Genomic DNA, 448820 nt, shown 5'->3' on the forward strand with positions numbered 1-448820 from the left:
GCGCGACCCGCGCGAGCTTCCCGCAGGTAGTTACACGGTCCACACGACGGAAGACATCTACCAGGGTGCCTTCGATCGGGTGGTGGTAGCTGTGAGCGTGGACTTCATGGTGGAAATTACCGGCGGGTCAACGTGCCGGATCGTCAAGCCTGCGGACTTGCGCGCGGCGCTTGAACGGGACGCACAGCATCCGGATGAAGCCAGCGAGAATCCTGACCGTGGCTACTCTGATGGCACGCGCAGTCACGTTCACATCTAGACCCGCAACGAGTACGTCGAGCGCGCCAGCCGCTGCCCAAGGAGGCGACCATGAGCTTATCCAAGACGGTGAAGCACTTTCTTCGGCGGGCTGATTCGGAGAACACGCTCCGGGATACTGCTGGTGATCGGAACGCGGCGCACGCTCATGGCAGCATGGCCGCCCTGTACCAACGGCTCGCGGGTCGGGCACAAGTGGCGGACGAGAACGCTTCGGATCGCGCGCGTAGCGACGATTGGGAGTCCGAGGGCGGGTCGGTCGCACCATCGCCCCGTCCAGGAGCCGAGACGTGAGTCCGCATCGTCGCTGGACCCAAACCGACATCACCGATTTGCGGGACCGAGCACGCATCGCAATCTCCTGTGGCAGCCTGGCCGATGACGTCGGCCGGTCGCCTGACGACGTGGCAAGAATGATGGCCAGATTGCGGGTGGTTCTTGCCCGAGTGGACGTGCGCTCGCCGATTGGGTTCGAGCCGACGTCCTGACCCCGCCTTGGTGCGAACTTCTCTCCAGGGCATCCTCGGTGGGATTCAGTACCAGCACGGCGCACCACTATCTTTGCAACCGCCACGAACGCCTCAAGATCGACGGTTCACGCCTCGCCGAGCGCGCGGCGCACCTGCTGTTCCTCCAGGTCAAGCTCCTGTACGAGTTCCCGATGCGCATCGCGGTCGATCCGGTCGACCTGCTTTGCAAGCGCGTCGCGCGCCGCCGAGATCGCGAGCAGGCGCAGGCGCTGTTGCGCTTCCAGCTGACCGGTGCGCGTTTCGATGTCCTGACCACGGATGCTCGCCCGCTCCGCGCGGACCTTGTACTCCTCCAGAAGCTCGGCTGCGGCAACCGAATGTTCTGTCCCCGGCTGTTCTAGCCGGTCGCGTATGGCGCTGAGTGCCGCCGCCGCCAGATGCGCTCTAGCCCATGCCGTTTCCGGTTCGTGCGCAGGCGCCTCCGTTTCCTCCAGCCCTAAACGGCGAATGACCCAGCCGAGCGTCGTGCCCTGGACCACCAGGGTCGCAACGATGGCGCAGAATGCGAGGAATACGATAAGGTCGCGCTCGGGAAAGCGGAACGGCAGGGCCAGCGCCGCGGCCAGGCTCACCACGCCACGCATCCCTGCCCAGGACAGCACGACCGGATAGCTCCAGGGCGGCATGGGATCGAGTTCACGCAGCCGGTGCGAGAGGATGCGGGGCAGCCACACCGCCGGAAACACCCACAGGAACCGGCCGATGATCAGCGTCAGGGACACCGCAAGACCGAGCAGCGCGAGGCTCCAGCCGTCATATCGATCCAGCCGCTCGATGATGCCGCGCAGCTGCAGACCGATCAGCATGAACACGAGCGCGGTCAGCAGGAACTCGACGAAGCCCCAGACGGTCGCCTGATCCAGTCGGCTCTCGCCACTGAACTCCGCGTGCTGGCGCCGGGCGAGTACGAGCCCGCAGGCAACGGCCGCCAGCACGCCAGATGCATGAAACCGCTCCGCCAGGAGATAGGCCGCGAAACCGGCCAGCAATCTGACCGTGATGTCCAGAAGCGTGTCCTCCAGCAGCGCGAAGATCCAGATGGCGGTCCGCCCGACGACCCATCCGGCCAGCAATCCACCCAGCGCCGCGCCGAGAAACTGAAGCACGCCCTCGCCGACGCTGAAGGTGCCGGCCAGCGTTGCCGCCACAGCGAAACGGTAGAGCACCAGTGAGGAGGCGTCGTTGATGAGGCTCTCGCCCTTGAGCACCGTCACGATACGGCGCGGCAGTCTGAGCTGTTTCAGGACCGCCGAGGCCGCGACGGCGTCGGGCGGTGCCACGATCGCTCCCAGCGTCACCGCCGCCCACCAGGGCAGGCCCGGGACCAGCAGGCGTGCCACGACCGCCACCGCGGCGGCCGTGAAGAAAACGGCACCGACCGCCAACAGCAGTATAGGTCGCAGGTTGGAACGGAAGGCCGGCCAGTCCGTCCGATAAGCACTTGCCTGGAGCAGGGGCGGCAGGAACAGCGCCAGCGCCAGTTCCGGATCGAGCTCGATCGCGCTGACGCCGGGTACGAACGCCAAGGCGATGCCGCCCAGGACAAGCGACACGGCCAGGGGCACCCGTACCACCTGCGCCAGGTAGGCGAGACCGGCTGCCGCTGCGACCAGCACAAGCAAGAGTTGGAGCGTGTGCATCGTCGTCTATGAAGAGGGGCTCAATAGTCCGCGTCTGGAGCGGAAGGGGGCTTGGCTCGCCCAATGTGCCCATCGATGCTTGCTGCGGGTCCCTAGTCGTCAGCGCGAGGATGGCTGCGGACCGGCTCCGCCAGCGCTGCCTCGATCACGGCGTTCCAGAAGCTTCGATGGGCGTGCCACGACGTCTGGTCCCTGACTTGGATCGCGCGTCCAAGCTCCGCGTCCGTGGGATCACGGAGCGCCGAGAGGATGGCGCGGGCATCGTTGCGGTAATCCGCCCAGGCAGCGTTGGAAAAGCTGGTCGATGTAGGCCCATCCTTTCCGCAATGCTGCGCGACCTGAATGGCGACGAGGCGGGCCACACGCTCCAGCATGGATTCAGACATCTGCTATTCCTCCCGATCCGGATTGTACGCCCGGATCATGCCTCGTCCCAAGCCACAGGATGTGAGGTTGGCTTCCCCCCTCCCCCGGCACTTCCACCTGTCTGACATCGAACCCGCTCGTGCGCAGGAGGCGGGCGAAGGCTGCGTCCGGATACGCGCGGGTCGGCCAGCGACGGACCATGCACATGCGACAGGACGCCGCCCGCCCAACCGACGACACCGGGCACCAGCTCGGCCACCGTCACCCTCGCCGACGCCGGCAGGGCCGCCAGGGCGGCAACGAGCGTGAACCCCATTCCAAGCCCGCCGATCAGGACGTGACGCGCGCCGGGCCCGGCTTGCGCACAGGCCAGCGTCGCCAGCGCCTCTTCGGATCGACTGCACCAGCTGCCCATGAGCTGCTCGCCGTCCAGCAGTATCTCGAAATCCTGCCCCGCGCGCACGAGGTGGAGCAGTCCCCCGCCCGGCACCTCGGCCACGTCGATCAGATCATACTCTGGCGCCCGTGCCTCGCCGACGTCGGTCAGGACGGACGTCCGATGCGCAGGCGCTCAGACTTCTCGGCACGTACCGTCAGCGCGTCCCACGCCGATGCCGCCCGCTCACAGCGATCCCGCACGAGTGCTAGAGCGGAGGAAGTCGCCTGCTCGCGCTGTACCGCTGCCTGACGGCGGAAGAATGGTGAGTCGTCCATGCGTGATGTTTCCTGAACTGGGGTGTTTCAGCGAACGGGTAGCGGCCGTCTGACACGATGCGTCTGCGCTCATGTCCGATCGGCCGCGGATGGGTGAACGCCTCGCCGACGCTCGCGGCAGTGGGGCTAGGCGAGCAAGAGCTGACGCATATGGAGGGATTGAGACCACGTGCGCCTCCCAGCATGTAAGCGGGAGCACGAGGTCTCTCAGTCGCTTCCGCTCACGGTCAGGATGGCAGCGATGGTCCCAGTTAGCGGCCCCGCCCCCAAACAGCCATACCAAACCTAAGCTAGGCTGTATCGCCGCCGGACGGAGTGCAGCCTACTGGTCTGCCGCGTAAACGGAACCCGGCCGCCAACAAGTGAAGAAACGTCGTTCGGCCGACCTGCCCTGCGACATGAACGAAGGCCTGGTTACGCTGAGTGTCTCTCAAAAGCGGACAGGCCGCTTTCCACCCACAAGCGGACGTTCACGGCGGAGGTACCCTCCGCCGTGCCCTCTTCAGCGCGGCAGAAAAGCGTCCTTTTTGCCGTCGTGCAAGACGGTAGTACCCGCGTGATACCCGCCGGCACAGTTGTCCTGACTGTCCGCTTCCGCCCACAAGCGGACATAACAGCTTCCTTTGCGAGTCGGCATCCAAGCTTCTGCACCAAATCTCCATTTGCGAGCCCTGACCGGCCATCGCACGGTCGATGTACGATTATGAAACCGGTAAATGGCGCTGATGGCTTGGCTCTTCCTATTTCTCGTTCTGCTGCCCGGAGCTGTTACGCTTCTTTTGCCTAAGCGGTGGCTCCCGTTCTGGCTCGGTCCGCTTGCCTTGTTCTTTGTTTGGGTGTGGACCCAACCTCTTGACGGACCAAGCGCGGGATTGGCTTACTTTACCATCATCATCATGAGCGCGCTTCATATGCTTTTCTTCATGGCAAGGGCGATCAAAATTGCCTTTGACAATGATCGCGAACAATAACCGCTCCCCCCCCAAAAGCAGACATGCGCGGCGGAGATTCCCTCCGCCGCGCCGCCTGCTCACTAGAGCCGTGAACGTCGATCCCGGCTTCCGATACCCACTATGTACCCCGCGCGGTTCCGCTTTTAGGTAGATACGTGCCGCTCGGCGCTCCAGGGGCGATCCCGACGTTGCTTCGTCACGCCCCCTCCCACCACTCAGGTAGTACCAAGCGGACAATGCAATTGATCGCTTGCGCAATCGTGGCTCGACCGTAAGCGTGATGATATTCAACGCGGGGGCGAACAGATGTCGAAATTGGCAATGGTGAGTGGGCTGATCATCGCGGCTTCCGCGGCCGGCTGCGACAACTTCAAGTCAGAACCCATCAACGCGAGCAACGTCGAAGGGAAGGTTCGCAGCCAACGATCTGGTGGTGAAGAGGTTCGTGTCTGGCGTGATCCGCAAACTCGCTGCCAGTATCTGCTCTGGGAGGGTCGGCGAAAAGGGGCAATGACACCCCGCCTTGCACCCGATGGTCGCCCCATTTGCAGCTGACGGCCTGATGCCTGAAGCTGATCGCTCGCTGCTCGTGCAGACGCGCATTACCAGGCAAAATCGACTATTAGATGGCGGAGACACCCTCCGCCGCGACCTCTTCAGTGCCGCAGAAAAGCGTCGTTTATGACGTCGCGTAAGACGATAGTACCCGCGCGATACCCACCGCCACAGCCGTGGCTCACTGTTCGCTTTCGCCCATAGCGGATGCTCGCGGTTTAGCTTGTAACGAGCTACGCAGACCGGATGGTTGGCTCGCCCTAATCGTCCCGCCGCTATTATGAGCAAAGGCGGCTTGGCTCTCGCCGTTCCTGCGGATACACCGGCATGGCTTGTCGGCGGCGCCATCACTTATCGGGCGAACCGCATAAACGTCGCCTGACCCCAACATCGATCTAGGCCCGCAGGGACCATCTCGCGGGTGGAGCCATCACGCCATATCAAACAGCACCTTACATCGCTCGCTTGCCAGCGGGCGCGCTGTCCCACACGTTGATGCGATGAAACGTAAAACCGGCACCGAAATCCTCGGCTCGCGCTTGTTCGCGAATAGGCGCGCCTATGACGACCTCATTCGCAAACTGCGCAGTGACGTCATTACGCATCTCCATCAGCTTCGCCGCGCAAGGCCAGACGTCGATATAGATCATCTCAAGAACACAGTGCGAGCAGGCTTCGAGATTCACCCCCTCGTCATCCACGACTTGGCCGCCATCCGAATCGAGACACTGCAGCGTGACTTCCTCAACGATTATGACTGCTGGATGTCCGGCCACCTTCATGAGGCGCACGTTCCCTACACGGGTGACCAAGTGTTCTGGCGGATGCAGCATTTGAACCGGGTTGATTTTCCCTTCCGCGGCAAGTTCGGACCACACGCAATGCGCCTGCGAATTTTTGTCGATGGAGAGGACTACGACGGTTTCAAGGCAGATGTCGAAAAAGCGTTGCGCACCGCGCGTGAGATGCTCCGCATGACCGAGCGGAGTCAACTACTCCTCGCCGAACAGGCACGCGAGATTGTGGAAGACGCCTTAACGCATCAGCTACCGGCTTAGACGTCATTGACGTATATGCTATTGACGTCTAAGCAGGCGTCATATGGATGACGCTGCTTTCCTCGCCGCCTATGACCCAGCCGCCTTTCCGCCGCTGGCGGTAGCGGTCGACGTCGTTCCCCTCACCTTTGCCCGTGGCATGCTCGAGGTGCTGCTTACTCGGCGGTCCGAGCAGCCTGCGCGCGGGCGGCTTGCGCTCCCCGGCGCGTTCGTTCGCGCTGACGAGGAGCTTGGCCACGCAGCGCGCCGCGCCTTGCGCGACAAAGCCGGTCTTGATGCGCCGGTGCGCCAGTTCCACGCCTTTGGCGCTGTCGGCCGCGACCCGCGTATGCGCATCATCAGTATCGGCTACATGGCGCTGGTGGATGCCGATACGATGGAGGCGGCCTGCCTCGCCGTGTCAGGCTGCGAGCGGCTTACCATCAGCAATGGCGTCCTACGAAGTCCATCAGGCAGGCGCGCTTCGCTGCCCTTCGACCATGATGCCATCCTGGAGCGCGCGCTTGCCGATCTGCGCCGCGATCTCGACCGGGATGACTGGGCCTTTGGCCTGCTGCCGGAAACCTTCTCGCTGCGCGAGTTGCAGGCCCTGCACGAGGCTATCCGCGGCGAGACCCTGAACAAGCCGGCCTTCCGCAAACGGCTGGTTGAGAGCGGGCGGCTGGAAGCAACGGGCGAAATGGAAACCGGCAAGGGCTTCCGCCCTGCCGAACTGTACCGGGCAAGGAGGAGCGAGCATGCGGCAGACTGACAGCGCCAGGACTGCGGTGGCAGGCGCCCGCACCAGCATCACGCATCCCTTGCATATTGCAGCGGTTCACGCCGGCAATGGACGTGGCCGCGTCGGGATCACCTTTTGCCCTGGCAAATGCCAGCCTCAGGCTGCAACCGGCGCCTGGCAGCGCGATCTCGAGCTCGACATCGCTGCCATCGCCGATTGGGGCGCGGCAAGTGTCGTCACGCTGGTCGAGCCACACGAGCTGATAGCGCTGGGCGTGTCACACCTGGGCGAGGCGGTGCGCGCGGCACAGATGGAATGGCATCACCTTCCCATCCGTGACGTGTCCGTGCCCGATGCAGGGTTCGAAGCCGCCTGGCAGCAGATCGGACCGGCACTGCATGCACAGCTGCGTTGCGGCTTTGACGTCCTTGTTCACTGCAAGGGAGGGCTTGGCCGGGCCGGCATGGTCGCTGCGCGGCTGCTGGTGGAGACAGGCTGGGAGCCAGCCGCAGCGCTGGAGGCCGTGCGCGGCGTCCGCCCCGGCGCGGTCGAGACGGTGGCGCAGGAACATTATGTGCGGGCGCTGAACCCGACAGCAGCAACACCGACGCAGCGCTCTGCCCATGCAGGCCGCGACCGCGCCCGCGGCACGCTGCTTGGCTTGGCGGTGGGCGATGCGATTGGCACCACGCTGGAGTTCAGCCGGCGCGACAGCAGCCATGTCGACGATATGGTCGGCGGTGGTCCGTTCCGGCTCCAGCCGGGCCAATGGACCGATGACACCGCCATGGCACTGGCGCTCGCCGACAGCCTGGCAGCCGACCCAGCGCTTGATGCCGCTGACCTCATGCGCCGCTTTGTCGCCTGGTGGCAGCATGGCGACTATAGCTGCACGGGCACGTGCTTCGACATTGGCGTGACAACGCGCCAGGCGCTTGCCCGCTTCGAGCGCGATGGTGACCCTTATGCGGGCAGCACCGACCCGATGAGCGCAGGCAATGGCTCGCTGATGCGCCTTGCACCGGTGGCGATCCGCCATGGGCACGACCGGGAAGCACTCGCTGATGTTGCCGCCCGGCAGAGCCGTACCACCCATGCCGCGCCCGAGGCCGTTGCTGCCTGTATCGCTTACGCTGACCTCCTCGCCGATGCGATGGCGGGCATGGCAAAGCCTGCGCTGCTCACGCGGTCGCGCAGCAGCACTGCACCGGGCATCGAGACCATCCTTGCCGGCAGCTGGCGCGGCAAACGCCGCGGTGACATCCGCTCGTCGGGCTATGTCGCGCATTCACTGGAAGCGGCACTCTGGTGTGTCGGGCGGACCAGCAGCTTTGCCTCTGCTGTTCTCCTGGCGGCCAACCTCGGCGATGACGCCGACACGACCGCTGCCATCACCGGCCAACTGGCTGGCGCGATCTATGGCGCAAGCGGCATTCCTTTAGCCTGGCTGGAGCGGCTGGCCTGGCACGACCGCCTGGTTGCTGCGGCAGACGCGCTCATTCCCGCTGGCGGCAACGCATGAATCGCGCTGCCCGCGTTGCCCGCGTCGCCCCGCCATCATCCGATGTTGCCGACGCGGCGGATGATGCGAGCCGTTGGGACGCATTGTTCGGCGGCCCTGCCCCGCAGCGGCTGGCGAGCCTCGTTGCGCAGGCAGTCGCCTGGCGCGAGCAGATGCTGCTGCATGGCGACGTGGCACCCGCTATCGCGCACGACCTGCAACTTGCTGCCGAACATGCCGCGACGCGGCGTGGGCTGGGCCAAGCAGGGCGTGCAGAAGAGGGGGCAGGATCAGCAAATCCTCAACCGACGACCAGCAGCGCTGCCGTGGCGGATCCGGCGCTGGCGACGCCAGTCAGCGCTGCGCCTGCGATCCGCGCTGCTCGCAAGGTTGCCCCCGGGCCTGCGGCCCTGCCGCCGGCTGCAAGCCAGCTGCTGCCCGGCAGTCAGCTCATCAAGGCTTATGGCGGGCGCAACCATGTCGTGGCGGTGGAGGACAATGGCTTTCGCTATGAGGACCAGCTGTTCACCTCATTGTCCGCTATCGCCAAGCATATCACCGGCACGCATTGGAACGGCCTCTTGTTCTTTGGCCTGAGAAAGCGCCGCAGCTATCCGCCCAAGCCCCGCCGCCATGACTGAGCGCCGCATCGTCCGCTGTGCGGTCTATACACGCAAGTCGAGCGAGGAGGGCCTGGAGCAATCCTTCAACTCGCTTCACGCCCAGCGTGAGGCATGCGAGGCCTACATCGCCAGCCAGAAGCACGAAGGCTGGCAGCTCATCCCCACCGCCTATGACGATGGCGGCTTCTCGGGCGGCAGCATGGAGCGGCCTGGCCTCAAGGCGCTGCTTGCCGATGTCGAGGCCGGGCTCATCGACACGGTGGTCGTCTACAAGGTCGACCGGCTGACCCGGGCGCTTGCCGACTTTGCCCGCATGGTCGACCGGTTCGATGTCCGCGCTGTATCGTTTGTCAGCGTGACCCAGGCGTTCAACACCACGACCAGTATGGGGCGCCTGACCCTCAACGTGCTCTTGAGCTTTGCCCAGTTCGAGCGCGAGGTGACTGGCGAGCGCATCCGCGACAAGATCGCGGCATCCAAGGCCAAGGGCATGTGGATGGGCGGAGCGGTGCCGCTCGGCTATGACGTCGTTGACCGCCTGCTCGTCATCAACGAGCCCGAAGCCGTCAAGGTGCGCACGCTCTTTGCGCTCTACCTCAAGCACAGAAGCGTCGATGCCCTGGTCACCGCCGCTGACCAGGCGGGGATCCGCTCCAAGCGACGCAGCGCTGCCGATGGCAAGACGACCGGCGGCACGCCGCTTGGCCGCGGCTCGCTCTACAGCATCCTGGCCAATCCCATCTATGCCGGTGAGATCGGCCACAAGGGCAAGCGTTATCCCGGGCAGCACCAGCGCATCGTGCCTGCCGACCTCTTTGACCCTGTGCAACGCCTGCTGGAGGCCAATCGCCGCAAGGCGCGGGGCACGCGCTCGGCCGGGTCAGGCCTCATCCTTTCCGGGCTCGTCCATGATGCTGCCGGCCAACGGATGACGGCAACCCACACCGGCAAGGCCAACCGGCGCTATTGCTATTATGCCTCGAGTGCGACCCGCGTGCCCGCGGCCGACCTCGACCGGCTTGTCCTGTCCGCGCTCGAGCAGACGCTTGCTACGCCTGCGAGGCTCGCTTCTGCCCTCCCCCACCTCGACCTTGTCTCGCCCGCCGTTCTTGCCGCCGGGGCGAAGCTCGCAAGTACGCTTGCCTCAGGCAACGCCGAAGCCAGCCAGGCCTGCATTCAGAACCTCGTCAGCCGTGTCACCGTCAGCGATGCCGGTGTCACCACCATCGTCCGCCTCGACCAGCTCGGCCTTGCCGGCGAACTCGGTTGCATCGTCACACCTGCCAGCCTTGGCCGCACCAAGGCCCGGCTGACTCTGGTCGTACCCGGCCATGCTGCGACTCACCCCGACAGCAGCCTCATCGCCGTGGTTGCGCAGGCGCGGCAATGGTTGGGCGAGCTCACCAGTGGCACGCATCGGACCATCCAAAGCGTGGCCGCTGCCAGTGCCGTGACCCCGGCCTATATCCGTCAGCACATTGGCGCAGCCTTCCTCGCGCCCGATCTGGTGACGCGCATCGTTGAAGGTCGCCAGCCACATTGGCTGACGCTCAGCCGCCTCACCGACATGCTGCCGCTGCCGAGCGACTGGGCCGACCAGCGCCTCCTCTTCGCCCAGCAAAACTGACGCATCTCCGTCGTTTTTGCTTGCGTCACTCACGACGTCAGACGATCACGTCCGCGCTCCCGAGATACGCGGGAGCGGGGCGTCGAAACCTCACCAAGGAGTCAGCCGGTCACCGATAGGGGGCCGGGTGGCATGCGCGCATGTCCAACCGGCTTGCCGGTAAAGGCGCATGCGCCTGTTGGACTCCTGCAGGTTTCGAACATCCGGCTTCGGCCGTCGCCCCGAGAGGAACATAGGGGCGACCAACGGCGAAGCTGCACGGCGCCCCTCAAAAAGGGGAGCCGATCATCACCAAGCTTGTCAAAGCCGCAGCATTCATGCTGCCCATAGCGCTCAGCGCTTGCGCATCCCCTTCGATCAAGGGGCTTCAGAAGCGTTCGCCAGTTCTCATAGTGGAGAGCACGCGCGACATTCCTGCAATCATGAGCTGCGTTTCCGCCAAATGGATCGCCATTGGCGCAACGCCCCAGCAGATTCCGACCAGGAACGGCGCCATGCTCGCCTTGGGTGGCGCTACGCCCACGCTGTTGGTCGATGCTACACCTACCCCGACCGGCAGCCATGTCGTCATGCAGCAATATAAGTCGATCTGGTCCGCAGCGAACCGGCGTCGTGTCGAGGAGGTGCGTGCATGTCTGTGACACAAGGCGGACGCCGGCTGCCTCGCCCACGCCAGTTCTTCAATCCGCGGCAAACCGCGGCGATCTACGAAGACCCTGCGACAGGCTGGCGCGAGGGCGTACCGCATCTCGCCTGGCTCTGGCTCTTGCTCTTTGGCGGCTTCTATCTTGCCGCACGCATGGTGTGGCGCCCCATGATATTCATGGCCATCGTGATTTTGATTTCTTTGTTGATCTTTGGCCTGTTTGCACTCGTGGTAATGATTGGATTTTGGATCCTGGCGTCCACACAGGCTCAGCGGATCTTCCGCGAGCACTATTTACGCAAAGGCTGGTATGAGATCGACCCGTGGGAGCAGGATGAGCATGGCACGCACGGCTTGATGTAAACCGCCAAAGCAACCGACACGAGCGTGACGAAGCTGCCTGCCCCGCGTCACGCCGGCGTCGTTCAAACCCGCTCAGCCGATGGTAGCTTGCCTCTGCCTTCGGCGCTGCCTTACAGCTCTCTGGGCTGTTTTTGAACGCCCGGCGTTGAACGCATCCACCAATGTCCGAACATCAGCCAATCGCGTCTCGATTATGGCCGCAGCCGCTTTGATGTCCCTGAGCGCGTCCGAACGTCCCTCGGCTGGCAAGCGAGCACACAGCTGCACGCGATGATCGTCAAGGATGGCGCGTAGTGGCTGTGTCGCTGCCGTTGTGGCAGCGCTAAACTTCCACAACAGGGGATCACCATCGTAGCGAGCAAAGCTCGTACTTTCTGCGCGATCTTCCCGGGTGTAGCGATCATCGAGCTCGCTCCACCCACTCGTCAACATCAGCGGCCGGAGCAACAACCGGTCAGCTACCACCGCGGATAATGCCTCAGCCGTCGGCTTTGGCAAAAGCAAGCTGCCCTTGGCGATACCCTGCTCGACCGCCGCCAGCGTGTCTTGGACATGCTGCTCGAAGAACGATTGCACAGGTCGATCAAGGATGAGTGAGCCGATCAGCTCACAGGGTACGATGCCTGAGGCCTCGTCATCAGGCCGCCGAAAATAGGCCAATCCGCGTGAGTAGGGAGAAGGAGCATCACTTGCATCGCGCGCCCCTACAGGCACGGGCATCTCACCCCGATTCAGCCAGCGACAGGTCGTCCGATAGCACAGCTCCTCTGGTAGAGCAGTAAAGCCGCCTTGCACTAGCTCCAGACTGATCCTGTCAGCATGGCGTTGTTGATTATGGAGGGCCCGCGTCGCACGTCCACTCTCCTTTTGCTTGGCAAGTTCAGCAAACAACTTATCTTTATGCAGAATTTTCTTGTTTACATCACCCAGCCTTTGCTTTAAATAAACAAGATTATGGCATGTCCTGCACGCCCAGGTTCCGGTTACGAAATAGAGCAGTTGGACACGACGTTCGCAGACTGGACAATGAAGGTTTTTCCGAACCACATGAGGATTGCGCCGCGTACCGCTGACCGCGACCTTCAGCACCCCATTGGCCGCTGCGATATTAGCCGAGCCGATGAAGGTGTATTCCAGCGTCATGCTTGTCGCATCGAGCGATAGAAGGCTGCCCCGTCCCACCAGACCGGCTTGCTCATCACGCCATTCGCAGCGGTCGCTGCCTGAGCGCAGGCTGCGCTCCGCCTCCAGGATATCGATTGCTGGAAACGCTTCGCAATGCGGTTTGCCGCGGCCGGTCATGCCCTGCCTCATCCTGCGCTCCTGCGACCTTCCTCTTTTTTATAGTCCGATAGTTTCGAGGCGGGGAATCTAAATCCTATTGCAGCCAACAAGCCGTGCCCCTGACACGCTTGCCGCCGCAGAAGGGGCAAATTGCGTGTTCGCGCGGTACGCCAAACTGCTTCTAAGAGACGCATGGTGAAAGATTCAGGCGGTTTAGCAGCACCCGAGGCGTCTATAGACGCCCGCATTGCCTCGCAGAGCACTGAGAAGATGATGAAATTTGCCGCGTAGCGCGGATGTCTGTCGACGAAGTGGCGGAGCGGGAGGGATTCGAACCCTCGATACGGTTTTGCCGTATACTCACTTTCCAGGCGAGCGCCTTCGACCACTCGGCCACCGCTCCGCATGTCCTGGAGCAGCGCGCCTAGCCGGTCCGGGGTCGCCCTGCAAGTGATTGCGCGCGGGTGCCGGCTGCGCCACTCTGCTGCGTCATGCTGAGCCTGCTCCTGTTCGCCGCCGCGCCGCTGCAAGCTGCGCCGCCACCCTCGCCTGCCGATCCCATCGAGGCGGATTGGCGTGCCATTCCCGATGACGAACTGCTGGTGATGACGCTGGCAAACGGGCGGCAGGTGGTGATCCGTCTTGCCGCGGGCATGGCGCCGCAGCATGTCGGCAATGTGCGCACGCTCGCTCGTGCGCATTGGTGGGACGGCGAAAGCGTGTACCGCGTGCAGGAGAACTGGGTCGCGCAATGGGGCGATGCGACGGAGAAGAAGCCGCTGCCCGCCGGCGTCACCGATCGTCCCGCCGCCGAGTTCGAGATCGCGGCGTTCCGGCCGGCGGTGCGACTGGCAAAGGCCGACAGCTATTCCACCGCGTCGGGGATCACCGCCGACGGCTGGCCGGTGGCGAGCAACGGGCGGCAGGCGTGGCTGACGCATTGCTACGGCATGGTCGGGGTCGCGCGCGATGCGCTGCCGAGCACCGGGTCGGGCGCCGAACTGTTCACGCCCATCGGCCAGTCCGCGCGGCGGCTCGACCGCAATTACACGGTGGTCGGGCGGATCGTCGAGGGCATGCCATATCTCTCCGCCCTGCCGCGCAGCGATGCGGCGATGGGCATGTATGCGACCGCCGCGGAACGCACGCCGATCGTCAGCGTGCGGCTGGCGAGCGACATGCCGGCCGCCGAACGCCCGCATTTCCAATATCGCCGCGCCGACAATCCACGCTTCGCCGCCGCCGTCGCACGGCGCGAACATCCCGAGGCGCCGATGGTGTCGCTGGGCGGTGCGGCGGTGTGCGACGTGCTGCCCGGGGTGCGCCGGGCGCCCTGACGCTCGGGGGCGTTGCGCTCAGCTCGCCGCGACCCAGGCGGCGACCTCGACGGCGACCTGGTTGGCGGCCTGGTTGAGCGCGGTGCCGGCGCTGGTGGCGTCGATGGTCGCGACCGGCACGCGCGCTTCGAACCGGCGCTTCTCCACCGTATCCTTGCCGGCGCGGGTCAGCGCCGCGTCATAGGTCACGACCGCCTGGCGACTGGCGGCATCGAGCCCGAAATTGCGCAGCGATCCCGCCAGCGTCGCGCTGGGATCGCCGATCGACTGGATGCTGGACAGCACCACCATGTTGCTGCGCGCCGAGACGGTGTCCGACAGCAGCCGCGCAAAGAGGCGCGCCGGCGGTTCGGACCATTGCGCGTCCTTCACATAGGCGATCGACGTCGGCGTTTCCTGCACCGGCACGCGTGCGACGGCGATCTCGGCCGGGGTGGTCGGCACCTGGATGGTGATCGACCGCGTACCCGCCGAATTCTGCTCCGTCCCCACCGCGGGTGCGGCGGTCGATTGCAGGGTGAGCAGCGAGGGCGGCGGCTTGGCGCCGAAGCTGATGCAGCCGGCCAGCGGCAGGGCCGCGGCGAGGATGAGGAGCCTGGTCTTCATGATCTCACTTGCCCTTGTAGTCGGGGAGCTTCTGCTGGCCGATCAGCGAGCTGGCGCCGCCCTGGTCGACCTTGTCGGCGATCGACGACAATGCCGTCGCGGTGACGCGCAGGTCGCGCACCAGCCGGTTCGCCTCCGGAATCGTCTGTTTGGAGAAGGTCTGCAGGCCCGGCCGCGCATCCTGGATGGCGCTGTTCAGCGTTTCGGCGCTCTGCTGGGCCGCGGCGATCGCCTTGTTGAGGTTCTGCATCGTCGGCTTGACGTCCTCGGCCAGCACACCGTTGGTGGTCTGCGCGAGCTGGCCGATCGATTGCGCGGCATCGCCCGCCTGCTGGATGGCGACACGGGTCTGCGCCAGCGTCGCCGCGATCTCCGGCCCGCGATCGGCGAGCGCGTCGGTCAGGCGGTTGGTGTTGTCGAGGATGCCGGCGATCGACGCCTGGTTGCGATCGGTGAGCAGGCCGGTCAGCCGCTCGGTCAGCGTCGACAGCCGCTCCAGCAGCTGCGGCGCCGAATTCAGGATCGCACCGATGCCGCCCTGCTTGGTGGCGATCACGGGGACGCCATAGGGACATTGCTGCGCATCGGGATGATCGGGGCAGACGATCGGCGGCGCGCCCTTGCGCGCGCCATCCAGCGCCACCGTGCTGGTGCCGGTGAAGCTGCCCTGGATGGTCGCGGTGGTGCCTTGCAGGATCGGCGTATCGTCGTTCACCGTCACGCGCACGCGGACGAACTGCGGATCGGGCTTCCACAGCGCGATCGTCTTCACCTGCCCCGTCGGCACGCCCGAATAGGTGACCGTCGACCCCTTGGCGAGGCCGTCGACGGACTGTTTGAAGAAGATGTCATATTCCTTCTCCTGCGTGCCGCCGAGGCGCGCGATCCAGACGGTGAAGATCGCAAGGACGGCGAGCAGGATCAGCACGACCGCGCCGACGATCACGTGGTTGGAACGGGTTTCCATCAGTCGGTCCCCATGGGTCGGTCTCGTGCCGGTTCGGTGGCGGCGGCAGTCGGATTGGCCGCGATTGCGTTGGTCTTCACTTCGGTCGGATGAGCGGCGGCATTCGCCTCCTGCGTCGCCACCGCGGCGCGGCCGCGCGGCCCCTTGAAATATTCCTGGATCCAGGGGTGATCGAGCGCGAGCAGTTCGTCGATCGTGCCGACCGCGATCACGCGTCTGTCCGCCAGTACCGCCACCCGGTCGCAGATCGCATACAGGGTGTCGAGGTCGTGGGTGATGAGGAAGACGGTGAGGCCCAGCGTCTTCTGAAGCGATTTGGTGAGATCGTCGAACGCCGCGGCACCGATCGGATCGAGACCGGCGGTGGGTTCGTCGAGAAACAGCAGTTCGGGATCGAGCGCGAGCGCCCGGGCAAGGCCGGCGCGCTTCTTCATGCCGCCCGACAGTTCGGCCGGGTATTTGGGGCCGGCATCGGGCTTGAGGCCGGTCATCACCACCTTGTAGGCCGCGATTTCCGCCATCAGCGCCGGGTTCAGGTCGCGATAGAATTCGCGCAACGGGACCTGCACGTTCTCGGCGACGGTCAACGTGGAGAACAGCGCACCGCCCTGGAACAGCACGCCCCAGCGCTTGCGGATGTTGGTCGCCTCCGTCTCCTCGCGGCCGATCGTCGGTTCGCCGAACACGGTGATCTCGCCGGCGACGGGCGTCTGGAGGCCGATGATCGAGCGCATCAGCACCGACTTGCCGGTGCCCGATCCGCCGACCACGCCCAGGATCTCGCCGCGCCGGACATCGAGGTCGAGCCCTTCATGGACCACCTGATCGCCGAACGCATTCTTGAGGCCGCGGACCTGGATGATGTGTTCGCCGGCGTCGCGATCGGTATTGGTCGCGGCCATCAGTTCCACCCCACCCAGGTGAAGAACACCGCGAAGAAGGCATCGAGCACGATGACGAGGAAGATCGCCTGCACGACGGCGGACGTGGTGCGCAGGCCGACCTGCTCCGCGTCCGATTCGACCAGCATGCCCTGGAAGCAGCCGGCGATGGCGATGATCGCGCCGAACACCGGTGCCTTGATGAGGCCGATGTAGAGGTCGGTGATCGGCACCACTTCGCGGATGCGCTGGATGAAGGTCACGGGCGGGATGTCGAGCGACACCCAGGCGAGCAGGCCGCCGCCAATGATCGCGATCAGCGACGAATAGAAGCCGAGCAGCGGCATCAGCAGCACCGCCGCGATCGTGCGCGGCAGCACCAGCGCCTCCATCGGCGACACGCCGATGGTGCGCATCGCGTCGATCTCTTCGGTCAGCTTCATCGTGCCGAGCTGCGCCGCGAACGCCGATCCGGAACGCCCGGCGACCATGATCGCGGTCATCAGCACGCCCAGCTCCCGCAGGGTCAGCCGGCCGACGAGGTTGATCGTGAACACCTCCGCGCCGAACTGGCGCAGCTGCACCGCGCCCTGCTGGGCGATGACGATGCCGATCAGGAAGCTCATCAGCCCGACGATCGCCAGCGCCTGCACGCCCACCACCTCAAACCGGTGGACGGTGGCATTGAAGCGGAAGCGGCTGGGATGGCGGATGACGTTGACCAGGGCGATCGTCGTCGCGCCGAGGAACCCGAGCAGGCCATACAGCGTGCGGAATGTGACGACGACCGCATCGCCGATCTCGCCGAGCAGGCGGGTGAAGGCATTCGACGGCCGATCCGGCAGCGCGACCGGCTGATCGGCGGCGACCACCTGATCGAGCAGGTAGCGGCCGTCCTCGTCCAGCCCGTCGATCGCGGCATCGTGGCGCGCGGCGAGCCGGTGGACGACCCAGGCGCCGACGGTGTCGATCCGCCCGACGGCGCTGAGGTCGATTCGCTCGACCGGCCCGGACAGCGAATCGAGCCGGTCCGGCAGCTTGCCCAGCGTCCGCAACAGCAGGTCGCCGGAAAAGCGGACGGTGCCGCCGCTGTCCTGCTCGAATTCGGCTGTGGCGCTCATCGCCTGCGCTTGTGCGGCAAGACGATCGAGACGGCAAGGCGTTTGCGGTATGCGACGGATGGCGAGAGCGTACAGCCCTGCTTCACAACAGGACATCCACCGCATGGATGGCGAGGCCGACGAGGCCGCCGACCAGCGTGCCGTTGATGCGGATATATTGCAGATCGCGCCCGACCGCGTTCTCCAGCCGCGTCGTGATCGTGCGGGCGTCCCAGCCACGCACGGTTTCGGATACCAGGCGGACGATGCCGTCGCCATAATCCGCAGCGATGCCGACCACCGCCCGCCGCACGAAGCGGTTGATGGTGCGGGCAAGGCGCGGATCGCCGGTCAGCGTGCCCCCCAGCTGGCGCAGCACGTCCCCCAACTGGCCCTGCATCGCACCCTCGGGATCGCGGGCGATACGCAGCAGCCCGGCACGCGCCGCCTCCCACAAACCGTCGAGCCAGCGCTGCATCGCCGGATTGGCGATCAGTTCGACCTTCATCGCCTCCACCCGTTCGCGGGTGCGGGGATCGAATTGCAGGTCCCAAGCGAGGCGATCCAGCCCCTCCTCCGCCTTGAGGCGCAACGGGTGCTGCGGATCCTCCGCCATGTCGGCGATCAGCCGGTCGAGGCCGCCGATCAGCTTGTCCGCCACCGTTTCGTCGAGCCCGGTCCAGCGCAGGATCGACCCGGCGCGTTCATGCACCATCTGGCGGATCAGGTGATCGTTGGCGGCGAGCGCCTTGGCGGCCCAGCGGATCGCGCCGTCGAGCAGCGGCGCGTGGCGCTGTTCGGCGATGGCGGCCTTCATCACGCGCCCCAGCATCGGCGCGACCTCCGCCTCGCGCAGGCGTGCGGCGATGCCGGCCTTGACCATGCCACCGAGCCGCTGGGGATCGAGCCCTTCGAGCACCTGCGCGACCAGTTTGGAGGCGCCCTGGCGGAAGCGGCCGCCGGCGCCCTCCTCGGGATCGGTCAGCCAATGGGCAAGCGCGCCGGCGACATCCAGGCGCCGCATGCGGCGGCTGATGACCGTGGGTTGCAGGAAGTTGGCGCGCAGGAACTGCGCCAGCGTATCGCCGATGCGATCCTTGTTGCGCGGCACGATCGCGGTGTGCGGGATCGGCAGGCCGAGCGGATGGCGGAACAGCGCGGTGACCGCGAACCAGTCGGCGAGGCCGCCGACCATCGCCGCCTCGCTGAACGCCTGCACGAAGCCCCACGCCGGCTGCGTCGCGGCGAGATGTCGGCTGACGAGGAACAGCGCCGCCATGGCGAGCAGCAGCCCGCCGGCGAGCCTGCGCATCCGCACCAGTGCAGGCGGCGTCGCCTCCAGTCTGGTCGTGGTGCGGGGGAAAGGGGTCATCGGTGAAACAATCCCCGAAGCGCTGGTAAGTTCAAGTGGCCGTGGCGGGGCGACCGGTAAGCGGCTGCCCATCGGCCCACTCGACGAAAAAGGGCGGCGGTGCCTTCGCACCCCCGCCCCCGTCCGTCGGCCCTCAGCGGGCGGCGATCAATGCTTCACGTCGCGCCAGACGTTCTGATACGCGCCCCAGGCGAGGAAGCAGAACGCGATCAGGAACAGCGCCGCCGCAAGCCCCGCGCCGTGGCGCGTGTTGAGGTTCGGCTCCGCGGTCCAGGTCAGGAAGGCGGCGACGTCGCGCGCCATCTGGTCCTTGGTCGCCTTGGTCCCGTCCGAATAGGTGACCTGCCCGTCGGAGGTCAGCGGCGGCGGCATGGCGATGTTGAGGTTGGCGAAATACGGGTTGTAGTGCAGCCCCTTGGGCGTCTTCGCATCCGGGAACTCCTTCAGCAGCGCCGCAGGCTGCGGGCGATAGCCGGTGAGGAGCGCATGGATGTAGTTCGACCCGTCATGCCGCGCCTTGGCCATCAGCGACAGGTCGGGCGGCAGCGCGTTGTTGTTGGCGGCGCGCGCGGCGACCTCGTTGGCGAACGGCGACGGGAAGCGATCCGACGGCACGTTCTTGCGGGTCGAGGCTTCGCCGGTGTCCGGGTTCACCGTCGGCTGTTCGATCACCCACTGGTTGGCGATCGCCTTCACCTCAGGCTCCGAATAGCCGATCTTGGTGAGGTCGCGGAACGACACGAACTTCAGGCTGTGGCAGGCCGAGCAGACCTCCTTGTAGACCTGGAAGCCGCGCTGCAGCTGCCGGTTGTCGTATTTGCCGAAGAAGCCGTTCGACGACAGGTGGATGTCCTCGGGGTGCAGGTGGAACACCTGCTCGGCGGTTTCCTTCGCGGGATCCTCGATCGCGGTCTTGGCGGTGCCGAAGAGCGCGAGCGCGAGCACGAAGATGAAGGCGGCGCCGATCAGGGAGGCGATGATGCGAGGCATGGTTTTCTGATATCCCCCAGTCGGTTCAGGCTTGCGCCGCGCTGTGCGTGACGCTGGTCCCGCCCTGCTTGGCCAGCACCGCTTCCGTGATCGAATTGGGCAGCGGGCGCGGACGCTCCGAGCGGGCGACCCACGGCAGGATGATGAGGAAGTGCGCGAAATAATAGGCCGAGGCGATCTGCCCCAGGATCACGTTGCGCGCATTCGCCTCCGCCCCGCCGACATAGCCGAGCACCAGCACGTCGAGCAGCAGCACGCCGAGGAAGATGCGATACTTCGGCCGGTAGTTCGCCGAGCGCACCGGCGACGTGTCGAGCCAGGGCAGGAAGAACAGCAGCAGGATCGACCCGAACATCGCGAGCACGCCCCACAGCTTGGCATCGAGGATGAAGTTCGCGGTGAAGCTCTTGAGGATCGCGTAGAACGGCAGGAAGTACCATTCGGGCACGATGTGCGCCGGCGTCGAGAGCGGGTTCGCCTCGATGTAATTGTCCGGATGGCCGAGCAGGTTGGGGCTGAAGAAGATCAGCAGCGCGAAGACGAGCATGAACACGCCGACGCCGACGCCGTCCTTCGCCGTATAATAGGGGTGGAACGGCACCGTGTCCTGCTCGCCCTTCACCTCGACGCCGGTCGGGTTGTTCGATCCCGGGATGTGCAGCGCCCAGATGTGCAGGATGATGACGCCCGCGATCACGAACGGCAGCAGATAGTGCAGCGAGAAGAAGCGGTTGAGCGTCGCATTGTCCGGCGCGTAGCCGCCGAGCAGCCAGATGCGGATCGTGTCGCCGACCAGCGGTATCGCCGAGAAGAAGCCGGTGATGACCTGCGCACCCCAGAAGCTCATCTGCCCCCAGGGGAGCACATAGCCCATGAAGGCGGTCGCCATCATCAGCAGGAAGATGACGACGCCGAGCAGCCACACCATCTCGCGCGGCGCCTTGTACGACCCGTAATAGAGGCCGCGGCCGATGTGGATGTAGACGACGAGCAGGAACATCGACGCGCCGTTGGCGTGCGCATAGCGCAGGAACCAGCCGGCGTTGACGTCGCGCATGATGCTTTCGACCGAGCCGAAGGCGACGCCGGCATTGGCGGCGTAGTGCATCGCCAGCACGATGCCGGTGATGATCTGGATCGCCAGCGCGGCCCCGGCGAGCACGCCGAAGTTCCAGAAATAGTTGAGGTTGCGCGGCACCGGATAGCCGGCACCGACGGCATTGTAGACGAGGCGCGGCAGCGGCAGCTTCTCGTCCAGCCAGCGCATCAGCGGCTGCTTGGGTTCGTAATGCTTGGCCCAGGGAAAGCTCATGTCTTCTACCTCTCCCTTAGCCGACCGTGACGACGGTGTCGGAATTGAACGTATATTCGGGGACGAACAGGTTCTTGGGCGCCGGCCCCTGCCGGATGCGCGCCGCCGTGTCGTAGGCCGAGCCATGGCACGGGCAGAAATAGCCGCCGAACGGCCCCTTGTTCTCGCCCTCGCCCGCACCGAGCGGCACGCAGCCGAGGTGCGTGCAGACGCCGAGCGTAATCAGCCAGTTCTCCTTGCCGGGCTTGGTCCGCTCGGCCAGCGTCTGGGGATCGCGCAACGAGGCGATCGGCACGGCATTCGCCTCCGCGATCTCCTTGGGCGTCAGGTTGCGCACGAACAGCGGCTGCTTGCGGAACTGCGCCTTGATCGCCTGTCCCGGCTGGATCTTGGACAGGTCGACCTCGGTGGTCGACAGCGCGAGCACGTCCGCCGACGGGTTCATCTGGTTGATGAGCGGCAGCACGATCGCGAGCGCGCCGACGCCGGCAAAGGATACGGCGGCGATGTTGATGAAATCGCGGCGGCGGGGATCGTGGACTTCCTCGTGGAACGGCTCCGGCGATTCACCGGGAGGTACCATGCTGTCAGTCGCCATTCGTCTCTGCCCTTGTCTCTTTTTCTTGCGGGGGAACGGGAAACCCTGGCCCACCGAACCCTGCCATCCCCAAGGCGGGCTGCTGCCTGATAGACGGCAGGGCCTCGCTTTGCCAACAGCATTTTACCGCGGGTTAGCCGGACGCTAGGGAGGACCCACGATGACCAGCCGCCTGCGCCTCGCCCTCTACCAGCCCGATATCGCCGGCAACGTCGGCGCGGTGATGCGCACCTGCGCCTGCCTCGGCACGCCGCTCGACCTGATCGAGCCGATGGGTTTCCAGTGGGACGACAAGCGCGTCGCGCGGGCGGCTATGGATTATATCGAGCATGTGTCGGTGACCCGGCATGCCGATTGGCCGACGTTCGAGCAGCAGGCGCCGGGTCGCCTGGTGCTGCTGACGACGCGCGGTGCGACGCCGCTCCACGACTTCGCCTTCGCCGCCGACGACGTGCTGCTGTTCGGCCGCGAGAGCGCCGGCGTGCCCGAGGAGGTCCATGCCCGCGTCGACGCCCGTGTCGTCATCCCGATGGCGCCGCCGCTGCGCTCGCTCAACCTGTCGGTATCCGCCGCGATCGTGCTGGCCGAGGCGCTCAGGCAGACGGGCGGCTGGCCGGGCCACTGATCGCATCCAGCACATGGGCGAGCAGCCCGGCTTCGTCATGGTGGATATTGTGGCCGCCCGGCATCCCGACGATCCGCGCGCCCGGCACCTTGAGCAGCGGGCAGAGGCTGTCGTCTTCCTCGACACCGTAGATGCAGGTGAGCGGCGCCCAGGTGAGCGTGTCGGCGGTGGTGACGGCGACGCTGTCCGGCGTACCGCGATAGGCCCAGCCGGTGGGGTCGGCACGGAAGTAGACCGAATCGCCCGGCAGCACGAGGATGATCCCCGCCACGCGCGATCGCAGGTCAGCGGGCAGGCGCGCAAGGCCGGTCTGCACGATGTCGGCGCCATAGGACTGGCCCATCACCACGATCCGCCGCGCCCCGGTGCGGGCCAGGCCGGTCCGCACCACGTCGGCCATGAAGGCGTCAACCTCCGCCCAGCTCCGTCGCCGCCGGAAGACCGCCGGCGAGGAGATGCCGACCACCGTCACATGGTGTTCGGTCAGCCCGCGCGACGTGGAGGCGCCGAGCAGGAAGCGCAGGCCCATGTCGCCCGAGACGTTGACCAGCGCGACGCCGCTCGCCGGCGGTCGCGCCGGATAGAGGTGGACGGGATCGCGATCGAAATAGCCCGCCGCCGCGACGCATGCGCAGACGAAGGCCGAACTGACCGCGGCGACGCGCAGGCCGCGGAACAGCGATCGTCGTGCCGAACGGGTCATCCGCCGTCCCTGCCAGCCTGCGTGACGGATGACCAGCGCCGCGACAGGCGCTAGAGGGTCGCTCCATGCTGACCCTCGATGCCGAACAGACCGCCGCCCGCCATTGGTTCGAATCGCTGCGCACCCGCATCTGCACCGCGTTCGAGGCGATCGAGCGCGAGGCGGGATCGGACGCGGTGTTCGACTATACGCCATGGGACCGCACCGATCCCTCGGGCGAACCGGGCGGAGGGGGCGTGCGCGGGGTGATGAAGGGCCGCGTGTTCGAAAAGGTCGGCGTCAACGTCTCCACCGTCGGCGGCGCGTTCGAAGGCGAATTCGGCAAGACGATCCACGGCGCCGGCGACGATCCGCGCTTCTTCGCGACCGGCATCAGCCTGGTCGCGCACATGGCCAATCCGCACGTGCCCGCGGTGCACATGAACACCCGCTTCCTCGTCACCACCAAGCGCTGGTTCGGCGGCGGTGCCGACCTCAACCCGCCGCTGCCGGTGGCGGAGGATACCGCCGATTTCCACGCCGCGCTCGCCGCCGCCTGCGATGCCCACGATCCGGCGCACTATCCGCGGTTCAAGGCATGGGCGGACGAGTATTTCTACATTCCCCATCGCAAGGTGCATCGCGGCGTCGGCGGCATCTTCTACGATCACCTGGAGGGTGATTTCGACGCCAATTTCGCCTTCACCCGCGCCGTCGGCGAAGCGTTCCTCGCGATCTACCCGAACATCGTCCGCCGCCGCATGAACCAGCCGTTCGACGAGTCCGATCTGGCGCAGCAGCGCGCCTGGCGCGGCCGCTATGCCGAATTCAACCTGGTCTACGACCGCGGCACCCTGTTCGGCCTGAAGACCGGCGGCAATATCGATGCGATCCTGATGAGCCTGCCGCCGCTCGCGACGTGGGAATAGCGCCGTGGCGCTGATCGCGGTCGATCCGCGCGAGCTGGCGACGATCGTCACCACGCTGGAGATGACGCGCCGACCGCCGCTGCGGCCGCTGCCCGCCTCACCGTTGCGGCTGGTGCGCTGGGCGCGGCCCGAATCGGCCAAGTACCGGATGCTCTTCGCGCGCGTCGGCGGGCCATGGCTGTGGTATTCGCGCCTCGCGATGGACGATGCCGCGCTGACCGCGATCGTGCACGATGCGCGGGTGCAGGTCTTCGCCGCGGTCGATCCCGCCGGCGTCGAGGTCGGGCTGCTCGAACTGGATTTCCGGCATGAGGGCGCCTGCGAATTGTCCTATTTCGGCTTGGTTCCGGAACTCGCCGGCAAGGGGCATGGCCGCTGGCTGATGGCGGAGGCGATGGCGCGCGCGTGGGTACCGGGTGTCCGGCGGGTGTGGGTGCATACCTGCACGCTCGATCACCCTTCCGCGCTCAATTTCTACCGCGCACAGGGGTTCGTCGCGGTCAGGCGGACGATCGAAACCTTCCCCGATCCGCGCGCGCTCGGCCTGCTGCCGCCCGACATGGGGCGGCATGTTCCCTATCTGGCGGACGGCTCCGACAATCGGCGATAGGCGGCGACGGCGATCAGGCCGCCGGCGACCTGCGTCAGCATCGCGACGCCCGCGGCACAGGCATCGGCGATCGCCACGCCGAGCGGATTGCCGCCACCCTCCCCGCCCAGCCAGCGCGCGAACAGCATGAACGGCTGCCCCGCCAGCAACGCGGCGAGATAGACGGTGACGATCGCGCCGAGCAGCGACAGCTGCGCCTTGCGCGTCGCCCGCCACGACCGGCCGATCGCGGCGATGGCACCGATCCGTGGCGTGCCAGCGCCTGCTGCGAAGAGAATCGGGCCAGCGAGCATGAAGCGGCTCATCAGCCACAGTCCGGGGAGCAGCAGCAGGTACATACCCGCGCCGGACGGGATCGACACGACCACCATCGCCAGGATGAAACGCGGGAATAGGCGCGCGGCGCGCCCCATCGCCTCCCGCAGCGTCGGGCGGACGGGATCGAGCAACAGGCAGAACAGCAGGGCCAAGCCGAAATAGGTGACGGCGTAAGCGACGACCGATCCCAGGCCGTAATCGCCGACCCAGGTGTCGAGCGCATTCATCCAGGCCTGCGCGCGCGCCTGCGTGTCCGCGATCTCCGGGTCGGGCAGCGGCAATGGCCCGACGAGCAGCAGCAGCGCGTAGGTCGGCAGGAAGAAGAACAGGCCGGCGACGCGCAGCAGCAGGTCGGCATCGCGCCGGAACAGCGCCCAGGCATCGGCGAGCAGCGCGGCGAGCGTGACCTTCACGCCGCCGCCTGGCCCGCGCGGTCGCGCAGCAGCTGTTCGCGGGCGACCAGCGACAGGTAGAGCTGCGCCGAGAAGACGATCGCGACCAGCGTCAGCGCGGTGGACGCCGCCTGCCCGGCCAGCGTGGCGAGGAAGGCGACGGTGGCGCGCGCATCGGCGCCGAGGATCAGGCGCAGGATCAGGCCGACGGCGAACTGCGCGGCAGTGGTCGCGAACAGCAGCACCACCATGAACAGCAGCACGACGCCGACGATCCGCCAGGTGTGGCGGCGGCTGAGCTGCCAGCTGCGCTTGATCGCGGCGAGGCCCAGCCGCTCGCGCAGCACCACCGCATAGAGCGGCAGCATGCGGGCGCCGACGAACAGGATCGCTACCAGCAGCACGATCACATAGAGGCTGGCGAGCAGCGTCGAGCCGGTTACGGTGACGGTCGGTGCCGTGCCCGCGCTCATCGCCGCGACGTTGACGCCGGATACGGCCATCAGCGCCACCGCCGGCAGCATCGCCACGATCAGCGCGAAGCCCAGCACCAGCGCGACGAGCAACGCCGGCAGCAGCCGCGCATTCGCCTGCCGCCGCGCCGCCTCGCGATCGGTCGCCGGATCGATCGAGGCGGCGATGATCCACAGCTGCCCCCACAGCGCGACCAGTGTCGTCGCGAGGGCGAGCAGCAGCGCGCCTGCCGAGCGGGCCATGCCCGGCGCGACATAGGCGCCGAACGCCGAGGCGAGCGCCGGCGGTATGAACAGCGTCAGGATGGCGACGCCCGCCAGCATACCGCCGCGTCCGTTCAGCACCTCGACGGTGCGATCCCACACATTGCCCATCCTGACCATCCGGCATCGCCCCATCTTGCGGTGATGCCGTCCGGTTAGCCCAAGCGCCGCGGCTTGGCCACTCGCCAACTTGCAAGCACCCGCGCGCTCGCACACATGGACCGGCATGACCGAGATCGACGGGATCGAATGGCGGGTGTCGCCGGGCCTCACCCCCTATGACGAAGCGCTGGCGACGATGGAGGCGCGCGCCGCCGCCGTGCTGGCGGGCGAGGCGCCCGAATTGCTCTGGCTGCTCGAACATCCGCCGGTCTACACCGCCGGCACCAGCGCGGTGGCGGGCGACCTGATCGACCCGCGCTTTCCGGTGATCGCCACCGGGCGGGGCGGCAAATACACCTATCATGGCCCCGGCCAGCGTATCGTCTACATGGTCCTCGACCTAGGCAGGCGCGGGCGCGACGTGCGCTGCTTCGTCCACGGCGTGGAAGGCTGGGTGATCGCCGCCCTCGAACGGCTGGGCGTCTCGGCGTTCCGGGCGGAGGGGCGCGTCGGCATCTGGACGCGCGATGGCGGCCCGGAAGCGAAGATCGGCGCGATCGGCGTGCGCGTGCGGCGGTGGATCACGCTGCACGGCCTCGCCGTGAACGTCGCGCCGGACCTCACCCACTTCACCGGCATCGTGCCGTGCGGCCTGCCGGACTATCCGGTCACCAGCCTCGCCGCGCTGGGCCGCGACGCCGACCTCGCAACCTTTGACGCCGCCCTGGCGTTGACCGCGCCGGTGTTCCTCTCGTCGCTTTCCTGTCCTGCCGAGGCGTAGGCGCAGAAAACGAGGCTTGAGGGCCGGGCATTATGCGATTAATGTCCACCGCGATTTGGGTATTAAAGGGCCAGCAAGCCGTCCAAATCCTTATCTAGGGAGCTTCCAATGCGTGCAATCATCTCCAAGGTCCTGACCGGCTCGCTGATCGCCGGCGCCGCGCTCGCCGTGTCGGCTTGTGGCCCGAAGACCGAGACCACCACCGACAACACGATGGTCACCGACCTGAACACCACCGACGACATGGGCACCATGAGCGACAACATGACCGCCGTCGACGGCGCGTCGAACGGTGGCATGATGGCCAACGACACCATGATGTCGAACGACACCATGATGTCGAACGACACGATGACCACCAACGCGATGTAATAACCCGCAAGGGTTTTACCGTAAGGTCATTACGACATCGAAACGGCCGTCCGGGCAACCGGGCGGCCTTTTCTATTATGTTCCAACGCTTGGCCGCATTTCGTCTGATTTTGCCGCGGATATGCTTAATCGGGGATTGGGTCGGGGGGCAAAACCATCTAGAATTCGCCGATAACGATCCTTCGGGAGGATAGGTGAAATGACCCTGTTGCGTACCGCGCTGGCGCTTGGCGGCGTGGCGATCGGCCTGACGGCGGCGGCTGCGCCCGCCTCGGCCCAATTCTACCTGCGCTCGCACGATTTCCGCGGCGAAACGGTCAAGGGGACCGAAGCGGGCCTCGGCCAGGTGCTGCCCGGTGCCACCGATACCGAGATTCGCGCGGCGATGGCGTGGAACCTGCGCGCGGCGCTCAACGTCGCGGCGCTGCAATGCCAGTTCGAACCGACGCTGCTCACCGTCACCAACTACAATGCCATCCTGACCGACCACCAGGCCGAGTTGAAGGCATCGTTCGACGCGCTGAACAAATATTTCACCCGCACCGCCAAGTCGGCCAAAGAGGGGCAGACTGCGCTCGATCAGTTCGGCACGCGGCTGTATTCCAGCTTCGCGGCGGTCGCAGCCCAGCTCAACTTCTGCCAGACGGCGAGCGAGATCGGTCGCGAGGCGGTGTTCACGCCGCGTGGCCAGTTCGGGGATCTTGCCCTGACCCGCATCCGCGAATTGCGCAACAGCCTGACGCCCTATGGCGAACAGCATTTCTCACGCGCGCTCGGCCGCGACTATGCCTCGCAGCCGCGCATCGACCCTGTCTGCTACGACAAGAAGGGACGCTGGGTCGTCAAAAAGTGCGGTGCCTTCGTCTGGCCGCCGGCCCCGGTGGCCACTGCGGCTGCGGCGCCGACCGCCGCCACGCAGACCGCGGCACGCTGACGCCCGGTGGAGCCGATCGCTTGCCCTGCGACAGGCAGGTGCGATCGGCTCTACCGCAGGCCCAGCATCTTGTGCGTCTGCAGCGACAGGCGCCATTGCGGCCGCTCCATCACCAGCGCAATCGCCGCCTCGACGTTCGCCGCCCCCCGCGCATCGTCCATCGGCTGGAGCAGCCGGTTGGCGAATGCCCAGCTCTCGACCGTCTCCAGGTCGATTCCCGGCTGCGGCCACACCAGCTTCAACTCGTCGCCGGACTGCTGCACCACCGTGCTGCCCGCTTTGGGGCTGACGCACACCCAGTCGATACCGGGGTGGACCGGCAGGGTGCCGTTCGTCTCGATCGCGATGCGAAAGCCCGCATGGTGCAGGGCGTCGACCAACGCATCGTCGACCTGCAGCATCGGTTCGCCGCCGGTGACTACCACGAAGCGTTCGTCCACCCCTTCGCCCCAGAAGCCCGCTACCGCGGCGACCAGCGCCGCCGCGTCGGCGAACTTGCCGCCGCCCAGGCCATCGGTGCCGACGAAATCGGTGTCGCAGAAGCGGCAGACCGCCGTGGCGCGATCCTGCTCGCGGCCGCTCCACAGGTTGCAACCGGCAAAGCGCACGAACACCGCGCGCCGTCCGGCGTTCACCCCCTCGCCCTGCAGGGTGAGGAACATCTCCTTGACCGCATAGCTCATGCGCGCCTCACGGCTGGACGGCGTAGACCGTCGGATCGGCGATGCCGGCCTCCTGGAACCCCTTGGAGCGCAGGCGACAGCTGTCGCAGGTGCCGCAATGCACGCCGCCGGGTGCCGGATCGTAGCACGACCAGCTGATCCCCATGTCGAGGCCCAGCCGCGTGCCCTCCCGTACGATATCCGCCTTGGTCATATGCTGGAGCGGTGCGTGGATGCGGAACGGCTGCCCTTCGACGCCCGCCTTGGTGGCGATCTCCGCCAGCCCCTCGAACGCGCTGATGAATTCGGGCCGGCAATCGGGATAGCCCGAATAGTCCAGCGCGTTGACGCCGATGAACAGGTCGCGTGCGCCGGCCGCCTCCGCCCAGCCCAGGGCGAGGCTGAGGAAGATGGTGTTGCGCGCCGGTACGTAGGTGACGGGAATGCCCTCGCCCACGCCCTCCTTCGGTACGGCGATATCGTCGGTCAGCGCCGAGCCGCCGAACGCGGAGAGGTCGAGCGGCAGCACGATGTGGCGCTCGGCACCGAGCGCCGTCGCCACACGACGGGCAGCGGCGAGTTCGACGCGGTGGCGCTGGTTGTAGTCGACGGACAGCGCGAGCAGGCGATAGCCCGCCTCGCGCGCGCTCGCAGCGGAGATCATCGAGTCGAGTCCGCCGGACACGAGCACGACGGCCAACGGCGCGGCCTGGGATGCAATGGTCATGATCCGCGCCGCGCTAGGCCAACGGTGCGCAAAAGAAAAGGGCCGCGGGTGAGGCGGCCCTTTTAAGGGTAAGAGCGCGTCAACGCTCTTAGGGAGAAAAGCGTGCGACATTCGAAAACATGCACGCCCTTTCCGATAAGGGGAGCCGGTTAAAATCGGCTTAAAGCGTTGCGTTCCGTGGACTTATTGTGTGCACGACGAAGCGGCGCACCGGCACGGCGAAGCGGGTCAGGCGACCGGATCGAGCTCCGCGGGAACCGGGAACTTGGTCGCGCAAAAGGCGCAGTCGACCTGGATGAAGCCGCTGTCGTCGGCCATCTCGCGCCGTTCCTCGACGGAGAATTTGGACAGCACGCTGGCGATATATTCGCCCGTGCAACGGCAGCCCCGCGACAGCGGCGTCGAGGCCAGCACCCGCACATCGGCCTCCTCGTTGAACAGCCGCCATACCAGCGTCTCCAGCGACACGGCGGGATCGGCGAGCTCGTCGACGCCCATCGTCTGGCCGAGCGCCTGGACATGCTCCCATTCGGGATGATCGAGCCGGGTATGCAGGCGCTCGCGACCCACTTCGCCCTCCGGCAGGTGCTGGAGGAACAGGCCGCCGGCGACCCGCCGCCCCGCCGCGTCGCGCGTGATGCCGACGCGCACCAGGCTGGGGATCTGCTCCGACTGGACGAAATAGGTCTGCGCCGCCTCCGACAGGGTTTCGCCGTCGAGCGGCACGATGCCCTGGTAGCGTTCGCCGCTGGTCGCGAGGTCGAAGGTGATGGCGAGGTAGCCCTGACCGAACAGCGCGAACAGCGTCGGCTGCTCGGGCGCCGTGGCCAGCTTCTCGGCGTCGTAGTCGACATAGCCGCGCACCTCGCCGCCGCGATAATCGCAGACGAGCAGGCGGATCACGCCATTCTCCGTCCGCGTCTGCATGGTCAGCTGGCCCGTCGGGTCCTTCAGCGTCGAACCGATCAGTGCGGCGAGCGTCAGCGCCTCGGCGAGCAGCGCCTCGATCGCCGGCGGATAGGCATGCGCGGCGAGCACCGCGTCGAGCGCTGGCCCCAGGCGCACCACCCGGCCGCGCGCCGAGCGGGAGGGGATCGCGAAGCCGAGCGCGCGATCGAGATCGGTCATGGTCTGTTGCATGGCGGCGAGATGGGGCGCGGGGCTGCAGGGGTCAAGTTTGGCGCCTCATTCGTCATCCCGGCCTACGCCGGGATGACGAACCGCCTTACCCGATCTGGCCGAACACCCAGCGCAGCACCGCCTTTTGCGCATGCAGGCGGTTCTCCGCCTCCGCCCAGATCAGCGATTGCGGGCCGTCGATCACCGCATCCACCACCTCCTCACCGCGGTGCGCGGGAAGGCAGTGGAGGAACCGGGCATCGGGCCTGGCATGCGCCATCAACGCTTCATCGACCTGATAGGGCATCATCGCCGCAAGCTTGGTGTCGGCCTGCGCCTGTCCCATCGAGATCCAGGTGTCGGTGACGATCACGTCCGCCCCTGCCACCGCCTCCTGCGGGCTGGCGACGACACGCGCATGGCCCTGGCCGAGCGCCACGTCCTCCTCCGGCGGCATGAAGCCCTGCGGGCAGGCGGCGACCACCTCGAACCGCATCAGGCCGGCTGCCTCCATCAGCGAGGCGAGCACGTTGTTGCCGTCGCCCAGCCACGCGACCTTGAGGCCCGGCAGCGCCTTGCCATCCTCCAGTATGGTCTGCAGGTCCGCCATGATCTGGCAGGGGTGCGACGCGTCGGTCAGGCCGTTGATGACGGGCACGCCGGCATGGCGCGCCATGTCCTCGACCTTGGCATGATCGTCGGTGCGGATCATGATCGCATCGACGTAACCCGACAGCACGCGGGCGGTATCGGCGATGCTCTCGCCGCGTCCCAGCTGCATCGAGCCTGCGTCCATGACGATCGAGGTGCCGCCCAGCTGACGGATCGCCATGTCGAAGCTGACGCGGGTGCGCGTCGAATTCTTTTCGAAGATCATCGCCAGCACATGGCCGGCGAGCGGCGCATCGGCGTCGACGCGCCCCTTGGGCCAGCCGGCACGGGCCGCCTTGCGATCCATCGCATCGGCGAGCATCGCGGCGACGCCATCGGCGCCGGCATCGGTCAGGTTCAGGAAATGCCGCATCGTAAAATTCCTCCCCGGAACGGGGAGGGGGACCAGCCGCAGGCTGGTGGAGGGGCAGCCAAGCCATGCTGCCGCTCGTGTCTGCCCCTCCACCATTCGCTTCGCGAACGGTCCCCCTCCCCGTTCCGGGGAGGACGATGATCCTCAATCGTCGCTTGCGCCCGCGAACACCCGCGCCGCCGTGCCGAGCTTCTCGAGGCATTCGGCGACATGCGCCTCCTCGATCACCAGCGGCGGCAGGATGCGCACGACATTCTCGCCCGCCGCGACCAACAGCAGCCCGTGATTGTCGCGCGCATGCGCCACGAATTCGCGCGGCTCGACGCCCGCCTTCAGCTTCAGGCCGAGCATCAGCCCCTTGCCCCGCACGCCCTCGAACACATGGTCGTGGTTGGGGATCAGCTGTTCGAGGCCGCCGCGCAGTCGCTCGCCCATCGCCTCGACCTGCTCCAGGAAGCCGTCGGCGAGCAGCACGTCGAGCACCGCCTGCCCGGCGGCCATCGCCAGCGGGTTGCCGCCATAGGTGGAGCCGTGGGTCCCGATCACCATGCCCGATGCCGCCCGCTCGGTGGCAAGGCACGCGCCGAGCGGGAAGCCGGCACCGATGCCCTTGGCGACCGACATGATGTCGGGCTCGATGCCGTAATGCTCGTACGCCCACATCTTGCCGGTGCGTCCGTAGCCGCACTGCACCTCGTCCAGGATCAGCAGCAGGCCGTGGTCGTCGCATGCCTTGCGCAGGCCGGTGATGAATTCGGGCGTGCCGACCGACACGCCGCCCTCGCCCTGGATCGTCTCCACCATGAAGCCGGCGGTCTGATCGTCGATCAGCGCCAGCGCGGCGTCGAGGTCGTTGAACGGCGCATAGGCGAAACCGGGCAGCAGCGGCTCGAAGCCGTCGCGCATCTTGGGCTGGTTGGTCGCCGAGATCGCCCCCATCGTCCGCCCGTGGAAGGCGTTGTTGAAGGTGATGATCTTGGTCCGCTCCGGCGCGCCATTGGCGTAATGGAAGCGGCGCGCGGTCTTGATCGCGCATTCCACCGCTTCGGTACCCGAATTGGTGAAGAACACCGTGTCGGCGAAGCTATGCGCGCAGATGCGTTCCGCCAAAGCCTCACCCTGTGGGCTGCCGTAGAGGTTGCTGACGTGCATCAGCGTCGCCGCCTGATCGGCGATCGCCTTGACGAGGTGCGGATGACCATGGCCGAGCGCGTTGACCGCGATGCCCGCCGCCATGTCAAGATAGCGGCTGCCGTCCTCGGAGATCAGATGGCACCCCTCCCCTCGGACCGGACGCACCCCGCACCGCGGATAGACGGGCATGAGTGGCGTAATGGTCACGGGAGGTCTCCTCTTCTCCAAACGAGAAAGGGCGACCCGACGGCCGCCCATTCCTTCTTTACGGGGTGGCGAGGCGGCGGGTCAACCTCACGCGTCGATCGCTTCCTCGTCCATCCGCGCCGCGTTCTTCTGGATGAAGGCGAAGCGATGGGCAGGATTGTTGCCCATCAATTGGTCGACCAATTCCTTCACGCCTGCGCGTTCTTCATATTCCTGGGGCAGCGTCACGCGGATCAGGCCGCGCGTCTTCGGGTCCATGGTGGTTTCGCGGAGCTGGCCGGGGTTCATCTCACCCAGCCCCTTGAAGCGCGCGACCTCCGGCTTCTTGCCCTTGAACGCGGTGCGTTCGAGTTTGGCACGATGGGCATCGTCGCGGGCATAGAGCGACTTGGCGCCCACAGTCAGTCGGTAGAGCGGCGGCTGCGCCAGGTAGAGGTGGCCGCGGCGCACGAGGTCGGGCATCTCCTGGAAGAAGAAGGTCATCAGCAGCGTCGCGATGTGCGCGCCATCGACGTCGGCGTCGGTCATGATGACGATGCGTTCGTAGCGCAGCTGCGTCGGGTCGCACTCCTTGCGCGTACCGCAGCCCAGCGCCTGGATCAGGTCGGCGATCTCCTGGTTGGCGACGATCTTGGCACTGGTGGCGGAAGCGACGTTGAGGATCTTGCCGCGGATCGGCAGGATCGCCTGCGTCTTGCGATCACGCGCCTGTTTCGCCGAGCCGCCGGCCGAATCGCCTTCGACGATGAACAATTCGGTGCCTTCGGGGCTGTCGGCGGCGCAATCGGTCAGCTTGCCGGGAAGGCGCAGCTTGCGTGCCGACGTGGCGGTCTTGCGCTTGACCTCGCGCTCCGCCTTGCGGCGCAGGCGCTCGTCCATCCGGTCGAGCACGTAGCCGAGCAAGGCCTTGCCGCGGTCCATGTTGTGGCCGAGCCAATGGTCGAAATGGTCGCGCACCGCCTTTTCGACGAGGCCGGCCGCTTCCGGGCTGGTCAGGCGATCCTTGGTCTGGCTCTGGAACTGGGGCTCGCGGATGAAGACGCTGAGCATCAGCTCGCTGCCGACCATCACGTCGTCGGCGGTGATGTCCTTCGCCTTCTTCTGGTGGACCAGTTCGCCGAAGGCGCGCAGGCCGCGGACCAAAGCCTGGCGCAAGCCCTGTTCGTGGGTACCGCCGTCGGGGGTCGGGATGGTGTTGCAATACCAGCTGTAGCTGCCGTCGCTCCACAGCGGCCAGGCGACCGCCCATTCGACCCGCCCCTGCTCGGCCGGAAAGTCCTGCCGCCCGGCGAAGAAATCGGCAGTGGCGCATTCGCGGCCGCCGATCTGCTCCTTCAGGTGATCGGCGAGGCCGCCGGGGAATTGGAACACCGCCTCGGGCGGCGTGTCGGTCCCCTCGACCAGTTCGGGCGCGCACCGCCAGCGGATCTCGACCCCGGCGAACAGATACGCCTTGGAGCGGACGAGCTGGTAGAGCCGCTTGGGCTTGAAGCCCAGTTCGGGGCCGAAGATCTCCGTGTCGGGAGTGAACGCCACCGACGTGCCGCGGCGGTTGGGTGCCGCGCCGACATGCTCCAGCGGCCCCAGCGTCTGCCCGCGGCTGAAACGCTGGCGGTAGAGCTGACGGTCGCGCGCGACCTCCACGGTCGTGTCGGACGACAGCGCATTGACCACCGACACGCCGACGCCGTGCAGGCCGCCGCTGGTCGCATAGGCTTTACCGGCGAACTTGCCGCCGGAATGGAGCATGGAGAGGATCACCTCCAGCGCCGACTTGTCGGGAAATTTCGGATGCGGGTCGACCGGCATGCCGCGGCCGTTGTCGACAATGGTCAGCCGGTTGCCGACCTCCAGCGTCACCTCGATGCGGGTGGCGTGCCCCGCCACCGCCTCGTCCATCGCATTGTCGAGCACCTCGGCGGCGAGATGATGGAGCGCGCGTTCGTCGGTGCCGCCGACATACATGCCGGGGCGGCGGCGCACGGGCTCCAGCCCCTCCAGCACCTCGATCGAGGAGGCATCGTAATCAGTGGCGGGCGCCGCGGAGGACGCGAACAGATCTTGGGCCATCGCACGGAACCATAAGGGAACATCGACGCCGATACCAGCATCGCGGCAGCATCTGTGTTGCTGAGGTGTTTCCCGACTGGTGCATCAAAGCCACAGGTGCATCATTTCACCCACGTCTTGCATATTACCCCCGCCGCGGACGTTCCTCGCACGACTGTAACCGCCCGTTGGGAGACACCATGCGCAACACCCTGATCCTCGGCGCACTCGCCGCCGCCAGCTTCGCCACCGCCGCCCAGGCGCAGGAGATGACCGAGGATGCGCCGTTCAACGGCATCTACGTCGGCGCCGCCGGCGGCTATGACGTGCAGCCCAACGATGTCGGCTCGCGCATCCTGTTCGACCGCGGCTCGAACGGCAGCTTCGGCGACACGGTGACCACGGCCGCGGGCGCCAACGCCTTTTCGCCCGGCTTCTGCAACGGCCGCGCCGTGGCGGCGACGCCGCTGCCCGCAAGCTGCCGCAACGACCGTGACGGCTGGTCCTATTACGCCCGCGTCGGCATGGATTCGCAGGCGGGCAACATCGTGATCGGTGCGCTCGGCGAGTTCGGCAAGACCGAGATCACCGACAGCGTCAGCGGCTTTTCGACCACGCCGGCGAACTATGTGATGACCCGCGATGTGAAGTGGGAAGCGAGCATCCGCGGCCGCATCGGCTATGCGCCGGGCACGACGCTGTTCTACGGCACCTTCGGCCCCGGCTATGCCGATATCGATCGCAACTTCACCTCGACCAACACCGCAAACGCCTTCGCCCAGTCGGGCAAGCGCCGCCAGTTCGGCATCGTCGGCGGTGGCGGCATCGAGCAGAAGATCGGCCGCAACTTCTCGATCGGCATGGAATATACCTACCACCAGTATCAGGACGACGATTATCGCGTGCGCGTGACGCAGGGCACCGCGCCGGCGACCAATCCGTTCGTGCTGGCATCGGGCGGCACCTCGACCGACTTCCGCCGCTCCGACGAGAAGTTCCGCTGGCACTCGCTGCGCGCGACCGCGGCGTTCCGGTTCTAAGGCGCCGGGCGGCCGCCGCTACGCAGCGCGTAGCGGCGGACTCGCCCCAGCCCGGCCAGCGTCGCGGCAACGCGACAACTGACGACGTGGCCTTGCCGCGGCGGGACTAAATACGGAAAGCCCTCCCCCGCCAGGGGAGGTGGCAGCGCGGGAGCGCTGACGAAGGGGGAAGTAGACGACGAACGTCGTACTCGCGGAGAAGCCCCCTCCACCACGGCCTGCGGCCGCGGTCCCCCTCCCCCGCTTCGCGAGGGAGGAATTTTGCATTCCATGCCGTCGGGCGCGGTAACAGCCGCGCCGGCCGGGCGGCCCTGCGCCGGCTTGCCGGCTCAGCGGACCCGCGGGCCGCCGAACGGCAGCGGTGGCGGGGGGCGGCGATCGCGGCGGGGCAACTGCGCCTGATAGGCGTGGCCGCAATGCTGCACACAATAGGGGAAGCCCGGATTCACCTTGTCGCCGCAGAAGTGGAAGTCCGGTTCGCCAGGGTGGCCGAGCGGCCATTTGCAGATACGGTCGTTAAGATCGAGCAACGTCGTCTTGCCGGCGATCTCCGGCGAGGGCTTGGCCGGCACCAGGCGGCGCGGCGGCGCCGGCGTCGCGGGCGGCTGCTGCTCGCCGGGCGACTGGCGCACGAAGCCGCCGGGACCGACGGAGCGCAGGATCGGCTGCGGCTCGCGCGCCGGCTCCGGGCGGGCGGGCGCTGCGGCGACCGCTTCCTCTTCCTCGTCCTCCTCCGGCGCGTCGTCCATCTCGACCGCGACCGGCTCGGGCTCCGGCGCAGGTGCCGGGCGCGGCGCAGCGACGGGCGGCGGAGGCGCGGCCTCGACCGGTGCCGGTTCCGGCTCGACGGCGACCGGTGCGGCGGCGGCAGGCTCGTTGGGCTTTACCGGCGACGGGCGCGACTGCAGGCCCAGGCGATGCGCCTTGCCGATCACGGCATTGCGGCTGACTCCGCCGAGCGCCTCGGCGATCTGGCTGGCGGTCTGCCCGGCCTCCCACATCGTCTTGAGCGTGTCGATCCGCTCGTCGGTCCAGGACATTCGTGTTTCCTTACTCTTGCGCCGGGTTGCGGGAGGCTGCGGCTGCGGTTACCCGCTTGGCCCATGAGCAGCCAGCCCCCAATCGGCGAAATCCAATCGGCGATCCGGTCCGCGCCCGGCGTTCCGGTGATCCGGAACGTCAACTGGGGCGGCCTGAAGACCCTCTATGTGAAGGAGGTGCGCCGGTTCTTCAAGGTCCACCTCCAGACCGTATGGGCGCCGGCGATCACGACGCTGCTGTTCCTGATCGTCTTCACCATCGCGACCGGCGCGAAAAGCCCGGTCCACGTCGGCGGCGTGGTGATCCCGTTCGCCGACTTCATCGCGCCGGGCCTCATCATCAGCCAGGGGATGATGGGCCCCGCCTTCGCCAATGCCAGCTTCTCGCTGCTGGTCGGCAAGATCCAGGGCACGATCGTCGATTACCTGCAACCGCCGCTGTCCACCGCCGAGCTGCTTGCCGCGCTGGTCGGCGGCGCGATGACGCGGGCGTTCATCGTCGGCTTCATCTGCTGGTGCGCGATGGCGCTCTATCCGGGCGTGCACGTGACGCCGGTGCATCCGCTCGCCATCCTGTGGTTCGGGTTCCTGGGCGCGGCGTTCCTGTCGTTCCTGGGCGTGCTCACCTCGATCTGGGCGGAGAAGTTCGATCATGCCGCGGCGGTGACCAACTTCGTCATCGCGCCGCTGTCGCTGCTGTCGGGCACCTTCTATTCGGTCGACCGGCTGGCGCCCGCCTTCCGCGCGTTCAGCCACGCCAATCCGTTCTTCTACATCATCTCGGGCTTCCGATACGGCTTCCTCGGCACCGCCGATTCGCCCATCATCGTCGGCAGCATCGCGATCCTCGCGGTGGACATCGTGCTGGGGGTCGCATGCTACGTGCTGTTGCGAAAGGGCTGGAAGCTCAAGAACTGATCCTCGCGAGCCTGGCGCTGGCCGCGGCCACGCCGCTCGCTGCCAACGCGCAGACGCTGCCCCCCGCCATCGCGACCGATCCCGCGGTGCGCGTCCGCGCCGAGGCGCTGATCCCGGTGCTTGCCGGCAGGCCCGGCTACGACACATTATTCGCTCCCGCCTTTCGCCAGGCGGTGCCCGCCCCGCGCTTCGCATCCCTGACCCAGAGCCTGCGCGCGACGCTCGGCGCCCCGCGGGAGATCGCGCAGATCCAGCCGATCGGGCGCTGGGCGGCGACGGTGGTGCTGCGCTACGAACGCGGCAGCGCGACGATGCGGCTGGTGCTCGATCCCGCCGCACCGCATGCGATCACCGGGCTGCTCATCACCGGCACCGCGCTGGCGGGCGACACGGCGGCCAGGATCCAGACCGATCTGGCCGCCCTGCCGGGCACCGCCCAACTCGGGCTCTATGCGCTGGATGGCGACACGCCCGCCCCCGTCTTCGCGACCGGCGGCGATAGGCCGGCACCGCTCGGTTCGGCATTCAAGCTGTGGGTGCTGGCCGAAACCGCGCGGCTGGTCGCCGCCGGCGCCCGCCATTGGGACGAGGTGGTGCCGGTCGGCCCGCGCTCGCTGCCCTCGGGTATCCTGCAAGGCTGGCCGGCGGGGGCGCCGGTGACGGTGCAGACGCTGGCGACGCTGATGATTTCGATCAGCGACAATACCGCGACCGATACGCTGCTCACCCTGCTCGGCCGCGACCGGGTGGATGCGATGGCGGCGCGATACGGCGGCGCAACGCCAGTGCTGACCACGCGCGAGGCGTTCGCGATCAAGGCCGATCGCGCGCTCACCGCCGCCTGGATCGCGGCCGATCCGGCGCAGCGCCGCGCCATGCTCGCCGCGCAGGCACAAAGGATCGCCGGCGCGCCGATCGACCCACTGCTGTTCTCGTCGGGGCCGGTAGCGAGCGAAGGGGTGGAGTGGTTCGCCGCCCCGCGCGACATGGCCCGGCTGCTCGCCAGCCTGCGCGATGCCGGGCCGGTGGTGCGCGACATCCTGTCGATCAACCACGGCATCGCGCCTGCGACCGCCGGCCGGTTCGCGTATGTCGGCTTCAAGGGCGGGTCGGAGCCGGGCGTGATCGCGCTCAACGTGCTGGTGCAGGCCAAGGACGGCCGCTGGTATGCCGTCACCGGCAGCTGGCACCGCCCGGACGCGGCGGTGGAGGAAGCGCCGTTCCTGGCACTGGTCACGCGCGCGCTCGATCTGATCGGCAGTTAGGGCTGATCGACATTCAAGATGAGGGCTCCTCTTCATCCTCCCCCGCCAGGGCTATCGCATATAAACTGTCTGATCCGGGGGGGTGTTCTTTAATCCTCCGTCATGCCGAACTTGGTCCGGCATCCACCGTGCCGCACACCAATACGCTCTTGATTTTGCGGCACGGTGGACCCCGGAACGAGTCCGGGGTGACGAAGGATGCCGCGATGGCATGCTCCTTCACCCGCAGCCGGCAGCCATCATCGCCATATGCGATGGCCCTGCCCTGGCGGGGGAGGATCGAATGTCGATTGGTCCTCGGCTCTTCGACCGCTGAGTGCCCGGGCCATGATGTTCACCGGCACGAGGCTCAGGCGGTGAGTGCATCCACGAGCGTGCGGACCTTGGCTTGGCGCCATTGCGGCAGCGGCGCGACCAGCCAATAGCCCATGCGGGAGGGCTGCGGATCGCCGATCACCGACACCGCGCCGCTGGAAATCGCGCGGGCGGCGAGCAGTTCGGACACCGTCGTCCGGCCAAGGCCCGCCACCGCGGCATCGATGGCGAGACCTGCGTCGGCGACGCGGACCAGTGCCGGACCATCGCCACCGGGGCCGCCCGGCCAGCCGATCACCGCATCGCCGGCACCGGCGGCGGCGATCGTCACCATGCCTTCCGATTCCAGCGCCTCGCCCTCATGCTCGCCCGGCCCTTCGCCCCAGCGGATCGCGAGGTCGAGATTGGCCTCGGTGAAATCCACCGCATCGTCCGCCGCCAGCAGCACGAAGCGCAATTCGCCATCGGCCCTGGCGATCTCGGCCAGCCGCGGCATCAGCCATTTCTCGGTCAGGTCGCGCGGCGCGGCGATGGTCAGCGACTTGGACGATTGCCCCGCCTGCATCGCGCGCACCGCTTCCTCGAACTGGAGGAAGCCGTTGCGCAGCGGCGCCAGCCCCGCCTCCGCCTCCGGCGTCAGCTCCAGGCCGCGGGTGGTGCGGCGGAACAGCACCACGCCCAGCGTATCCTCCAGTGCGCGGATCTGCTGGCCGACCGCCGCCGGCGTCACCGCCAGCTCGTCCGCCGCGCGGGTGAAGCTGAGGTGCCGCGCCGCGGCGTCCAGCACGCGCAGACCGTTCAGCGGCAGGTGCGTCCGCTTCATGATTCCACCGCCGGCGCGGTCAACACGAAGCGGGGGATGGCGGCGTCGAATTCGGCGCCATCCTCGGCGATCATCCGGTAGCTGCCCTGCATCGCGCCGTTCGGCGTCTGGAGCGGACAGCCGGACACGTAATCGTAGCTTGCACCCGGCGCGAGCAGCGGCTGTTCGCCGACGACGCCCTCCCCCTCCACCGAATGGCGCGCGCCGCGGCCGTCGGTGATGATCCAGTGGCGGGTCAGCAATTGCACGGCCCGGTCGGAACCGTTCTCCAGCCGGATGTGATAGGCCCAGAACCAGCGGCCGCGCCGCGGCTCGGACTGTTCGGGCAGGTAGCTTACCGCCACGCGCACGGTCACCCCATCGGTGGTCGCGGCGTGCGGAAAGAATTCCTTCACGGCCGCTTCCTCACAGCCCGACCTGGCGCAGCGCCTGATCGAGGTCGTCGATCACGTCCTGCGGGTCTTCGAGGCCGACGTTGAGGCGCAGCATGCCTTCGCCGATCCCCATCTCCAGCCGTTTGTCCTCCGCGACGCCGGCATGGGTGGTCGAGGCCGGATGGGTCATCAGCGACCGCGAATCGCCGATATTGTTGGAAATATCGACCAGCGTCAGCGCATCGAGCAGGCCGTGCGCCTGCGCGCGGTCGGCGACCTCGAAGGCGAAGATCGGGCCGGCGGCGCGCATCTGCCGCATCGCCAGATCGTGCTGCGGATGGCTGGCGAGGCCGGGATGCAGGATCCTGGGCACGCGTCCTTCCAGGAAGCGGCCGACCTTCAGCGCATTCTCCGACTGGCGGTGGATGCGCAGGTCGAGCGTCTCCAGCCCCTTCAGCACCACCCAGGCGTTGAACGGCGACAGCGTCGGGCCGGTGTTGCGCGTGAAGGGCAGCAGCGTGTTGGTGATGAAATCCTCGCTGCCGCACACCGCGCCGGCCAGCACGCGACCCTGCCCGTCCATCATCTTGGTCGCGGAATAAGCGGTGACGTCGGCACCCAAGTCCATCGGCCGCTGCAGGGCAGGCGTCGCGAAGGCATTGTCGACGACGCTGGTGATGCCGCGTTCGCGCGCGATGGCGCAGACGGCGGCGAGGTCGACCACGTCCATCGTCGGGTTGGCGGGCGTTTCGAAGAAGAAGACCTTGGTTTCCGGCCGCACCGCGTCGAGGAACTGCTGCGGATCGCGCGCATCGACGATGGTGGTGGCGATGCCGAACTTGGGCAGCAGCGTGTCGGTGAGCCAGCGGCACGATCCGAAGGCGGCACGCCCGCCGACCAGGTGATCGCCGGCCTGCAACTGGCATAGCAGCACCGCGGTCATCGCCGCCATGCCGCTCGCCATCGTCCGGCACGCTTCCGCGCCCTCCAGCAGCGCGATGCGCTTTTCCAGCATCTCGACGGTCGGGTTCTGGAGGCGGGAATAGGTCATCCCCTCCTGCTCGCCGGCGAAGCGCGCGGCGGCATCGCCCGCCTTGTCGTAGCAATAGCCCGAGGTGAGGAACAGCGCCTCGCTGGTTTCGCCATATTCGCTGCGCGCGGTGCCGCCGCGCACCGCCAGCGTCGCGGGGCGCCATTGCGCGGTGATCGAGGGGTCCTGGCCGGCCTTGCGCTTCATGCGCGCCGCTTTGCCGGACCGGCGGCGGGGGTGCAAGTATGCATACTTGCCAAGCCGGCCGCCCCCGCAGACAAGACCCGTCGTGCGTCTGCCCACTCGCCCCCTGCCCGCCGCGCTGCTCATCGGCCTCTTTGCGCAGATCCTGTTCTGCTGGCGGCTGACCACGCCGCACGTGCTGGTGTTCGACGAGGTGCACTACGTCCCCGCCGCGCGGCTGCTGGCGAGCTTCGCCCGGCCGGCTAATATCGAGCATCCGCTGGTCGGCAAGACGCTGATCGCGCTCGGCATGGCGGTGTTCGGCGATAATCCGCTCGGCTGGCGCGCACTGTCGACGCTTGCGGCGAGCGCGGTGGTGATGGGGGTGTTCGCCATCCTGTGGCTGCTGTTCGGGCGGCTGCGCACGGCCGGCGTCGGGGCGATCCTCAGCCTCCTGAACTTCACCGTCTTCGTCCAGGCGCGCACCGCGATGCTCGACGGCTTCATGGCGGCGTTCGTTGTGACTGGCTTGGCCGCGCTGCTGTGGGCGATGCGGGCGCGCGGCGGCGCGGTGTGGTGGCGCTGGCTGCTCGGCGCGGTGCTGCTCGGGCTGGCGATCGGCACCAAATGGACGGCGCTGCCCTATCTCGGGTTCGCCGGCCTTGCCTATTGCGTGGCGCGCTGGCGGCGGCCGGCATTATGGCCGGGTCTGCATCCGCTGCTCGCGCTGGCCCTGCTGGGCCTGGTCAGCGGCGCCACCTATCTCCTCACCTTCTGGCCGGCCTTCCTCTACGCGCAGGAGCCGCTGACGCTCGCGCGGCTGCTGCCGTTCCAGATCGACATGTACCGCCAGCAGACGCAGGTGCTGCCGCCGCACACCTATCAGTCGAGCTGGTGGACCTGGCCGATGGACTGGCGGCCGGTCTGGTATTTCTACGAACCCGCGGACGGCGCGCAACGCGGGGTGCTGATGCTGGGCAATCCGGTGGTGATGTGGGGCGGCCTGGTGGCGGTGCTCGCCTGCCTCTTCGCCTGGCTGCGGGGGCGGGACGGCAAGGCGGGCGGCGTCGCGCTGCTCTGGATCGGCAGCGTCGCGATGTGGGCGATCATCCCCAAATCCTTGGGCTTCTATTATTATTACTATCTGTCGAGCATCTGGCTCGCCATCGTCATCGCCGCCGCCCTCGATCACTGGCGCGTCCGGCTGCGCTATTGGGACGAGGCGATCCTGATGGCCGCCGCCGTCCTGTTCGTCCACTTCTATCCCATCCTGTCCGCTGCGGCACTGCGCGGGCCGGGATCGTTCCACCGCTGGATGTGGCTGAAAAGCTGGGTCTAATAGCGGCCCCAGACGAACTTGGACGACAAAGCGTAATTCCACACCGCACCGACGAGGATGCCGATCAGCGCCGAGGCGGCGGCACCGCCGTTGCGGAAGTCGTGGACGAAGGCGGCGATGCCGACATTGGCCACCAGCCCGACCGAGCAGACGACGCAGAACGACACCCAGCCATCGAGCAGCTGCCGCAGACCCTTCAGGCGACGGTCGCGATAGGTCAGCGCGTTGTTGAGCAGGAAGTTGAACGTCATCGCCGCCAACGCGCCGAGGATCTGCGCGAACAGGAAGCCCGCGCCCGCCAGCATGGCAAGACCCAGCACGCCCATATGCACGCCGACGCCGAGCACCCCGATGCCGGAGAACATCGCGAAGCGCACCGGCACGAACCGCCCGAACATCCGATCGTAGAGCGCGATCAAATATTCCATCGCGACGACGTGGTCGAGCTTGCTCTCCCCCTCCGTCCGCACCCGGAAGGTGTAGGGGAGTTCGGCAAAGCGCAGCGGCACCGCGCTGGTCGTCATCAGGTCGAGCAGGATCTTGAAGCCGATCGCCGACAGGTCGGGCGCCAGCCGCCGCACGTGGGCGGTGCGGATGGCGAAGAAGCCGCTCATCGGATCGCTGAGGTCGCCCTTCAGCACCCGGCGCGACAGCTTGGTGGCGAAGGCCGATTTGGCGACGCGGTCACGATCCCAGTCGCCGGTCCCGCCGCCGTCGACGAAGCGCGATCCGACCACCACGTCGAGGTCGGCATCGTGCTGCAACAGGTCGAGCATCGCCGGCAGCAGCGTCTCGTCATGCTGCAGGTCGCCATCGATCACCGCCACCACCGGCGCCGCGGTCGCGCACATCCCCTCGATGCAGGCCGACGACAGGCCGCGCCGGCCGATGCGATGGATCACGCGCACCCGCGCATCCAGCCGGCCGAGTTCGCGCGCCGCGTCGGCGGTGCCGTCGGGGCTGTCGTCGTCGACGAAGATCGCCTCCCAACGCCGTCCCGCCAGCGCCTGGTCGAGCTTGGCGACCAAGGTCGGCACGTTCGCCCGCTCGTTGAAGGTCGGGATGACGACCGCGATCTCGAGCAGGGTGCTCACGCGGGGACGCTCACAGGGCGGCGCGGACCGCGTCGCCCATCGCGGCCGTGCTCATCGCGCCGCCGAGGTCCGCGGTGCGGGCGCCGCCGCGGATCGCCTGCGCCACCGCCGCCTCGATCCGGTCCGCCGCCGCCGGTGCGCCGAGCGAATGGCGCAGCATCATCGCCGCCGAGAGGATCGCGGCGCACGGGTTCGCCTTGCCCTGCCCGGCGATATCGGGCGCGGACCCGTGGATCGGCTCGTAGAGCCCCTTCCCCGCGTCATCCAGGCTGGCAGACGGCAGCATGCCGATCGATCCCGCGCACATCGACGCCTGGTCGGACAGGATGTCGCCGAACAGGTTGCCGGTGACGATCACGTCGAACTGCCCCGGATTGCGCACCAACTGCATCGCGGCATTGTCGACGTACATGTGGCTGAGCGTCACGTCGGGATACTCCGCCGCCACCTCGATCACCACGTCGCGCCACAGCTGCGAGGTTTCCAGCACGTTCGCCTTGTCGACCGAGCAGAGCTGCCCGCGACGGCGACGTGCCGTCTCGAAGCCGACGCGGGCGATGCGGCGCACTTCGTGCTCGTCATAGCTCATGATGTCATAACCTTCGCGCGCACCGGCGGCGGTGGTGCGGCGGCCCTTCTCGCCGAAATAGACGTCGCCGTTCAATTCGCGGACGATGACGAGGTCGATCGCCCGCGCCACCTCCGGCTTCAGGGCGGAGGCATCCTCCAGCCCCTCGAACAGCGTCGCCGGCCGCAGGTTGGAGAACAGGCCGAGATGCTTGCGCAGGCCCAGGATCGCCTGCTCGGGCCGCAACGCCCGCTCCAGATTGTCGCAGGTCGGATCGCCGACCGCCCCGAACAGCAAGGCATCGGCACGGCGCGCGACGTCGAGCGTGCTGTCGGGCAGCGGATGGCCGAGCGTGTGATAGGCGACGCCGCCGACCGGCGCCTCTTCATAGGCGAGGTCGAGATCGAGCGCGTCGAGCACGGCGCGCGCCTCTGCGATGACTTCGGGGCCGATGCCGTCGCCCGGCAGGAGTGCGATCAATGCCATGCGCGCTGACTAGCCGCGCGTCGCCCCGTTACGCAACGGCCCTTTTCAATGCCGCGACCAGTCGTTCGCGCGCGACCAGCGGCTCGGCCCGGCGATCGGTCAACAGGTCGCGGGCGAGGAAATGCCCGGTGATGGCGAGGCCGGCGAGGATGTCGGGCCAGTCCGCCGCGCCGCCTTCGGTCAGGAACCGCGGCAGCGCAAACAGCCTCGCCTCATAGCCATGCGCCGCGCCGCGGCTGACCGCGCCGCCGCTGCGCGGGGATACGAAGGCGAGGTCGTCATCGCCCCCCGTCACCACGCAGGCGCTGAGATCGAGGCCGAAGCCGAGTTCGGCGAGCAGCAGCAGTTCGTAGCGGGCGAGTGCGCTCGCCCAGCCGCGGGCGGTGGGCGCCGCCTCGATCGCGTCGAGCACTGCGCCCAGCGCATCGTAGAGCCGCGGATAAGGCTGCGCCTCCGGCAGTGCCGCCGCAGTGAGCGCGGTCAACCAGGCGAAGGCGGCGGCCGGCAGCGGCTCGCCGTGCAGCGCGGCGCGGCTGTGCAGCGGCTCGATGGTCAGTGCCGCCAGCTGTTCGCCGGTGCGCGCCCGCCATTCGCCGAGGATCGCGTTGGCGGGTTGCAGCACCGGCCGCATCTGTCGCGAGCGCCCGCCGCGCACATAGCCCGGTTGCACCCCGCTCGCCCGCGTCAACGCCCGCACCACCGCACCATGTTCGCCATGCGCACGGATGGCGAGAACGATGGCTTCGGTACGCAGGTGCATGATGAGGGATATAGCGCGCCGCACACCCTGCGTCAGGGGGATGGGTCAGCGGCGCACCAGCTTCGTCAGCGCCGCGAGCCGGGGATGCCGCGTCGCCTGCTTGGCAAGCGCCATGGCACCGTCGAAGGCGCCGAGGGCCGCCAGCGTCGCGCGATTCGACAGCGTCGGGCGAAGCAGCAGCAGATCGACGCAGGCTATGCTGCCGGTCGCGAACAGCCGCTTGTGCTGGCCTTCGCCCTCGGTGAAGTCGAAGCGGGCGAAGCGATCGGCGAACAGGTCCGCGATCGCATGCGCCTGCAGCACCGTGCCGGGGGACATATCGGCATAGGCCGGGTCGTGACCGACATGATCGTAGCGCAGCGCGCTGCCTTGCGCCGTACAGCACAGATAGGCGACCGGCCGATCCCCGGCGAGCAGCAGCCAGGCGCGCAGCCCGTCCGCGGCGGCGAGCGCATGCAGGTGACGCACCGCGGCCGCATCCTCCGGCAGGCCGGCGTCGAGCAATCGTTCCTGATAGGTGCGTGCCGACACCGCGCGGGCGAGCGGATGGAAGGCGGCGAGTTCGTCGGACGTGCGATAGCGGCGCACCTCCAGCCCGGCGGCCTCCGCCTTGCGCAGCTTGCGCTTGAGCGTCGATCGCGCGGCGCCGGACAGGCCGGCGTGCCATGCCGCGCGGCCGATCGTCAGGTCGGTGTAGAAGCGCAGGTAACGCTGCCGCACCGCCAGCCGATAACCGCCGGGGCGGATCCGATTGACGAGCGCCGCCGGCAGCGAGGTAATCAGATAGCCGTCACCATCGCTGGCCGGCAGTTGCGGCACCGCGCCAGCCAGCGCCGCGTCGAGCGACAGGGCGAGGCGCACCAGCCGCCGCCGGACGCTCGCCAGCGTTCGCGCGCCGACCTGGAACTTCAAGGCGACGATGGTCACGCCGCGCGTTCCGCGACCCAGTTCGACCATAATTGCTCCGCCTGCCGCAACCGCCGGCGCAGTGCATTGGCGGCGAGCGGGGCGTCGTCGCGATCGAGCGGCATCGGCGGACGATCGGCGAAATGTACCGTCGGCAGCTCGTCCGCCCGCGCCGCGAGCAGCCGGCACAATGTCTCGAAGCGGCGGACGTGGACGGCATTGGCACGGGTGCCCAGCCGGTTGGCCAGTTCGAAGCCGTGGCTGACGATCGTCACCGCGGCGTGTCCCCGTGCCGCAGCATGCTCCAGCGCCGCGGCCGTTTCCATTGCCGACAGGGCGCACAGCTGGAACGTCCGGAACAGCCCCGGCGCGTCCTCGATCACCGTCACCGGCACCTCCACCACCCCCCGGTGCAGCGGCGCGATGCACGAGGGGGCGAGGCCGATGCGGCTTTCCGCCGGCTCGGCGCCATTGTGGCTGCTGTCATAGGCGAAACCCAGCGCCGCCAGCGCCCGCAAGGTATCGGCATTCGCCGCATAGCCACCGGCGCGAAAGGCGATCGGCCGCGGCGCGCCGGCTGCCACCAGCAGGTCGACCGCACCCGCGATCAGCCCGGTCTGCTCGGCCAGCGTATATTCGTGCATCTGGAAGCGGCCGTAGCGGGCACCGCGATCCCCCGCCTGCGCCCCCGCCCAGTTCGGGTGCAGGTGAAGCTGAACCTCCTGCCCCGCAGCCAGGATCGTCTCCACCATGCGCGCGACCGGGGCGAGGCCGAACACCAGCGCCGGCATCGGATCGACGAAGAAGCACGCCTTCAGGCCATGGTCCGCCAGCCGATCGAGCTGATAGGTCAGGCCGACATCGGCCGGCTCCAGCGACCGCGCATAGATCGTCACGGCATCCAGCCCGGCGGCATGATGCCGCCAGGCGAACTCGGTATCGACGGTCAGGAACACGGGGGTCGCCATGCCCCGCCTTACCGCGTGCGGAGTGAACAAACAGCTAGGATGCGGCGTGGCGCAGCGTCAGGGCGTGATGCCGTAGCGCTTGTAATCCTCATCGATGCGCGGGCGGATGGTGCGCGCGGCGGCGAGGTCGGCCTTGCCCTCCGCCTTGCCCTGCCGCGACAGGATCAGTCCGCGCATATAGAGGCTGGCCGGCTGATCGGGCGCCGTGTCCAGCGCCGCGGTGAGATCGGCCAGCGCATCCTCCATCCGGTTCATGCGAAAGAACACCATCGCGCGGCTGTCGAGCGCCGCCACCGTCGAATCGGACAGTTCGATCGACCGCGTGCAATCCTTCAGCGCCGTGTCCAGCGCGACGTTCAGCGTTCCCTTGATCCAGCAGCGGCTGTTGAGCAGTTGCGGGTTGCCGGGGCTCGCCGCAATCGCCTGGTCGATGGCGGTGATCGCGCCGTCCTTGTCGCCGGTCCGTGCCAGCACCTCCGCCTTCATCGCGATCATCGCCGCCTTGCTCTTGCCGCCCGCGTCGATCCGCTGCTGCACCAGGTCCAGCGCCGCATCCTTTTCCCCGCGATCGGCGCGCAGCAACGCCAGCTGCCCGACGGTGTCGTCCGCCGACGGATCGAGCTTCTGCGCGGCGAGCAGGTCGGCCAGCGCCTTATCCCGGTCGCCGGACTCCTGGTACAGCCGCGCGCGCCAGGTATAGCTGTCCGCGGCCGGCGTGATCGCGATCGCGCGGCCGATATCGGCGATCGCCTTGGGGCGATCGTAGATCTGTTCCCAGAACCAGGCGCGGTTGGTGTAGGACATCGCCTCATCGGGTGCATCGGCGACGCCACGGTCGTAGAGCGCGGCGATCCTGGCAAAGCCACCCGCCCGCTTCGTCGCATCGACCCGGGCATATTGGCTGGGCAGATCGGCGGGCGCGACGACGCTCAGCAACCGGTTCTTCGCCGCTGCGATCGTCGCGCGGTTGGCCGCGATCTCCGCCGCCGGCACCTCGGCGCCCGTCATCACCGTGCGATCGTCGAGCGTCACGATACCGCCCTCGTTGCGCACCGTGCGGATGACCGTGACGCCGGCCATCGGCTTGGGCAGGATCTGGTCGCCATCCAGCGTATAGCCCTTGCCGCCGGCGGGCAGGCGGATGCGGGTGACGGCGCGATACGAGGCGCTGTCGCCGGTCGCGACCGGCAGCGCCGCCCAGGCGGTGCGCGTGCGGTCGGGTTCGAACTTGAGGTCGGCGATCGTCCGATCGATCGTGCTGCGGTAACGCTGGTCGGTCCGCGTCCAGTCGGGATAGGCGACGCCCGTCACCGTCACCGTCGCGGTGCCGGCGACGGGATCGAAGCCGAGCTTGCGGTCCATGATCGTCGACGATCCGACGATGCTCTCGGTCATCCGCGTCGCCATCGTCTTGATGTCGTCCTTGCTCGCCTGCGCCTGTGCCGCCTGGAGCATCTGCGCAAGGCGGCCACGCACGGTGATCGCCGCGGTCAACGGCGCCGGCATGCCGACGCCTGCGCTCTCGTCGATGTCGATCGCCGCCTCGATATCCGGCCGAGCATGGGCGCGCAGCGGCACCGCGACGAGGGCGGCGCCGCTCGCCCGCACCGGCAGCACCCAGCCGAAATTCGGCGCATCGTGCAGGTCGGCCAGCCGCGCGCCCGCATCGGTGCCGTCGAGCCACAGCGTCTCGCCACCCACGTTCGCCTTCACCAGGATATGGTCGAAGGCACCCGGGGTCGGCAGGCGGCTGGGCAGCAGGTCACCGAGCTTGCTGTTGGCGAGCACCGGTTCCGCCTCGATGCCCAGGCCGTGCAGCAATGCCAGCAGCATCAGCGTCTTGGCCTTGCAGTCGCCGTAACGGACCGTCCAGGTCTGTGCCGGGCTTTGCGGCCGGTAGTTGCCCTGGTCCATGCCGTTGAACAGGTAGCGCACCTGTTCCTGCACCAGTTGCAACGCCGCGGCGGTGCGCATCATCGGATCGGTGCTCGCCGCCTTGATCCGGGCCAGCTCCGCATCGAGCGGGCTGCCCGCCGCGATCAGCCCGTCCGTCGCGTAGAGCGGCGCCATCACCCCCGCGACCGCCGCCCAGTCGGGAAAGCTGCTCGCCTCCAGCACGTTCAGCTTGCGGAAGCGCGCGGGCACGTCGCCGGGCAGTTCGGGCTGCTTGGCGAGCGGCAATGGCAAGGTGATCTCGCGATACGCCCCGGCGGTCGCCTCGGCAGGCTTGGGCGCATCCATGTAGATCCGCCACTGGACCGTGTCGGCCGCCGGCCACAGCAGCCGTGCGCGGGCGTAACCGATCTTCAGCGGCGCCGCGGGCAGGCTCTGGAAGCCCTGCACCTGTCCCTTCAGAACGGCATCCTTGCGGGTGATCGAGGCGACGACGTGCAGGATATCGCCGACCCGCAATCCCTCCACCGCCATGGTCGCGGTCAGCATCCCGTCGAGCTGCCGCTGTTCGAGCTGCTGCTCGCGGCGCAGCACGTCGAAGGCCTTTCCGGCCTTCAGCAGATCGATATGCTCCGGCCCGCGGATGATCTCGGCACGGTGGACGATCAGGTCGCCCGCCGCCGGCTGCCATTGCAGGTTCACGGTGCCGGCCTGGCCCAGCATCTCGGTGGTGGCGATGCGGGTGGCGGTGTCGGTATATTGCCACACCTCGCCGCCCTCCAGCCGCTGCTGGCTGTCGAGCAGCAGCAGCACCGGCGAATCGGCGGTGATCGTCGCCGGATCGATCGCCGGTGCCGGCTTCACCCAGGCGGGCACCGGCTGATAGACCACCTTGTCAGCAGCTTGCGCCGCCCAGCTCGTGGACCCGAACAGCGCCATCAGCGCCAGCCGCCGCATCGTCATCGTCTCAGCAATCCCCCTGTACGCCGTCCAGTCTAGCGGGGCGCCGTGCAGCGGCAATGGAGAAACGATGCGCGTTCAGCGCGCGTGGTAGAAGTCGTACACCTGCTGCGCGACGCCGGCGGACACGCCTGGCGCCTTCTTGAGGTCTTCCAGGCTCGCATTGCGCACCGCGCGGCCGGTGCCGAAGTGCATCAGCAGCGCCTTCTTGCGCGCCGGGCCGATGCCGGGGACCTCGTCCAACGGGCTGGCGCCGATCGCCTTCGACCGCTTGTCGCGGTGCGCACCGATGACGAAGCGGTGCACCTCGTCACGGAGCCGTTGCAGGTAGAACAGCACCGGCGCGTTCACCGGCAACTGGAATTCGCGCCCGTCGAGCAGGTGGAACACCTCGCGGCCCTCGCGGCCGTGATGCGGGCCCTTGGCGATGCCGACCAGGCAGACGTCCTCGATACCGAGATCCTCCAGCACCGCCTTGGCCGCGCCCAGCTGCGGCTTGCCGCCGTCGATCAGCACGAGATCCGGCCACGTCCCGTCGTCGCGATCGGGCGTTTCCTCCAGCTGGCGGGCGAAGCGGCGGCGGAACACCTCGCGCATCATGCCGACGTCGCTGTCGGTGGCGGCTTCGTTGCCCTTGATGTTCCACTTGCGATACTGGCCCTTGCGAAACCCTTCCGGCCCCGCGACCACCATCGCGCCCAGTGCGTTGCTGCCTTGGATGTGGCTGTTGTCGTAAATCTCGATCCGCTGCGGCGGCTCGGCGAGATCGAACAATTCGGCGACCTCGCGCAGCAATCTGGCCTGCGTCGTGCTCTCGGCGAGCCGCCGCTCCAGCGCCTCGATCGCGTTGCGCCTGGCCTGGTCCATCAGCCGGCGGCGGTCGCCGCGCTGCGGCACCGACAGCGCCACCTTGTAGCCGGCGCGCTCGCCCAGCGCCTCGGCCAGCAACGCGCCTTCGCCCAGTTCGCGGTCGAGCAGGATCGTCTTCGGCGGCGGCACCTCCTCGTAGAATTGGGTGAGGAAGCTGGTCATCACCTCCTCCTCCGGCACGTCGTTGGTATGCTGCGGGAAGAAGCTGCGGTGCCCCCAATTCTGGCCGCCGCGGATGAAGAAGGCCTGGATGCCGATCACCCCGTCCTTGCAGGCGAGCGCGAACACATCGGCATCGCCGACGCCCTCCGCGTTGATCGCCTGCGTACCCTGGACGAAGGTGAGCGCCTTCAGCCGGTCGCGCAGCAGCGCGGCCAGTTCGAAGTCCATGTTCTCCGCCGCGGCCTGCATCTGCACGCCCAGCTTCGCCTGCACCTTGGTCGACTTGCCCGCCAGGAAGTCGCGGCAGTCGTCGACCAGTTCCTTGTAGCCGGCGGCATCAATCCGCCCGACGCATGGCGCCGAGCAGCGCTTGATCTGGTAGAGCAGGCACGGCCGGTCGCGCGTCTTGAAGAAGCCGTCGGTGCAGCTGCGCAGCAGGAACAGCTTCTGGAGCGCATTCAGCGTGTTGTTGACGCTGCCGGCGCTGGCGAAGGGACCATAGTAATTGCCCGGCGCCCGCCGTGCGCCGCGGTGCTTCTGCACGCGCGGGAAATCATGGTCGCCGCGCAGCAGGATGAAGGGAAAGCTTTTGTCGTCGCGCAGCAGCACGTTGTAGGCGGGGCGATACCGCTTGATGAGCTGCGCCTCGAGCAGCAGCGCCTCCGCCTCGTTGTTGGTGGTGACGATGGTCATCGACCGGGTCTGCGCGATCATCCGCTGCAACCGCTTGGTCAGCCCCTTCACCTGCGTGTAATTGGCGACGCGCTGCTTCAGCGAACGCGCCTTGCCGACATACAGCACATCGCCCTTGGCATCCTGCATGCGATAGACGCCCGAGCGATTGGGCAAAGTCTTCAGCACGTTGCGGATCGCGGCGACGCCTGCCTCGATGTCGGGCGCATCGCTGCCGCGGACGGTGTAGGTGGCGCGTTCTTCGTTGAATCGATCGGGGGGACCGTAACCGGACATGGTCGCCCATGTAGGAGTCGCACGCCTGCGGGGCTAGGCCCGGATGGCGTACCGGGAACAATCGCGTGGCCGGCGACGGCAGACGCGCGATCAGCGACCCGAAGGCAGGCCGCGGCGGCTTTCGACCGGCTTGACCGGCGGCGGCGCACTGCCGCCCAAGGCGGCCAGGTCGCCGCCGACCTTGGCCAGCAAGGCCGGCGTCATCTGGCCACCGCTCAGCGGCGCGAGCTTGCGCAGCGACAGCGCCTTGAACTTGGGCAGGTTCTCATCATCGCTGAGGCCGGGGAGATCGCGGTCGAGGATCGCCTTCGCCTTGGGATCGGCGATGAGATCGGCGATCGGCGTGTCGAGCGAAAAGGCGCCGCCCTCCACGGGCGCCGTCGCGGCCGGATCGGGCGCGGCGGCCGCAGCGTCGCTTGCGGGCAGATCCAGCGCAAAGCGATCGGCGGCGGCGGCCGCGCGCGTCGGCTCCTGCGCAACGACCAACAGCATCGGCAGCAACAACGACACCATGCGCTTCATCCCGGCAACCACGGACCTGCCCTGTGTAGCAGGTTCGCGGCCGGGCGGAAGATCAGGCCTGCGCGAACATCTTGGTGCCGACGATGCCGATCACGGTCAGCGCCATGAAGGCGGCCTGTGCCGGCCCCACGCGATCCCCGAACAACAGCACGCCGCCGATGATGACACCGACCGCGCCACAGCCCGTCCAAACCGCATAGGCCGTGCCCGCGGGCAGGCCGCGCATCGCCCATGCGAGCAGCGCCATGTTGACGAAGGAGAGGATGACCGGGATGGCCGAGGCCTGCCAGGTCGCGACGGTCGCCGCCCATTTCAGGCTCAGCGCCCAGCAGATTTCGGTGAATACGGCGACGGCAAGGATGAGCCACGACATGGGATTGCTCCTGTGCGGGCTCTGATGATGCGACCGCGCCGGAAACCCGTGAAGAGACGCGATCGGAAAAGGTAAATCCTCCCCGATACGGGGAGGTGGCAGCGCGGCAGCGCTGACGGAGGGGCAGACGCGGGCGATCCCGCTTGGGGCTGCCCCTCCCCCACCGCCTTCGGCGGCGTGGCGGGTCGGATCATCCCCCCGGGATGATCCTCGAATGCGCGGGGCGCATTCGACCCGACACGCCCCCTCCCCGTTGCGGGGAGGAGTGCAATGGTCAGTTGGGCCGGCCCAATCCCGCGATCGCGCGATCGATCATCGAGCGGTCGGCGCCGGCATCGTGATGCTCGGCGACCAGGATCGCAGCGGCCTTGGCGGCCGTTTCCGCGGCGAGCGCACGGACTTCGGCGATCGCACTGCGCTCGGCGGCGGCGATCTTGTCCTCGGCGCGCTTGGTGCGGCGGGCCATCAGCTCCTCCGCATCGCGCTTCGCCTTGGCGATGATCTGGTGCGCTTCCTGCTGGGCATGCGCCCGCATCGTCGCGGCATCGGCCTCGGCCGCCTTGGCCTTGGCTTCATATTCGCTGCGCAGCGCTTCGGCTTCGGCGCGCAGCTTCGCCGCTTCGTCGAGCTGCGCCCGTACGCCGGCGATCTGCTTGTCGAGCGCCGCACCGATCTTCGCCGGCACCTTGACGATCAGCATGCCGACCAGCACGACCAGCGCGGCGATGCCGACCCAGCCGGTGGTGTTGAAGCCGAGCGCGGTCGCCTCGGCGACATGCTCCGCACCGGGTTCGGAGACGTTGGCGGTCAGTTCGCTGCCGTCACGCACGTCGCGTGGCCGCAGGCCCTGTGCCGAAGCGGCGTCGGACAGGTTGGCGGCGACGGCGGCATCGCCGGCATCGCCCTGAGGTACGGAACCCTGTGCGGGATTAGCCATGCGCGTTGCTCCTGCGCACCGCATCCGCGGCGGCATCGATGCTGACGGTCAGGCCCGACACCTTGGCGACCAGATCCTGCGCCACCTCGGCAGCGACGGTCTGGAGATTCAGCATGGCGCTGGCCTTGGCGTTGCCGACGGCGAGGTCGTGATGCGCCAGCCGTTCGGCCAGTTCGGCATCGGCCGACTTCACCTGGCTCTCGGCCGCCTTGGCGGCCTGCGCCTTGGCGGCGCTGGTCTCGGCGAGCGCCGCGGCGCGCGCCTCGTCCATCTTCACGCGCCACGCCTCTTCCACCGTGTCGGCGGCGAGACGGGCCTGTTCGGCCGCGGCGAGGTCGCCCGCGATCCGGCCTTCACGCGCATCCACGGTCGCGATGACCCTGGGCACCATCATCTTGCCGATCCCGAAATACAGGATACCGAAGGTGACGAGCAGCCAGAAGATCTGCGAAGCGTAAGTGGCGGCGATCTGCGAAATCTGGGGCATTGAAGACCTTTGACGCGGGTCCGCAGCCGGATCGCCGGGCAGGTGCGCCCGGCGGCCCGACCACAGGTTAGGCGACGAACAGCAGGATGATCATCGTCACGAAGGCGAGCAGGCCGAGCAGCTCGGCGCCCGCGAAACCGATGAACAGACGGCCCTGCTGGCTGTCCGCCGCACCCGGATTGCGCAGCGCGCCTTCGAGGAACTTGGCGAACACGTTGCCCACGCCGAGCGAGGCGAGGCCCATGCCGATCGCGGCCAGGCCGGCACCGATCATCTTGGCGGCTTCTGCGTCCATGTCAAAACTCCGTATCAAACAAGTGGGTTGAAGAGAAAACTCAGTGCAGGTTGACGGCGTCGTTCAGGTAGACGCTCGTCAGCAGCGCAAACACATAGGCCTGGATGGCGGCGACCAGCAGCTCGAGCAGCGTGATGCCGATCATCAGCAGGAAGCTGGGCAGCGAGATCAGCAGGCCGTAGCCCGGCCCGAGGTTGATGCCGCTGATGACGAACGCCGCCAGCACCTTGAGCAGGATATGCCCCGCGGTCATCGCGACGAACAGTCGCAGGCCGAGGCTGAACGGCCGCACCAGGAAGCTCATCAGCTCGACGACGAAGATCAGCGGGATCATCAGCTTGGGCGTGCCGTGCGGCACGAACAGCGCGAAGAAGTGGAAGCCGTGCTTGCCGAAGCCGACGATCAGCACGATCGCGAAGCTGATGATCGCCAGCACGCCGGTGACGGTCAGGTGGCTGGTGATGGTGAACGGATGCCATCCGGGCACGACGCCGACCGGGGTCAGGCCCCAGATGTTGGCGAAGAGGATGAACATGAAGAGCGAGAAGACGTAGGGGACGAACCGCTTGCCGGCAGGGCCGATGTTGGACGTCAGCATGTTCGAGACGAAGCCGGTGAAGCCTTCCACCGCCGCCTGCCAGCGACCCGGCACCAGTTCGCGCTTCATCCCGCCCAGCATGAACAGCCACAGGCTGGCGAGCGTGATGACCATCCACAACGCGGAGTTGGTGAACGAGATGTCGTAGCCCGCGACGACCCAATGCCGACCGAACAGGGGTTCGATCAGGAACTGGTGCATCGGATCGATCTTGCTGCCCGATTCTGCCGCCACTTGCTCTACCGCCACTGGGGCCTTCGCTCCCTGATACGACAAACGCCCGGTTATGCCGGGCGTTCGCCTGCTATTCGAATGATCTGCCTGAACGCGACGGCTATTCCGAGGAACAGCATCACGATCAGCGCCCATGGACCCGTGCCGAACCAGTGGTCGATACACCAGCCGATCAGCGCGCTGCCGACGAGGCTTCCGATCAGGGCGGCGAGCACGCGATTGCCGAGCGAATATCCCGCATCGGCGTTCGGCGCCCCCTGCCCCGTCCGCAACGCTTCCTGATGCCGGGCTTCCTTCAGCCGCTCATCGAGCGCGGAAAGCCGCGGATCCTCCGCGCTGGTGAAGTCTCGTCCGGTATCGTCTTCCGCCACGCGCGCACCCTCGCCTGTATGTTTCAGCCGGGGGAGAAAGCGCGCAGGGCGACCGATCCCGCCAAGGCGTGGCCCGTTTAGGTGTGGGGTGCCGGGGTGTCAACCGCCCTTGATTCCTCCCCCGCCAGGGGGAGGTGGCAGCGAAGCTGACGGAGGGGGAGGCAAGCAACCGCGTCGCGCTTGCGGAGACGCCCCCTCCACCACGCCCTGCGGGCGCGGTCGCCCTCCCCCGCTAAAGCGAGGGAGGAATTACTGCGCTACTTGCATCGGCCGTCGAGTTCCGGCGTGCCGGTGTTTTCCTTCCACTGGCCCGACGGCGTCTTGTACATTTCCCCGACCGGCACGCGGGCGACGAGGTTGCACCCGGTGGTGAAGGCGAACTGCTCCACGGTAGAGCCGCTCGCCTGCGCACTGGCGGTATAGGCCGCCTTGCGCTTGATGTTGATGTCGCGGACCAGCGCCTGCACCGCAGCGCCGCCGCTCACCACGCCAAGATAGCCGTCGGGTTGTTCGCCGACCTGCTTCGCCTCGCGCGCCGCCGCATAGGCGGGATCGCGCTGCGCCATGGCCGCCGCGGACAGGCCGGTGAGAGCCACCACGCCGGCAACCGTCAAAAGACCTGTCTTCATATCAGAATATCCCCGGATTCTCTTTGATGAGCGACTTCGCCTCGCCATCGAGGCGATAGACCACTTCCTGCGTCACGCTGATGTTCAGGTTGATCTGGATCGGCTTGTCGGGTGCCGACACGTTGATGCACCCCGCCGACGCCGCCGCCAATCCCATCCCGATCGTAGCCTGCAACAGCCGCAATGTCGTGATTCGCTCCACCATCTTCAATCCTGTTTCGCTCATGGCACGGTTCCGCTTGCGGGAGGCTGAATAGGCGGCGTCGCCGGCACGGCCTGCCGTTGCTGCTGCTGCTGTCGTTCGAGCAGGGCGGGCAGGTTGCGCTGGATCAGCCGCCGCGGGTCGTAGAAGGACTGCGCCGAATCGAGCAGCCCGCGGAAGGGCGCCTCTATCCGCACGTTGAAGACGAACGGCAGCCTCTGCAGGCGGCGGACGAGGAAGTTGCTCTTGGCGCCCTGCCCCTGCGTCACGCCGGCGAAGCGCACCTGCGTCACCATCTCCCCCGACAGCGGGCCGTTCATCGCGATGGTGAGGTTGCGGTAGCGCAGGGATTTCAGTGCCTGGAAGGCGATGTTACCCCACAGGCCAAGGTCCTTCTGCGTCAGGTCGCCGACATAGGCGATCGAGCCGCCGCCGGGCCGCACCGTCAGCGATCCGTTCTCGATCCGGCCGCCCGCGATGTCGAACACCATCGGCAGCTCGCCGTCGAAGACGCCGGTGGCATCGAGGTTCTTGAAGTCGAACTGGGCGAGGAAGCGATCCGCCTGCACCCCTTCGAGGCGGAAGGTCATGCGCCGCGATCCGGCCTGGGCGAAGTCGAGCGTGGTCGGCAGCAGCGTCATCTTGCCGCCGGCGAACGGCCACACGCCGCTGTCGATCTGCACGCGCGTATCGGGCAGCAGCTGATAGACGATCGTGCCGTCGTTGACCGCGATACCGGGATTGACCGTCTTGATCGTCGCCACCTGCTGCGGCGCACTGGCGAGGCTGAGCAGATCGGTGAAACGGATCGTGGTGGTGATGCCGCTGACCGGACCGAAGGCGGCAGCGAGCGCGGCGTCCCGGGTGGCGAAGGTGCCGGTGGAGGTGACGCCCTCCGGTTGCCAGGCGATATGCCCCTCTCCGGTTACCCGGGCGCGCACATCGGCGACGACGCCATAGGTCAGGCGGGTGAGCAGGTCGGGCTGGAAATCCTTGGCGAAGGTGATGCCCGGTACGGCGATATCCGCCGTGCCGCTGCCCGCCGCCAGCGCATGCGCGATGGTGACGTCGGCGACCTTCACGCTTTTGGTCGGTTCGTAGAGCGTGCCGGTGGCGTGGATCGCCCCGTCGGCGAGATCGAGCGCCACTGCCCGCGCCTCCATCGGGTTGAAGCGCGGCGCGGACGCGGCATCGCTGACCGTCATCGCGCCCGTGAGGTGCAGCGCGCCGCCGCGCAGCGACCAGTCGCCCGCCGCCGCACCGAGCAACAGCGGCACGTTGGCGATCTGCCCGCTACCGCCGGTGAAGGTGCCCGCCACGGCCGCGCCCGCCAGCCGGCCGGTCAACTGACCGAGATCGATCCGCGTCACCCGCTCCGCGCTGCCCAGCCGGGTGGCGACGCCGTCGACGACGAAGCCGCGATCGGCCAGCCGCAGCTGCGCACCGCTCGCCGCCACGGTCAGCGGCGTCTGCCCCAGGCGGCCGGCGAGCTGCACGGCCGGCAGCCGCACGCCGCCGGTCGCCCGCCCATCGGCGAACGTCACCATCGCCCCCGACAGCGGGCAGAGCGTCGTGCGCAGCGGATCGAGCACCAGCCCCGCCACCGCCAGCCGCCGGATCCCCAGCGCCCCGCAGGAGGAGTTGATCGCCACCCGGCGTCGCCCGTCCCAACGCAGGTCGAGCGGCAGCGACAGCCCGTCGACACGGCCATCGCCAAGCGGCCCGGACAGCGTCGCGCGCGTCGTCACCCGCGTCGCGCCGCCCGGCGTGGCGGTGAATTCGACCGGCGTCAGCGCCAGTGTCGCGCCGCCGGCCGCATATGGCGCCACGGTCCCCCGCCCGCGGATCGGCGCACCCGCCGCGGATTGCGCCAGCGTCACCCGCGCATCGGGCAGGCCGCCGCCGCCCATCGCCAATGCCGTGTCGAGGCGTACCCGCGCCTGCGGCCAGTCGATCGTCACCCCCGTGCCGCCGGAAAGGCGCAGGCGGGCGCCGCTGTCCGAGGCCAGTGCGACCTGCGCGATCCGCGCCTCGCCGGCGCCACCGGCCATCTGCACCGCGAGCTTCGCCTCACCGTCGAAATGCTCCGCCGCGCGTCGCGCCGCGTGCGTCGCCGCCGTGACGAGCGGAGCGAGCGGCGTGCCCGCTCCGGCGGCCTCCGCGTCGAGCGTTCGCGCCGCCGCCAAACGCATTCCGCGCCCGCTGACGGTTCCGGCGAAGCGCTGCCCTTCGCCGATACGATAATCGCCGCGGATCGCCAGCGCCTCCGCCTGGCCGGCCGCGATGGCGGCGCGGGCGGCGGCCAGGTCCAGGGTACCGGACGTCGATCGGGCGGTGCCGTCGAAGGCGACCGTTCCCGCCAGCGCCGCCGCACGCGCGCCGCTGCCCGCCACCACGCCGGTGGCGAGCCGCGCCCGGCCGTTCCAGCCGTCCAGAGCCGGCGCCAGCGTCAGGTTGAGATCGGCGCGGGCTTGCTGCACGCTGGCGCCGCCGCAGTTTGCCTGCGCGATGCGTACCGGCCCGCGGACCGTGGGCGCGCCGCGCGCCACATCGAGGTGGAATGCGGCGCCCAGTCCCCGCAGGCTGCAACCGTCCTGCGCCAGCCGCTCGGCGGCCAGCGCCAGCGTGCCGCTGAACCCGTCGTCGAGCCGCCCGTTGCCGGACAGCCGTACACCGACCACCCCCGCCGGTGTCTCCAGCCGCATCCGTCCGTCCGCGACGTTCAGGTCGAGCGCCGGCAGGGCGAACGGCTTGCCCGAAGGCGGCGGCATCAGCCGGTCGAGCGCGCCGAGCGACAATCGCCCGTCGACCACGCGCCCCCGCACCCGCACATGGCCGGCACGCACGCCGACCAGCCGCGCGCCATCCAGCCCGACATGCGTCTCCGCCTCCAGCCAGTCGGCGACGAGATCGGGATGCGCAGGATCGCCGATCACCACATCGGTCAGCCGCTGCCGACCGAGGCCGAGATCCCGGATACCGTAGCGGGCGGCGACACCGCGCTTCGCCAGTTCGCGATCGATGACGCGCGCGGCGATCGGCTTGCGGGCCATCCACAAGGCGATGCATGCCAGCAGCAGGATCAGGCCGATCGCGATGCCGACCCATTGCCGCCGGGCAAGGCGGGGGCGGCGGGGCGTATCGTTCAACTCATCCGCGCCCTCGACCATCGCCGGGCACCATAAGCGCTGTCGTGACCACGGCGCAATTGCGGGCGGCCCGTATCGGTCCTTTGCGGGACCGGCGGTTCAGGGCGCCCTGAACACCGGCGCTTTCACGCGGAGGCGCGGAGGCGCGGAGGCGCGGAGATGTCGCACTTGGCCGAGGATGCGGCGCGCGATCATCGCCGGCTCGAGATTCCATAGCGCTGCCGCGCGCAATATCTCCGCGCCTCCGCGCCTCCGCGTGAACAAATGTCTGCTTTCCCGATGCTTGGCGCGTACATGCGGCGCCATGCAGCTCTTCTTCGGATCGCAGCATTGTCGCCGCACCGTTCCCGCCCTACCCTCGACCGGCAATGGCCGCCGATCCCCCTCCCGACGACAATGCCGGCCATCGCGAGCGGCTGCGTGGGCGGTTGCTGACCGGGGGCGGCGAGACGCTGCTCGATCACGAGTTGATCGAATATCTGCTGACGCTGGTCATTCCGCGCCGGGATACCAAGCCGACCGCCAAGGCGCTGCTGCGCGAGTTCGGCGGGATCGGCGGCATGCTGACCGCGGACGCCGAGGCGCTGATGCGGGTGGCGGGGGTGAGCGAAAAATCGGCGGCGGCGATCAAGATCGCGCATGCGATCGCCATCCGGCTGCTCAAGGCGACCGTGGCCGAGCAGCCGATCCTCGCCAACTGGCAGGCGCTGCTCGATTACCTGCGCGCCGACATGGCGCATCACACGATCGAGCGCTTTCGCGTGCTCCACCTCAACACCCGCAACATGCTGATCCGCGACGAGGTGATGAGCGAAGGGTCGATCGACCAGGCCGCCGTTCACATCCGCGAAGTGATCCGGCGGGCCATCGACCTGGGTTCGGCGGCGATCATCCTCGTCCACAACCATCCCTCGGGCGACCCCTCCCCCAGCCGCGCCGACATCACGGTCACCCGTGCCATCGCCAGCGCCGGCGAACCGTTGGGCATCGTCGTGCACGACCATATCATCATGGGCCGCAACGGGCATGTCAGCCTGAAGGCGCAAGGACTGATCTGACGATCTTTCCCGATATGCCGTAGATGGGAAAAAGGCCGCCGGATCGCTCCGGCGGCCTCTTCGTCATCGGTTATCCGAGGATCAGGACTTGGCCTGGCTCAGGAAACCGACCAGTTCGGGCTGCGACACGGACTTGTTCTTGTCCTTGTCGGCCTGGGCGAAGGCGGCATTGACCCACGACTTGGTTTCGGCGCTGGTCGCGCTCGCCTTGGGATCGCTCGCCTGCTTCAGCTTGACCATCCAGCTGGCGAACTCGGTCTTTTCGAGCTTGCCGTCCTTGTTCGCGTCATAGGTCGGGAACTCGGTCTGGACGACGCTTGCCACCTGATCGCCACCGGCGGCCGGTTCGGCCGTCGCCGTCTGGGTTTCTGGCGTACCGGGGGTTGCCTGCTGGTCGGCCGCGGCGGTTGAATCCATCGGCGTGGCCGGCGACGCCTGCGGGTCGGCGACCGGGGCGCCCTGCGGTACGTTGGCCGGAGCCGCCTGCGTCGGCGCCGTCTGCGCAGGTGCGGCTTGCGCCGGTGCAGTATTGGTTTGCGTCTGCGCCAGTGCCGGCGCAGCAATCGTCATCACTCCGGCGAGAAGAGCATATTTCAGCATTATCTGTCTCCCATTGTTCAACATGAACTCTGCACGGGATCGATTGCCCGACCCGGCGTGCAGATTTCAAAATGGGGATCGCTGCATTGATTGCAATGGTTCCGGCCCGGCCGAGATTGTCGCCTCCGTCGCGCGCTGCTAGTGCGCCGCAGAAATCCGCGAGTCGCGCGGACATGGCCACGACGAGCCGTGGCCCGAGCAGGACGAAGGAACACCATGGTCCCCCGTTATTCCCGCCCCGAGATGACCGCGATCTGGACCCCGGAGGCGCGCTTTCGCATCTGGTTCGAGATCGAGGCGCATGCCACCGACGCGCTGGCCGAGCTGGGCGTCGTCCCCCGCGAGGCGGCCGACGCGCTGTGGGCGTGGTGGCGCACCGAACCGGCGATCGACGTCGCGGCGATCGACGCCATCGAGGCGGTGACCAAGCACGACGTCATCGCCTTCCTCACCTGGGTGGCGGAGAATGTCGGCGAGCAGGCGCGCTTCATGCACCAGGGCATGACCTCGTCCGACGTGCTCGACACCTGCTTTGCGGTGCAGCTGTCGCGCGCCGCCGACATCCTGCTCGCCGACCTCGACCGGCTGCTGGAGGTGCTGGAGCGGCGCGCGGTGGAGCACAAGCTCACGCCCACGATCGGCCGCAGCCACGGCATCCATGCCGAACCGGTCACCTTCGGCCTGAAGCTCGCGCAGGCCTATGCCGAGTTCGACCGGTGCCGCACGCGCCTCATCGCCGCGCGCGCCGATATCGCCACCTGCGCGATCTCGGGCGCGGTCGGCACCTTCGCCAACATCGATCCCGCGGTCGAGGCGCATGTCGCCGCCAAGCTCGGCCTGTCGGTCGAGCCCGTCTCGACGCAGGTCATCCCGCGCGACCGGCATGCGATGTTCTTCGCGACGCTGGGCGTCATCGCCTCGTCGATCGAACGGCTGGCGACCGAGGTCCGCCACCTCCAGCGCACCGAGGTGCTGGAGGCGGAGGAATATTTCAGCCCCGGCCAGAAAGGCTCGTCGGCGATGCCGCACAAGCGCAATCCGGTGCTGACCGAGAACCTGACCGGGCTGGCCCGCATGGTCCGCGGCTATGTGACCCCGGCGCTGGAGAATGTCGCGCTGTGGCACGAACGCGACATCTCGCATTCGTCGGTGGAACGCTACATCGGGCCGGATGCGACGATCACCCTCGACTTCGCGCTGGCGCGGCTGACCGGGGTGATCGACAAGCTGCTCGTCTACCCCGAGCGGATGGACAAGAACCTCAACAAGATGGGCGGCCTCGTCCATTCGCAGCGCGTGCTTCTGGCGCTGACCCAGGCGGGGGTGAGCCGCGAGGATGCCTATCGCCTGGTGCAGCGCAACGCGATGAAGGTGTGGGAATCGGACGGCGCGCTGTCGCTGCTCGACCTGCTGAAGGCCGATGCGGAGGTGACCGTGGCGCTGTCGCCCGCCGAGTTGGAGGAGAAGTTCGACCTCGGCTACCACCTGCGCCACGTCGACACGATCTTCGCCCGGGTGTTCGGCAAGTAACCGGATCCTCCCCGGCACGGGGAGGGGGCCTCCACCGACGACACGCTATGTGGAGAGCCCCCTCCACCATTCGGCTGCGCCGAACGGTCCCCCTCCCCGTGCCGGGGAGGATTGGAGTCGCGTCACACCCAGCGGGCGAGCCAGTCGGCGAGGCCCTGCGGCGATAGCGAGCGCGCATCCGCCAGTGCCGTCTCGCGGCCGGCGTTGACCACGCGGTCGGTCTTGGGATCGACGATCAGCAGCGCGGGCACGCCGGCCAGCCGGCCCTTGATCCCGTAGCGCGCCGGGATGTCGAGGTTCTTGTCGAAGCGGCCGATGTCCACCGCCACCACCTCGTAATGCTTCGCCATGAAGCCGTGCATGGCAGGCAGGTGCATCACCCCGGCGAGCAGGCGGCAGTCGAGGCACCAATTGCCGCCGAGGTCGATCAGCAGCTTCTTGTTGCCCTTCAGCGCCCGCGCCTTGGCCGCGGCGACGGCCGCCCTGGCATCGGCATTGGCATCGTAGGGCAAGGGCAGCGGCTGTGGCAGCTGGTTGAACGTCGCGACCGGCACGCGCGGCGCGGTGGCGGCGGCGAGCGGCAGGGCGGGCAACGTCAGCGCCGCGGCGGCGAACGTCAGCGTCAGGGCACGGAACATCGGCATCTCCAACAATGATGACCGATCTGACCCGCTTTGCCCAGACATGGCAAGCAAGCTGCTGTTTCCCGCCCCGTGGCCCCATTTATGTCCGGAACGGTTGCACGGAACGCACGCTTGCGTGCAGGCAACAATGTTGCGCCATAGCGTAACGAATTTAAAGCAGCGCTTACCGGATATTCTTCCGGTCAGGAGATGTCATCCATGCGTATGTTCGAAACCGCGGCCAGCAGCGCGCTGGCGATCGCGGCTCAGGCGCTGGTGATCGGGGTCATCGTTTCGACCCTGTGAACCAAGCGGCCTGGCTGCCCGTCTTCGCCGCCCGCTCCGTCGGGCGCCAAACGGGGCAGCCGGCAGGATCACTCCGCAGCGATCCGCTGGGTGAGGTTGGCGAGCACGGTCAGCGCCGCGACATGGGCTGCGAAGGCCTTGCGTCCGCCACGCGTCGCAGCCGCCCAAGTCCGCGAGCGGCCATCGCTCGGCCCCTTGCGCAGGGCGACATAGCCGGCCTCGACCAGCGCGCCGAGATGCTTGGACAGCACCGAATCGCTGACCCCCGTGGTCGTGCGCAGCAGGGCGAATTCGGCATCCTGCACCTCGGTCAGCACCGCCATGATCTGAAGGCGGGCCGGCGGATGGATGACCGGATCGAAGCCGGTCATGCGATGCCGTCCAGCATCTCGCGCCGGAACACGCGGCACCACCAGATGCTGCCGCCGTAAGCGATTGCGGCGGCCACCACCCCCAGCGGCAGCGGCGCCCAGCCGATCCCGCGGTCGAGCGCCAGCCACAGGCCGAGCATGTGCAGCGGCAGGATCACCAGCAGCAAGGCGCCCGTCACCCAGCGAGTGCGGCCGGCACGATAGCCGTTGATGAACATGCCCATCCGCTTGCGATCCCAGCGGATGATCCACGCGATCGCCGCGAAGATGCCGACCAGCACGACGAACCGGAAGGGCAAGGGCACCGCAGGGCTGGCGACCAGCACCCCCATCAGCGCGGCAAAGGCGAGATGGCGCAGCGGCGGGGTGTCCGATGCCGCCGCCAGCTTCACGCGGGATTGTTCGATGAATGCCAGCGCCTGGGCTGCGGCTTCGCTATTGGGTTCCACGACGTCACTCCCTTTCCGATATGGAAAGAGAGTGACGCCGACTTTCCAATTCGTCAAGTGATAACTTTCCGCTGTGGAAAGTCTTCACTCGCCGGCGAATACGCCCTTCAGCTTGGCGAAGAAGCCCTGGCTCGCCGGGCATTCGTCGCCCGTCTCGGTCTCGCGGAACAGTTCGAGCAATTCGCGCTGGCGCGTCGTCAGCCTGGTCGGCGTCTCGACGTCGATCTGGATGACGAGATCGCCCTGCCCGCGCCCTTGCAGCACCGGCATGCCGGCGCCGCGCTGGCGCAGCTGCTTGCCCGACTGGATGCCGGCCGGGATCTTGATCTCATGCGTGCGGCCGTCGAGGCCCGGGATCGACAGCGCCCCGCCCAAGGCGGCGGTGGTGAAGCTGATCGGCGCCCGCGCGAACAGCGTGGTGCCTTCGCGTTCGAAGATCGCGTGCCGTTTGACGTGGAGGAAGATGTAGAGGTCGCCCGGCGGTGCGCCACGCGGCCCCGCCTCGCCCTCACCCGACAGGCGGATGCGCGTGCCCTCGTCGACGCCGGGCGGCACGTTGACGGCCAACGTCTTGGTCTTGTCGACCCGGCCGTCGCCGCGGCAATCGGGACACGGATCGGCGATGATCTCGCCCGACCCCTGACACACCGGACAGGCGCGCTCGACGACGAAGAACCCCTGCTGCGCGCGCACCTTGCCGTGGCCGTTGCACTGGCGGCAGGTCGAGGCATGCGTGCCGGGCTTCGCGCCCGAACCGTGGCAGGTGTCGCATTGCGCGGAGACGTCGACGGTGATCTCGGTCTGCTTGCCATGGAACGCCTCTTCCAGGCTGACCTCCATGTCGTAGCGCAGATCGGCACCGCGCCGCTGCGGCTGGCGCCCGCCGCCGCGGCCGCCCATGAATTCGCCGAACACCGATTCGAAGATATCGGAAAAGCCGCTGAAATCCTGCGCGCCGCCACCGCCGCCGCCGCCATTCTGGAAGGCGGCATGGCCGTAGCGATCATAGGCCGCGCGCTTCTGCGGGTCCTTCAGGACCTCATAGGCTTCGCTAACCGCCTTGAACTTGGCTTCGCTGTCCTTGCACCCGGCATTCTTGTCGGGGTGATACTTCATCGCAAGCTTGCGGTACGACGATTTCAGCGTCGCGCCGTCCGCATCACGCTCGCATTCGAGCAGTTCGTAATAGTCGACTGTGGTGCTCATGCCCGTCCTCTAGCGCGAGACGATTCAGGTCCGTCCAACTGCTCGCCGTTCGTGCTGAGCCTGTCGAAGCACGGTGAGTCTCACCTGCCCTTCGACAGGCTCAGGGCGAACGGATCGGGGGTGGGGTGCCCTTGCATCATCCCCACGTTCCATCCCGAAGTCCCCCTGCCGGAAAGTCACAAAAGTCACGCCGAAGCATGTGTTGTGCGGCAGGGGGACGGAGTCGTCCTTACGCCTTGTGGTCGTCGACTTCCGAGAATTCGGCGTCGACCACGTCGTCCTTCGGCGCTTCGCCCGCCGCATCACCCTGGGGTGAGGCTTCGGCAGCCTGCGTCTTTTCATAGATCGCCTGGCCGAGCTTCATCGCGACCTGCGCCAGCGCCTGGCTCTTTTCGGTCATCTGGTCGGCATCGCCGCCTTCGACCGCCTTCTTGGCTTCATCGATCGCCGCCTGGATTTCAGACTTGAGCGACTCGTCCACCTTGTCGCCATTGTCGGCAAGCTGGCGCTCGGTGGTGTGGATCAGCGATTCGGCGTTGTTCTTCGCCTCGGCACCGGCACGACGCTTCTTGTCCTCTTCCGCGAACTTCTCCGCGTCGCGGACCATCTGGTCGATGTCGGCATCCGACAGGCCACCGGAGGCCTGGATGCGGATCTGCTGTTCCTTGCCGGTGCCCTTGTCCTTGGCGGACACGTTGACGATGCCGTTGGCGTCGATGTCGAACGTCACCTCGATCTGCGGCACGCCGCGCGGCGCCGGCGGAATGCCGACCAGGTCGAACTGGCCGAGCAGCTTGTTGTCCGCCGCCATCTCGCGCTCGCCCTGGAACACGCGGATCGTCACCGCGCCCTGGTTGTCGTCGGCGGTCGAATAGGTCTGCGACTTCTTGGTCGGGATCGTCGTGTTGCGGTCGATCATGCGGGTGAACACGCCACCCAGCGTCTCGATGCCGAGCGACAGCGGCGTCACGTCGAGCAGCAGCACGTCCTTGACGTCGCCCTGCAGCACGCCCGCCTGGATCGCGGCGCCCATCGCGACGACCTCATCCGGGTTGACGCCGGTGTGCGGGTCCTTGCCGAAGAAGTTCTTCACCGCTTCGCGGACCTTGGGCATGCGGGTCATGCCGCCGACGAGGACCACTTCGCTGATGTCGCCGGTCTTGACGCCGGCATCGGCCAGCGCCTTCTTCATCGGCTCGATCGTGCGCTGGATCAGGCTGTCGACCAGACGCTCCAGATCGGCGCGGCTGATCGTCTTGACGAGATGCTTCGGACCGTTCTGGTCGGCGGTGATGAAGGGCAGGTTGACCTCGGTCGAGGCGGCCGACGACAACTCGATCTTCGCCTTTTCCGCGGCTTCCTTCAGGCGCTGGAGCGCGAGCTTGTCCTTGGCGAGGTCGATGCCCTCGTCCTTCTTGAAGCCTTCGGCGAGATATTCGACCAGCTTGTTGTCGAAGTCTTCGCCGCCCAGGAAGGTATCGCCGTTGGTCGCCTTCACCTCGAACACGCCGTCGCCGATCTCGAGGATCGAGACGTCGAACGTGCCGCCGCCGAGATCGTAGACCGCGATCGTCTTGCCGTCCTGCTTTTCGAGGCCATAGGCGAGCGCCGCCGCCGTCGGCTCGTTGATGATGCGCAGCACTTCGAGGCCGGCGATCTGGCCGGCGTCCTTGGTCGCCTGGCGCTGCGCGTCGTTGAAGTACGCCGGCACGGTGATGACCGCCTGCGTGACCGTCTCGCCGAGATACGATTCGGCGGTTTCCTTCATCTTCTGGAGCGTGAAGGCGCTGATCTGCGACGGGCTGTAATCCTTGCCGCCCGCCTGCACCCATGCATCGCCGTTACCGCCGCGCACGATGTGGTACGGGACCAGCTCGGTGTCCTTCTTGGTGATCGGATCGTCGAAGCGGCGGCCGATCAGGCGCTTCACCGCGAAGATCGTGTTGTCACCGTTGGTGACGGCCTGGCGCTTCGCCGGCTGGCCGACCAGGCGCTCGCCATCCTTGGCGAAGGCGACGATCGACGGCGTGGTACGCGCGCCTTCCGCATTCTCGATCACCTTGGGCTTGCCGCCCTCCATCACCGCGACGCAGCTGTTGGTGGTGCCGAGGTCGATACCGATTACTTTAGCCATGTGTGCTTGCTGAGCCCCTCACGTACGAAAAACGAATAGCAAAAAAAGCCATGGAACCTTTGCCCCGTTACGGCAGCGAAAGTTCCCGTGCATGGCGGCGATATAGGAGGGGTTCCGCTTGCCGCAAGACGGCGAGGCCCATAGGGCTGATGCGAGAAGGATCCCGTTTCGGGAAGGAGAGCGGCGATGCGGGAGACGGGGCGGGTGACGGTGCGGGTGACGGGGCGGATAACGGGGCGGGTACTGGCGCTGGGACTGGCGGCGACGCTGTCGGCATGCAGCAAACCCGACCGGGTGACGGTGGACGATGCGTGGATCCGCCTGCCCGCCGTCGCCGGGCGTCCGGGCGCAGCCTATTTCACCCTGCACGGCGGCCCCTCCAACGCGACGCTGATCGACGTCGGCGCCGACATCGCGATCCGCGCCGAAATGCACGAGAGCACGACCGGGGCCGGCGGCATGGCGGCGATGAAGCCGCTCGCCAGCGTCGCCGTGCCGGCACGTTCCGACGTCGTCTTCGCCCCCGGCGGACGCCATGTCATGCTGTTCGACATCAACCCCAAGGCGAAGGCCGGGCGCATCTACAACCTGACGCTGAACTTCGCCAACGGCGGCCGTATCTATGCGCCGGTGACGCTGGTGGGGCCGAACGACCCCGCGCCGGATTTCTGATGCCCCCGCCCCCGCCGCGCGGCCTGACCGAGGGCGAGCGCGCGCTCGCCGCGAGCGTCTTCCACGATGCGATCGATTATGACGCGGTGCGTATCGCGCGCCGGAAGTGGGCGTTCTTCCAGCCGCGCGACACGGTGATGGCGCCGACCGGCTGCATCCATTTTCACCCCAAGGGCCAGGGCTATCGCGAGGATTTCGCCGCCGCGGCGCTCGCCGACCAGGGGCTCTTCATCCACGAAATGGTGCGTCTATCATAAAGTAGCGCACCCCGCCGATAGCGCGACCTCTATCCGGGGTGAAACGGCAAGATGCTTTCCATCGTCGGCAAGGGTGGTGCACCGGGCACGACGACGCCGTGACACATTAGAAAGGTATGCCGAACGATCTCGGCTTGCTGCTCCAGGCCGTAGCGATCGAGCTTCCATCCGGGTTTAATCGTATAGTGATAACGGCAGAATGGGTGCCGACGAAGAACGAGATTGATCCCACGCTGATATTGCCAGACGTGAACCAGTTCGTGGATTAGGTGCCCCTGCCAACCGATTGAACTGCTGGCGAAGCAATCGCGGTAGCTGTCGCCTTTCGGATGAAAATGTATGTTGCCGCATGGGGCCATGGTCACATTGCGCGGTTGAAAGAAGGCCCATTTGCGCCGAACGATCCGCACATCACCATAGTCGATGGAGGTGCCGAAGATCGATTTTGCCAATTCAACCTCGGCGGCAGTTAGCGAACGTGAATGGCACGGGTCGGGGACAAACATGCTGCGAATATAGGCTCCCGCCGCCAGATCGGGGAGGCTGTCTGTTTAACAGACCGCGAAAAGCCGTTGCCCCGCTACCGGCCGACCCCTATTTTACCGCCTGCGACGTGATCGCGACGTTGAGGTTTTTCTCAAGACGACGATCATGGGGGTGCCCGTTCTGCTGATGCCGCAGGAGGGGATGCCGAACTGGCGGGCACGGCAAGGCCCGGTGGTGGTTTGGCGGCGACGGGGAACCCGGCGTCAACGGCATAGTCCGGCCTTCAAGGGTCAAACCCTCTTCAGCGGCGCGCAGCCGCACCCAGAAGCCGAAAGGTTGGCGGGTGTGCTGTGTGGATTTCGCGGCCCCACCCATGCCTTTCGGCTTCAAAGCCAAAGAGGCGTATATGGTCAGGAAGAATATCGCGCAGCCCGCGGCAAGCGAGCCGGTCGATGAACCTGTGCTCGAAAGCAACATGTCCACCGCCGAAGCGAAGCTCGACGAAGACGGCAAGGAGGGATGGCGGGAGCAAACCCGCGAAGGCATCGGCACCGTTATGGTCAATCGCGACAAGGTGCTGATCCGGGTCGTGGTCAGGGCCTCCATCGACTACATGCGAAACGGCGGAGCCGGGTCGAATAGCTATTTCGAACCTCGGTTGAGGGCCGTCGGCCTGCGGACAAGCGGCAGCAAGATCACGATGGCGGCGGCGACACTCGCCACCCGTCTCGATCGCCTCGATCCAAAAGATGGAAAAGATGCAGGCAAACTGCTGGACGCGATCGCCAGTGGCATGGAGGGGCTGGTGATCGCGGCCGGCTCGGGCTTTCCATGGGCCTATAGCGACGATTGCGTGGCGAAGCTGACCGCCAAGGTCGACGAAATAGGCGGCCTCCGCAAGCTGGCTGATCTGGCACGGAACGAAAACATTGATGGCAATCTGCGCGGCGTCATCCGCCTCGACGGCAAGAAGGTCCGAGACATCGTTCAAGGCCGCATCGCCGATCTGCTTGGCAATATTTCGGCATCGAGCTTTGCGTTGGCGGTGGTGAAGGACGGCGAGACGGCGGCTGTGCCAAACGTCTCCCTCGATGTGCAGGACGTGACGGCGGCACTGGCGAACCGGGATATCGGCGAGGGTCGCGCGCAGGTTCTCCACGAACTGACGCTTGCGACTATTGCGATCACGCTGGACGATACCGGCTTGGTCAAGGTTCACGACGACGATCCCAAGGACAAGAAGTCGCCCAAGCGACAGACCGAGCCGCACATCGTTTTTCGCCCGGATCACTCGGTGATCGTGTCGGCCCATCTCGCGTCGGGCGCCAGCAATATGGTCAGGATCACGGACATCGCCAGCCCATTCGATGAGTGGCCCGGCTATGACGTGATGCTGCCGCCGCAGGTTCACCGCAAGCTCGGGCTGAACCTCGACAAACCGGCCCAGCGCAATGCGGTTGAAATCACCGAGGAAGCGCCGGAGCCAGGCCGCATCTTGATCGACCGGACGTGGCATGTCCGCAGCGAAGCCGCGCTCCACCCGAAGTACCAGCTCGGCGGACGTGGCCTGATGTTCAGCCCGAGGATACCGACCTACGGCCGGCAGGGCGAGCCGCGCGACACGGTTCATGTCATTCGCGATGATCGCCATTTCGACGAGGTCACGCAATTCCTCTGCGATCTCGCCCCGACCGGCTTCCTGATGAGCATCATCGCCGCCCACGAACGGATCAAGCGCGCGGCGAGCACCCGCAAGGCCATATCGCTTTCATTGAAAGATGGGTTGTTCGGCGTGACGATCAGCAAGGAGAATGTGCTGGTCGCCAAGGCAGAAGGAGACATGGAAGCCGTTCATGTCTCCGCCGCCGATTTTCGGAACATGCTTCTCCTGCTGGAAGCGTTGAAGCCGGGGGAAGTCAGTCTTGCACTGGACGAGCAGAAGGCCGCGCTACGCTGGCAGTTCCGCTCGTCGCGGGCACACTATGACCTGTTCATGCCCGCTGCGACGTCGGCCGGCACACGCCTAACCACGGCCTTCAAGCCGATCTCGCTTGTCGCTCGCCCTTCCGCCTGATCTTCCACCGCGCCCCGCGAGGATCGCGGGGCGTTCAGGGATACATCCGATGACCATCGACCTGACGGCTGCCATGGCCGACTACGCCCTTCCGCTGCCCGCGCTCGGGCAGAACTATAGCAATTTCGTTGTGCGTGCCACGCCGCCGCGCAAAATCGGCGTCACGCCCCGGCGGCTGGATTTCCTAAGCCGTCCGAGCCGGCCATTGTTCCACTATGGTCATGCCCTATACAGCGCAGACTTCGCCCGCCGCGACGGCGTAAGGGAGACCATGGTGTCGCAGCGCGACCGCGCGGACAGCACCATCTTTGTGGACAGTGGCGGCTTCGGCTTCATCCACGGAGCCATCCCGATCCACGATATTGAGGACCTTCGCAGGGAGGCTTTGAGCGCGCAGGAGCGCCTTGGCGATGCTGGCGTCATCGTGGACGTGCCCACCGCCTGCATCGGGCAAGGGGTGTCCGGCGCGATAACATTCCGACAATGCCTCGACCACACAATGACCTCGATCGAATATGCGCTGGCCTATCGCGATCCCGGTAACGGGATGCGCCTGCTTAACATGATACAGGGCACATCTAACGCAGAGTGTCGGCGCTGGTACGAGGCTGTCGCCGATGCTCCGTTGGACGGGTTCGGTTTTGCGGGAGCGCGCCGCAAGGATATCTCGCTGGTGCTGGAACTGCTGGTCGAGATGATCCGGGACGGCCGGATCGCCGGCAATTCTTGGTTCCATGTGTTTGGAACAGATCACCCCGGTATCGCAATCTACCTGACCGTCATACAGCGCCAGCTTCGTGCCCTGCTGGGGACTGGGGTCAGGATCAGCTTCGATAGCTCGACCAGCTTCCGATACACACAGTCACTCGGGCAGATCATTACGGGCCTTCTCGCCGATGGTCAGAACATCCGCCTCACGAACTACCGTGTCGCCGCAGAGGCTCATGGCATCTCGGGCAACGATCCATGGCCCTTCGACAGCCCGATCGGGCGAGGTCGGCGGATCGGCGATTTCCTCAACATGACAGGCGCAACCGGTGCCGATCGCCAGAAGCGGTTCGACACGACCGGCGCGATGATGCTGACGCACCATAGTCTCTATGTCGAACTGGCCGCGCTTGTGCAGGCGAACCGCTGGTTCGACATGGAGCATGGCGACGATTGGAAGAACCGGGCAAAGCTCGCAATCCCGTTCGCTGTCCACAAGGGCGTCGATCGCATCATCGAGGTGTTCGAGCGGGTGCAGGCAGGCGACTTCGATGGCGCTGTCCGCCACGCCAAGGCTGGTAAGCATAGCCTCGCCATGTTCGGTAGTGGACCCGAAGAAGACGAAGATCTTCGGTAGCGTCCGTTAAACAGACGGGTTTGGCATCAAGCGATAGATGCTGGCGCGACCGACACCCATTTCACGGGCGATGGCGGCGGGGGCCATCCCTGCCGCCATCAACGTCTGGATCCGGGCGGTATCGATGCTCGGCTTGCGCCCGCGATACACGCCCTTCGCCTTGGCGCGCTCGATCCCGTCGCGCTGGCGGTCACGGCGAATATCAGCCTCGAACTCCGCCACCGCACCGAGAATAGACAGGGTGAGCCTCCCAGTGCTGGTGGTCGTGTCGATACCCGATTGCTGGAGGACGCGGAAGCCGCAGCCCTTGGCCGTCAGCCGCTCGATCAGCCGGTGCAGGTCTACCACTGACCGCGCGAGCCGGTCGAGCCGGGTTACGGCCAGAACGTCGAACTCCCGCACGAAGTCGATTGCGTCCGCCAGCGCGTCGCGGCCTTCGGTCGTTCGGCCGCTGCGCTTTTCGGCGAACACCTTTTCGCAGCCAGCCGCCTCGAGCTGCTCGTGCTGGACCTCGAGGCTCTGGCTGCTGGAACTGACGCGCGCGTAGCCGACGATCATGGCATCTCCTGTCTCGGATGGGTTTAAGCCCTCATCGCCAAGTGTCTCGGAAGCCCTGCGTCAACCGAAACAAGACGCACGCCAGCGTCTCGCCGCGGTGTCTCGGGCGAGTAAACCGTAAGGAGACGGCCCGAAAACGGGCAGCAACGCTATACGGACTTCAACCCTGATCGAGCATGTCGGCTTGGGCAGTCTTGTATCGCTCGGGATGTTGCTGACATTCTTCCCGCACGCGGTTTAGCCAAGTATCATACCAGCACCATTGATTGCCGACGGCGATCGCGCCGTAACCCTTCGCCGGGTCTTTTGCGCCAAGACGCTTCCAAAGCCGGGTATGGCTATCCATCGTAAAGGCGTCGAAGTCCTCTTCCTTCATCGCCCTCACGATGGCGGCGGGAAGATACTTCTTCTTCTCCACCTCTTTCAGGGCCATATTGAATTTCTGGTCAACGTCCGATCCGGGCGGCACGATCTCCACGGCAAGATCAGCGCCGGGCGCACGGTTGGCAGTCTTGTGAACCATGAAGACGCGAAACGCGAACCGTGGGTCGGCCTGCTGCTCCGGTGTCAACTTCTGCTCGAAATTGTCCATGGTGGTTTCGACGTGACGCGGCAGCGTGCCTGCCTTTTTCAGGATCGCGCGCTGATCCGGGCTGAAGGTCACGAATTGAAGCGCGATGGGAAGGCGGCGTTCCAGCGCATATTGCGCACCGAACATGCTCTTGATGGCGTCGTTGAAGTTGATGCAGCAGGCTTGCAGCTTCGCGCTCAGCGCATCATCAATGCGGCTGGTCGAGCGATGTTCGATTTCGTGCCGGATTTCCAGCAGCAGGTTCAGGTTGTCCTTCGCCCCTTGCTCGATTGGTGAGCGGGCATGTTTTAGGCACTGGCCCAGTTCCCAATATTTCTCGGCACCGCTCGGTGTTTTTGCCGCGACTTTTTCGCCATCCACATTCTTGGTGTGGCGATAGTCGATCCCTTCGCGCTTGAACCAAGCGTGCATCAGGTAGGTCCACGCGATCACAGAAGTGACGATGAACAGTTCGGCACGGAAGGTCAGGCCCGCGCTGTTGAAGGTGTGAACGGCGCTGATCATCGCCTCCCGCGCCTTAATCAGCAGTTCGTCGCCGCGCAGGCTGAGGCCTGTTTCCGGGTCCACCTCCGGCCACGATGCGATGAACGCTTCAAGCTCGTCGGCAGTCGTAGCCTTTATGGCCGCGTGCTTGGCATTGCTGCGGATTTCACTGATAGCGCGGTGATTGATCGAGCGCGTCGGCCGCGTGAAATAGGCGAGAATGTCCTGATCGTTCGGCCATCGGCCGTCCGCTACCATGGCCTTGATCAGGGCGATTTCCCAGCGTTCAAGTTTGTTGCCACGGCGGCGGACTGGCATAGTCAGGCAGGCTCCAAGGCGTTGTGAAGAACGGCTTCCAGCAAGCGGGAGCGGGTGTGTTCGCCCGTGGTGATGCTGGCTTCGAGCCCATCGCACAGGGCCATCAGCTCGTCGACCTTGGCGACGATGCGATGCTGCTCGGCAAGGGGGGGAAGTGGAATGATCAGGGTTTCCACCCCGCCAACGCGAAGGTGCTGAACCGTCATGCCGATCGGCTTGTCCTGAACCCGGTCCATCAAATCAGGGTCCATGAGCGAATACAGCATGAAGCGTGAGCTGATCGTATCGGGCACAAGCCGCGCAAGCATCATCCTCTGTCCCAGGCAAATCATGGTGTTGGCGGGGATCAAGCAAACTTCGCCCATGGGCGCTTCGCGAGTGATGAGGATGTCGCCGGGTTCTGGCTTGGCCCGCGCGCTCCAGACGTCATAAGTCTCCGGGCTCACATACCGCTGATCAATCGCGTTGAGCTTGCCATCGCGGACATTCGTGGTGCGTATAAGCCGCACACCATTTGGGGTATAGGGCGCCGTCTTGTTCTTGCAGTCAATTACCATAAGCGAGCATTGCTGTAGCGTCGCATATTCCCAGCCATGGGGCAGCGTCAGAAGCCCGTCCGGCAACGATTGCTCCGTCACTTTTCGCTGCTGGGTGCGGGCCTCTGTTGAATTGGGATAGCCTGCGTTCAACAAGGCTGATCGACGCTCTTCAATTGTCGAAAGCAGTGTCGACGCGGGATCATCGGCGGGATCCTGCTCTGTCATCCTCCCTGCCAACGCCAGCCGCAGTATTGTTTGGCGCAGTTGCTTGATCTGGTCGGGGCGGGTGGTGAGTGGGGCGAGGTTGGCCAATGCGAAGCGGGCGTCTTGGCCGAATGTTTCGGGATCGGGAGTGTTGAGCGCGGCTAAGGTGGACAGCGTGAACGTGTCACGCGCCGCCTCGCGCTCTGCCCGCGCCGCCTCAAGCTGATCGCACAGGGCCATCAGCTCATCTGCCTTACGCTGAACTGTCGGGCAAATTAGCGGAATAGGCACTTCCGCGATCCTGCCGACGCTGAGCGTGACGTTGGCCGTCCCTGTCATGCGCGAAACAAGCAGTTCGTCCTTAAAGGTCGAAAGGTACTCGAATATGAAGCGCGCAGAAATCAGGTCTGGCTCATAAGGGAAAATTGCTGCCAAGATGGTGCCCAGAGCAAACCGGCCTTCCTGATAGTGCAGCCGATTGATGCTGGCATTGCCATGCCCCGTCGATGATACCAGAGGCACAATCGTCGCCGCGCCGTCGAAATCGAAATGGTCACAGGAGCCGCGCTCAGCTGCTGTGACTACGAGCGGAAAGCTACCGCTTTTGGCGCCTTGGATACCAGTCAATCCCTTTTCGATGCGAGCGACGGCTCCAAGTGGTGCGAATGCTGCTGGGTCGGCAAAGCCTTCTGGAAGCTGCTCGTCAATGACGGGCGGGAAACGTTTTGGCTTCGGAATTTCGCCGTCCCGGAGAAGCCTGATCTTTTCGCTCTCTATCTGATCGAGCATTTCCGCAGGCGACCGCCGCTGACCTTCTCCTGCCAGCTTTCCGGCAATGGCCAAGCCGATGACCACCTTCCGAAACCGGCCAATACCTTCTGGATCGTCGCTAAAACGCGACACGGCATCATGCACGAAATCGGCGTTCATCGGGTCAGCGCCTCGGCCAGAATAGCTTGCAGGCGCGCGCGCAGGTCGGATGTTTTGGCCTCGGCCTCATCCAGCTTTTCCAACAAATCCGCCGGATCACCGTGATCGGCTTCCTCGCTATGCGGGTTCTTAAAATCGAGGTTGTAGCCGCGCGCCTTCACCTCGCTGGCGCTGACCTTCCACGCCTGCGGGCCTTCCTCGCGGCCGTTGCGCTCCGCGCCGCCCCACCATTCCACGCAGGAGGCGAAGTGCTCCACGCGGATCGGCTTGGTCATCGAATAGGCCTTCTGCCCCGCTGGAACCTGATGTTCGTAGAACCAGATGTCTTTGGTCGGCTCGCCCTTTTCGAAGAACAGCAGGTTGGTGCCGATGGAGGCATAGGGCTTGAACACAGAGTTGGGCAGGCGAACGATGGTGTGGAGGTTGCACTCTTCGAGGAGCGCCTCTTTCAGCCGGGTCTTCACACCTTCGCCGAACAGGCTGCCATCTGGTAGGACGATAGCGGCGACCCCGTCCTTTCGCAGCAGGCGGATGAACAGGGCCAGGAACAGGTCCGCCGTCTCACGCGTGCGGAAATGCTGGGGGAAGTTGCTTTCGATGCCGTCCTCTTCCTTACCGCCGAAGGGCGGGTTGGTGAGGATCACATCGACGCGGTCCTTCTGCTCCCACGAGATGTAGGGCCGGGCCAGCGTATTGTCGTGGCGGACGAAGCTCGGGTCTTCCACGCCATGCAGCAGCATATTGGTGACGCAGAGCATGTGCGGCAGCGGTTTTTTTTCAACGGCTCGCAGTGATTGCTGCATCAGCGCCTCATCCTCGGGCCGCTTCACGTAGCGGTCGCGCATGTGCTTCATTGCGCAGGTGAGGAAGCCGCCCGTGCCGCAGGAGGGGTCGAAGATGATCTCTCCCGGCTTGGGGTCAATGCGATCCACCATGAAGGCTGTGACGGCGCGGGGGGTGTAGTATTCGCCGGCGTTGCCGGCGGATTGCAGGTCGTTGAGAAGCTGCTCGTAAACGTCGCCGAAGTGCTGGCGCTCGGACAGATTATTGAAGTCAATGTCGTTGATCTTGTTGGCCACCTGCCGCAGCAACTGGCCGGATTTCATGTAGTTGTAGGCGTCCTCGAACACGTCACGTACGACGCGGCGACGGTCGCCGGGCTGGCCGGTGGGCTTCAAGCCTTTCATCGCCGGGAACAGTTCCTCGTTGACGAAGGCGAGCAACGCCTCGCCGGTCAGCCCTTCGGGATTGGCCGCCCAATTGCGCCACTGGAACTGCTCGGGAACCGGCGACTGATAGCCGTCGCGCATCAATTCCAATTCCTGATCCTGATCGTCGATGATCTTCAGGAAGAAAAGCCAGCAGAGCTGACTGATGCGCTGGGCGTCGCCATCGACGCCACTGTCCTTGCGCATAATGTCTTGGATGGATTTGACGAGAGTGCGAACCGACATTGATTAAGCAACTTCCTGATAAAGTTCATTTTGCAGGGCGTGGACGGCATCTTCAAAGCCGGCCTTGCCGCCGAAAGCCTTGATGAGTTGGACCGGGGTGCCGAGAGTGTTTAGCGGCGGGATGCGCAGCACGTTGGTATCGTCAAGATTGAGCACCCCCTCGTCGGCATACTTGTCGAGCAGAGCGCGCAACACGGCGCGGGCCTGCTCGCCATATTTGGCGAAAACATCGCGTTTCTGCACATTTTCCGCTCGCTCGCGCCGGGTCAGCGGCTTGCGATCAAAGGCGATGTGGCAAATTAGATCGAACGGATCGAGGTCTTTTCCGAGTTCATCCGCGATAAAATCGAGCGCGAGGCCTTCCGCTGATATTTCATCGACCAGCGCCTGTTTGCGTTCAGTACCATTCCACCGGGTAAGGAAATCGTCCAAGCTGGCGAAGTGCTTGCGCAGGGCTTTTTTCGTGAAGTCTCGCAGGCTTTCGGTAACGAGCTTTCCGCTTTCGTCCAGATATTCTACGCGCTCGGCCACGATGACGACGGGCACGCCATCGACATAGACTTTGCCACGCCTGCTACCGTCATCTGTGATAGTTATGTCCGGCGTTTCGCCATCGTCGATGATGGTTTCGTCCTCGCCCGCCTCGTCGCTCTGATCGTCGCCGGGGTCGCCGACAATGCTGTCGTCATCGGGTGGCGTAACAGGATCATCCTCGCCCGGCTCATAAATTTGAACGGGTTCGCCATCAAAGTCCGGGTCGGCGAAGTGGTTAGTTGCCCCTCGGAAATCCATCAGCGTGAAGAAGAATTTGCGGGTGTCCTCGTGGACGCGGGTGCCACGCCCGACAATTTGCTTGAACTCGGTCATCGACCCAACGTCTCGGTCAAGGACGATCAGGCGGCAGGTCTGGGCATCGACGCCGGTGGAAAGCAGCCGTGACGTTGTGACCAGCACTGGATAGCGGCTCTCGGGGTCGATGAAATTCCCGAGTTGCGCCTGACCCTCGGGATCGTTGCCCGTGATCCGCATGACATAGCGGGAACTCTCCGCCACAAGGTCGGCGTTCTCATTGATCAACGCCTGTCGCATACGCGCCGCGTGTTCTTGATCGACGCAGAACACGATCGTTTTTTGGTAACGGTCGCCGCTTTCCTTCAAGAATTCCGTTACCTTACGCGCCACGAGCTTGGTCCGGTCATCCAGTACCAACGTCCGGTCAAAATCGCGCGTATTGTAGATGCGGTCCTCGACCTCGTTGCCGTTGCGATCGAGCTGCCCCTTCTCAGGGCGGTAGCCCTGAATGTCGCGATCCACATGGACCTTGATGACCTTATAGGGCGCTAGGAAGCCATCGCGGATACCTTGCTTCAGGGTGTAACTGTACGCCGGTTCGCCAAAATAGTGGATGTTGGACGCATAGCGGGTTTCTTTCGGCGTGGCCGTCAAACCGATCTGCGTGGCACCAGAAAAATGCTCAAGAATTTCGCGCCATGCGCTGTCCTCCGCCGCGCTACCACGGTGGCATTCGTCGATCACGATGAGGTCGAAAAAGCCGGGTGAGAACTCCTTGAAAAGCTTCTGCCGTTCCTCCGGCCCGGTAATGGCCTGATAGAGCCCGAGATAAATCTCGTATGCCGTATCGACGCGCCGCTTCTTATCCATGGCGATCGGCAGGTCGATGTTCGTGCCGTCATCACGTTCGATCGTTTTTGCGTTGGCGGAAAGCTTCGCCATCGCTGGGCCAAAAGGCCGGAAATCGTTGACCATCGTCTGATCGACCAGCACGTTCCGGTCAGCGAGAAACAGGATGCGTTTTTTGCGCCCGCCCTTCCACAACCGCCAGATGATCTGGAACGCGGTATAGGTCTTCCCGGTGCCGGTCGCCATGACGAGCAGAATGCGGTTCTGCCCGGTCGCGATGGCTTCCATGGCCGCGTTGACGGCGTTGACTTGATAATATCGCGGCTGCTTGCCGCTGCCGTCGTCATAATAATCTTGGAGGACAATCTCCTCGCCCTCGGCCGTCAGGCCCTTCCACGCGGCATATCGCTGCCATAGCTCACCCGGTGATGGAAAGGCATCAAGGGGCAGCGTGACTTCGCGTGCATCGCCAGTGCCCGTGCGGTCATGCAACACGAACCCGTCGCCATTCGACGCGAACACGAAGGGAATATCGAGGGTTTCGGCATACTCCAACGCTTGCTGCATCCCCGCACCCATGGGCTGGGTGTTGTCCTTGGCCTCAATCAGCGCCAGCGGGATGTTGGGCTTGTAGTAAAGCACATAGTCGGCACGCTTGCCTTGACCGCGACTGACCATCTTGCCGCGAACAATGATGCGGCCTTTTGTGAAGCTGACTTCTTCTCTGATCTGCGTCAGCTCATCCCATCCCGCCATTTTTAGGGCGGGCGTGATAAACTTGGTGCAGATGTCGCGTTCACTTAAGGATCGTTTGTTGAGCATGCCTTCACCCCGTTAAGGGTGATCCTACGGTCAAGGGCATCATCTCGCCAGAGAATGTTCGAAATTTTCCGCAGCGATCGGCAGGAGGCACAGGGGCGGCAAATTGTTCTCACGGCTCGCAAAAATTGGGGGCTGACACGGCCCAACTACCGTCATTGGCACCGCGTCAGCGCCCGTGTCATAACCCTGTGAGACAGCAGAGCAGCCGTTTTCCGCGCGGCTGCGCACGGGACCGCTTGGGCGAGATCGTGAAGGCACATCGCAACTTTGAGTAGCGACCGCAGGCTGGGTGCCGCCCCCGAGCACCGGAGATAATCATAATAGCGCGCCGAGTGTCCAAGATAATCGGTTGAAAAGGTGGCGTGGGTAGGCGCGTGGCCAGCATTCTTCAGGAACAGATAGACTTCATCAAGGATCATGGGGCGGGCCTCCATTACAAGAGTTCCTGTATTTATTGCGGGCGCCTAGATCAGGACGGCGGTGCCGGATGATAAATAAAAAATATACGGGCTCTCTAACATCCCCGGCCGCAAGGAGAACAAGATGGCACAAGCCACATCAATACCCCTTACAAGGGCAGAAAAATACCGGGCGGAATGTGTCCGATGGATGAGCGATTTCGAGCCGATCCTGTTCGTCACCTTCGCGATCAATCGTTGGGTCAGCATGGACGAGGCGCAACGAACGTTCGAGGAATTTCACCAGCGGCTCGATCGCAAGCTGCTTGGCCGTTCATATTTCGACCGTCCAGGCGACCGCACCGTCTATATCGCCGCCATCGAGAAGCCCGACACAAACATTCACATCCACGCGCTATTCCGCATGACAACGGAGCAGGCTGCGCGTTTCGGAGATATCGCACCCGGCATCTGGACGAAACTGGTAGCGGCCGGAAACCTCGACATTCAGCCGGTCCGTCATGCCGAAGGGGCGGCGCGCTACGTCACGAAGGCGTTGCGCCCTGAAACCAGCGACCGCTTGCTGACCCCACCGCACATGGAGACGACGACAAAGATTGCTGCATAACGGGAGGACTGCCGCAACGCGAGGTCCACGGCTGACGAAGCCATCCTGTTCAAGCGGGTGCCGGTGACGGACCCGCAGTGATACCTATCATCAGATGGCAGTGAAGATGAAGAAGATCAAGGAGCGATTGAAGGCCAATAACACCGAAGATAGTTAGGTTAGAAGAGCGATTAGGCCGCAACAGATATTCCGTGACCAGCCCCAACGGCTCAAGAACCGTGGCGATGGTGACGGAATTATTTTTGACTGAATTTCTGCGTCAGACATCCAATCATCGGTCGCTCTTTTGATCCTCGACATTACGGCTCGATCTGTCCGAAACCAGATAGGAGCCGTCCATGTCGATCCTCAAGTCTTTGAAGCTGGCCGCCGCTGCGCCGGCTATTCCCTCCAACACCGAATATGGCTTTCGCAGCAAGCTGTTGGGCTGGCTCGCCGAGCAGCAGGCGATGGCGGAGGCGGAAATCACCGGCAAGCCGTTCACCGCGACGCGGCGCGTAACGCGCACCAATGACGCCGGCGAAAAGGTTCGTGTCGACGCGGCGCGCCATGTCCGCAAGGGATGGTTTACCGACACCACGGGCAAGATGTTCCTGCAGGTCCGCTACGGTGCGAAGCCGATCGAACTCGCGAAGGGCATGAACGCGGTTGAGGTCCAGAACCTGGCGGCGCTGCCCGCCGTAATCGGGTCGATCATCGATGCGGTGAATGCAGGTGAGCTGGATACCCAACTTCAGGCGGCCATCAGCGATCGGAAGGCAAACTTTAAACCACGCGCAAAGAAGGCTGCTGCCTGATGGCGACAATCATGAGGCGGGCGGAGATCGCCCGCCTCAACGATCACTTTCGCGGCACCGGGGAGGACGGATGGACCTTCCTGTCTGCCGGCGTCGCCGCCCTTCCGATTTCAGCCAAGGATGCGATCATCCGCGCGGTGCGGCTGTTTCGCGATTTTACGCCGGATAACGATCCTTACGGCGAACATGATTGTGCGATCCTAACCGTTGGGAAGCATCGGATCACCTGGAAGATCGACTATCGCCCTCGGGCTGGGTGCCACGGCGTCGATCCAGATGTTGCCGATCCGCGCACCGTGCGGCGGATCATGACGATCATGCTGGCGGAGGAATATTGATGCGGCGCTACAACATCGCCGACCTGACCGATGACGACCTCCGCCGACTACGGATGCTGGTTCGAATGGAGCGCGCAGCGGCGCACATCGTCGTCAGAACGGATTATGCTTGGCCGATCCCGATCCAAACCCGACCACGCCAGTGGCAAGAACCGGCGATTGGCGACGCGATCAATTGATCTACCGAGAGATCGGTCGATCGCGTTGACGGTAGCGCCTATGGTCAACGCTATGGCGAGCATCGACATTCACTCCACGCATTCCACGCTCCGCGAGCGGATCGTCGAGCATGTCTTCGTAGGCGAAGCCCTTCGCGCGCTTTGGCGGCGCGGCATCACCGATGTCGAAGTTCTGCGGTCGGAGTTTGATGCTCACGGCTACGACTTGGTCATGGGTCGCGGGCAGATCGTCAGACATATCCAGTTCAAGACCGGCGTGCGGAACAAGCCGTCGCCCGTATCAGTCGGCAGCGCGCTTGCGGAAAAGCCGAGCGGTTGCGTGATCTGGATCTCCGTGACGCTCGGACTGCATATGGGACCGTTCTGGTGGTTTGGCGGCGAGCCAGGTGACCCACTTCCTGATCTTTCCGATTTTGCCAGTCCCAAGCGCATCGGCAGAAACAAGGAAGGTGAGCGGCCCCTACGGGCAAACCATCGGAAGGTGCCTTCTCGATACTTCCGACGCATCGACACTATCGACGCCATGCTGGAAACGCTGTTCGGGCCGCTACCGACTGGGCCGGCGCCAGTCGTTGTCGAAAACGGCTAAGGCAGGATCAACGCGGACAACAGGTTGCCGCGTCCCACTATGCGCCCAAGCCGATCGCGGGTTTGATCCTCGCGAGAGCTATACCACCCGACAAGGCGTCCCAGCCGATCGCGACCTTCGATCCTGTCCCCGCGATTATCCAGCCAGCCCAGCGGGCGGCCAAGCCGATCTCGTAATTCCTGTCGCATATGGTGCCTCCCTATGTTGAGGCTTTCCGATCGAACGCCAGGCTGGCGAAAGGTCAAGCTCCCCGACGGCGGGGCCAATGCGCCCCGCTGAGGGGCGAACGGCGCTATGGGGCACATGGGCGCCCCGCCGCGCAAATGGTCCTGCGTGACCCCTCGCAGGGGCTATGCGGGGCGACGGGAGCGCCCACGCTTCAATGCGGTGTCGAGCCGGGCGGCGGCGTCCCGCTTTTCAGTCGCGGCGGCATCGGCTTCCTCTTCCGAGGCCGATAGGCACACAGGTCGGTTCAGCAGCGCATCTCGCAACGCATTTGCGTTCGTGCTGACTGTCGTGCCGTCCCGCAGGGTGTAGGATGCGCCGCCCGCCGCCAATTCGGGAAGAAAATTGAAAGTCCCGATCGTGTTGCCTTGATTGTCGAACTTGATGCCGGCGGCATTGCCCGCCATCAGCAAGGTCAGGGTCCGGGTCGGAACGCCACCGATCATTTCGACAGGATCGCACCACACGACATCCACCACATTGCGGATCGCCTCCCGCACTTTCAACCGAGCGTCGCGCATCGCCTCGGGATCACTCGGGTCGTTGATCGCTTCGCGGACTTCCAGAACGCGCTGAAGGTGGACGTTCGGCGGCAGATGGCCGCGTGCGGCCTGAAGCTCCTCCGCGACCTTAGCGCATTCTGCTTCCAATACGCGCTGCTCCTGCTTCACGGCACGAAGCACATCGTCAAACTCGTCGCGGTCTTCGTCATCGAACTGCGCCATTTTCCGCACGAGCCGCTTCGCCTCGGCCTTCTTGTTCTCGATAGCCCGTTCGATCTCCGCCAGCCGGATCGCCAACGGGCCGGACAGATCATCGCGTTGGAAGAAGCGACCATCGAGCGCGAGGTGGAGCATCGCATCGAGCGCCGCTTTCTCGAAAAAGCGGTGGTTGAAAAACTCGCGCCGATCACAGCCGGTATGCCGGGCGGCGCTGTCGCATTGCAGGTAGCGATAGCGGGCATCGACTTCGGCACGCCCACGCATCGTCATCAGTCCACCGCAATGCCGGCACCGCGCGAGGGTCGAGAACAGGTTGCGGGCATAAGCTGCATAGCGGCCAGACCGGGTCTGCCAGCGTTTAGACGCGCTGGCTCTGGCTCGTGCGACGAGGTCGGCGTCAACGGCGCGCGGGAAAACATTCTCGATCCGCTCGCCGGTTTTCTTGCGTTTGCCGCTCTCCGTCAAACCGGCGGGATGATATTCGCCGTCGATAGCCGGATGCTTCAGCAGGATACCGACATAGCTCCAGCCCCAGCCTTTGTTGGTCGTGGTGTTACGCGCCTTACCCCAGCTCGGCACGCCTTGTTCATTCAGGCGCTTCGCGATGCCCCAATAGCCAATGCCGTCCGCCGCCCATTCGTAAATTTGCTTCAGCACCGCCACGCGCTCGGGGACCAATTCGTATCGGCGGTAATCCTGATCCTTGTCGATCCGCTCGCCCACCACCCGCAGCCATGCCGGCGGCTTGGCCGACAGGACTTTGCCCTGCCGGGTAAGCTGCTGCTTGCGACGCCAGGCATCGGCAACCAGTTCGCTCTTCTTTTCGCTTTCAGCGTGGCTGACTGTGGCGTGCATCACGATCTCCATGATGCCCATCAGCGCCGATGGTCCTTTCAGATAAGCATCATCGAACAGCCGGTCGCCGTCGACGGTCGCGATCCTGATGCCCTTGTCGCATAGGTCTTCCATCCATCGCTGCGTGACACGCGGCTCGAGACGGCTCAGCCTGTCGAGCTTGTGAATGACGAGTGTAGTGCCGGGCGCGACATCGCCGGCATCGACGCGCTTGCGCCATTTGCCGAGATTGCCGATGCTGAGGTGATGGCCTTTCCACGCCGATCGTCCAAGGTCTTCCACCACCTCGACCACGTTCCACCCCTTGCGGCGGCAAAATGCCTCGCACTCTTCAAGCTGCCGCTCTTTCGAGAAGCCCTTTTCCTGCCTCTTGGTCGAGAAGCGAATATAGATAACGGCGTCGGGCAAGCCTATCCTCCGGCGGTGACGCCTTTGTTTCGGCTTTCTGTGTTACTTTTGGCTAAACGGTGCATATCTGGCAGCATCAGCGCGGCATATGCCTGCCGCTCGCCCGCCACCCCTTCTGCCGCTACACCTATGCGTTGAAGCCGGGCCAGTCGCTCAACCGCTACGGCATCGAGCAGCAGGGCGAGATCGTGCGCCACGCCTTCCTGCTCCGCCACGGCGCGCGGGTGCCGGGCGCGCCGCCGGTGGCGCAATATGAGACGCTGCTGCCGTTCGGCTAGAGCGCGGCGAAATCGATCGGGGCGTGGCGGTCGAGCGTCTGCGGGGCGGGCGGCATCGGGTATTTGAGGCCGGTGGCGCAGTTGAACAGCACGACGCGCTCGTCCTCGTCGACCTCGCCGGTGCGCAGCGCCTCGCGATAGGCGGCGAGCGTCGCACCGCCTTCCGGGCAGAGCAGCAGGCCGTCCTTGCGCGCGGCATCGTCCACCGCCTGCAGGATGGCGGGATCGCCGACGCCCAGCGCCTTGCCGCCGCTCTCGCGCACCGCGCGCAGGATTAGGAAGTCGCCCACGGCCCTCGGCACGCGGATGCCGGCGGCGACGGTGTGCGCGTCTTCCCAGCGCTCGGCATGCTCCACCCCCGCCTCGAACGCGCGCACGATCGGCGCGCAGCCCGACGCCTGCACCGCATACATGCGCGGCCGCTTCGCACCGATCCAGCCGAGCCGCTCCAGCTCGTCGAACGCCTTCCACATGCCGATCAAGCCGGTGCCGCCGCCGGTCGGGTAGAAGATCGCTTGCGGCAGTTCCCAGCCGAGCTGCGCGGCGAGTTCGAGGCCCATCGTCTTCTTGCCCTCGATCCGATAGGGCTCCTTCAGCGTCGAGAAGTCGAACCAGCGCCCCTCGGCGGCCCCCTTGCCCACGATCGCGCCGCAATCGTCGATCAGGCCGTTGACCCGCCACACCCGCGCGCCCTGCATCGCGATCTCGCGGACGTTCACCTCCGGCGTATCCTCGGGGCAGAACACGATCGTCTCGATGCCGACGCGGGTCGCATAGGCGGCAAGCGCGGCGCCGGCATTGCCGTTGGTCGGCATGGCGATGGTGCGCACGCCCAGCTCCTTGGCCATCGCCACCGCCATCACCAGCCCGCGCGCCTTGAAGCTGCCGGTCGGCAGGCGTCCTTCGTCCTTGACCAGCACCCGGTCGCTGCCGGCGCTTTTGGGGATGGGGATCAGCGGCGTCTCGATCTCGCCCAAGCTGACGACATTGTTCGTGTCCCGCACCGGCAGCAGTTCGCGCCAGCGCCACAGGTCGGTCGGCCGCGTCTCGAGCAGGCGCTTGGGCAGGTTGGCGGCGACCGCATCGAGATCGTAGCGCACCAGCAGCGGCCGTCCGGCACGCGACAGCCCATGCAGCCGGTCCGCCTCGTAACGCTCGCCGGTCAGCGAGCATTCGAGGTGCGTGACGAAGGTCGGGCGATCGGTGGTGAGATTGGGGTTCATGGCCGCATGTGTAGCGTTTACAGCTAGATGCCGTCTACTTGAATGGATGGCTGATCGTAGTTACAATCAGCCATGCGGATCGTGTTCGACCCGGTGAAGGATGCGGCCAATCTCGCCAAGCACGGGCTGTCGCTGAGCGATTTTCGTGGCTTCGACGAAGAGCCGATGACGGTCGTCGATGACCGTGTCGATTACGGAGAACAGCGGTTCCAGGCGCGTGGCCGCATAGACGGAAAAGGCTTTTGTCTCGTCTACACCGAAACCGCCGACGGCATCCGCCTCATCAGTTTGCGCCGCGCCCATGCGAAGGAGATGCGTCGACATGAATAAGCCGTTCACGCCATCGATCGACGTCAATGACGCCGAATATGACGAAAATCCCGAATGGACCGAAGAGGATTTTGCCCGCGCGAAGCCGGCGAATGAGGTGCACCCTCCTCATGTCGTGCGTGCGCTCGTTCGCGGGCCTCAGCACGCGCCCACCAAGAAGCAGGTGACGCTGCGCCTCGATCCGGAGGTCCTCGACAAGTTCCGGGCGACCGGTCGCGGCTGGCAGGCTCGGATGAACGACGTGCTGAAGGCGGCCAAGGTCTAGCCGCGGCGAGCGAGGGGAGCCGAGCGGCTCCCCTTGCAGCATCAATCCGGCTTTTTCGCCACGCCGACCAGCGCAGGGCGGAGCAGGCGGTCCTTGATCATGTAGCCTGCCTGCATTTCCTGCACGATGGTGCCGGGCTCGGCATCGCTCGGCACTTCCATCATCGCCTGGTGCTTGTTGGGGTCGAGCGCCTGGCCCATCGCCTCGATGCGGGTGATGCCGTTGCGGGCGAAGACGCTGTCGAGCTCGCGGCCGGTCGCCTCGAGGCCGGTGACGAGGCCCTTGAGCTTCTCGTCGCCGCGCAGATCCGCCGGGATCGCCGACAGGCCGCGCGACAGGTTGTCGGCGACCGACAGGATGTCGCGCGCGAACGAGGTGGTGGAGTAGTTGCGTGCGTCGGCCACTTCCTTTTCGGCACGGCGGCGGACGTTCTGGATCTCTGCCTGCGCGTAGAGCGTCTGCTGCTTCGCGTCGGCCAACTGGTTTTCCAGCTCGGCGACGCGATCGTGCTCGGCCACCTCGGGCGCAGCCTCCGCCGTCTCGTGACGCAGGTCGTCCGCGCCGGTCTTCGTCTCTTCGGTCATTCGATTCCCTGTGTTTCAGCCCATCAGTCGGGCGAGCGTTGCCGCCGTGAAATCCACCATGGGCACGACGCGCGCATAGTTCAACCGCGTCGGGCCGATCACGCCGACGACGCCGACCACCCTGCCGCCCGGCCCGCGGAACGGCCGCGCGATCACCGACGAGCCGGACAGCGCGAACAATTTATTCTCGGCGCCGATGAAGATGCGGGTCGCGTCCCCGGCCCGCGCGCTGTCGAGCAGCTCGGCGATCTCCTGCTTGCCTTCGAGGTCGTCGAGCAGGTCGCGCACCCGGTCGAGGTCGGCGGCCGCCGCCGCATCGATCAGCCGCCCCTGCCCGCGCACGATCAGCACCGGGCGGCGCGTGCCGTCCTCGCTCCACACGGCGAGCCCCGCCTCGACCAGCGCGCGGGCGACGCCGTCGATCGCCGCCTCGCCCTCCGCCAGTTGCCGGCCGATCCGCGCCCGCGCCTCGGCAAGGGTCAGGCCGGAGAGGGTCGCGGTCATGTAATTGCCCGCCTCCACCAGGGCGGACGGCGTCATGCCGGCGGGCAGGTCGATCACCCGGTTCTCGACCGAACCATCTTCGCTCACCAGCACCGCCAGCGCCTGCACCGCCGACAGCGGCACGAAACCGATCGAGCGCAGCGCCAGTTCGCGCTTGGGCACCATCACGAGTCCCGCGCAGGCGGACAGGCCGGACAGCGCCGCGGTGGTCGCCGCCAGCGCCTCCTCGACCGGGCCGTGGCGGCCGGCGCGCGCCTCGATCGCGGCGCGTTCCTCGGGCGAGGGCTCCAGCGCCTGCATCATGCCGTCGACGAACAGGCGCAGGCCGCGCTCGGTCGGCACCCGCCCGGCGCTGGTGTGCGGGCTGGCGAGCAGGCCCAGTTCCTCCAGCTCCTGCATCACGCCGCGGATCGAGGCGGGCGACAGCCGCAGGCCGGCGGCGGCGGCGATCGTCTTCGATCCCACCGGCATGCCGCTTTCGACATAGCCATCGACCACGGCGCGAAAGATATCGCGCGCGCGGTCGGTCAGTTCGGTGACGGGCGGTCCCATGATGCCGATTATCTAGGGCGTTGGGGATCGCCGATAAAGGCCGCGATCGGCAGCGCGTCCGGTGCGGATCGCAGCGCATCGCGCATCGCTTGCGGGCCGCAGCCGTAATAGAGGTTGAGGTGCTGGCTGGCGCCGCTCGCCTCGCTCCAGACGACATCGACGCTGGGCATGTCCGACACCATCGGGCCGCCGCACAGCGCCGTGCCCATCTGGTAGAGCTTCTCGCCCTCGGCAGGCCGGTACGGCGCCAGCCTGGCAGCGAAGCTGTGATAGGCGGCAGGCGTCGCCTGGAACCGCTTGATCCCGGTCACCGCCGTGAACCTCTTGCCCTCGAACGTCCCGCTGCCGTCCGGCGCGATCGTGACGGCATAGACCGGGCAGGTGCCGAAGCAGGGCGCGGTTTCGTAGCGGATCGTTTCGCTTTCCAGCGCCACCGGGCGGCCGTTGCGCGATGCATCCACCACCACGCAGCCGGACAGCGTGCCGGCCAATGCCACGGCCGCCAACCCCACGATTACGCTCTTCATGTGCCCGTCCCCTTTGCTGAACACTGGCGCGCGCCAGCGGTGCCGTCTAGGGCTTGGGCTATCGAACCTTGAGGAGAGTTGAATGCGCCCCAGCGGCCGCGCCCCCGACCAGATGCGCACCATCACGATCGAACCGAACTTCACGCGCCATGCCGAAGGATCGGTGCTGGTCGGCTTCGGCGATACCAAGGTGCTGGTGACCGCCAGCCTGGAAGAGCGCGTGCCGCCGTTCCTGCGCGGCAAGGGCGAGGGCTGGGTGACCGCCGAATACGGCATGCTCCCCCGCGCGACGCACACGCGCGGCAGCCGCGAAGCCGCCAAGGGCAAGCAATCGGGCCGCACGCAGGAAATCCAGCGCCTGATCGGCCGCTCGCTGCGCTCGGTGGTCGACATGAAGCTGCTCGGCGAGCGCCAGATCACGCTCGACTGCGACGTCATCCAGGCGGACGGCGGCACCCGTACCGCTGCCATCTCCGGCGCCTGGGTCGCACTGCGGCTGGCGGTGAACACGCTGCTGGCGAACGGCAAGCTGACCGTCGACCCGATCCGGCAGAAGGTCGCCGCCGTCAGCTGCGGCATCTACCAGGGTACGCCGGTCCTCGACCTCGATTACCTCGAGGATTCGGGCGCGGATGCCGACGGCAACTTCGTCCTGCTCGAAAACGGCAACATCGCCGAGGCGCAGGCCACCGCCGAGCACGCGACCTATGACGAGGAAGCGCTGCTGCGCCTGCTGCGCCTCGCCCGCATCGGCTGCGGCGACATCTTCGCCGCACAGGATCGCGCGGTCCGATGAGCGGCCAGGACGAACGCGGAGAAGGCCGCCAGGCGATCCGCAAGCTCGCCCCCGGCCGGATCGTCATCGCCAGCCACAACGCCGGCAAGGTGCGCGAGATCGCCGAACTGCTCGGGCCGTACGGCATCGAACCCGTCTCGGCGGGCGAGCTCGACCTGCCCGAGCCCGAGGAGACCGGCACCACCTTCGTCGCCAATGCCGAGTTGAAGGCGTTGCAAGCGGCGGACCTGTCCGGCCTGCCCGCGCTCGCCGACGACAGCGGGCTGTGCGTCGATGCGCTGGGCGGCGACCCCGGCATCTTCTCGGCGCGCTGGGCGGGCGAAGCCAAGGACTTCGACCTCGCCATGCGGCTGGTCGAGGATCGGCTGGGCGAGGAACCCGGCAGTCCGCGCGATGCGCATTTCGTCTGCGCGCTGGCGCTGGCCTGGCCCGACGGCCATGTCGAATGGTTCGAGGGGCGGGTCGACGGCACGCTCGTCTGGCCGCCGCGCGGCGCCAACGGTTTCGGCTATGACGCGATGTTCCTGCCCATCGACGGCACGGAGACGTTCGGCGAGATGGAGCCCGCCGCCAAGCATGCGGTGAGCCATCGCGCCGACGCCTTTCGCCAGCTGGTGGACGCCGTCCTCTGATCGAACCGGCCGCGCGGATCGACGCCGGCCTGGTGCGCGGCTGGCTGGCCGCGCGCTCGCTGTCGCGCGGCCTGCCGATGCCGGTCGCCGACAGCGGCGGCTGGCGGGTGGATACCGGCAGCGAGGCGGAACGCCGCCGCTACGTCTTCGCCGACGCCGGGCCGGGACTGACGCGCCTGCTCGCTACGATCACCGAACCGCGCGTGTTCGTGAAGCTGTGCGCCGATGCCGCCACCTACGGCGCGCTGCTGCCCGCCGGCTGGGCGATCACCGATGCCAATGGCATGATGGTGACCGATGCGGTCGTCGGCGCCCAGCCGCTGCCCGCCGGCTATCGGCTGACGGTGGATAGCGCGGGCGACGTCACCCATGCCGTCATCACCGCGCCCGACGGCGGGCAGGCGGCGAGCGGCTATGCCGCCGCGCTCGACGGTATCTTCGTCTACGACCGGATCGTCACCGACGAAGCGCACCGCCGCCGCGGCCTGGGGCGGGCGCTGATGGCGACGCTCGGCGCACGACGCCCGGCGCATGCCCGCCAGGTGCTGACCGCGACGGCCATGGGCGAGGCGCTGTACGCGACGCTCGGCTGGCGCCGCTACACGGCCTATACCACCGCGACGCTGGCCTGAGCGATCAATAGACCTTGACGCCGAACAGGTTGCCGGGCGGCGCATAGCGGCAGACCAGATAATCGTCGGTGGCGCTGCTCGCCAGCGCGCAGCCGACCTCCGTCGTGCGGCGCGAGACGATCTGGCCATAATGGCTGACGTCCTGCCAGCGGCCGGTGCGGCTGAACTGCGGCACCGGCAGGTTGACGAAATCGGGCCGTTCCCCCAGCCAATGGGCGACCATCTCGTCATAGCGATAGGCGCCGCGGGTGCCCGTCCACAGATTTTCACCCTCGCGATCGAGGCCCATCGACTGCGGCGCATGTTCGAAGCGGCCGGTGCGCGCCATCGTCTCGGCATAGCTGCGCGCCGACGCGGCGAGGCGATCGCTCCACGCCAGCGGCGCCAGCCCGCGGTCGGCGCGCTCGCGGTTCTGCGCCGAGAGCATCGCGGTGCGCAGCAGCACCGATCCGCGCGGCGCCGGTTCCGCGCTCGTCCGCGCCTCCACGACCCGCTCCGGACCCTGCGTGCAGGCGGCGAACGACAGCAGGAGGGCAAGCCAGCGGTGGCGTTTCGGGATCATCGCCGCCATATCGGCCACATCATGATCCCCGACAAGTCGCCGCTCGCCCTGTACGTCCATTGGCCGTTCTGCGTCTCCAAATGCCCATACTGCGACTTCAACAGCCACGTGCGCGACCATGTCGACCAGCAGCAATGGCGCGACGCGCTGCTCGCCGACCTGGCGCACGAAGCGAGAGCGCTGCCGGGTCGCACGCTGGGATCGATCTTCTTCGGCGGCGGCACGCCGTCGCTGATGCCGCCCGCCACCGTCGCGGCGATCCTGGAGGCGGCGCAGCGCCACTGGACGCCGGCGCCGGACATCGAGATCACGCTGGAGGCGAACCCGTCGTCCGTCGAGGCGGCGCGGTTCGCCGATCTGGCCGCGGCGGGGGTCAACCGTGTGTCGCTAGGCCTGCAGGCGCTGGACGATGCCAGCCTGCGCTTCCTCGATCGCGCGCATGACGTGCATGAGGGGCTCGGCGCGCTGGCGGTGGCGCAGCGCCATTTCGCTCGGGTCAGCTTCGACCTGATCTACGCACTGCCTGCGCAGAGCCTTGCCGCGTGGGAGGCGGAGCTGGCGCGGGCGCTGGCGCTCGGCACCGAGCATCTGTCGCTTTACCAGCTGACCATCGAGCCCGGCACCCGCTTTGCCACCGAAGCGGCCAGGGGGCGCCTGACCATCCCCGACGAGGATGCCGCCGCCGACCTGTTCGAGGCGACGCGGGCGATGACCGCGGCGGCGGGGCTGCCGGCCTATGAAACCTCCAACCACGCCCGGCGCGGCGCGGAGAGCCGGCATAACCTCACCTATTGGCGCTATGGCGATTATGCCGGCGTCGGGCCGGGGGCGCATGGCCGCCGCGACGGGCTGGCCACGCAGCGCCACCGGAAGCCCGAGAACTGGCTCGCCGCGGTGGCGCGCAACGGCCACGGGTTGCAGGTGGAGGAGCCGCTCGCCGCGCATGACCGGGGATCCGAGGCGCTGGTGATGGGGCTGCGGCTGGCGGAGGGCGTCGACCTTGCCCATGTCGCGGCGGTGGCCGGCGGCAGCGCGCCGATCGACTGGGCGGCGGTGGCGCGGCTGGAGGCGCAGGGGCTGGTCGCGCACGCGGGCGAGCGGCTGCGCGTCACCGAAGCGGGCGCGCTGCTGCTCGATGCGATCCTGCCGATGGTGGTGCGCGATGCCCCCGCCCCTGCCGTCACGCCGCAGGTGGCGTGACGGAGGAAGGCTTCTTTACCCGCCGAAGCCGGTCGGGGCCGGCGACACGGTGACGATCGTGCCGTTCTGGATCTCCTGCACCTCCAGCGCGCGTTCGGCGACGCCGTCGCGGCCGAAGCGGAAGGCGCCGTCGATGCCGGCGAAACCGTCCGCATCGCGCAGCCGGTTTTCGGGGAAGCGCCGCCCCACCGGCCAGTCGCGCGCGATCCGCACCGTCAGCAGCACCGCGTCATAGCCCAGGCTGGACAACCGGTAGGGCGCGGCATTGTAGCGCGACCGGTATTTGGCGGCATATTGGCGGTAGAGCGTGTTGCCGACGCTGGCGAACCAGGCGCCGTTGAGCGCCGGCTTGGCCGCGAGGTTGCTTTCGGAATTCCACAATTCGGTGCCGAGAATGTGCGTCGAGGCGCCGCTGCCGCGCTTGATGAGCGGTGCCGCGACCGCGGCCGGGGTGCCGGCATCCGCGACCAGCACCGCGCCATAGGGCGCCTTGGCGTTGAGCCGCGTCACCGCGCCGGTGATGCCGCCCGCGGTGCGACCATAGGTCTGCAGCGAAACCACCGAACCGCCCGTGCCCTCCACCGAGCGCAGGAAGGCGGTGGAGGCGCGTTCGCCGTACAGGCCGTTGGGGATGAGCCCGGCGAAGCTGGTGACGCCGCGGCTGCTGGCGTAGCGCACGACGCGGTCGATCGACTGCGCCGGCGCATAACCCATCAGATAGACGCCATTGCCGGCGACCGAGGCGTCGTTGGAAAAGGCCAGCACCGGCACGCCCGCCGCCCGCGCGATCGGCGCGACCGTACGCACGTCCTCCGACAGGAGCGGCCCGAGGATCAGCTGCGCGCCCTCCGCGATGGCGCGCTGCGCGGCGGCGGCGGCACCGGTGGCGGTATCGTAATTGGTGATCCGCACCTTGTCGGTGCCGGTGTCGAGCACCGCCAGCATCGTCGCATTGGCGATCGAGCGGCCGACCCCAGCATTGCTGCCCGACAGGGGTACCAGCAGGGCGACGCGGTTGCGCTGGGTATCGCGCGGCAGGCCGGTCTCGACCGGTTCGGGCCGTTCGGCCTGCGGACGCTGCGGGCGCGCCGGCGCCTCGACCGGGCCGCGCGGCACGACGGTGGAACAGGCGGCGAGCATCGCCGCGGCGGCCAGCGCGGCCCAGCGCCGCACGCCGGCCCACGACCGCCCCGTCCACGGCTGTCCAAATGTTGCTGCCTCTGCCATGACGTCCCCCGTGGCCATTACCGAACCTCTCGCACCCGGACTCTATATCGTCGCGACGCCGATCGGCAATCTTGCTGACCTATCGCCGCGCGCCGCCGACATCCTCGGCCGCGCCGACGTGATAGCGGTGGAGGACAGCCGCGTCACCGCCGGACTGCTGCGGCATATCGGCGTCAAGCGCCCGATGCTGCCCTATCACGACCATAACGCCGAGGGGGTGCGGCCGGGGTTGATCGCCCGTATGGCGGGCGAGGCCGTCGCGCTCGTCTCCGACGCGGGCACGCCGCTGATCTCCGACCCCGGCTACAAGCTGGTCCGCGACGCGCGCGCCGCCGGCCATGCGGTGGTGACGATCCCCGGCCCGTGCGCCGCGGTCGCCGCGCTGACGCTGGCGGGGCTGCCGACCGACCGCTTCCTCTTCTGCGGCTTCCTGCCGAGCAAGGCGCATGCGCGCAGCGCCGCCATCGCCGAAATCGCCGCGATCCGGGCGACGCTGGTCCTGTACGAATCCGGTCCGCGCCTCGCCGCCTGCCTGGCGGCGCTCGCCGAAGGCCTCGGCGACCGCGAGGCGGCGGTGACGCGCGAGATCACCAAGCGGTTCGAGGAGGCGGTCACCGGCACATTGTCCGCCCTCGCCGCCCGCTACGCCGACGCTGCCCCCAAGGGCGAGATCGCCATCGTCGTCGCCCCCCCCGGCGAGGCGCCGCCGCCGGCGATCGAGGATGCCGACGCCGCCCTTGCCGAGGCGCTCACCCGCCTGCCGGTCGCCAAGGCGGCGGGCGAGGTGGCGAAGGCGTTCGGGCTCGACCGCAAGACGCTGTATGCGCGGGCGCTGGCTATGAAGGGCGAGGGGTGATCGTCCTACGTTAGAATTAGCTTAGCTATAACTGGTGAAGTTGACGCCGACGAACATCGCCACCACCAACGAAATGCCTGTCAACGTCAGCGCTATGAAGCAACGCCGATCCCAACCGACATTGGCCACGATGCCGCAGAGCGCAGGCAGTCCCAGTAGCCATATCGAATTGAATAACGATCGAAAATTAACAGCGTCAGTTATCAGTTCGCACATCGTGGTCGTTGAGGCAATCAAACAAGCCTGAAACAGGTAACGATGCTCTTTAAGCGCGCGCATTACTGCCATACAGCTGGTTATACCCATAACGATAGGTCGCAACAGGGTTCCTATAGCACTTGCTTCAACAAACCCAGCAACGCACACTCGACCCATGCCCCGCCCGCCCCGCCGCCCGACCAGTCACGCCCGCCAGACTGCCGATGCCGCCGGGCGTCGGGGCGAGCGGCTGGCGGGGTGGTGGTTGCGGTTGAAGGGGTGGAGCATCCTCGATCGGCGGGTGCGCACGCCGGCGGGAGAGGTCGATCTCGTCGCGCGGCGCGGCAGCCTGATCGCCTTCGTCGAGGTGAAGACGCGGGCGCGGGCGGGGGATCTCGACTTCGCGATCGACGAGCGGCGGCTTGCCCGCGTCGCGGCGGCGGCGGAGATGCTGATGCCGCGCTATGCCGGGCCGGGCGACGATATCCGGATCGACGTGATCCTGCTCGCCCCCGGCACCCGGCCACGGCACATCGAGAATGCGTGGATAGGGTGACTTTGCGGCGGTCACGCCCTACGTCCCGCCGCACCTTGCCAATCGGAGCGCGCCCATGTCCCTCACCGTCGCCGTCCAGATGGACCCGCTCGAGAGCATCGCCATCGCCGGCGATTCCACCTTTGCGCTGATGCTGAGCGCGCAGGCACGCGGGCACCGGCTGTTCCACTATCTTGCCGAAGACCTCAACTATCGCGACGGCCGCGTCTGGGCGCAGGCCCGCCCCGTGACCGTGCAGCGGGTCGCGGGCGATCACTTCCGCACCGAAGCGCCGGTCAGCCTCGATCTGGGCACGGAGGCGGACGTGGTGCTGATGCGGCAGGATCCGCCGTTCGACCTCGGCTATATCACCGCGACGCACCTGCTCGAACGGATCGCCGAACAGACCCTGGTGGTGAACAACCCGCGCAGCGTGCGCAACGCGCCCGAAAAGGTGTTCGTGCTCGACTATGCGCAGTTCATGCCGCCGACGCTGGTGACGCGCAGCCTGGACGAGGCGCGCGCCTTTTTGGCGGAGCATGGCGAGATCGTGGTGAAGCCGCTGCACGGCAACGGCGGCAAGGCGATCTTCCGCGTCGGCAGCGACGGCGCCAACCTGTCGGCGCTGATCGAGGTGTTCAACCAGACCTGGCGCGAACCGCACATGATCCAGGCATTCCTGCCTGCCGTGGCGGAGGGCGACAAGCGCATCGTGCTGGTCGACGGGGAGGTCGCGGGCGCGATCAACCGCCTGCCCGGCGCGGGCGAGATCCGGTCCAACCTGGCGGTCGGCGGATCGGCGGTGAAGACCGAACTGACGGCGCGGGAACGCGAGATCTGCGCCGCGCTGGGGCCGGAGCTGAAGCGCCGCGGGCTGCTGTTCGTCGGTATCGACGTGATCGGCGGCGAGTGGCTGACCGAGATCAACGTCACCTCCCCCACCGGCATCGTCGCGATCGAGCGGTTCGACGGCACCGATGTCGCCGGCCTCATCTGGGACGCGATCGAGCGGCGGGTCGGGGAGCGGCAATCCGAAGACGCGGCGGAACGGGACTGAGGCCCCCGCCGTTACCAATCCCGCATGACCGACTTCATCCTCAACGGGATCGCCTGGGGCGGCTATGTCGGCATCTTCCTGCTGATGGCGCTGGAGAATATCGTTCCGCCGATCCCGTCGGAGGTCATCATGGGCCTGGGCGGGATGGCGGTGGCGCGCGGCGACATGGCGATGGTGCCGCTGGTGCTGTGGGGCACCGCGGGCACCACCGCGGGCAATTACTTCTGGTATTGGGTCGGCCGGCACCTCGGCTACCAGCGGTTCCGCCCCTTCGTCGAGCGGCACGGGCGCTGGCTGACGATGGAGTGGGAGGATGTCGAGAGGCTGCACCGCTTCTTCGTCCATCACGGCGGCTGGGTGGTGTTCGTGTTCCGCTTCATGCCGACCTTTCGCACGATCATCTCGCTGCCCGCCGGCATCACCTGCATGCCCCTGTGGCGATTCCTCGTCTGGACGTTCGCGGGCAGCCTGATCTGGAACACGATCCTCGCCGCCGCCGGCCTGTATCTGGGTTCGCGCTTCGGCGAACTCGACCGTTATGTCGGACCGCTGGCGGTGGCGATCACGGTGCTGATCGTGCTCGGCTATCTGTGGCGGGTCGTCACCTGGAAGCCGCGCGCCCGCTGATTCACGCCCGCGGGTGCGCGTTGCGATAGACGTCGAGCAGATGCGCGGCGTCCACCGCGGTATAGACCTGCGTCGAACTGAGGCTGGCGTGGCCGAGCAGCTCCTGCAAGGCGCGCAGGTCGGCACCGCGGCCGAGCAGATGCGTCGCGAAACTGTGGCGCAGCGCATGCGGAGTGGTGCGTTCGCCGAGGCCCAGTCGCCCGCGCGCGCCCTGCACCGCGCGGCGGATCATGCCCGGCGCGAGCGGCCCACCCTTCGCGCCGCGAAACAGCGGCGCCGCCGGATCGAGCGTCCAGGGTACGGCGCGCGCATAGGCCTCGATCGCGGCGCGCACCTGCGGCAGCAGCGGCACGATGCGCGTCTTGTCGCGCTTGCCCGTCACCACCAGCGTTTCGCCGAGCGGCAGGATGCGGGCGGGGAGCGCGATCGCCTCGCCGATGCGCAGGCCCGCACCGTAGAGCAGCAGCAGCACCGCCCAGTCGCGTGCGCCGATCCACGGCTCCGCTGCCTCGTCCGCCACCTCCTGCGCCAGCGCCACCGCCTCGGCCGGGGCGATCGGTCGCGGCACGCCGGTCTTCACCCGCGGACCGCGCAGTCGCGGGCGATCCGCATCCGGCGCGGCGAAGGCGAGGAAACCGCGCACCGCGGACAATTCCCGCGCCGCCGAGACGTTGGTCAGCCCCTCCGCCCGGCGAACCGCCAGGAATGCCCTGAGGTCGGCCGCGGTGACGCGCGCCAGCGCCGCGGCATCGGCCGGGCCGCCCCAATGGCCCTGCAGGAAAGCGGTCAACCGCTCCGCCGTCGCCTGATAGGCGCGCACGGTGTGCGGCGAGCGCCGCCGGTCGCGTGCCAGATGCGCGGCCCATTGCATCGATAGCGGGGGGGGGGCGTCGCTCATTCCATCGCATCTGTGCACCTGCCCGTCGGTACGGAAAAGCCAATTTTAACGTCTTTTCCGGCATGAGGGCGCCGCCATGAGTGATCCTGCGTCCCCTGCCGGCCTGCCCTATGACGAGACGAGCCGGCTTGCCGCGCTGCATGCGCTGGCCCTGCTCGACAGCGAACCGGAACGCGAATTCGACGCGGTCGTCGCGCTCGCCGCGGACCTGCTCGGCTGTCCGACGGCGATGCTGACGCTGATCGACCGCGACCGGCTGTGGATCAAGGCGAGCACCACGTCCGGCGCGCGCGAACTCGATCGCGACATCGCCTTTTGCGACCGGACGATCCGCCAGCAGACGCCGCTGATCGTCGACGACCTAAGCGACGATCCGCGCTTCCGCGACAATCCGCTGGTGACGGACACCGGGCTGCGCTTCTACGCCGGCACCGCCATCCATGTCGCCGATGGCGCAGGCGTGCGCCAGCCGATCGGCACCCTGTGCGTGCTCGATTCGCGCCCGCGCTCGCTCAACGCCGCCGGGGATGCCGCATTGAAGCACCTCGCCAGCCTCGCCGAGGCGCTGATCGCCGCGCGGCGCACGGCGCTGGAGGCGATCCGCATCGCCACCGCGGGCGAGGAACTGGTCGGGCAGCTCGCCCGCAAGGATCGCATCTTCCGCCAGGCGGAACGGATCGCGATGATCGGATCGTGGCGCGTGTCGCTCGATGGGCCGACGCTGGAATGGTCGGACAACGTGTTCCGCATCCACGGCCTGCCGGTCGGCGAGGTGCCGCCGCTGGAGCGCGCGCTCGATTACTACCCGCCGCATGCGCGCGACATGGTGTCGGAAACGATCGCCCGCACGATCAGGACCGGCGCCCCGTTCGAATTCGAGACCGACCTCGTCACCGCCGATGGCCGCCACCGCCGCGTGCGCGCCGCCGCCGAGGCGGAGATGGTCGACGGCCGCGTCCAAGCGCTGGTCGGCGTGTTCCAGGACATCACCGAACGCCATGGGCTGGAGACGCAGCTGCGTCGCTCGGCGGATACCGATGCGTTGACCGGCATCGCCAACCGCGCCGCCTTCGACCGCGAACTGGACATGGCGATGCGCCGCGCCCGCAGCGAGGGCACGCCGCTGATGCTGGTGCTGATCGACCTCGACGGGTTCAAGGGGATCAACGATTCGCTCGGCCACGATGCCGGCGACGAGGTGCTGCGCCTGACCGGCGCGGCACTGACCCAGCCCTGGCTGCGCGAGTGCTTCGCCGCCCGGATCGGCGGCGACGAATTCGCGATCATCGTCACCGATCCCGCCACGATCGCCCGTGGCGAACAGTTGCGCTGCGATATCGAGGCGGTGCTGCGCGTGCCGGTGGAGGCGGGCGGCATCACCATGACCAGCGCCGGCTCGGTCGGCATGGCGCTGTTCGACGCGAGCTACCGGTCGCTGCGCGATTTCGCGCGGGCCGCCGATTCGGTGCTCTATGCCGCCAAGCGCGCCCGCGTCGGCATCCGACGGCCCGAGGCGTCGCGCAAAGCGGCATAACGCTTCACGCCGAGTCGCCGAGCCCCCATATGGGGCGTGTCATGTCTTCGCGCGCCCGCGTCCTCGTCCTCAATTCCGCGCTCGGCCCGCTCGACTATCGCGTGCCGGCGGGCATGCACGTCGAGCCCGGATCGATCGTCATCGCGCCCTTGGGGCCGCGCCAGCTGCTCGGCGTCGTCTGGGAGCCCGAGCGCCTGCCGTCGGATGCCGAGGTCGGCGACAACCGGCTGCGCCCGCTGCTCGGCACGGTGGACGTGCCGCCGCTCGCCGCCCCCTTGCGCCGGCTGGTGGAATGGACCGCCGATTACTACCTGGCGCCGCCCGCCGCGGTCGTGCGGATGGCGCTCGCCTCCACATCGGCGCTGGAGGGAGCGCGCACCGCGACCGAATATCGCGCCACCGGCACCGTGCCGCCCCGGCTCACCCCGCAGCGCGAACAGGCGCTGGAGCGGATCGGCGACCGGCAGGGGCTGATCCGCGAACTCGCCGGCATCGCCGACGTCTCCGACGCGGTCATCCGCGGCCTCGTCAAGAGCGGCGCGATCGAGGCGGTGGAGGTGGATATCGACAGCCCCTATCCCCATCCCGATCCCGCCTTCGGCGCGCCGACGCTGGCCGGCGAACAGCAGGCCGCCGCCGACACTTTGGTCGCGCACGTCGCCGCCCGCGCCTTCCACCCGACGCTGCTCGACGGAGTCACCGGATCGGGCAAGACCGAGGTCTATTTCGAGGCGGTGGCGGAGGCGATCCGCGAGGGGCGACAGTGCCTGGTGCTGCTGCCCGAAATCGCGCTGACCGAACCGTTCCTGAAGCGGTTCCACGATCGCTTCGGCTGCGAACCCGTCGCATGGCATTCGGGCCTGCGCTCGACGCAGCGCCGCCGGGCGTGGCGGGCGATCGCGAGCGGCGAGGCGCTGGTGACGGTCGGCGCGCGCTCGGCCTTGTTCCTGCCCTATCGCAACCTCGGCCTGATCGTCGTCGACGAGGCGCACGAGACGAGCTTCAAGCAGGAAGAGGGCGTCCACTACCACGCCCGCGACGTCGCCGTCATGCGCGGCAAGTTCGAGGGCTGCCCGGTGATCCTCGCCAGCGCCACCCCGGCGATCGAGACGCGCCAGCAGGTGGCGCTGGGCCGCTACGAGGAATTGAAGCTGCCCGGCCGCTACGGACCGGCCGAGATGCCGACGATCGAGGCGATCGACCTGATCCAGGCGCCGCCCGAGCGCGGGCGCTGGATCGCACCCGCGCTGGTCGCCGCGCTGGAGGAAGCGCTGGCGAGGGGCGAACAGTCGCTGCTGTTCCTCAACCGTCGCGGTTATGCGCCGCTGACGCTGTGCCGCACCTGCGGGCATCGCTTCCAATGCCCCAATTGCACGGCCTGGATGGTCGAGCACCGGCTGACCCGGCGGCTCGCCTGCCACCATTGCGGCCATGTCATGCCGACGCCGCGCGCCTGCCCGGAGTGCAAGGAAGAGGACAGCCTGGTCGCCTGCGGCCCCGGTGTCGAGCGGATCGCCGACGAGGTGACGGCGCTGTTTCCGAACGCCCGGGTCGCCATCGTCACCTCCGACACGATCTGGTCGCCGGCCAAGGCGGCGGAGTTCGTCGGGCGGATGGAGGCGGGCGACATCGACATCGTCGTCGGTACGCAATTGGTCACCAAGGGCTATCACTTTCCCAACCTCACCCTGGTCGGCGTGGTCGATGCCGATCTGGGGCTGGAGGGCGGCGACCTGCGGGCGGCGGAGCGCACCTTCCAGCAGATCCGCCAGGTGTCGGGACGGGCGGGGCGCGGGAGCAAGCCGGGCCACGTCTTCATCCAGACGCACAGCCCCAAGGCGCAGGTGATGCAGGCGCTGGTGACCGGCGATGCCGACGCCTTCTACGAAGCGGAGACGGAGGCACGGCGCGATGCCGGCGCGCCGCCGTTCGGCCGCTATGCCGCGATCGTCGTGTCGTCGGAGGAGCAGGCCTGCGCCCATGAGGTCGCGCGGCTGGTCGCCCGCACCGCGCCGCAGGTGGAGGGCATGGCGGTCTATGGCCCCGCCCCTGCCCCGCTCGCGATGCTGCGCGGGCGCCATCGCTATCGGCTGCTCGTCCATGCCCGCCGGGCGCTGGACGTGCAGGACGTGATTCGCGACTGGCTGGGCGATCTCGACTGGCCGGCAAAAGCGCGCGTGACGGTGGACGTGGATCCCTATAACTTCCTGTAGCAGACCAATTCAGGTCCAGGAGGGTTCGGACATGACGACGCGGCGCGGCTTTCTGGGGGGCATGGCGGCGGCCGGCGGGGTGGCGACGGTAGCCGGCGCGGCGGCGCCCGTACGCGATCCGGCGATGATCGTCTCGACCTGGGATTTCGGCGCCGCCGCCAACGCCGCCGCGTTCGCGAAGCTGAAGGCGGGCGGCAGCCTGATCGATGCGGTCGAGGCGGGCGGCATGGTGCCGGAGGCGGACCCGACCAACCATTCGGTCGGCTATGGCGGCTATCCCGACCGCGACGGGCATGTGACGCTGGACGCGGTCATCATGGACGATCGCGGCGGCGTCGGCGCGGTGGCGGCGCTGGAGGATACGGTGCACGCGATCTCGGTCGCGAGGGCCGTCATGGAAAAGACGCCGCACACCTTCATCGTCGGCGAAGGCGCGACGCGGTTCGCGCGCGATCAGGGCTTTCCCAAGGTCGATCTGCTGACCCCGGAGGCGGAGAAGGCGTGGCGCGACTGGCTGAAGACGGCGCAGTACAAGCCAGAAGCCAATATCGAGAACCGCCGCATGCCGAGGGGCGGCGCGCTCGACCACGATACGATCGGCCTGCTGGCGCGTGATGCCTCCGGGCGGATGGCGGGAGCGTGCACCACGTCGGGCATGGCATTCAAGATGCGCGGCCGGGTCGGCGATTCGCCGCAGGTCGGCAGCGGGCTGTATGTCGAGGCGGGGGTCGGCGGCGCGACCTCGACCGGGCTCGGCGAGGAGGTGACGCGGATCGCCGGCACGGCGCGCGTCGTCGCCTCGATGCGGGCCGGCCTGTCGCCGCAGGCGGCGTGCGAGGAGGTGGTGCGGCATATCGCCCGGCTGCGCGGGGACGCGATCAAGGGCGTGCAGGTCGGCTTCCTGGCGCTGTCGCCGCAGGGCGAGGTCGGCGCCTTCTGCCTGCTGCCGGGGTTCACCTATGCGGTGACCGATATGGCGGGGCGGACGGTGGTGAAGAAGGGGGCGTCGCTGTTCGCGGCGTGAGTGGGTTATCTGGCCCCGTTCGTGCTGAGCGTGTCGAAGCACAGGTGAGACGCATGCCCTTCGACAGGCTCAGGGCTAACGGCGACGCTGCGTCGAGCTGACGTCAGCAGGAATGAGAAAGAGCCGGATGGCTCCGGCTCTTTGCTCGTTTCGGCGGATGTAGGACAGACCGGCGCGATTTCCCCGGCCTGCTCAACCCGTTACCGGGCTGACGATCCAATCGGCGTCAGGCGGCGCGTTCCGCCAATACGGTCAGGCCCTTGGCGTTGACCTCCGCGAAGCCGCCCTGGATCGCGATCGTTTCCGGCTGCGCGCCCTGCGTGCGGTAGACCGACAGCGCGCCGTCGCGCACCGTCGACATCAGCGGCGCATGGCCCTCCAGCACGCCGAAGTCGCCTTCGGTGCCGGGAACGACGACCATATAGACCTCCTCCGAGCGGACGAGCTTTTCGGGCGTGACGAGTTCGAAGTGGAGCATGTCTCTTCTCTTCAAAGCCCCTCCCCTTCAGGGGAGGGGTTGGGGTGGGGGTTACGGGCTCAGGTCTCGGTGAGACACCCACCACCCCCAACCCCTCCTCTGAAGAGGAGGGGCTTTACCCTGTTCTTACGCCTCTGCGGCCAGCTTCTCGGCCTTGGCGACGACTTCGTCGATGCCGCCGACCATGTAGAAGGCCGCTTCGGGCAGGTGATCGTATTCGCCGTCGACCACCGCCTTGAACGAGCGGACGGTGTCCTCGATCTGCACGAACTTGCCGCTGATGCCGGTGAAGACCTCGGCGACGTGGAACGGCTGGCTGAGGAACTTCTGGATCTTGCGCGCCCGCGTGACCGTCAGCTTATCCTCTTCCGACAGTTCGTCCATGCCGAGGATCGCGATGATGTCCTGCAACGACTTGTAGCGCTGGAGCAGCGACTGGACCGCGCGGGCGGTGTCGTAATGCTCCTGGCCGACGACGCGCGGTTCGAGCACGCGGCTGGTCGAATCGAGCGGATCGACCGCCGGATAGATGCCGAGTTCCGAGATCGCGCGGTTGAGCACGGTCGTCGCGTCGAGGTGGGCGAACGACGTCGCCGGCGCCGGATCGGTAAGATCGTCCGCGGGGACGTACACCGCCTGCACCGAGGTGATCGAGCCCTTGTTGGTCGAGGTGATGCGCTCCTGCAGCGCGCCCATGTCGGTGGACAGCGTCGGCTGATAGCCCACCGCCGACGGGATGCGGCCGAGCAGTGCCGACACTTCCGCGCCCGCCTGGGTGAAGCGGAAGATGTTGTCGACGAAGAACAGCACGTCCTGCCCTTCCTGATCGCGGAAATATTCGGCGATGGTCAGGCCCGACAGTGCGACGCGGGCGCGGGCGCCCGGCGGCTCGTTCATCTGGCCGAATACCAGCGCGACCTTCGATCCTTCGCTGATCGGATTGCCCTCGGCATCCTTGGCGATGACGCCGGCGTCGAGGAATTCGTGATAGAGGTCGTTGCCCTCGCGGGTGCGCTCGCCGACGCCCGCGAACACCGAGGTGCCGCCGTGGCCCTTGGCGATGTTGTTGATGAGTTCCTGGATCAGCACGGTCTTGCCGACGCCGGCGCCGCCGAACAGGCCGATCTTGCCGCCCTTGGCATAGGGCGCGAGCAGGTCGATCACCTTGATGCCGGTGACCAGGATGGCGCTTTCGGTCGACTGGTCGACGAACAGCGGGGCGGAGGCGTGGATCGGCGCGCGCAGGTCGGTCTGCACGGGGCCACGCTCGTCGATCGGCTCGCCGACGACGTTGAGGATGCGGCCGAGCGTCGCCGGGCCGACGGGCACGGAGATCTGCGTGCCGGTATCGCGCACGGTCTGGCCGCGGGTCAGGCCCTCGGTCGCGTCCATGGCGATGGTGCGCACGGTGTTCTCACCGAGGTGCTGCGCGACCTCGAGCACCAGGCGGTTGCCGTTGTTGTCCGTTTCCAGCGCTGACAGGATGGCGGGCAGGTTGTCGGGGAAATGCACGTCGACGACCGCGCCGATGACCTGCGCGATGGTGCCGGTGGTGTTGCTGCTGCCCGTCGACTGGGTCGGGCGGATGTCGTCTGCGGCGGTTGCCATGGTCTGCTTCCTTGCCTTCTAACTCGTCATCCCAGCGTAGGCTGGGATCTCCCTCCACGGGAGTATCGCTTGCGGCACGAGACCCCAGCTTGCGCTGGGGTGACGCGAAAAACTAGAGCGCCTCCGCACCCGAAATGATCTCGACCAACTCGGTCGTGATCGCGGCCTGGCGGGTGCGGTTGTACTGGATCGACAGGCGGTTGATCATGTCGCCCGCGTTGCGCGTCGCATTGTCCATCGCGTTCATGCGGCTGCCCTGTTCGGACGCGCCGTTTTCCAGCATCGCGCGGAAGATCTGGATCGCGACGTTGCGGGGCAACAGGTCGGCGAGGATCGATTCCTCGTCGGGCTCGTATTCGACCACCGCGCCCGCGCCGGAGCCTGCGGAAGTTGGCGAAGTTGCCACTACGTCCCCCTTGGAATCGCCCACCGCGACCGGGATGATCTGCTGGCCGACGGGCTCCTGCACCAGGGCCGAGACGAACTTGGCGTAGAACAGGTGCGCGACGTCGAACTCGCCGGCGGCATAGCGGGCGAGCAGGTCGTCGGCGACCTCGCGGGCCTGGGTGAAGCCCAGCGCCTTGTGGCCGCCCAGCTCATGGTCGGCGAGGATCGCGTTCGGGTAGAAGCGCTTGAGCACGCGCCCCTTCTTGCCGGCGAGATAGAAGCGCACCGTCTTGCCCTGCGCCTCCAGCTCCTCGGCCTTGCGGCGGGCGGCGCGGACGATGTTGGTGTTGAACGCGCCGGCGAGGCCGCGCTCCGAGGTCGCGACGACGAGCAGATGCACCTGGTCCTTGCCGGTGCCCGACAGCAAAGGCGAGACGTTGGCGCCGCCGGCGAGCTGACGCGACAGGCTGGCGACGACCGCCTCCAGCCGCTCGGCATAGGGACGGCCGGCCTGCGCCGCCTCCTGCGCGCGGCGCAGCTTGGCGGCGGCGACCATCTTCATCGCCTTGGTGATCTTCTGGGTCGACTTGACCGAGTTGATCCGAACTTTGAGGGCCTTCAACGACGCCATTGTGGTCCTTCATGTGTCCCCGCGAAGGCGGGGACCCAGTACTGGGCTCCCGCCTTCGCGGGAGCACATTGCACGGTTACGCGAACGTCTTCGCGAATTGGTCGAGCGCGGCCTTCAGGCCTGCCTTCGCCTCGTCGCCGAGATCGCGCGTCTCGCGGATCTTGGTGAGCACGCCGGCATGGTTCGCGCGCAGGTCGGCGAGCATCGCCGCCTCGTAGCGCACCACGTCCTGCACCGCGACGGTATCGAGATAGCCGTTGGTGCCGGCGAAGATCGACGCGGCCTGCTCCTCGAAGGGCATCGGGTTGAACTGCGCCTGCTTCAGGAGCTCGGTGAGGCGCGCGCCGCGGTTCAGCAGCTTCTGCGTCGAGGCATCGAGGTCCGAGCCGAACTGCGCGAACGCCGCCATCTCGCGATACTGGGCGAGCTCGAGCTTGATCGAGCCCGACACCTTCTTCATCGCCTTGGTCTGCGCGGCGGAGCCGACGCGGCTGACCGACAGGCCGACGTTGATCGCCGGGCGGATGCCCGCGAAGAACAGGTCGGTTTCGAGGAAGATCTGGCCGTCGGTGATCGAGATCACGTTGGTCGGGATGTAGGCCGACACGTCGCCCGCCTGCGTTTCGATGATCGGCAGCGCGGTGAGGCTGCCCGAGCCGTTCGCCTCGTTCATCTTCGCCGCACGCTCGAGCAGGCGGCTGTGCAGGTAGAAGACGTCGCCCGGATAGGCTTCGCGGCCCGGCGGACGGCGCAGCAGCAGCGACATCTGGCGATAGGCGACCGCCTGCTTCGACAGATCGTCATAGACGATCAGCGCATGCATGCCGTTGTCGCGGAAATATTCGCCCATCGCGCAGCCGGTGTAGGGCGCGAGGAACTGGAGCGGCGCGGGGTCCGACGCGGTCGCGGCGACGACGATGGAATAGTCCATCGCGCCATTCTCTTCGAGCGTGCGGACGAGCTGCGCCACCGTGGAACGCTTCTGGCCGACCGCGACGTAGACGCAGTAGAGCTTCTTCGATTCGTCGGCGCCGGCGTTGACGCCCTTCTGGTTGATGAAGGTGTCGATGGCGACGGCGGACTTGCCGGTCTGGCGATCGCCGATGATGAGCTCGCGCTGGCCGCGGCCGACGGGAACGAGCGCGTCGATCGCCTTGAGGCCCGACTGCATCGGCTCGTGCACCGACTGGCGCGGGATGATGCCCGGCGCCTTCACCTCGACGCGGCTGCGCTGGTCGCTGACGATCGGCCCCTTGCCGTCGATCGGGTTGCCGAGGCCGTCGACGACGCGGCCGAGCAGGCCCTTGCCGACCGGCACGTCGACGATGGTGCCGGTGCGCTTGACGGTGTCGCCCTCGCGGATCTCGGCGTCCGAGCCGAAGATCACGACGCCGACGTTGTCGGCTTCGAGGTTGAGCGCCATGCCCTGCACGCCGTTGGCGAATTCGACCATCTCGCCCGCCTGGACGTTGTCGAGGCCGTAGATGCGCGCGATGCCGTCACCGACCGACAGCACCTGGCCGGTTTCCGAAACCTGGGCCTCGGTGCCGAAGTTGCTGATCTGGTCCTTGATGACCTTTGAGATTTCTGCGGCGCGGATATCCATGGATTAGCCTTTCATCGCGCTGGCAAGCGCATTCAAGCGGGTGCGGATCGAGGAATCGATCATCTGGGAACCGATGCGGACGACGAGCCCGCCGAGCAGCGAGGGATCGACGGTGAGGTCGACCGACACGTCGCGGCCGACGCGCTGGCGCAGCTGCTGCTTCAGCTCGGTCACCTGATCGTCGGTCAGCGGATGGGCGCTGGCGACCTCTGCGGTGGTTTCGCCACGATGCCGGGCGGCAAGCTGGCGGAAGGCGCGGATGATCGCGGGCAGCTGGCCAAGGCGGCGATTCTCGGCGAGGACGCCGAGGAAATTGCGGGTGGTGGCGTCGAGCCCGAGCGTATCGGCGGTGGCGAGCACCGCCTTCACCGCGGCGCCGCGCGCGACCAGCGGGCTGACCGTCAGCTCGCGGAAGTCGGCGCTGCCGGCGAGCGCATCGCGGACCTGCGCCAGGCTCGCCTCGACCGTGTCGATGCTGCGGGCGTCGCGCGCCAGCTCGAACAGGGCGAGCGCATAGCGTCCGCCCAGGCTCGCCTGGATACCGCCGCTCAAATTACCGGTGGATGTCTCCACGGAGTCGAAGTCCTCGTGCCGAATGTTGGCCCATGGGGAAGAGGGCGCGCAAACGCGCACCGCTTATGGGTGGCGGGCGGCTAGCATGGGGGGGGCGGGAAGGCAAGTCGAGCGAGTCGAGGGGACGCACGACAGTTTGCGCAGGACCCGTTCAGGATCGGGGGCGTAACGATGATGGCGGCACGAGGAGAGGCGATCATGCGGTGGTGGCTGGCGTTGGGGATCGGTGCGATGCTGTCCGGCCCGGCGACGGGCGAGACGCTGCGGGTCGAGGGTGTGTTCGCGGCGCAGGCGCGCGAGGCGAGCTTCCTGCCGACGATCGCGGTCGGCCCGATCGGCGGGCGCGAGGGGGAGGCGCTGGGCGAGGCGATCGAACGGCAACTCGCCAAACTGGGGGCGGACGGCCTGCCGCATGTGCAGCTGGTCCCGCCGTCGCTGCGCCCCGACGGGCTGCTGACCGGCGATACGGGGATCGACGTCGACGACAGCGACTATACCGAGGCCCGCGAACGCTGCACCGAGAAGAAGGACGGCAAGTGCGTGGCGAAGCAGAAGTATCGCGTCGCCTGCGTACGGCGGACGATCGCGTTGCGCGCCGACCTGCGCATCGCGCGGACCGGCGGCCCCTCCCCCTACAGCACCACCAAGACGCGCGAGGACCGGTCCGACTGGTGCGAGGATCGCGGCGTCGCCACCGATGTCGGCTTCACCGCGGGATCGATGGCCGAATCGATCGCGGCGGAGGTGCGGCTGGACCTCGCACCGCACGCCGAACGCTATACGATCCGCGTGCAGGAATCGCGCGACGGCCTGCCGCCCGATGCGGCGGCGCGGTTCCGCGAGGCGGTGCGGCTGACCAAGCACGATCCGCAGGCGGCCTGCGCCGCCTTTGCCGAGGTGGACCGGATGGCGCCCGACCATGGATCGACGATGTTCAACCTGGCGCTCTGCGCCGAAGCGGCGGGCCGCTATGCGGAGGCCGGTGACCGCTACGCCCGCGCCCGGCTGTTCGCACCCAAGGCGGGCAGCGAGGTGAGCAAGGGGCTGGGCCGCGTCGGGGCGCTGGCCGCGGGGGCGGAGGATGTCGCCGCCCTGCGCAGGCGGCCGCCGGTGCGCGGCACCGGTTTTTGAGCCGCCGGCGCGGGGGGAAAGCTTTTGAACGCAAGACGCGGGATGAGGCGGCCGCGGCGGCCTGCTAATCACGGGGCATGAGCGAGATCGATCAGGATGCGGCCTGGGCCGCCTTCGCCCGGCGCGACCGGGAACGCGACGGCAGCTTCGTCGCCGCGGTGCGGACCACCGGCATCTATTGCAAGCCGAGCTGCCCCGCCCGCCATCCGCGGCGCGAGAACGTGCATTTCCTCGCCGATGGCGCGGCGGCGCGGGCGGCGGGCTATCGCGCCTGCCTGCGCTGCCAGCCCGATGCGGTGGCGCGCGACAGTGCGGCGGTGGCGCGCGCGGTGGCGCTGATCGAGGCGGCGGACGGCGGCGTCGCGCTCGCCGACCTGGCGGCGGCGGTCGGCTATGCACCGCATCATTTCAGCCGGCTGTTCAAGCGCGCGACCGGCGTGACGCCGGCCGCCTATGCACGCGGCCAGCGGGCGGCACGGGTGGCCGATGCCCTGGGACAGGAGGGAAGCGTGACCGATGCGATCTACGCCGCAGGCTATGGCGCGGCGAGCCGCTTCTATGCCGATGGCGCGCGGCGGCTGGGGATGAGCCCGAGTGCCTGGGCAGGCGGCGGCGCCGGCGTGACGATCCGCTGGACGATCGCCGCCACCAGCCTCGGCCCGCTGCTGGTCGCGGCGACGGACAAGGGGCTGTGCCGCGTCGCCTTCGACGAGGATGCCGCCGCGCTGGCGGCGCGATTCCCCCGCGCGACGATCGTGGCGGGCGATCCGGCACTGGAGGCTTGGGCCGCGGCGGTGGTGGCGCTGGTCGAGACGCCCGGCCGCGATGCCGCGCTGCCCCTCGACGTGCGCGGCACCGCCTTTCAGGAGGCGGTATGGCAGGCGTTGAAGACGATCCCCGCGGGCGAGACGCTGAGCTATGCCGAGCTTGCCGCCGCCGCCGGCCGCCCGGGGGCGGTGCGCGCGGCAGGGACGGCGTGCGGCGGCAATCCGCTGGCGGTGGTGGTGCCGTGCCACCGGGTGACGCGCGGCGACGGCGCGGTCGGCGGCTATGCCTGGGGGCCGGCGCGCAAGCAGGCGCTGCTGGAGCGGGAGCGGACGCGGGGGTAGCGCACCGGCGCTGACGGATGGAGAGGCGCCGTCAGTCCCCCGCGTCGGTCGGCCGTTTCATGCCCGCCGCGCTCATCGCGGCGGTGCCCGACTTGCCGGCATCCAGTTGCTTCAACAGCCTGACCGCAGGATTGTCGGCGCCGCTGTGCGCCGAATAGGCGAGCGGACGCAGCGCGGTGCGCGCATCTTCGGTCTTGCCGTCGACGAGCGATTGCATGGCATAGGCGTAGCCGACGCTTTCATCCTGCGGCACCAGTTCGTGCGCGCGGGCGAGCGCGTTCTTGGCATTGTCGGTCGGCACCACGCCGGCCATGCCGAAACTGGAGTAATAGAGCAGCAGCGCATAGGCGTCGTCGGTGTCGAGCTTGTTCGCCTTCAGCAGCCAGCTGCGCGCTTCGCGCCAGACCTCCGGGTCCTTCGCCTTGGCCGCGCGGGCGCGGCGCAGGTGCGCCTGCGCCTTGTAGACCAGGGCCTGCGCCGATTTGGGATCGAGCGCCAGCGCCCGGTCGGCGGCAGCCTCGGCCAGGTCGTTGCGCCCCGCGTCCAGCGCCATCTCGGCGAGCCAGCCCTGCACCACCGGATCGTCGGGATAATGGTCGCCGATCGGGATCGCCTTGGCGAGGATCGGCTGCGCCGTCTCGCGATTGACGCCGCGATCGGAGCGCATGCGCAGGCCGATCATTTCCTTCTCGCCCGGCCGCAGCGGGCGCATCGTCACCTGCGGCGCGGGCAGGCGTTCCAGCGAGATCTTGTAGGCGGGCAGCGTCGACTTGCCGAGATAGCCGTCGAGCGCCTTGTTCAGCGCGCGCAGGTCGCCGAACGCGGCGGTGGCCGCCTCGGCGCCGGGTTTCCCCTGGTTGAGCGCCTTGAGGTACGTCATGAATTGGGCGCGCCGCTCGGGGTTGAGCGTGATGTAGTGGGTGAGAAGCCAGCCGCGTGCGTAGAGCGACGAAACCTGATCCTCCGACATCTTCGCCCGGTCCATCGCGAACAGCTGCTGCGCGGAAAGGCCCCTTTGCTGGAGCAGGCTGTAGGCGCGATGCTGCGCGGCGGCGCCGACCCAGACGACGTCCTTGTCGAAGCGCGCCGTCGACAGGAACTCGGCATAGCCCTCCGCATACCAGGCGGGCAGCGCGGTGTTGCTGTTCCCGAGCAGGATGTGATGGGTATATTCGTGGAACAGCACGATCTGCGGCTTGAGATCGTCGTCGCCGCCGCGCGCCGGCGTAAAGGCGACCGAGCCGCTGGCGCGGCCATCGTAGAAGCCGGCGATGTTCTGCCCCCCTGCCCCGAACAGGCGCTGCACCGCCGCGTCGTTGCCGACGACATAGACGGTCAGCTTGTTCGAGCCGTCCTCCTCCCGATCGGGCATGGCGTGGAAATAGCGGATCAGGCTGTCGAACCGCTCCAGCTGCTCGGCCTGGCGACGGACGGAGCCGGCATCGCCGTTGGCATAGAGGACGAAATGCTTCGACGATGCTTCATACCATTCCGCATGCCCCGGCGCCGCCATGGCGAGCGCCGACGCCGCACCCGCGATCCGCCACCCGTTGATCCCCATGCGACCCCTCCCCCCATTTCGGACAGGTTAGCCGCAGGCGCGGAGGCTGTCAGCCCGCCGGGCGGCAGGCGTAGACGAGTTTTTCGTTGGGCAGCGGCGGCAGGGCGGCGCGGATCGCCGCCTGGCCTTGCGCGAGCCGGTCGATCGTGGCGGGATCGATGCTGCAGCGGTCGGCGGCGGGCTTGCCGGCGAGGTCGCGCAGCTGCCGCATCGCCTGCGCGCCGAGCATGTAGCGCGTGTCGGTGTAGCGGCGCGTGACCGGATCGAAGACCTTTACCGACACCGTCTGTTCGTCCTGCGGCACGCTGATCCGTTCCCACGTCTCGCCGGCGGGGCGATATTGCACCCGGCCGTCCGCGCAGCCGCTGCGCCCCCAGCGCAGCGGCACGTCGCCGGTCGACGAGACGGTGACGCGGCTGCTGTCGGGCTGGAACACGCAGACCAGCTTGCCGAGCGGGGCGTTGGGCACCGCCTGGCGGGTGACGGAGGCGGCGGGCGGCAGTTCGGGCTCGCCCGAGGGGCGCAGCACGAACACGATCACCGCCACGACCATGCCGAGCCCGCCGGCGCTCGCCGCCCACAGCGCATGGCGGCGGCGGCCGCGCGATTCGAGCAGGCCCGCGCCGCCGACGCCGAGCGCACCCAGCACCAGCAGCACGCCGGCGATCGCCATCACGTTCTCCCGCCGGGTCTGCGCCGCATCGCGGGCGCGCGACAGCGCGGCGTCGCGCAGCGCGGTCGCCTGCGCTGCGGCATCGCGCTGGCGGCCGAGGGCATCGGCGCGCGCCCGCGCCTCCGCCTCGCCATCCTCGCGCAGCCGCTCCTCGATCGAGGTGCAGGGGGTGCCGACCGTGCCGAAGGGCTGCCTGGCCTCCCGCAGGAAGGCGGCGAGCTGGGTGTCGGCGATGGCGAAGCCGAACGGGCTGTCGCCGTCCTCGCCGCGGGTGATCGCCGAGTTGATGCCGATCACCCGGCCGCAGCGGTCGAGCAGCGGTCCGCCCGAATTGCCGCGCGCGATATTGGCGGTGTGCAGCAGCACCTCCACCCCGGTCAGGCTGCGCCGGCCGGAGAAGACGCCCTCCGAGCGCACCGGCGAGGTCGGGCGGATGTAATCCGCGGCCGATCGGGCGGTGGCGAGGTCGACGTTGCCCGGATAGCCGAGCGCCACCACCGGATCGCCCTCGCTCACCGGGCCGGTGTAGAGCGTCGCGGGCGGCAGCGTCGCGCCGGTGAATTCGATGAGGGCGAGGTCCGCATGCGAATCATAGGCGATGACGCGCCCCTGGTAGCTCTTGTCGCCTTCCGACGGCACGACGCCGACGACGACATTGTCCGGATAGCGTTCGGCGAGGTCGACGACATGCGCATTGGTGACGATGCGGTTGGGCGCGATCGCGACGCCGCTGCCGTGGCCGAAGCCCACCACCTGCCCGTCGACCACCGCGATGGTGACGACACGCACCACGCCGCGCGCCGTCGCGCCGATATCGTCGGCGAGTGCGGGACCGGCCCAGCACAAGGCGAGAAGGAGAAGCAGGAGCCGCCGCATGGCGCGCCCTCCGAACGGCAGCGCGCCGCCGCTGTCAAGCCGGGCCGCGCCGGCCGCGGGCGGGTTTGGTTAGGAAAATGTCAAACTCTGCCCCGTACCCCTCCGCTCAAGGTTTGCGAGGTAAGGCATGAGCGCGTTCGGACGCCGCAGCAACATGGGCAGCAATATCGGCGGCGCGCAGCCCGCGCGTCCGGCGTTCGGCGTCGCACGCCCGATGCAGGGCGGCGGCATCCAGCGCGCCGACGAGCCGGCGCCCGGCAGCCAGTTCCCGCCGATCGAGGCGCTGCCGCTGCCCGGCGAGGACATGCTGCCCGGCACGATGCCCGCCGGCACGCTGGACGCGATGCAGCGCCTGACCGACCGCCAGAACGCCAGCGGCGAGGCGGGCAACAGCCGCGGCGAGGGCTTCGAGGCATCGATCCACAAGATCAAGGAACAGGTGCTGCCGCGCCTGCTCGAACGCGTCGACCCGGAAGCGGCGGCCACGCTGGGCAAGGACGAGCTGGCCGAGGAATTCCGGCCGATCATCGGCGAGGTGCTCGCCGAGCTGAAGCTGACGCTCAACCGGCGCGAACAGTTCGCGCTGGAAAAGGTGCTGGTCGACGAACTGCTCGGCCTGGGCCCGCTTGAGGAGCTGCTCGCCGATCCGGCGGTCAGCGACATCATGGTCAACGGCCCCGACCAGACCTATGTCGAACGCAAGGGCAAGCTGGAGCTCGCGCAGATCCAGTTCCGCGACGAGGAGCATCTGTTCCAGATCGCGCAGCGCATCGTCAATTCGGTCGGCCGCCGCGTCGACCAGACGACGCCGCTCGCCGACGCGCGCCTGAAGGACGGGTCCCGCGTCAACGTGATCGTGCCGCCGCTGTCGCTCAAGGGCACGGCGATCTCGATCCGTAAGTTCTCGGCCAAGCCGATCACGCTCGACATGATGGCGGGTTTCGGCAGCATGTCGCCCAAGATGGCGACCGCGCTGAAGATCGCGGGCGCCAGCCGGTTCAACGTCGTCATTTCGGGCGGCACCGGCTCGGGCAAGACGACGATGCTCAACGCCCTGTCCAAGATGATCGACCCGGGCGAGCGCGTGCTGACGATCGAGGACGCGGCCGAACTCCGCCTGCAGCAGCCGCACTGGCTGCCGCTGGAAACCCGGCCCGCCAACCTCGAAGGACAAGGCGAGATCAGCATCCGCGACCTCGTCAAGAACGCGCTGCGTATGCGCCCGGATCGCATCATCCTGGGCGAAATCCGCGGCAGCGAATGTTTCGACATGCTCGCCGCGATGAACACCGGCCACGACGGATCGATGTGCACGCTGCACGCCAACTCCCCGCGCGAGGCATTGGCCCGCATGGAGAACATGGTGATGATGAGCGACATCAAGGTGCCCAAGGAGGCGATCAGCCGCCAGATCGCCGATTCGGTCGAGCTCATCATCCAGGTGAAGCGCCTGCGCGACGGATCGCGCCGCGTTACCAACGTCACCGAGGTGATCGGCATGGAAGGGCCGGTGATCGTGACGCAGGAACTCTTCAAGTTCGAATATCTCGACGAAAGCGCCGACGGCAAGATCATCGGCGAATACCGCTCGATGGGCCTGCGCCCCTATACGCTGGACAAGGCGAAGCAGTTCGGGTTCGACCAGGCGTTTCTGGAGGCGTGCCTGTAGGGCGGCGCACGCGCCCTCTCCCATGCCGGCCGCCGGGATGGCCCTGCGGCCGTGAACCGGTCTAGGATGGACGCGATGCGTTTCCTCCTGCCGCTCGCCCTGTTCGCCAGCCTTGCCGCCCCCGCCGTCGCGCAGGGGCAGCGCGAGGGCGTCGTCACGCTGTCGGCCGACAGCGAGGCACGCTGGGTGCCGTTCGACCTGACGCCGGGCAACCAGATCCGCTTCGCCGCGACGCTGGATGGCCGGCCCGTCACCGCGATCCTCGATACCGGCGTCAGCTATTCGGTGCTCGCCAAGGGTTCCGCCGCCGCCGATGCCGCGCGCACTACCGCCAATGGCCAGGCGACCGCGATCGGCGGGGCCGGTAACGGTGCCGTGGCGATCGGCTGGCAGGCGACGCGCACGCTCGGCATCGGCGGGCTGACGCGGACCGGCGGCGGGGTGACCGTCGCCGACCTGCCGGCGCTTGCCACGGGCAGCGCGCGGGCGGTCGACCTGCTGGTCGGGCGCGACGTCACCGGCGGCCAGGCGCTCGACATCGATTATGCCAACCGCCGGTTCCGGCTGATCCCGTCCGGCCGGCTGCCGTTCGTCGGTGCGCTGGCGCCGCTGTCGGTGTCGGCGGGGCGGCGCGTGTACGAAAGCGCGGTGTCGATCGGCGGCAGCCGGGTGGCGCCGGTGATCGTCGACACCGGCGACGGTTCCGCGCTCACCCTGTCGGCAGCGGCCGCGAAGATCGCGGGCGTCGACCGGCTGCCGACCACCACCACGGTGTCCTTCGGGCTCGCCGGCGAGACGGTGAGCACGCTCGCCATCCTGCCGGCGGTGACGATCGGCCAGCAGACGATCCGCAACGTCGAGACGCGCGTCGAGCCGGCGGGTGGATTTTCGGAAACGATCGGCGTCGCGGGACGGATCGGGTCGGGACTGTTGCAGAATTATCGGGTGCTGCTCGATCCCGCGGCCGGACGCATGGTGCTGCAACCCGGCCCCAAGGCGGACGAGGCGCCGCTGCGTTCGACCAGCGGCCTGCTCGTCGGGCTGGAGCGCGATCGGCTGAAGGTGCTGCACGTCATGCGCGGCGGGCCGGCCGCGGCGGCGGGCTGGCGGCCGGGCGACCTCATCTGTCGCATCGATGGCCAGCCGATCGGCGCAGACTATCCGACCAGCGCGCTCGCCAAATGGTCGATCGGCGCGCCGGGGACGGTGGTGCGGCTGGGCCTGTGCGACGGATCGACGCGGCCGTTGACGCTGGCGCGGTTTTACTGAGGAAGCTTGGTTCACGCGGAGACGCTGGGGCGCGAAAGCTGCTCGTCCACCTCTTCGGTTGACGAGGCGCTTCGCGCAGCAAAACCTCTTCGCGCCTTCGTGCGATCTCGAAGCTACCGCGTATGCAGCCCTATGCTCACCAGCAGGATCGTCGCGAGCAGCGCCGCCATCTGCACGGTGCGCCAGTCGACCCAGCCGACGCGGTCGGGATCGTGCCGCAACCGGCGGCGGCGATCGGCAAGGGCGGCGACGACCGCCAGCAGCAGCGCCGCGCCGGCGCTCCAGAACATCACCGGCATCGGGTGGTGCTCAGCCGAGCTTCTCGACCTTGTCCTGCAACCGCGTCAGCTCGGCCTTCAGCGCGGCGATCTCGTCGTCCTTGCTGGCGGCGGGTTGCGGCGCAGCAGGCGCGGCCGGCACGGTCGGAGTCTGGAAGGCATGCGCCGCCGCCTCGAACATCTGCATGTTGCGCTTGGCGATCTCGGCGAAGGGGGAATGGGCGAAGGCACCCTCGACCGCGGACTTGAACTGTTCCTGGTTGCGGCGAAAACTGTCCATCGACGCTTCGAGATAGCCCGGTACCATCGCCTGCATCGAATCGCCGTACATCGCGATCAGCTGGCGAAGGAAGCTGACCGGCAGCATCGTCTGGCCGCGGCTTTCCTCTTCCATGATGATCTGGGTGAGCACGTTGTGGGTTATGTCGTCGTCGGTCTTGGCATCTACGACCTTGAAGTCGCGGCCTTCGCGGGTCATCGTCGCGAGATGCTCGAGCGTGATGTAGGACGAGGTTTCGGTATTGTAGAGGCGCCGGTTGGCGTATTTCTTGATGATGACGACGCCGTCGCTCGGCTGCTGCTTCTTCATACGGCTCCCCTACCCGTAACGGTGTGCGGTTCATGACCGATCCCGATGCTACGCCTCAATTTTCTGCACCGCAACACGGGCCGCGGCCGCTGCCCCTGTTCCTCGACATGCTGCGCAGCGAAACCGCAGCAGAACCCGACCGGATGAGCGCGGCGATGGCAGGGCTGCGGGCGTATCAGAACGCCCCCCGCCCCGCCCCGCCGGCACCGATGCCGGCGCTCGCCACCGCGGGCCGTGCGACCTTGCGCTATTATGGCGGGCGCGGGCGGATGGTGGTGTTCGTGCCCTCGCTCATCAACCCGCCCGCGATCCTCGACCTGGGCGAGGCATCGCTGGTGCGGTGGATGGCGGCGCAGGGTTTCCGCGTCGCGCTGGTCGACTGGGGCGCACCGGGCGCCGCCGATCGCGACATGGACATGACGGCGCATATCGAGGCGCTGCTGGCGCCGTTGATCGAGCAGCTGGACGCACCGCCGGTGCTGGTCGGCTATTGCCTGGGCGGCACGATGGCGCTGGCGGCGGCCGCGACGACGCCCGTCGCGGGGCTCGCGACGCTCGCCGCGCCGTGGCACTTTGCCGGCTATGGCGCGGCCAGCGGCGCGATGCTGGAGATGTGGGAGGCGGCACGACCGACCGCAGAGGCGTTGGGCGTGCTGCCGATGGAGGTGTTGCAGGCCGGCTTCTGGCGACTCGACCCGGCGCGGACCGTGGCCAAGTACGAATCCTTCGGCCGACTCGATCCCGACGGTGCGGCGGCGCATGCCTTCGTCCGGCTGGAGGATTGGGCCAATGCCGGCGAGCCGCTGCCGCTGGGTGCGGCGCGCGACCTGTTCGACCGCTTCGTCGCCGGCGACGCGCCGGGGAAGGGCGCCTGGACGGTGCGCGGAACGGCGGTGTCGCCGTACGCGCTCGCCTGCCCCGCGGTGGAGTTCGTCTCCGCCACCGACCGGATTGTTCCGGCGGCCACCGCCGCCGGCCTCGCCGACCGCCGCGACCTGGCGCTCGGCCATGTCGGCATGATCGTCGGCGGCCGGGCACGGGCGATGCTGTGGGAGCCGCTGGCGCACTGGATCGCGAGCCTGCCCGCGGCTAGGGTCTGATCCACTGACGTGGAAGCGGTGCCAGCCCGCACCCCCTCCCGGCCGCCCACAGCGTATCCTGGATGGGTGGCCGGGAGGGGGTGCGGGCTGGCACCGCTCCGATCCAGCTGAGCTGGATCGGACCTACGAATCGCCCTGCACAAGGAGAGCATCATGACCGAGATCGTCGTCACCGCCGCCAAGCGTACCCCTGTCGGCAGCTTCCTGGGCGCCTTTGCCGCGACGCCGGCGCACGAGCTGGGCCGGATCGCGATCCAGGCGGCGCTGGAGCAGGCGGGCGTCGCCGGCGAGGACGTGTCGGAGGTGATCCTGGGCCAGGTGCTCACCGCGGCGCAGGGGCAGAACCCGGCGCGCCAGGCATCGATGGCGGCGGGCATCCCCAAGGAGGTGCCGGCCTGGGGCGTCAACCAGGTGTGCGGGTCGGGCCTGCGCGCGGTCGCCCTCGCCTGCCAGGCGATCCAGACCGGCGATGCCACCATCGTCGTCGCCGGCGGGCAGGAGAGCATGTCGCTGTCGCCCCACGCGCAGACGATGCGCGGCGGCACCAAGATGGGCAACGTCAGCCTGGTCGACACCATGGTCAACGACGGCCTGACCGACGTCTTCAACGGCTATCACATGGGCATCACCGCGGAGAACCTCGCCGAGCAATATCAGGTGACGCGCGGCGAGCAGGACAGCTTCTCGGTCGCCAGCCAGAACCGCGCCGAGGCGGCCCGCGCCGCCGGCCGCTTCAAGGACGAGATCGCGCCGGTCACGATCAAGGGCCGCAAGGGCGACACGATCGTCGCCGATGACGAATATATCCGCGCCGGTGCGACGCTGGACAGCGTCAGCGGCGTGCGGCCCGCCTTCAAGAAGGACGGCACCGTCACCGCCGCCAACGCCAGCGGCCTCAACGACGGCGCCGCGGCGCTGGTGCTGATGAGCCGCGAGGAGGCCGAGGCACGCGGCGCCCCCGTGCTCGCCACGATCCGCAGCTGGGCGAGCGCCGGCGTCGACCCGTCGGTGATGGGCATCGGCCCCGTGCCCGCCAGCAGGAAGGCGCTGGAAAAGGCGGGCTGGAGCGTCGCCGACCTCGACCTGATCGAGGCCAACGAAGCCTTTGCCGCGCAGGCGCTGTCGGTGTGCAAGGAACTGGGCCTCGACCCCGACAAGACCAACGTCAACGGCGGCGCCATCGCCATCGGCCACCCGATCGGCGCGAGCGGCGCACGCGTGCTGACCACGCTGATCTACGAAATGCAGAAGCGCGATGCCAAGAAGGGCCTGGCGACGCTGTGCATCGGCGGCGGCATGGGCATCGCGATGTGCGTGGAGCGTTGAGAGCACAAACCGACTTAGGTAAAGCATGCATACGTAATTTTGTGTCTTTTTGGCGACACCTACGTACAAACACATGGTTGTTTCTACGTAGGTAGCCAATCAGACTTGTCCTGCGGTGGTGGATTAGGTCAGCATGTACCCCTGACAAGGCGAAAAGCCTGAAACAGGGGACTAAAATGAAGAATTGGTTACTCTCCGCGAGCGCGCTCGCGGGCGGGATGCTGCTTGCTCCGGCGGGATATGCTCAAACGACGACGCTTCCTCCCTGCTCCGATACCGTGACGACCGAATGTTCGCCGCAAGCGGCCGCCGATACGTCGAGCACTGATACGACCACGAACGAGTCGGCTCGTCCGAACGAAGACATCGTTATCACCGGTTCGCGCATTCGCAGCCCGAATCTCGTCTCGGACGTTCCCATCACATCGGTGAGCGGCGATGCCTTGCTGGCGCAGGGCCAGACCAACGTCGGCTCCGTACTGAACGACTTGCCGCAACTCGCCAGCACTTTTTCGCAGCAGAACCCCGGCTCGGGCATCGGCATCGCCGGCCTGAACCTGCTCGATCTGCGCGGCCTGGGCACCGTGCGCACCCTGGTTCTCGTCAACAGTCGCCGCCACGTTGGGTCCGACATCCTGAACAATGCCGTGTCGGTCGACGTCAACTCGATCCCGAACAATCTGATCGATCGCATCGACATCGTGACCGGCGGTAACTCGGCCGTATACGGTTCGGATGCCATCGCCGGCGTCGTCAACTTCGTTCTGAAGCGCGACTTTAATGGGGTGGAGCTTCGTGGCTCGACAGGGATCAACGAACCCGGCTTTGGTGGCAACCAGCTGATTTCGATCCTTGCTGGCAAAAACTTTAATGATGGCCGCGGCAACATTACCGTTAGCGGCCAATTCACGCATCAGGATCGCGTGTTCGCATCGAACGTCCCGTACTTCCGGACGGTTAATGGCATCGTGACTGTTGATACCGATCCAGCCGGCCTGCCCAACGGCAGCGACGGGTTTCCGGACGCCATTTTCCTGCGGGATATTCGCAGCGCGACCAACAATCCGTATGGTTTGATCCCGATCCAGCAGACGCCTAACGCTGCGACCTGCGGCACGGGAACGCTGCCTACTGCGGGCGGTCCGAACAACCTCGGCACGCCGTATAACTGCTCCTATATTTTCACACAGGACGGTCGCCTGACCCCTCAGACCGGCACACGGTATGGATCAGGGCCGTTCGGAGGAATTATCGGCGGCAACGGGGCAACCGGCCGCGAGGGGCAGAGCGTGTCAATCCTGCCGTTCCTCGAGCGGGCCAACTTCAACTTGCTGTCGCATTATGAATTTGCGCCAGCGTTGGAAGTATTCATCGAGGCGAAGTATGATCGAGTACGGGCGCTCGGCAACAACGCCGGGCCGTCGTTCATCCAGACCGGTTCGGGCAATCAGGGCAATATCGGCGACGCGCGCGAGCGGCCGCGTCTCGACAACCCGTTCCTTGCGGCCGCGGACCGGACCACGCTAGCGAACCTCATCCTCGCATCGAACTGCAACACAAGCCTTACCGCGTCTTGCCCGAACCAGACGAATATCGGCACGGCCGCGGCACCAGTTTTCATCCCGGGCAACCTGACCGCCGCTAACCGCGCGGCGATCGCCGATGGCTCGTATCGTTTCCAGCTTGCGCGCAACCTGCTCGACGTCGGACTGCGTGACGAGAAGTTCACCCGCGAAACCTACCGTTTTGTCGGCGGCCTTCGTGGCACGTTCAACGGCGACTGGTCGTACGAAATCTCGGGCAACTACGGCGAGTTCAACCAGACGACGAATACCGACGGCTTCATCGATCGCCAGCGCTTCTCGCTTGCCATGGACGCCGGCCGCAACCCGGCGACTGGGCAGATTCAGTGCCGGTCGCAGTACGATCCGACTGCGGCGATCGCGATCCAGCGGACAGGGTCCGGCGACGCGGCGGTCAATGCAGCCCGTCTGGCGGCAGACATCGCAGCCTGTCGGCCGTACAATCCGTTCGGCAGTTCGGACAACACTGCGGCCGTCAACTACTTCTCGCGTGCCTTCGATGCGAAAGCGAAGCTGACGCAGCTGGACATCCAGGCGTTCGTCGGCGGAGATTCGAGCCAGTTGTTCGAACTGCCGGGCGGCCCCATCCGCTTCTCGCTGGGTGGCGAATATCGCCGTGAAACCGCCTATTATCGGCAGGATCCGTTCGTGACCGATGGCTACACCAACGGCGTGTCGATCCCCTTGTTCACGCCGCCCGCCTTCAAGGTGAAGGAAGGCTTCGGCGAACTCCAGGTGCCGCTGCTCAAGGATCTGCCGTTCGTCAAAGAACTGACCCTGACCGGCGCTGGTCGTTACTCGGATTACGGCCAGCGCATCGGCACGACCTGGACGTACAACGGCGGTGTGCAGTGGTCGCCGATCAGCGACGTCCGCTTGCGGGCCAATTATGGCCGTGCGGTCCGTGCGCCGAACGTGTCGGAAACCGGCTTCCCACTCGTTCCGAACTTCGCGAACAACTTCCAGGATCCCTGCCAGGCGAACAATATTGGCCTGAATGGCCCCAACCGTAACACCAACTGTACGGCCGCACTGACGGCTGCGCAGCGGGCCAATCTGGTCAACGGCGTCGCCCTGCCGATCGTGAGCGGCAGCAACCCGAACCTGGCGCCCGAAACGTCGGATTCGTGGACGTTCGGAGGTGTTATCCAGCCGCGCTTCATTCCGGGCCTGTCGGTGACAGTGGATTACTACAACATCCGGGTGAAGGGCATCATCACGTCGGTCGCCGCTCAGACGATCGTCAATCAATGCTATGACTCGGCAAGCCTGAACAACGTGTTCTGCTCGGCGTTCCAGCGTTACACCGGCACCGGTACGGGTCCTGCCGGCGAACTGCCGGGGCAGATCCTTGCCAATTCGCTGATCCAGGCGCCGCTCAACTTCGCGAAGCGCGAGCGCAAGGGCATCGACTTCAACGTCTCGTACCGTAAGAATCTTTCGGAAGACGTGAACGTCAACACGAACATGGTCTATGTTCACACGCTGCGGAACAGCGACTTCCAGGATCCGACCAATCCGAATTTCGAAACCCACAATCTGGAAAACGTTGGCTTCCCGAAGGACGAGTTCCAGTGGGACACGGATTTAGGCATCGGGCCGGTCGTCTTCGGCTACCGCCTCCACCTGATCGGCACGCAGTACATCACCGCGTACAACAACTTCAACTCGGTGAATGGCTTGCCCCCGGCCAATATCGATGCCTCCTCGCCCATCAAGTATCCGGTGATCACCTATTCGGATCTGCAGATGACATGGACCATCGAAAACAACGGCAAGAAGGACGCATTCCAGCTCTACGCTGGTGTCGACAACGTGTTCAATCAGATCCCGCCGTACGGCATCCTTGCCAATGGCGCTGGCTCGGCGATCTACCGGTTTACCGGTCGCGCCTATCACGCCGGCTTCCGCGCCCGGTTCTAATCGGCGCGACTGCATTCAGAGGGGCGAGAGAAATCTCGCCCCTTTTTTTGACGCTTTGACGCACGACAAGCCGAGATCAACATTTCACTTCGCGCATGGTGTCATAACGTGCTGACGTGGTCGGTAAGTTTAATGATCGTGTGACGGTCTAACCGTTGCCCGAGGGCCAGCGGTATGCCTTAGTTCAGCATCACACCCACTGCCGATCGTACCTGCACCCCATTCCGGTCAGCAGTTCATATTGTGATATACCTGCACGCGCCTCCGCTATTGGCAGAGCGAAATTGATCGATAGCCAGCTTCCCTCCTGCACACTGGGAGAAGAAGACACGTCCAGCGCGACGAGGTCCATGGACACCCGGCCAAGTACCGGCAGCATGCTGCCATCGGCTTCCGCCTCGCCTCTGTCCGAAAACGCACGATAATAGCCGTCGGCATAGCCCAGGTTGATGATCGCTACCTCAGTCGCCTTCGAGGCGGTCCAAGTTGCATTATAACCGACGGTTTCTCCCGCGCGCACCCTCCGCCGCTGTAACACCTGGGCCTCCGGAAAGACCACTTGCTGGATTGCGCCTGCGAATTCAACACGCGGCACGCCGCCGTACAGGGCGAGGCCCGGACGGGTGAGATCGAAGGCATAATCGGGGCCGAGCGCGATGCCGGCGGAATTGGCGAGGCTCATCCGCTGCGCACGCGTGACGCCAGCGAGGCTGGCGAAGGCGGCGCGCTGGGCCGCGTTCATCGGGCTGTCCTCGTCGGCGCAGGCGAGGTGGCTGAGCAGCGTATGCACCGCCAATCCGTCGAGCAGGCCGGCGCGCACGCCGTCGGGCGACACGCCCAGCCGGTTCATGCCGGTATCGACCATCACGTCGCAGGCCCCGCCGCCCGCCGCGCGCCAGCGCGCGACCTGCGCGTCGGTGTTGAGCACCGGGCGGGCGATGCCGGCGAGCGCGAGCGGCATGTCTTCCGCGCGGACGCCGTGGAGCACCGACAGCGGCAGGCGCAGCGGCGCGAGCCGCTCAGCCTCGGCCCAGGTGGCGACGAAGAAGTCGCGGCAGCCGGCGGTGGCGAGGTGCTGCGCGACCTCGGTGGCGCCGAGGCCATAGCCATTGGCCTTGATCGCCGCGCCGCAGGCGGCCGGCCCGCTCATCCGGTCGAGGGTGCGCCAATTGTCGGCAAGCGCGGCGGCGTCGAGGCGGAGGCGAAGAGGTGCGGTCACGCCCCCGCGCATAATCGCGCCGACGCTGCACGTCGATGCTTGGCGGGATCAGTCGATCCTGGCGTTCAGTCCGATCCACAGGGTGCGCGGGCTGGCGCGCTCGACGATGCCGTTGCCGCTGATCCCCGCCTCGATCCGGGTATCGGTGACGTTCTCGGCGCGGGCCTCCAGCGTCAGCCGGCGGGTGAGCGGCAGGGCGGCAAAGCCGTCGAGCGTCGTTGCAGGGGCGAGGCTGCGGCTGTTCTGGTCGTCGTCGAACTGGCGGGCGACGTGGCGCAGCGTCGCCGACAGGGCCGCCCGGTCGCGGCGCCAGCCGAGCGTCGCCGATACGCTGTCGCGCGGGCTCTGCGCCGGGCGGAGGCCGTCGAGCGCCGCGGCCGCGCCGCTTGCCCGCACCCGCGCATCGACGTGGCTCCACGAGGCGAGCGCCTCGATCGCACCGAGCGTGTAACGCGCATCCACCTCCAGCCCGGTCGAGCGGATCGCATCCAGGTTGCGCCGCACGCGCGAGGCGCTGGTCGGGGTGGTCGAGAGGGTGACGTTGGCGATGCCATCCTCCAGCCGGTCGTGGAACACGGTGGCGGCCAGGCTGACGCGTGCGGCGGGCGCCAGCGTCACGCCGCCTTCGATGCCGGTCAGCCGCTCGGGCGCGAGCGCGGCATTGGCGGCGGTGACGTCGTTGCCGACGCGGAACGGGCGGTAGAGTTCGTTGAGCGTCGGCAGCCGCCAGCCGCGGTAGCCGGCGGTGCGCAGCGTCACGCCGGGCGTCACCCGCCATGCCGCGCCGATCCGGCCGGTGAAGGCGCTGCCGTCGCGGTTCGCGAAGCGGGTATCGGTCAGCGCCGCCCCGCCGGCGATCGGCGTTTCGCGCAGGAAGCCGTTATCGATCCGCCACCGGTCGACGCGCGCGGCACCGGTGAGCAGCAGGTCGCCGATCGCGACGCTGCCGTCGGCGAACAGGCCCTGCGTCAGCGTCTCGCCACCCGCGATACGCCGCCGGGTCGGGGTGCCGGCGACGAAGGTGAAGCGCTCCTGCGTCCGCCCCAACACCGCGCGCGTATCCGCACCCAGCCGCAGGTCGACCCCGCTGCCGACCGGCGGGCGCAGTTCCAGCCGGGCGCCCGATCCGGTCGCCGGGGTATTATACTGGTCGAGCGACTGGCTGACGGTGGTCCGGCTCGCGTTGACGCTGGCGAAGCTGGAGGCAAAGGCGCGGGTCTGGAGATAGGCGAGCGCCGACCAGCCCCAGCGGCCACGCCCGACGAGGCGCAGGCTGGCATCGGCGCCCTCCGACCGGTTTTGCGTAAAGGCGGTGCCACGTTCGCGATTGTCGGTGAAGCCGCTGACATTGGCCTGCAATTCGGTGGCGGGGGCGATCGTCACCACCGTGCGCAGCGCGGCAGACGCCTGTTCGTAGGGTGCGCGCCGGTCCACCGGGCCGCGGCTCTCGGCCACCGTCGGCACGAAGCCGTCGCCGCGGGCGTAGGCCGCCGACAGCGTCGCGAAGCCGGCATCGCGGACCAGCGCGGCGGAGCCCTGCGCCTCCACCGAATCCCGGCTACCGTAGAACAGCCGTGCCTCCAGCGGCGCAAGGTCGCCGGGCGCGGCGCTGTCGAGCTCGACGGTGCCGGCAAGTGCGCCCGGCCCGAAATAGCCGCTGCCGCCGCCGCGCGTCACCCGCACCTGCCCCAATCGCCCGGTCGCATAGGCAGGGAAGGCGACCCAGCCGCCGAACGGATCCGCCTGCGGCACGCCATCGAGGATCAGCAGCGCGCGGCTGGATGCATTGCCGCCGAGGCCGCGCAGGTTGATCCCCTGGCTGGTGGGATTGGCGCTGCGGCTGTCGGAGCGGCGGAACTGTTGCAGGCCGGCGATATCGGCGAGGACGCTTTCCAGGCGGGCGCTGGCATTCGCCTGCAACCGGTCGCGATCGATCGTCACGACTGCAAGCGCGCGCTCGCCCGGCGACGCGGGCAGGCCGCGGCCGGTGACGACGATATCCGGCCCGGCAGGTACGGGCGCAGGCGCGTCGGTCTGTGCCGCCGCGGGTACGGCGATGAGGATGACCGGGGCGGCCAGCAGGGCGGCGGGGAGCGGAGGGCGCATCGCGCCTCCCATGCCGCTTTTGCCTCGCGCCGCAACCGGAAGGCTGCAAAAACCTCGTTAACCCATATCGATGCCGGGAACGGGGCGGCACGCGATCGGTTGGCGGGGCGTACCCCAGGAGCTTGCCATGACCGATCGCCCCACCCCGCCCTATCCCGAGCAGCAGCAGGCCATTCCCGGCCGCACCGATGCCATGGATCCGCGCCCGGACCATGGCGAGACGAGCTACACCGGGTCCGGCAAGCTGACTGGCAAGGCGACCATCGTCACCGGGGGCGACAGCGGCATCGGCCGCGCGGTGGCGCTCGCCTTCGCGCGGGAAGGCGCCGACGTGCTGATCGCCTATCTCGACGAGCATGACGATGCCGCCGAGACGCAGGCGCTGGTCGAACAGGCGGGGCGGCGCGCGTTGCTGGTGCCGGGCGACCTGTCTGACGCGGCGCATTGCCGCAACGTCATCGACCAGGCGGCCGCAGCCTTCGGGCGGATCGACGTGCTGGTCAACAATGCCGCGCACCAGCGGACGTTCGACAAGCTGGAGGACATTCCCGACGACGAATGGCAGCTGACCTTCGCCACCAACATCCATGCGATGTTCTATCTTGCCAAGGCGGCCGTCGCGCACATGGGCGAAGGCGCATCGATCATCAACACCACCTCGATCAACGCGCAGGATCCGAGCCAGCAGCTGCTCGCCTATGCGACCACCAAGGGTGCGATCTACAATTTCACCGCCGGCCTCGCCCAGATGCTCGCCGATCGCAAGATCCGCGTCAACGCGGTGGCGCCGGGACCGGTGTGGACGCCGCTGATCCCGTCGACCATGCCGCCCGAGGCGGTCAAGACCTTCGGCCAGAACACGCCGCTCGGCCGCGCCGCGCAACCGGCGGAACTGGCGCCCGCCTATGTGCTGCTGGCGAGCGACGAGGCGAGCTACATCACCGGCGCGACGATCCCGGTCACCGGCGGACGCCCCTTCCTGTGATCGCGATCGGGCCGGAGCGGGAACGATCCGGCCGCTGCCGCGCTTGGATCATGGTCAGGAGACGCCTGCCCATGACCCCCGCGATGCCCCGATGAGCCGCCCCACCCTCGGTCCTGCCGCCCTGCGCGACGAACTCAACCAGGCGGCACTGCGACTGTCGATGGACAGCGAGGGGGCGAAGATCGAATTCATGTTGCCGACCCTTGCCGATACAGGCGGCGGCGGAATCGGGCATAATTGGGACGTGCAGGCCTATTGCCCGGAGCCGCTCGACGGCATCGCGCGCAAGGCGGTGGAAGAGGTCGCGGCGGTGTGGGACCTCGACCCGCATGCCACCGACGGCGAGGCAGCGGAGCAGCCCGAAGGATAGGCCGCCAGCCCGCCGCGGCGGGCAGAGCCCCTTGGCACCTCGCGCGCCAGCGCCTACTATTGGTCAGACATTTTCCCCGAGAGAGGTTGAGACATGATCGACGGCGCCCTGCTGATCGGCGGCGAAGCACGCCAGGCCGCGAACCGCTTCACCGCGGTGAACCCCGCCAGCGGCGAGACGCTGACCCCCGACTTCTCCTCGGCCGACACCGATGCGGTGGCCGAGGCCTGCGCGCTCGCCGACGCCGCCTTCCCGATCTATGCCGCGACCGACCCGGCGACGCGCGCCGCCTTCCTGGAGGCGATCGCCGACAATATCGTGGCGATCGGCGACCCGCTGATCGAACGCGCGATGGCCGAGAGCGGCCTGCCGCGCGCGCGGCTGGAGGGCGAGCGCGGCCGCACCGTCGGCCAGCTCAAGCTGTTCGCCGGCGTCGTGCGCCAGGGCGACTTCCTCGATGCGACGATCGATCCGGCCCTGCCCGATCGCGCGCCGCTGCCGCGCCCGGACCTGCGCCGTATCAACCTGGCCGTGGGGCCGGTGGCGGTGTTCGGCGCCTCCAACTTCCCGCTCGCCTTTTCGGTGGCGGGCGGCGACACCGCCTCGGCGCTCGCCGCCGGCTGTCCGGTGGTGGTGAAGGGTCATCCCGCGCATCCCGGCACCGGCGAACTCGTCGCCCGCGCCATCCAGGCGGCGGTGAAGGCCGCGGGCCTGCCCGAGGGCGTGTTCTCCTACCTGCCCGGCGAAACCAACGAATTGGGCGCTGCGCTGGTGTCCGACCCGCGCATCCAGGCGGTGGGCTTCACCGGATCGCGCGGCGGCGGGCTGGCGCTGGTCCGCATCGCGTCCGAGCGGGCCGAGCCGATCCCCGTCTATGCCGAAATGTCGAGCATCAACCCCGTGGTCCTCTTCCCCGCCGCGCTCGCCGCGCGGGGCGAGACGCTGGGGCGCGAATTCGTCGCCTCGCTGACTATGGGTGCGGGCCAGTTCTGCACCAATCCCGGACTGGTGCTGGCGATCGACGGCCCCGACCTCGATGCCTTCGTCACCGCCGCCGCGGCGGCGCTGACCGACAGCCAGCCGATCACGATGCTGACGCCGGGCATCCACGCGAGCTTCGAGCAGGGCGTCGATGCGCTCGCCAGCCATGATGCGGTGCACACCGTCGCGCGCGGCAAGGTGGGCGACGGCGTCAACCAGGCCGTCGGCGCGATCTTCCAGACCGATGCGCAGGCGTTCCTCGCCGATACCGCGCTGAGCCACGAGGTGTTCGGTTCGTCGTCGGTGGTGGTGCGCTGCCGCGACATGGCCGAGATCGCGGCGGTGATCGCCGGGCTGGAAGGGCAGCTGACCGCGACGCTGCAGATGGACGCCGCCGACGAAGCCGATGCGGCGAAGCTGGTGCCGGTGATCGCGCGCCGCGTCGGCCGCATCCTCGCCAACGGCTGGCCGACGGGGGTCGAGGTGGCACCGGCGATGGTCCACGGCGGCCCCTTCCCCGCGACCAGCGACGGGCGCACGACCTCGGTCGGCACGCTCGCCATCGCCCGTTTCCTGCGGCCGGTGTGTTTCCAGAACCTCGGCGCAGCGCTGCTGCCGGCGGGGCTGGGTGACGACAATGCGTGGGGCATCGCGCGGCGGGTCGACGGCCGGCGCGAGGCGAGCCCGCGGTAACGGCGGGCGGTCGCGCCCGCTACGCCCGGCAGGATCGGCCTTCCCCGCCCTCCTCCTGGCGGCTGAGGACTGAAATTCCTCCCCCGCCAGGGGGAGGTGGCGCCGCGCAGCGGTGACGGAGGGGGAGGTATGCGGCGAACGCCGTGCTCGCGGAACCGCCCCCTCCACCACTCGCCTTCGGCGAGCGGTCCCCCTCCCCGCTTCGCGGGGGAGGACTGACAGTTCCTCCCTCACTGCGCGAAGTGGCACGGCGCAGCGGTAACGGAGACACGCAAGACGGGTCGGGCTCGTGGATGTTTACCCGCTGGCGCAGGGAGGCTTCAGATCGCCACCGGGGTCACCGGCAGGCCGGCAACGCCGGGGTCGAAGGCGAAGAGGTTGCCCGCCTCCGGCTGTTCCGCCAAGGCCGCGGCGTCCAGGCCCTTGCGGGCGCTGGTCGCGTAGGCGGTGCGCAAGTCGGCGCCGCCGAAGGCGATCTTGGTGATGTTGGATGCCGGCAGCGTGACGGTACCGATCAGCTTGCCCGCCGGATCGTAGCGGCGCACGCCCCATCCGCCCCAGAGCGCGATCCAGACGCAGCCTTCCGCATCGACCACCGAGCCATCCGGATAGCCGGCGCCGTCCTCGATCGTCACGAAGCGTTCCTCCGGCCCCAGCGTGCCGTCGTCGCGGATCGTCGCGCGCCACACCGTCTTGCCGAGGGTGTCGGTGTGGTAGAGCGTCGCGCTCGGCCCGTGGATCGCCGGGCCGTTGGTGATGCACACCGGGGCAAGGCCGCTGTCCGCGACCGCGCCGCCCCCGAAGCGGAACAGCCGGCCGCTGGCCTCGCTCTCGGCATCGTCCATCGTCCCGAACCAAACGCGCCCGGCGCTGTCGGTCGCCGCATCGTTGAGCCGGTTGCCCTGCGGATGCCCCTCCGGCTGCGCGACGAAGGTGAAGCGGCCGTCGGCGGGATCGAAGCGGTGCAGGCCGGTCTTCAGCCCCGCGATCAGCCCACCGTCGGCCGCGGGCAGCACCCAGCCGACCTGATCGGGTGCATCCCAGCGCTGCGCCGCGCCACCGGCGGGATCGAAACGGTGGACGTGGCGCTGCTTGATGTCGACGAACCACAGCGCCGCATCGCTGCCGATCCACACCGGCCCCTCGCCCAGCGTCGCCTGGACGGGCAGGACGGTTCGCACGTTGTGATCGGTCATGGCAGCGCTCCTCTCGAATTCGTCGCGCTACATCCCCCGTCCGGGCCGCGCCGTCTAGTCCGACAAATGGATCACACGTCGAACAGGTCGCGGTATCGGCGCGGCTGCGAGCGCAGGTACTGGTCCGGTGCCTTGACCCGCGCGCCGAGATGCGCCGCGGCGTGCCACGGCCAGCGCGGTTCGTAGAGGATGGTGCGGGCGAGCGCGATCATGTCGGCATCGCCCGTGCCGACGATCGCCTCGGCCTGCTCGTAATCGGTGATGAGGCCGACCGCCACGACCGGCAGGCCGCAGCCCTGCTTCACCGCGCGCGCGAGCGGCACCTGATAGCTGGGGCCGACCGGGATCGATTGGCGCGGATCGAGGCCGCCGCTCGACACGTGGATCGCCGCGCAGCCCCGCGCCTCCAGCGCGCGGGCGAAGGCGACGGTCTGTTCGGCGTCCCAGCCACCCTCCACCCAGTCGCTGCCCGACACGCGCATCGTCACCGGGCGATCCGCCGGAAAGGCCGCCCGCACCGCGTCGAACACCTCTAGCGGGAAGCGCATGCGGTTTTCGAGGCTGCCGCCGTAATCGTCGTCGCGCCGATTGGAGAGCGGCGACAGGAACTGGTGCAGCAGATAGCCGTGCGCGCCGTGGATCTGCACCGCATCGATGCCGAGCCGCGCCGCCCGCCGCGCCGATTCGGCGAAGGCGTCGCGCAGCGTCGCGAGGTCGTCGATCGCCAATTGGGTCGGCGCGTTCTCGCCCTCGGCGAACGGCAGCGGCGAGGGCGCGACCGTCTGCCAGCCATCGGCGTGATCCGGCGCGATCTGCTTGCCGCCGTGCCACGGCAGGTCGGTCGACGCCTTGCGGCCCGCATGGGCGAGCTGGATCGCGATCGGCATGTCGGAATGGCGGCGGATCGCCTCCACCACGCGCGCCATCGCCGCCTCGGTCGCCTCGTCCCACAGGCCGACGTCGGCATAGGTGATCCGCCCCTCCGGCACGACGGCGGTCGCCTCGATCGTCAGCAGCCCGGCACCCGACAGCGCGAGATGGCCGAGGTGGATCAGGTGCCAATCGGTCATGCAGCCGTTCTCGGCGGAATATTGGCACATCGGCGCGATGACGATGCGGTTGGGCAGCGTCAGTCCGCCGACGCTAACGGGTTGGAACAGCGCGGGGTTGCTCATGGCGGCCTCCTGGCAAGCGACTGGGAGGACGCGTTACGCGCGGGCGCCGCTTTGGTGCCGTGCCGGCAGGGTGACGCGTGCTTCCAATCCGCCGCCCTGCCGCTCGGCGAGCGCGAGGCGGCCGCCATGCAGTTCGGCGAGTTCGCGGACGATGGCGAGGCCGAAGCCATGGCCCTCGCCGCGCTCGTCGAGCCGCACGCCGGGCCGGGTGGCGCGTTCGCGCTCTTCGGGGGCGATGCCGGCGCCGTCATCGGCGACGACCAGATCGAGCCAGCGCGCGTCCGCCGCCGGCGCCACCGATACGGTGACCTGCGCTGTCGCGTGGCGTGCGGCATTGTCGAGCAGGTTGCCGAGCAGTTCGTCGAAGTCCTGCGCATCGAGTGCGGCGACGGGATCGCCCGCCACCGTCTGCCCGATGGCGACGCCGCTGTCGGCGTGCAGCCGGCCGATCGCGGCGACGAGATCGGCGACCGCGGGCGCGACGCGGGTGCCGGCACGCGTATCGGCCGCCCCCGCCCGCGCGCGACCGAGATGGTGGCGGATCGTCGCATCGATCCGCGCGACCTGCCCCGCCGCCGCAGGATCGTCGCGCACCGCCAGCGCCAGCGTGGCCACCGGCGTCTTCAGCGCATGCGCGAGATTGGCGGCGGACTGGCGCGCGGTGGCCAGCGCCGCGGTGCGATCGGCGGCGAGGGCGTTGAGCTCGATCGCCAGGCCGCGCAGCTCGGCGGGCTGGTCCTCGTCCACCCGCTCCGCGCGACCGGCACGGATGGCGGCGACCGCATCGCGCATGCGGGCGAGCGGCCTGAGGCCGAGGTGCAATTGTATCCAGGTGGAGGCGATCAGCAGCACGCCGAGGATGGCGAGCGCCACCTGCAACGGCACCAGCGCCTCCCGCAGCGGCCGCTCGATCACCGCGCGCGGTGCGGCGGCGGTCAACGTCACCGGGCCGCCGGCGGTGGCGAGCGTCACCCGCCGGGCGTGGGCGTCGCGGCCGTCGAGCGCCTCCGGCCCCTCGTCGTGCCGGTCGCGATCGGGATCGGGCTCGGGGTGGGGATGCGGACCTTCGTGCAGGTCGGGCAAGTCGCCCGAGCCGATCGTCCCGCCCGGCGCCTCGATCCGCCACCGCCAGCCGCGCCCCGCCTCCAGCGCGCCGCGCCGGTCGGCCAATGCGGTGCGATCGACGCGGCCGTCGCGATCCACCGTGCTGGCGAGCAACGCGATCTGCGCATCGAGCCGGCGATCGATCCCCTCCGTCACCACCCGTTCCAGCACGCCGGCGATCGCCCAGCCGGCGATGGCGAGGGCGGCGAGGATCGCGACCAGCGCCAGCAGCAGCATGCGCCGCTGGATCGATCCCGTACGCCCGCTCATCCCGCCCCGCAGGTCAGGCGATAGCCGCGGCCGCGCACCGTCTCGATCATCTCCGCGCCGATCTTGCGGCGCAGCCGGCCGACGATCACCTCCAGGCTGTTCGAATCGACATCGGCATCGCCTTCGTAGACGCGCTCGAGCAGGTCGAGCCGCTCGATCACCGCCTCGCGGCGGAGCATCAGTGCGGACAGCACGCGGAATTCGAAGGCGGTGAGCTTCAGCGGCAGGCCGTCGAGCTCGAAATGGCCGATCTGCGTATCGAAGGCCAGTCGCCCGCAGGTCAGCACCGGCTGGGCATGGCCGGCGGCACGGCGGACGAGGGCGCGCAGCCGCATCACCAGTTCCTCGACGCGGAACGGCTTCACCATGTAATCGTCGGCCCCCGCCTTGAAGCCTGCCACCTTGTCCGACCAGCCGTCGCGCGCGGTGAGGATCAGCACGGGCAGCTGGCGCCCCGCCGCGCGCCATTCGCGCAGCACGGTGATGCCGTCCTTGCCGGCGAGGCCGAGGTCGAGCACCGCCGCGTCATAGGCCTCCGTTTCGCCGAGGTGGCCGGCATCGACGCCGTCGGCGACGAGGTCGACCGCGCAATGTTCGCCGCGCAGCGCGCGGGCGATCGCCGGTCCCAGTTCGTGATCGTCCTCGACAAGCAGGATGCGCATCGCCGTCGCCTAGCCCTTGCCCGTAAACCGAAACTGAACCGCGCGGTTCAGCGGGCATCGGGTGCCGGGGTGTAGATCGGCTTCATCGAACCACCAAATGGAGAAGACAGATGACACGGATCCCCTTTGGACGGCGCCAGCAACTGGGCCTCGGCGCGGCGGTGCTGCTGGCGGTCGGCGCGGCGGGCGGTGCGGGCGCGGTGGCGCTGACCCGGCCGAGCATCGAGATGGCGCCGACGATCGCCACCCCGATCGCCAGGCTGCCGGCGAGCAGCGGCATCGTCACGGTGAAGGGCCGCGTCGTGGAGGTCTATGGCGACCGCTTCGTGGTGCAGGACGGCAGCGGCAAAGCGATGATCGACGCGGGGCGCGACGGCGCCGGCACGGTGACGCCGGGCAAGGCAGTGCTGGTGCAGGGCCGCTACGACGACGGGCAGCTGCGCGCGCACTTCCTGGTCGGCCCGTCGGGCCAGGTCGAGGCGGTCGGCCCCGCCCATGGTCCGCGCGGCCCCCACGGCCCGGGCGGACCGGGTGGTCCTGGTGGAGCGCGGGGTCATGGGCCGGACGGCCCTCCCCCGCCGCCGCCCCCCGGTGGCCCGGATGGCGCAGCGCCGCCGCCGGCGGGTGCCGGCCCGGACCGGGCACCGCCGCCGCCGCCCGCGGCAGGTGCTCCGGCGCCTGCCCCGACGGCGACGCCGGCCCGCTGAAGGCATGACGGGGACCGACCGCAGCCGCGGTCGGTCCCTCCGTTACCTGCTGAAGCGCAGCGTCACGCCGATCGTGCGCGGGTCGCTGGGCGTCGCCAGGATCAGGCCGGAATTGCCCGCCTGCACCGTCACGTTCTGGATGTAATCGGCGTCAAGCAGGTTGCGCGCGAACACCGCCACCTCCAGCCCGTCCTCGAAGCGGTAGCCGACGTTCGCGTTGGTGAGGTTGTAGCCGCGGATATAGGTGGCGCGCGACAGGCTGGGATCGCCGTTGAAGCCGCTGCGCGAGGCGGTGTCGACGTGCAGGAACACCGGCCCGCGCCGATAATCGAGCCCCCCGGTCACCGCGAAGCGCGGCAGCGAGGCGAGCCGGCGGCCGGAGAGGTCGCACGCCGCGGTCGTCGCGGTCTGCACCTCGAGCGGGCACGGACCCGCCGGATAGTCGCTGTAGCGCCCGTCGGCATAGGCGAGGCCGGCGCGCATGGTCAGCCCGCGCAGCGGGATCAGGTTGGCATCCGCCTCGATCCCCTTCACCGTCACCTGCGGGATGTTGGACAGATAGCCGCGCAGCGCCACCGTCTGGCTGGAATCGACCAGCGTCGCCTGGAAATCGCGTACCTGCGTCCAATAGCCGTCGATGGTGAAGACGAGCCGGCGATCCCAGCCCTGCGCCTTCAGCCCGACCTCATAGGTCGTGTTGCGCTCCGGCCGGACGACGGCGGTGGCGAGCACCGGACGGTTCTGGTTGTCGAGCGGCAGGCCCGACATGTTGATGCCGCCCGACTTGAAGCCGCGCGCATAGCTCGCATAGCCGAGCACGCCGTCGGTGATCTGCCACGCGATGTTGCCGCGCCCCGACAGGCTGCCGTCGCTGTCGTGCGCGGTGTAGCTTTGCGGGCGCAGGATCGACAGCTTGGCAGCGACCAGCGCGGCGTTCGTCGTGGCGAGGCCGCCGGCGACGGTGGTGGCGTATGACCCGTCCTTGTCCTCATGCGTGTAGCGCAGGCCGCCGGTCAGCGTGACGCGCGGCACGATCCGCCAGTTGACCTCGCCGAACGCGGCATAGCTCTGGGTGCGGAAGTCGGTGCGGCCGTCCTGCCCATAGCCGTCGAGCAGGCTGGCGGGCACCGGCGTCGCATTGGCTCCCGTGGTCGGCCCGATCAACCAGTAGGCAGCGGCGGGGCCGTAGATGCTGATCGGCCGCCCGGTGATCCGCTGGCGAAAGCCGTAGAGGCCGACGACATAGCTGAGTGCCCGGTCGCCGTCCGAGGCGAGGCGGAGTTCCTGGCTATATTGGTCCTGCCGCGATGGGATGTGCTGCGACAGCTGGATGGGCAGGCCGATATAGTCGCGGTCGTTCTCCGCATCCCAGTTCCAGAAGCGCCAGGCGGTGACCGAGGTCAGCGTGCCGAACGGCAGCTTCACGTCGGTGATCGCGCTCACCCCGCCCTCGTTGGTGTCGGAGCCCAATGGCCCGTCGACATCGGTCACCCGGTCGTAGGGGTTCGTGCTCGGCACGCGATAGCCGATCCCCGCCGCCAGCGCCGCATATTGCCGCGCGACGGGCCGACGGCTCGCCGACACGCCGTAATAGACCTGCGTGCAGCAATAGGCCTGGAAATTGGTGATATCGGCGCTCAGCCGCATGCTGATCGTATCGTCGGGCTTGAACAAGAGCTGCCCGCGCACCGCCTGCGTGCCGAGCGTGTTGGCATCGCGCCCGGTGCGGACGTTGTCGATCACCCCGTCGCGGCGGGTGGAGACGAGCGACAGGCGATAGGCGACGGCGTCGCTGATCGGCCCCGATACCCAGCCGCGCGCCTGCACGAAGTTGCGCTCGCCATAGGAGAGTTCGGCGAAGCCTTCCGGCGTGAAGCTCGGCGCGCGCGTGGTGATGCTGATCGCGCCTGCGGTGGTGTTCTTGCCGAACAGCGTGCCCTGCGGGCCACGCAATTCCTCCACGCGCTCGACATCGGCGAAGTCGAACGCCGCCGTCGCCGGCCGCGCATGGTAGACCTGATCGACGTAGAAGCCGACGCCCGGCTCCAGCCCGTCGTTGGACTGGCTGACCGCGACGACGCTCGATCCCAGGCCGCGAATGGTGAAGGCGGTGTTGCGGGGATTGGCGGAGCTGTAGTTGAGGCTGGGGATCAGCGTCGTCAGCCCCTGCGTGTTCACCGTGTAGCTGCGGTCGAGCAAGGCCCCGTCGACCACCGACAGCGAGGTCGGGATCGATTGCGCGCTTTCGGGACGGAGGCGCGCGGTGACGATCACGTCGGGAACGGCATCGTCGTCCGTAGCCGCCGCTGGGGGCGACGTGTCGCGCTGCCGCTCCTGCGCCAGGGCCGGGGGGGCGGCGAGGAGGGCGAGCGCCATCGCGGTGGCCGTGTCGATACGCATGTGCAGGTCCCCTGTCGGGCCGTTCGGCCGATTCTCTATATCCGGTGATATACACAGGGGCGGATGCAAGGATAGCTGCGATCGACGGTGGCGAGGCGAAGGGTGCGGTTGCGGTCCCGAGCGGAAGCGCGGTCGCCGGGCAGGCTATCGGTTCGCCGGCCTCGCCGTCATTGCGAGCGCAGCGAAGCAATCCAGGGGGTTCTGGTCCGGCTCTGGATTGCTTCGCTGCGCTCGCAATGACGGGTTTAACTAGCGGCTCGTCGCTCAGCCCGGATCGAGCGGCACGTCGCGCAGGGCCGCGGCGAGGCGGCGGTAGGCGGGGTGATCGGCGACCGTGGCGGTCACCGCCTCCAGCTCGCGATAATCGGCGAGCATCGCCGTGCCCGCCGCGGTCAGGCGCGCGCCGCGCTCACGGCCGCCGCCACGCAGCGTCTCGACCAGCGGCATCGCGAAGCAGCGGTTCATTTCGTCGACCAGCAGCCAGGCGCGGCGATAGCTCATGCCAAGCGCCCGCCCCGCGGCGGAGATCGATCCGTCGCGGGCGATCGCGTCGAGCAGGTCGGCCTTGCCCGGCCCGAGCGCGAAACTGTCGCCGCAGGCGAGCTGCAGCTTCAGCTTGAGCGCACCGACCTGCATGTCACTTGCCGATCAGCACGTCGCTCGCCTTGACGACGACGGTGACGCGATCGCCCTCCGCCAGCGCGAGGTCGGCGATCGCCTCTTCGGTGATGCTGGAGGTGACGACGATGCCGTTGCCGATATCGACCTTGATCGTCCCGTTGACCGCGCCGGGCGTGATGCCGACGACGGTGCCGGGGATCTGGTTGCGCGCGCTGAGCTTCATGATGTCTCCTTCCGATGCGGGCGACGATAGGCGCTCGCGCCCCTGTCGCCAACATCGGACGGGCATCAGAACTTGTAGCGCGCGCCGATGAAGAACTGGCGGCCGGTGGAGCTGTAGACCTGCTGGTCGCGCAGCGCGGCACCGTCCCAATAGCTGGTCGGCTGGTTGGTGAGGTTGATCGCGTCCACCGTCAGCGTCAGGTGATCGCCGATCTTGTACGAGGCCGAGGCATCGAGGTTCGTGGTCGAATAGGAGCCCGTGGTATCGGCGAGCCCGGACCGCAGCGGCACCTGGCGCAGATACTGGTCGCGATAGGCGAGGCTGGCGCGCACCGAGAAGCGCTTGTCCTCGTAATAGAGCGTCGCATTGGCGGCGTTGGGCGACACGTTCACCAGCGGCGCGATCAGCGTCGGGCCGGAGGCGTTGGTGGTCAGGATGTAGCTGATGTTCGACTTGATGCGCGTGTAGTTGAGCAGCGTACCGAGGTTCTTGAGGAACCCGGGCAGGAAGGTGAAGGGCTGCTGGTACTGCACCTCGAAGCCATTGATCTTGCCGCCCTTGGTATTCGCATAGGAGGTGATCGAGGTCAGCGTATTGGGGTCCTGCGACGCGGTGAGCAGGCTCAGCGGCAGGCCGGCGGCGGCATAGGTCGTCTGCGTCGACAATTGCTGGACGAAGCTGTCGACGTCCTTGTGGAAATAGGCGACCGACAGCACCGCGCCGGGCTGGAAATACCATTCCGCCGTCGCGTCGATGTTGGTCGCGCGATAGGGATTGAGGTAGGGATTGCCGACCGTCGCGGTGAACGGCGGGTTGGCGGTGCCGATCGACCCGCCCGGCGTCAGGAAGCCGAGCGAGGGACGCGACATCACGCGCGCGGTCGCCACGCGCAGCGTCACCCGGTCGGTGACGTCGAGCGCCATGTTGAGCGCCGGCAACCAGTCGTCGTAATCGCGCTTCACCTGCAACGCCGTGCCGATGCCGACGAAGCCGTTGGAGGTCTGGTTGGTCTTGGCATAGCGCACGCCGGCATCGCCGCGCAGCGTCATGTCGCCCAGCGGCACCTTGAAATCGAGCTGGATATAGGGGCTGATATCCTGTTCGATCACCGAACGGTTGTCGCCCTGCGAGCCCGTCCCGATGCTGCCGATGCGGAAGTCGCCATATTGGTTGACGCAATAGCAGTCGACGCCGAACGCGCTCATGATCTTGTCGATATCGGGAACGATGAAGCTGTTCGATGAACCGCTCGGCAGACCGATCGTGTCGATGGTGATCGGCTTCAGGCTGACGTCCGCGATCGTCAGCCCCGCCGACGCCAGCGACGGGATCGACGCGGTGGAAGCGATGCGCTGCTGGCGGGCGGAGATGAAGTTGAAGCGCTTGGCGGCGATGCCGGCCTTGATCGTATATTCGTCGTTGAGGTCGTATTTGAAGTCGACCTTCAGGTTGCGCAGGCGGTTGGTGACCTTTGCGGTGAATTCGCGGATCTGGTCGTAGCCGTTCTGATACTGCCAGTTATTGGGGTTGGTCGCGTCGAAGCCGTAGAGCAGCGAGGGCCGGTTGCGATCCTGGCGCGCGTCGAAGACGAAGCCGTCGCTGTCGAAGCGGCTGAAGGTGACGAGCCGCGAATAGGGATTGTCGAACACCGAATCCGACTGGCCGTACAGCACCTCCAGCTTGCCGCGGTCGCCCAGCTGCTGCTCGATCTTGATATCCGCCTGGTAGAAGGTGGTGGTCGAGATATCGTGGCTGTTGGTGACCGAGAAATCGGTGTCGTCGAACACGCCGTAGACGAGATAGCCGTTCGCATCGACCTGCGCGTCGCGGATCTTCATGTTCGGCCGGCCCGACAGCTGTGCCGCGGTCAGCCCCGCCGCCGCGGCGCCGTTCGCGCGGTTGAGGCTGATCGGGTTGGTGGCGAGGTCGTTGCGATCCTGGCGGAAACGCGAATAGGCGCCGTCGATGGTGATGATCGAGGTGTCGGTCAACTTCGCCTGGAAGGTGCCGGTGAGGCCCAGACGCTCCTGCCGGTTGGTGAAGCGGCCATAGCCCGGCAACTTGGCGACGAACACGCCCGGCTGGTTGACGGTGTTGTAGGCCGACGGCGTCGATCCCGGCACGGCGCCGGGCGCGGGGATGCAGAGCGTCGCGCGCGGCGCGGTGCCGACCAGCGGGTTGACCGGCGTCGTCTGCGATCCCGGCACCACCGGGCAGAAGCCGTTGTTGACGTCGCTGAAATCGGCGAGCGCGGTGTTGGAATAGGCGTCTTCCTGCACCGTGCGCTTGTTGTAGGCGGCCGACAGCAGCAGGCCGAAACGGTCATCGTCCCACGTCTTGCTGATGAGGCCGACGAGGCGCGGCGCCGTGCTCTTGTTGATGTCGTAGTACGCGCCCTGCGCCGAGATCGCCGCCTGGAAGCCGGGATTGTCGAACGGCCGGCCGGTCTGGAGGTCGATGGTCGCGCCGAGCGAGCCTTCGTCGACCTCGGCCGACTGGGTCTTGCGGACGACGATCGAGTTGAACAGTTCGGAGGCGAAGACGCTGAAGTCGAAGCTGCGGCCGCGGTTGACGCCGGCGCCGAGCGTCGAGCCGGTGGTGGCGGAGATCGCCTCCAGGCCGTTGAAGCGCGTGCGGCTGAAATCGCCGCCGAGGCCGCGGACGGTGACGGTGCGCCCCTCGCCGCCGTCGCGCTCGATCGAGATGCCGGGGATGCGCTGCAGCGAATCGGCGAGGTTCGCGTCGGGGAAGTCGGCGATGTCCTGCGCGTTGATCGCATCGACCACGCCCGCCGACTGCTTCTTGACGCTGAGCGCCGACTGAAGGCTGCGGCGGAAGCCGGTGACGACGATGTCCTCGCCCTGATCGCCGGTGGCGACCGGCGCCGCGGCGGCGGCATCCTGCGTCGTGGTCGTCTGGCCACCCGGCTGCGCCGCGGCCGGCGTGACGGGCGCGTCGACCGGGGCGGCCGGAGTCTGCGGCGCCGTCTGCGGCGGGGTCTGCGGCGCCGTCTGCGCCGCCGCGATGCCGGGCAATGTCGCAGCCGCCGCGAGCGCGAGCAGCGAGGTACGGATCAGCAGCGAGTGCGCGCGCGGGGTTGGCATGGGGCCGGGCATCGACATCCTCCATCGTCCACATTGTGGGACTGGTTCTTGCGAATTGAAACTGTCCGCTTTGGCGGTCGGTGTCAAGAAGGCTGACGTTTTTTACTGGCAAATTATGGATCATCGCATCAGGATATGAAACATAAAGTCGAACGGCTGCGACGAACCGAGTGGCGGCGCCCCGACGAAACGAGAGGATCGCGATGAAGACCGCCCTGTGGATCGCCCCGTGGACCCTGGCCGCCGCCCTGGCGCTCACCCCCGCCCCCGCCGGCGCGCAGGCCCTGCCTGTTCTCGCCGCCAAGCCGAATACGCAGGCGACGCCGCCCAAAGCATGGATCGACGCCACCACCGGGCACCGCATCGTCCGCATTTCCGACGAGCCGGGCAGCAGCAGCAACTATTTCAACGTCAACAGCTACACGCCCGACGGGCGCTGGATGGCCTATAGCTCGCCGAGCGGCATCATGGCGCTCGACCTCAAGACTTTCCGTTCGAAACTGATCGTGCCGGGCAAGGTCAGCCTGCAATTCGTCGGCCACCGCACCGGCACCGTCTATTATCTCACCGCCCTCGAACAAACGCAGGGCCACGACGCCAACTCCGCCTTCGTACCGGGCGCCAAGGCGCGCGCCGGCGCGGACGCGGCACGCGGGCCGCGCACGATCATGGGCTATGACATCGCGAGCGGTAAGAGCCGCCGGATCGCGACGCTGGAGCCCGGCTATTCGATCGCCACGATCAACGCCGACGAAACGCTGTTCGCCGGCGCCCGCAACACCGACGCAAACGCCGCCGTCAGTCCATCGAGCGTGATGGCCAATCGCGATCCGGCGAGCGAGACCGGCCCCAATGGCGAGAAGCTGACCTATGCCGAGGGGCGGGAGGTGCAGATCAACCGGCGGCTGATGATGAAGATCCCGATGGAGATCTTCACGATCAACATCGCCACCGGCGCCAGGAAGACGATCACCGCCTCCACCGACTGGCTCAACCACCTGCAATTCTCGCCGACCGACCCCAACGTCCTGCTCTATTGCCACGAGGGCAATTGGCATGTCGTCGACCGGCTATGGCTGGTCCGCGTCGACCGGCCGGATACGCCCAAGCTGCTGCACAAGCGGACGATGAACATGGAGATCGCCGGCCACGAATGGTGGAGCCACGACGGCAAGACCGTGTGGTACGACCTGCAGACCCCGCGCGGCGAGGATTTCTGGGTGGCGGGCTATGACATCGGCACGGGCAAGCGCCGCTGGTATCACCTCGACCGCAATGCCTGGGGCGTGCATTTCAACAGCTCGCCCGACGGTGCGCTGTTCGCCAGCGACGGCGGCGATCCCGAGATGGCCGCGCACGCCCCCGACGGCAAATACATCCAGCTGCTCAGGCCCCGCGCCATCCCCGATGTCGCGGGCATCCATGCCGCGAACAGCGCCGACCTCATCACGCCGGGCGCCTTCGACCCCGAACGACTCGTGGACCTCAGGAACCACGATTATCGTTCGGAGCCGAACGCGAGCTTCACGCCGGACGGCAAATGGCTGGTATTCCGGTCGAACATGTGGGGGCCGGGCCACGTCTATGCCGTGGAGATCGCCAAGCCGGCGCGGTGAGCCGGGCGAGCGGCGCGCTGCTCAGTGCCGCTCGTGATGCTTGGGCTTGACGCTGGTCAGCTTGCCCGAGCGCGGATCGGCGTGGAATTCGTACAGGGCGCCACGCTTGGTCATCTCGCCTTCCCAATGGCCATCGTCGGCCTCGACCTTGGTCATGCGATACCCCTGTTTCGCCAGCGCGGAGCCGAGCTTCGCCTGGCTGATCCAGCCCCGGCCCGGCTGATCCGCATAGGCCGGCGTCGCAACCAAGCAGATCGCCGCGATCATCAACCGTTTCATGACAAACTCCTCGATAAGACCATGAAAACTCCCGGCCGCAAGCGAGGGTTGCAGCCTCACAAGTCGAAACAATCGGCAGGTATTTCATTGCCTTAACTGTGCAACTCGCCAGATCGGCGACGATGGTCGCTGCCCGGCGGGCGGAACACGGTGAATGGATCGCGGGTTGCCTAGCCATGATCTCGGATGGCGACATCGTTCTTCGCCTGCTCGCCGCCGCAGCGGTCGGCAGCGCGATCGGCTTCGAACGCGAACGGCTGCTGTGGGCGGCCGGGATCCGCACGCACATGCTCGTCTGCGTCGGCGCATGCCTGGTGATGATCGTGTCGGCCTATGGCTTCGAACACGCCACACAGGCGCCGCATGTCGTGCTCGACCCCTCGCGGGTCGCGGCGCAGGTGGTGTCGGGGGTCGGCTTCCTCGGGGCGGGCGCGATCCTGCTGCGCGGCAACACCGTCCGCGGCATGACCACCGCGGCGAGCATCTGGGTCGTCGCCGCGCTCGGCCTGGCGGCAGGCGGCGGGCTGTATTTCGCCGCCGGCGTGGCGACCGTCGTCATCCTGGTGATCCTCGCCGGGTTGAAGCCGATCGAAGAGGCCTATCGCGCCCGTATCCAGAGCTATGCGCTGCGCGTCCGTGCCGAACGCAACGCGCTGACGCCGGAGGACGTGAAACGCCTGCTGCGCGTGCGTGGCGGGCAGATCAAGCGCCTGACCCAGACTCTGGCCGAGGACGGCATGGAGGATCACACCATCCAGCTTGCGCGCGTCTCGCGTGCCGATGTCGGGCTGGGCGCCAAGCAGCTCGGCAAGCATCCGGGCGTGCATTCCGTCGACGTGCGGCGGCGCGGCGGGGGCGGCGAAGCGGGCTGAACCGGCCCGTCTCGACTCGCCAACGTCTCCTGTGATCGCCTGCGCCTATCGATACGAGTCCCGTCATCCGGTGCCTCCGATCGACCCGGCCGCGTAACGGTTGGTCGATTCCGACTGGCGGCGAACCGCGGGATGCGTATGCGGCCGCATCGGTTCAGTCCTGGACCGGGCGGCCGCGTGCCGTGCCCGAGCATCCGGACGAGACGTGGGAGGAAGACGGCAAGCCTTTTCTTCAAGCGTTACCCAGCGCTTGTCGTGGCCCTCTTGCGCATTGGTGAATGTGATGAATGACGAAGTACGACGGTAAGTTGCTGTCGCGGGCCGTGGCTGCGGGCGCAGCCTTGTTCTGCACGCACATGGCCTTCGCCGCCGGCCCGGCCATGCCGCAGGAGCAGCAGCTTGCCCCGATCGGTGCGCAGATCGCACCGACCCTGATGCCGGCGGTCCTGTCCTCCGGCCCGACGATCCAGCCCCTTCCTGCCGCGCCGGCCGCAGTCCCCGTCGATGCCCCTGACGCCGCGATCGACCCCCGCCAGATCGAATGTATCGCCAAGGTCATCCGGCACGAGGCGGCCAACCAGCCCGTCGACGGCCAGGTCGCCGTCGCCCAGGTCATCGTCACCCGCATGCAGGATGGCCGCTTCCCCACCACTCCCTGCGGCGTCGCCCGCCAGCGCGGCCAGTTCTTCGACATCGACGCCTATGACCCGCCGCGCAACGATGCGCGCTGGGAGCTGGCGGTTCGCATCGCCACCGACACGCTGGAAGGCGACAGCGACAACCCCGCCGGCGGCGCCTTGTTCTTCCACTCGGGTGGCGTCGGCATGCCGGGCCGTACCCGCGTGACGCAGATCGCCGACCACACCTTCTACCGCTAACGCGCGCCGGCTGCCGCCGGCCTGCCCCCGTTATCCCGTCAGGCGGCGGGATCATCAGCCTGCGCCGGGTTCGCCGGGATGTTCGTCGCCGAAGCGCGCGGCGCGGGCGGCGTCCCACCATCGGTGCATGCGCGTGCGCAGCGCGTCGAGGTGGAGCGCCGCCGTCGTCCGCTGCCACTGCTCGATCGGCGCGCGCAGCCGCTCGGTGGTGGCCGTCGGCGTGCGCTCGTCGAGCCAGCCGGTCAGCGCCACCGCATTGCAGAGCGCCAGCAGCGCGGCCGCGATGCCGATGGCGATCGTCGTCCAGCGCCATGCATGGCGCCGGTCCACCGCCGGATCGGCGGGAACCATCACCGGCGATCCGACCTCGGCGATCTCGCCCTGCTCTGCGCCCGTCGTCATGCGGCCCTCATGCTCAGAACTGATAATAGATGAAGGGGGCGACCCCTTCGGGCCGCATCGCATCGACGATCAGGATCAGTGCGCCGAGCGCGATCCCCACGGCCGGCGCCGGCCAGCGCCGCACCCGTACCGCGATCGCCGGCAGCAGGTTCGGCGGCACGAAGTGGATGGCGAGGCCGATCACCACCAGCCCCAGCGACAGCGGCGTCACCAAAGTGTTGTGCCAGCCGCCGGTGGCGAGCGCGTGCAGATAGGCGAATGCCGAGGCGATGTCCGGCGCGCGGAAGAAGATCCAGCCGAGCACGACGATGTGGAAGGTGACGAGCCCCGCCACCCAGGCCGGCGCCAGCGGCCAGCCCGCCGGACGATGCCGCGCCCAGAACCGCTCGATCCCCAGCCACAGCCCGTGCAGCGATCCCCACACCAGAAAGGTCCAATTGGCGCCATGCCACAATCCGCCGAGGAACATGGTGAGGAACAGGTTGAGATAGGTGCGCGCCGGCCCACGCCGGCTGCCGCCGAGCGGGATGTAGAGATAGTCGCGCAGCCAGCTCGACAGGCTGATGTGCCAGCGCCGCCAGAATTCCTGCAGCGAGCGCGACCGGTAGGGCTGATCGAAATTGCGCGGGAAGCGATAGCCGAGCAGCGCGGCGAGGCCGATCGCCATGTCGGAATAGGCGGAGAAATCGCAGTAGATCTGCACCGCATAGCCATAGGCGCCGAGCAGCAGGTCGAAACCGGTGCGGCTGGCGGGATCGAAGAAGGCGGGGTCGACCAGGCTGCCGGCGAGTTCGGAGGCGATCACCGCCTTCTTGAACAGGCCCCAGACGATCAGCAGCAGCGCCGCCGCCACCGCGCCCCGTTCCAGCCGCGGCGCGTGGCGGAACTGCGGCAGCAGGTCGGAGGCACGCACGATCGGCCCGGCGACGAGATGCGGGAAGAACGACATCAGCAGCATCAGGTCGAGCAGCCCCGCCGCCGGGACGCGGCGCTTATGGACGTCGACCAGATAGGAGATCGCCTGGAAGGTGAAGAAGGAGACGCCGACCGGCAGCAATACCTGCATCAGCGGCAGGTCGCGCGCGAAGCCGAGGCTGCGCAGCAGGAGCGCCATCTGTTCGAAGAAGAAGCCGGCATATTTGAAATAGCCGAGCACGGCGAGATTGGCGGCCACGCCCAGCGCCAGCAGCCCGCGCCGCCGCCCCTCAGCTTCGCTTGCCGCGATGCCCCGCGCCAGCGCCCAGTTCGCCGCGGCGGAGGCGAACAGCAGCGCGACGAAGCGCCCGTCCCACGCACCGTAGAAGAACCAGCTCGCCATCAGCAGCGCGATCTTGCGCCATTCGTTGGAGCCGTTGAGCGCCCAGATCAGCGCATAGACGACGAGAAAGAACAGGCCGAAGCCGAGGGTCGGGAACAGCATGTCAGGGCAGCGGCTGGATGGTGGCGGGCGCGGTGGACGGGGTCGACGGGGTCGTCAGCCCCGCGGCAAGGTCGAGGTCCTGCTGGAGCAGGCCTGCGATCACGTCGGCGCCCGGACGCGTGAAATGGACATGGTCGCCGCGCATCCGGCCGGCGCGCGACCAACCGTCCGCGGTGCAGCGGCCACCCATCCTGGTTCCCCAGTCCCAATAGGCGATGCCCAGTTCGTGCGCGCGGCGGCGCTGGATCGCCTGCACCTGTGCCAGCGCCGCGGGCGGCGCCCAGCCCGACTGCCCGGAACAGCTCGACAGCTCACCCGCCTCGCCACGCTGGAGTGCGGGCATGCTGGTCGCGCTGTCGGGGGCACCGAGCAACAGGATCGGCACGCCGGGCGCCAGCCGGCGGATGCGGCGGAGGCCGCGTTGCAGGGTGGCGTCGTAGTCGGCGGCGGAAAAGTTGGGCTTGAACGCCTCGTTGGTGCCGAAGGCGACGACGATCAGGTCGGGACGGGCGACCGCCAGCTCGGCTGCCAGCAATCGCTCGTCGGTCCGCTCGAAATGCACGAGCTGCGCGCCGACCACGCCCAGGTTGGACAGCGTCACGCCGCCCGCCGCACGGCGCTCCACGGTCCACGAGGTCAGCGTCACCGGGCCGCGCGTCACCTTCACCTCGGCATTCGTCGTCGCGGCGCTGGTTTCGACGGTGTGGCAGGCGGGGCGTGGCACCAGCGCATCGAGCGACCAGCTGACGCTGGTGGCGCCGACCGTCATCTGCACCGCGCCCGCGCCGGGCGCCGCCCAGCCGCACAATGTCAGCCGGTCGAACGCCTGCGCCGGCGTGTCCGCCGACAGCGCCAGCCACGCGCCGGGCGCAGCAGCGCTGAGCGCATACCCCGACAGGCCGAGCGGCACGGTGGAGGCGGAGGAGTAACTCGAACCGAAGATGCCGCGCACCGACCAGTCCGGCGATTGCGACGCGGTGACGCCGCGGGTGAGATAGCCCTGATACGGCCGGCCGGGCGCCAGCATGCCGCGCCCGGCGCTGCCGTAGCGCGCCTGCAGGATGGCGCGCCACGCGCCGGTCACCTGATCGCCCGCGGTGTGGCTGTCGCCGATCTGCAGGATGCGCACCGGCTCGCCGCCCTGCCGGGCCGCCGCCAGTCGTGCGAACACCGGCCGCAGCCGGTCCGCGTCGCACAGGGCGGCCGTGCAGGGCGTCGCGGCCTGTGCCGCGGCGAGCGCCAGCAGGCCGGCGATCATGCGCCCTTCCCCTCGCCGGCGGGCGTGCGATGCGCCGCCGCGAACGCGCGTTTCGCGTAATCGCGGATGCGGGTCACCACGTCCGGCACGATCCGTTGATAGCCGATGCCGATCATGTGGATGCCATCACCGGTGCGCACCAGCCGCGGCGCACCCGATACCGGATCGGGCAGGTGGCTGGCATAATGCCCCTCCGCATCCACCGACCGCGCGCGCGTCGGAATGAACGGCACGCCGAGTGCATGCGCGCGGGCGGCGAAGAAGGTGTTGAGCGCCTGCACCTTCGCATCCAGCGCCGGATCGCGCATCGCCGGCAGGCCGACCCAATAGACCTGCGCGCCGGTGGAGCGCGCCACCGCCACGAACGCATCGACCCGCGCGCCGATGACGCGTTTCCAGTCATCGCTCATGAAGGTGTACAGCTTGCCTTCCCACATGTCCTGCGCGTCGTTGACGCCGATGCTGATGACGGCGACGTCGATCGGATCGGCCGCCACTTCGTCCTTCGCGCGGGCGGTGAGGTCCATCACCCGGTAGCGGGTGAAGCCGGTCGCCTCGCGGCCGAAACGCAGCACCTGATAGCCTTCGGATTCGGGCAGCAACCGGTAGAGTGCATCCCACACGCCGATACCGAAGCTGTCGCCGAAGACGCCGACATGGATCTTGCCGGTCCGGGCGACGCGGGCGACGACGCGCGGGTCGATGCCCTGCGGCGCAGCGGCCGGCGGATCGGCCACCGGCGCTTCGGCGGGAGCGGTCACCGCGGTGGACGCACCGGCCCCACTACCCGGCTGCACCGCGACCGGCGCCGGCGCCGGCGCGAAGCACAGGCCGACCGCGAACCCCGCCGCCAGCCCGACGACCAGCACCGCGGTACGATCCGCGATCAGCCGCAGCGGTCCGGATGCGGCGACAGGTTCGGCGGATGGGCGAGCGTGATGATCGATGTCGGCCATGGTTCGTGCGATTCGCGTAAGGATGACGCCGGGCGGCCAGCGGTTGCGCGGAGGATCGCTCCGTCCGATGCTGTCCTGTCGGCGCACATACACGATGGCCTTCGCCGCACAACGTGGATCAAAGCGGCGATGGATCAAAAGTGCCGAACGGCCGACGGATGCGGTTCCGGAGCGACCAAATAGCAAAAACCCCGCGAGCCGAAAGGCTCGCGGGGTTTTCGATGGTGGGCGTGGCAAGGATTGAACTTGCGACCCCTGCGATGTCAACACAGTGCTCTACCACTGAGCTACACGCCCGCCGGAGGTGGGCCATTAGCCGGGCTTTTCAGGCCATGCAAGCGGTCAATTGCGCGAAGGCCCTCAATTCAGCCCGCTGGCGTTGCCGACCTCGAACACCCGATCCACCTCGGCGACCAGATCGCGCAAGTGGAAGGGTTTCGACAGGACGCGGGCATTGGGCATCTCGCGCCCCGCCTTCAGCGTCACCGCGGCAAAGCCGGTGATGAACATCACGCGCAGGCCCGGCACCATCTCGGCGGCGCGGCGGGCGAGTTCGATGCCGTCCATCTCGGGCATGACGATGTCGGTCAACAGCAGGTCGAACCGCTCCGTCTCCAGCAGCGGGATCGCCGCGGTGCCGCGATCGACGGGCGAGACGGCATAGCCGGCCCGCTCCAGCGCCCGCGTCAGATATTCGCGCATGACCTGATCGTCTTCGGCCAGCAGGATTCGGATCATCGCTCAATCGGTCCCTTGACGCGGAGCCCGACCGGTCGCGGCACCGCTGCGGCGACTTATGACGACGAGGGGTAAAGATTTCCAGCGCGCCCACCGTGCAAAACCGGTAAGGCGTATCCGCAGATGGACGCTTCGTTCGACCGGATCGACGATGCGGCGCCCGGCGGCGCAGCGGCCGGCGTGCCTGCCAGCCCGGTCGTGCTGTCGGTTCCCCACGCCGGCCGCGACTATCCGCTGGCGCTGCGTGCCGCGTTGCGGCTGCCCGCCGCCGCGCTGGTCGTACTGGAGGATCGCTACGTCGACCTCGTCGCCATCGCCGCCCGCGGCACGCAGACGATGCTGGTGCAGCGCCGCGCGCGCGCGTGGATCGATCTCAACCGCGGCGAGGGGGAACGCGACCCCAAGGTCGACGAGGGCGTGCGACCCCAGGCCCAGCCCGCGCCCTCGACCAAGCTGCGCAGCGGCCTGGGCCTGGTGCCGCGCCGCGCGGGTGCGGCGGGCGACCTGTGGTCCCGCCGGTTCAGCGATGCGGAGGTGACGGCACGGATCGCGGCGGATCATCGCCCCTACCACCTTGCGCTGGAACAGGCGCTGGCGGCGGCACGGGCGCGCTTCGGCATCGCAGTGCTGCTCGACGTGCATTCGATGCCGCCGGTCGGCGACCATGCGCGGATCGTGCTCGGCGATCGCTTCGGCCGCTCGGCCGCCGGCCGCTTCGTCGCCCGGCTGGAGGCGGCGGCGGCGGACGCGGGGTTTTCGACGGCGCTCAACAGCCCCTATGCGGGCGGCCACATCCTGGAACGGCACGCCACCCCCGCCCGCGGCATCCACGCGATCCAGATCGAGATCGATCGCACGCTCTACCTGGATCATGCGCTCGACGGTCCCGGACCGGGGCTTGCGCGCACCACCGCATTGCTGCGGCGGATGATCGCCGCGGTGGAGGACGAAGCGCGCCGCGCCTCCGACTGGCCGGACGGCATCGCGCTCGCCGCCGAATAGCACAAAAAAACCACCCCGTGCTGAAAGCACGGAGTGGCCAAGGTTCAGGGAGGAGATACACCCGAAGGTGTATCATACGGCCTCGCGAAAGGGGGGACACGACGCCGTACAGAATACAAAATAGGCGAGCGGAGATTTGGTTCAACCCCCGCCCCGTTCGGCGGTGAATTTTTTCTTGCCGTCAGCGCCGCAGCACTGGCGCCATCCTGGCAAGAACCGTGTCGCGCAGGATCAGATGGTGGCGCAGCGCGGCGGCGATATGCAGCACGACCAATGCCGCCATCAGCCAGCCGAGCAGCCCGTGCGCATCGTGGCCCAGGTCCGCCAGCCCCTCGCCGACCGGCAGCGTCGGAATGTCGAACAGCCCGAACCAGGTCAGCGGCCGCTGCGGGCCGGGCGCGGACACCATCGCCCAGCCGGTCAGCGGCATGGCGATCATCAGGAGGTAGAGCGTCCAGTGGGTGGCGTGGGCCGCACCCTTCTCCCAGGCGGGCGTGCCGGCGGGCAACGGCGGCGGGCGATGCGCCACCCGCCAGGCGACCCGCCCGGCGGTAAGGACGAGCACGGTGATGCCGATCGCCTTGTGCGCACCCATCAGCGCACGCAGCGCCGGAATACCGTCATGGCCGATGCCGATGACGAGGTTGACGATCACCAGCAGCGCGATCGTCCAATGGAAAGCGATCGCCACCCCGGAATAGCGGGTTCCGTAATCCAACCGTGCCATGCCCGTCCCCAATCATGAGGGCCGGACAGTCGGCGCGGTCGAGCGGGGGGTCAAGCCCCCGTCCCGCCCGCGCCGTGCCGGATCAGCCGAACTGCGGCTGCGGCTGCACCACCTTGCCCTGCTGCGCCTGACGGCCGAACAGCTCGCGCATCAGCGACAGCGAGAAGAGGTGCGCATAGAGCAGCGGCAGCATGCCCGACTGCGACATCTTGCGCAGCTGGTCGCCGCGCAGCCCGGCGAGCTTTTCCTCGTTGATCATCTGGAAACCGCGATAGACGAAGGGCTGCTGGTTCTCCTCCATCTGGATGGTCACCTCGCCGTCCATCAGCAGTTCCTGCTCGCGCAGTTCGTTCATGAAGTTCTGCGTGCGGGCGCCGGCCTGTTCGAACTGTTCGGCGAAGTCGAGGATCGCCTTGGTCACCTGGCTGGGCTGGCCGTTCTCGAACAAGGCGTCGCCTTCGTCGAACGGGCCGATCGCCTCCGACGTCGGATCGAAGCACAGCGACAGCTCGTCGGCATCGGGACGCAGGCGGGCGAGCATATAGGGATAGCGGCGGACATAGGCCGGAACGTAGAAGTTCGGCTCGACCAGCTTGCCGTCGTCGCCGATGAAGACGTTGACGCCTTCGTTGAGGCCCATCAGCGCGAGCGGAATCGCATCGTCGCCGACCGAGAAGACGATCGGCATGTGACGCTGCACCAGCGGGAATTCGTCGGTGGTGATCGGGATGGCATGCTGGCCGACCAGGAAGGGCGCGCTATCCTGCTGGCGGATGCGCCAGTTGGCGTGCGTTTCGCTGGAGAGCGGCTCCAGGCCGTTGTAGAACAGGGGAAGCGGCGCGCTGGCCATGGGAACTCTCTCCGTGGTCATGGGTTTCGCGGCGCAGCCGCGGGTTGGCGCGCTGCTCTATTGGCCCGGAGCGGCAGGCGCAAGCGCGACGAGCTTTCCGGGATTGAGGATACCGAGCGGGTCGAACGCGCCCTTCACCGCGCGCAATGCCGCAAGCCGCGCCGGCGAGGACAATCGCTCCAGCTCGCCAAGCTTCATCTGGCCGATGCCGTGCTCCGCGGCGATCGAGCCGCCCGCCGCGATGACGAGGTCGTCGACGAAGCGGGTGACCACCGGCACATCCTCGGCATACCAGTGCGCCGGATCGGTGCCGGGCGCGGCGCGGACGTGGAAATGGACGTTGCCGTCGCCCAGGTGGCCGAAGCCGCTGGCATGGGTGCCGGGGAAGCGCGCCTCGCACGCCGCCGCCGCCTCGACCATGAAACGCGGCATCGCCTCGACCGGCACCGACAGGTCATGCTGCGAGGCCGGGCCCAGCGCCCGTTCCGAATCGGAGATCGATTCGCGCAGGCGCCAGAAGTCCGCGGCCTGCGCCTCGCTCGCCGCGATCGTCGCATCGGCGACCAGCCCATCGGCGAGCGCATCGGCCAGCACCTGCTCCATCAGCGCGGTGCCCCGGTCATCGGTATGTTCGATCAGCAGCTGCCAACGGTGATCGCCCGCCAGCGGCGCACGGCTGCCCGGCACATGCGCCAGCACCGCGGCAAGCGATTCGCGCGGCAGGATCTCGAAGCTTTCCAGCGCCTCGGTCGCCGCCTGGAAGCGGCGCAGCAGCGCCAGCGCCGCCTGCGGATCGGCGGTCGCGGCCCAGGCGGTGGTCCGCCCCGCCGGCAGCGGCACCAGCCGCAGCGTGGCCGCGGTGACGATCCCCAGCGTCCCCTCCGCGCCGACCAGCAGCTGGGTGAGGTCGTAGCCGCGATTGTCCTTCTTCAGCGCCGCGAGGCCGTCGTGCACCTGGCCGTCGGCAAGCACCACCTCCAGCCCGGCGACGAGGCCGCGCATCGAGCCGAAGCGCAGCACCTGCGTGCCCCCGGCGTTGGTCGACACCAGTCCGCCAACCGTCGCATTCCCCTTCGCACCCAAGGTGAGGGGGAAGCGCCGCCCCGCCGCCAGCGCGGCATCGTGCAGGTCGGCCAGGATCACCCCGGCCTCCGCCACCACCAGCCCGGCGGCGGCATCCATGCGGCGGATGCGGTTCATCCGCCGGAGCGACAGGATCAGCGCCGAACCATCGGCAGGCGGCGTCGCGCCGCCGACCATCGAGCTGTTGCCCCCCTGCGGCACCAGCGGCACGCGGTGCCGCACGGCGGCGGCGACCACCGCGGCGACCTCCGCGGTCGTTGCCGGCGCGAGCAAAGCGGGGGCATGGCCGTGGAAACGACGGCGCCAGTCGGTTTCCCACGGGGCGATATCCTCGCGCGCGGTGACGATGCCCTTGGGGCCGAGCATCCCGGCGAGCGTTTCGAGCATGGCGGTCTGGGCGGGCGTCATCACGGCCGCCGCGCTAGCCTGAGTTCATCGCCTGTTCAACGAGCGCACGTATGCGCAATGCCTGTCATGCTGCAATCCGCGCTTCCCATGTCGCTGCTCGCCCTCGCCGCGCCCGCCGTCGCGGTGGCCGGCGATTCGTTCGGCCAGCTGGACGGCGTCGAGCTGGCGCAGATGACCATCCACGAACGGATCGTCATCCGCGTGCCGCGCATGGCGCCCGCCCGCGCCGCGGCACGGACGCCGATCGTCCCCGCCACGGTCCGCTTCAAGGAGAAGAAGGGGCCGAAATGCGTCGCCGTCGCCGACATGGGCGGCGCGCTCGTCGCGCAACAGGGGGCGATCGATCTGATCCTCACCGGTGGCAAGCGGCTGCGCGCGCGGCTGGACGACGATTGCGGGCCGATGGATTTCTACAACGGCTTCTACCTGCGCCCCGCTGCCGACGGCATGGTCTGTTCCGGCCGCGACGTGATCCGCATGCGGTCCGGCGCGAGTTGCCAGATCACCCGTTTCCGGACGCTCGTCGCCGCGCGCTGAGCGCGGCTTTTCAAACGGCTTCGCGCCTTTTCTTGACTTTCGCGAGCGAATCCGCAAGCGCCAGAACGCCGTCGCCGCGTGCGGCCGCATTGATCCGGACCCTTGCATGAGCCTTTTGGCATGAGCTTCGCCGACCTCGGCCTCTCCGACGAACTGCTGACGGCGGTCACCGACGCCGGCTATACGGAGCCGACGCCGATCCAGGCCTCCGCCATCCCTAGCGTGCTGATGATGCGCGACCTGATCGGCATCGCCCAGACGGGCACGGGCAAGACCGCCGCGTTCGTGCTGCCGATGATCGACATCCTGGCGCATGGCCGCAGCCGCGCGCGCATGCCGCGCAGCCTGATCCTGGAGCCGACGCGCGAACTCGCCGCGCAAGTCGCCGAGAATTTCGAGAAATACGGCGCCGGCCACAAGCTGTCGATGGCGCTGCTGATCGGCGGCGTGTCGATGGGCGACCAGATCAAGGCGCTGGAAAAGGGCGTTGACGTGCTGATCGCCACGCCCGGCCGGCTGATGGACCTGTTCGGCCGCGGCAACATCCTGCTCACCGGCTGTTCGATGCTGGTGATCGACGAGGCGGACCGGATGCTCGACATGGGGTTCATCCCCGATATCGAGGAAATCTGCACCAAGCTGCCCAAGCAGCGGCAGACCTTGCTGTTCTCGGCGACGATGCCGGCGCCGATCAAGCGGCTTGCCGACAAGTTCCTGGAAAACCCCAAGACGATCGAGGTCGCGCGGCCGGCATCGACCAACATCAACATCACGCAATGGCTGGTTCCCGTCGCCGGCACCGCGTTCAAGAAGCGCGAGGCGCTGCGCCGGCTGCTGCGCGGCGACGACGTGCGCACCGCGATCATCTTCTGCAACCGCAAGACGACGGTGCGCGAGCTCAACAAGAGCCTGAAGAAGCACGGCTTCCAGTCGGGCGAGATCCATGGCGACATGGAACAGCCGCAGCGGCTCGCCGAGCTCGACCTGTTCAAGTCGGGCAAGATCAACATCCTGGTGGCGAGCGACGTCGCCGCGCGCGGGCTGGACATCAAGGGCGTCAGCCACGTCTTCAACTTCGATGCGCCCTGGCACCCGGACGATTATGTCCATCGCATCGGCCGCACCGGCCGCGGCGGCGCGACCGGCGTCGCCTATACGCTGATTACCGCCGAGGATGCGGAGAACATCCAGAATATCGAGAAGCTGACCGGTCAGACGATCGATCGACTGGACCTGGGCGATGCGCCGGAGGCGGAGGCCCCCACCGCCGCCGTCACCGAGGAACCGCGCCGCGCGCGTCGCGAGCGCAGCCGCAGCGACCGTCCGCGCCGCGAGCGCGAACCCGAGCGGGAGGCCACGGCCGACCAGCCGCGCAGCGAGGCGCGTGGCCGGCCGCATGCCGCCGCCGAGCGCAACGACGACCGGCGCCGCCCCCGCCACGCCCCGCGCGACCAGCAGGACGGGCCGGACGAAGGCTGGAACGGCCCGATCCCCGACTTCCTGTCGGTGTCGTTCGGCCTGCGCGAGCCGGCCGACGCCTGACCGGCGACGCGTCGATGATCGAACGGGTGGCGCCCCAGCCTGCGAGCCTCGCCTCGCCCTGCGTCAACGTCTGCACGCTCGACGCGGCGACCGGCTGGTGCCAGGGCTGCGGCCGCACGATCCGCGAAATCTCCAACTGGAGTGCCAAGCCCGCCGACGAACGCCGCGCCATCCTCGCCGCGCTGCCGCCGCGCATGGCGATGCTGCGGGAGCGGGCGGCGGGCTGAAGCATGATGCTTCCGGGTTGATCCACGCGCGCCGTATGCCCTGAGCTTCGAAGGGCTTGAGTCTCACCCGTGCTTCGACAAGCTTAGCACGACAGAGCCCGACGGCATTATGCACCGCCAGGGCTACTGTGCGGCCGCAATCCCAAGTCCCCGTCCGGCCGCTTACCCCTCCTGCACCGGGATCAGCGCATCGTCGATCGCGCTCGCGCGCACATGGGCGGGACGGTCGGCGAGGCGGGCGATATAGGCCATGACGGCGTCGCTCTTCGGCAGCAGGCCGAACTGGGTGTACCACATCGCCGACGACCCGACATAGACGTCGGCGGCCGTGAAGCGGTCGCCGGCGATATAGGGATGACGCGCCACCGCTTCGGCGAAGACGCCGGCGGCGAGATCGAAATGGCCGTAGCCTGCCATCTGCTGCTGCCGTGCATCGGGTACAACGCCCATCGACTTGTTGACGATCGCCGCCTCCAGCGGGCCCGCCGCGAAGAACAGCCAGCGATAATAATCGGCGCGCTCGTCCGCCGTGGGGGCGAGGCCGGCGTCGGGGAACGCGTCGGCCAGATAGGCGCAGATCGCCGCGCCTTCGGTCACCACATGCTCGCCGTGGCGGATCGCCGGCACCTTCATCATCGGGTTGATCGCGCGATAGGCGTCCTCCTTCATGCTGGTGCCGTAATCGAGCACCACCGTGTCGTAGGGCGCGCCGACCTCCTCCAGCATCCAGCGGGCGATGCGGCCGCGCGACATGGGGTTGGTGTAGAAGGTCAGGTCCGCCACGGCATGTCTCCCTCGATTCGTTATGAACAAAGGTGGAACATGCCGCTGACGGCGGGTCAAGACCCGTGCCGGATCAGAGCGTCCGCTTGAACAGGTCGAGCATCCGCCCCCAGGCGCGTTCGGCCTGCGGCGGGTTGTAGACCTTGCTGTCGATCACGCACCAGCCGTGCATCGCGCCCTCGTACACCTCGATCTCGGCCGGGCGCTTGGCGGCGGTAAAGGCGTCGCGCAGCACCGTCTTGTCGCCGGGGCTGCGCGCATCGTCGTTGGCGGCGATGGCGATGAGATAGCCGCCGCGCAGCTGCGGCACGAGGCGATGCGGACTGTCCGGCTGGTCGGTCACCAGACCCGCACCGTGGAAGGACGCACCGGCATGGACCCGCGCCGGTACGGCCGCTGCGGTGCGCAGCACCATCGGCCCGCCCATGCAATAGCCGGCGCTGCCCATCGGCCGCTTCGCGTCGACCTCCTTCTGCGCGTCCAGGAAGGCGGCGAACGCCTTGCCGTCGCGCACCGTCGCGGCCGGCGTCAGCGCCGCGCGCCAGGGCATGATCCGCTCGCGCACCGCCGGCTGGTCGAACGATTCGCCCGGCTGGACGATCGGCGACGGGGCGGAGCGGTAGAATTGATTGACCACCAGCACCGCATAGCCGCTCGCCGCCAGCCGATCGGCCATGGTGCGGAACGCGGGGCGCAGCCCCATGATGTCGGGCCACATCAGCACCGCGGGGTGCCGGCCCTCGGCGGGCGCGGTGAAATAGGCATCGCAGCGGCCATCCGGCGTGGCGATCACCACGTCGCGGCCCCGCACCGGCCTGGCGTCGGCGGCGACCGGCAGCATCATGCCGACTCCGGCCGCGCCGGCGGCAGCGCCGAACTGGCGGCGCGAGAGATGCGCGGCCGTGTCCTCGGCGGTCAGTTCGTCGCACATCGCCCAGTCTCCCAATGCCTTGTCGGGAGGTTAGCCGAGCGAAACGCCGACCGCCAGAGGGCGCGGGATCAGCGCTTGAAGGGATCCTGGAACAGCGCCGCCGCGGCCGCCGCGGGGTCCTGCTCGCCCGCATCCACGTCGCGGCTCGCCGCTTCGCGCTCGGCGCGCAGCGATGCGATCAGCGCCTCGCGATCGCCCTCCAGCCGGCTGTCGGTGGCGACCGCCTCGTTGCCGCTGCCCTTCGATGCCTTGGCCACCGCCGCGTCGAGTTCGCGCTGGGTGGTAAGGCCCAGGGTCACCGGATCCTTGGGCGTGATGTTGCCGATGTTCCAGTGGCTGCGATCGCGGATCGCGGCGATCGTGGTGCGGGTGGTGCCGATCAGGTTGCTGATCGCGCCGTCGCTGATCTCCGGGTGGTTGCGGATGATCCAGGCGATGCCGTCGGGCTTGTCCTGGCGCTTGCTGACCGGGGTGTAGCGCGGCCCCTTGGTGCGGCGGACCTGCTCGGGCCCCTTGATCATCTGCAGGCGATAGGCGGGGTTCGCCTGGCCCTTGTCGATCTCGTCCTGGGTCAGTTCGTGCGCGCGCACGGGGTCGCGCCCGGTCAGCTTGGTCGCGGCGGTATCGTCGGCGATCGCCTGCACCTCCAGGATGTGGAGGCCGCAGAAATCGGCGATCTGGTCGAACGAGAGCGAGGTATTGTCGACCATCCACGAAGCGGTCGCATGAGGCATCAGGGGCTGGGCCACGGGGGAACTCCGTCCGAAATAAATAGGGCCGCCCCTTACCGGAGCGGCCGTGTCATAGCGTACGATGTACCGCGCGTGTTGCCGAAGGGCAACCCGCGCGGCATTTTCCGTGGCTCACGTTGACGCAAGTGTCACAAATCCTGACTATGGCCACCGTTCGATCCCCCTAAGCCGTTCACGCTTGGGCGGTTTCGCATGAAAAGGGAGATTTTCGATGACCAAGTTCAAGGGCGCGTTCGCCGCCCTGTCCGGCGCCGCGCTGCTCGTCGCGCCGATCGCCGCCCAGGCGGCGCCGACCGCGCCGGCCGCCAATCCGGCCGCGTCGCTGTCGGTCGCACGTGCCGCCGCGCCGAGCGCGGGCAAGAACAACCTCGGCGCGTCGGTGCCGGGTACCACGCTGATCAGCATCGGCATCCTCGCCGCCCTGGTCGTCGGCGTGCTGGTTGCCACCGGTGGTGACGATTCGGACAGCAACTGATCGTCGTCGCTCCGGCGTCAGGGGAAGGGCCTCGTCACCCGGTGTGACGGGGCCCTTTTCCGTTGGGGTCACACCGTCAGCACGATCTTGCCGACATGGTCCCCCTCCTCCATCCGCGCATGCGCCGCCGCCGCCTGGCCAAGCGGGAAGGTGCGGTCGATCACCGGGCGCAGCCGCCCCGCCTCGACATGCGGCCAGACGGTGCGCGCGATCTCGTCGGCGACCAGCGTCTTGAACGCGGTGTCGCGCGGGCGCAGCGTCGATCCGGTCAGCGTCAGGCGGCGGCGCATCACCTCGAACACCGGGATCGTCGCGGTCGCGCCGCCCTGCACCGCGATCGAGACGTGGCGGCCATCGTCCGCCAGGCACTGGAGGTTGCGCGCGACATAGTCGCCGCCGACCATGTCGATCACCGCCGTGACGCCCTTGCCGCCGGTGATCGCCTTCACCCGTTCGACGAAATCATCGCTGCGATAGTTGATCGCATGCGTTGCGCCGAGTTCCAGCGCACGGGCGCATTTCGCATCGGAGCCCGCCGTGACGATGATCGTCAGCCCGAACAGGCCAGCAAGCGCGATCGCCATCGTGCCGATGCCGCTGGTGCCGCCATGCACCAGCACGCTGTCCCCCTCCGTCGCGAAGGCGCGTTCGAACAGGTTGGTCCAGACGGTGAAGAGCGTTTCAGGGATCGCCGCCGCCTCGACCATCTCCAGCCCCTCCGGCACCGGCAGGCACTGGCCGGCGGGCGCGACCGCATATTCGGCATAGCCGCCGCCGGCGAGCAGGGCGCAGACCGGCTGGCCAAGCATCGTATCCTCGACGCCTTCGCCCAGGGCGACCACCGTGCCGGCGATCTCCAGCCCGGGAATCGAGGGCGCGCCCGGCGGCGGCGGATAGCCGCCCTTGCGCTGGAGCACGTCCGGCCGGTTGACGCCCGCCGCGGCGACGCGGATCAGCACGTCGCCAGGCCCGGGTTGCGGCACCGGCCGCTCGACCAGGCGCAGCACCTCTGGCCCGCCCGGCGCCTCCGGGTCGATCGCCTGCATGACAGTCGGCACTTCGCTCATCCGCAATGCTTCCCCGTTCGTCGCCCGCCCCGCGCGCCTTATTGACATCGCCGGGGCAAGGGTCAACGTTGCACCGCAATGGATGCGGACGACACCCCCTCGCGCGGCCATGACGCTCTGGCCGAGCTGCTGCGGCAGGACCTCGATCCCCTGTCGGTCGCCGAGCTGGAGGCGCGAATCGCCGCGCTGGAGGGCGAGATCGCCCGCACCCGCGCACGGATCGAACGCTCGGTTAACCACCGCGCAAGCGCCGACGCGCTATTCAGGCGATGATCCGCCACCGTATCGGAGGGGCGACACGCCCGATGCCTCCGATGCGCGGCGCGGTGCTTGATGCGGGCGGCCCGGATACCGACATAATCGGCAAGGGCGGCGCATCGCGACCCGGCCCGACTGGAGTAATCTGAATGCCATCCTTCGCACCCGCGCTCGAGACCACGCTGCACAAGGCGCTCGAGGCCGCGTCCTCGCGTCGGCACGAATATGCGACGCTCGAACATCTGCTGCTCGCGCTGATCGGCGACGAACATGCCTCCAAGGTCATGGAGGCGTGCCATGTCGACCTCGGCGAACTCAAGACCACCGTCGCGCATTATCTCGACACCGAACTCGACGCGCTAAAGGTCGCCGCCGCCACCGATCCCTCGCCGACCAGCGGCTTCCAGCGGGTGGTGCAGCGGGCGATCCTGCACGTCCAGTCGTCGGGCCGCGACGAGGTGACCGGTGCGAACGTCCTCGTCGCCTTGTTCAGCGAGCGCGAAAGCTATGCCGTCTATTTCCTGCAGCAGCAGGACATGAGCCGCCTCGATGCGGTCAGCTTCATCAGCCATGGCGTCGGCAAGGGCAGCGCGGCCGCCGAAGCCGCGACGCCGAAGGGCGCCGAGGAAGAGAAGCCGCCGAAGGGACAGGAGAAGGGCAAGACGGAAAGCGCACTCAAGCAGTTCACCGTCGACCTCAACGAAAAGGCGAAGATCGGCAAGGTCGATCCGCTGATCGGCCGCGGGCCGGAGGTGGATCGCACCATCCAGATCCTCTGCCGCCGCAGCAAGAACAACCCGCTCTACGTGGGCGATCCCGGCGTCGGCAAGACGGCGATCGCGGAAGGCCTGGCGCGCAAGATCGTCGAGGGCGAGGTGCCCGACGTGCTCAAGGAGGCGGTGATCTACAGCCTCGACATGGGCGCCCTGCTCGCCGGCACTCGCTATCGCGGCGATTTCGAGGAGCGGCTGAAGGCGGTCGTCAACGAACTCGAAAAGCTGCCGCATGCGGTTCTGTTCATCGACGAGATCCACACGGTGATCGGCGCCGGTGCGACCAGCGGCGGCGCGATGGACGCGTCCAACCTGCTGAAGCCCGCGCTGTCGGGCGGCACGATCCGCTGCATCGGTTCGACCACCTACAAAGAATTCCGCAACCACTTCGAAAAGGATCGCGCGCTGCTGCGCCGGTTCCAGAAGATCGACGTCAACGAGCCGACGATCGAGGATACGATCAAGATCCTCGCCGGCCTGCGTTCGGCCTTCGAAGAGCATCACAGCGTCAAATATACGCCGGATGCGATCAAGTCGGCGGTGGAACTCAGCGCACGCTACATCAACGACCGCAAGCTGCCCGACAAGGCGATCGACGTGATCGACGAAGTCGGCGCGATGCAGATGCTGGTGCCGCAGAACAAGCGCAAGAAGACGATCACGGCCAAGGAGATCGAGGCGGTGATCGCCACCATGGCGCGCATTCCGCCGAAGTCGGTTTCGACCGACGATAAGGCGGCGCTCGAAAGCTTGGAAACGGACCTGAAGCGCGTCGTCTTCGGCCAGAACGCGGCGATCGAGAAGCTCGCATCCGCGATCAAGCTGGCGCGCGCCGGCCTGCGCGAACCCGAAAAGCCGATCGGCAACTATCTGTTCACCGGCCCGACCGGCGTCGGCAAGACGGAGGTCGCCAAGCAGCTGTCGTCGATCCTGGGCATCCCGCTCCAGCGTTTCGACATGTCCGAATATATGGAGCGCCATTCGGTCAGCCGGCTGATCGGTGCGCCGCCGGGCTATGTCGGCTTCGACCAGGGCGGCCTGCTGACCGACGCGGTCGACCAGAACCCGCATTGCGTGCTGCTCCTGGACGAGATCGAGAAGGCGCATCCCGACCTGTTCAACATCCTGTTGCAGGTGATGGACAACGGCCGCCTGACCGACCAGCACGGCAAGACGGTCGATTTCCGCAACGTGATCCTCATCATGACCACCAATGCGGGCGCGTCCGACATGGCGCGCGAGACGGTCGGCTTCGGCAACCTGACCCGCGAGGGTGAGGACGAGCAGGCGGTGCAGCGGATGTTCTCGCCGGAATTTCGCAACCGGTTGGATGCGATCGTGCCGTTCGGCTATCTGCCGACGGAGGTGGTCGCCCGCGTCGTCGACAAGTTCATCCTCCAGCTCGAATTGCAGCTCGCCGACCGCAACGTCCACATCAACCTGGACGATGCCGCCAAGGCGTGGCTGACCGAGAAGGGCTATGACAAGCTGTACGGCGCGCGTCCGATGGGCCGCCTGATCCAGGAGAAGATCAAGCAGCCGCTCGCCGAGGAACTGCTGTTCGGCAAGCTGGTCCATGGCGGCGAGGTGACGGTGAAGATGAAGGACGGCACACTGTCGTTCGCGATCGAACCCGCCGCACCCAAGAAGCCGCGGAAGAAGGGCAAGGCGGAACCCGCCGGCGCGGAATAAATCCATAACGGACGGAAAATGGTGCCGTTAGGTCCGTTTCCGTGTTAGCTCGGGTGTGTGACGACACCCGAGCCTCCCCTTCAAAGCAGCGATGACGACGACGGTGACGCCTTGGCGGCGCTCGCCGATGTGCGTGCCGGCCGGCTGGTCGACAGCGACCAGGTCGCAAGGCGCTTCGGCGGATGGCCGTTGGCGATGCTGGACAGCAGGGCGGCACCCGGCGCCGCTGCGTTCAGCGCAGCCCGTGATGGCGTCACCCCCGTCGCGTGGACCGAAAGTGCCGTCGCCGAATGCGAGCGTATCCGTGCGATCCTCGCCGGGATGAACGACGAGGCGGGACAGCGCTTCGCAGCGGTGCTGCTCGCCACGCTCATCCGCCTGATCGTCGATGGTCACCCCGGTCCGCCCGGCATCGCGACGATCCCGGTCTTTCCGACGCTGTCGCTGCGCCTTCTCACCGGGGACGGGCGGCTGATCGTGCTCGATCTGCACCCGACGGCGGCGATTACCTGAATTTCCGGCGCCCGCCGTTGGTGCGGCAGCGTCCGCAAACCGGGCTCAAGCCATGGCGCGGGACGGTCGCCTGGAAAGCCGGCGCGACGCTCCAACCGCATGGCAACGATATATCCATTATTGACCATCATGGTGCCGGCCCGGTAACGCATCGCGTTGGGAGAGCGGCGAATGTTCGGGAAACGGTGGACGGCGGTGGCGACGGCCATCGCGCTGACGGGATGCGGCGGGGGTGAGGCGCCGGTCAGCGCTCCCGCGCCTACGCCGTCGCCCGCGGCTCAGCCGTCGCCTTCGCCCGCCCCGACGTCGAGCGCCGCCTATCCGACGTCCAACGCGCAATGCGTGGCAGGCAGCTGGTCGGTCGTCGCGCCCGATCCCAACGACGGCGTCAACCGCGACATGCCGGTCCGCTTTGAGACGGCGCATTTCACGTTCCGCTGGTACGACGGCGTGGCCGACGAGGCAGCGGCCAAGGCGGCCGGTGACCATCTGGAGATGGTCTGGGGCCAGTTCATCACCACGCTCGGCATGCTGCAACCCTCCTGCACGCTCACTGCGAAGCGCAAGGTCAATGTGTTCGTCGGTGCCGGCTACGGCCTGTCGGGCGGCATCGATGGCGCCGGCAATCCCGGCATGTGGCTGGGGCCGGGCGGGCTGCGCGACCATTGGGGGCTGGCGCATGAATTCGGCCATGCGCTGCAGGGCGGCACCGGCGGATTGCAGGATTCGCCGTTCACCGGCTGGCTGTGGGAGGATCATGCCAATTGGATGACCCACCAGCTGCCCGAATTCCGTGGCGACACGCATTGTTCGGTCTTCCAGGTCAATTACCCGCATCTGTATTACGGCACCACGCGGATGCGCTACTGCAGCTGGCAGTTCCTCGAATATATCAAGGATATGTACGGGTATCAGGCGGTCGCCGACATCTGGAACAAGGCGCCGCGCTATGGCGACGCCGGCCAGCGCACCGCCGATCCGCTCGAAGTATTGATGACGAACCAGGGCTGGACGCTGGCCCGGCTGAACGACGCGTTCGGCGACTGGGCGATGCGCAACGCCAATTGGGACTATACCAATCCCGACGGCAGCGATCAGGGCATCGTCTATCGCCGCAACTACGGCGGCTACGAGCCGCAGGCGAACGACCGCCTGTTGCGCTCGACCATCCTCGATCCCATCGATCTCGCCGCCCGCCGCTTCGCCGTGCCCGCGGAATGGGCGCCGCAACGCTGGGGCTACAACATCGTCCGCCTGCACCGCGATGCTGGCGCCACGAGCGTGACCGTGGATTTCCGTGGCGTGGTGCAACAGGCGCCGGCGACGACGACGCTGCCGGGGCTGGACAACGAGCCGGCGGCGGTCGACCAGCCTTCCTCCGACTGGCGCTGGGGGATGGTCGCGGTCGGCAGCGACGGCCGCAGCCGCTACACGCCGCTGCAACGCGGCGCGGACGGCCGCGCGACGCTGGCGGTGCGCAGCGGCGACACCGGCCTGTACCTGATCGTGATGGGCACGCCGACCAGCTTCCACCACATCCGCTGGGATCAGCCCTATTACTCGCTCTATCGCTATCCCTGGATGGCGCAGTTCACCGGCGCGCTGCCCGAGGGGTATCAGCCGAACGCGCCGACGCTGGTCGCCAACGGGCACCGGCATGCCAACGGCGGCGGCTGGGTCGCCGCCGATGCCAGCGTCGATGCGAGTGCGTACGTCGGCCCCTATGCCCGCGTGCTGGCCGGCAGCGTGCGCGGCAATGCCCGGATCGAGGATCATGCCGTCGTCTATGGCGGCACGGTGCAGGATCGGGCGCGCGCGTCCGGCCTGTCGGTGATCCGCGGCAACACGCTGCTGCGCGACGATGCACGCACCGCGACCACCTTCCTGGGGATCGGCGAATACGAACAGGGCATCGTACTGTCCGGCACCGCCCGCTTGATCGGGGATGTCGAGGAACGTGGCGTCTCCGCTACGAAGGGCGTGTTCTACGGCATCGTCCTGGGCGACACGGTCACCAACCCGCGGGCCGGCGCCGACCTGACCGCGCCGGTGCCGGAGGTGACGGCGGCGCCGGATTATCGCTGGCGGCCGTAGCGCCGCCGGCGTCAGCCCCGTGCGGCCGGGAACCGCGGCGCACCGGCCAGCGCCGCCACGGCGACCCGCGTCGGCGTCGTCAGCCGGTCGGGCAACGCATCGAGGGCGAACCAGACGGGACCTTCATGCTTGTCGGGCTCGACGTTGCGCGGGCTGCCGGTGAAGGAGCGGACCAGATAGACCGGCGCCACCCAATGCGTGCCCGCGCTCCGGTCGATCTGGTCGACGAAGCACAGCAGTTCGGCCGCACCGACGACGATGCCCAGTTCCTCCGCCACCTCGCGCCGCATCGCCGCCTCGGCGGTTTCGAACAGGTCGATCTTGCCGCCGGCAAGGCCCCAATGGCCCGCCTCGGGCTCACGGAGGCGGCGCAGCAGCAGGATGCGTCCATCGGCGACGATCGCCGCGCCGCAGCCCGCCCGCGGTTCCGTCCCCGTCGCCATCCCAGTCGCCATGATGCCCCCGCTCGCCCGGATGGCTGCGATAGCGTTTACCAAAGCTTTGGACAAACCTGCCTAAAACCAACGTCATGCCGAACGGGTCCATCGTCGGGCGCGGCCTTGCCGTCCTGCTGCTGCTGCTGCTGGCGAGCCTCTGCGCGACGCCGGCCGCCGCCGTCGGCACCCCGCTCGCCGTCTGCATCCTGCCCGCCGCCGCGGGGCAGGCCCCTGCCGCATTGTTCGCCGCCCCTGCCCGCTTCGATTGCACGCGCAAACAGACCGATTACGGCGCCGGCGATTTCTGGGTGCTGTCGCAGCCGTTGCCCGGCGGCGTCGGCCAGGACACGCTGCTGCGCCAGGCGAGCCTGTGGCAGGATCGGGTCACGCTACACGTGCTATACGCCGATGGCGCCATCCGCCGCACCGGCTTCGACAGCGTCACCGCCGGCCGTCACCTGCAACTGGGCGCGGTCGTGCAAGTGCCGCTGCCGCGCCACCATGCCCGCGCGGTGCGCCTGCTGTGGCGGGTGGAGGGCTCGCTCAACCGCCGCGGCATCCTGATCGGCCCGACCATCGCCAGCCCCGCCGCCGCCGCACGTGCCGAGATCACGATGGCGGCGCTCTATGCGGCCTTCACGGGCATGTGCCTTGCGCTGCTGATCTACAATCTCGCGCTCTGGGCGGCGCTGCGCCAGGCGTTCCAGCCGGCCTATTGCCTGATGGTGCTGAGCCTGCTCGGCTATGCATTCACCTCGTCCGGCCTGCTCGGGCAGCTGACGGGCATCGACAACAACGACCGCCAGCGGCTGAACTACGTGCTGCTCGCCTGGTCGGCGGCAGCGGCGGTGGTGTTCGCGCGCGCCTTCCTCGAACGGCGCGTGTTCGACGGCTGGCTGCGCCCATACAGCACGGCGGTGATCGCCTGCCTGCTCGTCGCGACGGGCAGCTATGCGCTGTTCGCCCCGCACTTCGCCGCGATCACCGATACGCTCAGCACCGCCGGCTATCTGCTGGTGCTGACGCTGCTTGGGCCGGTGCTGTTCCGCGCGTGGCGGCGGCGCAGCAACTTCCTGTGGGTATTCGCGCTCGCCTGGGGCGCGCCCGTCGCGCTGGCGGGGGTACGCGTGCTCGCCGCGTTCAACCTTATCGGCTGGCAGCTGTGGATCGACAATTCCACCCTGCTGGCGATGGCGCTGGAGGCGGCGCTGTCGTCGCTCGGCGTCGCCTATCGCATCCGCCTGCTCAGCGTCGAGCGCGACGTGGCGCGCGAACAGGAGATCGCCGCCCGCCTGCTCGCCGCGACCGATCCGCTGACCGGCCTGCTCAATCGCCGCGCCTTCCTGGACGATGCGATCGGCCGGGCGGGCGAGCATCAGCTGGTCCTGGTCGATATCGACCATTTCAAGAGCATCAACGAAACCATCGGCCATGACGGCGGCGACGAGGTGCTGCGCGTGATCGCCCGCGCGCTGCGCGCCTCCGCGGCACCCGATGCGCTGGTGGCGCGGGTCGGCGGCGAGGAATTCGCCATGCTCGCCCCGCGCGAGGCGCCGCTCGACGCGCGTGCCGTGCTCGACCGCTTGCGCATGGAGCGCATGCCCTTCGACCTCACCGTCACCGCCAGCATCGGCACCTGCGTCGGCCCGCTCGCGCGCGAAACCGATTGGAAGGCGATGTACCGCTGCGCCGACCGCGCGCTGTTCGAGGCCAAGGCCGCCGGTCGCGATCGCGTGCGCAACGGCGAGCCACTCGCGCACGCAGCCTGACCGGTTGACCGCCACTGGCGGGGCGGACCGGTATATGCTACTGGGTCGCCACGAAAGGGAGCGGCATGACGGACCGTCGGAAATGGGCAATCGCGGCGCTGACCGCCGTGGCCATCGTCGCCATGCGTCACCCGACGCCCAATATCCGCCTGCTCACCCATGACATCGGCGATCCGCGTCCGCACCGCGTCCAGGCGGCGGTCGACCTCGGCCTCGTCGGCGTGTCGGTGCTCTACACCTGGACTGCGCGATAGGGACTGCACGATAGGGACTGTGCGACAGGCACGGCCTCACCGTCAGCCGAACACCGTCTTCAGGTTCATGAATTCGTGCAGGCCGTAAGGCCCCAGCTCGCGGCCGTGGCCTGACCGTTTGATCCCGCCGAACGGCGCCTCGGGGCTGGAGGCGAGCATCGCGTTCACCGCGGTCATCCCTGCCTCGATATCCCGTTCGAACCGTTCGCGCTCGGCGGGATCGTTGGTCCACACCGACGATCCCAGGCCGAACGGCACGTCGTTGGCGAGCGCGATCGCCGCGTCGATGTCCGCGGCCCGAAATACCATCGCCACCGGGCCGAACACTTCCTCCTGCGCCACCGGATGATCGATCGGCACATCGACCAGCACGCCGGCCGACATATAGGCGCCCTTCCCCGGCAGCGCCTCGCCGCCGAACAGCAGCCGCCCGCCGGCCTGCTGGATCGCCGCCAGCTGGTCGAGCGTCGTCTGCCGCTGCTCCTCGCTCGACAGCGGCCCCATGTCGGTGTCCGCCGCCATCGGATCGCCCGCCTTCACCGCGCGCATGGCCGTGCAGAACCGGTCGAGGAAGGCGTCGTAGACATCGGCATGGACGATCATCCGCTTGGCGCAGATGCACGATTGCCCGCTATTCTGGACGCGCGCCGTCACCGCCTGCTCCACCGCGCGGTCGAGGTCGGCGGAGGGCATGACGATGAACGGATCCGATCCGCCGAGCTCCAGCACCACCTTCTTGAGGTGGCGCCCGGCGGCCTCGGCGACCTTGATCCCCGCGCCTTCGCTGCCGGTCAGCGTCACCGCGACGATGCGCGGGTCGGCGATCAGCGCATCGACCTTGTCCGACCGGATGGCGAGGTTCTGGAACAGGCCGGCCGGAGCACCGGCGGCGGCGATCATCCGCTCGATCGCCGCACCGCAGCCCTGCGTCAGCGAGGCATGCTTGAGCAACCCGACATTGCCGGCGAGGATCGTCGGCGCCGCGAAGCGCACCACCTGCCAATAGGGGAAGTTCCACGGCATCACCGCCAGCACCGGTCCCATCGGCAGCCAGCGCGCGGTGGCCGGGCCGGCGGGCGTGTCGAAGGTGGCGGGGGCCAGCATCGCCGGGCCGTTCTGCGCATAATGGCGGAACGCGGCGGCGCATTTCTCCACCTCGGCCAGAGCGGACTTTAGCGTCTTGCCCATCTCCCGCGTCGCGATCGCGGCCAGTTCGCGGGCGTTCGCCTCGAACTGTTCGGCGATCCGTTCGAGCAGCGCGGTGCGCTCGTCCAGCGTCGTCGTCCGCCACGTGCGATAGGTGGCGGCGGCGCGCGCCAGCCTTTCCTCGATCTCGGCGGCGGTGAGTTCGGGGATGCTGGCGCCGGGCTTGCCGGTCGCGGGATCGATACTGGTGAACATCGCGCCCGAACGCATGGGCGGGGCCGCGCGATCCGCGTTCTTGCGCCTCGGCAGCCCGTGCCGCATAGCGCGCACATGGATACGCCGATCGAGAGCCTGTCGTTCGAAGACGCACTCAAGGAACTGGAACGCATCGTCAGCCGGCTGGAAAGCGGCGAGGCGACGCTGGATGAATCGATCGGGCTCTACGAGCGCGGCGACCGGCTGCGCCAGCGCTGCGCCGAACGGCTCGATGCGGCGCAGGCGCGGATCGAGGCGATCCGCCTCGACGGCGAGGGCAAGGCCGCCGGCACCCGCCCCTTTGCCGCGGGCTGAGCCGGTGACGACGCCGCTCGAAGACGCCCTCGCCCGCATATCGGGCGATATCGATGCACGCTTCGACCGGTTGCTCGCCGTTCCCGACGATCCGCGTGCCGACCTGTATCGGGCGATGCGCCATGCCGCGATCGGCGGCGGCAAGCGGCTGCGCCCGCTGCTCGTCTGCGCCACGGCCGACCTGTTCGGCGTCGCGCGCGATTGCTCGGGCGATGTCGCCATGGCGGTGGAGGCGATCCACGTCTATTCGCTGGTCCACGACGATCTGCCGGCGATGGACGACGATGACCTGCGCCGCGGCAAGCCCACCGTCCACAAGGCGTTCGACGAAGCGACCGCGATCCTGGCGGGCGATTGCCTGCACGCCCTCGCCTTCGAGATCCTGGCCGATCCCGCGACGCATCCCGACCCGTTCGTCCGCGCCGATCTCGTCCTCGAACTGGCGCGCGCCTCCGGCCCTTCGGGCATGGCGGGCGGGCAGATGATGGACCTCGTTGCCGAGCGCACGACGTTCGACCTCCCCACCGTCACCCGGCTCCAGCAGATGAAGACGGGCGCGCTGATCGGCGTGTCGGTGGAGCTGGGTGCGATCCTCGGCCGTGTGCCGCCGGAGGGGCGGCTCGGCCTGCGCGGCTATGCGCACGACCTCGGCCTCGCCTTCCAGATCGCCGACGACCTGCTCGATGCCGAGGGGGACGAGGCGGTCGTCGGCAAGGCGCTGCGCAAGGACGGGGCGGCGGGCAAGGAAACGTTCCTGTCGCTGCTCGGGCTCGAGCGCGCGCGCGAACAATGCCGCATGCTGGTCGACCAGGCAGTGCAGCACCTGCACGGCTACGGACCGGAGGCGGACGTGCTGCGCGCGGTCGCCCGCTACGTCGTCGAACGGGATCGATAAGGGGGCAGCGATGGCAGAGCGGATCGGCGTCTATCCCGGCACTTTCGACCCCATCACCCTCGGGCACATGGATATCATCCGCCGCGGCGCCAAACTGGTCGACCGGCTGGTGATCGGGGTCACGACCAATCCGTCCAAATCGCCGATGTTCAGCCTCGACGAACGGATGGCGATCGTGCGGCGCGAAGTGGCCGATATCGCCGGCGCGGTCGACGTCGTCGCCTTCGATTCGCTGCTGATGGACTTCGCCGAGCGTGAGGGCGCGCGGGTCATCATCCGCGGCCTTCGCGCCGTCGCCGACTTCGAATACGAATATCAGATGGCCGGCATGAACCAGCAGATCAATCCGCGGGTCGAAACCGTCTTCCTGATGGCCGACGTGGCGCTGCAACCGATCGCCAGCCGGCTGGTGAAGGAGATCGCGCTGTTCGGTGGCCCGATCGGCAAGTTCGTGACCCCGGCGGTGTGCGAGGAAGTGGTCGCCCGCGTGGCGGTGCTGGGCCGCAAGGGAAGCTGAGCGTCCGTTTGCTGGCGGGTGGCCCACCCAACGTTCAGTTTGGTGCAATCGCGGATTTGCTCTAAGCCCGCGCGGCATCACCTTGTTTGGGAATCCCATGCGCCCGTTCGCCCGTCTGTTCGCGTTTCTCGTCTGCCTGACCGCCACGCCGGCGCTCGCCCAAACCGCCCCGGCGCCCGCACCTGCACCTGCCCCGGCGGAAGCGCCTGCCGCGCAGACCGCCCCCGCTCCCGCCCCCGCCAAAGCGGCAGCGCCTGCGCAGGCCGCACCGGCCGCGGCGACCGATCCCGCAGTGCGCGCCACGCCGCCGCTCACCACCGACAAGGAAAACCTCTGGCTGCTCGACCTGTCGGACGGCGGACGGGTGACGATCTGGCTGCGCCCGGATGTCGCGCCCAAGATGGTGGAGCGGATCAAGACGCTGACCCGCCAGCATTTCTACGACGGCCTGCTGTTCCACCGCGTCATCGACGGCTTCATGGCGCAGGGCGGCGATCCGAAGGGCGACGGCACCGGCGGCTCGACGCTGCCCAACGTGCCGGCCGAGTTCAACTATCTGCCGCACGTCCGCGGCGCCGTGTCGGCCGCGCGTGCCGATGACGAGAACAGCGCCAACAGCCAGTTCTTCATCGTCTTCCAGCCGCGGCTGAACCTCGACAAGAAATACACCGTCTTCGGCCGCGTGCTGGACGGCATGCCCTATGTCGACGCGATCCAGCGCGGCGAGCCGCCATCGGACCCGACGCGCATCCTCCACGCCTATATCGCCGCCGACAATCCGCCGCCCTACACGCCTGCCGCCGCGCCGGCGCCGGTGACGCTCGGCGCGCCGGTGACGCTGCCGGGTGCGGGCCCGGCGGGCAAGGCCGCGCCCAAGAAGGCGCCTGCCAAGAAGTGAAGGTCGATCTGTTCGATTTCGTGCTGCCGCCGGAGCGTATCGCGCTTCGGCCGGCGGTACCGCGCGACTCGGCACGGCTGCTGGTGCTCGACGGCGCGGCGACACGCGACCTGACGGTAGGCGACCTGCCCGGCCAGCTGCGCGCGGGCGACTGCCTGGTCTTCAACGACACGCGCGTCATCCCGGCGCAACTCGAAGGGCGGCGCGGCGATGCCACGATCGGCGCCACCCTGCACAAGCGCGAGGGGCCGCGGCGCTGGCGCGCCTTCATCCGCAACGCCAAGCGGCTGCGCGACGGCGACTTGGTGGATTTCGGCGCCGGCGTCACTGCGAGGGCAAGCGACCGTGCCGAGGATGGCAGCTTCGCGCTCGATTTCGCCGGCGACGAGCCGGTCGAGTTGCTGCTCGAACGCGCCGGCCGCATGCCGCTGCCGCCCTATATCGCCGCCAAGCGCCCGACCGATGCGCAGGATGCCGACGATTACCAGACGATGTTCGCCGCCGAACCGGGGGCGGTCGCTGCCCCCACTGCGGCATTGCATTTCACGCCCGATCTGGTCGCCGCCCTCGCCGCCGCGGGGATCGGCCATGAGACGCTGACGCTGCACGTCGGCGCCGGCACCTTCCTGCCGGTGAAGGCCGAGGATACCGCGGATCACCGCATGCACGCGGAATGGGGCCGCATCGATGCCGCCACCGCCGACCGGCTCAACGCGGTGCGCGCCCGCGGCGGCCGGGTGATCGCGGTCGGCACCACCTCGCTCCGCCTGATCGAAAGCGCCGCCCGCCCCGACGGCACGATCGCGCCGTTCGAGGGGGACACGGCCATCTTCATCACGCCGGGCTACGCCTTCCGCGGCATCGACGGCCTGCTCACCAATTTCCACCTCCCCAAATCCACCCTGTTCATGCTGGTTTCAGCGCTGATGGGGCGGGAGCGGATGCAGGCGGCCTATGCCCATGCCATTGAGAATGGCTACCGTTTCTACTCCTACGGGGACGCCTCGCTGCTGTTGCCGTGACGGGTCGTCAGGCGGCCCGGCGCGGCCGTCGTCGTTCGCCGAGGTCACGTGCGAAACGGGCGATGGCGTCATCCAGCGGCAGCAGCGGTGCGCAGCGCGTGCTGGCGAGCCCGGCATAACGCGGGCGCGGCGCGGCGAGCCGCAATGAGGCCGTCGGCACCGCCTCGATCGCGCAGGGATCATGGCCGAGCGACACCGCGACGCGGGTGGCGAAATCCGACCAGCTCACGGTGTCGGTGCCGGCGAGATGACAGATGCCTCCCATTCCGTCGATCAGCAGGTCGAGCGCGGCATCGACCAGCGCCGGTACGAAGCTCGGGGTGACCATCTGGTCCGCCGCGGCGCGGAACGGGTGCCCTGCCGCCAGCGTATCCGCCACCGCCATCGCGAAATTGTGAGGATCGTCGGCGGAGAAGAAGGCGGCGGTGCGGATCACCAGCGCGCCGGGCAAAGCGGCGCAGCCTGCCTCCATCGCCGCCTTGCTGCGGCCGTAGGCATTGCATGGCGCGGGCGGATCGGCCTCCACGTGCGGCCGGGCTCCGTCGCCGTCGAAGACGAGGTCGCTCGAAAAGCCGAGGCTGGCGATCCCCGCGTCGGCACAGGCACGGGCGAGCGCGATCGCACCCACGGCATTGACGCGGTGACACGCCGCCTCCTCCGCCTCCGCTTCGTCCACCCGCACCCAGCCGGCGGCATTGACCACGCCCCAAGGTCGCAGTGCGCCAAGCGTCGCGGCGATCACCGCGGGCCGTTCGAGATCGATCGTCTCGCGCCCGACCAGGCGATGGACGATGCCGCGGCGCTGGCAGGCGCGGGCGAACGCCCGGCCCAGGGTGCCGGTGGCGCCGCAGATCAGCAACGGCCGGTCCACCCCCTCCCCGCGCAGTCCGCCAGGCGATCGGGCCGGATGGGGCAGCGGCGGATAGGACAGCCGGTCGGGTCGCCGCCACCATCCCGCCGCCCGGACCACCGGATGCCGCGCCGCCTCCACGGGCAGGCCCTGCCATAATCCGGCAAGCGCCGTGGCACGGGGCACGCCGGTGGCGACATCGAAGACGCCGGGCTCGTAAGCGCCGGGGCGGGTCAGCAGGGTATCCCAGCCGTGGCTGCCGAGCAGCGACCAGGCCGTCACCGCCCGCACCTCGACACCCTCTGCGCGCAGGGCGGTGCAGCTATCCCACGCCTCCGCCGCCCAGCGCAGCTGTTCCTCGCGGGTGCAGCCATTGTGCACCTCCGTCACCGCGAGCGGCGTCCCGTAGCGCTGCCACGCCTCGCGCAGTGCGCCGGCGAGGCCCGGCGGCGGCGGGTCGAGCACGCGCACCGCCTCCACATCGGCATAGGCGCGGCGCGTATTGCCGCCGTGGGTATGCGCGGGATAGCGCTGCAGCCGGTGATCGAGGAAGCGGTCGCTGGTGAGATAATGGTTCACGCCCACCACATCGGGCGGGCACGGATCGTCGGCGATGGCGCGCAGGCGGTCGCCGAGTCCGTAACCGGCAAGGCGCTGCCAGAGCGGATGGTGCGGCGTCACCCGGCCGAACAGCAGGTCCCAGCCTGCCCAGCGCCGCAGATTGTCGAACGCCGCCTGTTCGCCCAACACCGCCGTCGCATAGGTGCGGCCGAGATCGTCGGTCTGGATCAGGCGCGCGGTGGGCTGCACGTGCCGGATCGCCCGCATCGCATGCCGGGTGCCGTCCACCTGGTTGAGCAGCGCGCGCCAGAACAGCCCCTCGTCGCGCGCATGCGGATACCAATGGCCGTACAGCGCCGCGAAGCGGGCGGTGGTCAGGGGTTCGTTGACCGGGGTCCAATCCTCGATCCAAGGATAGCGCGCGGCGACCTGCGCGGCGTAATCGCCCAGGCCGCTCGCGAAGCCGTCGTCCAGCAGATGGGTGTGCGCCGGCCCGCTGCCGTGGTGGACCAGCCCGGCGATCGGCCGGGTGCCCAGCGTGCGCAGCCGATCGAGCCGCGCATCGGTCCACGCCCAGTCGGGCGTGACGCCGTCTGGCATCACCCGTTCCCACACTATCGGGTAGCGCAACGCCGCCAGTCCCATCTGCGCGAACAGGTCGAGGTCGGCGATCCGATCGTGGTGGCCGCTCAGCCGCACCTGATCGCCGAAGCCCGCGGCGGTCCGGTTGACCGTGCATTCCACGCCGCCCCACAGTTGCAGATCGTCCATCCGCGCCTCCCGTCCGGTCAACGGCCCCATCCCGGCAACGTTCCCGCGAAGTGACTAATTTACGTTGTATATCAATATCTTATGAGGAACTTGCCAAAGCGGCGGTGTGTTTCCCCTTGGTAAACAGCGATGAAGAGGGAGCATCCGTGACCGCCCAGCAGCCGACCGCCGCCCACCCGGATACGCCCGTCTACCATCACCGCGCGCGATCGACGCTGATCTGCTTTAGCCACCTGCGCTGGGCCTTCGTCTTCCAGCGTCCGCAGCATCTGATGACGCGCTTCGCCGCGAGCCAGGACGTGCTGTTCTGGGAAGAACCGGAATACCGCCCCGGCCCGCCCGCCTTGCAGCGCCGCACCTGCCCCGACAGCGGCGTGGTGGTCCTGACCCCGCAGCTCGATGCGGCCGCGCGGGAGGATGAGGACAGCGTGCTCGCCGCGCTGCTCGATGCCGAGCTGGCGGGCGTGAAGGGCGATGTGATCCGCTGGTATTACACGCCGATGATGCTGCCCTTTTCGGACCATGTGCCGGCCGCCTGCATCGTCTACGACTGCATGGACGAACTGGCCGCGTTCAAGGATGCGCCGCCCGAGCTGCTGTCCCGCGAGGCGCGCCTGCTCGAACGCGCCGATCTGGTCTTCACCGGCGGCACCAGCCTGTACGAGGCGAAACGCAACCGCCATTCCAATGTCCACGCCTTTCCGTCCAGCATCGATGCCGCCCATTTCGGCCGCGCGCGTGGCATGCCCGCCGAACCGGAAGATCAGGCCGCCTTGCCCCGCCCGCGGCTGGGCTTCGCCGGTGTGGTCGACGAGCGGATGGACCTCGACCTGCTCGCCGCGCTTGCCGATGCGCATCCCGACTGGTCGCTGGTCGTCATCGGCCCCGTGGTGAAGATCGCGACGAGCGACCTGCCGCGCCGGGCGAACATCCATTACCTCGGCGGCCGCCCCTATGCCGCGCTGCCCGACTATATGGCGGGCTGGGACGCCGCGCTGATGCCGTTCGCGATCAACGCGGCGACCCGCTTCATCAGCCCGACCAAGACGCCCGAATATCTCGCCGCCGGCCTGCCCGTCGTCTCGACGCCGATCGCCGATGTCGTACGCCATTACGGCGACCTTGCCGGCGTGACGATCGCCGACACGGCGGATGACTTCGTCGCCGCCTGCGAGACGGCGCTCGCCCTGCGTGCCGGCGATACCGGCTGGCGCGATGCGGCCGATGCGCAGCTGGCGCGCGGATCGTGGAGCAGCACCGCGCTCGAGATGACGGCGCTGATCGAGGCGGAGATCGCCGGCCGCCACCGCCACGAGCCCGTCGTCTCCCCGGTCACCTGGCCGCCGCAGCGGGCGCATTATGACGTGATGGTGGCCGGCGCGGGCTTTGCCGGCGCGGTGATGGCCGAGCGCCTCGCCGCCGATGGCGGCAAGCGCGTGCTGGTGGTCGACCGGCGCCCGCACGTCGCCGGCAACGCCTACGACCGGCACGATGCGGCAGGCATCCTGATCCACCAATACGGGCCGCACATCTTCCACACCAATTCGGGCGAGATATTCGACTATCTGTCGCGTTTCACCGCGTGGCGGCTTTACGAGCATCGCGTCCTCGCCGATGTCGACGGCAAGCGCGTGCCGATGCCGATCAACCGCACCACGCTCAACCTGCTCTACGGCCTCGACCTGGCCAGCGATGCCGAGGTGGAGGCGTTTCTGGCGAGCCGCGCCGAGCCGGTCGATCCGATCCGCACCTCGGCGGACGTGGTCGTGTCCAAGGTCGGGCGCGAACTCTACGAAACCTTCTTCCGCGGCTATACGCGCAAGCAATGGGGCATGGACCCGTCTGACCTGGATAAATCGGTCACCGCGCGCGTGCCGACCCGGACCGGCACCGACGACCGCTATTTCACCGACAGCCATCAGGCGATGCCGGCGGACGGCTTCACCCGGATGTTCGAGGCGATGCTGGATCACCCCAACATCGACCTGCTGCTCGGCGTCGATTATGCCGAGGTGCGCGATGCCTATCCGCACGACCATCTCGTTTTCACCGGCCCGATCGATGAATATTTCGGCTATCGCTACGGTCGCCTGCCCTATCGCTCGCTGCGCTTCGAGCATCGCACGCTGGATGTCGCGCAGCACCAGCCGGTCGCCGTCGTCAATTATCCGGACGAGGCGGTGCCCTACACCCGCATCACCGAATACAAGCATCTGACCGGCCAGGTCGCCGATCGGACCAGCGTGACCTACGAATATCCCAGCGCCACCGGCGATCCCTATTACCCGATCCCGCGCGACGAGAACCAGGCGCTCTACAAACGCTACGAGGCGCTGGCGCTGGCCGAGCCGCACGTCAGCTTCGTCGGCCGGCTCGCCACCTATCGCTATTACAACATGGACCAGGTCGTCGGGCAGGCGCTCGCCACCTGGCGGCGGCTGAAGGCGACCTGGGCAGAGGCCGCGCCGGCCGAGGCGGTGATGGCGGCCAGCCCGCACGCGGCCTGAAGCGGCGCGGCTGATCGCGCCCACTGGCGGTCGGGCGGGCATGCTGGCACACCGGTGCCATGCTGCTCGCCCTCCTCCTCCAGGCTGCCACCCCCGCGATTCCCGCCGTCCCCGGCCAGCCGCCGGCGACCTTCGTCGTCGAGCCGGTCGGCATGGCCATCGCGGGCTTCGACAGCGACGGCGACGCACGCACCAGCCGTGCCGAGCTGGAGGCGGGCGTCCGGCGCAGCTTCGCCGGCGTCGATCCGGGCAAGACCGGCGCGATCGGCTATATCGCCTTTGCCGACTGGGCGGAGCGCTGGCTGGGGGATCGCAACGCCCTGCCGAGCCCGTTCGAGGTGGATGCCGATGGCGACAACCGCATCACGCTCACCGAACTCGAAGCGGCTTTCGCGCGCATCTTCGCCCGGCTGGACGTGGATCGCGACGGCTTCGTCAGCCGCAAGGAACTGCTGACGATCCGTGCCACGGCCGGCCGCACGCTGGGGCCGCCGGGCAAGCGCAAGCGTTAGCCGCCGCCGATCCCCTCGATCACGATGCCGGTGCCGTCGCAGGTCGGGCAGCTGCCATCGTCGATCCGCCCGCTGCCGTTGCAGCGCGGGCAGACGTTCTCGCCGGTGCCGGGCGTGCCGGCGGGGGCCTGATCCCCCGGAGCCATCGAAGGGCTCGCCATGGGCTGGGTCATCGTCGCATCTCCTTCCCGCGTCCAACGCTCGACACCGCCCCAAGGCTTCGCCAAAGCGCGGCGGATCATGTCCGTATCCTCATCCCCGCGCTTCGCCTTCACCATCGCCGCCACCGACGGCCGCGCCCGCACCGGCCAGATCGCCATGCAGCGCGGGGTGATCCGCACGCCCGCCTTCATGCCGGTCGGCACCGCCGCGACCGTGAAGGCGATGAAGCCTGCCGACGTGGCGAATGCGGGTGCGGACATCATCCTCGGCAACACCTATCACCTGATGCTGCGCCCCGGCGCGGAGCGGGTGGCGCGGCTCGGCGAATTGCACCGCTTCATGGGCTGGGATCGGCCGATCCTCACCGATTCGGGCGGCTATCAGGTGATGAGCCTCGCCGACCTCACCAAACGGTCGGAAGAGGGCGTCTCGTTCAAGTCGCACCTCGACGGCACGCGCCACCTGCTCAGCCCGGAACGCTCGATCGAGATCCAGCGGCTGCTCGGCAGCAACATCGTCATGGCCTTCGACGAGCTGGTGCCGACCACTTCGACGCGCGAGGTGCAGGCGGCGGCGATGGAGCGGTCGATGCGCTGGGCCAGGAGGTCGCGCGACGCTTTCGATGCAGGCGGCGCCCATGCCGCCGACAATGCGATCTTCGGCATCCAGCAGGGCGCGCTCGACGAGGGATTGCGCAAGGCATCGGCCGATGCGCTGATCGACATCGGCTTCGACGGCTATGCCGTCGGCGGGCTGGCGGTCGGCGAGGGGCAGGCGGCGATGTTCGGCTGCCTCGACTTCGCGCCGGGCCAGCTGCCCGCCGACAAGCCGCGCTACCTGATGGGCGTCGGCAAGCCCGACGATATCGTCGGCGCGGTGGAGCGCGGCATCGACATGTTCGACTGCGTGATGCCGACCCGCTCCGGGCGGACGGGGCAGGCCTTCACCCGCGACGGGCCGATCAACCTGCGCAATGCCAAGTTCGGCGAGGACCAGGGGCCGCTCGATCCCGAATGCGGCTGCCCGGTGTGCGGCACCTGGAGCCGCGCCTATATCCACCACCTCGTCCGCGCGGGCGAGATCCTCGGCGCGATGCTGATGACCGAACACAACATCTGGTTCTACGAAGCCTTGATGGCGGACCTCAGGAGCGCCATTGCAGGCCAAGCGTTGACCCCGTTCGCCGACGCGTTCCGCGCGCGATACCAACGGGCCAAGGGAGAGTGAGCATGTCGGACCAGCCCAACGAGATCCTCGAAGCCGCCGCTGCCGCCAAGGCGCAGCAGGACGCCGTGGCCAAGACCAAGGACCCGTCGACCAAGAGCCACTGGCCGATGCGCATCATCGGCGTCGGCATCGGATCGGCCGCAGTGGCGGCGGCGGTGCTGTTCGCCAATTCGGGCAAGAAGAAGGACTGACGGGAATCACGCCCCCCTTCCGTCATCCCGGCGTTCGCCGGGATGACGATATCGTGATGCGCAGGTCGTAACGATTGACACCACCCCCAACCTCCGGTTCAACCCCGCGCATCCTTTCCGCCAGAGCCGGAGCCGAAAACCCATGCGCCTCGTTCGTGCCGCCCTGATGCTCGGGGCCGCGCTGCTGCCTCTCGCCGCCACCGCCCAGACGGCGCCTGCACCCGCTCCCGACGCTGCCGCGGTGATGCCGATCGCCTATACCGAGCGCACGCTCGCCAACGGCCTGCGCGTCTATGCGCTGCGCGACACCAGCACGCCCAACGTCGCCGTGCAGGTCTGGTACGATGTCGGGTCGAAGGACGATCCCAAGGGGCGTTCGGGCTTTGCCCACATGTTCGAGCATCTGATGTTCAAGGCAACGCGCAATCTCGTGTCCGAACAGATGGACCGGCTGACCGAGGATGTCGGCGGCTACAACAACGCCTCCACCAACGACGATTACACCAATTACTACGAGGTCGTGCCGGCCAACCACCTGCAGCGGCTGCTGTTCGCCGAGGCCGACCGCCTGGCGAGCCTGGTGGTCGAGCCCAAGAGCTTCGCCAGCGAGCGCGACGTGGTGAAGGAGGAGCTGCGCCAGTCGACGCTGGCGCGGCCGTACGGCAAGCTGTTCTCCACCTACCTCTCCGCCGCCGCCTACACGACGCATCCCTATGCGCGCTCCACGATCGGCAGCATCGAGAATCTGGAAGCGGCATCGATCGATGACGTGCGCGCCTTCCACGCGACCTATTACCGGCCCGACAATGCGATCCTGGTGGTCGCCGGCAATTTCGATCCCAAGCAGCTCGACGCCTGGGTCGACCGCTATTTCGCCGGCATCAAGCGGCCGACCACGCCGATCCCCCGCGTTTCCGTGACCGAACCCAAGCGCACCAGGGCGGTGAGCTACACCGTCTACGAACCCAATACGCCGCTGCCCGCGGTCCTGATGAGCTGGCACGTTCCCGCCGACCGCAATGCGGACATCCCGGCCCTCACCGTGCTCAACACCATCCTGTCCACCGGCGAGAGCAGCCGGATGTACGAAAGCCTCGTCTACCGCGACCAGCTGGCGCAGGATGCCTCCTCGTTCCTCGACAGCAAGCAGGCGACGGGCAACCTCGTCGCCTATGCGATCCTGGCGGGCGGCAAGACGGTGGACCAGGGCGAGGCGGCGCTGAAGCATGAGATCGCCCGCTTCCGCGATTCGACGGTGAGCGCCGCCGAACTGGCCGAGGCCAAGAACGAGATCCTGACCGCCGCCATCAAGAGCCGCGAGACGGCGGAGGGCAAGGCGCGCATCCTCGCCCAGTCGGTCATCATCGACGGCGATCCGCGCGCCGCCGATCGTCAGCTCGCCGAGATCGCGCGGGTGACCGCCGCCGACGTGCAGCGCGTCGCGCGCACCTATCTGCAGGACAGCGAATCGGCGACGATCCGCTACCTGCCCGACAGCGCCAAGCCTGCCGGCCAGAATGGCGACACGATCGCCGTCGCGCAAACAGTCCGCACCGAACCGCTGGCCACGCCGGCGAACATCGCGATCGTCACGCCCGCGCCCGAGGGCGAGCGGGTTCAGCCGCCCGCGCCCGGCACGCCGGTCAAGGCCAACCTGCCGCAGCCGGTCGAGACGCGCCTCGCCAACGGCCTGCGCGTCATCACCGTCGAACGGCACGACCTGCCGATCGCCACCGCCTATCTGGTCGCGACCGGCGGCGAGGTGCTCGATCCGGCGAACCGTTCGGGTGTCAGCAGCCTCGCCGCGACGCTGATGACCAAGGGGACGACCACGCGCTCGGCGACGCAGATCGCGCGCGAGGTCGAAAGCCTCGGCGGATCGATCGGCGCGGATGCGGCAAGCGAAGGCGGCAGTGTCGCGGTGACGGTGAAGTCCGATCAACTCGCGCCGGCGATGACCATCCTCGCCGACGTGGCGACGCACCCCGCCTTCGCGCCCGAGGAACTGGAGCGTGCCCGCGCGCAGCAGGTCGATGCGGTCACCGTCGCGTTCAAGAACCCCGCGCAGCTTGCCGCGCTGGTCGCCGATCGTGCGACCTTCGGCGCCTCGCCGTTCGGCGCGCCCGGCAGCGGCACGCCCGCTTCGCTGAAGGCGATCACCCGCGGCGACGTGACCGCCGCTTATGCCCGCACCTGGCGCCCGGATCGCGCGGCGCTGATCCTGGTCGGTGACGTGACGCCCGCGCAGGCACGCAGCCTTGCCGAGGCGCAGCTCGGCAGCTGGCGGGCACCTGCCGGTGCCGCCGCCGCACTGCCCGCCGCCGGTGCCCTGCCCGCACCGCGGACGGTGGTGGTCGACATGCCCGGCGCGGGCCAGGCCGGCGTGGTGGTCGAGCGGCCGGCGATCCCGCGTTCGGACGCGCGCTATTACCCGTTCGCGGTCGCCAACACCGTGCTCGGCGGCGGCTTCTCCTCGCGCCTCAACCAGGAGGTGCGGATCAAGCGCGGCCTCGCTTACGGCGCGAGCAGCGGCATCGACGCGGCCCGCACCACCGGCAGCTTCGCCGCGCGCACCCAGACCAAGAACCAGACCGCGGCAGAGGTGGTCACGCTGATGACCGCTGAAATGGCGAAGATGGGGGCAGCGCCCGTGCCGGAGGCGGAACTGGCGACGCGCAAGGCGGTGCTGGTCGGCAATTTCGGCCGCGCGGTGGAGACGACCGGCGGCATCGCCGATATCCTCGGCGAATATGTGCTCGATGGCGTGCCGCTGGGCGAGTTGCAGAGCTACACTGCCAAGGTGGAGGCGGTGACCCCGGCAGCGGTCCAGTCCGCCGCTGCGACCCTGCTCGATCCCAAGGCGGCGAGCGTGGCGGTGGTCGGCGACGCCAAACAGTTCATCGCGCCGCTGAAGGCCGCCCGCGCCGATGCGGAGACGCTGACCGAATCGCAGCTCAATCTCGACAGCGCAACGCTGCGGTAACCGGCAATCGCCTGTCGGGCGGTGCGCATCCCCGTGCCACGACGCACCGCCAATCCCTAACTCCCGCCCGCTCCGTCCCACGCCGGGACGGGGCGGAATCCCCGGCGGACGGTATGTCGCGTTTGCGCTATGCGGCGGACATGCGGGTGCCGATGCAGACGATCCGGACGATGACGCGCGTGTGGCTGGCGCTGGTCGGGTTGGGCCTGATCCTCACCCTCGCCCTGTCGACCGCCGCCGCCTGGCGGGCGATCGTCGCGCACGATGCACCCGGCGGGCCGCCGCTGCCGGCCGCTACCGGCTACGAGGCCGAGGAGCATTTCCCCGGAGCCGCGCTGCTCTATGCGAACGCCGCGCCCGACCCCGCCGTCGACACGGCCGCGCCCGCACAGGGGGTCACCGGCACCGCCGCGCTGCCCGCGCTGCCGGTGTCGGCGGCCGCCGCGAACGCCGCGATCCGCGCCGATGCCGGCATCGCCGCCGCCGCGCCCTTCGCCACCCGCCTGGCCAGCACGCTCGATCGCGACCGTGCGCTCCAATGCCTGACGGCGGCGATCTATTACGAGGCGGCGTCAGAGCCGGATGCCGGCCAATCCGCGGTGGCGCAGGTGATCCTCAATCGCGTGCGCCACCCCGCCTTTCCCGCCACCGTCTGCGGCGTCGTCTATCAGGGATCGGAGCACGCCGGCTGCCAGTTCAGCTTCGCCTGCGACGGGGCGATGGCCCGCATCCCGTCGCGCACCGCATGGGCACGCGCGGCACGCCACGCCGCGATGGCGCTCGCCGGCTATGTCTATGCGCCGGTCGGCCTGGCGACGCATTACCACACCTATGCGGTGACCCCGGCCTGGAACCGCAGCCTGGTCTTGACCGACGTGGTCGGCGCGCACCTGTTCCACCGGTGGAAGGGCTTCTGGGGCACGCGTGCCGCCTTCGCGCAGGTCTATCGCGGCGGCGAGCCCCTGCCCGGCCCGCATGCTCCCCCCGCCGCACCGGCTGTCACGCCCGCACCGACGCTGATCGCGGCCGCGGCACCGCTGCCCGTCGCGTCGGCGCCGGTCACCCGCGCCACCGACGTGCGCCCTGCCTATGCGGACAGCGGCACCCCCATCGCCCGGCCCCAGCCCGACAGCCTGCCCCCCGCCGCGACCGTGCTCGACAAGTGGAAGGATTCGGGCAAGCCGCTGTTCTGACCCCGCGCGCGACCTATCGCGCGTTCTTCACATAGCGATCGAACCACGCGACGGTCCGGCGCCGCACGTCGGGTTCGCCGGGCACGCAATGGCCCGCATCCGGATAGATCACCAGGCTGACCGGCACGCCATTGTCCTTCAGCGCGTGCCACCATTCGATCGATTGCGTCGGCGGCACCTCGATATCGCGTTCGCCGACGTAGATGAAGGTCGGCGTCTTCGCCTTCTTCGCCTGATACACCGCCGACACGTCCTCATAGGCCTTCATGTCGTCGTACATCGACTTGCCGAAGAACGGCAGCATCCACTGGTCGATGCCGTTGGTGCCGTAGTAGCTGACCCAGTTCGACAGGCCGGCACCCGCGACGATGCCCTTGAAGCGGTTGGTCTGGGTGTTGGCCCACATCGCCATGAACCCGCCGTAGCTGCAGCCGCTGAGGCCCAGGCGATTGTCGTCGATCGGCGCGATCCGCTCCACCGCATCGATCCCGGCGAGGATGTCGCGCAGGTCGCCGCCGCCGAAATCGCGCTTGTTGGCGGCGGTGAACGCCTCGCCCTGACCGAAGCTGCCGCGCGGATTGGGCATGAACAGATAATAGCCCGCCTTCACCATCTCCGCGATGCCCGATTCGGGTGCCACATAGGTCGGCATCGACACCGCCGACGGCCCGCCGTGCACGACGGTAATCATCGGTGCCTTGCCCTGCGCGGCCTGCGCCGGGGCGATCAGCCAGCCCTGGACGTCATAGCCCTCGTTCTTCCAGCTGACGCTGCGCGCATTCACCAGCGCGGGCGCGGCATCGTTGTCGTGGGTGACCTGACGCACATTGGCGATCGGCCCCGCGTAGATGGCAGGGGCGTGACTGAAATCCTGCACCACCGCCGCGGCGATGCGCCCGTCGGCCGAGAACACCGCGCGGCCATCGCCGGCGGAGGCGGTCGCGGGCTTGGCGAAGCCGGGGACGACGGGCTGCCCCGGCGTCAGCGTGCCGAACTGCACCCGGTCGCCCGCCACGGTGACCGTGCGCAGGCCGCCCCGTGTCCAGGCGATGGTGGTGACGGTGGATTTCGCCCCCTGGGTCACGTTGCGCGGCTCGCCACCGGCGAGCGGCACGGTGAACACGTCGCCGCCGATCGAGCCGAAATCGCTCATCAGCCCGCCGATATAGGCGACCGTCCGGCCATCCGGCGACACGCGCGGCTGGTTGATCTGCGTGGTCGGCCTGGCGATCTGGCGAACGGCGCCGCTTTGCGCATCGATCGCGTCCAGTGTCGCCACCCACCAATTGGCATCGCCGTTGCCCAAGGCCGTCGTCGCGACGAAGCCGCGGCTGTCCGGCGTCCAGTCATATTCGTAGACATAGCGGCCCGCCGGCGACAGCGGCGTCACCGCGCTCGTCGTGCCCGCGACGTCGAACACGGCGAGCCGCTGTTCGTCGTTCTTCTCGCCGATCTCGCCGACCATCCGCGCGCCGGCCTGGGTCGCGCCCGGCTGCTTGGCGGCGCCCAGCGTCACCAGCGCCGCGATCCGCTTGCCGTCGGGCGACACGCGCGGCGTCTGGACGATGCCGTCCACCGTCGCGACGGTGCGGGCGCCCTTCGCGTCGGCATAGAACAGGGTCGTGCCCTTTGCCGCGCCCCGCGCCAGGAACACGATGTCGCCGTTCGGCGCGAACGTCGGATTGCTGTACGAGCAGGTCTCGCACGGATCGATCGTCCGCAGCACGCGCCCGTCGGCGACGCTGCGCACCGTGACGAGGCCACGGCCGCCGGCATATTCGACATCGACGATCCGGTCGCCGGCCGGAGCCAGCGCCAGCCCGGCATAGGAGCGCAGATCCTGCGCGAAGGCGGGTGCGGCGGCGGCAAGCAACAGGGCGGCGGCAAGGGTCAGGCGCATCGGAACTCCGGCATGAGACGGTGTATCACCTTAGCGGCTGCCCATGTCATCGCAAGCGGAACGGCGCCACCGTCCCGTCCGTTGATCCGCCATGTTGCGATGGAGCCGACGATGAAGGACGATATCAAGCCGACGACGGAAACCGACAGCCCCAACCTGTCGACCGAGCATCAACGCCCCGGCGATGCCCGCCGCCCGAGCGAGACGCTCGACAAGGGCCAGCCCAAGGGCGAGACGATCCCTCGCAAGTCGTCGCTGCTCGATAACGACTGACGCCAAGAAACGATGCGGCGGTCGGGAGGCAAGCCGGCGCGACGGAAGCCGTCTGGCCTGTCCGGCCCACTTACCACTCCCGCTTGCCCTGAGCTTGTCGAAGGGCCGCCACCCACCGGCAGTGCGTTCGAGGGAACCGTGTACCTTTCGACAAACAGCCCAGCGTCGGCGAACGCCTGACTGTTCGCCAATGCCCCCCGACCGCCTCCCAGGTGATCGCATATGGCTAGGACGACTGCCGGGGTCGGGTGAAGGCGCATGCCAACCCGGTATCCTTCGTCACCCCGGACGTGTTCCGGGGTCCACCGTGCCGCAAAACCAACAGCGTATTGGTGTGCGGCACGGTGGATGCCGGACCAAGTCCGGCATCACGGATGTCAAAGAACATCGCCCCGGATCCAGAGAGCCCCGTGTGCGATAGCCCTACGGACGATCAGGGTTCGAATTCACCTACCGGCAGCGCACGTTGTTACGGTCGACCGAACGGCCGACCGCAGCGCCGGCCGCGCCGCCCAGCAGCGTTCCGAGCAGGCCCGAGCCACCCGGCGCGATGATGTTGCCGAGCACGCCGCCTGCGACGCCGCCGACGATCAGGCCGGTGGTGCCGTCGTTGCGGCGGCAATAATATTGCCCGTTCTCACCACGATAGATGCGGTCGCGGTTCGACAGGCGACGCTCGCGATACCGGGCATTGTCGACATAATAGCGGTCGGCATAATAGCCGCCATAGGCCGGATCGACCCGATCATAATCGTAGGACGAATAGCCCCGGTAGCGGCTGTCGCCGCCATAGGTGGCGCAACCGCTCAGCGTAGCCGCCGCGGCGATGGCGGCGATCAAGGGTGCACGCATCGGATCCTCTCCTGATATGGCTCAATGATCTGGAGAATGCGCGCGCACCGAAATGGTTGCGCCAAGGAAACGACGATGGTTCAGGCCGCGCCCGTCGCCTCGCTGAAGCCGCTGCCGCGATCGGCGACCAGCGTCGGCGCGGGGCCGGTGGCGGGGCGCAGCGCCTCCTTCTCCTCGTCGGTCGGCACCGCGGTGGGATCGGGGCGGAAGGCTTCGACCGCACGGGTATCGTTGCCCGGATGGGCATCGCCCATCAGGTCGGTCGGCACGTGCTCGGCGGCCGGATTGGCGGGACGCTCCTCGAAATGCTTGTCGGTTTCCGCCATGCCGACGGGCGCCGCCGCCATCGTCGCCGGACGTGGTGCGATCGGGCTCGTCGTGCTATCGCCGGGAACCGCGCCGACGCCGGAGCCAGCGCCGGATCCGGCATCGTCCGACCCGCTCCCGCCCTTGCGCGGGTTGGGGCCGAACGCCGCCGCCGCCGCGGTCCAGGCCGCCGCGCCGGCGACGAAAGCACCGAGGCCGAAGCCGATCTTCTTGTAATCCATCATCATTGTCCCGGTCTGCTGGCTTTGCCTTGCCCAACGGCAGGGCTTCGCCAGGGTTCCGATCAGCGCCGGGACGATGGCCGGGGCGGGCATCCACCGGCCGGTTCGCCGCCCAGACGCACCGATCGCCAGCCGGTGTCGGCGACGGGCGCGATCTGGCAGCGGCGCAGCTGGAACCGCACCTTGCGCGCGCCGAAATCGAGCGAGACGCGGCGGAAATTGGCCATCAGGTCCGTTCCCAGCATCATCGCCGGCGTGTCACGCAGCCCGAACAGGGCGAACGGCGGCAGGTCGGCGAACCCGACGGCGACGTTGCGCATGGTGATGCTGCCGACGCGCATCTCCGGCACGATCGCCAGCGGCACCACCATCGTCTCGCCCGTCACGCTGACCAGCGTCGCCGGCACCATGTCGGGCGGTGTGCGGCGGCGATACAGCGCGTCGCGCAGCGCGAGATTGCCGATGGTCAGCTGCGATCCGGTGTCCACCACCGCGCGGATGCCGACCCCGCCGGCGCGCGCCTGGGTCAGGATCAGCTGTCCGCCACGACGGCGCGCGGTGACGACGATCTCGTCGGCGCGTGCCTGCACCGGACGACGCGTATCCTCGACCGTGATCGCATTGGTTTCGAAATCGAGCATCAGCCGCTGCCCGCGCAACGCGTCGATGCCGATCAGCCCGCGGGCACCCAATGCGCTTTCGGGCAGCACCGGTGCCGCGATATCCTCCACCACGCTGCCACCGATCCCCAGCCGCGCGATCATGGCGGTGTCGCGACGGCTCGACCCGGCCATGCCGTGCAGCATCACGGACCGCCCCGCCGGCAGCTGAAGGGCACGTGCCAGCCGCTCGCCGATCACCGAGCGATCGGCTCCGCTGTCCACCACGAAGCGATACGGCCCGCGGCCATCCACCGTCACCCCCACCGCCATGCGCGTGTCCAGCTGTTCGCCGGCGATGCTGTCGCCCGTGATCTCCAGGGCATCGTCGATCTGCGCTTCGCCCGGCGCGATCCGCGGCGGCGGCGGCGTATCGGGCACGCGCTGCGGCAGCCGCGCCGCACCCAGCGACAGCACGCCGGCAAGCCAGACGAGGCGCCACGCGACCATGGCCGATCGTAGCACCGCCCGGCCGCCGACGCCAACCGGCGCGCCGATGGTTACCGCGTCAACCGGTTCAGCAGCGCCGCAACCTCCGCATCGCGAAACGGCTTGGCGATGGCGGGGCACGCGCGAAACCGTTCGGGCAGGTCCTCCGCCCGATTCGCCGTGATGAAGGCGAAGGGAACGCCGTCCGCCGCCAGCCGGTCGGCCACCGGATAGGAGAGGTCGTCCGCCAGCCGCACGTTGAGCGTCGCCGCATCGGGCGGCTCGGCGAGGCCGTCCAGCAGCGTCAGCGCCGCTTGAACGGTCGCCACCGGGCCGATCGCCGTGCCACCCGCATCCTCCACCACGTTGCGCAGATGCTCGGCGAGCAGCCATTCGTCTTCGACCACCAGCACCCTTTTACCCTGCAACCCGCCGGCCCCGTCCACCTCGACACTCCATCGCCACCGAAAAACCCGGCCACAACCGCCAAGCGGCAGCAGCGATCCCGCCGGATCAAGTCCTTGGCCCGATCGAGCCAAGCCGTGCATCGATCCATCGCGGCTTTGGTTTGGACGCCCCCCGCCCCGCCCCCTACCCAGCATGGCGAGACCCGCGTCGCAGCGACGGCGCCGACAGGAGAGACAGCCAGTGACGACGATGAGCCCCGCCGACATGGCGCGCCACCTGGGCGGCGGCCTGCTGTCCTTCCCCGTCACCCATTTCGACGCCGACGGGCAGTTCCTCGAGGGGCCGTATCGCGAACATTGCGCCTGGATGCTCGGCCACGAGCTGACCGGCCTGTTCGCCGCCGGCGGCACCGGCGAATTCTTCTCGCTCACCCCGGCCGAGGTCGCGACCGTCGTCGCTGCCGCCGTGAAGGAGGCGAACGGACGGCTGCCGGTGATCTCCGGCTGCGGCTACGGCACCGCGATCGCCACCGGCATCGCCCGCGACGCCGAGCGCGCGGGCGCCGACGGCCTGCTGCTCCTCCCTCCCTATCTCATCGGCGCCAAGCAGGAGGGACTGGAACGGCATATCGAGGCGGTGTGCCGCGCCACCGGCCTCGGCGTCATCGTCTACAACCGCGACAATGCGGTGGTCGACGACGAGACGCTCGCCCGGCTGTGCGAGCGCAACCCCAATCTCGTCGGCTTCAAGGACGGCGTCGGCGACATCGAGCTGATGACCCGCATCTATGCGCGGATGGGCGACCGGCTGACCTATATCGGCGGCCTGCCCACCGCGGAAACCTTCGCCACGCCCTATCTGACGATGGGCGTCACCACCTATTCCTCGGCGATCTTCAACTTCATGCCCGAATGGGCGCTCGCCTTCTACAAGGCGGTGCGTGCCGACGATCGCGCCGAGGTGCTGCGCCAGCTGCGCGATTTCGTGCTGCCCTATATCACCTTGCGCAACCAGGGCCGCGGCTATGCGGTATCGATCGTCAAGGCGGGCATGCGCATCGTCGGGCGCGACGCCGGCCCGGTGCGCTCGCCGCTCACCGACCTGTCGCACGACGAGCACGAGCGGCTGCGCGTCCTCATCGAACGGGTCAATCCGCAGGCCTTCGCCGCCGCGGCCTGACCTTTCGTCATTGCTAGCGCAGCGAAGCAATCCAGGGCGTCGCGCGTGGCTCTGGATTGCTTCGCTGACGCTCGCGATGACGGTGATTGCTACTGCGTCAGCCCCTTCTAGGGTGTAGCCATGTTCGAACTCAGCCAGCTCCGCTGCTTCGTCGCCGCCGCCGAGGAACTCCACTTCGGCCGCGCGGCGCAGCGGCTCAACATGACGCAATCGCCTTTGAGCCGGCAGATCCAGCTGCTCGAGCGCATCCTCGACGTGACGCTGCTCGAACGCACCAGCCGCAACGTCGCGCTCACCCCTGCGGGCCGCGTCTTCCTGATCGAGGCGCGGCGCATCGTCCGCCTCGCCGAAAGCGCGCAGCTGTCCGCGCGCCGCGTCGCCAAGGGCGATGCCGGCAAGGTCGCGATCGGCTTCACCGCGGTGTCGGGCTACAACCTCGTGCCCCAGATCGTCGCGCAGGCGCGCGCGGCGCTGCCCAACATCGATCTCGAACTGCGCGAGATGGTGACCACCGATCAGGTCGATGCGCTGCTCACCGGCCTGATCGACATCGGCTTCATCCGCCCGCCGATCACCCGGCAGGAATTCGACACCGCGCTGGTGCTGCACGAACCCTTGGTCGTCGCCTTGCCGGCGGGCGATCCGCGTGGCGCCAAATCGGTGCTGGAGCCCGCGGATTTCGACGGCCAGCCGCTCATCATGTATGCGCGGCAGGGCGCGGGCTATTTCCACGACATGCTGATCCGCCTGTTCGACGAAGCCGGGGTCAGCCCGCACTACGTGCAGCACGTGACGCAGATCCATTCGATGCTCGGCCTCGTCCATGCCGGGCTGGCCGCGGCGATCGTCCCCGAATCGGCGTCCGGCCTGCACCTGATGGACGTCCAGTACCGCCGCCTCACCACCGAGCCGGAACGACCGGTCGAACTGTTCATGGCGTGGCGGCGCGAAAATCATAATCCGGCGCTGCCGCCGATGCGGCGCCTGTGCACGGAGATGGCGGGATGATCGATCGTCGCAGCCTCCTCGCCGGCATCGCCGCGCTGCCGGCCGCGGCGGCGGGCGCGCGGGGCGGCGATCCGGTCGCCACCACCCGGCATGGTCGCGTGCGCGGCCTGCGCGAGGACGGCGTGCTGGTCTTCCGCGGCATCCGCTACGGCGCCGACACCGCGCCCCGCCGCTTCCGCCGGGCCGTGGCACCGCAGCCATGGCGCGATATCGCCGACGCCACCCATTACGGTGCCGCCGCGCCGCAGACGCGCGCGGACGAACCGACCAGCGAGGATTGTCTGTTCCTCAACGTCTGGACGCCCGCGCTCGACGCCGGGCGTCGGCCGGTGATGGTCTACCTGCACGGCGGCGCCCATGCGCACGGATCGGGATCGGACCCGCTGTATGACGGCGGCCGCCTCGTCCGCCGCGGCGACGTAGTGGTGGTGACGCTCAACCACCGGCTCGCCGGCCTCGGCTATGCCTATCTCGCGCAGTCCGGCGGACCGGCGGAGAGCGGCAACGTCGGCAATCTCGATATCGTCCTCGCGCTGCAATGGGTGCGCGATTCGATCGCCGCGTTCGGCGGCGATCCGAACCGCGTGATGATCTTCGGCCAGTCGGGCGGCGGCGCCAAGGTGGTGACGCTGATGGCGATGACGGAGGCCCGGCCGCTGTTCCACGCCGCCGCGACGATGAGCGGCCAGCACGTCACCGCCGCCGGCCCGAACCACGCCACCGCCCGTGCCCGCGCCTGGATGGCGAAGGCCGGCGCACGCGACGCCGCCGCACTCGCGACGCTGCCGATCGGCCGGCTTGTCGAGGCGATGGCGATGACCGACCCGCTGGAGGGGAAGGGCGAGATCAGCTTCACCTCGACGCTCGATCACCAGGTCCTCACCCGCCACCCCTTCTTCCCCGATGCCCCGCGCGAGGCGGCGCACATCCCGCTGGTCGTCGGCAACACGCATGACGAGACGGCGCTGTGGATCGAGCCGATCCTGAAGCGCGGCGACACGACATGGGCGAACCTGCCCGAACGCCTGCTCGCCCAGATGACCAAGGACGTCGGCGTCGACCATGTCATCGCGCGCTATCGCCAGCTGTACCCCGAACGGACGCCGGGGCAGATCCTGCTCGCCGCCTCCACCGCCGGCCGGTCGTGGCCCGGCCACCTCATCCAGGCGGAGGAGCGGGCGAGGATCGGCGCGCCGACGTGGATGTACCAGTTCGACTTTCCCGCGCCGGAGGCGGGCGGCGTGCTCGGCGCCTTCCACTCGCTCGATATCGGCCTCGTCTTCGACAACACGCGGCTGCCGAGCGCCCGCACCGGCAACGACGCGGCTGCGCAGGCGCTCGCCGGCCGGATGGCGGATGCCTTCATCCGTCTCGCCCGCACCGGCGATCCCAATGGCGGCACCCTTCCCGCCTGGCCGCATTACGATCTTGCCCGCCGCCCGACGATGATCTTCGATCGCCGCGTCCGCGTGGAGGACGATCCCCGCCGCGAGGAACGCCTGCTGTTCGCGGTCGCGCCCTATATCAAGCCGGGCGGCTGACGATCTTGTCTACGTGACCCGGACGCCATATACTGACACAATTGTCAGTAAGGAATCGAGTCCGATGGCGAAGCTTCCTCCCTTTCCCGGCACCACCGGCAAGCGCGCCTGGCGCACCGCCTTCGGCGCGCTGCGCAAGCTGCTCGCCAATGGCGACGATACGACGCAGGTGTTCCGCATCATGCGCGCGCTCAACGTCGGCGATACCGCGCAGGCCTATGGCCGGCTGCTCGCGACCAGCGACGGCGGGCGCATCGCCTACGAGCGGCAGGAACTGGCGCAGCGTTTCTCCGACCGCGCCTGGGTCGACGGCTTCGCGCCCGGCACGGTCGGCGCCGCCTATCGCGACTTCCTCGACACCACCGGCTATTCCGCCGATGGCCTCGTCGAGGTGAGCCGCATCGACCCGAGCGACACCGACGTCGTCCACCCCTATGCCTGGATGGGCCGGCGGACGCGCGACGTGCACGATATCTGGCATGTCCTCACCGGCTACAAGGCGGACGAGACGATGGGCGAGGCCTGCCTCGTCGCCTTCTCCTATGCGCAGACGCGCGGGCTCGGCTGGGCGTTCATCGCCGGCGGTGCGGCGCTGAAATCGCTGCGCGCGACCGGCGGCACGCTGTTCGCCAAGGCGGTGCGCGAAGGCTATCGCAACGGCAAGCGCGCGGCCTGGCTGCTCGGCGAGGATTACGAGGCGCTGATGCATGAGCCGCTCGATGCCGCGCGCCGGCGGCTGCGGATCGCCGACCCCGTGCTCTACCGGCAGGCACAGGTCGCGCTCGGCGCGCAACTCGCCTCTTATGCCTCCGCGCAAAAGGAACGGGCGCAGGCGAAGGCGGCACTCGCCTAACCCCTTGCGATGCTGCTAGGCGCAGGCGCAATGCTGTCGCGCCTTCGCCTCACCGATTTCCGCAACCATGCGGGGCTGGTGCTGGCGCCCGGCCCCGGCTTTGTCGTGCTGACCGGCGAGAACGGCGCGGGCAAGACCAACGTGCTGGAGGCGGTGTCGCTGCTCGCGCCCGGCCGCGGGCTGCGCCGGGCGGCGCTGTCCGACATGCAGCGGCAGGACGGGCCCGGCGGCTTCGGCATCGCCGCGACGCTGGCGGCGGCGGGCGGCGACGTGGAGATCGCCACCGGCACGCTCGCGCCCGCGCCCGAACGCCGCCAGCTGCGCATCCAGGGCGCCGCTGCCACCGCCAATACGCTCGGCGAATGGCTGACGGTGCTGTGGCTCACCCCGGCGATGGACCGGCTGTTCGTCGAGCCGGCGGGCGAGCGCCGCCGCTTCCTTGACCGGCTGACGCTGGCACTGGTGCCCGCGCACGCTCATCATGCCGCCCGCTACGAAGCGGCGATGCGCGCACGCAACCGCCTGCTCGGCGCCGAGGAACCCGCCGACCCCGAATGGCTGAGCGCGCTGGAGGCGCAGATGGCCGAGCATGGCGGCGCCATCGAGGCGGCACGGCGCGACACGGTGGCGGCGCTCTCCACCCGGCTCGCCGACCAGCCCGACGGCCCCTTCGCCCGCGCCGCGCTCGCACTGGAGGGATGGAGCGGCGATGCGGCGCAACTGTCCGCCGAACTGCGGCAGAACCGCGCCCGCGACGCCGCCGCCGGCCGCGCGCTCGCCGGACCGCATCGTGCCGATCTCGCCGTCACCCACCTCGGCAAGGGGCAGGCCGCCGCGCTCGCCTCGACCGGCGAACAGAAGGCGCTGCTGCTCGGCATCGTCCTCGCCCATGCCGAACTGGTCGCGGAGCGCACCGGCCACGCCCCCGTCCTGCTCCTCGACGAAGTCGCCGCCCACCTCGACCCGCTCCGCCGCGCCGCCCTGTTCGACCGCCTCGCCGGCCGCGGCCAGGTGTGGATGACCGGCACCGAACCCGCCCTGTTCGCCGCGATCGGCGAGGATGCGACGCGGGTGGCGTTGGGCTGACGGTGTTGCGGGACGGCCTGGACAGGCTGCCCATTTCGCTTTCGTTACAGCGTGCCAATCCCTATATCGTGCGCCATGGCAGAACCCCAGAATGCGAACGAATACGGCGCCTCGTCGATCAAGGTGCTGAAGGGCCTCGACGCGGTGCGCAAGCGGCCGGGCATGTATATCGGCGACACCGACGACGGATCGGGCCTCCACCACATGGTGTTCGAGGTCAGCGACAATGCGATCGACGAAGCGCTCGCCGGCCATTGCGACCGGATCGACATCCAGCTGAACGCCGACGGATCGGTCAGCGTCACCGACAACGGCCGCGGCATCCCGACCGGCATCCACCCGGAGGAAGGCGTATCGGCGGCCGAGGTCATCATGACCCAGCTCCACGCCGGCGGTAAGTTCGAAAACACCAGCGACGACAATGCCTACAAGGTGTCAGGCGGCCTGCACGGCGTCGGCGTGTCGGTGGTCAACGCGCTGTCGGAATTTCTCGACCTCACCATCTGGCGCGATGGCGAGGAGCATTACATGCGCTTCGCCCATGGCGATGCGGTCGCGCCGCTCAAGGTCGTCGGGCAGGCCGAAGGCAAGAAGGGGACGCGCGTCACCTTCCTCCCCTCGCCCGCGACCTTCAAGATCACCGAGTTCGACTTCGACAAGCTCGAACATCGCTATCGCGAGCTCGCCTTCCTCAATTCGGGCGTGCGCCTGTTCCTCACCGACGCGCGGCATGACGAGCCCAAGACGGTCGAACTCTATTACGAGGGCGGCATCGCCGCGTTCGTAAAGTGGCTCGACCGCGCCAAGACGCCGCTGTTCCCCGATCCGATCGCGATCATGGGCCAGCGCGACGAGGTCGGCATCGACGTCGCGCTCGAATGGAACGACAGCTATTACGAGAACGTCCTCGCCTTCACCAACAACATCCCCCAGCGTGACGGCGGCACCCATATCGCCGCGTTCCGCGCGGCGCTGACCCGCACGCTCAACAATTACGCGGAAAAGTCGGGCCTCCTCAAAAAGGAGAAGGTGACGCTGACCGGAGACGACATGCGCGAAGGCCTCACCGCCATCGTCTCGGTCAAGCTGCCCGATCCCAAGTTCAGCAGCCAGACCAAGGACAAATTGGTCAGCTCCGAGGTGCGCCAGCCCCTGGAATCGCTGATGGCGGACAAGCTCGCCGAATGGCTGGAAGAGAATCCGGCGCACGGCAAGGCGATCGTCGGCAAGGTGATCGACGCCGCCGCCGCGCGCGAGGCCGCCAAGAAGGCGCGCGAGCTGACCCGGCGCAAGGGCGTGATGGACATCGCCTCGCTGCCCGGCAAGCTCGCCGACTGCCAGGAAAAGGACCCCGCCAAGTCCGAGCTGTTCCTGGTCGAGGGCGATTCGGCCGGCGGCTCGGCCAAGCAGGGCCGCGATCGCCATTTCCAGGCGATCCTTCCCCTGCGCGGCAAGATCCTCAACACCGAACGCGCGCGCTTCGACCGGATGATCTCCAGCCGCGAGATCGGCACGCTCATTCAGGCGATGGGCACCGGCATCGGCCGCGACGACTTCAACGCCGACAAGCTGCGCTACCACAAGATCGTCATCATGACCGACGCCGACGTCGACGGCGCGCATATCCGCACGCTGCTGCTGACCTTCTTCTATCGCCAGATGCCCGAGCTGATCGAGCGCGGCCACCTCTTCATCGCCCAGCCGCCGCTCTACAAGGCGACGCGCGGCCGGTCGGAGGTGTATCTCAAGGACGATGCCGCGCTCGACGATTACCTCGTCGAGGCGGGCGTCGGCGCGATGGTGTTCGAGGCACCGGGCGGTCCGCGCTCCGGCGCCGACCTCAAGCATCTCGTCGATCACGCGCGCCGCATGCGCACGCTGATGCGCTACGTGCCGCGCCGCTACGATCCGGTCATCATCGAGGTGCTGGCGCTCGCCGGCGCGCTCGACCCGACCTTCACCCGCGAACAGCGCGCGGCGACGGTGGCGGAGGTGACGCGGCGGCTCGACTCGGGCGACGAGGAGGCACGCTGGACCGCGCGGCTGACCGAGGACGGCGGCATCCACTTCGAACGGCTGTGGCGCGGCGTCACCGACCACCATATCGTCGAGGCCTCGTTCATCGCCAGCGCCGAGGCGCGAAAGCTGCACGGCCTCGCCGCCGAACAGGCGGACAGCTTCGCCCATGCCGGCAAGCTGATCCCCGCCAAGGGTGCGGCCGCCGAGCCCGACGCGACGCCGGAGGGAGATGGCGCGATCGGCAGCGTCGCCACCACCCCCGCAACTGCCGTCGCACGCGGCGAGAGCTTGGTCGCACGGCCGTCGCAGCTGCTCGACGCGATCCTCGCCTCGGGCCGCAAGGGCCTCGCCATCCAGCGCTACAAGGGGCTGGGCGAGATGAACGCCGAGCAATTGTGGGAAACCACGCTCGATCCCTCGAACCGCACGATGCTGCGCGTCACCAGCGACGACGTCTCGGCCGCCGACATGATCTTCACCCAGCTGATGGGCGAAGTCGTCGAACCGCGCCGCGAATTCATCCAGGACAACGCGCTGAACGTCGCGAACCTGGACGTGTAATTGCGTCAATTCCTCCCTCGGCGCAGCCGGGGGAGGGGGACCGCCGCCGTAGGCGGTGGTGGAGGGGGCGTCTCCTCAAGCACGACGTGCGTTGCTTACCTCCCCCTCCGTCACGCCTTCGGCGCGCCACCTCCCCCTGGCGGGGGAGGAATCGGGTTTATCCGAACCACCCCCGCTGCGCGGCCACCACTCCCGTCAACCACTCGCGAAACGCCCGCACCCGCTGCGACCCGCGCGTGTCCTGGTGCGTCACCAGCCAGAACGAGCGGCGGATCGTGCGTTCGGGCAGCACCCGCCTGAGGCTGCGGTCGGCATCGCCGATGAAGCGCGGCAGCACCCCCAGCCCCGCCCCCGCCGCGATCAGCCGGTATTGCGCGTTGATGCTGGAGCTGCGGATACGCGGCACCAGCCCCTCGTCGATCTCGGCGAGGTAGCGCAGCTCGGGCGCATAGAGCAGGTCGGGGACATAGCCGATCAGCGGATGCTCGCGCACGGCCGCCGCGTCGCCCGGCAGCGGATGGCGCGCGGCATACAGGTCGGACGCATAGAGGCCGAGCGCATAATCGGTCAGCTTGCTGCTCACCAGCGGCCCGGTCTGCGGCCGGGCGAGCAGCACCGCCACGTCCGCCTCCCGCTTCGACGGGCTCAGGAACCCGCTGCTCGCGACGAGATCGACGGTCAGGTCGGGATGCGCCGCCGTGAAATCGCGCAGGTGGTGCGCGACGAACCAGGTGCCGAATCCCTCCGACACGCTGACCCGCAGCACGCCCGACAGCCGGTCCGGGTCGGCACCGATCGCGACGATGCCGGACGCCGCCCGCTGCATCGCTTCCGCTGCCGTCAGCAGCGCCTCGCCCGCCGCGGTCAGCGCCTGGCCCTCACGCGATTGCTCGAACAGCGTTTGCCCGAGCGTCGCTTCCAGCCGGCGCAGGTGTCGCGCCATCGTCGTCGGATCGACGCCCGCGGCGGCCGCCGCTCGCGCGATCTGCCCGGCACGCGCGATAGCGAGGAAATCCTGAAGGTCGTCCCAGCGCAGCTGCATATATGCAGGCCAGCATGGCAATATACGCCCTTGCCTGCAATCCTGATGGCGCCGATCCTGCCATGAAACGGAGAGGTTCATGCGCGACATCGACCATTACATCGTCGGCGGCAGCACCGCCCCCGTCGCCCGCTATGGCGACGTATTCGATCCCAACAGCGGCACGGTGCAGGCGCGTGTCCCGCTCGGCACCGCCGCCGACCTCGATCGCGCGGTCGCCGCCGCGCAAGCCGCGCAGCCCGGCTGGGCCGCGACCAACCCGCAACGCCGCGCCCGCGTGATGTTCCGCTTCAAGGAACTGGTCGAGGCGAACATGGACGCGCTCGCCCACCTGCTCAGTTCCGAGCACGGCAAGGTGATCGCCGATGCCAAGGGCGACATCCAGCGCGGGCTGGAGGTGATCGAATTCTGCTGCGGCATCCCGCATGTGCTGAAGGGTGAATATACCCAGGGCGCCGGCCCGGGCATCGACGTCTATTCGATGCGCCAGCCGCTCGGCATCGGCGCCGGCATCACCCCGTTCAACTTCCCCGGCATGATCCCGATGTGGATGTTCGGCGTCGCCATCGCCTGCGGCAACGCCTTCATCCTCAAGCCCTCCGAGCGCGATCCCTCGGTACCGGTCCGCCTTGCCGAACTGATGCGCGAGGCCGGCGCGCCGGAAGGCATCCTGCAGGTCGTCCATGGCGACAAGGCGATGGTCGATGCGATCCTCGATCATCCTGCGATTTCCGCGGTAAGCTTCGTCGGCAGCAGCGACATCGCGCATTACGTCTACCGCCGCGGCGTCGAGGCGGGCAAGCGCGTCCAGGCGATGGGCGGCGCCAAGAACCACGGTATCGTCATGCCCGACGCCGATCTCGACCAGGTCGTCGCCGATCTCTCCGGTGCCGCCTTCGGTTCGGCAGGCGAGCGCTGCATGGCGCTGCCCGTCGTCGTGCCGGTCGGGGACAAGACCGCCGATGCGCTGCGTGCCAAGCTGATCCCGGCGATCGAGGCGCTGCGCGTCGGCGTCTCCACCGATGCGGAGGCGCATTACGGCCCGGTGGTCAACGCCGCGCACAAGCAGCGCGTGGAAAACTGGATCCAGACCGGCGTCGACGAAGGCGCCGAGCTGGTCGTCGACGGCCGCGGCTTTACCCTGCAAGGCCATGAGAACGGCTTCTTCGTCGGCCCGACCCTGTTCGACCGCGTCACCACCGACATGAGCGCGTACCAGGAGGAGATTTTCGGCCCGGTCCTCCAGATCGTCCGCGCCCCCGATTTCGAGACGGCGGTGCGCCTGCCGAGCGAGCATCAATACGGCAACGGCGTCGCGATCTTCACCCGCAACGGCCATGCCGCGCGCGAATTCGCCGCGCGCGTCAACGTCGGCATGGTCGGCATCAACGTGCCGATCCCGGTGCCGGTCGCCTATCACACCTTCGGCGGGTGGAAGCGTTCGGCATTCGGCGACACCAACCAGCACGGTATGGAGGGCGTCAAGTTCTGGACCAAGGTCAAGACGGTGACGCAGCGCTGGCCCGACGGTTCCGCCCTCCCCTCCGGCAGCGAGGATGGTGGACCCAGCCGCATCCAGGATGCGTTCGTCATCCCGACCATGGGATGACCTGAGGATAATGACGATGCGTACGACCGTGATCCTTGCCGCCGCGCTCACCCTCGCCGCCTGTTCGGGCGGCGAGTCGGTCGACAACCAGAGCGGCGGCAGCGCCGCGGTCGAGCCGACGCCGAACAATCTGATGGACGATCCGCAGAATGCGGTGGTGCCGATCCCCGCGCCCAGCCCTTCGCCGATCGCGGCGATCCCCGCCGCCTTCCAGGGACGCTGGGGCATGGTCGGCGCCGATTGCGACCCGGCACGCGCCGACAACAAGGGGCTGCTGACCATCGCCGGCGACCGCCTGTCCTTCTATGAATCGCGTGGGCAGGCCGGCAGCATCCGCCAGCTCCGGCCCGCACAGATCGCCTTCGACCTGCCGATGAGCGGCGAGGGGATGACGTGGAGCGAGCCGACCACGCTTACCCTGCTCGACGACGGCAAGACGCTGGTGCGCGAAGCCAAGGGCTCGCCCGACCGCGCCGGCGCCTTCCGCTACAGCCGCTGCCCCGCCTGAGGACATGATGAACCAGTTCGACCTTACTGACGATCAGCGCGAGATCCAGGACCTCGCGCGCCGCTTCACCGCCGACCGGATCACCCCGTTCGCCGCCGAATGGGATGAAAAGCACATCTTCCCGCGCGACACGATCAAGGCGGCGGCCGAACTGGGCTTCGCCGCGATCTACGTGTCGGAGGACAGCGGCGGCATCGCGCTCGGGCGGCTGGAGGCGGCGCTCATCATGGAGGCGATGGCCTATGGCTGTCCCTCGACCAGTGCGTTCATCTCGATCCACAACATGGCATCATGGATGATCGACCGCTTCGGGTCGCAGGGGGTGAAGGACACATACCTCCCCAGCCTGGTCACCATGGACCGGCTGGCGAGCTATTGCCTCACCGAACCCGGCTCCGGCTCGGACGCCGCCGCGCTCAAGACGCGCGCGGTGCGCGACGGCGACCATTACGTCGTCACCGGTTCCAAGCAGTTCATCTCCGGCGGCGGCGAGAACGAGGTGTACGTCACCATGGTTCGCACCGGTGAGGAGGGGCCGAAGGGCATCTCCGCGCTGGTGATCGAAAAGGACATGCCCGGCGTGTCGTTCGGTGCCAACGAGCGCAAGCTCGGCTGGCATTCGCAGCCGACGCGGCAGGTAATGTTCGACAACGTCCGCGTGCCGGTGGAGAATCTGGTGGGTGCCGAGGGCGAAGGTTTCCGCATCGCGATGATGGGGCTGGACGGCGGCCGGCTCAACATCGGCGCATGCAGCCTGGGCGGGGCGCAGCGCTGTATCGACGAATCGGTCCGCTATACGAAGGATCGCAAGCAGTTCGGCAAGGCGATCGCCGACTTCCAGAACACGCAGTTCACGCTGGCCGATATGGCCACCGAGCTGGAGGCGGCACGCGCGCTCCTCTACATGGCGGCCGCCAAGGTGACGGCGAACGCGCCCGACAAGACGCGCTTTGCCGCGATGGCCAAGCGGCTCGCCACCGACACCGGATCGGCGGTGGTCGACCGCGCGCTGCAGCTGCACGGCGGCTACGGCTATCTGATGGACTATCCGATCGAGCGCTTCTGGCGCGACCTGCGCGTCCATTCGATCCTGGAAGGCACCAACCAGGTGATGCGGATGATCGTCGGCCGCGACCTGCTGCGGCAATAAACAACGAGAGGATTGGGCATGGCACGCGTCGCCTTCATCGGACTGGGCAACATGGGCGGCGGCATGGCCGCGAACCTCGCGCAGAAGGGGCATGACGTCCGCGCCTTCGACCTCAATGCTGAGGCGCTGGACAAGGCGGAGGCGGCCGGTTGCCTGCCCGCTGCCAGTGCGGCGGAGGCGGTGGACGGTGCCGAGGCGATCGTCACCATGCTCCCCGCCGGCAGCCATGTCGAAAGCGTCTATGCCGACGCGGTATTCGGTCGCGCGCCGGGCGGAGCGATTCTGATCGACTGTTCGACGATCGACGTCGCCACCGCCCGCCGCGTCGCCGAGGCCGCCACCGCACAGGGCCTGGCCGCCGTCGATGCGCCGGTGTCGGGCGGCATCGCCGCCGCCAACGCCGGCACGCTCACCTTCATGGTCGGCGGGCAGCAGGAGGCGTTCGAGCGCGCGCAGCCGTTCCTCGCCGACATGGGCAAGGCGGTGATCCACGCCGGCGCCAGCGGCGCGGGCCAAGCGGCGAAGATGGCGAACAACATGCTGCTCGGTGCCACGATGATCGCGACCTGCGAAGCGTTCCGGCTGGCCGAGCGGCTCGGGCTGGATGCCCAGACCTTTTACGACATCTCATCGGTCAGTTCGGGGCAGAGCTGGTCGATGACCAGCTATTGCCCGGTCCCCGGCGTCGGCCCGGAAACGCCCGCAGACCGCGACTATCAGGGCGGCTTCGCCGCGGCGCTGATGCTGAAGGACCTGCGCCTCGCGATGCAGGCGGCCAAGGATGCCGGCGCGGTCACCCCGCTCGGCCGCCACGCGACCGAGCTGTACGAGGCCTTCGTCGCAGAGGGCCAGGGCACGACGGACTTTTCGGGGATCATCCGGACGTTGTGATGAGCTGATTCGCCGTCTCTTCCCTCTCCCGATGGGAGAGGGAGGGAGCGCCGCAGGCGCGGAAGGGTGAGGGTGGCCGCGGGCCGGCCGGCGCCCCTCAGGCAGCCCGCATCCGCCGCACCGCCCCGACCGCCCCCGACCAGAGCAGCGTCTCCAACCCCGCATAGCCGAGCCCCAGATGCGGCGGCCGCGCCGCAAGCACATCGCTCAACCCGACGCTGCCCGAGCGCAAGCCCGCCCGCCCGATCCGCGCCCAGCGCCGCGCGGTTTCCCACCGGATCAGCTTGCGGCTCTCGGCATCGGGTCGCTCCTGCTGCAGGAAAGCGGTCTGCAACGCCGCGATCCCCTCCCCCAGCCGCACCAGCGTCGCGCGATCGGGCACGGGCAGGCCACCCATGTTGTGCAGCACCAGCAGCGTCGCGAGGTCGGCCGCGCCAGCCTTCCCCAGCAACGGCGCATGCCGCTCCGCCAGCACCCGCATCGCCGACGCGCGCATCGTGTCGGTGAACCGCTTCGACGCGCCGCCCGCATGCTGGCGGTAGAGCAGCAACGGCGTGTCGATCCGCGCGATCCGGCCGAGCGGGCGGATGCGATGGTACAGGTCGAAATCCTCGGCGTAGAGGATGTCGGGCCGGGTGAAGGGGTCCAGCCTCAGCGCGGCATCGGCACGGACCATCACCGTCGACCAGACGAGGGGATTCTCGATCCAGCTGAGCCAGACGATCAGGTCGGGCGTGGTGTGCGGCGCATAGTGCATCGCCGATACCTTGCGTCCGTGCAGCTGGTTCGCCTGTCCCCCCACCAGCACGACGCCGGGATGCGCATCGAGATAGGCGACCTGCCGCGCCAGCCGATCGGGCAGGCATAAATCGTCCTGGTCGAGCCCCGCGATATAGCGCCCGCGCGCCGCCGCGACGGCGCGGTTGCGCGTCCGCACCGGCCCGCCGTTTTCGGCGTTCTCGATCAGCCGGACGCGGGGATCGCTCCAGCCGCGCACGATCGCCCGCGTATCGTCGGCCGAACAATCGTCGACGACGATCGCCTCCCAGTCGGCCAGCGTCTGCCGTTCGAGCGATCGGAGCGTTTCGCCGATGAAGCCCGCCCCGTTGTAGCCGGGGATGACGACCGAGACGGTCGGCGCTGCGCTCATGCCGCCGCCTGTGCCTCCCGGTCGAGCAGCTGGTCGACGATCATCTGGCCGACGTCGTTCTGCCACAGCCACAGCCCGTTCGCCTGGCCGCGGAAGCTCGCCTCGCCGCCCAGCCGGCCCCAAGGCACGAAGCCCGCCGACAGGCCGATGCCATACGCGCCCGGCACCGGCCGGTCGGCGGCGTCGAGGATCCGGCAATGCCGGTCGACCATCGGCCGCCCGGCATGATGCGCCAGCGCGATCGGCGCGCCGTCCGCCGCCAGCAGCGGCACCGCGCGCGGGCGATAGCCCAGCGCGCCGATCACCAGGTCCGCGCCCGCGATGATCCGCTGCGCCGCTTTGTCCACGTCGCTCGCGATCCGGTGCGTCGCGACGCGCGGGTCGGGCGTGCGTCCGCCCAGCGCCAGCATCCGCAACACCAGCTCGCGCGATTCCAGCCGCAGTCCGGCCAGTCGCAGCACGAAGCCGCTGACCGGGCAGACATCGTTCTCGTCGAAATCGTGGAACCCATCGGCATGCGCCGCGGCGATGGTCGGGTAGAAGGGCTTGAGCGGCTGCCGGTGGAGAATGGTGATCGCCCCCGCCCCGAAGGCGAAGCCGGGCTGGTCCTTCAGCAGCAGCACCGCCGCGGCGATCGCGCTGGTCGATGCGCCGACGATCGCGACGCGGGGCGCCGGCACCGCGCGCAGCCGCGCGTGCACCGCCGCCATGCCGCCCAGCCGCAGCACCGCGTCCGACCGCATCAACCGCTCGCCCGCGAGGGTGCCGAGCGGCGCACCCCCGACCTGCGTGGCGGCGACCTGTTCGTCGGTCTGGTAGCCGCCCGTCGCCACCACGACGTTGGCCGACACCAGCTTGCGGATTGCGCCACCGGGGTCCTGCACCGTGGTGCGCCAGCGCCCGTCGCCGGTCCGCTGCACGCGTGTCGCCGCATGCCCGGTCAGCACCTCGCCCCCATGCGCGACGACGATGTCCTGCAACCGGTCGGCGGTCGCCGCGAGCAGCGGCGCGGTATCGACCAGCGGCGCACCCAGTTCGCCGACATAGCGCTGCATCAGCCGCGCCGCGGGATGATCCGCCAATGCGGCGAGTTCGGGGTGCGGATTGTCCTTCACCGCCGACAGGAACGTCTCGGCCGTCGTGTCGGAGCGAATCGCATAATGGCCGAGTTCGCCTGCGCCGAGGCGCGGCCGGCGCTCGACGATCGCCAGCCCCGCGGTCGCGAGCGGCACCAGCCGGCCCTGCTTGCTCGCCGCGGTCAGCATCGCGGTACCGGCCGGGCCACCGCCGATCACCACCGTCGCCAGATCGTCGCGCACCTGTGCCGCCCCCACGCGCGCCAATGCACCGTCCGCCACCGTCTCGATCGCGCGGACGAGGCGGGCGGCGATCACCGGCGCATCGGCGGCGGTCATCGCATCGGTGATCGGCAGGCTCAGCATCCGCGCGCCGATCGCATCGGCGACCGGCGTCGGCTCGATCACCGCGGTGTCACGGAACAGGGGCTGTTCGCCGAGATGCGGGCTGAAATACTGGCCGGCACCCACTCCGTCGGCGGCGAGCGCGGCGATGATCGCCGGGCGATGTGCGGCGAGGTCGCCGGGCAGCAGCACCGGCATGAACTGCGTCGCCTGCCGCCGCCCGCGCACCGCCTGCGTCGTAAAGCCGGCCAGCGCCGCGCGATAGGCGGCGTCGATCGCGGCGCGTGCCTCGCACACGGGTTCGATCCCGCTGAGCTTGGCGCGCGCCATCAGCGCGATCACCTCCGGCAGCTTGGCGTTGATGCCGGGCAGCGTCGCGCTCCGCCCCGCCTCGAAACCGAAATTGACCATCCCGCGCAAGCCGTCGATCAGGCCGGGGTCGCCGCTGTAGACGAAGCCGCCCTCCGCCACCGAAAAGGTCTTGGTCGCATGCATCGAATAGACGATCGTGAACGGCGCGCCGGTGCCGAAGCCGCGGCCCGCATCGTCGATCGTCCCCAGCGATGCGGCGGCGTCGATCACCACGCCGACGTCATAATGACGGGCGAGCCAGGCGTAGCGATCGAGGTCGATCGCCGTGCCGAAGGTCGCATAGGGCACGATCACCCCGATGCGATCCCCGTAACGGGCGAGCAGCGCCTCCTCTTGCGCCGGATCGGCCGTCCAGCCATCGGGCTCGATGTCGCAGATCAGCGGCGTCAATCCCGCCCATAATGCCGCCTGCGCCGTCGCGGCAAAGGTCAGTGCCGGCATCAGCGCCAGCGTCCCCGGCCGCGGATGCAGCCCCGCCGCCTGACGCAGCGCGACCATCAGCCCCAGCGTCGCATTGCCCACGGCAAGCCCTGCGCCGACGCCACCGAACATTCGCTCGACCATCTCGGCCTCCAGCGCGCGCACCTCCGGCCCGTTGTTGCTGAACACGCCCGACGCCTCGATGCGACGCAATCCGTCGGTCAGCGCGGACAGCCGCGGCGGATTGGGCGCGATCAGCGGATATTCCATGCAGCGGGCGTCCTGACGAAGTCCAGCCGCCCGCTTAGCCAGCCGCCCCTAAAGAACCGGTTAGCGCCCCTCCGCACGCGACATCCTCCCCGGCACGGAGAGGGGGACCAGCGAAGCTGGTGGAGGGGCAGCCCCAAACGGCGACCCTGCCCTGGCGATCATCGAAGTCCTCCCTCGGCGCAGCCGGGGGAGGGGGACCGCCCGCGTAGCGGGTGGTGGAGGGGGCGTTTCCCCAAGCACGACATGCGTCGCTTACCTCCCCCTCCGTCAGGCTGCGCCTGCCACCTCCCCCTTGCGGGGGAGGATGCGGGTTCCTTTCTCTTTCTCCCTTACGGATCAGGATAGGTCGCAATCAATCCTCCCCCGCCAGGGGGAGATGGCGCCGCAGGCGACGGAGGGGGAGGACTCCCAACCGTCGGTCGTCGCTTACCTCCCCCTCCGTCAGGCTGCGCCTGCCACCCTCCCCCTGGCGGGGGAGGAATGCGAGCGCACCCCTTTTGCTGGAGCGACGGGTTCGGCCAATATCAGCAACATACAGCAACAAACGATTGACTGCCTCGGCAACCGTTGCCATGGCAACCATATGTCCTTCTACTCCGACTCGAACTTCGACCCCGAGAATTCGATCGGCTATCTCATCCGCCGGTCCGAACAGCTCGGCAGCGCCGCGCTGGAGCCGGTGTTCGCCGCCGCCGATATCACCAAGACGCAATGGAGCGCGCTGGTCGCGCTGCACTTCAACCGCGCGACCACCTGTGCCGAGATCGCCCGCGACCTCGGCCACGACAAGGGCGCGACGACGCGGCTGGTTGACCAGCTGGAGGAGCGCGGCTGGATCACCCGCACCCGCGGCGAAGACGACCGCCGCCTGGTCCGGGTGGCGATCACCCCTGCCGGCAGTGCCATCGCCGCCGACGTCCGCGACAGCGTGATCCGCGTGTGGAACCGCTGGCTCGACGACTGGAACGACAAGGACATCGTCGAGCTGATCCGCCTGCTCGGGCGGCTGCGCGACACCCTGCAACAGGCCCCCGACGAAGGCACAACCGCGTGAAACCAGCCTCTCTTTCCCTGCTCGCCGCGCTGCTGGCGAGCGCCTGCGCCGTGCCGCACAGCCCGCCCGCGGTGGCGCCGGTCGCGCCCGCGACACTGGGCCTTTCCGGCGCGGCGGCGCCGGCGATCCGCGACGATTGGTGGACCGGCTTCGGCGATCCGCAGCTCGACCGTCTGGTCACCGATGCGACCGCGGGCAATCCGACGCTCGACGCCGCGCTCGCCCGTGTCGCCCAGGCACAGGCGGTGCTCTCCAGCCGCCGCGCCGAGGATGGGCCGGACCTGACGCTCGACGGATCGGGGCAGGTGCAGCGCCTGTCCGGCCGCTACATCATCCCCCCGCCCTATGGCGGCACCGTCCGCTTCGTCGGTCAGGCGCAGGCGAACCTCGCCTGGAACCTCGATCTGTTCGGCCGGCAGAAGGCGGCGATCGCAGGCGCGCGGGCCTCGGCCGAGGCGGCGGGGCTCGACCTCGCCGCCGCGCGGCTCGCCATCGCCGGATCGGTGGTGCAGACCTATGTCGACCTCGCGCGTGCCGAGGCGGAGGCGGCGATCGCCCGCCGCACGATCGCAACGCGCGAGGAATCGCTGCGGCTGGTCAACGTGCGCATCCGCAACCGCCTCGCCAGCAATCTGCAGGCGACCGCCGCGGGCACGCTGCTCGCCCAGGCGCGCACCGCGCTGGTCCGGGCCGAGGGCGCCCGCGCACTCGCGGTGAACGCGCTCGCCGCGCTCGCGGCACGCGGGCCGGATTATGCCGCCGGTATCCGCCCGGCGACGCTGCGGTTCGATGCCGCGCTGCCGCTGCCCGCCGCGGTGCCGGCCGACCTCCTCGCCCGCCGGCCGGACATCGCCGCGGCACAGGCGCGGATCGCCGCCGCCGCCGCGGGACGCCAGGTCGCACGCCGCGCCTTCTACCCCAACGTCAACCTGTCGGCGCTGGCCGGCTTCCAGGCGATCGGCCTCGGCAACCTGTTCAGCCTCGATGCCGGGACGGTCGGTGCCGGGCCGGCGATCCACCTGCCGCTGTTCGACAATGGCCGACTGAAGGCGGACCTCGCCGGCGCCACCGCCGCGCTCGACCTCGCCACCGCCGACTACAACGACCGGGTGATCGGCGCGGTGCGCGAGGCGGCGGACGGCATCGCTCAGGTCCGCAACCTCGCCGACCAGCGCGCACGCACCGCCGAGGTCGTGCGCGGCTTTGCCGAAACCAACCGCCTGAACGCGATCCGGGTCGAGAGCGGCCTCGATAGCAAGCTCGACCTCGTCGACAATGACGTCCGCCTGCTCGACGCCGAGCTGGCGCAAGCCAATCTCGCCGCCGAAGCGGCCCGCCAGCGCGTCGCGCTGGTGCTGGCGCTCGGCGGCGGCTTCTCCTCGCAGGAACCCCGCCGATGACCGACACGCAAGCCCCCACTCCGCAGCCCGCATCGTCGGGCGGCAAGCCCAGGGCACGCCGCCGCGCCTTCCTGATCCTGGGCGTGATCGTCCTGGTGGCGCTGATCGTCTGGGCGGTCTTCCACTTCCTGCTCGCCAAGCCCGAGCAGGAGACGGACGACGCCTATGTCGCCGGCGACGTCGTCGCGATCACCGCGCGCGACGCCGGGCAGGTCATCGCGATCCACGCCGACAACACCCAGACGGTCAAGGCCGGGCAGCCGCTGATCGATCTCGATCCGGTCACCGCCGATGTCGCGCTGGCATCGGCCGAGGCGGAGCTCGCCCGTGCGGTGCGTGCGACCCGCGCCGATTTCTCCAAGGTATCCGAAAGCGGCGCCGCCGTCGTCCAGGCGCGCGCGCAGCTGAATGCCGCAACCGCCGACTACGCCCGCCGCCAGGGCGCCGCGGCGCAGGGTGCGATCTCGGGCGAGGAGCTCGCCCATGCCGCCGACGCGGTGAAGGTCGCACGCGCCAACCTCAACCTCGCGGTCAGCCAGCAGGCGCAGTCGCAATCGGCGGTCGAGGGGACCAGCACCAGCACCAATCCCGCCGTCATGGCCGCGATCGCCGCCTATCGGCGTGCCGCCATCACCCGCAGCCACATGCACATCATCGCGCCCATCGACGGCGTGGTGGCGCAGCGCACGGTGCAGATCGGCCAGCAGGTCGCGGCGGGCACGCCGCTGATGGCGGTGGTGCCGCTCACCCGCGTATGGGTGGACGCCAATTTCCGCGAAACGCAGCTGAAGGACCTGCGGATCGGCCAGCCCGTGCACATCACCGCCGACATGTATGGCGACGATGTGGTGTTCCACGGTCATGTCATCGGCGTCGGCGCCGGATCGGGCAACGCCTTCGCGCTGCTGCCGCCGCAGAACGCCAGCGGCAACTGGATCAAGATCGTCCAGCGCGTACCAGTGCGCATCGGCCTCGACCCCAACGAACTGGCGCGCAACCCGCTGCGGGTCGGCCTGTCGGTCAACGCCACGGTGGATACGGCCAACCTGTCCGGCGCCCGCCTCGGCCGCCCGGCGGCACCCACCTATGCGCGCCAGCCGACCGACGGCACCGATCCCGCCGTCGAGGCGAAGATCCGCCAGATCATCGCCGCCAACCGCTGATGCTGTCCCCCTCGCCCTCACCCTTCGCCGGCTACGCCCGAAGGGTGCGGGTGATATCCTGAAGGCATAAGATCATGCCCCCGCAACCTGCCCCCCTCACCGGCGGCAAGCTCGCGCTCGTCGCCTTCGCGCTGGCGCTGGGCACGTTCATGATGGTGCTCGACAGCACGATCGCCAACGTGTCGCTGCCGACGATCGCCGGCAATCTCGGCGTCTCCAGCGACAATTCGACCTGGGTCATCACCGCCTTTGCGGTGGCGAACGGCGTCGCCGTGCCGCTGACCGGCTGGCTGATGGGCCGGTTCGGGGTGGTGCGCACCTTCTGCACCGCGGTGGCGGCGTTCACCGTCGCCTCGTTCCTGTGCGGCATCGCCTGGGACCTGCCGTCGCTGATCGTCTTCCGCATCCTCCAGGGCGCGTGTTCGGGGCCGATGATGCCGGGCAGCCAGGCGCTGCTCATCTCGATCTTCCCGCCCGACAAACGGTCGACCGCGCTCGGCGTCTGGTCGATGACGACGCTGGTCGGGCCGGTGATGGGGCCGATCCTGGGCGGCTACATCAGCGACAATTACCATTGGAGCTGGATCTTCCTCATCAACCTGCCCTTCGGCATCTTCACCACCCTCGTCTGCTGGAACGGCCTCAAGAGCCGCGAGACGCCGACGCGCAAGCTGCCGATCGACACCGTCGGGCTGATGCTGCTCGTGCTGTGGGTCGGATCGCTCCAGATCATGCTCGATCTCGGCAAGAACGCCGACTGGTTCAACGATCCGGCGATCTGCGTGCTGGCGGTGGTCGCCGCGGTCGGCTTCGTCGCATGGATCATCTGGGAACTGACCGACGCCAATCCCGCCGTCGACCTGTCGCTGTTCCGCAACCGCAATTTCGCGATCGGCACGCTCGCCTTCTGCCTCGGCTATGCGGTGTTCTTCGCCAACACGCTGATCCTGCCGTTGTGGCTGCAGACCCAGCTCGGCTACACCGCCACCTGGGCGGGGCTGATCGCCGCGCCGAGCGGCGTCGTCGCGGTGCTGATCTCGCCGCTCGCCGCGCGCCTGTCGGGCAAGATCGATGCGCGGCTGCTGGCGACGGTCGCCTTCCTCGCCTTTGCCGTCTCCTACTGGATGCGCTCCAACCTCGTCACCGGCGCCGCGGTGTTCGACTTCATGGCGCCGCTGCTCGTGCAGGGCATCGCGATGAGCATCTTTTTCCTCGCGATGGTCACCATCCTGCTCGACGGCGTGGCACCACCCCGCATCCCGTCGGCGACGGGCATCTCCAACTTCGCCCGAATCGTGGCAGGCTCGTTCGCCGCGTCGATCATCACCACGGCGTGGGACCGGCGCGAGGCGCTGCACCAGACCCGCCTCGCCGAGGCGATCGGCCAGGGCGTGCCGCTCCAGATGGCGAGCGACACCCTGCAAAAGCTCGGCGCCACCTCGACGCAGGCCGCCGCCGCGATCACCCGGCAGATGGTCGGCCAGGCCTATCTGCTCGCCTCGACCGATCTTTTCCGCGTCTCGGCATGGCTATGCGGGGCGATGGTCGTCATCGTGTGGTTCACCCGCCGGCCCAAGGGCGGCGGCGGCCCGGTCGCGGCCGACTGATCGGCAGCGGCCCCCTCCTGCCGGTCAAAGGATGGAGGGAGCCGCTACCTTGCCGGGACGACGCGCGATGCACCCGCGATGTTCCCGGTCCGGTCATACCCAAGCCCCCCGCTCGGTTGACCGGCCGGGCGTCCTTGCCTACCCCATGCGACCATGACCGCGCCCACCATCCTCCTGGTCGAGGACGATCCCGCTCTCCGCACCCTCACCACCCGCGCGCTGCAGGAGAACGGCTACCTCGTCCGCCCCGCCTCCGCCGCGCCCGAAATGTGGCTGGCGCTGGAGGCCGGGCCCGTCGACCTCATCCTGCTCGACATCATGCTGCCCGGCACCAGCGGCATCGATCTGTGCCGCGCGCTCCGGCAGAAGAGCGAGGTGCCGATCATCTTCATCAGCGCCAAGGGCAGTGAGACGGATCGCGTCGTCGGCCTGGAACTCGGCGCCGACGATTACATCGCCAAGCCCTTCGGCAGCCGCGAACTCATCGCCCGCATCCGCGCCGTGCTCCGCCGCGGCACGCTCGAACGCCGCCCGGGCGAGCGGGAGGAGGGCGTGCTGACCTTCGACGATTGGCAGATTACCCTGCCCCGCCGCGAGCTCACCTCGCCGACCGGCGCGGTGGTCGACCTGACCGGCGCCGAATTCGACCTGCTGGTCAGCCTGGCCGAACACGCCGGGCGCGTGATCGCGCGCGAACGGCTGATCGAGCTGTCGCGCACGCGGCTGGGCGACAGCTCCGATCGCAGCATCGACGTGCTCATCAGCCGCCTGCGCCGCAAGCTGTCGAGCGCGGGCAAGGACGCGCCGATCATCACCGTGCGCGGCGTCGGCTACATGCTGAATACCGAGGTGACGCGGCGTTGACGCGCGGCCTCGCGCCCGCACATCACGCCGCTCGCCCTGAGCCTGTCGAAGGGCCGGTCGCTGCACGCATCGCCGCGCCGGTCACGACCCGTGCTTCGACACGCTCGGCACACACGGCGGCGGGGAGGTCTGCGCCTCTCCGACCATGAAGCGCTTCGTCCAGCCCTCGATCGGCCTGCTCGGCCAGATCGTCGCCATCCTGCTCCTCACCATGGTGATCGAGTTCGGCGCCAGCACCCTGCTGTACGAGCGCGCCAGCCAGTTCGCGGTGCGCGACGACGAGGCACGGCGGCTCGCCGAGCATCTGGTCATCGCCCGCCGCCTGATCGCCGAACAGCCGCCCGAGCGGCGCGGCGACATGGCGAACGATCTCACCACCGAACGCTATGCGCTGCACTGGCAGCGCGACCTCGCCGCACCGCCGCCGATCGCGCCCGCGCTCGACAACATGCGCCATCAGGTGGTCGACTGGGAGCCGTCGCTCGGCACCACCGACCTCAGGCTGAAGCTCACCTCGCCCGGCCGCAGCTCGGTGGTCACCGGCGGGTTGCAGCTGACCGATGGCAGCTGGCTCTATTTCCGTACCCTGGAGCCGCTGCAGAACCTCAATCTCGCCACCGAGCGCATCTTCCTCGCGCTCGTGCCCGCCGTTGCGCTGATGGTGATCGGCGGCCTGCTCATCCGCCGCGCGCTGACGCCGATGCGCCAGCTCGCGGTCGCCGCCGATACGTTCGGCGATGCCGAGCACGATCCGGTTCCCGAAGCCGGCCCGCGCGAGGTGCGCCACGTCGTCGCCGCCTTCAACCGGATGGCGGCACGCATCCAGCGCCTGATCGCCGACCGGACGCAGGCGCTCGCCGCGGTCGGCCACGACCTGCGCACGCCGCTCGCCCGCCTGCGGCTGCGCGCCGACGGCGTCGACGATGCGCCGACTCGCGAAGCCATCCAGCGCGACATCGGCGAGATGGAGGCGATGGTCACCTCGCTCCTCGCCTTCCTCGGCGGCGGCAGCGATCCCGAACGCCCGGTGCTGAGCGACGTCGCCGTGCTGTGCGCGACGCTGATCGACGATGTCGAGGACCGCGACCTGCCCGGCGTCTACGACGGACCGGCGCATTGCGAGGTCACCGTCCGCGTCTCCGCCCTCAAGCGCGCGCTCGGCAACCTCGTCGAAAATGCGCTGCATTACGCCGGCAACGTCGCCATCCGCCTGACCAGCGCGCAGGCCGGCGTCACCATCGCGGTGGAGGACGACGGTGCCGGCATTCCGGAGGACCAGTTGCGCCGCGTGCTCGAACCGTTCGTCCGGCTCGACACCGCGCGTCCGCGCGACACCGTCGGCTTCGGCTTGGGCCTGCCCATCGTCGCCCGCATCGTCGAGGCGGAGGGCGGCACCCTCACCCTGTCCAACCGCGCCAGCGGCGGCCTGCGCGCAGCCATCTTCCTGCCGCGCTGAACCGCGCCTCCGCGCGTGCCCGCAAAGGCGCGGCGCGGCGCCAGGTTCCTCGCGCCCCGCCTCAGACACACTTTAACACGAAGCCGCGGCGCGCCGGCAAAAACGGGTCGGTACACGGGTCCGTTCCAATGCGGCGTCCGCCGCATCCCAGGAGTGTCGTGCCGTGAACGAACCGCTCTGCCTCGATCGCGTAGCCGACCGCTTCCGCCCGATCCGCGAAGGCGCAGCCTTCCCGATCGTCCCCACCGCCTCGTCGCGTCAGGCTTCTGACGTCGTCTTCGCTCAAGCCGCGGAGTAGTCCCCATGTCGGGCGCCTTCAAACTGCCATCGGTCCCGGTCCTCACCCGCGACCTCACCGCCTCGATCGTCGTCTTCCTGGTCGCGATGCCGCTCTGCATGGGCATCGCGGTGGCGTCCGGCGTCCCCCCGGAAAAGGGGCTCATCACCGGCATCATCGGCGGCATCATCGTCGGTGCGCTCGCCGGCTCGCCGTTGCAGGTCAGCGGCCCCGCCGCCGGCCTTGCGGTGGTCGTGTTCGAACTCGTCCGCGACCAGGGCCTCAGCGCGCTCGGCCCGATCCTGGTCCTTGCCGGCCTGATCCAGTTCGTCGCCGGCATCGCCCGGCTGGGCGGCTGGTTCCGCGCGATCAGCCCGGCGGTGGTCCACGGCATGCTCGCCGGCATCGGCGTGCTGATCGTCGTCGGCCAGTTCCATGTCCTGTTCGACGCCAAGCCGCTGCCCAGCGGCCTCCAGAACCTCGCCGCCGCACCCGGCCGCCTGCTCGGCCTGTCGCCCGGCAACATCGCCGCGGCCGAACTCGCCTTCGGCATCGGCGTGCTGACCATCGCCGCGATGATCGGCTGGGAAAAGTTCCGCCCCGCCTCGTTGAAGCTGGTGCCCGGCGCGCTGATCGGCGTGCTCACCGGCACGGTGGTGGCGCTGGCGTTCGGCCTCGACGTGGCGCGCGTCAACGTGCCGCAGTCGATCACCGCCGCGGTCGCCTTCCCGGGGCCGGAGATGTTCGCCAAGTGGGTCGACCCGTCGATCATCGCCGCGGCACTCGCCATCGCCTTCATCGCCAGCGCCGAGACGTTGCTGTCGGCGGCGGCGGTGGACCGGATGCACGACGGCGTCCGCACCAACTACAACAAGGAACTGCGCGCGCAGGGCGTCGGCAACTTCCTGTGCGGCCTCGCCGGCGCGCTGCCGATGACCGGCGTCATCGTCCGCTCCTCGGCCAACGTGCAGGCCGGCGCCAAGACGCGGGCGTCGACCATGTTCCACGGCATCTGGATCCTGTCGTTCGTCGCCCTGCTGCCCTGGCTGCTGCGCGAGATCCCGATGGCGGCGCTGGGTGCGATCCTGGTCGTCACCGGCTGGCGCCTCGTCAGCCTCAGCCACGCACGCCACCTGCTGTCGCATTACGGCCCGCTGCCCGCCTTCATCTGGCTGGCGACGCTGGTGACCGTGGTCGCCGAGGACCTGCTCACCGGCGTGCTGGTCGGCATCGGCCTGTCGATGCTGGAACTGGTGCCGCACCTGAAGCGCCTGGGCCTCAAGGTGCAGGAAGGCGAGCTGGCCGGCGCGCACGCGATCAACCTGTCGGGCGCCGCGACCTTCGTGTCGCTGCCCAAGCTGTCCGACACGCTGGAGCGCGCGCCTGCCGGCACGCCGGTGCGGCTCGACGTGAGCAACCTTGCCACCGTCGACCACACCTGCGCCGAGCTCATCAAGGACTGGTTCCAGCGCCGCCGCGCGGCCGGGGATGCAGTCGAGCTGTTCGGCGCGCGTGGCAAGACTGCCGCACTGGCGCATTGATCGACAACCGCCTCACGAAAACGGTTGTTCGGGGCGGAATGCTGCGATAGCGAAGAAGCGTCCGGGATAGATCGGTGCCCCTCCCCTGCGGAGCGAGCGCACCGGCGGCCCGGACGCAGGAGGGACCCTTCCCATTGTTTCGAAAGGGGTCCCATGAAGTATCTGAGCCTGGCCGCGGCGTCGCTCGCGGCATTCGTCGCCCTCCCCGCCACCGCGCAGGAGACGGCGCCTCCCAAGCCGATCACCGTTTCGGGCAGTGTTGCCCTCGTCTCCGACTATCGCCTGCGCGGCGTGTCGCAGACCGACAAGGAAATGGCGGTACAGGGCGGCCTCACCATCGCCCATTCCAGCGGCCTGTACGTCGGCACCTGGGCCTCCAACCTCGCCGGCTGGGGCACCTTCGGCGGTTCCAACATGGAACTCGACCTGATCGGCGGCTACAAGACGCCGATCGGCGGCGGCGCACTGGACGTCGGCCTCACCTGGTACATGTATCCGGGCGGCGCATCGAAGACCGATTTCGCCGAACCCTTTGCCAAGCTGTCCGGCACCGCCGGCCCAGTCTCGCTGCTCGCCGGCGTCGCCTATGCGCCCAAGCAGCAGGCGCTCGGCAAATGGTACAACAGCGGCGCAGCCTATGCGACGGGCGTTCCCAACAATCCCGGCAAGGGCAACGACAACCTCTATCTCTGGGGCGACTTCGCCGCCGCCGTGCCGAATACACCGCTGACCGCCAAGGCGCATATCGGCCATTCGGACGGCAATTCCGGCCTCGGCCCCAACGGCACCTCCGCGGCACCGACGGGGCATTACTGGGACTGGCTGCTCGGCGCCGATTACGCGATCAAGGGCACCCCGCTGACGCTGAGCGCCTATTACGTCGACACCGACATCACCAAGCGCGAATCGGCCTACCTGCAGCCGAACTTCTCCTCGACCAAGAACGGCAGCTCCATCGCCGCGAGCCAGGTGGTGTTTTCGGTCAGCGCCGCGTTCTGACCTCCGTTCCTCCCTCGGCGCAGCTGGGGGAGGGGGACCGTTCGCCGCAGGCGAATGGTGGAGGGGGCGTTCCCGCAAGCACGACGTGCGCGGCTTACCTCCCCCTCCGTCAGCCTTCGGCTGCCACCTCCCCCTGGCGGGGGAGGACGATAGATCCTCCCCGTTCCGGGGAGGAATTCGGGGAACCACTGCGCCGCAGCGACGCTAACGCAGGATGCACGATGCGCTGATCTTCACCCCCGACGACGTCGACCTCACCCGCTCGCCGCTGCGCCGCGGGATCGCCGAGCCGACCTACGTCCTCGGCGCGTTCAATCCCGGCTTCACCCGCCTGCCGAGCGGCAACCTGCTGCTGATGGTCCGCATCGCCGAGGCATTGTCCGAGCCGGTGCGCGACGGCCACGTCCGCTCGATCCGCTGGACGCCGACGGGTTACGTGCTCGACGCATGGCCGCTCGCCGACGTCGACATGACCGATCCGCGCCAGTTCGACCTGAAGGGCAGCCGCCACCGCGTCCTCGCCCTCACCTCGTTGTCCTGGCTGCTGCCGGTCGAGCTCGATCCGGCGGGCGAACGGATCGTCGCGGTGCATTACGACGCGGCGATCGAGCCCGCCGCCACCTACCAGGATTATGGCGTCGAGGACGCGCGCATTACCCGCATCGGCGACAGCTGGTACATGACCACCTGTTCGGTCGGCGCGGAGCGGCATTGCACCACGCTCCACACCTCGCGCGATGGCCTCCATTACCGGCTGGAGGGGATCGTGCTCGATCACCAGAACAAGGACATGATCCTGTTCGAAGGCCTTGTCGGCGACAAGTTCATGGCGCTCACCCGGCCCCTCGGCGAGGTCTATTTCGCCTATCCGCCCGGCAGCCCCTATCGCGCCGGCCCGTCGATCAACCTTGCCCAAAGCCCCGATGCGCTGCACTGGAAGCCGCTCGACACCCCCGGCCTGCGCCCGCGCAAGGCGTCGACCTGCTCGGCGAAGATCGGCGGCGGCACCCAGCCGATCCTGACGCCCGAAGGCTGGCTGATGATCTATCACGGCGTCGAGGCGCGCGACACCGTCGGCATCTATCGCAGCTTCTGGGCGCTGCTCGACCGCGACGACCCGTCGCACATCCTGCGGCTGGAGGATGAGACGCCGCTGATGGAGGCGAACCCCGCACTCACGCAGCGGATCGCGCATCAGGTCTATCTGCCGACCCCGGTCGTCTTCTCCACCGGTCTCGTCGACACCGGCGACGACTATCTGGTCGCGAGCGGCGAGGCCGATCTCGCCTGCCGCATGACCCGCCTGCCCAAGGCGCGTTTCGTATGAATTGGTGGCAGACGGGATCGATCTATCAGGTCTATCCGCGCTCGTTCCAGGACAGCGACGGCGACGGTATCGGCGATCTCAAGGGGATCGAGGCGCGGCTCGATCACCTCGTCGCGCTCGGCGTCGATGCGCTGTGGATCTCGCCGATCTTCCCCTCGCCGATGCACGACTTCGGCTATGACGTCGCCGATTATTGCGGCATCGATCCGCGCTTCGGCACGCTCGCCGATTTCGACAGCCTGCTCGCCGCCGCGCATGCGCGCGGGTTGAAGCTGCTGCTCGATTTCGTCCCCAACCACAGCTCCACCGACCATCCCTGGTTCCGGGAAAGCCGGTCGTCGCGCGACAATCCCAAACGCGACTGGTACATCTGGCGCGATCCAGCCCCCGATGCCAACGGTTCTTGGGGCCCGCCCAACAACTGGATCAGCGACTTCGGCGGCTCGGCGTGGGAATATGACGCCACCACCGGCCAATATTACTACCACGCCTTCCTGAAGGAACAGGCCGACCTCAACTGGCGCAATCCCGACCTGCGGCAGGCGATGATGGACGTGCTGCGCTTCTGGTTCGATCGCGGCGTCGACGGGTTCCGCATCGACGTGCTCTGGCACATGGTGAAGGACGCCGCGTTTCGCGACAACCCGCCCAACCCCGCTTACCGGCCGGACATGGGCGAGATGCACAGCGTGCTCCAACTCCACTCGACCGATCAGCCCGAGGTGCATGCCATCGCCGCCGAGATGCGCGGTATCGCCGACAGCTATCCCGGCGACCGCGTGCTGATCGGCGAGATCTACCTGCCGGTCGAGCGATTGATGCACTATTACGGGCTGGACGCGCCGGAGGTGCACCTGCCCTTCAATTTCCAGCTGATCGACGCACCCTGGGATGCGCGCCACCTCGCCCGGCTGATCGGCGAATACGAAGCGGCGCTGCCGCCCGGCGGCTGGCCCAATTGGGTGCTGGGCAACCACGATCGCCCACGCATCGCGACCCGCGTCGGCCAGGAACAGGCGCGCGTCGCCGCGGTGCTGCTGCTGACGCTGCGCGGCACGCCGACGATCTATTACGGCGACGAGATCGGCCTGACCGACGTGGCGATCCCCGCCGACCGGGTGCAGGATCCGCGCGAGCTCCGCGAGCCAGGCCTCGGCCTCGGCCGCGACCCGGTACGCACCCCGATGCCGTGGAACGCCAGCGCCCATGCCGGCTTCTCCACCGCCGAGCCATGGCTGCCGCTCAACCCCGACTGGCCGACGCGCAACGTCGCCGCGGAGGGCGACGGATCGATGCTGGCCTTGTACCGCGCGCTGCTCCACCTGCGCCGCAAGCATGCCGCGCTCGCCATCGGCGACGTCCGCCTGATCGAGGCGGAGGGCGACGTGCTCGCCTACGAACGCCGGCAGGGCGACGAGCGGATCGTCGTCGCGCTCAACCTGGGAGCGAACGAGCAGCGCGTGCGGTTACCCGCAGGCGAAACGCTGCTGACCACGCACACGTCCTCTCACCCCAGAGGGGACAGCGAGTTCACCCTGATGCCGAACGAGGCTGTCATCCTGCTCGCCAGCCGCTAAGCCCACGCCCATGAAGATCGCGATGCTCGCCCCCATCTCGTGGCGCACCCCGCCGCGCCACTATGGCCCGTGGGAACTGGTCACCAGCCTGCTGACGGAGGCGCTCGTCGCCCGCGGCGTCGATGTGACGCTGTTCGCGACGCAGGACAGCCTCACCGCCGGCACCCTCGCCGGCGTCGTTCCCGCCCCCTATTCCGAAGATCCCGGCATCGATGCCAAGGTGTGGGAATACCGCCACCTCGCCCATGTCTTCGAACGCGCCGGAGAGTTCGACCTGATCCACAACCAGGCCGATTTCCCCGCCCACGCCTTCGCGCATCTGGTCGCCACGCCGATGGTGACGACGATCCACGGTTTCTCGTCGGACCGTATCCTGCCGATGTACCAGCCCTATCAGGACCGGGTGCATTACGTCGCGATCAGCGATGCCGACCGCTCGGCGCAGCTTCGCTATGCCGCGACGATCCACCACGGCATCGTGCTGGACGATTTCCCGTTCGATGCGCAAGGCAGCGACGACCTGCTGTTCTTCGGCCGCATGCACCCCGACAAGGGCGCGGCGGAAGCGATCGCGGTGGCCGAGGCGACCGGCCGCCGCCTCGCCATGTACGGCATCGTCCAGGATCAGGGCTATTACGAGCGCGCCGTCGCGCCGCACCTGTCGGCCACCATCACCCATCCCGGCGCGGTCGGCGGCGACGAACGGACGCGCGCGCTCGGCGCCGCCGCGGCGCTGCTCCACCTCATCAACTTCGACGAACCCTTCGGCCTGTCGGTGATCGAGGCGATGGCCTGCGGCACGCCGGTGATCGCGATCAACCGCGGCTCGATGCCCGAACTGATCGACGATGGCGTCACCGGCTTCCTGGTCGACAGCGTCGACGAAGCGGTCGCCGCGGTCGCCCGGCTGGGAGAGATCGACCGCGCCGCCTGCCGCCGCGCCGTCGCCGAGCGCTTCTCGGTCGAACGCATGGCCGATTCCTACATCGCGCTCTACCGCACCATCATCGGCGACTGAACCGGCGGCAGATTTGCGCGTATAGCAGGAACCATGTTCGCCCGGCTCCGCCGCTTCCTGTCCGAAGAACGCTGGGAGTTCCTGCCGCATGAGGTTCCCGCCATCCCCGGCTCGCCGGGATCGGTGGAGCACGCCTTGCGCTACCGCATCGCTTATGGCGCGATCGCGGTGCTGCTCGGCCTCACCGGCGGCCTCGGCAACGCCCTCATCTCGGCCAACACCTATACGCTGCAAGGGGCGCTCGGCCTCGATCCGGCGGAGATCGCCTGGCTGCCGACGATCTATGTGATGACCAACGTCAGCATCAACCTGCTGCTCATCAAGTTCCGCGCGCAATTCGGTCTCAGGCCGTTCGCGCTGATCTTCCTCGGCCTCTACGCCGCCTTCACGCTCGGCCACCTGTTCGTGCGCGAATTCGACACCGCGCTGCTGGTCCGCGCGGCGAGCGGCATGGCCGGCGCCGCCGTCTCCAGCCTGTGCCTCTATTACATGATGCAGGCGCTGCCGCTCAAATGGCGGCTGAAGGCGGTGGTGGTCGGCATCGGCATCCCGCAATGCGCGACGCCGCTCGCCCGCCTGTTCTCGCCCGACCTGCTCGCCATGTCGCAATGGCGCACGCTCTACCTGTTCGAACTCGGCCTCGCCCTGCTCAGCCTCGCCGCCGTCGCCCTCCTCCGCCTGCCGCCGACCACGCGGTCGAAGGCGTTCGAGCGGCTCGACTTCGTCACCTTCATCCTGTTCGCCGGATCGATGGCGCTGTTCGCCGCGGTGCTCGGGCTCGGCCGGATCGTCTGGTGGACCAATGCGCCCTGGATCGGCTGGGCGCTGGTCGCGGCGATCCCGATGCTCGCTGCGGCGCTGCTGATCGAGCATCACCGCGCCAACCCGCTGCTCAACACCCGCTGGCTGGGCAGCGCCGACATCGTCCGCTTCGCCGTGGTGACGATCATGGCGCGCATCCTGCTGTCGGAACAGACCTATGCCTCGGTCGGGCTGCTCACCGTGCTGGGGCAGAACAACGATCAGCTGGGGACGTTCTTCGCCATCATCTTCCTCGCCTCCGCGGCGGGCGTGACACTGAGCGCGATCACGCTGGACGTGAACCGGCTGGCGCATCCGATCATGCTGGCGGTCGGCCTCGTCGCGGTCGCCGCCTTCGCCGACAGCCACGCGACCAGCCTCACCCGCGCCCCGCAGATGTACTGGAGCCAGGCGCTGATCGCCTTTGCCGCGACCTATTTCCTCGGTCCTGCGCTCTTGTTCGGCATGACCCGCGCGTTGCAGCAGGGGTCGGGGCATATCATCAGCTTCGTCGCGCTGTTCGGCCTCATCAATTCGATCGGCGGCCTCGCCGGCACCGCGCTGCTCGGCAGCTATCAGGTGATCCGCGAAAAGGCGAACAGCGCCGCACTGGTGCAGAATATCGACCCGACCGATCCGATCGTCGCGCAGCGGCTGCAGGCGGGCGGCGCCGCGGTGTCGCGCGTCGTCGGCGATCCGGCGCTGCGCAGCGCGGAAGGGGGCGCCATCCTGTCGCAGGCCGCGACGCGCGAGGCCAACGTCCTTGCCTATGACGACGTGTTCCGGCTGGTGGCGGTGCTCGCCGCGCTCACCTTCTGCTACCTCGTCTTCCTCATCATCCGCCGTGCCCGCCGCGAACGGCGCGCCGCTTTAGCCGAGACGCCCGCATGACTGACGCCCGCAGCCCTGTCGATCCGGCGCCCGCCACGGAAGAGGCGCTGGCGGAAGCGGACGCGCCACCCGCCGCGCCGGCGAGTTCGGGCTGGCGACCGCAGCCGCCCGGCCGCACCGCGCTGATCGTCATCGTCCTCCTCGCCGTCGGCGGCGTCCTCGCGGTGCTCGCCGCGTGGCGGATGCCGCCCTTCGCCAACGCCTATCAGTCGACCGACAACGCCTATGTCCGCGGCCGCACCACGGTGATCGCGCCGCAGGTGTCGGGCTATGTCACGCAGGTGTTCGTCCGCGACTTCGACACCGTCGTCGCCGGCCAGCCGCTGGTGCGGATCGACGACCGCATCTACCGCCAGCGCGTCGACCAGGCGGCGGCGCAGGTCGCGGCGCAGGCGGCGACGCTCGCCAATGCCCAGCAATCGGAACGCAGCCGCACCGCCAGCTTCGCGGCGCAAACCGCCGCCGTCGCCAATGCCGAGGCGCAGCTGATGCGCGCGCAGGCGGACATGAACCGGGTCAACGACCTCGTCACCGATGGCTCGGTCAGCTTGCGCGAGCGCGACCAGACGCTCGCCGCGCTGCGTCAGGCGCAAGCCGGCGTGCAGCAGGCGCGCGCCGCGCGCGAGATCGCGGCGCAGGATATCCACACCGTGCAGGTCGGCCGCGGCGGCCAGCGTGCCGGTGTATCCGGCGCCGAAGCCGCCCGCCGCCTCGCCCAGATCGATCTCGCCAACACCGTCATCCGCGCACCCGAAGGCGGCCGCCTCAGCGAAGTCGGCGTCCGCGTCGGTCAATACGTCACCGCCGGGTCGCAGCTGATGTTCCTCGTGCCGCCCGAAACCTGGGTGATCGCCAATTTCAAGGAGGCGCAGACCGCGCGCATGGCGGTCGGCCAACCGGCGAGCTTCACCGTCGACGGTCTCGCCAACGCGCGCCTCACCGGCCGCGTCGAGCGCATCTCGCCCGCGGCGGGATCGGAATTCGCGGTGCTGAAGGCGGACAACGCCACCGGCAACTTCACCAAGGTGCCGCAACGCATCGCGGTCCGCATCCGCATCGACCCCGGCCAGTCCCTCGCCACCCGCCTGCGCCCCGGCATGTCCGTCCAGGCCCGCATCGACACCGCCACCGGCCCGGTGGTGCGGTGACCTCGCCTCCTCCCCTCCGTCACCCCGGACTTGTTCCGGGGTCCACCGATCAGCAGGCGTCACCGTCTGCGAATTCAGCCGAGCGGCGGCAACCCCAGGTCGACCGCCAGATCGGACCAGGCCGGATTGTCCCGCTCGATCAGGTTCTTCTTCCAGTCGCGCCGCCAGCCCTTGATGCGCTTTTCGCTGGCGATGGCATCGGCCATCGTGTCGGCGACCTCGAACCACACGAGCAGCACGACGCCATAGCGGCTGGTAAAGCCTTTAAACGTGCCATCCCGATGCTGAATGATCCTGCCGATCAGGTTCGATGTGACGCCAACGTACAGAGTTCCGTTGAAACCACTGGCCAGGATATAGACGCACGGTTGCCGGTCTCTCACGCCAAGCAGACTGGAGCATCACCGATGCGGGAACAAGCCGCGACAACGGTCGGGTCCGCTTCGCTTCCCCTACCCACCCCGTCACCCCGGACTTGTTCCGGGGTCCACCCTTCCCCACGCTCGCCGGCGTGTCAGTACGCGGCACCGTGGATGCCGGAACAAGCCCGGCATGACGGCGGGATCGGAGGAAACCTCGTCGTACCCAACGCCATCCGCGTCTTCGCGCGCACCCTCATCGCCATCGCCGCGAGCACCACGCTCGCCGCCTGCATCGGCCCCCGCCCCGCGCCGCCCGCCGCCAGTGCCGTCGTACCGCCGCCGGCATGGCGCACGGCACTCGGCCAGGGGCAGCCGGTGCGTGCGGACTGGTGGAACGCGTTCGGCGATCCGGTGCTGACCGATCTCGTCGCCCGCGCGCTGGCGAACAACGTCGACCTCGCCGCCGCGGCGTCGCGCATCGAGGAGGCACGCGCCGCGCTGCGCCTCGCCCGCGCGCAGCAGACGCCGACGCTCGGCGGCGCGCTGCCCGGCACCACCGGCCAGACGGTCAGCCCGTTCGGCACGCCCAGCGACGCCTTCGGCGCGCAGCCGGCGATCACCGCCAGCTACGATCTCGACCTGTTCGGTCGTTTGCGCCAGGCGAGCCGCGCCGCGCAGGCGCAGGCGCTCGCCAGCGTGGGCGCGCGCGACACCGTCCGCCTCGCCATCGCGAGCGGCGTCGCCAGCGGCTACATCACCTTGCGCGCGCTCGACCAACGGCTCGCCGTCGCGCGGCAGACGCTCGCCGCGCGTACAGAAGCGCTGCGCATCGCCCGCCGCCGTGCGGAGGCCGGCTACACCTCCAACCTCGAACTGCATCAGGCGGAGGCGGAATATCGCGCCACGCAGCAACTCGTCCCCGCCGCCGAGCTGGCGATCAGCCGGCAGGAGAATGCCCTCAGCCTGCTGCTCGGCGCCAACCCCGGCCCGATCCCGCGCGGCGCATCGCTCGACCGGCTGGCGACGCCCGCGATCCCCGATGGCCTGCCGTCCGACCTGCTGCGCCGCCGGCCCGACCTGTTCCAGGCGGAACAGGCGCTGGTCGCCGCCGACCGCACGCTCGACAGCGCGCGCGCGGCGATGCTGCCCAATTTGGCGCTGACCGGCTCGGCCGGCGTGGTGCTCTCGACCGCCCTCGCCAACCCGATCGGCGTCTTCTCGATCGGGGCGAGCGTGCTGTCGCCGATCTTCGACGGCGGCCGGCTGCGCGCGCAGAACGATGTCGCGGTCGCCCGCCGCGATCAGGCCGCCTTCGCCTATCGGCGCACCGCGCTCACCGCCTTTCAGGAGGTCGACAATGCACTTGCCGGCGTACAGCGCTCGGGCGAGCAGGCGACCGCGCTGGGGTTGCAGGTCGATGCGCTCGCCGCCGCGCTGCGCAACGCCAGCAACCGCTATCGCGCGGGCTATACCTCGTACATCGAACAGCTCGATGCGCAGCGCGGCCTGCTCACCGCCGAACTGGCGCTGGTGCAGGCGCGCGCCGACCGGCTGACTGCCTATGTATCGCTCTACCAGGCGATGGGGGGCGGCTGGACGCGCGAGGATGTGGCCGCGACGACACGCTGAGCCTCGCTTCGTCGCAGGGGGCAGGATCACTTCGCCGGACGGGACGTTGGCCCTTCCCCGACCCTAATCCATGCTTGTCCCCGCCTCATGAACGACTATGCCCGCCGCCATGGCCGATGAAGACCTGCAGAGCTCCGGCGCGATCAGCGTCGGCAGCTGGGATTGGGACGTGGCGGCCGATCGCATCACCGCCGATCCCGCCTTTGCTGCCCTCTACGGCGTCGATCCGGCGGAGGCACGGGCCGGCACGCAGCTGGAGCGCTTCTTCGGCGCCATGCACCCCGACGACCTGCCGCGGGTGCGCGAGGAGATCGCCGCCGCGCTCGCCAGCGGCGCCCCGTTCGAAAGCGACTATCGCCTGCTCCAGCCGGACGGCCGCGCGCGCTGGGTGGCGGCACGCGGCCGCGCGGTGCTCGACAAGCAGGGCCGCGCCGTCCGCTTCCCCGGCATCAGCTTCGACATCGACACGCGCAAATCGGCCGAGCTGCGCCTCCAGGCGCTGGTCCAGCTCAACGACCGGCTGCGCGATGCCGGCGACCCCGCCGATCTCGCTTATGCCGCGGTCGAGATCCTCGGCCGGCTGTTCGACGTCAGCCGCTGCGGCTATGGCACGATCGATCGCCATGCCGAGACGATCGTCACCGAGCGCCCCTGGTGCGCGCCCGGGATCGAGCCGCTGCCCGCGATCCTGCATTTCCGCGACTATGGCTCGTATATCGAGGATCTGAAGCGCGGCGAGACGGTGGCGATCGGCGACGTCTACCACGATCCCCGCACCCGCGACACGGCGGAGGGGCTGAAGAGCCTCGCCGCCCTGTCCTTCATCAACATGCCGGTGACCGAGCAGGGCGGCTTCGTCGCGCTGCTCTACCTCAACAACGCCGTTCCGCGCATCTGGCTGCCCGAGGAGGTGGCCTTCGTCCGCGACGTCGCCGAGCGCACCCGCGATGCGGTGGAGCGCCGCCGCGTCGAGCAGGAACTCAGCCAGCTGACCGCCAGCCTGGAACAGCAGGTCGAGGATCGCACCGCCGAGCTGATGATCGCCGAATCGCACCTCAGGCAGGCGCAGAAGATGGAGGCGGTCGGCCAGCTGACCGGCGGGCTCGCGCATGATTTCAACAACATGCTGACCGGCATCTCCGGCGCGATCGAGATGATGCAGGTCCGCATCCACCAGGGCCGCATCGGCGAACTCGATCGCTACGCCAATGCCGCGCTGGGCGCGGCCCGCCGCGCGGCGGCCTTGACCCATCGCCTGCTCGCCTTCTCGCGCCGGCAGACGCTCGATCCCAAGCCCACCGACGTCAACCGGCTAATCGACGGCATGCGCGATCTCGTCCAGCGCACCGTCGGTCCGTCCGTCGCCATCGAGGTGGTCGGCGCGGGCGGCCTGTGGCCGGCGATGGTCGATCCCAACCAGCTCGAGAACGCGCTGCTCAACCTGTGCATCAACGCCCGCGATGCGATGCCCGACGGCGGCCGTATCACCATCGAGACGGCGAACCGCTGGCTCGACGCCCGCGCCGGGCGCGAACGCGACCTGGAGCCCGGCCAGTATCTGTCGCTCTGCGTCACCGACACCGGCACCGGCATGACGCCGGAGGTGCAGGCCCGCGCCTTCGACCCCTTCTACACCACCAAACCGATGGGTGAGGGCACCGGCCTCGGCCTGTCGATGATCTACGGCTTCGCGCGCCAGTCGGGCGGCCAGGTACGGATCTATTCGGAACTCGGGCAGGGCACGACGATGTGCATCTACCTGCCGCGCCACTACGGCGACACCGCGGACGATGCCGACGCCGATGCCGCCCTGCCCGCCGCCACCGCGGCGGAGGGGCGCCACACGGTGATGGTGGTCGACGACGAACCGACGATCCGCATGCTGGTGGTCGAGATCCTGGAGGAGATGGGCCACACCGTGCTGGAGGCGGGCGACGGCGCCGGCGCGCTGCGGCTGCTGAACACCGGCGCCCACGTCGATCTGCTCATCACCGACGTCGGCCTGCCGGGGCAGATGAACGGCCGTCAGGTCGCCGACGCAGCACTGGCCCTGCTGCCCCAGCTGAAGGTGCTGTTCATCACCGGCTATGCCGAGAATGCGGTGATCGGCAACGGCCCGCTCGGCCCCAACATGGCGCTGGTCACCAAACCCTTCGCGATGGACGTGATCGCCGACCGCATCCGCACCATCCTGGAAGGCTAGGGCTACCCCGCCAGCGCCAGCAAGCGCTCCGCCTCGGCAAGGTGCAGCCGCTCCACCATCGCGCCGTCCAGCCGGATCGCCCCCAGCCCCGCCGCCGCCGGCGCGGCGAATGCGGCCACCACGCCCCGCGCCCAGGCCAGTTCCTCCGCGCTCGGGCCGAAAGCGGCATTGGCGGCATCGATCTGGCCAGGATGGATCAGCGTCTTGCCGTCGAAGCCCAGCATCGCGCCCTGCGCGCATTCCGCCGCCAGCCGCTCCGCATCGCCGATCGCATTGCACACGCCATCGAGCACGACGAGCCCCGCCGCCCGGCCCGCGATGACCAGCTGCGCCAAGGCCGGCACCAGCGGCATGCGATCCGCACCGGGGCGACAGCGCATCTCCTTGGCAAGGTCGTTGGTCCCCGCGATCAGCAGGGTGAGGCCCGTCTCCGCCGCCGCCTCGACGATCTCCGCCAGCCGCAGGATCGCGCCGCACGTCTCGATCATCGCCCAGATCGGCGGTCCATCGGCCCCGAGCAGCCCGCGTAGCGCGACGAGGTCGGCGGCGCATGCCACCTTGGGCAGCACCACGGCATCGACACCCGGTGCATCGGCCAGCGCCGCCGCATCCGCCGCGCCCCATGGCGTATCGAGCGCGTTGATCCGCACCGCGCATGCCCGCGCGCCGAAGCCCTGCGCCGCCGCTGCGATCGCCGCGCCGCGCGCGTCCGCCTTGGCCGCCGGCGCCACCGCATCCTCGAGGTCGAGGATCACCGCGTCGCAGCCCAGCCCCCGCGCCTTGGCCAGCGCGCGCGGGTTGGATGCGGGCATGAACAGCACGCTGCGGCGGCGGGAGGTGGGGCTCGGCTGGGGATCGTCGCTCATCGCTTCGCCTTACCGCGGCGATCAGGCGCTCACCAGCCGGGCAAGGTCGATCAGCGTCCGCGGCATCGCGGCGCCCGGCGGCGTCGCGACATAGCGCGACACCCACGCCGGCGCATATTTCGCCTTGAACGCGCGCAGGCCGGCAAAGCCGTACAGGCGCTCGCCATTGGCGAACAGGGCATGGCCCAGCCGCGCCCATACCGGCGCCAGCCGCCCGCTCGGCATGCCCGACAGCGGCGCCATCCCCAGGTTGAACCGCTCGTATCCGCCGTCGCGCGCCCATTCCATCAGGCGCACCATCATCATCTCCATCGTGCCGTACGGCGCCTCGGGATGGTGCCGCATCAGGTCGACCGACGCTTCCTCGCCGTCGCCCGACGTCCAGATGTTGGCAAAGGCGACCACCCGCCCCTCCACCCGCACCAGCGCGATCGGGAAGCGGGACAGATAGGCGGCATCGAACGCCCCCAGGCTGAACCGTTTCTCGCGCCCCGCCTTGTCGGCCAGCCACGCCGCCGACACCGCCTCCAGCTCGGGGATCAGCGCCGGCACCGCCGCGGCGCCTTCGACCGAAAAGGTCGCACCCGCCGCCTCGCTGCGCCGTACCGCGTGGCGCAGCGACTTCGCCCGCGGTCCGCTCGTGCTGAAATCGGCGAGCGCGACATGCGCCTCCTCGCCGTATTTGATCGCCTGCAATCCCAGTTCGACGAACAGCGGCAGCATCCGCTCGCTCGCCTGGTAGAAGCACAGCCGGCCGGCCCGCGCATCGCAGGCGCGGCGGATGCTCCAGGCAAGCTCGCTCCAGGCGGCGACCGGGCCGACCGGATCGCCCATCACCACCCAGCTCCTGCCCTGCACGCGGTACATCAGAAAGGCATCGCCCGCCGCCGACACGATGAAGCTCTTGTCGCCGGTGAAGGCCAGCGCCGCATCGGTGCGCGGGCTCGCCGCCAGTGCCGTGGCGATCACCGCCTCGGGCGGCAGCGCATCGGGCACCGATCGGGTGCGGCTGGCGGTGAGCAGCTGCCACGCCGATGCCGCGGTCAACAGCACGCCCGCCGCGAAGCTCGCCCGCAGGAAGCGCGGCGCATTGCCGTCGAGCGCGAACCGCCACCACAGATCGTCGCTGTACGGCGTCCGCTTGTAGGCGAAGAAGCCGGCCCAGATGCTCAGCGCAAGCGCCGCGGCGGCGGCGACCAGCCACGGCCAGCGCGGCCGGTCGGTCAGGATGCCGCCTTCGCGATAGAAACTCGCCCGGCAATATTGCAGCACGGCGGCGACGATCAGCTGGAGCGAGGCCTCCTCGTAATCCAGCCCCTTCAGCAGCGAGAACACCGCACCGCCGACCAGCAGCAGCCGCGCCGCCGCGAAGCCGGATCGCAGCCGCGCGTTCAGCGCCGGCGCGACCAGCAGCATCGCGGTGCCGATCAGGCTGCCCGCCATGTGCGATCCCTCGATGAACGGCAGCGGCAGCATATCGTCGAGGTCGGACAGGCGATCCTTCACCCCCGGCAGCGCACCCGACACCAGCAGCACGAAACCGGCGACGAACACCAGCACCGTCACGGCGCTCGGCGCCAGCCACTGGCCGGCGCGATCGACGTAGGACAGGCCGCGGCGGATCGGATGGCGCAGGCGCCACCCCTCCGCCGCCGCGATGCCGATCGCGGCGATCAGCAACGGCAACAGGTAATAGATCAGCCGGTACAGCAGCAGCGCCGCGAACAGCGCCGGCCGGTCGCCCGGCACCGTCGCCAGCACCACCGTCTCGAACACCCCCAGCCCGCCCGGCACATGCAGCAGCAACGCGACCACCACCGCCACCGCATAGGCGACGACGAACGCCGGAAAGGCGTGGGCCGACACCGCCGGCGTCAGCACGAACAACGCCGCCGAAGCGGCGGTCAGGTCCGCCAGCGACAGCGCGGCGAGCGCCGTCATCTGCGGCAGGCTCGGCAGGGCGACGCGCAGCCGCTCCGGCCCCAGCGAGCGGTAGCCGCACGCGCGCAGCACCGGCAGCACGGCGAGCAGTACCAGCAACCCGGCGCCGACCGCGCGGGCGATGGCGGCATCGAGCACCACCGGCCCCAGCGCCACCGCGCCGCCCGTCACCAGGCCGATCCCCGCCGCCCCGGCGACTCCCGCCCAGAAGGCGAGGCCGCAGATCGCCGCCACCTGCGCCACCTCGCCGAAGCCGAGGCCGGCGGCACCGTAAAGGCGCAGCCGCGCCGATCCGCCGGTGAGCAGCGACAGGCCCAGATTGTGGCTGAGCGTATAGCTGGTGAACGACCCCGCCGCCGCGATCCGCCACGGCAGCGGCCGGCCGACGACCCGCAGCGCGACCCAGTCGAGCCCGGTCAGCAACAGATAGCTGGTGGCGGTGAGCCCCACTGCCGCCGCGATCCGCGTCGCATCCACGGCATGCAGCGCCGCGCGCACGTCGCGCAGGTGCACCTCGCGCAGCACCAGCCGCAGCGCTTCGAAGCCGAACGCGGCGACCAGCAGCACCGCCGCGACCGTCAGGCTGCGGCGATACCGCGCCGCCAGCATCAGCGCCGCATCGATCCGCCCCGTCGTCACGCTCGCCCCCTCGCGGTCGCGAAGGCGTCCGGCGCGTCCCGCCGGATTGCCGCCATCACCGCCGCCGCCAGCGCGTCGTAATCATCGTCGAGGAAATGGCCGCCGGGCATCGCGATCACTTGTGCGTGCGGCTGGTGGAGCGCGGGGCAGGCGCTGTCCGTCTCCTGCCGGCCATAGATGCAGGTGAGCGGCGTCCACGTCAGCCGCGCGAGCGTCCGCGCCGCCAGGCTGTCCGGCGTGCCGCGATAGGCGATGCCGGACGGGTCGGCGCGAAAGAACACGGTGCGGCCCGGCACGATGAGCACCACGCCCGCGACATGCGCCCGCAATGCGGCCGGCAGCCCGGCGAGCCCCGTCTGCAGGACGTCGGCACCATAGGATTGCCCCACCAGCACCAGCCGCTGCCGGTGCGTCCGCACCAGCGCATCGGCCACGCGGTCGGCGATGATCCGCTCCACCTCGGCCAGCGTCCGCTGCGTGCCGAACAGGCCGGGCGTGCTGACCGCGACCACCGGCAGCCCCGCCGCGGCCAGCGCACGCGGCGTGTGCGGATTGGGTCCGAAGCGCAGTCCCATATCGCCCGACAGGTACAGCACGCCCAGGTCGCGCGGCGGCGCGGTCGGCGCCACCATCTCCACCGGGTCCGTGGCGAAGAAGCCGGCCAGCGCGGCGACACCGGCGATCGCCAGCAGCACGCCGGCCGCGATGCCGCCGATCCACGCCAGCCGACGCCGCGACAATCGGTGCGAATGCAATGCCATGGCTGACGCCATGCGCCGCCGCCGCTGTCCCGCGGATGGCGCGGCCATGAACTTTTCGTCACGCGGGCGATCGTGTTCCGCCCCATCGCCCCCTCTCGCGTGCCTCTTGCGCGCGGAGCATCTTGCGCCATGATACCGCTATCGATCCGCGAGCGATCGCACCGGGGAGGGGCCAATGACCGACGCAGAGCTTCAGCGGATCGCCGACGATCCACGCTATCGGCAACTGGTGCGCGCGCGCGGGCGGTTCGGCTGGCTGCTGTCGGCGATCATGTTCGCGGCCTATGTCGGCTTCATCCTGCTGGTGGCATTCGACAAGGCGTTCCTGGCGCAGCCGATCGCCGCGGGCGGTGTCACCTCGCTCGGCATCCTCATCGGCTTCGGGCTGATCCTGCTCGCGATCCTGCTCACCGGCCTCTACGTCCTGCGCGCCAATCGCGACTATGATGCCGCGCTCGCCACCCTGCGTGCGGAGCATGGCGCGTGAGGCGCTGGCTGCTCGCAGGCCCTTGCGCGCTGCTCGCCACCCCGGCCTGTGCCGATGCCATCGCCGGGCAGACCCGGCAGCAACCGACCAACTGGACCGCGATCGCGATGTTCGCCGCCTTCGCCCTGTTCACGCTCGGCATCACCCGCTGGGCGGCGCGGCGGACGCGCACCGCGGCCGATTTCTACACCGCGGGCGGCGGCATCAGCGGCTTCCAGAACGGCCTTGCCATCGCCGGCGACTACATGTCGGCGGCGAGCTTCCTCGGCATCTCGGCGCAGATCTTCGCCGATGGCTATGACGGGCTCATTTATTCGATCGGCTTTCTCGTCGGCTGGCCGATCATCCTGTTCCTGATGGCCGAACGGCTGCGCAACCTCGGCAAATACACCTTTGCCGACGTCGCCGCCTTCCGCTTCGCGCAAGGTCCGGTGCGCAGCTTCGCGGCGACCAGCACGCTCGTCGTCGTCCTCTTCTATCTCATCGCGCAGATGGTCGGTGCGGGGCAGCTCATCAAACTGCTGTTCGGCCTGCGCTACGAATATGCGGTCGGCATCGTCGGCGTGCTGATGACGCTCTACGTCCTGTTCGGCGGGATGACCGCGACCACCTGGGTGCAGATCGTCAAGGCGGTGCTGCTGCTCGGCAGCGCCACCTTCATGGCGCTGATGGTACTCGGCCACTTCGGCTTCTCGCCCGAGGCGCTGTTCGCCCGCGCCGTGGCGGTCAAGACCGATCTTGCCGCCGCCTCCGGCCTCGCACCGGCGCAGGCGGCGGCCAAGGGCGGCTCGATCATGGGACCGGGCAATTTCATCAAGGACCCGGTGTCGGCGATCTCCTTCGGCCTTGCCCTGATGTTCGGCACCGCCGGGCTGCCGCACATCCTGATGCGCTTCTTCACCGTGCCCAACGCCAAGGCGGCGCGCACGTCCGTGCTGTGGGCGACCGGCTGGATCGGCTATTTCTACCTGCTCACCTTCATCATCGGCTTCGGCGCGATCGTGCTGGTGGCGACCGATCCGGGCTATCTCGATGCCGGTGGCACGCTGGTCGGCGGCAGCAATATGGCCGCAATCCACCTCGCCCACGCAGTCGGCGGCAACCTGTTCCTCGGCTTCATCTCAGCAGTCGCCTTCGCGACGATCCTCGCCGTCGTCGCGGGGCTGACGCTGTCGGGCGCCTCCGCGGTCAGCCACGACCTCTACGCAACGGTGTTCCGCAAGGGCCAGGCGGACAGCGCAGCCGAACTCGCCGTCTCGCGGCGCACCGTGCTGGTGCTGGCGGCGGTGGCGATCCTGCTCGGCATCGTGTTCGAAAAGCAGAACGTCGCCTTCATGGTCAGCCTCGCCTTCGCGATCGCCGCCTCGGGCAATTTCCCGGTGCTGATCCTGTCGCTGCTCTGGCCGGGCTGTACGACGCGCGGTGTGGTCGCGGGCGGTACGCTCGGCCTCGTGCTGGCGGTGGTGCTGACGGTGCTGTCGCCGGCGGTGTGGGTGACGATCCTCGGCCACCCCGCCGCGATCTTCCCCTATTCCTCGCCGGCGATCGTCTCGATGCCGCTCGCCTTCCTGACCATCTGGCTGGTGTCGCTCCTCGACCGCTCGCCGCGTGCCGCGGTCGACCGGGGCGGCTATGCCGCACAGCGTATTCGGGCGGAGACGGGGATCGGCGCATCGGGAACGTCGGCGCACTGACGCTCCCTTCCGTCATCCGGAACGCACGCTACCTCGGCAGTGCATAGGCGATCACCGAATCGCCCAGCTTGGTGCCCAGCGAGCCATGGCCGCCGGCGACGACGACCACGAACTGCCGCCCGCTCGCTGCCGACCGGTACGACATCGGCGTCGCCTGTCCGCCGGCCGGCAGCCGTGCGCGCCACAGCACCTTGCCGGTCCGCGTGTCATAGGCGCGGACATAATTGTCGATCGCCGCCGCCATGAACGCGACGCCGCCCGCCGTCGTCATCGGCCCGCCGAGCGAGGGCACGCCCAGCTTGAAGGGCAAGGGCAGGATCGTCTCGTCGCGGATCGTGCCGTTCTTGTGCTCCCACACCTTTTTACCGGTCGTCAGGTCGATGCCGGCGACATAGCCCCAGGGCGGCTGCTGGCACGGCAATCCGGCGAACGACAGGAACGGGTTCATGTCCACCGCGAACGGGGCGCCGGTATTGGGGTTGTAGCCCTGCTCGTCCGACCCGCGGCGATCCGATCCGCCCGCCGGGCCGCGTTCATTCGCGCCGCCGGTATCGTCCTGGCGCGGCACCAGCCGGTCGACGAAGGCGACGTAGTTGGGATGCGCGAAGATCACCTGCCGCACGGGGTCGATCGATATGCCGCCCCAGTCCATCACCCCGAAATTGCCTGGGAAGACCAGCGAACCGCGCAGCGACGGCGGCGTGAACGCGCCCTTATAGTCCAGTGAGCGGAAGCGGATGCGGCACCACAATTGGTCCAGCATCGTCGTTCCCCACATATCCTTCTCGCGCGCCGGGGCCGGCATCAGCGAGATGGCCGAGAACGGCTGGGTCGGCGCCGTATGATCGCCGGGGGCCGCGCCGGACGGCACCGGCCGCTCGGGCGCAGGGAAGATCGGCTGTCCGGTGCGCCGGTCGAGCACGAACAGATTGCCCGTCTTGGTCGATTGCACCAGCGCCGGCACCCGCCCGCGGCCCGGCAGGTTGAGGTCGACCAGCGCGGGCTGCGCCGGTACGTCCATGTCCCACAGGTCGTGGTGCACCGTCTGATAGACCCAGCGCGGGCGCCCGGTGGCGATGTCCAGCGCCAGCACCGATGTCGCGAAGCGCTCGGTCGTCGCGGGCCGGTTGCCACCCCATTGGTCGACAGCCCCCATCCCCATCGGCAGGTAGACGAGGCCCAGCGCCTCGTCCGCCGCGGGCGTCGACCAGCTGTTGGGCGACGACGGGGTATAATGCCGGCCTGCGCCCAGCGGGGCGGTGTCGGTCGGATTGCCGGGATCGAAATTCCACACCAGCCGCCCGGTCGCCGCGTCATAGCCGCGGATCACGCCCGAGGGCACCTTGGTGGCGATATTGTCGAACACCGCGCCGCCGGTGACGACCAGTCCGCGCGCGACCAGCGGCGCCGAGGTCACCTGATACCAGCCCTGGTTGTAATGCGGCTGGCCCGGCAGCAGGCTCACCGTCCCGCCCTGCCCGAAGCTGCGGCACAGCGCACCGGTACGCGGGTTCAGCGCGATCAGCCGCGAATCGTTGGTGGCCAGGAAGATGCGCTGCGGACACTCGCCGAGCGGCGCACTGCCGCCCCGCCCATCCCAATAGGATACGCCGCGGCAGGTCAGGTGCTGCATGTTCTTGGACGAGGTGGCGATCCTGGGGTCGAACCGCCAGCGTTCGCGCCCGGTTTCGGCATCGACGGCGATCACCCAGTTATGCGGCGTGCACAGGTAGACGGTGTCGCCGACCTTGATCGGCGTCATCTCATAGGTCGTCTCGCCCGGATCGCCCTCACGCTTCACGTCGCCGGTCTGCAACTGCCAGGCGACCTTCAGATCGCCGACATTGGCGGGCGTGATCTGCGCCAGCGGCGAGAATTTGTCGCCGCGCCAGCTGCGCGCATAGGCGTGCCAATCGTCATCGGGCACGCCGCCGGCATTGGCGACCAGCGCATTGCGCGGCCCCGGCAGGGTGCCGTCGAGATTGTGCACGTCGCGCGCCAGTGACACCGCGCCGAACACCGCCGCCAGCGCCAGCGTAGCGGTCAGCGGCCCGGCGACCTGCGCCCAGCGCCCCCTCGGCACCAGGCGCCGCACCGTCCAGGGCAGTGCGAGCAGGGCGCCGAAGATGAAGATCAGGTCGCCGCGCGGCACCAGCGGCCACCAGTCCGCGCCGATCTCCACCCAGGCCCAGATCACCGTTCCCAGCACCAGCGCGGCGAACAGGTGCAGCGCCGCCGCCCGCCGCCCCCACAGCAGCACCGCCGTCGCCAGCATCGCCAGTCCGGCCACCGCATAGAACAGGCTGCCGCCCAGCACCGCCAGCCACGCGCCACCGGCGAGGTTGAGGGCACCGACCGCCCCGATCACGACGGCAAGGATATGGGGCCATCGGGCCGGATGGCGAACGTGGGTCATGCAGCGGCTCCGACTTCGAACTGTCCGAATACCGCCGCGGCGCAGCAATGTTCCGTTACACTGATCCAGGATGGCGTATTTTCAGCGGGATGCGCTCCTCACTCGCCCAGCCATGCCTTGCGGAACGCCAGCTGTCGTGGCGTCACCGTCGCCCCCGCCGTTTCGCTGCGCACGATCTCCACCGTCGGATCGGCAGCGAAGCGCAGCGTCGCCTCGCGTTGGTTGCCCCGCTGCATCCAGCGCAGCGTGACGCGGTCGTTGGGCTTGTGGCCGTCCAGTGCCGCCGTGTCGCCGACCGGCTTGCCATCGACGCTCAGCAGCGTGTCGCCGCGTTCCAGCCCCGCGAGATACGCCGGCGTACCCGGCGCCGGCGCCTCGGCGACCGTCACCGTGCCCCCCCCTGCCTGCAGGTTCAGCCCCAGCCAGCCGCTCGCCGCATCCGCCGGACGCAGCGTCAGCCCCGCCTGCGCGAGCAGCGGCGCGTAATCGGGCAGGCCGCTCGCATGCACGCTGGCGTCGAAGAACGCCTTGGCGAAGGCGGGATCGCGCGTCACCTCGGCCAGGCCCCGCTCCAGGTCGGCGGGGGTGTAGGGCCGCTCGGTATCGCCGCGCGTCTCCCACAGGTGGCGCATGTAGCTGTCGAGCGAGAGGCCGGGATAACGCTGCCGCAATTGCAGGTCGAGCGCCAGCGCCACCACCGCGCCATAGGGGTAATAGGAGATGAAGATGTTGGGGTTGGTCTGATCGATCGCCTTGGCCGCATCGACAAACGGCGCGCGCAGGCTCATCTCCTCCGGCCCGCCATACCGCCGCCCGGCGCGGTTCAGCACATAGTCCAGCGTGCCGCCCAGGCTGGCCAGATAGGCATCCACGCTCATCTCGCCGGCGCGGCGGATCATCAGCGGCCCGTAATATTGCGTGAAGCCTTCGGCGAACCACAGGCTGGGGGTGGGATTGGCGCGGGTGAAGTCGAACGGCTCGAGCTCGGCGGGGCGCAGCCGCTCGACGTTCCAGCTATGCACGAATTCATGGGACAGCGTGTTGATCTGCGCGAACTTGGCGTCGGCGAGGCTGCGTTTGTCGGTGATGATCGTGGAATTGCGATGCTCCATGCCATCGCCCGCGATCTGCGGCATGTAATCGGCGATGAAGGTATAGGTGCCGTAATCGTAGCGCGGCGCGCGGCCGAACAGGCGGTAATGCTGCGCGATGACCCGCTTCACCTTGGCCGTATAGGTATCGAGGTCCGCGTCCGTGCCGGTATGATGCACCGCCAGCCGCACCACGTAGCGCTTGCCGGTCGGATCGGTGACCGGCCATTCGCGCGTCGCGAAGTCGCTGATCTCCGTCGGGCTATCCATGAAATATTGCAGGTTGGGCGCCCAATAGGTGTCGGTCCCCTTCGCCGCCGGCAATTGCGTCGCGATCCGCCATTTGGGATCGTAGGGGCGGAAGCGAACGCGGATCGCCTTGTCGTCATACCCGGTCGCCCACAGGAAGGTCGCCGGCATGTTGAGATGCGCGTGGGTGGTGTCGATCTGCGCATAGGTGCCATCGCCCCAGTCGCCGAACAGCGTGTAGGTGACGACGACGGTGCCATCGTGCCCGGCGACGCTCCAGCCGTACGGATCGGTGCGGGTCAGCGCCAGCGGCCGCCCGCGCCCGTCCTTCGCCGACACCGCATAGACGTTCTTGGCGAATTCGTGGATCGCGTAGCGGCCGGGCGATGACCGTGCCATCTGCACGCGCAGCGGCCCCGCCGGCACGCCGCGGAACGTGGCGGTCACCTGCGCCTCGTGATGCACCGCATTGGGGAAGGACACGTCATACTGCACCGGCGCCGCCGCGCCGGGGTCCTGCGCCTGCTGCGCGCGCAGCGCCGCCGCCGCCAGGTCCCCGGCCGTCTGTGCCGCGGCGGGCGACCCCGCCATCAGCACCAGCATCCCCGCCGTCGTCGTCCAGATCGTCCGCATATCCCGCCCTTCGCCTCTTGCCGGCGACAATGCCTCCGCCGCCCCGGCAGTGGCAACCGCTCCCACCGGGCGAGCTCCAAAAAAAGGGCGGCCCGAAGGCCGCCCCAGGATGATCGAAACTGCGGAGAGCCTCAGAACTTGAAGTTCGCACCCGCGCTGAAATTGCGGCCGACGAGGCCCGCATAATGCCAGCTGCTCAGATAGTTCGGGTTGCTGGTATAAGCGCCCGCCGCGAGCGGCGCGCGTGCATTGGTGAGGTTCTGCACGTTGATGAAGAAACGGAACTGATCGTTCACCTGCACACCGGCGTTCAGATCGACGTAGATGAACGGACGCACGTAGCACTGGCTGTCACCGGTCTGGCCGGGCGACAGCGAGTTCTTGCACGACAGGTCGATAGCACCGGTGGTCTTGTCGGGCGTGATCTCGTCCGCTGCGACCTGCTTGATGCGCCCGACGTAATAGGTCGTCGCGGTCAGCGAGTAGGGACCGACCTCCAGCGAGTTCTGCCAGTTGCCACGGATCCGCGGCGTGCCGCCACCCGACGACAGCTCGTACGGACCAAGCGTACCGGCATACTTCTGCACCACGCGCACACCGGCTGCCGTCTGCGTCACCAGATCGAAGCGCAGCACGTCGGTCACGTCGAGACGGCTCGTGAAGCGCACGTCCTCGCTGATCGGAACCCGTGCGCTCGCCTGGAAGTCCAGGCCCGAACTCACCTCATAATTGGCATTCACATAGGGAACGGTGAACACCAGCAAGCGCGGCAGCGCATTGGGGTTGGACGGATCGACCGAGTCGATGACGTTGCAATTGTAGCCCGTGCCCACCGCAGCAAGCGCGGCGCAACCCGCGGCAGACGTGGTCTGGCCGTAATAGGCCGCGATGGCGTCGGCACGTTGCGGTCCACTGACGATCAGGTTCGACTTCTTGATGTTGTAATAGTCGACCGACAGGCTGAACCACCTGGTCGGCTGGAAGATCGTGCCGAGCGTCACGCTGCGCGACACCTCCGGGTTGACGTTCGGGTTGCCGGTCGCACCACTGCCGATGTTGTAGCTGGTCGTATACGACGGATTGCCCGGATGCGCGTTCACGAAGCTGGCCGGCGGGGTGAACGACGAGAAGCCGGCATAGCTGCTGCCCGGGTTGCTCTCGGCGAACGTCGGCGCACGGAAGCCCTCCGCGTAGGTTCCACGGAACGAGATCTGCTCGATCGGCGAGAACTTGATGCCGACCTTCGGCGAGAAGTGGTTGTAGCCTTCCGAGTAATGATCGTACCGGCCCGACACGTTGACGTCGAGTTCCTTGATGATCGGCGCATCGATCTCGAAGAAGCCGGCGGTCACCGTATGGCGACCCGTGGCCGACGAGGTGTTGAGCGCGTAGAAGTTCAGGCCCGCATTCTGGTTGCGGTTGAGCAGCGTCTCGCGACGCACCTGACCGCCGATCGCCACGTTAAAGTCGCCGCCGGGCAGCGCGAACAGCGCCTTGGTGATCGAGCCGTCGAGCGCCGCGGTCGTCGAATACGACTTGGTGGTGACGTTGGGCGAGATCTGGTTGCGGACCGCCGCCGTGTTGAGGGACGGGTTGACGAAATTGTAGGCGCCCGTGTTGATCGCGCTCAGCAGACCCTGGATGTTCAGGAAGCCGCGTTGCGTGACGCTGAAGTCGTCGCGGGCATAGACGCCATCGACGCGGAAGTTGAACCCGTCGCCGAACGTGCCCGATACCCCTGCCGTCGAGCGATAGACGTTGACGTAGCGGTCGCTGCCACCCGGGATGTCGCCGAACAGATAGAAGATGCGCGCCGCGCCCTGGCTGGGGTTGGCGGCGAAGGCGGCCGCATAGGGATTGTTCGGGTTGAGCTGGCGCCCCGCCGCGCCCGGCGTCGCGCAATTGACGCCGGAGGTGCAGATGTAGACCGGCAGCACGATTCCGGGATTGCTCGACGCGAGCGAGGCCGAGCCGCCGAACGGCTGCGTCTGGCGGATGTTGGACGGAGCGCCGGTGATGCTCACTTCAGAGCGCGAGAAGCTGCCAGTCGCATAGGCCTCGATCGTGTCGCTGAGGCGGACGCTCAGGCGACCGGTTGCCGAATAGCGCTGCTGGCGCGGCTGGATGATATTGTATTCGTCGGGAATGTTGTGCGCGCAGCCCGTGCCCTGTGCCGCACCGCTGGTCACCGTAAAGGTGCCGTAAGGGCAGCTGGTCGGGTTGAGCAACTGATACTGCGGCGTGATCGGCGTGCCGACACCGCCGGCGAGCGGGTTGTTGAGGTCGCTCTGCGTGACGCGGGTCACCACCGCCTGCGGGTTCGACGTGGTCAGCGAATCGTCATTGCGATTGCGGTCGGTCAAGCCGCTCGGACGCAGGTCCAGCGTGTTGAACGGATAACCGCGCGAGTGGTTGGTGATGTAACCGTCGTAGGTGTATTCACCGTTGAGGTAGAAGTTCCAGCCCTGCTGCTGATAGTCGCCGTAACCGGCGGTCAGCGTCGCGCGATAATGCGAACCGTCGCCCTGCTCGGTCGCGCCGCCTTGTGCCGAGCCTTCCAGGCCCTTGAAATGCTTCCTCGTGATGAGGTTGACGACGCCGCCGATCGCATCGGCGCCATAGGTCGAGGACGCACCGTCCTTCAGCACTTCGACACGGTCGACGATGCTGAAGGGGATCGAATTGAGGTCGACATAGGCGTTGTGACCGTCGTCGTTCAGCGGGAAGTTCGCCGAGCGCAGGCCGTCGATCAGGACCACTGTCGACGACACGCCCAGACCACGCAGCGACACCGCCGCACCGCCGGCCGAGAAACCGTTGCGAAACCCGGTCGAGATCGACCCCGCGCTATCCGCCGACACCGAACGGATCGCGTCGTTTACGGTAGTGATATTGGCGCGTTGCAGCGTCTCGGTCGTCAGCACCGTCAGCGGGGACAGCGAGGTCGCGTTCGAGTTGCGGAACAGCGTTCCGGTGACGACGATGTCGCCGCCCTGCGCGTTTTCGCCCTGATCGGACTGGCCCTGCGTCGTCGTCGGTGCAGCCGACTGCTGGTCGATTTCCAGCTGCGCCGGCGACTTGGTCTGCTCGGGCGTCGTCTGGGCGAACGCCGGCAGCGCGGTCAATGCCATGGCAAACGGCGTGGCAGCAGCAAGAAGCGCAGCCTTGCGCGTCGAACGGAGCGTCTTGGTCACCTGATCTTTTCCCCCGTGACGGCCGCCCTTTGCGGCCGCTCACGTCGAGCGGCACATGCCGTCCGACCCAGTCAGGGTGTATAACCTGCCCATTTCTGTAAAGAGTGGGCGGTGACGCTTACGTCATTTCAGAAAGATTGCGTTGCAATTCAGACACAATGCGGGTGCTTTGTTGTCCTTTTAATTGCGGCAGTCTTTCATACCTTCTTTGCACCGAACAGCCGCCCCAGCATTGCTTCCGCCGCCTTGCCCACCGCTTCGGCGATCGCCTGCGGATCGGGTTGCGTCTGCGTGCCCTGCGGCGGCACCGGAGCGTCCGGCGCCCGCGGCGCCTCGGGTGGTTCGGCGGCCGCGGCCGGTTCGCGCTTCGCGCGGCCCTTCGCCACGGCGGCGGTGGCTGCCGCCGCCGCCATCGTCAGCCCGGCCGCCAGCATCTCGCGCCCCTGCGGGCTGTTCGCCTTTTGGAGCAGCGCGCCGCCCACTTCGCGCACCTCCTTGGGCAGCTTCACGCCCAGCACTTCCTTGGGGAGTTTCGCCTTCTTGTGCTTCTTGCCCACGCCATCGCCTCCAGCCTGTGTACCAGCAAGGTAAGACACCACCCGGAAGCTTTCAATGTGCCTCGGGCGTTCCTACTTGCCAGGACTAGCCTCCGTTACAGAACAGAAGTAGAACCAGCCCCATGCTGACCAAGATAAGCGTCCGCGGCGCGCGCGAGCACAACCTCAAGGACGTCGACGTCGACATCCCCCGCGACACGCTGACGGTCATCACCGGCCTGTCCGGCTCGGGCAAGTCGTCCCTCGCCTTCGACACCATCTACGCCGAGGGGCAGCGCCGCTATGTCGAATCGCTGTCGGCCTATGCGCGCCAGTTCCTGGAGCTGATGCAGAAGCCGGACGTCGATCATATCGACGGCCTGTCCCCGGCGATCTCGATCGAGCAGAAGACGACGAGCCGCAACCCGCGCTCGACCGTCGCGACGGTCACCGAGATCTACGATTACATGCGCCTGCTCTGGGCGCGCGTCGGCATCCCCTATTCGCCGACCACGGGCGAGCCGATCGCCGCGCAGACCGTCAGCCAGATGGTCGATCGCGTCATGGCGCTGCCCGAGGGCACGCGCCTCTACCTGCTCGCCCCCGTCGTGCGCGGTCGCAAGGGCGAATATCGCAAAGAGCTCGCCGAATGGCAGAAGGCGGGCTTCACCCGCGTCCGCATCGACGGCGAGATCCACGAGATCGACGAGGCGCCGGCGCTCGACAAGAAGTTCAAGCACGACATCGAGGTGGTGGTCGACCGCCTGGTGGTGCGTGAGGATATCGCGACGCGCCTCGCCGAAAGCTTCGAGACCGCATTGAAGCTCGCCGAGGGCCTCGCCTATGTCGATCCCGCCGACCCGGTCGAGCCGCACACCCCCAAATCGGAGGTACTCGGCGACAACGCGCCCGCCGGCCGCATCGTCTTTTCGGAAAAATTCGCCTGCCCGATCAGCGGCTTCACCATCGCCGAGATCGAGCCGCGGCTGTTCAGCTTCAACGCGCCGCAGGGCGCCTGCCCGGCCTGCGATGGCCTGGGCGAGAAGCTGCTGTTCGACGAGGATCTCGTCGTCCCCAATCACGAACTCAGCATCAAGAAGGGCGCGGTCGTCCCCTGGGCCAAGTCCAATCCGCCCAGCCCCTATTACATGCAGGTGCTGGGCAGCCTCGCGCGCGAATTCGGCTTCAGCCTCGACACCGCCTGGGGATCGCTCGATGCCAAGGTGCAGGAGACGATCCTCCACGGCACCAAGGGCAAGGCCGTCACCCTCACCTTCGTCGACGGCAAGAAGAGCTACGACGTCAAGAAGCCGTTCGAGGGGGTGATCGGCAACCTCAACCGCCGCCTGCTCCAGACCGAGAGCGCCTGGATGCGCGAGGAATTGGGCAAATACCAGTCGTCGCGCCCCTGCGAGGTCTGCCACGGCGCGCGCCTCAAGCCGGAGGCGCTGGCGGTGAAGGTGGCGATGCGCGACATCGCCTATGCGACGCACCTGTCGGTGGTCGATGCGCTCGCCTTCTTCACCGATCTTCCCAACCACCTGGGCGACCAGCAGCGCGCGATCGCCGAGCGGATCCTCAAGGAGATCGTCGAGCGGCTAGGCTTCCTCAACAACGTCGGCCTCGACTACCTCAACCTCGACCGGACCAGCGGCACGCTGTCGGGCGGCGAAAGCCAGCGCATCCGCTTGGCGAGCCAGATCGGCAGCGGCCTGTCGGGCGTCCTGTACGTGCTCGACGAACCCTCGATCGGCCTGCACCAGCGCGACAACGACATGCTGCTCGCCACGCTCCGCCGCCTGCGCGACCTCGGCAACACCGTGCTGGTGGTCGAGCATGACGAGGATGCGATCCGCACCGCCGATTACGTCATCGACATGGGGCCGGGCGCCGGCGTCCACGGCGGCCAGATCGTCGCGCAGGGCACGCTCAAGCAATTGCTCAAGAGCAAGACCAGCATCACCGCCGACTACCTCAACGGCACCCGCGAGGTGCCGGTGCCGGCCAAGCGCCGCAAGGGCAACGGCAAGCAGCTGACCGTCCACAACGCGCGCGCCAACAACCTGACCGGCGTCACCGCCTCGATCCCGCTCGGCACCTTCACCTGCATCACCGGCGTGTCGGGTTCGGGCAAGTCGAGCTTCACCATCGACACGCTCTACGCCGCCGCCGCGCGTACGCTGAACGGCGCACGCATCCTCGCTGGCAAGCACGACAAGGTCACCGGGCTGCAACACCTCGACAAGGTGATCGACATCGACCAGTCGCCGATCGGCCGCACCCCGCGGTCGAATCCAGCGACCTATACCGGCAGCTTCACCCAGATCCGCGACTGGTTCGCCGGCCTGCCGGAGGCGCAGGCGCGCGGCTACAAGCCCGGCCGCTTCAGCTTCAACGTCAAGGGCGGCCGCTGCGAGGCGTGCCAGGGCGACGGCGTGCTCAAGATCGAGATGCACTTCCTCCCCGACGTCTACGTCACCTGCGACGTCTGCCACGGCGCCCGCTACAATCGCGAGACGCTGGAGGTGAAGTTCAAGGGCAAGAGCATCGCCGACGTGCTCGACATGACGGTCGAGGATGCCGCGGAGTTCTTCAAGGCCGTGCCGCCGATCCGCGACAAGATGGAGATGCTGGTCGAGGTCGGCCTCGGCTACGTCAAGGTCGGCCAGCAGGCGACCACCCTGTCGGGCGGCGAGGCGCAGCGCGTCAAGCTCGCCAAGGAACTCTCCCGCCGCGCCACCGGCAACACGCTCTACATCCTCGACGAGCCGACCACCGGCCTGCATTTCGAGGACGTGCGCAAATTGCTCGAGGTGCTGCATGCGCTGGTCGAACAGGGCAACACCGTGGTGGTGATCGAACACAATCTCGACGTCATCAAGACCGCCGACTGGATCGTCGACCTGGGGCCGGAAGGCGGCGTGAAGGGCGGCGAGATCGTCGCGACCGGCACGCCCGAGACGGTGGTGCAGGAACCGCGCAGCTTCACCGGCCGGTATCTCGCCCCGCTGCTCGACAAGGGCGCGTCGGCCCAGGCGGCGGAATAGCGGGTCCCCGGCAGCGCCGGGGACTCACAGCCAGCCGCAATCCTTGTCCCGCGCCTTGTCCTCGATGCGCGCGGTCTGGGCATCGCCAGCCTCGCGCAATTGCCGTGCGAGGTGGCGGCGGGCGATCGCATCCGGCGCGATGCGTCGCCGCCGTGCGGTCAGCGCGGCGAGGCTCTCGTTGGTCGGCGTGATGCCGACGCTGCGCATGATGCCCTGCAATCCCGATCGCGCCATCGTGCCGCGCGGGCTCGGTTTGCCGTCGGGCAGCGGCGGCGCCTGGATCTCGCGCCAGAACGCATCGTACATCCACCGCTCGCCGCTGCCGCAGGCGTAGAGATACGCCAGCGCGAACCGCAACGCGAAGGTCGGCCGCACCGGCCCGGCATCGGCCTCCTCCGCCGCTTCGTCCACGGCGCAGAGCGCTTTCCACAGCAGCTGTTCGCGAACCTTGCTCATGATTCGCCAGAACGTATAGAGAACAAAGGGAATTGCCCAGTCCCGCTGTGCACCGTCTCACCGGACGAAAGGTCGCCAGGCCGGTATCCGAAGCCGCCCGCCCCACGCTTCCAACCGCCGGTCGAGCACGCTATCTTGCGTGCATGGTCGAGCTAACCCCCATCGAGTCGGAATTCGCCACCAGCGAAGATGCCGCCGCCTATGATGCCTGGTTCCGCGCCAAGGTCGAACGCGCTATGGCATCCACCGCCCCCTGCATCCCGCACGATCAGGTCATGGCGGAAATGTGGGCTATCATCGAGCGTGCCAAGTCCAAGTGACATTTTCAGTTACTTGGCGTCCGGAAGCGCGCGAAGACCTGCATCAGCTCACCAGCTTCATCGCCGATCGCAACCCTGTTGCTGCCACGAAGATCGGTCATGCGCTCCAGCATGCCGCCGATCGCCTGCCCGATCATCCCTATATCCACCGGCCCGGCCGCGTGCCCGGCACGCGCGAGGCGATCGTGCACCCCAATTACATTCTCGTCTATCGGGTCGCCGCCGATGTGATCGAGATCCTGACGGTGCTCCACGCCCGCCAGCGATATCCCTGACCTCCACCGCGGCCGCCTCGCCCGCGCCGGCAGCGCTCACTCATACCGATAGGTCAGGCTCGCCGTGTCGCCCGGTGCGACGCGCACCTGCCATGTCTGCACCCCATCCACTTCGGTCAGGGCATCGCCGGGTGCCGTCACCTTCTGCCCCGCCCGGCCGATCGGCAGTTCCACCGCCACCGCAAAGGGATTGGCGTTGCTCACCGTCAGCACCATCCCCTTGGCGCCTTCGCTGCGCTGATCGACCAGCACCTGGCTGCTCGTGCCGGCACCGATCCGCACCCGCTGGCCGATCGCATGATCGGTCATCGTGCCGGTGCCGAGCAGCAGCCCGTCGCCGATCGCCGGCGTACGCCCGCTGCGCCCCGCATAGAGCGCGGTCGTCCCCGCCGGCAGCGGCAGGCCGAGCCCGGCATCCTTGACGTTGCGCAGCACCAGCACCACGCCCGTCGGCACCGCCGTCATCGTCTGCCCGGGATAGACCGGGCGCCGATACCGCCGCTCGAACGGCACGCCATCCGCCATCAGCAGCGCCACCTGCTTCTGCGCATTCGGCGCCACCGTCACCGCGCGCGGCACCGAATAGAGCTTCAGGTCGCCCAGATCCTCCGGCGGCGGCGGAGGTGGTGGCGGCGGCGGGGCCGGCGGCGCGGCCACGGGCATCAGCATTGCCGACGCCATCACCCGCGATCCCGTGACGACGATCTCGTCCGCCATCTCGAACGCCTCGTCGCGCAGGTCCGATGTCGTCGTGCCCAGCGGATAGCAGCGCAGCGACAGCGCGCCCGCCGGCCGCATCCAGTCATAGGTCGCCTGCCGGTTGAGCCGCCCCGCCACCGCCTTCACGTTCGCCCTGGCGAATGTTTCGGGGTTGGCATTGGCGAGCGTCAGCCAGGCGAACAGGTCGAGCTTGCCCTGCCCGCCATTTGCACCCGCTCGCACCGTCGCCACATAGCTTGCCGCCCAGTCGAACCCGTTGGCCAGATAAGACAGGGTGACCGTCACCGTGCGAGCCGACGGCGTATCGGTGGTGACGCTCAGCACCGGCTTCGCCGACAGGCCGGCGGGCACGCCGCGATAGCCGAGCGCTTCCGGCAGACCCGAACAGCGCAACGTCTCGATGCCCGCCGCCGTCTTCAGCACCACGCCCGGCTGCGGCCCCGCGACGATGGTCGCCGTCTCGCTCGTTCGCTTGCCGGTGGCGCGATCGGTGCGGGTCAGCGTCACCTGCCGCCCGAGGGTGCCGTCGACCAGCGACGCGGGCGACAGCAGCCGCGCATCGCGGTTCTTTTCCACCGTGCCGCCGGGCAGCCCCTCGATGATCGCGCTGACCGGCACGATCCCTTCCGCCACGCCCTCGAACCGCAGGGTCGCCCGCCCCTTGGGCAGGCGCACGATGCGGGTTTCGGTGACCAGCGCAAAGCCGCGCAGCCAGCGCAGGTCCATCGCCTCGTAGCGGCCGCGGGCGGGATTGCGATACACCGTCACCGCCACGTCGCGCGGCTTTGGCGAGGTCACCACCACCGCCTCCTGCGCACGGACCGGCAGCGCGGCCGGAGCGGCGGCGAGCACCAGCGCCGCCGCCAGCTGCCCCAGCCGGCGCATCAGTAGCGCGTGTCGAAGGTCGCCGTGACGATCGCCGAGCCGTTAGCCGGCACCGGCACCTGCCACACCGCGCGCCCCGCCTCCGGCCGATCGCTCTTGCGGCTTTCGTCGACCACGCGCGTATCGGCCCAGTCCAGGCCGCCCTGCACCAGTTCCACCGTCACCGGCACCGCGCGGGCGTTGGTGAGCGTATAGCGCATCGCGGTCCGCCAGCGGTCGCCGCTCATCCGCGTGCGGCTGACGACCACCGGCTGCACCTTCACGTCGAAGGCATCGCCGGTGGCGAGCGCGATTTCCGATCCCTGCGGCGTATGGTCGATGCGGTTCTCGCCGGTGAACTGCGGCTGGCCGCGCGCATCGCGAACGTAGACGCGCACCGTGCCGGCGGGCAACGCGTCACCCAGCCCCGCCGCGCCCGAGTTCGAGAAGCGCAGCACGCTCGCCGCGCTGCGTGGTTCGTCCGCGGTGCCGAGCCAGCCGTTTTCGAACCGGTAACCGGATCGGGCGGCCGCGCCCTTCACGTCGAGGAAGCTCACCTGCTTGGTCTGCTTGTCGGCGATCGTCGTGCGGCCGGGAAGCGGGTAGAGGTAGAAATCGCCCAGTTGCTCGCGATTGGCGCTTTCGGTGCCGGCGCGCACGGTCCGCCCCAGCCGGCGCGGCGGCCGCGGCCGATAGCCGGTCTGTTCGCCGTCGTCGCTCGCCACCTCGCCCGCGACCAACAGGGTGCGCGCGTTGTCGAAGGTCGTGCCGCTGGTGTTCTTGAGCGTCACCCAGCCCTGCACGTCCACCTTGCCGCTCTTGTCGTCGAACAGCGCGACGTAGTCCGCGCTCCAGCCGAGGCCGCGGCTGAGGTAGGACAGGGTCGCCGGGCGCGTGCCGGCGCGGCTGCTGTCGAGCGTCACCGACAATGTCGGCCGCGCCCGCAACGAGGCGGGCACGCGATCGAAGATCGCACGCACCGGCAGGCCGTCGTCGCGCAGCACCTCGATCCGGTCGCCGATCTGCAACACCACGCCGCCGTTCACCGCCAGCACCTTGGCCCGTTCGCGCGTCTCGGCGCCCGTCGCGGGGTTGGTGCGCAGCAGGGTGATCGTCTCCCCCACCGCCTTTTCCATCAGGCTCGACGGGCTGAGCAGATCGTAATCGAAATTCTGTTCGACGATCGCGGCGTCCGCCACTCCGAGCGACACGGTTTCGGGGCGGATGCTCGCGCTGACATCGGGAAAGTCCTGCCGCACCTGCCCGCGGCCGAGCGTGAGCTGGCGCACATCCTGGATCAGCGCGATGTCGTTGGTGTAGATCGTCGCCGACACGTCACCCTGCGCGCTGCGTCCGGCGGGAACCCCGGCTTGCGGCAGCGCATCCTGCGCCGGTGCTGCGCCCGACAGGCCGAGTGCCGCCAGTCCGATGATCGCCGTCCGCATGCTGCCTCTCCCCCATTATGCCGTCGGTTGTGCCGGTCCCCCGCCCGCTTGGCAACGCCGCATTACCCCTCGATGACGTGCGGCACGAAGCGCGCGGTATTGCCGGTGATGAGGCCGTCTTCGCGGATGCCGATGCCGGCGGGCGCGCCGTCGACGATCCAGCTGCCGATCACCGGGAAGCACCCGGGTGCCGCCTCCGGCAAGGGATAGATCGCCTGATAGACATAGCCTTCCTCGCCATAGTCGCCCGGCGTTTCGGCGACGATCTCGCCCGCCCGCCGGATCGAGACGTTGGCGCCCTCGCGCGACAGCAGCGGCTTGGCGACGGCATCGCCGTCCGGGATCGCAAAGCTTGCCGGCAGCAGATTGGGGTGATCGGGAAACAGGTCCCACAACACGGCGAGTACGCCCTTGTTGCTCCAGATCATCTTCCACACCGGCTCCAGCCACAAGGTGCCGCGCGACAGGCTTTCGAGCAGCACGTCGGCGAACGCCTCGTTGGCCAGCCATTCCCATGGATAGAGCTTGAAGATCGCCGCGATCGCCGCATCTTCGCCATCGACGAAGCACCGCCGCTGGTGATGCCAGCCGATCGCATCGATCAGCACCGGCGCAGTGGCGATGCCGGCAGCCTCCGCCGTGTCGCGCAGATAGGCGGTGGTGACCGCATCCTCGCCCGCCTCCTCCGCGGCATGGGCGAAGTGCAGCGTCGCGGGCAGGTGCGGCGTCAGGTCGCGCCATTTGGCGACCAGCGCGTCGTGCAGGCCGTTATATTGATCGAGATGCGGGAAGCATTGCTCCTTCCAGCTCCACTGGATCACCGCCGCCTCCAGCAGGGCGGTCGGCGTGTCGCAGTTGAATTCGAACAGCTTGGGCGGCCCCGCACCGTCATAGCCCAGGTCGAACCGGCCGAAGTTGAGCGCAGGCGGCTCCGCGTCCCAGGCGGTGCGGATCGCGTCGTGGAACGGGCGCGGGATGCCGAACCGGCGCAGCAGCCCCGCATCGGCGACGATCGCCTCGCCGGCCGCGAGGAACAGGCGATAGAGTTCGGCCGTCGCCGCCTCGATCTCGCCGATCTCGGCGGCGGTGAAGCGATAGCAGGCGGCCTCGTTCCAATAAGGCGCGCCATCGGCGGTATGCCAGATCAGGCCTTCGCGCTCGACGATCCCCTGCCAGTCCGGGCGCGGCACCATCGGCGTGCGGATCACGCGCGCGCTCCGCCGAAGCTGCGCGCCGACGCACCGAAGCCGCCGCGGCTGATCGCGCCCGCCCGCGTGACGTTGGTGGCACGCGGCGCAAAGCCATAGCTGCGCCCCGGCGCCCGGTTGTAGGATCCGCCCGCGACCCGCTCGCCATAGGGCGGGATGATCGCGCTGCGCGCGAGGAAGTACCACAGGAACGGGCTGGCGCCGGCATGGTTGCCGGCATGCGCCTGTCGCCGGCACTGATCGTCGGCGACGCGATTGCCCGCGCGGTCGGTGCACACCGCGGTGTCGCGCTGCGCCGTCCAGCCATCCGCCTGCGGACGATCGCACCCGCTCGCCAGCAGCGCGGCGGCCAAGCCGGTCGTCAGTCTCAGATCACGCTTCATGTCCCCTCCCTGCCGCCCTGGCGCGGCATCGGTCCGGTGACCTTACGCCGGGTCGCCGGCGCGACAAAGGACTATCGCAGGATGATGTCGGACCGACCCAGCTCTTGGCAAAATGGCATCCTTGCGTTCCTATGCTGCGGCTTTTCTTTGTCACATCGACAATTGTCGGCATTCGCAGGGTTGACGCCCGCTTGATCGTGATTACGGCAGGATTTGGTCAAAGGAGCAAACTATGTCTGATGAAACATCCGAACTGAACGCGGTCGAACTCGCCACCGAACTGACGATTGCTTGGCTCGGCAACCCCAACACCCGGACTTCGGCCGATGAGGTTCCCGGCTTTCTGGGCAAGATGCACGACACCGTGTCTGCACTGCTTGGCGCGACCGGCCCGACGGTGGAAGCACCGGCAGCGACCGAATATACGCCCGCCGTCTCGGCCCGCAAATCGCTGTCGTCGAAGGATCACATCATCTCGCTGATCGACGGCAAGCCGTACAAGACCTTGCGCCGCCACCTCGCGACTCATGGCCTTACCCCGGCGGAGTATCGCGAACGCTATGGCCTGAAGGCCGATTACCCGATGGTCGCCGAAAACTATTCGGAAAGCCGCCGCGCGATGGCGAAGAAGATCGGCCTCGGCCGCAAGCCCGGCGCGCGCAAGGGCGACGGCGGCAACGCAGCCGCCCGCCGCGGCCGCAAGGCGGAAACCGCGGAGGCATAAGCAGGGGGCAAGCGGGGCCGGCGTCGCACGGCCTCGCCCACAGCACGAAAGTCGCGCGGATGGTCATCATCCGTGCGACTTTTCGTTGGGCTATTGGCCGAAGATGCCCTTGCGATACAGCAGGGTGATCGCGACGCGGCGGTTGCGCGGATCGCCCGGATCGTCGGCGATGATCGGTTCGCGATCGGCCACGCCCTCGATCCGCTCGAACCGGCTTTCGGGAATGCCGCCCAGCGCCAGCCGGCGACGCGTCGCCTCGGCCCGCCCCGACGACAGCATCCAGTTGTTCATCGCCCGCGGGTCGCCATAGGGCACGCTGTCGGTATGGCCGCGGATCATGATCGTGTTGGGCGTGCCCGCGATCGTGCCGGCGATCATGCCGATCAGTTCGGATGCCTTGGCATCCAGCGCGGTCGTGCCGAGCGCGAACATCGAATAATCGGCATCGTCGACCAGGTCGATGCGCAGGCCGTCCTGCGTCGGCACGAAGCGGACGTGGCTGGCGAGCTTGGCCAGCCGCGCCGATCCGCTGATCTCCTTTTCCAGCTGCCGCCGGATCGCGTCGAACGCCTGCTTGTCCGCCGCGATCGCATTGGGATTGCGCAGCGAGCCCTTGTCGCCGGTGCCGCTGCGCTGCCCGCCCGACTGGCTCATCGGGATGCCGATCGAGGCGATCGGCGCGGACGCCGCTTTCGGCCCCAGCTTGTTGTTGCTGAGGATCGATTCGCCGCCGAGCACGCCGCTGCCGCCGAGGCCGGTCACCTTCTTGTCGAGCAATGTCGGCGCGAAATAATCGGCGATGCCCTTGCGCTGCTTCTCCGTGGTCGCGCCGAGCAGCCAGAGCAGCAGGAAGAAGGCCATCATCGCCGTCACGAAATCGGCATAGGCGACCTTCCACGCGCCGCCGTGATGGCCGCCGTGCCCGCCGTCGATGATCTTCTTGACGATGACGATCTTGGGCGGCTGGTTGTTGCCGTGCGGGGCTGCGCGGGCCATCGGAGCGGTCCTGCCTTACTTGCCGCGCAAGCCGTCGAAGACTTCGGCGAAGCCCGGCTGGTTCTTGTGCGCGATGCCGCTGCGCGCCGCCTCGATCACCAGCGGCTGCGGATGGCCGTGCAGCGAGGCGATGATGATCTGCTTCACCACATCGTAGATCGCGGCATCGGCATCGATCACCTGCTTCAGGCGCCCGGCGAGCGGCGACACCACGCCATAGGCGAGCAGCACGCCCATGAACGTGCCGACCAGCGCCGAACCGATCATGCCGCCGAGCACCGAAGGCGGCTTGTCGATCGAGCCCATCGTCTTGACGATGCCGAGCACCGCGGCGACGATGCCGAGCGCGGGCAGCGAATCGGCGAGGCTGGTCAGCGTCGTGTGCGGCCCCTCCACCTCGTGGTGGTGGGTCTTGATCGAATGATCCATCACCTCTTCCACCGCATGCACGTCGAGCGTACCGGACGAGACGACGACCAGCCGCAGCGTGTCGGCGATCAGGTTGACGAGCGTATGGTCGGCGAGCAGGCGCGGATATTCGCTGAACACCGCCGACGACTTCGGGTCCTCGACATGCGGCTCGAGTGCGATCGGCCCGTCCATGCGCAGCATCTTCATCAGCTTGCTGACGAGGAAGATGACGTCGAGATAGTCCTGCTTCTTGTACTTCGGCCCCTTGAACACCTTGGCGAGGCCGCCACCCATCGCCTTCAGCTCGGAGCCCGAATTGCCGATGATGAGCGCGCCGGCGGCGGCACCGCCGATGATGAGCATCTCGTGCGGGATCGCCTCCATCACCGGGCCGAGCGCGCCGCCGGTGATGGCGAAACCGCCGAACACCATGGCGAGAAGGACGACGAGACCGATGGCTGGAAACACTGTGGGACACCCCGCTTGCGTGCCAGCACCGCCGGCAATCCGATCATGCCGGATTAACCGGATTTCCTAGACAAGTGGTTACCAAGCCGGCGGTTTGTTGAGAGGAGTTCCTCCCCGGCACGGGGAGGGGGAACGCTCGGCGCTGCCGAGTGGTGGAGGGGCAGCCCCAGGCGACAGCCCTGCTTGGCTGCCCCTCCGTCAGCCTGCGGCTGCCACCTCCCCGTTCCGGGGAGGAGCGTTTACTTCAGGTAATCGAACAGCGAGAGCTGCGACAGCTTCGTGAAGCTCGCCTGCGATGCCGACAACGCGGTCATCATCTGCTGGAGCTGGACCACCGCATCGGTGATATCCACCTGTTCCAGCTTGCCGCGCAATTCGCTGCGGTCGGTGTTGGCAGTGGTCAGCAACTGCTGCTGCAGGTCGATGCGCGCGCCACGGGCGCCGACCGAGGCGGTGACGTCGGCGACCTGATCGACCGCCTTGCTGATCGAATCCAGCGAACTCGACATGGTGGCCGAGATATCGCCGCCCGTGGACAGGGCCGTGGCCAGCCGGCTCAGCATGGCCAGCGTGTTGTCGCCGCCGCCCAGGTCGAAGATGCGCTTGGCGCTTTCGGTCGCCTGCACGCTCTGCCCGTCGCTGATCGGCACTTCCGATACCGGCGCATCGTCGGGGATGGTGAAGGTGCCGTCCTTGTTGTCGGTCACCGCAAGGCCGCCGGTGGCCGACCCGAACAGCGGCTGCCCGCGCACATTGCGCGTGTTGGCCAGGCTGACCAGCGAATCGACGATGGATTTCAGCTCGGTGCCGATCACCTTGCGCGTCGCATCGGTCTGCGTGCCGTTCGCCGCCTGCGTCGCCAGCGTCGTCGCCTGGATCAGCTGGTTGTTGATCTGGCTGAGCACGCTGCTCGCCTGATCGAGCAGCGATCCCGCCAGGGTCATATTGCTGCCGTAGACGGCGGCGTCGGCATCGCGCCGGTCGAGTTCGGCGAGCTGCTGCGCGGCGGCGGGATCGTCCGACGGCTTCAGGATCTTCTTGCCGGTGGAGATCTGCGTCTGCAGTTCGGATGCGCGCGCGCCCATCTGCGACAGGCGGTTCGACGCGGTGCTGTAGAACAGATTGGTGGAGATCTGCATGGCGCGCCCTAGCGGATATCGAGGATGGTCTGCATCGTCTCGCGCGCGATCTGGATCACGCGGCCGGACGCGGCATAGGCCTGCTGGAAGCGGATCAGGTCGACGGCTTCCGAATCGAGATTGACCCCGGTCGACGCCGACAATGCCGCAGCGGCGCCGTCGCGGATCGCGGTCTGCGCATCGGCGATCGTGTTCTTCTGCTTGTAGGCGGTGGCATTGTCGGTGACGAGCGTGGTCAACGTCGCCTCGAAGCCTTTGCCGACGCGAGTCGCCTCCAGCGCGGTGAGGTTCGACGCATCACGCACGCCGCCGCCCTTGCCCGCGGCGATCTGGCTGCCGGCGGTGAAGTTCGCCGCGATGCCGATGTCGGTCGGCGATCCTTGCGGATCGACTGTGAACAGCGCGATGCCGGGCTTGCTGTTCTGGTCGACACCTGCCGTCTGATTGTCGTTCACCGCCTTGACGAAGGCGGTGGCGACCGCGTTCAGTTCCTGGCGGTTGGCGGCGACGCGTTCGGCGCCGTCGGTGATCGCGGCCAGCGTGCCGCCGTTGGGCGTGATCTGCGTCGTCGTGCCGCGCACCGTGACCGAGAAGGCGATCTTGCCGTTTTCGTCGCGGCCGTAGGACACGGTGCCGGTCGTCGCGCCCTGGACGAAGGCGGCGCCGGACGATCCGCCGAGACTGACCGTCGCGCGGCCGATCGAGTCCATCTTGACGTCGATGTCGCTGATGTCGCTCATCTGCGACAGGATGGAATCGCGCTGGTCCATCAGCTGCGCAGCGGTGGTGCTGCCCGGCTGGGCGCGGCTGATCCCCTCGTTGACCTTGGTCAGCGAATTGCCCAGCGAGGTCAGCGTCTGCGCCGCCTGATTGCCGGCGGTGTCGATGTCCGCATCGACCTGGTCGAACGCCTTGCCGGTCGCGGTGAAGGCGATGCCGGCGGAGGTGGCGGCACTCAGCATGCCGGTGCGCAGCGCCGTCGAATCGGGTTCGGCGGCGAGGCTTTGCGCCGCGGCGAAGAAGGACGTGACGCGGGTCGTCAGCGCATTGCCGGTGAGCGCGCCCTGGATACGATCGAGCCAGTTCGCACCCTGGGTGGTGCGCGACAGATCGCTGGTCGAGGCACGCAGCGCGGTGCTGGAATAGACGTCGGTGGAGCGGTTGACGCCGGTCAGCGTCACGCCGTTGCCGGCACCATAGCCGTTGGTCGAGCCGCTGCCGCCCGGCACCTCGTTGAGGGTGACGGCACGGCGCGTATAGCCGGTCGCGCCCACGTTGGCGATGTTCTCGCCAACGGTCGCAAGCGCGGTCTGGTACGCGCGGACGCCGGACGCGCCGATCGACAGCATATCGCTCATTGGGGCGGATCTGCCGTGGAGTCGTTAAGATCGGATTGCGACTTCGCCAGGAACGCCGTCATCGCCTTGCCGATGCCGAGCGGCGTCGCCTCCGCCATGGTCTGCGCGACGCGGGCGTCCTGCATCTCGGTGAAGGTGTCGAGCGCCTTCGAATCGAACAGCGGATCGGCGAGCTTCGCTTGGCGCATGCTCTTCAGCATCATGCCGGTGAACACCGCCTCGAACTGCTCGCCGGCCTTCTTGAGGTTGTCGGCGGATTTCAGGCGCGAGGTGTCGGCGGAAATCCCGCCCGTGCTGCCGATCGGGAGCGTCGTCATAGCACGATCAGCTCGGCCTTGAGGCTGCCCGCTTCCTTCAACGCCTCCAGGATCGCGACGAGATCGGCGGGCGATGCACCGATGGCGTTCACCGCCTTCACCACATCGGCCAGCTTGGGGCCGGGGTTGATGAGGAACATCGGCTTCTTCTCCTCCTCGACCGACACGTTGGACTTGCGCTCCAACGCCGTCTGACCCTGGCTGAACGGACCGGGCTGGCTGATCCGCTGGTTCTCGTCGATGCGCACGGTCAGCTTGCCGTGCGTCACCGCGGCAGGACCCACCCTGACCGCAGAGGATATAACGACCGTTCCGGTGCGCGCATTTACAACAACTTTTGCAGGCGGCTCGGCGGAGGTCACGTCGAGGTTCTCGATCATCGACATCAGCGTCGCGCGCGTGTCCGCCCCCGGCGGCGCGCGCACCGCGACCGACACGCCGTCGACGGCCTGCGCGGTGCCGGAGCCAAGCTTCGCATTGATCGCCTGCGCGACGTTCTGCGCCGTGGTGAAATCGGCGCGCGCGAGGTTGAAGGTCAGCATCGGCGACGAATCGAACCCGGTGGACACCGCGCGTTCTACCGTGGCCCCTTCCGGGATACGGCCGGTGGAGGGCACGTTGACGACGATCCGCGATCCGTCGGCGCCTTCCGCGCCGAGGCCGCCGACCGCAAGGTTGCCCTGCGCCATCGCATAGATCTGGTTGTCCGCACCGAGCAGCGGCGTCAGCACCAGGCTGCCGCCGCGCAGGCTCTTGGCCTTGCCCATCGAGGCGACGGTGATGTCGAGCCGCTGACCCGGCTTGGCGAAGGGCGGCAGTTCGGCGGTGACCATCACCACCGCGGCATTCTTCATGCCCGGATTGGCGCCGGGCGGCAGCTGCAAGCCGAAGCGCGAGGCGACGGCCTTCAGCGACTGCACGGTATATTCGAGGTTGTCGTCGCCCGTGCCGGGCAGGCCGACGACGACGCCATAGCCGGTAAGCTGGTTGGAGCGGATGCCCTGAAAACCGCCGAGGTCCTTGATCCGGTCGGCGCCCGCAGGCGCGGCGACCGCCAGAGCGGCGAGAAGCGTGGCGAAGAGAAAGCGGATCATGGCGGCGAGCCTGCGCAGAATGTGGTTAACAGCGCGTCAAAACGGGCTGATGACGGAGAAGAAGCGGCTGAGCCAGCCCTGCCGCGCGGCACGCGCAACATCGCCCTTGCCGGTATACGCGATCTGCGCGTCGGCAACGCGGGTCGACAGCACGCGATTGTCGGCGCTGACGTCCGCGGTGCGCACCAGCCCCTTGATCCGCACGAATTCGTCGCCGCGGTTGAGCGTCACGCGCTTCTGCCCCTGCACCATCATCGTGCCGTTGGGGTAGACTTCGGCAACGGTGACGGTGATCTCGCCCGACAGCGAATTGGCCTGGTTCGCCTGCCCCTGGCCTGCGAAGTTGCGCGCACCGCTGGCCGAGGCATCGGTGGTGCCGAACAGGCCGAGCGGCCCGGTGGATGGCGGGGTGATGCTGCCCGACCCGCTCGAATCGAGCTTGGAGCCCGACGATTTGGACGCGGCGGTATTCTCGACCAGCACGATGGTCAGCGCATCGCCGACGCGGCGGGCACGCCAGCCTTCGTACAAGGCGGCATAGCCGTCGTTCGCCTGGAAGATCGAACCGTTGGCGGGCGCAGGCGCAGGCGCCACCGGCGCGCGGATGACGGTGAAGTCCTCCGGCGGCTTCTTCTTGCCGAAGATGCTGGCATCGGCCGGTGCCGGCGCGAAGGCGGCGAGCACGAGCAGGCCGGACGCCGCGGCGAGCGCGATCTCGGCCCAATGGCCGACGACGAAGGCACCAGTGCGGGACGGCGCGCGGAAGGGGTTGGGTACGGAGGCCATTACAGGTTCTGGTTCACGTATTTCAGCATCTCGTCGGACGACGAGATCATCTTGGAATTGACCTCGTAGGCGCGCTGCGTCTCGATCATGTCGACGAGTTCCTCGACGACGTTGACGTTCGATGCTTCGAGATTGCCCTGGCGGATGCGGCCGCGGCCGTCCTGCCCGGCGATGCCGAGGTTGGCGGCGCCCGAGGATGCGGTTTCCTTCAGGTAATTGTCGCCGGTCGATTGCAGGCCGGTGGGGTTGGGGAAGCCCGCGACCTGGATCTGGCCGAGGTTGGTGCCCTCAGTCTGCCCCGGCACCTGCGCGGTGACGGTGCCGTCGGTGCCGATCGTCACCTGCGTCGCGTTCGCCGGCACGGTGATGCCGGGCATCACCTGATAGCCTTCGGAGGTGACGAGCAATCCTTCCGGGCTGCGATTGAAGTTGCCGGCGCGGGTATAGCCCAGTTCGCCGCCGGGCAGCTGCACCTGGAAATAGCCGTCGCCGTCCAGCGCCAGGTCGAAGCTGTTGCCGGTCTGCTGCATCGACCCCTGCGTGTCGATGCGGGCGGTGCCCTGCACGCGCACGCCGGTGCCGAGGTTGAGGCCGGTCGCGTATTTCGTCTCCGCCGTGGACGCCGCGCCGGGCGCGGTGATCGTCTGGTAGGCGAGCGTTTCGAACGCGGCGCGATCCTTCTTGAACCCCGTCGTGTTGACGTTGGCGAGGTTGTTCGAGATGACCCGCATGCGCGTATCCTGGGCATCGAGCCCGGTGCGCGCGATATGCATGGCTGAGGATGACATGCTCTTCTTCCCTTAGCTCGGCAGGCGCATCACGGATGTGCTGCTCTCGTCCATGTCCTTGGCCGATTTCATGAGGTTGGCCTGTACCTCGTAGCTGCGCTGGTTCTCGATCATGTCGACCAGCGCCTGCGTCATGTTGACGTTGGAGCCTTCCAGCGCGCCACCCTGCACCTTGGCGTCGAGGTTCGCGGGCAACGCGCCGCCGCCCTTGACGCGCAGCAGGTTGTCGAGGCCCTTCAGCGTCTGCGTGCCCTTGGTATCGACCAGCTTCAGCCGGTCGACCACCTGCGGGTTCTTGGCATCGCCACCCTGTGGCACGATGCTGATCGTGCCATCGGGTGCGATCGTCAGGCTGTCGTGCGGCGGGATGGTAATCGGCCCCGACTGACCCTGCACGATGAAGCCGTCGCCGGTCTGGAGCACACCGGAAGCCGCGACCTCCAGGTCGCCGCGACGGGTATAGGCCTCGCTGCCATCGCCCGCCTGCACCGCCAGCCAGTCGGTGGTGCCGGTGATCGCGACGTCGAGCGCGCGGCCCGTCGCCTGGATCGAACCGGGCGCGCGATCGGCATCGGTCACCTCTTCGCTGGTCGGCATGCGAGCCTCCAGCCGAGCACCGCCGCCCTTCAGCTCGATCCGGTCGAAGACGACGCGGTCGGCGCGGAAGCCGGTGGTGGACGCGTTCGCCATGTTGTTGGCGATCGCCGCCTGCGCCTGCATGTGCGCACGCAGGCCGGTCGCCGCCGTGTAGACCAACTTGTCCATCTAACCTCTCCGCGCCGCCGGTTGGATCAGTTGCGGATCTGGATGATCGTCTGCGACACCTGGTTCGCGGTATCGAGCGCCTTCGAGTTCGCTTGGAAGTTGCGCTGGGCCGAGATCAGGTTGACCAGTTCTTCGGTGATGTCGACGTTGGATCCCTCGATCTGCCCCGACATCAGCGAACCGAAACCGTCCGCGCTCGCCGAACCCATGGTCGCGACCCCCGACAGGCCGGTCGCCGACCAGTAGCTGTTGCCGATCTGGCGCAGGCCCGTCGGCGTCGAGAACTTGGCGAGCGCCACCTTGCCGAGCGGCACGATGTCGCCGTTCGAGAAGCTCGCCTGGATCAGGCCTTCCGAATTGACGGTGACGCCGGACAGCTGGCCGACGGCGACACCGTCCTGGCTCTTGCTGTTGACCGCGAATGCGGAGGACAGCTGCGTCGAATTGGCGAGGCTGAGCGTGACGTCCTGCGGCGCGGCGCCCGACAGCGGGATGAACTGGTCGTACTTGATCGGCGTCGCCGGCGTGGCGATCGCGCCGGTCGAGTTGAACGTGATGCTGACCGGATCGGTCTTGCCGCCGACTTCCAGCTGCTTGTCGCCGATGAAGGTATAGACCTTCCACGTGCTGGGCGTCGCCGGGGTGGTGGTCGCGTCCGGCAGCTTGTCGCGGACGTAGTAATTGGTCATCGTCATCGGATTGCCGTTGGCATCGTAGATGCGGGTCGCGACCGAGTTGTTGTAGGTGGTCGTGTCGGTCCGGTCGAAGGCCACGGTCTTGACCGTCGAGGTCGCCGACAGGTTGACCGCGGTCGCGATGTCCTTGGTCGCGACGGGGGTACCGCTGGTCTGCTGGAGCTGCAGGTTGGTGAGGCCGTCGACCCCCGTCGCGGTAACGTTGCCGTCGCCGTCGACCGGATAGACCATCAGGAAGCTGCCCTGCGCATCGACGACGTTGCGGCTCGAATCGACCGAGAAGGCGCCGTTACGGGTATAGGCGATCGCATCGCTGGCCCCGGTGGTGCGCACGGTGAAGAACCCTTCGCCCATCACGGCGAGGTCGAGCGCGTTGGTGGTGCCCTGCAGATTGCCCTCGGCGAACTGCTGCTGCGTCGCCTTCACGACCACGCCCGATCCGACCATCTTGCGCGGATCGGTCGACACGCTGGAGGCGATGACGTCCGAAAATTCGACGCGGCTCTTCTTGAAGCCGGTGGTCGAGACGTTCGCCAGGTTGTGCGAGATGGTGTTCATGTCGGTCTGCGAGGCCTGGAGACCGGAAAGCGAGGTGTAGAAGGACATCGGGTGACTCCTGGAAAATGCGAAAAAGCGGTGGCGGGATCAGGCGGCGGAACGGACGTCGGAGGGCTGGACGTCGCCGACCCCCACGACCTTGAGGACGGGCGTGCCGCTCGACGGCAGCGACACCGATTCGACCGGCGCCCAGACGAGCGTGCGGCTGGTGACGGCGCTGTCGCCGTTGGTGGCGAGTGCGGTGATCGTGAACGGGCCGGAACCGACGCTGTTGCCGGCGCTGTCCTTGCCGTCCCATTCGAAGCTGGCGGTGCCCTTCTTCTGGGCGCCGAGTTGCAGCTGGCGCAGCGTGCCGCCATTGGCATCGGAGATCGAGACGGTGACCTGCGTCGCCACATCGTCCAGCTCCACCGCGGCATCGAGCCCGCCGGAGGATTTCGGATAGGCGGTCGACCCTTCGGTCAGCACCGTCTTGCCGACGTAGCTCATCGCATCGCTGGCCGTGGTCGAACCGAGCTTGGTCGCGACGGTCGACAGCGTCTTGTTCATCTCGCTGATGCCGGCGACCGACGAGAATTGCGCCATCTGGGCGACCATCTGCGTGTTGTCCATCGGCGCCAGCGGGTCCTGGTTCTTGAGCTGCGTGGTCAGCAGCGTCAGGAAATCGGACTGGTCGAGCGTCGTCTTGTTGGTCTTGGCCGTCGTCGACGCGCCGCTGGCAGTCGTGGTGCCGCTGGTCGAGTTGGCCCGCGAGATGCCGAGATTGGCGAGGGTGTTGTCGAAGGTGGAGGAGGTTGTTGTTACCATGGTCAGCGGCCCAGTTTGAGGGTATCGATGGTGAGCTGCTTGGCAGTGTTCATCACCTCGACGTTGTTCTGGTAGGAACGGGCCGTCTCCATCATGTCGACGAGCTCGCGGCTTTCATCGACGGCGGCCTGGTAGATATTGCCGTCCTTGTCGGCGAGCGGGTTGTTCGGATCGTAGACCTTGGTCGGCGATTCGCCGGCGGTGACGATCTTTTCCACGTCGACGGTGGCAAGGCCGGTCGCAGCATCGAAGCTGGTGCGGAACACCGGCTTCATCGTCTTGTACGCCGTCTCCGCCGATCCGGTCGTCCCGCCGACGTTGGCGAGGTTCGACGCGGTGGTGTTCATGCGCACGAGCTGCGCGCTCATCGCGCGGCCCGCCACCTGGAAGATGTTCATCGGGTCGGCCATCGGCTTACTCCCCCTTCAGCGCGCGGGTGATCTGGCCGATGCGACCGTTCAGGAACGACAGCGTCGTCTGATACTGGACCGCATTCTCGGCAAAGGCGGTCTGCTCTTCGTTGAGCTCCACCGTGTTGCCGTCCATCGAGGTCTGCAGCGGCACGCGATACTTGGTCGCCGCGGCGATGCTGCCGTTACCCGCGTCATTCTCCATCGACGCGAGCGCCGACTTGAAATCCACGTCCCTGGCCTTGAAGCCCGGCGTCGAGGCATTGGCGATGTTCGACGCGAGCACACCCATGCGCTGCGCGCGCACTTCCAGGGCGGCCCCGTGAACTCCGAACAGACTGTCTGCGGCCATCGGCCCACATCTCCCGCGCACCATTGCGCTGCCGAGGTGATAAGCAACCGGCGTGCCAGTTTTCGATTCCGGCGGTTCGGGATGCGATTTTTCGCCGTTTGGAGGGGCCTGCCGGGCGGGCGGCAAGCCGGGCGGCAACCGCTTGCCGCCCGTTGCCGCCGCTTGCCGGGAAGCGGCAAGGAACCGGTCCCCTGTTCATTGTCATCCCCGCGCAGGCGGGGATCCATACTGGCTGACGGGGCGGCTCCATTGCAGAGACTTGCGACTATGGATTCCCGCCTGCGCGGGAATGACGGAGATTATCGATGACGTGGTGCGCGGCATCTGGCCCGCCCCTTGCAGAGCATTCGCGCATGATGCTCGCCCAGCTCTTCGATCCCGTCGCGTGCGCCATCGTCGGTGGCGGCACGCTGCTTGCCACGATGCTGCGCGCACCGGCACGCGATGCCGTGCGGGCGGTGTCCGCGCTGCGGGTGCTCGTCCGCCGGCGCTTTACCGCGGACGCGCTGCTCGAACAGATCGCCGCCCAGTCGCGGATCGCCAAGCGTCACGGCATCGTCGCGCTCGACCGGTCGGTGATCGCCGATCCCGATGTCGCCGCTGCGATCGCCGCCATCGTCGACGGCGCCATCCCGCGCGAGGTCGAGGCGCTGCTCCGCTACCGCCGCCAGGCGCGGATCGAACGCCACGTCGCCGCCGCCGACGTCTGGTCGGGCGCGGCGGATGCCGCCCCGGCGATGGGCATGGTCGGGACGCTGGTCGGGCTTGCCGGCATGTTCGCCAATCTGACCGACCCCAAGGCGATCGGCGGCGCGATGGCGATCGCGCTGCTCGCCACCCTATATGGCGCGCTGCTCGCCAACCTCATACTGATGCCGATCTGCCACCGCCTGCGCGCCGCCGGCCGGGCCGAGGCGTTCGAGCGCATCCGCCTGGAGGCGCCGCTGGTCGCGCTCGCGCTGCGCGAGACGCCGCGCCACCAATTGCAGAGCGTCGCATGACCGACGCTGCGATCTGGCCCGATCCCGCACCGTCCAAGCCGCTGTGGCTGATGACGCTCGCCGATCTCGCGCTGCTGCTGGTCGGCTTCTTCGTGCTTCTCCAGGCGAGCGAACGTCCGCGCGCGGTCACCGACGCGCTGCGCCAGAGCTTCGGCGGTGCTGCCGCGCCCGCGCCGCAGGCGCTGCCGGTGATGGCCGCCGGCCTGCTCGACTTCGCGCCGGGTTCGGCCGTGCTGCCCGACAGTCCGGCGGCCGCCATCGCCTGGGCGCGTGAAGCCGTCCGCGACCCCCGCGTCGCGCTGACCGTGACCGGCTCCACCGACGGCAGCGCCGCCGACGTCGACCCGGCGACCGGCAGCGCCCCGATCCTCGCCGCCGATCGCGCCCGTGCCCTTGCCGCGGCGCTGGCGCCGGTCAGCCGCCGCATCACCGTCACCACCGCCACCCATCCCGGCCGCCGTGCCGCCATCGTCACCCTCGCCTTCGCCGGCGAGGCCGCATCCCCCAAGGGACACCTGCCATGATCCTCCTGCCCCTGCTCCTTGCCGCCGGTGGCGCCACCGCCTTTCAGGATACCGCCGGCCTCGACCGCGCCGTCGCCGCCTTCACCAGCCGCCCGATCGGTGCGGAGGGCGGGGCGCGGACCGCGATCGACACGCGGTTGCGGCTGGCGCAATGTTCGACGGTGGCGCTCGCCTGGCGCACCGAGGCGCATGACGCGGTCGTCGTGTCCTGCTCCGGCCCCGACTGGCGCATCTTCGTGCCCGTGATCCGCCCGGCCGGTGCGCCGCCGCCGACCGCCGCCGCTCGGCCCGCGGTGTTGGCGCCGACCAAGGCCGAACCGGTGATCCGCCGCGGCGACCCCGTGGTGATCGAGGCGGGATCGTCCGGCTTCTCGATCAGCCGCGAAGGGGTGGCGATGGGCGATGCCCCGCCGGGCGGCCGCTTCATGGTGAAGGTGGACGATGCCAAGACCCCCGTACAGGCGATCGCGCTGGAAACCGGCCGCGCCACCCTGCCCGGCTGGGACTGATCGCGCGGCCGCAGCCACGAGGAATCTTTTTTTGCTAAACCTGCGTCGCAAGCGGTCGTTTATCCCCCTGTCAGGCAACACGGACAGGTGCGGACATGGTGGACTCGATCGGCGCAACGCCGCCGCAGGCAAGTGGAAGCGTCTCGCGCGTCGCCGCACCCGCGGCGACGCCGACGGTACAACCCGCGCTGCAACAGGCCGCGCAACAGGCGCCCGCTCCGGTCGCGACGACGCAGCTGAGCGGCCTGGCCAAGGCGCTGGCCGCCGAACCGCCGGTCGACAGCGACCGCGTCGGCGAAATCCGCAAGGCGATCGCCAGCGGCACCTTCCCCATCCTGCCGGCGACCATCGCCGACCGGCTCCTCGCCCTCAAGATGAATTGGGACGGCCATGACGCGGCGTGATGCCCTGATCCGCGTCATCGACGCGCTGCATGCCGAGATCGCCGCGCTGAAGGCGAACGACTGCGCCGCGCTGGAACGCGCGACGCAGGACAAGCTCGCCGGCATCGAACAGGTGGCGGCGCTCGGCACCGGCCCCGCGGGCGACGAGATCCGCGAACTGGCCGACGAAGCCAACCGGCTGAACGAGACCTGCCGGATCTACGTCAACCTGATGGCGGCAAATGTTCGCCGCCGCCTGCAAATCCTGACCGGCGATGCCGGCCACGGCTTCCGCCCGACGCTGGTACAGGCCTACGCGTGATCCTCATTCCTCCCCCGCCAGGGGGAGGTGGCACCGCGTAGCGGTGACGGAGGGGGAGGTAAGCGGCGTCTTCTCCCATGACGGACGCCGCTTACCTCCCCCTCCACCATTCGGCTGCGCCGAACGGTCCCCCTCCCCCTGGCGGGGGAGGAATTTGGAAGAATTTGGCACGGCTCTTGCTGATCGCACACCGACAACAGGGGTGTGTTTTCGTCGCAATGACCGTCAATCCGATTTCAGCCGGACGGGTGCAATCCGCCATCCAGCTTGCGAGCAGCAAGACGGGGGTGGATTTCGACTATCTGCTCGGCCAGGCCAAGATCGAGAGCGGGCTTAACGCCAATGCGCGCGCCGGCACCTCGTCGGCATCGGGCCTCTACCAGTTCGTCGAACAGAGCTGGCTCGCCGTCGTCAAGAAGCATGGCGCCGAGCATGGCATGGCTTGGGCCGCGGACAGCATCGGGCAGACCGCAGGCGGCCGCTACACCGTCACCGACGGCGCGACGCGTTCGGCGATCCTCAACCTGCGCAACGATCCCACCGCCGCCTCGCTGATGGCGGCGGAGCACGCTTCCGATAACGCCGACGCATTGCAGAGCACGCTCGGCCGCGCCGCCAACGGCACCGACCTCTACATGGCGCATTTCCTGGGGATCGGCGGCGCCAAGAAATTCCTGTCGGCGATGCAGACCAACCCCGGCGCGGCGGGCGCCGCGCTGTTTCCGCAGGCGGCGGGATCAAACCGGTCGATCTTCTACGCTTCGAACGGCCAGCCGCGCTCGCTGTCGGCGATCTACCAGCGCTTCGCCGACAAGCTCGGCGCCGCTGCGGACAGCACCGTCGAAACCCGCAACGCCAACCTCGCCTTTGCCGCGCAGGCGCTCAGCATGGGCGATGCCACCGTCGTCACCGGCAACAACGAAAGCGCGACCGACGCGCTCGCCTGGGCGCGGCAGGCGATGACCGGCACGATGTCCTCGGCCAACAGCCTGCTGCGCCCGTCGCCACAGAATGCGCAGCTCGCCTATATGATGCTCGCCAGCATGGGGGGCCGCTGAGATGGGCAAGCTGCTCAGCCAGGGTCGCGGCGCGGCGCTGCCGCTCGCCATCCTGCTGCTCGTCGTCGTGATGGTGGTGCCGATCCCGGCCTTCCTGCTCGACATCTTCTTCGTCGCCAACATCGCGATCAGCCTTGCCGTGCTGATGGTGTCGCTGAACGCGCAGAAGCCGCTCGATTTCAGCGCCTTCCCCACCGTCCTCCTGTTCGCCACCCTCTTCCGCCTCGGCCTCAACGTCGCCTCGACCCGCATCGTGCTGGTCCACGGGCATGAGGGCGAGAGCGCGGCGGGTCACGTCATCGAAGCGTTCGGCAGCTTCCTGATCGGCGGCGATTATGTCGTCGGCATCTTCGTCTTCGCGATCCTGATGATTATCAACCTGATCGTCGTCACCAAGGGCGCGGGCCGCGTGTCGGAAGTCTCGGCGCGCTTCACCCTCGACGCGCTGCCCGGCAAGCAGATGGCGATCGACGCCGATCTGAACGCCGGCCTCATCACCCCCGACGACGCCAAGAAGCGCCGCGTCGAGGTGGCGACCGAAGCCGATTTCTACGGATCGATGGACGGTTCGTCCAAGTTCGTGAAGGGCGATGCCGTCGCCGCCATGCTGATCCTTGCCGCCAACGTCATCGGCGGCCTGATTCTCGGCCCGGTCAGCCACGGCATGACCATCGCCGCGGCGGCGAAAAGCTATATCCTGCTCGCGATCGGCGACGCGCTGGTCGCGCAGCTGCCGGCGCTGATGCTGTCGATCGCCGCCGCCGCGATCGTCACGCGCGTCAATTCGGACAAGGACCTCGCCGGCCAGATCGGCAGCCAGTTCGGGTCCCCCCGCACCTGGACCCCGGTCGCCGTCATCCTCGGCCTGCTCGGCGTCTTCCCGGGCATGCCGCATCTCATCATGCTGCCGGCTGCCGGCATCGCCGGCTTCACCGCGTGGAAGCTGCGCCAGATCGAGAAGCGCCCGGTCGCCGTCGCCGCCCCCGTCGCCGCCGCCGAACCCGCCGACCCGTCCAAGATCGGCTGGGACGAGGTGACCGACGGCATGCAGGTCAATTTCGACATCGGCTACGGCCTGGTGCCGCTGGTCGATCCGCGCCGCGGTGCGCCGCTGATGGGGCGGATCACCGGCGTGCGCCGCCAGCTGTCCCGCGACCTCGGCTTCGTCATCCCGCAATGCCGGGTGCGCGACGACATCAACCTTGCGCCCTATACCTATCGCATCCTCGTCAACGGCGTGGTGATGGGCGAGGATCAGGTGTCGCCGGACGAGATGCTCGCGCTCGACACCGGCCAGGCCTATGGCGAATTGCACGGCAAGAAGGCGAAGGATCCGACCTTCGGCCTCGACGCGACGTGGATCCCCGCCGGCGATGCCGATGCGGCGACCGGTGCCGGCTTCCTCGTCGTCGACGCCGGCACGGTCATGGCGACGCACCTCAACCATGTGCTGGGCGCACACGCCACGGAACTGCTCGGCCCGGACGAGGTCCAGGCGCTGCTCGACGGCCTGAAGGAGCGTGCGGCGCAGCTCGTCGCCAGCCTGACGCCCAATCCGCTGCCGCTCACCACCCTCACCCAGGTCCTGAAGGGCCTGCTCGCGGAGAACATCCCCTTGAAGGAGTTCCGTCGGATCGCGCAGGCGATCGCCGTCGCCGCCACGCGCAGCGCCGATGCCGAGGAGATCATCGAACTGATCCGCCCCGAACTCGGCCCGCTCATCATCCAGAAGCTGTGCGGCGTGCGCGAGCCGCTGCGCGTGATGACGCTGGAGGGGCAGCTGGAAGGGCTGCTCGGCCAGGCGGCACGCGCCGACCAATCGCGCCGCCACGTCATCGAACCCGATCTCGGCCGCCGCATCGTCGATGCGCTGCAACAGGCGGCGCAGCCGCTGATCGCCGAGGCCAAGCCCTTCGCGCTCGTCGTCCAGCCCGCGATCCGCATCGCGATCCGCAAGCTGGTGCGCACCGTGCTGCCCGACACGCCGGTCCTCTCCTTCTTCGAAGTCCCCGAGGAAAAGGCGGTCGAGGTCGTCGCGGTGATCGGCGCCAACCAGCAGCAGGCGCTCGCAGCATGAGCGCCGAGCCGATGAAGCTGGCGTTCGCCGACGCGCAGCCTGCGCCCGCGGGCATGATCCCCAATGCCCCCCTCACCTATTCGCCGCGGCAGCGGCCGGGCGGGGATGGCGAGGCGCTGGTCCGCCAGTATCTGCCGCTCGTCCGCCGCATCGCCTGGCACGTCCATGGATCGATGAGCACGATCGTCGAGGTCGAGGATCTGGTGCAGATCGGCCTCGTCGCCCTGGTCGAGGCCGTCGGGCAAGCCGCCGAACAGGGTGCGCAGTTCCGCGCCTATCTGACCACGCGGCTACGCGGCGCGATGATCGACGAGCTCCGCCGGCAGGCGACCAGCACGCGCGGTGCGATGCGGCGGCGGCGGCAATATCATGCCGCGATCGCCGCGTTGACGGCAAGGACAGGCCGCGCGCCCGACGAGGTGGCCATCGCTGCGGAACTCGGCGTGAGCGTGGAGAAGCTGCGCGCCGATTACGAGACCGCCGACGCGATCCGCTTCGAATCGATGGATGAGGTCTATGCGGACGACCTGCCCTGGTTCGCCGACGACACGCCCGACGCGTTCGAGCAGCTGGCGGACAGCGACCTGCGCGATACGTTGATCGCGGCTATCACCGCGCTGCCCGAACGCGAGGCGCAGGTGATCCAGCTCTATTATGTCGAGGAACTGAACCTCGAGGAAATCGGGCAGGTGCTGGGCGTGGGGTCGGCGCGGGTATGCCAGATCAAGGCCGCCGCGCATGCGAAGCTGAAGAAGGCGCTGGCGCGTAAATTATAGGTCCTCCCCGGCACGGGGAGGGGGACCGCCCGGCACAGCCGGGTGGTGGAGGGGCAGTCACGGGCGAGATCGCTTGGGGCTGCCCCTCCACCATTCGCTGCGCGAACGGTCCCCCTCCCCTGCGAAAGCAGGGGAGGATTGGGAGCTATGCCGCCGCCTTCGATCGCGCGGCGAAGCTCTTGCGCAGCTTCTGGAGCTTGGGCGGGATCACCGCCATGCAATAGGGGTTCGACTGACCCGAGGTTTCCCAATAATCCTGATGGTAGTCCTCCGCCGGATACCATTCCGCCATCGGCTCCACCGTGGTCACGATCGGCTTGGCCGAATCCGCCTGCGCGCGTTCGATCGCGGCGCGCATCTCGGCCTCCTGCGCATCGTCCGCCGGGAACACCGCCGAGCGATATTGCGTCCCCACATCGTTGCCCTGCCGGTTCAGCTGCGTCGGATCGTGCGTCGCGAAGAAGATGTCGAGCAGGTCGCCCAGCGCCAGCTGCTCCGGATCATAGCCGATGCGGATCGCCTCGGCATGGCCGGTGTCGCCGCCGCAGACCTGCTTGTAAGTCGGGTTGGGCACCGATCCGCCGATATAGCCGCTCTCGACGCTTTCCACGCCGATCACATCCTTGAACACCGCCTCGGTGCACCAGAAGCAGCCGCCGGCGACCGTCACATAGTCCGTCATCATGATCTCCTTTGCCCCCATGTAGGAAGGCGCTAGGGCGGGCAAAAGGCGGGAGCAGAGCGATGGCATTCGACGGTACGGTGATGGTCACGGGCGGGGCCGGCTATATCGGCAGCCATGCCGTGCTGGCCTTGCTCGATGCGGGCTACCGCGTGGTGGTGGTCGACAATCTCGTCACCGGGTTCGACTGGGCGGTCGATCCGCGCGCGACACTGGTGGTCGCCAACGTCGCCGACGACGATGCGGTGCGCGCCGCGATCCGCGAGCACCGCGTGCGCGCGATCATGCACTTCGCCGGATCGGTGGTGGTGCCGGAATCGGTCAGCGACCCGCTCAAATACTACCGCAACAACACCGCCGCGACCCGCGCACTGATCGAGAGCGCGGTGGTGGAGGGCGTCCCGCACTTCATCTTCTCCTCCACCGCCGCCACCTATGGCACCCCGGTCAAGGTGCCGGTGCAGGAGGGCGATCCGACCGTGCCGATCAATCCCTATGGCATGTCGAAGCTGATGACCGAGGCGATGCTGCGCGACGTCGCAGCCGCGCATCCGATCAACTATTGCGCGCTCCGCTATTTCAACGTCGCCGGTGCCGATCCGCAGGGCCGCTCGGGCCAGTCGACGGTCGGCGCGACGCACCTCATCAAGATCGCGGTCGAAGCGGCGATCGGCAAGCGCGAGGCGGTATCGGTCTTCGGCACCGACTTCGACACGCCCGACGGCACCGGGGTGCGTGACTACATCCACGTCCACGACCTCGCCGCCGCGCATGTCGCCGCGCTGGAACTGCTCGTCGCCGAACCGGCGCGCAGCCACACGCTCAACGCCGGCTACAACCGCGGCTTTTCGGTCAACGAGGTGCTCGACGCCGTCGACCGCGTCACCAACCTGACCATCCAGCGCCGCTACGAGGGCCGTCGCGCCGGCGACCCCGCCGCGCTGGTCGCGGACAACAGCGCGATCCTCGCCGCCCTTCCCTGGCGCCCGCAGCGCGACGACCTCGACATGATCGTCCAGGATGCGCTCGCCTGGGAACGCAAGCTCGCCGAACGGGGCTAACGCTCGCCGCCGATCGCCTGCCGTGCGCCGGCGGTCGCGGTCCACCAGCCGAGCGCCCAGAGCGTGCCGAAGCTCCAGCCGGCGAGCACGTCGCTCGGCCAGTGCACGCCCAGGTAGACGCGGCTGCACCCGATCGCGCCGACCAGCAGCACCGCGACGACGAGCAGGTAGCGGCGGCTCGCCCGGTCGCGCGTCACCTGCCCGGCGAGCGCGGCCAGCGTCAGGTAGACGATCGCACTGGACGTCGCGTGGCCGCTCGGAAAGCTGTACCCGCTCGCATCGACCAGATGGGGGACGAGGTCGGGCCGCGCCCGCAGCACCATCCCCTTGATCAGGTCCACCGCCCAACCGCCGGTCAGGCTGGCCAGCGCGACCGCCAGCGCGGTCAGCCACAGCCGCTGCACGATCAGGAAACCGGCCGCCACGACGACGACGATGGTCAGCACCACCCCGCCGCCGAGCGCGGTGACGTCGCCCGCCACCTTGGGCAGCCACCCCGGACCGCCCCATTGCCGCAACCCGACGATGATCGCGCGGTCGAAGGCGAAGGGGTAGCGGCTCGTCGCGAACGCGCCGACCAGCAGCACCGCGAGCCCGGCCGCGATCAGTGCGAGGCCGGCGAGCAGCGGCGGCAGGCGCCGCCTGGCTACATGCGCATCGGCGGGAGGCACCGTCATCGCGTCACGGTTGTCAGCCGGCGGAAGCGGCGGCGGGCCGGCGGCCTGCCGTATACGATCTGGTCCATGGCGGCAGTGTCCCGACAGTGATGCACGCGCCAACGGGACCTGCCCGTCGTTGCGCCGTCCCTGCCACTACATCGCCCGTCAGGCCGAGGCCAGCATGCCCGCCGGCGTCCGGGTGTGCCGTTCAGCCGATCGCGGCGGCACGCGCCCGGCGCCGGCCGCCGGGATGGTCCGCCTTCGCCCGCGCCCGCTTCGCCTCGTAGAGCGCTGCGTCGGCCCCGGCGAGCAGCGCCGCGGTCTCGCCCGCCGCCAGCATGCCCGACGCCACGCCGATGCTGACGCCGACACCGACCGCGATCTGCTGGCCACAGATACGCACCGGCTGCGCCACCGCATCGCAGACGGCGGTGACGACCTGGTCGACCAATTCGGCCTCGTCGCCGAACAGGATGGCGACGAATTCGTCGCCACCGAGTCGCGCGATCGGCTGCGTGCCGAAGATCAGGCGCAGCCGGCCGGCGATCGCGACGAGCACTTCGTCACCCGCCGCATGGCCGTAGCGATCGTTGACCGCCTTGAACCGGTCCATATCCAGGAACAGCAGCGACACGGCGCGGCCGGCATGCCGATCCAGCGCCGCCTCCAGACCGGACCGGTTCAGCAGGCCGGTCAGCACATCCGTTTCGGCGAGCCGCAGGGCGCGGCGTTCCGCCGCCAGCAGCGCCAGCAACGTCTTGTTGTTCTGCAGCGTCAACACCGCCGTGCCCACCACCAGCACCAGGAACAATGCGGCTAGGAAGCCGCTCAGCAGGCCGATCGCCACCGCCATGGGTGCCGAGACGACCACGATCATGGCGGTCGCGAGGCGCGGCAGGGCAGCCCAGCGCGTCGCCAGCCCGGCGAGCAGCCCCATCGTCGCCAGCGCCGATGCGATCCGCAGTTCCTCCAATCCGGTCAGGAAACTCGCCGCGCAGCCCAGGCCGAAGGTCGCGAACATCGCGCAGGCGGCGAGCAGGATCGCACAGGCCGTGCGCCGGGGCACACGGCGCTGCGATCGCCACGCACGCAGCGCGGGAACGAAGCGCGCGGTCAGCAGCAGGATATCGATCGAAAGCCACACCGCCGCCCAGTGCGCGCGGGTGAACCACACGGCGGCCGCACTCATCATGAGGAAGCCCATGCTGGCGGTCAGCACGCCGAGCGGGCGCAGCATCGCCGTATCGAGCAGGTCGGTGCGCAAGCCGGGATCATCCTGGGGGATGCCCGCCAGCCGTTCGAAGCCATCGAAGAACGCGCGCACCAAGGCCATGGCCGAACCGGTAACCCCCTGTTCAATGGGGTAATGACCCTGATCCATTAAGAATTGGTGGCATTCGGCGGACGTTGCATCCGGGATGGCGGAAAGTCAGATGGTCTTACGTTCCATCGCGCAGGAAGCGTGGCTCCGCCTGTCCTCCGGAATTGCTTCCAGCGCTTTTCCCGAGCCGATCGTTCATTAACTATATCAGTACGTTGGCTTACCCCCAAAATGGGGCGACATTGGCGTGCATGAACACCAATCTCACACCGGAACGGGTCGAGCGCTGGATCGCGGATCAGACGCAGCTTGCAACGCTCGCCACCTGTCCGGAGGTGAGAGCGATGCACCTCGACCTTGCGAGCCTCTACCGTGCGCAGCTGGGGTATCTGATCGCGGCACACCAGCTGAACCATGCGCCAGCCCTGCCGATGGCGGCCTGACCACACGGGGCGACAGCCTCGTCGGTGGCACATCCACTGACCCGCTGCACGATGGCGAAGCAATGCTCGGCAACCTCAAAACTTGACGGCATGCCCGCTGCGGCCGCAACCCGATCGGCGTCTGTCGTTCACCGGAGGGAACAACGGCGGCGGCCGATCGATGGGATGGGCGCAACAGGACCGTTTATGACGCACGAGCCGCTGAGTTCCGCCGCCCATGTCATCCAGCTCGCCCTCACCCCCATTTTCCTGCTGACCGCGGTCGGATCGCTGCTCAACGTCTTCGCCACGCGCCTGGGCCGGATCAGCGACCGGATTCATGTGCTGAAGAAGGACGGGCGGCGAAGCGGCGCGGAGATGCAGCGCCTGCGGGTCCGTTCCAAGATCCTCGATGTCGCGGTGACGCTCGCCGCAGCAGCAGGCGCAATGACCTGCTGCGCCGCGATCACGCTGTTCCTGGGCACCCTGCGGGATTCGGGTCACGTCGTCACGCTCTTCACCTTCTTCGGCGGCGGGCTGGTCTGTGCCGCCGCCGGCCTTGCCTGCTTCGTCGCCGAGATCACGCTCGCCGGCCGCACGTTGCGCGACGAAGACGAACCGGACTGACTGGCCCGCAGGGAGGCGGTCGCATCGCCGCCGCCCGCGACCATCATGGGATAGCACGATCGTCAGGGCCCATTCCCGACGGGCCTTCGTTGGGGCCGGACACGATGAAGGACAGCACCATGACCGACGATCGAGCGAATGCCGACGAGGGATCGGACCCGACGGGCGACATCAAGCGCCAGAACCCCGGCGAAACCACGACGGGCGATATCACCGGCGGCGGTGAAGACCGGGCCGGCGCCGGCGAAGGCCCTGACGCGGACGATAGCGCAGGCGACCACACGACGCAGGATGCGGCAAAGGCCGGGCGCCGCGACTTCGATCCCAACGCCGGTCAGGAATAGCCGGGCGCCTTTCCCGGTCGGCGTCGCGGCAGCGGAACGACGCTGCGCGCCTGCCGTTGACATGACGAGGAGACGATGATGACCGACGCACCGCCAAGCACCACCCCCGATATGTCACCGCGCACGGGCGGAGTTAGCAGCGAACCTTCCGTCACGACGCGTTCCGGCAGCGGCGGCGCTGGAGCAGCCGTGACCGGCGACAATGCCGACGCCGGCGCATGGCCGGACGACATCTCGCCTGACCGCGGCGGCGCGGCGGACGGTGGTGCCGTTGCGCCGCCTACGTCCCCCCAGCCCGAACAGGCACCGATGGACGATGATGCCGGCGGCCCGACCGTGCCTTCGCCGGAGGAAGACGAGGCGGCGAAGCTCGGCGACTTCGCCTGACGCGCCGGCCCGACGCGCGACTCAGCTGGAGACGATCCAGTTGAGTTCGTCGGCGGCCGCTTCGGCGGTCCTGCCCAGATGCTCGACGTAGGATTGGAAGATCGGCACGGTGAACGTGACCAGCACCGGGTCGGTGTCGGGCTGCTTGAACGTCAGCACGACGAACCGGGTGCCGGTCTCATCGATCATGAGCCCGGTTTCCATCGCGCCGGGTCCGCTGGGGCTGATGACGATTTCGGCCATCGCTCAGCTCGGGTGCGCTTCGCTTTCGGCCGCCGCTTCGCCGCCCTCGGTCGGCACGGCCGCTTCCTGCGCCGTGCCGTCGCTGCCCACGGAGGCACCGTCCTTTGATGCGGCTTCGGCCGATGTATCGCTGTTCGGTTCGGCCATGTCAGCCTCCTGCCACTGTCGGATGCCCATGTGGATGGCCCGCTCAGGCGGCGAGCGCATCCTTGCGCATCATCGCCTCCGCAGCGGCGCGCTCGACCGGGGTCAGCCCGGACAGATGCTCCTGGCGATAGGCGTCCACGACGCTGTTGTCGTTCGTACGATCGTCGGCGGCCGACTGGCGCGCGGCGCCGAACAGGCCCAACTTGATGCGGCTCATAATGTCCTCAGGCAGCAGCCGGGTGGATCCCTGCGCTGTTGCTGCATCAATTCCGTGGGCTGCCTGCGGTTCCCTGCGCGGTGTGCGGATCGGTTGGGAAACGTCGATGGTGGGTCCGCCGGGGCTCGAACCCGGGACCTCTCGATTAAAAGTCGCTTGCTCTACCGACTGAGCTACGGACCCCCGCCATCGATGGGGCGCACCTAGGGGCGGGCGCGTGCCCGGTCAACCATATGCGCCAATTGACGGATCGTGCGGCCACGCCGGGGTACGCGCCAGCCTGGTGCGATGGCGGCAAGCGGGGTGAGCACGAACGCCCGCTGCGCCAGCGCGGCATGCGGCACGACCAGCCGCCGCGTCCGCCACGTGCCCCCCGACCACAGCAGGATATCGAGGTCGATCACCCGCGCCCCCCAGCGCCGCCCACGCCGACGGCCGAAGGCGGCCTCGATTCTCTTGAGACGAGCGAGCACATCCGGCGGCGCCGCATCGCTCGCGATCAGCACCGCGGCATTGGCGAAGCGGCGGATCGAGGGGCCGAGCGGCGCCGAGGCGATGATCGGCGAGGCCGCGACCACGTCGCCCAGCGCCGCCATCGCCGCACGGACCTCGTCGGCGGGGCCGCCATGCCGACCCCGCCGGTTCGATCCGATACCGATCGCGTAGATTGTCTGCGCCATGGCAGCGCTCTAGGCGATTGCGATGACCTTCGCACCCGGCGCACTGCCCGCCACCGAACCGCCCCACGATTGCCCCCGCTGCCCGCGCCTCGTCGCTGCGCGGATCGCGTTGCGGGAACAGAACCCGACGTGGTGGAACGCGCCCGTCCCCGCCTTCGGCGATCCGGACGCTTGGCTGGCGATCGTCGGCCTCGCGCCCGGCCTGCACGGCGGCAACCGCACCGGGCGCGCCTTCACTGGCGATCATTCGGGGGCGCTGCTCTACACCACGCTGGCGACGTTCGGCCTTGCCACCGGCACCTTCGCCAACCGGGTCGGCGACGACCTGGCGCTGAGCGGCGCCATCATCCTCAATGCGGTGAAATGCCTGCCGCCCGCCAACAAGCCGACGCCCGAGGAGATCCGCACCTGCCGCCCGTTCCTGGACGATCAGATCGCGGCGCTGCCCAACCTGCGCGTCGTCGTCGCGCTCGGCCAGATCGCCCATCAGTCGGCGGTGAAGGTGCTGGGCGGCCGCCTGCCCAAGGCGCAGTTCGCGCATGGCGCCGAACATCGCATGCCCGACGGCCGCATCCTGATCGATAGCTACCACCCGTCACGCTACAACCAGAACACCGGCCGCATCACCGATACGATGTTCGAAGAGGTTTTCGCGCAGGCGATCGCGCTGCGTCAGACGTCCTGAACCAGCCGGCCGTACAGCTCCGGCCGGCGATCGCGGAAGAAGCCGAAGGCGGCGCGATGGCGCCTGATGCGGGCGAGGTCGAGCGTCGCGACGATCACGCCTTCCTCCTCGCGGCCCAGTTCGGCGAGGATGTCGCCGCGCTCGTCGGCGATGAAGCTGGTGCCGTAGAAGGTCTGGTCGTGCTCGGTGCCGATACGGTTGGCGGCGATGACGGGAACGACGTTGCTGACCGCATGGCCGACCATCGCCCGCCGCCAGAGTCGCGCGGTGTCGAGGCTGGTGTCATGCGGCTCGCTGCCGATCGCGGTAGGATAGAAGAGCAGTTCCGCCCCCATCAGCATCATCGCGCGCGCCGTCTCGGGATACCATTGGTCCCAGCAGACGCCGACGCCGAGCGTCCACCCCGGCGCCTGCGGCGGCGCCGGCCACACCTTGAAGCCGGTGTTGCCGGGGCGGAAATAGAATTTCTCTTCATAGCCCGGCCCATCGGGGATGTGGCTCTTGCGATAGACGCCCTGCACCTCGCCATCGGGACCGATCATCGCCAGGCTGTTGTAGTAATGCGGCCCGTCCGCCTCGAAGAAGCTGGTCGGGATCGTCACCTTCAGCGCCTCGGCAAGCGCCTGCATCGCCAGCACCGCCTTGTGCTCGCCGACGGGCGCAGCATTGGCGAACAGCCCCTCATCCTCGACGCGGCAGAAATATTCGCCCTCGAACAGTTCGGGCGGCAGGATCACCTGCGCCCCCCGCCCCGCCGCCTCGCGCACCAGGCGCGACACGTTGGCGATGTTCGCATCGATGTCGTTCGAAAAGGCGAGCTGGAGCGCGGCGACGGTGATCTGGGTCATGCGCGCGCATGTAATGGCGACGGGGCGGATCGTCACCCCTCGGCGGATGGAGTGGCTCCGGTTCGCTAGGCCGGAATCTGCTGGCTGATGCAGTGGAAGCTGCCGCCGCCGGTCAGGATATGATCCGCCCGCAGGCCGATGGCCTCGCGATCCGGGAACAGCGCCTGGATCGCCGCGACCGCCGCGGCATCATTGTCGGTGCCGTACACCGGCACCACCACCGCGGCGTTGCCGATGTAGAAGTTCATGTAGCTCGCCGGCACCACCTCTTCATCGCGCAGCACGCGGCCGGGCGACGGGATCGTCACCACCTCCAGCCCCGCGGCGCGCGCGGCGCGCTCGGCGTTCTGATAGACCTGCCAATTGGGGTCGTTCTCCGCCGCCTCGGGCAAGGCGACCCAATTCTCCCCGACGAAGCGCGCAAGGTTGTCGACATGGCCGTCGGTATGGTCGTTGAGCAGCCCGTCGCCCAACCACACCACGCGGGTGAAGCCCAGGTCCTCGCGCAGCCGCGCCTCGATATCGGCCTTGGTCAGCGTCGGATTGCGGTTCGGGTTGAGCAGGCATTGCTCGGTGGTCACCACCGTGCCCGCCCCGTCGCCGTCGATCGCGCCGCCCTCCAGCACCCAGTTGCAATAGCCGACGCGCGCGCCGATCGACTGGCCCAGGCGCAGCCCGATCGTGTCGTCGCCGGGCAGGTCGTATTTGCCGCCCCAGCCGTTGAAGTCGAAATCGCGGGCTTCGCCATCGGCAAGCAGGATCGGCGCGGTGTCGCGCAGCCAGATATCGCCGAACGGCTCGACCACCACCTCGGCGAACGGCGCCAGCCGTTCGGCGGCGAGCCCCGCCTCGGCATCGGCGGCGACCAGGATCACGCGCTCGCCGCGGCCATCGGCGTGGACGGCGCGGGCAAAGGCGACCACCTCGTCGCGAGCGGGATCGAGATCCTCCTGCCACAGGTCGGCATGGCTCGGGAAACCGATCCACACCGCCGCGTGCGGTGCCCATTCTGCGGGAGGGGTCATGCGGGTCATCGGGCGGCTCCGGTCGCGTTGGCACGGCTCTTGTCGCGGATGGCACGGAATTCGTCGCCGGCCACCCAGTTCGGCCACGCACGCCCGTCGGCGAGGTCGCGCGCGATCATGTAATAGAGCTGGACGTCCTGCTGCACGCCGCGCCAATCCCATTTGGGATCATATTCGTCGGACGGCGCGTGGTAGCGGTGCTCCTCGTAATCCTTCGCCGCCGCCTGCCCTGCGGCAAGGCCGCCCGTCACCAGATCCTGCCCCGTTTCGAAATACACCATCGGCACGCCGTGCTTGGCGAGGCTGAAATGGTCCGAACGATAGTAGAAGCCCTTTTCCGGCGTCGGTTCGGGGGTGGCGTGGCGACCCTGCCGCTTCAGCGCGGCGGTGAGGTAGCCATCGAGGTCCGACTTGCCCGGTCCGATCACGATCACGTCTTTGGACGGACCGTACATGGCGAGCGCGTCCATGTTGGCGCCACCCACCGTCTTCGCCAACGGGTAGATCGGGTTCGCCCCGTAATAAGCGGAACCGAGCAGCCCCGATTCCTCCGCGGTCAGCGCCACGAACACCATCGAGCGGCGTGCCGCCCCCGCCTTGGCATTCGCCTGTGCCAGGGCCACCAGCGCGGCGACACCATCGGCATTGTCGACCGCACCGTTGCAGATGTCGTCGCCGTTCACCGGCGTGCAACGGCCCAGGTGATCCCAATGCGCCGACAGCAGGACATATTCGTCCGGCGCCTCGCGCCCCGGCAGGATACCGACGACATTGTGCGACACCTGCCTGGTGATGGCATTGTCGAAGCTGACCGACGCCTTCACGCCCAGCGGCACCGCCTTGAAGCCCTTCACCTTGGCGGCGGCCGCGAGGCTGTCGAAGTCCTTGCCCGCGCTGGCGAACAGCGCGCGGGCCTTGTCGAGCTGCATCCAGCCGTGCGCGGCGGTATCGTCCATATGGCCGTTGGCGGCGTCGGCGACATGCGCGGCGCCGGTGTTGCTCGACTGGACGACGTTCCAGCCATACGCCGCCGGCTCCGTCTGGTGGACGATAATGACCGCGGCGGCGCCCTGCCGCGCCGCTTCCTCGTATTTGTAGGTCCAGCGGCCGTAATAGGTCATCGCCCGGCCGCCGAAATCGCCGGCAAGGCCCTGCGTCTGCCAATCGGGATCGTTGATGAGGACGATCACCGTCTTGCCCTTCACGTCGAGCCCGGCATAGTCGTTCCAGCCCTTTTCGGGCGCGACGATGCCATAGCCGGCGAAGACGACGTCGCTGTCCTTCACATCGATGTGCGGCGTGACGCGATAGGTGCCGATGACCATGTCGGGTCCATAGGCGAGGCTGACCGGCGTCCTGCCGCCGGTAAAGGTCAGCGGCGTCACGTTCTTCGCGGTGATCTCGACCAGCGGCACGTCCTGCAGCCACTTGCCATGATTGCCGGGCTTGAGGCCGGCCTGCTCGAACTGCTGCTGCACATAGGCGAGCGTCTTGGTTTCGCCCGCGCTGCCCGGCGCACGCCCTTCGAACGCGTCGGACGAGAGGGTCTTCGTCACCGCCTTCAGCGTATCGACCGAGATCGGCGGGGCGGCGGTTTGCGCCGCGGCCATGGCAGGCGCGGCGAGCAGGGCGGCAAGGAGAAGGCGGCGCATGAAAACTCCGTAAGGACGGCTGCCGCGCCTTGTGGCGCGCGGTCGGGCGCTTGTCCACGGGGGCGGAAGGTCTGTGCGGGGCAGATGCGGAGGAACTGGCCGCTTGGGCACGCGGCGCATCACCTCCAACCGTTCGTGCTGAGCCTGTCGAAGCACAGGTGAGACTTGAGGCGCTTCGACCGGCTGCCGGTAGATGGGGACGGCTTACCGCTTTGTCGGCCAACCGGTCCGAAAATCGCCATACCCGAACGAAGTCCGCCTCTGCCGAATCAAAAAGGGCGGCCCCGCAGGACCGCCCTTTTCAAAACCTTCGGACCCGACGCGGGAGTAAATCCCGCGTCGTCGGACGGCGCTGGTGCGCCGCCGGCCGTCCGGTGGTGTTCTTCCTCGCGCTTAGCGCGAGTAGAATTCCACCACCAGATTCGGCTCCATCTTCACCGGATAGGGCACCTCGTCCAGCGTCGGCACGCGGACGAAGGTCACCTTGGCATTGCCGTCCTGCGCGACATAGTCGGGAACGTCACGCTCGGCGAGGTTCTGCGCCTCGAGCACCAGCGCCATTTCCTTGGCCTTGTTGCCCAGCGTGATCTCGTCACCGACGAAGCAGCGGCGCGAGGCGATGTTGCACTTCACGCCGTTGACGCGAATGTGGCCGTGGCTGACGATCTGGCGCGCGGCGAAGATCGTCGGCGCGAACTTGGCGCGATAGACGATCATGTCGAGGCGCTGTTCGAGCAGGCCGATCAGGTTCTGGCTGGTGTCGCCCTTCATGCGTGCCGCCTCGGTGTAGCAGGCCTTGAACTGCTTTTCCGTGACGTCGCCGTAATAGCCCTTGAGCTTCTGCTTGGCGCGCAGCTGGATGCCGAAGTCCGACACCTTGCCCTTGCGGCGCTGGCCGTGCTGGCCCGGACCGTATTCGCGCTTGTTGACCGGCGACTTCGGACGGCCCCAGATGTTCTCGCCGAGACGACGGTCGAGCTTGTGCTTGGCGCTATGGCGCTTCGACATTCCAAATTCCTTGCAACGGTAACGACGTAATCCCATCCCGCGGACAGGCCGCGGGGCGGGGTTGGCCCCGGTATCGCTCTGCTGGTCTCGAAAGAGGCAGGCCCACCGCTTCACCGGGATGCGGGGGCTGTTGCGAAGGCGCGCGCCTAGCGGGCGCGCGGCCGGCTGTCAATCAGCGCGATGGTGCCCGGTTCCTCACGGCGTCCACGTTGCGGGCATTGTCTGACTCGATCTGCGCCCACTCTGCCTTGGTATGGCAGATCCGCTTCGGAATGGTCGATCCGGTTGCCGTCTCGCTGCGGCAGACGCGCTTTTCCGGTTTGGGTGCAGCATCGGTCGGCGCGGGCGCCGGGGCCGTTTGCGCTGCGGTGGCAAGAAGGCCGGCGATCAGGAACACGATCATGGTGCACATCCGTTGGGCAGGAGGGGCGTTTGGGCAGGAGGGGCCGCCAGCATGGCGCAGGTGCAACGCGCTGCAAAGCCCCGATCGCTCGACAAGATCGTTCATCGCGCTAAGGAGGCGCCATGTCCTTCGATCCCCTGCCCGGCCCCGATTGCACCACGATGAGCGAGGTCCGCGCCGGCGTCGATCAGGTCGACCGCGAACTGGTGGCGCTGTTCGCGCGGCGGTTCGCCTATATGGACGCCGCCGCGCGCATCAAGCCGGAGCGCAGCCACGTGCGCGACGAAGCGCGCAAGGCGCAGGTCATCGCCAACGCCCGCGCCGCCGCCGAAGCCGCCGGCCTGCCGGGCGCGGTGATCGCCGATCTGTGGGAACGGCTGGTCGAAGCCTCGATCGCCTATGAATTGTCGGCGTTCGACCGCCGCTGATCGGGGCGCTGATCGGGGCGCCGATCCGCGCCGCGGCGCTCCTTCGCCCCGTCCAGCGCCGACAGCACGCCGCGCAGCGTCCGCACCTCCTGCGCCGACCAGCCGGGCTTGGTCAGCAGCGTGCGCAGCGTGCGCCGCGTCGCCGGCACCCGATCGGGCGGGAAGAAGAAGTTGGCGCGCTCCAGCATGTCGTCCAGCTGCGCGATCATGCCGTCGAGGTCGGCCTGCGACGCCGGCGGATCGATTGCGGTCAGCGACGGCTGGGCGAGCGCCTGCCCCTTCGACCATTCATAGGCGACGAGGATCACCGCCTGCGCAAGGTTGAGGCTGCCGAACTCCGGGTTGATCGGCACGGTGATGATCGTGCGGGCGAGCGCGACATCGTCGGTTTCCAGCCCCGAACGCTCCGGTCCGAACAGGATCGCCGAACGTTCGGCGGCGGCATGGATGCCGCGGGCGGCGACCTCCGGCGTTTCCACCGGCTTGGTGATGCCGCGCTTGCGCACCGTGGTCGCATAGACGTGCGCGCAGTCCGCCACCGCCTCGGCGACGCTGTCGAACACCTGCGCACGCTCCAGCACCACATCGGCGCCGCTCGCCGCCGGCCCCGCCTGCGGATTGGGCCAGCCGTCGCGCGGCGCGACGAGGCGCATGTCGGTCAGGCCGAAATTGAGCATGGCGCGCGCCGCCTTGCCGATATTCTCGCCCAATTGCGGGCGGACCAGAACGATGACCGGATTCATTCGACGCGCCCTGCCTGTTCGACCGTACCGGCGAATTCCTCGAAATCGCGCGCCTCGCTGAAATCGCGATAGACGCTGGCGAAGCGGATATAGGCGACCGAATCGAGGCCTTTGAGGCCATCCATCACCATTTCGCCGATCCGCTTCGACGAGACTTCGCTCTCGCCCTGCGTCTCGAGCTGGCGCTGGATGCCGCTCACCAGCTTTTCGATCCGCACCGGCTCGATCGGCCGCTTGCGCGTCGCGATCGACACCGACCGGAGGAGCTTCTCGCGATCGAACGCCTCGCGGCGGATCCCGCCGGCGGCATTGCTCTTCAGCACCCACAGGTCGCGCAACTGGATGCGTTCGAACGTCGTGAAGCGCGCCGCACAGCCTTCGCACTGGCGCCGACGGCGAATGGCCGCCCCGTCTTCGGTGGGGCGGCTATCCTTTACCTGACTGTCTTCATGGCCACAAAAGGGGCAGCGCATTCAGCCGATCAATCGTTGCGCTTGGCGTAGGCGACGCTGGCGCCGACGATGGCACCCAGCACCGGGCCGACGAAGGGCACGGGGATCGCGATCACCGCGCCGATCGCGCCGTACTTCGCCATCTTCTTGCCGAGGCCGGGCGTGTTCTTGACGTTGGACTGGACCTCTTCGATCTTCGACATGACTTATCCTTCGTAGATGGGGAAGCGTGCGCACAGCGTGCGTACCCGCTGCCGAACGTTCGCCTCGACCTCCGGGTCCCCGTGCTCGCCTTTCCGGGCGAGGCCGTCGAGCACGTCGGCGACCATGTTGCCGATCTCGCGGAACTCCGCCGGGCCGAAACCGCGGGTGGTGCCGGCGGGCGAGCCGACGCGGATGCCGCTGGTCTTCACCGGCGGCAGCGGATCGTTGGGAATGCCGTTCTTGTTGCAGGTGATGCCGGCGCGCTCCAGCGCCTCGTCGGCGTCCTTGCCGGTGATGCCGAGCGGCGTGAGGTCGATCAGCGCCAGATGCGTGTCGGTGCCGCCCGACACGACGTTGGAGCCGCGCTCCTTCAGCGTGGCGGCCAGCACCTTGGCATTTTCCACCACCGCGGCGATGTAGCTCTTGTAGCCGGGCTGCAGCGCCTCGCCGAACGCCACCGCCTTGGCCGCGACGACGTGCATCAGCGGGCCGCCCTGCAGGCCGGGGAACACCGCCGAGTTGATCTTCTTGGCGATTGCCTCGTCATCGGTCAGGATCATGCCGCCGCGAGGCCCGCGCAGCGTCTTGTGCGTGGTGGTGGTGACGACATGGGCGTGGCCGAACGGCGTCGGGTGCAGGCCGGCGGCGACGATGCCGGCGAAATGCGCCATGTCGACCATGAAATACGCACCGACCTTGTCCGCGATCGCGCGGAAGCGCTCGAAGTCGATCACCCGCGGATAGGCCGAGCCGCCGGCGATGATGAGCTTGGGGCTATGCTCGACGGCCAGACGCTCGACCTGGTCGTAGTCGATCAGGTGCGTTTCTGGGTCGACGCCATATTGCACCGCGTTGAACCACTTGCCGCTCATCGCCGCGCGCGCGCCGTGGGTCAGGTGGCCGCCGGCATCGAGGCTCATGCCGAGGATCGTCTCGCCCGGCTTGACCAGCGCCAGCATCACCGCACCGTTCGCCTGCGCGCCCGAATGCGGCTGGACGTTGGCGAATCCGCAGCCAAAGATCTGCTTGGCGCGATCGATCGCGAGGCTCTCGACCTCGTCCGACGGCGCGCAGCCCTGGTAGTAGCGCTTGCCGGGATACCCTTCGGCATATTTGTTGGTGAAGACCGAGCCCTGCGCCTCCAGCACCGCCTTGGACACGATGTTCTCGCTGGCGATCAGTTCGATCTGCGTCTGCTCGCGCGTCAGTTCATGCGTGATGCCGGCGAACACCGCGGGATCGGCGTCGGCGAGGCCGCGGTTGAAGAAGCCGTCGGGGCGGATGTTACCAAGGTTGGCGGGCTGGGTGCTCATGGGTCAGTCCTTCTGCGACAGTTTGTCGACACGATGCTGGTGGCGGCCGCCTTCGAAAGCGGCGGCGAGAAAGGCGTCGAGGCACGCCTTGGCGAGATCGGGACCGATCAGCCGCGCGCCCATCGCCACGACATTGGCATCGTTGTGCTGGCGGGCGAGCGCGGCGGCGAGCGGTTCGGTGACGAGCGCGCAGCGGCATGCGGGATTGCGGTTGACCGCGATCGAGATGCCGATCCCCGATCCGCACAGGGCGACGCCCAGCTCCGCCTCGCCAGCGGCGATCGCGGCGGCAAGCCTGTAGCCGTAATCGGGATAGTCGACCCGCGCGTCGCCCTGCGGCCCCAGATCGATCGTCTCGTGCCCCTGCCCCCCGGCGTGCTCGATCAACAGCGCCTTCAGCGCGACGGCGGCATGATCGGAGGCGAAGGCGATGCGCAAGCGTAGCGTCCCGTGGGCTGATGGGCGGGTCGGCTGCGCCTTAGCGGGGGCGGCGGCAGAATGCCACACTTGTGACGGATGTGACGGATGTGACGGAACGTTGCGCGCCGTTCGCGCGCTTCTGCCCGGACCATCTACAAACCTGAGGCAAAAACATGGCTCAAGAAACGCAATTCCGTTCCGCGCCGTGAGTGATTCCGCCAGCCTCTACGGCCGTGGCAGCGTCGGCGAGTCGCCGCTGATCCTGGGCTATGCCGGCCTGCTGCCGCAGGTGGCGGCGACGGCGACCTGCCTGTTCGGCGGCAGCGGCGATCTCGGCCCGATGTTCGCCTTCGGCTATGCGACGCTGATCCTCAGCTTCCTGGGCGGGATCTGGTGGGGTTTCGCCATGCGCACGTCGGAGGGCCAGGGTCGGATCGCCACATGGGCGGTGCTGCCATCGCTGTTCGGCGCCGGGCTGATCCTGCTGTCGATCGCGCATATCCTGACGCTGTCATGGGCGCTGGTGCTGCTGGGATCGGCGGTGATGATGACGCTGCTGATCGATCGCCGTCTGGTGGAGCGCCACATCGCGCCGACCGGATGGATGGCGTTGCGGATCCCGCTGTCGGTCGGGCTCGGCGTGCTGACGATCCTGTGCGGCATCGTCGGCGAGGCCGTCGGCCACTGAGCCTCAGGCGGCCTTGCGCAATTCCAGCCGGCTCCAGATCTCGACCAGCGCGTCGGTCAATTCGCGCATCATCTCGGGGCTGTGGCTCGGTCCGGGTGTGAAGCGCAGCCGCTCGGTGCCGCGCGGCACCGTCGGATAATTGATCGGCTGCACGTAGACGCCGTATTCGGCGAGCAGGATGTCGCTGATCCGCTTGGCCTTGACCGGATCGCCGACCAGCACGGGCACGATATGCGTCTCGCCGAGCATCACCGGCAGTCCGGCCTCGTCGAGCATCGTCTTGAGCAGGGCTGCGGACGCCTGCTGCCCTTCGCGCTCCTCGTTCGATTGCTTCAGATGACGCACGCTCGCCAGCACGCCCGCGACCAGCACGGGCGACAGCGAGGTGGTGAAGATGAAGCCGGGCGCATAGGAGCGGATCACGTCGATGATCGTCTGGTCCGCGGCGATATAGCCGCCCATGACGCCGAACGCCTTGCCGAGCGTTCCCTCGATGATCGTCAGCCGATGCGCGACACCGTCGCGCTCCGAGATTCCGCCGCCACGCGCGCCGTACATGCCGACCGCATGCACCTCGTCGAGATAGGTCAGCGCATTGTAGCGATCGGCGAGGTCGCAGATCGCCGCGATCGGCGCGACGTCCGCCTCCATCGAATAGACGCTCTCGAACGCGATCAGCTTGGGCACCGAGGAGTCCTCGGCGGCGAGCAGTTCCTCGAGATGCGCAAGGTCGTTGTGGCGGAAGATGCGCTTCTCACACCCCGCATTGCGGATGCCGGCGATCATCGAGGCGTGATTCAGCTCGTCCGAAAAGATCACGCAGCCGGGCAGGATCTTGGCGAGCGTCGACAGCGTCGCCTCGTTCGACACATAGCCGCTGGTGAACAGCAGTGCGCCTTCCTTGCCGTGCAGGTCGGCGAGTTCGTGCTCCAGATCGACGTGGTAATGGGTGTTGCCGCCGATGTTGCGCGTGCCGCCCGATCCGGCACCGACGTCGTGCAGCGCTTCCTCCATCGCCGCGATCACCTTGGGATGCTGGCCCATCGCGAGATAGTCGTTGGAACACCAGACGGTGATCGGCTTCGGCCCGTTATGCCCGGCGAAGCAGCGCGCATTGGGGAACATCCCCTTGTTGCGGAGGATGTCGATGAAGACCCGGTATCGGCCTTCGGCATGGAGGCGATCGATCGCCTGGGTGAAGACACGCGAATAATCCACACGCGCGTCCGTGCCGTCGCTGCTCATGGCTGTGCCGTGTACCTGCGCGCGCGGCGGGTTGCCAGTGGGTAAAAGCGCTCAGGGTGATCGAAGGGGTTGGGCATTTTGTCCCACCCGCGCGATAGCGGAAGCGGTTCCCGTGCCTGCAAGGGCTTAGAGCGCCTCGACCGCCTCGATCCCATAGCCGGCGAGCGCCGGTGCCAGATCCCGTTCGGCGTCGCCCAGCCGCGTGAACACCGCACGATGCACGGGTCGCGCAGGCCAGGCCTGCCCCTGCGTCAATGCCGCGATGCGCCGGGCGATGCCCGGCCCGCCATCGACGAAGCGCACGCCCGGCGCCGCCCGCGCCAGTTCGGCCTCGACCAGCGGGAAATGCGTGCAGGCATTGACGATCACGTCGATCGCCGCGCCGCCCGGCTGGCCGAACAGCCCGTCCAGCACCGCCGCGATTCGCGCCGGGTCGGGCGCCGCACCGGCCAGCTTCGCCTCGGCCAGCCGCACCAGCTCCGCCGATCCATGGCGCAGCACCGTGCAGTCGCCCGCGAACCGCGCGGCGAGATCGTCGACATAGGCCTGGCGCACCGTCGCTTCGGTGCCGAGCACGCCGATGACGCGGCTGCGCGTGAGGGCCGCGGCGGGCTTGATCGCCGGCACGGTGCCGACCACCGCCACGTCCAGCGCCGCACGCACCGCCGGCAGGGCGATCGTCGAGGCGGTGTTGCACGCGATCACCACCAGTCGCGGGCGATAGCGTTCCACCAGCCGGCCGAGCAGCGCCGGAACCCGCGCCGCGATCTCCGCCTCGCTCTTGATGCCATAGGGAAAGCCGGCGGAATCGGCCGCGTAGACGATCGGCGCGTGCGGCAGCAGCGCCTGCGTCGGCGCGACGACGGAAAGGCCGCCGACACCGGAATCGAAGAACAGGATCGGCGCGTCGTGCATGGTAGCGCTCATAATAGCGCCGCCGCGTTCCGCAAACGCCACGTTCTCGCGCCGCGGGCGCCAAGTCGGCACGGAGGCATTGGCGTCTTCGCGATAAAGACGCTATGGGTCGTGGCAAGACGAAGGGGGCGGCTTGCACACCGAAGTTCTTTGGATCGCACCGGCATGCGCGCTCGTGCTCGGCTATCTGCTGGGTTCGATCCCGTTCGGCGTCATCCTGACGCGTCTCGGCGGTGCGGGTGATCTGCGCGCCGTCGGTTCGGGCAACATCGGCGCCACCAACGTGCTGCGCACCGGGCGCAAGGGCCTGGCCGCGGCGACGCTGCTGCTCGATCTCGCCAAGGGCGCGGCGGCGGTGTGGCTCGCCGAATGGCTGTTTCCCGGCGACGGGGCGGTCGCGGCGGCGGCGGCCTTTATCGGCCATTGCTATCCCGTCTGGCTGCGCTTCCGGGGCGGCAAGGGCGTCGCGACGCTGATGGGCATCGTGCTGGCCCTGCATTGGCCGATGGGCCTCGTCTATGCGGTGGTATGGCTCGGCCTGCTCGCGGCGGTGCGCATCTCGTCGGTCGCCGGCATGGCGGCGGCGGTGAGTGCGCCGGTCAGCGGCGCGCTGTTCGGCCGGTTCGATCTCGTCATGCTGCTGCTCGCGCTCGCCGCCATCGTGCTGTGGAAGCATCGCGAGAATATCGAACGGCTGGCGAACGGCACCGAACCGCGCATCGGCCGCAAGGGGGATGCCGGGGCCGGCGCGCTGCAGGATGGCTGAGCGGGACACCGCGCGCCTCCGCCTGATCCGCACCGCCGGCATCGGTCCGGTCACCTATCGCCATCTCATCGCGCGCTTCGGCACCGCCGATGCCGCGCTGGAGATGCTACCGACGCTGGCTCGCCGCGGCGGCGGCGGTGCCCCCAGGATCGCCGATCGCGCCGTGGTGGAGCGCGAGATGGCGGCGACGGCACGGCTCGGCGCACGCTATCTGTTCCTCGGCGACCCCGAGTATCCGGCGCTGCTGGCGGAGATCAATACCGCCCCGCCCGCGCTGATCGTCCGCGGCGACGTGTCGCTCGCCGGCGGCGTGACGATCGCCATCGTCGGCGCGCGCAACGCCTCGGCCGCCGCCTGCCGCTTCGCCCGCACGTTGGGGCATGCGCTGGCCGGCGAAGGCGTGACGGTGGTGTCGGGGCTCGCCCGCGGCATCGACACCGCGGCGCACGTCGGCGCCCTGCCCCGCACCATCGGCGTGATCGCCAGCGGCATCGACGTCGTCTTCCCGCCCGAAAACGCCGCCTTGCAGGACCAGGTGGCGGAACAGGGCCTGCTGATCGCCGAACAGCCCCCCGGCACGCAGCCGCTGGCGCGGCATTTCCCGTCGCGCAACCGCATCATCGCCGGCCTCGCGCTCGGTACGGTGGTGGTGGAGGCGGCGCCGCGATCGGGTTCGCTCATCACCGCGCGGCTGGCGACGGAGGCGGGGCGCGAGGTGATGGCGGTGCCCGGCAGCCCACTCGATCCGCGCGCCCAAGGCTGCAACCTGCTGATCCGCGACGGCGCCACCCTGGTCCAGACCGCGGCCGACGTGCTGGAACAGGTCCGCCCGATCGACCCGCGGGCCGTCCGCGCGCCGACGCAGGGCTATGGCGCGCCCCCGCCTGCCGACGCCAGCGACGCCGAGCGCGCCCGGATCGTCGGCCTGCTCGGCCCGGTTCCCGTGCCCGTCGACGAACTGATCCGCCAGAGCGGCATCGCCCCCGCCATCCTGCAGACCGTGCTGCTCGAACTCGAACTCGCCGGCCGGCTGGAGCGGCATGCGGGCGGGCGGGTGAGTCTGACGGCCTAGCGCCCCGCCGGCCTGCGCGACCGAAGGGTATTCGCCTGTCCGCCAACCGCATCACATGCTCGCACGAGCTGCCCGGCGGCTGACGGCGATGCTGATGATCGGGCTCAATACGACCAGCACCACCAGCGCCGCGATCCATGTCACCATGCCGGCGGCAAAGGCGCAGACGCCGATCAGGATGGGGATCCAGCTGCGATGCAGCAGCGGCGCGACATCGTGCCGGCCGATGTCATCCTCCAGCAGCTGCGGCGCGCCCGCCACCACCCGGATCACGTGCCGGTTGAGCACGCCGAGCAGGATCAGCCAGCCCGTGTAGAATCCGATGCCGACACGCAGGTTGACGTATTCGCTGATGATCGCGGTCGGAAACGGCATGAACGCGACGCCGAGCAACAACAGCAGATTCGCCATCACGAGCCGCGCGTTGGCCGCCTTCAACAGCCCCATGACATCGTGATGGATGATCCAGAAACGTCCCAGCACCAGGAAGCTGACCAGGAAACCGACGTAATTGGGCATCAGCTGCCACAATGCCTGCCCGAGTTCCGGGCCTGTCGCATGATGTAGTCGGGGCAGCTTCACCTCGACCACCAGCAGGGTCATCGCGATCGCGAAGATCGCATCGGAAAAGAAGGTCATCCGTTCGAGCTGCACGCGGGCGCGGTGCGCACGTCGCTCGACGGCGTCCGCAGCGCTCACGCCTTGTCCTCGTGGCCGGTCGATCCCCACATCGGTTCATCCCCCTGTTGACAGTCACCCGCCGGGCTTTCCACCCTCGCGCGTACACGTAAGGACCCTAGTCGATCCCCATGCAGCTCGTCATCGTCGAATCGCCGGCCAAGGCCAAGACCATCGAAAAGTACCTCGGCGGGGACTATCGCGTCCTCGCCTCCTACGGCCATGTCCGCGACCTGCCGGCGCGTGACGGGTCGGTGAACCCCGACGAGGGGTTCGCGATGGAATGGGAGAATTACGCCGACAAGTCGAAGCAGCTCAAGGCGATCGCCGACCTCTCCAAGACCGCCGACCGCCTGATCCTCGCCACCGACCCCGATCGCGAGGGAGAGGCGATCAGCTGGCACGTGCAGGAGGTGCTGCGCGGGCGCAAGGCGCTGCCCAAGGACGTGGCGCGCGTCACCTTCAACGCGATCACCAAGGCGGCGGTGACGACCGCGATGGCGAACCCGCGCGAACTCGATACCGACCTGATCGACGCCTACCGTGCCCGCCGCGCGCTCGACTATCTGGTCGGCTTCACCCTGTCGCCGGTGCTGTGGCGCAAGCTGCCCGGCGCCAAGTCGGCAGGCCGCGTCCAGTCGGTGGCGCTGCGCCTGATCGTCGGCCGCGAGCGCGAGATCGAGGCGTTCAAGGCGCAGGAATATTGGTCCGTCACCGCCGCCCTCGAACAGGACGGCACGCCCTTCGTCGCTCGGCTGGTGCAATGGGAGGGCAACAAGCTCGACCGGCTGTCGATCGGCAACCAGGGCGATGCGGAACGCGCCAAGGCGGCCGTCGAGGCGGGGCGCTTCTCGGTCCAGTCGGTCGAGACGAAGCCCGCGACGCGCAACCCGCCGCCGCCCTTCACCACCTCGACGTTGCAGCAGGAGGCGGCGCGTAAGCTGGGCTTTTCCGCCGATCATACGATGCGGATCGCGCAGGGGCTCTACGAGGACGGCGCGATCACCTACATGCGCACCGACGGCGTGCAGATGGACGGCAGCGCGATCTCCGCGGCACGCAAGGCGGTGGCGAGCCGCTACGACGCCAGCTACGTCCCCGATTCGCCGCGCCAATACCAGACCAAGGCCAAGAACGCGCAGGAAGCGCACGAGGCGATCCGCCCGACCGATTTCAGCAAGGATCGCGTCGGCGGCGGCGATCATGCGCGCCTCTACGACCTGATCTGGAAGCGCGCACTCGCCAGCCAGATGGCATCGGCGCGGATGGAGCGCACCACCGTCGAACTCGCCGACGGCACCGGCCGCAACGTGCTGCGCGCGACCGGTCAGGTCGTGCTCTTCCCCGGCTTCCTCGCGCTCTACGAGGAAGGATCGGACGACGCGCAGGATGAAGAGGCGCGCCGCCTCCCCCGCCTGCGCGAGGGCGATGCGCCCGCCAAGAAGGGCGTCGAGGCGGAGCAGCATTTCACCCAGCCGCCGCCGCGCTTTTCCGAAGCCTCGCTGGTCAAGCGGATGGAGGAACTCGGCATCGGCCGCCCCTCCACCTATGCCTCGATCATCAAGACGCTGAAGGATCGCGCCTACGTCCGCGTCGAGAAGAACCGTTTCTTCGCCGAGGAATCGGGGCGGCTGGTGACGGCGTTCCTCGAACGCTTCTTCGAAAAGTACGTCGGCTTCGATTACACCGCCGAGCTGGAGGAGGAGCTGGACGACGTGTCCGGCGGCCGCGCGCAGTGGCAGGCGGTGCTCGACGCCTTCTGGCGCGACTTCAAGCCGCGCACCGCGGAGGTGATGGAGCAGCAGCCCAGCGCCATCACCGCGGAGCTGGACCAGTTCCTCGCCCCCTATCTCTTCCCCGACAAGGCGGACGGGTCCGACCCGCGGCTGTGCCCCAAGTGCGAGGCGGGCAAGCTCGCCTTGCGCGGCGGCAAGTTCGGCGCGTTCATCGCCTGCTCCAACTATCCCCAATGCAAATACACCCGCCGCTTCGCGCAGCCGGGCGGCGAGGCCGGTGAGGACAGCGGGCCGGAGGGCCTCGGCAAGGACCCGGCGACCGGCCTGGAGGTCGAGCGCAAGTCCGGGCGGTTCGGCCCCTATATCCAGCTGGGCGAGGGCAAGGAGGCGAAGCGCGCCTCGATCCCCAAGGACCTGCCGGGCGAACTCGACCTCGAATGGGCGCTGAAGCTGCTCAGCCTGCCGCGCACGATTGGCAACCACCCCGAAACGGGCGAGCCGATCACCGCCTCGATCGGCCGCTATGGCCCGTATCTGGCGCACAGCGGCAAATATGCCCGGCTGCAATCGACCGCCGACGTGTTCGAGACGGGGATGAACGCGGCGGTGGTGAAGCTCGCCGAGGCGGCGGCCGGCGGCGGCCGACCGGCCCGCGGTGCGCCACGCGCGCCGTTGCGCGAACTCGGCAAGCATCCGCGGACCGAGGCGGAGATCAAGCTGATGGAGGGTCGCTACGGTCCCTATGTCACCGATGGCGAAACCAATGCGACGCTGCCCAAGTCGGTGACCCCCGAAGCGCTGACGCTGGAGGAAGCGGCACAACTGATCGACGCGCGCGCGGCCGCCGCACCGGCCAAGGGCAAGAAGAAGGCAACCGCCAAGAAGGCGGCCGCGAAGAAGCCGGCGGCGAAAACGGCGGCGAAAACGGCGGCGAAAACGGCGGCGAAGCCTGCGGCGAAGAAGGCGCCGGCAAAGAAGAAGGCGGACTGACGCGCGTCACCCGCGGCGTGTCCATCTTGCCTTATTCCGTCATCCCCGCGTAGGCGGGGATCCATACTGGCTGCGGCTTCGGCTTCATCGTCGACGGTCGTGATTATGGATCCCCGCCTCCGCGGGGATGACAACGATGGGTTCCCAAGCCTGGCCCATGTTCCCCACACCCCCGGTCATCCCCGCACGCCTCGGCATTGCCATCAGGAACGACAAAACAGTTGCGGCCGGCAGTTACGCCGCGCGGCGCTGCGTCATACCCAGCCAGGCGCGCGCCTGGCGCTGTGCTTCGGCGATCTCGCGGGCGGTCATGTCCTCGGCGACTTCGGCGCGGGCATCGGCGGCTTGCAACAGCCCGGCCACCGCGGCGAGATTGAACCATTTGTGCGCTTCGATCAGATCGATTCCCGCCCCCGCGGTGCCGGTCTGGTAGCAGACGCCGAGATCGAACAGCGCTTCCGGCCGTCCGCGCATCGCATCGGCGATCCGGCTGTCTAGAAGAAACTGCGCACTCTTGAAGCTATTGCCCATGTTTTGCCCCCATATATCATGGGAACAGCTTGCCGCGATTCGTACTACGAAATGGTTAACGCAAATAAAACCAATCTGATCAGGAATTTGACCCGATAGCGACATTGTCGATCAACCGTGTCGCACCCATTCGCGCCGCCGCCAGCAGCCGCCGCGGGCGGTCCGCGGAGGGAGAGGCAGCCAGCGTCTCAGCGTCGGCGAGCGCCACGTAATCCACCTCAAATCCCGCGGCGACCAGCGCGACGCGCGCCTCCGCCAGCGCTGTCTCCGGATCGTCGCCGCGCCCGATCGCCCGCGCCGCCACACCGAGCGCGCGCGGCAATGCCGTCGCCTTCGCCCGCTGTTCCTCGTCGAGGTAGATGTTGCGCGACGACAGCGCGAGGCCGTCGTCGTCGCGTTGCGTCGGCACGCCGACGATCGCGATCGGCATGTCGAGATCCGCGACGAATCGGCGGATCACCGCAAGCTGCTGATAATCCTTTTCACCGAAATAGGCGGTGTCGGCGCCGGTCTGGTTGAACAGCTTGGTCACCACGGTGGCGACTCCGTCGAAATGCCCCGGCCGCGCCGCGCCGTCGAACCCTTCGCTGACGCCGCCGACGCTGATGTTAGTGGCGAATCCCCGCGGGTACATCACCTCGACCGGCGGCATCCAGAGGAGGTCGCAGCCCCCTTCGGCGAGCAGGCGCGCATCCGCCGCCTCGCGGCGCGGATAGCGGGCAAGGTCCTCGTTCGGGCCGAACTGCCTGGGATTGACGAAGATCGAGGCGATCACCTTCGTGCCCGGCCGCCGCGCCGCCTCGACCAGCGCCATGTGGCCGGCGTGCAACGCGCCCATCGTCGGTACGAGGGCGATCGAGGCGCCGTCCGCCCGGAACGCGGCCACCGCCTCGCGCAAGGCCTGCAAATCCCGAACTGTCAGCACCGTTTACCCCCTCGAACAATGAGCGCGCGGCTTCTATGAAGAGGGGGAGAACGGGGCAACCCGGTACAACGGATTAAGGAACACGCCGTGCCCGCAGGGCCACACGTCATTGTCTTCGCCAACGAAAAGGGCGGCACCGGCAAGTCGACGACCGCCGTGCACGTCGCCATCGCGCTCGCCGCCAAGGGGGCGAAGGTCGCCTGCTTCGATCTCGACCACCGCCAGCGCACCGTCGGCCGCTACCTCGACAATCGCGCCGCGACGATCAAGCGCACCGGCAGCGACCTGCCGATGCCCGTCCACGACACCCACGATGGGGTGAACGAGGACGTATTCGAGGACAAGTGGCAGCGGCTGAGCGACGGCGCCGACTTCCTGATCGTCGACACGCCCGGCCGCGACGATCATTTCGCGCGCACCGCGGCGGCGCTGTCGAACACGTTGGTGACGCCGATGAACGACAGCTTCGTCGATTTCGACCTGATCGGCCAGGTCGATCCGGAAACCTTCAACGTCACCCGGCCGAGCTTCTATTCCGAACTGATCTGGGACGCGCGAAAGCAGCGCGCCCGCGCCGACGGGACGCAGATCGACTGGGTCGTCCTGCGCAACCGCCTGCAGCATATCGAGGCGCGCAACATGCGCCGCGTGTCGGACGCGCTGGGGCAATTGGCGAAGCGGGTCGGCTTTCGCATCATCCCCGGCCTCGGCGAGCGCGTGATCTATCGCGAACTGTTCCCTGCCGGCCTCACCATGATCGATTCCAAGGAATTCGGCGCGATGGGCCTCGGCCATGTCGCCTCGCGGCAGGAACTGCGCGAGATGATGAGCGCGCTGCAATTGCCCGAAACCGCCATGCCCCTGTTCGCGGCATGAGGGCGTTTCGCGCATGAAGTGGCTCGTCGCGATCGCGCTGATCTGGTTCGCCTGGCATTACCTGCGGCCCAAGCCCAAGCCGCCCAAGCCGAATGCGGAACAGCGTGCCCGCACCGTGCTGGGCGTGGCGCGCGATGCCGACGAAGGCGATATCCGCGCGGCGCACCGCCGGCTGCTCGCCGATCTGCATCCCGATCGCGGCGGATCGGGGGCGGCGGCGACGGAGATCAACGCCGCGCGCGACCTGCTGCTCGCGACGCTGCGGCACGAGGGATGACGCACAGCTTCGCCCCCGAGATCCTGCGCGAATACGACATCCGCGGCACGGTCGGGCGCAACCTGTCGGTTGCCGATGCCATCGCCGTCGGGCGCAGCTTCGCCACCCGCGTCCGCGCGGCCGGCGGCACCCGCGTCGCGGTAGGGCGTGACGGGCGATTGTCCTCCCCCGACCTCGAAGCCGGATTGGTCGAGGGACTGGCCGCCGGCGGCGTCGACGTGGTGCGGATCGGCATCGGGCCGACGCCGATGCTCTATTATGCCGAGGCGACGCTGGAGGTGGATGCCGGCGTGCACGTCACCGGCAGCCACAACCCGCGCGACGACAACGGCTTCAAGATGGTGCTCGGCCATCGCGCCTTCTACGGCGCCGACGTCCTCGACCTCGCCCGCATCGCCGCCGATGGCGCCTGGAGCGAGGGACGGGGCAGCGTGTCGGAGGCGGAGGTGCTGGACGCCTATGTCGGCCGGCTGCTGGCGGGCTATGCCGGCGGCAGCTTCCGCATCGCCTGGGATTGCGGCAACGGCGCCGCCGGCCCCGCGGTCGAGCGACTGGTCGCGCAGCTGCCCGGCGAGCATCACCTGCTCCACACCGCGGTCGACGGCCGCTTCCCCAACCATCATCCCGACCCGACCGAGGAGGCCAATCTCGCCGATCTCCAGGCGCTGGTTCGGGCGAAGGGCCTCGATTTCGGCATCGCCTTCGATGGCGACGGCGACCGGATCGGCGCCGTCGACGGCGAAGGCCGGGTGCTGTGGGGCGACCAGCTGCTCAGCGTGCTGATGGTGCCCGTGCTGGCCGAGTTGCGCGGCGCAACCGTCGTCGCCGACGTCAAATCCTCGCAATTCGTCTTCGACCGCATCGTCGAGCTCGGCGGCAAGGCGGTGATGGGCGCCACCGGCCACAGCCTGATGAAGGAGGCGATGCTGGCGCACGATGCCCCGATCGCCGGCGAACTCAGCGGCCACATCTTCTTCGGGGCGGGGGCGAACGGCGGCTGGTATGGCTTCGACGATGCGCTGCATGCCGCGGTACAGCTGATCCGCGCGGTGCTCCTGTCGGGCCGCTCGCTCACGGCGCTGCGCAGCGCGATGCCGCCGCTGGTCAACACCCCCGACCTGCGCTTCCCCGTCGATCCCGCCCGCAAGTTCGCGGTGATCGACGAGGTGCGGGCGCGGCTGGAGGCGCGCGGGGTGCCGGTGGTGGCGATCGACGGCGTCCGCGTCACGACGGCGGAGGGCTGGTGGCTGCTGCGCGCGTCCAACACACAGGACGTGCTGACCGCGCGCGCCGAGGCGGGCAGCGAGGCCGAACTTGCCGCGTTGCTGGCCGCGATCGACGCCGAACTCGCGCTGAGCGGCATCGCACGCGATTGACAGCGCGGCGCCGCCGGATAGGGTCGGGCCATGGTGGGGACCTATAGCGCCGAACGGCAGGTGGACAGCTTCCGCTCCAGCACCAACCGCTGGCTGCTCGGCAGCTTCGGCGGCTGGCTGACGATCCTCGCCTGCGCGATCGGCGTCGGCCTCGTCATCATCGCCATCCGCTGGCTGCAGAACATGTCGGCCGCCTATGAGGTCACCGACCAGCGGCTGATCGTGCGGCGCGGGCTGATTATGAAGTCGATCGACGAGATCGAGCTTTATCGCATCAAGGACGTGCGCGTCGATTTCTCGGTCATCAACCAGATCGCCGATATCGGCACGATCACGATCACCTCGTCCGATCGCACCACCCGCAATGCCAGTTTCGTGCTGCGCGACGTGCCGGCGGCGCGAGAGCGGCGCGAAGGCCTGCGCAAGCTGGTCGACCGCGCGCGCCAGCGCCGCGGCGTACGCGAACTGGATGTGGACGACGAGGACGATTACCGCTGATCCCCGTCCCCCGCGAGGAAAGATCGGGACGCTGGCATAAATCCCCGCGCTACCCCATCTAGGGCGCAATGCGTCCCCAGCCCCAGATCATCCGCGTCATCGACCTCGAAACCACCGGCAGTGCGCCGCCCGCGCATGGCGTGTGCGAGATCGGCTGGCAGGATGTCGCGCTCAAGGCCGACGGGCGCTGGGAACTGGAAGGCGAAGGGGGCGCGATCCTGGTCAATCCGGGCCGACCGATCCCGCCCGTCACCCAGGCGATCCACCATATCCCCGACGAGGATGTCGCCGAGGCGCCCTGGTGGCACGATGTCGCGCGCCGGGTGCTCGATCCGTGGCCGCGCCGCGTGGCGCTCGCCGCGCATCGTGCCGATTTCGAGCAGCAATTCTGCACGGCCAGTCTTACCCATGGCGCGGAATGGATCTGCACCTGGAAATGCGCGCTCCGGCTGTGGCCCGATTCGCCGAGCTTTTCCAATCAGGTGCTGCGCTACTGGCGCAAGCCCGAGGGGCTCGACCAGCAGCGCGGCCTGCCCGTCCACCGCGCCTTTCCCGATGCCTATGTCACCGCGCATCATCTGCGCGACCAGCTGAACGAGGCGGGTGTCCAGCAGCTGCTGGAATGGTCGCGCGATCCGGGCCTCATCCCCCGCGTCCGCTACGGTCCGCACCGCGGCAAGGCGTGGAGCGAGCTCGACCACGACAGCCTGATGGCGTTCCTCACCGATCGCGATCCCGATATCCGCTTCACCGCCAATGCCGAGATGGACCGGCGCAGCGGCGGCGGCCCGATCGTGCGCAGCAATCCGCAGGAATTGCTGCTGTAGACAAGTAAGTCAGCCTGTCTGGTGTATCTGCGCGCACTCGCCTAAGGCAGCGGCCGTGCTCGCCACCATTCGCAACCGGTTCGTCGTTTCGGAAGGCCGCTTCGGCCGTGTCCTGATCGCCTTCATGGCGGTCGGCTTCCTGGCGCTCGTCGCCGCCGGCGTCGCCGCCGCACTCGCGACCATGCGCAACCAGGATCATACCGCTGCGGTCAACCACACCTACGAGGTCGAACTGGCGGTCAGCAACGCCCGCCGCCTGATCGAACAGGGCGAGGCGTCGCGACGCGGCTATCTGCTCACCGGCAACGTCGAATATCGCGATGCCTATCGCCGCTGGGCGGCGGCGCTGCCCGGAGCGATCGGCAGCCTGGACCGGCTGACCCACGACAATCCCCGCCAGATCGCGACGCTGGCGCTGCTGCACCGGGAAATCCGCGCGTTGCTCCAGCAGCGCGCGCGCACCATCACGCTGATCGACACCGGCCAGATCGGCCGCGCCATCGCCGCGTTCCAGGGCGAGGCGAGCGTACGGCGGCTGTCGGTCATCCGCGACGCCTTCGGCCGCATGGCCGCCGAGGAGCGCCGCCTGCTCGCCACGCGCGATGCGGCACAGCGCGACAGCGTCCGCGCCTTCTATGCCATCCTGGCGCTCGCGGGCGTGCTGCTGGTGCTGGTCGCCATCGCCTCGCTGCTGACGGTGATGCGCTACACCCGCGATCTCGCCACCTCGCGCGATACCCTGCGCGACTTCAACGAGCGGCTGGAGGAAACCGTCAACGAACGCACCGCCGACCTCAGCCGGGCGAACGAAGAGATCCAGCGCTTCGCCTACATCGTCAGCCACGACCTGCGCTCGCCGCTGGTCAACGTGATGGGCTTCACCGCCGAACTGTCCGCCGCCACCGCACCGCTCGCCGACCTGATCGACAAGGCCGAGGCGGAATGCCCCGCCATCGTCACCGACGATGCGCGACTCGCCGTGCGCGAGGACCTGCCCGAGGCGATCGGTTTCATCCGCACCTCGACGCAGAAGATGGACCGGCTCATCAACGCCATCCTCAAGCTGTCGCGAGAGGGCCGCCGCGTCATCACGCCCGAACCGATCGATCCCGCCGCGGTGGTCGACACGATCGCCGGATCGATCCGCCACCTGCTCGACGATCGCGGCGTCACCCTCACCGTCGCGCGGCCGATGCCGGCGCTCTCCACCGACCGGGTGGCGATCGAACAGATCCTGTCGAACCTGATCGAGAATGCCACCAAATACCTGCAACCCGGCCGGCCGGGCGCGATCGCGGTGTCGGGCGAAACGCGCCGCGACCGCGTGATCCTGTCGGTCGCCGACAACGGCCGCGGCATCGACCCGCGCGATCACCAGCGCATCTTCGACCTGTTCCGCCGTTCGGGGCAGCAGGACCAGCCGGGCGAGGGCATCGGGCTGGCGCACGTGCGTGCGCTGGCCTATCGCCTGGGCGGCACGATCGACGTCGACAGCGAACTCGGCCGCGGCTCCACTTTCCGCATCAACCTTCCCAAGACCTATCAGGACGGTAACCCATGAACGCCCATCAATCCGTCGGCATCGTGATGATCGAGGATGACGAGGGCCATGCGCGGCTGATCGAAAAGAACATCCGCCGCGCCGGCATCCTCAACGACATCAAGCATTTCACCGACGGCGGCCAGGCGCTGCACCATCTGTTCGAGGCCGCGGACGGCCCGGCGAAGAACGGCCCGGCGCTGGTGCTGCTCGATCTCAACCTGCCCGACATGAGCGGCACCGACATCCTCGCCCGGATCAAGGCGGAGGACAGCCCGCTCAAGCGCACGCCCGTCGTCGTGCTGACCACCACCGACGACAAGATCGAGATCCAGCGCTGCTACGATCTCGGCTGCAACGTCTACATCACCAAGCCGGTGAATTACGAAAGCTTCGCCCAGGCGATCCGCCAGCTCGGCCTGTTCCTGTCGGTGATCCAGGTCCCCGAGGTCGAGGAACACTGATCTGTCCGACGCGCTCGCCCCTTCCGTCCTCTATATCGACGACGACGCCGGCATCCGCCGGCTGGCGGCGCGCGCGCTAGAGCGGCGCGGCTATCGCGTGACGCTGGCCGAAGGGGGCGCGGAGGGGGCGATGCTCGCCGCATCGCAGGCATTCGATCTGGTCGCGGTCGACCATTACATGCCCGGCATGGACGGGCTGGAGACGCTGGAGCAGCTGAACGCCCTGCCCGCGCCGCCGCCGGTCGTCTACGTCACCGGATCCGACGAAGGCCGCATCGCCGTCGCCGCGCTGAAGGCCGGCGCCGCGGATTACGTGGTGAAGACGGTCGGCGACGATTTCTTCGACCTGCTTGCCGCCAGCTTCGTGCAGGTGCTCGATCGCGCCCGCTTGTCGCGCGAGAAGGCGGCAGCGGAGGAAGACCTGCGCGCCAGCAACGCCCGGCTGGAGGCGCTGCTGGGAGAGGTCAACCACCGCGTCGCCAATTCCTTGCAGCTCGTGTCGGCGATGGTGCGCCTGCAGGCGAGCGCGCTGGCCGATCCGACCGCACGCGCCGCGCTGGACGATACCCAGCGGCGCATCGGCGCCATCGCGCAGGTGCATCGCCGTCTCTATTCGGCGAACGACGTCGAGAGCGTCGACATGCGCGACTATCTCGGCTCGCTGATCGAGGAACTGACCGAGACGCTGACCTGCGACACCGCGCCGCATGCCTTGCGCCTCGCCGCCGAGCCGATCCGGCTGCCGACCGACAAGGCGGTGTCGCTGGGCGTCATCGTCACCGAACTCGTCACCAACGCCTGCAAATACGCCTATCCGACCGGCGCGGGCGGCGAGATCCGCGTGCTGCTGGCGGCCGAGGGGGCGGACGTGTTCCTGCTCGCGGTGGAGGACGACGGCTGCGGCATGCCGGCCGAGGCGACGCCCAAGGGCACCGGGCTCGGCACCAAGCTGATCCGCGCCATGGCGCAGAGCCTGCAGAGCATCGTCGAATACGAACCGTGCGAACGCGGCGTCCGCGCGACGCTGCGCGCGTCGCTGCAATAGCTCAGGCGAGCGCGGCCAGCACACCGCGGCGCGTGCCCTCCAGCGCCAGGCCGAACACGGCGTGACTGGCGAGGCCATAGGCGTGGGTCGATGCCGGCGTTTCGGTCGGCGACGGCCCCCAGCCCAATGCCGGCACCGCCGCATCGTCCAGCAGTGTCGCGACGCCGATGCCATAGGCGAGGCCGAACCCCGCCGTGCTCTCCGGCCAGCGTCGCGCCGCCAGCGCATAGCCGACGCCGAGCGCCGCGCCCGTCGCATAATGGACGAGGTTGCCGGCAGCCTTGCGATGATCGTCCGCGACGGGGGCATCAGCCACCAGCTGCTTGGCGCTGTCCGCCGCCTTCACCGTCGCCGGCTCGTCGTCGCTGTCGCCATCCTGACCGAAGGCGGAGGCGGCGACCGACTGGAACAGGTTCATCGCCAGGCTGGCGGCGAGCCCGCCGGCGAGGCCGGCGACGAGGGTCTTGGCGAATGACGACACGAGGGCTTCTCCCGTTGATCCGCCCGTAACGCGCCGGGCGGGCCGACGGGCGCACCGCGCCCGCGTCCGGAAACGTACATCCGGTGCGGCCGTGCGCCTGCCCTATGGCCTGCGGAACTTCAGCACGAACTGGTCGGTCCGGCCGCGGATCGCGGGATCAAACACATTCCTGGTGTGATCGTCCGCCGGATTGGCCAGCGCGTTGCTCGCCCCGACATAGCGGAAGCCGGCGGCCTCCACCTGCCGCCGCACCGCCGCCGGATCGATACGATGCCGGGTCTCGGTGCCCGTCATCTCGCTGCCCGGCGCATCGGCATGGTCGATCACCACATAGGTGCCGCCCTTCTTGAGCAGCTTGAACACCGCGGCGTCGAACGCGCGCAATGCCGGCTCTCCCGCCCCCTTGTTGGGGATGTCGTGATAGTTCTGCACCGTCCAGAACAGGTCGGCCGGCTGCGGCAGCGTCGGCAGGTTGGTCGGCTGCACCTCGGCGACGACATTGGCGAGGCCGCGCGCCTTCAACGCCGGCAGCGTCTTCTCGGCATATTTGGCGCCGGCCGCGGGCCACAGCGCATAGACCTTGCCCTTCGGCCCGACGACCTGGGTGAAGATGCGCGTCCAATAGCCGGCGCCGGGCAGGTAATCGACCACCACGTCGCCGGGCTTCACCCCGGCAAAGGCGAGCACCGCCGCCGCCTGCCGCCGCGCATCGTCGCCGGCCTGGTCGGCGCGGGCGGGATCGGCGAGCGCGCGGGTGATGGCGGGGCCGGCCTTTTCCTGCGCCACGACGGCGGTGGTCATCGCCGCCGCTGCGATCATCGACACCATCAGGCGCATGCGTCTTCTCCCTCATGTTTCGGCGGAACGCCGCACTATATCAGCAGCATGACCGATCTACGCGATACGATCCAGACCGAGGTTCACCGTTTGGTCGGTTTCGGGGACGGGGCGGTCGACCTCACCCGCCCGCCGGGCGACGACGGCCTGTTCGGCCCCGGCTCCGCCGCATGGGTGGTGCATGGCGACTTCACCGCGATGATGGCGGGCGGCGTCGCCGCGCTGCTGCTCCAGATGCTGCATCCCGGCGCGCTGGCGGGCGTGTGGGATCATTCCAACTTCCGCCGGGACATGCTCGGCCGCCTGCGCCGCACCGCGCAGTTCATCTCCGGCACCACCTACGGTGCCACCGCCACCGCCGAGGCGCTGATCGCCCGCGTACGCACGATCCACGATTCCGTCGCCGGCACCCTGCCCGACGGCACGCCCTATAGCGCCAACGATCCCGACCTGCTGACCTGGGTGCATGTCGCCGAGGTGGCGAGCTTCCTTGCCGGCCATCGCCGCTATCGCGACCCTGCCTACCCTGCCGCGGAGCGTGACCGCTACCTCGGCGAATATGCCATCGTCGCCGAAAAGCTCGGCGCCACCGGCGTGCCGCGGACGGAGGCGGAGGTCGCCGCCTATTTCGCCCGCGTCCGCCCGCAGCTGCGCGCCGACCACCGCACGCGCGAAGTAGCGCGCGCGCTGCTGCGCCAACAACCGGCCAGCCTCGCCATGGCACCGGCGCAGGCGCTGCTGATGCAGGGCGGCATCGACCTGCTGCCCGATTGGGCCGCCGGCATGCACGGCTTCGCCACGCTGCCGATGCGTCGCCCGGCGGTGCGCGCCGGCATGGCGGGTGTCGGTTCGGTGCTGCGCTGGGCGTTGCGCGACGGTTCGGCGACCCGCGCCAAGCGCCAGGGCTAACCTGCACGGAATCTGCACGAAAGCCGGACCGCACCACCACCGCTTGCCCCGTCGATCCGGCATCCTGCGGGTCCATCACGCTCCGACCTGATGGAAGGAGCGATCCGATGACCAACCCTGCCGCCCGCGCGCGCCGACCGATGCCGCTCTTCGCCAAGCTGGCGGCGACCGCGACCGTCATCCTGGTGGCGGAGGTGATCTTCGATACCGGCAGCGAGATCGGCAGCACGTTGGGCGGGCTCGCCCTTGCCTGGCTTGCCGCGCTGCTCCTCACCCGCCCGCTCGTCCGGCGCGATCCGGCGGCACGCATCGCGGCGGCGCTCGCCTGCGCCTATGCGCTGATGCTGATCCACGATCCCGGTCCGCTGGCGCTGCTGCTGTTTGTGATCGCCGTGTCGCTCGCCGCGCTGCTGCCGCGTGCCCGCTTCGGCCATGCGCTCGCCTGGGTGCCGCGCCTCGCCTGGCATGGCGTGACCGGCCTTGCGACACCGCTGCGCGATCTCGCCCACGCCGCCGCTGCCCGGCAGGCGCGCGGCGGTACGCAGGGCCTGCGCGCGATGCTGGGGGTGCTGGCGATTCCGGTCATCGGCGGCGCGCTGTTCGTGATGCTGTTCGCCGCCGCCAATCCGCTGATCGGCAATGCGGTCGACCGCATCGTCCTGCCGGACTGGACGACGACCGCCTGGCGCCTGCTGCTGGGGGTCGCCGTGTTGCTGCCGGTCTGGGCCTCGCTCCGCCCGCGCGGGCTGGGCCTGCGGGATCGGCACGACACCGGCCGGCGCATCGAACTCGGCACCACCACGCTGGTGCTGTCGCTGGCGACGTTCAACCTGATCTTCGCCGCCCAGAACGCACTCGACATCCTGTTCCTGTGGAGCGGCGCGCCGCTGCCCGGCGGCGTCACCATGGCGGATTACGCGCACCGCGGTGCCTATACGCTGATCGCGACCGCGCTGCTCGCCGCGCTGTTCGTGCTGGTGACGCTGCGTCCCGGCAGCGCCGCGGCGGCCAGCCCGGCCGCGCGCCGGCTGGTGACGGCATGGATCCTCCAGAACCTGCTGCTCGTCGCCTCCAGCGCGCTGCGCCTGTTCGACTATATCGAGGCGTTCGGCATGACCGGGCTGCGCCTCGCCGCCTTGCTCTGGATGGCGCTGGTCGCGACGGGGCTTGCGCTGATCCTGTGGCGGCTGCTGCGTGGGCGGTCGGCAGCCTGGCTCATCAACGCCAATGCGCTGGCCCTCACCGCGGTGCTGAGCGTCACGGGCGTGGTCGATCTCGCCAGCATCGCCGCGGCGTGGAACATGCGCCACCGACCAAGCCCTGACCTCTGCTATCTCGAGCAGATCGGCCCCTCCGGCCTCGTCACCTTGGCGCGCATCGAGCGGCAGACGCGCGATCCGGCGGCTCGCGAGGCCGTCGCCGCCCTGCGTTGGCATGCACAGACGGCTCTCGCGGCGCGGCAGGACGACTGGCGCAGCTGGACATGGCGCGGTGCGGATCGCCTCGCGCAGATCGCCGCGCTCGTCGGCTCACAGGCACCGCGCCTCCGCCCTGCGCCCGCCGGGCGAGCCTGCGGACGGATCATGCCACCCCCCACCCCCTTGACCGAGGCGCCGCAACGATGATCCTGTGTCCGATGCCGCGCACCGTTCTCGTCGTCGACGACGATCCCCACATCCGCCAGCTGCTGGTCTTCGCGCTGCACAAGGCGGGGCTCGACACGCTGGAGGCGGAGGATGGCGAATCCGGCCTGGCGCTCGCCCTCGCCCGCACGCCCGATCTCGTCATCCTCGACATCAACATGCCGCGCATGGACGGGCTGGAGGTATGCCGCCGCCTGCGCAGCACCAACGACGTGCCGATCCTGTTCCTGTCGAGCCGCGACGACGAGATCGACCGCGTGCTCGGCATCGAACTCGGCGCCGACGATTATGTCGTCAAACCCTTTTCCCCGCGCGAGGTGGTGGCACGGGTGATGGCGGTGCTGCGGCGCACCGCGGCGCGCCCGCCGGCGGTGGAGGACGGCCGCGCGCTCGACCATGGTCGGCTGCGCATCGACCTCGACGGCTGGCACGCGGCCTGGGACGGGCAGGAGGTGACGCTGACCGTCACCGAATTTTCCATCCTTCGCCTGCTCGCCTCGATGCCGGCCAAGGTGTTCAGCCGCGATGCGATCATCGACCGGCTGCACGGGCCGGGCTTCGCGATCACCGACCGCACGATCGACAGCCACGTCCGCAACCTGCGCCACAAGTTCGCACACGTCGGCGCAGGCGACCTGATCGAGACGCGCCCCGGCATCGGTTATCGCCTCGGGCCTTGCACCGGCGCGTGATCGGCGGGGCCAAGGCCTGGGCGAAACGCCACTGGCCGCGGCTGCGGCTGCGCACCATCCTGTTCGCGACGCTGTTCCTGGTCGCCGCGCTGCCCGGCTTCGGCGCGGTGTTCCTGCGCGTGTACGAAAATACGCTGGTCCGCCAGACCGAGGCGGAACTCGCCGCGCAGGGCGCCGCCCTCGCCGCGGCAACCGCCGCGCAATGGCCGGGGGCTGGCGGAGCCCCGCTGTCGCCGGCCCGCATCGTTCCGCCGGGCGAAGGCGTCGACCTCAGCCTCACCCCGATCCTTTCGGAACGGCCGCCGCCGGTTCCCGCCGGGGCGGTTGCCCCGGACGCCATGACGGCAGCGGCGCAGCTCGCCCCCATCCTGCGGGCGACGCAGATGACGACCCTCGCCGGCATCCTGCTGCTCGATTCCGACGGACGGATCGCTGCCGGCACGCGGGCGCGCGGCAGCTACGCCCGCCTGCCGGAGGTCGCCGCCGCGCTGCATGGCCGCCCGATGACGGTGCTCCGCCGCAACGGCGCCTATCGCGCGGTATACCGCTTCGAATGGCTGTCGCGCGCCGCCGCGATCCGCGTGCATCACGCCCGACCGATCGTGGTGAACGGCCGCGTCGTCGGCGTGCTGCTGCTGTCGCGTTCGGCCCGCGCGCTGTTCCGCGGCCTCTACGAGGATCGCGGCAAGATCCTGATCGGTATCGCCGCGATCCTGTCGGCGCTGGTGCTGCTCAGCGGCATCATCTCGCGCGGGGTGACCCGCCCGATCGAGCAACTGGGCCTCGCCACCCGCGCCGTCGCATCCGGCCGCGGCACCGTGCCGGAGGTGCCGTCCACCGCCGCGATCGAGATCCAGGGCCTCTATGCCGATTTCGCCGCGATGACCGCCGCGATCGACCACCGATCGCGCTACCTGCGCGATTTCGCCTATGCGGTCAGCCACGAATTCAAGACGCCGCTGGCCGGCATCCGCGGCGCGATCGAGCTGTTGCAGGACCATCCCGACATGGCCGCCGCCGATCGCCACCGCTTCCTCGCCAATGCCGATGCCGACGCCGATCGGCTGGCGCTGCTCGTCACCCGCCTGCTCGAACTCGCCCGCGCCGATATGGCCGCGCCCGCCGACGATGCCACGGACGCCGGCGCCATCGTCGCGCGCGTGGCGGACGCCTGGCGCGGCGAGGCCTTCGCCCTCCACGTCGTCTGGGCCACGCCGCCACCGCCCGTCGCGCTGCCCGCCGCGACGATCGAAACCGCGCTGGCGACGCTGTTCGACAATGCGCGTCAGGCCGGCGCGCGCAGCGTGGAGGTCACCGGCACCGTCTCCGCGCAGCATGTCGCGCTCCGCGTCGCCGATGACGGCCCCGGTATCGTCGGCGGCGACGCGGCTCGGCTGTTCGAACCCTTCTTCACCACCCGCCGTGCTGCGGGCGGCACCGGCCTGGGCCTCGCCATCGCGCGATCGCTGCTCGAAGCGGGCGGCGGCACGATCGCGCTCGCCGGACCCGGCGCGACGTTCGTGCTGACCCTGCCGCGCTCACCCGCCTGACGGCATCCGCTTGAGCCAAAGCTGAGGCACCACCCTATCGTGCCTGCGGCTGCTCCACCGGCACCACCGGCAGCAGCACCGCGCTGGCGCTGTCACCGCCGCGGCGGAGCGTCACCGTCGCCTTCCGGTAATCACCCGGCTTGGCGAAGAAGATGTTGGGCACATAGGTCTGCGGATTGCGATCGTAGAGCGGGAACAGGCTGGACTGCACCTGCACCATCACCCGGTGCCCCGGCTGGAAGACGTGGTTCACCGTCGGCAGGCGGAAGCGATAATGCTGCACCTTGCCCGCAGGGATCGCGCTCGGCTTCGCGAAGCTGTTGCGATAGCGGCCGCGGAAGATGTCGAGGCTGATCGGCAGCTGGTATCCGCCCATCTTGGGGTCGGTCGCATTCTCAGGCGGGAAAACGTCGATCACCTTGACCACGAAGTCGCCATCGGTGCCGGTCGTCGCCGCATAGAGGTCGGCGATCGGCGCGCCGGAGACGCGCATCGGGGCGGTCAGTACCGGCGTCGTATAGGTCATCACGTCCGGCCGCCCATCGGCATGGCGCTGGTCGCTGACCAGCCAGTCGCCCCAGCGCCCGTCCTTGAAATTGACCGGGCGCGGCAGGTGCGGCACCGGCTTGGCGGGATCGGAGACGTAGCTGTCGCCGCCCGCCGCGCCCTTCGCGAAGCCGAGGCCGCCGTCCGCCTGCAGATAGATCGGCTTCAGCGGCGCCGGGCAGCCGCTTTCGCACGCGAGCGGCCATTGGCCCAGGCGATCCCAATGGTTTTCGCCGGTGTTGTAGATCGCCGCCTGCGGCAGGTTCGCGGCCGGCCCGTCCTTCAGATACTGGTCGAACAGCGGCAGCACCATCTGCTCGCGGAATTGTTGCGCGGTGTCACCATCCCACTGGAACGGCCCCAGGCTGCGCCCCTCACGATTGACCTGGCTGTGCCGCCATGGCCCCATCACCAGGAAGTTGTTGCCCGTCTTGCCCTTGGCCTTCAGCGCCTCCCACGCGGTGATCGCGCCGTACATGTCCTCTTGGTCCCACAGGCCCTGTTCCCAGATCGTCGGCACGTTCGAAGGATTGGCGGCGAGCAGCTTGTCGAGCGCCTGCCCCTGCCAGAAATCGTCATAGGCCGCGTGCTGCGACATGCGTGTCCAATAGGGCAATTGGTCGTAGCCCGACTTCTTCGCCCAATCGCCCGCCGAGCCGACCTCGCGGAAATTGTCGTAATCGTCCCAGCCGCCCGTCGGCGGCACGGTGCCGCCGCCCTTATAGCCGGTCTGCCCGCCCAGCCAGGCGATGTTGGCGAGCCGGAACGCGCCATAGTGGAACCAGTCGTCGCCCATCCAGCCGTCGATCATCGGGCTTTCCGGCGCCGCGACCTTCAGCGCCGGATGCGGGTTCAGCAGCGCCATGACGACGGTGAACCCCTCGTACGACGATCCGATCATGCCGACGCGGCCGTTCGATTGCGGCAGGTTCGCCTTGTTCACCAGCCAGTCGATCGTGTCATAGGCGTCGGTGACATGATCGACCTTGGTCGGATTGAGCGGCCCGATCACCGGCCGCGTCACCACGTAATCGCCCTCCGACCCGTATTTGCCGCGGATGTCCTGATAGACGCGGATATAGCCGCCCTTCACGAACATTTCGTCGGCGAGCGGCAGCGTGTTGAGCATCGAGGCGCTGTCCGATCGATTGGCGCGCGCCTTGGCATTGTAGGGCGTGCGGGTCAGCACGATCGGCGCATTGGTCGCGCCCTTGGGGATGACGATGACGGTATAGAGCTTCGTCCCGTCGCGCATCGGGATCATCACTTCGCGCTTGATATAGTCGTTGGCGGTATCGACCAGCTTGAAGGTCGCCGGAATGTCGCCCGACGGCGCCGGCTGCTGCTGCTGCTGCTGCTGCTGCGCATGCACGCCCACGGACAGAAGGGCGATCGACGAAAGCAACAGGAACGGACGGCGCATGGTCATCTCCGGCAGGAACAATGACCTATGCTAACGCCAGCGGGCCAGCCGGCAAGGGGGCGTTGCTGCGTTCGGGGTTCAACGCCCCAGCGCGTCGACGTGGACGCGCGCTGCCTCGGGGATCAGCGCCTCCAGCACCGACCAATAGCCCGCGACGGCATCCTGGCCGGCATGCGAATAGGCCTTGGCCATCCGTTCGCGCTGTTCCTGGTAGAGCGCGGTTTCGAGTTCCGTACCGCGTGCGGTCAGGCGCAGCAGGCGATGGCGACGGTCGAGATCGCCATGACGCATCTGGACGAGGCCGCCATCGACCAGATCCTTCATCACGCGCCCCAGCGATTGTTTGGTGACGCCGAGCAGGGTGAGCAGTTCGCCGACGGTGATGTCGGGTTTGCGGGCGATGAAATACATCGCGCGATGATGCGCACGTCCCAGGCCCATCTCGGCAAGCTTCTCGTCCGCACTGCGCACGAAACGCGACTGCGCGAAGATCATCAGTTCCATGCCGCGACGGATGGCGGCATCGTGCAGGAACAGCGCCGAGGAAAGCTTATGTGCGTCCATAACGGACGCACTACCGCAATGGATATCCTATGTGAAGAGGATAAGGGTTATTACCTATCCGAAAAGATCGCCTAAACGCCTTTTGACGATCAATCCTTCCATGCCCAATAGAGCTGGGCCGGCGGGACGTTCCACCATTCCATGTCATGGTCGATCATCTGGAAGTGCGGGGTGAGGAAGTCCTTCACCTTGGGCGAGAATTGATAGACGAGGAACGCGCCGCCGGTGCGGATGATCCGATGGGTGGCCGATGCGATCGCCGGGCCGATGCCCGCCGGCAGCGTCGAGAAGGGCAGGCCGGACAGGATGTAGTCCGCATGGTCGTGGCCATGTTCGCGCACGATCCGCTCCACGTCCGCCGCCGATCCCTCCACTGCGACGAAGCGCGAATCGGTGATCGTATGGTCGAGGTAGCGGATGAAGTCGGCATTGGTGTCGATCGCGATCAGCATCGCATCGGGTGCCATCCGCTCCAGGATCGGGCGGCAGAAGGTGCCGACCCCCGGGCCATATTCCACGAACAGCTTGCATGCGCCCCAGTCGACCGGCGCCAGCATCTTGCGGATCAGCTTGTCGGACGACGGGATGATCGATCCGACCATCACCGGGTGCTTCAGAAAGCCCTGGAAGAACATCGCCACCGGGCTCGGCACGCCAGCAGGACGGGTACGGCGCCTGGCGGCGGTGGTCGAACTCGGCATCGGTTTCCTGTCGTTTTCGCGTGATCGTCCCGCGTGGGCATGCGGGTGACACCCCGTGCCACGTTTCCGGAACGCGTTTCAAGACGTGCGGTTGCGTAAAAGGATGCGGTTCATCGCAGCGAAGCACCGCGAACCCCCGCTTGCCCTGCGATCGGAGACGCTTAGGAGGGAGGCGAAGGGACAGGCGCATGGGGCAACGGCAAGGCGAAACCGCGGTGATCTTCGCATCCGTGCGCAACGGCGACGACGCGGCCGGCTATGACGCGGCGGCGATCGCGATGGAAAGGCTCGCCGCCCGTCAGCCGGGTTATCGCGGGATCGAGAGCGCGCGCGGCGCCGACGGGGCGGGAATCACCGTCAGCTATTGGGCGGATGACGCGGCGGCGCTCGCCTGGCGCGATCAGCCCGATCACGTCGCGATCCGCGAGGCCGGGCGGCGGCGATGGTACGACAGCTATCGCGTCACCGTCTGCACGGTCACCCGCGCCTATGACTGGAACCGCGCATGACACGGACGGCCAGCGTCATGGATCGCCGCTTTGCGCTGATGTTCCTCGTCATGCTGACGATCGCGGCGGGCAATACCGCGCTGCAATCGATCCTGCCTGCGCTCGGCCGCTCGCTCGGCGTCGCCGACCGCGCGGTGGCGGCGGCATTCTCCCTGTCCGCCCTGCTGTGGGTGCTCGCCGCGCCGTTCTGGGCGAACCGGTCGGACCGCCACGGCCGGCGGACGATGATCCTGCTCGGCGTCGGCGGCTTCGCGGTGTCGCTCAGCCTGTGCGGGCTGTTCCTCGCCGCCGGGATCAACGGCTGGATCGGCGGCACCACGGCCTTCCTGCTCTTCATCGGCGGCCGGCTGATCTACGGCACCTTCGGCTCGGCCGCGCCGCCCGCGGTGCAGGCACTCGTCGCCGGTGAGACGACGCGCGAGGATCGCACCAAGGCGCTGACGCTGCTCGCCAGCGCCTTCGGCCTCGGCACCATCCTGGGGCCGGCGATCGCGCCCTATCTGCTGCTCGGCAGCGTCGGGCGGATCGAGATCGGCCTTGCCGGCCCGGCCTTCGTCTTCGCGGTGTTCGGCGTCGCGGTGTGGATCACCGTGCGCACGATGCTGCCCGACGATCGCCTCGGCGGCACGCGCGCGCACGGCGCCTCCTCCGCCTATCCGTCGATCGGCGGCGCCCCGACCGGCGCCACCGTCACCGCCGCGACCGAGCCGCACGTCGAACATATCGGCTATCTCGACGCCCGCGTGCGCGGCTGGATGATCGCCGGCCTCGTCATGGGCCACGCCCAGGCGATGACCAGCCAGGCGATCGGGTTCCTGGTCATCGACCGGCTGGCGATCCCGCCGGCGCAGGCGCTGGAGCCGACCGGCATCGTGCTGATGATGGGCGCGGGCGCGGCGCTGCTGGTGCAATGGGGCGTGATCCCGCTGCTCGGGCTCAGCCCGCGGCGGCTGGTGCTGGTCGGGCTGGTGCTGGCGGCGGCGGGCGTCGTGCTCACCGGCATCGCGACCTCGCTCTACGGCATCGCCACCGCCTATGCGCTCGCCAACCTGGGCTTCGGCTTCACCCGGCCGGGCTTCACCGCCGGCTCCAGCCTCGCGGTCGGTCCCGCCGCACAAGGCTCGGTCGCGGGCAAGGTGACCAGCGTCAACGGCGCCAGCTTCGTGCTCGGCCCGTCGATCGGCGTCGGCCTGTACGAGATCGCGCGGCCACTGCCGTATCTGGCTGCCGCCGCCGCCCTGCTGCTGCTGTTCGGCTACGCCTGGGCCACGCTCAAGGAACGCGCGTAGATCCTCCCCGGTACGGGGAGGTGGCAGCGCGCCGGTGCTGGCGTAGGGGCAGCCGCACGCGACGTCGCTTGGGGCTGTCCCTCCACCACCCGGCTGCGCCGGGCGGTCCCCCTCCCCGTTCCGGGGAGGATTGCTATGCGTCCCCTCTCTTCGGAAAGGCGAACCCGATCGGCTGGATCGCGGCGGCATCCTGCTTTAGCCGCGCGGCGATCTGCTCGTAGTCCTTTTCCATCTCCGGCGTCACGCTTGCCCGCGATTCGGTCAGCGCCTCTTCGAAATCCGCCATGGTGACGTGGGTCGATTGCAACGACCGGCGCAGCGCGACGAGGCCCGCACGCCGTACCACATCCTCCAGATCGGCACCGGTGAAGCGATCGGTCCGCCGCGCCACTGCGTCGAGGTCGACGTCGCGGTCGAGCGGCATCTTCTGCGTCTGGATCGCGAGGATGCGTCGCCGCCCCTCGGCATTGGGCACGCCGACGTAGATCAGCTCGTCGAACCGCCCCGGCCGCAGCAGCGCCGGGTCGACCAGGTTCGGCCGGTTGGTCGCGCCGATCACCACCACCGATTGCAGCTCCTCCAGCCCGTCCATCTCGGCAAGGATGGTGTTGACGACGCGTTCGGTCACCTGCGGCTCCCCCAGGCCACCGCCGCGCGCGGGGACGAGGCTGTCGAGTTCGTCGATGAAGATCACCGTCGGCGCCACCTGCCGCGCCCGCGCGAACAGCCGGCTGATCTGCTGCTCGCTCTCGCCATACCATTTGCTCAGGAGGTCGGAGGATTTGGTGGCGATGAAATTTGCCTCCGCCTCGCGCGCCACCGCCTTGGCGAGCAGCGTCTTGCCCGTTCCCGGCGGCCCGTAGAGCAGGAAGCCCTTGGCCGGGCGGATGCCGAGCCGGCGGAAGGCATCGGGGTCCTTGAGCGGCAGCTCGACGCCCTCCTTCAACCGGTTCTGCGCCGCGTCGAGGCCGCCGACGTCCTCCCAGCGCACCCGCGGCGCCTCCACCATCACCTCGCGCATCGCGGAAGGCTGGACGCGCTTCAGCGCCTCCAGGAAATCCTCGCGCGTCACCGATAAGGTATCGAGCACCTCGGGCGGGATCGTCCGCTCTTCGAGGTTGAGCCGCGGCATGATCCGCCGCACCGCCTCGATCGCCGCCTCGCGGGTCAGCGCGGCAAGGTCGGCACCGACGAAGCCATAGGTGGTCCGCGCCAGTTCGGCGAGGTCGACGCGGTCGCCCAGCGGCATGCCGCGGGTATGGATGCCCAGGATCTCGCGCCGCCCGCGCTCGTCCGGCACGCCGACGACGATCTCGCGGTCGAAGCGGCCGGGCCGACGCAGCGCCTCGTCGATCGCCTCCGGCCGGTTGGTCGCGGCGATGACGACGAGGTTGGCGCGCGCCTCCAGCCCGTCCATCAGGGTGAGCAGCTGCGCGACGACGCGCTTTTCCGCCTCGCCCTGCACGTTGCCGCGCTTGGGCGCGATCGAATCGATCTCGTCGATGAAGACGATCGACGGCGCCGACTTAGCCGCTTCCTCGAAGATCTCGCGCAGCCGCCCTTCGGACTCGCCATAAGCGGAGCCCATGATCTCCGGCCCGTTGATGAGGAAGAACGACGCATCCGATTCGTTGGCCACCGCACGCGCCAGCCGCGTCTTGCCGGTGCCCGGCGGCCCGTAGAGCAGCAGCCCCTTGGGCGGATCGACGCCGAGGCGCTGGAACAGCTCGGGATAGCGCAGCGGCAGCTCCACCATCTCGCGCAGCTGGTCGATCGTGCCCGCCATGCCACCGATATCGTCATAGGTGACGTCGGCGCGCCGCTGCGTCGGCTCCTCATATTCGGGCCGCAGCTCGATCTCGGTATTCTCGTCGATATGGACGATGCCCTTGGGGCTCGCCGACACCACCGCCAGGCGGATCTCCTGCAAGGCATAGGCCGGCGCGTTCATGAACTGCTGGATGCCCGGCGGCATGTTGCCGACGCGCTGGTGGCCGGCGGTCGCGACCACGTCGCCCTGGCACAAGGGTCGCCCGAAGAAGGTCCGCTTCAGCGCCTGCGGCTGGCCCTGCAGGCGCAGGTTCGCCTGCGCCGGTGCGAAGACGACGCGCGTCGCCGGCTTCGATTCGACCTTGCGCACCTCGACGAAGTCGCCCGCGCCGACGCCGGCATTGGCGCGTTGCAGGCCGTCGATGCGCAGCACCTCGATCCCCTCGTCCTCCGGATAGGGGCCGACCGCGCGCGCCGGCGTCGATTGCTTGCCGACGATCTCCACCACGTCGCCTTCGCCGACGCCGATCGCCGCCATCAGGCTGCGCGGCAGATGCGCGAGGCCGCGGCCGGAATCCTCGGCCCGGCTGTTTGCCACCTGGATCTTGCGGGTGGGGGTATCGGTATCGGCCATCAACTCGGATCCTCGCGGCAACGCGTTCGAAGCGCGCGAGATAGGATGCGGGTTCCGGCGCCGCCACGGCCAACCCGCCGACCGACGGACAAAAAAAGGGCCGGTCCCGAAGGAGCCAGCCCGTGAAAGTTTTTAGGAGAGGATGCCTGAAAGGCCCGTTCCTTCTGTCCTTGGCAGCTTTATGTTGCAAGTGCGAAAAGATGCGATACGATTGCACAATCTGCACGCGTTAACACAGGTCGGCGCCACCGCGCCCCCAGGCCAGAGGGAGGATCGTCATGCGCAGGCTGCCACCGCTGGGTGCGATCGAAGCCTTCGTCCAGGTCGCCCGCCTGGGCTCCGTCAAGGCCGCCGCCGCCGAACTGGCGCTGTCCGCGCCCGCCCTCAGCCGCCGCGTGCAGAGCCTGGAGCGGTTCATCGACCGCCCGCTGTTCGAACGGCGCCACCAGGCGATGGTCCTCAATGCCGACGGCGAGCGCCTGCTCGGCCTGATCGCGCCGGTGCTCGACAGCATGTCCGACGCGGTCGAGGCGATGACCGGCACGGTCGAGGTGCTGCGCCTGCGGCTCGGCATCCTCCCGCTGTTCGCCTCGCAGCGGCTGTTCCCGCGACTCGGCGAATTGCGTGCGGCGCATCCCGAACTCCACCTCGACATCGACACCGCCGGCCATGGCGTCGCCCGTCTCGGCGAGGGCCTGGACGCGGTGATCGCCCTGTCGCGCGAGATCGATCCGACGCTCTACGCCAAGCGACTCGATCGCAATTCGGTGTATGTCATCGGTGCAAGGACGTTGCTGGAGGGGCCGGACCCGATCACCCGCCCGGAACAGCTCACCGGCCTCACCGCCCTGATCCACCGGGAAATGCCCGACAATTTCACCGCCTGGCGCGAGGCGGCGGGGATCGATCCCGGCATCGAGCCGCTGGCGATCGACTATTTCGATTCGGGTGCACTGATGCTGGAGGCGGCGGCGCAGGGCCTCGGCGTCGCCTTCATGCACGAAAGCCATTTCCAGGACGCCCGCGACCCGCGGCTGGTCCGCCTGTTCGATATCGTGGTCGAGAGCCCGTACAGCTATTGGTTCGTCTGCCGCCCGCGCGCGCTGCAACAGCGGCCGGTCCGCATGTTCCACGACTGGCTGATCCGGACCCTGGGCGAAGTCTGAACAACCAGGTCCTCCCCGGTACGGGGAGGTGGCAGCGCGCCAGCGCTGACGGAGGGGCAGCCAAGTAGCGCAACGCCCGCGGCTGCCCCTCCACCACGCCTGCGGCGCGGTCCCCCTCCCCGTGCCGGGGAGGAATTACCGTTGTTACTCCGCCTTCGCCTTGACGATCTTGCCCGGGTTGCGCGGCGGCTCGCCCTTGGGCAGCGCGTCGATCAGCTCCATGCCGTCGGTCACTTCGCCCCACACCGTATATTGGTTGTCGAGGAAGCGCGCGTCGTCGAACACGATGAAGAACTGGCTGTTGGCCGAATTCGGATCGCTGGTGCGCGCCATCGAGCACACGCCGCGCACATGCGGCTCCGCGTTGAACTCCTGGCGGAGGTTCGGCTTGCTCGACCCGCCGGTGCCATCGCCGCGGCCACCGTCGCCGCCCTGCGCCATGAAGCCCGGAATCACGCGGTGAAAGGGCACGCCGTCGTAGAAGCCCTCGTTCGCCAGTTCGCCGATGCGCTGGACGTGGTTGGGCGCCAGGTCGGGGCGCAGCTTGATCGTCACGTCGCCGTCATCCAGCGTCAGCGTCAGGGTGTTGAAGGTATCGGCCATGATCTGTCCTCTTGTGGTGACGGGCAGGTAGTGTCGCCGATGGCGAAGGGCAAATTTCCGGGTGTGGCCATTCCTGCCGCAGCGCGGTAGAGCGCCCCCGGATCCACGCCGGGAGGAGGCAGCGATGAGCGAGACCGAACTTCCCGAGGCGCCCGCGCCCGAGCAGGACGAGCTGGACGAGGACGACCGGCTGCGCCCCGAATTCGTCGACGCGGTGCTCGATGCCGCGCACGAGGGCGACGACGAAGCGGCGCGCGCGCTGGTCGAGCCGCTGCATCCCGCCGATATCGCCGACCTGTTCGAGCTGACCCCGCACGAGGATCGCGGCATCCTCGCCAAGGCGCTCAAGGACCTGCTCGACGCCGACGTCTTCGCGGAGATGAACGATTACGTCCGCGAGGACCTGATCGATGCCTTGACCCCGACCGAGGTCGCCGATCTCGCCTCCGAACTCGATACCGACGATGCCGTCGCGATCATCGAGGACATGGAGGAAGCGGACCAGCGCGCGGTGCTGCGCGCCCTCGACCCCGACGATCGTGCCGCGATCGAGGAAGCGCTGTCCTACCCCGAGGAAACCGCCGGCCGCCTGATGCAGCGCGAGCTGATCGCGGTGCCGGACCATTGGACGGTCGGCGACACGATCGACTTCCTGCGCCACCACGAGGAACTGACCACCGATTTCTGGGAGGTGTTCGTCGTCGATGCCGGCCACCATCCGGTCGGCACCTGCCAATTGTCGTGGATCCTGCGCACCCCGCCCGAGATCGCGATGGCGGACGTGATGAAGCGCGAACAGACGCTGATCCCGGTCGACATGGATCAGGAGGAGGTCGCGCTCCGCTTCCAGAAATATGCGCTCATCAGCGCCGCGGTGGTCGATGCCTCCGATCGGCTCGTCGGCATGATCACCGTCGACGACATCGTCCACATCATCCAGCAGGAGGCGGGCGAGGACGCGCTGCGCCTGTCGGGCGCGGGCGAAGGCGACATCAACGAACCGATCCGGCTGACCGTGCGCAGCCGCGTCGCCTGGCTGGTCGTCAATTTGGGCGCGACGATCCTCTCCGCCTCGGTGGTCGGCATCTTCCAGGGCGAGATCGCGCGCTTCGCGCTGCTCGCCGCGCTGATGCCGATCGTCTCGGCGCTGGGCGGCAATGCCGGTACGCAGACGCTCGCGGTGGTGGTGCGCGCGCTCGCCACCAACCAGCTGACCAGTTCCAACACCGTGCGCATGCTGTTCCGCGAATTCCGCATCGCGCTGTGCAACGGCGTGGCGCTCGGCCTGGTCGGGGCGATCGGCAGCTGGGTGATCCTCGGCAACCTGCAACTGTCGATCGTGTTCGCCATCGCGATGATGATCAACAGCATCGTCGCCGGGCTGGTCGGCGTCGTCGTGCCGGTCGCGCTCGACAAGGCGAACGTCGACCCGGCGGTGTCCTCCGCGGTGTTCGTCACCACTGCCACCGACGTGATGGGCTTCTTCTCCTTCCTCGGCCTCGCCACCGTCTGGGGCTTGAGCGGCTGACCACCTTGCGGCGGCTGGGCGCTTGACCGCCTTGCGGCGGCTGGGCAGTCCACCCACATCGGCGACCCGATGCTGCACCTGACGAAAGTGGCCTTCGGCGCGACCAGCGCCGATCATCTTGCCGAACGCCTCCAGCTGCGGGCGCAGGACGGCCCCGTGTTCCTGACCACCCGCTACCTGCCCAAGCGGCACGAGGAGGTCGCCGGCCGGGGCTCGCTGTTCTGGATCCTCAAGCACCAGCTCGTCGCGCGATCCCCCATCCTGGGCTTCGGCGAGGCGGAGGGCGGCCGCGTCGCCATCCATATCGATCCGGCACTGGTGCTGGTGCAGGCCCGCCCCAAGCGCGCGCACCAGGGCTGGCGCTACCTGGAGGCCGCCGACGCCCCGCTCGATCTCGGCGGCGAAGCGGACGGCCTCGCCGCCATGCCGCCCGCGCTGGTCGGCAAACTCGCCGAACTGGCGCTGATCTGATCGGCTCGCTCCACATCCGTTCGTGCTGAGCCTGTCGAAGCACAGGTGAGACTCACACCCTTCGACACGCTCAAGGCACACGGCGAGCATCGACCCAACCGACGCTCAGCCGCTAGCTCCCCGAACCGCAGGTCACCGGCGCGCCCGCCGCGGCGGTGACCCGGCATTTGGGGCGTCCGGCGACCGTCACTGTGCCCAAGCCGCTGCTCGACACCTGTGCCGTATAGCGCGCCCGCGCCGCGATCGTCCCCAGCCCTTCGAGATGCGCGGTAAGGTCGCCCGCATCCAGCCCGGCGGCGTCGATCGTCCCCGCCCCATTGGCCAGCAGCCGCGCGGTCGCGACGCGGCCGGCGACGCTGACATTGCTTTCGCCGACCAGCTGCACGGCGATCTGGTCGCCGTCGATCGCCGCGACGGCGATGCCGCCCGAGCCGCTGGCGGTCACCTCCATGCGCGGCGCCGCCAGCCGCGACACCGCGACGCGGCTGCCGCCGATCATCGTGACGCTCGCGAGGCGCGGCGTGGTCAGCACGATCCGGATCGGCGTCGTCCTGCCGCTCGACGGCTGTTCGCCCCAGCGGCCGCTGCTCGTGCCGCGCACGGTTAGCGTCATGCCCTCGGCGTGCAGGTCGACATCGCCGATCGCGCCGGAATCGCCGATCACCGTCGCTCCCGGCGATCCGCCCGTCGTCACCGTCACGTCGAACGCGCCCTGGACCCGCAGCCGCTCGAAGCTGCCGAGCGCCACGCGGCGCTCCGCCGCAGAGGCCGCGGCGGGCAGGATGAGCAGCAGCAGCGCGATCAGACGAACCATGCCGTCAGCCTCGCATCCCCGGCGCGTCGCGGCAAGGGCACGATGCCGGCTTACCGAGTGCCGCAGCGCACCGAGCCCGATCCCGTCTTCGACACGCGGCAGCGCGCCTGCGCGCCGAGATCGACGTCGCCCGATCCCATCAGCTCGACCTTGGCCTCGCCGGCGACCGCGGCCCGCACGTCGCCCGAACCGGCGACGGTCACCTCGGCCCGCTCCGCGCGCAGGCCGGCGGCATCGAAGCTGCCCGATCCGGCGACATCGACCTCCAGCCGCTTCACCGCGCCGCCGGCGCGCACGTTGCCCGATCCGGCGATCGACACCTCCGCCTCGTCCACGGCCAGCGCGGCGATGTTGAGGTCGCCCGATCCGGCGATATTGCCCTCGAACGATCCGCCTTCGATCCGGTCGACCGCCATCGTGCCGGACCCGGCGATGCTCGCCTCCGCGAGGCGCGGCAGCGTCACGAACACCTTCACCTTGTCGTGACGGCCCCAGCCGAAGGCGCGATGCCTGCGGCCGATCGACAGCGTGTCGCCGTCACGGGCGATGCGCAGCTGGTCGAGTTCGTCCGCAGGCCCCTCGGCCCGGACGGAGAAGGCGGTGCCGGCGCGCACGTCGACATCGTCGCTGCCGGCGAGTTCGATCTTGCTGAACCCGTCCGCCGCATAGCTGCGGGTCGTGCCGCTGCCCGTGGGCGCGATCCCCGGCCCGTCGTCGTTGCCGATCGAACAGCCGCCGACCGCCACCGCCGCCAGCATCGCCAGACCCACCGTACGCCCCGTGCCGTGCATCGCCCGTTCCTCCTTCGTGTATTGCCAAACTAACACACGAAAGCGCGGCGGACAATGTCGCGTCAGCGGCTGCAGCGTACCGTGCCGCTGCCGACCTTGCTTACCCGGCAACGCGCCTGCGCGCCGAGGTCCACGGTGCCGCTGCCCGCCATCGAGACGTCGGCCGGCCCCGCCACCGCGGCGCGGACGCTGCCCGATCCGCCGACCGACACCGATGCGCGCGCCGCCCGCAAGCCCGGCGCCGCGATCGAACCCGATCCGCCGACGTTCGCCTCCAGCGCCGCCACGCTGCCCGCCGCGACGGCCTCGCCCGATCCCCCGACGCTCAGGTCGACGGATTGCGCATCGAGTCGCGCGATGCGCAGCGATCCCGATCCGCCGACCGATCCGGCGAAGCGCTGGCCCGCAGCGCGGTCGACCACCATGCTGCCCGATCCGCCGACGCTCGCCGCGGTCAGCGCCGGCAAGGCGACATGGACGACGATGCGGCGCTCCAGCGGGTTCTCCGGTCGCCCTTCGTAGCGGCGGCCGACCTCCAGCGTGCGTCCGTTCTGCGCGACGCGGAAATTGGTGAAGGCCGCGGCGGGGCCGTCCGCGTGCACGGCAAAGGCTGGCCCCGTTTCCACGATCACCCGCGCGCCGCCCGACAGGCTGACCGCGTCGAACCCCCGCGCCCGATAGCTGTAGCCGCCGCCTTGCGGCTGGCCGGCGATCCCCGGCCCCTTGTCACGCTCGGCCGCGAGCGCGGCGGTGGCAAGGACGGGGATCAGGACGAGCGCGAGCGGCTTCATGGGGCAAATCCTCTGCTGGTGCAGGCGGATGGTAAGCCGCATCGTCTACACTTGTAAACATGGCTCGGACCGAAAAGGACGGGTGCCCCAACGAAAAAGGCGGCCCCTCGCGGAGCCGCCCCTTCGTATCACCGGATGTGGCGCCAGGCGTCAGGCCGGCACCTTCTCCTTGTTGTAGATCGCCGCAGCGGCGCGGAGGATATCGAGGATCTTCTCCTGCGCCTTGGGCTCGTCGATCTCTTCCATCGCCGCCAGTTCGCGGGCGAGGCGGCTGCATGCCGCTTCGAAGATCTGGCGCTCCGAATAGCTCTGCTCGGGCTGGTCGTCGGCGCGGAACAGGTCGCGGACCACCTCGGCGATCGACGCGAGGTCGCCCGAGTTGATCTTCGCTTCATATTCCTGCGCGCGGCGCGACCACATGGTGCGCTTGACCTTGGGCTTGCCCTTCAGCGTCTCCATCGCCTCGCGCATCGTCTTGTCCGACGACAGCTTGCGCATGCCGACCGACTCGGCCTTGTTGGTGGGAACGCGCAGCGTCATGCGCTCCTTTTCGAAGCGGAGCACGTACAGCTCCAGGCTGGTCCCGGCGATCTCCTGCTTCTGCAGTTCGATCACACGGCCGACACCATGCTTCGGATAAACAACGTAATCACCGACATCGAAGGACAATGCCTTGGCAGCCATGAACGGGCCTTTCTCAGGTCGCATCGCTCGTCGCGGACGATCCCTCTGGCGGCAGGCCGCCGAACAGGACCGACGAGGATGGTTGGTACGAACGTCATCGACGGGCGCGACGCATCGCGCCCGTCGTGGACCCTTTTAACACGTTCGCAACAAAATTACCAGCGTGGATGAGACAGATACGCTGCCTTATCAGGGCTTTTGGCCGTCGCCGCGCCCGCGCCCCGACCCACTCAGTCGCCGGTGCCGGGCTCGGGCGAGAAGAACTTGTCGTACTTGCCCTCGACGCCCTTCATCGCATCGGCGTCGGGCGGCGTCTGGTCCAGCTTGCGCGTGACGTTGGGCCATTGCGCGGAGAAGGTGGTGTTGAGCTCCAGCCACTGCTCCAGTCCGCTCTCGGTATCGGGCAGGATCGCCTCGGCCGGGCATTCGGGCTCGCACACGCCGCAGTCGATGCATTCGCTGGGGTTGATGACGAGCATGTTCTCGCCTTCATAGAAGCAGTCGACCGGACAGACCTCGACGCAATCCATATACTTGCAGCGGATGCAGGCATCGGTGACGACGTAGGTCATGGGAGTTCCTTGCGGCCTTTGGCACGGTTGCGACGGAGCGAACCGGGTATGAACGCGAGGCTGCTATGCCGCGTTCCTCTCCGCGTCAATCGGAGGCGGGCGGTTGCGAGACGTTTGCAACCAGTTCCTGGTAGCAACCCTGCGCTTCGGGAGCGGGTCCGCGCCGCGCCGGCAGCGCCTCGATCCGCAGCACCCGCACCCGCGGCCCTTGTGCGAAGGTCAGGATATTGCCGACCCTGACCGGTGCATGCGCACGGTCGATCGGCCGCCCGTCGATCCGCAGCCGCCCCTCGCATGCAAGCTCCTGCGCCCGGTCGCGCGTCTTCACCAGCCGCGCGAACCACAGGAAGCGGTCGAGGCGCATCGTCGGTTCAGCCATGATTCTTCTCGAGATTCCCCCACGCCGCGAGCGCCGCGAACGCGCCGGTCGGCGGCGGCGCGGGACGATCGTCACGGCGCGGCGCCCGCCGCCCCTGCCAGATCCAGGCGGCCGCCTGTTCCCCGCCCGCCCGGACGGTGCGGAACCCCAGCTCCGCCATCAGCCGCTCGAAGGTCGCCGGCTCCACCCCCATCGAGGTGGCGAGCGCCGGATCGGGGGCAAAGGGCTTCCTGCCCTGCCGCGCATCATGCGCGGCGCGTGCGATCCGCTCGACCAGGTCGACGCGCACCGCCTGGGCGGCGAGCGGGCGGAAACCGGTGGCGATCCGCGCGCCCGGCGCACCGCGCGGCAGGACGGTCGCGCCCTCGCGCGGCAGATCGGTCGACTGCCCCCGCACCGCCAGCAGCGCCTGCCGCCAGCGCGCCGCGGCCGGCTTCATCAGCCGCGGATCGAACAGGTCGAGTGCGCCGATCGTGATGCCGATCCGCCGCAGCCGCTTGCGCTCGTCGGGCGACAGCGCATCCACCGCCTCACGCAGGGCGAGCCGCGGCGCCAGGCCGCCCGCCGCCTCCAGCTCGCCCGCCACCACCCGCAGGCCCGGTGTCGCCGCCGGATCGCGTGCCGCTTCGGCGAGCGCCGCCAGCACCGGCACGTGGCGCGCGACCATGCCGCCCAGCCACCGCATCAGCCGCTCGCGCACCGCCTCGCGCTGCGGCTTGGCGAGGCAGTCGAGGTCGCGATGCAGCGTCACCTGCGGGCGCGCCAGCGACGGACCGGGCTTCAGATCGGCGACGCCATGTCCGTTCCACAGGATGGCCGGTCCGCTGACCGTGAACGCCGCGTCCTCCGCCGAAACCAGCGCCTCGGCGCGGCGGCTGCGCTCGCCCGCCAGCCGTTTCTCCGCCGCGGCGAGCAGCAGCCGGCGATCGGCGGCGCGCGCGGCGGGATCGACGGTGAAGCGGAACCCGTCGAGGCGCCCGATCGCATGCTCCTCCACCAGCACCTCGCCCTCCGCGCCGATCGTCACCGGCAGCAGGCTGGCGTCCGCGCCGATCTGGCGGATCAGCGCGGTGGTGCGCTTGTCGACGAAGCGCTGGGTCAGGCTGGCGTGCAGGCCGTCGGACAGCCGCTCCTCGATCGCGCGGGTGCGTTCGGCCGCCTGCGCCGGGTCGGCGAGCCAGTCCGCGCGCTGCGCGATATAGGCCCAGCTGCGGATCGCCGCGATCCGTCCGGCGATCGTCTCGACATCGCCCGCGATCGTGTCGAGCCGCGTCACCTCGTCGGCGAACCATTGGTTGGGCACCACCATCCGCCCCTCCGACAGGTGGCCGAAGATGCGGCTGACGAAGCGGGCGTGCGGGTCGATGCCCACTTTCCGGAAATCGGGCAGGCCGCACGCCGCCCACAGCCGCTTGACCATCGCAGGCCCCCGCGCCCGCTCGCGCACCCAGGCCTCGTCCGCCAGCCGCTTGAGCACGAGCAGGTCGGTCGCCGGCGGCGCAGGCAGCAGCACGCCCGGCTCCGGCCGCCGCTCCAGGCTGGCGATCAGCGCATCGATGCTGGAGACATCGGGCTCGCCGTTGCGCCAGTAGAGGTGCTCGATCGGCGGAAAGCGATGTTCCTCGATCGCGAACACCTCTTCGGGCAGGAACGCGCCCGGCCCCTCTTCGGTCACCGCGCCGAACGTGCCGTCGCGCTGGTGCCGCCCGGCTCGCCCGGCGATCTGCGCCATCTCGGCGACCGTCAGCCGCCGGTTGCGCCGCCCGTCGAACTTGTGGAGGCTGGCGAAGGCGACGTGCGCCACGTCCATGTTGAGTCCCATGCCGATCGCGTCGGTGGCGACCAGATAGTCGACCTCACCCGCCTGGAACATCGCGACCTGCGCGTTGCGCGTCCGCGGCGACAGCGCCCCCATCACCACCGCCGCGCCGCCGCGCAGGCGCCGCAGCATCTCGGCGACGGCATAGACTTCCTCGGCGCTGAACGCGACGATCGCCGATCGCTTGGGCAACCGGCTGATCTTCTTGGCGCCCGCATAGGTCAGGCGGGAAAAGCGCGGCCGGCCGATGATCTCGGCATCGGGCACCAGATCGCGGATCATCGGCCTCAAGGCTTCGGAGCCGAGGATCATCGTCTCCTCGCGCCCGCGCCGACGCAGCAGGCGGTCGGTGAAGACATGGCCGCGCTCGGCATCGGTGCCGAGCTGCGCCTCGTCGAGCGCGACGAAGGCGGCGTCATGCTCGGGCATCGATTCCGCCGTGCACAAATACCAGCGCGCGTTGGGGGGAACGATCTTTTCCTCCCCCGTCACCAGCGCGACCTGTTCCGGTCCCTTCAGCCGGACGACCCGATCGTAGACCTCGCGCGCCAGCAGCCGCAGCGGAAAGCCCATGATCCCGCTGGAATGCGCGCACATCCGCTCGACGGCGAGATGGGTCTTGCCCGTGTTGGTCGGCCCGAGGACCGCGGTGACCGCCGCTTTCATCACACCAACATCGGGGTTCCGGCGGCTTCGCGCAATGATGCAGATCGTCGGCAGGCGGCATGCCCCGCAGCGCACCCGCCGCAGCGAGGAAACGCCTCGTCGCACCGCGAGTCGTACAGCCCGGCGGTTAATTTGACTTTAGAACTTTGCCCCCACAACGCTGCGACCCGACGCCGGGGGGACGACACGGCGACACGATCGAAAGAGGCGCCGTTTCCGCGTGTTCCTACGCAACGATCAGGGATGGGAACTGGCCGGCGGCACCGCCGCGCGGCCGTTCGGCCGTGCGCCCGCCGTGCCGCGGGACTTGGGCCGGATCGAGCGCCTGCGCGGCGCCGCCGCCGGGGTCGACTGGGTGCCCGATCTCGGCGCGCAGATCGGCAGCCGCGACTGGTGGCGCGGCCTCGCCACCTTCACCGCACTCGCCGGCGCCGCCTGGGTGCTCGCGCCGGGCCTTCGCCCGCTCATCGGCGCCACCCCCGCGCCGCTCACCGGCACCGCCTGGGAAGAGTCCCGCGCCCAGAGCATCGCACCGCTCGCCTGGGGCGGGGATACCGGCCACCACATGGCGGCGAACGACCTCGTCGCGCCGCTGGCCGAGGCGCCCGAACGCCCCGTCGTCGAGCTGGCCGCGACATTGGGCGAGGGCGACGATTTCGGCCGCATGCTGATGCGCGCCGGCGTCGGCCGTGGCGACGCGCGTGCCGCCGCCGATCTGGTCGGCCAGGCGGTCGCGCTCGATCAGATCAAGCCGGGCACCCGCATCGCCCTGACGCTCGGCCGCCGCCCGGCCAAGACGGTGGCGCGCCCGCTCGACAAGCTGGCCTTGCGCGCCCGCTTCGACCTGGCGCTGACGCTCGACCGCGCCGGCAGCGGGCTGGTGATGACGCGCCAGCCGATCGCCGTGGATGCGACGCCGCTGCGCATCCAGGGCCTCGTCGGCTCCAGCCTCTATCGTTCGGCGCGCGCCGCCGGCGCACCGGCCCGCGTCGTCGAAAGCTATATCAAGGCGCTCGCCACCCGGCTGTCGATCGGTCGCGACGTCGGCGCCGCCGACACCTTCGACCTGATCGTCGAACAGGAACGGGCCGCCACCGGCGAAGTGCGCCTCGGCGACCTGCTGCTTGCGGGCATCGATCAGGGCCGCCGTCAGGTGCAGCTGGTCCGCTGGGACGACGGCGGCAAACCCGCCTGGTTCGATTCCAGGGGCGAAAGCGAGCGGCGCGGCTTCATGGGCATGCCGGTCGCGGGGCGGATCACCTCGTCCTTCGGCTATCGCATGCACCCGCTGCTCGGCTACCTCAAGATGCACAAGGGCGTCGATATCGGCGCGCCCTACGGATCGCCGATCTACGCCGCGCTCGACGGCGTCGTGCAGGGCGCGGGGCGCTTCGGCGGCTATGGCAATTTCGTCAAGCTCGCGCACAGCGGCGGCCTCGCCAGCGGCTACGGCCATATGAGCCGCATCGCGGTGGCGCGCGGCCAGCATGTCCGCCAGGGGCAGGTGATCGGCTATGTCGGCTCCACCGGCATGTCGACCGGCCCGCACCTGCACTGGGAAGTCTGGCGCAACGGCCAGACGATCAACCCGCGCTCGATCAGCTTCGCCAGCGTCCAGACGCTGTCCGGCGACACGCTGCGCCGGTTCAAGGCGCGCGTCGCCAGCCTGCTGTCGGTGAGGGTCGGCCACCCCTGACGTCCTCCCCCGCTGTGGGGGAGGTCGTGCCGGGTCACCGCCCTTGCGCGCGCCAGCGCATGATCGTGCGCTGGATGATCGCATCCTCGCCGCCCACGTCGCGCCACAATTTCGAGAACAGCGGGTCACCCGATGCGGGCCGCTTGGTTTCCTCCAGCCCGTCGAAGCTCACCCGGATCGGCACCGCGACGCCTTCGCCGCAGATGATGCATTCGCGGTTGCGCAGCGCGGGGATCGAATCGAGGAACCCACGCGCGCCTTCGGGCATCGCGGCGCGCACGAACGCCTGGTCGCGCTCGTTGTTGAGGCGCATCGCGATGATCGTGCCGCATTGCGACAGCACGCCTTCTTCCAGATCGGACGGCCGCTGGGTGATGAGACCCAGGCTGACGCCGTACTTGCGCCCTTCCTTGGCGATCCGCCCCAGGATGCGCCCGACCGAGGCACTGCGCCCGCCGCTGGCGTTGCCGCTCGGGATATAGCGGTGCGCCTCTTCGCAGACGAGCAGGATCGGCCGTTGCGGCTCGTTGCGCGACCAGATCGCGAAATCGAACGTCATGCGGCTCAGCACCGCCACGACCACCGACGTGATCTCCGACGGCACGCCGGACACGTCGACGATCGAGATCGGCCGCCCGTCGCCCGGCATGCGGAAGATCCGGCCGAGGAAATCGGCCATCGTGTCGGCGACCAGCATGCCGGAAAACATGAAGCCGTAGCGCGGATCGGCCTTGATCTCGTCGATCTTGGTCTTGAGCCGCAGGTAGGGCGCGGTATCGCCCGCCCGGTCGAGCTTGCCCATTTCGAGGGTGAGGAAGTTGGTGAGATCGCTCAGCAGATACGGGATCGGCGCATCGACGGTCAGCTTGGCGATTTCCTGCCCCAGCCGGTTCTTCGCGCGCGCCATCAGCAGGCATTTGGCCAGGATGTCGGCGTCCATCTGCCGGTCGGAACCGGCCGAGGTGACGAACACCTCGCAATGCTCCTCGAAATTCATCAGCCAATACGGCATCTGCAGATTGCCGACGTCGTAGATCGCGCCGTTGCCGCGGAAGGCGGCGGCATATTCGCCGTGCGGATCGATCATCACGACATGGCCCTGCGGCGCCAGTTCGCAGATGCGATGCAGGATCAGCGCGGCGCTGGTCGATTTGCCGGTGCCGGTCGATCCGACCAGCGCGAAATGCTTGCCCAGCATCGCATCGACGTAGAGCGAGGCGCGCACGTCGCGCGTCGGATAGACGCTGCCGATCTGGATGTGCGGCTGGTCCGCCGCCGAATAGATCTGCTTGAGGTCGGCGGTGGCGACCGGAAACACCTCGCAGCCGGGGATCGGATAGCGGGTCACGCCGCGCCGGAAGTTATAGAGCTTGCCGGTCAGCCGCTCCTCGTCGCCCTCGCCGAGGAAGTCGATATCGGCGCCCACCCAATCACCCTGCCCGTCCTGCAGGGCAAGGTTGCGGATGTTGGCGACCAGCCACGATCCGCCGACGCGCATCTTGATCTGTCCGCCGACTTGGCCCGCCGAAGCGACCACCGGATCGCCATCCTGCGCCATCAGGTCGAGCGCGTTGCGATCGAACATCACGCGGCTGCTGCCGCCGCCGATCGCCAGCACGCAGCCGATCGGTGTCAGGCCGGCGGCGCCGCCACCCAGAGCGGCGGCAGCGAGCGGCACGGCATCGGCGAACGCGCCCGGCCTCGGCATCTCGGTCATCACGGTCGATCCTTGTCCATTCCGGACAGGTCATAGGCATCGAGCCGTTAAGATACGGTAATTGCTGGCCTCACACCCGCCGCGCGATCCATCCCGCCGCCAGTCCCAGCCCGACCGACAGCGCGACGGCGACAAGGCCGTAGAGGATCGATTCGCGCTCGGCCGCCCGCGCGACGAAGCGTTCGAAGCCCGATTTGCGGATATCGATGTCGCGCACCGCCGCCGCGAGCACCCGCCCGTCGCGAATCAGGAAGGTTTCGGCGGTAAACCGCCCCACCGGCACCCGCGCGGGAATCGTCAGCCGCGCGCGGTAGAGGACGCCGTCGGTGATCTCCACCGCGTGCGGCGCCTCGACATACAGGCCCGCCCGCTCGCGCAGGTCGACCAGCCCGCGCTGGAAGCGCTGCTCGACCGCGCTGACCGCGCTCGACCCGGGCGACAGTTGCAGGCTGCCGAGCCCCAGTTCGTAGATCGCGCGGGTGCGCTCGTCGACGATCCGCCCGATCGGCCGCGACGAGGCGAGCGCATAGAAACTGGGTGCCGAGCTGTAGCGCAGATGCTCGGCGTTGACCCAGATGCCGGCGACCTTCTGCTTCTCGCGCACCACCACCGGCTGCGTCGGCCCCTTCACCACCACCACGATGTCGGTCGGCGATTCGCCGCGCGGCAGCCGCCCGCCGGGGTAGAGGATCGCACCGAACAGCAGCAGCTCGGCGCCGGTGAAGCTGTAGGCGATCTCGATCGAGCGTTGCGACACGTCGGGGACCAGCACCGGCTTGCCCGTCGATGCGGGCGCCTGCCCCATCAGCAGGGGCGCGAGCAGCAGCGGCGCCGCCCGCTTCACGTCAGCTCCACCGTGAAGATCTCCTCCGGCCGCCAGACGAGGCCGAGCAGGATGCGCAGGCCGACCAGCAGCACCATCACCGCCAGCGCGAGGCGGAGATATTCGGGCTTCACCTTGGTCGCGAACCGCGCGCCGAGCTGCGCGCCGACCACCGATCCGACCAGCAGCAGCCCGGCGAGCACGATATCGACCGCCTTGGTCGTGGTGGCGTGCACCATCGTCGCCACCGCGGTGACGAACAGCGTCTGGAACAGCGAGGTGCCGACCACGACGCTGGTCGCCATGCCGAGCAGGTAGATCATCGCCGGCACCAGGATGAAGCCACCGCCGATGCCGAGCAGGATGGTGAGGATGCCCGTCCCGAAGCCGAGCAGCAGCGGCGCCAGCGGCGAGATGTAGAGGCCGGAGGCGTAGAAGCGCGTGCGCAGCGGCAGCGCCGCGACCAGCGGATGATGCCGCCGCCGCCGCGGGCGGGGCGCGCGCCGCCCCTTGGCGACGCCGATCGCGCTGATCGATTCGCGCGCCATCAGCGTGCCGATAGACCCGAGCAGCACGACATAGACGACGCCGATCACCGTATCGATCTGCCCGCTCGCCTGCAGCAGGCGAAAGATCCAGGCGCCGGCGAAACTGCCCAGGATGCCGCCCGCGACGAGCACGCCGCCCATCTTGATATCCACGCCCTTGCGGTGGAAATGCGCGACCACGCCAGACACGCTCGCCCCCGTCACCTGGCTCGCCGAAGAGGCGGCAGCGACGGTCGGCGGAATGCCGTAGATGATGAGCAGCGGCGTCGTCAGGAATCCGCCGCCGATCCCGAACATGCCGGATAGCAGCCCCACGCCGCCACCGAGCAGGATGATGACGAAGGCGTTGACCGACAGGTTGGCGATGGGAAGGTACAGGTCCACCCGCGCGTTATACGCCGCTCGGCGAAGGGGACCAGAGCGGAGCCGCCGATCCCCGCCCGATGCTCAAAAGTCGGTGCCGAGCGACAGCGCCGGCCCCGAACCGGGTCGAGAATCCCCGGCGATACGCTGGCGCCAATCGGCGGACAGGCGGAGGCGGCGCCCGCCCACGGGCAGGACCAGCCCGAGCGTCGGCCCCACGTCGAGCCGCGCCGCACCCCGCTGCGCCCCGCCCCATATCCCCGCCCCGATATCGATGCGCACGCCCGCCAGCGTGGCGAGCGGATGCGCCGCCCGCAGCGCGCCGTCGGCAAAGCCCTCGCCGCCATCGCGCGCGATCACGCCCGCCTGGCCATAGCCCTCCAGCACCACGCCGCGCGTCACCTCGGCCGGACCGAAGCCGCCGATCGCCGCCAGCGTCGGCCCGCCCCGCCCGCCGTCCAGGCCGATCCTGTGTTCGGCAAGGACGTGGACCGGCAGCCGGGTCGGTTGCCAGTCGATCCCCGCCGCCGCCTCCCGACCGCGACCGGAGAGCGGCGCCGACAGGCGTGCAGCCAGCGCCAGCCGCCGGTTGGCGGTGAGGCCATAGGTGACGCGCGCACCCGCCTGCGATCCGCCGAGCTGGCTGCCGGGCAGGCCGATCGCCGACCCGTTGCGCGCGATCAGCCAGGCGCTGCCTGCCCACCGTCCCGGACGCGCTGCCGGCGGTGGGCCGGGGGCGGCAACGGCAGGCACCGGCGCCATGATGACGCCGGGCAGCAACGGCGGCGTGCCCGCCGATCGCACCTGCGGTTCATCCCGGGCTCTCGGCTTGGCCCGACCCGGCGCGACGGCTACCGGTGGCAATGGCCTCTGCCATGCCGCCGCTGCCACCGGAGGCGACGCGGGATGGCGAACCTTCGCCACCAGTCCGGGGGCCGGCGCGGCAGCGGCGGGCGTGATGCCGATCGCGGCGGCCAACGCCCGGAGCGGTCCGCCCCCGGCAGCGCCCTCTCCCTCGGCAGCACCGTACAGGTCGACACCGCGCGCCGCCGTCCAGCCGCTCAGCACGATGACGAGGAACCACAGCGGCCGCCCTCCCCTCATACCGGCGCGATGCCCTCGATCGCGGGGAAATCGTGGCGCGTCTTGTCCCACACCAGCGGCTTGCCGCGCAGCACCCGCAGGTAGCGGCCGATCGCGCGCGGCGCGGCGATCAGCGAGACGATATTGCCGACGAAGAACCGCGGCACCGACCAGCAGGCCTGCCGCCAGCCATAGGCGCAGCCGGTGCAGACCACCCGCATCAGCAGCCGCCAGCCGAGCAGCAGCGAGGTGGCGAGCAACAGCCAGTCGGCCAGCCGGTCGTCGGGATGCGCGGTCAGGCTCCACCAATGCAGCAGGATCGTCACCGGCCACAGCAGCACGGCGAGGTAGGCGACCGCCAGCACCAGCACCGACAGCGGCGCGCGGCGGTCGCGGAGGCGCATCCAATGGTCGGCCACCGCCCCCGCCCGCGCCCAGCCGGTGCGATCCCAGCCGGCGAGCGCGATTCCGGTCATCCACCGCGCCTTCTGGCGGGTCGCGGCGGGGATCGTATCGGGAAAATAGGCGCGCACCGCGACCAGGCTGCCGTCGCGCCCATCGCGCACCCGCGCGAACCGGCTGCGCCCGCCCCGTCCGGCGACGTGCAGGCCCAGTTCGTAATCCTCGGTCAGGCTGGTGGCATCGAACGGCGCGCCGTCGCGCTCCGCCGCGATGGCGGCCAGCATCGGCATGGCGATCGCACAACCGGTGCCGGCAAGCGGCAGGGCGGCGCCTAACATCGCGCGCACCGGCTGCTGGATGCTGTGCGCATAGGCGAATTCGTCGGCATAATGGCCGGACACCAGCGATCCCGGCCGGATCAGCGGCAGCACCGGCAATTGCACCACCGCATGCCCGTCGATCAGCGCGTCGAAGACGGTCAGTTCGGCGGGGTGGACGACATCCTCGGCATCGTGCAGCACGACCGCGCGCGTCGCCCGGCCGGCCGTCGCATCGTCGGCGACCAGCGCTCGCCACAAGCTATTGAGGCAATCCGCCTTCGTCGTTGGCCCGTTGCGCGGCCCCACGATCATCCGGATGCGCGGGTCGGTCGCGGCGACGGCGCGAACCGCGGCGATCGTGCCGGGATCGTTGGGGTAGACGCCGACATAGAGCCGGTAGTCGGGATGTTCGATCCGCGCGACCGCGGCGGACAGCATACCGCCGATCACCGCTTCTTCATCCCAGGCGGCGACGAAGACGGCGAAGCGGCCCGGCATTTCGGGCGCAGCCAGCGCCTCCACGGTCAACCGCTGCCGCGTGCCTCGGGACAGGCGATGACCCATGAAGCAGAGGTCGACCACGCCATCGTCGAGCCCGCCGATCAACAGCCCCGCCGCCGCAAACAGCATCGTCTCGCGCGCGGCAACATCGACGATGCCCGTCACCTGTTCCAGCATGTGCCCCCCGGCCTCTCGAGCCCCGGCCATTATGTCCGAAATGGATTAAAGAAAGTCAAATATGTCCGGAAAGGCGTGAATGCGAACCCAGATGGTTCGGCCTACAAGGCCCGAAACGGTGGCTAACCGACCGTCCCAGCCGGTTTTCCTCGCCACTGGATTTGACCGGTCATCGCGCTTACGCTCCGCCTGCGGCGGGGAGACGGCGAATGCGTGCGGCGATGCGATGGGCAGTGCTGGCTCTGGCGCTGGCTCCGGTAGCGGCCTTCGGCGACGACAGCCCGCAGGTCGTGCTTGCCCAACCCGGCATCGGTGGCGCCGCGGGCGCGGTGGAGCGCTATACGATCCGCTTCAACCAGCCGATGGTGCCGCTCGGCGATCCGCGCGCGCCGGCTCCCTTCACCACCGGCTGCGCCGGCAGCGGCCGCTGGGTCGACCAGCAGACCTGGGTGTTCGACTTCGCCGCCGCCCTGACCGGCGACGCCAAGTGCCGGTTCGACGCTGCCAAGGGGCTGAAGAGCGTCGCCGGCTACGCGCTGAACGGGCGGGCGAGCTTCGCGGTCGATGCCGGCGGCCCGCGCGCGGTGGCGGTGTTGCCGGCGAACGACGGCGACGGGATCGAGGAGGACCAAATATTCCTGGTCGCCGCCGGGATCGCCCCCACCCGCGCCTCCGTCGCGGCCAACGCCTATTGCGCGATCGACGGCGTGGGCGAGAAGATCCCGGTCGACCTGCTCGCCGCCGATCTGCCGGCCAGGCTGATCGGAGGGATGGGGACGCGGAACTGGGCGGTGCGCAGCTTCCTCGACAGCGCCGGACTGCCCGAGGCGATCCCCGCCAGGCCGGCCGAGGCGCAGGCGCTCTACGCCGGCATCACCGCGCTCAAATGCCGCCGGGCGCTGCCGCCGGGACGCGACATGGCGCTGGTGTGGGGCAAGGGGGTCGCATCCGCCGCCGGACGGCTGGCGGGGGCCGACCAGCGCTTCGACTATACCGTCCGCAAGCCCTTCACCGCGCGCTTCGAATGCAGCCGCACCAATCCGCGCGCCGGATGCAGTCCGGTGGAGGCGGCGCACGTCCGCTTCACCGCCCCGGTGCCGATGAGCCAGGCCGCGGCGATCCGCCTCGCCTTTGCGGACGGCAAGGCGATCGCGCCGACCTTCACCGATGACGAAAAGTCACAAGCGACCGTCTCCGACGTGACTTTCAAGGCGCCGCTGCCCTTCGATACGACCGCAAAGCTGACGCTGCCCGCGGGCATCAAGGACGAAAGCGGCCGCGCCCTCGCCAATGCCGAACGCTTCCCGCTCGACGTCCGGTTCGATGCCGCGCCGCCGCTGGTCAAGTTCGCCGCCACCTTCGGCATCCTCGAATCGACGCAAGGCGGCGTGCTGCCCGTCACCGTCCGCAACGTCGAGCCGGCGTTGCAGGGCCGCAACCTCGCGATCGGCGGCCGGACGCTGAAGGTCGGCGATTCGGATGCCGCCGTCGCCGAATGGCTGCGCACCGTCGATGCCGCGGACGACGAGAACGTCGAGGAGGTGAAGCGCGGCGACGACGTGGTGCGGCGGATCAATCACACCGGCGATCGGTCGATCCTCGGCAACCAGGGCGCCGGGCTGAAGCTCGGCCTGCCGGGCAAGGGCCGTGCCTTCGAGGTGGTCGGCATTCCGCTCGGCACGCCCGGCTTCTACGTCGTCGAACTCGCCAGCCCGGCGCTGGGCCGCGCGCTGCTCGGCCGCAACGCCCCCCGCTACGTGGCGAGTGCGGCACTCGTCACCAACATGGCGGTGCATTTCAAATGGGGGCGCGAACGCAGCCTCGTCTGGGTGACGGCGCTCGACAGCGGCCGGCCGGTGGCGAACGCCGCCGTGCAGATCAGCGACAGCTGCACCGGCCGCGCCCTCGCCCGCGGCGTCACCGACCGCAGCGGCGGCCTGATGGTGCCGGCCGGCCTGCCCGCGCCCGAAACCTACGGCAGCTGTGAAAGCACGGGCAGCGCGCACCCGCTCATGGTATCGGCCCGCGCCGGGGACGATTTCAGCTTCGCGCTGACCAGCTGGGGCGAAGGCATCCGGCCCTATGATTTCGAACTGCCCTACGGCTATGCCGCGCCGGCCGAGACGTTCCACACCGTCTTCGACCGCGCGCTGGTGCGCCAGGGCGAGACGATCCACATGAAGCATATCGTCCGCCGCCAGAGCGGCACCGGCTTCACCATCCCGGCGGGCTTCACCGGCACCCTGCGCCTCGCGCACCGCGGCTCCGACACGCAGTTCGACCTGCCGCTGACCATCGACGCGCGCGGCATCGGCGAGACGAGCTGGACCGCGCCGCAAGGCGCCCCCATGGGCGATTACGACCTGCGCATCGTGCACGGGGACGACGTCACCTTCACCGACCAGTCGTTCAAGGTCGACGAATACAAGCTGCCGACGATGCGCGCGACCGTCACCGGGCCGAAGGGCGCCGCGGTACGCCCCAGATCGCTGCCGCTCGACCTGTACGTCGGCTACCTGTCCGGCGGCGGAGCCGCGGGCATGCCGGTCGATGTGCGGGTCGGCTGGTTCGCGCACACCGCCACACCGGAAGGCTATGACGGCTATACCTTCGGCGGTGCCAGGGTGGAGCCGGGCGTCAAGCCGATGAACGGCGACGGCGACGATCAGCCGACCCCGCTGCCCCCCACGCAGACGCTGCCGGTGACGCTGGGCGCAGGCGGCACCGCGCGCACCAGCGTCGACGTGCCGGCGCTCGACGGCCTTGCCGACATGCGGGTCGAGATGGATTACCAGGATGCGAACGGCCAGGTGCTCACCGCCACCCGCACCCTTCCCGTCTATCCCGCGGCGGTCCAGCTGGGCGTCAGGACCGACGGCTGGCTGATGCGGCAGGACGATCTGCGCCTGCGCTTCGTCGCGCTCGGCACCGACGGCAAGCCGCGGGCGAACCAGCAGGTGTCGGTCGCGCTCTATAGCCGCCAGATCCTCACCGCGCGGCGGCGGCTGATCGGCGGCTTCTATGCCTATGACAACCAGATGCGCACGACGCAGCTCGACGCCACCTGTACGGCGACCACCGATGCGCAGGGCCTCGCCCAATGCAGCGTCGATCCGGGCGTGTCGGGCGAGGTGTATGTCGTCGCCACGACCAAGGACGCCGACGGCAACGTCGCGCGTGCGGTCCGCTCGGTGTGGCTGGCGGGCGACGATGCCTGGTGGTTCGGCGGCGACAATGGCGACCGGATGGATGTCGTCCCCGAACGCAACGCCTACCAGGCGGGCGAGACGGCGCGCTTCCAGGTCCGCATGCCGTTCCGCCAGGCCACCGCGCTGGTGACCGTGGAGCGCGAAGGCGTCCTGTCGAGCTTCGTCACCGAACTCAGCGGCACCGACCCGGTGGTCGAAGTGCCGATGCCGGGCAGCTACGCGCCCGACGTCTTCGTGTCGGTGATGGCGGTGCGCGGCCGGATCGAGAGCGGCTGGACCGGCTGGCTCCGCGGCATCGGCGCGAAGCTGGGGCTGGTGAAGGCCGAGCCCGCGCCCGAGCCGACGGCGCTGGTCGACCTCGCCAAGCCCGCCTACCGACTGGGCATCGCCAAGGTGAAGGTAGGATGGGAAGGCCATAGCCTCGCCGTCGCGGTGAAGGCGGATCGCGAGCGCTTCGCCCCGCGCGGCACCGCCGCCGTCGCGCTGCAGGTCAGGCGGCCGGACGGTCGCCCCGCCGCCGGTGCCGACGTCGCCTTCGTCGCGGTGGACGAGGCGCTGCTGCAACTCGCCCCCAACGACAGCTGGGACGTGCTCGGCGCGATGATGGGCGAACGGCCGCTGTCGGTGCTCACCTCGACCGCGCAGATGCAGGTCGTCGGCAAGCGCCATTACGGTCGCAAGGCGGTGGAGGCCGGCGGCGGCGGTGGCGGCGACCTCGCCGCGCTCAACCGGGAGAATTTCCAGCCGGTGCTGCTGTGGCGCGGCCATGTGCCGCTCGACGCGCAGGGGCGTGCCGCGCTGTCGGTGCCGCTGTCGGACGCGCTGTCGTCGTTCAAGCTGGTTGCCATCGCTACCGATGGCGACGGGCTGTTCGGCACCGGCTCCACCGCGATCCGCACCGCGCAGGACCTGTCGATCTATGCCGGCCTGCCGCCGCTGGTGCGCAGCGGCGACTGGTATGGCGCGGGCTTCACGCTGAGGAACGGCAGCGACCGGCCGATGACGGTCACCGCGCGCGTGGAGGTGTTCCCGCGCATCGCCACCGGCAAGCCGCTGACCGTCACCATCCCCGCCGGCGGCGCCGCCCCCATCGCCTGGAACCTCACCGCCCCGCAAGCGAGCGGCACACTGCGCTGGCAGGTGACGGCGACCACCGCCGACGGCAAGGCCGCCGACCGGATCACCGCGATGCAAACGGTGGTGCCGGCGGTGCCGGTCGAAACCTGGGCCGCGGCGTTGACGCGTGTCGGCGATACCACGCTGCCGATCGCACCACCGGCAGGCGCACTGCCCGGCCGCGGCGCGGTCGACGTGCAGCTCGCCGATACGCTCGCACCGCCGCTCACCGGGGTGCGGCGCTACATGAGCGACTATCCCTATGATTGTTTCGAACAGCAGCTGAGCCGCATCGTCGCCCTGGGCGACACCGGGCGCTGGACGGCGCTTGCCGGCGCCATCCCGACCTATCAGGCGCCCGACGGCCTGCTCCGCTACTGGCCGAGCGAGTCGCTCGACGGCTCCGAGGCGCTGACCGCCTACGTCCTGTCGATCACCTCGGAGGCCGGCCTGCCGCTGCCCGCCGCGCCGCGCGCGCGGATGATCGAGGGGCTGAAGGCGGTGCTGGACGGGCGCGTGCGCAACGAAAGCTACGGCGATCCGCGCCAGCAGCGGCTCGTCGCCTTCGTCGCGCTCGCCCGCGCCGGAGCGGCCACCCCGGCGATGCTCGGCCAGATCGGCCTGTCCGCGGCCGAGATGCCGACCGCACTATTGGCCGATTACCTCGCCGCGCTCGACCGCGTCGGCTTCGCCAATGCCGCCGCGCTGAAGGCGCAGGCGGAGGGCGTGCTGCGCAGCCGGCTGGTGTACGAGGGCACGCGGCTCGACCTGTCCGATGCGGCGAACGCGCCCTGGTGGCTGATGTCCTCCGCCGACGAAGCGGCGATCAAGGCGCTGCTGGTGACGCTCGGCCGGCCGGGCTGGCAGGACGAGGCGGCGAAGATGATGGTCGGCGTCGCCTCGCGCCAGTCGCGCGGCCATTGGGACACGACGACGGCCAATGCCTGGGGCGCCGTCGCGGTGCGCAAGTTCGCCGGCCTGTACCCGGCGCAGGCGATCGTTGGCACCACTACGCTCCAGCTCGGCGGCACGGGCGTCTCGCGCGCGTGGCCGCTGGCACCCGACGCGCGGCTGGTCAGCCTGCCGCTGCCGGCCGGCCCGACGCCGCTCGTGCTGCGGCAGAGCGGCGGCAGCGGCCCCTGGGCGACGGTGTCGATCCGTGCCGCGGTGCCGCTCAAGGCCCCGCTGTTCGCCGGCTATCGGGCGACGCGCACCGTCGCCGTGGTGCAGGCGCGCAAAGCCGGTCAGTTCACCCGCGGCGACGTGCTGCGCGTGACGATCACCGTCGATGCCACCGCCGAGCGCAATTGGGTGGTGGTCAACGATCCCATTCCCGCCGGGGCGACGATCGTCGGCGATCTCGCCAACCAGTCGCAGATGCTGGGGGCGGATGGCAGTGGCGAGGGGGTGCAGCCCTCCTACGTCGAGCGTGGCAACGACAGCTGGCGCGGCTTCTACGCCTGGGTGCCGCGCGGCCACTTCACCGTCAGCTACGCGCTGCGGCTGAATGCCGCCGGCCGCTTCAGCCTGCCGCCGACGCGCGTCGAGGCGATGTATGCGCCAAGCGTGCGGGCGCAGCTGCCCAATGCACCGGTGGTGGTGGCGCAGCGGTGAGTGGCCAGCCTTGTGCACACCCCATCGTCATTCCGGCGGACGCCGGGATGACGGTTGGGAAAGGTGTGGCCTCCGCTCCCTCCGTCGATCCCGCGCCCGCCCCGCTCGCCTCGTGGGAAGCCTGACATGGCCTTCACCCCCGCCCGCGCCATCGCCCTCGTCGCGGCGCTCGCGGTCGCCGGCGGCACGCTGGACTATGCCACGCGGCCGCCGCTGCTGCCCGACTATGCCGCCGTCCGTGCGCGCTGGCACCCATCCGAATCCTGGCTCTACGATCGCCATGGTCGGCTGATCGACAGCGCCCGCGTCGACTTCGCCGCGCGCCGGCTCGCCTGGACGCCGCTCGCCGCCGTGTCGCCCGCGGCGCGAAACGCGATCGTCGCTGCGGAGGATCATCGCTTCTTCGACCATGGCGGCGTCGACTGGCTGGCGACCGGTGGCGCCGCGCGGGCGCGGATCGACCGGCAGCGGCCGCGCGGCGCCTCGACGCTGTCGATGCAGGTCGCCGCCTTCCTCGACCCCGCGCTCGCCCGCCCCGGCGCGCGCGGCTGGCTGGACAAGCTGCGCCAGATCCGCGCCGGCCGGGCGATCGAGGCGCGGTGGAGCAAGGAGCAGATCCTCGAAACCTATCTCAACCTCGCCGGCTATCGCGGCGAGGCGCAGGGGATCGGTGCTGCCGCGCTCGGCCTGTTCGGCAAGACACCCGCCAGCCTCTCCCGCGACGACGGCCTGCTGCTCGCCGCGCTTTTGCCCGACCCACGTGCCGATGCCGGCCAGATCGCACGCCGCGCCTGCGCGCTGTCCGGCGGAGGCGACTGCACCCGCTTCCCCGCCGCCGCCGCCGCCATGCTCGGCCCCGCGCGCAGCCTGGCGCTCGATCCTGGCCTGGCGCCGCACCTGTCCGACCGCCTGCTCACCCGGCCCGGCCTGCGTATCGCCACCACGCTCGATGCCGGGGTGCAGCGGCTCGCGATCGCCGCGCTGCGCCGCCAGCTGCTCGGCCTGGGCGGCACCCGCGCCCGCGACGGCGCGGTGGTGGTGGTAGACAATGCGAGCGGCGACGTGCTCGCCTATGTCGGCGGGATCGGCGGCGCCTCCACCGCGCCGGCGGTCGACAATGCCAATGCCTATCGTCAGGCGGGCTCGACGCTGAAGCCCTTCCTCTACGCCCAGGCGATCGAGCGGCGGTATCTCACCCCCGCCTCGATCCTCGACGATTCGCCGGTGCAGCTCGATACCGCCTCCGGCCTCTATGTGCCGCAGAATTACGATCGCGGGTTCAAGGGGCCGGTATCCGCGCGCACCGCGCTGGCGGGATCGCTCAACGTGCCCGCCGTGCGCACGCTGCTGCTCATCGGCGTCGAGCCGTTCCGCGACCGGCTGTGGGACCTGGGCTATCGCGGCCTCGTGGAGGATGGCGACTACTACGGCTTCTCGCTGGCGCTGGGATCGGCGGAGGTGACGTTGCTGGAACAGGCCGCCGCCTATCGCGCGCTGGCGGACGGCGGGCGCTGGCGCCCGCTGCGGCTGACGCTGGCGCAGCCGCGTGCCGCACCTCGCGCTATCGTCGCCCCCGCGGCGGCCTGGATCGTCGGCGACATGATCGCCGATCCCAATGCCCGCGCCGCCACCTTCGGCCTCGATTCGGCGCTGCGCCTGCCCTTCTGGGCCGCGGTGAAGACGGGAACGTCCAAGGCGATGCGCGACAATTGGTGCATCGGCTATAGCGACCGCTTCACCGTCGGGGTCTGGATCGGCAATGCGGAGGGCGATCCGATGCGCGCGGTGTCCGGCACCAGCGGCGCGGCGCCGGTCTGGCGCGACGTGATGATGGCGCTGCACGCGCACACCGGCAGCCGCGAGCCGGCACCACCCGCCGGCGTGGAGGCACGCCGCATCGCCTTCGCCGACGGCATCGAGGAGCCGCGCCGCGACTGGTTCCTCCACGGCACCGCGCAGACGGTGATCGCCGCCGCGCCGCACGCCGCGCGCCGCCCGCGCTTCACCAACCCGGTGGCCGGCAGCGTCTATGCGCTCGACCCCGACATTCCGATCGACCGCCAGCGGCTCAGCATCGGCGTCAGCGGCGCGGCGGCGGCGCACCGCGTGGTGCTCGACGCGCGCGACCTCGGCCCCGCCGACCACCCGCCGCTGATCCTGCCCGGCCCCGGCGCGCACCGGCTGCGGCTGATCGACCTCGCCGGCCGCGTGGTGGATCAGGTGATCTTCACCGTGCGCTGAACCGCGCCCCGGCACGGTACCGGACATTTAAACTTGCGGCCGTATAGAACCAATGCGGCGGCGGCGCGTTGCGCCACCTGATCCCTTCCCCTTTCGGGATCAGTGCCGGTCCAAGCACGGCACGGCCGCGCCGATGCGTAGCAGGCGGCGCGGCCAACAGGGGGTATCATACGCCGTCAGATGCAGACCACCCGCCCGGATCAGGGCGTGTCGCGACCGCCGCCGGTGTTGCTGCCGCCACCCGGACCGCCGGCGCCCGCTGCGCCCACCGTACCGATATTGCCGAACAGATCCTCAAAGAAGCCGCGCTTGCGGCCCAGTGTCGGCGTCGTCTTGCCATAGGGGCTGACGCTGGCGATCTGGTCCAGCCCGGTCCGCGTCACCGATTTCACGGTGCCATTGGGATCGAAGCTGATCTTCAGCGCGATCTGATCCTTCGCCTTGGGCTTCTGGAAATTGAGGTTGCGGCTGTCGCGCGCGACATAATACCAGTCATAGGGCGCGAACTGGCTGGCGATGGTCGGGTGGCCGAGCGTGCTCGATACCGACTGGCGGTTGTCGACGCCGGGCTGCACCGAGTTCACCAGATCGGTGTCGATGATATAACCCTGGTGCGAGCGCAGCGGCGCACACGCCCCCGCGGCAAGGGTCAGCCCAAGACCCGCAAGAACGGCGGTGCGGGCAAAGGATACGCTCATCACTATCTCCAGCGGCGAAGGCGCGCATGGCCGATTGCATCGCCCGCCGATCGCCTCGATATGCGAAGGGCAGGCCGGCATCAAGCGCCGGGGTCGAATGGGGACGTGCAAGTGGGCTGGTGGGGACGGTTGTTCGGCGAGACGCGTGAAGAGGCCTTGCCGCTCTACAATGCGGTGGTGACGCGGGGTCGCGAGGAACATTGGTACCTCGCCGGCGCGGTGCCGGATACCGTCGACGGCCGCTTCGACATGATCGCCGCGGTGCTGGCGATGGTGCTGCTGCGCCTCGAAACGCAGCCGGAGGCGGCGCGCCTGTCCGCGCACCTCACCGAACGGTTCGTCGACGACATGGACGGGCAGCTGCGCCAGATGGGCATCGGCGACATCACCGTCGGCAAGCATATCGGCAAGATGATGAGCATGCTGGGCGGCCGGCTCGGCGCCTATCGCGACGGGCTGACGGCGGGCGACCTGCGCCCGGCGCTGGTCCGCAACCTCTATCGCGGCGCAGGCCCTGCGCCCGCAGCGCTCGACCATGTCGCCGGCGCGCTCACCGCCCTGCACGCCGCGCTGGGCGCCGTGCCGCTCGACCGACTGACCGCAGGAGACCTGCCGTGACCCCCGAATTCAGCCGCCCCGAGCGCCTCGATGCCATCGGCGAACGCGAGCGCGAGGTGCGGATCGCCGCCGATCCGGCCGAGCGCACGGCGCTGGCTGCCCGGTTCGGCGTCCTGTCCGTCGACCGGCTGGAGGCGGTGCTCGGCGTCCGGCGCGAGGCGGCGGGGATCGCCGTGCGCGGCCGGGTGACGGGCGCGGTGGTGCAGGCCTGCTCGGTCACCGCCGTGCCGCTGCCCGCGAGCATAGACGAACCGGTCGCGTTGCTGTTCGTCGAGACGCTTGAGGGCCAGGAAGAGGTGGAGCTCGATGCGGGCGCGCTCGACACGGTGGAGATCGAAGGCGGCGTGATCGACCTCGGCGAAGCCGCCGCCGAGACGATGGCGCTGGCGCTCGATCCGTTCCCGCGCAGTCCCGACGCCGAGGCGACGCTGCGCGAGGCAGGCGTCGTCGGCGACGACGAGCACCGCCCGCTCGGCGCCTTGCAGAACCTCAAGTCGCTGCTGGAGGGGCGTTAGCCGCGGCATCCGGGTCGCCGTCCACCCGTCGCCCCTGGCGCTCCTCGGTCAGGATCTGCCAGCCGGCGATGAACAATGCGGCGACCAGCGGACCGACGACGATGCCGCTCAATCCGGCGACCTCGATCCCGCCCAGCGTCGTCACCAGCACCAGCCAGTCGGGAATCCCGGTGTCGCGCCCGACCAGGATCGGCCGGAGGATATTGTCGGCAAGGCCGATCACCGCGACGCCGGAGACGATGACGACCACCCCCTGCCATACCGCGCCGGTGGCGAGCAGATAGATGGCGACCGGCACCCAGACGATCGCCGGCCCGACCGCCGGCAGCAATGCGACCAATGCCATCAGCAGGCCCCACAGCAGGGCCGCCGGCACGCCGACGATCCAGAACGTGATCGCCCCCAGCGCACCCTGAACCAGCGCGACCACCACCGAACCCTTGATCGTCGCACGGACCACCGACACGAACTTGCCGAGCAGGCGGTCGGCGACGCTGCGCTCCAGCGGCAGCGCGTCGCGCACCGCCGGCGCCAGGCGCTCGCCGTCGCGCAACAGGAAGAAGGTGACGTAGAGTCCGACGCCGAACGCCAGCAGGAAGGCGGCGGCATTGCGCCCGATCGACAGCGCCTGCGCCGCGATCGACTGGAAGCTGCTGCGCAGCCCCTGCGCGATGCGCGCCTGCGCAAGGTCGAAACTGCCGAGGCCGGCACGATCGAGCGGGTGCCGGACCCAATCGGGCAACGCGTCGTGGACCTGATCGAAATAGCGAGCGAAATCGATCTGGCCGCTCTGCACCTTGGCATAGACGCCCGCGGACTGATCGACGACCATGCCGGTGATGGCAAGCGCCGGCAGGATCACGGCGACGAGGATGATGAGCAACGTCGCCGCCGCGGCGAGATTGCGCCGCCCAGGCCATCGGGCGAGCAGCCAGCGGAACAGCGACTGGAACAGGATCGCCGCCAGCACGCTCCACAGCAGCGCGCCGATGAAGGACGACACGACCAGCAGCAGCGCGACCGAAATCAGCACCAGAAACAGGATCAGCCCGCCCGATTCGAGCCGCCGCTTGTCGATCACGTCTTTCCCCCTTGGCCCCACTTCGCCAAGCACTTAACCCGTCACGGCCGTTTCGGGTCCAAGCGGTTGCGCCGTGGCGGTGTGGAAGACTACATGCGCTCGGGCACAGCAGCGAGCCGAAGGTCCTATTCCTCGTCCGGTCCCAGCGCCGGGTCGAGGTCACGCGGGCGCACGTACCGGGTCAGCGACGCGCCACCCGCCGCCACGGTGTTCCAGCGTTCGGCATCCAGCGTCATTTCGGCCAGCGTGGCGGTCGGATATTTCTGCTCGACCAGCAGGCGCAGGTCGCCGACGCCTTCCGGCACCAGCATCAGCACCAGGTCCTCAAGGCCGGGATTATGCCCGACCATCAGCACGCGTCCCGCCGTGTCGGGGAGTTCGTGCACCACGTCGAGCAGCGTCGCCGCCGAGGCGAGATAGATGCGCCGTTCCCATACCGGGCCGAGCTTGCGGCCGTAGCCCGCCTCGATCGCATCCAGCGTCTCGCCGACGCGGATCGCCGGTGACGCGACCACATGGTCGAAGGCGAGGTCGAGATCGCGCATATGCCGCCCGACCGTCTGCGCGGCGCGCCTACCCTTGGCATTGAGCGGACGATCGAAATCGCGGGATACGGGATCGTCCCAGCCGGACTTGGCGTGGCGCAGCAGCGTCAGCGTCTTCAACCGGCCTCTCCGTGGTGCATCGCGGGAGCCGCCTCATGCCCGAAATGGTCGGACAAGGAAAGCCGCGCACGCACCCGCGCCACCGCCTCGTCCAGCGTCACTCGTGCGATGCCGACGCCCGGCGGAAAGGCGGCAAGCAATCGCGACGGCATCGCCGCCGACAGCATCACGAACGCCCCGCGATCGTCGGCACGACGGATCAGCCGGCCGAACGCCTGCGCCAGCCGCGCCCGCACGATGCGGTCGTCATAGGCCGATCCGCCGCCTGCGAGCCGTCGCGCGGCGTGCAGCACGCTCGGTTTCGGCCAGGGCACACCCTCCATCACCACCAGCCGCAGCGACCGGCCCGGCACGTCGACGCCATCGCGCAGCGCGTCGGTGCCGAGCAGCGAGGCGGCGGGATCGTCGCGGAAGATATCGACCAGCGTGCCCGTGTCGATCGGATCGACGTGCTGCGCGTGCAGCGGCAGCCCCTCGCGCGCCAGCCGATCCGCGATGCGGCCGTGCACGCCGCGCAGTCGCCGGATCGCCGTGAACAGCCCGAGCGTGCCACCGCCCGCGGCGACGATCAGCCGCGCATAGGCGTTGGCGAGCGCGGGCAGGTCGCCACGCTTGACGTCGGTGACGATCAGCACCTCGGCGAGATCGGGATAGGCGAAGGGACTGCGCGCCTCGAACCGCGACGGCGCGCGGGCGAGATGCGGCGCGCCGACCCGCGCCTCCGCCGTGTCCCAGTCGCCACCGCCGGTCAGCGTCGCCGAGGTGACGAGCGCGCCATGCGAAGGCTTCAGCACGATCTCGGCGAAGGGCTTGGTCGGATCGAGCCAGTGGCGGTGCAGGCCGATGTCATATTCGCGCCCCTCCACCCGATCGACCGCCAGCCAGTCGACATGCGCCGGATCGACCGGGCCGCCGATCCGGGCGAGCAGCGCCAGCCACGCCGCCACCGTCTCCGCCCGCCAGCCGATCGAGGCGATCGCGCCTTCCACCCGCGCCCGTGCCGGGGCATCCATCCAGTCGGGCGCCTCGGCCAGCACCGCTTCCAGCCGCCGCCCGAGCGTGACGAGCGGCCGCACCAGCGCATCGAGCGCTGCGGCGGCGGGCGCCGCCGCCTCGATCAATTCGGGCGTCGGCTCGGCCAGTTCGGTTTCCAGGCCATAGCCGGCGTCGCCCGGCTGCTCGGCGCGCGCATAGGTGAGGCCGCGAACGGCGGCGAGCAGATGCTCGACCGGCCCGAACGGCGCGCCTTCCGCGATCCGCCCCAGCCAGCCGTCGCCGGCGAGGTGGCGCGCCGCCGCCACCGCATCCTGGATCGCGATGCCGCCCTGTTCGTCATAGCTGGCGACGTCCGACAACCGCGCCTGAAGCCCGCGACGCCGGCCACGACCGCCGCTTTCCGGGCCGAGGATCCAGCGCCTGAGCTCGATCGTCTCCTGCCCGGTCAGCGCGGTGGAGAACATCGAATCGGCTGCTTCGAACAGGTGATGACCTTCGTCGAAGACATAGCGCGTCGGCCGCGTCGACGTTTCCCGCCCGCGCGCCGCATTGACCATCACCAGGGCATGGTTGGCGATCACGACGTCCGCTTCCGCGCTCGCCCGCGCCGCGCGTTCGATGAAGCATTTCCGGTAATGCGGGCAGCCCGCATAGACGCACTCGCCGCGGCGATCGGTCAACGCCGCAGGACCATTGCGGCGGAACAGGGTGGGCAGCCAGCCGGGCAGATCGCCACCGACCATGTCGCCATCGGCGCTATACGCCGCCCAGCGCGCGACCAGCTGCGCCAGGATCGCGGCGCGGCCGGCAAAGCCGCCCTGCAGCGCATCCTCCAGGTTGAGGAGGCACAGGTAATTCTCGCGGCCCTTGCGCGTCACCACCTTGTGCCGGCGCACCGCAGGATCGGGGAAAAGCCGCTCGGTTTCCTTGGACAGTTGGCGTTGCAGCGCCTTGGTGTAGGTGCTGATCCACACCGCACCGCCCGCCCGCTCCGCCCAGAGCGAGGCCGGGGCGAGATAGCCCAGCGTCTTGCCGATCCCCGTCCCCGCCTCGGCGAGCACGAGGTTGGGGGCGTCGCGCATCGCCCGCGGCGCAAAGGCATCGGTCGCCGCGGCGGCGAAGGCGCGCTGCCCGAGCCGCTCCTCGGCGCCATGGCCGGTGAGGTCGGCGAGCCGCGCCTCGGCGTCGGCGGGCGGGATCGCGACGGTCAGCGGCGCCGGGCGGGCGGCATGCTCCTCCCATTCGGGCAGCGTGGCGAACAACCAGCGTTCGTTGACCTTGGGCTTGGCGAGCAACGGCGCGATCGCCGGCGCCCAGGGCCAGCGCAGCCGGGTGAGCGACTGCGCCGCCGTCCAGGCGCCTTCGCGCTCGCGCCACTCGCCCTCCGGCACCGCAAGCAACGCCGCCGTCGCCTCACGCAGGAAGGCGGCGACATCCTCGTCCGCCTCGGGCGGCGACAGGTCGACGGCGCGCGCCAGCCCGCGGGGCGTCGGCACCGCAAAGCGGGCAGGATGCAGGAAGGCGAACAGTTCGAGCAGGTCGAGCCCGGACAGCTCCGGATACCCCAGCCGCTGGCCCACCAAGGGCGCATTGAGCAGGATCACCGGCGTATCCGCGGCGATCCGGATCGCCTCGCCCCGTCCGATCGGCCGCGTGCCCTCGGCATCGGCGATCCAGATGCCGCCGTGGCTGGCGTGGAGGGCGGGATAAGGGATCACGCCAAGGCCCATACCGCGGAACGAATCGCAAACGCCAGAGGCGGAATCAGAGGATGCCGGCGCCGTTCACCATCAGGTCGGGCAGCGTGATGCTGCGGATATCGCCCGCGAGCGGCACGATCCGCGCGTCGGCATAGTCCCCGTCGCGGGGCGTCCAGAACTGGTGGACTTCACGCCGGCTCACATCGGCAACCCAATATTCCGGAATGCCGTGTTCGGCATATAGCTGCTTCTTGACCGTCAGGTCGGTGCGCAACGATGACGCCGCCACCTCGATCACGATCGCGATGTCCGCCGCTTCCCAGTAGCGGCCCTGCACATCCGGCCGCGCAACGAGGACATCGGCGTCGGGCATATTGTGCGGAGGAAACGACAGGCTTGCCTCGACATAGGCATCGAGGGGCGAGGCGATGCCGCGCAGCGCCAGCCTTAACCGGAACATCAACTCGTTCTTCAAACGGCCATGCGGCACGTGCTCGGAATTCACGGTGACGATGACCCCCTCGATCAGCTCGACGCGCTGCATCGCGAACGCACCTGCCTCCCCGAGCAGTTCGTAGTCCTCGATGCGCAGCTTGAACGGCTGCAGTTCGCCGGGCGCCAGCATGTTCATGGCACCACCATAGCATTTGCGCTTCGCGCCCCAAAGCGGCAGATGCGCGGCGCTATGACTGACACCGACCTGCGCTCCGCCGCCCTCGAATCCAAGGCCTGGCCCTATGAGGAGGCGCGCAAGCTGCTCAAGCGCTATCCGGACGGCAAGCCCGGCGGTGCGCCGATCCTGTTCGAAACCGGTTACGGCCCATCGGGCCTGCCGCATATCGGCACGTTCAACGAAGTGCTGCGCACGACGATGGTGCGCAACGCCTTCCACGCGCTGTCGGACCAGCCGACGCGGCTAATCGCGTTCAGCGACGACATGGATGGCCTGCGCAAGGTGCCGGATAATGTTCCCAACGGCGACATGCTGCGCGAACACCTGGGCAAGCCGCTGACCCGCATCCCCGATCCGTTTGGCAAGTTCGACAGTTTCGCCGCGCACAACAACGCCATGCTGCGGCAATTCCTTGATCGCTTCGGCTTCGACTACGAGTTTGCCTCCTCCACCGACTATTACGAGGGCGGCCGGTTCGACGATGCGATCAAGGGCGTGCTGCGCCACTATCAGGGCATCCTGGACGTGATGCTGCCGACGCTGCGGGCGGAGCGGCGCGAGACCTACTCCCCGGTGCTGCCGGTCAGCCCGGTCAGCGGCGTCGTGCTACAGGTGCCGGTCGAGGTGGTCGATGCGGAGGCGGGCACGATCGCCTTCACCGACGCGAGCGGCGAACGGATCGTCCAGTCCGCGCTTGGCGGCCAGTCCAAGCTGCAGTGGAAGGTCGACTGGGCGATGCGCTGGGTCGCGCTCGGCGTCGATTACGAGATGGCGGGCAAGGACCTGATCGATTCGGTGACGCAAAGCTCGAAGATCGCGCGCGTGCTCGGCGGCCGACCGCCGGAGGGCTTCAACTACGAGATGTTCCTCGACGAAAAGGGCGAGAAGATCTCCAAGTCCAAGGGCAACGGCCTCAGCCTTGACCAGTGGCTGACCTATGGCCCCGAGGAAAGCCTCGCCTTCTTCGCCTATCGCGAGCCCAAGAAGGCGAAGGCGCTGCATTTCGGCGTCATCCCGCGCGCGGTCGACGATTACTGGCAGTTCCGCGGCAACTACCCGACGCAGGAAGTGGCGCAGCGGCTCGGCAATCCCGTCCACCACATCCACGACGGCAAGGTGCCGACGGCGACGCTGCCGGTCACGTTCGGCCTGTTGCTCAACCTCGTCGGCGTGATGGGGGAAGCGAGCAAGGAGCAGGTGTGGGGTTACCTGCGCAACTACGTGCCCGAGGCGAATGCGGAGCGCGACCCCGAACTCGACCGGCTGATCGGCTATGCGCTGGCCTATGCGCGCGATTTCGTCGCGCCGACGCTGAAGCGCCGGGCGCCGGAGGGTGTCGAGGTGGAGGCGCTGCGCCGCCTGGACGCCGACCTCGCTGCGTTGCCCGGGGAGGCGAGTGCGGAGGATATCCAGAACGTGGTCTACGAGATCGGCAAAACCGCCGGATTCGAGTCACTGCGCGACTGGTTCAAGGCGCTGTACGAGACGCTGCTCGGGTCCGAGCAAGGCCCGCGCATGGGAAGCTTCATCGCGCTATATGGCGTGGACAACAGCCGCCGATTGATCGCCGAGGCCCTGGAAAAGGCGGCTTAACGCCTCCCCGACCAAGGGGGAGAACATCGGGAACTCCCCCTTGCCCGAACCATTGATCTTGCTGCAATGCAGCAAGGCCGGTTAGGGCATTCATCATGACATTACGACAGACCGCCGAGGCGCATCCCGGCCTCGTCCATCTCGCGCTGGCGGTGGGCGGGTTCGCGATCGGCACCACCGAATTCGCCGCCATGAGCCTGGAGCCCGACCTGGCGCGCGGGCTCGGCGTCGATGCGCCGACCGCGGGGCATGTCATCAGCGCCTATGCGCTGGGCGTGGTGGTCGGCGCACCGACGATCGCGGTGCTGTCCGCCAAGATGGCGCGGCGCACGCTGCTGATCGTGCTGATGGCCTTGTTCGCGATCGGCAACACGCTGTCGGCGCTGGCCCCCTCCTATGGCTGGATGCTCGCCTTTCGCTTCCTCGCCGGCCTGCCGCATGGCGCCTATTTCGGTATCGCCTCGCTGGTCGCCGCCTCGCTGGTGCCGGAGGGCAAACGCACGCAAGCCGTCGGCCGCGTGATGCTCGGGCTGACCGTCGCGACGATCGTCGGCGTACCGTTCGCGACGCTGCTGGGACAGGTCGCCAATTGGCGCTGGGTGTTCGCGCTGGTGGCGGTGCTGGCGCTGACCACCGCCACGCTGGTCGCCTTGCTCGCGCCCGTCGACGCGCCGGATCGCGATGCCAGTCCATTGCGCGAGCTGGGCGCGTTGCGGCGCAAGCAGGTGTGGCTGACGCTCGCCACCGGCGCGATCGGCTTCGGCGGCATGTTCGCTGTCTACACCTATCTCGCCGCGACCCTGACCGACGTCACCGGCCTTTCCCCCCGCATGGTGCCAGCGATGCTCGCGGTGTTCGGACTGGGGATGACGATCGGCAACCTCGTCGTGCCGCGCTTCGCCGACCGCGCGCTGATGCCGACCGCGGGCGTGCTGCTGCTGTGGTCGGCGGCGGCGCTGGCGCTCTATCCGCTTGCTGCCGGGCATGTCGCGACGATGACGCTGGACGTGTTCGCCATCGGCCTCGGCGGCGCACTCGGCACCATCCTCCAGACGCGGCTGATGGACGTCGCCGGCGATGCCCAGGCGCTCGCCGCCGCGCTCAACCATTCGGCGTTCAACACCGCCAATGCGCTCGGTCCCTGGCTGGGCGGCCTCGCCATCGCAGGCGGGCTCGGCTGGACATCCACCGGTATCGTCGGCTGCGGCCTGGCGCTCGGCGGGTTCGCGATCTGGGCGGTGTCGCTGGCGGTGGAGCGCGGCGGCTTCGGCTTGTCGCACGCGCGCGAACCGCTACGCACGAGCCGATGACCAGACGCGGCCAGCACAGCGCATTGCGCGACTTCCTCCACAGCGAGGCGGCCGGCGGCATCGTGCTGATCGCCGCCGCGCTGATCGCGATCATCGTCGCCAACTGGCCGGCGACGGCGCATGGCTACGAAGCCCTGCTGCACCTGCGCACCGGCCCCATCCTGGCCCCCGCGCTGGGGCCGATGACGCTGCACCTGTGGATCAACGACGGGCTGATGGCGCTGTTCTTCCTGCTCGTCGGGCTGGAGATCAAGCGCGAGTTCGTCGACAGTCGGCTGGCGAGCGCGGATCGCCGCCGCCTGCCCTTCATCGCCGCCGCGGCGGGCATGGCGGCGCCCGCACTCGTCTTTCTGGCGGTTGCCGGGGCGGAACCGGCGCTGCAGCCCGGCTGGGCGATCCCCGCCGCGACCGACATCGCCTTTGCGATCGGCGTGCTCGCCCTGCTCGGCAGTCGCGTGCCGCCCGCACTGAAGCTGCTGCTCACCACCGTCGCCATCGTCGACGACATGGGCGCGGTCGCGATCATCGCCATCGCCTATACCGAATCGATCCGCGTCGCCGCACTCGCCGGGGCTGCGCTCGCGGTCGTCGTGCTGTACGTGCTGAACCGTCGCGGCGTGATGCGCCTGTGGCCCTATCTGCTGACCGGCGCGGCGCTGTGGCTGTTCGTGCTACAATCGGGCGTGCATGCGACGATCGCCGGCGTCGTCACAGCGGCGTTGATCCCGATCCGGCCGTCGCCGGGCGCACCCGACGACGCGCATTCGCCGCTCCACCGGCTGGAACATGCGCTGCATCCCTGGGTCGCCTTCGCCATCGTGCCGCTGTTCGGTTTCGCCAATGCCGGCGTCTCGTTGGCGGGCACTTCGCTCGCCACCTTTGCCGAACCGCTGGTCCTGGGCGTCGCGCTTGGCCTGTTCCTCGGCAAGCAGGCGGGGATTTTCGGCGCGATCTGGGGCGCGGACCGGCTGGGCATCGCGCGCCGCCCGGAAGGGGTCGCCTGGGGCCAGCTCTATGGCATGGCGCTTGTCGCGGGGATCGGCTTCACGATGAGCCTGTTCATCGGCGGCCTGGCCTTTGCCGACCCGGCCCGGCTCGAACAGGTGAAGCTGGGCGTGCTGGCGGGATCGATTGCCTCCGCGCTTGCCGGTGCGGCGGTGCTGATCGCCTGCGGGCGGCGCCATGCCCGCTGACGCCGCCCTGCGGCAGGGGACACCCGCCTATCGCCGGTTGACGCTGGCGATGCTGTTCGCGGGCTTTTCGACCTTCTCGCTGCTCTATGCCGTGCAGCCGCTGCTGCCGCTGTTCGCCCATGATTACGGCCTCACGGCGGAGGGGGCATCGCTGGCGGTGTCGCTCGCCACCGGCCCGCTGGCGATCGGCATCCTGTTCGCCGGCATCCTGTCCGACCGGCTCGGACGGCGGCCGCTGATGGTCTGGGCGATGTTCGCCGCGGGTACGCTGACGCTCGCCGCGGCGGCCGTGCCGGGGTGGCATATGCTGCTCGTGCTGCGCCTGCTTACCGGCATCGCGCTTGCCGGCGTGCCTGCGGTGGCGATGGCCTATGTCGCGGAGGAAGTGGATGCCGCCTCGGTCGGTGCCGCCATGGGCCTCTATATCGCCGGCAGCGCGATCGGCGGCATGGGCGGGCGGCTGATCGCCAGTATGGTCGCCGATGTCGGCGGCTGGCGCTGGGCGCTGGGCTGCGTCGGCCTTGCCGGGGTGGCGATGGCCGAAGCCTTCCGCCGCCTCGCGCCGCCGTCGCGCGGCTTCACGCCCGGCGTCGGCGCCAATCCGCTCCACGGCGCTGCGGCCTTGCTCCGCGACGCGGCACTGCCCCTGCTGTATGCCGAAGCGTTCCTGCTGATGGGCGTGTTCGTCACCATCTATAATTACGCAGGCTTCCGCCTGCTCGCCCCGCCCTATGGCCTTAGCCAGACGGCGGTCGGCGCGGTGTTCCTGCTCTACATCCTCGGTTCGGCCAGTTCGGCGCTGTTCGGGTCCTTCGCAGGCCGGGTCGGGCGGCGGCGCGTCTTCTGGCTGCCGATCGTACTGCTGATCGCCGGCGTCGCTGCCACCGCCGCACAGCCGCTCGTGATGGTCATCCTGGGCATCGCGCTGGTGACGGTCGGCTTCTTCGGTGCGCATTCGATCGCCAGCGCCTGGGTCGGCCGCCGCGCGCTCGGCAACCGCGGTCAAGGCGCGGCGCTCTACCTGTTCTTCTATTACATGGGATCGAGCGTGCTCGGCTCGGCGGGCGGCTTCGCCTGGACGCACGCCGGCTGGCCCGGCGTCGCGGCGTTCTGCGCGATCCTCGGCGGCATCGCTCTCGTCATCGGCCTGCTGCTCGCCCGCATTCCGCCCTTGCCCCTGCCGGAAGGAGCGGACGCCGCGCCGGTCGAGGCCTAGCGCGCGGTCGCGTCCACCGGCGGCTGGCCTGCCAGCCGCCGCGATACCGCCTCCACCGCCTCCATTACCCGCAGGATGTTGCCACCGGCCAGCTTCGCCATGTCGGCATCGCTCCAGCCGCGCCGCACCAGTTCGGCGAACAGCGCCGGATAGCCATCGACGCCGGTCATGCCCCGCGGCGCGGTGCCGTTGATCCCGTCGTAATCGCCGCCCAGCCCGACATGGTCGTGCCCCGCCACCCTCGCGATATGGTCGACGTGGTCCGCCACGTCCTTCACCCCGACCACTGGTTCGGAATGTGCCGCATCCCATGCGACCAGCGGTGCCGGCGCGCGTCCGCCATAGACGTTGGCCGGCACGCCGACGGACCTGGCGTAGGCGGTGCGCGCCACATCCCAGGCGCGCCATGCGTCCGACACGAACGCGGGATAGACGTTGACCATCACCACGCCCCCCTTGGCGCCGATCGCGCCGAGCAGGTCGTCGGGGATGTTGCGCGGCGCAACCGTCACCGCCCGCGCGCCGGAATGCGAGGCGATCACCGGCGCCACCGACACCGCCAGCGCATCGCGCATGGTCGTGTCGGCGACATGGCTGACGTCGACGATCATGCCGATGCGGTTCATCTCGGCCACCACCTGCCGTCCGAATGCGTTGAGGCCGCCGGCGCGCGGCGCGTCGGTGGAGCTGTCCGCCCACTCCAAGCTCTTGCCGTGGGTCAGCGTCATATAGCCGACTCCCAGCGCCTTGTACTGGCGCAGCACCGACAGGCGCCCGTCGATCTGGTGGCCGCCCTCGACCCCGATCAGCGAAGCGATCCGGCCGCTCTTCTCGATCCGCCGCACGTCGGCGGCGGTCGTCGCCATCGCCAGATCACTGGGATGCGCGGCGACGAAGCGGCGGACGATATCGATCTCCTCCAGCGTCATCTCGACATTGCGCGGCCCGATCGTGTCGGCGGGGATCCACACCGACCAGAATTGCGCGCCGACATGGCCGCGGCGCAGGCGCGGGATGTCGGTTTGCAGCGGATGCGGCAACGTCGCGGTGTCGCGGGATAGGTCGGTCGCCTCGACGGCGCCGCCCTGCCCCTCGCGCAATTCCCAGGCGAGGTCGTTGTGGCCATCGATCACCGGCATCGCCGTCAGCACTCGATCGACCCGCGCGGCGATGGCGGCATCGGACGGGACGGGCGCTGAGGACATTTGCGCGACCAGCAGGGCGAGAAATGACATCGCGGCAATCAAGCAGCTTCCCCGCTCGGGGGCCAGCCGGTCTTGGCGGGCGGATAGCTTTTCTTTCTATTCCTACTAAGCTGATGGGATATCTTCCATGCATCTGGAGGACTGGCATGACCCGCGCATTCGCTCTCGCAAACCCGGCCGACCGGCGCTGACCGCCATGGCGTCGTCCGCACCCAGGCCCGATGGCGGCGCGACGCTCGGTCAGGCTGTCGACGCGCTACGTGGCGCTCGACAGGCGTGGCGCGAGCGGCAGCAGCCGGCACGCAGCGCAGCGGTCTTCCCGTCGCGCGGTGCCGTGGAGCGGATCGTCGAGCTGCTCGCCGAAGCGCTCTATCCGCGTCGGCTGGGGCTCCAGCGGGTCACGGCTGCCGATGAAGACCGCTTCGTCGCCGCCAAGCTTGCCGCGGCCTTCACTGAGCTGGAGCGCGAGATCGACCATGAGCTCGGCTATTGGCAGGCGGAGGCGCGCGCCGCTTTCGATCCCGAACAGGCGGCGACGATCGTCCGCCTGTTCGCCGGGACGCTTGGCGATATCCGCCGGTTGGTCGACAGCGACGTCGAGGCGGCGTTCCTCGGCGATCCCGCCGCGGGCAGCACCGACGAGATCCTGGTCTGCTACCCCGGCGCGATCGCCAGCCTGCACCATCGCATCGCGCACCAGTTGCACGGCCTCGGCGCGCCGATCGTCGCGCGCATGATCTCCGAACTCGCCAACGAGCGCACCGGCATCGACATCCACCCCGGCGCGACGATCGGCGAGCGCTTCTTCATCGATCACGGCACCGGCGTCGTGATCGGCGAAACCGCGATCGTCGGCAGCGGCGTGCGCCTCTACCAGCATGTCACGCTCGGCGCGCGCAGCCCGCTCGGTGCGGCACAACGGTCACCGCGGACACGCTATGCCCGCCACCCGATCATCGGCGACGATGTCGTCATCTACGCCGGCGCGACGATCCTCGGCCCGGTGACGATCGGCGATGGTGCGACGATCGGCGGCAACGTCTGGCTGCTCGGCGACGTGCCGCCCGGCGGCGTCGTGGTGCAGCCGGAGGCCGACCTGCTCGCCCCCTCCGCCGCCCACGCCCTGCGCGACACGCTCGTTGCGGCGGTGGTGTGATGGCGCGCCGCATCGACCCTGCGCGCCGGCCGGTGATCGGCGTCCTGTGCTGCAACGAGGTGGCGGATCGTCCGATCCAGGTCGTCGCCAGCCGCTTCGTCGCGCCGCTGACCCATCTTGCCGGCGCGACGGTGCTGCTGGTGCCGGCGATGCCGGACACCGCCGATGTGGGAACGCTGTCGGCGATCCTCGACGGGCTGCTGCTAACCGGCTCGCGCAGTCACGTTGCGCCCTGGCGCTACGGCGCGGCGCCGCTGCCCGTCGGCCAGACGGTGGACGAGGGGCGCGACGAGGTCGCGCTCGTACTCGCCGGCCGGATGATCGAGGCGGGCAAGCCAGTGTTCGGCATCTGCCGCGGTTTGCAGGAGATCAACGTGCTGTTCGGCGGCACGCTGGCGCCCGCTGCCGATGCCGCGCGCCATCATCGCGGCGAAGGGCATGACGATTACGAATCGCTCTTCCACCACGGCCACGACGTCGAACTGAGCGCCTGCGGCCGGCTCGCCGATGCGACGGGCGCCCGCCGCGTACGGGTCAATTCGGTGCACCAGCAGGGGATCGACCGGCTCGGCGGCGGTCTCGCGGTGGAGGCGATCGATCCCGACGACGGGCTGGTCGAGGCGGTGTCGGCCCGCCCCTGCGGCGCCGACGTGCTCGGCGTGCAATGGCATCCCGAATGGGACGCCGGCACCGCGCCCGCCAGCCGCGCCTTCTTTTCGCTGATCGGTGCCGGCCTGCGCGGCGGCAGCGGCAGCCATAGCGTTCCAACATGGAGGACTGAATGAAGACTGCAATCCTGGCGCCGGCGCTTGCCCTCGCCGCCCTGAGCCTCGCCGCCTGCGGCCCCAAGGCCGATAACGGCAACAACGCCGCCGCCACCGACACGCTGACGCTCAACGAGGAAGGCGATGCCAGCCTCGGCAACAGCGACGCATTCGAAGCGAACGGCAGCGATCTGGCAGTCGACAACGGCAGCACAGCGCTCGGCGACAATGCGCTGACGCCGACCGACGGCAACGCGCTCTAAGACTTCGCTTCTCCACGAACACGCCAGGTAAGCTCCCTAGGCGTAGACTGGCGGTCCGACATTGCTGGTGTCGGGCCGTCTTTTTGTGCGTGTCACACCGTCGGTCGGGTTTCGAAACCGCGCAAGGCGTCATGCGCCACATCGTCGTGCACCATCACGTCCGTGACATGCGAAGCGGGCGACCCTGCCCGAGCCTGCGCGACGATCGCCTCGATCGCCTCGCCCGGCCCCTGCACCACCGCCTCCACGCTGCCATCCGTGCGATTGCGCACCCAGCCATCGAGTCCCAGCGCCTGGGCCCGGCCAGCGAACCACGCGCGATAGAAAACGCCCTGCACCCGGCCGGTGACGATCAGGCGACGACGAATCATGGCCGCTTCTTGTTCGCGAGTACGGCGCTTTCCCGCTTCAACGGCCGCGATACCGGGCATACCTCCTGCACGAAGCCGTTGAGGGTATTAGCGAGGCTTTCAGGCACTAACGCGTAGAAGACATACTGCCCACGCTTCTCGCTCGTCACCAGCCCTGCCGCCTCCAGCACCGACAGATGCTGCGAAATCGATGGCTTGGACATGGCGAAACGCGCGGCGATGTCGCCCGCGCTGAGTTCGGTATGGGCTAAGTACGCCAGAATTTGCCGTCGGACAGACGACGATAGGGCTTCGAAGACGCGCTGCATGCCAGGCATTTAGGCGATGAGCTAAGCATTGACAAATCCCCCCGGACAGTTAGGCATATTCCTAATTGCCTAAGGAGCCTTTATGACGAGCGTGTCCACTGTCCGCATGGTTGCACTGCCCGACAGCAACGCGCTCGACGGCACCGTTCGGTGGGCGCCGGCGCGCTCGCTCTGGATGATCGGCATGACCGCTGCCGCGCTGATCCTCGCGCCGTTGTACGTTACGCCTGGCGCGGTCCTGCTGTGGCTGACGACTTCGGCGATCACCTTGTGCCTGGGACATTCGATCGGCCTGCATCGCCTGCTCATCCACCGCAGCCTGAAGGCGTCGGACGGGTTCGAGCGTCTGCTTGCCTATCTTGGAACCTTGGTCGGCATGGCAGGGCCGCTCGGTATGGTGCGCCTGCACGATACGCGCGACTGGGCGCAGCGGCAGGCGCAATGCCATGACCTGCACGCGCATCGCACGACGCTGCTGCACGATGCATGGTGGCAAATGCATTGTCGGCTCGAACTCGCGCATCCGCCCCGGTTCATGCTGGAGGAGCGGTTGAGCAACGATCGGACGCTGCGTTTCCTAGAGCAGACATGGATGGCGCAGCAGCTGCCCTGGGCCCTGCTCTTTCTTTGGGTCGGCGGCTTGCCGTGGCTGATCTGGGGTGTGCCGGTTCGCGTCGCCGTGGGCGTGACCGGACATTGGCTTGTAGGTCACATCACCCATCGCGGCGGTCCACAAGGATGGCAGGTCGATGGAACGGCAGTGCAGGGTCACGATTTGCCCGCTGCGGCGTTCATCACCTTCGGCGAGGCGTGGCACGGCAACCATCATGCCTGGCCCGAATCGGCCAGGTTGGGGATCGAGCCGGGCCAGATCGATCCGGGCTGGTGGGCGTTGCTGATGCTGCGCAGGCTGCGGCTTGTCTGGGATTTGCAGGAACCGGCGATGCTCGAGCCTCGCGCAGGACTGCGGCGGGTGAGGCAACCCGCGGTTGGGAAGCGACGCGGGAGTGGATCCCGCGTCGCGTGACGTCAGACGGCGCCGGAGCGCCGCTGGCCATGCCGACGGGTGGTGCTGCCAGCTATGCGCTGGCACCGTCCGCCGTCAGAGCTTCTCGGTCAGCTCCGGCACTACCTTGAACAGGTCGCCGACCAGGCCGATGTCGGCGACCTGGAAGATCGGCGCGTCCTCGTCCTTGTTGATCGCGACGATCACCTTGGAGTCCTTCATGCCGGCAAGGTGCTGGATCGCGCCCGAGATGCCGACCGCGATATAGACTTCCGGCGCGACGATCTTGCCGGTCTGGCCGACCTGATAGTCGTTGGGCACGAAGCCCGCATCGACCGCCGCGCGGCTGGCACCAACGCCGGCGCCGAGCTTGTCGGCCAGCGGCTCGATCAGCTTGGTGAAGTTCTCGCCGTTCTGCAGCGCGCGGCCGCCCGACACGATGATCTTGGCGCTGGTGAGTTCGGGGCGCGCATTCTCGGCGATCTCGGCGCCGACATAGGTCGACACGCCCTTGTCACCGGCCGACGTGATCGCTTCGACCGTGCCCGAGCCACCCTCGGCCGCCGCCTTTTCGAAGGCGGTGCCGCGGACGGTGATGACCTTCTTGGCATCCGACGTCTGCACCGTCGCGATCGCGTTGCCGGCGTAGATCGGCCGGGTGAAGGTATCCTCGCTTTCCACCGACAGGATATCGCTGATCTGCATGACATCGAGCAGAGCGGCGACGCGCGGCGCGACGTTCTTGCCCGTGGTGGTCGACGGCGCGACGAAGGCGTCGTGCGTGTCCATCAGCTGCACCACCAGCGGCGCGACGTTCTCGGCGAGCGCATGCGCATAGGCCGCATCGTCGGCGACGTGCACCTTGCCGACGCCGGCGATCTGCGCCGCGGCTTGCGCGACGCCGTCAACGCCCTGTCCGGCGACGAGGAGGTGGACCTCACCCAGCTTCGATGCGGCAGTCACCGCGGCGAGCGTGGCATCCTTGACCGTCGAGCCATCGTGCTCGACCCAGACGAGCGTCTTCACTTGGCAATCCCCATCGCATGCAGCTTCATCACGAGTTCGTCGACATCGGCGACCTTGACGCCCGCCTGCCGCTTGCCCGGCTCGACAACCTTCAGCGTCGTGATCCGCGGCGTCACGTCGACGCCGTAATCGGCGGCGGTCTTCTGCGCCAACGGCTTCGACTTCGCCTTCATGATGTTGGGCAGCGAGGCATAGCGCGGCTCGTTGAGGCGCAGGTCGGTGGTGACGATGGCGGGCAGCGGGAATTTGTCCGTTTCTAAACCGCCGTCGACCTCGCGCGTCACGGTGACGTCGCTTGCCGTGAGTTCGACCTTCGAGGCGAACGTGCCCTGTCCCCAGCCGAGGAGGCCGGCGAGCATCTGGCCGGTCTGGTTGTTGTCGTCGTCGATCGCCTGCTTGCCGAGAATGACGAGGCTCGGCTGCTCCTCCTCGACGATCTTGGCGAGGATCTTGGCGACGCCCAGCGGTTCGACCTTGGTGTCACTGGTCACCAGGATGCCGCGGTCCGCTCCCATCGCGAGCGCGGTGCGGATCGTCTCCTGCGCCTTCGGCTCGCCGATCGAGACGACGACGATCTCGGTGACACCCTTGTCCTTCAAGCGGATGGCTTCCTCGACGGCGATCTCGTCGAACGGGTTCATGCTCATCTTGACGTTGGCGAGGTCGACACCCGACCCGTCCGCCTTCACCCGGGGCTTCACGTTATAGTCAAGCACGCGCTTGACCGGCACCAGCACCTTCATTGGCTTCCTTCCGATTGCGCCTCCGACGCCTTTTTCGGCGTCGTATCGGCGGGTGAGATGGCGGTTTTCCGTGCCTTTCGCAAGTCCGGTATGGAAAGCGCCGGTTGCCGTAGCGGCAGGTCTACCGCCTGAACGAATCAGGCCCGGACATGATGCCCGAGCCTGAAGAAATTTTCGAGATTCGTTGGCCGATCTTGCCACACCAATGCCTCGAGCCGTTCGTCACTCCGGACGTGTTCCGGAGTCCACGGCGCAGCGAGCGCAGGTCCAGAGGCTCATGGCGGTCCGCCTGCGGACGCGTGGACCCCGGAACGAGTCCGGGGTGACGGGGCGCTGGTGGAAGCGCCCCGCCATTCGGATCACGCCGCCTTCTGCACCTCGGCGACGATCTTCTTCGCGGCATCGCCCAGATCGTTGGCAGGAACGATCGCGAGGCCGGAATTGGCCAGGATGTCCTTTCCGGCCTGCACGTTGGTGCCTTCCAGACGGACGACCAACGGCACCGACAGGTTCACTTCCTTGGCGGCAGCGACGATGCCTTCGGCGATGATGTCGCACTTCATGATGCCGCCGAAGATGTTGACCAGGATGCCCTTCACCGCCGGATCGGCGAGGATGATCTTGAACGCCGCCGTCACCTTCTCCTTGTTGGCGCCGCCGCCGACGTCGAGGAAGTTGGCCGGGAACATGCCGTTGAGCTTGATGATGTCCATCGTCGCCATGGCAAGGCCCGCGCCGTTGACCATGCAGCCGATGTCGCCGTCGAGCTTGATGTAGGCGAGGTCGTACTTCGACGCCTCCAGCTCCATCGCGTCCTCTTCGGTGGTGTCGCGCAATTCCATCAGGTCCTTGTGACGGAACATGGCGTTGCCGTCGAAGCCGACCTTGGCGTCGAGCACGACCAGCTTGCCGTCATCGGTAACCGCGAGCGGGTTGATCTCGATCTGCTCGGCGTCGGTGCCGAGGAAGGCGTCGTACAGCTTGGACGCGACGCTGGCCGCCTGCTTGGCGAGATCACCGGTCAGCTCCAGCGCCGCGGCAACGGCACGCCCGTGATGCGGCATGAAGCCGGTCGCGGTGTCGATGTCGATCGAGTGGATCTTTTCCGGCGTGTCGTGCGCCACCGTCTCGATGTCCATGCCGCCTTCGGTCGAGGCGACCATCGAGACGCGGCCGGTCGCACGGTTGACGAGCAGCGCGAGGTAGAATTCCTTCGCGATATCGACGCCGTCGGTGATGTAGAGGCGGTTGACCTGCTTTCCGGCATCGCCGGTCTGGATCGTCACCAGCGTGTTGCCGAGCATGTCGGCCGCATGCGCGCGCACTTCATCGGCAGTCTTGGCAAGGCGGACGCCGCCTTTGGCGTCGGGGCCGAGTTCCTTGAACTTGCCCTTGCCGCGGCCGCCGGCGTGGATCTGCGCCTTGACGACGTAGAGCGGTCCGGGAAGCTTCTTCGATGCCTCGACGGCCTCTTCGACGCTGAGTGCGGCGAAACCGGCGGGAACGGGCACGCCGAACTTCGCCAGCAGTTCCTTGGCTTGATATTCGTGGATGTTCATGGTCTGCCTCGCATGATGCTGGTAAGAGGAGATTGGAGCGGCCTTTCGCACAGGCCGCCCGGCGAATCCACCCCGGATCGTGCAGGGGGTCCATTCGTTATTGCAAACGCATCGCATTAGACGGAGCACGCATGTCCTGGCCGCTCGGCATCCTTCTGTTTCTCCTGACCGTGGTCGGCATGGAGGGATTCGCCTATGCCGCGCACCGCTGGATCATGTACGGACCCGGCTGGTTCCTGCACGCCAGCCACCACCGCCAGCGGCACGGCAACTGGGAGCTCAACGACCTGTATGCCGCGATCTTCGCGGTGCCCTCGTTCGTGCTGCTGCTGGGAGCCCTGCAACTCGGCTGGTGGCCGGGCTGGGCATGGATCGGCGCGGGGATCGCGGCCTATGGCGCCATCTATTTCGGCTTCCACGACATCATCGTCCACCAGCGGATCGCGACGCGCTACCTGCCCAAGTCCGCCTATATGAAGCGCATCGTTCAGGCGCATCGGCTGCATCACGTCGTCGAGACGCGGGAGGGCAACGTCAGCTTCGGCTTCCTGGTCGCGCCGCGTCCGGAGGGATTGAAGGCGGAATTGAAGCGTCGCGGCCGGCAGGGCGTCCGTGCGCCAGTGACGGCCGAGACGTCGTTGGCAGAAAAGTAACCACTGACATGGCAGGCACGCTGCCATGGAACAGCCGATCTTCACGCCGCCCTTCGAACCCGTCGATCCGACGGACGAGTCGCGTCAGGCGCTGCGCAAGGCGGTCAAGATGCGCGCGCACCTGCGCGATCGTGGCCAGACGCGCTTCGAGATCGAGGTGACCGACCTGTCACTCTCCGGCTTCCGCGCCGAGACGAGCTTCACCTTATGGCCGGGCACGGTGGTGTGGCTGACCCTGCCGGGGCTCGCCGGGCTGGAGGCGGTGGTCGCGTGGCGCGACAAGTTCAAATATGGCTGCGCCTTCGCGAAACCGTTGCACCCGGCGGTGTTCGATCACATCGTGGCGCTGTCGCAAAGGTAGGCGCGGCAACGCCCGCGCCGGTGCGCGGCACGCGCAACCCTGCGACCGGCCGGCGGGTCGGTGCAACCGAGCCCGTCCGACGGCGGCTTTGCCGTCGTCGCTGCTAAGGCCCTCCAAAAGGATGCCGGCAAAGCCGTCGTCAGTCGGGTCGCGCCGGGGCGCGCCCGCTGGCCGGATTGACCGCTGCGCTTGCGCGCATCGGCGCGGGCGTGGCCGCGCCTGCGGTCAATCGAACAAGCTGCTCACGCTCGTTTCATCCGCGATCCGCTTGATCGCCTCGCCGAGCAGCGGCGCGATCGGCAGGTGGCGGATGCGGCCCGCCCCAACGTTCTTGGGGACGATCGATTCGTGGTTGCCGATCGAATCGGTGATGACCAGCTCGCGCAGCGCCGAGCCTTCGACCCGCGCCACCGCGCCGCCCGACAGCACGCCGTGCGTCACATAGGCGACGACATCCTCCGCCCCCGCCTCGCGCAGTGCCGCCGCCGCGTTGCACAGGGTGCCGGCCGAGTCGACGATGTCGTCGATCAGGATGCAAAAGCGGCCCTCGACGTCGCCGATGATGTTCATCACCTCCGATTCGCCGGCGCGTTCGCGGCGCTTGTCGACGATGGCGAGCGGCGCATTGTCGAGCCGCTTGGCGAGCTGGCGCGCGCGCACCACGCCGCCGACGTCGGGCGAAACGACCATCAGGTTCTTGCCCTTGAATCGGGCGCTGATGTCCGCGCTCATCACCGGTGCGGCGTAGAGGTTGTCGGTCGGGATATCGAAGAAGCCTTGGATCTGTCCGGCATGCAGGTCGACCGACAGCACGCGGTCGGCGCCGGCGACGGTGATGAGGTTGGCGACGAGCTTCGCCGAGATCGGCGTGCGCGGCCCCGGCTTCCGGTCCTGGCGGGCATAGCCCATGTACGGGATCACCGCGGTGATCCGCTTCGCCGACGCGCGCTTCAGCGCATCGATGATGATGAGCAATTCCATCAGATTGTCGTTGGCGGGAAAGCCCGTCGACTGGATCACGAACACGTCCTCGCCGCGCACGTTTTCCTGGATCTCGACGAAGATCTCCTCGTCGGCGAAGCGGCGCACCAGCGCATCGGTCAGCGGCAATTCCAGATAGGCCGCGATCGCCTTCGCCAGGGGAAGATTCGAATTGCCGGTCATCAGTTTCATGCGTGGCTCCCCGCCCCATCGATGCTGTTCTCGCGGTCGCGCCTTAGAGCCACCGTCATGAAACGGAAAGCTCGCTTGTTCGCCCCTGTCCGACTGACTAGGCGCAGGCACCATGACCGTCATCACCCGTTTCGCCCCCTCGCCGACCGGCACGCTGCACGTCGGCAACATCCGCGCCGCGCTTCACAACTGGATGTTTGCGCGGGCACAGGGTGGCCGTTTCGTGCTGCGGATCGACGACACCGATGCCGAACGATCCGAGGAGCGCTTCGTCGCGGGCATCCGCGCCGACCTCGCCTGGCTGGGCCTGGAGGCCGATGCGCAGGTCCGCCAGTCCGAACGGTTCGCGCTGTATCAGGCGCGCTTCGACGCGCTGGTCGCGGCGGGGCGCATCTATCCGGCCTATGAGACGGCGCAGGAACTCGATCTCAAGCGCAAGATCCTGCTCGGGCGCGGCCTGCCGCCGGTGTACGACCGCGCCGCGCTGACGCTGAGCGATGCCGAGCGGGCCGCGCTGGACGCCGCGGGCGTCCGCCCGCACTGGCGCTTCAAGCTGGATCACGATGCCGCCATCACGTGGGACGACCTGATCCGCGGGCCGCAGGCGTTCGATCCGCGCACGATGAGCGATCCCGTGATCCGCCGCGCCGACGGATCGTGGCTGTATATGCTGCCCTCCGCGATCGACGACGCCGACCTCGGCATCACCCATGTCGTGCGCGGCGAGGACCATGTGTCCAACACCGCGCTGCAATTGCAGATGTTCGCCGCGATGGGCGTGGCGCCGCCGCGCTTCGCGCATGAGGCGCTGCTGACCGGCGCGGAGGGCAAATTGTCGAAGCGGCTGGGCTCGCTCGGCGTCGCGCACTTCCGCGAGGCGGGGATCGAGCCGCAGGCGGTGATCGCGCTGCTCGCGCGGATCGGCACCAGCGACCCCGTCGAGCCGCTGGTCGATCCGGCGCCGCTGATCGCCGCGTTCGATTTCGCCCGCTTCGGCCGGGCGCCGGCGCGTTTCGACGAAGCGGAACTGGCACAGGTCAACGCGCGCATCGTCCACCAGCTGGATCATGCCGCGGTGGCCGAGCGGCTGCCCGAAGGCATGGGCGCCGCCGAATGGGCCGCCGTCCGCCCCAATCTGACCCAGGTCGCCGAAGCGGCGGACTGGTGGCACGTGATCGAGGGGCCGATCACCGCGCCGGCGATGGACGAAGACGCCCGCGCCTATCTGACACAGGCAGCCCGTCATGCCGAGACGATCGATTGGGCGGGCGATCCGTGGCACGCGCTGACCGGTGCGTTGAAGGACGCGACGGGACGCAAGGGCAAGGCCTTGTTCCTGCCGTTGCGCCAGGCGCTGACCGGGCGCGACCACGGCCCCGACATGGCCGCGCTCCTGCCGCTGATCGGCCGCGACCGGGCGATCGCACGGCTCTCGGCCGCCGCGAGCGCCTGATCCGAAGCGTCACGGCTCGCCGTGCTTTCGGCACGGCTTGACATGGTGACGATACATCGTAACATTCGACGGCCTGCAGGAGATAGGTTCGAAGCCAGACGACGAGACAGGAGACGGATCATGTATGCCGACCGCTACCCCCAGCCGACCCGTTTCAACCCCGGTGGCCTTACCGCCGCCGTCGCGATCAACGTGGCGCTGGTCGCCGCGCTGATGTTCGCAGGACCGAAGATCCTGCCCGACGGCCCGGAGCATGTGCTGACCACCACCAACATCCCGGTCGACGAGCCGCCGCCGCCCGAACCGCCTGCGCCACAGCCCAAGCCGCACGAGATGACCGCGAGTCGGCCGATGGAGCAGATCACGGCGCCGGTGCCGCCGATCCCGATCCCCAGCACATCGGACTTCACCACCAGCGTGACCGAGTCGCCGCCGGTGACGGGGTCGATCGTCGGCAATGATCCCGGTCCGCTGGTGGAGGCGCCACCCGCACCACCGTTGCTGCCGCTGATCGGCCCGCAGGTCGATCCGCGCTACGCCGACGCCTTCCAGCCCGAATATCCTGCCGCCGAACGCCGCGCCAACCGCGACGGCCGCGTCACCGTGCGCGTGCTGGTCGGCGTCGATGGCCGGGTGAAGCAGATCGAACGGGTCACCGCGACCAGCGACGATTTCTGGAAGGCGACGCAGCAGCGCGCGCTGCGGTCTTGGCGGTTCAAGCCGGCGACGCGCGGCAGCGTGCCCGAGGAAGCGTGGCGGACGATGACGTTGACCTTCCGCATGGAGGATGCCGACTGAGGCCGGACGCCGGCGGGTGCGCAACCCCGTCGGCGTCTGATGCGGGTCGCCAATCCGGCACCGGTCTGCATCCGACAAGGGCTGGCCCAAAGGCTTCCGCGCTCCTACATCTCATCCATGCAGTTCTTCAGCCGCTTCTCGCCGGTCCGCGCGTACAAGGATCTGCGCTTCTTCCTGTCGCAGCGCGAGCCGCGCGACCTGGGGTTTCTGGTCGCGGCGATGGCGATCACCGGGTTCTTCGTCTACGCCTTCATGCGCAACGACATTCCGCCCGAACCCTATCAGCCGAACATCATCTACTTCAAAAACTATGCCGCGGATCGCACCGATGCGCAGATCAAGGCACAGCAGGCGATCGACAAGGTCGACCAGGACAAGCGCATCGCCGCGCAGAAGGCGCGCGAGGACAAGTTGCGCAGCCAGTTCAAGACAGTCGACGATGCGATGACCAAGTGGGGGCTGTAAGCGCCGGCGACGTGCGCTGGATGGGGGCGGCGCTGGCGCTGGGCGAGCGCAGCCGCGGAACGAGCGCCCCCAATCCCAATGTCGGCTGCGTGATCGTGCAGGGCGGCCGCGTGGTCGGCCGCGGCTGGACCCAGCCCGGCGGGCGGCCGCATGCCGAGGCGATGGCGTTGGCGCAGGCGGGCGAACAGACGCGCGGTGCGACGGTCTATACCACGCTGGAGCCCTGCGCCCATCTATCGCCCCGCGGGCCGGCCTGTGCCAACCTGCTGGTCGCGGCGGGGGTGGCGCGGGTGGTGGTGGCGCTCGGCGATCCCGATCCGCGCACCGATCGCGTCGGGATGGCGCGGCTGGCCGATGCGGGGATCGCAGTGACGCAGGGCGCAGGTGCCGAGGCCGCCGCGCGGAGCATGGCGGGTTTCCTGACCCGGCAACGCTTCGGCCGGCCTTTCGTCACGCTGAAGCTCGCGACCTCACTCGACGGGTGCATCGCGCTGGCGGACGGCACCAGCCGCTGGATCACCGGGCCGGAGGCGCGCGCCCACGCGCACCTCGAGCGTAGCCGGCAGGGTGCGATCCTGGTCGGGCGCGGAACGTGGGAGGCGGATGCGCCGCGACTCGACGTGCGGCTTGCGGGGCTGGAGGGGCGCAGCCCGTTGCGGGTGGTGCTGTCGACCCACCCTCACCCTTCGGCGCTGCGCGCCTCTTCCCTCTCCCGATGGGAGAGGGAGGGAGCACCGCAGGTGCGGAAGGGTGAGGGTGAGCCGGAGTGGATCGCCTCTCCGGCAGACATCGCCGGCCTGCCGGTCGATCACCTGCTGGTCGAAGGGGGCGCCGGCGCCGCCGCCGCCTTCCTTCGCGCCGGCCTCGTCGACCGCCTGCTCCTCTACCGCGCGCCGATCGTCATTGGCGGCGGCAGGGCGTCGGTCGGCGACATCGGCCTCGCCGATCTGGGCACCGCGCATGGCCGGTGGCGGCTTGGCGATGCACGGCAGCTTGGCACCGACCGCCTCGAGGTCTACGAGCGGGCGCGATAACAGGGACGATCATGTTCACCGGCATAGTCAGCGACATCGGCACCATCGAGCGCGTCGAGCACGGCGGCGACACACGCGTGCGCATCGCCACCGCCTACGACACCGGCACGATCGACCTCGGCGCGTCGATCGCCTGTTCGGGCGTCTGCCTGACCGTCGTCGACAAGGGGCCCGGCTGGTTCGACATGCAGGTGTCGGGCGAGACGATCGCACGCACTGCCCGCGACCAGTGGACGCCGGGGCGGCGGCTCAACCTCGAACGCGCGATGAAGCTGGGCGACGAACTGGGCGGGCACATCGTCACCGGCCATGTCGACGGCATCGCCACCGTGCTCGGCATCTGCCCGGAAGGCGAATCGCACCGCATCGGCTTCGCGGTGCCGGCCGCGCTCGCCCCGTTCATCGCGCCCAAGGGATCGATCACGATCGACGGCGTGTCGCTGACGGTGAACACCGTCGAGGACCATGGCGAGGCGACGCACTTCTCCGTGAACCTCATCCCCCACACCCAGGCGGTGACGACGCTCGGCACGCTGGCGCAAGGCCAGGCGGTCAATATCGAGATCGACGTGCTCGCCCGCTATCTGCAACGTATGGAGCATTACCGTGGCCAAGGCAGCTGAAGTGGCGAAGCTCCGCCACGCCTTCCTCTCCGCGCCGGAAGAGATCATCGACGAGGCGCGCAACGGCCGGATGTTCATCCTGGTCGACGACGAGGATCGCGAGAACGAGGGCGACCTCGTCATCCCCGCGCAGATGGCTACCCCTGAAAAGATCAACTTCATGGCCAAATTCGGCCGCGGCCTGATCTGCCTCGCGCTCACCAAGACGCGCGTCGACGAACTCGGCCTGCCGCTGATGAGCCGCAACAACGGCACCCGGCACGAAACCGCCTTCACCACCTCGATCGAGGCGCGCGAGGGCGTCACCACCGGCATCTCCGCCGCGGATCGCGCGCGCACCGTCGCGGTGGCGATCGATTCGTCGAAGGGGCCGAGCGAGATCGTGACGCCGGGACACGTCTTTCCGCTGGTCGCGCGCGACGGTGGCGTGCTGGTGCGCACCGGCCATACCGAGGCGGCGGTCGACGTCTCGCGGCTCGCCGGGCTCAACCCCTCGGGCGTGATCTGCGAGATCATGAACGAGGACGGCACGATGGCGCGGCTCGACGACCTCGTCGCCTTCGCGCAGTTCCACAATCTCAAGATCGGCACGATCCGCGACCTCATCGCCTACCGCCGCCGCCACGACCATCTCGTCGAGAAGCGCGCCGAGGCGCGCTTCGTCAGCGAATGGGGCGGCGAGTGGACCGCGATGACCTTTTGGAACAAGGCGACGGGCAGCGAGCAGATCGCGCTGGTGAAGGGCAAGGTCGATCCGACCAGGCCGACGCTGGTGCGGATGCACGCGCTGTCGCCCTTCGCCGACCTGTTCGGCGAGGGCGGCGACCGCGCCGGCCTGCTGCGCCGCTCGATGGAGATCATCGCGGAGGAAGGCGCCGGCGTGATCGTCGTCATCAACCGGCCGCGGGCCGACCAGTTCACCGTCGCGCTGCAGGCGAAAGCGGGAACGCTGCCGGCGTCGGACATGGAGCAGCTGCGCGACTATGGCGTCGGCGCGATGATCCTGACCGAACTGGGCGTCGAGGAGATGGTGCTGCTCACCAACACGCATCACACGCTGATCGGGCTCGACGGCTATGGCCTGTCGATCGTCGGCGAACGCGCCGTCGGCGGCACCGGGGACTGACCATGGCACATCTGCTCATCGTCGAAGCGCGCTTCTACGATCACCTCAACGACATGCTGCTCGCCGGCGCCCGCGCCGCGATCGAGGCGGCGGGGCACAGCCATGAGACGGTGACCGTGCCGGGCGCACTGGAAGTGCCGGGCGCGATCGCGCTGGCCTCCGATACCGACCGGTACGACGCCTTCGTCGCACTGGGCGTGGTGATCCGCGGCGAGACCTATCATTTCGAGATCGTGTCCAACGAGAGCGCCCGCGGCATCATGGCGCTGACCATGGACGGCCTTGCCATCGGCAACGGCATCCTCACCACCGAGAACGAGGCGCAGGCGATCGTCCGCGCCGATCCGGCGCAGCTCGACAAGGGCGGCGGCGCGGCGCTGGCGGCGCTCGCTATGCTGGACCTGCGCCGCCAGTTCGCCTGACCTTACGCGCAGCGTCGATCAGGAGAGTTCGCGCGACACCGCGACGCCGTGAAGACGTCGTACCCGCGGCAGCGATCTTGATGGCGAGAGGCAGGCTGACGCTTGTCCAATGCGCGCCCTCTTCGCGTCTTCGCGTCTTCGCGCGAACCAAAAAAGACCCGGTACGTCGCCGTACCGGGTCAGGGTCGTCCGCAGGAGGAACGTCGTGGGGGGCGGGGGTCTGCTGCCCCCGCGCCCGATCAGAGAATGGCGATCAGTTGTAGGCGCGCTCGCCGTGCTCGCCGAGGTCGAGGCCTTCCTGCTCGACTTCGGGAGCGACCCGCAGGCCGGTCAGCGCCTTGGCGACGGTGATCGCGATAGCGGTGCCGATCGACGCCCAGACGATGGTGGTCGCGACCGCGCCGAGCTGCACGAGCAGCTTCGCACCCATGTTGTAATCCGCCGCACCGGGGCCGCCGAGCGACGGCGCGTAGACGATGCCGGTGCCGATCGCGCCGATCATGCCGCCGATGCCGTGCACGCCGAAGGCGTCGAGCGCGTCGTCATAGCCGAGGCGCGGCTTCAGCACCGACACGGCGAAGAAGCAGACCACCGAGGCGACGGCGCCGAGCACGATCGCGCCGAACGGCCCGGAATTGCCCGCGGCCGGCGTCACGGCGACGAGGCCGGCGACGATGCCCGAGCAGAAGCCGAGCGCCGAGCCCTTGTGGCCGCGCACCCGCTCGATCAGCATCCAGAACAGCCCGCCCGCTGCGGTGGCGACGAAGGTGTTGATCATCGCCAGGCCCGCCGAGCCATTGGCCTCCAGCGCCGAGCCGGCGTTGAACCCGAACCAGCCGACCCACAGCAGGCCGGTACCGACGCCGGTCAGCGTCAGCGAGTGCGGCGGCATCGGCGTCGTCGGATAGCCCATCCGCTTGCCGAGCATCAGCGAGGCGACCAGTGCGGAGACGCCGGCGTTGATGTGCACCACCGTGCCGCCTGCGAAGTCGAGCGCACCGGCCTTGAAGAACAGGCCCGACGACGCCCACACCATGTGCGCTACGGGCAAATAGACGATCGTCAGCCACACCGCGGCGAAGGCCATCACCGCGCTGAACTTCATGCGCTCGACGACCGACCCCAGCACCAGCGCGACGGTGATCGCGGCAAAGGTCATCTGGAAGCTGATGAAGACATATTCCGGGATCTCGACCCCGGCGGTGAAGGTCGCCGATTGCGAGGCGGCGGTAACGCCCTTCAGGAACGCCTTGTCGAAGCTGGCGACGAAGTTGGTGAGGAAGCCGCCGCCGCCCATGTCGGGACCGAAGGCAAGGCTGTAGCCGTACATCACCCAGATCAGCATCGCGAGGCAGGCAACCGCGCCGACCTGCGTCATCACCGACAGCATGTTCTTGGCGCGGGTGAGGCCGCCGTAGAACAGGGCGAGGCCGGGCAGGATCATCATCATGACGAGGACCGTGCTGGTCATCATCCAGGCGGTGTCGCCCTTGTTCACCGTCGCGGCGGTCGCGGCGGCGGGCGGCGATTGCAGTGCCGCATCCTGCGCCCAGGCGGGCATGGCGGCGAACGCCAGGGCGGTCAGCCCCGCGACGCCGGCGTATTTCAGTGCATGCTTCATCATCACCCCCCTCAGAGCGCGCTGTCGTCGGTTTCGCCGGTGCGGATGCGCACCGCCTGCCCGACGTCGAGCACGAAGATCTTGCCGTCGCCGATCGCGCCGGTGTTGGCGGAGGCCTGGATCGCCTCGACCACGCGGTCGGCGAGGTCGGCGGCGCAGACCACCTCGATCTTGATCTTGGGCACCATGTTGGTGCTGTATTCGGCGCCGCGGTAGATTTCGGTCTGGCCCTTCTGGCGGCCGAACCCCTTGACCTCGGTAACCGTCATCCCCGCCACTCCCAACGTGGTGAGCGCTTCCCTCACCTCGTCGAGCTTGAACGGCTTGATGATCGCAATGACCAGCTTCATCCCTGCCCCCTCGTTGCACGAGGATGGCCATCGCAAGCGTCATGCCAGATGCGTAACGGTGCGATTCCGTTGCGGTCAGCTGCCGCCCGGGACCGATTTACGTTAGATTATTGTGCAGGTGCGGCGGCCTGCCCAAAATTCAGGCAGCATCGACGATGGCGCGAGCGGCCGGCAGATCGCCCTCGTCCACCATCACCCTGACCGGGATCAGCAGGTAGCTGCCATCGGCGATGCTCGCCCCGCCATCGAAGGCGATGGCCTCTATCCCCTCCGCCGCCAGCCGCCCGACGATGATGTTGGCGAGGTTGCGATCGTAGCGGCCGAGTTCGATGAGGGACATGGATGCGCTCCGTTGACGCGCAATGGGCATGCGCATACATTTACCATATGAAACATGATGCCATAACACCGACCAAGCGGCGGCCGGTCAACGTCTCACTCGACACTGGCATAGTGGCAGCAGCACGCGAAGCGGGAGTCAATCTGTCGCGCGTGACGGAAGCGGCTCTGCGCGTCGCGGTCAAGGAAGCCCGTGAACACCGTTGGCGCGAAGAAAACCGTGAAGCCGTCGGACGCTTCAACGAGTGGTATGAAGAGCATGGCGATCCGCTGGCGCATCTGGCGTCGCTTTGATGGCCCAATTCGACGCGCTGCGCGTGACCGGCGATGTGATCGTACTGGACTGCCAGTCCAACTTCCTCGTCGATCTACCGACGCGATTCGTTGTTCCGCTCCGGAGAGCCGACCGTGTTGACCTTCCACGATTAACGCCGACCTTCCTCGTCGATGGTCAGCTGCTCACCATGATTACGCCATTGGCTCGCAGTATTAGCAAGCGCGATATTCTGGCGACCGTTGCGCGCTTGGACGAGCACGAATACGAGATAAAGGCCGCGCTCGATCTGCTCGTGACCGGCTTCTAGCCCGCCGCCGTTCCGCCCACCGTCAGCCCGTCGACCAGCAGCGTCGGCTGCCCGACGCCCGCCGGCACGCTCTGCCCGCCCTTGCCGCAGACGCCGATTCCTTCGTCGAGCGCGAAGTCGTTGCCGATGCCGGTCACCCTGGTCAGCACGGACGGGCCGTCGCCGATCAGCGTCGCGCCCTTGATCGGCGCGCCGATGCGGCCGTCCTCGATTCTGTAGGCCTCGGTGCAGCTGAAGACGAACTTGCCCGACACGATATCGACCTGACCGCCGCCGAAGCTCTTGGCGAAGATGCCGCGCTTCACGCGGGCAAGCAGTTCGGCGGGATCGTCCTTGCCGCCCTTCATGAAGGTGTTGGTCATCCGCGGCATCGGCGCATGCGCGAAGCTTTCGCGGCGGCCGTTGCCCGTCGCCGCGACGCCCATCAGCCGCGCGTTCAGCCGGTCCTGCATATAGCCCTTCAGGATGCCGTCCTCGATCAGCACCGTCTCGCCGGTCGGCGTGCCTTCGTCGTCGATCGACAGCGAGCCGCGCCGGTCGGGGATCGATCCGTCGTCGACCACGGTCACCCCCGGTGCCGCGACGCGTTCGCCGATGCGGCCGGAGAAGGCGCTCGTCCCCTTGCGGTTGAAGTCGCCCTCCAGGCCATGGCCGATCGCCTCGTGCAGGATCACGCCCGGCCAGCCTGGCCCGAGCAGCACGGTCATCTCGCCGGCCGGCGCCGCGACGGATTCGAGGTTCACGAGCGCCTGGGCGAGCGCCTCGTCGATGCCGCGGCTCCAGACGCTCGTGTCGAACAGGCGGTCGTAGAGATAGCGTCCACCGATCCCGAACGACCCCGTCTCGCGCCGGCCGTTCTGCTCCACGACGATCTGGATGTTGAGCCGGACCAGCGGCCGCACGTCGGTGGCGACGAAGCCGTCCGGGCGGACGATCTCGACCACGCTCCACGTGCCCGACAGGCCGACCGACACCTGCGCCACGCGCGGGTCGCGCGCCCGCGCCGCCGCATCGATCGTCTGGCACAGATTGACCTTGTCGGCGAACGGCACGAGGTCGAGCGGGTCGGCGTCGGTATAGAGGTGCCGGTTGTTGCCCTGCGGCGGCGGTGCCCTGGTGCCCGCGGACGGATCGATCAGCGCCATCGTCTCGCCGGCGCGGCGGATCGCGGCTTCCGACAGTTCGTTGGCATGGGCGAAGGCGGTCATCTCGCCAGACACCGCGCGCAGGCCGAAACCGGCGTTGGTGTCGTAGCTCGCGGTCTTCAATCGGCCGTCGTCGAAGCCGAACGCCTCCGCCTTGCGATATTGCAGGTAGAGTTCGCCGTCATCGGCGCGCCCGAGCGTTTCGGCGGTCAGGCGCAGCGCGGCGTCGGGCGACAGGGCGTCGCGGTAGAGGAACGCGCGGGGATCGGCGGCGGCGAGCGATGGCAGGGTCATGCCGCCGATATAGGCGCTCTAGACGCTGGCGCCATCCGGGTGGTCGCGCAATTGCGACTGGTCGGCGCCGTCCGCCGGACCGCCGATCAGCACGAAGCGGCGGTCGCAATAGCCGCAGTCGACATAGCCTTCCTCGTCGATCTGCAGGAAGACGCGCGGGTGGCCGAGCGCGGCCCCGCCGGGAATGTCGGTGGCGCCGTCGCAGGCGACGCGGCGTTGCGATACGCGGACGGTTTCGGGCGGCGGAATCATGGGCTGCGGATAGCAAGGCGCAGGCACCGCATCAATCCTCCCCGGCACGGGGAGGTGGCAGCCGCGGGCTGACGGGGGGGCCCGCCGGGCAGGACCTGGGCGTGGGGCTGCCCCTCCATCAGCTTCGCTGGTCCCCCTCCCCGTGCCGGGGAGGATTTCCTTGCACCGCGCGGAGAGCGGCGTATGCCGCCCGCATGACCGAGGCCGCGATCCGCATCCAGAACCTCTGCAAGACCTATCAGGGCGGCAAGCGCGCGCTCGACGGAGTCACCTTCGACGTGCCGCGGGGGCAGATCTTCGGCCTGCTCGGGCCGAACGGCGCGGGCAAGTCGACGCTCATCAATATCCTGGCAGGCCTGGTCAACAAGACCGACGGGCAGGCGGCGATCTGGGGCTTCGACATCGATGCGCATCCGCGCAACGCCAAGGCATCGATCGGCATCGTCAACCAGGAGATCCTGTTCGACCCCTTCTTCACGCCGATCGAGACGCTGGAGATCCAGGCCGGCCTCTACGGCGTGGCCAAGGACCAGCGCCGCAGCCTGGAGCTGCTGCGCGCCGTGCATCTGGAGGACAAGGCGAACGCCTATGCCCGTACGCTGTCGGGCGGCATGAAGCGGCGGCTGATGGTGGCCAAGGCGATGGTGCATTCGCCCCCCGTGCTGGTGCTCGACGAGCCGACCGCGGGCGTCGACATCGAATTGCGCCAGCAGCTGTGGGCCTATGTCCGCCAGCTCAACGCCGCGGGCGTCACGGTGGTGCTGACCACCCACTATCTCGAAGAGGCCGAGGAGCTGTGCGATCGCATCGCGATCATCAACCACGGCCGGCTGATCGCCAACGAGCCGACGCGCGAGCTGGTCGGCAAGGCGCAGGAAAAGGTGGTGGCGGTGACCGTCGACCGCGACGTGGCGACGCTGCCGCAGAACGCCTGCTTCGGCAGGATCGTGCTGAAGGGCACGCGCACGCTGGAGATCACCTACGCCAAGGACCGCGTCAACGCCGGCGAGGTGCTGGCCGCGGTGCAGCACGACGGGTTCGGCATCGTCGACGTCTCGACCAAGGAACCCGACCTGGAGGACGTGTTCCTCAGCCTGACGCGGTCTTCCGCCCCCCTCCCGCTTGCGGGAGGGGCTGGGGGTGGGCCTGCGTAGATGCCGGAATGGCAGCCGCGGAATACCGCACGGGCGAGGGAGTTGCGCCACGAGGCGACCCCGGCGGAACGGCGTTTGTGGCAGTATCTCAGCGGCAGCCGGTTGGGCGGTCACAAGTTCAGCCGGCAGATGCCACTGGGCCCTATTTCTGCGATTTCCTCTGTCGGCGCGCCAGGATGGTGATCGAATTGGACGGTGATACGCATGCTGCTGCGCCGGAGGCCGACATGCAGCGTGACTGCTTCATGCGGGAGCGGGGATATCGCGTGCTGCGGTTCGGCAACGCCGACGTGATGGGGAATGTCGAGGGGGTGGTGACCGCTATCGGCGAGGCGCTTGCGGGCGCGCCCACCCCCAACCCCTCCCGCAAGCGGGAGGGGAGCATATGACCGCGGACGTCCTCATCGTCGGGTCCGGTGCTGCGGGGCTGACCGCGGCGCTCAACCTTGCCGAGCGGTTTCGCGTCACCGTGCTGGCCAAGGGTGCGCTGAACGAAGGGTCGACCGCCTGGGCGCAGGGCGGGATCGCCGCGGTGCTGGAACCGGGCGACACGTTCGAGCACCATGTCGAGGACACGATGGTCGCCGGCGCCGGCCTCAACGACCGCGACGTGGTGGAATATGTCGTCGAATGCGCACCCGCCGCGATCGAGCAACTCACCAAGCTCGGCGTACCCTTCGCGACCGAAGGCAACGCCTTGCACCTGACCCGCGAGGGCGGCCATTCGCACCGGCGCATCGTCCATGTCGCCGATGCCACCGGCTGGGCGGTGCAGGAAGCGCTGCAGCGCGCCGCGGAGGCGCATCCCAACATCACGCTCATCCCCGACCAGGTGGCGATCGACCTTGCCACCAGCCGCCACGAGCAGCGCTATTCGGGCGCGGGCAACGTCTGGGGCGTGTATGCGGTCGACCGGGGCACGGGGCGCGTCAACCTCTACACCGCCAAGGCGACGATCCTCGCCACCGGCGGCGCGGGCCGCACCTACCTGTTCTCCACCGCGCCGCGCGGTGCGACGGGGGACGGGATCGCGATGGCGTGGCGCGCCGGCGCCCGCGTCTCCAACATGGAGATGATGCAGTTCCACCCGACCTGCCTCTACCATCTCGACGTCAAGAACTTCCTCATCACCGAGGCGGTGCGCGGCGAAGGCGGCCGGCTGATCAACCCGACGACCGGCAAGCGCTTCATGAGCTATTACGACGCGGAGCGGATGGAGCTTGCGCCGCGCGACGTCGTGGCGCGCGCGATCGATGCCGAGATCAAGCGCTACGGCCTCGACTGCGTCCACCTCGACATCAGCCACCAGCCCGCCGACTTCATCCGCGGCCATTTCCCCAACATCTACGAAAAGCTGATCGGCCTCGGCATCGACATGACGCGCCAGCCGATCCCGGTGGTGCCGGCGCAGCATTATACCTGCGGCGGCATCGTGATCGACCGTGATGGACGCACCGACCTGCCCGGCCTCTACGCCGCGGGCGAGTGCACCGAGAGCGGGCTGCACGGCGCCAACCGCCTCGCCTCCAATTCGCTGCTCGAATGCTTCGTCTTCGGCAGGGCGTGCGCCGACCATATCGCCGCGCATTGGGACGCGCTGCCGCCGGTGCCGGTGATCCGGCCGTGGGACGAGAGCCGCGTCACCGATTCGGACGAAGAGGTGGTCATCAAGCAGAATTGGACCGAGATCCGCCGCTTCATGTGGAATTACGTCGGCATCGTCCGCACCACCAAGCGGCTGGAGCGCGCGCAGCACCGCATCCAGATGCTGACCGAAGAGGTCGCCGATTATTACGGCCATTTCCGGGTGACGCCGGACCTGATCGAGCTGCGCAACCTGCTCCAGACGGCGGAGCTGATCGTGCGATCGGCGCTGCACCGGCACGAGAGCCGCGGGCTGCATTATACGCTCGATTATCCCGGCATGCTGGCAGAGGCGGTGGACACGGTATTGGTGCCGTGACCTCCGTCATTGCGAGCGCAGCGAAGCAATCCAGAGCGTCCGGGCTGTGGCCCTGGATTGCTTCGCTGCGCTCGCAATGACGACAGGGGGGCGCTGCAAAATCTACCCCGTCACCTCCTTGAACAGCTGCCGCGCGGTGTCGGCGAGGACCCGGCCGGCGCCGCGATCACCCTTGGCCATCGAGGTCATGAACGCCTTCGCCTCCTGTAACGTCAGGTGCGGCGGCAGCGGCGCGACCTCGGGGTCGGTCTTCACCTCCAGGATCACCGGCCGGTCCGCGGCGAGCGCCGCCTCCCACGCTGCGCCCAAATCCTCCGGCCGGTCGACGAAGATGCCCTTCAGCCCGATCAGCTCGGCAAAGCGGGCGTAGGGGACGTCGGGCAGGTCCTGCGTCGTGGGAAAGCGCGGATTGCCCTCCATCACGCGCTGTTCCCAGGTCACCTCGTTCAGGTCCTCGTTGTTGAAGACGCAGACGATGAAGCGCGGGTCGGCCCAGCGCTGCCAGTATTTCTGTACGGTAATCATCTCGGCGAGGTTGTTCATCTGCATCGCCCCGTCGCCGACCAGCGCCACCACCGGCCGGTCCGGAAAGGCGAACTTGGCGCCGATCGCATAGGGCACCGCCGCGCCCATCGAGGCAAGGCCGCCCGACAGCGACGAGCGCTGCCCCGCCTTCACCCTGAAATCGCGCGCATACCAATTGGCGCACGAGCCGCTGTCGGAGGTGACGATCGCATCGGCGGGCAGACGCGGCGACATCTCCCACACCACGCGCTGCGGATTGACCGGCTTCGCCTCGGCATGCGCGCGGTCCTCCAGCGTCCGCCACCAGTCGGCGACGCCCGCCTCGATCCCTTCGCGCCAGCTGCGGTCGGCCTTGGCATGGATCAGCGGGATCAGCGCCTCCAGCGTCTCCTTTGCGCCGCCGTGCAGGTTGACCTCGGTCGGGTAGCGCAAGCCGAGCATGCCGGCATCGACGTCGATCTGCACCGCACGCACCTTGCCGTCCGCGGGCAGGAACTCCGCCCAGGGGAAGCCGGTGCCGATCATCAGCAGCGTGTCGGCGCCCTGCATCAGGTCCCACGACGGCTTGGTGCCGAGCAGGCCGATCGCACCGGTGACGAACGGCAGGTCGTCGGGCAGCACGTCCTTGCCGAGTAGCGCCTTGGCGACCCCGGCCCCGAGCAGCTCGGCGATCCGCACCACCGCATCCGCGCCCTCGCGTGCGCCGGCGCCGATCAGGATGGCGACCTTGCTCCCTGCGTTCAGCACCTCGGCGGCGCGGGCGAGGTCGGCCGGCTGCGGCACCATCCGCGGCCGGCTGTAGCCGACGCCCGACCGGGTGAAGCCGTGCGCGACCTTGGGCTCCTCATACGGCTCGTCCTGCACGTCCTTGGGCAGCACGATCACGCCGACGCCGTTGCCGGCGACGGCGATGCGGATCGAGCGGTCGGTGACGTGGCGCATCTGCGCGGGTGCGCTCACCTCCTGCACGTAATCGGCGACGTCGGCGAACAGGCGGTCGAGGTTCAGTTCCTGCTGGTAGCTGGCGCCGCGCACCGTCGTTTCCGCCTGTCCGGCGATGGCGAAGACCGGCGCATGATCGAGCTTGGCATCGTACAGGCCGGTCAGGAGGTGCGTCGCGCCGGGGCCGCCGGTGGACAGGCAGACGCCGATCTCGCCGGTGAACTTGGCATGCGCGGTCGCCATGAACGCCGCCATCTCCTCATGGCGGACCTGGATAAACTCGATGCCCTCTCCCGCCTTTTCGACACGTTGCAGCGCGCCGAGCACGCCGTTGATGCCGTCGCCCGAATAGCCGTAGATGCGGGTGACGCCCCACGCCTTCAGCCGCTCCACGAACGCGTCGCTGGTCATCTCCGCCATAGTGTCTGTCCCGTCTCGATCGAAGGCGGCGTCAACGGATGGCGGCGCGCGATGTTGCGTCGCGCAACTCGCCGCGCCGCAGCCGCGCTTCGTCGCAGCGCGTGGCGGTGCCGGTTTCCGCAAACCATTCCCCAGCTAAGGATTGCAGGCGTTGCGAAGCGGGGCCTCAGCCACAGTATGACAGCGTACGGCCGGGTGGCCACCACGATCCTGATTGTCGGAACCTGCGCCTGGACGGCGGCGTGCAGCTCGCCGTCGCGGCCGAGCGGCAGCGGGCCTGCGCCGGCGGTGTCGCCACCGGTCGAGGTGTCGATCCCCATCCCCGCCGCGGCACCGCCGGCGCATCGCGTCGCGCCCGCGCAACTGACCGCGTCGATCGACGCGCTCGCCCGCAATTTCGACGGCAAGTTCGGCATCGCCATCCGCGCGGTCGACGAAGGCTGGACCGTCACCTCGCCCGGCGCCCGCACCCGGATGCCGCAGCAGTCGGTCAGCAAATTGTGGGTCGCGATGACGCTGATGGACCTGCGCGACCAGGGCAAGGCGCGGCTGGACGATCCGGTCGTGGTCCGGCCGGAGGACCTGACGCTGTTTCACCAGCCGATCGCGATGCTGGTGAAGGGCGACGGCTATCACACCACCGTCGGCGAATTGCTCACCCGCGCGCTGACGCATAGCGACAACACCGCCAACGACCGGCTGCTGACCTATGTCGGCGGCCCCGCGGCCGTGCGCGCGATGATCGAGCGCAAGCAGCTGGGCGATATCCGCTTCGGTCCCGGCGAGCGGCTGCTCCAGTCGAAGACCGCCGGCCTCACGTGGAACCAGGCGATGGCGCAGGGCGGCGGCTTCGAGGCGGCGCGCTCGCGGCTCGATCCGGCGGTGCGGACCGCGGCGCTCGACGCCTATGTCAACGATCCGCCCGACGGCGCCGCGCCGCTCGCCATCGCCGATGCGCTGGCCCGCCTCGCCCGCGGCGAGTTGTTCACCGAAACCTCGACGCGCATCCTGCTGGATACGATGGGCGCCTCGGTCACCGGCCGCGCCCGCCTGCGCGCCGCGCTGCCGGCGGGGTGGAAGATCGCGCACAAGACCGGCACCGGGCAGGACCTCGGCACCCGCAACGCCGGGTTCAACGACGTGGGCCTGCTCACCGCACCCGATGGCCGCCGCTATGCGATCGCGGTGATGATCGGCGACAGCCGCCGGCCGATCCGCGAACGCCAGCAGCTGATCCAAGCGGTGGCCGCCGCGGTGGCGGATTACGCCGGGGGATCGCGCGCGTAACGTCTCTTCGTCCGCGCTCCACGCCAAGGCAGGACCATCGCATATGGCTTGTCTGATCCCGGGTGATGTTCCTTAATCCTCCGTCATGCCGGGCTTGGTCCGGCATCCACCGTGCCGCACACCCATACGCTATGGATTTGCGGCACCGTGGACCCCGGAACAAGTCCGGGGTGACGACGGATACTGGGATGGCGTTCCCCTTCGCCCGAAGCCAGTAGCGGTCCCAGCCATATGCGATAACCCTGCCCGCAAGGGGAGGAGGCGCTGCGAAGCGGTGACGGAGAGGGCGTCCAGCGGCGTGGTTGCGGAGACGCCCCGTCCACCCTTCGCCTGCGGGGGCGCCGAGGGACGGTTTAGATGTGGCGCCAAAGCCACACCTCTCCACAGCTTGGCCGCATGCCAAGGATCGGTTGGTGCCGTTCCGCCGATCCGCTAAACGGCATCCACGATGCCCCATCTCTATCTCGTCGACGGCTCGGGCTATATCTTCCGCGCCTATCACCGGCTGCCGCCGCTCACCAACAAACATGGCGAGCCGGTGGGGGCGGTCTATGGCTATACCGCCATGCTGTGGAAGCTCGCCGACGAGCTGCACAAGGCGGAAGGCCCCACCCACATGGCGGTCATCCTCGACAAATCCTCGTCGACCTTCCGCAACCAGATGTACGACCAGTACAAGGCGCATCGGCCGCCGCCGCCGGAGGATCTGGTTCCGCAATTCCCGATGATCCGCGACGCCACCCGCGCCTTCTCGCTGCCGTGCATCGAGGAGGAAGGCTGGGAGGCGGACGACCTGATCGCGAGCTATGCCAAGGCGGCGCTGGCGCAGGGGTGGCAGGTGACGATCGTCAGTTCCGACAAGGACCTGATGCAGCTGATCGAGCCGGGCCTCGACCTCTACGACACGATGAACAACCGCCGGTTGGGTGCCGAGGCGGTGGTCGAGAAGTTCGGCGTCGGCCCGCAGCAACTGGGCGACGTGCTGGCGCTGATGGGCGATGCGGTCGACAACGTGCCGGGCGTGCCGGGCGTCGGCCCCAAGACCGCGGCCAAGCTGATCCAGGAACATGGCGACGTCGAGGCGGTGCTCGCCGCGGCGCCGGCGATGAAGAAGGGCAAGCTGCGCGACAATCTGATCGAGCATGCCGAGGCGGCGCGCCTGTCGCGCAAGCTGGTGGCGCTCGCCTGCGACGTGCCGCTGGAGCATCCGCTGGAAGAGCTGGCGCTGCAGGGCATCCCCGATGCGCCGCTGCGTGCGTTCCTGGAGCATCACGGCTTTAAGACCCTGCTCGCCCGGTTGGGGCAGGTGGCCGACGCGCCCGTCGCGGAACCCGCCGACGTGCCGTTCGAGGCGGACCCGCCATGCGAGCACGATGCCTATGAGACGGTGGTCGACACAGATGCGCTCGACCGCTGGGTGGCGGCGGCGCAGCATCAGGGCTGGGTGGCGATCGACACCGAGACGACCGGCACCGACGCGACGCGCGCCGATCTGGTCGGCGTCAGTCTGGCGCTGGGCGCCAACCGCGCCTGCTACATCCCGCTCGGCCATGGCGGCAGCGACCTGCTGGCCGAGGTGCCGGTGCAGATCGACCGCGGCGAGGCGTTGGCGCGGTTGAAGACGCTGTGCGAGGATGCGTCGGTCCTCAAGATCGGCCACAACCTCAAGTTCGACATGATCGTGCTGGGCCTGTGCGGGATCGGCGTGGCGCCGCACGACGACACGATCGTGATGAGCTTCGACCTCGATGCCGGCCTGCACGGCCATGGCATGGACGAGCTCGCCGCCACGCACCTGTCGCACAGCTGCATCGCGTTCAAGGACGTGGTCGGCACCGGCAAGTCGCAGCGCGGCTTCCACGAGGTCGACCTGAAATCCGCGACCCGCTACGCCGCCGAGGACGCCGACGTCACCTATCGCCTGTGGAAGCGGTTCAAGGCGCGCCTGCCCGCCGAAGAGGCGACGCGCGTCTACGAGATGGTCGACCGGCCGCTGGTGCCGGTGATCGCCCGCATGGAGACGCGCGGGATCAAGGTGGATCGCGAACGCCTGTCGGCCCTGTCGGCGGAGTTCAGCGGCCAGATCGGCGAGCTGGAGACGGTGATCCACGGCCTCGCCGGCGCGCCCTTCACCATCGGCAGCCCCAAGCAACTGGGCGACGTGCTGTTCGAGCGGATGGGCATCAAGGGCGGCCGCAAGGGCAAGTCCGGCGTCTATTCGACCGACGTCAACGAGCTGGAGCGGATCGCCGCCGATAAGGATTCGCCCGGTGCGGATATCGCCGCGCGCGTGCTCGAGTGGCGGCAGCTGACCAAGCTCAAGAACACCTATACCGATGCGTTGCAGAACGAGATCAACCCGCGGACCGGCCGCGTCCACACCAGCTATTCGCTGACCGGCGCGCAGACCGGGCGCCTCTCCTCGACCGAGCCCAATTTGCAGAACATCCCGATCCGTACCGAGGTGGGGCGGCAGATCCGCGACGCCTTCGTCGCGGAGGCCGGCAACGTCATCCTCGCCGCCGACTATTCGCAGATCGAGCTGCGGCTCGCCGCGCACATGGCCGACGTGCCGCAGCTGCGCGAGGCGTTCGCCAATGGCGACGACATCCACAGCCTGACCGCGCAGGAGCTGTTCGGCGAGGTCAACCGCGACACGCGGGCGAGCGCCAAGACGATCAACTTCGCGATCCTCTACGGCATCAGCCGCTGGGGCCTCGCCGGGCGGCTCGATATCTCGGCGGACGAGGCGCAGGCGATGATCGATCGCTATTTCGACCGCTTCCCCGGCATCAAGACCTATATCGCCGAGACGACGCAGAGCGTCCGCCAGCGCGGCTTCACGACGACCTTGTTCGGCCGCAAGACGCACTTCCCGCGCATATCGAGCAAGGTGCAGCACGAGCGCCAGGGCGCCGAGCGCGCCGCGATCAATGCGCCGATCCAGGGGACCAGCGCCGACATCATCAAGCGCGCGATGGTGCGGATGGAGCCGGCGTTGCTCGCGGCGGGGCTGCCCAACGTGCAGATGCTGCTCCAAGTGCATGACGAACTGGTGTTCGAACTGCCCGAAGGGGACGTCGCGGCGGCCAAGCCGGTGATCGAACGGGTGATGGCCGAGGCGGCGGCGCCGGCGGTGACGCTGTCGGTGCCGCTGGGGATCGAGATCGGGACGGGTGCGAGCTGGGGGGCGGCGCATTGATCGTGGCCGTCTCGCGCCCACCCTCACCCTTCCGCGGCTTCGCCGCTCCCTCCCTCTCCCAATGGGAGAGGGAGAAGACGCCGAGGGCGGCGCAGGGTGAGGGCAGCATGCCCGTCTTGCCGTGACCGAAACCAAGGATATCGACGCCCTCGCCAAGGGCGGCCGCACCAACATCGCCGGGTTCGTGCTGCGCCTGGCCGCGCGCATCCCGTTCCTGTTCATCGCCGGGCGGCTCTACGGGCCGGACCTCGTCGGCCGGTTCGCGCTGGCGGTGGTGGTGGTCGAACTCGCCGCGCTGGTCGCGACGCTGGGCCTCAAGCGCGGGCTGGCGCAGGCGCTGTCGGGATCGGACCAGCCGCACGCCTGCGTCGTGTGGGACGCGCTGGCGGTCGCCTTCGTCATGTCGATCGCGGCGAGCGCCATCCTGATCGCCTTTCCGCAGGTGATGTATGCCAACACGCAGGTGACCGGGCTCGACCGGTTCCTGCCCTGCATCATCCTGGCCATCGCCTGGTCGGACGTCAGCCTCGCCGCGCTCGCCTATCGCCACGACGTCAAGGCGGCGGTGACCGCGCGGGCGGTGGTGGAGCCGTGGACGATCTCGATCGCCGCCTGGATATTCTCCTTCTTCACGATCAAGGACGGCCTCGTCCTCTCCTATGTCGCGTCGATGACCGCGGCGCTGATCGCAAGCTTCGTGCCGTTCCTGCGCAGCTATGGCATGCCGCACGGCTGGTCGCCGCAGATCGGGCCGCTGTTCGCCCTCGCCCGCGCCAATGCGCCGCTCGCCGGCGCCGATGCGCTGGAATGGGGCAGCCGCAACGTCGACCGGTTCATCCTGGGCGTGATGTTCGAGCCCAAGATCGTCGGCATCTACTACATGGCGCAGCAGGTCGCCTCGCTGCCGCAGAAGCTGAAGACGAGCTTCGACCCGATCCTGGGGCCGGTCATCACCCGCAGCCTCGCGGTGAACGATCGCGCCGCCATCGCCAACCAGGTGCGGCAGGTCGCCTTCTGGATCATGGCGGCGCAGACCGGCCTCGCGCTGATGGGATCGATCCCGGCGGAAGCGGTGATGGGCGTCGTCGGGCCGCAGTTCGTGGCGGGCAGCGCCGCGCTGGGGTTCCTGCTGTTCGCCGAGGTGCTCGCCTCGACCGGGGCGGTGTGCGAATCGGCGCTGGTCTATACGGCGCGGCACCGCAACCTGGTGATTTCGGTCGTGATGCTCGCGGTGCAGATCGTGCTGAGCTTCGTCCTGATCCTCGTGATGCGCGGGGCGGGCTGGCCGACGACATGGCAGGCGGCGGGGCCGGCGGTGGCGCTGATGGTCAGCGTCGGGCTGACCTCGGTGGTGAAGGCGCGGCTGCTCGGGCACATCCTGTCGGCGCCGGTGTCGCCGTGGCGCTGGCCGCTCCTGTGGGCGGCGGTGGCGGCGATCGTGGTCGGCGGCGCCTTCACCCTGCTGCCGCACCATTTCGAATGGCTGGAGCTGGTCGGCGGCGAGCCCGCGATCGCCGCCACCTACCTCTTCGTGCTGTGGCGCTGGGCGTTCGGCCCCGCCGACCGCGCGCTGTTCGGCAAGATGCCATCCGCGGAGGAAGCGACGCTGCCCAACGTCGGATCGCCGGTGCGGTAGAGGATGACATAGCATCGTCCCGTTCGTGCCGAGCCTGTCTGTAAGACCCAGGCCCTTCGACACGCTCAGGGCGAACGGTGCGGTTAGATCAGCCCAACGTCATCAAACCGGCGGCAGCCCGCCTGCGAAAGGTCACAAAAGTCTCACCGAAGACGGTGTTCCGCGGGCGCGGTGCATGGCGGCGGCGATGAGAAGGAGCGCCGGGCCGAATCGGCCCCGACCCTTCGTTTCACAGCTTCTCCAAATAGGACAGAGGACGCGCGCGCCCTCTGCATCAATGGCGGAAGTGGCGCATGCCGGTGAAGATCATCGCCAGGCCCGCTTCGTCGGCCGCCGCGATCACCTCGTCGTCGCGGATCGAGCCGCCCGGCTGGATGACCGCGGTCGCGCCGGCCTCCACCGCGGCGAGCAGGCCGTCGGCGAACGGGAAGAAGGCGTCCGATGCCACCGCCGAGCCGATCGTGCGCGGCTGCGCCCAGCCCGCCTTGTCGGCCGCGTCCTTCGCCTTCCAGGCGGCGATGCGGGCCGATTCCAGGCGGTTCATCTGGCCCGCGCCGACGCCGGCGGTGGCGCCGTCCCTGGCATAGACGATCGCGTTCGACTTGACGTGCTTCGCCACCGTCCAGGCGAAGCGGCAGTCGGCGAGTTCCTGCGCGGTCGGCGCGCGACGGGTCACGACCTTGAGGTCCCCCGGTACGCCCGCGTCGCGATCCTGTACCAGCCAGCCGCCGGCGATCGTCTTGGCGAACAGGCCGGCGCGGTGGGGATCGGGCAGTTCGCCGGTCAGCAGCAGGCGCAGGTTCTTCTTCGCGGCGAACAGCGCCAGCGCCTCCTCGTCGGCATCCGGCGCGACCACCACCTCGGTGAAGATGCCGGTGATCGCCCTGGCCGTCGCGCCATCCAGCGGCCGGTTGACCGCGATGATGCCGCCGAACGCCGACACCGTATCGCAGGCGAAGGCCTGGGCATAGGCGTCCGCCAGCGTCGCCGCGGTGGCGACGCCGCACGGGTTGGCATGCTTGACGATGACGCAGGTCGGGTCAGCGTCACGAAATTCGGCGGCCAGTTCCAGCGCGGCATCCGCGTCGTTGAGGTTGTTGTAGGACAGTTCCTTGCCCTGCACCTGCCGCGCCTGGCCGATGCCGGCGACACCGTCGTTCGCGGTGTAGAAGGCGGCCGACTGGTGCGGGTTCTCGCCGTAGCGCAGCGATGCCGCGCGCCGCATCGTCACCGGCAGCACCGGCGGGAACGCCTCGCCCTGATCGACCGTGCCGAACCAGCGGGCGATCGCGCCGTCATAGGCGGCGGTGGCGGCAAAGGCCTTGGCGGCGAACAGGCGGCGCTGCTCCAGCGTCGTCTCGCCGCTCGCCAGCGCCGGATAGTCGGCGGGATCGGTCACGATCGCGACATAGGCGTGGTTCTTGGCGGCGGAGCGCACCATCGACGGGCCGCCGATGTCGATATTCTCGATCACCGTGTCGCGATCGGCGCCGCGCGCGACGGTCGCCTCGAACGGATAGAGGTTCACCACCACCAGATCGATCCCGCCGATGCCGTGCTGCGCCATCGCGGCGGCATGATCGGCATCGTCGCGCACCGCCAGCAGGCCGCCATGCACCATCGGGTGCAGCGTCTTGACGCGGCCGTCCATCATCTCGGGAAAGCCGGTGAGGTCCGACACGTCGCGCACGGTGAGGCCGGCATCGCGCAGCGCCTTGGCCGTGCCGCCGGTGGAGACGAGTTCGACGCCCTTGTCGGCAAGCCCGCGGGCGAGATCGACCACCCCGGTCTTGTCGGAGACGGACAGCAGGGCGCGGCGAATGGGTACGGTCGACATGGCGGGTCCTCTAGCGGCGGATCGCCCGGTCGAACAGGGCGGATGTACCTGATCCTCCCCGTGCCGGGGAGGAATGGTCAGACCGCGCGCTTCAATGCCCAGCTGACGTTGGCGCCGCCCGCGGGGGCTTCGCCGCTGACGACGAGCTGCTGCGTCGCGACCGGGCGCCCCTCGCCATCGATCCACAGCGAATCCTCGATGGTGAGCGCGCCGCCGCGGCAGCGGAACTGCCACAGGGCGCCGCCGGGCAGGCGCAGCAGCGCGGCAAGACCGTCGGCGGTCGGCGAGGCCTGCACGCCCTGCCCCAGATGGAAGCGGACGGCGAACGGCACCACGCCGAGCTTGCGCCGGCGCCCCTGCGGCAGCAGCGCATCCTCGCCGCGCAATTCCTTGCCGTCGCCGGTCAGCATCAGCTGGCGGCGGTGGACGAAGCCCCAGCGGCGGACATAGCCGTCGTGGCTCGCCTCGATCCGGCTGGCGACGTCCGATTCCTGGCGCGACAGCTCGACCTCGCCGACGCCGCGGCCCAGCGTGCCGTCGGCGTGGATGGCGGTGGAGTTGGAATCGCCGACGGTCAGCGTCGAATGCGCCGCAGTGGTGCGCAGCCCCTCGGCAATGGCATCGGGCAGCTGGCGCAGGCTTTCGCGCGCACCGCCGCAATTGACCACCAGTCGGGCATCGCCATCGGAAAACTCGAACGCCAGCGTCGAGGCACAGCCCCCCTCGACCAGCCGCGCGATCGGTGGCGGCGCGGCATCGACGATCAGCACCGTGCCGCCGGCGGCGAGCCGCTGATAGCCCCAGTCGCGCGCCTGGCGCAGCGGCCGGGTGCGGATGCCGCTCGCCTCGATCACCGCGGCGAGCGCGTCGGGCGTGGCGGGGCCGCTGCCCTGCCAGCTCGACAGCTGGCGGTCGCCGTGCATCATGCCGAGCAGCGCCGGCACCGCCTTGGCCAGCGCGTTCTGCGCCGCCTGCGGCAGGTCCTCGCGCCGCGCGGCATAGGTTTCGCGCAGCATCGCGAGCAGCATGATCGTGTCGGCGAGCATCGCCGGGCTGCGCGACACCGAGCCGCCATCGTCGCTGAGCCCGCTGGCGATCGCGCGGGCGAGGCCCGCTTCGCCGAAGCTCCTGCGCGGGTCGCCGCCCGGGATCAGCAGCCCGGCGGCGACCACGCCCGACCAGGCGGCGATGCGCTGTGCGCCCGGCGGCGCCTTGTCCGCGCCGCGATCGAGGTGCCGCGCGCCGCGCGCCAGCGTGTTGAGCACGCTCGACCGGTAGACGAGGTCGGTCGACGACAGGATCAGCGGCGCATGCGCCGTCCAGAACAGCAGACGCCGGCCCCACAAGTCGGCCCGCCAGGCGAGCGCATCGACCCGTTCGGCGTAATCGTCGAGCCAGCGCGCCATCAGCGCCTCGGCAATCGGCGCGCCCTGCGCCCGCGTCGCCACCGTCGACAGGTCGCGCAGCCAGGCGAAGCTGTGGACATATTCGGCGAACGGCCGCCCCCAGTCGCCGCGCTTGAAGGCGAGCGTATCGATCGGATGCGTTTCGCCGCGGAAGCTCAATTCACCGCGCAGGATCGCCTGGCCGCGCCGCACGTCGCCGATGACGGGATCGTCGGGCACCGCGATCAGCTTCAGCGGATAGCGCCCCTTCAGGCGCATGGCGTGGATCGGCGTGCGCCAGGTGAGCTTGTGGAAGCGTTCGGACAGGCGCTCGGCGAGGCTGAGCCCCTTGTCGCCGCCGACGCGCATCAGGCGCTTGCCCTCTTCGATGCCATCCGGTTCGCCCTGCGGCGCGATCGCACTCATCCCCGCAGGGCCGCGATGTTGGCGGCATAGGCATCGGGTCCGCCCTTGAACGCCGCCGTACCCGCGACGAGCGCGTCGGCGCCGGCGGCGATGCAACGCGCGGCATGTTCGGCATCCACCCCGCCGTCGACCTCCAGGTCGATGCTGCGGCCGGTGGCATCGATCATCTTGCGGATCGCCGCGATCTTCTTGAGCTGGCTGTCGATGAAGCGCTGGCCGCCGAAGCCGGGATTGACGCTCATCACCAGCACCAGGTCGACCATGTCGATCAGGTAATCGAGCATCTTGGCCGGCGTGGCGGGATTGAGCACGACGCCGGCGCGCTTGCCCAGCCCCTTGATGTGCTGGACCGTGCGGTGGATGTGCGGCCCCGCCTCGGGATGGACGGTGATGCAGTCCGCCCCCGCTTCGGCGAAGGCATCGAGGTAGAGGTCGACCGGCGAGATCATCAGGTGGACGTCGAACGGCTTGGCGGTGTGCGGGCGCAGCGCCTTCACCACCGCCGGGCCGATGGTGATATTGGGGACGAAATGCCCGTCCATCACATCGATATGGATCCAGTCCGCGCCCGCTGCATCGATGGCACGCACCTCTTCGCCCAGTTTGGCGAAGTCGGCGGATAATATGGAGGGGGCGATACGGACCGGCTGCATGACCCCGACTCTGTAGCCTGCTGTCCCTCTATTACAACTGTGCGGACACGACGCGGCGCAGTTAAGCCGTGCGCCGCAGCCGCGCCACGAAGAAGCCGTCGCAGCCGCCCGCATCGGCCAGCATGCCGGGAGCCGTGCGGACATAGCCGTCGGCATGGACCGGTACGCCCGGCGGCAACAGCGCAGGTTCGGGCGGATCGATCGCGTAATCGGGCCGGTCGGCGAGGAAGCGCGACAGCTGCGCCTCGCCCTCCTGCGGTTCGAGGCTGCAGGTCGCAAAGACCAGGCGGCCGCCCGGCACCACCCAATCCGCGGCGCGGGCGAGGATGCGCGCCTGCAATTCCGCCATCTCCGCGATGATGGCGGGATGGACGCGGTGCAGCACGTCGGGATGGCGGCGGAAGATGCCGGTGGCGCTGCACGGCGCGTCGACCAGCAGCGCATCGGCCGGCGCGGGCGGCGCCCATGCCAGCACGTCGGCGGCGATCACCTGCGCCTTCAGCCGGGTGCGGAACAGGTTTTCGCGCAGGCGCTTGATCCGCGCGTTGGAGACGTCGACCGCGGCGACGGCATAGCCCGCGGCGGCGAGTTGCAGCGTCTTGCCGCCCGGCGCGGCGCACAGGTCGATCGCCATGCCCCCGCCCCCCGCCGCCAGCAGCCGCGCCGGGATGGAGGCGGCGATATCCTGCACCCACCACCGCCCGTCGGCGAAGCCGGGCAGTTCGGTGACCGGCGCGGCATCGACCAGCCGGACATGGCCCGGCATAAGGCTGACGCCGCCGAGTTCGCCGACCCAGCGTTCCGTTTCCGCAGGATCGGCGAGCGTCAGGTCGAGCGGCGGCGGCGCGGCGATGGCCTGCGCGGCGCCCTCCACCATCTCCGCGCCCCAGGCTGCTTCCCAGCGCGTCTCCACCGCCGGCGGCAGGGCCGGCACCTCCGGCAGCAGCACGCCCGAGCGGACGATCGCGCCGAAGACGCCATGGACCAGCTTGCGCGGCCCGCCGTCGACCAGCGGCAGCACCGTGGCGATCGCGGCATGATGCGGCGTGCCGAGCACCAGCGCCTGCACCAGCGCGATGCGCAGCGCCATGCGCGCCTTGGCATCGCCCGGCAGCGGGCGCTCCGTGACCGAATCGATCAGCGCGTCGAGATCCGGCAGCCGGCGCAGCACCTCGGCGGCGATGGCATGCGCCAGGCCGCGGTCCGGCCCGTAGACATGGCGGGTGGCGGCGACCAGCGCCTGTTCGAGCGGCTCGCCCCGACGCAGCACCGCATCGAGCAGGCGCAGCGCCGCCCGGCGCGACGGGGTGCCGAGCGGCTCGGCAGGAGCCTTGACAGGCTTGGAGGAGGCAGGGGGCAAAACTTGTGAAACCTCGTGCGGCAAACGATATGCGAACCGCCTTAGACCGGAGAGCCGCCATGGGCCAACGCCCCGCGCATGTGAAGCCGCCCGCCTACCTCAGCAAGACCGTGCCGGTGCCCCAGCCGGAGCCGCAAACCGCGCAACCGCTGCGGGGGGACGACCCGCTCGGCCTCGACCCCACGCGCTACGGCGACTGGGAGCTGAAGGGCATCGCGGTCGATTTCTGACCGAATCGGAACCAGCGGCGCCGACGCGCGTCCACCGATCCATGATAATCCGACCGCGCGTGCGCAGGCGCACTCTCCTGCTGAGCCTCGCGGTCGCGGTGCCGCTGATCCTGGTGCTGATCGTCGGCGCCTTTCCCTACGGCGTGTTGAAGGGACTGGTCGCCGACCGGCTGACGCAGCGGTTCGGGCGGCCGGTGACGATCGCGACGATGGAGCGGGTCGACGGCTTCGGCTTCACGCCGACGATCGCGGTGCGCGGCGTGCGGATCCCGCAGGCGGGCTGGGCGGGCGATGGCGATTTCCTGACCCTGCGCGAGGCGCGGGTGAGCTTTCCGGTCTGGCCGCTCCTCACCGGCACCTTTCGCCCGCGTGACATCTCCGCGGAGGGCTTGCAGCTCGCGCTGGTCCGCGACGCCGCCGGCCGCACCAACTGGGCGCGGCCGGGCAAGCCCGAGAGCGGCGGATCGTCCAACGATCTGAAAGGGTTGATCGTCCGTGACAGTATGATCCGGTACCGCGACGCCAAGCAGGATCGCACGGTGCGTGTCGCCTTTACATCCGATGCGCAGGGGCTGCGGGCGAACGGCACCGGCACGATCCGCGGCACCCCCGTCCGCATCGCGCTGACCGGAGGATCGGTGGCGCAGCCCACGCCCGGTCCGTGGCCGTTCAGCGCGACGATCGAGGGCGATGCGCTGCGCATGCGCGCCACCGGCCGGATGGATCGCCCACTCGACACCGATGCGATGACGCTCGACGTCGACGCCCGCGCCGCCGACCTGCGCCTGATCGATGCGGTGATCGAGGCGGGCCTGTTCGGCACCCAGCCGGTGGCGCTGACGGCGCATGTCCGCCACGACGCGCCGCGCTGGACCGTCACCGATCTGAAGGGGACGATTGGCCGGTCCGACATCGCCGGCCGGATCAGCGTGGACAAGCGCGACGGGCGCACGCGGCTGGACGGCGCGGTCGCCTCCAACCGCTTCGACTTCGACGATCTCTCGTCCGACGAGGGGCTGGCGAAGGGCGCTGCGCAGGAACGCGCGATCGGCCCGCGCGTGGTGCCCGACACGCGGATCGACCTCAGCAATCTCGCCCATACCGACGGTCGGATCGCGGTGAGGGTCGCACGGGTCTTCAGCCGCAACGGCGGCACCTCGGTGACGGGCATCGAAGGGGTGCTGGCGCTCGACCGGCAGCGTCTCACCGTCCAGCCGCTCACCATCCGTCTCGCGGGCGGCACGGCGCGCGGGCTGGTGCGCGTGGATCAGCGAAATGGCGCCACGGTGCCGACGCTCACGCTCGACCTCAGGCTGGCGGGCACGCGCGTCGCGGCGCTTGCCGGGACCGATGGGGCGTTCACCGGGCGGATCGCGGCGCATGCGCGGCTGACGGGGCGCGGCGAGACGATCCGCGCGGCGGTCGGCCGGTCGGCGGGGCGGATCGGCTTCGTGGTGCGCGACGGGACGCTGCCGGAACGCTATGCCGCCGCACTGGGCTTCGATGCGGGGCGGGCGCTGCTCGCCGGCAGCGACGACCGCGCGCGGCTGCGCTGCGTGATCCTGGCGCTGCCGGTGGCCGGCGGCGTCGGCACGGCGCGACCGCTGATCGTCGACACCAGCGCCAGCCAATTGCGCGGCACCGGCACCATCCGCTTCCCCGCCGAGCGGATCGACCTGAGGCTGACCGGCGCACCCAAGGGCAAGAGCCTGCTGCGCCTGCCCGGTGAGGCGTTCATGACCGGCACGCTGAGCGACCCGGTGCTGACCGTGCCGCCGCAGGTGAAATCGGTCGGCAACGTCCTGAAGGCGATCGGCCGCGCGATCACCGGCCACGAGGGGCCAAAGGCCACCGATGCCGATTGTGCCACCCTCGCCGCCCGCGCGTTACGCTGACCCGCTCAAGCGCGGCAGGCGGTTTCCGCTCGCCGTGCCGTACCGTCACCGCTAGGATCGCCGCCATGAACGATACCACCTCCGCCGGCGGCGCCACCGGGGCCAGCCTGATCCCCAGCACCACCGACGCCTTTACCGCCGCGCATCTCGCGGTCGTCGCCATCTTCGCGATCGTGGTGATCGCCGCGATCATCTGGGGATCGCGGCTGAAGCATCGCCGCAAGGCCGCCGAGCGCGAGATTGCCGAACGCAATGCGGAGGTCGAACATGGCGCGACCGCCGCGCCGGCTGGGGCGGTCGAAGACGACGCGCCGCGGCCCGTCGTGCGAGAGGATGCGCCGGTGGTGCCCGCCTCGCGCCCGGTCGCCGTGCCGCCGGTGGAGGATACGCCGCCCGCACTCGCGCCGCTGGCCGACGAGCCGATCGCGGCGACGGCACCGCTCGATGCCGCCCCGGCTACCGAGGCGGCGTCGACGCCGGCCCCTGCTCCGGCGGCATCCTCCCCCGCCGACGAACCGGTGAGCACGCTCAAGGGGCTGGGGCCGAAGCTTGCCACCCGGCTCGGCGAACTCGGCATCACCACCGTCGGCCAGATCGCTGCGCTGAACGATGACGAGGCCGCACGGCTCGATGCGCAGCTCGGCCCCTTTGCCGGGCGCATGGCCCGCGATCGCTGGATCGAGCAGGCCCGCTTCCTCGCCGCGGGGGACCGCGCCGGGTTCGAGGCGGTGTTCGGTCGGCTTTAAGAGCCGACTCTTTGCCCTGAGCGTGGCGAAGGGGAAGGTGCCACGAGCGATATGCCTGCGGCACGGTGCCCTTCGACAGGCTCAGGGCGAACGGGGTCCGGGTTCATGCCGTCCTAGGGCGCGGCGGTGTTCAGAGTTCGCTGACGAGCAGCTTGTCGATCCGCCGCCCGTCGAGGTCGACCACCTCGAACCGCCAGCCCTGTTCCTCGAAGCTTTCGCCCTCGCCCGGCAGGTGGCGGAAGGCGGCGAGCGCGAGGCCGGCGACGGTCGCGTAATCGCGGTCTTCGGGCAGGTCGATGCCCAGCCGCTCGGCCAGCGCATCCGCGGCCATCGTGCCGGCGACCAGCAGCGAACCGTCGTCGCGTACCACAACGGAGGGCGATTCGTCGGGATCGGCATCGCTCGCGAACTCGCCGGCGATCGCCGCCAGCAGGTCGGCGGGCGTCACGATCCCTTCGAAATGGCCATATTCGTCGTGGATCAGCGCCATCGGCACTTCCGCGGCGCGAAGCGCGATGAGCGCGTCCATGGCGTCGATCCGATCGATCACCACCGGCGCCTTGCGCATCAAGGCCTTGAGATCGATCGCCTCGCCCCGGAACAGCGCGGCGGCGATGTCGCGCGCCTGCACCACGCCGACCACCGCATCCACCGACCCTTCGGCGACCGGCAAGCGGGTATGCGGCGTCGCCAGCAAGGTGTCGCGGATGCCGTCGGCGTCCAGCGTGCAGTCGAGCCAGTCGACTTCGGTGCGCGGGGTCATCACCTCGCGCACCGGCCGGTCGGCGAGGCGCACGACCCCCGAGATGATCGTGCGTTCATGCTCCTCGATCACGCCGGACTTGCTCGCCTCCGCGACGATCAGGTGCAGCTCCTCCGCCGTCACCTGATCCTCCGATTCGCGGTTGAGGCCGAGCAGGCGGAAGATCACGGCGCTGGTCGAATCGAGCACCCACACCACCGGCGCAGTGCCGACCGCCAGCCAGCGCATCGGCAGCGCCACCAGCGCCGCGATCGGCTCCGGCTTGCGCAGCGCGAACTGCTTGGGCACCAGCTCGCCGACGATCAGCGAGGCGAAGGTGGTGAGGCCGATGACGATCGCGAAGCCGACCGTCTCCGCGCTATGCGCGGACAGCCCCAGCGCCTGCAGGCGCGCCGCGGTCGGCTGGCCGAGGCTCGACCCCGAATAGGCACCCGCGAGGATGCCTATCAGCGTGATGCCGATCTGCACCGTGGACAGGAACTTGCCGGGATCGGCGGCGAGCAGCAAGGCGGCGCGCGCGCCCTTGCGCCCGGTGCGTGCCATCGCCTCCAGCCGCGCCTTGCGCGCCGACACGATGGCGAGCTCGCTCATCGCGAACACCCCGTTCAACGCGACGAGCGCGAGGATGATGAGGACGTCGATCCAGGGGAAGGGCGGCAGCGGAGGCATCGGCGTGGGCCGTCTTTGCCGCACAAGTGGCGCGACGACAACCGCCTGTATCAAGCCAGGCCGAATATCTGTGTCAGGGCGTGTTCAGATCGCAAGCGGAACAAGCCGCTCCGGACCTGAGTTTACCAGCCCGACGATCATGAAAGGGATATCATGCGATCGAAGTTTCTCGCCGCCGCGGCCCTTGCCGCCTTGGTCACCACCAGCGCCTGCACCACCGATCCCGAGACCGGCGAACGCCGCATCTCGAAGACGGCGATCGGCGGCATCGGCGGCGCGCTCGGCGGCTATCTGCTCGGCGACCTCGTCGGCGGGCGGCGCGACCGGACGGAAAAGATCCTGGGCGCCGGCATCGGCGGCCTCGCGGGCGCCGGGATCGGCGCGTACATGGACAAGCAGGAGCGCGACCTGCGCGCCCGCACCGCCGGCACCGACGTGCAGGTGACGCGTGAGGGCGACAACCTGATCCTCAACATCCCGTCGGGCATCACCTTCGCCTATAACAGCGCCGAGGTGCAGCCGCAGTTCCGCCGCACGCTGGATCAGGTCGCCGACACGCTGGCGCAATACAACCAGACCTATGTCGACGTGTACGGCTTTACCGATTCGACCGGTTCGGCGGACTATAACCAGACGCTGTCGGAACGGCGTGCGACCGCCGTCGCCGATTATCTGGCGAGCCGCGGTGTCCAGCAGGCGCGGATCGGCACCCGCGGCTTTGGCGAGACGCAGCCGATCGCGTCCAACGACACGGATGCCGGCCGCGCCGCGAACCGCCGCGTCGAGATCAAGGTCGTCCCGATCTCGCAGAACGATCTGCGCTGACCTTTTCCCGTCACCCTGGACGCGTTCCGGGGTGACGGGGAGGCGCTTCGAACGGATCACCGCTTGTGCTGGAAGAAGTCCCGTAGCAGCGTTGCCGCCTCGGCCTCGCCGATCCCGCCATAGATATCGGGACGGTGGTGCAGCGTCGGCTGGGTGAACAGCCGCGGGCCGTGCTCCACTGCGCCGCCCTTGGGGTCGCTCGCGGCATAATAGAGGCGGCCGATCCGCGCATGGGCGATGGCGCCGGCGCACATCGCGCAGGGCTCCAGCGTTACCCACAGGTCCGCCCCCTCCAACCGTTCGCGCCCCAACCGGGTGGCCGCATCGCGGATCACCCGCATCTCCGCATGCGCGGTCGGGTCGCAGAGCGCGCGCGGCGCGTTGCCGGCGACCGCGATCACCTCGCCCTGCCACACCAGGGCGGCGCCGACCGGCACCTCGCCGGCCGCCGCTGCCGCTGCCGCGGCATCCAGCGCATGGCGCATCGGGATCGGCAGGGGGAACATCGCGCCTTCCCTGCCGCGCCCGCGGTGCGCCGTAAAGCTGGCGGGGTACGCTATTGGGCGTTGCCGGGCTTTTCGACGTTGACGGTCGGGACGGCGACGGTCTTGTTCTCCGTACCGACGCTGACGCGGGCGACGTCCGCCTTGAATTGCGGCGCCTGCACCACGGCGGGGCGGGTCTGGTCGATGTTGATGAGGCCGAAATACATCAGCGCGACGACGATCAGGGCGATGATCCCGAGCAGAGCCAGCAACGTGCGCATTCCATCATCCCCTGTGCAAAGACCTTTACGAGTCCGAAACAACGCCCGACGCAAGGGTCCGTTGCATGACTCTCGGTTGACGAAAGCCCGGCGAGCCGCTAGTGGCGCCGACTTTCCGGGCAACCGAATTCAGGATTTAAAGCCATGTCGCGCATTTGCGAGCTGACCGGCAAGGGCCGGCAGGTGGGTCACAACGTTTCCCACGCCAACAACAAGACCAAGCGGACCTTCCTGCCGAACCTGCAGAACGTCACGCTGATCTCCGATTCGCTGGAGAAGAGCGTTCGCCTGCGCGTCTCGACGCATGGCCTGCGTTCGGTCGAGCACAACGGCGGTCTCGACAACTGGCTGGTGAAGACCGGCGACGACAAGCTGTCGCTGCGCTGCCGCCGCCTGAAGCGCGAGATCGTCAAGAAGCTGTCGGCGACCGCCGAAGCCGCGTAAGCGGTTCGCAGCCAAGGCCGGATCCAAGGCCCGCCGCTCCCATCGAGCGGCGGGCTTTTGGCGTCAGCGCGGGTCGAGGCGGAACTTGAGCAGCAGGGTGCGTTGCAGCACCGACTGGTTGTCGTCCGACACCAGCCAGACGATCGTCGCGCCATCCTCCTGCGTCGTCGCCACCCCTTCGAAATTGTCGTGGATGAGCGGCGAATCGAGCGTCGCCAGCAGGCGGCCGCGTGCCACCGCGCCGGGCCGGATCGCGGCGGCGGGCACCAGCGACAGCCGATTGCTGAAATGATACGGCAGGCGAAAGCCGCGATCGAGCACCAGCAGGTCGCCGTTGGGCAGCGCCGTCGCGTCGGCCGGGTCGAAGCGGCCTTCGGGCATATAGGCGAAATGCCGGGGTTGCGTGACGATCGGGTCGCCGGGGAAGATCAGCGAATCGCGGCTGTGCAGCCGCTCCGCCTCCGGCCCGACCCAGAACCGGCGGGGAACGTGCATCTCTTCGCCGATCACCACGAAGCGGCCGTCGGGCAGGCGCGCCAGTGATTCGGGACCGCCGTTGACCGGCCATCTGCGCATCGCCGCCGGTGTCCGGTGCGCTTCCGCCCGAGCGAAGCCGGGGGCGTAGCGCCAGATGCCGTTATAGCGTTCGTAGCCGATCCAGATGCGCCCGGTCGCCGGATCGATCGCCATCGATTCGGTATCGCGATCGCGCTTCTCCCAACCGGTGCCGGGCCCGGCCGGCAGGTTGCGGAACCACAGGCGCCGCGGCTGCCAGTCGGCGCCGAGCGTGAAGCCGACCACGGTGCCGCCGTCGCTCAGCATCGTGATCCGGTCGCCGTCCGCCCCGCGTACCACCGACAGCGCCGAATAGCCGCCGAACGCAGGATCGATGCTGCGCAGCGCCACCCCGCCGAGATAGGTCAACGCCCCCACCCGCCGGCGGCGGGGATCGGCGGGGTCGAGATCGACGCGGGTCGCCGTCATCTGCGGCTTGGCGCCGAGCAGCGGCAGCCGCTCCTCGGCCGACCAGCCGGGGACGATCAGCAGCACCGCAAGGATGACGAACAAGACGCGCATGCAGGCCTCATAGGCGACGCGCGGGCGATCGATAGCCTGAACGCGCGATAACGAGCGCATTCAGGGTCGGCTCAAGCCGAATCGGGCAAAACCCCTTCATCGACGACGGGCAGGTGCTCGACCGCGCCGCCGCCGAGTTGGAAGAGTTCGAGACGGGAGAAGACCCATGCTGAAGACCCTGAGCCTCGCCGGTGCCGCCCTTGCGATGACCGCCACCGCCCTTGTCCCCGCCACGCCGGCGATGGCGCAGCGCGGCTATTACGGCGACCGCTACGAGCGCGGCTACGACCGCGGTTATCGGGGCGACCGGGTCTATCGCGGCGACCGCGGCTATTATGGTGACCGCAACTATCGCCCGCGTCGCTGCAACAGCGGTTCGACCGGCACCATCGTCGGCGCGATCGCCGGCGGCCTGCTCGGCCGGACGATCGACACCCGCGGCGACCGCACGCTCGGCACGGTGCTCGGCGCCGGTGCCGGTGCCCTCGCCGGCCGCGCGGTCGAACGGTCGGACCGCCCCGGCTACTGCCGCTAAGCCGGCAGTGCGTACCCCTCGCGTAGCGTGATGAGGGTTTGGAGCCCGGTCGCCGCAAGGTGGCCGGGCTTCGTGGTGTGTGAATGGTGCGAAAGAGCGGAACGGAATGCCGTGGCATCATCCGTTCGTGCTGAGCCTGTCGAAGCACAGGTGAGACTCATGCCCTTCGACAGGCTCAGGGCGAACGGTGCGTGCTAGCGGCGGTGTTGCCGGTAGGACAGCGCTGGAATGATTGATGAGTGGATACAAGCGCTTGGCGGTCGGGGCGTCCTATCGGCGCGGCGACGGCGGAGCCGCCGCCGGGGCGTCGGACGGGTTCGGCTGGCGCCGACCCGCCGGCCGTGCCGGGCGATGCGCGTGCCGCGCACCGACCCGCGGGCCGCGGGCCTTCGCCCGTCAGTACATGTGCTGCCCACCATTGATGCTCAGCGTCGATCCCGTCACGAAGCCCGCTTCGTCGGAACACAGGAAGGCGACGCCGCGTGCGATCTCGCTCGCCTGGCCGAGGCGGCCGACCGGGATCTTGGCGACGATCTTTTCGAGCACGTCGGCGGGGACCGCGGCGACCATGTCGGTATCGATATAGCCCGGTGCGATGGCGTTCACCGTCACGCCGGCGCGCGCGCCCTCCTGCGCCAGGGCCTTGGTGAAGCCGTGGATGCCGGATTTGGCCGCCGCGTAATTGACCTGGCCATATTGGCCGGCCTGGCCGTTGATCGAGCCGATGTTGACGATCCGCCCCCATTTGCGCTCGCGCATGCCGGGGAAGGTCGCCTTCGCCATGTTGAAGCAGCCGCCGAGGTTGGTGTCGATCACCTCTTTCCACGCATCGTAGGTGAGCTTCAGGATCGTGCCGTCGCGGGTGATGCCGGCATTGTTGACGACGATGTCGACCGGGCCGAGCTCTTCCGCGACCTTTGCGCAGCCCTGCTGGCAGGCATCGAAATCGGCGACGTCCCATTTGTAGGCGGCGATGCCGGTGCGTTCGGTGAAGGCGCGCGCACGCTCGTCGTTGCCGGCGTAATTGGCGGCGACGGTGATGCCGGCGTCCTTGAGCGCCAGGCTGATCGCCTCGCCGATCCCGCGGGTTCCACCGGTGACGATCGCTACTCTGGCCATTCAACCTCTCCCATTATGCTTGCGCGGCGAAGGCTAGGGACACTGCCGGAAACTGGCAATGGCCGTAGCGTCAATTCACCTTTCGTTACGTGACCCAGCCGGCGAGTTCGCGCGCGATCAGCGTGCGCAGCATCGCCATGCCTGGCTCGCCGTCGTTGAGGCAGGGCAGATAGGCGAAGTCCGTCCCGCCCGCCGCCATAAAGCTCTCGCGTCCGCGGATCGCCAATTCCTCCAGCGTTTCCAGACAGTCGGCGGAAAAGCCCGGGGCGATCACGGCAACCTTGCGGCTGCCCTTCGCGGGCAGTGCCGCCAGCGTCTCGTCGGTCGCCGGGCCGAGCCACTTGGCGGGACCGAAGCGCGACTGGAAGGCGACGATGAGTTCGCGCCCCATCGCATCGGCGAGCAGCCGCGCGGTCTTCTGGCAATGGCAATGGTAGGGATCGCCCAGTTCGAGCGTCCGCCGGGGCATGCCGTGGAAGCTCGCGATCAGCGCATCGGGGGTGAAATCGAGCGCCGCCAGCTGCGATTCGACCTGCGCCTTCAGCGCGTCGATATAGGCGGGATCGTCGTGGTAGGGCGGCAGGGTGCGGATCGCCGGCTGCCAGCGCATGCCGGCCAATGCGGCGAACGCCTTGTCGTTGGCGGTCGCGGTGGTGGCGGCGCAATATTGCGGATAGAGCGGGGCGAGCAGGATGCGCTCGCAGCCCTGCGCCTTCAACGCATGCAGCCGCTCGGCGATGGCGGGATTGCCGTAGCGCATCGCATGGTCGACGATCACGTCGGGACCGAAGGCGCCCTGCAAGGCCGTCGCCTGGCGCCGGGTGATCGCGGCGAGCGGCGACCCCTCCTCGCTCCAGACCAGGCCATAGGCATGCGCCGACTTCTTGGGCCGGGTGTTGAGCACGATGCCGCGCAGGATCGGCTGCCAGGCGATCGGCGGGATCTCCACCACGCGGCGGTCGGAGAGGAATTCGCCGAGGTAGCGCTTCACCGCGCGCGCGTCCGGCGCGTCGGGGGTGCCGAGGTTGATGAGCAACACGCCGATCTTGCGCGGCGGGATCACGGGATGGTCGGGCGGCGGGGTCATGGCGCCCGCCTTAGCGGCAGGTGGCGCAGGCGGATACCGGTCGCGGCGTGGACGGCGTTGGCGATGGCCGGCGCGACCGCCGGGACGCCCAGTTCGCCGACGCCGCCCGGCGCCTCTTCCGACGGCACCAGCTCGACGATCACGTCCGGCGTGTCGGCGAGGCGCGGCAGGTGCATGCCGGCGAAACCGCGCACGTCGGTGCGCCCGGCGGTGATGCCGGTGGCGGCGCCGAGCGCCTGGGCGAGGCCGAAGATCAGGCCGCCCTCGACCTGCTGACGGACGAGGTCGGGATTGACCTGTCGCCCGCAATCGACCGCGGCGACCAGCCGGGCGACCGCGGGCATGCCGCCGGCACCCAACTCGGCCTCCGCCAGCACCGCGATATGGCTGCCGCGGAAGCTGTGGCAGGCAATGCCCTGGCCCGATCCCGCCGCGCCGCCGCCCCAGCCGCCGAGTGCCGCGACGGTGGTGAGGCAGCGGGCGAGGCGCGCTTCGCCGCCGAGCATGCCGATCCGGTAGGACAGGGGCTCGGTGCCGGCGACATGGGCGCATTCGTCGATGAAGGCTTCGCGGAAGAAGGCGGTGTAGCCGTGCGCGCCGCCACGCAGATGGCCGGTGGCGACGCCGATGTCGGCGGGATGATGATCGATGGCCACCGCGGGGATGCGATAGGGCGGCATCGCGCCGGCGACGGCATAGGGATCGCCCGCGCCCGTCATCAGCGCGGCGCCGGGGATCAGCTGCGCGGCGAGGGCGTGGCCGGTGGCGGGGGCAGCGATGGCGGCGCGCCAGGCGGCGATCGCGCCATTGCCGGCGAGGCGGGCGCCGAGCCGCGCCCGCGCCGGCGGCCGGAACCGATCGTGCGCGGTATCCTCGCCGCGCGACCAGACCAGGTTGACCGGGCGCCTCAGCCGCATCGCGAGCAGCGCCGCCTGTTCGGCGACGAGGGCGTTCAGCGTCGCGCCGAAATTGCCGCCGCCGAGCGTCGGGTGGATGACGACCGCCCCCTCCCCCAGCCCCGCCGCCGCGGCCGCCGCCCGGCGCGCGGCCATCGGCGCGGCGCTCGGCATCCAGATCTCCAGCCGGCCGGCGCGAAAGGCGGCGGTGGCGCTCATCGGTTCGAGCGAGGCGTGCAGGCCGAGGCGCGCGGTGTAATCGGCGGTGACGACGCCTGCCCCCGCCAGCAGCGGGTCCGGATCGCCGACGCCGGCGATGCGCGTACCCGCCTGCGCCAGCGCCGCATCGAGCGCGGCGGCGATGCGGGTGTCATCGGCCGGATCGTGCGTCGCAAAGCGCGGCGCCATGGCGTCGAGCGCCCGGTTGGCCGCCCACCAGGTCGTCGCCACCGCCGCGACCCAGCGCGGATTCTCGACCACGGCGAGCACGCCGCGGATGCGATCGGCGGCGGCGGAATCGACGCGCAGCAGGCGGCTGTCGCCGATCGGCCCCTGCCGGATCGCGGCATGTACCATGTCGGGCAGGCGGATATCGCCGGCATAGCTGGCCGATCCATCGACCTTGGCCGGCACGTCGATGCGGGGCAGCGGCCGGCCGACGAGCTTGCCCGCCCCCTGCACGCCGATCGGCAGCGGATCGGGCACGCTCTCGCCCGCCGCCTCCGCCGCGAGCGCGGCGAAGCGCAGGCGGCGGGTGCCGTGGGTGACGAAGCCCGCATCGACCGCGCAATCGGTCCAGGCGACACCCCAGCGCCGCCCCGCCGCCTTGCACAGCAAGGCGCGGGCCGCGGCGCCGGCGGTGCGGCATTCGTCCTCGAACATGCGGACCGAGGTGGAGCCGCCGGTCGCCATCAGCCCGGCGCGGGTGGCGAGCGTCCCTTCCAGCGATTCGGGCAGGCGGGCGAGCGTGCCTTCGAGCAGATCGTCGAGCGCGAGCGGGTTGGCGTAGAGCGGGTTGGCGGGTGCCGCCTCGACCCCCACGGTACGCCAGTCGGCGCCGAGTTCGTCGGCGACGATCTGCGGCAGCGCGGTGTAGACGCCCTGGCCGTGCTCGAGCTGCGGGACGGCAACGGTGACATGGCCGTCGTCGCCGATCTTGAGCCAGGCGCCGAACAGGCTTTCGCCGGGCGCGGCGACCAGCGTCGGCGGATAGGTGCGCGGCCACACCGTCCAGGCGACGACGAGGCCGATGCCGGCCCCGCCGCCGACGAGCAGCGTGCGACGGTCGATGCCGCTCATCGGGCGCCGCCGACGGGGTGATTCGCGCGCTTCGGGGACGCGGAAGTTGGCGAAGTTGACGGCACGTCGCGCTCGAAATCGGGGGTGGCGGGGGTGGATCGGCGAAACGGGGTGATGCGCTGGGGGGCACGGGCACGCATGGTTCGGCGACGGTGGCAGAGGACGCCCGCGTAGGACAGCGGTTTCTTCTTATTCCTCCCCCGCCAGGGGGAGGGGGACCGCTCGGCGCCAGCCGAGTGGTGGAGGGGGAGGTAAGCGGCGTATCCTGTTACGAAGTTCGCCGCTTACCTCCCCCTCCGTCACCGCTTTGCGGCGCCACCTCCCCCTGGCGGGGGAGGAGTTCATGCGGCGGTCCGGTAGCGGTTGCGCAGCGCAACTTTGTCGATCTTTTCCGTGCCGAGCCGGGGCAGCGGATCGGGGGAGAGCCAGATGCGCGCCGGGATCTTGAAGGCGGCGATATGGTCGGCGAGGAAGGCTTGTAGGGCCGCCTCCGTGGTCGCCTCGCGCAGGTGGACGATGGCGCCGGGGATCTCGCCCAAGCGTTCGTCGGCGAGGCCGATCACCGCCGCCTCCGCCACCGCGGGATGGGCGTAGAGCGCGGCCTCCACCTCCTGCGCGGCGATGTTCTCGCCGCCGCGGATGATGATGTCCTTGGCGCGGTCGACGATGAAGAGATAGCCGTCGGCGTCGAGATAGCCGATGTCGCCGGTGCGGAAGAAGCCGTCGGCGGTGATGCAGGCGGCGGTCGCCTCCGGCCGGTTCCAATAGCCGAGGAAGTTGCAGATCGAACGGATCGCGATCTCTCCCCGTTCGCCCTGCGCCACGGGTGCGCCACGATCGTCGAGGATCGCGAGTTCGACCAGCGGCGCCGACGGGCGGCCGGCGCTGTCGGGCTTGGCGAGATAGTTGCTGCGCCAGTTGCCGGTGCCGACCGCGTTCGTTTCGGTGAGGCCATAGCCGATCAACGGCGCCGATCCGCCCATCTCCGCATCGATGCGGCGGACGTGATCGACCGGGCGCGGCGCACCGCCGGCGGCGAAATCGGTGACGGTGGAGAGGTCGTAGGCGGCGCGATCGGGATGGGTGAGGATCTCGAAGCTCATCAGCGGCACGCCGACGACATAGCTGATCCGCTCCGCCTGGATCAGCTGCATCGCCTCGCGCGCGTCCCATTTGGGCATCAGCACCAGCTTGCGCCCCATCGCGAAGCTCTGCAGCATCACCGGAATCTCTGCGGTGACGTGGAACAGCGGCAGCGTGAGGAGGGTGGAGGGCTGCTCGGTCGGCGGGTTGCCGTCGGCGGTGGCGATGCCGAGCATCATCAGCGCCTGCGCCAGATAGTTGAAGATGCCCTGCACCACGCCTCGGTGATCGGCGAGCGCCCCCTTCGACTGGCCGGTCGAGCCCGAGGTGAAGAGGATCGTCGCATGATCGGTGGCGGCGACCGCGGGCAGCGGCGTGTCGGGCTGGCCGGCGGCGGTGACCGGGGCGAGCGCCTCGGCCAGCGGCCGGGTGTCGTCGATCGTCACCACCGGCGCGGCGATCCCCGCCAGCCGCTGCGCGCGCGGTGCGTCGGCGAAGACCAGCGTGCAGTCGACCTCGGCGACCGCGGCGGCGAGTTCCTCCGCCTGCCACCAGCCGTTGAGCAGGGTGGCGACGCCGCCGGCCATGACGATGCCCATGTAGAGCACGATCCACGCCGGCGAATTGCGCATCGCGATGCCGACGCGCAGGCCGTTCGACACATGGTGGCCGGCGATCAGCGCGCGGGCGACCGCGCCGGCCTGTGCATACACCTCGGCAAAGGTCAGGCGTTCGTCGCCGGCGACGAGGAAGGTCTTGTCGGCATGCTCGTGGCAGAAATGCGCGAAATAGGCGGGCAGCGTCGGCGGCGCGGTGGTGATCAGCGGATAGGGGCGGCCGCCCCGCTCCGCCTCGCCCAGCGCGAGCGGACCGCCCGGCCCGGTCAGCGCCGCCATGGTCGCGTCCATTCGCTCGTCGAGGGCCGTGCGCATCCGTCTCTCCATCACGTTCCGGTCTTGGGCTTGGTCTTGTGCCTTTGCGCCACTATGCAGGCGGCAAATCAAAGGGAAAAGCCTTGATCCTGCCGTTGCTCGCCGCTGCCGCCCAAACCGCCGTACCCGCCGCCGCGGCTGCCGGCGGCGGCCATATCCGCTTCGCCGACCTGGGGCTGCACCCCGACGTCTTCTCGATCGGCTTCTTCACGCTGCGCTGGTACAGCCTCGCCTATATCGCCGGCATCGTCATCGGCTGGTGGTATCTGCTGAAGCTGCTGGCGCAGCCGGGGGCGCCGATGGCGCGCCGGCATGCCGACGACCTCGTCTTCTACGCGACGCTGGGCATCATCCTGGGCGGGCGGATCGGCTACGTGCTGTTCTACGCGCCGGACATGTTCCTGCATCCCTTGCGCATCTTCCGCCTGTGGGACGGCGGCATGAGCTTCCACGGCGGGGTGATCGGCACCTCGCTGGGGCTGATCCTGTTCGCCCGCAAGCACAAGCTCGACTGGCTGCGGGTGCACGACTACATCGCCGCTTGCGTCCCCTTCGGCCTGTTCTTCGGCCGGCTCGCCAATTTCGTGAACGGCGAATTGTGGGGCAAGCCGGCCGACGTGCCCTGGGCCATCGTGTTCGAGCGCACCGTCCCCTATGGCGTGGCCGAGCCGGCGCGCCACCCCAGCCAGCTGTACGAAGCCGCCCTTGAAGGCGTGCTGCTGTTCGCGGTCATGTGGTTCGCCTTCTGGAAGACCAAGGCGCGCTACCAGCCGGGCCGCCTCGTCGGCCTGTTCGTGCTGGGCTATGGCATCGCGCGGTTCGTGGTCGAATTCTTCCGCGAACCCGACGCGCAGTTCCGCGGCACCTTCATCGAGGCGACCCATATCCACATGGGCCAGTGGCTGTGCCTGCCGATGATCGCCGGCGGCCTGTACCTGATGCTGACCGCGCCCGGCCGCCGCACCCGCGTGGAGCCGATCGCGGGGACGCAGAGCGTGGCGTAACGCGGCGCCATGACCGAAGCCTCCCTTTCCGACCGCCTCGCCCGCGCGATCACGCTCGCCGGGCCGATGCCGGTGTCGCAATTCATGGCGGCGGCCAACGCGCATTATTACGCGACCCGCGATCCCTTCGGCGCGGGCGGCGATTTCGTCACCGCGCCGGAGATCAGCCAGATGTTCGGCGAACTCGTCGGCCTGTGGTGCGCCGACCTGTGGGACCGGGCGGGGCGGCCGGAGGTCGCGTGGGTAGAACTGGGGCCAGGCCGCGGCACGCTGGCCGCCGATGCCGGCCGCGCGATGGCCAAGGCCGGGCTGACCCCCGCGGTGCATTTCGTCGAGACGAGCCCGATGCTGCGCGCGGCGCAGGCGGAGCGGGTGCCGGATGCGACGTGGCACGATGGCGTCGACACGCTGCCCGGCGATCGGCCACTGATCGTCGTCGCCAACGAATTCTTCGACGCGCTGCCGATCCGCCAATTGATCCGCCGGGGAGACGGCTGGCACGAGCGGCTGGTCGCCTGCCAGGACACGCTGTTCCTGCCGATCGCGGGCAAGCCGGTGCCGCTGGAAGTGCTGCCCGAGCCGCTGCGCGACGCGCCCGCCGGATCGGTGCTGGAGATCGCACCGGCGGGCGTCGGCGTCATGGCGGCGCTCGGCCGGCGCATCGCCGCGCAGGGCGGCGCGATGCTGGCGGTGGATTACGGCTATGAGGGGCCGGCGCTGGGCGACACGCTGCAGGCGGTGCGCGGCCATGGCTTCGCCAACCCGTTCGAGGCGCCGGGGGAGAACGACCTGTCCGCGCATGTCGACTTCACCACGCTGGCCGCGGCGGCACAGGCGAACGGCGCGGCCGCCTGGGGACCGGTGACGCAGCGCGACCTGCTCGGCCAGCTCGGCATCGACCAGCGCGCCGCCGCGCTCGCCCGCGCCGCGCCCGAGCGCGCGGAGGCGCTGCTCGCCGATCGTGCGCGGCTGATGGGCGACATGGGGACGCTGTTCAAGGCCTTGGCGGTGACGCATCGCGACTGGCCGGTGCCGGCGGGGTTCGGCGCATGACCGCCGCGCTGCGCACGCCCACGGTCGCCGATGCGGAGGTGATCGCCGCGCTGATGGCGGACTGTTTCACCGCGACCTTCGGCCACCTCTACGATCCCGCCGACCTTGCCAGCTTCCTCGACGGGTTGACGCTGGAGCGTTGGCGCGCCGAACTGGCCGATCCTGCCTTCGCCTTCCTGCTGGCGGAAGAGGATGGGGCCGCGGTGGGGTTCGCCAAGCTGGGGCCGCATTCGCTACCGGTGACGCCGGCGGGGCCGATGATCGAGTTGCGGCAATTGTACCTCACCGCCGGGCAGCAGGGCAGCGGGCTCGCCGCGCGGATGATGGACCGGGTGATCGCCACCGCGCGCGCGCGTGGTGCGGCGGAGCTGTTCCTGTCGGTCTATGTCGACAATGTGCGGGCGCGGCGCTTCTACGAACGCTACGGGTTCGAGGAGGTCGGGCTGTATACCTTCATGGTCGGCAATCATCCCGACGAGGATCACCTGATGCGGTTGCAGCTGTGAGCGTCGACGTGATCCGCGCGCGTGGGCTGGATGGCGTGGCGCATGGCTTCCTCGGCCGGCGCGGGGGCGTGTCGGAGGGCCTCTTTGCAAGCCTCGACCTCGGGCGAAGATCACAAGAGGTGGATGACTGGATCGCCGAAAACCGGCGTCGGGTGATAGCCGCGACGTTACCGGGCGCGGCGCTCTGCACGCTGTATCAGGTGCATTCTGCAACGGCGGTCGTCATCGACGCTGCCTATGAGCACGACGCCCGCCCGCATGCCGACGCGCTGGTCACCGACCGGCCGGGGCTGTTGCTGGGCATCCTGACCGCCGATTGCGCCCCGGTGCTGTTTGCCGACCCCGCCGCCGGCGTCGTCGGTGCGGCGCATGCGGGATGGAAGGGGGCGCTGGGCGGCGTCACCGACGCGACGCTCGACGCGATGGAGCGGATCGGCGCACGGCGCGACCGGATCGTCGCCGCGATCGGCCCCTGCATCGCGCGCGCCTCCTACGAGGTCGACGACGCGTTCCTCGCGACCTTCGCCGCGGCCGATCCGGCCAACGATCGCTTCTTCGCCGATGGTCGGGCGGGGCATCACCAGTTCGACCTCGAAGCCTATGTCGCGCACCGGCTCGCCGCCGCGGGCGTGACCCGCGTCGAGGCGCTGGGGCTGGATACCTATGCGCAGGACGACCGCTTCTTCAGCTTCCGCCGGGCGACGCATCGCGGCGAGGCGGATTACGGGCGGCAGATCAGCGTGATCGGGCTGGGCGGCTGAGGAAGGCGCTGTGAAGGCCTGAGTCTCACCTGTGCTTCGACAGGATCAAAGCGAACGGATCCAGGGGATCGAGCCATAAATACGGTTCGTACCTTTCCGTTCGCCCTGAGCCTGTCGAAGGGCGGGACTGCCACGGGCAGTTCGCTTGCGGCACGGTGCCCTTCGACAGGCTCAGGGCGAACGGGTCAGGTTCGACGCTCAACCGTGGAGGCTGCAGCGCTTCGCCGCTCGGGCACGTTGACCTCGCCCCGTCAGACCCGCTCCACCGCATTCACCGCGTCCGCCGCGCGCAGGGCGGCGATCAGGCGCATCAGCTGGTGGATGTCGTGGACCTCGACGTCGATGACGTTGGTGTGGAAGATGGAATCGCGGGTGTCGAGGCGGAGCGCGATGATATTGGCCCGATGCGCGCCGATGATCGTCGAGACGATGCCGAGTGCGCCGGGTTCGTTCTTCACCTGCACGGAAATGCGCGCCACCGCGCCGTCGCTCTTGTCGCCCCAGTCGACGTCGACCCAGTCGGTTTCGTCGGCGCCGCGTTCGGCGAGTTCGGCGAGCACCGAACAGTCGATCGCATGCACCTCGATCCCCGCATCGGGCCGGCGCAGGCCGACGATGCGGTCGCCCGGCACCGGGTGGCAGCATTCGGCGAGGTCGAAGGCCACCCCCGGCGTCAATCCCTTGATCGAGATGGCGGTGGATTGCGGCGCGAGCAGCGCGACGTCCGCGCCCGCCGAGCCCGGCATCAGCGCCTCCATCACCGCCGCATCGGACAATGTGCGCCGCGCGATCGCCGCCATCAGCGCCGCCTCGTCGGGCAGCTTCAGCCGCGACAGCGCATGGTCGAGCGCGTCGGCGCCGAGTTGCGCGGGCAGGCGGCGGACGATGTCCTCGTACAGCTTGCGCCCCAAAGCGATCAGCTCGGCGCGCTCGCTGTGGCGCAGGTGGCGGCGGATGCCGGCCAGCGCCTTGCCCGTGATCGCGAAGTTGAGCCAGCCCGGCTGCGGCACCTGCCCCTTGGAACGCAGCACCTGCACCTGGTCGCCGTTCTCGATCACGGTCGACAGCGGCACGACGCGGCCGTTGATCTTGGCGCCGACCGCCTGGTCGCCCAGATCGGTGTGCACGGCATAGGCGAAGTCGATCGGCGTCGCGCCCTTGGGCAGCTGGATCAGCTCGCCCTTGGGCGTGAAGGCGAAGATGCGATCCTGGTACATCGCCATGCGGGTGTGTTCGAGCAGCTCTTCGGGGCTGCCCGCGGTTTCCAGGATCTCGACGAGGTCGGCGATCCAGCTGTGCTGGCTGTCGGCGCGGACCTTCTTTTCCTTATATGCCCAATGCGCGGCGAGGCCGAATTCGGCCTCCGCATGCATCTCGGGCGTGCGAATCTGGATCTCGATGCGCGCATTGTCGGCGTGGATCACGCTGGTGTGCAGCGAACGATAGCCGTTGCGCTTCGGCGTCGAGATATAGTCCTTGAACCGCCCCGGCACCATCGGCCAGCGGCGATGGATGATGCCGAGCGTCGCGTAGCAATCCTCAATCGTCGGCACGATCGCGCGGAACGCCATGATGTCGCTAAGCTGCTCGAAGCTGATGTGGCGCTCGCTCATCTTGCGCCAGATCGAATAGGGATGCTTTTCGCGGCCCGACACCTGCGCGTCCACCCCGGCCCGGCCGAGCAGCAGCTTGAGGCCGGAGGCGATCTTGGCAATGCGGTCGCCGCCGCCGGTCTTCAGCTGGTCGAGCCGCCGGGTGATCGATTCATACGCCTCGGGTTCGAGCTGTTCGAAGGCGAGCGTCTGCATCTCCTTCATGAACTCGTACATGCCGATCCGCTCGGCGAGGGGCGCGTAGATGTCCATCGTCTCCTTCGCGATCCGCCGCCGCTTCTCGGGCTTGGGGATGTGATGGAGCGTGCGCATGTTGTGCAGGCGGTCGGCGAGCTTGACCAGCAGCACGCGGATGTCGTCGGACATCGCGAGCAGGAACTTGCGCAGGTTCTCGGCGGCGCGCTCGTTCTCGCTCTGCGCCTCGATCTTGGACAATTTGGTGACGCCGTCGACCAGCCGCGCGACGTTGCCGCCGAAGACGCGCTCGATCTCCTCGGAGGTCGCGACGGTATCCTCAACCGTGTCGTGGAGGATCGCGGTGGCGATCGTCTCGTCGTCCAGCCTCAGGTCGGTGAGGATGCCCGCCACCTCGATCGGATGGCTGAAATAGGGGTCGCCGCTCGCCCGCTTCTGGCTCCCGTGCGCCTGCATCGAAAAGACGTAGGCGCGGTTGAGCAATGCCTCATCGGCACCCGGATCGTAGTCGAGCACCCGGTCGACCAGTTCATATTGCCGTAGCACCCCCGACACATGGGCGAGGCGCCTACCGCTTTGCAACCCATTGTTGGCACCGGCGCGCGCTTTTGTGCGCGCGCCGGGGGATGGCGCGATCAGGCCCTCTTCGCCTTGGCGTTGCACTTGGCGAGCTTGTCGGCGTCATAGGCCGTGCCGGCGACGGTGAAGCTGCTGAGTTCGCCGACCTGGCGCACCACCAGTTCGCACAGCACGGCGGGGCGCTCGGGCGCCTGGCCGGCGACGAAGGTGCCGTTCTGCTGGCGCCACACCGTGGAGCGGGTGATGAAGGTCGACTTGTCCGACGCCGCGGCGGGCGTGGCGACATAGACGTCGGCAGGGGCCGCCGCGGCGGCGGAGCCGAACAGGGTGGCGATGGCGAGCGCGAGCGTGGCGAAAAGCTTCATGACCGGTCCTCCCGAACCTTTGTGGTTGCGATGCCGCCGCCTAGCGCTATAGGTTTCAGGTTGCAACCTGAAACTTATAAACCGCTCTATGTCCTGCCGGTTTTGGGTTAGGTTGCGCCCCTTCGAGAAGGATCATCATGGCGACACCGGCCGAGCGCCCGAAACTGCGCGAAACGTTGCGCGAATGCAGCCTGCCCGCCGCGCTGGAGGCGATGGGCGAGCGCTGGGCGTTCCTGATCCTGCGCGCCGCCTTCAACGGGCTGCACCATTTCGAGGAATTCCAGGGCGAGCTGGGCATCGCGCGCAACATCCTCGCCAATCGGCTGGGGCGGCTGGTCGATCATGGCATCCTGCAACGCGAGCCGATGCCCGACGACCGGCGCAAGATCCGCTACACGCTGACCGAAAAGGGGCATGCGCTGCTGCCGACGATGATCGCGCTGAGGCAATGGGGCGAGCGCTGGGAACTGGGCGTGCCGGCCTTCCCCATCCTGGTCGACACACGCGACCGCCGGCCGATCGCGCCGGTCGCCGTCCATGCGCATGACGGCCGCGTGCTGGAGAAGGGCGACCTGATCTGGGCCTTGCCCGACGAGGTGGCTCGGGAGGCATGATCCGCCGTCATTCCGAAGGTTGGAGGCGTCGAGGCTTCGCCTCACATCAGCAGTTTGACGCCGACGATCGCCAGTACGGTCGCCAGGATCGGGCGTAGCGCCGCCTCGCGCAGGGTGCCGGCGAGCAGGCTGCCGATGACGATGCCGGGGATCGAGCCGATCAGCAGCGAGCCGAGCAGGCCGATATCGACCGAGCCGAGCAGCCAGTGGCCGATGCCGGCGAGCAGGGTGAGCGGCACCGCATGCGCGATATCGGCGCCGACCAGGCTCTTCAGCGGGTGGCGCGGATAGAGGACGAGCAGCGCGGTCATGCCCAGCGCGCCCGCGCCGACCGAGGTCAGCGACACCAGCACGCCGAGGATCGCGCCGAGCAGCACGGTGAGCGCCACCGGTTCGCGTGCCTCCGTCTCGCCGAGCCGCGGGGTCAGCGCGGCGACGATGCGGTGGCGCAGCAGCGTCGCCACCGCCGACACCACCAGCACGCCGCCGAGCAGGGTGGCGAGCAGGTGCTGCGTGCCCGAGGAATGCTCGCTCGCCCGGCCGAGCAGCAGCAGCGTCAGGATCGTCGTCGGCACGCTGCCCAGCGCCAGCCGGCGCACGATCCGCCAGTCCAGCGTGCCCCGCCAGCCGTGCACGGTGGTACCGACCGTCTTGGTCGCGGCGGCATAGAGCAGGTCGGTGCCGACCGCCGTCGCCGGGTGGAAGCCGAAGGCGAGCACCAGGATCGGCGTCATCAGCGAGCCGCCGCCGACCCCGGTCAGCCCGACGAGGACGCCGACGGCCACGCCGGCGAGCGAATACAGGGGTTCGATCGTCATCCGACGATGCGCCCGCGGGCGCTCAGCCCGCTTTCTGGCCCGACGCCTGGCCGGGCGTATTGACCCCCATCGACTGGAGGTAGCGCTTCACGTTGCGCGCCGCCTGGCGCAGCCGCTGCTCGTTCTCGACCAATGCGATGCGCACGAAGCCTTCTCCATTCTCGCCGTAGCCCACCCCTGGGGCCACCGCGACCTGCGCGCACGTCAGCAATTGTTTGCTGAACTCAAGGCTGCCTAGATGCGCCACCGCCGGCGGCAGCGGCGCCCAGGCGAACATGCTCGCACGGGGAGAGGGGATGTCCCACCCGGCCCTGCCGAAGCTTTCGACCAGCACGTCGCGGCGCTTGTGATAGAGCTGCCGGTTCTTCTCGACGATATCCTGCGGGCCATTGAGGGCAGCGCAGGCGGCGGCCTGGATCGGGGTGAAGGCGCCGTAATCGAGGTAGGATTTCACCCGCGTCATCGCCGCGATCAGCGTCTTGTTGCCGACCGCGAAGCCGATCCGCCAGCCCGCCATGCTGTAGGTCTTGCTGAGCGAGGTAAATTCGACCGCGACGTCCTTCGCCCCCTTCACCTGCAGGATCGAGGGGGTCGGATGGCCGTCGTAATAGAGTTCGGAATAGGCGAGGTCGGAGATGATCCACACCTTGTTCTCGCGCGCCCAGGCGACGAGGCGTTCGTAGAAGGCGAGATCCACCGCCTCCGCGGTCGGATTGGACGGATAGTTGACGACCAGCACCGACGGGCGCGGCACGGTGAAGGCCATCGCGCGTTCGAGGCTTTCGAAATAGGCATCGTCGGGCGTCGTCGGCACGGCGCGGATCGTCGCCCCGGCGATGATGAAGCCGAAGGTGTGGATGGGATAGGACGGGTTGGGCGCCAGCACCACGTCGCCGGGCGCGGTGATCGCGGTGGCCAGGCTGGCCAATCCTTCCTTGGAACCCATGGTGACGACGACCTCCGTCTCGGGATCGAGGTCGACGCCGAATCGGCGGCCGTAGTAATTGGCCTGGGCGCGGCGCAGGCCGGGAATCCCCTTGGACTGCGAATAGCCGTGCGCATCGGGCTTGCGGGTGACTTCGATCAGCTTCTCAAGCACATGCTCGGGCGGCGGCAGGTCCGGATTGCCCATGCCGAGGTCGATGATATCCTCCCCCGCCGCACGCGCCGCGGCCCGCATGCCGTTGACTTCGGCGATGACATAGGGCGGCAGGCGCTTGATGCGGTAGAAGTCGTCGGACATGGGTCACCTTGTAGTTGACGCACGGGTTCTACGCGCGCCCGACCTCTTTAACCACTTCAATTCCTCCGGACGGTGCGTCCTCACCGTCGCCAGATCGCCGGATGCGCATCGACGTAGCGGGCGATCGCATCGGAGATCAGGCGGTCGTCGGCCACGGAGGGGTGCGCATGGCAGGCGTTCAGCGCCAGCCGGGGCGCGGCGACGAAGCCCATGTCGCGCATCCCGGCGGCGGTCAGCCGCGCGACGACGCGGCGCTCCTCCGCCGCGATCTCGCCATCGGCAAAATCGGTCGCCCAGAGCAGCACTTGGGCATGGGGGTGCCGGGCGCGCAGCGTGCGGATGAACGTCATGTAGCGCGCCTCGTAATCGGCGTGCAGCGCGTCGCGGTCCTTCCACGGCTCGCCGGGCTTGAGGGCGGTGGAGAAATCGTTGGTGCCGAGCGCGATGACGATCAGCTGCGGATCCCAGCCGGCGGTGTCCGCCGCCTGCGCCTTGTCGAACAGCACATAGGGATAGGCATCGGGCACCTTGTCCGCGGCGAACCCTGCATAGTTGCGCACGACGCCCCGGCCGGAGATCGCATGCACGCGATAATCCGCGCCGTAGCGGCGGGCGGTGACGCCGGCGATCCCCTGCGAGGTGTCGGTGGTCGCCCACACCTGATCCTGCGTGCAGTCGCGCGTGCCTGCGGTGTTGCCATAGCCGACGGTGTGCGAATCGCCGATGAATTCGATTCGGCGGGGCAGCGGCGGCGGAGCGGCGAGCGGCGTGGTGCCGGCATCGGCGAACAATCCGCCGAAGGTCGTCGGTGCGGCCTGGCTTTCGCTCGCCACCTCGACGCGCAGCACGTGGCGGCCGGCGGACAGGCCGGCGACGCGGTACAGGCCGGGCGCCGGCTTCACCAGCGTCGCCGCCGGCCGGCCATCGACCAGCACGTGCAGGATCACCTCCCCCGGCCCGACGCGCAGCAGCGCCTGCCGGCCCCGGAACGCGCCTTCGAAATAGGTGCCGGGCCATTGCCGGCGCCAGCCGTCGGCGACCCGCTCGGCACGGCCGCCGATGCGCAGCGGCAAGGCCGCGCCAGCGGCGGTCCGCGCCGGCGCGGGGGTGACGGTGATGGCGACGGCGGCGAGGAGCAAGGCGGCGATCATCGCGGCGCCCTCAGCATCGCGGGCAGTTCGTCCCTGGTCAGATAGCGGTCCGAGGCGAAATAGCGCTTGAGCTGGTCCGGCGTATTCTGGTCCGCGCCGGTCAGCCAGCGGGTATGCCAGGTCATGAACCACAGCCAGTCCGCCTGCGGCCCGAGCAGCGCCGGATCGGGCACCGGCCCGTTTTCGTGCAGGCAGATCGGCACGGTGTCGCCGACGATCGCCTTCACCTGGCCGAACATCGGCGCCAGATTGCCATGGTCGGCGACGTAGATGTCGGCGCCCGCGATATCGACGGTGGCGCGGCCGGGGTAATAGGCCGGATCGACGTTCTGCCCCGCCCAGCCGAGCACCCAGATCAGGTGATCGAGCCCGTGCAGCCGCCTGTAGCGATCGTACATCAGCCGCCACAGGGCCTTGAACGCATCCGGCCCGTGCTTGCCCCACCAGAACCAGTCGCCGCTGAATTCGTGGAACGGCCGCCACAGCACCGGCACCCGCGCCGCCTGCAACCGCTTCAGCAGCGCGGCGACATGATCCATCTGCGCCAGCATCAGCCGGTTCTGCGGCGTGCCGGCGCGCAAGGCGGCGGCGACGTCGAAGTCCTTCTTCGAATTCTCATAGCCGGTGCCGATATCCGGCGCGCCCCAATGCCAGCACAGGGTGACGATGCCGCCGCTGCGCGCCCAGGCGAGCGCGCGGGCGGTGACGCCGTCGTCGTCGCGCGGGTCGATGTAATCGAGGCCGAGGATCGCCGGCTGCCGCCCGGTCACCTGCTGGAGATAGGCGAGCTCGCGCTGCGCCCCTTCCGGATTATAGCCCTGTTCCTGTTGGCCGGTCAGCGTGTGCCGGCCGTACTGGCTCCACAGCCAGGCATAGAGCGTCCGCGCCTCCCGCGTCGCCTGCGCGTTGCTGAGCGTATGCGCCGGCGCCGTCGCCGGCCGGGCGAGCGCCGGCCCCGTGGCAAGGCCGGCCATCCCCAGCGCCATCATCCTCCGTCGATCGAGCATCCGCCCCCTCCCCCCATATGTCATGGTGTGAGAGGATGCTAAGCCGGGCCGGCAATAAAGAAAACAAATTTAGCTTTGGCGGATCACCCGCTCGGTTGGCCCGCCACCACCATCACCCGGTCCTTGCCGGCACGCTTGGCGGCATAGAGCGCGGCATCGGCGGTGCGCATCGCCTCGCGCGGCTCCGCCTCGACCGGTGCGATCCCCGCCGAGAAGGTGATCCGGCCGATGCAGACGCCGGTGCTCTGGTCGACGAAGCGGCGTTCGCCCAGCGCCTCGCGCGCGCCGTCGAGCGCATGGCGGGCGGCATGCAGCGTATGGCCTTCGAACAGGCAGGCGAATTCCTCGCCGCCGTGGCGCGCGACCAGCACATCGCTGCCGAGCGCGAGCTTGAGGTGCCGGGCGACGAGCTTCAGCACCCGGTCGCCGGTGTCGTGGCCATGCTGGTCGTTGATCCGCTTGAAATCGTCGATGTCGCACAGGGCGACGCAGCGCGCCGGCTTGTCCGCCTCCGCCGGCCGCGCATGCAGCCGCGCATCGAAGCTGCGCCGGTTGGGCAGCCCGGTCAGATGGTCCTCCTCCGCCGCGCGACGTGCCGCCTGCAGGCGCGAGCGCAAGCGACCGGTTTCGCGCCGGGTCGCATCCAGGCGCTCGGCGAGATCCTGCGTGCGTTCCACCGCGGCTGCGGTCAGCGCCACCAGCCGCTCGATCGCCGCCTGCGGGTCGGCGGCGACGTTCAGCGCCTCGTTGCCCAGCGCCACGCCGTAGTCGCGGGCGGAATCGCAGGATCGGCTGATCGTGCGGAAGCCCTCGGCGAGGCTCGCGTTGAGCATGTCGGCGAACTCGGCCAGCGCCTCCGGACGGAGGCGATCGGCACCGGACCCGTTGGCGAGGCCATCGAGGAACGATGCCGTGATGCGCTGCCCGTCGCGGACGCGGGCGTCGACCGCCTCGCCCAGCCGCCGGTCGTCACCGACGACGTAGCGGCGTGCGAACAGCAGATTGTCCTCGGTCGGCGTAAGATCGTGGTCGCACAGGAATTGCGCGATCCGCGCGATCGTCTCGCGATCCGCGGCACGGCGGAACTCGGCGATCCCGCCCCCCGGAGCAGGCGCGGTTGCCGCAGCGGCGGCAGCGGCGACAGGCGCGGACTCCTCGTCCCCCTTCAACCATGCGGCAAGGCGGGTGAGGCGCGGCGCGGGCCGTTCCGCGGCGAGCATCAGCGCACCCCCATCGCGATGGTGCTGCCGCCATCGAGCGGCACCGGCAGCCGGTTCGCCAGCACGTCGGCCGACACCTCCGCCCAGCGATCCGCGAACCAATAGTCGCCGCGTTCGCTGCGCAGCACCGGATCGCGCGTCGTATCGACATCCTCCGGCCCGACGAACTGCGCATCGGGCACGTGGAAGAAGGTGCGGACCAGCGGCCGCGTCGGGTCCTCCGCACCGTCGAGGACGATGCCGAGCCGGTTGGAGTGCAGCCGCACCAGCGCCCCCAGCGGCTGGATGCCGAGATTGGCGATGAACGCATCGAGCAGCACGGGATCGAAATGCCCCTGCCACGACAGCATCTGCGCCAATGCCTCGTGCGGCGACCAGGGCCGCTTGTACGGCCTGATCGAGGTGACCGCGTCATAGACGTCGCAGATCGCGGCGATGCGGGCGTGGAGGCTGACCGCATCGCCCGCCAGCCCTTCGGGATAGCCGCTGCCGTCGATGCGTTCGTGATGGTGCAGGCAGACGTCGAGGGTGATCGCCGCCGTCTCGCCGAGTTCGCCGAGGATGGCATGCCCCGCCGCGGGATGGCGGCGCATGACGTCCAGCTCCGCGCCCTCCAGCCGGCCGGGCTTGTTGAGGATATGTTCGGGGGTCGTCGCCTTGCCGATGTCGTGCAGCAGCCCGGCGGCGCCGATCGCGCGCACCTCGTCCTCGCCCAGCCCCAGGTGGATGGCGAAATTCACCATCAGCGCGCAGACGGCGATCGAGTGGAGATAGGTGTAGTCGTCGTTCAGCTTCAGCCGCGTGCCCTTGATCATCGCCGCCGCGTCGCGCTGCATCGTGGTCGCGATATCGTCGACCAGCGGCGTCACCGCCTCGATCGCGATCGCCTTGCCGAGGCGCGCTTCCTGGAACAGGGCGACCACCCTTTGCTTGGACCGGCCGAGCGTCTCTTCCAGGGTTTCGGCCGCGGGGCCGGCCCGGCGGCGGCGGCGTTCGACCGGCGGTTCGCCGCCGGTCGACGGCGGCGGCGTGTCGCCGGCGCGGCGCCGCTCCGCATGCGGGATCAGTGTCGTGCCGCGGCCCTTGCGGGTGTCGATCGACACGAAGGCGACCGGCGATGCGACCAGCCGCGCAATGTCTTCGTCCGTCTTTATCAGCAGACTGCGCCGCCAGAACGGGTTGTCCACCCAGGAACATTCCATCGAATCGACGAACATGCCGACCTTCAGTTCCTCGACGGCAATACGGACGATCATGGACGGCACCGATCCTTTCTGGAAACCCGCCATAGGGCCGCATCGGTTTCGATAGCCTTATCGTTTACTCATTATGGGGCTTATTTAACTCCGATTTGAATGCTTTGCCGGCGCGGCACTGCATGCCGCCGGGCGGCGGCGGATCACCGGACGTGCGGATGCCGGTTTCCACCGCAGCATCGCGCGGCTATCGTCCCCGCCTTGGAAGAGGATGCCATGGCCGATCTCCACGACGATAGCGCCGCCGCGACGCCCGATCTCGCGCAGCTCCAGCACTGGACCTGGGTCATGGGCCGCGCCCAGCAGATGATGATGGAAAGCGGGATCGGCATGGCGGAGATGGGCCGCGCCGCACAGCCCGGCGCCCCGCAGGTGCCGCCGGTGGGCAGCCCCGAACTCGTTCGCCAGATGCAGGATTTCTGGACGGACAATCTGACGCTCTGGCAGCGCTTCGTCGATCCCGCCGCCGCCGTGCCCGCCCCGCCGCAGTCGGAGGGCGACGCCCGCGACCGCCGCTTCAAGGCCGCGGCGTGGCGCGACGACCCGTGGTTCGACTGGATCCGGCGCAGCTACAACCTCATCGCCGACCACATGCTGCGCGGCGTCGATGCGCTGGAGGGCGTGTCCGACAAGCAGAAGGAGCAACTGCGCTTCGCCGCCAAGGGGCTGGTCGACGCGATGAGCCCGTCCAATTTCCCGCTGACCAACCCCGAGGTGGTCGAGCGCACGATCGCGACCAAGGGCCAGAACCTGCTCGACGGCCTCAAGAACATGCTGGCCGATATCGGCAAGGGCCAGCTGACCCATACGGCGGAGGGCGCGTTCGAGGTCGGCCGCAACCTCGCCACCACACCGGGCAAGGTGGTGAAGCGCACGCCGCTGTACGAATTGATCCAATATGCACCGACCACCGAACGCGTGCTGGCCACGCCGCTGGTGATCTTTCCGCCCTGGATCAACCGATTCTACATCCTCGACCTGACGCCCGAGAAGAGCTTCATCCGCTGGGCGGTGGAACAGGGCATCACCGTGTTCATGGTGTCGTGGAAATCCGCCGACGCCAGCATGAAGGACGTGGTGTGGGACGATTACGTCGCCGCACAGGTGGATGCGGTGGAGACGATCCGCGAGCTGCTCGGCGTGCCGGCGGTCCACACCATCGGCTATTGCGTCGCGGGCACGACGCTCGCCGCGACGCTGGCGCTGCTCGCCGCGCGCGGGGAGGCGGACAAGGTCGCCTCCGCCACCTTCTTCACCGCGCAGGTCGATTTCGCGCAGGCGGGCGAGTTGCAGAACTTCGTGACGGACGAGCAGCTGGCGCTGATCGGCGCGCTGTCGCCGCAGGGGTTCCTGGACGGCCGCTACATGGCGGCGACGTTCAACCTGCTGCGCGGCCGCGACCTCATCTGGAACTACGTCACCAACAATTATCTGCTCGGCGCCGATTATGCGCCCTTCGACCTGCTCCATTGGAACGGCGACACCACCAACCTGCCGTCGAAATGGCATCTCGCCTATCTAAGCGACCTGTATCGCGACAATCTGCTGGTGCAGCCGGGCGCGATGTCGGTGGCGGGCGAGGCGCTGGACCTCACCCGCGTCACCACCCCCGCCTACGTGCAGGCGGGGCGCGAGGATCATATCGCGCCGGCGGAAAGCGTGTGGAAGATCACCCACCTGTTCCGCGGCCCGTTGCGCTTCGTGCTGGCGGGGTCGGGGCATATCGCCGGCGTCGTCAACCCGCCGTCGGCCGGCAAATATCAATATTGGACCAACGATGCTGCGGTCGACAGCCTCGACGCCTTCGTTGCCGGTGCCAGCGAGACCAAGGGCAGCTGGTGGCCCGACTGGCTGGCCTGGCTGCGCGCGCATGGTGCGGAAGACACCGAAGCGGTGGCCGCCCGGCTGCCCGGCGAAGGCGCCCTGCCGGCGCTGGGCGATGCCCCGGGGGAGTATGTCCGCGCCCGGTAGCGCTCCCATGCTGCACTGCACAAAAACCGCTTGAACGTAGCGTCAATCGCCACTATTGTGCGTCGCAGCATAATAGCTGGAGTAGGATCGTTGGACGACCGCGTCGCCAAGCCACCGGTAAAACCCGCCAAGCGTGCCGGCCGTGCCGTCACCAAGCGCGTGGGCTTGCCCGTGCCTGCCCAGCCCGTGCCCCTCACGCCGACCGGCCCGGTGCCGGCCCCGGTGGTGGAACGCGATCCCGCCGGTCCGGTCCCCGCGCTCGTGCCGGGCGCCGCCGAACCGGTGATCGCGCCTCCCGAACCCGTCGTGCCGCCGACGATCCTCGCCGATCCCGTCGAAACGACCGTCCCGTCGGACGCGACCGCGCGCGAAGACGCGCCCGCGCCCGTGCTTCAGGCAACCCCGACCGCAGCGAAGGAAGTCATCATGGAAACGATCGAGAACGTCACCGCCAAGACCCAGACCGCGTTCAACGACGCGACCGAGCGCGCCAAGGGTGCGGTCGAGAAGAGCCAGAAGTTCTTCGAGGACGCCAACGAGTTCGGCAAGGGCAACATCGAGGCGCTGGTCGAATCGTCGAAGATCGCGGTGCGCGGTTTCGAGGCGATGGGGCAGGACGCCGCCGCCTACGCCAAGAAGTCGTTCGAGGACGCGACGACCGCTGCCCGCACGCTGTCGTCGGTGAAGTCGCCGACCGAGTTCCTGAAGCTCCAGTCGGACTATGCCCGCCAGGCGTTCGACGCGATGGTGCAGCAGACCTCGCACAACACCGAAGCGCTGCTGAAGCTGGCCGGCGAAGTGGCGCAGCCGCTGTCGAACCGCGTCGCGCTCGCCGCCGAGAAGATGAAGGTCGCCGCGTAAGCCACGCAGCGCCCCGATGAGGCAGGAAGGGCGGCCGCAGCGATGCGGTCGCCCTTTTCCTTGTCCGCAGCCCTTGCCCCGGCACCCCTCGATGCCATATTTCGGCGAGCGATCATGACAGCCGAACCGACCACCATGGCCGAGCGCCGCGACGATGGGACGGACGAGGGAACCGGAACCGGCCTCGCCACCAAGACGCGCACGCGCACCAAGCAGCCGACCCCGTATCGCGTGCTGATGCTGAACGACGATTACACGCCGATGGAATTCGTCGTCCTGTGCCTGCAACGCTTCTTCCGCATGAACATGGAGGAGGCGACCCGCGTCATGCTGCACGTCCACCAGAAGGGCGTCGGCGTGTGCGGCGTCTTCTCCTACGAAGTCGCCGAGACGAAGGTCGGGCAGGTCATCGATTTCGCCCGGCAGAACCAGCATCCGCTGCAATGCACGCTGGAGAAGGCGTAGACGATTCGCCGGTCGACGCGCGCTTCATTCGCCGTTCGCCCTGAGCCTGTCGAAGGGCACCGTGCCGCCGGCGTACGGCCTGTTTCGGCCGGCCCTTCGGAGACCCATCGATCGCGACACACCGGGGCCGATCAGCGCGGGTCGGGCAGCCAGCTGAGGTCGAGCTTCGCGGCGCGATCGACGTGATAGGCCATGCGGGCGAGCGCGGTTTCGTTGAGGAAGGCGAAGCGGCCGCCCTCGCGTGCGATCAGGCCGTCGTCCTCCAGCTGGCGCAGCATGCGGTTGACGTGCACCGCGGTGAGGCCGGTGGCGTCGCCGATCTCCTCCTGCGTCAGGCCGAGCGCAAAGCTGTCGCCGATCGACGGATCGATCGCGCGCAGCCGGTTGCGGATCTCGATCAGCAACGCCGCGACCCGCGCCTTGGCCGAGGTGCGGCCGAGCCCGGCGAGCCGGTCGGTCAGCGCGACCCGCTCCATCTGGTCGATCGCGATCAGCAGCGCCGCGAGGCGCGGATGCGCGACGATGAGGTCGGCCAGCGCGGCGCGCTCCAGCGGCGCGACGGTGACTTCGGTGAGCGCGATCACCGTCTCGGGCGAGTTGCGATAGACGAGCCCGGCCATCGCCACCACGTCGCCGCGGAACAGGAAGCGCAGGATCTGCCGGCTGCCGTCGGGCAGGATGACGTAGCTCATCATCGTGCCGTGCCGCAGCACGAACAGTTCGGGCAATTTGTCGTTCTCACGCAACAGCACCGCGCCGCGGCGGAGCGTCCGCTCGCGCTGCTCCAGCCCATCGAGTGCCGCCTGTTCGTTCGCCGACAGGTCGATCAGTTCGCCGAGACGTTCGGCGAGACAGCTGGCCACGCGCTCAAATTCCCCCAAGTTGGTTGAACCGGGTAAGCAAACCACGGGAATTGCTGCATTAAAATCGATCAACCGTGCTGACCTGATTGTCGCCTTGCACCGCGCCCGCAGCGCGCTAGACGCTGTGGGCATGGACCGTATCCTTATCCGTGGCGGCCACCGCCTGTCGGGCCGCCTGCCGATCTCCGGCGCGAAGAACGCCGCGCTGACGCTGATGCCCTGCGCGCTGCTGACCGATGCGCCGCTGACGCTGCGCAACCTGCCGCGCCTGGCCGATGTCGACGGCTTCGGCCACCTGCTCAACCAGCTCGGCGCCTCGACCGCGATCGAAGGCACCAGCCCGCAGGATTTCGGCCGGACGATGACGATCCGCGCAGGGTCGCTGACCTCGACCGAGGCGCCCTACGACATCGTGCGCAAGATGCGCGCCTCGATCCTGGTGCTCGGCCCGGTGCTGGCGCGGGCGGGCGAGGCGCGGGTGTCGCTGCCCGGCGGCTGCGCGATCGGCAACCGCCCGATCGACCTGCACCTCAAGGCGCTGGAGGCGATTGGCGCCGAGCTGGAGATGGCGGCGGGTTACGTGAAGGCGACGGCGCCCGGTGGCCGGCTGAGCGGCGGGCGCTATCGCTTTCCCGTGGTGTCGGTCGGCGCGACCGAGAATGTCGTGATGGCGGCGGTGCTGGCCAAGGGCGGCAGCGTGATCGAGAATGCGGCGCGCGAACCCGAGATCGTCGACCTGTGCAACTGCCTGATCGCGATGGGCGCGCGGATCGAGGGCGTCGGCACCGACACGCTGGAGATCGAGGGCGTCGATGCCCTGCACGGCGCCACCTATGCGGTGATGCCCGACCGGATCGAGGCGGGCAGCTACGCCTGCGCCGCGGCGATCACCGGCGGCAGCCTGGAATTGGTCGGCGCCAGGGCCGCGGACATGCAGGCGACGATCGACGCGCTGCGCGAGGCGGGCGTGACCGTCGCCGAGACGGCGGACGGCCTGTCGGTGGAGGCCGGTGCGCCGCTCGCCCCGGTGACGCTGTCGACCGCCCCCTACCCCGGCTTCGCCACCGACATGCAGGCGCAGTTCATGGCGATGCTGTGCCTGGGCAGCGGCACCAGCGTGCTGACCGAGACGATCTTCGAGAACCGCTACATGCACGTTCCCGAACTGGCGCGGATGGGCGCCGACATCCAGGTCCACGGCCGCACCGCGCTGGTGAAGGGCGTCGATCGCCTGGTCGGCGCCCCGGTGATGGCGACCGACCTGCGCGCATCGATGAGCCTGATCCTCGCCGGCCTCGCCGCGGAAGGCGAGACGGCGGTGGCGCGCGTCTATCACCTCGATCGCGGTTACGAGCGGCTGGAGGAGAAACTGTCCGCCGTCGGCGCGGATATCGAGCGCGCCAGCGACGGTTGACCGGGGGCCTCCCCAGAATGGGGAGGGCTATCGCATAATGGTTGTCTGTTCCGCGGCGATGCCTGCCCCCCCCCCCGTCATGCCGGATTTGGTCCGGCATCCACGGAGGCGCGCACCAACACGCTCCTGGTTCGCGGCACGGTGGACCCCGGAACACGTCCGGGGTGACGGGGAACAGCGGGATGGCCTGCCCCCTCCCCCGAAGCCGGCAGCCATCCTATGGCTGATCGACATTCACGATAAGGAATCTTCTTCAATCCTCCCCCGCCAGGGGGAGGTGGCGCCGAAGGCGACGGAGGGGGAGGTAAGCACAACGATGGTGGTCGCTTACCTCCCCCTCCGTCAGGCTGCGCCTGCCACCTCCCCCGCCAGGGGAGGATTGAATGTCGAATGGTCCCAGCCATATGCCATCGCCCTCCCGTTCCGGGGCGGATCGGGGGTGCGCGTCAGGCGATGCGGTCCGGCACCTCGGCGGCGTCCTCGGCGATGCTCGCTTGCGGGGCGACCGCTTCCCACGGGAAGACGAACCAGTCCTTGGTCACGTCGCGATCGATCGTCCGGGCGGCGTGGTCGACGCGTTCGGCGGAGCGCACGTTGTCGATCAGCGTGGCGAAGCGCACCGCACCCTGCGGTGCGCCCGCGTCGGCGAGTGCGGCACGGATGCGCCCGATCGTCCGCCCCGAATCGTTGATGTCGTCGACGAACAACAGCCGCTCGCCCGCCTGCGTCCGTTCGGCCAGTCGCACCAGCGCGCCCTCGGCGAAATCCTCCACCGCGCTGGAATAATCCACCGACAGCATCGGCAGCCCGGTGGCGTGGCTGAGGTACACCGCCGGCGCGAGGCCGCCGCGGCCGATGCCGACGAGGACATCGGGGCGCCGGGGATCGGCCATGATCGCGTCCGCCAGCGCCCGGACGGCGCCGACAAATTCCGCATGTGCGATGGGGGTGAAGACAGGCATCACGTTCCCGTAGCACACCGCAGCGGCGGCGGAACCCGTCGGGCTCCGCCGCGCCGGTCACATGCCGGCGAGCGCCTGGTCGAAATCCGCGATCAGGTCGTCGGCATCCTCCACCCCGATCGAGATGCGCACCAGATTGTCGGTGATGCCGAGCGCCGCCTTGCGCGCCTCCGGCACCGACAGGTGCGTCATCGCGGCGGGGTGGCTGGCGAGCGTCTCGGTGCCGCCGAGCGACACGGCGAGCTTGGCGATGCGCAGCGCGTCGAGGAAGCGGAAGGCCTCCGCCTCGCCGCCCTTCACCAGCAGCGAGAAGGTCGAGCCCGCGCCGGTGCAATGCCGGCGATAGATATCCGCCTGCCGCTCCATGCCCGGCGTGTCGGGCAGGAAGCCGAGATAGCCGACGCGCTCCACCTTGGGGTGCTGGCGCAGGAAGGCGCAGACTTTGGCGGCATTCTCGCCCGCCCGGCTCATCCGCAGTTCCAGCGTCTCGAGGCTGCGCAGCAGCATCCAGGCGGTGTTGGGGTCGCAGATCGTCCCGATCGTGTTGCGCATCGAGCGGATCGTGTCGATGTGCGCCTTCGTCCCCAGCACGCCGCCCGCGACGAGATCGGAATGGCCGCCGGCATATTTGGTGAGGCTGTAGACGACGATATCCGCGCCATGGTGCAGCGGCCGCTGCCAGAGCGGCCCCAGGAAGGTGTTGTCGATCGCGATCGGCGGCCGGGCGGCGGCATCGGTGAAGATCGCATCGCGGCTCGCCGCCACCGCCTCGATATCGACCAGCGCGTTGGTCGGGTTGGCGGGGCTTTCGAGATAGATCAGCGCGACGTTGCCGGTCGCCGCTTCGCGCAGCACCGCGTCGATCTCCTCACGCGTCGCGCCGGCGGGAAAATCGAGCCACTTCACCCCGAACTTGCCGAGGATGCGGCCGATCAGCGTCTCGGTCGCCGCATAGAGCGGGCCGGAATGGACGATGGTGTCGCCCGGCTTGGTCATGGCGAGGAACAGCGTCGCGATCGCCGACATGCCGGATGAGAAGGCGAGCGCATCCTCCGCCTCTTCCCAGATGGCGAGGCGGTCTTCGAGGATTTCCTGATTGGGACCGTTGAAGCGCGAATAGACGAGGCCCTCGGCACCGCCCGGCCGCTTGCCGGTCACCCCCTCGAAATGCCGCTTGCCCGCCGCGGCATTGGGGAAGACGAAGGTGGAGGTGAGGAAGATCGGTGGCTTCAGCGACCCTTCCGACAAGGCGGGATCGAAGCCGTGGCCCATCATCATCGTTGCGGGCTTCAGCTTGCGCTGGCCGATCCGCTCCGGGCTCGGGGCGGGGCTGTTGCCGGCAACGCCGGTCAGTTCTGCTTCGTCGGGCATTCCACTCTCCTTGTTGCGGGAGAGCATAGCGGCGGATCGTATCGAATGACACCATCTGCCGCACGCGGCGGCTGGGCGGCGTCGGGGCGAACCTATTTTCAAATCCGGACTTTCATCCCTGTCCCCTGGACAGGCAGGCTATCGCATATGGGCTGCCTGATCTGGGGTGGTGTTCTCCCTTCCTCCGTCATGCCGGGCTTGGTCCGGCATCCACCGTGCCGCACACTGATACGCTATGGGTTTTGCGGCACGGTGGACCCCGGACCAAGTCCGGGGTGACGGAGGATACTGGGGCAGCACGGCGAATGTCGATCCGGCTTAGAGCAGCCCCAACGCCTGCAATTCGCCGCGCAGCCTGGGTTCGCCGGTGAAGTGCAGCGCGATCAGTCCGACGTCTTGCGCGCCGGCGATGTTGGCGGCGTTGTCGTCGATGAACACCGTGCGCTCCGCCTCCAGCCCGAAGCGGTCGAGCGCCAGGCGGTAGATCGCCGGATCGGGCTTCACCAGCTTCTCGACGCCCGACACGACGACATCGCGGAAGCGATCGAACATCGCGGCTTCGCGCGCGCGGAACGGCGGCCAGAATTCGTGGCTGAAATTGGTGATCGCGTAGAGCGGCACGTCCGCCGCCTCCAGTTCGTCGACCAGCGCGTGCATCCCCGGCATGGGATCGCCGATACTTTCGAGGAAGCGCGGCCCCCAGGCGGCGATCAGCTCGGCATGCTCGGGGTACAGCGCGACGAGCTCCGCCGAGGTGTCGGCGAAGTCGCGTCCGGCATCGTGCTGGAAATGCCAATCGTGCGTCACGACGTCGCGCAGGAACGCGTCGAGCGCCCGATCGTCCTCGATCAGGCGCCCGTAGAGGATCCGCGGATCCCAGTCGTACAAGACCCGGCCGACGTCGAAGATGACGGCCGTGGGCTGAACCAAGTGGTTCAGCCCTGACGCGCCTTGAAGCGGCGGTTGGTCTTGTTGATGACGTAGGTGCGGCCGCGGCGACGGATCACGCGATTGTCGCGATGACGGTCCTTGAGCGACTTCAGGCTATTGCGGATCTTCATGATCGATTCGCTTCTTTTCGAGATTGACGGTGTCGGTGAAAGCGCGAGCGGGTAGGGGCCAAGGCTGCAATAGTCAAGCAACGTGGATGCCGTTAGAGCGTTTCCCATCGCAACGTAGCACAGAGGCCGCACCCGTCATGACCATCCGTCCGTTCCTGGCCCTCGGCCTCGGCGCCGCCGCGCTTGCCGGGTGCACGACCACCGCGGCGCTGCCGCCGACGGACGTGATCCGCTACCATCTGGGCGATCCCATTCCGCGCGGCACGATCGCGGTGGAGCCGCTGTCGGGCGGCGCCCCCGCCAGCCTGGAGTTCAAGACCTATGCCGCGGCGGTGCAGACCGAATTGCTGAAGGCGGGCTACAGCGTGCCGGCGCAGGGCGCGATGCCCGATTTCGTCGCCACCGTCGGCTTCACCCGCACCAGCCGCGAAGGGCCGCCGCGCCAGTCGCCGGTCAGCATCGGCATCGGCGGGGGCGGCTATAGCGGCGGCTGGCGTGGCGGCGGCGTCGGCCTGGGCGGCGGCGTCAGCTTCCCGATCGGCAAGCGGCGGCCGACCGAGCTGCTGGTCGCCGAACTGGCGGTGACGATCAAGCGGCGGGTCGACCAGTCGCCGATCTGGGAAGGCAAGGCGCAGGGGATCAGCGATTTGAAGCGCGCCGACGAACAGGCCGGGCGGCTCGCCCATGCGCTGTTCACCGGCTTCCCCGGCCAGTCCGGCCGCACCATCTCCGTCCGGTAAGCCAGCGCCATGACGATCAGCATCAACGCCGCCTTCGACGGCGGCAACATCCGTGTCGTCGCCATCCAAGGCGACCGCGTCGACCTGGAGATCGTGCGCGATCACCAGTCGGACTTCTTTCAATGGTTCTATTTCCGCGTCGCGGGCGCGCGTGGACGGCACCTCACCTTCCGCATCGTCAACGCCGGCCAATCCGCCTATCCGTTCGGCTGGCCGGGCTATCGCACGCGCGCCAGCGGCGATCGCACCACGTGGCGGATGATCGACACGTCCTATGCCGACGGCGTGCTGTCGTTCGACCATCGGGTGGAGGGCGAACTGGCCTGGTTCGCCTATTTCGCGCCCTATACGATGGAGATGCACGAGGATCTGGTCGCGCGCATCGCGCAGCGGCCGGGCGTGACGCATCGCGAACTCGGCCAGTCGCTCGACGGGCAGGCGATCGACTATTTCCGGATCGGCGACGGCCCCAAGCCGGTGTGGCTCTATGCGCGCCAGCACCCCGGTGAATCGATGGCCGAATGGTGGATGGAGGGCGCGCTCGACTGGCTGACCAGCGAAGCCGCGGCGCCCTTGCTCGCCAGGGCGACGGTGCACGTCGTCCCCAACATGAACCCCGACGGCACGCGCCGCGGCCACCTGCGTACCAATGCGGCGGGCGTCAACCTCAACCGCGAATGGCACGCGCCCTCGGCGGAGCGCAGCCCGGAGGTGCTGTGCGTGCGCAATGCGATGGACGAAACCGGCGTCGCCTTCGCGATCGACGTGCACGGTGACGAGGCGATTCCGGCCAATTTCATCGCCGGCTACGAAGGCATTCCGAACTGGACCGAGGACCACGGCGCCAAATTCTACGCCTTCGGTCACCGCCTTGCCGAGCATACCCCTGATTTCCAGACGGAAAAGGGTTATGAGAAATCGAGCGCGGGCAACGCCAACCTGTCCATGTCGACCAACCAGCTGGCGCAGCGGTTCGGCGCGGTGTCAGTGACGCTGGAGATGCCGTTCAAGGATCACGATCCCAATCCGGATGCCGAACAGGGCTGGTCGCCGGACCGCAGCAAGGCGCTGGCGGTGTCATGCCTGGAGGTGCTGGCCGGGATGATCGACGAGATCTGACGCGCGAAGAATGGTTCACGCGAAGACGCGAAGACGCGAAGAAGATGTGTTCGCGCGGAGGCGCGGAGGACGCAGAGATGGAGCGCCCGCCGCGCCAGCGGCCCGTCGTTTCAGGCTCTGAAAGCAGAGGGCGCTGCCGCGCACGCATCACCTCCGCGCCTCCGCGCCTCCGCGAGCGCATCTTCGCGTCTTTGCGTGAACCCAATCGCAGCGCGTCGACATGCGGGACGCAGCGGATGGATGACACCGGGCCACGCGCGCACTATCCCCAGCCGGCACACGCCGTTCATGAACCCCGGGAGTCCTGATGCCTCGCCTAGTCCTCATCCGCCACGGCCAGTCCAGCTGGAACCTCGAAAACCGCTTCACCGGCTGGTGGGATGTCGACGTCACTGAAAAGGGGGCGGCGGAGGCGCGCGCGGCGGGCGAGCTGATGGCGGCGAAGGGTCTCGATTTCGACATGACCTTCACCTCGCTGCAGACGCGGGCGATCAAGACGCTGAACCTGGCGCTGGAGGCGATGGGGCGGCTGTGGCTGCCGACCGAGAAGGACTGGCGGCTGAACGAGCGCCATTACGGCGGCCTCACCGGGCTCGACAAGGCGGAGACGGCGGCGAAGCATGGCGACGAGCAGGTGCATATCTGGCGCCGCAGCTTCGACGTGCCGCCGCCGGTGCTGGAGCCGGGCAGCCCCTACGACCTGTCGCAGGACCGCCGCTATGCCGGCATCACGATCCCCGCGACCGAGAGCCTGAAGGACACGATCGCCCGCGTCCTGCCCTATTGGGAGGAGCGGATCGCGCCGGCGCTGAAGGACGGGCAGCGCGTGCTGATCTCCGCGCACGGCAATTCGCTGCGCGCGCTGGTGAAGCATCTGTCCAACATCCCGGACGACGAGATCACCGGGCTGGAGATCCCGACCGGGCAGCCGATCGTCTACGAACTGGACGACGCGCTGAACGCGACCGACCGGTATTATCTGAGCGAACGGTAAGCGCTCTCGTCGTCATCCCAGCACGGGCAACCTGTGCGAGGGCGACTCCCATGCCTTGTGCGACCCGTCACCCCGGACGTGATGGCGCTTCGCAGGGACGGCGCCGGCATCGGGATGACGAACCTTTGTGGCAATCCGGCGGGGACCGGGAATATTGCCCTCCCTCCCCTCCCCCGCTAGGTGCGCGCGATGGATACTCCGCTGGTCGGCATCATCATGGGTTCCACGTCGGATTGGGAGACGATGCGCGGCGCCGCGGACGTGCTCGCCGAACTGGGGGTGGCGCATGAGACGCGCGTCGTTTCCGCGCATCGCACCCCCGATCGGCTCTACGATTATGCCAAGGGCGCCGCGGATCGCGGGCTGAAAGTAGTGATCGCCGGTGCCGGCGGGGCGGCGCACCTTCCCGGCATGGCGGCGGCGATGACGCACCTGCCGGTGCTCGGCGTGCCGGTGCAGAGCAAGGCGCTGTCCGGGCAGGACAGCCTGCTGTCGATCGTGCAGATGCCTGCCGGCATCCCCGTCGGCACGCTCGCGATCGGCAAGGCGGGCGCGACCAACGCCGGGCTGCTCGCCGCGGCGATCCTGGCGACGCACGACGCCGCGCTGTCGCAGCGGTTGCAGGCGTGGCGGCAGCGGCAGACCGACGCCGTCGCGATCCATCCCGAGGGCGAGCCCGCCTGATGCTCGCGCCCGGCAGCACCATCGGCATCCTGGGCGGCGGCCAGCTGGGGCGCATGCTCGCCGTCGCCGCGGCGCAGCTCGGCTATCGTACCCATGTCCTCGCCCCCGATCGCGAGAGCGTGGCGGCGCAGACGGCGTCCAGCCTGACCCGCGCCGATTACCACAACCGCATCGTCCTCGCCGATTTTGCCGCCGCGTGCGACGTGGTGACCTACGAGTTCGAGAATATCGCGCTCGCCCCCGTCGAATGGCTGGCGGAGCGCGTTCCCGTCCACCCGCATCCGCGCGCGCTGGCGGCGGCGCAGGAGCGGATCGCGGAAAAGCGCTTCGTCGAGCAGGTCGGCGGCCGGCCGGCGCGCTGGGCGGCGGTGGACAGCCGCGACAGCCTGGAAGCGGCGCTGGCGCATGTCGGCACGCCGGCGGTGCTCAAGACCGCGCGCTTCGGCTATGACGGCAAGGGGCAGACGCGGCTGCACACGCCCGGCGACGCGGACGCGGCATGGGAGGCGATCGGCGGCCCGGCGGTGCTCGAGGCGTTCGTCGACTTCAGCCATGAATTCTCGATCCTGATCGCGCGCGGGCAGGATGGCGCGACGGTGCGCTACGATCCGCCGCACAACGTCCACCGCGACGCGATCCTGCGCAGCTCGACCGTCCCGGCGCCGCCGGCGGTGCTGGGTCAGGCGGAGGAGGCGACGGCGCTCGCCTGCCGCATCGCCGCCGAGCTCGATTATGTCGGCGTGCTCGCCTGCGAATTCTTCGTCGGCCGCGATGGGCCGGTGTTCAACGAGATGGCGCCACGCGTCCACAATTCGGGACATTGGACGATCGAGGGTGCCGAGACCTCGCAATTCGAAAACCACATTCGCGCGATCTGCGGCCTGCCGCTGGGCAGCACGGCGCTGACCGGGCGCGGCGTGGCGCTGGAGAATCTGATCGGCGACGATCCCTGGCAGCCCGCCCTGACCGAAGCGGGCGCGCACCTCCACCTCTATGGCAAGGGCACCGCACGGCCCGGTCGCAAGGTGGGGCACATCACCCGCGTCTCGCGCTGAACGCGTGACGCCTGATCCATCGGCCGTCATCCCAGCGCAGGCTGGGATCTGCTTGTAACAGCACAGGGCATGAGCCGATCGAGGCCCCAGCCTGCGCTGGGGCGACGTTTCCTTCGGTGTGGATGAGTCCCTATCGCACCACCGGCAGGTCGATGTAGCTCGCGTCCGGCCCCGCCACCGTCACCTTCTGCGTCGCCTTCACGTAATCCTTCGCCTGCGCGTTGAAGATGTTCGGTACGAACGTCTGCGGGTTGCGATCGTAGAGCGGGAACCAGCTCGACTGCACCTGCACCATGATGCGGTGGCCGGGCAGGAAGACGTGGTTCGTCTCGGGCAGCGCGAAGGCGTATTTGAGCGGCGCGTCGGGCGTCAGCGGCTTCGCGACGGCAAGGTCTTCGCGATAGCGACCGCGGAAGATGTCCATCGCGACACCGAGCTGATAGCCCGCCATCTCCTCCTGCCGCGGCATCACGTCGGGGTAGACGTCGATCAGCTTGACCACCCAGTCGCTGTCGGTGCCGCTGGTCGATGCGGTGAGGTGGACCTGCGGCGTGCCGGCGATCGTCACCGGTGCGGTCAACACGTCGCTGGTGAAGGTCAGCACGTCCGGGCGGCCGGACAGCGGGCGCTGGTCGTCGACCAGCCAGTAGCGCCACGTCGAGCCCGCCGCATCGGTCGGCCTGGTCGGCCGCACGCGATAGGAGACGGGGTTGGCGGGATCGGAGAGATAGTCCGCGGTCTGCGCCGCGCCGCCTGCGGCCGCGAAGCCGAGGCTGCCGCCGGGTTTCAGGTACAAGGGCGTCGGCGTCGGCTGCGTCCAGGCCTGCAGCCGCTGCCACTGGTTGGTGCCGGACTGGAAGGCGGTGACCGGGGCCACGTCCATCGCCGGCTGGTCGCTCTTGAGATAATGCGCCAGGAACGGCCGCAGCACCTGCCAGCGCCACCATTTGGCGGTGTCCGAATCCCATTTGATCGCGCCGAGGCTGCTGCCGTCGCGGATCTCCTGCCCGTGATACCAGGGGCCGAGCGTCAGGAAGACCGTGTCGTTCGCGGTGTCCTTGGGTTCGAGCGCGCGGTAGACGGCGGGGGCGCCGTAGATATCCTCCTGGTCCCACAGGCCGGCGACGAGCATCGTCGGCACCTTGAGCGGCTCGCGCGCGAGGATGCGATCCATTGCCGCGCTCTGCCAGAAGCTGTCGTAGGCGGGGTGCGCGGCCATCTTGCGGTAGAAGCCCGACGCCTGGTCGACGCCCTGCGCCTTCGCCACGGCACCGGCCGAGACGTTCTTCAGCCAGTATTCGTAATCGTCGGCGGTGTCGGTGATCCACGGCGTGCCGGCATCGCGGGTGCCCTGCTGGCCGAGCAGATAGGACAGGCCGACTTGGCGGAATGCGCCGTTGTGGAACCAGTCGTCGCCGCGCCAGCCGTCGACCATCGGGTTCATCGGCACCGACACCTTGAGCGCCGGGTGCGGGTTGATGAGCGCCATCAGCGGCAGGAAGCCGTCATAGCTGATGCCGCTGATGCCGACGCGGCCGTTGGTTTCCGGCACGTTCTTCACCAGCCAGGCGATCGTGTCGTAGGTGTCGGTGGCATCGTCGGTCTTGGTCGGATTGTTGGGCGAACCCGCCGGCGTCGGGTTCATCAGCGTGATGCCCTCGCTGCCGTGCATGCCGCGCACGTCCTGGATGACGCGGATATAGCCGTCGGCGGCGATCACGTCCCACGGTCCGTCGCCGTGCGACAGCACGCCGGCGAAGCTGCCGGTATCGGGCTTGGTCTGCCCCTCCGCGTCATAGGGCGTGCGGGTCAGCAGGATGCCGGCATCCTTCGTCCCCTTGCGCATCACGATCACCGTGTGGAGCTTCACCCCGTCGCGCATCCGGATATCGACGACCTTGCGGGTATATTCGTAGTTCGCGTCGCGGGGCGCGAGCCTGGCGGGGCGTTCGTCATAGCTCTTCTGCGCCAGGCCGGCGGAAGCGCCGGCAAGGGCAGCCAGCAGGGCGACGGGGGCGCAGGCGGCGAGAAGCGGACGGATCATGGCGAGGGGCATCCCATAACGAAGCGGCCCGCCTTCGGAAGAAGGCGAGCCGCAATGTTTCGCGATTATTGCTCGCGTGTCAAAGGCCCGGCCGTCATCCCGGCATGCGCCGGGATGACGATGCTATGCTCACCCCGTGCGCTTGCCCGACAGCGGGAAGCTGCCGAACGCGCCGGCACCGACGGTGCCGGTCAGCGTGTCGCCCTCGGCCGTCGCCTCGCAATCGAGCGTCATCGGCATCGGCACGGTCATCTGCTGCTTCCAGCGCACCGTGTTGCCGTCGACCTCGCCCGACACGTCGCTCGACCCCATCGCGCCCGAGGCGGTGCCGGTGAAGCTCGCGCCGTCGCTCTTGACGGTCAGCGTCAGGTTCTGGTCGCCCAGCGGCGATTTCACGGTGCAGTCCCAGCTGCCGTCGACATCTGCCATCGTAACTCTCCTTATTGCGCTGCGGGCGCGGCGCCGGCGGATGCGCCGGCCACCGCGCTTGCCGGCACGACCTCGACCGGCAGGCCCAGGCTGTCAAGCTGCGGCTTCACCTTGGCCGCGTCGCCGACGACGATCCAGGTGATCCTGGCGGGATCGATCGTCTTCGCCGCCGCCGCGCGCAGTTCGGGTAGCGTCATCGCACGATACCGCGCGCCCAGCGTGGCGTAGTAATCGTCCGGCCGCTTGTAGAGGTCGTTGGCCTGCATCGCGCTCAGCACCGCCGGGGAGGTTTCGAACTGGCCGGGCAGCTTCAGCACCGCGTCGGCGATCGCCAGCTTGAACTCGTTGTCGGTCATCGGCTTGGTCGTCACGAACTGCTTGATGTCCTCCGCCGCGGACGCGATCGACGGCCCCGTCTTGTCCGCCTGCACGCCGGCGGAGACGACATAGGGCGCGGCATATTCCACGGTCTGGAAGCGACCGCTGGCGCCGTAGGACCAATGCTTGTCCTCGCGCAGGTCCATGTTGATGCGGCTGAGGAAGCTGCCGCCCAGCGCATCGTTCACGGTGTTGAGGACGAGCATGTCATCGGTGCCCTTGAGGCCCGTGCGCTGGCCGCCGACGATCATCGACTGCGGGCTATCCGGCCGGTCGATCAGTACGATGCCGGGCGTGATCGGCGTCTGCGCCGCGCCGAAGGTCTTGGTGCCGGCCGCGCCCTCCGGCTTCCAGTCGCCGAAGCGGGACTCCAGCGCCGCCTTCACCTCGGCGAGCGGACGGTCGGACACGACGAACAGCTTGGCCTTGTCGGGGCGCAACCAGGCATGCTGGAACGCACGCAGATCCGCTGGGGTCAGCGAGGCGACGGCGACCGGATCGCCGCTGCCCTGCGCCTTGGCATAGGGCGTGCCGGCGGCGAGGACGCGGGTGGTCATCCGCTGCGCCAGCGCGCCGGGGTTGGTCAGTTCCTGCTGGATGCCGGCGACCTGCTGCGCCTTGACGCGCGCCACCTCGGCCGGCGCATAAGCGGGGCGCCGTGCGACCTCGGCGAACAGGTCCAGCGCCGGCGCGAGATTGACGCTCGGGACACCCATCGTCACCGTGCTGCGATCGTTGCTGCTGCTGGTTCCCAGGCCCATGCCCAGCCGCTCGCGCGCTTCGGCGAGCGTGTTGACGTCATAATGCTCGGTGCCCTCGTCGAGCATGCCTACCGCAAGCTGCTGCGTTCCGAGCTTGTCGGGCACGTCCGCGGCATAGCCGGCATCGAAGCTCAGCACCGCCTGCGTCACCGGCACGGCGTTGCGCTGCGCATAGACGATCTCGATTCCGTTCGACAGGCGCGTGCGCTCGACCTTGGGGAACGTCAGCGCGGTGACCTGGCCCATCGCCGGGATCGGCCCGCGCGTGCCCTTCACCGGCTGTTCCGGGGCGGCGACCACGTCCTTCTTGGGCGGCACCTTCGCCTCGGCATAGGCATCGCGTGCACCGGGTACGACATCCACGGTCAGTGCCGGGCGCGACAGCCATTTGTCGGCGGCCGCCTTCACGCTGGCCGGCGTCTGCGCGGCCAGCGCGGCGAGGTGCTTCTTGTAGAAGCCGGGATCGTTCGAATAGAGCGCGCCCTCGGCAAGCGCGGTCGCCTTGCCGCCGAAGCCGCCGACCGCCTCCAGTCCGCGCACGGTTCCGGCGATGGTGCTGGTGACATAGCGCGACACCTCGTCCTGGGTCGGGCCGGTCCGCAGGAAATCGGCGAGCACCTCATCCACGCGCTTCGATGCCAGCGCCACGTCGACGCCGGGGCGCACGAGCCCGTTGATGGTGAAGGTGCCGACCTGCGCGAAGGCGCTGTCGTCGGCGGACAGCGAGGTGAACAGCTTCTCCTTGCGCACCAGTTCGTTGGCGAAGCGCGACGAGGCCATGCCCCCCAGGATGCCGGCGGCGACCTCCAGCGAGGGCGTATCCTTGTCGTTCAGCCCGGGCACCGACCAGTTGCGGGTGATCATCGTCGCGGCGACGCGATCCTTCAACGTCACCGTCTTGGCCGAGGGCAGCGTGACCACCGCTGCGGCGGGCAGCTCGCTCTTCGGACCCGACGCGATATCGCCGAAATACTTTTCGACCAGCGGCCTGGCGGTGGCGACGTCGATGTCGCCGGCAAGCACCAGCACCGCATTGTTGGGGCCATAATGGCTGCGGAACCAGTTCTTCACCGTATCGAGCGTCGCGGCGTCGAGGTCCTCCATCGAGCCGATCGTGTCGTGGCCATAGGGGTGCGTGGTCGGATAAAGCCCCTCCGTCACCGCATAATCGAGCAGGCCGTAGGGGCGATTGTCGCCCTGCCGCTTCTCGTTCTGGACGACGCCGCGCTGCTCGTCGAGCACGCCCTGCGTGATCGCGCCGAGCAGATGGCCCATGCGATCCGATTCGAGGAACAGCGCGCGCGGCAGCGCGGCGGTCGGCACCGTCTCGAAATAATTGGTGCGGTCGTAATAGGTGGTGCCGTTGAAATCGGTCGCGCCGACTTCCTTGAGCGGCCCGAAGAAGTCGCCCGGCGCATTCTCCGAACCGTTGAACATCAGATGTTCGAACAGGTGCGCGAAGCCGGTCGAGCCCTTCGGCTCGTGCTTGGAGCCGACGTCGTACCAGACGCTGACCGCCACCACCGGCGCCTTGCGATCGGTATGGACGATGACGCGCAGGCCGTTCTTCAGCCGGAATTCCTGATAGGGGATGTCGATCGCGCTGACGAGCGCCGAGACGGGTGCGGCCTTCACCGACACCTTTGGTGTCGTCTGTGCGGAAGCGGGCACGGCGAGCGCGATCGATGCGACGCCAGCCAGCGCGAAGAACTTCGTCATGATGTGGAACCCTTCCCCGGTAGTCTTGAACGACTGTATGGGTGGAGCATAACGGTCGGCGGACGGCTGGCAAGCGGCATCCGGAAAAAGTCCGATCTGGCCGGGCCGTCACACTTGTGTTGCACAATGGCAACACCATATCGCGTCGGAACACGATCAGGGGCCACCATGAACCTCGAAAAATTCACCGACCGCGCCAAGGGCTTCCTCCAGTCGGCGCAGACCGTCGCGATCCGCATGAACCATCAGCGGATCACGCCGGAGCATATCCTGAAAGCCCTGCTGGAGGACGAGCAGGGCATGGCCGCCGGACTGATCCAGGCGGCCGGCGGCGATGCCCGTCGCGCCACCGGCGAAACCGATGCGGCGCTCGCCAGGCTGCCGGCGGTGTCCGGATCGGGCGCGCAACAGACGCCGGGGCTCGACAACGACACCGTCCGCGTCCTCGACCAGGCGGAGCAGGTCGCGCAGAAGGCGGGCGACAGCTACGTCACCGTCGAACGGCTGCTGCTGGCGCTCGCGCTGGCGCAGACCAATGCTGCGGGCAAGGCGCTCAAGACCGCCGGCGTCACCGCCGAGGGGCTGAACGCCGCGATCAACGATCTGCGCGGCGGCCGCACCGCCGACACCGCGTCGGCGGAGGATCGCTACGATGCCCTGAAGAAGTTCGCCCGCGACCTCACCCAGGCGGCGCGCGACGGCAAGCTCGATCCCGTGATCGGCCGCGACGAGGAGATCCGCCGCACCATCCAGATCCTCGCCCGCCGCACCAAGAACAACCCGGCGCTGATCGGCGAACCCGGCGTCGGCAAGACCGCGATCGCCGAGGGCCTGGCGCTGCGCATCGCCAATGGCGATGTGCCCGACACGCTGAAGGACCGCCGGCTGATGGCGCTCGACATGGGCGCGCTGATCGCCGGCGCGAAATACCGCGGCGAGTTCGAGGAGCGGCTGAAGGGCGTGCTCGACGAGGTGAAGGCCGCCGAGGGCGACATCGTCCTGTTCATCGACGAGATGCACACGCTGATCGGCGCGGGCAAATCGGAAGGCGCGATGGACGCCGGCAACCTGCTGAAACCGGCGCTCGCCCGCGGCGAGCTGCATTGCGTCGGCGCGACCACGCTCGACGAATATCGCAAGTACGTCGAAAAGGACCCGGCGCTCCAGCGGCGATTCCAGCCGGTGTTCGTCGGCGAACCGACCGTCGAGGACACGATCAGCATCCTGCGCGGCCTCAAGGACAAGTACGAGATGCACCACGGGGTGCGGATCACCGACGGCGCGCTGGTGTCGGCGGCGACGCTCTCCAACCGCTACATCACCGACCGCTTCCTGCCCGACAAGGCGATCGACCTGATGGACGAGGCAGCGAGCCGCATCCGCATGGAGGTGGAATCGAAGCCCGAGGAGATCGAGACGCTCGACCGCCGCATCCTGCGCCTCAAGATCGAGCGCGAGGGGCTGCGCCGGGAAACCGACGCCGCCTCGATCGACCGGCTCGAGACGCTGGAGGGCGAACTGGCCAATCTGGAACAGCAATCGGCCGAGCTGACCACCCGCTGGCAGGCGGAAAAGGACAAGATCGCCGGCGAAGCGAAGCTGAAGGAACAGCTCGACGCCGCGCGGCTCGAACTCGACCAGGCGCAGCGCGGCGGCGATCTCGCCCGCGCGGGCGAGCTCTCGTACGGCCGCATCCCGGCGCTGGAGAAGCAGCTCGCCGCGGCGCAGGGCGCCACCCAGGGCGCGATGCTGCGCGAGGAGGTGACCAGCGACGATATCGCCGCGGTGGTCAGCCGCTGGACCGGCGTGCCCGTCGACCGCATGCTGGAGGGCGAGCGCGAGAAGCTGCTCAAGATGGAGGAGGTGATCGGCAAGCGCGTGATCGGCCAGGCCGATGCGGTGCGCGCCGTCTCCACCGCCGTCCGCCGCGCGCGCGCGGGCTTGCAGGACCCCAACCGCCCGCTCGGCTCGTTCCTGTTCCTGGGGCCGACCGGCGTCGGCAAGACCGAGCTGACCAAGGCGCTGGCCGAATTCCTGTTCGACGATCCCAACGCCATGGTCCGCATCGACATGAGCGAATTCATGGAGAAGCACGCGGTCGCCCGCCTGATCGGCGCGCCTCCCGGCTATGTCGGCTATGAAGAGGGCGGCGTGCTGACCGAGGCGGTGCGGCGCCGGCCCTACCAGGTCGTGCTGTTCGACGAGGTGGAAAAGGCGCATGGCGACGTCTTCAACGTGCTGCTGCAGGTGCTCGACGACGGACGCCTCACCGACGGGCAGGGCCGCACGGTCGATTTCAGCAACACGCTCATCATCCTGACCAGCAATCTCGGCAGCCAGTATCTGGCGAACCTGGAGGAAGGGCAGGACGTCGAGACGGTCGAGCCGCAGGTGATGGAGATCGTCCGCGCCCATTTCCGGCCCGAGTTCCTCAACCGGCTGGACGAGGTGATCCTGTTCCACCGGCTGGGCCAGAGCCACATGGCCCCGATCGTCGACATCCAGGTCGCCCGCGTCGGCCGGCTGCTCGCCAACCGCAAGGTGACGCTGGACCTGACCGATGCGGCACGCGACTGGCTGGGCCGCGTCGGCTACGACCCCGTCTACGGCGCCCGTCCCCTGAAACGCGCGGTGCAGCGCTACCTGCAGGACCCGCTCGCCGAACTGATCCTGCGCGGCGCGGTGAAGGACGGCGCGACGGTGCGGGTGGACGAGGGGGATGGGAAGCTGGCGTTGTCGGTGGGGTAAAAAGGGAGGCGGTCGCAAGACCCGCCTCCCCTGGGTTCAATCGCGAGCGGTCACGATCAGAAGTTGATGTCCACACCCAGACGGACGTAGCGCGGCGCCTGATAGGCGGTCGGACGACCGTAGTTCGGGTTGGCGATATAGGTCACCGGCAGACCCGTTGTCGGGCTGGTCGTCACGTCCAGTTCGCCAATCTCGTTGCGCTTGGTGATCGCCTGCGAGTTCAGCAGGTTGAACACATCGGCACGGAACGTGATGCTGTGGCCTTCGATCTTCGGGCTATAGGCGAACTGCAGGTTGATCGTCGACTGCCAGTCGCTCTTCTGCGCCGTACCGCGCGGGCTCGGCTTGCCGTTGCAATAGTGCGACGCTGCCCCATAGCCGTCCGCAAACAGATCGGTCGGGTGATAGCCGAAGCAGCTCAGCGACCGTGGCGACTGCACCTGGATGAACGTACCGACGTTGAACGTCTCGGTCGGCTTGATGTTACCCCACAGCTTGAAGATGTGGTTGTAGTTGTTGGGCAGGTTTCCGTACGAATAATCGACGAAGCCCGGCTGATCGAAGTCCTGCGTGATGCCTGCGTCGACCTGACCGAAGTCGGACTGAACGGCGCCCTCGATATTCCCGCGGGCGCGAGAGTAGGTGTAGCTACCACCCAGGCCATAGAGCCCGTCAAAGCCGCGATCGAAGTACAGCACGGCCGCGTCGTACGTCCGCTTGGCCTTACCGTAACCCAATGCCTTCGCCGTCAGGGTGACGGTACGATTGTTGATGTCGTAGCCGTTGGCGAGCAGGTTCACCGTGATGTCGCTGCCCGGGTTGTTGATCACATACTGGTGGTAGCCATCCCAGATCGCCGAGCATGGCACCGAAGCACCACCGCCCGTCGGCGTCGCCCGAATGTTGTTCGCGGTGCAATAAGCATTGACGGCCGCGTCGATCGCGGAATCTTCCGACGTCCGGTCGAGATTACGGTGCGTATAGGTGAGGCCAACGCGCCACAGTCCGAAGGTTTGTTCATAGCCGGCGATGATTTCCGTCTGCCGGGTCGCCTTCAGGTTCGCCGAGATCGCCTGCGTGGTGTTGATGTCTGCACCGTCACCCGTGACGTTACAGTTCGTCGTCGCACCGTTCGGCACCAGCGCGAAGGGACACTTCGATTGATACTGACCGTTGTTCGTCACTAGGTTGGTCAGGACCGGCAGGCCGTTCGAGCCGATACCGCTGAAGTTGTAGCGCTGGCGGAAGTAGAAGGACGGCGACCCCTGACGGTAGGCGGTATTGCTCGCGATCGGGAGATATTCCCAACCGTATGATGCGTAGAACTTGCCCGACTTGTCACCGAAGATGCGATATTCGGCGCCGATACGCGGAGCGTAATTCTTCTTGAGATCGGCGATCGGCGCCCCACTGGGCTTGTTGATCCGGAAGTCGTCGCGACGCGCACCCAAGGTCAGGGTCATGCGATCCGTCGGCTTCCACTCGTCCTGAATATAATAGGCCCTGTTCTTGGCTTTGAACATGCCGCCCGTATTATAGTAATTCAGCTCGACGACCGGCCCGGATGCGTTCGACGGGCGCACGATATAGGCAAAGCCGGCGCCGCCTGCCAAAGCATTATACGCCGCCGAAGAAATCGCGTTGTTTCCAAATTCGTAGGCACCCCCGTTGCGAACGGTAACGTGGTCAAGCGTGTTGTCTTCCTGATCATAACCACCGCGGACGTGGTGATCGCCCAACAGCGTAAAGCGCAGATCGGCGTCAGCACGAAAGAACTTACGCTCAGTGCTGAAGGGAAAATCGGTAGAGCCATTCCGCTGGGCATTATAGTAACCGTTGTTACCGACACCGAACACGGTGCCGCCCGACAGGTTCTGGATCGAGGGCAGGTTACCCGCACCAGCGATACTCACTTGATCGAAGCGATCCCGTGTACGGCCATAAGCGGCCGAGACCGTCAGCCAGTCGGTCATGCGACCGGTATATTTGCCGACGAAGCTCACGCCGCCCCGGTTAAATCCGGTGACTGCGGTTGCCGCGCCATAGACGTTCGGACCATTGCCGTACGTGTAAGGCACGTCCGAGCGCTGGTTGGTGTTGCGGGTGTCGAAGATCGTGAACTCGAGGTGTTGGCTGTCGATCGGATAGGCGTCGACCTTGGCGCCCCAGAAGGGATCGTCGTTCCGATAGGAATAAGCCGTGCCCTGACCATAAGCGCTACCCGCAAGCGGGCTGTTGCTCAGGCTCGTGACCCGGTTCATCTGCACGAGGCCGTAGACGAACAGACGATCCTTGATGACCGGTCCGCTGGCTTCCAGCGTGACCTGCAGCGTGTCGGACCGGTTATAGGCGGTGTCGGTGCTGTTCTGAACCTGACTGCCGTTGACGGTGTTACCGGTGAAGCTTTGAAGGTTCTTGCCCGGTGAAACCAGGAAATTCGGCGTCCAGTCGATGTGGGCCGCCGCCATATAGTCGTTGCTACCCGACTTCGTCACCTGCGTGATCACGCCACCGGTCGCGCGGCCGTATTCCGCCGGAAGACCGCCGTTCTTCACGTCGACGCTTTTGATGAAGTAGAAGGGGAGCGTCGTGCTGCCGAGACCATTGTCGAAGTTGGTCACGTTCATGCCGTTGACGTAATATTGGTTCTCGGCGACCGAGGCACCGGCGATCGACGGCAGATTGCCGAATGCGCCGTCGCCCAGCGACGTGCCGGGTGCGAGCAGGATGACCGAAGTCAGGTTGCGCGCCAACGGCTTTGTTTCGATGAAGCTGGCCACGTCGACGTTGAGACCAACGGTCGTGCCGCTGAACGCTGCGACGGCCCGCTTGCCGATGACGACGATATCCTGGCCACCGGATGCCGCGAGGTCGACGTTGAGCTGCGCCGTCTGCGACGCACGCACATCGACGGCATTGGCTGTCCAACTCGGCGTGTTCGGTGCGTCCACGGTCACGTCATAGGTGCCATTGGGTAGGCCGTTGATGAGGAACGAGCCGGTCGAACCGGTCGTCGCCGTGCGTTTCGTGCCTTGGGCGGTTGAGGTAATCGTCACGGTGGCGCCGCTGACGGCATTACCCGTGTTGTCCTTGACCGTGCCTCCGATGGCGCCTGAAGTGTAATCCTGCGCCGCGGCGGGTGCCGCGATGGCAGTCATACCAACGCCTGCACCAATGAGCGCCAGCGCCTGAAGTGCCGCACCCGCACGCAGCTTGCCGCGCGAAAATCGTTCGTTTCGTGTCATTCCATGGTCCCCCTACTCGGCACATCCCCTGATGCGCCGCGTGGCTCGCCCTCTGCGAAAGGGCGAATACGGACATACTTCCTCAGCGAGCCTGCTTTGTGCAAAGCAAAATTGTTACATGCCGTAAATCTCAGGACATGCGTGGGCAAAATGCCACACTTCGTCCCCATTCTGCCTCCGCTTGCCCAAGAAGACCGACACGTCGCTGCGGGCATTACTCCAGACACGTGCAGCTGTGATCTGCTTTAACAAGACACCTAGCCTTTATGTCAGTGTTGCAATCCAAATTGGCAGGGTGTCTTATTTGTATATGACACTTTTAATATTATACTTGCCTTAAACCTTTGTTTCACATCGTTTTATCGGCCTGCCTCCAACAAGCACAAAAAAGGGGCGGCTCCGCAGAGCCGCCCCGTTCTTGAGTCGCCACCCCCTCACCGGGGGCAGGATATTTGCGTTTAGAAGTTGAACTTGGCGCCCGCGCGGTACTGGCGGCCGAAGATGCCGTCGCCGCCCTGCACGGCGTTGTACAGGTACGCGCCATAGGTGACCGGATCGAGCGGGGGCAGGCGATTGAAGATGTTCAGGGCGTTGACGTAGAACGTGAACTTGTCGTTGACCTTGAAGCTCGCGTGCGCATCGGCCGTGATGTAGCACTTCACGCGGCAGCCGTAGTAGGCCGGCGCCTGGCCGCAGTCCTTGTAGGCATCGCCCTGGTCCATCGCCCACAGGTCGTAACCCGACGTGTAGTTGACGGTCCCCGACAGCGCGAAGTCGCCGAAGTCGAAGGTGTTGACCCAGTTGCCCTTCCACTCGAACGTGCCCGAACCGTCGGTCAGGTTAAAGTTCCCGAGCGGGTCGACTAGGTCTGGCGCACACCGTCAGCCGTCGTGCTGAGCTTGAGGATGAGGCTAGCGCGACGCTGTAGGTAGACGAGGGGATAGCAGGTGGCGTTGGAGTTGGCTAAACAAAAAAAGGGCGGCTTCCTGCGAAGCCGCCCCGTTCTACCGGTCTGAAAGGCTCGATCAGAAACCGACCTTCACGCCCGCCTTGAAGTAGCGGCCGAGGATGCCTTCGCCGCCCTGGACCGGGTTGTAGGCGTGCGCGCCGTAGGTGACCGTATCGATCGGCGGCAGGCGGTCGGCGATGTTCTGCACCGTCGTGTAGAAGGTGAACTGGTCGTTCACCCGCACCTGCGCGGTCAGGTCGACCGTGACGTAGCTGCTGACCCGGCAGGGCAGCGAGCCGTCGTTGAGCCCGCAATCCTTGTAGCCCGTGCCCTGGTCCATCGCCGACAGATCGTAACCGTCGAAATAGTTGGCGGTGCCGCTGAGCAGGAAGTCGCCGAAGTCCAGCGTCGACGTCCACACGCCCTTCCACTTGGGCGTACCCGAGCCGGCGGTCAGGTTGAAGTTGCCGAGCGTGCCGTCGTAGCGCTCGACGGACCCGTCCGGGAACTCGGTTTCGAGCTTCAGGATGTAGGTCGCTTCGGCATTGGTCGAGAAGCGGATGCCGTTGCCGAGCCGGAAGTTGGCATCGATGCCGAAGTCCAGGCCCGAGGTGCGCAGCGTGTTGGCGTTGATGAAGCCCGACTGGACGAACGCGATGCGCGGCAGCGTGCCGGCCGGACGCGGCGTCGAATCCGCCACGTCCGGGATGACGTTGTAGCCCGCCGGGATCGCCTGGCCGGTGTAGTAAGCGAGGATGGCCGGTGCGTTGTTGGCGGTCGTGATGACGTCCGTCTTGACGATGTTGTAATATTCGGCCGACAGCGTGATGTTGCGGGTCGGCTGAAGCACGATGCCGCCGGTGAAGCTACGCGACTTTTCCGGCTTCAGGTTGGCATTGGACAGCGACGTCGCACCGTAGGATGCGGTGCGGACGTAGGTCGGGCAGGTTGAGAAGGTCGCCTGCGAACAGCCGTAATTCGCCAGATACGAATCGGGGTAGGTGTTCGCGCTGGCCGTGACATAGCCCGTGGTCGGGAAGGTCGCGTTCGCCTCGCCGAAGCTCGGGATGCGGAAGCCGCGCGAATAGGTGCCGCGCAGCGTCACCTGGCGGATCGGCTTCACGATTGCGCCGAACTTCGGCGAGAAGTTGTCGATCCCGTTCGGATAGCGGTCATAACGGCCACCGGCGCTGAGCACGATCTGGTCGATGATCGGCGCGTTGACTTCGCCATAGGCCGAATAGACCGTGCGGCTGCCCTTCGTCGCGAAGCCGTTGAGCGTGTAATAACGCTGCGTACCGCCGTTGATGTCCGAGTTGATGCTCGGCGCATCCACCGCCTCGTAGCGGACGCCCACGCCCGCCGCGACCTGGAACGGGCCGCCCGGCAGCTGGAAGAGGTCGCCGTTGATCGTCGCATCCGCCTGGACCAGATCGGAGGTCGCGGTGTTGCGCGCCTCGGGGGCCAGGTAGTTCAGCGTCGCCTGGCTGTTGGCGGCCGGGTTGATGAAGTTGAGCGTACCGTCGTTGATGAGGTCCAGCAGATGCTGGATATAGACATAGCCCGTGCTGCGGCGCTCGAGATCGACGTGCATGCCCGTCGCCGTGACGTTGTAGCGCCACTTGTCGGAGATATCGCCCTTGATCCCCAGCGCGCCGCGATAGCCGCGGGTGCGGGTTTCGTCGCGCGTCTGCAGGTTGGGCAAGCGACCGAGCAGCGCCGCGGTCTGACCCGAAGCCGCGAACGGATTGTTCGGGTTCAGCGTGCCGTTCGCCGCGGTGCAGGCGACGGTGGTGCCGCGCGGGCAGACGTAGACCGGCAGCTGCAGGATGGTGTTGTTGCCGTAGAAGGCGATGTTGCCCTGCGTGCTGTAGCGCGGGAAGTAGAACGGAGCGGGCGCGTTGCCGCGCAGCACGGCAGGATTGCCGTCGTTGGCGACGTCCGTCTGGATGAAGTTCGCCGTTGCGAACACTTCGTTCGAATCACCGAACCGCGCGGTGAAGCGTGCCGATGCGCCGAACCGCTGGA

Annotated in this window: 423 protein-coding genes, 3 tRNA genes and 3 pseudogenes (2 of these 429 cut by a window edge); 202 read left to right on the top strand and 227 right to left on the bottom strand. The window is 68.6% G+C overall.

All coding sequences use genetic code 11. From position 1 onward, the window contains the following. Positions 1 to 259 carry the 3' portion of a hypothetical protein gene (locus ACTZQ5_RS00500; RefSeq protein ID WP_443583196.1) on the top strand. It extends 68 nt beyond the left edge of the window, so only the last 259 of its 327 coding nucleotides appear in the window; its start codon lies off the left edge, out of view; its stop codon occupies positions 257 to 259. A 594-nt stretch (positions 260 to 853) separates the two neighbouring features. On the opposite strand, the gene ACTZQ5_RS00505 is transcribed toward ACTZQ5_RS00500, so the two are convergent. The 3 genes from ACTZQ5_RS00505 to ACTZQ5_RS00515 all read right to left on the bottom strand — a co-directional run bounded on the left by ACTZQ5_RS00505 (position 854) and on the right by ACTZQ5_RS00515 (position 3293). Further along, positions 854 to 2404 (bottom strand): Na+/H+ antiporter, encoded by a 1551-nt coding sequence (locus ACTZQ5_RS00505; protein ID WP_443583197.1) that lies wholly within the window; start codon positions 2402 to 2404, stop codon positions 854 to 856. Between the two features lie 116 nt (positions 2405 to 2520). Next, complete coding sequence (locus ACTZQ5_RS00510) at positions 2521 to 2814, bottom strand: hypothetical protein (RefSeq protein WP_443583198.1); 294 nt, start codon at positions 2812 to 2814, stop codon at positions 2521 to 2523. Positions 2815 to 2849: 35 nt separating this feature from the next. Next, a complete protein-coding gene (locus ACTZQ5_RS00515) occupies positions 2850 to 3293 on the bottom strand; it encodes a spermidine synthase family protein (RefSeq protein WP_443583199.1) in 444 nt (147 codons plus the stop codon). Positions 3294 to 4233: 940 nt separating this feature from the next. Here ACTZQ5_RS00515 and ACTZQ5_RS00520 point away from each other — a divergent pair. The 9 genes from ACTZQ5_RS00520 (at position 4234) to ACTZQ5_RS00560 (ending at position 11555) form a co-directional block, all read left to right on the top strand. Continuing rightward, positions 4234 to 4479, top strand: coding sequence for a hypothetical protein (locus tag ACTZQ5_RS00520; protein ID WP_443583200.1), 246 nt, complete (start codon positions 4234 to 4236; stop codon positions 4477 to 4479). A gap of 303 nt (positions 4480 to 4782) precedes the next feature. Continuing rightward, positions 4783 to 5016, top strand: coding sequence for a DUF6440 family protein (locus ACTZQ5_RS00525; protein ID WP_443583689.1), 234 nt, complete (start codon positions 4783 to 4785; stop codon positions 5014 to 5016). 500 nt (positions 5017 to 5516) lie between these two features. Continuing rightward, positions 5517 to 6074, top strand: a complete 558-nt coding sequence (locus ACTZQ5_RS00530) for a hypothetical protein (protein ID WP_443583201.1) — start codon at positions 5517 to 5519, stop codon at positions 6072 to 6074. Positions 6075 to 6117: 43 nt separating this feature from the next. Further along, positions 6118 to 6825 carry an NUDIX hydrolase gene (locus ACTZQ5_RS00535; protein WP_443583202.1) on the top strand — a complete coding sequence of 236 codons (708 nt, stop codon included), beginning with the start codon at positions 6118 to 6120 and terminating at the stop codon, positions 6823 to 6825. Next, positions 6812 to 8317, top strand: coding sequence for an ADP-ribosylglycohydrolase family protein (locus tag ACTZQ5_RS00540; RefSeq protein ID WP_443583203.1), 1506 nt, complete (start codon positions 6812 to 6814; stop codon positions 8315 to 8317). Before ACTZQ5_RS00535 ends, ACTZQ5_RS00540 begins: the two co-directional genes overlap by 14 nt. Then, complete coding sequence (locus ACTZQ5_RS00545; protein ID WP_443583204.1) at positions 8314 to 8937, top strand: DUF2924 domain-containing protein; 624 nt, start codon at positions 8314 to 8316, stop codon at positions 8935 to 8937. The genes ACTZQ5_RS00540 and ACTZQ5_RS00545 overlap by 4 nt, the downstream gene beginning before the upstream one ends. Then, positions 8930 to 10546: a recombinase family protein gene (locus tag ACTZQ5_RS00550; protein ID WP_443583205.1), complete on the top strand. Its 1617-nt coding sequence runs from the start codon at positions 8930 to 8932 to the stop codon at positions 10544 to 10546. The genes ACTZQ5_RS00545 and ACTZQ5_RS00550 overlap by 8 nt, the downstream gene beginning before the upstream one ends. A 317-nt stretch (positions 10547 to 10863) precedes the next feature. Further along, positions 10864 to 11187, top strand: coding sequence for a hypothetical protein (locus tag ACTZQ5_RS00555; protein WP_443583206.1), 324 nt, complete (start codon positions 10864 to 10866; stop codon positions 11185 to 11187). Further along, positions 11178 to 11555, top strand: a complete 378-nt coding sequence (locus tag ACTZQ5_RS00560) for a hypothetical protein (RefSeq protein ID WP_443583207.1) — start codon at positions 11178 to 11180, stop codon at positions 11553 to 11555. Before ACTZQ5_RS00555 ends, ACTZQ5_RS00560 begins: the two co-directional genes overlap by 10 nt. A 72-nt stretch (positions 11556 to 11627) precedes the next feature. On the opposite strand, the gene ACTZQ5_RS00565 is transcribed toward ACTZQ5_RS00560, so the two are convergent. Beyond that, positions 11628 to 12869 carry a hypothetical protein gene (locus tag ACTZQ5_RS00565; RefSeq protein ID WP_443583208.1) on the bottom strand — a complete coding sequence of 414 codons (1242 nt, stop codon included), beginning with the start codon at positions 12867 to 12869 and terminating at the stop codon, positions 11628 to 11630. 282 nt (positions 12870 to 13151) lie between these two features. Next, positions 13152 to 13242, bottom strand: a tRNA-Ser gene (locus ACTZQ5_RS00570). 88 nt (positions 13243 to 13330) lie between these two features. Here ACTZQ5_RS00570 and ACTZQ5_RS00575 point away from each other — a divergent pair. Further along, the gene (locus tag ACTZQ5_RS00575) at positions 13331 to 14176 is read left to right on the top strand and encodes a peptidylprolyl isomerase (protein WP_443583209.1); all 846 of its coding nucleotides are present in this window, start codon (positions 13331 to 13333) and stop codon (positions 14174 to 14176) included. An 18-nt stretch (positions 14177 to 14194) separates the two neighbouring features. Here the strand turns inward: ACTZQ5_RS00575 and ACTZQ5_RS00580 are convergent, their stop codons facing one another. The 8 genes from ACTZQ5_RS00580 to petA all read right to left on the bottom strand — a co-directional run bounded on the left by ACTZQ5_RS00580 (position 14195) and on the right by petA (position 21987). Beyond that, positions 14195 to 14782 (bottom strand): ABC-type transport auxiliary lipoprotein family protein, encoded by a 588-nt coding sequence (locus ACTZQ5_RS00580; protein WP_443583210.1) that lies wholly within the window; start codon positions 14780 to 14782, stop codon positions 14195 to 14197. A gap of 4 nt (positions 14783 to 14786) precedes the next feature. Continuing rightward, positions 14787 to 15749, bottom strand: a complete 963-nt coding sequence (locus ACTZQ5_RS00585; RefSeq protein ID WP_443583211.1) for an MlaD family protein — start codon at positions 15747 to 15749, stop codon at positions 14787 to 14789. Beyond that, entirely contained in the window at positions 15749 to 16651 is a 903-nt protein-coding gene (locus tag ACTZQ5_RS00590; RefSeq protein WP_443583212.1) for an ABC transporter ATP-binding protein, read from the bottom strand. The genes ACTZQ5_RS00585 and ACTZQ5_RS00590 overlap by 1 nt, the downstream gene beginning before the upstream one ends. Further along, positions 16651 to 17751 (bottom strand): ABC transporter permease, encoded by a 1101-nt coding sequence (locus ACTZQ5_RS00595; RefSeq protein ID WP_443583213.1) that lies wholly within the window; start codon positions 17749 to 17751, stop codon positions 16651 to 16653. The genes ACTZQ5_RS00590 and ACTZQ5_RS00595 overlap by 1 nt, the downstream gene beginning before the upstream one ends. Positions 17752 to 17833: 82 nt before the next feature. Continuing rightward, complete coding sequence (locus tag ACTZQ5_RS00600) at positions 17834 to 19042, bottom strand: DUF445 domain-containing protein (protein WP_443583690.1); 1209 nt, start codon at positions 19040 to 19042, stop codon at positions 17834 to 17836. Positions 19043 to 19249: 207 nt separating this feature from the next. Further along, a complete protein-coding gene (locus tag ACTZQ5_RS00605; RefSeq protein WP_443583214.1) occupies positions 19250 to 20092 on the bottom strand; it encodes a cytochrome c1 in 843 nt (280 codons plus the stop codon). Between the two features lie 25 nt (positions 20093 to 20117). Then, a complete protein-coding gene (locus ACTZQ5_RS00610; protein ID WP_443583215.1) occupies positions 20118 to 21404 on the bottom strand; it encodes a cytochrome b in 1287 nt (428 codons plus the stop codon). Positions 21405 to 21420: 16 nt separating this feature from the next. Continuing rightward, positions 21421 to 21987: a ubiquinol-cytochrome c reductase iron-sulfur subunit gene (gene petA, locus ACTZQ5_RS00615; RefSeq protein WP_443583691.1), complete on the bottom strand. Its 567-nt coding sequence runs from the start codon at positions 21985 to 21987 to the stop codon at positions 21421 to 21423. A 175-nt stretch (positions 21988 to 22162) separates the two neighbouring features. Here petA and ACTZQ5_RS00620 point away from each other — a divergent pair, with 175 nt between their 5' ends. Then, positions 22163 to 22627 carry a tRNA (cytidine(34)-2'-O)-methyltransferase gene (locus ACTZQ5_RS00620; protein WP_443583216.1) on the top strand — a complete coding sequence of 155 codons (465 nt, stop codon included), beginning with the start codon at positions 22163 to 22165 and terminating at the stop codon, positions 22625 to 22627. On the opposite strand, the gene ACTZQ5_RS00625 is transcribed toward ACTZQ5_RS00620, so the two are convergent. Continuing rightward, positions 22596 to 23330: an AcvB/VirJ family lysyl-phosphatidylglycerol hydrolase gene (locus ACTZQ5_RS00625; protein WP_443583217.1), complete on the bottom strand. Its 735-nt coding sequence runs from the start codon at positions 23328 to 23330 to the stop codon at positions 22596 to 22598. The two genes, ACTZQ5_RS00620 and ACTZQ5_RS00625, sit on opposite strands and share 32 nt — an antisense overlap. 65 nt (positions 23331 to 23395) lie before the next feature. Here ACTZQ5_RS00625 and hemF point away from each other — a divergent pair, with 65 nt between their 5' ends. After that, positions 23396 to 24238, top strand: coding sequence for an oxygen-dependent coproporphyrinogen oxidase (hemF, locus tag ACTZQ5_RS00630; protein WP_443583218.1), 843 nt, complete (start codon positions 23396 to 23398; stop codon positions 24236 to 24238). A 4-nt stretch (positions 24239 to 24242) separates the two neighbouring features. Continuing rightward, positions 24243 to 24848 (top strand): GNAT family N-acetyltransferase, encoded by a 606-nt coding sequence (locus tag ACTZQ5_RS00635; RefSeq protein WP_443583219.1) that lies wholly within the window; start codon positions 24243 to 24245, stop codon positions 24846 to 24848. On the opposite strand, the gene ACTZQ5_RS00640 is transcribed toward ACTZQ5_RS00635, so the two are convergent. Both ACTZQ5_RS00640 and ACTZQ5_RS00645 read right to left on the bottom strand, forming a co-directional pair. Beyond that, positions 24815 to 25579 (bottom strand): hypothetical protein, encoded by a 765-nt coding sequence (locus tag ACTZQ5_RS00640; protein WP_443583220.1) that lies wholly within the window; start codon positions 25577 to 25579, stop codon positions 24815 to 24817. The two genes, ACTZQ5_RS00635 and ACTZQ5_RS00640, sit on opposite strands and share 34 nt — an antisense overlap. After that, entirely contained in the window at positions 25576 to 26406 is an 831-nt protein-coding gene (locus ACTZQ5_RS00645) for a DUF7847 domain-containing protein (RefSeq protein WP_443583221.1), read from the bottom strand. The genes ACTZQ5_RS00640 and ACTZQ5_RS00645 overlap by 4 nt, the downstream gene beginning before the upstream one ends. Before the next feature lie 115 nt (positions 26407 to 26521). On the opposite strand from ACTZQ5_RS00645, the gene lipB reads away from it, so the two are divergent. From lipB to ACTZQ5_RS00660, 3 genes are all read left to right on the top strand, one after another. Further along, positions 26522 to 27178: a lipoyl(octanoyl) transferase LipB gene (gene lipB / locus ACTZQ5_RS00650; protein WP_443583222.1), complete on the top strand. Its 657-nt coding sequence runs from the start codon at positions 26522 to 26524 to the stop codon at positions 27176 to 27178. 108 nt (positions 27179 to 27286) lie between these two features. Next, entirely contained in the window at positions 27287 to 27550 is a 264-nt protein-coding gene (locus tag ACTZQ5_RS00655) for a hypothetical protein (RefSeq protein WP_443583223.1), read from the top strand. A gap of 199 nt (positions 27551 to 27749) precedes the next feature. After that, complete coding sequence (locus ACTZQ5_RS00660; RefSeq protein WP_443583224.1) at positions 27750 to 28484, top strand: hypothetical protein; 735 nt, start codon at positions 27750 to 27752, stop codon at positions 28482 to 28484. Between the two features lie 50 nt (positions 28485 to 28534). Here ACTZQ5_RS00660 and queE read toward each other — a convergent pair whose 3' ends face one another. The 6 genes from queE to parE form a co-directional block, all read right to left on the bottom strand. Beyond that, positions 28535 to 29167 (bottom strand): 7-carboxy-7-deazaguanine synthase, encoded by a 633-nt coding sequence (queE, locus tag ACTZQ5_RS00665; RefSeq protein WP_443583225.1) that lies wholly within the window; start codon positions 29165 to 29167, stop codon positions 28535 to 28537. A gap of 7 nt (positions 29168 to 29174) precedes the next feature. Beyond that, the gene (gene queC, locus ACTZQ5_RS00670; protein WP_443583226.1) at positions 29175 to 29873 is read right to left on the bottom strand and encodes a 7-cyano-7-deazaguanine synthase QueC; all 699 of its coding nucleotides are present in this window, start codon (positions 29871 to 29873) and stop codon (positions 29175 to 29177) included. 228 nt (positions 29874 to 30101) lie between these two features. Beyond that, positions 30102 to 31013 carry an Hsp33 family molecular chaperone HslO gene (locus tag ACTZQ5_RS00675; protein WP_443583227.1) on the bottom strand — a complete coding sequence of 304 codons (912 nt, stop codon included), beginning with the start codon at positions 31011 to 31013 and terminating at the stop codon, positions 30102 to 30104. Positions 31014 to 31098: 85 nt separating this feature from the next. Continuing rightward, on the bottom strand, positions 31099 to 32016 hold the full coding sequence (gene argF / locus ACTZQ5_RS00680) for an ornithine carbamoyltransferase (RefSeq protein ID WP_443583228.1): 918 nt from the start codon (positions 32014 to 32016) through the stop codon (positions 31099 to 31101). Positions 32017 to 32160: 144 nt separating this feature from the next. Continuing rightward, the gene (locus tag ACTZQ5_RS00685; protein ID WP_443583229.1) at positions 32161 to 33357 is read right to left on the bottom strand and encodes an aspartate aminotransferase family protein; all 1197 of its coding nucleotides are present in this window, start codon (positions 33355 to 33357) and stop codon (positions 32161 to 32163) included. Positions 33358 to 33444: 87 nt separating this feature from the next. Continuing rightward, complete coding sequence (parE, locus tag ACTZQ5_RS00690) at positions 33445 to 35427, bottom strand: DNA topoisomerase IV subunit B (RefSeq protein WP_443583230.1); 1983 nt, start codon at positions 35425 to 35427, stop codon at positions 33445 to 33447. Positions 35428 to 35606: 179 nt separating this feature from the next. On the opposite strand from parE, the gene ACTZQ5_RS00695 reads away from it, so the two are divergent. Beyond that, complete coding sequence (locus ACTZQ5_RS00695; protein WP_443583231.1) at positions 35607 to 36446, top strand: outer membrane protein; 840 nt, start codon at positions 35607 to 35609, stop codon at positions 36444 to 36446. 329 nt (positions 36447 to 36775) lie between these two features. On the opposite strand, the gene ACTZQ5_RS00700 is transcribed toward ACTZQ5_RS00695, so the two are convergent. Next, positions 36776 to 37486 (bottom strand): GcrA family cell cycle regulator, encoded by a 711-nt coding sequence (locus tag ACTZQ5_RS00700; protein ID WP_443583232.1) that lies wholly within the window; start codon positions 37484 to 37486, stop codon positions 36776 to 36778. Positions 37487 to 37549: 63 nt separating this feature from the next. Between ACTZQ5_RS00700 and ACTZQ5_RS00705 the strand changes: the two genes are divergently transcribed. Then, positions 37550 to 38404 (top strand): ABC transporter permease, encoded by an 855-nt coding sequence (locus ACTZQ5_RS00705; protein ID WP_443583233.1) that lies wholly within the window; start codon positions 37550 to 37552, stop codon positions 38402 to 38404. Next, positions 38362 to 39669 (top strand): serine hydrolase, encoded by a 1308-nt coding sequence (locus ACTZQ5_RS00710; protein WP_443583234.1) that lies wholly within the window; start codon positions 38362 to 38364, stop codon positions 39667 to 39669. The genes ACTZQ5_RS00705 and ACTZQ5_RS00710 overlap by 43 nt, the downstream gene beginning before the upstream one ends. Before the next feature lie 349 nt (positions 39670 to 40018). Here ACTZQ5_RS00710 and ACTZQ5_RS00715 read toward each other — a convergent pair whose 3' ends face one another. From ACTZQ5_RS00715 to ACTZQ5_RS00725, 3 genes are read right to left on the bottom strand one after another with little or no spacing between them, the layout of a single operon-like run. After that, complete coding sequence (locus ACTZQ5_RS00715) at positions 40019 to 40807, bottom strand: LysR family transcriptional regulator (RefSeq protein ID WP_443583235.1); 789 nt, start codon at positions 40805 to 40807, stop codon at positions 40019 to 40021. Then, positions 40804 to 41202 (bottom strand): Co2+/Mg2+ efflux facilitator ApaG/CorD, encoded by a 399-nt coding sequence (gene apaG, locus ACTZQ5_RS00720; protein WP_443583236.1) that lies wholly within the window; start codon positions 41200 to 41202, stop codon positions 40804 to 40806. Before apaG ends, ACTZQ5_RS00715 begins: the two co-directional genes overlap by 4 nt. 10 nt (positions 41203 to 41212) lie before the next feature. Continuing rightward, on the bottom strand, positions 41213 to 42418 hold the full coding sequence (locus ACTZQ5_RS00725; protein ID WP_443583237.1) for a trans-sulfuration enzyme family protein: 1206 nt from the start codon (positions 42416 to 42418) through the stop codon (positions 41213 to 41215). Positions 42419 to 42500: 82 nt separating this feature from the next. On the opposite strand from ACTZQ5_RS00725, the gene ACTZQ5_RS00730 reads away from it, so the two are divergent. Beyond that, the gene (locus ACTZQ5_RS00730) at positions 42501 to 43733 is read left to right on the top strand and encodes a phospholipid carrier-dependent glycosyltransferase (protein WP_443583238.1); all 1233 of its coding nucleotides are present in this window, start codon (positions 42501 to 42503) and stop codon (positions 43731 to 43733) included. Here ACTZQ5_RS00730 and ACTZQ5_RS00735 read toward each other — a convergent pair. The 17 genes from ACTZQ5_RS00735 to ACTZQ5_RS00815 form a co-directional block, all read right to left on the bottom strand. Further along, positions 43730 to 44827, bottom strand: a complete 1098-nt coding sequence (locus tag ACTZQ5_RS00735) for a glycosyltransferase family 2 protein (protein ID WP_443583239.1) — start codon at positions 44825 to 44827, stop codon at positions 43730 to 43732. The two genes, ACTZQ5_RS00730 and ACTZQ5_RS00735, sit on opposite strands and share 4 nt — an antisense overlap. A 10-nt stretch (positions 44828 to 44837) precedes the next feature. After that, on the bottom strand, positions 44838 to 45881 hold the full coding sequence (gene leuB, locus ACTZQ5_RS00740) for a 3-isopropylmalate dehydrogenase (RefSeq protein WP_443583240.1): 1044 nt from the start codon (positions 45879 to 45881) through the stop codon (positions 44838 to 44840). Between the two features lie 28 nt (positions 45882 to 45909). Continuing rightward, a complete protein-coding gene (gene recO, locus ACTZQ5_RS00745; RefSeq protein WP_443583241.1) occupies positions 45910 to 46641 on the bottom strand; it encodes a DNA repair protein RecO in 732 nt (243 codons plus the stop codon). 45 nt (positions 46642 to 46686) lie between these two features. Next, a complete protein-coding gene (locus tag ACTZQ5_RS00750) occupies positions 46687 to 47568 on the bottom strand; it encodes a GNAT family N-acetyltransferase (protein ID WP_443583242.1) in 882 nt (293 codons plus the stop codon). Beyond that, entirely contained in the window at positions 47565 to 48515 is a 951-nt protein-coding gene (locus tag ACTZQ5_RS00755) for a polysaccharide deacetylase family protein (protein ID WP_443583243.1), read from the bottom strand. The genes ACTZQ5_RS00750 and ACTZQ5_RS00755 overlap by 4 nt, the downstream gene beginning before the upstream one ends. 57 nt (positions 48516 to 48572) lie before the next feature. Next, positions 48573 to 51371 carry a DUF3857 domain-containing protein gene (locus ACTZQ5_RS00760; RefSeq protein ID WP_443583244.1) on the bottom strand — a complete coding sequence of 933 codons (2799 nt, stop codon included), beginning with the start codon at positions 51369 to 51371 and terminating at the stop codon, positions 48573 to 48575. Positions 51372 to 51446: 75 nt separating this feature from the next. Further along, entirely contained in the window at positions 51447 to 53369 is a 1923-nt protein-coding gene (uvrC, locus tag ACTZQ5_RS00765) for an excinuclease ABC subunit UvrC (RefSeq protein WP_443583245.1), read from the bottom strand. Between the two features lie 90 nt (positions 53370 to 53459). Further along, positions 53460 to 53882, bottom strand: a complete 423-nt coding sequence (locus tag ACTZQ5_RS00770; RefSeq protein WP_443583246.1) for a hypothetical protein — start codon at positions 53880 to 53882, stop codon at positions 53460 to 53462. 61 nt (positions 53883 to 53943) lie between these two features. Beyond that, entirely contained in the window at positions 53944 to 54264 is a 321-nt protein-coding gene (locus ACTZQ5_RS00775; RefSeq protein ID WP_443583247.1) for a DMT family transporter, read from the bottom strand. A gap of 274 nt (positions 54265 to 54538) precedes the next feature. Continuing rightward, positions 54539 to 55201: a F0F1 ATP synthase subunit B family protein gene (locus tag ACTZQ5_RS00780; RefSeq protein WP_443583248.1), complete on the bottom strand. Its 663-nt coding sequence runs from the start codon at positions 55199 to 55201 to the stop codon at positions 54539 to 54541. Continuing rightward, a complete protein-coding gene (locus ACTZQ5_RS00785) occupies positions 55194 to 55688 on the bottom strand; it encodes a F0F1 ATP synthase subunit B family protein (RefSeq protein ID WP_443583249.1) in 495 nt (164 codons plus the stop codon). The genes ACTZQ5_RS00780 and ACTZQ5_RS00785 overlap by 8 nt, the downstream gene beginning before the upstream one ends. A 67-nt stretch (positions 55689 to 55755) precedes the next feature. Next, on the bottom strand, positions 55756 to 55983 hold the full coding sequence (locus ACTZQ5_RS00790) for a F0F1 ATP synthase subunit C (protein WP_038662560.1): 228 nt from the start codon (positions 55981 to 55983) through the stop codon (positions 55756 to 55758). A gap of 40 nt (positions 55984 to 56023) precedes the next feature. After that, complete coding sequence (locus ACTZQ5_RS00795) at positions 56024 to 56815, bottom strand: F0F1 ATP synthase subunit A (protein ID WP_443583692.1); 792 nt, start codon at positions 56813 to 56815, stop codon at positions 56024 to 56026. A gap of 50 nt (positions 56816 to 56865) precedes the next feature. Next, on the bottom strand, positions 56866 to 57186 hold the full coding sequence (locus ACTZQ5_RS00800) for an AtpZ/AtpI family protein (RefSeq protein WP_443583250.1): 321 nt from the start codon (positions 57184 to 57186) through the stop codon (positions 56866 to 56868). 257 nt (positions 57187 to 57443) lie between these two features. Continuing rightward, positions 57444 to 57815: a YdbL family probable chaperone protein gene (locus ACTZQ5_RS00805; RefSeq protein WP_443583251.1), complete on the bottom strand. Its 372-nt coding sequence runs from the start codon at positions 57813 to 57815 to the stop codon at positions 57444 to 57446. A gap of 1 nt (position 57816) precedes the next feature. Beyond that, positions 57817 to 57972, bottom strand: a complete 156-nt coding sequence (locus ACTZQ5_RS00810; RefSeq protein ID WP_443583693.1) for a YnbE family lipoprotein — start codon at positions 57970 to 57972, stop codon at positions 57817 to 57819. Between the two features lie 65 nt (positions 57973 to 58037). Further along, positions 58038 to 61166 carry an intermembrane phospholipid transport YdbH family protein gene (locus ACTZQ5_RS00815; RefSeq protein WP_443583252.1) on the bottom strand — a complete coding sequence of 1043 codons (3129 nt, stop codon included), beginning with the start codon at positions 61164 to 61166 and terminating at the stop codon, positions 58038 to 58040. Positions 61167 to 61534: 368 nt separating this feature from the next. Between ACTZQ5_RS00815 and radC the strand changes: the two genes are divergently transcribed. Beyond that, the gene (radC, locus tag ACTZQ5_RS00820; protein ID WP_443583253.1) at positions 61535 to 62224 is read left to right on the top strand and encodes a RadC family protein; all 690 of its coding nucleotides are present in this window, start codon (positions 61535 to 61537) and stop codon (positions 62222 to 62224) included. 81 nt (positions 62225 to 62305) lie between these two features. Here the strand turns inward: radC and ACTZQ5_RS00825 are convergent, their stop codons facing one another. Beyond that, positions 62306 to 62794, bottom strand: a complete 489-nt coding sequence (locus ACTZQ5_RS00825) for an EF-hand domain-containing protein (protein ID WP_443583254.1) — start codon at positions 62792 to 62794, stop codon at positions 62306 to 62308. 246 nt (positions 62795 to 63040) lie between these two features. Between ACTZQ5_RS00825 and purB the strand changes: the two genes are divergently transcribed. Beyond that, positions 63041 to 64354 carry an adenylosuccinate lyase gene (gene purB / locus ACTZQ5_RS00830; protein ID WP_443583255.1) on the top strand — a complete coding sequence of 438 codons (1314 nt, stop codon included), beginning with the start codon at positions 63041 to 63043 and terminating at the stop codon, positions 64352 to 64354. Between the two features lie 122 nt (positions 64355 to 64476). Here purB and ACTZQ5_RS00835 read toward each other — a convergent pair whose 3' ends face one another. The 5 genes from ACTZQ5_RS00835 to dnaK all read right to left on the bottom strand — a co-directional run bounded on the left by ACTZQ5_RS00835 (position 64477) and on the right by dnaK (position 69443). Further along, positions 64477 to 64992, bottom strand: coding sequence for a thioredoxin family protein (locus tag ACTZQ5_RS00835; protein WP_443583256.1), 516 nt, complete (start codon positions 64990 to 64992; stop codon positions 64477 to 64479). A gap of 359 nt (positions 64993 to 65351) precedes the next feature. Beyond that, on the bottom strand, positions 65352 to 65654 hold the full coding sequence (locus tag ACTZQ5_RS00840; RefSeq protein ID WP_443583257.1) for a transcriptional regulator: 303 nt from the start codon (positions 65652 to 65654) through the stop codon (positions 65352 to 65354). Continuing rightward, positions 65651 to 66103, bottom strand: a complete 453-nt coding sequence (locus tag ACTZQ5_RS00845; protein ID WP_443583258.1) for a hypothetical protein — start codon at positions 66101 to 66103, stop codon at positions 65651 to 65653. Before ACTZQ5_RS00845 ends, ACTZQ5_RS00840 begins: the two co-directional genes overlap by 4 nt. 84 nt (positions 66104 to 66187) lie before the next feature. Continuing rightward, a complete protein-coding gene (dnaJ, locus tag ACTZQ5_RS00850; RefSeq protein WP_443583259.1) occupies positions 66188 to 67309 on the bottom strand; it encodes a molecular chaperone DnaJ in 1122 nt (373 codons plus the stop codon). A gap of 229 nt (positions 67310 to 67538) precedes the next feature. Then, a complete protein-coding gene (gene dnaK, locus ACTZQ5_RS00855) occupies positions 67539 to 69443 on the bottom strand; it encodes a molecular chaperone DnaK (protein ID WP_443583260.1) in 1905 nt (634 codons plus the stop codon). Between the two features lie 186 nt (positions 69444 to 69629). On the opposite strand from dnaK, the gene ACTZQ5_RS00860 reads away from it, so the two are divergent. Together ACTZQ5_RS00860 and ACTZQ5_RS00865 are read left to right on the top strand one after the other, a co-directional pair. Continuing rightward, positions 69630 to 70115 (top strand): copper chaperone PCu(A)C, encoded by a 486-nt coding sequence (locus ACTZQ5_RS00860; protein WP_443583261.1) that lies wholly within the window; start codon positions 69630 to 69632, stop codon positions 70113 to 70115. After that, positions 70115 to 70366, top strand: a pseudogene (locus tag ACTZQ5_RS00865) (vgr related protein); the annotation flags it as partial. The gene ACTZQ5_RS00860 and the pseudogene ACTZQ5_RS00865, both read left to right, overlap by 1 nt. Before the next feature lie 35 nt (positions 70367 to 70401). Here ACTZQ5_RS00865 and ACTZQ5_RS00870 read toward each other — a convergent pair. Then, positions 70402 to 70878 carry a vgr related protein gene (locus tag ACTZQ5_RS00870; RefSeq protein WP_443583262.1) on the bottom strand — a complete coding sequence of 159 codons (477 nt, stop codon included), beginning with the start codon at positions 70876 to 70878 and terminating at the stop codon, positions 70402 to 70404. 353 nt (positions 70879 to 71231) lie between these two features. On the opposite strand from ACTZQ5_RS00870, the gene ACTZQ5_RS00875 reads away from it, so the two are divergent. Beyond that, entirely contained in the window at positions 71232 to 72932 is a 1701-nt protein-coding gene (locus ACTZQ5_RS00875; RefSeq protein ID WP_443583263.1) for a hypothetical protein, read from the top strand. A gap of 49 nt (positions 72933 to 72981) precedes the next feature. Further along, a complete protein-coding gene (locus tag ACTZQ5_RS00880) occupies positions 72982 to 74277 on the top strand; it encodes a hypothetical protein (protein WP_443583264.1) in 1296 nt (431 codons plus the stop codon). Between the two features lie 6 nt (positions 74278 to 74283). On the opposite strand, the gene ACTZQ5_RS00885 is transcribed toward ACTZQ5_RS00880, so the two are convergent. The 6 genes from ACTZQ5_RS00885 to ACTZQ5_RS00910 all read right to left on the bottom strand — a co-directional run bounded on the left by ACTZQ5_RS00885 (position 74284) and on the right by ACTZQ5_RS00910 (position 82252). After that, positions 74284 to 74835, bottom strand: coding sequence for a recombinase family protein (locus tag ACTZQ5_RS00885; RefSeq protein WP_443583265.1), 552 nt, complete (start codon positions 74833 to 74835; stop codon positions 74284 to 74286). A gap of 160 nt (positions 74836 to 74995) precedes the next feature. Further along, a complete protein-coding gene (locus ACTZQ5_RS00890; protein ID WP_443583266.1) occupies positions 74996 to 76228 on the bottom strand; it encodes a DUF3644 domain-containing protein in 1233 nt (410 codons plus the stop codon). A gap of 2 nt (positions 76229 to 76230) precedes the next feature. After that, on the bottom strand, positions 76231 to 77901 hold the full coding sequence (locus ACTZQ5_RS00895; RefSeq protein ID WP_443583267.1) for a restriction endonuclease subunit S: 1671 nt from the start codon (positions 77899 to 77901) through the stop codon (positions 76231 to 76233). Continuing rightward, positions 77898 to 79355, bottom strand: a complete 1458-nt coding sequence (locus ACTZQ5_RS00900) for a type I restriction-modification system subunit M (protein ID WP_443583268.1) — start codon at positions 79353 to 79355, stop codon at positions 77898 to 77900. Before ACTZQ5_RS00900 ends, ACTZQ5_RS00895 begins: the two co-directional genes overlap by 4 nt. A gap of 3 nt (positions 79356 to 79358) precedes the next feature. Next, positions 79359 to 81818 (bottom strand): EcoAI/FtnUII family type I restriction enzme subunit R, encoded by a 2460-nt coding sequence (gene hsdR, locus ACTZQ5_RS00905; RefSeq protein ID WP_443583269.1) that lies wholly within the window; start codon positions 81816 to 81818, stop codon positions 79359 to 79361. A gap of 152 nt (positions 81819 to 81970) precedes the next feature. After that, entirely contained in the window at positions 81971 to 82252 is a 282-nt protein-coding gene (locus ACTZQ5_RS00910) for a DUF6626 family protein (RefSeq protein WP_443583270.1), read from the bottom strand. 175 nt (positions 82253 to 82427) lie between these two features. On the opposite strand from ACTZQ5_RS00910, the gene ACTZQ5_RS00915 reads away from it, so the two are divergent. The 5 genes from ACTZQ5_RS00915 (at position 82428) to ACTZQ5_RS00935 (ending at position 84747) form a co-directional block, all read left to right on the top strand. Further along, entirely contained in the window at positions 82428 to 82844 is a 417-nt protein-coding gene (locus ACTZQ5_RS00915; RefSeq protein ID WP_443583271.1) for a hypothetical protein, read from the top strand. A 338-nt stretch (positions 82845 to 83182) separates the two neighbouring features. Then, complete coding sequence (locus tag ACTZQ5_RS00920) at positions 83183 to 83641, top strand: hypothetical protein (protein ID WP_443583272.1); 459 nt, start codon at positions 83183 to 83185, stop codon at positions 83639 to 83641. Continuing rightward, entirely contained in the window at positions 83641 to 83979 is a 339-nt protein-coding gene (locus ACTZQ5_RS00925; RefSeq protein ID WP_443583273.1) for a DUF3768 domain-containing protein, read from the top strand. The genes ACTZQ5_RS00920 and ACTZQ5_RS00925 overlap by 1 nt, the downstream gene beginning before the upstream one ends. Further along, positions 83979 to 84158, top strand: coding sequence for a hypothetical protein (locus tag ACTZQ5_RS00930; RefSeq protein ID WP_149520805.1), 180 nt, complete (start codon positions 83979 to 83981; stop codon positions 84156 to 84158). The genes ACTZQ5_RS00925 and ACTZQ5_RS00930 overlap by 1 nt, the downstream gene beginning before the upstream one ends. Positions 84159 to 84210: 52 nt before the next feature. Next, the gene (locus ACTZQ5_RS00935; RefSeq protein WP_443583274.1) at positions 84211 to 84747 is read left to right on the top strand and encodes a hypothetical protein; all 537 of its coding nucleotides are present in this window, start codon (positions 84211 to 84213) and stop codon (positions 84745 to 84747) included. 350 nt (positions 84748 to 85097) lie between these two features. Here the strand turns inward: ACTZQ5_RS00935 and ACTZQ5_RS00940 are convergent, their stop codons facing one another. Then, complete coding sequence (locus ACTZQ5_RS00940) at positions 85098 to 86957, bottom strand: recombinase family protein (RefSeq protein WP_443583275.1); 1860 nt, start codon at positions 86955 to 86957, stop codon at positions 85098 to 85100. A 59-nt stretch (positions 86958 to 87016) separates the two neighbouring features. Between ACTZQ5_RS00940 and ACTZQ5_RS00945 the strand changes: the two are divergent. Then, positions 87017 to 87235 (top strand): annotated as a pseudogene (locus ACTZQ5_RS00945) (vgr related protein); the annotation flags it as partial. Here the strand turns inward: ACTZQ5_RS00945 and ACTZQ5_RS00950 are convergent. Then, a complete protein-coding gene (locus ACTZQ5_RS00950; protein WP_443583276.1) occupies positions 87232 to 88458 on the bottom strand; it encodes a threonine synthase in 1227 nt (408 codons plus the stop codon). The pseudogene ACTZQ5_RS00945 and the gene ACTZQ5_RS00950 sit on opposite strands and share 4 nt — an antisense overlap. Positions 88459 to 88530: 72 nt before the next feature. On the opposite strand from ACTZQ5_RS00950, the gene ACTZQ5_RS00955 reads away from it, so the two are divergent. Together ACTZQ5_RS00955 and ACTZQ5_RS00960 are read left to right on the top strand one after the other, a co-directional pair. After that, positions 88531 to 88788: a BrnT family toxin gene (locus ACTZQ5_RS00955; RefSeq protein WP_443583277.1), complete on the top strand. Its 258-nt coding sequence runs from the start codon at positions 88531 to 88533 to the stop codon at positions 88786 to 88788. Continuing rightward, entirely contained in the window at positions 88781 to 89053 is a 273-nt protein-coding gene (locus ACTZQ5_RS00960) for a BrnA antitoxin family protein (RefSeq protein WP_443583278.1), read from the top strand. The genes ACTZQ5_RS00955 and ACTZQ5_RS00960 overlap by 8 nt, the downstream gene beginning before the upstream one ends. A 41-nt stretch (positions 89054 to 89094) precedes the next feature. Here ACTZQ5_RS00960 and grpE read toward each other — a convergent pair whose 3' ends face one another. Genes grpE through ACTZQ5_RS00975 form a run of 3 tightly spaced genes read right to left on the bottom strand, consistent with a single transcriptional unit; the run spans position 89095 to position 91220 of the window. Next, complete coding sequence (gene grpE / locus ACTZQ5_RS00965; RefSeq protein WP_443583279.1) at positions 89095 to 89637, bottom strand: nucleotide exchange factor GrpE; 543 nt, start codon at positions 89635 to 89637, stop codon at positions 89095 to 89097. Positions 89638 to 89652: 15 nt separating this feature from the next. After that, a complete protein-coding gene (hrcA, locus tag ACTZQ5_RS00970; protein WP_443583280.1) occupies positions 89653 to 90693 on the bottom strand; it encodes a heat-inducible transcriptional repressor HrcA in 1041 nt (346 codons plus the stop codon). An 8-nt stretch (positions 90694 to 90701) separates the two neighbouring features. Further along, positions 90702 to 91220, bottom strand: coding sequence for a DUF6438 domain-containing protein (locus tag ACTZQ5_RS00975; protein ID WP_443583281.1), 519 nt, complete (start codon positions 91218 to 91220; stop codon positions 90702 to 90704). Between the two features lie 82 nt (positions 91221 to 91302). Between ACTZQ5_RS00975 and rph the strand changes: the two genes are divergently transcribed. The 3 genes from rph to ACTZQ5_RS00990 are packed head-to-tail and all read left to right on the top strand — an operon-like array spanning position 91303 to position 93280. Beyond that, positions 91303 to 92016, top strand: coding sequence for a ribonuclease PH (gene rph / locus ACTZQ5_RS00980; protein ID WP_443583282.1), 714 nt, complete (start codon positions 91303 to 91305; stop codon positions 92014 to 92016). Continuing rightward, the gene (gene rdgB, locus ACTZQ5_RS00985; protein WP_443583283.1) at positions 92013 to 92648 is read left to right on the top strand and encodes an RdgB/HAM1 family non-canonical purine NTP pyrophosphatase; all 636 of its coding nucleotides are present in this window, start codon (positions 92013 to 92015) and stop codon (positions 92646 to 92648) included. Before rph ends, rdgB begins: the two co-directional genes overlap by 4 nt. 32 nt (positions 92649 to 92680) lie before the next feature. After that, positions 92681 to 93280: a GNAT family N-acetyltransferase gene (locus ACTZQ5_RS00990; protein ID WP_443583284.1), complete on the top strand. Its 600-nt coding sequence runs from the start codon at positions 92681 to 92683 to the stop codon at positions 93278 to 93280. Positions 93281 to 93284: 4 nt separating this feature from the next. Here ACTZQ5_RS00990 and ACTZQ5_RS00995 read toward each other — a convergent pair whose 3' ends face one another. Then, positions 93285 to 93842: a CAP domain-containing protein gene (locus ACTZQ5_RS00995; RefSeq protein ID WP_443583285.1), complete on the bottom strand. Its 558-nt coding sequence runs from the start codon at positions 93840 to 93842 to the stop codon at positions 93285 to 93287. Positions 93843 to 93863: 21 nt separating this feature from the next. Here ACTZQ5_RS00995 and hemW point away from each other — a divergent pair, with 21 nt between their 5' ends. Beyond that, the gene (gene hemW / locus ACTZQ5_RS01000; RefSeq protein WP_443583286.1) at positions 93864 to 95042 is read left to right on the top strand and encodes a radical SAM family heme chaperone HemW; all 1179 of its coding nucleotides are present in this window, start codon (positions 93864 to 93866) and stop codon (positions 95040 to 95042) included. A gap of 15 nt (positions 95043 to 95057) precedes the next feature. Here hemW and ACTZQ5_RS01005 read toward each other — a convergent pair whose 3' ends face one another. Then, on the bottom strand, positions 95058 to 96269 hold the full coding sequence (locus ACTZQ5_RS01005) for a penicillin-binding protein activator (RefSeq protein WP_443583287.1): 1212 nt from the start codon (positions 96267 to 96269) through the stop codon (positions 95058 to 95060). On the opposite strand from ACTZQ5_RS01005, the gene rsmI reads away from it, so the two are divergent. Continuing rightward, positions 96268 to 97125 (top strand): 16S rRNA (cytidine(1402)-2'-O)-methyltransferase, encoded by an 858-nt coding sequence (gene rsmI, locus ACTZQ5_RS01010; RefSeq protein ID WP_443583288.1) that lies wholly within the window; start codon positions 96268 to 96270, stop codon positions 97123 to 97125. The two genes, ACTZQ5_RS01005 and rsmI, sit on opposite strands and share 2 nt — an antisense overlap. A 21-nt stretch (positions 97126 to 97146) precedes the next feature. On the opposite strand, the gene ACTZQ5_RS01015 is transcribed toward rsmI, so the two are convergent. Next, on the bottom strand, positions 97147 to 97413 hold the full coding sequence (locus ACTZQ5_RS01015) for a hypothetical protein (RefSeq protein WP_443583289.1): 267 nt from the start codon (positions 97411 to 97413) through the stop codon (positions 97147 to 97149). Positions 97414 to 97498: 85 nt separating this feature from the next. On the opposite strand from ACTZQ5_RS01015, the gene ACTZQ5_RS01020 reads away from it, so the two are divergent. From ACTZQ5_RS01020 to ACTZQ5_RS01030, 3 genes are read left to right on the top strand one after another with little or no spacing between them, the layout of a single operon-like run. Next, positions 97499 to 97879: a YraN family protein gene (locus ACTZQ5_RS01020; protein ID WP_443583290.1), complete on the top strand. Its 381-nt coding sequence runs from the start codon at positions 97499 to 97501 to the stop codon at positions 97877 to 97879. 55 nt (positions 97880 to 97934) lie between these two features. Further along, positions 97935 to 98915, top strand: a complete 981-nt coding sequence (gshB, locus tag ACTZQ5_RS01025) for a glutathione synthase (protein ID WP_443583291.1) — start codon at positions 97935 to 97937, stop codon at positions 98913 to 98915. 24 nt (positions 98916 to 98939) lie between these two features. Next, a complete protein-coding gene (locus ACTZQ5_RS01030; RefSeq protein WP_443583292.1) occupies positions 98940 to 99542 on the top strand; it encodes a DedA family protein in 603 nt (200 codons plus the stop codon). Between the two features lies 1 nt (position 99543). Here ACTZQ5_RS01030 and ACTZQ5_RS01035 read toward each other — a convergent pair whose 3' ends face one another. Further along, on the bottom strand, positions 99544 to 100440 hold the full coding sequence (locus tag ACTZQ5_RS01035; protein ID WP_443583293.1) for a tyrosine recombinase XerC: 897 nt from the start codon (positions 100438 to 100440) through the stop codon (positions 99544 to 99546). Between the two features lie 76 nt (positions 100441 to 100516). Between ACTZQ5_RS01035 and ACTZQ5_RS01040 the strand changes: the two genes are divergently transcribed. From ACTZQ5_RS01040 to ACTZQ5_RS01050, 3 genes are read left to right on the top strand one after another with little or no spacing between them, the layout of a single operon-like run. After that, entirely contained in the window at positions 100517 to 101974 is a 1458-nt protein-coding gene (locus ACTZQ5_RS01040; RefSeq protein WP_443583294.1) for a diguanylate cyclase domain-containing protein, read from the top strand. Positions 101975 to 102015: 41 nt separating this feature from the next. Continuing rightward, on the top strand, positions 102016 to 104187 hold the full coding sequence (locus ACTZQ5_RS01045; RefSeq protein WP_443583295.1) for a primosomal protein N': 2172 nt from the start codon (positions 102016 to 102018) through the stop codon (positions 104185 to 104187). A 31-nt stretch (positions 104188 to 104218) separates the two neighbouring features. Continuing rightward, positions 104219 to 105211: a glycosylasparaginase gene (locus tag ACTZQ5_RS01050; RefSeq protein WP_443583296.1), complete on the top strand. Its 993-nt coding sequence runs from the start codon at positions 104219 to 104221 to the stop codon at positions 105209 to 105211. A gap of 226 nt (positions 105212 to 105437) precedes the next feature. On the opposite strand, the gene ACTZQ5_RS01055 is transcribed toward ACTZQ5_RS01050, so the two are convergent. The 5 genes from ACTZQ5_RS01055 to ACTZQ5_RS01075 all read right to left on the bottom strand — a co-directional run bounded on the left by ACTZQ5_RS01055 (position 105438) and on the right by ACTZQ5_RS01075 (position 110473). Beyond that, positions 105438 to 105689, bottom strand: a complete 252-nt coding sequence (locus tag ACTZQ5_RS01055; RefSeq protein WP_443583297.1) for an ATP synthase F1 subunit epsilon — start codon at positions 105687 to 105689, stop codon at positions 105438 to 105440. Positions 105690 to 105815: 126 nt separating this feature from the next. Next, positions 105816 to 107297: a F0F1 ATP synthase subunit beta gene (gene atpD, locus ACTZQ5_RS01060; RefSeq protein ID WP_443583298.1), complete on the bottom strand. Its 1482-nt coding sequence runs from the start codon at positions 107295 to 107297 to the stop codon at positions 105816 to 105818. A gap of 112 nt (positions 107298 to 107409) precedes the next feature. Then, positions 107410 to 108315, bottom strand: coding sequence for a F0F1 ATP synthase subunit gamma (locus ACTZQ5_RS01065; protein ID WP_443583299.1), 906 nt, complete (start codon positions 108313 to 108315; stop codon positions 107410 to 107412). Between the two features lie 76 nt (positions 108316 to 108391). Beyond that, positions 108392 to 109921: a F0F1 ATP synthase subunit alpha gene (gene atpA, locus ACTZQ5_RS01070; RefSeq protein ID WP_443583300.1), complete on the bottom strand. Its 1530-nt coding sequence runs from the start codon at positions 109919 to 109921 to the stop codon at positions 108392 to 108394. Positions 109922 to 109924: 3 nt separating this feature from the next. Continuing rightward, a complete protein-coding gene (locus ACTZQ5_RS01075) occupies positions 109925 to 110473 on the bottom strand; it encodes a F0F1 ATP synthase subunit delta (protein WP_443583694.1) in 549 nt (182 codons plus the stop codon). A 219-nt stretch (positions 110474 to 110692) separates the two neighbouring features. Between ACTZQ5_RS01075 and ACTZQ5_RS01080 the strand changes: the two genes are divergently transcribed. Both ACTZQ5_RS01080 and ada read left to right on the top strand, forming a co-directional pair. Beyond that, positions 110693 to 111625, top strand: a complete 933-nt coding sequence (locus tag ACTZQ5_RS01080; RefSeq protein WP_443583301.1) for a hypothetical protein — start codon at positions 110693 to 110695, stop codon at positions 111623 to 111625. Positions 111626 to 111702: 77 nt separating this feature from the next. After that, positions 111703 to 112734 (top strand): bifunctional DNA-binding transcriptional regulator/O6-methylguanine-DNA methyltransferase Ada, encoded by a 1032-nt coding sequence (gene ada / locus ACTZQ5_RS01085; protein ID WP_443583302.1) that lies wholly within the window; start codon positions 111703 to 111705, stop codon positions 112732 to 112734. 31 nt (positions 112735 to 112765) lie between these two features. On the opposite strand, the gene ACTZQ5_RS01090 is transcribed toward ada, so the two are convergent. Together ACTZQ5_RS01090 and ACTZQ5_RS01095 are read right to left on the bottom strand one after the other, a co-directional pair. Next, entirely contained in the window at positions 112766 to 114295 is a 1530-nt protein-coding gene (locus tag ACTZQ5_RS01090) for a tetratricopeptide repeat protein (RefSeq protein ID WP_443583303.1), read from the bottom strand. A gap of 49 nt (positions 114296 to 114344) precedes the next feature. Beyond that, on the bottom strand, positions 114345 to 115844 hold the full coding sequence (locus ACTZQ5_RS01095; RefSeq protein ID WP_443583304.1) for a S1C family serine protease: 1500 nt from the start codon (positions 115842 to 115844) through the stop codon (positions 114345 to 114347). A gap of 127 nt (positions 115845 to 115971) precedes the next feature. Here ACTZQ5_RS01095 and ACTZQ5_RS01100 point away from each other — a divergent pair, with 127 nt between their 5' ends. Together ACTZQ5_RS01100 and ACTZQ5_RS01105 are read left to right on the top strand one after the other, a co-directional pair. Continuing rightward, a complete protein-coding gene (locus ACTZQ5_RS01100) occupies positions 115972 to 117513 on the top strand; it encodes a TadA family conjugal transfer-associated ATPase (RefSeq protein WP_443583305.1) in 1542 nt (513 codons plus the stop codon). 75 nt (positions 117514 to 117588) lie between these two features. Then, complete coding sequence (locus ACTZQ5_RS01105; protein WP_443583306.1) at positions 117589 to 118782, top strand: PDZ domain-containing protein; 1194 nt, start codon at positions 117589 to 117591, stop codon at positions 118780 to 118782. A 113-nt stretch (positions 118783 to 118895) separates the two neighbouring features. Here ACTZQ5_RS01105 and ACTZQ5_RS01110 read toward each other — a convergent pair whose 3' ends face one another. Both ACTZQ5_RS01110 and phaR read right to left on the bottom strand, forming a co-directional pair. Further along, a complete protein-coding gene (locus ACTZQ5_RS01110) occupies positions 118896 to 119081 on the bottom strand; it encodes a hypothetical protein (protein WP_443583307.1) in 186 nt (61 codons plus the stop codon). A gap of 10 nt (positions 119082 to 119091) precedes the next feature. Next, complete coding sequence (gene phaR / locus ACTZQ5_RS01115) at positions 119092 to 119649, bottom strand: polyhydroxyalkanoate synthesis repressor PhaR (protein WP_443583308.1); 558 nt, start codon at positions 119647 to 119649, stop codon at positions 119092 to 119094. A gap of 32 nt (positions 119650 to 119681) precedes the next feature. Between phaR and ACTZQ5_RS01120 the strand changes: the two genes are divergently transcribed. From ACTZQ5_RS01120 to ACTZQ5_RS01130, 3 genes are all read left to right on the top strand, one after another. After that, the gene (locus tag ACTZQ5_RS01120; RefSeq protein WP_443583309.1) at positions 119682 to 120749 is read left to right on the top strand and encodes an alpha/beta fold hydrolase; all 1068 of its coding nucleotides are present in this window, start codon (positions 119682 to 119684) and stop codon (positions 120747 to 120749) included. A 153-nt stretch (positions 120750 to 120902) separates the two neighbouring features. Further along, positions 120903 to 122075: an acetyl-CoA C-acetyltransferase gene (locus ACTZQ5_RS01125; RefSeq protein WP_443583310.1), complete on the top strand. Its 1173-nt coding sequence runs from the start codon at positions 120903 to 120905 to the stop codon at positions 122073 to 122075. A gap of 176 nt (positions 122076 to 122251) precedes the next feature. Beyond that, positions 122252 to 125581: a TonB-dependent receptor domain-containing protein gene (locus ACTZQ5_RS01130; protein WP_443583311.1), complete on the top strand. Its 3330-nt coding sequence runs from the start codon at positions 122252 to 122254 to the stop codon at positions 125579 to 125581. A 190-nt stretch (positions 125582 to 125771) separates the two neighbouring features. Here the strand turns inward: ACTZQ5_RS01130 and alr are convergent, their stop codons facing one another. Both alr and ACTZQ5_RS01140 read right to left on the bottom strand, forming a co-directional pair. Then, complete coding sequence (gene alr, locus ACTZQ5_RS01135; protein WP_443583312.1) at positions 125772 to 126800, bottom strand: alanine racemase; 1029 nt, start codon at positions 126798 to 126800, stop codon at positions 125772 to 125774. 48 nt (positions 126801 to 126848) lie between these two features. Beyond that, on the bottom strand, positions 126849 to 128906 hold the full coding sequence (locus ACTZQ5_RS01140; protein WP_443583313.1) for a TonB-dependent receptor: 2058 nt from the start codon (positions 128904 to 128906) through the stop codon (positions 126849 to 126851). A 127-nt stretch (positions 128907 to 129033) separates the two neighbouring features. Here ACTZQ5_RS01140 and ACTZQ5_RS01145 point away from each other — a divergent pair, with 127 nt between their 5' ends. From ACTZQ5_RS01145 to ACTZQ5_RS01155, 3 genes are all read left to right on the top strand, one after another. Next, positions 129034 to 129891, top strand: a complete 858-nt coding sequence (locus ACTZQ5_RS01145) for a glucose 1-dehydrogenase (RefSeq protein WP_443583314.1) — start codon at positions 129034 to 129036, stop codon at positions 129889 to 129891. Between the two features lie 91 nt (positions 129892 to 129982). Next, on the top strand, positions 129983 to 130261 hold the full coding sequence (locus ACTZQ5_RS01150; RefSeq protein WP_443583315.1) for a hypothetical protein: 279 nt from the start codon (positions 129983 to 129985) through the stop codon (positions 130259 to 130261). Positions 130262 to 130354: 93 nt separating this feature from the next. After that, positions 130355 to 131935: an aldehyde dehydrogenase (NADP(+)) gene (locus ACTZQ5_RS01155; protein ID WP_443583316.1), complete on the top strand. Its 1581-nt coding sequence runs from the start codon at positions 130355 to 130357 to the stop codon at positions 131933 to 131935. Positions 131936 to 132255: 320 nt separating this feature from the next. Here the strand turns inward: ACTZQ5_RS01155 and ACTZQ5_RS01160 are convergent, their stop codons facing one another. The 4 genes from ACTZQ5_RS01160 to ACTZQ5_RS01175 all read right to left on the bottom strand — a co-directional run bounded on the left by ACTZQ5_RS01160 (position 132256) and on the right by ACTZQ5_RS01175 (position 136342). Further along, positions 132256 to 133131, bottom strand: a complete 876-nt coding sequence (locus ACTZQ5_RS01160; protein WP_443583317.1) for an SMP-30/gluconolactonase/LRE family protein — start codon at positions 133129 to 133131, stop codon at positions 132256 to 132258. Positions 133132 to 133202: 71 nt separating this feature from the next. Then, positions 133203 to 134306, bottom strand: a complete 1104-nt coding sequence (locus ACTZQ5_RS01165) for an NADH:flavin oxidoreductase/NADH oxidase (protein WP_443583318.1) — start codon at positions 134304 to 134306, stop codon at positions 133203 to 133205. Positions 134307 to 134339: 33 nt separating this feature from the next. Continuing rightward, positions 134340 to 135680 carry a sensor histidine kinase gene (locus ACTZQ5_RS01170; RefSeq protein ID WP_443583319.1) on the bottom strand — a complete coding sequence of 447 codons (1341 nt, stop codon included), beginning with the start codon at positions 135678 to 135680 and terminating at the stop codon, positions 134340 to 134342. After that, positions 135677 to 136342 (bottom strand): response regulator, encoded by a 666-nt coding sequence (locus tag ACTZQ5_RS01175; protein WP_443583320.1) that lies wholly within the window; start codon positions 136340 to 136342, stop codon positions 135677 to 135679. The genes ACTZQ5_RS01170 and ACTZQ5_RS01175 overlap by 4 nt, the downstream gene beginning before the upstream one ends. A gap of 110 nt (positions 136343 to 136452) precedes the next feature. On the opposite strand from ACTZQ5_RS01175, the gene ACTZQ5_RS01180 reads away from it, so the two are divergent. Continuing rightward, positions 136453 to 137049, top strand: coding sequence for a hypothetical protein (locus ACTZQ5_RS01180; protein WP_443583321.1), 597 nt, complete (start codon positions 136453 to 136455; stop codon positions 137047 to 137049). 42 nt (positions 137050 to 137091) lie between these two features. Here ACTZQ5_RS01180 and ACTZQ5_RS01185 read toward each other — a convergent pair whose 3' ends face one another. The 4 genes from ACTZQ5_RS01185 to ACTZQ5_RS01200 all read right to left on the bottom strand — a co-directional run bounded on the left by ACTZQ5_RS01185 (position 137092) and on the right by ACTZQ5_RS01200 (position 143397). Continuing rightward, positions 137092 to 139449, bottom strand: coding sequence for a TonB-dependent receptor (locus tag ACTZQ5_RS01185; protein ID WP_443583322.1), 2358 nt, complete (start codon positions 139447 to 139449; stop codon positions 137092 to 137094). A 264-nt stretch (positions 139450 to 139713) separates the two neighbouring features. Next, positions 139714 to 140085: a winged helix-turn-helix domain-containing protein gene (locus ACTZQ5_RS01190; RefSeq protein WP_443583323.1), complete on the bottom strand. Its 372-nt coding sequence runs from the start codon at positions 140083 to 140085 to the stop codon at positions 139714 to 139716. Position 140086: 1 nt separating this feature from the next. Further along, the gene (locus tag ACTZQ5_RS01195) at positions 140087 to 140293 is read right to left on the bottom strand and encodes a TOBE domain-containing protein (RefSeq protein ID WP_443583324.1); all 207 of its coding nucleotides are present in this window, start codon (positions 140291 to 140293) and stop codon (positions 140087 to 140089) included. A 65-nt stretch (positions 140294 to 140358) separates the two neighbouring features. Beyond that, on the bottom strand, positions 140359 to 143397 hold the full coding sequence (locus ACTZQ5_RS01200; RefSeq protein ID WP_443583325.1) for a TonB-dependent receptor: 3039 nt from the start codon (positions 143395 to 143397) through the stop codon (positions 140359 to 140361). Positions 143398 to 143600: 203 nt separating this feature from the next. Between ACTZQ5_RS01200 and ACTZQ5_RS01205 the strand changes: the two genes are divergently transcribed. Further along, positions 143601 to 145013: an oligogalacturonate lyase family protein gene (locus ACTZQ5_RS01205; protein ID WP_443583326.1), complete on the top strand. Its 1413-nt coding sequence runs from the start codon at positions 143601 to 143603 to the stop codon at positions 145011 to 145013. A 21-nt stretch (positions 145014 to 145034) separates the two neighbouring features. Here the strand turns inward: ACTZQ5_RS01205 and ACTZQ5_RS01210 are convergent, their stop codons facing one another. Further along, complete coding sequence (locus ACTZQ5_RS01210) at positions 145035 to 145292, bottom strand: PepSY domain-containing protein (protein WP_443583327.1); 258 nt, start codon at positions 145290 to 145292, stop codon at positions 145035 to 145037. A 176-nt stretch (positions 145293 to 145468) separates the two neighbouring features. On the opposite strand from ACTZQ5_RS01210, the gene ACTZQ5_RS01215 reads away from it, so the two are divergent. Together ACTZQ5_RS01215 and ACTZQ5_RS01220 are read left to right on the top strand one after the other, a co-directional pair. Further along, positions 145469 to 146164 (top strand): MgtC/SapB family protein, encoded by a 696-nt coding sequence (locus ACTZQ5_RS01215; protein WP_443583328.1) that lies wholly within the window; start codon positions 145469 to 145471, stop codon positions 146162 to 146164. 287 nt (positions 146165 to 146451) lie between these two features. Further along, positions 146452 to 147042: a cell wall hydrolase gene (locus tag ACTZQ5_RS01220; protein ID WP_443583329.1), complete on the top strand. Its 591-nt coding sequence runs from the start codon at positions 146452 to 146454 to the stop codon at positions 147040 to 147042. Positions 147043 to 147096: 54 nt separating this feature from the next. On the opposite strand, the gene ACTZQ5_RS01225 is transcribed toward ACTZQ5_RS01220, so the two are convergent. The 6 genes from ACTZQ5_RS01225 to cpdR all read right to left on the bottom strand — a co-directional run bounded on the left by ACTZQ5_RS01225 (position 147097) and on the right by cpdR (position 151816). Continuing rightward, positions 147097 to 147444 carry a hypothetical protein gene (locus tag ACTZQ5_RS01225; RefSeq protein ID WP_443583330.1) on the bottom strand — a complete coding sequence of 116 codons (348 nt, stop codon included), beginning with the start codon at positions 147442 to 147444 and terminating at the stop codon, positions 147097 to 147099. A 13-nt stretch (positions 147445 to 147457) separates the two neighbouring features. Further along, positions 147458 to 148864 (bottom strand): MBOAT family O-acyltransferase, encoded by a 1407-nt coding sequence (locus ACTZQ5_RS01230; RefSeq protein ID WP_443583331.1) that lies wholly within the window; start codon positions 148862 to 148864, stop codon positions 147458 to 147460. Position 148865: 1 nt separating this feature from the next. Further along, positions 148866 to 150122 carry a GDSL-type esterase/lipase family protein gene (locus tag ACTZQ5_RS01235; protein ID WP_443583332.1) on the bottom strand — a complete coding sequence of 419 codons (1257 nt, stop codon included), beginning with the start codon at positions 150120 to 150122 and terminating at the stop codon, positions 148866 to 148868. Next, positions 150119 to 151078, bottom strand: a complete 960-nt coding sequence (locus ACTZQ5_RS01240) for an SGNH/GDSL hydrolase family protein (RefSeq protein ID WP_443583333.1) — start codon at positions 151076 to 151078, stop codon at positions 150119 to 150121. Before ACTZQ5_RS01240 ends, ACTZQ5_RS01235 begins: the two co-directional genes overlap by 4 nt. 222 nt (positions 151079 to 151300) lie before the next feature. Continuing rightward, positions 151301 to 151375 (bottom strand) — tRNA-Val (locus ACTZQ5_RS01245). Between the two features lie 63 nt (positions 151376 to 151438). Then, positions 151439 to 151816 carry a cell cycle two-component system response regulator CpdR gene (cpdR, locus tag ACTZQ5_RS01250; protein WP_443583334.1) on the bottom strand — a complete coding sequence of 126 codons (378 nt, stop codon included), beginning with the start codon at positions 151814 to 151816 and terminating at the stop codon, positions 151439 to 151441. A 123-nt stretch (positions 151817 to 151939) separates the two neighbouring features. Between cpdR and ACTZQ5_RS01255 the strand changes: the two genes are divergently transcribed. Further along, positions 151940 to 152818, top strand: a complete 879-nt coding sequence (locus ACTZQ5_RS01255; RefSeq protein WP_443583335.1) for an N-formylglutamate amidohydrolase — start codon at positions 151940 to 151942, stop codon at positions 152816 to 152818. 181 nt (positions 152819 to 152999) lie between these two features. Here ACTZQ5_RS01255 and ACTZQ5_RS01260 read toward each other — a convergent pair whose 3' ends face one another. The 3 genes from ACTZQ5_RS01260 to ACTZQ5_RS01270 form a co-directional block, all read right to left on the bottom strand. Next, the gene (locus ACTZQ5_RS01260) at positions 153000 to 153545 is read right to left on the bottom strand and encodes a cytochrome b (RefSeq protein ID WP_443583336.1); all 546 of its coding nucleotides are present in this window, start codon (positions 153543 to 153545) and stop codon (positions 153000 to 153002) included. Positions 153546 to 153627: 82 nt separating this feature from the next. Next, positions 153628 to 154395 carry a SapC family protein gene (locus ACTZQ5_RS01265; RefSeq protein WP_443583337.1) on the bottom strand — a complete coding sequence of 256 codons (768 nt, stop codon included), beginning with the start codon at positions 154393 to 154395 and terminating at the stop codon, positions 153628 to 153630. A gap of 57 nt (positions 154396 to 154452) precedes the next feature. Beyond that, positions 154453 to 155886, bottom strand: coding sequence for an FAD-binding oxidoreductase (locus ACTZQ5_RS01270; protein ID WP_443583695.1), 1434 nt, complete (start codon positions 155884 to 155886; stop codon positions 154453 to 154455). Positions 155887 to 155973: 87 nt separating this feature from the next. On the opposite strand from ACTZQ5_RS01270, the gene ACTZQ5_RS01275 reads away from it, so the two are divergent. The 3 genes from ACTZQ5_RS01275 to ACTZQ5_RS01285 all read left to right on the top strand — a co-directional run bounded on the left by ACTZQ5_RS01275 (position 155974) and on the right by ACTZQ5_RS01285 (position 158192). Continuing rightward, positions 155974 to 156423: a hypothetical protein gene (locus tag ACTZQ5_RS01275; RefSeq protein ID WP_443583338.1), complete on the top strand. Its 450-nt coding sequence runs from the start codon at positions 155974 to 155976 to the stop codon at positions 156421 to 156423. A gap of 120 nt (positions 156424 to 156543) precedes the next feature. Next, the gene (locus ACTZQ5_RS01280) at positions 156544 to 157965 is read left to right on the top strand and encodes a DEAD/DEAH box helicase (RefSeq protein WP_443583339.1); all 1422 of its coding nucleotides are present in this window, start codon (positions 156544 to 156546) and stop codon (positions 157963 to 157965) included. A gap of 14 nt (positions 157966 to 157979) precedes the next feature. Beyond that, positions 157980 to 158192: a DUF1289 domain-containing protein gene (locus ACTZQ5_RS01285; protein ID WP_443583340.1), complete on the top strand. Its 213-nt coding sequence runs from the start codon at positions 157980 to 157982 to the stop codon at positions 158190 to 158192. Positions 158193 to 158354: 162 nt separating this feature from the next. Here the strand turns inward: ACTZQ5_RS01285 and ACTZQ5_RS01290 are convergent, their stop codons facing one another. From ACTZQ5_RS01290 to ACTZQ5_RS01300, 3 genes are all read right to left on the bottom strand, one after another. Continuing rightward, complete coding sequence (locus ACTZQ5_RS01290) at positions 158355 to 158975, bottom strand: glutathione S-transferase family protein (RefSeq protein WP_443583341.1); 621 nt, start codon at positions 158973 to 158975, stop codon at positions 158355 to 158357. Between the two features lie 73 nt (positions 158976 to 159048). Further along, the gene (locus ACTZQ5_RS01295; protein ID WP_443583342.1) at positions 159049 to 159906 is read right to left on the bottom strand and encodes a dienelactone hydrolase family protein; all 858 of its coding nucleotides are present in this window, start codon (positions 159904 to 159906) and stop codon (positions 159049 to 159051) included. 68 nt (positions 159907 to 159974) lie between these two features. Next, the gene (locus ACTZQ5_RS01300; RefSeq protein WP_443583343.1) at positions 159975 to 160655 is read right to left on the bottom strand and encodes a DUF1013 domain-containing protein; all 681 of its coding nucleotides are present in this window, start codon (positions 160653 to 160655) and stop codon (positions 159975 to 159977) included. A gap of 214 nt (positions 160656 to 160869) precedes the next feature. Between ACTZQ5_RS01300 and ACTZQ5_RS01305 the strand changes: the two genes are divergently transcribed. Then, entirely contained in the window at positions 160870 to 161133 is a 264-nt protein-coding gene (locus ACTZQ5_RS01305; protein ID WP_443583344.1) for a hypothetical protein, read from the top strand. A 68-nt stretch (positions 161134 to 161201) separates the two neighbouring features. Here the strand turns inward: ACTZQ5_RS01305 and ACTZQ5_RS01310 are convergent, their stop codons facing one another. Further along, complete coding sequence (locus tag ACTZQ5_RS01310) at positions 161202 to 162200, bottom strand: NAD(P)H-quinone oxidoreductase (RefSeq protein WP_443583345.1); 999 nt, start codon at positions 162198 to 162200, stop codon at positions 161202 to 161204. 78 nt (positions 162201 to 162278) lie between these two features. Between ACTZQ5_RS01310 and ACTZQ5_RS01315 the strand changes: the two genes are divergently transcribed. The 4 genes from ACTZQ5_RS01315 to ACTZQ5_RS01330 all read left to right on the top strand — a co-directional run bounded on the left by ACTZQ5_RS01315 (position 162279) and on the right by ACTZQ5_RS01330 (position 167530). After that, positions 162279 to 162473 carry a DUF1192 domain-containing protein gene (locus tag ACTZQ5_RS01315; protein ID WP_443583346.1) on the top strand — a complete coding sequence of 65 codons (195 nt, stop codon included), beginning with the start codon at positions 162279 to 162281 and terminating at the stop codon, positions 162471 to 162473. Positions 162474 to 162607: 134 nt separating this feature from the next. Continuing rightward, entirely contained in the window at positions 162608 to 164923 is a 2316-nt protein-coding gene (clpA, locus tag ACTZQ5_RS01320; RefSeq protein ID WP_443583347.1) for an ATP-dependent Clp protease ATP-binding subunit ClpA, read from the top strand. A 57-nt stretch (positions 164924 to 164980) separates the two neighbouring features. Beyond that, on the top strand, positions 164981 to 165436 hold the full coding sequence (locus tag ACTZQ5_RS01325) for a hypothetical protein (protein ID WP_443583348.1): 456 nt from the start codon (positions 164981 to 164983) through the stop codon (positions 165434 to 165436). Positions 165437 to 165607: 171 nt separating this feature from the next. Further along, positions 165608 to 167530: an Svx/AvrXca family virulence/avirulence protein gene (locus ACTZQ5_RS01330; RefSeq protein ID WP_443583349.1), complete on the top strand. Its 1923-nt coding sequence runs from the start codon at positions 165608 to 165610 to the stop codon at positions 167528 to 167530. An 11-nt stretch (positions 167531 to 167541) separates the two neighbouring features. On the opposite strand, the gene ACTZQ5_RS01335 is transcribed toward ACTZQ5_RS01330, so the two are convergent. Next, positions 167542 to 167973: an NUDIX domain-containing protein gene (locus ACTZQ5_RS01335; RefSeq protein ID WP_443583350.1), complete on the bottom strand. Its 432-nt coding sequence runs from the start codon at positions 167971 to 167973 to the stop codon at positions 167542 to 167544. Between the two features lie 86 nt (positions 167974 to 168059). Here ACTZQ5_RS01335 and ACTZQ5_RS01340 point away from each other — a divergent pair, with 86 nt between their 5' ends. Together ACTZQ5_RS01340 and ACTZQ5_RS01345 are read left to right on the top strand one after the other, a co-directional pair. Beyond that, a complete protein-coding gene (locus tag ACTZQ5_RS01340) occupies positions 168060 to 169736 on the top strand; it encodes a GGDEF domain-containing protein (RefSeq protein ID WP_443583351.1) in 1677 nt (558 codons plus the stop codon). Between the two features lie 65 nt (positions 169737 to 169801). Continuing rightward, complete coding sequence (locus ACTZQ5_RS01345) at positions 169802 to 169990, top strand: hypothetical protein (RefSeq protein WP_443583352.1); 189 nt, start codon at positions 169802 to 169804, stop codon at positions 169988 to 169990. Positions 169991 to 170032: 42 nt separating this feature from the next. Here the strand turns inward: ACTZQ5_RS01345 and ACTZQ5_RS01350 are convergent, their stop codons facing one another. Next, positions 170033 to 171391: an NAD-dependent succinate-semialdehyde dehydrogenase gene (locus ACTZQ5_RS01350; protein ID WP_443583353.1), complete on the bottom strand. Its 1359-nt coding sequence runs from the start codon at positions 171389 to 171391 to the stop codon at positions 170033 to 170035. A 75-nt stretch (positions 171392 to 171466) separates the two neighbouring features. Here ACTZQ5_RS01350 and ACTZQ5_RS01355 point away from each other — a divergent pair, with 75 nt between their 5' ends. The 5 genes from ACTZQ5_RS01355 (at position 171467) to queA (ending at position 175038) form a co-directional block, all read left to right on the top strand. Further along, entirely contained in the window at positions 171467 to 171706 is a 240-nt protein-coding gene (locus ACTZQ5_RS01355) for an exodeoxyribonuclease VII small subunit (protein WP_443583354.1), read from the top strand. Positions 171707 to 171710: 4 nt separating this feature from the next. Beyond that, positions 171711 to 172601, top strand: a complete 891-nt coding sequence (locus tag ACTZQ5_RS01360) for a polyprenyl synthetase family protein (protein WP_443583355.1) — start codon at positions 171711 to 171713, stop codon at positions 172599 to 172601. Positions 172602 to 172611: 10 nt separating this feature from the next. After that, the gene (gene coaD / locus ACTZQ5_RS01365) at positions 172612 to 173118 is read left to right on the top strand and encodes a pantetheine-phosphate adenylyltransferase (RefSeq protein ID WP_443583356.1); all 507 of its coding nucleotides are present in this window, start codon (positions 172612 to 172614) and stop codon (positions 173116 to 173118) included. 97 nt (positions 173119 to 173215) lie between these two features. Next, positions 173216 to 174016 (top strand): peptidylprolyl isomerase, encoded by an 801-nt coding sequence (locus ACTZQ5_RS01370; protein ID WP_443583357.1) that lies wholly within the window; start codon positions 173216 to 173218, stop codon positions 174014 to 174016. Continuing rightward, positions 174013 to 175038, top strand: coding sequence for a tRNA preQ1(34) S-adenosylmethionine ribosyltransferase-isomerase QueA (gene queA / locus ACTZQ5_RS01375; RefSeq protein ID WP_443583358.1), 1026 nt, complete (start codon positions 174013 to 174015; stop codon positions 175036 to 175038). The genes ACTZQ5_RS01370 and queA overlap by 4 nt, the downstream gene beginning before the upstream one ends. A 7-nt stretch (positions 175039 to 175045) precedes the next feature. Here the strand turns inward: queA and ACTZQ5_RS01380 are convergent, their stop codons facing one another. Further along, a complete protein-coding gene (locus ACTZQ5_RS01380) occupies positions 175046 to 177220 on the bottom strand; it encodes a family 1 glycosylhydrolase (RefSeq protein WP_443583359.1) in 2175 nt (724 codons plus the stop codon). A 146-nt stretch (positions 177221 to 177366) separates the two neighbouring features. On the opposite strand from ACTZQ5_RS01380, the gene glf reads away from it, so the two are divergent. Next, the gene (gene glf / locus ACTZQ5_RS01385; RefSeq protein WP_443583360.1) at positions 177367 to 179727 is read left to right on the top strand and encodes a UDP-galactopyranose mutase; all 2361 of its coding nucleotides are present in this window, start codon (positions 177367 to 177369) and stop codon (positions 179725 to 179727) included. A 59-nt stretch (positions 179728 to 179786) separates the two neighbouring features. Beyond that, positions 179787 to 180239 (top strand): EF-hand domain-containing protein, encoded by a 453-nt coding sequence (locus ACTZQ5_RS01390; RefSeq protein WP_443583361.1) that lies wholly within the window; start codon positions 179787 to 179789, stop codon positions 180237 to 180239. Here ACTZQ5_RS01390 and ACTZQ5_RS01395 read toward each other — a convergent pair. After that, a complete protein-coding gene (locus tag ACTZQ5_RS01395; protein ID WP_443583362.1) occupies positions 180236 to 180412 on the bottom strand; it encodes a hypothetical protein in 177 nt (58 codons plus the stop codon). The two genes, ACTZQ5_RS01390 and ACTZQ5_RS01395, sit on opposite strands and share 4 nt — an antisense overlap. Before the next feature lie 67 nt (positions 180413 to 180479). Between ACTZQ5_RS01395 and tgt the strand changes: the two genes are divergently transcribed. The 4 genes from tgt (at position 180480) to ACTZQ5_RS01415 (ending at position 185995) form a co-directional block, all read left to right on the top strand. Then, positions 180480 to 181628, top strand: coding sequence for a tRNA guanosine(34) transglycosylase Tgt (gene tgt / locus ACTZQ5_RS01400; protein WP_443583363.1), 1149 nt, complete (start codon positions 180480 to 180482; stop codon positions 181626 to 181628). A 2-nt stretch (positions 181629 to 181630) separates the two neighbouring features. Then, the gene (locus tag ACTZQ5_RS01405; RefSeq protein ID WP_443583364.1) at positions 181631 to 181819 is read left to right on the top strand and encodes a hypothetical protein; all 189 of its coding nucleotides are present in this window, start codon (positions 181631 to 181633) and stop codon (positions 181817 to 181819) included. A gap of 142 nt (positions 181820 to 181961) precedes the next feature. Beyond that, a complete protein-coding gene (locus tag ACTZQ5_RS01410; protein ID WP_443583365.1) occupies positions 181962 to 184802 on the top strand; it encodes a M16 family metallopeptidase in 2841 nt (946 codons plus the stop codon). Between the two features lie 113 nt (positions 184803 to 184915). After that, positions 184916 to 185995, top strand: coding sequence for a cell wall hydrolase (locus ACTZQ5_RS01415; protein ID WP_443583366.1), 1080 nt, complete (start codon positions 184916 to 184918; stop codon positions 185993 to 185995). A gap of 13 nt (positions 185996 to 186008) precedes the next feature. On the opposite strand, the gene ACTZQ5_RS01420 is transcribed toward ACTZQ5_RS01415, so the two are convergent. Continuing rightward, positions 186009 to 187895: a S9 family peptidase gene (locus ACTZQ5_RS01420; protein WP_443583367.1), complete on the bottom strand. Its 1887-nt coding sequence runs from the start codon at positions 187893 to 187895 to the stop codon at positions 186009 to 186011. Between the two features lie 111 nt (positions 187896 to 188006). Between ACTZQ5_RS01420 and ACTZQ5_RS01425 the strand changes: the two genes are divergently transcribed. Beyond that, positions 188007 to 188168: a hypothetical protein gene (locus ACTZQ5_RS01425; protein WP_443583368.1), complete on the top strand. Its 162-nt coding sequence runs from the start codon at positions 188007 to 188009 to the stop codon at positions 188166 to 188168. A 450-nt stretch (positions 188169 to 188618) separates the two neighbouring features. Here ACTZQ5_RS01425 and ACTZQ5_RS01430 read toward each other — a convergent pair whose 3' ends face one another. The 4 genes from ACTZQ5_RS01430 to ACTZQ5_RS01445 form a co-directional block, all read right to left on the bottom strand. Further along, a complete protein-coding gene (locus ACTZQ5_RS01430; RefSeq protein WP_443583369.1) occupies positions 188619 to 189020 on the bottom strand; it encodes a glycine zipper 2TM domain-containing protein in 402 nt (133 codons plus the stop codon). Between the two features lie 80 nt (positions 189021 to 189100). Then, the gene (locus ACTZQ5_RS01435; RefSeq protein WP_443583370.1) at positions 189101 to 189571 is read right to left on the bottom strand and encodes a hypothetical protein; all 471 of its coding nucleotides are present in this window, start codon (positions 189569 to 189571) and stop codon (positions 189101 to 189103) included. Between the two features lie 59 nt (positions 189572 to 189630). Further along, the gene (locus tag ACTZQ5_RS01440) at positions 189631 to 190677 is read right to left on the bottom strand and encodes a retroviral-like aspartic protease family protein (RefSeq protein WP_443583371.1); all 1047 of its coding nucleotides are present in this window, start codon (positions 190675 to 190677) and stop codon (positions 189631 to 189633) included. Positions 190678 to 190727: 50 nt separating this feature from the next. Beyond that, complete coding sequence (locus tag ACTZQ5_RS01445; protein WP_443583372.1) at positions 190728 to 191102, bottom strand: response regulator; 375 nt, start codon at positions 191100 to 191102, stop codon at positions 190728 to 190730. Positions 191103 to 191313: 211 nt separating this feature from the next. Between ACTZQ5_RS01445 and kdgD the strand changes: the two genes are divergently transcribed. From kdgD to gyrB, 6 genes are all read left to right on the top strand, one after another. After that, on the top strand, positions 191314 to 192243 hold the full coding sequence (kdgD, locus tag ACTZQ5_RS01450; RefSeq protein ID WP_443583696.1) for a 5-dehydro-4-deoxyglucarate dehydratase: 930 nt from the start codon (positions 191314 to 191316) through the stop codon (positions 192241 to 192243). A 120-nt stretch (positions 192244 to 192363) separates the two neighbouring features. After that, positions 192364 to 193251 (top strand): LysR family transcriptional regulator, encoded by an 888-nt coding sequence (locus ACTZQ5_RS01455; protein WP_443583373.1) that lies wholly within the window; start codon positions 192364 to 192366, stop codon positions 193249 to 193251. Beyond that, positions 193248 to 194792, top strand: coding sequence for a carboxylesterase/lipase family protein (locus tag ACTZQ5_RS01460; protein WP_443583374.1), 1545 nt, complete (start codon positions 193248 to 193250; stop codon positions 194790 to 194792). The genes ACTZQ5_RS01455 and ACTZQ5_RS01460 overlap by 4 nt, the downstream gene beginning before the upstream one ends. Positions 194793 to 194856: 64 nt before the next feature. Beyond that, on the top strand, positions 194857 to 195645 hold the full coding sequence (locus tag ACTZQ5_RS01465) for a Coq4 family protein (protein WP_443583375.1): 789 nt from the start codon (positions 194857 to 194859) through the stop codon (positions 195643 to 195645). Between the two features lie 30 nt (positions 195646 to 195675). Then, on the top strand, positions 195676 to 196731 hold the full coding sequence (gene recF / locus ACTZQ5_RS01470; RefSeq protein ID WP_443583376.1) for a DNA replication/repair protein RecF: 1056 nt from the start codon (positions 195676 to 195678) through the stop codon (positions 196729 to 196731). A gap of 75 nt (positions 196732 to 196806) precedes the next feature. Then, positions 196807 to 199311 carry a DNA topoisomerase (ATP-hydrolyzing) subunit B gene (gene gyrB / locus ACTZQ5_RS01475; RefSeq protein WP_443583377.1) on the top strand — a complete coding sequence of 835 codons (2505 nt, stop codon included), beginning with the start codon at positions 196807 to 196809 and terminating at the stop codon, positions 199309 to 199311. A 157-nt stretch (positions 199312 to 199468) separates the two neighbouring features. Here the strand turns inward: gyrB and ACTZQ5_RS01480 are convergent, their stop codons facing one another. Then, positions 199469 to 200353, bottom strand: coding sequence for a LysR family transcriptional regulator (locus ACTZQ5_RS01480; RefSeq protein ID WP_443583378.1), 885 nt, complete (start codon positions 200351 to 200353; stop codon positions 199469 to 199471). A gap of 79 nt (positions 200354 to 200432) precedes the next feature. On the opposite strand from ACTZQ5_RS01480, the gene ACTZQ5_RS01485 reads away from it, so the two are divergent. Genes ACTZQ5_RS01485 through mmsB form a run of 4 tightly spaced genes read left to right on the top strand, consistent with a single transcriptional unit; the run spans position 200433 to position 204511 of the window. After that, a complete protein-coding gene (locus ACTZQ5_RS01485) occupies positions 200433 to 201962 on the top strand; it encodes a CoA-acylating methylmalonate-semialdehyde dehydrogenase (protein ID WP_443583379.1) in 1530 nt (509 codons plus the stop codon). A gap of 16 nt (positions 201963 to 201978) precedes the next feature. Continuing rightward, positions 201979 to 202470 carry a hypothetical protein gene (locus ACTZQ5_RS01490; protein WP_443583380.1) on the top strand — a complete coding sequence of 164 codons (492 nt, stop codon included), beginning with the start codon at positions 201979 to 201981 and terminating at the stop codon, positions 202468 to 202470. 7 nt (positions 202471 to 202477) lie between these two features. Then, positions 202478 to 203620 carry an acyl-CoA dehydrogenase family protein gene (locus ACTZQ5_RS01495; RefSeq protein ID WP_443583381.1) on the top strand — a complete coding sequence of 381 codons (1143 nt, stop codon included), beginning with the start codon at positions 202478 to 202480 and terminating at the stop codon, positions 203618 to 203620. An 18-nt stretch (positions 203621 to 203638) separates the two neighbouring features. Next, positions 203639 to 204511, top strand: coding sequence for a 3-hydroxyisobutyrate dehydrogenase (gene mmsB / locus ACTZQ5_RS01500; RefSeq protein WP_443583382.1), 873 nt, complete (start codon positions 203639 to 203641; stop codon positions 204509 to 204511). A gap of 97 nt (positions 204512 to 204608) precedes the next feature. On the opposite strand, the gene ACTZQ5_RS01505 is transcribed toward mmsB, so the two are convergent. Both ACTZQ5_RS01505 and ACTZQ5_RS01510 read right to left on the bottom strand, forming a co-directional pair. Further along, positions 204609 to 205661, bottom strand: a complete 1053-nt coding sequence (locus tag ACTZQ5_RS01505) for a glycosyltransferase family 2 protein (RefSeq protein ID WP_443583383.1) — start codon at positions 205659 to 205661, stop codon at positions 204609 to 204611. Further along, entirely contained in the window at positions 205658 to 208144 is a 2487-nt protein-coding gene (locus ACTZQ5_RS01510) for a DegT/DnrJ/EryC1/StrS family aminotransferase (protein WP_443583384.1), read from the bottom strand. Before ACTZQ5_RS01510 ends, ACTZQ5_RS01505 begins: the two co-directional genes overlap by 4 nt. 583 nt (positions 208145 to 208727) lie before the next feature. Between ACTZQ5_RS01510 and ACTZQ5_RS01515 the strand changes: the two genes are divergently transcribed. The 14 genes from ACTZQ5_RS01515 (at position 208728) to ACTZQ5_RS01580 (ending at position 225267) form a co-directional block, all read left to right on the top strand. After that, positions 208728 to 209198, top strand: a complete 471-nt coding sequence (locus ACTZQ5_RS01515; protein WP_443583385.1) for a MarR family winged helix-turn-helix transcriptional regulator — start codon at positions 208728 to 208730, stop codon at positions 209196 to 209198. Next, positions 209195 to 210598 carry an efflux transporter outer membrane subunit gene (locus ACTZQ5_RS01520; RefSeq protein ID WP_443583386.1) on the top strand — a complete coding sequence of 468 codons (1404 nt, stop codon included), beginning with the start codon at positions 209195 to 209197 and terminating at the stop codon, positions 210596 to 210598. Before ACTZQ5_RS01515 ends, ACTZQ5_RS01520 begins: the two co-directional genes overlap by 4 nt. Further along, positions 210595 to 211761 carry an HlyD family secretion protein gene (locus ACTZQ5_RS01525; RefSeq protein WP_443583387.1) on the top strand — a complete coding sequence of 389 codons (1167 nt, stop codon included), beginning with the start codon at positions 210595 to 210597 and terminating at the stop codon, positions 211759 to 211761. Before ACTZQ5_RS01520 ends, ACTZQ5_RS01525 begins: the two co-directional genes overlap by 4 nt. A 74-nt stretch (positions 211762 to 211835) precedes the next feature. Next, complete coding sequence (locus tag ACTZQ5_RS01530) at positions 211836 to 213368, top strand: DHA2 family efflux MFS transporter permease subunit (RefSeq protein ID WP_443583388.1); 1533 nt, start codon at positions 211836 to 211838, stop codon at positions 213366 to 213368. A 153-nt stretch (positions 213369 to 213521) separates the two neighbouring features. Then, on the top strand, positions 213522 to 214232 hold the full coding sequence (locus ACTZQ5_RS01535) for a response regulator (RefSeq protein ID WP_443583389.1): 711 nt from the start codon (positions 213522 to 213524) through the stop codon (positions 214230 to 214232). 145 nt (positions 214233 to 214377) lie between these two features. After that, positions 214378 to 215688 (top strand): ATP-binding protein, encoded by a 1311-nt coding sequence (locus tag ACTZQ5_RS01540; protein ID WP_443583390.1) that lies wholly within the window; start codon positions 214378 to 214380, stop codon positions 215686 to 215688. Positions 215689 to 215851: 163 nt separating this feature from the next. Continuing rightward, complete coding sequence (locus ACTZQ5_RS01545; RefSeq protein ID WP_443583391.1) at positions 215852 to 215986, top strand: hypothetical protein; 135 nt, start codon at positions 215852 to 215854, stop codon at positions 215984 to 215986. A gap of 5 nt (positions 215987 to 215991) precedes the next feature. Then, entirely contained in the window at positions 215992 to 217506 is a 1515-nt protein-coding gene (locus tag ACTZQ5_RS01550; RefSeq protein ID WP_443583392.1) for a SulP family inorganic anion transporter, read from the top strand. 153 nt (positions 217507 to 217659) lie between these two features. Beyond that, positions 217660 to 218505 (top strand): TorF family putative porin, encoded by an 846-nt coding sequence (locus ACTZQ5_RS01555; protein WP_443583393.1) that lies wholly within the window; start codon positions 217660 to 217662, stop codon positions 218503 to 218505. A 214-nt stretch (positions 218506 to 218719) separates the two neighbouring features. Continuing rightward, positions 218720 to 219832, top strand: a complete 1113-nt coding sequence (locus tag ACTZQ5_RS01560) for a glycoside hydrolase family 130 protein (RefSeq protein WP_443583394.1) — start codon at positions 218720 to 218722, stop codon at positions 219830 to 219832. Next, positions 219829 to 221409: an alpha-amylase family glycosyl hydrolase gene (locus ACTZQ5_RS01565; RefSeq protein WP_443583395.1), complete on the top strand. Its 1581-nt coding sequence runs from the start codon at positions 219829 to 219831 to the stop codon at positions 221407 to 221409. The genes ACTZQ5_RS01560 and ACTZQ5_RS01565 overlap by 4 nt, the downstream gene beginning before the upstream one ends. Before the next feature lie 10 nt (positions 221410 to 221419). Next, the gene (locus ACTZQ5_RS01570; protein ID WP_443583396.1) at positions 221420 to 222427 is read left to right on the top strand and encodes a glycosyltransferase family 4 protein; all 1008 of its coding nucleotides are present in this window, start codon (positions 221420 to 221422) and stop codon (positions 222425 to 222427) included. 33 nt (positions 222428 to 222460) lie between these two features. Next, complete coding sequence (locus tag ACTZQ5_RS01575) at positions 222461 to 224119, top strand: MFS transporter (protein WP_443583397.1); 1659 nt, start codon at positions 222461 to 222463, stop codon at positions 224117 to 224119. Next, positions 224116 to 225267, top strand: a complete 1152-nt coding sequence (locus ACTZQ5_RS01580) for an HlyD family secretion protein (protein ID WP_443583398.1) — start codon at positions 224116 to 224118, stop codon at positions 225265 to 225267. The genes ACTZQ5_RS01575 and ACTZQ5_RS01580 overlap by 4 nt, the downstream gene beginning before the upstream one ends. Positions 225268 to 225341: 74 nt before the next feature. On the opposite strand, the gene ACTZQ5_RS01585 is transcribed toward ACTZQ5_RS01580, so the two are convergent. Continuing rightward, positions 225342 to 225650 (bottom strand): GIY-YIG nuclease family protein, encoded by a 309-nt coding sequence (locus tag ACTZQ5_RS01585; RefSeq protein WP_443583399.1) that lies wholly within the window; start codon positions 225648 to 225650, stop codon positions 225342 to 225344. A 150-nt stretch (positions 225651 to 225800) separates the two neighbouring features. Here ACTZQ5_RS01585 and ACTZQ5_RS01590 point away from each other — a divergent pair, with 150 nt between their 5' ends. After that, positions 225801 to 227258 (top strand): efflux transporter outer membrane subunit, encoded by a 1458-nt coding sequence (locus ACTZQ5_RS01590; RefSeq protein ID WP_443583400.1) that lies wholly within the window; start codon positions 225801 to 225803, stop codon positions 227256 to 227258. 109 nt (positions 227259 to 227367) lie between these two features. After that, positions 227368 to 229461 (top strand): ATP-binding protein, encoded by a 2094-nt coding sequence (locus tag ACTZQ5_RS01595; RefSeq protein ID WP_443583401.1) that lies wholly within the window; start codon positions 227368 to 227370, stop codon positions 229459 to 229461. 2 nt (positions 229462 to 229463) lie between these two features. Here ACTZQ5_RS01595 and ACTZQ5_RS01600 read toward each other — a convergent pair whose 3' ends face one another. Genes ACTZQ5_RS01600 through ACTZQ5_RS01610 form a run of 3 tightly spaced genes read right to left on the bottom strand, consistent with a single transcriptional unit; the run spans position 229464 to position 233668 of the window. Beyond that, on the bottom strand, positions 229464 to 230327 hold the full coding sequence (locus tag ACTZQ5_RS01600; protein WP_443583402.1) for an HpcH/HpaI aldolase/citrate lyase family protein: 864 nt from the start codon (positions 230325 to 230327) through the stop codon (positions 229464 to 229466). Positions 230328 to 230348: 21 nt separating this feature from the next. Further along, positions 230349 to 232907: a bifunctional lysylphosphatidylglycerol flippase/synthetase MprF gene (gene mprF / locus ACTZQ5_RS01605; RefSeq protein WP_443583403.1), complete on the bottom strand. Its 2559-nt coding sequence runs from the start codon at positions 232905 to 232907 to the stop codon at positions 230349 to 230351. Continuing rightward, positions 232904 to 233668 (bottom strand): AcvB/VirJ family lysyl-phosphatidylglycerol hydrolase, encoded by a 765-nt coding sequence (locus ACTZQ5_RS01610; protein WP_443583404.1) that lies wholly within the window; start codon positions 233666 to 233668, stop codon positions 232904 to 232906. Before ACTZQ5_RS01610 ends, mprF begins: the two co-directional genes overlap by 4 nt. A 175-nt stretch (positions 233669 to 233843) precedes the next feature. Between ACTZQ5_RS01610 and ACTZQ5_RS01615 the strand changes: the two genes are divergently transcribed. Both ACTZQ5_RS01615 and ACTZQ5_RS01620 read left to right on the top strand, forming a co-directional pair. Further along, a complete protein-coding gene (locus ACTZQ5_RS01615) occupies positions 233844 to 234155 on the top strand; it encodes a DUF485 domain-containing protein (RefSeq protein WP_443583405.1) in 312 nt (103 codons plus the stop codon). Continuing rightward, positions 234152 to 235849 carry a cation acetate symporter gene (locus ACTZQ5_RS01620; protein WP_443583406.1) on the top strand — a complete coding sequence of 566 codons (1698 nt, stop codon included), beginning with the start codon at positions 234152 to 234154 and terminating at the stop codon, positions 235847 to 235849. Before ACTZQ5_RS01615 ends, ACTZQ5_RS01620 begins: the two co-directional genes overlap by 4 nt. Before the next feature lie 28 nt (positions 235850 to 235877). Here ACTZQ5_RS01620 and ACTZQ5_RS01625 read toward each other — a convergent pair whose 3' ends face one another. The 4 genes from ACTZQ5_RS01625 to ACTZQ5_RS01640 all read right to left on the bottom strand — a co-directional run bounded on the left by ACTZQ5_RS01625 (position 235878) and on the right by ACTZQ5_RS01640 (position 243989). Beyond that, positions 235878 to 238217, bottom strand: a complete 2340-nt coding sequence (locus tag ACTZQ5_RS01625; RefSeq protein WP_443583407.1) for a membrane-bound PQQ-dependent dehydrogenase, glucose/quinate/shikimate family — start codon at positions 238215 to 238217, stop codon at positions 235878 to 235880. Positions 238218 to 238363: 146 nt separating this feature from the next. After that, complete coding sequence (locus ACTZQ5_RS01630) at positions 238364 to 240238, bottom strand: M61 family metallopeptidase (protein WP_443583408.1); 1875 nt, start codon at positions 240236 to 240238, stop codon at positions 238364 to 238366. A 131-nt stretch (positions 240239 to 240369) separates the two neighbouring features. Further along, complete coding sequence (locus ACTZQ5_RS01635; RefSeq protein WP_443583697.1) at positions 240370 to 243369, bottom strand: TonB-dependent receptor domain-containing protein; 3000 nt, start codon at positions 243367 to 243369, stop codon at positions 240370 to 240372. 260 nt (positions 243370 to 243629) lie between these two features. After that, entirely contained in the window at positions 243630 to 243989 is a 360-nt protein-coding gene (locus tag ACTZQ5_RS01640) for a hypothetical protein (RefSeq protein ID WP_443583409.1), read from the bottom strand. A 122-nt stretch (positions 243990 to 244111) separates the two neighbouring features. Between ACTZQ5_RS01640 and uvrA the strand changes: the two genes are divergently transcribed. Next, positions 244112 to 247015 carry an excinuclease ABC subunit UvrA gene (gene uvrA / locus ACTZQ5_RS01645; RefSeq protein WP_443583410.1) on the top strand — a complete coding sequence of 968 codons (2904 nt, stop codon included), beginning with the start codon at positions 244112 to 244114 and terminating at the stop codon, positions 247013 to 247015. A 24-nt stretch (positions 247016 to 247039) separates the two neighbouring features. Here uvrA and ACTZQ5_RS01650 read toward each other — a convergent pair whose 3' ends face one another. Continuing rightward, complete coding sequence (locus ACTZQ5_RS01650; RefSeq protein ID WP_443583411.1) at positions 247040 to 247471, bottom strand: hypothetical protein; 432 nt, start codon at positions 247469 to 247471, stop codon at positions 247040 to 247042. A 143-nt stretch (positions 247472 to 247614) separates the two neighbouring features. On the opposite strand from ACTZQ5_RS01650, the gene relB reads away from it, so the two are divergent. Together relB and ACTZQ5_RS01660 are read left to right on the top strand one after the other, a co-directional pair. After that, the gene (relB, locus tag ACTZQ5_RS01655; protein ID WP_443583412.1) at positions 247615 to 247791 is read left to right on the top strand and encodes a type II toxin-antitoxin system RelB family antitoxin; all 177 of its coding nucleotides are present in this window, start codon (positions 247615 to 247617) and stop codon (positions 247789 to 247791) included. Then, positions 247788 to 248066, top strand: a complete 279-nt coding sequence (locus ACTZQ5_RS01660; RefSeq protein WP_443583413.1) for a type II toxin-antitoxin system RelE/ParE family toxin — start codon at positions 247788 to 247790, stop codon at positions 248064 to 248066. The genes relB and ACTZQ5_RS01660 overlap by 4 nt, the downstream gene beginning before the upstream one ends. A 36-nt stretch (positions 248067 to 248102) precedes the next feature. On the opposite strand, the gene ACTZQ5_RS01665 is transcribed toward ACTZQ5_RS01660, so the two are convergent. The 4 genes from ACTZQ5_RS01665 to ACTZQ5_RS01680 all read right to left on the bottom strand — a co-directional run bounded on the left by ACTZQ5_RS01665 (position 248103) and on the right by ACTZQ5_RS01680 (position 252686). Next, positions 248103 to 249671: a DUF4139 domain-containing protein gene (locus tag ACTZQ5_RS01665; protein WP_443583414.1), complete on the bottom strand. Its 1569-nt coding sequence runs from the start codon at positions 249669 to 249671 to the stop codon at positions 248103 to 248105. After that, positions 249671 to 251095: a DUF4139 domain-containing protein gene (locus ACTZQ5_RS01670; RefSeq protein WP_443583415.1), complete on the bottom strand. Its 1425-nt coding sequence runs from the start codon at positions 251093 to 251095 to the stop codon at positions 249671 to 249673. Before ACTZQ5_RS01670 ends, ACTZQ5_RS01665 begins: the two co-directional genes overlap by 1 nt. A 62-nt stretch (positions 251096 to 251157) precedes the next feature. After that, the gene (locus ACTZQ5_RS01675) at positions 251158 to 252303 is read right to left on the bottom strand and encodes a glutathionylspermidine synthase family protein (protein ID WP_443583416.1); all 1146 of its coding nucleotides are present in this window, start codon (positions 252301 to 252303) and stop codon (positions 251158 to 251160) included. Further along, positions 252300 to 252686, bottom strand: coding sequence for a hypothetical protein (locus ACTZQ5_RS01680; RefSeq protein ID WP_443583417.1), 387 nt, complete (start codon positions 252684 to 252686; stop codon positions 252300 to 252302). The genes ACTZQ5_RS01675 and ACTZQ5_RS01680 overlap by 4 nt, the downstream gene beginning before the upstream one ends. Positions 252687 to 252918: 232 nt before the next feature. On the opposite strand from ACTZQ5_RS01680, the gene ACTZQ5_RS01685 reads away from it, so the two are divergent. Further along, positions 252919 to 253410, top strand: a complete 492-nt coding sequence (locus ACTZQ5_RS01685) for a Ros/MucR family transcriptional regulator (RefSeq protein WP_443583418.1) — start codon at positions 252919 to 252921, stop codon at positions 253408 to 253410. 90 nt (positions 253411 to 253500) lie between these two features. On the opposite strand, the gene ACTZQ5_RS01690 is transcribed toward ACTZQ5_RS01685, so the two are convergent. The 13 genes from ACTZQ5_RS01690 to flgB all read right to left on the bottom strand — a co-directional run bounded on the left by ACTZQ5_RS01690 (position 253501) and on the right by flgB (position 264354). After that, entirely contained in the window at positions 253501 to 254406 is a 906-nt protein-coding gene (locus ACTZQ5_RS01690) for a flagellar motor protein MotB (RefSeq protein ID WP_443583419.1), read from the bottom strand. Positions 254407 to 254421: 15 nt separating this feature from the next. Further along, the gene (motA, locus tag ACTZQ5_RS01695) at positions 254422 to 255285 is read right to left on the bottom strand and encodes a flagellar motor stator protein MotA (RefSeq protein WP_443583420.1); all 864 of its coding nucleotides are present in this window, start codon (positions 255283 to 255285) and stop codon (positions 254422 to 254424) included. A 239-nt stretch (positions 255286 to 255524) separates the two neighbouring features. Then, positions 255525 to 256424: a flagellar hook-associated protein FlgL gene (gene flgL, locus ACTZQ5_RS01700; protein WP_443583421.1), complete on the bottom strand. Its 900-nt coding sequence runs from the start codon at positions 256422 to 256424 to the stop codon at positions 255525 to 255527. Between the two features lie 8 nt (positions 256425 to 256432). Beyond that, complete coding sequence (flgK, locus tag ACTZQ5_RS01705; protein WP_443583422.1) at positions 256433 to 257782, bottom strand: flagellar hook-associated protein FlgK; 1350 nt, start codon at positions 257780 to 257782, stop codon at positions 256433 to 256435. Further along, entirely contained in the window at positions 257779 to 258099 is a 321-nt protein-coding gene (locus ACTZQ5_RS01710; protein ID WP_443583423.1) for a rod-binding protein, read from the bottom strand. The genes flgK and ACTZQ5_RS01710 overlap by 4 nt, the downstream gene beginning before the upstream one ends. Further along, positions 258096 to 259193: a flagellar basal body P-ring protein FlgI gene (locus ACTZQ5_RS01715; protein ID WP_443583424.1), complete on the bottom strand. Its 1098-nt coding sequence runs from the start codon at positions 259191 to 259193 to the stop codon at positions 258096 to 258098. Before ACTZQ5_RS01715 ends, ACTZQ5_RS01710 begins: the two co-directional genes overlap by 4 nt. Before the next feature lie 36 nt (positions 259194 to 259229). Next, the gene (locus ACTZQ5_RS01720) at positions 259230 to 259979 is read right to left on the bottom strand and encodes a flagellar basal body L-ring protein FlgH (protein WP_443583425.1); all 750 of its coding nucleotides are present in this window, start codon (positions 259977 to 259979) and stop codon (positions 259230 to 259232) included. Beyond that, entirely contained in the window at positions 259979 to 260767 is a 789-nt protein-coding gene (gene flgG / locus ACTZQ5_RS01725) for a flagellar basal-body rod protein FlgG (RefSeq protein WP_443583426.1), read from the bottom strand. Before flgG ends, ACTZQ5_RS01720 begins: the two co-directional genes overlap by 1 nt. A gap of 12 nt (positions 260768 to 260779) precedes the next feature. Beyond that, positions 260780 to 261532, bottom strand: a complete 753-nt coding sequence (gene flgF, locus ACTZQ5_RS01730) for a flagellar basal-body rod protein FlgF (protein WP_443583427.1) — start codon at positions 261530 to 261532, stop codon at positions 260780 to 260782. A 26-nt stretch (positions 261533 to 261558) separates the two neighbouring features. Continuing rightward, positions 261559 to 262833 carry a flagellar hook protein FlgE gene (locus ACTZQ5_RS01735; protein WP_443583428.1) on the bottom strand — a complete coding sequence of 425 codons (1275 nt, stop codon included), beginning with the start codon at positions 262831 to 262833 and terminating at the stop codon, positions 261559 to 261561. Between the two features lie 39 nt (positions 262834 to 262872). After that, entirely contained in the window at positions 262873 to 263592 is a 720-nt protein-coding gene (locus tag ACTZQ5_RS01740; RefSeq protein ID WP_443583429.1) for a flagellar hook assembly protein FlgD, read from the bottom strand. A gap of 2 nt (positions 263593 to 263594) precedes the next feature. Next, entirely contained in the window at positions 263595 to 264002 is a 408-nt protein-coding gene (gene flgC / locus ACTZQ5_RS01745) for a flagellar basal body rod protein FlgC (protein WP_443583430.1), read from the bottom strand. Between the two features lie 4 nt (positions 264003 to 264006). Further along, the gene (gene flgB, locus ACTZQ5_RS01750; protein ID WP_443583431.1) at positions 264007 to 264354 is read right to left on the bottom strand and encodes a flagellar basal body rod protein FlgB; all 348 of its coding nucleotides are present in this window, start codon (positions 264352 to 264354) and stop codon (positions 264007 to 264009) included. A 356-nt stretch (positions 264355 to 264710) separates the two neighbouring features. Between flgB and ACTZQ5_RS01755 the strand changes: the two genes are divergently transcribed. The 8 genes from ACTZQ5_RS01755 (at position 264711) to fliA (ending at position 271004) form a co-directional block, all read left to right on the top strand. After that, complete coding sequence (locus ACTZQ5_RS01755; RefSeq protein WP_443583698.1) at positions 264711 to 265355, top strand: motility protein A; 645 nt, start codon at positions 264711 to 264713, stop codon at positions 265353 to 265355. Next, positions 265352 to 265879: a hypothetical protein gene (locus ACTZQ5_RS01760; RefSeq protein ID WP_443583432.1), complete on the top strand. Its 528-nt coding sequence runs from the start codon at positions 265352 to 265354 to the stop codon at positions 265877 to 265879. The genes ACTZQ5_RS01755 and ACTZQ5_RS01760 overlap by 4 nt, the downstream gene beginning before the upstream one ends. Next, positions 265876 to 266388 carry a flagella basal body P-ring formation protein FlgA gene (locus tag ACTZQ5_RS01765; RefSeq protein ID WP_443583433.1) on the top strand — a complete coding sequence of 171 codons (513 nt, stop codon included), beginning with the start codon at positions 265876 to 265878 and terminating at the stop codon, positions 266386 to 266388. The genes ACTZQ5_RS01760 and ACTZQ5_RS01765 overlap by 4 nt, the downstream gene beginning before the upstream one ends. Before the next feature lie 95 nt (positions 266389 to 266483). Next, positions 266484 to 266792: a flagellar biosynthesis anti-sigma factor FlgM gene (gene flgM / locus ACTZQ5_RS01770; protein WP_443583434.1), complete on the top strand. Its 309-nt coding sequence runs from the start codon at positions 266484 to 266486 to the stop codon at positions 266790 to 266792. Next, positions 266779 to 267093, top strand: coding sequence for a flagellar protein FlgN (locus ACTZQ5_RS01775; protein ID WP_443583435.1), 315 nt, complete (start codon positions 266779 to 266781; stop codon positions 267091 to 267093). Before flgM ends, ACTZQ5_RS01775 begins: the two co-directional genes overlap by 14 nt. A gap of 218 nt (positions 267094 to 267311) precedes the next feature. Further along, positions 267312 to 268151 (top strand): lytic transglycosylase domain-containing protein, encoded by an 840-nt coding sequence (locus ACTZQ5_RS01780; protein WP_443583436.1) that lies wholly within the window; start codon positions 267312 to 267314, stop codon positions 268149 to 268151. Position 268152: 1 nt separating this feature from the next. Then, positions 268153 to 270228, top strand: coding sequence for a flagellar biosynthesis protein FlhA (flhA, locus tag ACTZQ5_RS01785; protein WP_443583437.1), 2076 nt, complete (start codon positions 268153 to 268155; stop codon positions 270226 to 270228). Then, on the top strand, positions 270225 to 271004 hold the full coding sequence (fliA, locus tag ACTZQ5_RS01790; protein ID WP_443583438.1) for an RNA polymerase sigma factor FliA: 780 nt from the start codon (positions 270225 to 270227) through the stop codon (positions 271002 to 271004). Before flhA ends, fliA begins: the two co-directional genes overlap by 4 nt. A 145-nt stretch (positions 271005 to 271149) precedes the next feature. On the opposite strand, the gene msrA is transcribed toward fliA, so the two are convergent. Next, complete coding sequence (msrA, locus tag ACTZQ5_RS01795) at positions 271150 to 271686, bottom strand: peptide-methionine (S)-S-oxide reductase MsrA (RefSeq protein WP_443583439.1); 537 nt, start codon at positions 271684 to 271686, stop codon at positions 271150 to 271152. A 62-nt stretch (positions 271687 to 271748) separates the two neighbouring features. Between msrA and galE the strand changes: the two genes are divergently transcribed. Beyond that, positions 271749 to 272747, top strand: coding sequence for a UDP-glucose 4-epimerase GalE (gene galE / locus ACTZQ5_RS01800; RefSeq protein WP_443583440.1), 999 nt, complete (start codon positions 271749 to 271751; stop codon positions 272745 to 272747). On the opposite strand, the gene ACTZQ5_RS01805 is transcribed toward galE, so the two are convergent. Beyond that, complete coding sequence (locus ACTZQ5_RS01805; protein ID WP_443583441.1) at positions 272744 to 273424, bottom strand: phosphatase PAP2 family protein; 681 nt, start codon at positions 273422 to 273424, stop codon at positions 272744 to 272746. The genes galE and ACTZQ5_RS01805 overlap by 4 nt on opposite strands. A 190-nt stretch (positions 273425 to 273614) precedes the next feature. Further along, positions 273615 to 274739, bottom strand: coding sequence for a diguanylate cyclase (locus tag ACTZQ5_RS01810; RefSeq protein WP_443583442.1), 1125 nt, complete (start codon positions 274737 to 274739; stop codon positions 273615 to 273617). A gap of 239 nt (positions 274740 to 274978) precedes the next feature. On the opposite strand from ACTZQ5_RS01810, the gene ACTZQ5_RS01815 reads away from it, so the two are divergent. The 4 genes from ACTZQ5_RS01815 to ACTZQ5_RS01830 all read left to right on the top strand — a co-directional run bounded on the left by ACTZQ5_RS01815 (position 274979) and on the right by ACTZQ5_RS01830 (position 276507). Continuing rightward, positions 274979 to 275170 (top strand): hypothetical protein, encoded by a 192-nt coding sequence (locus ACTZQ5_RS01815; protein WP_443583443.1) that lies wholly within the window; start codon positions 274979 to 274981, stop codon positions 275168 to 275170. A gap of 186 nt (positions 275171 to 275356) precedes the next feature. Further along, positions 275357 to 275776 carry a DUF2721 domain-containing protein gene (locus tag ACTZQ5_RS01820; protein WP_443583444.1) on the top strand — a complete coding sequence of 140 codons (420 nt, stop codon included), beginning with the start codon at positions 275357 to 275359 and terminating at the stop codon, positions 275774 to 275776. Between the two features lie 119 nt (positions 275777 to 275895). Further along, positions 275896 to 276120 (top strand): hypothetical protein, encoded by a 225-nt coding sequence (locus ACTZQ5_RS01825; protein ID WP_443583445.1) that lies wholly within the window; start codon positions 275896 to 275898, stop codon positions 276118 to 276120. A gap of 189 nt (positions 276121 to 276309) precedes the next feature. Then, positions 276310 to 276507: a hypothetical protein gene (locus ACTZQ5_RS01830; RefSeq protein ID WP_443583446.1), complete on the top strand. Its 198-nt coding sequence runs from the start codon at positions 276310 to 276312 to the stop codon at positions 276505 to 276507. Between the two features lie 21 nt (positions 276508 to 276528). Here the strand turns inward: ACTZQ5_RS01830 and ACTZQ5_RS01835 are convergent, their stop codons facing one another. The 5 genes from ACTZQ5_RS01835 to folK all read right to left on the bottom strand — a co-directional run bounded on the left by ACTZQ5_RS01835 (position 276529) and on the right by folK (position 277794). Then, positions 276529 to 276750, bottom strand: coding sequence for a hypothetical protein (locus tag ACTZQ5_RS01835; RefSeq protein ID WP_443583447.1), 222 nt, complete (start codon positions 276748 to 276750; stop codon positions 276529 to 276531). 3 nt (positions 276751 to 276753) lie between these two features. Next, positions 276754 to 276897, bottom strand: a complete 144-nt coding sequence (locus ACTZQ5_RS01840) for a hypothetical protein (RefSeq protein ID WP_443583448.1) — start codon at positions 276895 to 276897, stop codon at positions 276754 to 276756. Positions 276898 to 276940: 43 nt separating this feature from the next. Beyond that, on the bottom strand, positions 276941 to 277114 hold the full coding sequence (locus tag ACTZQ5_RS01845; RefSeq protein ID WP_443583449.1) for a hypothetical protein: 174 nt from the start codon (positions 277112 to 277114) through the stop codon (positions 276941 to 276943). A 107-nt stretch (positions 277115 to 277221) separates the two neighbouring features. Then, positions 277222 to 277297 (bottom strand) — tRNA-Lys (locus ACTZQ5_RS01850). 20 nt (positions 277298 to 277317) lie between these two features. Further along, positions 277318 to 277794: a 2-amino-4-hydroxy-6-hydroxymethyldihydropteridine diphosphokinase gene (folK, locus tag ACTZQ5_RS01855; RefSeq protein ID WP_443583450.1), complete on the bottom strand. Its 477-nt coding sequence runs from the start codon at positions 277792 to 277794 to the stop codon at positions 277318 to 277320. 22 nt (positions 277795 to 277816) lie between these two features. Between folK and ACTZQ5_RS01860 the strand changes: the two genes are divergently transcribed. Then, positions 277817 to 278479: a uracil-DNA glycosylase gene (locus ACTZQ5_RS01860; RefSeq protein WP_443583451.1), complete on the top strand. Its 663-nt coding sequence runs from the start codon at positions 277817 to 277819 to the stop codon at positions 278477 to 278479. Here ACTZQ5_RS01860 and aguB read toward each other — a convergent pair. From aguB to ACTZQ5_RS01885, 5 genes are all read right to left on the bottom strand, one after another. Further along, on the bottom strand, positions 278467 to 279327 hold the full coding sequence (gene aguB, locus ACTZQ5_RS01865; RefSeq protein WP_443583452.1) for an N-carbamoylputrescine amidase: 861 nt from the start codon (positions 279325 to 279327) through the stop codon (positions 278467 to 278469). The genes ACTZQ5_RS01860 and aguB overlap by 13 nt on opposite strands. A 65-nt stretch (positions 279328 to 279392) precedes the next feature. After that, positions 279393 to 280361 (bottom strand): agmatine deiminase family protein, encoded by a 969-nt coding sequence (locus tag ACTZQ5_RS01870; RefSeq protein WP_443583453.1) that lies wholly within the window; start codon positions 280359 to 280361, stop codon positions 279393 to 279395. Beyond that, positions 280358 to 282004: a M28 family metallopeptidase gene (locus ACTZQ5_RS01875; protein ID WP_443583454.1), complete on the bottom strand. Its 1647-nt coding sequence runs from the start codon at positions 282002 to 282004 to the stop codon at positions 280358 to 280360. The genes ACTZQ5_RS01870 and ACTZQ5_RS01875 overlap by 4 nt, the downstream gene beginning before the upstream one ends. 393 nt (positions 282005 to 282397) lie before the next feature. After that, entirely contained in the window at positions 282398 to 283012 is a 615-nt protein-coding gene (gene rpsD, locus ACTZQ5_RS01880; protein ID WP_443583455.1) for a 30S ribosomal protein S4, read from the bottom strand. A 172-nt stretch (positions 283013 to 283184) separates the two neighbouring features. Beyond that, entirely contained in the window at positions 283185 to 283415 is a 231-nt protein-coding gene (locus ACTZQ5_RS01885) for a hypothetical protein (protein ID WP_443583456.1), read from the bottom strand. 122 nt (positions 283416 to 283537) lie between these two features. Between ACTZQ5_RS01885 and ACTZQ5_RS01890 the strand changes: the two genes are divergently transcribed. Next, positions 283538 to 283843: a chorismate mutase gene (locus ACTZQ5_RS01890; RefSeq protein ID WP_443583457.1), complete on the top strand. Its 306-nt coding sequence runs from the start codon at positions 283538 to 283540 to the stop codon at positions 283841 to 283843. On the opposite strand, the gene ACTZQ5_RS01895 is transcribed toward ACTZQ5_RS01890, so the two are convergent. From ACTZQ5_RS01895 to rpiB, 5 genes are read right to left on the bottom strand one after another with little or no spacing between them, the layout of a single operon-like run. Continuing rightward, on the bottom strand, positions 283813 to 284586 hold the full coding sequence (locus tag ACTZQ5_RS01895; protein WP_443583458.1) for an RNA methyltransferase: 774 nt from the start codon (positions 284584 to 284586) through the stop codon (positions 283813 to 283815). The genes ACTZQ5_RS01890 and ACTZQ5_RS01895 overlap by 31 nt on opposite strands. Further along, the gene (gene nrdR / locus ACTZQ5_RS01900; RefSeq protein ID WP_443583459.1) at positions 284583 to 285059 is read right to left on the bottom strand and encodes a transcriptional regulator NrdR; all 477 of its coding nucleotides are present in this window, start codon (positions 285057 to 285059) and stop codon (positions 284583 to 284585) included. Before nrdR ends, ACTZQ5_RS01895 begins: the two co-directional genes overlap by 4 nt. An 8-nt stretch (positions 285060 to 285067) precedes the next feature. Beyond that, complete coding sequence (locus tag ACTZQ5_RS01905) at positions 285068 to 285241, bottom strand: hypothetical protein (RefSeq protein ID WP_443583460.1); 174 nt, start codon at positions 285239 to 285241, stop codon at positions 285068 to 285070. Positions 285242 to 285244: 3 nt separating this feature from the next. Further along, entirely contained in the window at positions 285245 to 286555 is a 1311-nt protein-coding gene (gene glyA, locus ACTZQ5_RS01910) for a serine hydroxymethyltransferase (protein ID WP_443583461.1), read from the bottom strand. Between the two features lie 3 nt (positions 286556 to 286558). After that, positions 286559 to 286993: a ribose 5-phosphate isomerase B gene (rpiB, locus tag ACTZQ5_RS01915; RefSeq protein ID WP_443583462.1), complete on the bottom strand. Its 435-nt coding sequence runs from the start codon at positions 286991 to 286993 to the stop codon at positions 286559 to 286561. A gap of 187 nt (positions 286994 to 287180) precedes the next feature. On the opposite strand from rpiB, the gene ACTZQ5_RS01920 reads away from it, so the two are divergent. Next, a complete protein-coding gene (locus ACTZQ5_RS01920) occupies positions 287181 to 287663 on the top strand; it encodes a DUF3429 domain-containing protein (RefSeq protein ID WP_443583463.1) in 483 nt (160 codons plus the stop codon). Positions 287664 to 287666: 3 nt separating this feature from the next. Here the strand turns inward: ACTZQ5_RS01920 and hemA are convergent, their stop codons facing one another. Both hemA and murI read right to left on the bottom strand, forming a co-directional pair. Beyond that, on the bottom strand, positions 287667 to 288908 hold the full coding sequence (hemA, locus tag ACTZQ5_RS01925; RefSeq protein WP_443583464.1) for a 5-aminolevulinate synthase: 1242 nt from the start codon (positions 288906 to 288908) through the stop codon (positions 287667 to 287669). Between the two features lie 126 nt (positions 288909 to 289034). Beyond that, a complete protein-coding gene (gene murI / locus ACTZQ5_RS01930; RefSeq protein ID WP_443583465.1) occupies positions 289035 to 289823 on the bottom strand; it encodes a glutamate racemase in 789 nt (262 codons plus the stop codon). A 154-nt stretch (positions 289824 to 289977) separates the two neighbouring features. Between murI and plsY the strand changes: the two genes are divergently transcribed. Further along, entirely contained in the window at positions 289978 to 290589 is a 612-nt protein-coding gene (gene plsY, locus ACTZQ5_RS01935) for a glycerol-3-phosphate 1-O-acyltransferase PlsY (protein ID WP_443583699.1), read from the top strand. Next, entirely contained in the window at positions 290582 to 291661 is a 1080-nt protein-coding gene (dprA, locus tag ACTZQ5_RS01940) for a DNA-processing protein DprA (RefSeq protein WP_443583466.1), read from the top strand. The genes plsY and dprA overlap by 8 nt, the downstream gene beginning before the upstream one ends. A 51-nt stretch (positions 291662 to 291712) precedes the next feature. Here dprA and ACTZQ5_RS01945 read toward each other — a convergent pair whose 3' ends face one another. Next, positions 291713 to 292360 (bottom strand): TMEM175 family protein, encoded by a 648-nt coding sequence (locus tag ACTZQ5_RS01945; RefSeq protein ID WP_443583467.1) that lies wholly within the window; start codon positions 292358 to 292360, stop codon positions 291713 to 291715. Between the two features lie 110 nt (positions 292361 to 292470). Here ACTZQ5_RS01945 and topA point away from each other — a divergent pair, with 110 nt between their 5' ends. Beyond that, positions 292471 to 295065 carry a type I DNA topoisomerase gene (gene topA / locus ACTZQ5_RS01950; protein WP_443583468.1) on the top strand — a complete coding sequence of 865 codons (2595 nt, stop codon included), beginning with the start codon at positions 292471 to 292473 and terminating at the stop codon, positions 295063 to 295065. A 234-nt stretch (positions 295066 to 295299) separates the two neighbouring features. Here topA and ACTZQ5_RS01955 read toward each other — a convergent pair whose 3' ends face one another. Together ACTZQ5_RS01955 and panC are read right to left on the bottom strand one after the other, a co-directional pair. Further along, positions 295300 to 295596 (bottom strand): hypothetical protein, encoded by a 297-nt coding sequence (locus ACTZQ5_RS01955; RefSeq protein WP_443583469.1) that lies wholly within the window; start codon positions 295594 to 295596, stop codon positions 295300 to 295302. A 79-nt stretch (positions 295597 to 295675) separates the two neighbouring features. Then, on the bottom strand, positions 295676 to 296521 hold the full coding sequence (gene panC / locus ACTZQ5_RS01960; protein ID WP_443583470.1) for a pantoate--beta-alanine ligase: 846 nt from the start codon (positions 296519 to 296521) through the stop codon (positions 295676 to 295678). A gap of 87 nt (positions 296522 to 296608) precedes the next feature. On the opposite strand from panC, the gene ACTZQ5_RS01965 reads away from it, so the two are divergent. The 8 genes from ACTZQ5_RS01965 to ACTZQ5_RS02000 all read left to right on the top strand — a co-directional run bounded on the left by ACTZQ5_RS01965 (position 296609) and on the right by ACTZQ5_RS02000 (position 303424). Beyond that, positions 296609 to 297397 (top strand): division plane positioning ATPase MipZ, encoded by a 789-nt coding sequence (locus ACTZQ5_RS01965; RefSeq protein WP_443583471.1) that lies wholly within the window; start codon positions 296609 to 296611, stop codon positions 297395 to 297397. Positions 297398 to 297410: 13 nt separating this feature from the next. Next, entirely contained in the window at positions 297411 to 297674 is a 264-nt protein-coding gene (locus ACTZQ5_RS01970; protein WP_443583472.1) for a J domain-containing protein, read from the top strand. Further along, a complete protein-coding gene (gene pgmG / locus ACTZQ5_RS01975; protein WP_443583473.1) occupies positions 297671 to 299050 on the top strand; it encodes a phosphoglucomutase/phosphomannomutase PgmG in 1380 nt (459 codons plus the stop codon). The genes ACTZQ5_RS01970 and pgmG overlap by 4 nt, the downstream gene beginning before the upstream one ends. A 30-nt stretch (positions 299051 to 299080) precedes the next feature. After that, positions 299081 to 299548 (top strand): PH domain-containing protein, encoded by a 468-nt coding sequence (locus tag ACTZQ5_RS01980; RefSeq protein WP_443583474.1) that lies wholly within the window; start codon positions 299081 to 299083, stop codon positions 299546 to 299548. Positions 299549 to 299616: 68 nt separating this feature from the next. Continuing rightward, positions 299617 to 300375: an exonuclease domain-containing protein gene (locus ACTZQ5_RS01985; RefSeq protein WP_443583475.1), complete on the top strand. Its 759-nt coding sequence runs from the start codon at positions 299617 to 299619 to the stop codon at positions 300373 to 300375. A gap of 55 nt (positions 300376 to 300430) precedes the next feature. Next, a complete protein-coding gene (locus tag ACTZQ5_RS01990) occupies positions 300431 to 301936 on the top strand; it encodes a sensor histidine kinase (RefSeq protein WP_443583476.1) in 1506 nt (501 codons plus the stop codon). Continuing rightward, positions 301933 to 302379, top strand: a complete 447-nt coding sequence (locus tag ACTZQ5_RS01995) for a response regulator (RefSeq protein WP_443583477.1) — start codon at positions 301933 to 301935, stop codon at positions 302377 to 302379. The genes ACTZQ5_RS01990 and ACTZQ5_RS01995 overlap by 4 nt, the downstream gene beginning before the upstream one ends. 1 nt (position 302380) lies before the next feature. Further along, the gene (locus ACTZQ5_RS02000; RefSeq protein ID WP_443583700.1) at positions 302381 to 303424 is read left to right on the top strand and encodes a sensor histidine kinase; all 1044 of its coding nucleotides are present in this window, start codon (positions 302381 to 302383) and stop codon (positions 303422 to 303424) included. A gap of 1 nt (position 303425) precedes the next feature. On the opposite strand, the gene ACTZQ5_RS02005 is transcribed toward ACTZQ5_RS02000, so the two are convergent. Both ACTZQ5_RS02005 and ACTZQ5_RS02010 read right to left on the bottom strand, forming a co-directional pair. Beyond that, positions 303426 to 303905, bottom strand: coding sequence for a DUF1440 domain-containing protein (locus ACTZQ5_RS02005; protein ID WP_443583478.1), 480 nt, complete (start codon positions 303903 to 303905; stop codon positions 303426 to 303428). Positions 303906 to 304007: 102 nt separating this feature from the next. After that, entirely contained in the window at positions 304008 to 304742 is a 735-nt protein-coding gene (locus ACTZQ5_RS02010; RefSeq protein WP_443583479.1) for a class I SAM-dependent methyltransferase, read from the bottom strand. A gap of 48 nt (positions 304743 to 304790) precedes the next feature. Here ACTZQ5_RS02010 and ACTZQ5_RS02015 point away from each other — a divergent pair, with 48 nt between their 5' ends. The 4 genes from ACTZQ5_RS02015 (at position 304791) to ACTZQ5_RS02030 (ending at position 309536) form a co-directional block, all read left to right on the top strand. Continuing rightward, a complete protein-coding gene (locus tag ACTZQ5_RS02015) occupies positions 304791 to 305651 on the top strand; it encodes an oxygenase MpaB family protein (RefSeq protein ID WP_443583480.1) in 861 nt (286 codons plus the stop codon). Positions 305652 to 305758: 107 nt separating this feature from the next. Beyond that, positions 305759 to 307276, top strand: a complete 1518-nt coding sequence (locus ACTZQ5_RS02020; RefSeq protein WP_443583481.1) for a DUF4153 domain-containing protein — start codon at positions 305759 to 305761, stop codon at positions 307274 to 307276. Continuing rightward, on the top strand, positions 307273 to 307986 hold the full coding sequence (locus ACTZQ5_RS02025) for a response regulator transcription factor (protein ID WP_443583482.1): 714 nt from the start codon (positions 307273 to 307275) through the stop codon (positions 307984 to 307986). The genes ACTZQ5_RS02020 and ACTZQ5_RS02025 overlap by 4 nt, the downstream gene beginning before the upstream one ends. Continuing rightward, positions 307971 to 309536, top strand: coding sequence for a sensor histidine kinase (locus tag ACTZQ5_RS02030; protein WP_443583483.1), 1566 nt, complete (start codon positions 307971 to 307973; stop codon positions 309534 to 309536). Before ACTZQ5_RS02025 ends, ACTZQ5_RS02030 begins: the two co-directional genes overlap by 16 nt. Positions 309537 to 309570: 34 nt before the next feature. Here the strand turns inward: ACTZQ5_RS02030 and ACTZQ5_RS02035 are convergent, their stop codons facing one another. The 3 genes from ACTZQ5_RS02035 to ACTZQ5_RS02045 form a co-directional block, all read right to left on the bottom strand. Continuing rightward, positions 309571 to 311505, bottom strand: a complete 1935-nt coding sequence (locus ACTZQ5_RS02035) for a CocE/NonD family hydrolase (protein WP_443583484.1) — start codon at positions 311503 to 311505, stop codon at positions 309571 to 309573. A 78-nt stretch (positions 311506 to 311583) separates the two neighbouring features. Beyond that, positions 311584 to 312069 carry a MarR family winged helix-turn-helix transcriptional regulator gene (locus tag ACTZQ5_RS02040; RefSeq protein ID WP_443583485.1) on the bottom strand — a complete coding sequence of 162 codons (486 nt, stop codon included), beginning with the start codon at positions 312067 to 312069 and terminating at the stop codon, positions 311584 to 311586. Positions 312070 to 312158: 89 nt separating this feature from the next. After that, entirely contained in the window at positions 312159 to 312770 is a 612-nt protein-coding gene (locus ACTZQ5_RS02045; protein ID WP_443583486.1) for a class I SAM-dependent methyltransferase, read from the bottom strand. Between the two features lie 188 nt (positions 312771 to 312958). On the opposite strand from ACTZQ5_RS02045, the gene ACTZQ5_RS02050 reads away from it, so the two are divergent. Together ACTZQ5_RS02050 and ACTZQ5_RS02055 are read left to right on the top strand one after the other, a co-directional pair. Beyond that, positions 312959 to 313279 (top strand): antibiotic biosynthesis monooxygenase, encoded by a 321-nt coding sequence (locus ACTZQ5_RS02050; protein WP_443583487.1) that lies wholly within the window; start codon positions 312959 to 312961, stop codon positions 313277 to 313279. Then, on the top strand, positions 313276 to 314568 hold the full coding sequence (locus ACTZQ5_RS02055) for an MFS transporter (RefSeq protein ID WP_443583488.1): 1293 nt from the start codon (positions 313276 to 313278) through the stop codon (positions 314566 to 314568). Before ACTZQ5_RS02050 ends, ACTZQ5_RS02055 begins: the two co-directional genes overlap by 4 nt. 133 nt (positions 314569 to 314701) lie before the next feature. Here ACTZQ5_RS02055 and ACTZQ5_RS02060 read toward each other — a convergent pair whose 3' ends face one another. Next, positions 314702 to 316972, bottom strand: coding sequence for a CDC48 family AAA ATPase (locus tag ACTZQ5_RS02060; protein ID WP_443583489.1), 2271 nt, complete (start codon positions 316970 to 316972; stop codon positions 314702 to 314704). A 278-nt stretch (positions 316973 to 317250) separates the two neighbouring features. On the opposite strand from ACTZQ5_RS02060, the gene ACTZQ5_RS02065 reads away from it, so the two are divergent. Beyond that, positions 317251 to 318138, top strand: coding sequence for a LysR substrate-binding domain-containing protein (locus ACTZQ5_RS02065; RefSeq protein WP_443583490.1), 888 nt, complete (start codon positions 317251 to 317253; stop codon positions 318136 to 318138). A 144-nt stretch (positions 318139 to 318282) separates the two neighbouring features. Here the strand turns inward: ACTZQ5_RS02065 and ACTZQ5_RS02070 are convergent, their stop codons facing one another. Continuing rightward, the gene (locus tag ACTZQ5_RS02070; RefSeq protein WP_443583491.1) at positions 318283 to 318741 is read right to left on the bottom strand and encodes a peptidylprolyl isomerase; all 459 of its coding nucleotides are present in this window, start codon (positions 318739 to 318741) and stop codon (positions 318283 to 318285) included. 124 nt (positions 318742 to 318865) lie between these two features. Between ACTZQ5_RS02070 and mgtE the strand changes: the two genes are divergently transcribed. Continuing rightward, a complete protein-coding gene (gene mgtE, locus ACTZQ5_RS02075; RefSeq protein WP_443583492.1) occupies positions 318866 to 320269 on the top strand; it encodes a magnesium transporter in 1404 nt (467 codons plus the stop codon). Positions 320270 to 320338: 69 nt separating this feature from the next. Then, entirely contained in the window at positions 320339 to 320740 is a 402-nt protein-coding gene (locus tag ACTZQ5_RS02080; RefSeq protein ID WP_443583493.1) for a DUF1489 family protein, read from the top strand. 112 nt (positions 320741 to 320852) lie between these two features. On the opposite strand, the gene ACTZQ5_RS02085 is transcribed toward ACTZQ5_RS02080, so the two are convergent. From ACTZQ5_RS02085 to ACTZQ5_RS02115, 7 genes are all read right to left on the bottom strand, one after another. Then, positions 320853 to 321554 (bottom strand): GIN domain-containing protein, encoded by a 702-nt coding sequence (locus ACTZQ5_RS02085; protein WP_443583494.1) that lies wholly within the window; start codon positions 321552 to 321554, stop codon positions 320853 to 320855. A 50-nt stretch (positions 321555 to 321604) separates the two neighbouring features. After that, on the bottom strand, positions 321605 to 322345 hold the full coding sequence (locus ACTZQ5_RS02090) for a head GIN domain-containing protein (protein ID WP_443583495.1): 741 nt from the start codon (positions 322343 to 322345) through the stop codon (positions 321605 to 321607). A 62-nt stretch (positions 322346 to 322407) separates the two neighbouring features. Next, entirely contained in the window at positions 322408 to 323136 is a 729-nt protein-coding gene (locus tag ACTZQ5_RS02095; RefSeq protein ID WP_443583496.1) for a GIN domain-containing protein, read from the bottom strand. A 150-nt stretch (positions 323137 to 323286) separates the two neighbouring features. Further along, positions 323287 to 323820: a CarD family transcriptional regulator gene (locus ACTZQ5_RS02100; protein WP_443583497.1), complete on the bottom strand. Its 534-nt coding sequence runs from the start codon at positions 323818 to 323820 to the stop codon at positions 323287 to 323289. A 230-nt stretch (positions 323821 to 324050) separates the two neighbouring features. Next, positions 324051 to 324392: a ferredoxin FdxA gene (gene fdxA, locus ACTZQ5_RS02105; RefSeq protein ID WP_443583498.1), complete on the bottom strand. Its 342-nt coding sequence runs from the start codon at positions 324390 to 324392 to the stop codon at positions 324051 to 324053. A gap of 85 nt (positions 324393 to 324477) precedes the next feature. Then, positions 324478 to 324771 (bottom strand): RNA-binding S4 domain-containing protein, encoded by a 294-nt coding sequence (locus ACTZQ5_RS02110; RefSeq protein WP_443583499.1) that lies wholly within the window; start codon positions 324769 to 324771, stop codon positions 324478 to 324480. Beyond that, positions 324764 to 327256 (bottom strand): helicase-related protein, encoded by a 2493-nt coding sequence (locus tag ACTZQ5_RS02115; protein ID WP_443583500.1) that lies wholly within the window; start codon positions 327254 to 327256, stop codon positions 324764 to 324766. The genes ACTZQ5_RS02110 and ACTZQ5_RS02115 overlap by 8 nt, the downstream gene beginning before the upstream one ends. Positions 327257 to 327476: 220 nt before the next feature. Between ACTZQ5_RS02115 and ACTZQ5_RS02120 the strand changes: the two genes are divergently transcribed. Then, the gene (locus tag ACTZQ5_RS02120) at positions 327477 to 328952 is read left to right on the top strand and encodes a M23 family metallopeptidase (RefSeq protein WP_443583501.1); all 1476 of its coding nucleotides are present in this window, start codon (positions 327477 to 327479) and stop codon (positions 328950 to 328952) included. Positions 328953 to 328986: 34 nt separating this feature from the next. Here the strand turns inward: ACTZQ5_RS02120 and ACTZQ5_RS02125 are convergent, their stop codons facing one another. From ACTZQ5_RS02125 to ACTZQ5_RS02145, 5 genes are all read right to left on the bottom strand, one after another. Next, positions 328987 to 330669 carry an ATP-binding protein gene (locus tag ACTZQ5_RS02125; protein ID WP_443583502.1) on the bottom strand — a complete coding sequence of 561 codons (1683 nt, stop codon included), beginning with the start codon at positions 330667 to 330669 and terminating at the stop codon, positions 328987 to 328989. Positions 330670 to 330739: 70 nt separating this feature from the next. Further along, the gene (locus ACTZQ5_RS02130; protein WP_443583701.1) at positions 330740 to 331474 is read right to left on the bottom strand and encodes a TIGR02186 family protein; all 735 of its coding nucleotides are present in this window, start codon (positions 331472 to 331474) and stop codon (positions 330740 to 330742) included. A gap of 35 nt (positions 331475 to 331509) precedes the next feature. Next, entirely contained in the window at positions 331510 to 332424 is a 915-nt protein-coding gene (locus ACTZQ5_RS02135; RefSeq protein ID WP_443583503.1) for a sulfite exporter TauE/SafE family protein, read from the bottom strand. 63 nt (positions 332425 to 332487) lie between these two features. Then, positions 332488 to 333507, bottom strand: coding sequence for a hypothetical protein (locus tag ACTZQ5_RS02140; RefSeq protein ID WP_443583504.1), 1020 nt, complete (start codon positions 333505 to 333507; stop codon positions 332488 to 332490). Then, positions 333504 to 334916, bottom strand: a complete 1413-nt coding sequence (locus tag ACTZQ5_RS02145; protein WP_443583505.1) for a glycosyl transferase family protein — start codon at positions 334914 to 334916, stop codon at positions 333504 to 333506. Before ACTZQ5_RS02145 ends, ACTZQ5_RS02140 begins: the two co-directional genes overlap by 4 nt. Before the next feature lie 179 nt (positions 334917 to 335095). Between ACTZQ5_RS02145 and ACTZQ5_RS02150 the strand changes: the two genes are divergently transcribed. Beyond that, positions 335096 to 340825, top strand: coding sequence for an alpha-2-macroglobulin family protein (locus tag ACTZQ5_RS02150; RefSeq protein WP_443583506.1), 5730 nt, complete (start codon positions 335096 to 335098; stop codon positions 340823 to 340825). A gap of 126 nt (positions 340826 to 340951) precedes the next feature. Beyond that, entirely contained in the window at positions 340952 to 343066 is a 2115-nt protein-coding gene (pbpC, locus tag ACTZQ5_RS02155; protein WP_443583507.1) for a penicillin-binding protein 1C, read from the top strand. A 200-nt stretch (positions 343067 to 343266) separates the two neighbouring features. On the opposite strand, the gene ACTZQ5_RS02160 is transcribed toward pbpC, so the two are convergent. Beyond that, a complete protein-coding gene (locus ACTZQ5_RS02160) occupies positions 343267 to 343764 on the bottom strand; it encodes an outer membrane protein assembly factor BamE (RefSeq protein WP_443583508.1) in 498 nt (165 codons plus the stop codon). Between the two features lie 105 nt (positions 343765 to 343869). On the opposite strand from ACTZQ5_RS02160, the gene ACTZQ5_RS02165 reads away from it, so the two are divergent. Continuing rightward, entirely contained in the window at positions 343870 to 344382 is a 513-nt protein-coding gene (locus ACTZQ5_RS02165) for a ubiquinol-cytochrome C chaperone family protein (RefSeq protein ID WP_443583509.1), read from the top strand. After that, the gene (locus ACTZQ5_RS02170; RefSeq protein ID WP_443583510.1) at positions 344379 to 344897 is read left to right on the top strand and encodes a DUF177 domain-containing protein; all 519 of its coding nucleotides are present in this window, start codon (positions 344379 to 344381) and stop codon (positions 344895 to 344897) included. The genes ACTZQ5_RS02165 and ACTZQ5_RS02170 overlap by 4 nt, the downstream gene beginning before the upstream one ends. Here ACTZQ5_RS02170 and ACTZQ5_RS02175 read toward each other — a convergent pair. The 4 genes from ACTZQ5_RS02175 to ACTZQ5_RS02190 form a co-directional block, all read right to left on the bottom strand. After that, positions 344872 to 345978, bottom strand: coding sequence for an AI-2E family transporter (locus tag ACTZQ5_RS02175; protein ID WP_443583511.1), 1107 nt, complete (start codon positions 345976 to 345978; stop codon positions 344872 to 344874). The two genes, ACTZQ5_RS02170 and ACTZQ5_RS02175, sit on opposite strands and share 26 nt — an antisense overlap. A gap of 125 nt (positions 345979 to 346103) precedes the next feature. After that, the gene (locus ACTZQ5_RS02180) at positions 346104 to 346643 is read right to left on the bottom strand and encodes a SixA phosphatase family protein (protein ID WP_443583512.1); all 540 of its coding nucleotides are present in this window, start codon (positions 346641 to 346643) and stop codon (positions 346104 to 346106) included. Next, entirely contained in the window at positions 346640 to 349357 is a 2718-nt protein-coding gene (locus ACTZQ5_RS02185; protein WP_443583513.1) for an ATP-dependent DNA helicase, read from the bottom strand. Before ACTZQ5_RS02185 ends, ACTZQ5_RS02180 begins: the two co-directional genes overlap by 4 nt. Positions 349358 to 349403: 46 nt before the next feature. Then, entirely contained in the window at positions 349404 to 349970 is a 567-nt protein-coding gene (locus ACTZQ5_RS02190; RefSeq protein ID WP_443583514.1) for a Uma2 family endonuclease, read from the bottom strand. A 54-nt stretch (positions 349971 to 350024) separates the two neighbouring features. Between ACTZQ5_RS02190 and ACTZQ5_RS02195 the strand changes: the two genes are divergently transcribed. From ACTZQ5_RS02195 to ACTZQ5_RS02210, 4 genes are all read left to right on the top strand, one after another. Next, a complete protein-coding gene (locus ACTZQ5_RS02195; protein ID WP_443583515.1) occupies positions 350025 to 351605 on the top strand; it encodes a lysine--tRNA ligase in 1581 nt (526 codons plus the stop codon). A 95-nt stretch (positions 351606 to 351700) separates the two neighbouring features. Next, positions 351701 to 352915, top strand: a complete 1215-nt coding sequence (locus tag ACTZQ5_RS02200) for an MFS transporter (RefSeq protein ID WP_443583516.1) — start codon at positions 351701 to 351703, stop codon at positions 352913 to 352915. Next, positions 352912 to 354108, top strand: coding sequence for a Na+/H+ antiporter NhaA (gene nhaA / locus ACTZQ5_RS02205; protein ID WP_443583517.1), 1197 nt, complete (start codon positions 352912 to 352914; stop codon positions 354106 to 354108). Before ACTZQ5_RS02200 ends, nhaA begins: the two co-directional genes overlap by 4 nt. Beyond that, positions 354098 to 355324: an MFS transporter gene (locus ACTZQ5_RS02210; RefSeq protein WP_443583518.1), complete on the top strand. Its 1227-nt coding sequence runs from the start codon at positions 354098 to 354100 to the stop codon at positions 355322 to 355324. Before nhaA ends, ACTZQ5_RS02210 begins: the two co-directional genes overlap by 11 nt. Here the strand turns inward: ACTZQ5_RS02210 and ACTZQ5_RS02215 are convergent. Next, positions 355321 to 356559, bottom strand: a complete 1239-nt coding sequence (locus tag ACTZQ5_RS02215; RefSeq protein ID WP_443583519.1) for a dipeptidase — start codon at positions 356557 to 356559, stop codon at positions 355321 to 355323. The two genes, ACTZQ5_RS02210 and ACTZQ5_RS02215, sit on opposite strands and share 4 nt — an antisense overlap. Positions 356560 to 356725: 166 nt before the next feature. Here ACTZQ5_RS02215 and epsC point away from each other — a divergent pair, with 166 nt between their 5' ends. From epsC to ACTZQ5_RS02230, 3 genes are read left to right on the top strand one after another with little or no spacing between them, the layout of a single operon-like run. Beyond that, positions 356726 to 357685, top strand: a complete 960-nt coding sequence (gene epsC, locus ACTZQ5_RS02220; protein WP_443583520.1) for a serine O-acetyltransferase EpsC — start codon at positions 356726 to 356728, stop codon at positions 357683 to 357685. After that, positions 357685 to 358470: a gamma-glutamyl-gamma-aminobutyrate hydrolase family protein gene (locus ACTZQ5_RS02225; RefSeq protein ID WP_443583521.1), complete on the top strand. Its 786-nt coding sequence runs from the start codon at positions 357685 to 357687 to the stop codon at positions 358468 to 358470. Before epsC ends, ACTZQ5_RS02225 begins: the two co-directional genes overlap by 1 nt. After that, complete coding sequence (locus ACTZQ5_RS02230; RefSeq protein WP_443583522.1) at positions 358467 to 358712, top strand: hypothetical protein; 246 nt, start codon at positions 358467 to 358469, stop codon at positions 358710 to 358712. The genes ACTZQ5_RS02225 and ACTZQ5_RS02230 overlap by 4 nt, the downstream gene beginning before the upstream one ends. 92 nt (positions 358713 to 358804) lie before the next feature. Here the strand turns inward: ACTZQ5_RS02230 and ACTZQ5_RS02235 are convergent, their stop codons facing one another. Beyond that, complete coding sequence (locus ACTZQ5_RS02235; protein WP_443583523.1) at positions 358805 to 359083, bottom strand: acylphosphatase; 279 nt, start codon at positions 359081 to 359083, stop codon at positions 358805 to 358807. Continuing rightward, a complete protein-coding gene (locus tag ACTZQ5_RS02240) occupies positions 359080 to 359391 on the bottom strand; it encodes a metalloregulator ArsR/SmtB family transcription factor (RefSeq protein ID WP_443583524.1) in 312 nt (103 codons plus the stop codon). Before ACTZQ5_RS02240 ends, ACTZQ5_RS02235 begins: the two co-directional genes overlap by 4 nt. Before the next feature lie 82 nt (positions 359392 to 359473). Here ACTZQ5_RS02240 and ACTZQ5_RS02245 point away from each other — a divergent pair, with 82 nt between their 5' ends. After that, positions 359474 to 360418 (top strand): acyl-CoA desaturase, encoded by a 945-nt coding sequence (locus ACTZQ5_RS02245; protein WP_443583525.1) that lies wholly within the window; start codon positions 359474 to 359476, stop codon positions 360416 to 360418. A 75-nt stretch (positions 360419 to 360493) separates the two neighbouring features. On the opposite strand, the gene ACTZQ5_RS02250 is transcribed toward ACTZQ5_RS02245, so the two are convergent. From ACTZQ5_RS02250 to sucC, 3 genes are all read right to left on the bottom strand, one after another. Further along, on the bottom strand, positions 360494 to 361423 hold the full coding sequence (locus tag ACTZQ5_RS02250) for an electron transfer flavoprotein subunit alpha/FixB family protein (protein WP_443583526.1): 930 nt from the start codon (positions 361421 to 361423) through the stop codon (positions 360494 to 360496). After that, positions 361420 to 362166, bottom strand: coding sequence for an electron transfer flavoprotein subunit beta/FixA family protein (locus ACTZQ5_RS02255; RefSeq protein WP_443583527.1), 747 nt, complete (start codon positions 362164 to 362166; stop codon positions 361420 to 361422). Before ACTZQ5_RS02255 ends, ACTZQ5_RS02250 begins: the two co-directional genes overlap by 4 nt. Positions 362167 to 362525: 359 nt before the next feature. Then, the gene (gene sucC / locus ACTZQ5_RS02260; RefSeq protein WP_443583528.1) at positions 362526 to 363725 is read right to left on the bottom strand and encodes an ADP-forming succinate--CoA ligase subunit beta; all 1200 of its coding nucleotides are present in this window, start codon (positions 363723 to 363725) and stop codon (positions 362526 to 362528) included. A gap of 131 nt (positions 363726 to 363856) precedes the next feature. Between sucC and ACTZQ5_RS02265 the strand changes: the two genes are divergently transcribed. Together ACTZQ5_RS02265 and ACTZQ5_RS02270 are read left to right on the top strand one after the other, a co-directional pair. Continuing rightward, on the top strand, positions 363857 to 364378 hold the full coding sequence (locus tag ACTZQ5_RS02265) for a sterol desaturase family protein (protein ID WP_443583529.1): 522 nt from the start codon (positions 363857 to 363859) through the stop codon (positions 364376 to 364378). A 25-nt stretch (positions 364379 to 364403) separates the two neighbouring features. Then, on the top strand, positions 364404 to 364739 hold the full coding sequence (locus tag ACTZQ5_RS02270; RefSeq protein ID WP_443583530.1) for a PilZ domain-containing protein: 336 nt from the start codon (positions 364404 to 364406) through the stop codon (positions 364737 to 364739). 225 nt (positions 364740 to 364964) lie between these two features. Here ACTZQ5_RS02270 and ACTZQ5_RS02275 read toward each other — a convergent pair whose 3' ends face one another. Further along, on the bottom strand, positions 364965 to 365912 hold the full coding sequence (locus tag ACTZQ5_RS02275) for a ribose-phosphate pyrophosphokinase (RefSeq protein ID WP_443583531.1): 948 nt from the start codon (positions 365910 to 365912) through the stop codon (positions 364965 to 364967). Positions 365913 to 366024: 112 nt separating this feature from the next. Here ACTZQ5_RS02275 and gltX point away from each other — a divergent pair, with 112 nt between their 5' ends. The 7 genes from gltX to ribH all read left to right on the top strand — a co-directional run bounded on the left by gltX (position 366025) and on the right by ribH (position 371833). Further along, complete coding sequence (gltX, locus tag ACTZQ5_RS02280; RefSeq protein ID WP_443583532.1) at positions 366025 to 367365, top strand: glutamate--tRNA ligase; 1341 nt, start codon at positions 366025 to 366027, stop codon at positions 367363 to 367365. A gap of 120 nt (positions 367366 to 367485) precedes the next feature. Then, positions 367486 to 368163, top strand: coding sequence for an energy transducer TonB (locus tag ACTZQ5_RS02285; protein ID WP_443583533.1), 678 nt, complete (start codon positions 367486 to 367488; stop codon positions 368161 to 368163). A 117-nt stretch (positions 368164 to 368280) separates the two neighbouring features. After that, positions 368281 to 368628 carry a hypothetical protein gene (locus tag ACTZQ5_RS02290; RefSeq protein ID WP_443583534.1) on the top strand — a complete coding sequence of 116 codons (348 nt, stop codon included), beginning with the start codon at positions 368281 to 368283 and terminating at the stop codon, positions 368626 to 368628. Between the two features lie 20 nt (positions 368629 to 368648). Next, positions 368649 to 369662, top strand: a complete 1014-nt coding sequence (ribD, locus tag ACTZQ5_RS02295; RefSeq protein ID WP_443583702.1) for a bifunctional diaminohydroxyphosphoribosylaminopyrimidine deaminase/5-amino-6-(5-phosphoribosylamino)uracil reductase RibD — start codon at positions 368649 to 368651, stop codon at positions 369660 to 369662. A gap of 11 nt (positions 369663 to 369673) precedes the next feature. Continuing rightward, a complete protein-coding gene (locus tag ACTZQ5_RS02300) occupies positions 369674 to 370285 on the top strand; it encodes a riboflavin synthase (RefSeq protein ID WP_443583535.1) in 612 nt (203 codons plus the stop codon). Continuing rightward, entirely contained in the window at positions 370269 to 371411 is a 1143-nt protein-coding gene (gene ribB, locus ACTZQ5_RS02305) for a 3,4-dihydroxy-2-butanone-4-phosphate synthase (protein ID WP_443583536.1), read from the top strand. Before ACTZQ5_RS02300 ends, ribB begins: the two co-directional genes overlap by 17 nt. 2 nt (positions 371412 to 371413) lie before the next feature. Next, positions 371414 to 371833: a 6,7-dimethyl-8-ribityllumazine synthase gene (ribH, locus tag ACTZQ5_RS02310; RefSeq protein WP_443583537.1), complete on the top strand. Its 420-nt coding sequence runs from the start codon at positions 371414 to 371416 to the stop codon at positions 371831 to 371833. A 253-nt stretch (positions 371834 to 372086) separates the two neighbouring features. On the opposite strand, the gene ACTZQ5_RS02315 is transcribed toward ribH, so the two are convergent. The 3 genes from ACTZQ5_RS02315 to ACTZQ5_RS02325 all read right to left on the bottom strand — a co-directional run bounded on the left by ACTZQ5_RS02315 (position 372087) and on the right by ACTZQ5_RS02325 (position 374144). Further along, positions 372087 to 373457 carry an ammonium transporter gene (locus ACTZQ5_RS02315; protein WP_443583538.1) on the bottom strand — a complete coding sequence of 457 codons (1371 nt, stop codon included), beginning with the start codon at positions 373455 to 373457 and terminating at the stop codon, positions 372087 to 372089. An 8-nt stretch (positions 373458 to 373465) separates the two neighbouring features. After that, positions 373466 to 373804, bottom strand: a complete 339-nt coding sequence (locus tag ACTZQ5_RS02320; protein WP_017980283.1) for a P-II family nitrogen regulator — start codon at positions 373802 to 373804, stop codon at positions 373466 to 373468. A gap of 139 nt (positions 373805 to 373943) precedes the next feature. Next, a complete protein-coding gene (locus ACTZQ5_RS02325; RefSeq protein ID WP_443583539.1) occupies positions 373944 to 374144 on the bottom strand; it encodes a putative signal transducing protein in 201 nt (66 codons plus the stop codon). Between the two features lie 47 nt (positions 374145 to 374191). Here ACTZQ5_RS02325 and ACTZQ5_RS02330 point away from each other — a divergent pair, with 47 nt between their 5' ends. Continuing rightward, positions 374192 to 374437, top strand: coding sequence for a type II toxin-antitoxin system CcdA family antitoxin (locus ACTZQ5_RS02330; RefSeq protein ID WP_443583540.1), 246 nt, complete (start codon positions 374192 to 374194; stop codon positions 374435 to 374437). Beyond that, on the top strand, positions 374437 to 374727 hold the full coding sequence (locus tag ACTZQ5_RS02335; RefSeq protein ID WP_443583541.1) for a CcdB family protein: 291 nt from the start codon (positions 374437 to 374439) through the stop codon (positions 374725 to 374727). The genes ACTZQ5_RS02330 and ACTZQ5_RS02335 overlap by 1 nt, the downstream gene beginning before the upstream one ends. Here the strand turns inward: ACTZQ5_RS02335 and tldD are convergent. Both tldD and ACTZQ5_RS02345 read right to left on the bottom strand, forming a co-directional pair. Continuing rightward, a complete protein-coding gene (gene tldD, locus ACTZQ5_RS02340; protein ID WP_443583542.1) occupies positions 374724 to 376166 on the bottom strand; it encodes a metalloprotease TldD in 1443 nt (480 codons plus the stop codon). The two genes, ACTZQ5_RS02335 and tldD, sit on opposite strands and share 4 nt — an antisense overlap. Positions 376167 to 376184: 18 nt before the next feature. Continuing rightward, positions 376185 to 376418 (bottom strand): zinc-finger domain-containing protein, encoded by a 234-nt coding sequence (locus ACTZQ5_RS02345; RefSeq protein WP_443583543.1) that lies wholly within the window; start codon positions 376416 to 376418, stop codon positions 376185 to 376187. A gap of 194 nt (positions 376419 to 376612) precedes the next feature. On the opposite strand from ACTZQ5_RS02345, the gene ACTZQ5_RS02350 reads away from it, so the two are divergent. The 3 genes and pseudogenes from ACTZQ5_RS02350 (at position 376613) to nadB (ending at position 379535) form a co-directional block, all read left to right on the top strand. Then, a complete protein-coding gene (locus ACTZQ5_RS02350; protein ID WP_443583544.1) occupies positions 376613 to 377572 on the top strand; it encodes an ABC transporter ATP-binding protein in 960 nt (319 codons plus the stop codon). Continuing rightward, positions 377573 to 377961 (top strand): annotated as a pseudogene (locus tag ACTZQ5_RS02355) (endonuclease domain-containing protein). Then, positions 377958 to 379535 (top strand): L-aspartate oxidase, encoded by a 1578-nt coding sequence (gene nadB / locus ACTZQ5_RS02360; protein WP_443583545.1) that lies wholly within the window; start codon positions 377958 to 377960, stop codon positions 379533 to 379535. Before ACTZQ5_RS02355 ends, nadB begins: the two are co-directional and overlap by 4 nt. Positions 379536 to 379637: 102 nt before the next feature. Here the strand turns inward: nadB and ACTZQ5_RS02365 are convergent, their stop codons facing one another. Further along, on the bottom strand, positions 379638 to 381413 hold the full coding sequence (locus tag ACTZQ5_RS02365) for a thiamine pyrophosphate-requiring protein (protein WP_443583546.1): 1776 nt from the start codon (positions 381411 to 381413) through the stop codon (positions 379638 to 379640). 222 nt (positions 381414 to 381635) lie between these two features. On the opposite strand from ACTZQ5_RS02365, the gene ACTZQ5_RS02370 reads away from it, so the two are divergent. From ACTZQ5_RS02370 to ACTZQ5_RS02380, 3 genes are all read left to right on the top strand, one after another. Next, entirely contained in the window at positions 381636 to 382709 is a 1074-nt protein-coding gene (locus tag ACTZQ5_RS02370; protein WP_443583703.1) for a serine hydrolase, read from the top strand. Between the two features lie 448 nt (positions 382710 to 383157). After that, positions 383158 to 385911 carry a DNA polymerase I gene (gene polA / locus ACTZQ5_RS02375; RefSeq protein ID WP_443583547.1) on the top strand — a complete coding sequence of 918 codons (2754 nt, stop codon included), beginning with the start codon at positions 383158 to 383160 and terminating at the stop codon, positions 385909 to 385911. Positions 385912 to 386032: 121 nt separating this feature from the next. Then, positions 386033 to 387547: a lipopolysaccharide biosynthesis protein gene (locus ACTZQ5_RS02380; protein WP_443583548.1), complete on the top strand. Its 1515-nt coding sequence runs from the start codon at positions 386033 to 386035 to the stop codon at positions 387545 to 387547. Positions 387548 to 387821: 274 nt separating this feature from the next. Here the strand turns inward: ACTZQ5_RS02380 and purH are convergent, their stop codons facing one another. The 4 genes from purH to ACTZQ5_RS02400 form a co-directional block, all read right to left on the bottom strand. Further along, positions 387822 to 389384 (bottom strand): bifunctional phosphoribosylaminoimidazolecarboxamide formyltransferase/IMP cyclohydrolase, encoded by a 1563-nt coding sequence (gene purH / locus ACTZQ5_RS02385; RefSeq protein ID WP_443583549.1) that lies wholly within the window; start codon positions 389382 to 389384, stop codon positions 387822 to 387824. 77 nt (positions 389385 to 389461) lie between these two features. Then, positions 389462 to 391195 carry a heparinase II/III family protein gene (locus ACTZQ5_RS02390; RefSeq protein ID WP_443583550.1) on the bottom strand — a complete coding sequence of 578 codons (1734 nt, stop codon included), beginning with the start codon at positions 391193 to 391195 and terminating at the stop codon, positions 389462 to 389464. Beyond that, on the bottom strand, positions 391192 to 391848 hold the full coding sequence (gene rpe / locus ACTZQ5_RS02395) for a ribulose-phosphate 3-epimerase (RefSeq protein ID WP_443583551.1): 657 nt from the start codon (positions 391846 to 391848) through the stop codon (positions 391192 to 391194). The genes ACTZQ5_RS02390 and rpe overlap by 4 nt, the downstream gene beginning before the upstream one ends. A 61-nt stretch (positions 391849 to 391909) precedes the next feature. Beyond that, positions 391910 to 393208, bottom strand: coding sequence for an RsmB/NOP family class I SAM-dependent RNA methyltransferase (locus ACTZQ5_RS02400; protein ID WP_443583552.1), 1299 nt, complete (start codon positions 393206 to 393208; stop codon positions 391910 to 391912). 59 nt (positions 393209 to 393267) lie between these two features. Between ACTZQ5_RS02400 and ACTZQ5_RS02405 the strand changes: the two genes are divergently transcribed. The 3 genes from ACTZQ5_RS02405 to ACTZQ5_RS02415 all read left to right on the top strand — a co-directional run bounded on the left by ACTZQ5_RS02405 (position 393268) and on the right by ACTZQ5_RS02415 (position 396079). Further along, entirely contained in the window at positions 393268 to 393438 is a 171-nt protein-coding gene (locus tag ACTZQ5_RS02405) for a DUF1674 domain-containing protein (protein WP_443583553.1), read from the top strand. 59 nt (positions 393439 to 393497) lie between these two features. Then, positions 393498 to 395333: an AsmA family protein gene (locus ACTZQ5_RS02410; RefSeq protein WP_443583554.1), complete on the top strand. Its 1836-nt coding sequence runs from the start codon at positions 393498 to 393500 to the stop codon at positions 395331 to 395333. Positions 395334 to 395398: 65 nt separating this feature from the next. Then, positions 395399 to 396079: a helix-hairpin-helix domain-containing protein gene (locus ACTZQ5_RS02415; protein ID WP_443583555.1), complete on the top strand. Its 681-nt coding sequence runs from the start codon at positions 395399 to 395401 to the stop codon at positions 396077 to 396079. Between the two features lie 130 nt (positions 396080 to 396209). On the opposite strand, the gene ACTZQ5_RS02420 is transcribed toward ACTZQ5_RS02415, so the two are convergent. Beyond that, positions 396210 to 397511, bottom strand: coding sequence for a hemolysin family protein (locus tag ACTZQ5_RS02420; protein WP_443583556.1), 1302 nt, complete (start codon positions 397509 to 397511; stop codon positions 396210 to 396212). Positions 397512 to 397664: 153 nt separating this feature from the next. Between ACTZQ5_RS02420 and ACTZQ5_RS02425 the strand changes: the two genes are divergently transcribed. Next, positions 397665 to 398336: a YiaD family glycine zipper/OmpA-like lipoprotein gene (locus tag ACTZQ5_RS02425; protein WP_443583557.1), complete on the top strand. Its 672-nt coding sequence runs from the start codon at positions 397665 to 397667 to the stop codon at positions 398334 to 398336. 56 nt (positions 398337 to 398392) lie between these two features. Here ACTZQ5_RS02425 and ACTZQ5_RS02430 read toward each other — a convergent pair whose 3' ends face one another. Together ACTZQ5_RS02430 and ACTZQ5_RS02435 are read right to left on the bottom strand one after the other, a co-directional pair. Next, complete coding sequence (locus ACTZQ5_RS02430) at positions 398393 to 398821, bottom strand: nucleoside deaminase (RefSeq protein WP_443583704.1); 429 nt, start codon at positions 398819 to 398821, stop codon at positions 398393 to 398395. A gap of 71 nt (positions 398822 to 398892) precedes the next feature. After that, a complete protein-coding gene (locus tag ACTZQ5_RS02435) occupies positions 398893 to 399102 on the bottom strand; it encodes a hypothetical protein (protein WP_443583558.1) in 210 nt (69 codons plus the stop codon). A gap of 144 nt (positions 399103 to 399246) precedes the next feature. Between ACTZQ5_RS02435 and rpmB the strand changes: the two genes are divergently transcribed. Next, the gene (gene rpmB / locus ACTZQ5_RS02440; RefSeq protein WP_443583559.1) at positions 399247 to 399546 is read left to right on the top strand and encodes a 50S ribosomal protein L28; all 300 of its coding nucleotides are present in this window, start codon (positions 399247 to 399249) and stop codon (positions 399544 to 399546) included. A 63-nt stretch (positions 399547 to 399609) separates the two neighbouring features. On the opposite strand, the gene ACTZQ5_RS02445 is transcribed toward rpmB, so the two are convergent. Next, positions 399610 to 400623, bottom strand: coding sequence for an esterase-like activity of phytase family protein (locus ACTZQ5_RS02445; RefSeq protein ID WP_443583560.1), 1014 nt, complete (start codon positions 400621 to 400623; stop codon positions 399610 to 399612). A gap of 166 nt (positions 400624 to 400789) precedes the next feature. On the opposite strand from ACTZQ5_RS02445, the gene ACTZQ5_RS02450 reads away from it, so the two are divergent. Further along, on the top strand, positions 400790 to 401158 hold the full coding sequence (locus tag ACTZQ5_RS02450) for a glycine zipper 2TM domain-containing protein (RefSeq protein ID WP_443583561.1): 369 nt from the start codon (positions 400790 to 400792) through the stop codon (positions 401156 to 401158). Between the two features lie 396 nt (positions 401159 to 401554). Here ACTZQ5_RS02450 and phbB read toward each other — a convergent pair whose 3' ends face one another. The 4 genes from phbB to ACTZQ5_RS02470 all read right to left on the bottom strand — a co-directional run bounded on the left by phbB (position 401555) and on the right by ACTZQ5_RS02470 (position 407574). Further along, positions 401555 to 402277: an acetoacetyl-CoA reductase gene (gene phbB / locus ACTZQ5_RS02455; RefSeq protein WP_443583562.1), complete on the bottom strand. Its 723-nt coding sequence runs from the start codon at positions 402275 to 402277 to the stop codon at positions 401555 to 401557. Positions 402278 to 402362: 85 nt separating this feature from the next. Continuing rightward, positions 402363 to 403364 carry a ferrochelatase gene (hemH, locus tag ACTZQ5_RS02460; protein WP_443583563.1) on the bottom strand — a complete coding sequence of 334 codons (1002 nt, stop codon included), beginning with the start codon at positions 403362 to 403364 and terminating at the stop codon, positions 402363 to 402365. Continuing rightward, positions 403361 to 405559, bottom strand: a complete 2199-nt coding sequence (locus ACTZQ5_RS02465) for a molybdopterin cofactor-binding domain-containing protein (protein ID WP_443583564.1) — start codon at positions 405557 to 405559, stop codon at positions 403361 to 403363. Before ACTZQ5_RS02465 ends, hemH begins: the two co-directional genes overlap by 4 nt. Positions 405560 to 405900: 341 nt before the next feature. Beyond that, positions 405901 to 407574 (bottom strand): class I adenylate-forming enzyme family protein, encoded by a 1674-nt coding sequence (locus ACTZQ5_RS02470; protein WP_443583565.1) that lies wholly within the window; start codon positions 407572 to 407574, stop codon positions 405901 to 405903. Between the two features lie 83 nt (positions 407575 to 407657). Here ACTZQ5_RS02470 and lgt point away from each other — a divergent pair, with 83 nt between their 5' ends. The 4 genes from lgt to pgeF are packed head-to-tail and all read left to right on the top strand — an operon-like array spanning position 407658 to position 410898. Further along, on the top strand, positions 407658 to 408578 hold the full coding sequence (gene lgt, locus ACTZQ5_RS02475; protein WP_443583566.1) for a prolipoprotein diacylglyceryl transferase: 921 nt from the start codon (positions 407658 to 407660) through the stop codon (positions 408576 to 408578). Positions 408579 to 408587: 9 nt separating this feature from the next. Continuing rightward, the gene (locus tag ACTZQ5_RS02480) at positions 408588 to 409631 is read left to right on the top strand and encodes a class I SAM-dependent methyltransferase (protein WP_443583567.1); all 1044 of its coding nucleotides are present in this window, start codon (positions 408588 to 408590) and stop codon (positions 409629 to 409631) included. Continuing rightward, a complete protein-coding gene (locus ACTZQ5_RS02485) occupies positions 409628 to 410137 on the top strand; it encodes a GNAT family N-acetyltransferase (protein WP_443583568.1) in 510 nt (169 codons plus the stop codon). The genes ACTZQ5_RS02480 and ACTZQ5_RS02485 overlap by 4 nt, the downstream gene beginning before the upstream one ends. Continuing rightward, complete coding sequence (gene pgeF / locus ACTZQ5_RS02490; RefSeq protein WP_443583569.1) at positions 410134 to 410898, top strand: peptidoglycan editing factor PgeF; 765 nt, start codon at positions 410134 to 410136, stop codon at positions 410896 to 410898. The genes ACTZQ5_RS02485 and pgeF overlap by 4 nt, the downstream gene beginning before the upstream one ends. A 251-nt stretch (positions 410899 to 411149) precedes the next feature. Here the strand turns inward: pgeF and ACTZQ5_RS02495 are convergent, their stop codons facing one another. Together ACTZQ5_RS02495 and ACTZQ5_RS02500 are read right to left on the bottom strand one after the other, a co-directional pair. Continuing rightward, positions 411150 to 413252: a RelA/SpoT family protein gene (locus ACTZQ5_RS02495; RefSeq protein ID WP_443583570.1), complete on the bottom strand. Its 2103-nt coding sequence runs from the start codon at positions 413250 to 413252 to the stop codon at positions 411150 to 411152. Positions 413253 to 413341: 89 nt separating this feature from the next. Next, entirely contained in the window at positions 413342 to 413650 is a 309-nt protein-coding gene (locus ACTZQ5_RS02500; protein ID WP_443583571.1) for a CC_3452 family protein, read from the bottom strand. 137 nt (positions 413651 to 413787) lie between these two features. On the opposite strand from ACTZQ5_RS02500, the gene ACTZQ5_RS02505 reads away from it, so the two are divergent. After that, entirely contained in the window at positions 413788 to 414264 is a 477-nt protein-coding gene (locus tag ACTZQ5_RS02505) for a winged helix-turn-helix transcriptional regulator (protein WP_443583572.1), read from the top strand. Positions 414265 to 414305: 41 nt separating this feature from the next. On the opposite strand, the gene ACTZQ5_RS02510 is transcribed toward ACTZQ5_RS02505, so the two are convergent. The 6 genes from ACTZQ5_RS02510 to ACTZQ5_RS02535 all read right to left on the bottom strand — a co-directional run bounded on the left by ACTZQ5_RS02510 (position 414306) and on the right by ACTZQ5_RS02535 (position 420959). Next, positions 414306 to 415082 carry a sulfite exporter TauE/SafE family protein gene (locus ACTZQ5_RS02510; protein ID WP_443583573.1) on the bottom strand — a complete coding sequence of 259 codons (777 nt, stop codon included), beginning with the start codon at positions 415080 to 415082 and terminating at the stop codon, positions 414306 to 414308. Positions 415083 to 415104: 22 nt separating this feature from the next. Next, positions 415105 to 416325 (bottom strand): LL-diaminopimelate aminotransferase, encoded by a 1221-nt coding sequence (locus ACTZQ5_RS02515; RefSeq protein ID WP_443583574.1) that lies wholly within the window; start codon positions 416323 to 416325, stop codon positions 415105 to 415107. An 80-nt stretch (positions 416326 to 416405) separates the two neighbouring features. After that, positions 416406 to 417476 carry an SGNH/GDSL hydrolase family protein gene (locus ACTZQ5_RS02520; protein WP_443583575.1) on the bottom strand — a complete coding sequence of 357 codons (1071 nt, stop codon included), beginning with the start codon at positions 417474 to 417476 and terminating at the stop codon, positions 416406 to 416408. Beyond that, complete coding sequence (locus ACTZQ5_RS02525; RefSeq protein WP_443583576.1) at positions 417473 to 418483, bottom strand: glycosyl hydrolase; 1011 nt, start codon at positions 418481 to 418483, stop codon at positions 417473 to 417475. The genes ACTZQ5_RS02520 and ACTZQ5_RS02525 overlap by 4 nt, the downstream gene beginning before the upstream one ends. Positions 418484 to 418566: 83 nt before the next feature. Next, positions 418567 to 419703 (bottom strand): GGDEF domain-containing protein, encoded by a 1137-nt coding sequence (locus ACTZQ5_RS02530; RefSeq protein WP_443583577.1) that lies wholly within the window; start codon positions 419701 to 419703, stop codon positions 418567 to 418569. Next, positions 419703 to 420959: an HD-GYP domain-containing protein gene (locus ACTZQ5_RS02535; RefSeq protein WP_443583578.1), complete on the bottom strand. Its 1257-nt coding sequence runs from the start codon at positions 420957 to 420959 to the stop codon at positions 419703 to 419705. The genes ACTZQ5_RS02530 and ACTZQ5_RS02535 overlap by 1 nt, the downstream gene beginning before the upstream one ends. A 216-nt stretch (positions 420960 to 421175) precedes the next feature. Here ACTZQ5_RS02535 and ACTZQ5_RS02540 point away from each other — a divergent pair, with 216 nt between their 5' ends. From ACTZQ5_RS02540 to clpS, 3 genes are all read left to right on the top strand, one after another. Then, entirely contained in the window at positions 421176 to 422930 is a 1755-nt protein-coding gene (locus ACTZQ5_RS02540) for a PHA/PHB synthase family protein (RefSeq protein WP_443583579.1), read from the top strand. Positions 422931 to 423020: 90 nt separating this feature from the next. Then, the gene (locus ACTZQ5_RS02545) at positions 423021 to 423791 is read left to right on the top strand and encodes a phasin family protein (protein ID WP_443583580.1); all 771 of its coding nucleotides are present in this window, start codon (positions 423021 to 423023) and stop codon (positions 423789 to 423791) included. Between the two features lie 135 nt (positions 423792 to 423926). After that, on the top strand, positions 423927 to 424256 hold the full coding sequence (gene clpS / locus ACTZQ5_RS02550; protein ID WP_443583705.1) for an ATP-dependent Clp protease adapter ClpS: 330 nt from the start codon (positions 423927 to 423929) through the stop codon (positions 424254 to 424256). 131 nt (positions 424257 to 424387) lie between these two features. Here the strand turns inward: clpS and ACTZQ5_RS02555 are convergent, their stop codons facing one another. Next, positions 424388 to 425119, bottom strand: a complete 732-nt coding sequence (locus ACTZQ5_RS02555; protein ID WP_443583581.1) for a Crp/Fnr family transcriptional regulator — start codon at positions 425117 to 425119, stop codon at positions 424388 to 424390. 130 nt (positions 425120 to 425249) lie between these two features. On the opposite strand from ACTZQ5_RS02555, the gene murA reads away from it, so the two are divergent. Further along, complete coding sequence (gene murA, locus ACTZQ5_RS02560; RefSeq protein WP_443583582.1) at positions 425250 to 426533, top strand: UDP-N-acetylglucosamine 1-carboxyvinyltransferase; 1284 nt, start codon at positions 425250 to 425252, stop codon at positions 426531 to 426533. A 446-nt stretch (positions 426534 to 426979) separates the two neighbouring features. On the opposite strand, the gene ACTZQ5_RS02565 is transcribed toward murA, so the two are convergent. The 4 genes from ACTZQ5_RS02565 to ykgO form a co-directional block, all read right to left on the bottom strand. Further along, complete coding sequence (locus ACTZQ5_RS02565; RefSeq protein ID WP_443583583.1) at positions 426980 to 427495, bottom strand: phosphoribosyltransferase; 516 nt, start codon at positions 427493 to 427495, stop codon at positions 426980 to 426982. Positions 427496 to 427552: 57 nt separating this feature from the next. After that, positions 427553 to 428866, bottom strand: a complete 1314-nt coding sequence (locus tag ACTZQ5_RS02570) for a cystathionine gamma-synthase family protein (RefSeq protein WP_443583584.1) — start codon at positions 428864 to 428866, stop codon at positions 427553 to 427555. Positions 428867 to 429184: 318 nt separating this feature from the next. Continuing rightward, positions 429185 to 429796 carry an HAD family hydrolase gene (locus ACTZQ5_RS02575; protein WP_443583585.1) on the bottom strand — a complete coding sequence of 204 codons (612 nt, stop codon included), beginning with the start codon at positions 429794 to 429796 and terminating at the stop codon, positions 429185 to 429187. A 5-nt stretch (positions 429797 to 429801) separates the two neighbouring features. Next, positions 429802 to 429927, bottom strand: a complete 126-nt coding sequence (gene ykgO, locus ACTZQ5_RS02580; RefSeq protein ID WP_003046794.1) for a type B 50S ribosomal protein L36 — start codon at positions 429925 to 429927, stop codon at positions 429802 to 429804. Between the two features lie 137 nt (positions 429928 to 430064). Between ykgO and ACTZQ5_RS02585 the strand changes: the two genes are divergently transcribed. The 5 genes from ACTZQ5_RS02585 (at position 430065) to ACTZQ5_RS02605 (ending at position 434519) form a co-directional block, all read left to right on the top strand. Further along, a complete protein-coding gene (locus tag ACTZQ5_RS02585) occupies positions 430065 to 430667 on the top strand; it encodes a DUF4136 domain-containing protein (protein ID WP_443583586.1) in 603 nt (200 codons plus the stop codon). Positions 430668 to 430676: 9 nt separating this feature from the next. Beyond that, positions 430677 to 431786: a M14 family metallopeptidase gene (locus tag ACTZQ5_RS02590; protein WP_443583587.1), complete on the top strand. Its 1110-nt coding sequence runs from the start codon at positions 430677 to 430679 to the stop codon at positions 431784 to 431786. 307 nt (positions 431787 to 432093) lie between these two features. Then, on the top strand, positions 432094 to 432780 hold the full coding sequence (gpmA, locus tag ACTZQ5_RS02595) for a 2,3-diphosphoglycerate-dependent phosphoglycerate mutase (protein ID WP_443583588.1): 687 nt from the start codon (positions 432094 to 432096) through the stop codon (positions 432778 to 432780). Positions 432781 to 432969: 189 nt separating this feature from the next. Then, entirely contained in the window at positions 432970 to 433464 is a 495-nt protein-coding gene (gene purE / locus ACTZQ5_RS02600) for a 5-(carboxyamino)imidazole ribonucleotide mutase (protein ID WP_443583589.1), read from the top strand. Further along, the gene (locus tag ACTZQ5_RS02605) at positions 433464 to 434519 is read left to right on the top strand and encodes a 5-(carboxyamino)imidazole ribonucleotide synthase (protein ID WP_443583590.1); all 1056 of its coding nucleotides are present in this window, start codon (positions 433464 to 433466) and stop codon (positions 434517 to 434519) included. Before purE ends, ACTZQ5_RS02605 begins: the two co-directional genes overlap by 1 nt. A 130-nt stretch (positions 434520 to 434649) precedes the next feature. Here ACTZQ5_RS02605 and ACTZQ5_RS02610 read toward each other — a convergent pair whose 3' ends face one another. The 3 genes from ACTZQ5_RS02610 to ACTZQ5_RS02620 all read right to left on the bottom strand — a co-directional run bounded on the left by ACTZQ5_RS02610 (position 434650) and on the right by ACTZQ5_RS02620 (position 439850). After that, positions 434650 to 436563, bottom strand: a complete 1914-nt coding sequence (locus ACTZQ5_RS02610; protein ID WP_443583591.1) for a CocE/NonD family hydrolase — start codon at positions 436561 to 436563, stop codon at positions 434650 to 434652. 129 nt (positions 436564 to 436692) lie between these two features. Continuing rightward, entirely contained in the window at positions 436693 to 436992 is a 300-nt protein-coding gene (locus ACTZQ5_RS02615; RefSeq protein ID WP_443583592.1) for a hypothetical protein, read from the bottom strand. A gap of 11 nt (positions 436993 to 437003) precedes the next feature. Further along, a complete protein-coding gene (locus ACTZQ5_RS02620; RefSeq protein WP_443583593.1) occupies positions 437004 to 439850 on the bottom strand; it encodes a M16 family metallopeptidase in 2847 nt (948 codons plus the stop codon). A gap of 168 nt (positions 439851 to 440018) precedes the next feature. Between ACTZQ5_RS02620 and clpB the strand changes: the two genes are divergently transcribed. Next, the gene (gene clpB / locus ACTZQ5_RS02625; RefSeq protein ID WP_443583594.1) at positions 440019 to 442598 is read left to right on the top strand and encodes an ATP-dependent chaperone ClpB; all 2580 of its coding nucleotides are present in this window, start codon (positions 440019 to 440021) and stop codon (positions 442596 to 442598) included. A 56-nt stretch (positions 442599 to 442654) separates the two neighbouring features. On the opposite strand, the gene ACTZQ5_RS02630 is transcribed toward clpB, so the two are convergent. The 3 genes from ACTZQ5_RS02630 to ACTZQ5_RS02640 form a co-directional block, all read right to left on the bottom strand. Then, a complete protein-coding gene (locus tag ACTZQ5_RS02630) occupies positions 442655 to 445843 on the bottom strand; it encodes a TonB-dependent receptor (protein ID WP_443583595.1) in 3189 nt (1062 codons plus the stop codon). Positions 445844 to 446301: 458 nt separating this feature from the next. Beyond that, entirely contained in the window at positions 446302 to 446565 is a 264-nt protein-coding gene (locus ACTZQ5_RS02635; RefSeq protein ID WP_443583596.1) for a hypothetical protein, read from the bottom strand. A gap of 303 nt (positions 446566 to 446868) precedes the next feature. Continuing rightward, positions 446869 to 448820 carry the 3' portion of a TonB-dependent receptor plug domain-containing protein gene (locus ACTZQ5_RS02640; RefSeq protein ID WP_443583597.1) on the bottom strand. Its footprint extends 1108 nt past the window's final position, so only the last 1952 of its 3060 coding nucleotides appear in the window; its start codon lies off the right edge, out of view; its stop codon occupies positions 446869 to 446871.

The sequence above is a fragment of the Sphingomonas cellulosilytica genome, assembly GCF_052321755.1.
In the GTDB taxonomy this organism is placed as follows: domain Bacteria; phylum Pseudomonadota; class Alphaproteobacteria; order Sphingomonadales; family Sphingomonadaceae; genus Sphingomonas.

Excerpts from the sequence above, each read along its gene's own strand:
- ACTZQ5_RS00510 (WP_443583198.1), bottom strand. The coding sequence starts at position 2,814 with ATGTCTGAATCCATGCTGGAGCGTGTGGCCCGCCTCGTCGCCATTCAG.
- ACTZQ5_RS00520 (WP_443583200.1), top strand. The coding sequence starts at position 4,234 with ATGGCTTGGCTCTTCCTATTTCTCGTTCTGCTGCCCGGAGCTGTTACG.
- ACTZQ5_RS00525 (WP_443583689.1), top strand. The coding sequence starts at position 4,783 with ATGGTGAGTGGGCTGATCATCGCGGCTTCCGCGGCCGGCTGCGACAAC.
- ACTZQ5_RS00530 (WP_443583201.1), top strand. The coding sequence starts at position 5,517 with ATGAAACGTAAAACCGGCACCGAAATCCTCGGCTCGCGCTTGTTCGCG.
- ACTZQ5_RS00535 (WP_443583202.1), top strand. The coding sequence starts at position 6,118 with ATGGATGACGCTGCTTTCCTCGCCGCCTATGACCCAGCCGCCTTTCCG.
- ACTZQ5_RS00540 (WP_443583203.1), top strand. The coding sequence starts at position 6,812 with ATGCGGCAGACTGACAGCGCCAGGACTGCGGTGGCAGGCGCCCGCACC.
- ACTZQ5_RS00545 (WP_443583204.1), top strand. The coding sequence starts at position 8,314 with ATGAATCGCGCTGCCCGCGTTGCCCGCGTCGCCCCGCCATCATCCGAT.
- ACTZQ5_RS00550 (WP_443583205.1), top strand. The coding sequence starts at position 8,930 with ATGACTGAGCGCCGCATCGTCCGCTGTGCGGTCTATACACGCAAGTCG.
- ACTZQ5_RS00555 (WP_443583206.1), top strand. The coding sequence starts at position 10,864 with ATGCTGCCCATAGCGCTCAGCGCTTGCGCATCCCCTTCGATCAAGGGG.
- ACTZQ5_RS00560 (WP_443583207.1), top strand. The coding sequence starts at position 11,178 with ATGTCTGTGACACAAGGCGGACGCCGGCTGCCTCGCCCACGCCAGTTC.
- ACTZQ5_RS00565 (WP_443583208.1), bottom strand. The coding sequence starts at position 12,869 with ATGAGGCAGGGCATGACCGGCCGCGGCAAACCGCATTGCGAAGCGTTT.
- ACTZQ5_RS00575 (WP_443583209.1), top strand. The coding sequence starts at position 13,331 with ATGCTGAGCCTGCTCCTGTTCGCCGCCGCGCCGCTGCAAGCTGCGCCG.
- ACTZQ5_RS00580 (WP_443583210.1), bottom strand. The coding sequence starts at position 14,782 with ATGAAGACCAGGCTCCTCATCCTCGCCGCGGCCCTGCCGCTGGCCGGC.
- ACTZQ5_RS00585 (WP_443583211.1), bottom strand. The coding sequence starts at position 15,749 with ATGGAAACCCGTTCCAACCACGTGATCGTCGGCGCGGTCGTGCTGATC.
- ACTZQ5_RS00590 (WP_443583212.1), bottom strand. The coding sequence starts at position 16,651 with ATGGCCGCGACCAATACCGATCGCGACGCCGGCGAACACATCATCCAG.
- ACTZQ5_RS00595 (WP_443583213.1), bottom strand. The coding sequence starts at position 17,751 with ATGAGCGCCACAGCCGAATTCGAGCAGGACAGCGGCGGCACCGTCCGC.
- ACTZQ5_RS00600 (WP_443583690.1), bottom strand. The coding sequence starts at position 19,042 with ATGCGCAGGCTCGCCGGCGGGCTGCTGCTCGCCATGGCGGCGCTGTTC.
- ACTZQ5_RS00605 (WP_443583214.1), bottom strand. The coding sequence starts at position 20,092 with ATGCCTCGCATCATCGCCTCCCTGATCGGCGCCGCCTTCATCTTCGTG.
- ACTZQ5_RS00610 (WP_443583215.1), bottom strand. The coding sequence starts at position 21,404 with ATGAGCTTTCCCTGGGCCAAGCATTACGAACCCAAGCAGCCGCTGATG.
- petA (WP_443583691.1), bottom strand. The coding sequence starts at position 21,987 with ATGGTACCTCCCGGTGAATCGCCGGAGCCGTTCCACGAGGAAGTCCAC.
- ACTZQ5_RS00620 (WP_443583216.1), top strand. The coding sequence starts at position 22,163 with ATGACCAGCCGCCTGCGCCTCGCCCTCTACCAGCCCGATATCGCCGGC.
- ACTZQ5_RS00625 (WP_443583217.1), bottom strand. The coding sequence starts at position 23,330 with ATGACCCGTTCGGCACGACGATCGCTGTTCCGCGGCCTGCGCGTCGCC.
- hemF (WP_443583218.1), top strand. The coding sequence starts at position 23,396 with ATGCTGACCCTCGATGCCGAACAGACCGCCGCCCGCCATTGGTTCGAA.
- ACTZQ5_RS00645 (WP_443583221.1), bottom strand. The coding sequence starts at position 26,406 with ATGGGCAATGTGTGGGATCGCACCGTCGAGGTGCTGAACGGACGCGGC.
- lipB (WP_443583222.1), top strand. The coding sequence starts at position 26,522 with ATGACCGAGATCGACGGGATCGAATGGCGGGTGTCGCCGGGCCTCACC.
- ACTZQ5_RS00655 (WP_443583223.1), top strand. The coding sequence starts at position 27,287 with ATGCGTGCAATCATCTCCAAGGTCCTGACCGGCTCGCTGATCGCCGGC.
- ACTZQ5_RS00660 (WP_443583224.1), top strand. The coding sequence starts at position 27,750 with ATGACCCTGTTGCGTACCGCGCTGGCGCTTGGCGGCGTGGCGATCGGC.
- queE (WP_443583225.1), bottom strand. The coding sequence starts at position 29,167 with ATGAGCTATGCGGTCAAGGAGATGTTCCTCACCCTGCAGGGCGAGGGG.
- queC (WP_443583226.1), bottom strand. The coding sequence starts at position 29,873 with ATGACCATTGCATCCCAGGCCGCGCCGTTGGCCGTCGTGCTCGTGTCC.
- ACTZQ5_RS00675 (WP_443583227.1), bottom strand. The coding sequence starts at position 31,013 with ATGCAACAGACCATGACCGATCTCGATCGCGCGCTCGGCTTCGCGATC.
- argF (WP_443583228.1), bottom strand. The coding sequence starts at position 32,016 with ATGCGGCATTTCCTGAACCTGACCGATGCCGGCGCCGATGGCGTCGCC.
- parE (WP_443583230.1), bottom strand. The coding sequence starts at position 35,427 with ATGGCCCAAGATCTGTTCGCGTCCTCCGCGGCGCCCGCCACTGATTAC.
- ACTZQ5_RS00695 (WP_443583231.1), top strand. The coding sequence starts at position 35,607 with ATGCGCAACACCCTGATCCTCGGCGCACTCGCCGCCGCCAGCTTCGCC.
- ACTZQ5_RS00700 (WP_443583232.1), bottom strand. The coding sequence starts at position 37,486 with ATGTCCTGGACCGACGAGCGGATCGACACGCTCAAGACGATGTGGGAG.
- ACTZQ5_RS00705 (WP_443583233.1), top strand. The coding sequence starts at position 37,550 with ATGAGCAGCCAGCCCCCAATCGGCGAAATCCAATCGGCGATCCGGTCC.
- ACTZQ5_RS00710 (WP_443583234.1), top strand. The coding sequence starts at position 38,362 with ATGCTACGTGCTGTTGCGAAAGGGCTGGAAGCTCAAGAACTGATCCTC.
- ACTZQ5_RS00715 (WP_443583235.1), bottom strand. The coding sequence starts at position 40,807 with ATGAAGCGGACGCACCTGCCGCTGAACGGTCTGCGCGTGCTGGACGCC.
- ACTZQ5_RS00725 (WP_443583237.1), bottom strand. The coding sequence starts at position 42,418 with ATGAAGCGCAAGGCCGGCCAGGACCCCTCGATCACCGCGCAATGGCGC.
- leuB (WP_443583240.1), bottom strand. The coding sequence starts at position 45,881 with ATGGCATTGATCGCACTCCTGCCGGGCGACGGCATCGGCCCCGAAGTC.
- recO (WP_443583241.1), bottom strand. The coding sequence starts at position 46,641 with ATGCACCTGCGTACCGAAGCCATCGTTCTCGCCATCCGTGCGCATGGC.
- ACTZQ5_RS00755 (WP_443583243.1), bottom strand. The coding sequence starts at position 48,515 with ATGGCGACCCCCGTGTTCCTGACCGTCGATACCGAGTTCGCCTGGCGG.
- ACTZQ5_RS00760 (WP_443583244.1), bottom strand. The coding sequence starts at position 51,371 with ATGACGATGCGGCGGCTGGCGCTGATGGCGCTGTTCGGGTCCACGAGC.
- uvrC (WP_443583245.1), bottom strand. The coding sequence starts at position 53,369 with ATGTCCGGTTACGGTCCCCCCGATCGATTCAACGAAGAACGCGCCACC.
- ACTZQ5_RS00770 (WP_443583246.1), bottom strand. The coding sequence starts at position 53,882 with ATGGTGTCGTTGTTGCTGCCGATGCTGTTGGTCGTTGCGCAGGAGCCG.
- ACTZQ5_RS00775 (WP_443583247.1), bottom strand. The coding sequence starts at position 54,264 with ATGTCGTGGCTCATCCTTGCCGTCGCCGTATTCACCGAAATCTGCTGG.
- ACTZQ5_RS00780 (WP_443583248.1), bottom strand. The coding sequence starts at position 55,201 with ATGGCTAATCCCGCACAGGGTTCCGTACCTCAGGGCGATGCCGGCGAT.
- ACTZQ5_RS00785 (WP_443583249.1), bottom strand. The coding sequence starts at position 55,688 with ATGCCCCAGATTTCGCAGATCGCCGCCACTTACGCTTCGCAGATCTTC.
- ACTZQ5_RS00790 (WP_038662560.1), bottom strand. The coding sequence starts at position 55,983 with ATGGACGCAGAAGCCGCCAAGATGATCGGTGCCGGCCTGGCCGCGATC.
- ACTZQ5_RS00805 (WP_443583251.1), bottom strand. The coding sequence starts at position 57,815 with ATGAAGACAGGTCTTTTGACGGTTGCCGGCGTGGTGGCTCTCACCGGC.
- ACTZQ5_RS00810 (WP_443583693.1), bottom strand. The coding sequence starts at position 57,972 with ATGGGATTGGCGGCGGCGTCGGCGGGGTGCATCAACGTGTCGGCACCC.
- radC (WP_443583253.1), top strand. The coding sequence starts at position 61,535 with ATGGCCGCCGATCCCCCTCCCGACGACAATGCCGGCCATCGCGAGCGG.
- ACTZQ5_RS00825 (WP_443583254.1), bottom strand. The coding sequence starts at position 62,794 with ATGACGATTGCTGCGCCGGCACTGGCGCAGACGCAAACCAATACTGCA.
- purB (WP_443583255.1), top strand. The coding sequence starts at position 63,041 with ATGGTCCCCCGTTATTCCCGCCCCGAGATGACCGCGATCTGGACCCCG.
- ACTZQ5_RS00835 (WP_443583256.1), bottom strand. The coding sequence starts at position 64,992 with ATGTTCCGTGCCCTGACGCTGACGTTCGCCGCCGCGGCGCTGACGTTG.
- ACTZQ5_RS00840 (WP_443583257.1), bottom strand. The coding sequence starts at position 65,654 with ATGACCGGCTTCGATCCGGTCATCCATCCGCCGGCCCGCCTTCAGATC.
- dnaJ (WP_443583259.1), bottom strand. The coding sequence starts at position 67,309 with ATGAGCACCACAGTCGACTATTACGAACTGCTCGAATGCGAGCGTGAT.
- dnaK (WP_443583260.1), bottom strand. The coding sequence starts at position 69,443 with ATGGCTAAAGTAATCGGTATCGACCTCGGCACCACCAACAGCTGCGTC.
- ACTZQ5_RS00860 (WP_443583261.1), top strand. The coding sequence starts at position 69,630 with ATGCGGGAGACGGGGCGGGTGACGGTGCGGGTGACGGGGCGGATAACG.
- ACTZQ5_RS00870 (WP_443583262.1), bottom strand. The coding sequence starts at position 70,878 with ATGTTTGTCCCCGACCCGTGCCATTCACGTTCGCTAACTGCCGCCGAG.
- ACTZQ5_RS00875 (WP_443583263.1), top strand. The coding sequence starts at position 71,232 with ATGCCTTTCGGCTTCAAAGCCAAAGAGGCGTATATGGTCAGGAAGAAT.
- ACTZQ5_RS00880 (WP_443583264.1), top strand. The coding sequence starts at position 72,982 with ATGACCATCGACCTGACGGCTGCCATGGCCGACTACGCCCTTCCGCTG.
- ACTZQ5_RS00885 (WP_443583265.1), bottom strand. The coding sequence starts at position 74,835 with ATGATCGTCGGCTACGCGCGCGTCAGTTCCAGCAGCCAGAGCCTCGAG.
- ACTZQ5_RS00890 (WP_443583266.1), bottom strand. The coding sequence starts at position 76,228 with ATGCCAGTCCGCCGCCGTGGCAACAAACTTGAACGCTGGGAAATCGCC.
- ACTZQ5_RS00895 (WP_443583267.1), bottom strand. The coding sequence starts at position 77,901 with ATGAACGCCGATTTCGTGCATGATGCCGTGTCGCGTTTTAGCGACGAT.
- ACTZQ5_RS00900 (WP_443583268.1), bottom strand. The coding sequence starts at position 79,355 with ATGTCGGTTCGCACTCTCGTCAAATCCATCCAAGACATTATGCGCAAG.
- hsdR (WP_443583269.1), bottom strand. The coding sequence starts at position 81,818 with ATGCTCAACAAACGATCCTTAAGTGAACGCGACATCTGCACCAAGTTT.
- ACTZQ5_RS00910 (WP_443583270.1), bottom strand. The coding sequence starts at position 82,252 with ATGGAGGCCCGCCCCATGATCCTTGATGAAGTCTATCTGTTCCTGAAG.
- ACTZQ5_RS00915 (WP_443583271.1), top strand. The coding sequence starts at position 82,428 with ATGAGCGATTTCGAGCCGATCCTGTTCGTCACCTTCGCGATCAATCGT.
- ACTZQ5_RS00920 (WP_443583272.1), top strand. The coding sequence starts at position 83,183 with ATGTCGATCCTCAAGTCTTTGAAGCTGGCCGCCGCTGCGCCGGCTATT.
- ACTZQ5_RS00925 (WP_443583273.1), top strand. The coding sequence starts at position 83,641 with ATGGCGACAATCATGAGGCGGGCGGAGATCGCCCGCCTCAACGATCAC.
- ACTZQ5_RS00930 (WP_149520805.1), top strand. The coding sequence starts at position 83,979 with ATGCGGCGCTACAACATCGCCGACCTGACCGATGACGACCTCCGCCGA.
- ACTZQ5_RS00935 (WP_443583274.1), top strand. The coding sequence starts at position 84,211 with ATGGCGAGCATCGACATTCACTCCACGCATTCCACGCTCCGCGAGCGG.
- ACTZQ5_RS00950 (WP_443583276.1), bottom strand. The coding sequence starts at position 88,458 with ATGAACCCCAATCTCACCACCGATCGCCCGACCTTCGTCACGCACCTC.
- ACTZQ5_RS00955 (WP_443583277.1), top strand. The coding sequence starts at position 88,531 with ATGCGGATCGTGTTCGACCCGGTGAAGGATGCGGCCAATCTCGCCAAG.
- ACTZQ5_RS00960 (WP_443583278.1), top strand. The coding sequence starts at position 88,781 with ATGAATAAGCCGTTCACGCCATCGATCGACGTCAATGACGCCGAATAT.
- grpE (WP_443583279.1), bottom strand. The coding sequence starts at position 89,637 with ATGACCGAAGAGACGAAGACCGGCGCGGACGACCTGCGTCACGAGACG.
- hrcA (WP_443583280.1), bottom strand. The coding sequence starts at position 90,693 with ATGGGACCGCCCGTCACCGAACTGACCGACCGCGCGCGCGATATCTTT.
- ACTZQ5_RS00975 (WP_443583281.1), bottom strand. The coding sequence starts at position 91,220 with ATGAAGAGCGTAATCGTGGGGTTGGCGGCCGTGGCATTGGCCGGCACG.
- rph (WP_443583282.1), top strand. The coding sequence starts at position 91,303 with ATGCGCCCCAGCGGCCGCGCCCCCGACCAGATGCGCACCATCACGATC.
- rdgB (WP_443583283.1), top strand. The coding sequence starts at position 92,013 with ATGAGCGGCCAGGACGAACGCGGAGAAGGCCGCCAGGCGATCCGCAAG.
- ACTZQ5_RS00995 (WP_443583285.1), bottom strand. The coding sequence starts at position 93,842 with ATGATCCCGAAACGCCACCGCTGGCTTGCCCTCCTGCTGTCGTTCGCC.
- hemW (WP_443583286.1), top strand. The coding sequence starts at position 93,864 with ATGATCCCCGACAAGTCGCCGCTCGCCCTGTACGTCCATTGGCCGTTC.
- rsmI (WP_443583288.1), top strand. The coding sequence starts at position 96,268 with ATGACGTCCCCCGTGGCCATTACCGAACCTCTCGCACCCGGACTCTAT.
- ACTZQ5_RS01005 (WP_443583287.1), bottom strand. The coding sequence starts at position 96,269 with ATGGCAGAGGCAGCAACATTTGGACAGCCGTGGACGGGGCGGTCGTGG.
- ACTZQ5_RS01015 (WP_443583289.1), bottom strand. The coding sequence starts at position 97,413 with ATGGCAGTAATGCGCGCGCTTAAAGAGCATCGTTACCTGTTTCAGGCT.
- ACTZQ5_RS01020 (WP_443583290.1), top strand. The coding sequence starts at position 97,499 with ATGCCCCGCCCGCCCCGCCGCCCGACCAGTCACGCCCGCCAGACTGCC.
- gshB (WP_443583291.1), top strand. The coding sequence starts at position 97,935 with ATGTCCCTCACCGTCGCCGTCCAGATGGACCCGCTCGAGAGCATCGCC.
- ACTZQ5_RS01030 (WP_443583292.1), top strand. The coding sequence starts at position 98,940 with ATGACCGACTTCATCCTCAACGGGATCGCCTGGGGCGGCTATGTCGGC.
- ACTZQ5_RS01035 (WP_443583293.1), bottom strand. The coding sequence starts at position 100,440 with ATGAGCGACGCCCCCCCCCCGCTATCGATGCAATGGGCCGCGCATCTG.
- ACTZQ5_RS01040 (WP_443583294.1), top strand. The coding sequence starts at position 100,517 with ATGAGTGATCCTGCGTCCCCTGCCGGCCTGCCCTATGACGAGACGAGC.
- ACTZQ5_RS01045 (WP_443583295.1), top strand. The coding sequence starts at position 102,016 with ATGTCTTCGCGCGCCCGCGTCCTCGTCCTCAATTCCGCGCTCGGCCCG.
- ACTZQ5_RS01050 (WP_443583296.1), top strand. The coding sequence starts at position 104,219 with ATGACGACGCGGCGCGGCTTTCTGGGGGGCATGGCGGCGGCCGGCGGG.
- ACTZQ5_RS01055 (WP_443583297.1), bottom strand. The coding sequence starts at position 105,689 with ATGCTCCACTTCGAACTCGTCACGCCCGAAAAGCTCGTCCGCTCGGAG.
- atpD (WP_443583298.1), bottom strand. The coding sequence starts at position 107,297 with ATGGCAACCGCCGCAGACGACATCCGCCCGACCCAGTCGACGGGCAGC.
- ACTZQ5_RS01065 (WP_443583299.1), bottom strand. The coding sequence starts at position 108,315 with ATGGCGTCGTTGAAGGCCCTCAAAGTTCGGATCAACTCGGTCAAGTCG.
- atpA (WP_443583300.1), bottom strand. The coding sequence starts at position 109,921 with ATGGATATCCGCGCCGCAGAAATCTCAAAGGTCATCAAGGACCAGATC.
- ACTZQ5_RS01080 (WP_443583301.1), top strand. The coding sequence starts at position 110,693 with ATGCGGTGGTGGCTGGCGTTGGGGATCGGTGCGATGCTGTCCGGCCCG.
- ada (WP_443583302.1), top strand. The coding sequence starts at position 111,703 with ATGAGCGAGATCGATCAGGATGCGGCCTGGGCCGCCTTCGCCCGGCGC.
- ACTZQ5_RS01090 (WP_443583303.1), bottom strand. The coding sequence starts at position 114,295 with ATGGGGATCAACGGGTGGCGGATCGCGGGTGCGGCGTCGGCGCTCGCC.
- ACTZQ5_RS01095 (WP_443583304.1), bottom strand. The coding sequence starts at position 115,844 with ATGCGGCGGCTCCTGCTTCTCCTTCTCGCCTTGTGCTGGGCCGGTCCC.
- ACTZQ5_RS01100 (WP_443583305.1), top strand. The coding sequence starts at position 115,972 with ATGAGCGCGTTCGGACGCCGCAGCAACATGGGCAGCAATATCGGCGGC.
- ACTZQ5_RS01105 (WP_443583306.1), top strand. The coding sequence starts at position 117,589 with ATGCGTTTCCTCCTGCCGCTCGCCCTGTTCGCCAGCCTTGCCGCCCCC.
- ACTZQ5_RS01110 (WP_443583307.1), bottom strand. The coding sequence starts at position 119,081 with ATGCCGGTGATGTTCTGGAGCGCCGGCGCGGCGCTGCTGCTGGCGGTC.
- phaR (WP_443583308.1), bottom strand. The coding sequence starts at position 119,649 with ATGAAGAAGCAGCAGCCGAGCGACGGCGTCGTCATCATCAAGAAATAC.
- ACTZQ5_RS01120 (WP_443583309.1), top strand. The coding sequence starts at position 119,682 with ATGACCGATCCCGATGCTACGCCTCAATTTTCTGCACCGCAACACGGG.
- ACTZQ5_RS01125 (WP_443583310.1), top strand. The coding sequence starts at position 120,903 with ATGACCGAGATCGTCGTCACCGCCGCCAAGCGTACCCCTGTCGGCAGC.
- ACTZQ5_RS01130 (WP_443583311.1), top strand. The coding sequence starts at position 122,252 with ATGAAGAATTGGTTACTCTCCGCGAGCGCGCTCGCGGGCGGGATGCTG.
- ACTZQ5_RS01140 (WP_443583313.1), bottom strand. The coding sequence starts at position 128,906 with ATGCGCCCTCCGCTCCCCGCCGCCCTGCTGGCCGCCCCGGTCATCCTC.
- ACTZQ5_RS01145 (WP_443583314.1), top strand. The coding sequence starts at position 129,034 with ATGACCGATCGCCCCACCCCGCCCTATCCCGAGCAGCAGCAGGCCATT.
- ACTZQ5_RS01150 (WP_443583315.1), top strand. The coding sequence starts at position 129,983 with ATGAGCCGCCCCACCCTCGGTCCTGCCGCCCTGCGCGACGAACTCAAC.
- ACTZQ5_RS01155 (WP_443583316.1), top strand. The coding sequence starts at position 130,355 with ATGATCGACGGCGCCCTGCTGATCGGCGGCGAAGCACGCCAGGCCGCG.
- ACTZQ5_RS01160 (WP_443583317.1), bottom strand. The coding sequence starts at position 133,131 with ATGACCGATCACAACGTGCGAACCGTCCTGCCCGTCCAGGCGACGCTG.
- ACTZQ5_RS01165 (WP_443583318.1), bottom strand. The coding sequence starts at position 134,306 with ATGAGCAACCCCGCGCTGTTCCAACCCGTTAGCGTCGGCGGACTGACG.
- ACTZQ5_RS01170 (WP_443583319.1), bottom strand. The coding sequence starts at position 135,680 with ATGAGCGGGCGTACGGGATCGATCCAGCGGCGCATGCTGCTGCTGGCG.
- ACTZQ5_RS01175 (WP_443583320.1), bottom strand. The coding sequence starts at position 136,342 with ATGCGCATCCTGCTTGTCGAGGACGATCACGAACTGGGACCGGCGATC.
- ACTZQ5_RS01180 (WP_443583321.1), top strand. The coding sequence starts at position 136,453 with ATGACACGGATCCCCTTTGGACGGCGCCAGCAACTGGGCCTCGGCGCG.
- ACTZQ5_RS01185 (WP_443583322.1), bottom strand. The coding sequence starts at position 139,449 with ATGCGTATCGACACGGCCACCGCGATGGCGCTCGCCCTCCTCGCCGCC.
- ACTZQ5_RS01190 (WP_443583323.1), bottom strand. The coding sequence starts at position 140,085 with ATGCAGGTCGGTGCGCTCAAGCTGAAGCTGCAGCTCGCCTGCGGCGAC.
- ACTZQ5_RS01195 (WP_443583324.1), bottom strand. The coding sequence starts at position 140,293 with ATGAAGCTCAGCGCGCGCAACCAGATCCCCGGCACCGTCGTCGGCATC.
- ACTZQ5_RS01200 (WP_443583325.1), bottom strand. The coding sequence starts at position 143,397 with ATGCCAACCCCGCGCGCGCACTCGCTGCTGATCCGTACCTCGCTGCTC.
- ACTZQ5_RS01205 (WP_443583326.1), top strand. The coding sequence starts at position 143,601 with ATGAAGACCGCCCTGTGGATCGCCCCGTGGACCCTGGCCGCCGCCCTG.
- ACTZQ5_RS01210 (WP_443583327.1), bottom strand. The coding sequence starts at position 145,292 with ATGAAACGGTTGATGATCGCGGCGATCTGCTTGGTTGCGACGCCGGCC.
- ACTZQ5_RS01215 (WP_443583328.1), top strand. The coding sequence starts at position 145,469 with ATGATCTCGGATGGCGACATCGTTCTTCGCCTGCTCGCCGCCGCAGCG.
- ACTZQ5_RS01220 (WP_443583329.1), top strand. The coding sequence starts at position 146,452 with ATGACGAAGTACGACGGTAAGTTGCTGTCGCGGGCCGTGGCTGCGGGC.
- ACTZQ5_RS01225 (WP_443583330.1), bottom strand. The coding sequence starts at position 147,444 with ATGACGACGGGCGCAGAGCAGGGCGAGATCGCCGAGGTCGGATCGCCG.
- ACTZQ5_RS01230 (WP_443583331.1), bottom strand. The coding sequence starts at position 148,864 with ATGCTGTTCCCGACCCTCGGCTTCGGCCTGTTCTTTCTCGTCGTCTAT.
- ACTZQ5_RS01235 (WP_443583332.1), bottom strand. The coding sequence starts at position 150,122 with ATGATCGCCGGCCTGCTGGCGCTCGCCGCGGCACAGGCCGCGACGCCC.
- ACTZQ5_RS01240 (WP_443583333.1), bottom strand. The coding sequence starts at position 151,078 with ATGGCCGACATCGATCATCACGCTCGCCCATCCGCCGAACCTGTCGCC.
- cpdR (WP_443583334.1), bottom strand. The coding sequence starts at position 151,816 with ATGATCCGAATCCTGCTGGCCGAAGACGATCAGGTCATGCGCGAATAT.
- ACTZQ5_RS01255 (WP_443583335.1), top strand. The coding sequence starts at position 151,940 with ATGGACGCTTCGTTCGACCGGATCGACGATGCGGCGCCCGGCGGCGCA.
- ACTZQ5_RS01260 (WP_443583336.1), bottom strand. The coding sequence starts at position 153,545 with ATGGCACGGTTGGATTACGGAACCCGCTATTCCGGGGTGGCGATCGCT.
- ACTZQ5_RS01265 (WP_443583337.1), bottom strand. The coding sequence starts at position 154,395 with ATGGCCAGCGCGCCGCTTCCCCTGTTCTACAACGGCCTGGAGCCGCTC.
- ACTZQ5_RS01270 (WP_443583695.1), bottom strand. The coding sequence starts at position 155,886 with ATGACGCCCGCCCAGACCGCCATGCTCGAAACGCTCGCCGGGATGCTC.
- ACTZQ5_RS01275 (WP_443583338.1), top strand. The coding sequence starts at position 155,974 with ATGTCGCTGCTCGCCCTCGCCGCGCCCGCCGTCGCGGTGGCCGGCGAT.
- ACTZQ5_RS01280 (WP_443583339.1), top strand. The coding sequence starts at position 156,544 with ATGAGCTTCGCCGACCTCGGCCTCTCCGACGAACTGCTGACGGCGGTC.
- ACTZQ5_RS01285 (WP_443583340.1), top strand. The coding sequence starts at position 157,980 with ATGATCGAACGGGTGGCGCCCCAGCCTGCGAGCCTCGCCTCGCCCTGC.
- ACTZQ5_RS01295 (WP_443583342.1), bottom strand. The coding sequence starts at position 159,906 with ATGTGCGACGAACTGACCGCCGAGGACACGGCCGCGCATCTCTCGCGC.
- ACTZQ5_RS01305 (WP_443583344.1), top strand. The coding sequence starts at position 160,870 with ATGACCAAGTTCAAGGGCGCGTTCGCCGCCCTGTCCGGCGCCGCGCTG.
- ACTZQ5_RS01310 (WP_443583345.1), bottom strand. The coding sequence starts at position 162,200 with ATGAGCGAAGTGCCGACTGTCATGCAGGCGATCGACCCGGAGGCGCCG.
- ACTZQ5_RS01315 (WP_443583346.1), top strand. The coding sequence starts at position 162,279 with ATGGATGCGGACGACACCCCCTCGCGCGGCCATGACGCTCTGGCCGAG.
- clpA (WP_443583347.1), top strand. The coding sequence starts at position 162,608 with ATGCCATCCTTCGCACCCGCGCTCGAGACCACGCTGCACAAGGCGCTC.
- ACTZQ5_RS01330 (WP_443583349.1), top strand. The coding sequence starts at position 165,608 with ATGTTCGGGAAACGGTGGACGGCGGTGGCGACGGCCATCGCGCTGACG.
- ACTZQ5_RS01335 (WP_443583350.1), bottom strand. The coding sequence starts at position 167,973 with ATGGCGACGGGGACGGAACCGCGGGCGGGCTGCGGCGCGGCGATCGTC.
- ACTZQ5_RS01340 (WP_443583351.1), top strand. The coding sequence starts at position 168,060 with ATGCCGAACGGGTCCATCGTCGGGCGCGGCCTTGCCGTCCTGCTGCTG.
- ACTZQ5_RS01345 (WP_443583352.1), top strand. The coding sequence starts at position 169,802 with ATGACGGACCGTCGGAAATGGGCAATCGCGGCGCTGACCGCCGTGGCC.
- ACTZQ5_RS01350 (WP_443583353.1), bottom strand. The coding sequence starts at position 171,391 with ATGTTCACCAGTATCGATCCCGCGACCGGCAAGCCCGGCGCCAGCATC.
- ACTZQ5_RS01355 (WP_443583354.1), top strand. The coding sequence starts at position 171,467 with ATGGATACGCCGATCGAGAGCCTGTCGTTCGAAGACGCACTCAAGGAA.
- coaD (WP_443583356.1), top strand. The coding sequence starts at position 172,612 with ATGGCAGAGCGGATCGGCGTCTATCCCGGCACTTTCGACCCCATCACC.
- ACTZQ5_RS01370 (WP_443583357.1), top strand. The coding sequence starts at position 173,216 with ATGCGCCCGTTCGCCCGTCTGTTCGCGTTTCTCGTCTGCCTGACCGCC.
- ACTZQ5_RS01380 (WP_443583359.1), bottom strand. The coding sequence starts at position 177,220 with ATGGACGATCTGCAACTGTGGGGCGGCGTGGAATGCACGGTCAACCGG.
- ACTZQ5_RS01390 (WP_443583361.1), top strand. The coding sequence starts at position 179,787 with ATGCTGCTCGCCCTCCTCCTCCAGGCTGCCACCCCCGCGATTCCCGCC.
- ACTZQ5_RS01395 (WP_443583362.1), bottom strand. The coding sequence starts at position 180,412 with ATGACCCAGCCCATGGCGAGCCCTTCGATGGCTCCGGGGGATCAGGCC.
- tgt (WP_443583363.1), top strand. The coding sequence starts at position 180,480 with ATGTCCGTATCCTCATCCCCGCGCTTCGCCTTCACCATCGCCGCCACC.
- ACTZQ5_RS01405 (WP_443583364.1), top strand. The coding sequence starts at position 181,631 with ATGTCGGACCAGCCCAACGAGATCCTCGAAGCCGCCGCTGCCGCCAAG.
- ACTZQ5_RS01410 (WP_443583365.1), top strand. The coding sequence starts at position 181,962 with ATGCGCCTCGTTCGTGCCGCCCTGATGCTCGGGGCCGCGCTGCTGCCT.
- ACTZQ5_RS01415 (WP_443583366.1), top strand. The coding sequence starts at position 184,916 with ATGTCGCGTTTGCGCTATGCGGCGGACATGCGGGTGCCGATGCAGACG.
- ACTZQ5_RS01420 (WP_443583367.1), bottom strand. The coding sequence starts at position 187,895 with ATGCGCCTGACCCTTGCCGCCGCCCTGTTGCTTGCCGCCGCCGCACCC.
- ACTZQ5_RS01425 (WP_443583368.1), top strand. The coding sequence starts at position 188,007 with ATGAAGGACGATATCAAGCCGACGACGGAAACCGACAGCCCCAACCTG.
- ACTZQ5_RS01430 (WP_443583369.1), bottom strand. The coding sequence starts at position 189,020 with ATGCGTGCACCCTTGATCGCCGCCATCGCCGCGGCGGCTACGCTGAGC.
- ACTZQ5_RS01435 (WP_443583370.1), bottom strand. The coding sequence starts at position 189,571 with ATGATGGATTACAAGAAGATCGGCTTCGGCCTCGGTGCTTTCGTCGCC.
- ACTZQ5_RS01440 (WP_443583371.1), bottom strand. The coding sequence starts at position 190,677 with ATGGTCGCGTGGCGCCTCGTCTGGCTTGCCGGCGTGCTGTCGCTGGGT.
- kdgD (WP_443583696.1), top strand. The coding sequence starts at position 191,314 with ATGAGCCCCGCCGACATGGCGCGCCACCTGGGCGGCGGCCTGCTGTCC.
- ACTZQ5_RS01455 (WP_443583373.1), top strand. The coding sequence starts at position 192,364 with ATGTTCGAACTCAGCCAGCTCCGCTGCTTCGTCGCCGCCGCCGAGGAA.
- ACTZQ5_RS01460 (WP_443583374.1), top strand. The coding sequence starts at position 193,248 with ATGATCGATCGTCGCAGCCTCCTCGCCGGCATCGCCGCGCTGCCGGCC.
- ACTZQ5_RS01465 (WP_443583375.1), top strand. The coding sequence starts at position 194,857 with ATGGCGAAGCTTCCTCCCTTTCCCGGCACCACCGGCAAGCGCGCCTGG.
- recF (WP_443583376.1), top strand. The coding sequence starts at position 195,676 with ATGCTGTCGCGCCTTCGCCTCACCGATTTCCGCAACCATGCGGGGCTG.
- gyrB (WP_443583377.1), top strand. The coding sequence starts at position 196,807 with ATGGCAGAACCCCAGAATGCGAACGAATACGGCGCCTCGTCGATCAAG.
- ACTZQ5_RS01480 (WP_443583378.1), bottom strand. The coding sequence starts at position 200,353 with ATGCAGCTGCGCTGGGACGACCTTCAGGATTTCCTCGCTATCGCGCGT.
- ACTZQ5_RS01485 (WP_443583379.1), top strand. The coding sequence starts at position 200,433 with ATGCGCGACATCGACCATTACATCGTCGGCGGCAGCACCGCCCCCGTC.
- ACTZQ5_RS01490 (WP_443583380.1), top strand. The coding sequence starts at position 201,979 with ATGCGTACGACCGTGATCCTTGCCGCCGCGCTCACCCTCGCCGCCTGT.
- ACTZQ5_RS01495 (WP_443583381.1), top strand. The coding sequence starts at position 202,478 with ATGAACCAGTTCGACCTTACTGACGATCAGCGCGAGATCCAGGACCTC.
- mmsB (WP_443583382.1), top strand. The coding sequence starts at position 203,639 with ATGGCACGCGTCGCCTTCATCGGACTGGGCAACATGGGCGGCGGCATG.
- ACTZQ5_RS01505 (WP_443583383.1), bottom strand. The coding sequence starts at position 205,661 with ATGAGCGCAGCGCCGACCGTCTCGGTCGTCATCCCCGGCTACAACGGG.
- ACTZQ5_RS01510 (WP_443583384.1), bottom strand. The coding sequence starts at position 208,144 with ATGGAATATCCGCTGATCGCGCCCAATCCGCCGCGGCTGTCCGCGCTG.
- ACTZQ5_RS01515 (WP_443583385.1), top strand. The coding sequence starts at position 208,728 with ATGTCCTTCTACTCCGACTCGAACTTCGACCCCGAGAATTCGATCGGC.
- ACTZQ5_RS01525 (WP_443583387.1), top strand. The coding sequence starts at position 210,595 with ATGACCGACACGCAAGCCCCCACTCCGCAGCCCGCATCGTCGGGCGGC.
- ACTZQ5_RS01530 (WP_443583388.1), top strand. The coding sequence starts at position 211,836 with ATGCCCCCGCAACCTGCCCCCCTCACCGGCGGCAAGCTCGCGCTCGTC.
- ACTZQ5_RS01535 (WP_443583389.1), top strand. The coding sequence starts at position 213,522 with ATGACCGCGCCCACCATCCTCCTGGTCGAGGACGATCCCGCTCTCCGC.
- ACTZQ5_RS01540 (WP_443583390.1), top strand. The coding sequence starts at position 214,378 with ATGAAGCGCTTCGTCCAGCCCTCGATCGGCCTGCTCGGCCAGATCGTC.
- ACTZQ5_RS01550 (WP_443583392.1), top strand. The coding sequence starts at position 215,992 with ATGTCGGGCGCCTTCAAACTGCCATCGGTCCCGGTCCTCACCCGCGAC.
- ACTZQ5_RS01555 (WP_443583393.1), top strand. The coding sequence starts at position 217,660 with ATGAAGTATCTGAGCCTGGCCGCGGCGTCGCTCGCGGCATTCGTCGCC.
- ACTZQ5_RS01560 (WP_443583394.1), top strand. The coding sequence starts at position 218,720 with ATGCACGATGCGCTGATCTTCACCCCCGACGACGTCGACCTCACCCGC.
- ACTZQ5_RS01565 (WP_443583395.1), top strand. The coding sequence starts at position 219,829 with ATGAATTGGTGGCAGACGGGATCGATCTATCAGGTCTATCCGCGCTCG.
- ACTZQ5_RS01570 (WP_443583396.1), top strand. The coding sequence starts at position 221,420 with ATGAAGATCGCGATGCTCGCCCCCATCTCGTGGCGCACCCCGCCGCGC.
- ACTZQ5_RS01575 (WP_443583397.1), top strand. The coding sequence starts at position 222,461 with ATGTTCGCCCGGCTCCGCCGCTTCCTGTCCGAAGAACGCTGGGAGTTC.
- ACTZQ5_RS01580 (WP_443583398.1), top strand. The coding sequence starts at position 224,116 with ATGACTGACGCCCGCAGCCCTGTCGATCCGGCGCCCGCCACGGAAGAG.
- ACTZQ5_RS01590 (WP_443583400.1), top strand. The coding sequence starts at position 225,801 with ATGCCGGAACAAGCCCGGCATGACGGCGGGATCGGAGGAAACCTCGTC.
- ACTZQ5_RS01595 (WP_443583401.1), top strand. The coding sequence starts at position 227,368 with ATGGCCGATGAAGACCTGCAGAGCTCCGGCGCGATCAGCGTCGGCAGC.
- ACTZQ5_RS01600 (WP_443583402.1), bottom strand. The coding sequence starts at position 230,327 with ATGAGCGACGATCCCCAGCCGAGCCCCACCTCCCGCCGCCGCAGCGTG.
- ACTZQ5_RS01610 (WP_443583404.1), bottom strand. The coding sequence starts at position 233,668 with ATGGCATTGCATTCGCACCGATTGTCGCGGCGTCGGCTGGCGTGGATC.
- ACTZQ5_RS01615 (WP_443583405.1), top strand. The coding sequence starts at position 233,844 with ATGACCGACGCAGAGCTTCAGCGGATCGCCGACGATCCACGCTATCGG.
- ACTZQ5_RS01630 (WP_443583408.1), bottom strand. The coding sequence starts at position 240,238 with ATGCGGACGATCTGGACGACGACGGCGGGGATGCTGGTGCTGATGGCG.
- ACTZQ5_RS01635 (WP_443583697.1), bottom strand. The coding sequence starts at position 243,369 with ATGGCATTGACCGCGCTGCCGGCGTTCGCCCAGACGACGCCCGAGCAG.
- uvrA (WP_443583410.1), top strand. The coding sequence starts at position 244,112 with ATGCTGACCAAGATAAGCGTCCGCGGCGCGCGCGAGCACAACCTCAAG.
- ACTZQ5_RS01650 (WP_443583411.1), bottom strand. The coding sequence starts at position 247,471 with ATGAGCAAGGTTCGCGAACAGCTGCTGTGGAAAGCGCTCTGCGCCGTG.
- relB (WP_443583412.1), top strand. The coding sequence starts at position 247,615 with ATGGTCGAGCTAACCCCCATCGAGTCGGAATTCGCCACCAGCGAAGAT.
- ACTZQ5_RS01665 (WP_443583414.1), bottom strand. The coding sequence starts at position 249,671 with ATGCGCCGGCTGGGGCAGCTGGCGGCGGCGCTGGTGCTCGCCGCCGCT.
- ACTZQ5_RS01670 (WP_443583415.1), bottom strand. The coding sequence starts at position 251,095 with ATGCGGACGGCGATCATCGGACTGGCGGCACTCGGCCTGTCGGGCGCA.
- ACTZQ5_RS01680 (WP_443583417.1), bottom strand. The coding sequence starts at position 252,686 with ATGAAGCGTGATCTGAGACTGACGACCGGCTTGGCCGCCGCGCTGCTG.
- ACTZQ5_RS01685 (WP_443583418.1), top strand. The coding sequence starts at position 252,919 with ATGTCTGATGAAACATCCGAACTGAACGCGGTCGAACTCGCCACCGAA.
- ACTZQ5_RS01690 (WP_443583419.1), bottom strand. The coding sequence starts at position 254,406 with ATGGCCCGCGCAGCCCCGCACGGCAACAACCAGCCGCCCAAGATCGTC.
- flgL (WP_443583421.1), bottom strand. The coding sequence starts at position 256,424 with ATGCAGATCTCCACCAATCTGTTCTACAGCACCGCGTCGAACCGCCTG.
- flgK (WP_443583422.1), bottom strand. The coding sequence starts at position 257,782 with ATGAGCGATATGCTGTCGATCGGCGCGTCCGGCGTCCGCGCGTACCAG.
- ACTZQ5_RS01710 (WP_443583423.1), bottom strand. The coding sequence starts at position 258,099 with ATGACGACGCTCCCGATCGGCAGCACGGGCGGGATTTCCGCCGACACC.
- ACTZQ5_RS01715 (WP_443583424.1), bottom strand. The coding sequence starts at position 259,193 with ATGATCCGCTTTCTCTTCGCCACGCTTCTCGCCGCTCTGGCGGTCGCC.
- ACTZQ5_RS01720 (WP_443583425.1), bottom strand. The coding sequence starts at position 259,979 with ATGGCCTCCGTACCCAACCCCTTCCGCGCGCCGTCCCGCACTGGTGCC.
- flgG (WP_443583426.1), bottom strand. The coding sequence starts at position 260,767 with ATGTCATCCTCAGCCATGCATATCGCGCGCACCGGGCTCGATGCCCAG.
- flgF (WP_443583427.1), bottom strand. The coding sequence starts at position 261,532 with ATGGACAAGTTGGTCTACACGGCGGCGACCGGCCTGCGTGCGCACATG.
- ACTZQ5_RS01735 (WP_443583428.1), bottom strand. The coding sequence starts at position 262,833 with ATGTCCTTCTACACCTCGCTTTCCGGTCTCCAGGCCTCGCAGACCGAC.
- ACTZQ5_RS01740 (WP_443583429.1), bottom strand. The coding sequence starts at position 263,592 with ATGGTAACAACAACCTCCTCCACCTTCGACAACACCCTCGCCAATCTC.
- flgC (WP_443583430.1), bottom strand. The coding sequence starts at position 264,002 with ATGGCCGACCCGATGAACATCTTCCAGGTGGCGGGCCGCGCGATGAGC.
- flgB (WP_443583431.1), bottom strand. The coding sequence starts at position 264,354 with ATGGCCGCAGACAGTCTGTTCGGAGTTCACGGGGCCGCCCTGGAAGTG.
- ACTZQ5_RS01755 (WP_443583698.1), top strand. The coding sequence starts at position 264,711 with ATGCTCGCCCAGCTCTTCGATCCCGTCGCGTGCGCCATCGTCGGTGGC.
- ACTZQ5_RS01760 (WP_443583432.1), top strand. The coding sequence starts at position 265,352 with ATGACCGACGCTGCGATCTGGCCCGATCCCGCACCGTCCAAGCCGCTG.
- ACTZQ5_RS01765 (WP_443583433.1), top strand. The coding sequence starts at position 265,876 with ATGATCCTCCTGCCCCTGCTCCTTGCCGCCGGTGGCGCCACCGCCTTT.
- flgM (WP_443583434.1), top strand. The coding sequence starts at position 266,484 with ATGGTGGACTCGATCGGCGCAACGCCGCCGCAGGCAAGTGGAAGCGTC.
- ACTZQ5_RS01775 (WP_443583435.1), top strand. The coding sequence starts at position 266,779 with ATGACGCGGCGTGATGCCCTGATCCGCGTCATCGACGCGCTGCATGCC.
- ACTZQ5_RS01780 (WP_443583436.1), top strand. The coding sequence starts at position 267,312 with ATGACCGTCAATCCGATTTCAGCCGGACGGGTGCAATCCGCCATCCAG.
- flhA (WP_443583437.1), top strand. The coding sequence starts at position 268,153 with ATGGGCAAGCTGCTCAGCCAGGGTCGCGGCGCGGCGCTGCCGCTCGCC.
- fliA (WP_443583438.1), top strand. The coding sequence starts at position 270,225 with ATGAGCGCCGAGCCGATGAAGCTGGCGTTCGCCGACGCGCAGCCTGCG.
- msrA (WP_443583439.1), bottom strand. The coding sequence starts at position 271,686 with ATGACGGACTATGTGACGGTCGCCGGCGGCTGCTTCTGGTGCACCGAG.
- galE (WP_443583440.1), top strand. The coding sequence starts at position 271,749 with ATGGCATTCGACGGTACGGTGATGGTCACGGGCGGGGCCGGCTATATC.
- ACTZQ5_RS01805 (WP_443583441.1), bottom strand. The coding sequence starts at position 273,424 with ATGACGGTGCCTCCCGCCGATGCGCATGTAGCCAGGCGGCGCCTGCCG.
- ACTZQ5_RS01810 (WP_443583442.1), bottom strand. The coding sequence starts at position 274,739 with ATGGCCTTGGTGCGCGCGTTCTTCGATGGCTTCGAACGGCTGGCGGGC.
- ACTZQ5_RS01815 (WP_443583443.1), top strand. The coding sequence starts at position 274,979 with ATGAACACCAATCTCACACCGGAACGGGTCGAGCGCTGGATCGCGGAT.
- ACTZQ5_RS01820 (WP_443583444.1), top strand. The coding sequence starts at position 275,357 with ATGACGCACGAGCCGCTGAGTTCCGCCGCCCATGTCATCCAGCTCGCC.
- ACTZQ5_RS01825 (WP_443583445.1), top strand. The coding sequence starts at position 275,896 with ATGACCGACGATCGAGCGAATGCCGACGAGGGATCGGACCCGACGGGC.
- ACTZQ5_RS01835 (WP_443583447.1), bottom strand. The coding sequence starts at position 276,750 with ATGGCCGAAATCGTCATCAGCCCCAGCGGACCCGGCGCGATGGAAACC.
- ACTZQ5_RS01840 (WP_443583448.1), bottom strand. The coding sequence starts at position 276,897 with ATGGCCGAACCGAACAGCGATACATCGGCCGAAGCCGCATCAAAGGAC.
- ACTZQ5_RS01845 (WP_443583449.1), bottom strand. The coding sequence starts at position 277,114 with ATGAGCCGCATCAAGTTGGGCCTGTTCGGCGCCGCGCGCCAGTCGGCC.
- folK (WP_443583450.1), bottom strand. The coding sequence starts at position 277,794 with ATGGCGCAGACAATCTACGCGATCGGTATCGGATCGAACCGGCGGGGT.
- ACTZQ5_RS01860 (WP_443583451.1), top strand. The coding sequence starts at position 277,817 with ATGACCTTCGCACCCGGCGCACTGCCCGCCACCGAACCGCCCCACGAT.
- aguB (WP_443583452.1), bottom strand. The coding sequence starts at position 279,327 with ATGACCCAGATCACCGTCGCCGCGCTCCAGCTCGCCTTTTCGAACGAC.
- ACTZQ5_RS01870 (WP_443583453.1), bottom strand. The coding sequence starts at position 280,361 with ATGACCCGCATGACCCCTCCCGCAGAATGGGCACCGCACGCGGCGGTG.
- ACTZQ5_RS01875 (WP_443583454.1), bottom strand. The coding sequence starts at position 282,004 with ATGCGCCGCCTTCTCCTTGCCGCCCTGCTCGCCGCGCCTGCCATGGCC.
- rpsD (WP_443583455.1), bottom strand. The coding sequence starts at position 283,012 with ATGTCGAAGCGCCATAGCGCCAAGCACAAGCTCGACCGTCGTCTCGGC.
- ACTZQ5_RS01885 (WP_443583456.1), bottom strand. The coding sequence starts at position 283,415 with ATGATCGTGTTCCTGATCGCCGGCCTTCTTGCCACCGCAGCGCAAACG.
- ACTZQ5_RS01890 (WP_443583457.1), top strand. The coding sequence starts at position 283,538 with ATGTCCTTCGATCCCCTGCCCGGCCCCGATTGCACCACGATGAGCGAG.
- ACTZQ5_RS01895 (WP_443583458.1), bottom strand. The coding sequence starts at position 284,586 with ATGAATCCGGTCATCGTTCTGGTCCGCCCGCAATTGGGCGAGAATATC.
- nrdR (WP_443583459.1), bottom strand. The coding sequence starts at position 285,059 with ATGCGCTGCCCCTTTTGTGGCCATGAAGACAGTCAGGTAAAGGATAGC.
- ACTZQ5_RS01905 (WP_443583460.1), bottom strand. The coding sequence starts at position 285,241 with ATGTCGAAGATCGAAGAGGTCCAGTCCAACGTCAAGAACACGCCCGGC.
- glyA (WP_443583461.1), bottom strand. The coding sequence starts at position 286,555 with ATGAGCACCCAGCCCGCCAACCTTGGTAACATCCGCCCCGACGGCTTC.
- hemA (WP_443583464.1), bottom strand. The coding sequence starts at position 288,908 with ATGAGCAGCGACGGCACGGACGCGCGTGTGGATTATTCGCGTGTCTTC.
- murI (WP_443583465.1), bottom strand. The coding sequence starts at position 289,823 with ATGCACGACGCGCCGATCCTGTTCTTCGATTCCGGTGTCGGCGGCCTT.
- dprA (WP_443583466.1), top strand. The coding sequence starts at position 290,582 with ATGGCTGAGCGGGACACCGCGCGCCTCCGCCTGATCCGCACCGCCGGC.
- topA (WP_443583468.1), top strand. The coding sequence starts at position 292,471 with ATGCAGCTCGTCATCGTCGAATCGCCGGCCAAGGCCAAGACCATCGAA.
- ACTZQ5_RS01955 (WP_443583469.1), bottom strand. The coding sequence starts at position 295,596 with ATGGGCAATAGCTTCAAGAGTGCGCAGTTTCTTCTAGACAGCCGGATC.
- ACTZQ5_RS01970 (WP_443583472.1), top strand. The coding sequence starts at position 297,411 with ATGAAGTGGCTCGTCGCGATCGCGCTGATCTGGTTCGCCTGGCATTAC.
- pgmG (WP_443583473.1), top strand. The coding sequence starts at position 297,671 with ATGACGCACAGCTTCGCCCCCGAGATCCTGCGCGAATACGACATCCGC.
- ACTZQ5_RS01980 (WP_443583474.1), top strand. The coding sequence starts at position 299,081 with ATGGTGGGGACCTATAGCGCCGAACGGCAGGTGGACAGCTTCCGCTCC.
- ACTZQ5_RS01985 (WP_443583475.1), top strand. The coding sequence starts at position 299,617 with ATGCGTCCCCAGCCCCAGATCATCCGCGTCATCGACCTCGAAACCACC.
- ACTZQ5_RS01995 (WP_443583477.1), top strand. The coding sequence starts at position 301,933 with ATGAACGCCCATCAATCCGTCGGCATCGTGATGATCGAGGATGACGAG.
- ACTZQ5_RS02010 (WP_443583479.1), bottom strand. The coding sequence starts at position 304,742 with ATGCGCCTGATGGTGTCGATGATCGCAGCGGCGGCGATGACCACCGCC.
- ACTZQ5_RS02015 (WP_443583480.1), top strand. The coding sequence starts at position 304,791 with ATGACCGATCTACGCGATACGATCCAGACCGAGGTTCACCGTTTGGTC.
- ACTZQ5_RS02020 (WP_443583481.1), top strand. The coding sequence starts at position 305,759 with ATGACCAACCCTGCCGCCCGCGCGCGCCGACCGATGCCGCTCTTCGCC.
- ACTZQ5_RS02025 (WP_443583482.1), top strand. The coding sequence starts at position 307,273 with ATGATCCTGTGTCCGATGCCGCGCACCGTTCTCGTCGTCGACGACGAT.
- ACTZQ5_RS02035 (WP_443583484.1), bottom strand. The coding sequence starts at position 311,505 with ATGCGCCGTCCGTTCCTGTTGCTTTCGTCGATCGCCCTTCTGTCCGTG.
- ACTZQ5_RS02040 (WP_443583485.1), bottom strand. The coding sequence starts at position 312,069 with ATGGACGCACATAAGCTTTCCTCGGCGCTGTTCCTGCACGATGCCGCC.
- ACTZQ5_RS02045 (WP_443583486.1), bottom strand. The coding sequence starts at position 312,770 with ATGCCGAGTTCGACCACCGCCGCCAGGCGCCGTACCCGTCCTGCTGGC.
- ACTZQ5_RS02050 (WP_443583487.1), top strand. The coding sequence starts at position 312,959 with ATGGGGCAACGGCAAGGCGAAACCGCGGTGATCTTCGCATCCGTGCGC.
- ACTZQ5_RS02055 (WP_443583488.1), top strand. The coding sequence starts at position 313,276 with ATGACACGGACGGCCAGCGTCATGGATCGCCGCTTTGCGCTGATGTTC.
- ACTZQ5_RS02060 (WP_443583489.1), bottom strand. The coding sequence starts at position 316,972 with ATGGCCGATACCGATACCCCCACCCGCAAGATCCAGGTGGCAAACAGC.
- ACTZQ5_RS02065 (WP_443583490.1), top strand. The coding sequence starts at position 317,251 with ATGCGCAGGCTGCCACCGCTGGGTGCGATCGAAGCCTTCGTCCAGGTC.
- ACTZQ5_RS02070 (WP_443583491.1), bottom strand. The coding sequence starts at position 318,741 with ATGGCCGATACCTTCAACACCCTGACGCTGACGCTGGATGACGGCGAC.
- mgtE (WP_443583492.1), top strand. The coding sequence starts at position 318,866 with ATGAGCGAGACCGAACTTCCCGAGGCGCCCGCGCCCGAGCAGGACGAG.
- ACTZQ5_RS02080 (WP_443583493.1), top strand. The coding sequence starts at position 320,339 with ATGCTGCACCTGACGAAAGTGGCCTTCGGCGCGACCAGCGCCGATCAT.
- ACTZQ5_RS02085 (WP_443583494.1), bottom strand. The coding sequence starts at position 321,554 with ATGGTTCGTCTGATCGCGCTGCTGCTGCTCATCCTGCCCGCCGCGGCC.
- ACTZQ5_RS02090 (WP_443583495.1), bottom strand. The coding sequence starts at position 322,345 with ATGCACGGCACGGGGCGTACGGTGGGTCTGGCGATGCTGGCGGCGGTG.
- ACTZQ5_RS02095 (WP_443583496.1), bottom strand. The coding sequence starts at position 323,136 with ATGAAGCCGCTCGCGCTCGTCCTGATCCCCGTCCTTGCCACCGCCGCG.
- ACTZQ5_RS02100 (WP_443583497.1), bottom strand. The coding sequence starts at position 323,820 with ATGGCTGCCAAGGCATTGTCCTTCGATGTCGGTGATTACGTTGTTTAT.
- fdxA (WP_443583498.1), bottom strand. The coding sequence starts at position 324,392 with ATGACCTACGTCGTCACCGATGCCTGCATCCGCTGCAAGTATATGGAT.
- ACTZQ5_RS02110 (WP_443583499.1), bottom strand. The coding sequence starts at position 324,771 with ATGGCTGAACCGACGATGCGCCTCGACCGCTTCCTGTGGTTCGCGCGG.
- ACTZQ5_RS02115 (WP_443583500.1), bottom strand. The coding sequence starts at position 327,256 with ATGAAAGCGGCGGTCACCGCGGTCCTCGGGCCGACCAACACGGGCAAG.
- ACTZQ5_RS02125 (WP_443583502.1), bottom strand. The coding sequence starts at position 330,669 with ATGACCGAGATGCCGAGGCCGGGCGCGTTCGCCGATGCCGTGCCGCTC.
- ACTZQ5_RS02130 (WP_443583701.1), bottom strand. The coding sequence starts at position 331,474 with ATGGGGCAGGCGCCCGCATCGACGGGCAAGCCGGTGCTGGTCCCCGAC.
- ACTZQ5_RS02140 (WP_443583504.1), bottom strand. The coding sequence starts at position 333,507 with ATGAGGGGAGGGCGGCCGCTGTGGTTCCTCGTCATCGTGCTGAGCGGC.
- ACTZQ5_RS02145 (WP_443583505.1), bottom strand. The coding sequence starts at position 334,916 with ATGGCCGGGGCTCGAGAGGCCGGGGGGCACATGCTGGAACAGGTGACG.
- ACTZQ5_RS02150 (WP_443583506.1), top strand. The coding sequence starts at position 335,096 with ATGCGTGCGGCGATGCGATGGGCAGTGCTGGCTCTGGCGCTGGCTCCG.
- pbpC (WP_443583507.1), top strand. The coding sequence starts at position 340,952 with ATGGCCTTCACCCCCGCCCGCGCCATCGCCCTCGTCGCGGCGCTCGCG.
- ACTZQ5_RS02160 (WP_443583508.1), bottom strand. The coding sequence starts at position 343,764 with ATGAGCGTATCCTTTGCCCGCACCGCCGTTCTTGCGGGTCTTGGGCTG.
- ACTZQ5_RS02190 (WP_443583514.1), bottom strand. The coding sequence starts at position 349,970 with ATGAACATGCTGGCGCCCGGCGAACTGCAGCCGTTCAAGCTGCGCATC.
- ACTZQ5_RS02195 (WP_443583515.1), top strand. The coding sequence starts at position 350,025 with ATGACTGACACCGACCTGCGCTCCGCCGCCCTCGAATCCAAGGCCTGG.
- ACTZQ5_RS02200 (WP_443583516.1), top strand. The coding sequence starts at position 351,701 with ATGACATTACGACAGACCGCCGAGGCGCATCCCGGCCTCGTCCATCTC.
- nhaA (WP_443583517.1), top strand. The coding sequence starts at position 352,912 with ATGACCAGACGCGGCCAGCACAGCGCATTGCGCGACTTCCTCCACAGC.
- ACTZQ5_RS02210 (WP_443583518.1), top strand. The coding sequence starts at position 354,098 with ATGCCCGCTGACGCCGCCCTGCGGCAGGGGACACCCGCCTATCGCCGG.
- ACTZQ5_RS02215 (WP_443583519.1), bottom strand. The coding sequence starts at position 356,559 with ATGTCATTTCTCGCCCTGCTGGTCGCGCAAATGTCCTCAGCGCCCGTC.
- epsC (WP_443583520.1), top strand. The coding sequence starts at position 356,726 with ATGGCGTCGTCCGCACCCAGGCCCGATGGCGGCGCGACGCTCGGTCAG.
- ACTZQ5_RS02225 (WP_443583521.1), top strand. The coding sequence starts at position 357,685 with ATGGCGCGCCGCATCGACCCTGCGCGCCGGCCGGTGATCGGCGTCCTG.
- ACTZQ5_RS02230 (WP_443583522.1), top strand. The coding sequence starts at position 358,467 with ATGAAGACTGCAATCCTGGCGCCGGCGCTTGCCCTCGCCGCCCTGAGC.
- ACTZQ5_RS02235 (WP_443583523.1), bottom strand. The coding sequence starts at position 359,083 with ATGATTCGTCGTCGCCTGATCGTCACCGGCCGGGTGCAGGGCGTTTTC.
- ACTZQ5_RS02240 (WP_443583524.1), bottom strand. The coding sequence starts at position 359,391 with ATGCAGCGCGTCTTCGAAGCCCTATCGTCGTCTGTCCGACGGCAAATT.
- ACTZQ5_RS02245 (WP_443583525.1), top strand. The coding sequence starts at position 359,474 with ATGACGAGCGTGTCCACTGTCCGCATGGTTGCACTGCCCGACAGCAAC.
- ACTZQ5_RS02255 (WP_443583527.1), bottom strand. The coding sequence starts at position 362,166 with ATGAAGGTGCTGGTGCCGGTCAAGCGCGTGCTTGACTATAACGTGAAG.
- sucC (WP_443583528.1), bottom strand. The coding sequence starts at position 363,725 with ATGAACATCCACGAATATCAAGCCAAGGAACTGCTGGCGAAGTTCGGC.
- ACTZQ5_RS02265 (WP_443583529.1), top strand. The coding sequence starts at position 363,857 with ATGTCCTGGCCGCTCGGCATCCTTCTGTTTCTCCTGACCGTGGTCGGC.
- ACTZQ5_RS02270 (WP_443583530.1), top strand. The coding sequence starts at position 364,404 with ATGGAACAGCCGATCTTCACGCCGCCCTTCGAACCCGTCGATCCGACG.
- ACTZQ5_RS02275 (WP_443583531.1), bottom strand. The coding sequence starts at position 365,912 with ATGAAACTGATGACCGGCAATTCGAATCTTCCCCTGGCGAAGGCGATC.
- gltX (WP_443583532.1), top strand. The coding sequence starts at position 366,025 with ATGACCGTCATCACCCGTTTCGCCCCCTCGCCGACCGGCACGCTGCAC.
- ACTZQ5_RS02285 (WP_443583533.1), top strand. The coding sequence starts at position 367,486 with ATGTATGCCGACCGCTACCCCCAGCCGACCCGTTTCAACCCCGGTGGC.
- ACTZQ5_RS02290 (WP_443583534.1), top strand. The coding sequence starts at position 368,281 with ATGCAGTTCTTCAGCCGCTTCTCGCCGGTCCGCGCGTACAAGGATCTG.
- ribD (WP_443583702.1), top strand. The coding sequence starts at position 368,649 with ATGGGGGCGGCGCTGGCGCTGGGCGAGCGCAGCCGCGGAACGAGCGCC.
- ACTZQ5_RS02300 (WP_443583535.1), top strand. The coding sequence starts at position 369,674 with ATGTTCACCGGCATAGTCAGCGACATCGGCACCATCGAGCGCGTCGAG.
- ribH (WP_443583537.1), top strand. The coding sequence starts at position 371,414 with ATGGCACATCTGCTCATCGTCGAAGCGCGCTTCTACGATCACCTCAAC.
- ACTZQ5_RS02315 (WP_443583538.1), bottom strand. The coding sequence starts at position 373,457 with ATGATGAAGCATGCACTGAAATACGCCGGCGTCGCGGGGCTGACCGCC.
- ACTZQ5_RS02320 (WP_017980283.1), bottom strand. The coding sequence starts at position 373,804 with ATGAAGCTGGTCATTGCGATCATCAAGCCGTTCAAGCTCGACGAGGTG.
- ACTZQ5_RS02325 (WP_443583539.1), bottom strand. The coding sequence starts at position 374,144 with ATGTCCCTCATCGAACTCGGCCGCTACGATCGCAACCTCGCCAACATC.
- ACTZQ5_RS02330 (WP_443583540.1), top strand. The coding sequence starts at position 374,192 with ATGAAACATGATGCCATAACACCGACCAAGCGGCGGCCGGTCAACGTC.
- ACTZQ5_RS02335 (WP_443583541.1), top strand. The coding sequence starts at position 374,437 with ATGGCCCAATTCGACGCGCTGCGCGTGACCGGCGATGTGATCGTACTG.
- tldD (WP_443583542.1), bottom strand. The coding sequence starts at position 376,166 with ATGACCCTGCCATCGCTCGCCGCCGCCGATCCCCGCGCGTTCCTCTAC.
- ACTZQ5_RS02345 (WP_443583543.1), bottom strand. The coding sequence starts at position 376,418 with ATGATTCCGCCGCCCGAAACCGTCCGCGTATCGCAACGCCGCGTCGCC.
- ACTZQ5_RS02350 (WP_443583544.1), top strand. The coding sequence starts at position 376,613 with ATGACCGAGGCCGCGATCCGCATCCAGAACCTCTGCAAGACCTATCAG.
- nadB (WP_443583545.1), top strand. The coding sequence starts at position 377,958 with ATGACCGCGGACGTCCTCATCGTCGGGTCCGGTGCTGCGGGGCTGACC.
- ACTZQ5_RS02365 (WP_443583546.1), bottom strand. The coding sequence starts at position 381,413 with ATGACCAGCGACGCGTTCGTGGAGCGGCTGAAGGCGTGGGGCGTCACC.
- polA (WP_443583547.1), top strand. The coding sequence starts at position 383,158 with ATGCCCCATCTCTATCTCGTCGACGGCTCGGGCTATATCTTCCGCGCC.
- purH (WP_443583549.1), bottom strand. The coding sequence starts at position 389,384 with ATGTCGACCGTACCCATTCGCCGCGCCCTGCTGTCCGTCTCCGACAAG.
- ACTZQ5_RS02390 (WP_443583550.1), bottom strand. The coding sequence starts at position 391,195 with ATGAGTGCGATCGCGCCGCAGGGCGAACCGGATGGCATCGAAGAGGGC.
- rpe (WP_443583551.1), bottom strand. The coding sequence starts at position 391,848 with ATGCAGCCGGTCCGTATCGCCCCCTCCATATTATCCGCCGACTTCGCC.
- ACTZQ5_RS02405 (WP_443583553.1), top strand. The coding sequence starts at position 393,268 with ATGGGCCAACGCCCCGCGCATGTGAAGCCGCCCGCCTACCTCAGCAAG.
- ACTZQ5_RS02415 (WP_443583555.1), top strand. The coding sequence starts at position 395,399 with ATGAACGATACCACCTCCGCCGGCGGCGCCACCGGGGCCAGCCTGATC.
- ACTZQ5_RS02420 (WP_443583556.1), bottom strand. The coding sequence starts at position 397,511 with ATGCCTCCGCTGCCGCCCTTCCCCTGGATCGACGTCCTCATCATCCTC.
- ACTZQ5_RS02425 (WP_443583557.1), top strand. The coding sequence starts at position 397,665 with ATGCGATCGAAGTTTCTCGCCGCCGCGGCCCTTGCCGCCTTGGTCACC.
- ACTZQ5_RS02430 (WP_443583704.1), bottom strand. The coding sequence starts at position 398,821 with ATGCGCCATGCGCTGGATGCCGCGGCAGCGGCAGCGGCGGCCGGCGAG.
- ACTZQ5_RS02435 (WP_443583558.1), bottom strand. The coding sequence starts at position 399,102 with ATGCGCACGTTGCTGGCTCTGCTCGGGATCATCGCCCTGATCGTCGTC.
- rpmB (WP_443583559.1), top strand. The coding sequence starts at position 399,247 with ATGTCGCGCATTTGCGAGCTGACCGGCAAGGGCCGGCAGGTGGGTCAC.
- ACTZQ5_RS02445 (WP_443583560.1), bottom strand. The coding sequence starts at position 400,623 with ATGCGCGTCTTGTTCGTCATCCTTGCGGTGCTGCTGATCGTCCCCGGC.
- ACTZQ5_RS02450 (WP_443583561.1), top strand. The coding sequence starts at position 400,790 with ATGCTGAAGACCCTGAGCCTCGCCGGTGCCGCCCTTGCGATGACCGCC.
- phbB (WP_443583562.1), bottom strand. The coding sequence starts at position 402,277 with ATGGCCAGAGTAGCGATCGTCACCGGTGGAACCCGCGGGATCGGCGAG.
- hemH (WP_443583563.1), bottom strand. The coding sequence starts at position 403,364 with ATGACCCCGCCGCCCGACCATCCCGTGATCCCGCCGCGCAAGATCGGC.
- ACTZQ5_RS02465 (WP_443583564.1), bottom strand. The coding sequence starts at position 405,559 with ATGAGCGGCATCGACCGTCGCACGCTGCTCGTCGGCGGCGGGGCCGGC.
- ACTZQ5_RS02470 (WP_443583565.1), bottom strand. The coding sequence starts at position 407,574 with ATGCGCACGGCCCTCGACGAGCGAATGGACGCGACCATGGCGGCGCTG.
- ACTZQ5_RS02480 (WP_443583567.1), top strand. The coding sequence starts at position 408,588 with ATGACCGAAGCCTCCCTTTCCGACCGCCTCGCCCGCGCGATCACGCTC.
- ACTZQ5_RS02485 (WP_443583568.1), top strand. The coding sequence starts at position 409,628 with ATGACCGCCGCGCTGCGCACGCCCACGGTCGCCGATGCGGAGGTGATC.
- ACTZQ5_RS02500 (WP_443583571.1), bottom strand. The coding sequence starts at position 413,650 with ATGAAGCTTTTCGCCACGCTCGCGCTCGCCATCGCCACCCTGTTCGGC.
- ACTZQ5_RS02505 (WP_443583572.1), top strand. The coding sequence starts at position 413,788 with ATGGCGACACCGGCCGAGCGCCCGAAACTGCGCGAAACGTTGCGCGAA.
- ACTZQ5_RS02510 (WP_443583573.1), bottom strand. The coding sequence starts at position 415,082 with ATGACGATCGAACCCCTGTATTCGCTCGCCGGCGTGGCCGTCGGCGTC.
- ACTZQ5_RS02515 (WP_443583574.1), bottom strand. The coding sequence starts at position 416,325 with ATGTCCGACGACTTCTACCGCATCAAGCGCCTGCCGCCCTATGTCATC.
- ACTZQ5_RS02520 (WP_443583575.1), bottom strand. The coding sequence starts at position 417,476 with ATGATCGCCGCCTTGCTCCTCGCCGCCGTCGCCATCACCGTCACCCCC.
- ACTZQ5_RS02525 (WP_443583576.1), bottom strand. The coding sequence starts at position 418,483 with ATGCTCGATCGACGGAGGATGATGGCGCTGGGGATGGCCGGCCTTGCC.
- ACTZQ5_RS02530 (WP_443583577.1), bottom strand. The coding sequence starts at position 419,703 with ATGCTCGCCGCGGAACGGCCCGCGCCGCGCCTCACCCGCCTTGCCGCA.
- ACTZQ5_RS02535 (WP_443583578.1), bottom strand. The coding sequence starts at position 420,959 with ATGATCGTCCGTATTGCCGTCGAGGAACTGAAGGTCGGCATGTTCGTC.
- ACTZQ5_RS02540 (WP_443583579.1), top strand. The coding sequence starts at position 421,176 with ATGGCCGATCTCCACGACGATAGCGCCGCCGCGACGCCCGATCTCGCG.
- clpS (WP_443583705.1), top strand. The coding sequence starts at position 423,927 with ATGGCCGAGCGCCGCGACGATGGGACGGACGAGGGAACCGGAACCGGC.
- murA (WP_443583582.1), top strand. The coding sequence starts at position 425,250 with ATGGACCGTATCCTTATCCGTGGCGGCCACCGCCTGTCGGGCCGCCTG.
- ACTZQ5_RS02565 (WP_443583583.1), bottom strand. The coding sequence starts at position 427,495 with ATGCCTGTCTTCACCCCCATCGCACATGCGGAATTTGTCGGCGCCGTC.
- ACTZQ5_RS02570 (WP_443583584.1), bottom strand. The coding sequence starts at position 428,866 with ATGCCCGACGAAGCAGAACTGACCGGCGTTGCCGGCAACAGCCCCGCC.
- ykgO (WP_003046794.1), bottom strand. The coding sequence starts at position 429,927 with ATGAAGATCCGCAATAGCCTGAAGTCGCTCAAGGACCGTCATCGCGAC.
- ACTZQ5_RS02585 (WP_443583586.1), top strand. The coding sequence starts at position 430,065 with ATGACCATCCGTCCGTTCCTGGCCCTCGGCCTCGGCGCCGCCGCGCTT.
- ACTZQ5_RS02590 (WP_443583587.1), top strand. The coding sequence starts at position 430,677 with ATGACGATCAGCATCAACGCCGCCTTCGACGGCGGCAACATCCGTGTC.
- gpmA (WP_443583588.1), top strand. The coding sequence starts at position 432,094 with ATGCCTCGCCTAGTCCTCATCCGCCACGGCCAGTCCAGCTGGAACCTC.
- purE (WP_443583589.1), top strand. The coding sequence starts at position 432,970 with ATGGATACTCCGCTGGTCGGCATCATCATGGGTTCCACGTCGGATTGG.
- ACTZQ5_RS02605 (WP_443583590.1), top strand. The coding sequence starts at position 433,464 with ATGCTCGCGCCCGGCAGCACCATCGGCATCCTGGGCGGCGGCCAGCTG.
- ACTZQ5_RS02610 (WP_443583591.1), bottom strand. The coding sequence starts at position 436,563 with ATGATCCGTCCGCTTCTCGCCGCCTGCGCCCCCGTCGCCCTGCTGGCT.
- ACTZQ5_RS02615 (WP_443583592.1), bottom strand. The coding sequence starts at position 436,992 with ATGGCAGATGTCGACGGCAGCTGGGACTGCACCGTGAAATCGCCGCTG.
- ACTZQ5_RS02620 (WP_443583593.1), bottom strand. The coding sequence starts at position 439,850 with ATGACGAAGTTCTTCGCGCTGGCTGGCGTCGCATCGATCGCGCTCGCC.
- clpB (WP_443583594.1), top strand. The coding sequence starts at position 440,019 with ATGAACCTCGAAAAATTCACCGACCGCGCCAAGGGCTTCCTCCAGTCG.
- ACTZQ5_RS02630 (WP_443583595.1), bottom strand. The coding sequence starts at position 445,843 with ATGACACGAAACGAACGATTTTCGCGCGGCAAGCTGCGTGCGGGTGCG.
- ACTZQ5_RS02635 (WP_443583596.1), bottom strand. The coding sequence starts at position 446,565 with ATGGACCAGGGCGATGCCTACAAGGACTGCGGCCAGGCGCCGGCCTAC.